The sequence below is a fragment of the Mycobacterium saskatchewanense genome, from assembly GCF_010729105.1.
Taxonomy (GTDB): Bacteria; Actinomycetota; Actinomycetes; order Mycobacteriales; family Mycobacteriaceae; genus Mycobacterium; species Mycobacterium saskatchewanense.
The window spans coordinates 2,568,410-3,024,600 of sequence record NZ_AP022573.1 but is presented as its reverse complement, the minus strand read 5'-3'; the positions used below and the strand labels follow the sequence as shown (position 1 = coordinate 3,024,600).

The window sequence follows — 456,191 nt, the reverse complement described above, 5'->3', positions numbered from 1 at the left end:
TCAGCACCGTGCCATCAGCGCCATCACCACCGGTTCCACCACCACCGCCGGTGCCGCCGTTACCGGCATGGGCGCCCGCACCGCCGGCCGCCCCGCCGGTGCCGCCGTCGCCGCCGGTGCCGCCGTCGGTGCCCGAGGTGCCCAACACCGCACTCAACGTCTTGGCGTCATACCCCTGGCCGCCGTCACCGCCGTTGCCGGCGTTGCCGCCGCTGCCGTTGGTGCCGTCACTGCCGGCGGTGCCGTGGTCGCGCCGTGGCGCCGCCCTGACCGCCGTCACCGCCGTTACCGCCGTTACCGCCGTCGCCTCCCTTGGTCAGGCCGGTCAACGAGTCGGCCCCGTTGGCGCCATCACCCCCGACCCCACCGGTGCCGCCGTTGCCGCCGGCACCCGAGGTCGCGCCCGCACCGCCGGCCGCCCCGCCGACCCCGCCGGCCCCGCCGGCCCCGCCATTGGTGCCGGACGTTCCAGCCAGCGCATTCGTCGCGTCAAAGCCCTGGCCGCCGTTGCCGCCGTCACCGCCGCCACCGCCGCTGCCGTTAATACCCGCGGTACCCGCATGGCCGCCGTTGGCGGCCCCGGAGGCCCCACCGGTGCCGCCGCCACCCCCTAGGCCACCCTGTCCTCCGGCACCACCATCGGTCAGGGTTGTGCCGTTGCTCCCGCCGCCCGCGTTGCCGCCGTGCCCGCCGCTTGTCCCGGCTCCGCCGCGGCCGGCCGTGCCGCCGACACCGCCCGCGGCCCCGCCCGTGCCACCCGCCCCCCCGGCTCCGGCATCCCCACCGTTGCCGCCCGTGCCGGTGAGACCGCCGCCGACCAGGCCGGTGGCGCCTTGCCCGCCGTTGCCGCCCTGGCCACCGGCGCCCCCGGCGCCGCCATCACCGGCCACACCACCCGGCACGGCGGCGCCGCCCTGGCCGCCCTGTCCACCATGCCCGCCGGTGCCGCCGCCGAAGCCGGAGAGACCGGTGCCGTCGACTGGCGAAAGCCCGTTGAGACCGGTGCCGCCCGCTCCGCCAGCGCCACCGGTGCCGCCCGCTCCCACGCCGCCGCCTGGCCCCGCCGCGCTGAACAGCTGGCCGGCCGCGCCGCCGGCGCCGCCTATGCCCGCGGTGCCACCGTTCCCGCCGGTGCCGCCGGTTCCGCCCGTGATCGCGGGAGTGGTGCCGATCAATCCGACGCCGTCCCCGCCCGTGCCGCCCGTACCACCGGTACCGCCGACCCCACCGGCGCCCCCCGGGCCACCCTGGCCGAACAAGAGGGCGCCGTGACCCCCGGCGCCACCAGCGCCGCCGTTGCCACCCACGCCGCCGTCCGCCCCCAGCGCGCCGGCCGTGGCGGCGGCGTCACCGGTGCCACCGGCGCCGCCGCTCCCACCGGTTCCACCGGCCCCTCCGCTGCTGAGCCAGCCGCCTCCGCCCCCGTTGCCGCCATGACCGCCGTTGCCCGCGGCGCCGCCAGCGCCGTGGGGGCCACCTCCATCGAGGCCGGTCGTGCCGGTTCCGCCGGCGCCGCCGTTGCCGCCGGCGCCGAACAGCAGCTCGCCGGCGCCGCCGTTGCCGCCGGTGCCACCTCCGTAGCCCCCCATACCACCGGGGCCGCCGCCGCCGAACAGCCATCCGCCGCTGCCGCCGTTGCCCCCGGTGCCGGCGCCGGCGCCACCCATGCCGCCGGCCCCACCGACGCCGAAAAGCAACCCGCCGTTGCCGCCGTTGCCACCGGCGGCGCCGCCGCTGCCGCCGGCGCCGCCCACGCCGCCGTTGCCCCACATTCCGGCGGATCCGCCGTTGCCGCCGTTCTGTCCGCTGACACCCGCGGCACCGTTGCCGCCGTTTCCGATCAGCAGCCCGCCGTCACCGCCACGCCCGCCGGGCGCGGTGGCATTGGTGCCGTTTCCGATCAGCGGGCGCCCGAAGAGCACTTCCGTCGGCAGATTGATCAAGTCCAAGGCGCCCTGCAACGGCGATATGTTGAACGCGTCGGCGCCGGCATACGCCGCGGCGCCGGAAGCCAGCGTTCGCACGAACTGGTCATGAAATGCGGCTGCCTGCCCCGCCAACGCCTGGTAGCCCTGGGCATGCTCGGAGAACAACGCCGTGATGGCCGCCGAGATCTCGTCCTCGGCCGCCGACACCAAATTTGTCGTCGGTGCCGCGGCCGCCGCGTGGGCGCGGGCGACCATCGAGCCGATGCCTGCCAGATCCGTTGTCGCCGCGGTAATGAGGTCCGGCGCAGCAACTAAATACGACATTCAATCCCTCGCGCTACTGTGTTCCGCTCTGACTGAAACCGGCGACGTTAGAACATTTCCCGGCAGTTACATCTTTGTTAGACAGGCGTTAAACAGCAAGCATCGGTTCGTTCCTATGTTGAAAATTTCGTTTTTCAAATGCCAAACGGTGCTGCGAGACGACAAACATTGAATTCATTTGTCGCACCGGGATCGCGAGGAAATCCAGCTATGGGAGGCAGCTAATCGGGGATTATCGCAATTCGCGTATCGGCCATACCGGATCGCCGCAATCGACTCCCTCGGCCGACAACTGACGCTTGAGCACCTTGAAGGTGGCCGTTCGTGGAAGCTGAGCGCTCACGCGCACATACGACGGCCACTGCTTCGGTCCCAAGTCCGGTTGCTCGGCCAGGAAGGTGCGGAACTTCTCCGCGTCGAACCGCAGCCCCGGCGCCAGCACCACCGCGGCCATCACCTGGTCGCCGACAACGGGATCGGGCACGGGGTATACCGCCACCTCGCTCACGTCGGGAAACCGCAGCAGCACCCTCTCGATCGGCGCCGAACCCAGGTTCTCGCCGCCGACCCGCATCCAATCACCCAGCCGTCCAGCGAAATACGCGAACCCCGCGTCATCGCGGTAGGCCAGGTCACCGCTGTGGTAGATGCCTCCGGCCATCCGCTCGGCCTCGGCCGCCTCGTCGTTGTAGTAACCCTCGAAGCGCCCTGCGCCCGCCACGTTCACCAGCTCGCCGATCACACCGGGCGGACACGGCTTTCCGGACTCGGGGTCGACGATCTCGATGCCCTCGGGCAGCGGGCCCAACGCGCCCGGCGGGGTGTCCGGTGTGCGGGCGATCGCCACGCCGCCCTCCGTCGACCCGAAGCCATCCTGGACCACGCAACCGAACCTGCGCCCGAAGCGCTCGATGTCGCCGGGCACGCCCTCGTTGCCGTAGACCGCCCGCAGCGGATTGTCAGCATCGTCCGGCCGCTCCGGCGTGGCGAGCACATACGACAAGGGCTTGCCGACGTAGTTCGCGTAGGTGGCGCCGTAGCGGCGAACGTCCACCAGGAAATTCGACGCGGAAAACTTGCGCCGCAACGCCATCGAGCCCCGGCAGGCCGCCGCTACCGACCAGCCCACCAACACGGCGTTGGAATGGAACAGCGGCATCGACACGTAGCAGACGTCTTCAGGGCCGAGCTGGAATCGCTGCGCCATCATCGCCCCGGCGACGGCCACCTTGCCGTGGCTGACCTTCACCGCCTTGGGCTCACCGCTGGTGCCCGACGTGAAGATCAACATGAACAGGTCCGCGGGAGACGCGGACCGGAAGCGTGCCTCGGCGTCGCGGTGCCCGGCCACCTTGTCGGCCCACTCGCGGGAATCGACGTTCACGTGCTCGATACCGTCCAGCGGGGCAGCCGAATTCGCATCGGCCAACACCAATTGGCAGTCGGCGCGCGCGATGTCGCGGGCCAGCGCGGCGCCGCGGCGCACCGGGTTGAGCCCCACGGGCACGATCCCCGACATCCCCGCCGCCACCAGCATCGCGGAGAAGAACGGGCTGTTTTCCAATAGGACGCCGACATGCGGCGGTCGCGACGGGTCGAGCCGCTCGCGCAGCGTCTCTGCGATCGCCGCACCGTGCCGGACGTGGTCGCGCCAGCTGGTGAAGGAGTCTTCAAAATAGATTCCGCGATCGTCGATCTCGGCCAGCGGTACCAGCAGCTCGGTGACCGTGAGGTCGGTTGCCCCGCTAAACACGATGGCCCGACTCCTCCTCGGTCCGTTGCACGGACCGCATCGTCGCCGGGCTAAACACGATGGCCCGACTCCTCCTCGGTCCGTTGCACGGACCGCATCGTCGCCGGGCTAAGCAGGGGTGTCCGCCAGTTCGCGGCCAATGCGGCGCAGCTGGCCGGTGGCACCGCCGAGTGCGAACTCCGCCTCCTTGGCGGCCAGGAAGTAGCGGTGTACCGGGTGATCGGTGTCGACGCCGACGCCGCCGTGCACGTGCACGATGGTGTGCGCGACCCGGTGACCCGCGTCGGCGGCCCAGAACGCCGCGCTCGCCACGTCGATCTCGGCGGGGATGTCCTCCGAGACCCGCCACGCGGCCTGGGTGAGCGTCAGCCGCAAGCCTTTGACGTCGATGTACCCGTCGGCCAGCCGCTGGGCCACGGCCTGGAAACTGCCGATCGGGCGGTCGAATTGCTCGCGCTCGCGGGCATATTCGGCGGTCAGCTGGAGTCCCCGCTCGAGCACGCCCAACTGAAACGCGCTGCGGCCCAGGGCGGTGAGGGTGTCGAGCCACACGACGACCTCGGGGCCACCCAGCAGACGGCTTCCGCTCACCTCGGTGCCCTCCAGCGCCAGGTGCCCGACGCAGCCCAGCCCGGTGGTCTCCATGGGCGTCACCGAAACCCCCGGATCGTCGGCGGTGACCACGAAGACCGCAGAGCCGGAGTCCGTTTCGGCCGCGACCAGGAAGGCGTCGGCCACCGGGCCGAAACCGACCTGGGTTCGGGTGCCGGTGAGGCGGTAGCCGTCACCGGCGCGGGCGGCCTGCACCGGACCCTCGCCCATCTCGCCCAAAACCGCGACCGTGACGATCTTTTCACCCGCGACGGCCGGCGCGCCCCAGCTCTGCTGCAGCTCGTCCGAGCCGAACCGGGCCAGGGCGCCGGCACCCAGCATCACCGATTCCAGGTAGGGCACCGCGGCCAGCCGATGGCCGAGCGCCACCAGCACGGCGACCTGTTCGAGGAGTCCGAAACCGTCACCGCCCAGCGACGCCGGCGAGGCGCTGGTCAGGATGTCGGCGTCGACGAGCTTGCGCCACAGGTCGCGGTCGAAGCGGTGCTCCAGACCGTCCAGCTCGCGCTGGTGCTCGGGCGTGCACACCGCATCGACAATGCTGTCGACCAGGTTTCCGAGGTCTTGGGCGGCTTCGGTGGTGGTGAAATCCATGGTGTCGGTCCTTAAGAGAAGAGGTTCAGCGGTTGGCTCGCGGCAGGCCCAGCGCCACCATGCCGATGATGTCGCGCTGCACCTCGTTGGTACCGCCGCCGAAGGTCAGGATCAGGCAGGCGCGGTGCATCCGCTCGACCCGGCCGCGCAGCAGCGCGCCCGGCGAATCCTGGCGCACCGTCGCGGCCGTGCCCAGCACCTCCATCAGCAGCCGGTAGGCCTCTGTGGCCAGCTCGGTGCCGAACACCTTGGCCGCCGAGGCGTCCGCCGGCGACAAATTCTCGCTCGCCGCCGACGCCAGCTCCCAGTTGATCAATTTGAGGACCTCGGCCTTGGCATGCACGCGGGCCAGGTTGATCTGAACCCACTCCGAGTCGATGAGCCGCGCCCCGCTGGCGTCCTTGGTGTGTTGCGCCCACTCACGGACCTCCCGCAGGGCCACGATGATCGGTTGCGCCGACACCAGGGCGACCCGCTCGTGGTTGAGCTGGTTGGTCACCAGCTTCCAGCCGCCGTTCTCCTCGCCGATCAGGTTGGTCACCGGCACCCGCACGTCGGAGTAGTAGGTGGCGCTGGTGTCCGGGCCGGCCATGGTGTGCACGGGCGTCCAGGAGAAGCCCTCGGCGGTCGTCGGCACCACCAGCATCGAGATCCCGCGGTGTTTCTTGGCTTCGGGGTTGGTGCGGACCGCGAGCCACACCCAGTCGGCGTACTGGATTAGGCTGGTCCACATCTTCTGGCCGTTGATGACGTAGTCGTCGCCGTCGCGGACGGCGGAGGTGCGCAGATTGGCCAGGTCGGTGCCCGCTCCGGGCTCGGAGTAACCGATCGAGAAGTGCAGGTCCCCGGCGGCGATCTTGGGCAGGAAGAACTTCTTCTGCTCATCGGTGCCGAAGGCCATGATCGTCGGCGCGACGCTGTTGATCGTCAGAAACGGCACGGGAGCACCGGCGATGGCGGCCTCGTCGGTGAAGATCAGCGAGTCCATGGGGGAGCGGTCCTGGCCGCCGTACTCCTTGGGCCAGTTAAGGGTGAGCCACCCGTCCTTACCCATCTGGGCGACGGTCTCGCGGTACACGTTGCCGATCCCGATCTCGCCCTGTGTCGAGCTCAACGCCTCGCGGCGCTCCGGTGTCATCAGCGTGGTGAAGTACGACCGCAGCTCGCGACGCAGCTCCTCCTGTTCGGGGGTGTAACTGATGCGCATTTCAGCCGTCCTTCATATTGAGTTCGTTCCACGTCACAAGCCGCACCGCAACCAACGGCTACCCGTTCGCCTTCCCGGTTGTAACACGTTCTAGTCTGTGAATCCAGCGACCATTTCCCCCGCGGCTTCGGGGCCCTATGGTGGACCTGCATACTGACGGAACGAGACGGCCATCTTCTAGGAGGGTGCTGTGCGCGTGATCGTGGACCGTGACCGGTGCGAAGGGAATGCGGTGTGTCTGGGGATCGCGCCGGATATCTTCGACCTGGACGACGAGGACTACGCGGTCGTGAAGCTCGACCCCATCCCCGCAGACCAGGAGCAGTTGGCCGAGCAGGCGATCGCAGAATGCCCACGCGCGGCTCTGCTGCGTCAGGACTAGAGCGCGGCACCGAAAGACTAGAGGTATTCATAAATTGACTAGCAGCACGAACGCGACCGATCTCTCCGGGAAGGTCGCGGTGGTGACCGGTGCGGCCGCGGGACTGGGTCGGGCAGAAGCGCTCGGCCTGGCTCGGCTCGGGGCGACGGTCGTCGTCAACGACATGGCCGCCGGCCTCGACGGCTCCGACGTCATCGACGAGATCAACGCCGCCGGTTCGAAAGCGATCGCGGTGGCCGGCGACATCAGCCAGCGGTCGACCGCCGACGAGTTGGTCGCCACCGCCGACGGGCTCGGCGGGCTCGACATTGTGGTCAACAACGCCGGGATCACCCGCGACCGCATGCTGTTCAACATGTCCGACGAGGAGTGGGACCAGGTGATCGCCGTGCACCTGCGCGGCCACTTCCTGCTGACCCGCAACGCGGCCACCTACTGGCGCGCCAAGGCCAAGGACGCCGGCGGATCGATCTACGGCCGGATCGTCAACACGGCCTCGGAGGCCGGTCTGGTCGGCCCGGTGGGTCAGGCCAACTACGGCGCCGCCAAGGCGGGCATCATCTCGCTGACCCTCACCGCCGCGCGGGCACTGGGCCGCTACGGCATCTGCGCCAATGCCATCTGCCCCCGGGCCCGCACCGCGATGACGGCCGACGTCTTCGGCGCCGCGCCGGAGGTGGGTGAGGGGCAGATCGACCCGCTGTCACCCGAACACGTGGTCAAACTCGTGCAGTTCCTGTCGTCCCCGGCGTCGGCCGAGGTCAACGGTCAGGTATTCATCGTCTATGGTCCCCAGGTGACGCTGGTTGCGGCACCGACCGCCGAGCATAAGTTCAGCGCCGAGGGGGCGGCGTGGGACCCTGCCGAACTTAGCGCGACGTTGCAGAAATACTTTGCTGGGCGCGATCCCGAAAAGAACTTTTCCGCGGTCGGGCTGATGGAGCAATAGCGGCCTACCGCCGTATGACCGGAGGGAAATCTGAGGTAGAACGTGTGTCAGATTGATAACGGCACAACGGTCCTGACCTGCAAATTAACGCTTCTGATACGGAATTCGTGTTCATTGACACCGTGAAGTCCATCTGAGTTAATATGATCCGGCTCACACCGAGCCGCAAGCGACCGAAGGCAATGCAAAGGCGGCACATAGGCTTCGCCGCGAGCAGCAGAGGGGGGTGCGGAGTTGATCGAGCAACTCGCGGTTCCCGCCCGTGCTGTCGGCGGGTTCTTCGAAATGATGATCGACACCGGCCGTGCGGCGTTCCGCCGGCCGTTCCAGTTCGGGGAGTTCCTGGAACAGACCTGGATGATCGCCCGGGTGTCCCTGGTGCCCACGCTCCTGGTGTCCATCCCGTTCACCGTCCTCGTGGCGTTCACCCTGAACATCCTGCTCCGCGAGATCGGCGCCGCCGACTTGTCCGGCGCGGGAACGGCATTCGGCACCATCACGCAGTTGGGGCCGGTGGTGACGGTGCTCGTGGTGGCTGGGGCGGGCGCGACCGCGATCTGCGCCGACCTCGGGGCGCGCACGATCCGCGAAGAGATCGACGCCATGCGGGTGCTCGGCATCGACCCGATCCAACGGCTCGTGGTCCCGCGCGTGCTGGCGTCCACCGTCGTGGCGCTGTTGCTCAACGGCCTCGTCTGTGCGATCGGCCTGTCCGGCGGATACGTGTTCTCCGTCTTCCTTCAGGGCGTCAACCCGGGTGCTTTCATCAACGGGCTGACCGTGCTCACCGGGCTGCGGGAACTGGTTCTCGCCGAGATCAAAGCGCTGCTGTTCGGCGTGATGGCCGGGCTGGTCGGCTGTTACCGCGGCTTGACGGTCAAGGGCGGCCCCAAGGGCGTCGGAAACGCCGTGAACGAAACCGTCGTCTACGCGTTCATCTGCCTGTTCGTCATCAACGTCGTGATGACGGCCGTCGGTGTCCGAGTCACGGCCAAGTGATGAGCAGGTGAACCCGCGATGAGCTACGACCTCACCTACCGGCTGCGCAACGCGGTCTCCAAGCTGCAGGGGCCGGTCGACGACTTCGGCGAGCAGGCATTGTTTTTCGGCGAAACCCTGCGCTATATCCCCAACGCGCTCACCCGGTACCGGAAGGAGACGATCCGCAACATCGCCGAGATGACCCTGGGTGCGGGCGCTCTGGTGATGATCGGGGGAACTGTCGGTGTCGCGGCTTTCCTGACGCTGGCATCCGGCGGGGTCATTGCGGTGCAAGGCTATTCGTCCCTGGGTAATATCGGTATCGAGGCGCTGACCGGGTTCTTGTCCGCCTTCCTCAACGTGCGCGTCGTCGCCCCGGTGATCGCGGGTATCGCGCTGGCGGCCACCATTGGCGCCGGCGCCACCGCGCAGCTCGGTGCCATGCGGGTATCCGAGGAGATCGACGCCGTGGAATGCATGGCGGTGCACTCGGTGTCGTACCTGGTCTCGACCCGGCTGATCGCGGGGCTCGTCGCGATCATTCCGCTCTACTCGTTGTCGGTGCTCGCCGCCTTCTTCGCGGCGCGCTTCACCACGGTCTACATCAACGGGCAGTCCAAGGGTCTCTACGACCATTACTTCAATACCTTTCTCATCCCGTCCGATCTGCTGTGGTCCTTCCTGCAGGCCATCGTGATGTCCATCGCGGTGATGCTGATCCACACCTATTACGGCTACAACGCCAGCGGCGGCCCGATCGGGGTCGGCATCGCAGTGGGTCAGGCCGTGCGGACCTCGCTGATCGTCGTGGTCGTCATTACTTTGTTCATCTCGCTCGCGGTATACGGGGCGTCCGGTAACTTCAACCTCTCCGGGTGAAGGGGGACCCCTCAAAGACATGGCAGACGGCGGATCGCGACGCACGAGTGTCCGGCTGGCAGCTGCGCTGCTGGCCAGCCTGATCGTGGCGTTCGCCGCCCTCACTTACCTTTCCTACACAGCGGCTTTCGCCTCGGTCGACACCGTCACCGTGTCGGCTCCCCGCGCGGGCCTGGTGATGGACAAGGGCGCCAAGGTCAAGTACCGCGGCGTTCAGGTCGGGAAGGTCGAGGCCATCGACTACGCCGCCGACCAGGCGCGGTTGACGCTGGCGATCAGCAGCGACGACATGCATTTCATTCCGTCCAACGCGACGGTTCGCATCGCCGGCAACACCATCTTCGGCGCCAAGTCGGTAGAATTCATTCCGCCACAGACCCCTTCGCCGACCTCACTGCGCCCGGACGCGCACGTCGCGGCCTCGGCCGTGGCGCTGGAGGTCAATACGCTGTTCCAGTCCCTGATCGACCTGCTGCACAAGATCGACCCGGTGGAGCTGAACGGGACCCTGAGCGCGCTGGCCGAGGGGCTGCGCGGTCACGGCGACGACGTTGGCGGGGTGCTCGCCGGCCTGAACACTCTGGCGCGTCAGGCTAATCCGAAGCTGCCCGCGCTGCAGGAGGACTTCCGCAAGACCGCGATCGTGACGAACAGCTACGCCGACGCCGCCCCGGACCTCAACACCATCTTCGACAACCTGCCGACGATCAGCAGGACCGTGGTGGACCAGAAGAGCAACCTCAACGACACACTCTTGGCGACGATCGGACTGGCCAACAACGCCTATGAGGCGGTGGAGCCGGCCGAGCAGAACTTCGTCGACGCCATCAACCGGCTGCGGGCCCCGCTCAAGGTGGCCCACGACTATTCGCCGGAACTCGGCTGCCTGTTCGCGGGCATCGAGCGCGGCATCAAGGAATTCGCCCCCCTGCTCGGCGTTCGCAAGGCGGGCCTGTTCACGTCGTCGAGCTTCGTGCTGGGCGCGCCGGCCTACACCTATCCGGAATCCCTGCCGGTCGTCAATGCCTCCGGCGGCCCGAACTGCCGTGGGTTGCCCGATATTCCGACCAAGCAGACCGGCGGCTCGTTCTACCGTGCGCCGTTCCTGGTCACCGATAACGCCAACATCCCGTACGAGCCGTTCACCGAGTTGCAGTTCGACGCGCCCTCGACGCTGCAGTTCCTGTTCCACGGCTCCTTCGCGGAAAGGGACGACTTCTGATGGCGGCCTCGGGGATGCCGTCGCACCGCTCGATGGTGATCAAGGTCGGCGCGTTCACGGTGGCGATGCTCCTGGTCGCCGCGGGCCTGGTGATCGTCTTCGGTGACTTCCGCTTCGGCGCGGAAAACACCTACCACGCGACCTTCACCGACGTGTCCAAGCTGAAAGCCGGGCAGAAGGTCCGCATCGCGGGCGTGCCGGTCGGTGCCGTGTCCGGCATCAAGCTCAACCAGGACAACACCATTGACGTGAAGTTCGGGGTCGACCGGCGCTACACGCTGTATTCCTCGACGCGGGCGGCGATCCGGTACGAAAACCTCGTCGGCGATCGGTTCCTGGAGATCACGTCGGGGCCCGGGGAGCTACGCAAGCTCCCGGCGGGCGGCACCATCAACTCGCAGCACACCCAGCCTGCGCTGGACCTCGATGCGTTGTTGGGCGGGTTGCGACCGGTGGTGAAGGGCCTGGACGCCGACAAGGTGAACACGATCAGCAGTGCCGTCATCCAGCTGTTGCAGGGCCAGGGCGGGGCGCTGTCTGACGTGCTGTCCAACACCAGCGCCTTCTCGACGGCGCTCGGCCAGCGGGACCAACTCATCGGCGACGTGATCGCCAACCTCAACTCGGTGCTGGGCACCATCGACCACAAGAGCGCGCAGTTCTCGGCCAGCGTTGACCAACTGCAGCAGCTGATCACCGGACTGGCCAAGAACAAGGACGACATCGCGGGGGCGATCCCCCCGCTTGCGTCGACCACGACGGATCTCACGGAGCTGCTGAAGAACTCGCGACGGCCGCTCCAGGGCATCATCGAGAACACCCGCCCGCTGGCGACCGAGCTGGACAACCGCAAGGCCGAGGTGAACAACGACGTCGAGCAGCTGGGCGAGGACTACCTGCGGCTGGCCGCGCTGGGGGCCTACGGCTCCTTCTTCAACATCTATTTCTGCTCCGTGACGATCAAGATCAACGGGCCGGTGGGCGGCGACATCCTGCTCCCCCTGGGTGGCCAGGTCGATCCGAGCAAGGGGAGGTGCGCTTTTGTCAAATAACCCGAAGCGCGAACGCGATCCGCTGCGCACCGGCATCTTCGGTGTGGTCCTGGTGGTCTGCGTCGTGCTCATCGCGTTCGGCTATGCGAGCCTGCCGTTCTTCCCGCAGGGCAAAACGTACGAGGCGTATTTCAGCGATGCCGGCGGCATCAAGGGCGGCAACTCCGTGTATGTGTCCGGCTTCAAGGTCGGCAAGGTGCAGTCGGTCAGCCTGGCCGGCGACAGCGCGAAGGTGACCTTCAACGTCGATCGCCACGTCGTGATCGGAGACCAGTCGCTCGCCGCTATCCGCACCGACACCATCCTCGGCGAGCGCTCGATTTCGGTGACCCCGGCGGGCGGCGGCCGGGCCACCACCATCCCACTCAGCCGCACGACCACCCCGTACACGTTGGCCGGCGCGCTCGAGGACCTCGGTAACAACGCGAACAACCTGAACAAGCCGCAGTTCGAACAGGCCCTCAACGTCCTCACCGACACGCTCCACGACGCCACCCCGGAACTGCGCGGAGCCCTGGACGGCGTGACATCGCTGTCGCGCACGCTGAACCGACGCGACGAGGCATTGCAAGGCCTGCTGGCGCACGCGAAGTCGGTGACCTCGGTGTTGGCGCAGCGCGCGGAGCAGGTCAACAAGCTGGTCGACGACGGCAACGAGTTGTTCGCCGCGCTCGACGAGCGGCGGGCCGCGCTGGGCCAGTTGATCTCGGGCATCGACGACGTCTCGGCGCAGATCTCCGGGTTCGTGGCCGACAACCGCAAGGAATTCGGACCGGCCCTGTCCAAGCTGAATGCGGTGCTGGACAACCTCAACCAGCGTCGGGACTACATCACCGAGGCGCTCAAACGGCTACCGACCTATGCCACCGAGCTGGGCGAGGTGGTGGGCTCCGGACCCGGGTTCAACGTCAACGTCTATGGCGTGATCCCGGCGCCATTGCTCGCGGCGATGTTCGACTTCTTCTACCAGCCGGGCAAGCTGCCGGCCAGCCTCGCCGACTACCTGCGCGGGCTGATCCAGGAACGATGGATCATCAGGCCCAAATCGCCATGATCAGACGGATTTCCGGAAGCAGTGGCCTGCGCTACGCCACCATCATCGCGCTCATCGCGGTGCTGGTGGGGGGCGTGTATGTCCTGTCGTCGCAAGGCAACAACCGGAAGATCGTCGGTTACTTCGCGTCGGCCGTCGGGCTCTACCCCGGAGACGAGGTGCGCATCCTCGGGGTGCCGGTCGGTTCGATCGACACCATCGAACCGCGGCCGTCGGACGTCATGATCACCATGTCGGTGTCCAAGGACGTCAAGATCCCCAAGGACGCGAAAGCCGTCATCATCTCGCCAAACCTGGTGGCGGCCCGCTTCGTTCAGCTCACCCCCGCCTACACCGGAGGGGCTGTCCTGCCCGACGGGGGAACGATCGACCTGGCCCGCACAGCGGTGCCGGTCGAATGGGACGAGGTGAAGGAGGCGCTGACCCAGCTGGCTGTCCAGCTCGGTCCGACGACCGGATCGATGCAGGGGCCGCTCGGCGCGGCGATCAACCAGGCCGCAGACACATTCGACGGCAAGGGCGACTCGTTCCACAACGCGCTGCGCGAGCTCTCGCAGGTCGCGGGCCGGCTCGGTGATTCACGCGGCGACATCTTCGGCACGGTCAAGAACCTGCAGGTGCTGGTCAACGCGCTGTCGAAGAGCAACGAACAGATCGTGCAGTTCGCCGGGAACGTCGCCTCGGTATCGCAGGTGCTCGCCGACAGCTCGCGACATCTCGACAACACGCTCGGCACGCTGAACAAGGCGCTCTCGGACATCCGGGGCTTCCTGCACGAGAACAACTCGACGCTGATCGATACGGTCAACCAGCTCAACGACTTCGCGCAGACGCTGAGCGATCAGAGCGAGAACATCGAGCAGGTGCTGCACGTGGCCGGGCCCGGCATCGCCAACTTCTACAACATCTACGACCCGGCGCAGGGCACACTGAACGGGTTGCTGTCGATACCCGAGTTCGCCAACCCGGTGCAGTTCATCTGCGGCGGATCGTTCGATACCGCCGCCGGCACAAGGGCTCCCGACTATTACAAGCGCGCCGAGCTCTGCCGCGAGCGCCTGGGCCCGGTGCTGCGCCGGCTGGCGGTGAACTACCCGCCGGTGATGTTCCACCCACTCAACACGATCACCGCGTACAAGGGCCAGATCATCTACGACACGCCCGAGACGAAGGCCAAGGCGGCCACCCCCATCCCGCAGCTGACCTGGATTCCCGCGAAGGGCACTCAGCCGCCGCCCACCGAGAATCCGACTGACCTGCAGGCTCTGCTTGTCCCGTCGGCCCCACAAACCGGGCCAGCGCCCGGTCCGCCACCCGCCGGCGCGGTTCCCGGCCCGAACCCCGCGTTCGGGCCGTTGCCGGGGCCGCCGCCGAACGCGGCACCCAGCCCGCCCGCGCCGCCCGATCAGGAGGGCGGCGGATGAGCCGAATCTGGCTGCGCTGCGGCGTTTTGACGGCCGCCGGCGCGCTGCTGGCCGGTTGCCAGTTCAGCGGGCTCAACTCGCTGGTGATGCCGGGCACCGCGGGCCATGGCGGCGGTGCCTACTCGATCACCGTCGAATTGCCCGACGTGGCGACGCTGCCGCAGAACTCGCCGGTCATGGTGGACGACGTCACCGTCGGCAGCGTGGCCGGCATCGCGGCCGAGCAGCGGGCCGACGGATCCTTCTACGCCGCGGTGAAACTGGCGCTGAACGGGAATGTCGACCTGCCGGCCAACGCAACAGCGACGGTGGCCCAGACCTCGCTGCTGGGTTCGATGCACATCGACCTCGCCCGCCCGAAGGGCAAGCCTGCGACCGGCAAACTGACCGACGGTTCGAAGATCCCCGAATCGCGCACCGGCCGGTATCCCACCACCGAGGAAGTGCTCTCGGCCCTCGGCGTCGTCGTGAACAAGGGCAATGTCGGCGCGCTCGAGGAGATCACCGACGAGACCTATCAGGCCGTCGCGGGTCGGCAGGACCAGTTCGCCGACCTGATGCCGAGGCTGGCGGAGCTGACGGGCGGGCTCAACCAGCAGGTCAACGACATCATCGACGCGGTCGACGGGCTGAACCGATTCTCTGCCACGCTGGCGCGCGACCGGGACAACCTGGGCCGGGCACTGGACACGCTGCCCGATGCGATCCGGGTGCTCAACAAGAATCGCGACCACATCGTCGAGGCGTTCTCGTCTCTCAAGCGGCTGGCGCTGGTGACATCCCGCGTCCTGGCCAAGACCAAGGTGGATTTCGCCGAAGACCTCAAGGACCTGTACTCGGTCGTCAAGGCCCTCAACGACAATCGCAAGAACTTCGTCACCTCGCTGCAGCTGCTGCTGACGTTCCCGTTCCCGAACTTCGGCATCAAACAGGCCGTGCGAGGCGACTACCTCAACGTGTTCACCACGTTCGACCTCACCCTGCGCCGGATCGGTGAGACGTTCTTCACCACGTCCTACGCGCTCGATCCGAACATGATGCACATGAGCGAGATCCTGAACCCCCCCGACTTCCTGACAGGTGAACTCGCCAACCTGTCGGGGCAGGCCGCCGATCCGTTCAAGATTCCGCCCGGCACCGCCTCGGGTTCGGAAGCGCAGCAAGGGGCGGCACGATGATCGACAAACTCACTCGGATCCAGCTTTCGATCTTCGCGGTGATCACTGCGGTCACGCTGGCCTTGATGGCCATCTTCTACCTGCGGCTGCCCGCCACGTTCGGGCTCGGAACCTACGCCGGCACTGCCGATTTCGTCGCCGGCGGCGGGCTTTATCAGAACGCCAACGTCACCTATCGCGGCGTCGCGGTGGGGCGGGTCGAGTCGGTGGGCCTCAACCCCAACGGGGTCACCGCCACGATGCGGCTGAACAGCGGCACCGCCATCCCGTCGAACGTCACCGCCACCGTCAAGAGCGTGTCGGCGGTCGGCGAGCAGTACATCGACCTGGTGCCGCCCAGCCTGCCGGCAACGGGCAAGCTGCACAACGGCTTCCGGATCGATCGGCAGAACACGCGGATCGGTCAGGACGTCGCCGACTTGCTGAAGCGGGCCGAGACGCTGGTCAACAGCCTCGGGGATACGCGCCTGCGTGAGCTGCTGCACGAGACCTTCGCCGCGGCCAACGGATCGGGTCCCGAGCTCGCCCGGCTGTTCGAGTCGGCGCGGCTGCTGGTGGACGAGGCCAACGCGAACTACCCGCAGATCTCGCAGCTGATCGACCAGGCCGGGCCGTTCCTGCAGGCGCAGATCCGCGCCGGCGCCGACATCAAGTCCCTGTCGGACGGGTTGGCGCGGTTCACCTCCGAGGTCCATCAGGCCGACCCGCAGCTGCGCTCGACACTGTCGATTGCTCCCGGCGCGGCCGACGAAGCCAGCACCGCGTTCTCCGGCATCCGACCGACGTTCCCGGCGCTGGCGGCGAGCCTGGCCAACCTCGGCCGGGTGGGCGTGATCTACCACAAGTCCATCGAGCAACTGCTGGTGGTGTTGCCGGCGCTGTTCGCCGCCATCACGACGGCCGCCGGCGGTGTGCCGCAGGACGAGGGTGCCAAGCTCGACTTCAAGCTCGACCTGAACGACCCGCCGCCGTGCGCCGTGGGCTTCCTGCCGCCGCCCTTGATGCGCACGCCGGCCGACGAGACCTTGCGGGAGCTCCCGAGGGACATGTACTGCAAGGTCGCCCAGAGCGACCCGAGCACCGTACGCGGCGCGCGCAACTATCCGTGCCAGGAATTCCCCGGCAAGCGGGCGCCCACGATTCAGCTCTGTCGCGACCCGAAGGGATATGTGCCGGTGGGCCGCAACCCGTGGCGCGGTCCGCCGGTGCCCTACGACACGCCGGTGACGAACGGGCTGAATGTGTTGCCACCGAACAAGTTCCCGTACATCCCGCCGGGCGCCGATCCGGATCCGGGCACGCCCATCGCCGGGCCGCCCCCGCCCGGCGTGGTGCCGGGGCCCGGCCCGGCGCCGCACCAGCCGGCGTTCGACCCGCCGCCGCCCAACGACAGTGGGCCCCCGCCCGGCAACCCGTCGTGGATGCCGCCTAATTATCCGCCGGTCCCACCCCAACTTCCGTATCCGAAGTGGCTGCCGCCGCCGGCCCCGCCGGAGGGGATCAATCCGCCGCCGGCGGGTCCGGGACCCGAGAAACCGTGGGGGCCGCCTCCGGGCTCGCAGCCGCAGGCCAGCGGGCCGGCCTACACCACCTACGACCAGAGCACGGGAGCGTTCAGGGACCCGGCAGGAGGCACTGGTATTTTCGCGGCCGGCGCGAGTGGCGCGTCCAGTGCCGAGAATTGGGTGGACCTGATGCTTGATCCAAGGCCTATGTAGTGACGGATCGACAGACGACGACGCAGCGCGTCCGTCGCCGGGCCTCCCGCGCGGCGGGCCCGGCCACGAGCGAGGCCGCCGAGGCCGCAACGGTCGCCGTCGACGTCGCGCCCAAGCCGGCGGTCAAGACCGCAGCCAAGGGCGGTAAGCAGCTCAAGCCCGTCAAGCCGCCCCCGCGCCGGCGGCCGCATCGCGCCCTCGTCGCCTCGATCGCGTTCGCCACCGGCCTGCTGGCGATCGGAGCGCTGGCCGCCTGCGTGGTCGCGCTCGTCGGCCAGCAACGGCACGCCGACGCCGAACAGGCGCGCGACCAGCGCTTCGTCGACACCGCCACGCAAACCGTGGTCAACATGTTCAGCTACAAGCAGGACAACATTGACGACAGCGTGAACCGGTTCTACAACGGCACCAGCGGCCCGCTGCGTGGGATGCTGGGCGCCAACAACAACATCGAGAACCTCAAGAGCCTGTTCCGTTCCACCAACGCGACATCCGAGGCGGTCGTCAACGGCGCCGCGCTGGAGGGCATCGACTCGGTCACCGACAACGCCTCGGTGCTGGTGTCCGTGCGCGTCACGGTCGCCGACATCGACGGGGTCAACAAGCCGTCCATGCCGTATCGGCTGCGCGTCATCGTGCACGAGGACGAGTCCGGGCGGATGACCGGCTACGACCTGAAGTACCCGGACGGGGGTAACTGATGCGCTTGCGGCGCTGGGTGATCGCCGTGTTGGGCGTCCTGATGGTGGCGGGCATCGTCGGTCTGTCGGCGACCGCCGGGTGGTTCTACTGGGACCGGGTGGTGACGCGCGACGAACAAGCCGCGCGGGCGGAGTTGCCCGGGCTGGCCGCGAAGCGGATACCCGAGGTCTTCGCCTACGACTACCAGACCGTCGAACGCAGCCTCGCCGACGCGTACCCGCTGCTGACGCCCGACTATCGCCAGGAATTCAAGAAAAGCGCCAATGCGCAGATCATTCCGGAGGCGAAGAAGCGCGAGGTCGTCGTTCAGGCCAACGTCGTCGGCGTGGGAGTCATGTCGGCGCACCGGGATTCGGCGTCTGTGATGGTTTACATGAACCGCACCGTGACCGACAAGTCGCGTCAGCCGCTGTACGACGGCAGCCGCCTGCGGGTGGACTTCAAGAAGATCGGCAAGCAGTGGCTGATTAATTACATCACACCGATCTAGCGGCCGATCAGTAACAGATGGCGATGTCGTTGCACTGCAACGGGTAACGCTGGATCGGGCTGGGTGGCGGGCCGCTGAGCTGCAACGAGAAAGGCTGCTTACTCATTGCCGGCTGCAGGCCGCAGACCGCGCCGTGCAACGAGGTGTGCGTGCCGGCCATCGTCTCGTTGTCGAAGGCGAACGTCTCGGTGGAGGCACCGGTGCCGCCGTTCGGGCACGAGAGGCCGTCGGCGATGTCGACCTTGAAGGTCCACAGCCCACTGACCAGCCGCGCCCTGCCGCTGTAGTTCTGCAGCTTGTCCTGGCGGCTGATTCGCTCGTCGGTCGAGCTCACCACGTTCAGCGCGCAGAAGTCCGCCATGATGTCGGGGTTGGAATAGTCCTTGTAGTAACGGCTTCCGTTGACCTGATCGCAGAGGGCGGTCACCTGCCACGTCACGCCCGACACTCCCGCCTGGTTGAAGGAGTACATGCCGTCCGCCGGTGGCGCGACGGCCCGGGCCGGGTCGCCCGACTCCAGCGCGAAACCCAACACGACCACCGAGAAGATGCCCGCACCGGCGGCCAGCCTTCGACGGATCATGGCATTCCTCCCTTCTCGCTGCATCGAGTATCACAGCGATCGGGTCGTAACACCACGGGGCTGAAGCTATTCGGCGTCGTCCGGGCGCGACTCCGCGAGCGCGTCGAGGAACGACCGCGCCCAGCGGTCCACGTCGTGGGCGAGCACCTGCCGTCGCAGCGACCGCATCCGCCGCCTGCCTTCCTCCTCGGTCTGGTTGAGCGCGGCCTCGATGGCATCCTTGACGCCCTCGGTGTCGTGCGGGTTGACCAGGTAGGCCGTTCGAAGTTCGGCTGCGGCGCCGGTGAATTCGCTCAGGACGAGCGCGCCGCCCAGATCGCTGCGGCAGGCGACGTACTCCTTGGCCACCAGGTTCATCCCGTCGCGCAGCGGGGTGACCAGCATGACGTCGGCGGCGACGAAGAAAGCGATGAGCTCGTCGCGCGGCACCGGGCGATGCAGGTAGTGCACCACCGGGTGACCGACCTCGGCGTACTCGCCGTTGATGTGGCCCACCTCGCGCTCGATCTCGCTGCGCAGGATCTGGTAGCTCTCCACGCGTTCGCGGCTCGGGGTGGCCAGCTGGATCAGGACGGTGTCGTCGCGTTTGGCGCGACCCTCGGCGAGCAGCTCGGAGAAGGCCTTCAGTCGCACGTCGATGCCCTTGGTGTAGTCGAGTCGGTCGACGCCGAGCAGGATCTTGCGGGGGTTGCCCAGTTCGGCGCGGATCTCGCGGGCCCGCCGCCGCACGTCGCGGTGGCGGGCCTTCGCGTCGAGGTCGGCCGAGTCGATCGAGATCGGGAACGCGCCCACGCGGACGGTGCGGTCCGCGAGCTCGACCTCACCGAACCGTGAGCGCACACCGACCGATCCCCGCGACGTGTTGACGCCGATCAACCGTCGCGACAGGAATAGGAAATTCTGGGCGCCGCCGGACAGGTGGAACCCGACCAGGTCGGCGCCGAGCAGCCCCTCGATGATCTCGGTTCGCCACGGCAGCTGCATGAACAGCTCCACCGGCGGGAACGGGATGTGCAGGAAGAACCCGATGAGCAGGTCGGGCCGCAGCTCGCGGAGCATTTTGGGCACCAGTTGCAGCTGGTAGTCCTGCACCCATACCGTCGCGCCCTCTGCGGCGGCACGTGACGTGGCCTCGGCGAAGCGGCGGTTGACCTCGACGTAACGCTCCCACCATTCGCGGTGGTAGAGCGGTTTGACGATGACGTCGTGGTACAGCGGCCACAGGGTGGCGTTGGAGAAACCCTCGTAGTACTGACGGACGTCATCGGCGGACAGCCGCACCGGGCGCAGCTCCAGGTCGTCCTGGACGATGGGCTCGTCATCCTGGTCGAGTTCGTCGTCGGGCCCGTCGTCCGGGACCCCCGCCCAGCCGACCCAGGCCCCGCGCCGACGGCGCAGCAGCGGTTCCAGGGCGGTGACCAGCCCGCCCGGGCTGCGCTTCCATGCGGTGGTGCCGTCGGGAAGCCGCTCCTGATCGACGGGCAACCGATTGGCGACCACGACGAAGTCCGAATTCCCGAACGGGGAAGTCTTCGGTTGTTGCCCGCCCGCGGGAGCCATTTAGGTGTCGAGCTTCGCCGGTCCAATACCGAGCATGGACAGGAACACGCGGCATTCGTCGGCGTCATTCGCGTACGCGGCTACGACTCGCCGCGCCTGGCTTGCGGTGCTGTCGGCCACCGGCTCCACGTCGCCGATTTCCGCCGGGTCAGATTTCGTTGCCATGACACAACTGTAGGCGACGGTTTCGGGTGGTCGCAGCCGTCTCACCAGCAAACGCGTCGTCCTGAGCCGGCGCCGCCGTCGGCGGCATGATGCAGGATGGCGGTTAGTGGATGAGGAGCTGGTGTTCGAGTTCGCCGACGTCGTCGTCGAACGGGACGGCGTCCGGGCCCTGGACGGGCTCACCGCCGCCATTCCCCGCCGTGGCGTGACGGCGGTCTTCGGGCCGTCGGGGTCGGGCAAGTCGACCCTGCTGCGGTTGTGTAATCGCCTGGAGGTGGCGACGAGCGGGCGCGTCCTGTTCCGCGGCGCCGACATCGGCTCGACCGACCCGTTGTGGCTGCGGCGCCAGGTCGGCATGTGTTTCCAGCGGCCCACCCCGTTTCCCGGCACGGTGGCCGACAACCTGCGGGCCGCCGATCCGGGTGTCTCCGACGCACGGATGCGGGAGACGCTCGCGCGGGTCGCGCTGACCGGCTCGTGGCTGGACCGCGACGCCGCCGCGCTGTCGGGCGGGGAGGCGCAGCGCATGTGCCTGGCCCGCACGCTGCTGGCGCAGCCGCAGGTGCTGCTCCTGGACGAACCCACCTCGGCCGTCGACGCGGAAGCGGCCACCGTGATCGAGCGGGCAGTGCGGGACTTGGCCGCGGATGGGATTCCCGCCCTCTGGGTCACCCATGACCCGGCGCAGGTCGAGCGGGCCGCCGACCGGGTCCTGCGCATCGCGCGGGGTCGCGGCCTCGGGATGGGGCCCGTCGCGAAGAGTCCGGGCAACGGGTCGGTCTCCCGGTGAACGGTCAGGTGGGCTGGGTGGGGCTGGCCACATCGCTCGTACTCGTGGCCGCGGCGGCGGCGATTTCGCTGTGGCAGCGGCTGGGGCTCGAGCGGCAGCTGGTGTGGGCGGCGGCCCGCGCGCTGGCCCAGTTGCTGCTCGTCGGTGGGGCGTTGACACTGCTGTTCGCGCCCGGCCGCTCCCTCTGGTGGTCCTGGGCTTGGGTGGCCGGCATGGTCGCCTACGCCGGGGATGTGGCCCGTCGGCGCGCGCCGGAAGTCCCCCGGCTGGCGCCGCTGGCGGTGGCCGCGTTCGCGGCCGCGGCGGTGCTTACGTTGGGCGTGATCTTCGGGTTGCGGGTGTTTCCGCTGCAAGCGCGCACCCTGGTGCCGGTCGCCGGGATGATGATCGGCAATTCGATGACCGCCATGGTGCTGGTGGCGCGGCGCCTGGTCGACGAACTGCGCGACAAGCGCGACGAGGTGGAGGCCCGCCTCGCCCTCGGGCAGCCGTCCCGGCAGGCCGCCGCTCCCTACCTGCGGACCGCGTTGCGGTCCGCGATCTCGCCGCAGATCGAGACCACCAAAGCCACCGGGCTGGTTTTCTTGCCCGGCGCGATGACCGGCCTGATCCTGGCCGGCGTGCACCCCGTGCAGGCCGTGCTGGTCCAGGCCGTCGTCATGTTCCTCATCTTGGGCTCGGTCGCCGCCACCACCGTCGTCATCGCGCTTGGCCTGATCCGCTTGGTGTTCACCCGCGATCATCGGTTGGTGCCGCTCGTTGCGCGGCCCGCCGGCGCCGGCCGCTGATCTCCCTGCGGGCAACGGCTCAACCCTGCCGGGTTCCGGTTACACACTCGCCGTAATGTGTAACAGTCGGATCTGACAGAAGGTGGCGCAATGACACTCTCCGAGCAAGCCAAGACTGAAACCGGTTCCCAGGTGCCCGGCGGCGCCGGGGAGCTGGTGACCTACGAAACCCTGGACGAGGGCAAGATCGCCCGCATCTGGCTCAACCGGCCCGAGGCCCACAACGCACAGAGCCGCGGCCTGCTGGTTCAGCTCGATGAGGCGTTCCTGCGAGCCGAAGCCGATGACACCGTTCGGGTGGTGATCCTGGCGGCGCGGGGGCGCAATTTCTCGGCGGGCCACGACCTGGGATCGGAGCTGGCCATCGCCGAACGGGAGCAGCTCCCGAGCTTCCGCATCAACGGCGGAACCCGCGAACCGGTAATGGAGAAGATTTACCTGCAGGAGTGGCACTACTTCTTCCAGAACACTTGCCGCTGGCGCGATCTGCGCAAGATCACCATCGCTCAGGTCCAGGGTAACGCGATTTCGGCTGCCCTGATGCTGATCTGGGCGTGTGACCTGATCGTGGCCGCCGACAACGCCAAATTCAGTGATGTTGTGGCGGTCCGCTTGGGCATGCCGGGCGTCGAATATTACGCCCACCCTTGGGAATTCGGTCCTCGGAAAGCCAAAGAGCTGCTGTTGACCGGTGATTCGCTCGACGCCGACGAGGCCTACCGGCTCGGCATGGTCTCCAAGGTCTTTCCGGTCGACGAGCTGGCCGACAAGACTTTGGAATTCGCCCGGCGCATCGCCGACCGGCCCACGATGGCGGCGCTGCTCGTCAAGGATTCGGTCAACGCCGCCTCCGACGCGATGGGATTCACCGAGGCGTTGCGGCACGCGTTCCACATCCACGAGTTGGGTCACGCGCACTGGGCCGCCCACAACGAGAACAAATATCCCGTGGGCCTGCCGCCCGAGGTCGAAGACTGGCGCAACGCGAAGCCGACCCAGGTCGCCCGTCGCGATACCCCCTGAGCCACTCTCGGCCGAACTCAAGCATCTCCCGGCCGAACGTCGGGTTGTTGGCGCCGTTTGTCCGGATTGGGCGCAAGAACCCGACGTTCGGCGCCGGCGGGTCGGTGTGACAGCATGCTTGAACCTGTTTCAGTTTCGGCCTGAGGAGCGTTGGGTGCAGCTTTCCTTCGACAACCGGACGTATCTGGTCACGGGCGGTGGCAGCGGAATCGGCAAGGGGGTGGCCGCCGGCCTGGTCGCGGCGGGGGCGTCGGTCATGATCGTCGGCCGCAATCCGGATCGGTTGGCGGCCGCCGTCGAAGAGATCGCGGCGCTCGAGGGCGACGGCGCGATTCGCTACGAGCCCGCCGACATCACCAACGAGGACGAGGCCGCCCGCGCGGTGGATGCCGCGACGGCGTGGCATGGCCGCTTGCACGGCGCGGTGCACTGCGCCGGCGGGTCGGAGACCATCGGGCCGATCACCCAAATCGACTCCGAGGCGTGGCGGCGCACGGTCGACCTCAACGTCAACGGCACCATGTACGTACTCAAACACGCCGCGCGCGAGCTGGTGCGCGGCGGCGGGGGTTCGTTCGTCGGGATCTCGTCGATCGCGGCCAGCAACACCCACCGCTGGTTCGGCGCCTACGGGGTCAGCAAGTCCGCCGTCGACCACATGATGCAGCTGGCGGCCGACGAGCTCGGCGCGTCGTGGGTGCGTGTCAACAGCATCCGGCCGGGCCTGATCCGCACGGATCTCGTTGCGCCCGTGCTGGATTCGCCGGAACTGAGCGAGGACTACCGGATCTGCACCCCGGTCCCGCGGCCCGGCGAAGTTGAGGACGTCGCCAACCTGGCAATGTTCCTGCTCAGCGATGCGGCCGTCTACGTGACCGGACAGGTCATCAACGTCGACGGCGGGCTGATGTTGCGCCGCGGTCCGGACTTCTCCGCGATGCTGGAACCGGTGTTCGGCGCCGACGGCCTACGCGGAGTGGTCTGAACCGATACCGGCGTCGCGGTCGGCGAGCGACGACACCGCCGACCAGTCCAGGTCCCCGCCGCCGGTCGCCACCAGCGTCAGGAAGCGGTCACGCAGCAGGCTGGCCAGCGGCAGCGGTACCTGCAGCTGCTCGGCCGCGGCCAACGCGAGACGGACATCCTTGAGGCCGAGGCGGGCGGCGAATCCGGCCGGCTCGAACTCGCGCCTCGCGATGAGCCCGCCATAGGTCCGATATGCCGGCGCGGCGAACAACGTCGAGGTGAGGATGTCGACGTATTGCTGGCGGTCCACCCCGGCCTTGCCGACCAGCGCGACGGCCTCACCGAGGCTCTCGATGACCGATGCGATCAGGAAGTTGCCGCTCAGCTTCACGAGGTTGGCCGTGTGCGGAAGTTCGGAAACCACGAACGTCCGCTGCCCGATCGCGTCGAACAGCGGCGACAGCGGTTCCAGGACCTCCGATGCGCCCGCAGCGACCACGAAAAGCTTTGCGGCCGAGGCCGCATCGGGCCGCCCGAAAACCGGCGCGGCCGCATACCGCTGGCCAGCCTCGGCGTGCGCGGTCGCCAGGCGCTCGGACAGGGCCACGCTGATGGTGCTCGACGACACGTGCGTGGCGCCGGGCGCGAGCGAGGCCACGATGCCCCCCTCGCCCAGTGTCACGTCCTCGACGGCGCTATCGTCGGCCAGCATGGTGAACACGACCTCGCCCCTGCTGGCGTCGGCGACGGTGCGCGCGGCCGTCGCGCCCTGCTGCACGAGGGCCTCGGCCTTGTCTGGGGAGCGGTTGTAGACGGTCACCTGGTGACCCGCCTTGATCAGGTTCACCGCCATGCCCCGGCCCATGTTTCCGAGGCCCACGAATCCGATTTCCATGCATCCAGCCTGCCCTATCGGGTTCGTCCTTACGATGTTGAGCACGCCGAGCGACGGGAGCAACGATGGACCGACTCGAGGGCAAGCGGATTCTGGTGACGGGCGCCGCGTCGGGAATCGGGCAGGCGACCGCGCTGCGATTGCTCGACGAGGGCGCCACCGTGGTCGCCGCCGACGTTGCCGAGGACGGATTGGGCACCACCCGCGCCGGGGCGGAGGCGGCCGGCAACGCCGACCGTCTCACCACCATGCCGATGGACGTCAGCAGCGAAGATTCGGTGATCGACGGCGTGTGCTGGGCCGTGCAGACCCTCGACGGCCTCGACGCGCTGGTCAATGCGGCCGGCATGCTGCGCGCCGCCCACACCCACGAGACGAGCCTGGACCTGTGGAATCAGATCATCGGGGTGAACCTGACCGGCACCTTCCTGGTGGTTCGTGAGGCGCTGCCGCCGTTACTGGCAAACTCGAGCAGCGCGATCGTCAACTTCAGCTCCACGTCGGCGTCGTTCGCGCATCCATACATGGCGGCCTACGCCGCGAGCAAAGGCGGGATCCAGGCCTTCACCCACTCGCTGGCACTGGAATACGCGCGTGCCGGCCTGCGCGCGGTATGCGTGGCACCCGGCAGCATCAAGTCGGGCATCACCGATGCCACGGGCGGCTACATCCCCAAAGACGCCGACTGGTCACTGTTCACCCGGTTGATGCCCGTTTTGCCGACCACCGTGGAATCCAGCGGCACCGGGATGGCGGATCCCGCCGTCGTAGCCGGCGTGATCGCCATGCTGGTGTCGGACGACGGTGCGTTCATCACCGGCACCGAGATCCGCATAGACGGCGGGACGCACGCGTAGAGCTAGTTGACGCAGGGCACGCCGCCGCCGACTACCGGTTTCCCCTCGTTCGGCGTCGGATAGGTGGTCGCGGTCCCGTTGTAGTAGTACGTGTTCGCCTTGCTGGTCGTCGTGGTGGTGGTGGTGGTCGTCTCGTCCGCGGCCGGGAGCGAGAAGTTGGTGTCCACCACCACCCGGATGTGACCGGGGTCCAGGCTGGGGCTGGGTAGCGCCGGCGCGTCGATGCCCAGCACGTTGGCGACGTTCTGCGCGTCGGTCTCGGCGCCGGTGCCGTATTGCACCGTCGTGGTGGAAGGATCGCCGGATTTGCGGTCGCGCACGGTCCCGGAGGTGTAGCCCTGTTTTTTCAGCGCGCTGGACACCTGGGTGGCCATCCCGCTGATGCTGCCGGCATTGACCACGTCCACGACGGTGGAGGGACTGGGCTTGGCGGCGGTGGTGGCGGGCGTGGTCGACGGTGCGGGGGCACCGATCGCCGCCGCCACCTCGGCCTTGATTGCGGCGGGGTCGATGATGTTGACGTCCTGGCCGTCGATGTTGTCGTAGCGGACCACGGGCAGCGTGCGGAATTCGAGGTTTCCGCCGGCCAGCGCACCCAGCCGCTGGATCAGGTCGTCGTTCCAGCCCGCGGACAGCACGACGTCCTTGCGCGCAACGGCCATCAGGCTCTTGAGCTTGTCGATATTGGTGAAGGTGCCCGAGCTCTGCAATTCCTGCATGACCGACGACAGAAACGCCTGCTGCCGGTGGGTGCGGTCCAGGTCCCCGTTATCCAGGCCATGCCGCTGCCGAACGAACGCCAGCGCCTGCGCCGCGTCGAGTCGCTGCCGCCCGGCCGGGAAGTCCGCGCCGGAGTACGAGTCGTACACGTCGTGGTTCAGGCACACCTCCACGCCGCCCAGCGTCTGCGCCATGTCGAAGAAGCCGGCCAGGTTGACCTCGGCGAAGTAGTCGATCGGGACGCCGGTGAGGCTGCGCACCGCGCGCAAGGTCGCCGCGCGGCCCGCCTCGCGGCCCTTGGTTTCCAGTTCTTTCTGGTCGCCCACGCCCTGGTTGACCAGCTTCTGGGCGACGTACTGCTTGGTCAGCCCGTACGCCTCCTTGATCTTGATGTGGTTGTATCCCGGAACACCGTTGAAGGGCACCCAGTCGTCGCGCGGAATGGAGAACGCCACGACTTTGTCGTCGGCCCCGACGTGCACGAGTATCAATGTGTTGGTGTTGTAGCCGCCGTCTTCGGAATCACCGGCGTGCAGATGCTTGAGGATCGACCAGGGCAGGTCGTTACCGTCCTGGTCTTTGCGCGAGTCCAGCCCGATGAGCAGGATGTTCATGTTGTCGCCGCTGGAACGCGGATCTTCGGGGCGCAGGGCGTCCGAGACGGTGATGCCGCCCAGCGCGCCGTGGGCCACGTAATAGCCCGCCGCGGTCATCAGCACCGCCCCAACCGAAACCAGCGCCATGAAGCTGCGCGTCAGCCCCTTGCGCAGACGGGATGGCTGGCGGACGGCTCGATGGCGGCGATGAGCGCCGCCAGAGCGTGCCATCACAAACCTCGGCTCCGCGCATCACCGCGGACCGCGCAGGCGGTTTGCGGCAAAGTCGCAAGAAGCATGCTGTCAAGTATGCGGGAGCTTGCCGTGCCGGCCCCAATCGAAACTTCGGCCCAACCGAGGATGCGCGCCGGTATGGCGGATCCTCGGCGGGGTTCGTCGACGCCTCTACCAGCACTTTCGGCGCTGGGCACCCATCGCTCGAGACCGCTGGGCGGCGCGTACCGATCCGGTGTCGGCGCGGTCACAGTACGAAACGTGGGGACGCCTAGCGCACCTTCACGGACTCGTCGCCCGACCTGTAACAGAAGCGGATGTCGGTGCCGGTGATGATTTCGGTGAGGTACACCCCGAGCGGCTCGAGCTCGTAGTAGTAGTGCACGTTGCCCCGCGCGTCCAGCGACGTGGCGCACGAGTAGCCGGGCGCTCCGCACCGCTGCTTGACCGGCGTCGCCAGCACGACGAGCACCAGTAGAACTGCGAGCCCGATCGTCACCGGCAGTCTTCCCAATGCGTGCGTGGTTCGCACGGGTTGCGTCACGGTTGGGAGTCTAAGCCGCGCATCCCACCGCCTCCGCGCAGTAGGTTTCCACCTATGGCCACCCCAACTCCGCAAGGCGTCCCGTCGCCGCTGACGCGGGTCGAAGTCCTCGGCAACATCGGGCCCAACTGGTTCGCCTCGGTGATGGGAACCGGGATCGTCGCCACCGCCGGCGCCACCCTGCCCGTCCACGTGGTGGGGTTGCGGGCGTTCGCCGAGGCGGTGTGGGTGATCGCCGCCGTGTTGCTGATCGTCCTGATCGTCCTGGTCGGAGGCCACTGGCTGCGCCATCCCACCGCGGCGCGCAGCCACGCGCGTAACCCGCAGATGGCCCACTTCTACGGCGCCGCGCCGATGGCGCTGATGACCGTCGGCGGGGGAGCGGTGCTCGTCGGCAGCGACCTGCTCGGCGACCGCGCCGCCGTTGACCTGGACTGGGTGCTGTGGACCGCGGGCACGCTGGGCGGCCTGTTCACGGCCGTCAGCATTCCGTTCCTCATGTTCACCCAGCACGACGTCGAGGCGGACGCGGCGTTCGGGGGCTGGCTGATGCCGGTCGTCCCGCCGATGGTGTCGGCCGCGACGGGTGCGCTGCTGCTGCCGCACATGGCGGCCGGTGTCGGGCGGCAAACCATGCTGTACGGCTGCTACGCGATGTTCGGGTTGTCGTTGGTGGCTTCGTTGAACATCATCGCGATGATCTGGAGCCGCCTGGTCCTCTACGGCACCTCCGGATCCGCGCGGGTGCCCACGCTGTGGATCGTGTTGGGTCCGCTCGGTCAATCCATCACGGCGGCAGGGCTTTTGGGCGCCACGGCCGGCCTGGCTGTCGATCACGAGATCGCCGAGGACATGAACGCGTTCGCGATCGTGTACGGCGTCCCGGTGTGGGGTTTCGCCGTGCTGTGGATCGCGTTGGCGACCTCCCTCACGGTGCGCACGTTGCGCCGCGGCATGCCGTTCGCGCTGACATGGTGGAGCCTGACCTTCCCGGTCGGCACCTTTGTCACCGGCACCGCTCAGCTCGCGGGGCACACCCATCTGCCGGCGTTCAGGGCCGCCGCGGCGATCGCTTACGCCGGCCTGCTCTTCACCTGGCTCCTGGTGGCGGTGCGCACCGCCCGGGGCAGCGTCCGCGGCAACTTGCTGAAGTCACCGCCGAGCACCGCGCCCGTCAAGGCCACCAAGCAGCGGGTGTCCTGAACCACGCTGGGGAGCACGAACCCGGCGCGGTTTCGGATCTCGGCGGGTCGGGTAGGCAACGGAAGGCCCCCTCCGGCGCATGGTGACGGACGGTCCGAGTGGCCGGGATTTCCGCAGCCGGAGCGGCCAGCACGATTCAACCGAGCAGACAACGGGGGACAGGCATGCGCGCTGAAGAGGGCGACGAAACCGTCAAGGACTACGCGGCCGAGGGCCGACAAACCCTGAGCCGACTCAAGGGATTCCAGCAGGGCCGACTGGGCGGAGTTGCCCGGCGGTTCGCCAAGTTGTGGCGCGGCGAGCACGGGGCCGCTGATGGCGGGGCGCCGAAGTAGCAACTCCGCACCGTCGGTTCTCCCCCCGCCGCGTCCAGCAGCGCCTCGGTCGCATCGAGGTTCTCCCAGAATCCCGGGCGCCCGAAGTGGCCGTACGCCGCCGTTTCGCGGTACACGGGGCGCCGCAACCTTGGGTGGTCGATCATCCCCCGGGGCGACAGCGGAAAGACGACCGCGCCAGCCGCGCGACCGCGCCATCGGCGAGGCTGCCAGTGCCATGGGCATTCACCATGACGGAGACGGGGTCGCTTGCCCTATGCAGTATCCGAGCTGGAGTAGGCACTCGTCCGCGAGACCCGCGGCCTCGGTGACGGACGTGAACAACATTCCGACGTGAACAACATGTTGGGCGGATACGTCGGCATGGTGGCTGCTCCGACTCCGGGATGCCACGCTGCGTGGTATTGGGTGATCCGCCGCGGGCCGCGATGCCGTGCGATTTAGTATCACGTGATGACGACGGCAGCGGAACCGTTCTCGATCCAGGGTCCCGGCGGCGTTCGCATCGTCGCCGATCGCCTGGGCGATCCTTCGGCGCAGCCGGTGGTGTTCCTGCACGGCGGCGGGCAGACCCGCCGCTCATGGGGAAAAGCCGCCGCCGCGGTGGCCGAGCGCGGTTGGCAGGCCGTCACCATCGACCTGCGCGGGCATGGCGAATCGGACTGGTCGACCGACGGCGACTATCGCGTCGTCAGCTTCGCCGCCGATGTCTTAGAAGTGCTGCGCAACCTGCCTCCGCGCCCGGTGCTGGTGGGCGCCTCGCTCGGGGGGTTCACGTCGATGCTGCTGGCGGGCGAAATCGCGCCTGGCATCGCGAGCGCCGTCGTGTTGGTCGACATCGTGCCGAACATGGACCAGTCGGGCGCGAACCGGATACACGCCTTCATGGCCGACCGGGTGGAGTCGGGCTTCGGATCGCTCGACGAGGTCGCCGACGCGATCGCCGAGTACAACCCGCACCGACCACGACCTACCGACCTGGAGGGCTTGACGACGAATCTGCGCCGCCGCGGCGACCGGTGGTACTGGCACTGGGACCCGCAATTCATCAGTGGCACCGCGGCGTATCCGCCGTTCGAGGTCACCGACCCCGATCGGATGCATGCGGCCGTCGAGGCCATCCTGGAGGGCGGCGTGCCCATGCTCCTGGTTCGGGGCCAGATGAGCGATCTTGTCAGCCAGGAACGCGCCGACGAATTCCTCGAACGGTTCCCACAGGTCGAGTTCACCGATGTCCGCGGCGCCGGGCACATGGTCGCCGGCGACCGCAATGACATCTTCGCCGGAGCGGTCCTCGATTTCCTCCGCCGACACGTCGGCACCGACTGACTCGATCGACGTCGCTGCGAGATCGCTTGGCTTCTCGACCATTTCGCGGGGTGACCTCGGTGGGGTCCAAAGGCCCTAGGAACTCGCCCGCCGCCAGCCCTACCGTGTTGTCGAAAGCGACGTATCGGATCCAAGGAGCCCAGCATGGTGATCGACACGCTTCGGGTGTTCAACAAGCACGTAATGAACCCCGTCATGATGCTGCTGGCAGGCCAAAAGTATTGGTACGCGGGGGTTATCGAACACACCGGCCGGCACTCGGGCAAGGCGTACAGCACCCCGGTCGTGATCGAGCGTGTTGGTGACGGCTTCATCATCCCCCTTCCCTATGGCACTCAGGTGGATTGGCTGCGCAACGTGCTGGCGGCGGGCCGCGCTACGCTGCGCGTACACGGGGAAACGTACGGGGCCGTCGAGCCCGAGATCATCGACGCGGCGGCGGCGGGCGGGCAGCTCTCCCCACGTCGGCAGCGGGAATTCGCCCGGTTCCGGATTCGCAATTACCTGAAGCTCAAGGCCGAGTCGGTGCCCGCCACACAGAACTGATTTCTGCCTCGCGGCGGGAAAGTCTTTCGCGCGCAACCGCCGGGCTAGTTTGCCTGGTTCGGCAGGAACGACGCCGGGACCGCCGCCGTCGCGAGCAACAGCAACGCAACCAGGAAGGCGCCCGCGTAGGCCTGTGACATGGCGGGGGCGGCGTGGGTGGACCTGACGGTCAAGATCACCGACATCAACGCGGCCCCGATCGACGCCGCCATGTGGTGGTTGACGTTGAACAGCGTTGACCCGTGCGCAATTTCGGCGTGCGGTAACGCGTGCACGGCCGACCGGGAAACCGGGGTCATCATGCAGCCGCTGCCGATGCCGAACAATGTGAGCCCGACAATCAGCTTCGCGGTATCTCCCGTCACCCCGCAGATCAACGCGGCCAGGCCCGTTACGCCGAGCATCGTGCCCGTCAGCACGACGCGGCGCGGACCATACCGTTCCATGAGCCGGCCCACGATCGGCATCACCGCGGCGGCACCCAGCGTCTGCGGTACAAGCAACACCCCGGCCTGCAGCGGCGTCTTCCACATCACCTGCTGAAAATAGCCGGGAAGGAGCAGGCAGGTTCCGAAGAATGTGACGGCGAACAAGAACCTGACGGCGTTCGCGGCAGCGACGTTCCGGTGTCTGAGCAGGCGCAGGTCGATCAGCGCAAGCTTGGGGCGACGGAGGGCCCGCACAATGAATGCGCCGATCAGCAGCACTCCGAAAGCGGTCGGCACCGCGACGTGCGGGTCGGCGACGGCGAATCGCTCCGGAAGTCGTGAAAGGCCGTACAGGAGCAGCGCCAAGCCAGGTGACAGCAACAGGGAGCCGACCCTGTCGAGCGCCTTCTTGGGAGCCGGGACGTCCTCGGGCAGAACGAATCCCGCGACTATCAGGGTCATCAGTCCGATGGGGACGTTGATCAGGAAGATCGCGTGCCAGCCGAACGAGCCGATCAACCAGCCACCGACGATGGGACCATAGATCGGGGCCAGCAGGGCCGGAAGCATGCTGACCTGCAGCACCCGGCCCACCCGTTGCGGACCGGCCGCATGCGCCAGGATGTCTAGCTGCAGCGGCATCAGCGTTCCGCCCGCAAGCCCCTGAAGCACCCGAAACGTCACCAGCAGCGCGACGTTGGGCGCTTGGGCGCACAGCAACGACGCCCAGGAGAACAACGCCACAGCTCCCAGAGCGAGCATTTTTGCGCCGACCCTGCCGGCGGCCCAGCCGGTTATCGGGATCGCCGCCGCCAGCGCCAGGCCGTAGCCCGTCGCGGTCCACGCGACGGCGGCCGGAGTCGACGAGAACTGCTCGGCGAAGGTTCGTTGCGCCACGTTGGCGATCGTGGCGTCAAGCGTTACCAGCGCGGGCAGCAGTGTGCACGCCAACGTGATGAGGACGAGCCTGCCCGGCCGGGCGGCGGAAAACCCTGCCGCGGGATACGGCTCGGCGTCGCCGGCACTGGTGAGAAACATGGGCAGAGATTCCGTCTGGCCTCTTGTGAGATCCTTGACGGATCCTTGGAGGCCTTCAGGCTCGGCGACTTTCCCGTTGGCCGAGCAACTCCCGCTTTTTCGGATTCGTACTCGGTGTCGGTGAGAGCGCGACGAGCACGCAACTCCATCAGTTCGGTGAGCCGATCGGCCGGGTTCCGGACGTCCTTCTTCTGGGCCTCAGGGCGCCGCCGCTGCGCGCCGGTAGCCCGTTTTCGCTCGCCTTGCTAACTGAGCGGTCTTGGGCTGTAATCATGCAGCCCGGGACAAGTGGAGGAGGATGGCGTGGCCAAACCGTGGTGGCGCGGCGTGGGCGTGGTTGTTGCCACGGCGTTGACCGCGACGGTATCCGCCAACACGGCGCTGGCGGCGGCGCCGCCGTCGCCGGGCATCCAGGTGGATGCCGAAAGCAGCAGGTGCACATCAGGATTCGCGGCCCAGGGCAACGACGGCAGTTACTACCTGATGACCAGTGGGCACTGTGACGCGCACGACGGTTCCGAGTGGACCTACGGCGACGACCTGCCGCTCGGGAAGATCAGCGCCAGCGAGAAGGACGGCGACAAGCGGGACGCGGCCATCATCCGGCTCGCCCCGAGTGCGGGTGCGCCCGTGGGCGATGTGGGTGGCCAGCCGGTTCGCGACGTCTTGAGTGGCTCCCAACTTCGTGTGGGTATGCCGTTCTGCAAGGTGGGTGCGATCACCGGCGAGACGTGCGGTGCGATCACGGACATCGAGGGTGGCGTGGTCGAAGCGAGCGTCTTCAGCCTCAACGGTGACAGCGGCAGCCCCGGCTACGTGAAGAATCCCGACGGCACCGTCAGCGCCGTCGGCATCCTGATGTCTTCGCCGGACGGTGACGACAACACGACCTATTTCACGCTCGTCCATCCGCTGCTCAGCAAGTGGGGCCTGCGCGTGCTTCCGTGACCGGCGCCGACCAGCCCCCGGTAGCCGAGAGCGGAAGTTTGCCATTCTATGGTTTGGGTATCCGCCGCTGCGGCGCTGCGAGCGCCCGTGTGCGAGGGCCCACAGGGTCCGCCGTGGTGAGGCGGTCCAGACCAGCGCCAGCGACTCGAAGGAGACATCTAGTGAAGCGTGGGATCGTGGTCGGCGTGGCGGGCGTGGCGGTGGTGGCCGCCGCCTGCGTCGGCTGTTCCAGCAACAAGTCGAACAACGGCGCGTCCAGCTCAGCGCCGCAAGCGACCGGCCCCCAGCTGATCGTCGACGGCCAGAATCAGAACATCAGCGGCCAGGTGACCTGCAACACGGCAAACGGCAACACCACTATCGGCATCGGGGACGCGACGGCCGGGCTCGGTGCGGTGATCAGCAACGACAATCCGCCGATCGTGCATTCGGTCGGGTTGGGCAGCGTCAACGGCGTGACGCTCGGTTTCTCCGACGCCGCGCCTAATCAGGGCAGCAACGCGGGTGCAGCTGTCAACGGCAAGGCATACGCGATCAAGGGCACCGCGACGGGTGTCGATATGAGTAACCCCAATCAGCCGCAGACCGTGACGAAGTCATTCGAGCTGGACGTGACCTGCCCGTAGCGCGGGCGATCGATACCCGGGAGGGGACCGAACTTATGTCAATGAAACGTGTCGTCAGCGCAGCGGCCGTCGCGATCGGTGTCAGCGTCTCGGCGATGACCCTGGACCCCGGCCTCGCCAATGCGTTTCCGATGGACCCGCCGCCCCCGTGCCCGAACTGCCACGGCGGCGGAGGCGGAGGAGGCGGCGGCGGGCCTGCTGGTGGACCCGGTGGCGCGCCGCAGGCTCCGCAGACCCACGAAGCGCCCAGCACGCAGAGCCAGGCGCCGAGCACCCAGAGTCAGGCGCCGAGCACGCAGACCCATGAAGCGCCCAGCACGCAGAGTCAGGCGCCGAGCACGCAGACCCATGAAGCGCCCAGCACGCAGAGCCACGCGCCCAGCACGGAGAGCCAGGCGCCGGGCACGCAGAGCACTCAGCCGTCGTGGACGCGCGGCAACCAGCCGAGCACCGAGACCACGCAGCCCGGCGAGCGGAGCACCCCGCCGAGTGCGCAAACCACGCAGCCAGCGCAGAGTTCGAACAACTCGCCGTCCAGCCGAGAGGTACGCCCGGCCCTCAACCCGCCCAGCACGCAGCCGCCGCACCCGGCCTATGTGCCGCGGGAGAACCTGGTGACGGCCAGCGCGCAGATCGGCGGCCCGGGTCAGCTGGGGGACGCGTCGGTCCAGTTCAGCATCGTGGGCCGCGGCGCGCCGCCGCCGCCGCGACCGCGGGGCTTCGGCTGGAACGACGGGCCGGCCCCCGGTCACCCGCCGCCACACTGGGTTGGGCCTCCGCCGCAGGGCGGGTGGGACGGCCCGCCGCCTCCCGGTGGGTGGAACCGCCCGTGGGCGGGTCCGCCGCGTGACGTGGTCCTCGCTCGTGCCGACTACGGCCCCTTCAACTACGACACCTTCACCGTGCTCCCGGTCTTCAACTGGCAGTACGGTGGCTGGGGTTACTGGTTCTTCGGGGTGTGGGTCCCGCTTTACTGACGGCCGTCTATGGAAGGCGCCCCGGCATGCGTCGGGGCGGCTTCCGTTGGGGTTGCCGAGGTCGGGAAGACCGCGGCCACGGGGGTGCTAATCTTCCGCCGCGCCCGCTTCACGCGATCGGGGAGCGACCGAGGAGCGACTGAACGATGGAGTCACGGTTCGTCAGGCTTGGCCGCGACGGCGGCACGGTCACCGTCGAACTCACCAACTCCAAGCCCCTCAACATCATTGGCGCGGACGCCATCGCCGAACTGACCTGGGCGTTGCGCGACGTCGGCCAGGACCCTGACGTCCGGGTCGTCGTGTTGCGCGGGGCCGGCGAGAGAGCGTTCATCGGTGGCGTCGACATCAACGAGATGGTTGTCCTGGATCGGTCCACCGCCGAGGCGTTCATCCGTCGACTGGCAGGCCTCTGCGAGGCGATTCGCGCGTGTCCCGTCCCCGTCGTCGCCCGGCTGGCGGGCTGGTGCCTGGGCGGGGGGCTGGAGATAGCGATGTCGTGCGACCTGCGGATCGCGGAGTCCGGCGCGAAGTTCGGCATGCCGGAAGTCGCCGTGGGCATCCCGTCGGTGATTCACTCGGCGCTGATGCCGGCGTTGATCGGCGCTTCCCACTCGGCCTGGCTGCTGATGACTGGCGAGACGATCGACGCCGATACGGCGGCCGGCTGGGGCCTGGTGCACGAGGTCGTTTCGCCCGACGAACTCGACCGCCGCATCGGCGAGCTCACTGCGAAGTTGGCCGGGTTCGGGCCGTACGCGGTGCGACAACAGAAGCGCCTGCTCAACAAGTGGTTCGACATGACGGTGCATGGGGCGATCGAAGACAGCGTCGAGCAGTTCGGCCTCGCCTTCCTGACGGGCGAGCCGCAACAGCACATGCGGGCGTTCTTGTCCCGCAAGAACGCCACAAGCGGCAAGGGGTAGCGGATCCGCGCTGCGCTTGAGGCGCGCACCGTCATCGCCGACACGAAGAAGCCCCCGTCTTCTATTGCAGATAGGTCGCGCGCATCCACACGGCGCAGGGTCGGTAGCCGACGGCGACAGCGGTCCGTTCGTCGGCGAAGAACGCGCGGCCGGCATAACCGCCGGCGGCCAGAGGGCGGAGCGCACCGGGCAGTCAAGGCGGCCGTAGATCCCGCTGCGCCGGTGCCCCCCGACGGCACCCGGGGATCCGGTGGTGTACGGCTTGCCGGCCGCGGTGAGGAGCGTGTAGGCCTTTTTGGCGGGCATCATCCGGCGTCGTGGAAGACCAGGCGAGGGTGTGGCGGATGCCGCTGCGGACACACGAAACCCCGTGTCGCACCGGTGCTGCTGACCACCCGCGACGAGGCGGCACCGGGCGGTCGCGGGTGGTGAAGACCAGCCCGTGCCCGTGGGGAATGGTGATGGCGGTACCGCGGGATTGAGCGCGGGGCCGTTCCTCGTAGAACAGGAACTCACCCCCGGTGTGGTCGACGCCGGGACGGGTGAGATTGATGACGAGTTGATGACGACTTGCAGCGGGAGAACATGGAAGACGCGCCTGGCACCTCTGACGTGAGAGATGGGCCGTGGCCGTGAGCCGCATCCCACGATGATCTGGCTCACAGGCGGGGCGGACGGAGTCATTCGAGCTGAAACGTGGCCCGCCCGGAGAGCCGGCGATCTAATCGGCAGGGGGACGAGCTCGGGCGGCGCATCGGCCGTATGACGGCAGCGGCGCCTGCAGAACTCGTGACCCGATAAGGCGGCGGACGAAGCGATCGAAGACAACGACGGCTAAGCGCTCGGGCTCCTCGCTTAGTAAGGAGGGGGCCGCAACCACGCAGCCGGACGTTGCTCTCGTGGAAGAGGGGCCCGAGTCCGCGCGGGACCTATTTCGACGATTTCCCGGAGTCCCCCTCCTCGTCGTCGTCGTCCTCGTCGTCCTCGTCGTCGTCCTCGTCGTCCTCGTCCTCGTCCTCGTCCTCGTCGTCGAAGTTTTCCGCCTTGTCCGCGTACTTCGTGAGCAGCCCCGCGAGGCCACGGGCCTCCTCGGGTGACAACAAATCGTCAAACAACTCCTCGTCGTTCTCCGAGATCCGCTCGACGTAAACCGCGTTGCCTTCGGAACCGACGTCCCATCGGCCCCCCTCATGTCGAACCATCCGATGCCGCCTTTCGACTGTGACCTATCCAGCTGAAGCGCCCGACGCTATGGCGTTTGTTTACCCACTTCTGACGCCGCGGACGTCCGTGATCGACAGACTCGATCGGCTCAGGAAAGCCCGGACTTGTGGCGACGTCGCGACGCTCGCAAACTGGTTGATATGCGCGACCGCGAGACCATCGATGCCGAATTGCGGCGCATTGCGCTCGGGCGCCGATCGATCCGCGAGCAAGGTGGCCAGCCGTCCTCCAGCGAGGCCGACCAACTGCTCGATGAGCTCTTGGCCCACAGCGCGGGGGCGCCTGCTGGCCCTACGGTGAAAGCGTCCGAAACCGAGGTTGATTCTCTCTCCGGGGCGTGGGGTAAGAAAACGGGCGCGCCGGCTCGCCGGCGCAGCGCGGCGCTGCGACGTTTCGGCATGATGGCGGCGTTGCCGCTATCCCTGGTCGCCATTGCGGCCGCCGTAATGGTGATGTTTGCGCAACACCACCGGGACACGTCGGCCCAGCCGACGCAAACCGACAGCCCGCCAACGGCCGCGCCGCCGCCCCCCAGTCGGATGGCGCCCACAGCACCCGCCCCCCGGACCGACGTTGCCGACACGGCGCTCGTCGCGGCGTTGCAGCACGAAGGCGTGCCGGTCCCCAGCCAGGAGTATGTGACGACTCAAGGGCACGCGGTCTGCGACTTCCTGGCACACCGACCCAATTTCTCGGACGCGGTCGGATTCGTGCAGCGATCCTCGATATGGGACGCCGATCAGAGCGCCGACGTCACCGCGGGGGCGATCGTCTCGTATTGTCCTCAGTCTCAACCGGCGACCCTGGACAACATGCAGCCGGTGTATCAGGACACCCTCTCGGACCTGCAGGACATTGAAGGAAAATTGCACGGCATCCAGGGGGATCTGCAGGGCATCGAGGGAAATCTGAAAGGCATCCCGGGCCAGCCGTGACCCGCTGTCACCCCGGTAGGCAGCTGGTGTCGACGCCATCCTCGATGTCGACAACGTAGTGATCTGTGCGGGACTAGAACCAGTACGCGACTTACACGATGATCTCGTCGCTGCCCAGCTCCCGACACAACTCGTCGGCGGTGCCTACGTGGCAGCTGAGCTCGACGCCAAGGGCAATCGACCGGGGAGCCAGGCCGCGGCCGGCTTATTACGGAGGCAGCGCATGGCATTGTCAGGAGGCCCGAAGGGTTAGTGCTCCTTGTCCGCGCCCAACGTCGGCGTATTCCACCGGCGAAGTCTGCCCCCAGACCTACACTTCCGGGTATGCGGAAGAACTCATTTGCCAAGTGGCCGTGCTCCATTGCGCGAACCATGCATGTGCTCGGAGACCCTTGGGCGATACTTGTCATCCGCGAGGCATTGTACGGAATTCGGCGATTCGATGACTTCCAGGTCAGCCTCGGAATCGCCCGCAACACGCTGACAGAACGGCTCAGTCGGCTTGTCGCGGAGGGAGTCTTGGAAAAGCACTTGTATCAAACCAATCCTCGCCGCTACGAGTACCAGCTCACGGAGAAGGGTGCTGAGCTGTTCGGCGTTCTAGGCGCGATTTCGCAGTGGGGGGATCGCTGGCTGGCGGGAGGGGAGGGGCCACCCGTCATCTTTCACCATGAATCGTGCGACCACGACACCCACGCCGAAGTGGTGTGTGCGAATTGCCATGAGCCGCTTGAGTTGGAGGACTGCTCCGTCCGGCTCGGCCCTGGCTACCCGGCGGAGCTGGCGCAGCGGTCCGATGTGCGGCAGAGGTTCGGGCTTGACGAAAGCCCTTGAACCAGACGGGCATTTGGTGGGTCAAGCGAGTGCGCGGGTGCTATCGTGAGTTTAAAGGTGCAACTTAGCAGGTGAGAGGCGGGTTCAGCCGGGTGGAGTGGACTGGAGCGCGGTACACGGATGTGCCGACAGTGGAAGTGAGCACTCAGATCGACGCACCCGTGCAGCGGGTGTGGGAGATCGTGTCCGACATTGAACTGATGCCCACAATGAGCGACGAATTGCAGGCCATAGAATGGCTTGACGGTGCAGCGGGACCAGGAATTGGCGTGAAGTTCAAAGGAACCAGCGCTCACGCAGCGTTCGGACAGTGGTCGACGACGTCTCAGATCATCGAGTATGAACCCCCGCACGTTCTTGCATGGGCGGTCGAAGACCCTCGAAACCCCTCGGCGGTGTGGCGGTTCCGCCTTGAGTCCCGAGACGGTGGTACGGAACTTTCGGAGTGGATGCAGATGGGGCCGGCGCGATCAGGACTGTCTTTCGCCATCGACGAGATGCCAGAGAAGGAACAGAAGATCGTATTCGTCAGGATGCGTGAGTTCGAGCGCAACATGTCGGCCACCCTGCAGCACATCAAGGACCTGGCGGAGAGCTGATGCGCACCGCCACTACCGTCGAGGCATCGAGCTTTCGAAACTGGTCGGCTCAGCGCGATTTCATCGTCGAGGCTGAAAAGCTTGGTCTGGATATTTGTTGGGTGGCGGAGGCCTGGGGTTCGGATGCGCCATCGGCGCTCGGTTACTACGCGGCGCTCACTGAGCGGATGCTGCTTGGATCGGGCGTGATACAGGTCGGCACCCGTACTCCCGTGGCCATCGCCCAAGCAGCGATCACCCTGTCAAATCTCTCCCAGGGACGCTTCTTGCTCGGGCTAGGCCCATCAGGCCCACAAGTCGTCGAGGGCTTACACGGAGTACCGTTTCGACGTCCACTGGTCCGGATGAGCGAAACAATCGACGTTGTGCGCCAGGCATTCGGGGGCGGGAAGATTTCCTACAGCGGCAAGGAATTCCAGATTCCTTTGCCGGGGAGTGAAGCGGTCCCCATGCGACTGTCTACCCGCGCTGAATTCAAGATTCCGATTTACTTGGCGGCGCTCTCACCGGCTATGCTGCGCCTGACTGGTGAGGTTGCCGACGGGTGGCTGGGCACCAGTTTCGTTCCGGAAGGCGCTTCTTCGGCATATTTCGCGCATTTGGACGAGGGACTGGCTCGAGCTCATCGCTCTCGTGCTCAGCTTGACGTTTGCCAAGGGGCTGAGGTGGCTTTCGCCCGCGACGAGGAGTCATTGCAGGCCATGATCGCAAGCCGCAAAAAGGAACTCGCGTTCAGTTTGGGCGGAATGGGCTCGGGATCGACAAACTATTACAACCAGGCCTACAGCCGGCAAGGCTGGGCCGAGGTCGCCGCCGAAGTGCGTGCGCGTTGGCAGAGCGGGGACCGCGACGGCGCGGCGACCATAATTCGCGACGACATGGTGTTGGCCACCACCTTGATTGGCACCGAATCCAGGGTGCGCGATCGTCTGCGGGTCTGGCGGGACGCGGGTGTGGACACTGTGCGGCTCTATCCTGCGGGCGACACTCTCGAAGACCGGCTCACGACCTTAGGGCGAGCGATCGATCTCGTACGAGAAGTCGGCCGGGAGCTTCCTTCATCACCACCGGAGTGACCCATGACGCTGGCAGGAGGTCATACCTTTGGTCGAGCCCCCTGTCAGGATTGCACTAACGACCGCTCGCTTACAAGGCGAGTAAAGCCCATTCGGCTGGGTTCGGACTTGTTCGTGCATGCCCGCCACCTGCGAATACGCATCCGTGACAGTGCGCAGCAGTGAGCACGACGATCTTGCCGCCGCCGTCTCGTGGACTTTGGGCCGTGGTGTTGTCTCGCATGAGTCGGCTTTGGCGCTTCACAGTCTCGCTGACGTCAACCCTTCGCGCATCCATCTCACCGTCCCGCGCCACGACCATCCACGCGCGGCCGGGGCGAGCCGTACCGAGTGCACCGCCGCGACCTCAAGGCAACCGATGTCATGTCGGTCGACGGAATACCCGTCACGACGGTTGTGCGCACTATCAGAGACTGCCTGAAGACGGGCACTGATCCTTATCAGCTTCGGGCCGCAATTGAGCGAGCCGAAGCCGAGGGCACGCTCCGTCGCAGGCCAGCAGCTGAGCTACGCGCTGCGCTCGATGAGCCCACCATCGGATTACGCGCTCGGCCGAACCGAGCATCGGGGTGACCAAGCCTTATTCGTCGCCGCCGACGAACCTGCGCTCACTACGAGATCGGCTCACCTAGGTAGCAGAACGACAGGGCGTTGCATTCGGTCGACTGAAACGGCACGTCGCGATGATCGTAGTTGCACAGTTCGCGGCCATGCTCACTGACGACAGCGGTACGCCGCTGCTGTTGGTCAAAGGCGGATCGTCGCTGGAACTGCGCCGGGGAATTGCCGATTCGCGGACCTCCAAAGACTTCGACAGGTCGCACGCCGCGATATCGAATCGATCCATGAACAGCTCGCTGACGCGGGGGAGACGGGGTGGGGGGGGTCACTGCGATCTTCACTATCCCCGAAGAGATCGATGTTCCGGGCATGCCCGTCAAGCCGCGCCGATTCACCGCCAAGCTGAGCTACCGTGGCCGGGCTTTCGCATCTGTTCCGGTCGAGGTCGCCTCCGTCGAAGTCAGCAATGCCGACCAGTTCGGACCCCCTCACGTCCGATGCACTCGGCCTCGTCGGCGTTCCTACGACCGTCGCTGTGCCGTGTATGACCATTCCCTGGCAGGTCGCGCAGAAGCTGCACGCGGTGACCGCCGTGCTGGAAGAACCGAAGGTCAATGACCGCGCTCACGACCTGGTGGATTTGCAGCTTCTTGAAGGACTGCTGCCCGATGCCGATCTCTTGTCGACGAGCAGCGCGTGTATCGCCGTTTTCCAAGCGCGTGCTCAGCATCCTTGGCCGCCGGGAGTCGCTGCGCTGGCGCATTGGCCGCCGATCTACGCAGGTGCGTCGGAAGGGTTTGACCACCTTGAACTCGCCAGGACGGTCGACGCGGCGGCTGAGGCAGTGTAGCGGCCCGTTTCAGGCTGCTGCGGTATGGGTCTCGTTGGCATAAGTTGTGTCGTAACCCGTGACGAGGGCACCCGACCTTTTCCCAAATCGGACAGGTGGTTGTGGTGAGTGGTGCGGATGTGTTGCATTGGTGAGCAGACGATTTCGCGGAAGTGGGTGCGGACAAATGGGGGACACAGATGATGTTGGTCAGGATGGTAGATCGCGACGGTGGGTGCGTTCTATGGTTCCTACGTGGTGAACATCAATTCGAAATCGGCGGCGCGCAAGCGTGTCCGGGAGGCGCAGCATAAGGCCAACGAGGCACGTCTGGGAGCGTGAGTGTCAAAATGTCGATGACGCTGCGTCGTTTCTCGTCGAGCTTGGGCGGCTGGTCGCCGTCGACGAGTGGGAGCGCAACCGTATCCACGAGATACGCGCAGAGGGGGAGCGGCGCCGTCACGAACACCGCCAGGCTGTTGCGACAGCGGTGGCCCGGATTCAAGGCCGCGGTGAAAGCCTCAGTGCGATCGCTGAACTGGCGGGAGTCAAAGTCGGTGAGGTGCGCGCGGTGTTGAAGGCTGCCGACGCGCAGGCAGCGCCGCGCGCGGATGCACTAGGTGCGGAAGGCAGCGCGGAGCTGGGCGTAGGAGAGGGCGCGGTGCCGGAAGCCAACGGTGGCGCAGCCACCGACGCCGCAGCGCAAGCACTAGGTTCAGTAGACACCGCCAGGCCAGAGGTCGGCGGTGGCGTGCCCAACAACGTGGCGGCGCAAGCACTAACTAGACGGAGACGCTGCTGAGCCCGTAGGCCTGTGGTGTTGGGGCGGGGTGGGGTGTTCGTGTTGGTTTTCTCCCCCCATGGGGGGATTTCGTCGTCGTGCTAATTGACGTGCGGATTCGCGGGCAACAGGCTGGTCGGACCAGATGTGTTACACCACAAGCTTTCTGCGATGACCCCAATAGTGCGAGGTGAACCAATGCACACAGCGGCGACATTAGTCGAGCAATCCGCGATCAGTACCGAAGAGTTCCGGTTGGCGATGCGTCGGCTGGCCGGTGCGGTCAGCATCGTCTCTGGTGCCGGTCCGGATGGTCCGTTGGGGGTGACCGCGACTGCAGTGACGTCGTTGACCGCCGAGCCTGCCAGCCTGTTGTGCTGCTTGAACCGTGCGCTGCAGTTGGAGGCTGCCGTCAAACGCATCGGCTGGTTTTCGGTCAGTGTGCTGCGCGCTGATCATCACGACCTGGCGAAGCGTTTCGCGGGTATGCACGGGGTGCGCGGTGGTGCGAAGTTCGAACAGGGTGGTTGGACGACCCGGCACGGCGAGGTTCCCGCGCTGTTGGACAGTCTGGTCAGCTTCGATTGCCGCGTCGAGGACATCGTCGAGGTGGGGACGCATTCGATTTTTGTCGGTGTGATCACCGCGGCGCACTTCGGTGAGCCGGGTGACCCGCTGCTGTACTGCAACGGCACCTTCGCCAGCCTGCTCCCACTGTGAACCACAACACAACCAACACAATTGTAATGACCTGTGTGGAAAGGAAATTGAAATGACATCTGTGCTCATCGTCGTCTCTGCCGCGGACCATTGGACTTTGAACGACGGAAGTCGGCATCCGACCGGCTATTGGGCCGAAGAGCTGGTCGAACCCCACAAGATCTTCGCGTCCGCCGGCTGGGACATCACGATCGCTACGCCGCGTGGGGTGGCGCCGACCGTGGACCGGCTCAGTCTGGGCTTGCTCGGTGGACTGCCCAGCAAGACGAAGGCGATCGCGGAATATCTGCGCCAACATAATTCGGTGATATCGCACCCGAAGGTGCTGGCAGATATCGATCCCGCCGAATTCGATATCGTCTTCTACCCCGGCGGCCACGGTCCAATGGAAGACCTGGCGGTGGACGAGGATTCCGGTCGGCTCCTGACCGCCGTGCTGGACTCCCGTCGCCCACTGGCATTGCTGTGCCACGCACCCGCGGCTATGTTGGCGGCGCAACGCCAAGACGGATCGTGGCCCTTCGCCGGCTACCGAATGACCGCATTGTCCAATGCCGAGGAAAAGCTGAACCGGTTCGCGCGCAAGGCCCCTTGGCTCCTGCAGGACCGTTTGATCGAGGCCGGTGCGAACTTCCGCAAGGGTCGGCTACCGCTGCGGCCTTTCCTGCAGGTCGACCGCAACCTGTACACGGGTCAGAATCCGGCATCCTCGGCACTGTTAGCTCGCAAACTGGTGACCGACTTCGGTTCGTCGGCCCTGCATGTCTCGGTGAGCAAGTTGGTCTCGGCTGATCCGCTGACCGTCTACGACCAACTGAGCGATGTCACGACCATCGGACAACGTAGCCCGGAAACCCATGCCGCCAAGTGGATTACTCCGGGAAAGAAGTTCAAGGGTTACAACCATATTGGGCCACTGTATCGGTGGAGCACCGTGTGCAAGGTCGTCGCGGATATTCCCGGACGTACCTTTGCGTTCGATGTCGCCTGGCCATCGAAAACGTCGTGGCGCTACGACTTGACGGCGATCAACGGGGCCACTGAAGTCACACTGACGGCAAATAAGGTACAGCCGCAGGCCGCACCGGTGCTAGTTATCCAGCGCATGGTGGGCGTTCACGACCGGGCACAGCATCTGCGCGCGGGAATGGAGCAGACGCTGGATCGGTTGGCTCGCCAGGTTCAGCGGGCCGACGCGCGCCCGGCCGTGCGGTCCAAATAGCCAGCGGATGCCTAACCTGGGTTTCCACCTGAGCGAGTCCGCTGCGATGTACCCGGACGCCGCCGCGCTGCGCTGCGCTGGCGTGACAACCACGTACGCCCAGTTGGCGGACCGGGCGTCTCGGTTCGCCGGATCCCTTGGCAACCAAGGGATACAGCCGGGTGACCGAGTTGGGGTAATGGTGTCCAATCGGCCAGAGTTTGTAGTGGTGTTTTACGCAGTGCTGTATCTGGGCGCCGTCGTCGTGCCGATGAATCCGCTCCACAGCGCCCGCGAAGTAAAATTCTTCTTGTCCAACACGGACGCGAAAATCCTGCTTTACGCGCCCGACTGTGCCGCGGTGGCGACTGCCGGCGCAGCTGCGGCGACCGTGCGAGCGTTGTCGATCGATCCGGAGTCGCTGGCGCGGTACTCCGACGGCGTAGCTCCGGTACCAGGGCCGCTGGCCCGCGCCGGGGACGATACCGCGGTCATCTTGCACACGTCTGGTACCACGGGTGTCCCCAAAGGCGCACAACTGACCCACGACAACCTGTTTCGCAATCAGGCGGTCGTCGCTCGTACGCTGCTCAATCTCGAACCGCACGACGTCGTGATGGGATGTCTGCCGCTTTTCCACGTTTTCGGCATGACCTGCGGCTTACTCACCGCCATGTCCACGGGGGCTACATTGGCTATGCTCCCGCGGTTTGACCCCCAGGACGCCCTGAGAATTATTGCCGCCGAGCGGATCACGGTGTTTCAGGGTGTTCCGACGATGTACGTGGCCATGCTGTCGTCGCCGGTTGACCCGGACGTTGAAGTCAGTTCACTGCGGCTGTGCGTCTCCGGTGGCGCGGCGATGCCGGCGGAGGTGCTACGCGCCTTCGAGGAACGCTTCGGCTGTACGGTGTTGGAGGGTTACGGCCTGTCGGAGACGTCGCCGGCGGTCTGCTTCAACCATCCCGAGGCGACGCGCAAGGTCGGATCCATCGGCACGCCCATCGAGGGCGTGCAGATGCGGATTGCCGATGACGCCGACAATGAGCGGCCTGTCGGCGCTCTCGGTGAGATCCAAGTCCGGGGCCACAACATAATGAAGGGTTACTGGAATCTGCCCGACGCGACGGCAGCGGCGATCAAGGACGGCTGGTTTCACACCGGCGACATCGGTCGCGTCGATGCCGATGGGTTCTACTACATCGTCGATCGCAAAAAGGATCTCATCATCCGCGGTGGGTATAACGTCTATCCACGCGAAGTCGAGGAGGTGCTGCACGAGCACCACGCCGTGGCCGGCGCGGTGGTGATCGGCATGCCGCACGCCTCGCTCGGCGAGGAGGTCGGCGCCGCGGTCGTGCTCAAGCGCAATGCGTGCGCTGACACGGAGGAACTACGGGATTTCGTCAAAAGCCGTGTCGCCGCTTACAAATACCCTCGCCGGATCTGGATAGTGGACAGTCTTCCCACCGGCCCGACCGGAAAGATATTACGGCGCGAGGTCCATGCGCCGCAGAGTGAGGGACTCGACGCTCGCACCGAAGGTGAGCGTCGCTGAGTGCGCGGCGCTCGCCGCGAGCGCGAGGCGCGACGATGTACGCAGAAGGTCGGGTGGGTACAAGTCAGCGACGCAATCCCTGAAGGCGGTCGACGAGGGCGTTAGATACCTGCCCGGGCGGCGATCTCGTGCGCGAAAACGACAAGCTCCTCGACACTCTGGAGGGTCGGTACGCCCGACGCGGCGCGGTTACGCGGATCCTGGCGCGCGCGGAGCACAATTCCCTCGGCGATGATGGCGATCTTCCACAGCGCCAAGGCATGCCAGAACCCCAACTCGGCATCTGTCACGTCGCGGCCGGTCGTCACGCAGTAGTACTCGATCAATTCGGCGCGGCGCGGATAGCCGGGCAACAGCAGGGCGCGGAACTCGGGCAAGACCGGTTCATCCTGCTCCGGCCAATACGCCAGAGCGGTGCCCAGATCGGCGATCGGGTCGCCCAGCGTCGACAACTCCCAGTCCATGCCGCCAGGACCTCCCCATCAGCGGCGCCGACCACGATGTTGCGGAGATGGAGATCGCCGTGGACCAGTGATAATTCGCGCGCCGGCGGGGTGGCTACGCTCAGCCGATCGGTCAGCGCGCCCAGCTCGGGCAAGTCACGGGTTTTCGCTTGCTCCCACTGACCCGCCCATCGCTCGAGTTGACGCTGCGCATACGGTGAGTGGCTCGCCAGGTCGGCTAGGCCGGCCGCGCCGAGATGCACAGCGTGGATCCGGCCGAGCGTCTCGACGAGGGTGGTACCCACCCGGTGGCGGGCGTGGACCGCCAATGCGCGCGATGCCTCGGCGTCACTGATGACCAGTCCATCCACGAATTCCATGAGCACCAGCGGACTGTCACCGACTTCGCTGGCCTGCGCGACTCCGAAGATTCGCGGTACTGGTACGTCGGTGTTCGCCAGGGCGGCCAGAATCCGAGCCTCCCGCACCACATCGTGCGCCGAGTGCGGCACCGGACCCGCGGGCGGGCGGCGAAGGACCCACCGGTGACCTTCGGCATCGGAAAGTGCGTAGGTGAGGTTGGACTGCCCGGCGCCAAGGCGTCCGACATTCAGGGGTGGACTGAAGTCCGGCACACGGGTCGACAACCAGCGGCTCAGCTTGGCTGGCTCGACCCCGGGCACGGTGGCGGAGGGCCTCGCCTCGGTGGTGCTCATAGGATCGCACCACCGTCGATCACCAGGACTTGACCTGTGATCCACGCGGCGGCGTCGGAAGCCAGGAACGCGATCGCCTGACCGATGTCCTCGGGTTCACCGATACGCCCCAAGGGCAGCGAATCGGCAACGGCGTGCTCGCGGTCGCGCCACAGCACCTCGGAGAGTTTAGTGCGGACTACACCGGGCGCGACCGCGTTCACCCGCACCGAGGGGGCGAGTTCCACCGCGCATTGCTTGGTGAAGTGGATCAGCGCGGCCTTGCTCACGTTGTAAATCCCCAAATTCGGTTCGGTGGTCAGCCCGCCCAGCGACGCAGTGTTGACTATGGTCCCGCCGTGCGCACTCATCCATGCGCGAGCAGCCAGCGACGACCACAGGATCGGGGCCCACAGATTGAGGTCGATCGTCTTGCGAAAGCCGTCATAGTGCTGATCGACGAGCGGGCCGTAGGCGGCATTGGTGGCGGCGTTATTGACCAGGATGTCGAGGCGGCCAAAGCGTTCCAAAGTGAAGTCAATGCACTGCCCGGCGGCATCCGCGTCAGTCGCGTGCGCCGCGAAACCGACTGCACCCGGGACTGTTTCGGCGGCGGCGGCGTCTGCTGCTTGCTGAGTGCGAGCCGTTAGGACCACGTCGGCGCCCAGCCGCGACAGGTACCAGGCTGCGGCATGGCCGATTCCGCGAGAGGCGCCGGTCACCACCGCGGTCTTGCCGGTGAGATGCAGGCTGTCCATATTAGACCAGCCCGGGTGAGTCAGCGGCGCGCTGACGGTGTCTATTCAACTCCTGGCGGGCGATCGTCCGCTTGTGTACTTCATCGGGCCCGTCGGCGATTCTCATTGCTCGCAAGTGGGCCCAGAATCCGGCTAGGGGCACGTCTTCGGTCACTCCTAAAGCGCCGTGGACTTGGATCGCGCGGTCCACGACATTGAGCGCGATGGTTGGGGCGTCCACCTTAATCGCCGCAATCTCCGTCCTGGCTTCCCTATTGCCGACTGTGTCCATCAGCCAGGCAGCCTTGAGAATCAGGAGCCGCGACTTCTCGATCTCAATGCGGGCTTCGGCGATCCAGTCGGCGATGTTCGCCCGCTCGCTGAGCGCAGACCCAAAGACGACACGCGAATCGGCACGCTGGCATAACAATTGGAGTGCGCGCTCGGCCATTCCGATTGCGCGCATGCAGTGGTGGATGCGCCCGGGTCCCAGTCGAGCCTGGCTGATCGCGAAACCCTCGCCCTCACCTTTGAGCAGATCACCTGCGGGCACTCGCACATTGGTGAATTCGATTTCGGCGTGACCCTCCCGATCCTGATATCCGAACACCGATAGGTTCCGCAAGATTCGGACGCCCGCAGCATCGATCGGGACGACCGCCATCGATTGTTGTCGGTGCGGAGCAGCCTCGGGATCGGTCTTGCCCATGACGATCAGGACCTGGCAGTTCACGTGCAGAGCGTTTGATGCAAACCACTTGCGTCCGTTGAGAAGATATCCGTCACCGCACCGCTCCATCCGCATCTCGATGTTGGTCGCGTCCGAACTCGCTACCGCCGGTTCGGTCATCGCGAACGCTGAACGGATCGTGCCCTCCAGCAGCGGCTTGAGCCATCGGCGCTTGTGCTCATCGGTACCAAAAAGGGTGAGCACTTCCATGTTCCCGGTGTCGGGAGCGTTGCAATTGCATGCTTCTGGCGCCAGCCATGGACTTCTCCCCATGATTTCAGCGAGAGGAGCGTATTCGAGATTAGAAAGACCCGCACCCCACTGCGGGTGGGGATGAAACAAATTCCATAGCCCGCGCCGGCGCGCTTCGCATTTGAGATCCTCGATCGCCTGCGGATGATGGTGAGGGTTGCCGGCGGCGCGCATCTGACCTGAGTAGTCGGCCTCGGCAGGATAAACGTGTGACTGCATGAAGTCCAGCAGCTTCGCCCGATAACTCTGGGCGCGCGGTGAAGTCCCCACCAACGAAACCTGATGATCGGAAATGACCACTCCTTCAGACATTTTTGAGAACAGACCTGGCTATGTGTCCGGTCGTGGACCGGATCAACTGATTACGCAACGTCTCCACCGGCCAGGATGCCCGTCCGATCACGCGGCCGATACCCGCCGACCGTCTAAATGCCCCTTCAGGAGGAGAAAACTCACTCGCCGCCACCAAAAAATCGACAACGGAGGCGCTGCCCCGCGGCACTGCGCTATCGGGGGAATTTCTTCACCCATCGTGGTCACTTTGCCGCTGAGCCGGTTGACTCGGGGCACTCGACCGCAACAGGCTGGATTCTGCAAATACGTTGTCGCTGAGGGTAGTCCGGAGCGACGACGACGATCGAGAGGGCAACACATGCAATCGTCAATAGGCACTTTGCGTGGACCCGATTTGGCCCGACGGCGCAACGTCCGTGAGTTCCTCGACAAGAACATCAGCGGTCGCGGCATGTGCGCCTATGACTCGGCGGTCATTGCCGGCAACGGGATCGGCGCTCTGGCGTTTGCGGGATGGCTGGCCCAAAGTCCGTTGTTCGAAGGTAAAGTCACCGTCGTCGCGCCCCCGGTGGTCGAATCCAGGAGACTGATCAACGGTGTCACCCTGCGCGGGCGCGGAATCGACTTTATGGCTGCGGCGTTGGACACGACGCTTGATAACATCATCGACGTCACGTCGGGATCAGCCGACGCGCCACCAGTGGCCTACCGTCAAGCGGCCGCTATTGCGGTCCAAGAGGGGTCCTCCTGGCGATTCACCAAGCGCGGGTACTGGCAGAACTCGTTGGAGGCTCAACGCCCGATCGCGTACGGTCTGCGAAACAGTAGGGTGGTGGCCGGCATGCGTGAGCTGGCCGCCAAACTTCCGATCGAATTCGTCGACGAGCGAGTCGAATCCGCATCGCACCTGCGTAGCTTAGGTTCGGGACGGCATCCACTCCTGGTCAACGCCACCACCATACCCACGTTGCTGGGCGCTGTGGCAGACCCACCCGAACGAATGGTCTTGGGGGTGCAAGTCCCATTCATCGCGCCCGGGGGAGGCGTGAGCTACCCGCTGGAAGCGGAGACCGCGTTTGCGCCCGCGGTGCGGCGCTCAGGCGCGATCGACGTCGGCTACTTCACCCCGTTCCGTGATCCGTTGTCGCCACGGTCCTCGTGGTACGGCATTTACGTCCGCGTCGTGGACCGCGATGGCCCGTACAACAAGGAGGCCGAGCACAGGATCATGACCGAGCAGCTGTTCGGTGTTGGACGCGCGATGAATCTCGTGCCGGATGATCCTGAGGAGACACTGGGGCAGGCGCTGGTGCCGGCGTCTCCATGGGGCTCCGTCGCGCCCTCGGCGCCGGGCACTTTGGAACTCAAACGTCACTACTCTTGCGGCGCACCCGTCATTTACGCCGACGGAATGGTGATGAGTCTCGTGGGAGGGGTGGTCGGGGCTGAAGCCGTGATACGTGGCGTTAACCCAGACAACGCTATCCGCCGCGCGTTGCGGCCATGGCGGCGCCACAACCTGCTCTGGTATCTGGAGATCAACAAGATTCCATTTGTCGCCGATACGTTGCTCCGCGCAAATCCGGCAGCCGCGATGGCGTACCCCCACACTGCCGGTCTGAAGCTGTGGGCCTCGTCGGCCTAACCCCGACGATCATGGCCGTGTCGATCATTAGGTCGATCGTCAAGCGGTGCGGCGAGCTGACTGTGGATCTCACCGTAGCAGCGGTCGACCGCATCACGCGGGTTGTGGTGCGGCGCTGCTGAACCTGACGCTTGATATTCGGATATCCGGCGTGAAGGGGCCCGCAAGTCTTATCCGGCGCTCCTGTGCGCGCTTGTTCAGCTCATGGCTAAAATACGTTGGCCCCGAACATCATTCGCCTGGACCGCGATCTATGCTTTCCAGGTACATCGCTACTGCCTGTCCGCGATTGGCCACACCGAATTTCTGCAAGATGTGTTTAACGTGCGATTTTACGGTTTCTTCCGAAAGGAAAATTGTTGACGCGATCTGCCGGTTCGTCGCGCCCTTGGCCATCAACTGCAGAACTTCGTATTCACGCCTGGTCAGTTCGGAGACGACCTCGCTGCGACTCTGCCACGGTAGTGTCGGGATCTGCTGGTGGGAGTCCGGTGGCGTGACGGCACCACCAACGCTGTCCAGGATGCTGCGTGCGGACCGAGCGAGTTGCTGACTGGCCGTCTGCTGGAACTGTAATTGTTCAATCAGCATCGCTCGTTCCACGATCTGTCCCAGCGATTTCGCAAACGCAGCAAGGACATCGCGGTCGGCTCCATCAACCGGGCGGCCACTGAAATACGCATCTCCATGGATCGTCGCGACCACCTCGCCAAAGGCGGTCACGGGCGCACCGACGTAGTTAGCCGCGTGCATCTTTTGTACGATCGGCTGAAAGGCGTTGGGGTCATTTAAAGCATCGGTGATGATTGCGGGAGAGCGGCTGCGAATGATCAGCGTCTCCGGACGTTGTGGCACCAGTTCATACCTAGTGCTGGCCGAGAGGGCATGGCAGTCTCGTGCCCACTCATCGTTGCCCGCGAAAACGGTTGCCGCAGCGTGCAAAACGCCGCCCTCCCGCTGGAACACCATCCCACGTTCGAGGCCGGGGAGGTCGCAAATTGCCGCGGCCGCGTGTTCGAACAGTTTCTTGACACCTTGCGTGGCGGACAGTCGCCCGCCAACCTCTTGGCCACTGGTGAGCATATGGAGACGCTCTTCAGTGACCATTTGACGATGGCTGAATCGAATATCTTGAAGCTTTATGGCCAGTTCTAATAGCTGGCTCAGCTGTGATGAGTCCAAGGCGATCGTGTGGTCACGCATTGCACGAAGCAATTGATCGTGCAGCTCGTCAGCGCGGGCGCCCAGCTGAGCTAAAAATCGATCTCCTTGGAAATCGACTTGCTCAAGTTGACGAACGGGTACGACGACGGCGGCCTCTGCGAAGATGCGTTGGTAGCCGCGTGTCAATGCCGCGGCCCTGGACTCCCAGGTTTCTCGCACAGGATTGGTGAGCGGTGCCAACCAAAGATCAACAGGCATCGGTTCTCCTTGCCGCCGGCATTGCAGCAGCACGTTCCGCATGCCGCTGATGGGACGACGTTATCGGCACGGATGCAAACCCGTTGACAGCGGTATAGATCAACGCCGCAGCACCCCACAAATGCTCATCGAGGCGATGCTGACGCACCACACCAATCGGGGCTTGCTCTAACGACTCCGCACACATTGTGACCTATATTACGCCGATTGGGCGATGCGTTGAATAGTGCCACTGGCTTGACCCCGATCCGTTGATCCATGAGATCTGTACCCGTGTTGTAGGTCCACCGTTGTGAGAGTTGAGGGCAGAGTGATCATCAGGAGGTCACATGCCCCGTATGTATTCGTCGTCGGTGCGCCGGCAAATCGTTGCTCGGCTGCGATCGGGTGAACCGGTGGCCGCCGTGGCGGTCGATACCGGGATTTGTCAGGCCACACTGTTCCGGTGGAAACGTCAGGCACTCATCGATGCCGGAGTCATCGAGGGCACCCCCAGTGTGGAGGCCGATGAGCTGGCGGCCGCTCACAAGCGCATCGCTGCGCTGGAAGCCGAACTGGCGTTGACCCGCGATGCCTGCGAGCTGTTCGATGACCAGGCGGTGGTGCCCCCAAAACGCCGACGCGCGATCGCTGAAGGGCTGATCGCGCGAGGACATTCAGCCCGATCCGCCTGCCGGATAACGGGATTAGCGCGCTCCTTCTTGCAATACCACCGGCGTCGCCCTGTCCCAGACCGCGAGGTGAGGCGGCTCATCGTGGCCGACACGATCACCGAGATCCACCAGCGATCTCGCGGCACCTACGGGCGCCGGCGAGTCCGTGCCGCGCTACTTGCCGACTACGAGATGAACGTCAACCTCAAGCTGGTCAACTCGATAATGTCCGAGTACGGCCTGTGTGGGCTACCGCGGCCGGGACGGCGTAAGCCCAATCTAATCGGTGTCGACACCCCCGTTGACCTGGTTAATCGGCGGTTCACCGCCACAGAGCCCAACGAATTGTGGTGCACCGACATCACCGAGCACCCGGCCCGCGACGGCAAGGTGTACTGCTGCGCGATCCTGGACTGCTTCTCGCGCATGATCGTAGCCCGCACCTTCTCCACGACCGCTGACACCGCATTGGTCAACAACGCGGTCAACATGGCCGTGGCCAACCGAACACTAAGTGGCTCAACGATTCTGCATGCTGACCACGGCACCCAGTTTACGTCTTGGAGCTTTGGGGAGAACATGCGGCGATGGGGCCTGCTCGGCTCGTTCGGCACCGCGGGCGACTGCTTCGATAACGCCGCGATGGAATCATTTTGGGCGCGGATGCAGGTTGAGCTACTCAACACCCGCAGATGGGCCACCACCATCGAGTTGGCCGCCGCCATGGCCGATTACATCGACAACTTCTACAACGCCGAACGCCGTCACAGCTACCTCGGTAACATCAGCCCCACAGAGTTCGAGACGCTCTGGACGTCCACCTATTCGATCCCTCAACTCGCATAACCACGGCTCGAAACGGCGGGGACAGATCAACGACTCTCGTTAGCCGTGGACCAGTTCACGGCGTCCGGCCACCACCGTGGCCGTAGTCCGAGGCAACTTCGCTCACTCAATGAGTTGCATTGAAATATCCCAGAGCTTTTCGGCGATGTTGGCGTCGAGGGCGTACCAAGCAACACCATTGGCGTGTTGGGCGATATCTGGTGTGTTGGGCGGAAGAACTTGAGCTTCGTGGCAATCTTCGAAGTATCGGGCGCTGACCCCGGCAAGCGCAGGAGAGGTCGCCACCACGATGGTAGTTGCCGCGCCTTGCGCAGTTGTCTTGAACCCGTTCGCATTAGTTGTCGCGGCACGCAGCACCTCCGCGGTCATGTGTCGCGAGAGGTTCGTTTCCAGTATCGCACCTGGGTGTACCGCATTTGCTGTGATCCCATCGTCGCTCCAGCGACGCGCGGCTTCCACGGCGAACAAGACGTTAGCAGTCTTGGATTGGCCATAGGCGATGAATGATTCGTAAGTACGCCGGACGAAGTCGATGTCGTCGAAGTCGACGGATGCTCGAAGGTGCCCTCGCGAACTCAGCGACACGATGCGCGCACAGCTGAGTGGGCCTTCGACCGCCAGCTTGTCGTGTCCGCCCGCAGCCAACGCATCGTGCATCCACGTGGCAAGTGCGAAGTGGCCCAGATGATTAGTCGCAAAGTGTAGTTCGTGACCCGCGTTGTTGAGCGTTCGCTCGGGCAGGGCCATCACCCCCGCATTGTTGATGAGTAGGTGCAAAGGCCCTGACCACTGGTCGGCGAACGCGCGTACTGATCCGAGGTCGGCCAGATCTAGGTGAGTGACGCGAACCCTCTCGTCCCCATAGCGGGCGGCGATGCCCGCAGCAACTGTTTTCCCAGCCTCGACATTACGGACCGCCAGGGTCACTTCCGCACCGGCCGAGGCAAGAGCACGCACCGTTTCCGCTCCGATGCCTGACGAAGCGCCGGTGACCAGCGCGCGGTGGCCATGAAGGTCAATGCCGGATATCGCTTCCGCTGCCGTGGTGCTCGCGTCCAACGATGCTGTGTCCATCTGCCTGTCCCTCATCATGTCGATAGTAGGTAAGCGGAGGTGCCTCCTATAGGTTAATCGGAGATATCTCCGCTTAGCAAGCGTGGTTGGCCAGTGTTGGCGGTAAAGATTGTGGGCAGTGAAGATGAAGAACACTGAAGCAGGCCTAAGGCGTGGCGCCAGCGGGCCGAACCGCCCATTAACGGGCTCGTCGGCGCTGGTCAAAGTTGTACGAATACAAGTGCGAGGAGACATCGGTGCGCGCCGACGCGCGACAGAATCGTGCGCGTTTGATCCGTTGCGCGACCGCGGCCTTCGCCAGCGACGGGCCAGAGGCGTCACTCGAAGAGATCGCCCGCAATGCGGGCGTGGCTGTGGGCACGCTCTATCGACACTTTCCGACCCGCGAGGCGCTCTATATCGCGGTGCACCGCTCCGAGTTAATGCACGTAGCCCAACGCGCCGACGAACTGCTGGCGTTGAAGCCGCCATTGGAAGCGTTGCGTCAGTGGCTGATCGAGTTTGTCGAGTTACTCGATGCCAAGAAAGGTAAGGCGCAGCTGTTGCTTTCGGTGATGGCAGACGGAGGCAACCCCTTTGTCGATCTTCGCACCGCCGTCTATGACGGGGCACAGCACCTCTTGGCCGCCGCTGCGGCCGAAGGTCTGCGTCAAGACGTGGACGCCGCGGACCTAATAGTTGCGATGCACGGGATATCCCTTGGCGCCATGGATGCCCCGCAGGCGGCACGCTTGATTGAACTCATTATGAGCGGCCTTTTGAACAAATGATCATCACCGCGGGCCCCTCCTCGGACGCGAGGTCTTAACGTCGTGGGGTCAAAGAGTTGGCCACAGGAAGGCGAACGCAGCGCTCGCGTCTGCCACTGGGCCCGTCGGCGCAGCTGCAACTGTCATCGGGGGCCCGATGCCATCCGAAGTCAGACCGTAACTCCCAAGGAGGCTAGTCTGGCGCGATTGTTGTCGAACCAGCCCACCTCCTGCCCGGGTTCAGGCAAGATCAGGCCAAACTCCATGGCGTTGGCAGGGTTGGCTTCGATCAGTGAGACGAGAAGATCGGCCTCGGACTGGCCGGTGATCCGCGTCCACATCTGAGTGAACTCATACAGCATCCCCTGCCGCGTTTTGAGCCGTCCCGGTGAGTCCGGAGACTGCATTCGTTGAATCACCCTGCCTTTGGTGGGGTGCGTTTGTGATCGTAGTAGAGCGTCTCGACGGCCTCGGGAGTGAAGTCGTCGAGGTACTCGTGGGGGCGTTCGGTGTTGAACCAGACCACCCATTCAGCGGTCGCCAGCTCGACCTGGTTGACGTCGCGCCACGGGCCTTGCCGGCGGATAAGTTCGTTCTTGAACGAGCCGACGGTGGTCTCGGCCAGCGCATTGTCCAGCGCATCGCCAACCGAGCCGACGGAGGGATCCACGCCCTCATCGATGAGCCGCTGGGTGAAGGCCACCGAGGTGTATTGACTGCCCGCGTCGCTGTGCGCAATCAGCCCGTGCAGACTGGTGGTGCCGTCCTGGGCGCGAGTGAAGAACGCATGCTCGATAGCGTCGAGGACCAGATCGGTGGTCATGGATCTGGCGGCCCGCCAGCCTAGGATCCGGCGGCTGTAGGCGTCGATGACGAATGCGACGTAGACGAATCCCATCCAGGTCGACACATACGTAAAGTCGGCCACCCACAACCGATTTGGCGCCGCGGCATAAAAGCGGCGGTCCACCAGATCCGGGTATCGCCGATGAGTGTCGTCGGCGATGGTGGTCTTGTGCTTGGATCCGTACCGCGCGCCCTCCCAACCGTTCTCGCGCATGATCCGCTCCACCGTGCACCGGGCGACATCGTGACCCTGGCTGCGTAGCCAGATCCACAACTTGCGTGACCCCAGCGTCTGGACGAACTTGCCCTTTTCTTGTCTTCCCGCGCCGCGGTGATGATCTCGACCAGCTCGGCGTCATGGATCTGCCGTCGTGTCGGGGTCTTGTTGATCCACTCGTAGTAGGTCGACGGGCTGATCGGCACGCCATGCTCAGACAGCACCGCACACATGGGCTCGACACCCCAGCGCAGCCCGGCCCCGCCGTTGGGGCCGGCCACCTGGTGGTCCTTGTGTTCGGCGATGAACCGGATCACCGTCTCCCGGGCCGGTCGAGCTCGGCCCCGAAGAAAATCGCCGCTGCTTTCAAGATCTCGTTGGCCCGGCGCAGCTCGGCAATCTCCTTGCGCAGCGCCTTGTTCTCCTCGGCCATCGCGGAGGTCACACCCGGCCGCTGGCCGGTATCGACCTCCGAGCGGCGGATCCAGGTCCGCAACGTCTCCGGTGTGCCGATCCCCAACATGCCCGTGACCGCCGTGATCGCCGCCCACTGCGACGGGTACTGCGGGCGCACCTCAGCGACCATGCGCACCGCACGTTCACGAAGCTCGTCGGGGTACTTGCTGACACGTCCCATAACCCAGATCCTCCCAAGATCGGGAGTCTCCGGAAACGCCGGGACGGCTCATTTGAAGGTCACGTCCGTGGCGGATGTGACCGAAAAGGTAAGAGTGGTCTGACGGTTCACGGGCAACGAAACAGTTGCCCGCTGAGATCTCGTGGAACAGAACATTGACGAATGCCTCCGGCGCCCCAGTCGCCTGGCAGTGGATGGTGGTGATTTCGCCGGCGACTTCGGCCTTGGCAGTTATGGTCAGCAACCCGCGTGGGCAGTAGCACTGGTAGATCGGCATAACGCCTCCTTGCGGTTTTTTCTCATGCGACTCATCTCGCACCACTTGGTCCCGGGCCGGCAGAGGGCTTCTGCCGTAACGCCTCTGGCGACCCCCAGCCTGTGACAGTTGTGGGCAGGGATCAACCGGTCGCCGATGAAATGCCTACATAGGGTGAGAAAATGACCCAGACTCGTCTAGGGCAGTCTTGAGCCCCAGCGCCGCAGTGGCGCTGTGTGGCTCGGTCCCCCTTTCGGGGCATGAAAACCACTCTTTCGGCCCTCGCCACCGCCGATACCGCGTGATTGGATGGACTGCACAGGCCGATCCACAAAGAGGATGGCGCCGTGGTCACATCTGGCACTACTGCTGCCGCGCACCCGCAAGCGGCTGCGCCCGACCCAGGATTGACGTCATTGACGGTGTCGGTGTCTTCCGCAGGCACAAAGAATCTCAACTCTTGTGGCACAACGGGCGCCTGCCCGGCACTCGACCGATCGGTGGTCCGAAGCTCGGTTCCGATAGTGCCCGTGGATCAACAACGAAGGAGTGACCCTCGATGAGGCAAATCGTAGTAGGCATGACCGGCGCTACCGGCGCGATCTTGGGAATCGAGCTTCTTCGGCGATTGCAGCAGTGCAGCGATGTGCAGACGCACCTGGTGCTATCCCGATGGGCTAGGGTGACCATCCATTTGGAGACCGGGTTGTCTGCAGGTGATGTTGCCAGCCTGGCTGACTGCGTCTATTCGTGGGACGACCAAACGGCGGCGATCTCGTCGGGATCGTTCAAGGCCGACGGCATGGTGATTGTGCCCTGCAGCATGAAGACGCTAGCCGCGATCCGCACGGGCTACGCCGACGGGTTGATTGCCCGGGCAGCCGATGTCACTTTGAAGGAGCGTCGACGCCTTGTCCTTGCGGCACGTGAGACTCCGCTTAGTGAGATTCACTTGGACAACATGCTTGCGCTGGCTCGGATGGGTGCGAGCATTGTGCCGCCTGTGCTGGCGTTCTACAACCAGCCTGCGTCCCTAGACGACATGGTCGGCCATGTGGTGACTCGAATTTTGGACCAATTTGATATCGAATCGCCCACCGCCAAACGGTGGAACGGCATGTCGGCCGGTAAAGCGGCCGTCCTCAGGACGGTAGGCAGCTGATGGCCCCGCTGAAGGACCTTCGCGAGTATCTGCGGGCGCTGGAATCGCTGGGCGATATTCAGGTGGTGGACCGGCCCGTCAGCCCGGTGCTAGAAGCAGCTGCGATCACCCGGTGGTCGACCGAGCAGCGAGGACCCGCGCCGATATTCGTCAACCTCGATGGCGCCGAACGCGGGTTTCGGATGCTGGGTGCTGCCGGTGCGCTGTCGAGCAATGCTGATCACCCCTTGGCGCGCGTGGCGCTATCACTGGGTTTGCCGTACGACGTGACTGCCCGGCAACTAGTCGAGCATCTGGTAAAGGTGCACGGAGAAACCGCCATCCCGCCCAAGCTGGTCTCCGCAGATACGGCTGCGTGCAAGCAGAATATCCTTCGCGGCATCGACGCGACACTGGACCGGTTTCCGATTCCACTCGTGCACGAAGACGATGGCGGTCCCTACGTCAATACCTGGGGGATCATCGTGGCTCAAACTCCTGATAGACGGTGGACCAACTGGTCGATCTCGCGGATCATGCTGCTCGACAACCGTCGCATGACCGGCTTGTTCTTACCGCAACAACACATCGGAATGATTTGGGCAGAATGGGAGAAGATCGGCAAACCGATGCCCTTCGCCGTCGTGCAAGGCGGCAACCCAGGCGTACCGATGATCGGCGGGATGCCCATTCCTGCAGAGATGGACGAAGCAACCTTTCTGGGCACGCTTTGCGGCGAACCCGTCGAACTCGTCAAGTGTGAGACCGTCGATCTTGATGTGCCCGCTGCGGCAGAAGTCGTCATCGAAGGGCACGTCTCCATCACCCGCGACGTCATCGAGGGGCCCTACGCTGAATTCCACGGGTACGCTCTTCCCGAGACTTCACCTGAACCGGTCTATACCATTGAAGCGATTACCTACCGGGACAATCCGATTTGGCCGGTGAGCGCGACCGGCCGCCCGCCCGATGATTCGCAGATCGGCCCGGCGCTGGGCGTGTCGGCCGAGCTGGTCGCCCTCCTGCGCAACGCCGGCCTGCCGATTAGCACAGCTTGGTTATTGGTTGACACCGCGTGCCACTGGATGATCATCACCGTCACACAGGACTGGCGCGACAAACTTCCGCACACCAGCATCGCCGAATTCGTCCACCAAATCGGGCTGGTGATGAGTACCAGCCGAGTCGGTCAGATGTGCCCGGTAACCTATGTATTAGATGACGACATAGATCCATCAAACACATCAGATGTGCTGTGGGCGCTCGGTACCCGCATACACCCGCATCGTCGCCAAGAAGTGTGGCCTGTCACTATCCTGCCTTGGTACCAGTGTTACAGCGACGAAGAACGGCACAGCGGACGAGGGCCGATCGTCGTCCACGACGGTCTGCTGCCCGCGGAGGGCGACGGGAGGCCGCGGCCGGCGACGTTCGCGACGCTTTACCCGCCCGAAATTCGGGAACGAGTCGTCGCAGCCCAGACGAGTTTGAAGCCGGTGGGCGGTGTGCGCTGATAGGGGCCACCTCCGCATCCGTATACCTCAGATGTGGAAATGTCGGTCACCATGCGGACGGGGTAACAGCTCCGCTCCGGGAGCGGATACCTTCGTCCCTCAACGACCGCTGGTCACCGCTACGGCGTATCATCACACGCCTTCAACCAACCTGTCTGAGCGGTGCACCTAGCTCGCTTCCCGGAAGAGTCAGGTTTTGTACGCCAAAATCCGGGCCCACGCTCAGGGGTGACATTCCGCGCAGTGATTTCGCCCGCGCAGTGATCGCAGACCAGGTGAGGTGTTGCTAACTCGCCGCACTGCTGATGGCGGAAGACAATCGGGGGCCCCTCGGGATAGGGAATGTGTCGATCACCCCACTGCATCAAGGTCAATATTGCAGCAAACAGGTCGCGGCCGGCTTCAGTGAGCCGGTATTCATAGCGGTCTGGGTCCACGGCATAGAGGACACGTTCAAGCAAACAGTCATCGACGAGTCGTTTGAGCCGTGCGGATAGCGTGGGCCGTGGAATTGCCAAGTTGCGTGCCAACTGGCCGTAGCGGCGCACGCCAAAAAACGCTTCCCGCAAGACAAGTAGCGACCACCGGTCGCCGATGATTTCCAGGGTCCGGGCGACGGACTCCGCCTGAAACCGGTGAGACAAATCACTCGCTTCATCCATGGTTTCAGCAGTTTACCGGTTCACACGTTGAACCGATTCCGTTATGGTCTAGTGGTAACAGAATTGAACCGGTTTCCGAGCCCTTTGGAGGTATCACCATGACAAGTTCCGACACTACTGTGGAGCCTTGGACCGCAACCGGCGGCTTGATTGAGGTCGCAACCAGCATTGCTGACCTGGCCCGTTCCATGGCCGAAGACATCGATACCGCGCGGCATCTCCCCGGCGACTTGGTAGCGCCAATGCGCGACTCGGGACTGTTGCAGGCTGGTGCACCCCGCGAAGTCGATGGTCTCGAACTGCCGCCAGGCGCAGCGCTGCGCTGCGCTGAAGAGGTTGCACGCGGTAATGCCTCGGCGGGCTGGTGCGTCTCGATAGCAATCACCAGCAGCCTGCTCGTCGGATACCTGCCGCCGGCGATTCGTGACGATTTGTTTGGCGGTGGGCGAAGCGTGGCGGCAGGGGTGTGGGCGCCACGTGGCACGGCGCGCCCGGTTCGCGATGGGTTTGAGGTCACTGGCCGCTGGCCGTTTTGCAGCGGCATAAACCATGCGGACATACTGTTTGGCGGGGTGCTGCTCGAGGACGGCTCAACGTCAATAGCAGCCCTGCCGACGCGTAAGCTCAGCATCCTTGACACCTGGCATACCCTAGGTCTGCGCGGAACGGGCAGCCACGACACCGTAGCCGATGCCGTCTTCGTCCCACACGGGCATCTCTTCTCGCTGGCTGATGGCCCTGTGGTTGATCGGCCACTTTATCGCTTTCCCGTATTCGGGTTCTTCGCTCTATGCATCGCGGCCGCCGCGATGGGAAACGCGCGTGGTGCAATCAGCGATTTCGTGGAATTGGCAACTAAGAAAAAGAGTTCAGGTTCGACGCGAACTCTCGCAGAGCGGCCTGCCATTCAGGCCGCAGTCGGCGCAGTCGAAGCGGAGCTGGAGGGCGCGCGGGCACTGTACTACCAGGCCATCGAAGCTGCCTGGCAAACCAGTCAGTCCAAGGATCCAGTGTCGTCGGAAGCCCGGGCCCGGTTGCGTCTAGCCGCGACACATGGTGTGCGTACGTCCGCGGCAATAGTGCATCGTCTCTATGATCTTGCCGGCGGCGACGCCATTTACGACCGATCGCCAATGCAGCGGCACTTACGTGATGCGCTAACCGCGACGGCCCACTTTCAGGTCAATGCCGCATCTCGGGAAGTTCCCGGCCGCCTGCTGCTGCACTTGCCCACCGACGTGTCGATGCTGTGAGCCCCGGGCAGGCACCAGTGTGGCTGCGGGAGCATGGCGAGTTCCCTGTGAACTGGTCCAGTAGATCTGTACCCGTGTTGTCGGGCCACCGTTATGAGAGTTGAGGGCAGAGTGATCAGCAGGAGGTCACGTGCCCCGCAAGTATCCGGCTACGGTGCGCCGGCAAATCATTCACCGGCCGCGATCGGGCGAGGTGGTCGCAGCTATCGCGACCGAGACAGGGATCGCTGAGGCCACCCTGTTCCGGTGGAAGCGCCAGGCACTGATCGACGCCGGCATCATCGAGGGCATCCCGAGCGTCGAGGCCGATGAGCTGGCCGCGGCCCACAGACGCATCGCCCGACTCGAGGCCGAGCTGACGCTGACCCGCGAGGCATGCGGGCTATTCAATGACCAGGCGGTGGTGCCCCAAAACGCCGGCGCGCGATCGTTGACGGACTGATCGCGCGAGGACATTCAGCCTGATCCGCCTGCCGTATAACCGGATTCACGCGTTCGCTGCTGCAGTACTACCGCCGACTCCCTGTAGAGGACCGTGAGATTGGTCGGTTGATCGTGGCCGACACCATCACCGAACTCCGCCAGCGCTGCGGCACCACGTACGGAGGCCGCCGGATCCGGGCAGCGCTGCTGGCCGACTACGACATGAACGTCAATCTCAAACTGGTCCGCTCCATCATGGCTGAGCACGGCCTGCATGGGCTGCCCCATCCGCCACGGCGCATCCCCAAACTCATCTGAGTGCCCGCCCCGGCGGACCTGATCAACCGGCACTTCAGCGCGACCCAGCCCAACCAGCTGTGGTGCACCGACGTCACCGAGCATCCGGCCCGCGACGGCAAAGTGTACTGCTGCGCGATCCTGGGCTGCTTTTCGCGCATGATTGTGGCCCGCACGTTCGCCACCACACCTGACACCGCGCTAGTCAACAACGCGGTCAACATGGCTGTTGCGAACCGAAAGCGCTACGGAGCAACCATATTGCACGCCGATCACGGCTCGCAGGGCGGATTCAACTGGTCGTCGCAACACCTCGCGATCGTGGAGGTGTCAGGTGGTTCGTCGACAGCAAGCAGCGGACCGGGCAATCCGCCCGAAGCTCAGATCGCCAGGGCACCAGAAGTATCAGCGTCATGTCGAGGGGGCGTTCTGGGAGCAGATCGCCAAAGGGCTTCTCGCCGAGGAAGCCGCGGGCGTTGTCGGCGTGGCGCAGGCGGTCGGGGCGCGCTGGTTCGAAAACGCTGGCGGCATGTCACCGTTCGACCTTAAGTTCGCGCCCTCGGGCCGCTACCTGTCCTTCGCTGAGCGTGAGGAGATCGCGTTGCTCAAGGCTCAGGACAAGGGTGTTCGGGAGATCGCCCGGGCGATCGGTCGCGATCCCGGGACAATCTCACGGGAGCTGCGGCGCAAGGCTGCACCCGTAGCAGGGAACTGCAGTACAGGGCATCGGTCGCGCAGTGGAAAGCCGACATGGCCGCACGTCGGCCGAAGACTGCGAAATTGGTTGCCAACCCGCGACTGCACGGCTATGTGCAGGAGCGGTTGTCCGGGCAGATCAGCCGACCCGATGGCACCGTCATCGCCCGGCCCGCAGCCGCCAAAGTTCACCGGGCGCAACAAGCCCCACCGCAAGGACCGACCGTGGTCACTAGCGTGGAGCCCAGAGCAAATCGCCAACCGGCTCAAAGTCGATTTCCCCGAGGACGATTCCATGCGCATTAGCCACGAGGGCAACAACTTAAGGGGCGATCTCCTGATCGGTTTGCAGCGCTCGGCGATCGGCACTGTCGTCGAGCGCAAGACCAGGTACACGATGCCGATCCACCTCCCCCGCGAGGAGGGCTACCGGCATAAGGAAACCCTGAAGAACGGTCCGGCCCTGGCCGGCCACGGCGCGATCACGATGAAAAACGCTCTGGCCAACACCATGTCGACCCTGCCCGAGCAACTCGCCCGGTCGCTGACCTGGGACCGCGGCAAAGAGATGTCCGCCCACGCCCAGTTCAAGGTCGACACCGGGATCCCGGTTTTTTTCGCCGACCCTCAGTCGCCATGGCAACGCGGCACCAACGAGAACACGAATGGCCTGTTGCATCAGTACTTTCCGAAAGGCACCGATCTCTCGCGTTGGTCCGCAGAAGAAATCGAGGCAGCCGCTCACGCACTCAACACCAGGCCCCGCAAGACACTCGGCTGGAAGACCCCCGCCGAAGCGATTGTCGGCGTTGACACTTGCAGACTGATTGAGCGACCTGCTGGCAACGGAAAGCAGTTCGCGCGCGGTCATAGTTGATATGCGGCTTTGAGTACGGCCGCCGCACGTTCACCGATTATCACGCAAGGTGCCATCGTGTTGGCTGTGGTAATCCGCGGCATAATGGAGCCGTCTGCAATCCTCAAATTGTCCAGTCCGTAAACTAAAAGCTGAGCATTGACCACAGACATCTCGTCCCGGCCCATCTTCGCCGTACCGCTTTGATGGAAAAAAGTGGTAGCCGCATTGCGGACGAAGCGCTCGAGTTCCGCGCCTGTCAAATTTCCAGGCATGACTTCGCGTTTAACGTAGGGGCGCAGCGGGCCAGCGTTGCCGATCTCACGACACCATTCGACGCAAGCGATTGCTGTTTTGAGATCGTGCGGATCAGAGAGAGTATTGGCCTGAATCGCTAGGTCGTGGTCTGGCGTTGGTCCCGTCAGCCGCACTCTGCCCCGACTCTGCGGTTGAGTGATCGCACCGTGCAGTGTCCAACCAGCCTCCGGCACTCCGAATTCGGCGATATTCTCAGAAGACGCGAACGGTATTTCGAATTGGCATGCGAACACGTCTGGAGCCGTCAGGCCCGACACCACATTGCCGAACATTGTGGATTCCGAGAGATTGTTTTTGGGACTTTGTGGTTGCGCATATTCCCACACGCAATCGAACGCCACATGGTCCTGAAGATTACGGCCCACTCCTGGTAATTTGTGTCGAACGGGGATGCCGACCCGATGCAGTTCTCCTTCATCTCCAATGCCTGATTGCATCAGAACTTTCGGTGTGTTGATCGCACCGAGGGACAACACCACCTCGACGGCCGCATCGATTCGCTTAATTTGCCCGCGGTGGCATATCTCGATGCCCAGGACTTTGCGACCATCGATAATAAGGCGACGAACCTCAGCCTCCGTCAGCACTGTCAGGTTGGGCCGATCCATATAGGGGTACGTGTACGAGCGAAAGACTGATTGTCGCTGTCCGTTAACGATACGCACCTCAGTAAGCGAACAGCCAGCTTCCTTTTCCATTAAGCTGCCGTTGGCACTGGGGAATTTCGGAACGCCCACGCTCTGGGCGGCATCTAGCGTAGCCGGGGCAAGCGGGTTGGGATCGTTGGGCGGCTGGACGATCACTAAACCACCCGTCCCCCGATACGTTGTCTCGGCGATACCCCGCCAATCTTCAATCTTCCGGTAAATGTCGAGGACCGAATTGTAGTTCCATGCTGCGTCGCCGGCTTCCGTGGCGAAAAAATCCCAATCATCTCGGTGTCCGCGGGCCCATACCATCAGGTTGATGCTTGAACCACCACCCAGGACTTTGCCCATCGAATAGGGAATCGAACGGAAGTTGACGTCCGCTTCTGGTATCCCAGCGAAGCCCCAATCGCGTACCGATCCCACATTCTCGATCGCTCGTCCCGGTTCGACTACGTAGGGATCGTCATCGTCGCCGCCGGCTTCAACCAATAGGACCGCTACGTCCGGGTTCTCAGCCAGCCGACGCGCAACAACCGAGCCCGACGATCCGGCGCCGCACACGATGAAGTCATAGCGCGGTGTTGACGCACTTGCCGATTGCTCCTGTGCAATTCGCAACTGCGCCTGGTTAATTCGTACGCGTTCGGCAAAGGCGGCATCTATCTTAAACACGCCGCTGCCTCCTTCCAGTCGATGATCATTCAGGTCACCGCCCAGTGTTTACGTCAGGACGGCAACGCACTTGCACTCGGACGCACAGGTGGTGTCCAATTGCGCTGTTAGCCGGATGACGGTCATTCAGGACACGCTCTAAAGATGCTCATTGTTAATCGCACAGCTGCTGGCGGGATTTTTAACTTTGCCTCGCAACGGCCTGGGCGACTGAGGGTTCGCCTAGACCAGGGCGATGAAGACGGGTCACTGGGTGCAGCAGACGTGACGTTGGCAGAGAGCGCTTGAAAAGGCGCGGGCCTGGTGTGGTGCCGCTGGCCGGGGCGGCGGTGGCCTCGCGGCCCGATTCCTTGATCGGCCCGAATGTCGCACATGCGGCTGCACTTGGCACAGCCACTGCGGACACACGGCGACGGCGCGTAGATGAGGGGGACCCGTTTGGCGGTCCAGTCGCTATGCGGCTTGGGGTTGGTGGCTCGTAGTCCACTGTAGGGGCGAACTCGGTTGGGCTGAGTTCGTCTTGGGCGGTGTGGGTCGGTTGGCGTTGTAGTCGCAGCGCCAGTCTTCGATGATGACGCGGGCTTCCCGCAGCGAGTCGAAGCGCCACGAGTTGAGCAGTTCGTCGCGCAGGCGGCCATTGAACGACTCGATCCAGGCGTTCTGCCACGGCGAGTCGGGATCGATGAAAAGTGAACCGGCGCCGTTGAATTCTGCACCAATCGCTTACGGCGTGGGCCACGAACTCGGGGCCGTTGTCGAAGCGCACGTAGTGCGGCCCACCTCGCTGTAGGGCCGGTCGGTCCAAGCGCTACGTTCCCTACTAGTCTAGACCGAGCTGTAGCCGGTTGACGGAGCGTCCGTCGTAAGGCCTGCCATGTCTACAGCGCCACCGTCGCGCGGCCACGGCGCTGGCCGTCAAGTGAATCGCTGGTTGCTCCCTGTTTGGCAACCATCGATCCGCTGGTCGCCGGCGTCGGCCAGCAATCGCGCGCGGTAAGCACTGGGCGCGACGCCGTAAACCGCCTTGAACACGCGCGAGAAATACGCCGTGTTGGTAAATGCCCACCCGGCGGCAAGCGACCCGACCGATTTGTCGGAGAACTCCACGCTTGCCAGATCTTTTCGACAGCCCTCGAGTCGTCGTGAACGGATCCAGCCGCTGACAGTATGTCCCTGCTCCTCGAAGATCTTCTGAAGATAACGGACCGAAACATGACTTCTCCGAGCCACGGTGGCCACGTCGAGGGTGGGATCATGCAGTCTTGCCTCGATGAACATTTGGCTTTGGCGCAGTAGCAAGGCCTTGCGGGTTGAGGGACCAAGTTCAGGCAGCGCAGAAAGCCTCTCAGCAAAGGACGCAGTTAACATATCGATCACCGTGTCACCGAGGTGAACGCTGCCTGCGCTACGGCTGACGGACAATTGGCTGCTCCCAAGTTGCAGCAGGAACGCTGAGACCAACGAACCCAGGCCGTCGCGACCGCCGAATCGCTGAGCGGTCAAGTGCATTAGCCGTTGGTGAGGTAATCGCAGCTTCTCGCGCGGGATGATGACTCCGTAGAGTTGGAATCCCTCGGCACTATAGAACTCATAGGGCCTGGCCGCGTCGTTGAGGACGTAGTCCCCCATGGCCAATGTTGCCTGGCGGCCGTCCTGTGAGAAGACGCAAGCTCCTCGGCGAACGATGTTGACTTTGAGCAGTTCCGGCGCATGGCGCTGGATCAAGCGCGGCGTGCGGTTTGCAACCATGCTGTGAGATGCCACCACTTCCGTTAGCTGAATAGCGCCGACAGTGCGGGCACGCATCCGCCCATCGAATGATTGAACGTCGGGCGTCGACATCCTAAATGGAACGAATCGCTCCGACACCTGTGTCCTGAAACCTTCGAAACCCTCACCTTGAAGACCGGCTGTTCCCTGCTTGCCCATAGAACCGACAACGCAACGGGGAGGCGTTACGGTTCACCGTCGGCCGAAGTGTGTGCGATGCCACTTAGCGCGCGGACTCGGCGCAGTTCGGTCCGCGCGGCATCGACAGCCCGGCAGGTCCAATTCGCCGATCGGTTTCGACAGCAAACACGGGCAGCGCCCCCGGGCGGCGGCACGGCTCGTATTTCCCGGACTAGCTGCTGGAACGCCGCAAACGGGCGGAGCGGGCACTGGCCACGGTGGTGGCCATCTGCTACCTACTCGGCGTCTCGACGCGGCGGATGGACAAACTCGTGGAGACTTTGGGCTACCGCGAGATCCTCGGCGTCGACGTCACCACGGCCGAGGACGGAGCCGGCTGGCTGACATTCTGGCGGTCGCTGAGCGCCCGCGGCCTGTCCGGGGTCAAACTGGTCACCTCCGACGCGCACGCCGGGATGGTCGCCGCGCTCGGGGCCACCCTGCCTGGTGCGGCCTGGCAGCGGTGTAGAACGCATTACACGACCAACTTGATGGCCGTCACTCCGAAGGCGTCGTGGCCATGGGTCAAGACCCTGCTGCACTCGGTGGTCGACCAGCCCGATGCTGAATCCGTTGCCGCCCAATATGAACGGATCATCGACGCGCTCACCGACAAGCTCCCGAAAACCGCCGACCACCTGGAAGCGGGCCGGTCGGATCTACTGGCATTCACCGCGTTTCCCAAGCAGATCTGGCGCTAGATCTGGTTCAACCTCCAGAAGCGCCGCGACAAAGAGATCCGCCGTCGCACCGACGTCGTGGGTATCTTCCCCGACCGCGACGCCCTGATCCGCCTCGTCGGCGCCGTGCTGGCCGAACAACACGACGAATGGGCCGAGTCCCGGCGCTACCTCGGCCTCGATGTCCTGAGCAAATCACGCAGCATCAACAAAACCCCAACAGAACAGGAGAACACCCCCGCAGCGCTGACCGCCTGAACCATCACGACGAAGAATCACACGACGACGCGTACACCACGCCCCTGGACTTGACCGAATGCAATGGATTCAGGACCAATTTTGCCCGCAGCCCGCAGCCCGCAGCCCGCAGCCCGCCGGAAGGCGGAATGGCTCGATCGCAATCGAGAAAGCTCCCCGAAGGGAGGAGTTAGGGTCTGAATCCGATCTCGCGGCCTGCCCGCCACTCCCGGGTGGACTGCCGATCAACCGGGTCGACTGAACTAGTCGGAAATTAGGGCGCTCGTTTTTGCTCCGCGCGGTGCCAGTCATCGACGAGCACAATCCGTGGCTATCTGGACGGGAGGTTTCGATGGACACGGTTGCTCGCCAATATGAGCCTCTAGTTGCCTTCGCCGCAACCTATCTCGTGACTAGCATCTGGCAGTCGAGTGCAGTGGTCAATCGGTTTGACGATGAAACGCTCACATAGGATGAGTAAAATGGACTAGCAGGCTCCGTGGTGTGACAGCCGCATACCTGCCGATATGTCGTGGGTCACCCGGCGACGGATCATGACCGCGCCCAGGACTGATGAAATGGCGGCGAGTATCACCAACACCGGAAATGAGTGCAGTACCCCCGCGTAATCGGGCACTAGTTGACTGGGGAGCCACCGATCGCATTGGATGCAATCGAATAACAGTCGCACAACGCGATTTTCGCGTTTCACTTAGTTGTGGGAGTGGGGCCCGTGTGCTGCCGCTCACCCCGGGGCTGCTGGCGGTGCTCAGGGCTGCCACGCGCATGCAGGCTGTCGAGCAACTCGCCGCCGGGCCACTTATGGCCGCAGCGGCCACGTCGTCGTCGACCCACCGCGCTACCACCCCGACACGGTGTCCGATTACTGGGCGGCAGCGTGTGCGAAGGCGGGGGCGTAAAGCGCATCCGGTTGCACGGCGCCCGGACACCTGCGGCACGCTCATGCACCTGGAGCACAATGTGCCGGTTGCGATCATCTCGGCCTGGCTTGGGCACGCTGACACAGCGTTCACGATGCGCACGTACGTGCACAACCAACCGGAGAAACTCGCCCTTGCGGCCGAGAGCATCTCGTCGTGGACGAGGGGTAAGAAGTCCGCACAATAGGGCGTCTGACCTGCGGTTTCGCCCTTCTGGCCGATTCTGGCATCGAAAGCGGTTCTCGGGCCGGTTTCTTCGTCCCTATATGGGGTCGAAGTCCCCGACTTCCGCATCTCGGCGTGACGGCAAAAAATGGAGTTGACGGCAAATGGCGGGAAAAGTGTCATCCAAATTGCGATCGGATCGCTAGATTTCAGCTTTAGCTGCTCTTTCGTTGAGCCCCCTGTCAGGATTGAACTGACGACCGCTCGCTTACAAGGCGAGTGCTCTACCACTGAGCTAAGGAGGCGGGTAAATCGCGTCCAAGCCTAATGGCTCACTCGTCGCTGTCGATGACGCGCTGCGAGCGCACCGTCCGTGACGCCGGTCGCCGTCCGGGGCGGCGGCCCGGGAGCGGAATTCGGTCGGCGATGTTGCTGAGCGGGTTGACCACCATCGTCAGGCCGATGACGGCGTCCTGCAGCGTCCCGATGGCCGGCTCCAGCGCCTCCATCCCGGGCGTCAGCCGGGCCAGCGTGTCCGCAACGTCGGTGAGCTGGTCCAGTGGGCCGTTCTTGGCCGTCAGTCTGTCGACCAGGCCGCCGTCGCTGAGCAGCCGGTCCGCCAGCCCGTTCTCGCCCAGCAGCCGCTCGATCAATCCCTCTTCGGCGAGGAGCTGATCGGCCAGTCCGCCGGGCTGCAGCGCGCGGTGCAGCCCGCCGCCTTCGGCGGTCAGCCGGTCGAGCAAGCCGTCCTCCGACGTAAGGAGGTCGACCACGCCGCCCGGGCGCAGCAGCCGGTCGACCGGCCCGTCGGGCGCCACGGCCCGTCCCAGCGGCGCGTCGTCATCGAGCAGCCTGGCCAGGCGGTTGGCGCGAACGATCGCGTCGTCGATCCCCAGCATGGAGGTCATCGCGCTGGCCCCGCCGGCCCCGCCGTCCCCCAGCGCCCGCTTCGCCACGCCGACCGCCGCGGTCGCCACCGCCAGACTCGCGTCCGCCGCCGCCAAGCCCACTCGTGCGGGGGCGGTCGCCGCGGACACGATGCTCTTGGCGAGATTCACCCTGCCGAGTTTATCCACGACGCGAGCTCCACAAACGCGTCTGTGCTAAAGCCAATGCAATGATTCCTGGCAGACTGTTAGCAGACGACTGGTACCACGCTCACAGGAATTACACAATGTTTGACAAGGCAACTCACAAGCAAGGACAGAAGTAACCCTCATGACAGCGGCTGCATCAAGCGAATCGAAACCGGAGGCCCGCGTTTTGGTGGTCGACGACGAGGCCAACATTGTCGAACTGCTCTCCGTGAGCCTGAAGTTCCAGGGGTTCGAGGTCTATACCGCGACCAACGGGGCACAGGCTCTGGACCGTGCCCGCGAGGCCCGACCCGACGCCGTGATCCTCGACGTGATGATGCCCGGAATGGACGGTTTCGGGGTGTTGCGGCGGTTGCGCGCCGACGGTATCGACGCGCCGGCGCTCTTCCTGACCGCCCGCGACTCGCTGCAGGACAAGATCGCCGGCCTGACGCTCGGCGGCGACGACTACGTCACCAAACCATTCAGCCTGGAGGAAGTGGTCGCCCGGCTGCGGGTCATCCTGCGCCGCGCCGGCAAGGGCGGGGCCGAACCGCGCAATGCCCGCCTGAGCTTTGCCGACATTGAGCTGGACGAGGAGACCCACGAGGTGTGGAAAGCCGGGGAGCCGGTCTCGCTGTCGCCGACCGAGTTCACCCTGCTGCGCTACTTCGTGATCAACGCGGGCACGGTGCTGAGCAAACCGAAGATCCTCGACCACGTGTGGCGCTACGACTTCGGCGGTGACGTCAACGTCGTCGAGTCCTATGTTTCCTACCTGCGCCGCAAGATCGACACCGGCGAGAAGCGGCTCCTGCACACCCTGCGCGGTGTGGGTTATGTGCTGCGGGAGCCGCGCTGAGCGCACGCTCGGGTCATGCGGCGAGGTGACGACTGGTGACGAAGAATACGGAAATGGCAAGAAGGTATCGGCGCGGAGTGCCACTACGGGTCGGGCTGGTCGCGGCCACCCTGGTGTTGGTGGCGTGCGGCCTCGCCGTCTCGGGCCTCGCGGTCACGTCCATCCTGCGGCACAGCCTCATCAGCCGGATCGACCAGACGCTGCTCGACGCGTCCCGCGGCTGGGCCCAGGCCCCCCGGCGGCAATCTCCGCCCCCGTACGAGGGGCCAGACCCGGGCCGCCCGCCGTCCAAGTTCTACGTCCGGGGCATCGGCCCCGGCGGCACCCCCTTCACCGCCATCAACGACCGCAACGCCGAGCCGGCCCTACCGCCCGACAACGACGTGGGCTCCAACCCGACGACACTGCCGTCGGTCAACGGCTCCGACATCCAGTGGCGGGCCGTTTCGGTGCGTGGGGCGAACGGTCTGACGACCGTCGCGATCGACCTGTCTGACGTGCAGCACACCGTCGGCTCCCTGGTCTGGCTGCAGATCGGCATCGGGGTGGCGGTGCTGGCCGTGGTCGGGATCGCCAGCTTTGCAGTGGTGCACCGCAGCCTGCGGCCGCTTGCCGAGGTGGAACAGACCGCCGCCGCGATCGCGGCGGGCCAGCGGGATCGCCGCGTTCCCGAGCGTGACCCCCGCACCGAGGTCGGCCGGCTGTCCCTGGCTATCAATGGGATGCTGACCCAGATCCAGCAGGCGCTTGCCTCCTCGGAGTCGTCGGCCGAAAAGGCCCGCGGCTCCGAGGAACGGATGCGGCGGTTCATCACCGACGCCAGCCACGAGCTGCGCACCCCGCTGACGTCCATCCGCGGCTTCGCCGAACTCTATCGACAGGGCGCCGCCCGCGACGTGGCGATGCTGCTGTCGCGGATCGAAAGCGAAGCCAGCCGGATGGGGCTGCTGGTGGACGATCTGCTGCTGCTGGCCCGCCTGGACGTGCAGCGACCGCTCGAGCACCATCGCGTCGACCTGCTGGCCCTGGCCAGCGACGCCGTGCACGACGCGCAGGCCGTCGACCCGAAGCGCCGCATCACGCTGAAGGTCCTCGACGGCCCCGGCACCCCGGAAGTGGTCGGGGACGAGCCACGAATCCGTCAGGTGCTGAGCAACCTCATCGCGAACGCCCTGCAACACACGCCGCCGACGGCCGACGTCACCGTCCGGGTCGGCACCGCGGGCGACGACGCGGTGCTCGAGGTGGCCGACCAGGGCCCGGGCATGAGCGAGCAGGACGCCTCCCGAGTGTTCGAGCGGTTCTACCGCACCGACTCGTCACGGGCGCGCGCCAGCGGCGGCACCGGCCTCGGTCTGTCCATCGTCGACTCGTTGGTGCGCGCGCACGGCGGCAGGGTCACCCTGACGACGTCACCCGGCGAGGGCTGCTGCTTCCGCGTCACGCTGCCGCGCGTGAGCGAGGCGTCCACGCCCGAGCCGGCTCACGCCAGCTGAGCCAGGGCCGCCTTGATCTTGGCCTGCGCCTCGTCGAGGGACTCCGGCGACGGATTGCGGTCGACGGTTGCGAAACCGAAGTCGCTCAGGCTTCGGGTGGGAAACACGTGCACGTGCAGGTGCGGAACCTCCAGCCCGGCGATGATCATGCCGGCCCGCTCGGTACGGAACGCCTTGCACACTGCCTTGCCGATCAGCTGGCTCACGCCCATGACGCGGGCGAACGTCGCCCCGTCGACGTCCTGCCACTGATCGACCTCGGCCCGGGGCACCACCAGCGTGTGGCCCTGGGTCATCGGCTCGATCGTCAGGAAGGCGACGATGTCGTCGTCCTCGTAGACGAAGCGGCCGGGAAGTTCACGGTTGATGATCTTGGTGAAGATCGAAGCCATGGGCCCAGCATAGGTACGCCGAAATTGCCCCGACGGTCGCGGTTGCCGTCCCGCGGCGACCGGGACCGCAATCTCGCCGGCAAGCCTCGGGCGGAACGCTATTCCTGGCCGAACTTCATCATGTCGAGGTTCCAGTAGCCGCGCATGTTCGTGATGAGCCCGGCCTCGTTGACCTTGTAGGTGAACACCCCACGCACCGAGCTGGTGACCCCGCCTTCAAACTTGCTGTCCAACACCAGGATATGGGCGATCTCGTCGGGGGAGCTGGACGGGAACGTCTCCTCGCAGGTGATGGTGAGCTGGTTGGCCGCGATGTTGGTGTCGAAGAACGCGCCGACGGCCTCCTTGCCGCGGACGCCGGTGCCGTCGGGGTTGGTGACGGACTTGCCGATCGGGTCCTCGACGACGACGTCGTCGGCCATCAATGCCAACCAGCCCTCGCGGTCGTGCGCTTGCACGCAGCGCCACGAGTTCTGCGACGCGGTCAGCGCCGGGGAGGCCTGGGACTGCTCGATCTGGGTCATATCTTCTCCTGTCTCTAGATTGCGCACGCGGCGCGTGCGCCGTCCTCGGTGGCGTCACGGATGAGCCCAAGTCCGGTGCAGTCGCCGGCGGCGTGGACCTCAGCGCCGGGCATGGCCGCGGCGACGGCGTCGTCGGTGGCCAGGTGCGGCTCGGCGGACGTCTCGGGGTGCCGGTTGTCGACCCCGGTGGCGCCCAGCGTGATCACGCGGACGCCGCTCCTGGCGCGGGCTGCGAAGTAGTCACGCGTGCGCCGCGACGGCAGCGCGTCCGGGGTGCCGTACATGGTCTCCATCGGAGACATGACTACCCGATTGTGCAGCGTCATGGCGCCGATCCGTCCCGGCGTCATCAGGTGCGGGAAGCCGGCCACTCGAGAGCCGGGCCTTCGCGCGGGTGCGCCTACCGATCGGCGTCCGTATAGCGGATGACCCCGCGAATGTTCTTGCCGTTCAGCATGTCCTGGTACCCCTCGTTGATCTGCTCGAGGCGGTACTGGGTGGTGACCATGTCGTCCAGGTTCAGCTTGCCGGCCGTGTACATCGACAGCAGCTGCGGGATGTCGTACTGCGGGTTGCCGCCGCCGAAGATGGTGCCCTGCAGGTTCTTCTGCATGAGGGTGAGCATGGCCAGGTTCAGGTTCACGTTGGTGTCGAGCAGGCTCCCGATGGCGGTCAGCACGCAGGTGCCGCCCTTCTGGGTGATGTTGAGGTAGTTGTCGACGTCGGCGCCGTGCAGCTCGCCGACCGTGACCACCACCTTGTGGGCCATCAGGCCGTAGGTGACCTCGGCGATGCCCATCAGCGCCGCATTGATGTCGGGGTAAACATGGGTGGCGCCGAACTTCAGGGCCTGGTCGCGCTTCCACTCGACCGGATCGATCGCGAAGATGTACCGCGCGCCGGCGTTCACCGCGCCCTGCAGCGCCGCCATACCGACGCCGCCGACACCGACGATCGCGACGTCCTGGCCGGGCCGGATGTCGGCGGTGCGGACCGCCGAACCGTATCCGGTGGTCACGCCGCAGCCGACGAGCGCGGCCACCTCGAACGGGACCGCAGGGTCGATCTTCACCACCGAGGCGCGGTGCACGACCATGTACGGCGAGAACGTGCCCAGCAGCGTCATGGGGAAGACGTTCTGGCCGCGGGCCTGGATCCGGAACGTGCCGTCGGATACCGCGGCGCCGCCGAGCAGCCCGGCCCCGAGGTCGCACAGGTTGCGCATGCCGGCCTGGCAGGTCGCGCATTGCCCACAGGACGGAATGAAGGACAGGACGACGTGGTCACCGGGGGCGATGTCTTCCACACCGGGGCCGACCTCGGTGACGATGCCGGCACCCTCATGCCCGCCGAGCACGGGGAAACCCGCCATCGGGATGCCGCCGGTCACCAGGTGGTGGTCGGAGTGGCACATGCCCGCCGCCTCCATCTGGATCTTGACCTCATGCGCTTGCGGGTCGCCGATCTCGATTTCCTCGATGGACCACGGCTGGTTGAACTCCCAGATCAGTGCGCCTTTTGTCTTCACGTTGGACCTGACCCCATTTCGCCTTTGAATTGAGACTGCCGGGGCTCGTCCCGCCCGGCAGGTGTGGTGACGAGTGCCACAGGCACCCTTGTCGCGTCAGCATAGCGCGTGCGACAAATCAAATGCTTGGTTGGTTGCCAGAGCGCGGTCGCGGCCATGGGATGCCGGCTCACCAGATCGGCACCGGGGTCTGCCCCAGCGGGTAGTAGCCGGGCAGCTTCTCGCCGGCGACGCTGCGCTCGATCCGCTTCTGCATGCCGGGGCTCAGGTCACCCGATTCGATCAGCGTCGCGAACATCTTCGCGACGTGACCGAAGTCGAAGAAGTCCCGCTGCCATTCGATGAGGTTGTCGGCGTTGAGGCGGAACCAGCTCCCCCCGATGCCGTAGATCTCGTCCTGGGTGCCGTCGGATTTGTTGACGATCTGCTTCCAGAAGCCGACGATCTCGCCTTGCTTCTCGTCGATGAGTACCTTCTGGTACTCGTACACCCAGTTCTCCAGGCCCTCCATCTCCAAGCCGAGAGCGATGTCGCGGATCTCGTCGACCCCGACGCACATCACGTCTTCCTTGGGGCCGATGTTCCAGCCGTATGTGGCGTCCCGGGCGTAGAAGTCCCCCAACGGCCGCCAGTCGCCGGCCTTTTCGCACTCCTTGTTGGCCCGCAGCCAGCGGTCGACCCACGCCTCCAGTTCCTCGCGTGACGCCATGTCAGCCCTCCTTCTCTTCGATGGACGGTGCCTCTCTGATGGACAGCGCTTGCGTGGGGCACATCTCGACCGCACGCTCAACTTCGTCGCGGGCATCTTCCGGCGGTTCGGGGTCGACGATCTCGACTTTGCCCCTCTTGGGCACCCGGAAGTAGTCGGGCGCCTCGAGTTCGCACATGGCGTGGCCCTGACACAAATCCAGGTCGACTTCGATGCGAATCGGCATGCCGGGCTCCTAGGCGGTGCGCTTGCGGTAGCGGGCTTTGGCGGGCCGGGCCAGTTGCACCACCATCTTTGAGTGGTCGTTGTGGTAGCTGTCGGCGGGCTGGGCCATCTCGAACTCGTACTCGCGCAACAACACCGAGAAGATCGCCTTGATCTGCATCTGAGCGAAAGCGGCGCCGACGCAGCGGTGCCGGCCGGCGCCGAACGGAATCCAGGTCCACCGGTTGACGATGTCGGCCTGTTCGGGCTTGTTGTACCGATCGGGCCTGAAGGCGTCCGGGTCGGGGAAGTCCTCGGGAATCCGGTTGCTGATCGCCGGGGAGGCGGCGACGTAGTCGCCCTTGTGGATCGGCAAGCCCTCGATCTCGAACTCGTCCTGGGCCACGCGCATCAGGATGATCAGCGGCGGGTGCAGGCGGAGCGTCTCCTTGACCACGTTGTCCAGCTTGGGAATCGAGCGCAGCGCGTGGAAGCTCACCTCTTGGCCGTCGGCGTACAACTCGTCCAGCTCGGCCAGCACCTCGGCGTACACCTCGGGGTGGCGGATCAGTTCGATCAGCGTCCACGCCGACGTTCCCGAACTCGTGTGATGCCCGGCGAACATCAGCGAGATGAACATGCCGGTGACCTCGTCGGCCGAGAACCGCGGTTTGCCTTCCTCGTCCTTGATCGACACCAGCACGTCGAGCATGTCGCGGTCGCTCTTGTCCTTGGGCGGGTTGGCGATTCGCTGATCCATGATCTCCTGAACCAATGCCACCAGCTTCACCCGCGCCTCGTCGCGGAGGCGGAAGCTCTCGATCGGCAGGTACGGGTCGACGTAACACAGCGGGTCGGTGCCGCGCTCGAGCATGTGGTAGTACTCGGCGAATCGGTGGTCGAGTTGCTCGCGGAATTTCAGCCCGATCAGGCAGGCCGTCGACGTGTAGATGGTCAGCTCGGCGAAGAAGTCGAGTAGTTCGATCTCGCCCTCGTCGCCCCAGTCGGCGATCATCTTCTTGACCTCGCCCTCGATGGTGGCCGCATGGCCCTTCATCTGCTCGCCGCGCAGCGCCGAGTTGTGCAGCATCTCCTTGCGCCGCTCCGGGCTGGCGTCGAACACCACGCCCTTGCCGAAGATGGGCGTCATGAACGGATACGCCTCGGCCTGATCCAGATCCTCGTCGGCAGACCGGAAGAAGAACTCGTTGGCACGCGCGCCGGACAACAGGATCACGTGCTTGTCGACCAGTTGGAACCAGCCGACGTCGCCGCATTCGTCGCGCACCCGCTGCATCAAACCGATTGGGTTGGTGCGGAATTCCTCGAGGTGGCCGTGCTCTTCCTCGCCGCCGGAAACCCGCGGCACGATGGCGGTGGTTGTCATGACTGCATCCCCTCTTCGCCGAGTGCGAGCTTCTGTCGATCTTTCTTGTCGGCCAACGGGGCTTCGGGCTGTAGTTCCATGTTCGCGATGAAACCGCCGCGCGGTGTCTCGGCGACGAACGTGATCGCTCGTGCCAGGTCGGCCGCCCGCAGGAAGTAGTCGTGGCGCGCCTGACCCCACTTGGCCCAGTCTTCCAGCGCGGGACCGATCTTCTCGGCCGGCAGGCTCCAGCCCATCGACGTCTTCGTCGGTCCGGGGTGCACGATCGAGGCGCGCACGCCGGTGCCCTCCAGCTCCATCTGGAAATTGGTGACCATCGCGACCAGCGCCGCCTTCGCCGCGCCGTAAGCCCCCATGTGCGGGCGCTGGCGCAGGGCTACGTCGGAGCCGACGAAGATCAGGTCGCCGCGTTGCCGGTCGAGCATTCCCGGGAGCACCGCGGCGGCCAGCCGATTGGCGCCGACGAGGTGGATCTGCAGCTGCGACTCGAACTCGTCGGTGGTGATCTCGGCGAGCTTCCCAAAGTAGGTGTCACCGGCGCCGGCCACCATCACCTCGACCTCGCCGAGCGCTTCGACCGACTGCGCCACAAACGCTTTCACCGAGTTGGGATCGGTCACATCGAGGTGGAACCCGACCGCCTCGCCGCCGTTCGCGTTGATCTTGCCGACGATGTCGTTGAGCTTCTCGACCCGGCGGGCGCCCAGGGCGACCGGAAAGCCGTGCGCCGCGAGTTCGATGGCGGTGGCTTCTCCGATGCCGGAAGAAGCGCCAGCCACGATCACCGGGCGGCGTTCGGGCAGGGGATCGAAGCGGGGCATTCAGCGGACCTCCACGCTCATGGGTAGGTGGGCGAATCCGCGGACATTGCTGGAGTGGACGCGGACGGCGTTGGCCTCGTCCACCTCGTATCCGCGGATTCGCCTGAACAATTCGGTCAGCGCCACTCGCGCTTCCATCCGGGCGAGGTGTGCGCCCAGGCAGAAGTGCGCGCCGCTGCCGAAACTCAGCAGGTTGGGGCCTATCTCACGGCCGATCTGGTACTCGTCGGGCCTCGCGAACACCCGCTCGTCGCGGTGCGCCGAACCGGGCAACAGCAGCAGGACGTCACCCTCGGGGATCGTGATGTCGTACAACGTGAGTTCGCCGGACACCGTCCGCGCCAGGATTTGGCTGGAGGTGTCGTAACGCAGCGTCTCCTCGACCCACAGCGGCACCCGGGACAGGTCGGCATAAACCGACGTCAGTTGGTTGGGGTTCTTGTGACCCCAGAATGCCGCATTGGCAAGGAGTTTGGTCGTCGTCTCGTTGCCGGCGATCACCATCAGGAACATGAACCCGAGCACTTCGTCGTCGGTGAGCCGGTCTCCGTCGATCTCCGCCTCGAGCAGCGCGGTGGTCAGATCGTCGGCGGGCTTCTTGCGGCGCTCGGCCACCATCTCCTGGTAGTAGACGATCAGGTTGAGGGAGGCCTCGATCGCCTCGGGCGGCACGTCGGTGACACCCTCCTCGCGGTGCATGACGCCATCGGCCCAGGCCCGCACCTGCACCCGATCCGGCTCGGGCACACCCATCAATTCGGAGATGACGTCCATGGGCAGCTTCCCGGCGAACTCGTCGACATAGTCGACGCAGTGGTCGGCGCCGTCCTTCGCCTTCGCCAGCATGGTGTTGAGGTGCCGCACCGCGATCTCGGTGACGCGGGGCTCGAGTTCCCGAATCCGGCGCGGGGTGAACCCCCTTGAGACCAACGTCCGCAGCCGCAGATGCGCGGGATCGTCCATCGCCAGAAACGACATCGTCTTGCTCGCATGCGGGCCCCGCGACGCGGGGTCCAACGAGACGCCGTACTTGTTGGACAGCGTGGTGCTGTTCCGGAACCCTTGCAGCACGTCGCGGTGCCGCGACAGCGCCCAGAATTTGAGGCTTTCGTTGCGATACAGCGGGGCCTCGTCGCGCAACCGTTTGTAGTAGGGGTAGGGGTCTTCGTGGAAGTCGTAGTCGTAGGGATCCAGGACCACTTCGTGGTCGTCGACATGCACGGTCATCGTTGCGCCCCGTCTCCTCGCTCGCCCGTCTCGCCGGCGCCCGCCAGGATCAACCGCACCACGAAGGTCAGCTGGTCCGCTATCTCTCGGTAGGTGAATTGGCCGCTGCCGGCCTGAACCAGCGCGCCGAAGAAGGCCATCTCCAGGGCGGAAACGGTGGCCGGATTGGCGCCCGGCCCGATGGCCGAGGCGATGCGCCGGTGGATCTCGGCGCCGATCCGGTCGCGCGCGGCCCGGACCGCCGGGTCGGCGCCGCCGCCGAGCAACGCGGCCGTGCACGCCGCGCCGACCTCGGGCTCGTCGGCGACCACCAGCGTCAGATGGCGCAACACCTGTTCCACCCGGGTGGGCATCGGGTCGTTGACATCGGTGAAGAAGGGAACCTGTCGCACCAGGTCGAGGTAGACCTCGGCGATCAGATGGTTTTTCGACGAGAAGTAGGTGTACGCGGTCGCGGGTGCCACCTTGGCGCGGGCCGCGACCGCGCGCACGGTCAGCTCGGCGTACGACTTCTCGCGCAGCGTTTCGATGCCGGCGGCCAACACCTTCCGGAACGTCTCCTCCTGGCGTCGGTTGCGCGGCGCGTGACCGGTTTGGTGGTCGGCCGCGGACGCGACCGCTACCAAAGCATCGCTGGACACATGTCCAAAGCTATCCGACGGCCTCGGTGCGGGGCAAGCTCGAGTGGTAAAGAGGCCCAATAAAAGGCAATTTGGCGCGGATCATCCGGCGCTGCTGGATGGACCCTTGCACCCGGGACGCGCCGAAGGCTATGGTGCCAGGGGGTGATATCGGACAGTTGTCTATTCCAGGCGTGTCCACTTCAAGCGTGCCCAACCTGCGAGTCCATAGGCGGGAGCGGAAATGGCCCAGAAGGCCCTGTTGGCCGACGGCGTAAGCGAATTGTTCATCGACGGCAAGTTGTCGCCCGGCAGTGCGGGGACGTTCCAGACGATCAATCCGGCAACCGAGGAAGTGCTCGGCGTGGCCGCCGACGCCGGCGCCGACGACATGGACCGCGCCATCGACGCGGCGCGGCGCGCCTTCGACGAGACCGACTGGTCGCGCAACACCGAGCTGCGGGTGCGGTGCGTGCGGCAGCTGCGCGAGGCGATGCAGCAGCACCTCGAAGAGCTGCGCGACCTGACCATCGCCGAGGTCGGCGCGCCGAGGATGCTCACCAGCATCGCCCAGCTTGAAATCCCGGTCAACGACCTGGAGTTCGCCGCAAAGACCGCCGAATCATACGAATACAACCAAGACCTCGGCGAGGCATCCCCGATGGGTATCCGCACCCGGCGCACCATCGCCCGCGAGGCCGTCGGCGTCGTCGGCGCCATCACGCCGTGGAACTTCCCCCATCAGATCAATCTTGCCAAGATCGGGCCCGCGTTGGCCGCCGGGAACACGGTCGTCCTCAAGCCGGCGCCTGACACGCCTTGGTGCGCCGCGGTACTCGGCGAACTCATCGCCGATCACACCGAATTCCCGGCCGGTGTGGTCAACATCGTCACGTCCAGCGACCACGGCGTGGGCGCGCTGCTGGCCAAAGATCCCCGCGTGGACATGATTTCGTTCACGGGTTCGACAGCGACCGGTCGCAGCGTGATGGCCGACGGCGCCGCCACCATTAAGAGGGTCTTTCTCGAGCTGGGTGGCAAGTCGGCGTTCATCGTTCTGGACGACGCGGACTTGGGTGGTGCGGTGGGCGTGGCCGGGTTCTCGGTCTGCATGCATGCCGGGCAGGGCTGCGCGATCACCACCCGGCTGGTGGTGCCGCGCGCGAAGTACGACGAAGCCGTCGCCATCGCGGCCGCGACGGTGGGCGGCATCAAGGCCGGCGACCCCACCGACCCCGGAACCATTTGCGGGCCGGTGATTTCCGCGCGCCAGCGCGACCGGATCCAGGGCTATCTCGACTCGGCGATCGCCGAGGGCGGGACGTTCGCATGCGGGGGCGGCCGGCCGGCCGACCGTGACGTCGGCTTCTTCGTCGAGCCCACCGTGATTGCGGGCCTGGGTAACGACGCCCGCTGCGCGCGTGAGGAGATCTTCGGCCCGGTGCTGACGGTGATTCCGCACGACGGCGACGGCGACGCCGTCCGCATCGCCAACGACTCGCCATATGGGTTGTCGGGCACTGTATTCGGGGCCGACCCAGACAGGGCCGCGCGGGTCGCGGCGCGGGTCCGCGCGGGAACGATCAACGTCAACGGCGGCGTCTGGTATTCGGCCGACGCACCCTTCGGCGGCTACAAGCAGTCCGGGAACGGCCGGGAGATGGGCCTGGCCGGTTTCGAGGAGTACCTGGAGACCAAGACCATTGCTACAGCGGTGAACTAGAGGAGCTTGAGAGCATGCGATTCGAGAACAAAGTCGCGATCGTCACCGGATCGGGCGGCGGCATCGGACAGGCCTATGCCGAGGCGCTGGCGCGCGAGGGCGCGGCCGTCGTCGTCGCCGACATCAAGGCCGAGGCGGCCGAGGGGGTCGCCAAGCAGATCGTCGCGGACGGCGGCACGGCCCTCGGCGTTCCGGTCGATGTCTCCGACCCGGCGTCGGCCAAGGCGATGGCCGACCGCACGCTGGCCGAGTTCGGCGGCATCGACTACCTGGTGAACAACGCCGCCATCTTCGGGGGCATGAAACTGGATTTCCTGCTCACGGTCGACCCCGAGTACTACAAGAAGTTCATGAGCGTGAACCTTGACGGGTCGCTGTGGTGCACCCGCGCGGTGTACAAGAAGATGGCCAAGCGCGGCGGTGGTGCGATCGTCAACCAGTCGTCGACTGCCGCTTGGCTTTACTCGAATTTCTACGGGCTGGCCAAGGTGGGCGTCAACGGCCTGACCCAGCAGCTCTCGCGCGAGCTCGGCGGGCAGAACATCCGTATCAACGCCATTGCGCCCGGACCCATCGACACCGAGGCCAACCGGACCACCACGCCGCAAGAAATCGTTCAGGACATCGTCAAGGGACTTCCGTTGTCGCGCATGGGCACACCCGGCGATCTCGTGGGTATGTGCCTGTTTCTGCTGTCCGACGAGGCGTCGTGGATCACCGGTCAGATCTTCAACGTCGACGGCGGACAGATCATCCGGTCATGACTGAGGTGCACCTGGGCTACATCGGGCTGGGCAACATGGGCGCGCCGATGGCCAAGCGGCTGGTCGGCTGGCCCGGCGGACTGACGGTCTTCGACGTGCGGGCCGAAGCGATGACGCCGTTCGCCGAGGCGGGGGCGACCGTAGCCGACAGCGTGACCGCCGTCGCCGCCGCGGACATCATCAGCGTGACCGTCCTGGACGACGCGCAGGTACGCGAGGTCGTCGGCGACCTGGCGGATAATGCGAAGCCCGGGACGATCATCGCGATCCATTCGACGATCAGCGACACCACCGCCGTCGAACTGGCCGACGCGCTCAGACCGCGAGGCATCCACGTCGTCGACGCGCCGGTCAGCGGCGGCGGCGGCGCTGCCGAGAAGGGCGAGCTCGCCACCATGGTGGGCGCCGAGCGCGAGGTCTACGAGCGGATCAAGCCGGCTTTCAAGCAGTGGGCGTCGCTTGTCATCCACGCCGGCGGCCCGGGTGCGGGCACGCGAATGAAGCTGGCGCGCAACATGTTGACCTTCACCTCATACGCCGCGGCGTGCGAGGCGATGAGGCTGGCGGAGGCCGCCGGCCTGGACCTGCAGGCGCTGGGACGAGTGGTGCGGCACACCGATGCACTCACCGGCGGGCCGGGCGCGATCATGGTCCGCGATGACATGAAACCGCTTGCCCCGGACAACTTCCTGTATCAGCCGTTCCTGCACACGCGTGGCCTTGGCGAGAAGGACCTGAGCCTGGCGTTGGCCCTGGGTGAGGGGTTGTCGGTTGATTTGCCGCTCGCGCAGTTGGCCTTTGAGCGACTGGCTGCCGGGCTGGGCATACCGCACACACAGGGAGGGTGGTAATGGACGAATTGCGCCGCAAGGGCCTCGAGAAGATGAACGAGGTCTACGGCTGGGAGATGCCCAACGTCGAGGGCGACGCCTACTTCGACCTGACCGTGGACCACCTGTTCGGCTCGATCTGGACCCGGCCGGGATTGTCGATGCGCGACAAGCGCATCATGACGCTGACGGCCGTGACCGCCGTCGGGAACCGCGACCTGGCCGAGATCCAGATCAACGCCGCCTTACTCAACGGCGAACTCACCGAGGACGAGCTCAAGGAGATGGCCGTCTTCCTCACCCACTACCTCGGATTCCCGCTGGGCTCGACCCTCAACGGTGCGGTCAGCGCCGTGGTCGCCAAGCGCAAAAAGGCCGCGGCGAAGGGCGCCGGCGAGGACAAGAAGGCCAACGTGGATGCCGCATTGAAGATGCACTCGGGCGACTAGGGCGGCTATCCCCGGCCCGGCTGGCCCCGGCCCGGCTGGCCCGTCTTGATACCTCGGCTAATCCCTTGTGCCACAGCTGTTTCTGTGGTCACAGCTCGGGCGGTTTTGTCGGTGGCCGTGCCTAGGGTGTGGGACATGGGTGCGAGTAGTCGCGAGGAGATCGTCGAGGTTTTCGACGCGTTCGATGGCGACGTAGACCGCCTGTGCGGGTTGTCAGCCGGGCCGCGACGCCCCGGCCTACCACAGCCAAGTCCACCACGTCCGCGGCTGGACCACCACCGGCCGCACCGACATCGACGACCTCACCCTGGCCTGCGGCCCCGACAACCGCCTCGCCGAACAAGGCTGGACCACCCGCACCAACACCCGCGGCCAAACCGAATGGCTCGCGCCACCACACCTGGACCACGGACGACCCAGAACCAATACGTTCCACCACCCCGAACGATTCCTGCACGACGACGCCGACGACGAGGACCCTGATTGACGTTAGCCGTGCCGCGAGGCTTCCTGCGCCAGTTGCACTCGAGCTCAGCCGGAGCTTCGAGTAGACGCGGCTCAGTACGGCTGACCCCCTTCGGGCATCACGTATTCCGACGTCGGCGCAAAGACGCCGTTCACCGTCGTTCCGCCGTTGATCATGCCGGTGGCCATCTCCAGCATGTTGCTGGGGAACCCGAACGTCGGCGTGGTCAGCGCGTCGAGGCGGCCGAGCTCGTCGGCACTGAGGGTCACGTCGACGGCGCGGACGTTGTCGTCGAGCTGCGAGAGCCGTCGTGCCCCAATGATGATCGACGAGACGGCGCGCTGCGCGTGAACCCACGCCAGCGCCACGGCGGCGACGTTGGTCTCGTGCGCCTTCGCGATGACCTCCAGCTCATCGATGACCGCGTACGTCCCCTCGTTGAGGAAGCTTTCGACGAGCGCGCCGCGGTCGGCGCTGTGCTCGCCGTGGTTGCCGCGGGTGTACTTGCCGCTGAGCACGCCGCTCTTCAGCGGAGACCAGGGCGTGATGCCCAGACCGAACTCCAACGCCATGGGAACGAGATCCTGTTCGACCGTCCGCTCGAGTAGCGAATACTCGATCTGCAGCCCGACGAATGACGACCAGCCGCGGAACCGCGCGATCAGGTTCGCTTCGACGATCTTCCACGCCGGCGTGTCCGAGACGCCGAGGTAACGCACCTTGCCCGCCCGAACCAGGTCGTCGAGGGCGGCCATGGTCTCGTCGATGGGCGTGTTCGGGTCCCACATGTGCAGCCAGTACAAGTCGATGTAGTCCGTCTGCAGCCGCCGCAGTGAGTTCTCGCACGCCTTGATCACCGACTTGCGTCCCGACCCGCCCCCGTTGGGATCCCCCGGATAGAGGTTGCCGCTGAACTTGGTCGCGATGACCAGGCGATCCCGCCGGGCGGGGTGGCGACCGATGTGGTCGCCGATGATCTTCTCGGAATGGCTTCGGGTGTAGAAGTTGGCGGTGTCGATGAAATTGCCGCCGAGGGCGATGTACCGGTCGATGATCTGTTGTGATTCCTCGACGCTGGTTCCCCACCCGAGGTCCTCCCCGAATGTCATGGCCCCCAGGCACAGGGGGCTGACGCGAAGGCCGGAGCGTCCGAGCGTGACGTATTGATCAAGGGGCATGATGGCCGCTTCCTGCTACGATGTTCGGCTATGTTCTTGTTCGGATCTAAACTAGTTCGACTCTGAACGAATTGGCAACTCGTGACGTCTGACGCGGCCAGGATCTGGTCCCTGAACTACCGGGTGCTGTTGTCCGTCATCGCCTGCGCGGAGCCCAGGATCTGTGCGTTGGGGATCGAGTCGAAGGAGCTGTTCGTGCTCGCCGAGATCGACGACCACCCTTACCCCGCCGAGCTGGCGGCGACCCTCAGCATGCCCAAGCCCACGGTGACGGCGTACTTGAAACGGCTTGAGGCGGCGGGATTCGTGCGCCGCGAGATCGACCCCGCCGATCTGCGGCGCCATCGGCTCCGACTCAGTGCGGCCGGCCGGCGGGCCGCCAAAGACGGTCTCGCCGTGCTGTCCGACGAATTCAACAGGCGTCTCGCCCGCCTCACCGCCGCCCAGCAAAAGGAACTCACCCACCTGCTCGAGAAGATCGTCTGAGGGCGACTCCGGTGGGCGTGACGCGTTCGCCCGGCTAGTCTGACGTGTCGTGCGAGTCCTCGTGATCGGCTCCGGTGCCCGTGAACATGCGCTGCTGCTGGCGCTCCGCAGAGATCCGCAGGTCACGGGCCTGGCGATCGCCCCGGGAAATGCCGGCACCGCCAGGGTCGCCGAGCAACGCGACGTCGACATCGCCTCCGGTGACGAGGTGGTCGCCCTGGCGCGCGACGTGCGTGCCGACCTGGTGGTGATCGGACCCGAGGTGCCGCTGGTGCTCGGCGTTGCCGACGCCGTGCGCGCCGCCGGCATCGCCTGCTTCGGGCCGAGCGCGGCCGCGGCCCGCATCGAGGGCTCCAAGGCGTTCGCCAAAGATGTCATGAGCGCGGCCGGCGTAAGCACTGCCGTCAGTGAAATCGTCGACAACCCGGCACTTCTCGATGCCGCGCTCGACAGGTTTGGTCCTCCCAACGGTGACCCCGCGTGGGTCGTCAAGGACGACCGCCTGGCCGCCGGCAAGGGTGTGGTGGTGACCCCGGACCGTGAGGTCGCGCGCGCCCACGCCGCCGGGCTGCTCGAGGCCGGCCACCCGGTGCTGTTGGAGTCCTACCTGGACGGGCCCGAGGTGTCGCTGTTCTGCGTTGTGGACGACCACACCGTGGTGCCGCTCCTGCCCGCACAGGACTTCAAGCGGGTCGGTGACGGCGACACCGGGCCCAACACCGGCGGAATGGGCGCCTACGCTCCGTTGCCGTGGCTCCCCGAAGACGTGCACCGGAGCATCGTTGCCGACATCGTCGAACCCGTTGCCGCCGAGCTGGCTCGGCGCGGCTGCCCGTTTTCCGGATTGCTCTACGTCGGGCTCGCGATCACCGCCAAGGGGCCCGCCGTGGTCGAATTCAATTGCCGGTTCGGGGATCCCGAGACGCAGGCCGTGCTCGCCCTGCTCGAGTCCCCGCTCGGCCAGCTCCTGCATGCCGCGGCGACCGGCGTGCTGGCGGACTTCGGCGAGCTGCGCTGGAGTGACGGCGCGGCCGTCGCCGTGGTCCTGGCGGCCGAGAACTACCCGGGGCGCCCGCGGGTCGGCGATGTCATCGTCGGGTCGGAAGCCGAGGGCGTGCTCCACGCCGGCACGGCGCGGCGCCAGGACGGCGAGATCGTCTCGTCGGGTGGTCGGGTGCTGTCGGTGGTGGGCACCGGTGCCGACCTGGCCGCCGCGCGGGCCGCGGCATACCACATCCTGGATTCGATCCGCTTGCCCGGCAGCCACTTTCGGAGCGACATCGGCCTCGCTGCGGCCGAGGGCAGGATCCGCGTCTAGAAGCCCGCGGCCTGTCCGTCCCGGCGCGGGTCGCTCACGGCCAGGTATCCGCCGTCGAGGCGCCAGATCGCTTGGCAGCTGCCGAACTCGTTGTAATCGTCGACGGTGACCAGGTCGTGCCCGCGCCGCGCGAGCTCGTCGAGCGTGGCGGCCGGGAACCCGCTCTCGCAACTGACGTGCGTGCCCTGTACCCACCGGAACCGCGGGCCGTCACACGCCGCCTGCGGATTCTGCCCGTGGTCGGCGATGCGAACCATCACCTGTACGTGGCCCTGCGGCTGCATGGTCCCGCCCATCACCCCGAAGCTCATCACCGGGGCGCCGTCCTTGGTGACGAAGCCCGGGATGATGGTGTGGTAGGGCCGCTTGTTCGGGCCGACGCGGTTCGGATGCCCGTCCTCGCAGCCGAAATGGGAGCCCCTGTTCTGCAGCGAGATCCCGGTTCCCGGCACCACCACGCCGGAGCCGAATCCCATGTAGTTCGACTGGATCATCGACACCATCATTCCGGCGGCGTCCGCCGCCGTCAGGTAGACGGTTCCGCCGACCGGGGAGCCGGCCGAAGCGGGCTTCGCTCGCTTCGGGTCGATGAGCGCCGCCCGCAGCTTCAGATAGTCCTTGTCCAGCAGCCGTTCCGGAGGCAACGACATGTGGTCGATGTCGGCGACATAGGCCTGCGCGTCTGCGAAGGCCAGCTTCACGGCCTCGATCTGCAGGTGCACGCTGTCGGCGGAGTCGGCCGGCAGTGACGCCAGGTCGAACTGCTCCAGGATCCCCAGGGCGATGAGCGCCACGATCCCCTGGCCGTTCGGCGGTATCTCGTGGACCGTGTAACCGCGATACGAGGCCTTGATCGGGTCGACCCAGTCGGCCCGATGGGCGGCAAGATCACCGGCCCGCATGGCCCCGCCGTTGGCGAGCGAGTGCTCCTCGAGCCGGGCGGCCAACTCGCCGCGGTAGAACTCCTCGCCGCCCGACGCGGCGATCTTCTCCAGGGTGGCCGCGTGGTCCGGAAACCTGAACAGCTCACCGGGTTCCGGCGCCCGACCGCCGGGCATGAAGGCCTCGGCGAAGCCCGGTTGGTCGCGGAACAACGGTACCTGGGCCGCCCACTGCCCGGCGACCGTCGGGGAAACCAGGAAGCCGTCCCGCCCATAGGAGATCGCCGGCTCGAAGAGCCTCTCGAACGGCAGCTTGCCAAACTTGGCGTGCAGCTCGGCCCACGCCGACACCGCCCCGGGCACGGTCACCGAATTCCACCCGAACATGGGAACGGCATCGCCGCCGAAGTACTCCGGCGTCCAGGCCGCGGGTGAGCGGCCCGAGGCGTTCAGGCCGTGCAATCGGTTGCCATCCCACACGATGGCAAAGGCGTCCGAGCCGATCCCGTTGGATACCGGTTCCACGATGGTCAGCGTGATGGCGGTGGCGATGGCCGCGTCCACCGCGTTGCCGCCCTCCGCCAGCATCCGAAGCCCCGCCTGGGCGGCGAGCGGCTGCGAGGTGCAGACCGCGTTCGCCGCGAGCATCGGCTTGCGCGGCCAGGCGTAGGGGAGGTTCCAATCGAAGGGTGTCGTCACGCCCGCGAGGGTAACGCGCGCCTGGAAACGCTACGCCGCGAGCAGCGGCGCGATCCACGTCAGTTCGGCGGGCAACTGCGCGCTCCAGTACGCCGGGTTGTGCCCGCCGGGGGAAAAGCCGCCGGCAGGTGGGTTGGGCAGTTGCGCGACGAACTGCTTCGTCGCGGCGTAGAACGGGTCGCTGTCGCCGCAGTCCACCCGAATCGGGATGGACGCCAGCGCCGGCATGCCGAACACGGAGTTCGCCGCGAAATCGTCGGGGTTGTCGAAGGCGCCGGGTGCGGCCGCCCCCGCCGACAGCCACAGCGCCGGGCTCACCGCACAGATCGCCGCCGTGCGTGCGGGTCCAAGCCGGCCGCCGAGGAGCAGCGCGCCGTACCCGCCCATCGACCAGCCCAGGAACGCCACTCGCGAAGTGTCCAGATTTTGCCCGCCCAGCATCGGGATCAGCTCGTTCAGCACCATGGCCCCGCTGTCCTCGCCGGACGCCCTCTTGTGCCAGTAGCTGCCGCCACCGTCGACGGCCACCACCGCGAACGGCGGCAGCCCCGCGTCCACGGCCTGCGCCAGGCCCTGCTCCACACCGCCAGCCATCACGGTGGAAGCGTCGCTGCCTTTGCCGTGCAGCGCGATCACCGGTCGCAGCGCCTTGGTCTGGCCTGGCGGGCGCGCGATCGCCCAGTTGGTGTCGATGCCACCGCGCGCCGTCGACACGAAGGATCCGGTCACCATGGTCGGCGCCGGCTGGGCCGGGGGCGCGGGCTCGAGCGGCCGGGGCGGGGGCGCCAGTGGCATCTGGGTGCTGGCCGAAACGACGGGCGCGGCGCGTGACGAACGAGGTTGTAGCACCATGTCGAGCGCGGATACGCCCGCCGCGCCGGCCGCGGCGCCGACGCCGAGGCGTAGCACGGCGCGTCGGCTCAACTCGGGCATGCGGGACATCATGCCATGTTGGTTTGACGGGCCGTTTGGCCAAAATGGCAATGCAGTACCACTTTGGCTGGCACCATGGCTACTCGTGACTGCAGCGGTTACTCCGAAAGGAGAACGTCGGCGGTACGCGCTCGTGAGCGCGGCCGCCGAGCTGCTCGCGGAAGGCGGTTTCGAGGCGGTGCGGCACCGGGCGGTCGCCCGGCGGGCCGGCCTGCCGCTGGCCTCCACCACGTATTACTTCTCGTCGCTCGACGATTTGATCGCCCGCGCGGTCGAACACATCGCCATGATCGAAGTCGCTCAGCTGCGGGCACGGGTCACCGCCTTGTCCCGGCGGCGACGCGGCCCGGAGACCACCGCCGAGGTGCTGGTGGATTTGCTGGTGGGCGACGTGGCGGGTCCCGGTCTGGCCGAGCAGCTGATTTCGCGGTACGAGCGTCACATCGCCTGCACCCGTTTGCCGGCGCTGCGGGAGACGATGCGCCGCAGCCTGCGGCAGCGCGCCGAGGCGGTGGGGGAGGCCATGGAGCGATCGGGCCGATCGGTGCACATCGAACTGGTGTGCACGCTGATCTGCGCGGTCGACGGCTCGGTGGTATCGGCCCTGGTGGAGGGCCGAGATCCCCGCACCGCGGCGCTGACGACGGTGGTCGACCTCGTCGACGTGCTCGCGCCGATCGACACGCGACCCGTGCAGATCTAGAGGTCGGCCGGGTCGGCGGGCAGGGCCGGCGTCACGATGTGCCCGGTGGCGGAGTCGCCGTAGATCGTGGTGCGGTCGGGTCGGCGCTGGGCGTACAACGCGACATAGGCGCAGACGACCGCGTCGACGGGATCCTCGGCGCGGCGAAGGTCGCTTTTTCGTTGCGCCGCGACCACCCGTCGGCGCAGCTCGGCCCAGCCGTCGTGGCCGTCGACGCGCAGCGGCACCGCGGCGTGCGCCAGCCTTTCGATGCCGTCCATCAGCAGCAGCAGCTCGGACCGGAGCCGGTCGAGGTCGCGGCCCGGCTTCGCCTTGTATTTCAGGGTTCGTTCCAGCCGGAAGAGCACCACGGTGGCCGGATGCGGGTAGACCTCGATGGCGCGCCGCGCCGCCGTCGACCGCGGGTCGATGTCGAGGTCGAGCGCGCGGGCCAACCGCGCCGCGCGGGGCCCGTCGGCGAACTCGGGCTTACCGGTGTTTGCGGGGTGCGCCCCGGCCTCGAACCTGCGAAAGTCGCGGTTGAGCGCCGCCTCGGCGGGCCGCTGCCCGGTGGGGTTGTTCACCACCAGCGGCGCGTCGAAGGCGACCACGCAGTCGCCCCGAATGTACGGGGCGAGGGCGGCCAGCACCTGTTCGTCATCGCGCACGGCGGTGAGGTCGACCAGTCCGCCGCCCGCGTCGAGCACCGCGACCCCGGTGGGGTTGCGGCCCGCCCAGGCGAGGTCGACGCCGGCGAAATACATCCGCACAGGGTAGGACGGCTCGCGGCGCCCGCGCCGGCTTTGGTGCTCGGCCGCCCGCCGTCTGCCCGCGACACATAAACGTCTGCGCCGCCACGCCGATGTCGGTCGCAGACGTTTATGTCTCGCGGCGCCCGAGCCCGCGTGGGGTCTCACACGCACCACTTCGGTCCCAGCGGCGCACGGCGCTCCGGGCCGCACGCGCCCGACCGTAAGCTGTGCGTTTGTGAGCATTCCGAACGTGCTGGCTGCTAGGTACGCCAGCGCCGAGATGGTCGCCATCTGGTCGCCGGAGGCGAAAATCGTCGCCGAGCGGCGCTTGTGGCTGGCCGTGCTGCGGGCGCAGGCGGAACTCGGTGTGGAGGTGCCGCCCGAGGCGGTCGCCGACTACGAGCGGGTGCTCGAGGACGTCGACCTGGCGTCGATCGCGGACCGCGAACGGGTGCTGCGCCATGACGTCAAGGCCCGCATCGAGGAGTTCAACGCGCTGGCCGGACACGAGCATGTGCACAAGGGCATGACGAGCCGCGACCTGACCGAGAACGTGGAGCAGCTCCAGGTCCGGCGGTCGCTGGAGCTGGTCTTCGCCCACGGGGTGGCTGTGGTGGCGCGCCTGGCCGAGCGGGCGGTGGGCTACCGCGACCTGGTGATGGCCGGGCGCAGCCACAACGTGGCCGCGCAGGCCACCACGCTGGGCAAGCGGTTCGCCTCGGCGGCGCAGGAGACGTTGATCGCGCTGGCGCGGCTGCGGGAACTGATCGACCGCTACCCACTGCGCGGCATCAAAGGACCGATGGGCACCGCGCAGGACATGCTGGATCTGCTGGGCGGCGACGCGGCCAAGCTGTCCGAGCTGGAACGCCGCATCGCCGAATTTCTCGGATTCGCAACGGTTTTGACGAGTGTCGGTCAGGTCTATCCGCGTTCGCTGGACCATGATGTGATCTCGGCGCTCGTCCAGCTGGGTGCCGGGCCGTCGTCCTTGGCCCACACCATCCGACTGATGGCCGGGCACGAACTCGTCACCGAGGGCTTCGCGCCGGGGCAGGTCGGCTCGTCGGCGATGCCGCACAAGATGAACACCCGGAGTTGTGAACGGGTCAACGGACTGCAGGTGGTGCTGCGTGGTTACGGCTCCATGGCCGCCGAACTGGCCGGTGCGCAGTGGAACGAGGGCGACGTGTTCTGTTCGGTGGTCCGCCGAGTCGCGTTGCCCGACAGCTTCTTTGCCGTCGACGGGCAGATCGAGACCTTCCTGACGGTGCTCGACGAATTCGGCGCCTACCCCGCGGTGATCCAGCGCGAACTGGATCGCTACCTGCCGTTCCTGGCCACCACCAAGGTGCTGATCGCTGCCGTGCGGGCCGGCATGGGCCGTGAGGCCGCCCATCACGTGATCCGCGAACACGCGGTGGCGACGGCACTGGCGATGCGGGAGCGCGGCGCCGAACCTGATCTGCTCGACCGGTTGGCCGCCGACGAGCGGCTGCCGCTGGACCGGGCCGCGCTGGACGCCGCGTTGGCCGACAAGAAGGCGTTCACGGGCGCCGCCGGGGACCAGGTGGACGCGGTCGCCGCGGCGGTGGAGGAATTGGTGGGCCGCTACCCCGATGCGGCCAAGTACGCGCCCGGGGCGATCCTGTGACCCTCGCCGGTGCGCTCTCGGGCATCGACTTCACCGATCTGGACAACTTCGCCAACGGGTTTCCGCACGACCTGTTCGCCGTCCATCGGCGCGAAGCGCCGGTGTACTGGCACGAGGCGACCGACAACACCCCCGACGGGGAGGGCTTCTGGTCCGTCGCCGCGTACGCGGAAACGCTTGCGGTGTTGAAGGATCCGGCGACCTTCTCCTCGGTGACGGGCGGCCGGCGGCCCTTCGGGGGCACGCTGTTGCAGGACCTGGCCATCGCGGGCCAGGTGCTCAACATGATGGACGACCCGCGGCATTCGCAGATCCGGCGGCTCGTCAGCTCCGGACTGACGCCGCGGATGATCCGCCGCGTCGAGGACGACCTGCGCGCCCGGGCGCGCCGCCTGCTGGACGCGGTGGCCCCGGGTGAGCCGTTCGACTTTCTGGTCGACATCGCCGCCGAGCTGCCGATGCAGATGATCTGCATCCTGCTGGGAGTGCCGGAGTCCGAACGGCATTGGCTGTTCGAGGCCATCGAGCCGCAGTTCGACTTCGGCGGCTCGCGCAAGGCCTCCCTGTCGCAGTTGTCGGTCTCGGAAAAAACCGCTGAGGCCGGGTCGCGGATGTACGCCTACGGTCAGGAACTCATCGCGTCCAAGCGGGAGAAGCCGACCGACGACATGCTGTCCGTCGTGGCGAACGCCGATGTCGATGCGGCGGATGGGCCGGCGCTGTCCGACCTCGAGTTGTACCTGTTCTTCAGCCTGCTGTTCAGCGCGGGCGCGGAGACGACGCGCAACGCGGTCGCGGGCGGGCTGCTCGCCCTGGCCGAGCACCCGCGGCAGATGCGGACGCTGCGTGCGGATCTCGGGGCGCTGCCCACGGCCGTCGAGGAGATGGTGCGGTGGACGTCGCCCTCGCCGTCGAAGCGACGCACCGCCACCCGTGACGTCACGCTCGGTGGGCAGCGCATCGAAGCCGGCCAGAAGGTGCAGATCTGGGAGGGCTCGGCGAACCGCGACGCCCACGCGTTCGACCGGCCCGACGAGTTCGATGTCGCCCGAAAGCCCAACCCGCACCTGGGGTTTGGTCAGGGCGTGCACTACTGCCTGGGCGCCAACCTGGCCCGCCTGGAGCTGCGGGTGTTGTTCGAGGAACTGCTGTCGCGGTTTTCCGCCGTGCGGGTGGTGCGGCCCGTCGAGTGGACGCGCAGCAACCGGCACACCGGCATCCGGCACCTCGTCGTGGAACTGCGCGAGGAAGCGTGACCCCCCGGCTCGCCCATGTCGAGCCGCCGCCGCGCCCGGGCGGGACTACCTTTGGCGGTGTGACGGATCGCCAAGAACGCGCAATGTCCTTCGGGTCGGTCGCCGAGGACTACGACGAACTGCGGCCGGAGGCCCCGCGGGAGGCGGTGGACTGGCTGATTCCTGACGGTTGTGAGGTGGCCGTCGACGTGGGTGCGGGCACCGGGCTGTTCACCCGCAGGCTGGTGAGCCGGGTCGCCCGGGTGGTCGCGGTCGAGCCCGACGCACGGATGCGCAAGGTGCTCACCGACCGCACCAACGGCGTGCGTGTCGTTGAGGGTCGCGGCGAATCCATCCCGCTGCCCGACGCCTCGGCCGACGCCGTGTTCGTCTCGTCGGCGTGGCACTGGATGGACGCGGACCGCGCGGTCCCGGAGATCGGCCGGGTGCTGCGCGACGGGGGCCGGTTCGGCCTGATCTGGACCAGCCGGGACCGCGATGTGGACTGGGTCCGTGACCTCGAGCGCCTGCCCGGCCAGGAACCTTGCGAGGCGGGCTCGGCCGAGCGTTTCCGGCAGCGCCTGCATTTCGACCTTCCGGAACCGCGGATCTTCGACAACGTCGCACGCGAGATGTTCCGATTCGTGCGCACCATGAGCGCCGACGACGTCGTCGCGATGCTCGGGACCTACAGCAGGGCGATCGTCGCTTCGGAAGCCGACCGCGCGGAGGGGCTGGCCCACGCGCGCGCCACCCTGGCGGCGCGCTTCCCCGGCGCCGACGCGATCGACGTGCCGATGCGTGCGTGGTGTTGGCGAGCCGACCGGCTCGCCCGCGAAGGCTGAGGTTCCCGCGGCGCGGCGTCGGCCGCCTACCCGGCGCGCAGCCTGATCCCGGCGGCGCGCAGCTCCAGCAGGGCGAGCGCGCGGATGGTGAGGGGATCGTCACGGCGCCACCCGCCGACCGGGTCCGCAATGGCGGCAGTCAGCTTGCGCGGCGACCGGTTCGTCAGTGCGCGCAGCGCCAGCAGCTGCTCGCCGGCCGCGGTGGCGGCCAGGGCGGACACCGTCCATTTGCGCCGAAAAAACCGCAGCCGCAGGAAAAGCCACGGGGCGGTGACCACGAGGATGGGCGGCGAGGCGACCGCCATGGCGAGCAGTACCGCCAGCCAGCTCGCGGTCGTATCGAGGCTGTGCCCGGCGCCCGCGATGTCCAGGGCGCTCTGGCTCGCCGAGGTGAGCGGCTTGCTCACCGCGTCCCCGAGGAGCGGGATGTGCTGCGCGCCGTGACCCGCCGATTCCAGGTTGCCCGCGATGCCGTGCGCGCCGCTCTCGACCTGCCTACCGGCCTCGGCGATGGTGGCGATCGCGTCGTGCACGGCCGCGCCGACGACCAACCACAGCGCCGTCCACACCACGACGATGAAATCGCTCAACAGCTGGACCAACAACCGGCCGGGTCGGGTGGAGTAGGGCAAATAGCGCGATATCCGCGATGTCATAGCCCTCATACCAGCACAGGGCCGGGGGTGCGGCGCCGGATAGGCTGGCCCGATGCGTCCCGCACTGTCCGACTACGAGCACCTGGCCAGCGGCAAGGTCCGTGAGATCTACCGCGTCGACGACGAGCACCTGCTGCTGGTCGCTTCCGACCGGATCTCTGCCTACGACTACGTGCTGGACAGCACCATCCCGGACAAGGGGCGCATCCTGACCGCGATGAGCGTCTTCTTCTTCGGCCTCATCTCAGGTCTTACGGAGACCCCGAATCACCTGGCCGGGCCGGCGGACGATCCCCGCATCCCCGACGAGGTGCTCGGCCGCGCGCTGGTGGTGCGCCGACTGGAGATGCTGCCGGTGGAATGCGTTGCCCGCGGCTACCTCACCGGCTCGGGGCTGCTGGACTATCAGGCCACCGGGAAAGTCTGCGGCATCGCGTTGCCGCCGGGGCTGGTCGAGGCCAGCCGGTTCGCCGAGCCGTTGTTCACCCCGGCGACGAAGGCGGCGCTGGGCGACCACGACGAGAACATCTCGTTCGACCGGGTCGTCGAACTGGTGGGCGCGGCACGCGCCGACGAACTGCGCGACCAGACGCTCACGATCTACGTTCACGCCGCCGGCCACGCGCTGACGAAAGGAATCATCATCGCGGACACCAAGTTCGAGTTCGGCACCGATCCCGACGGCAATTTGCTGCTGGCCGACGAGATCTTCACACCGGATTCGTCCCGGTACTGGCCGGCCGAGGACTACCGGCCCGGCGTCGTGCAGGCCAGCTTCGACAAGCAGTTCGTCCGCAACTGGCTGACCGGCCCCGAATCCGGCTGGGACCGGCACGGCTCGCTACCCCCGCCGCCCCTGCCCGCCGACATCATCGAGGCCACTCGGAATCGTTACATCGAGGCCTACGAACGAATCTCCGGCCTGAGCTTCGGCGACTGGATCGGACCCGGCGCATGAGCCAGGCGCCGTCCGGTACCCCCGCCCCGCCCGTCGCCAAGCGGGTGGAAACGCGGCGCGAGCACCACGGTGACGTCTTCGTCGACCCCTATGAGTGGCTGCGCGCGAAGGGCGACCCGGAGGTCATCGCCCATCTCGAGGCCGAGAACGACTACGTCGACAAGATGACCGCCCATCTCGAACCCTTGCGGCAGAAGATCTTCGACGAGATCAAGGCGCGCACCAAGGAAACCGATCTGTCGGTACCGACCCGTCAGGGCGACTGGTGGTATTACGCCCGCACCTTCGAGGGGAAGCAGTACCGCGTCCAGTGTCGTTGTCCGGTCGCCGATCCCGACGACTGGAGCCCTCCGGTCCTGGAGGAGGACACCGAGATCCCCGGCGAGCAAGTGATGCTCGACTCCAACGCCGAGGCCGAGGGCCACGAATTCTTCGCGCTCGGTGCTGCCCGGCTCAGCCTGGACGGCAACCTGCTGGCCTATTCTGTCGACACGGTCGGCGACGAACGCTACACGCTTCGGTTCAAGGACCTGCGCACCGGCGAGCTGTTCCCCGACGAGATCGCCGACATTGCCGCGGGCGCGACGTGGGCGGCCGACAACCGCACCGTGTACTACCTGACCCTGGACGCGGCCCACCGCCCCGACAAGGTGTGGCGGTACCGGCTGGGGTCCGGCGAGCCGTCGGAGCTGGTGTACCACGAGGAGGACGAACGGTTTTGGCTCGGCGTCGGGCTCACCCGGAGCGACTCCTACGTCCTCATCGCGTCGGGATCCTCCATCACCTCCGAGTACCGTTACGCGGAGGCGGCCGATGCTGACGCACAGTTCACCGTCGTCCTACCCAGGCGCGACGGTGTGGAGTACGCCGTGGAACACGCGGTGGTCGGCGGCGAGGACCGCTTCCTGATCTTGCACAACGACGGTGCGGTGAACTTCACGCTCACCGAGGCGCCGGTCAGCGATCCGACGCGGCAGCGCACGCTGATCCCGCATCGTGACGATGTTCGCCTCGACGGGGTGGACGCTTTCGCCGGCCACCTGGTCGTCAGTTATCGCCGCGCGGCGTTGCCGCGAATCCAACTGTGGCCCATCGAGTCCGGCGGCTACGGCGAGCCGCGAGAGATCTCGTTCGACTCCGAACTGATGTCGGCCGGCGTCGGCTGGAATCCGGTGTGGGATGCCCCCAAACTCCGGATCGCCGCGGGGTCGCTCGCCACGCCCGCACGGATCTACGACGTCGACTTCGCGACCGGCGAGCGCACGCTGCTGCGTGAGCAGCCCGTCCTCGGGGGATACCGGCCCGAAGACTATGTCGAACGGCGGGACTGGGCGCTCGCCGACGACGGGACCCGGATTCCGTTGTCGATCGTGCATCGCGCCGGAATCGAATTCCCGGCTCCGACACTCCTTTACGGTTACGGCGCATACGAGATCTGCACCGACCCGAGCTTCTCGATCGCCCGGCTGTCGCTGCTGGACCGGGGCATGGTGTTCGTCATCGCTCACATCCGGGGTGGTGGTGAGATGGGCCGGTTGTGGTACGAGAACGGCAAGCTGCTCGCGAAGAAGAACACGTTCACCGACTTCGTTGCTGCGGCAAGGCATTTGGTCGACTCAGGGGTCACCCGCCCGCACCGGCTCGTGGCGCTGGGCGGCAGTGCGGGCGGACTGCTGGTCGGTGCGGTGGCCAACCTGGCGCCGGACCTGTTCGCCGGCATCCTCGCGCAGGTGCCGTTCGTCGACCCGCTGACCACGATCCTGGACCCGTCGCTGCCGTTGACCGTCACAGAATGGGACGAGTGGGGAAACCCGCTGAGCGACAAAGACGTCTACGGCTACATGAAGTCGTATTCGCCGTACGAGAACGTCGCCGCAAGGCCGTATCCGGAAATCCTGGCCATGACGTCTCTGAACGACACCCGGGTCTACTACGTGGAACCCGCCAAGTGGGTGGCGGCCCTGCGGCACGCCAACGCGGATGGTAAACCGATCCTGTTGAAGACCCAGATGAACGCGGGCCATGGTGGGGTCAGCGGCCGCTACAAAGCCTGGCAGGAAACCGCGTTCCAGTACGCCTGGCTGCTGGCCGTTGCCGATCCGGACCGCTACGGCGCCCCGCGAGACGGCGATCCGCGCGGATAACTATTCCATCTCCGCCGGGCTGGTCGGCTTCTTCGGCAAGAACGATGCCGGGATGATGGTGAACACCACCAGCGCAACGGCGACCACGAATACCGCCGTGTAGGCGTGGGAAAGGTCGTGCAGCACCTCGGCGGAGAATCCGGGCGCCAGCGACTGCCGGGGCAGCGCGGCCTGGTCGACCGGCGTCCCGCTCGCGGCGGCCTTCTGCTGCAGGGCGGCAACTTTGTTGGCCGCCGTGATGCTTTCGCTGCGGTTGAACTGGTTGGTCAGGATCATCGACATCAAGGCGGTCCCCATCGAGCCGCCCACCTGCTGGCCGACGGTTATCAGCGTGGTGCCCCGGGCGATCTGGTGCGGCGCCAGCGCCTGCACCGACGCCACGGAGAGCGGCATCATCGTGCAGCCCATCCCCAGACCCGTGATCGTCAAGGCCACCAACAGGGTGGGCAGGTAATCGGCCTGCTTGGCGACGCCGAAGGCGAAGGCGCCCAGGCCGGCCGTGATCAGTGCGATGCCGACGAGCACGATCTTGCCCGGGCCGCGCCGATCCACGAAGGGCCCGGCCAACCGCATGGTGAGCATGGCGCCGAGCCCCTGGGGGATCATGTGCACGCCGGCCTGCATCGGCGTGTTATGGCGCACCTGCTGGAAGTAGCTCGGCAGCAGCAGGCAGGCGCCGAAAAACGCGATGGCGAAGATCAGCATGGTCACGTTGGCCTGGGTGAGCACGGGGTTCCTGAACAACCGCAGGTCGATGAGGGGGTGATCGGTGCGATGCCAGGCGTGTGCGACGAACGCCGCGATCAGCGCCAGGCCGACTACCGCCGGGATCAGCACGTATCGATCGGCCACGGTCCCGCGGCCCGGGATCGAGGACATCGCGAACAGAAAGGTCGCCAGGCCGGGCGACAGCAGCAGCACGCCGACAACGTCGAACGTCTCCGAGCGGGCCGGGTGGTCCCTAGGGAACACCACCGCCGCAAGGATCAGCGTGAGGACCCCGAACGGCAGGTTGATCAGGAAGATCCATCTCCAACTGGAGGTATCGATGAGCCACCCGCCGAGGATGGGGCCGCCGATCGGGGCGAGCAGCATCGGGATGCTGAGGATCGACATCAGCCGGCCCAGCCGCCGGGGGCCGGCCTCGCGCGTCAAGATCATGAAGCCGAGCGGCCACAGCATCCCGCCACCGATGCCCTGGACTACCCGGAACACGATGAGTGACAGGATGTCCCACGCCAACGCGCACAGCAAGGAACCCAGCGTGAAGGCCACCACCGAGCCGATGAAGAGCCGTTTGGTGCCGAACCGGTCGGCCGCCCAGCCGGTGATGGGAATGACGGTGGCCAGAGCCAGGGTGTAGCCCGTCATCGTCCAGCCGACCACGGCCTGCGACGAGTCGAACTGCTGGATGAACGTGCGTTGCGCGACGCTGACGACGGTGACGTCCAGGATCGCCATCACGGTGGCCAAAATGCAGACGCCGGAGATCCGCAGCAGTCCGGCGTCGAGCCGGTCGGGGTACGCCGAATCGCCCTGCTGCTCGGTGTGGGCGGCGGACGGCGTGGTATCGGCCGCTGCGGCGGGGGCCTTCTCCATTGTGTTGGTTAGCATATCGAACCGATCGCCCGATCCTGCGCCGGTCGGCGTTTGCTGGGTGGGGTGTTCGCCGGTTAGTCGGAGCAATGAAGCGCCGCCCGTGAGCGCGGTCGTTTGCCCGCCGCTGACCTTGTGGTATGTACGCCTGCCGTCTGCGTGTCCTTCACCGTTCCGAAACCTGCGATCGGCAAACTGCCGGTGTGTCTGGAAAATTGATCGTCTCGGTCTCCGGGATTGGCGAACGCACCCTGGGCGACGTCGAGGCGTTCTGCGCACAAATGGACGCCCGCAACGTCCCCGTGTCGTTGCTGGTTGCTCCCCGACTCAAAGCTGACTACCGGCTCGACCGCGACCCGAGGACCGTCGAGTGGCTGACCGCCCGGCGCGCCGGCGGCGACGCCATCGTGCTGCACGGCTTCGACGACCCCGCGACCAAGAAGCGGCGTGGCGAGTTCGCCGTCCTGCGCGCACACGAGGCCAACCTGCGGCTGATGGGCGCCGACCGCGTGCTCGAGCACCTGGGACTTCGCACCCGCCTGTTCGCGGCCCCGGGTTGGGTGGTGTCACCTGGCGTGGTGAAAGCATTGCCGCAGAATGGGTTTCGTCTGCTCGCCGATCTGCATGGGATCACCGACCTGGTCCGGCACGACACCGTGCGCACCCGCGTGCTGGGTATCGGGGAGGGCTTCCTGACCGAGCCGTGGTGGTGCCGCATGGTGGTCCTGTCCGCCGAGCGGATCGCGCGGCGCGGCGGCGTGGTGCGGGTCGCTGTGGCCGCCCGGCAATTGCGCAAGCCGGGGCCGCTGCAGGCCATGCTGGACTCGGTTGACCTGGCGCTGATGCATGGGTGCACACCCGCGGTGTACAGCTGGCGGTCCGACAAAGCGATCCTCGACGCCGCCTGACCCGACGTCCGGCTGGGCAGCCAGGACCGGGCACTACCCTGTGCGACATGAGCGATTCTTCGGCCGCGAGCTTCGCCGCTGACGTGATCATCGTCGGGGCCGGCTTGTCGGGCTTGGTGGCCGCGTGCGAGCTGGTCGACCGCGGGCTGCGCGTGTTGATCGTCGACCAGGAGAGCAGCGCGAACCTGGGCGGCCAGGCGTTCTGGTCATTCGGTGGCCTGTTCTTCGTGGACAGTCCGGAGCAGCGCCGCCTGGGCATCCGGGACAGCCACGAGCTCGCGCTGCAGGACTGGCTGGGCACCGCGGCCTTCGACCGCCCCGAGGACTTCTGGCCACGCCAATGGGCGCACGCATATGTCGATTTCGCGGCCGGAGAGAAGCGCAGTTGGCTCCGCGACCGGGGCCTCAAGATCTTCCCGCTGGTCGGCTGGGCCGAGCGGGGCGGCTACGACGCTCAGGGGCACGGCAACTCGGTGCCGCGCTTCCACATCACCTGGGGCACCGGGCCTGCGCTGGTGGACATCTTCGCCCGGCAGTTGCTTGACCGCTCGACCGTGCGCTTCGCGCACCGCCACCAGGTCGATGAGCTGATCCTGGAGGGTAGTGCGGGCGGCGCGGTCACGGGGGTGCGGGGGACGGTGCTCGAGCCCTCGGCCGCGCCCCGCGGGGTGCCGTCATCGCGAAACGCCGTGGGGCAGTTCGAGTTCCGTGCCTCCGCTGTGATCGTCACCAGCGGTGGCATCGGCGGCAACCACGACCTGGTGCGAAAGAACTGGCCCGAACGGATGGGTCGCGTCCCGCAGCAGCTGCTGAGCGGGGTGCCGGCGCACGTCGACGGTCGGATGATCGCGATCTCGCAGCAGGCCGGTGCGCGGGTGATCAACCCCGACCGGATGTGGCATTACACCGAGGGCATCACGAACTACGACCCGATCTGGCCGTTGCACGGCATCCGGATCATCCCGGGCCCGTCGTCGCTGTGGCTCGATGCGGCCGGCAGGCGGCTGCCCGTCCCGCTGTATCCCGGTTTCGACACCCTCGGCACCTTGGAATACATCACCAAATCGGGGTACGACTACACCTGGTTCCTCTTGAATGCGAAGATCATCGAGAAGGAATTCGCGCTCTCCGGCCAGGAGCAGAACCCGGACCTGACCGGGCAGAGCGTCCGCGAGCTGGTGCGGAACCGGGTGAGCTCGGGGCCTCCCGCGCCGGTGCAGGCCTTCATCGACCGCGGCGTCGACTTCGTGAGCGCAAATTCGTTGCGCGAGTTGGTGACCGGGATGAACAAGCTGCCGGACGTGGAGCCCCTTGACTACGCCACGGTGGAGGCCGAGGTCACCGCCCGCGACCGGGAGGTGGCCAACAAGTTCAGCAAGGACGGGCAGATCACCGCGATCCGCGCCGCCCGCGGCTATCTCGGCGATCGGCTCGGCCGGGTGGTCGCACCGCACCGGCTGACCGATCCCAAGGCTGGCCCGCTGATCGCGGTTAAACTGCACATCCTGACGCGGAAAACCCTGGGCGGCATCGAGACCGATCTCAGCGGTCGGGTGCTGACCGGTGACGGCACCCCGCTGAGCGGTCTGTACGCGGCCGGCGAGGTCGCCGGATTTGGCGGGGGCGGCGTGCACGGCTACCGCGCCCTCGAAGGCACCTTCCTCGGGGGTTGCATCTTTTCCGGGCGCGCGGCGGGCCGCGGCGCCGCCGACGACATCACCTAAAGGCCGGTGGGCGTGCCTGTCGCTCGCGGTCAGAAGGTGACCGCGTCCTCCTCCGGAAGCACCTGGAAGTCGGTGCTCGTCATCTCACTGAGCCGACCGTAGTACAGGCCGCGGCCCTCGGGGGCGATGATCCCCTGGTGGATCGGCACCGCGTGCTGCGGCGCCACCGCGCGCAGGTAGTCGACGGCCTCGGAGATCTTCATCCACGGGGCCGCCGCCGGCGTCGCCAACACGTCCACCGGCTCGTCGGGAACGAAGAACGCGTCACCCGGATGCATGAACCTCGCGGGATGTTCCCCGTCGCCCACCAGGTACGAAATGTTCTCGATCACAGGGATTTCGGGGTGAATGACCGCGTGCTTGCCGCCGAGGGCCCGAACGGTCAGCCCGCCGATCCGCAGTTGGTCGCCGACGCGCACCTCCCGACACGGCTCGCCGAGCTGCGCAGTGGTCTGCGGATCCGCGTATAGGGCGGCGTCGGGGTTCCCTTCGAGCAACGACGGCAACCGCGTGCCGTCGACGTGGTCCGGGTGCTGGTGGGTGATGATGATGGCGGTCAGGCCGGTGATGCCCTCGAAACCGTGCGAGAACATACCGGGATCAAAAAGCAAGCGGGTGTTGTCGAACTCGGCGAGTAGGCAGGAATGGCCGAAATGCGTCAGCTGCATGTCTACGATTGTGCCTCGACGGAGGTTGATGCCGATGCGGGTGATCCTGGCGATTCTGGTCGCCGGCGGCCTCACGGTGGCCCTCGTCGTCGCGGTGCCCACCCACGCGGAACCCCAGACCTGCCCGCCCATCTGCGACCAGATCCCGGATACCGCATGGATCCACCCGCATGCGGTGCCGCTGGACTCGGCCTACAACTGGCCTACGCTCCCCGGCATCGCGGTGCCGCTGACGGGGGCCGCGGCCGCGCCGCGATTCCGGTTCGAGGATCTGTGCGCCACCCCGCCACGGCCGCAGGACCCCCGCGACTTCGCGGTCGCGGCGCGCGCGACGGTGGCCCACCCCGACGGCCAGTGGCAGTTGCAGGCCCAGATTCTGCACTGGCGCGGCGATACGGCGAGCGGCGGTGCGATCGCGGCTTCGGTGTTCAGCAGCGCCCTCGCCGCGTTGCGCGCCTGCCAGGAGCGGGTGCCGCAGCAGTCCCCCTCGATCACCAGCGACGCACCCAACCGCGCGGCCGCGGTGATCAGCGGCCCCATCGTCGTGCACACTTATCTGCTCGCCCACGTGGCGAGCAGCACGGTCAGCGAGCTCACCCTGTGGTCGACGGGTCCGCCGCAGGTCGCGTGGCCGGCGCTGGCCGACGACCCGGTCCTGGATGCCATGACCGCGCCGCTGTGTGACGCCTACATCGCCTCGTGCCCGTGAGCCCCTCTCGCAGGTGGGGGCCGGTAGAGTGGCTGCGGGACAGAGCAGAGGAGGAACGCCGGTGACCCGGGTGGTCGTTAACGTGATGCCCAAGGCGGAGATTCTCGACCCGCAGGGTCAGGCGATCGTCGGCGCGCTCGGCCGGCTGGGTCACCCGGGAATCTCGGAAGTGCGGCAGGGCAAGAGGTTTGAACTCGAGGTGGACGACACGGTCGACGACTCGGCGCTCGCCGAGATCGCGGAGTCGCTCCTGGCGAACACTGTGATCGAGGACTGGACGATCAGCCGGGAATCCGAGTGACTGCCCGTATCGGCGTCATCACTTTCCCGGGGACGCTCGATGACGTCGACGCGGCGCGTGCGGCGCGGCGGGTCGGGGCCGAGCCGGTCAGCCTGTGGCACGCTGACGCCGACCTCCGGGGCGTCGACGCCGTGGTGGTACCCGGCGGTTTCTCCTACGGCGACTACCTGCGCGCCGGAGCGATCGCCAAGTTCGCCCCCGTGATGGCCGAGGTCGTCGACGCCGCGCGAGGAGGCATGCCGGTACTGGGAATCTGCAACGGTTTTCAGGTGCTGTGCGAGGCGGGCCTGCTGCCCGGGGCCCTCACCCGGAACGCGGGGCTGCACTTCGTCTGCCGGGATGTGTGGCTGCGGGTCGCCTCGACCTCGACGGCGTGGACGTCCCGCTTCGAGCCCGATGCCGACCTGCTGGTTCCGTTGAAGTCCGGTGAGGGTCGTTACGTGGCCCCGGTCGAGGTGCTCGACCGGCTCGAAGGGGAGGGCCGCGTGGTGTTCCGTTACCACGAGAACATCAACGGCTCGCTGCGGGACATCGCCGGTATCAGCTCCGCCAACGGCCGTGTCGTCGGGCTCATGCCCCATCCCGAGCACGCCATCGAGGCGCTGACCGGCCCGTCCGACGACGGACTGGGCCTGTTCTACTCGGCGCTGGACGCGGTGCTCGCGGCCTGAGTGGCCGGAGCGCTCAGCTGGCGTCTTGCAGCAACGGCTGCGCCGGTAACTCGGCGACCGGGGTCAGCTGACCGAAGAGGTCGATCGCGTCGGCGATCACGGCGTCGACGAAGGAGGCGAAATCCTCGAAGGAGCCGCCTCCCCGTATCCACTGAGACCTGCGCGCCAGCAAGCCGATTCGCTGCGGATCCGTCGAGTCGTGCACCAGCGCGGTGACCTCCCGGTTCCCGCAGTTCCACGTGTCCGCGAAGTGCGTCAGCCAGGACCGCTCCGCGGCCGGAAAGAACGATGCCGGGGCGACTCGGACGATCAGCATGTCACCGTGCGGGGGCGAGATTTCAAGGTGGACGTGCAGCCGGCGGGGCCGGGTATTGGCGACGTAAAAGAAATCGCCATCGTGGTGGCCCCGGAAATACCGGCTGCCACGGGTCTGGAGATAGCGTTCGATCAGGTTGGCGCCCGAGGGCTCACTCGTCATGAAATCATCTTCGGGCCAGTGACTTTGCGCACGCTTTGAGCCAGGCGATGCGTGAGCAAAGAATCGGTTGAGAATTTGCTGAGCGACCCCAGCGGCAGCCCCAGGGCGCCCGCCACCTCGAGGGAGGCACCGGCCGCGTGTTTTTCGTGCTTGGCACCGGCGATCCGAACGCCGAGCCGCCGTTCCCACATCATGGCCGCTGTTCCACATCATGGCCGTGCTTTCCATCGCGTGGGTGGTTTTGGCGCCGGGTGCCTTCGATGTCAACGGCTCGGCGGCGTCGCCCAATCCCGGCGGAAAGTACGCCGTGAGCAATGCCAGGGGCAGGTCCCCGTCGCGGAAACGCCGGTTGATGCACAGCACCTTCGAAGGGCCGAGGATGTCGGCCACCCATGGCGGCGCGTCGATGACCCGATGCGAAAGTACGTCAACCCGCGAGGAGATGCCTGAGCTCGCGAGCTCCTCGGTGATCGTGCATACCCCGGATCCGAGCCCTTGTTTCACGGGGTTGGCCACGAACGCGAACGGTGACTCGGCTCAGCCCCGACCGATCGATCAATTCGCAGTCCGCTGGGCAGGCGGCCGCCGCGGGGCGCCCGTTGCTTGACGATCGCCGCCTTGAGCGCTTCGGTCAGCTGGGTGCTCGCCGGAACGCTGCCGCGGCGTACCCGCAAGTCGACGGAGTCGAGGTCGAGTTCGGCAGCGGCCAATAAGTCGTATTAGAACGTCTTGTCAGCCGCCGCGGGAAATGGGGTCGGTGCGGTAGGGGTTGTACGACGAGGCCGCCGATCCCCGGCGGTCGCGGTGTAGCTCCGGGAGGGTGACGCAGTGGCGTTCGCGGTGGAACGGTTCGACCACATTGTGATCAATTGCAACGATGTCGAGGAGACGGCTGCGTGGTATGAGCGGGTGCTCGGGATGAGGCGCGAGACGTTCGGGCCGTCGGACCGGACCGCGCTGCGTTTCGGGGAACAGAAGATCAACCTGCGACCGGTCGGTGCCCTGGCTGACGATCCCGACTGGGTCACCGGCGTGGTCGAGGCGGCCGGCTCGGAAGACCTGTGCTTCATCACCCGCGCCAGCGCGCAGGAGGTCCATGCCCACCTGGTCGCACAAGGCGTCGAGATCGTCGCCGGACCGGTCACCAAGACCGGGGCCCTGGGCGCGATGACCTCGCACTACTGCCGGGACGTCGACGGGAATCTCGTCGAGATCGCAGTCTATTAATCGTCTCTCAGCGGGTACAACTCGGGCAGGTTGACCACGATCGCCTCCTGGCTGCTGCGCGCGATCACCACCTCCGCGGGGGTGGCCGCGGGGTTTTCCTCGCGGTGCGGCACGTACGGCGGGATGAAGACGTAGTCACCGGGAGCGGTGGAGATTCGCACTTCTCGGTCGCCGTCGTGAAAGACGAACTCCGGGTTGCCGCTGCGCACATAGATCGCGGTCTCCGAGTCGCCGTGATGGTGGTTCGACGACGCCGTCCCCGGCGACGCGTGTGTCTCGCCCATCCACAGCTTTTCCGCCCCGACCGTTTTGCCGCTCAACGCGGCGAAGCGGCGAAGACCTTCCGATTGGGCTGTGTCGGAACTGATCTCCGAGGCCTTGACGTGGTGAACTTGGTTGCGTGCGATTTGCGTTGTGTTGGTGTCGAAGTGGGGGTGGAATCCGTCGGATGCTGGCATGTATCAATTATCGCCCGGCGCATCCCGGTATGCCTCGAGCAGCCTCAGCCACAGCTCGCTGATCGTCGGGAAGCAGGGCACCGCGTGCCAGAGCCGGTCGAGGGGAACCTGGCCCACGACGGCGATCGTGGCCGAGTGCAGCAACTCGGTGACGCCTGGGCCGACCATGGTCATGCCGACCAAGCAGCCCCGATCCGGGTCGACCACCATCCGCGCCCTACCCGTGTACCCGTCGGCATAGAGCTTTGCGCCCATGACGGCGTCGCCGATCTCGATGTCCACCACCCGCACACGCAAGCCGGCCCGCTCGGCTTGTTCCGCCGTCATCCCCACCGCGGCGGCTTCCGGATCGGTGAAGAAGGCCTGCGGCACCGCGTAGTGATCGGCGGTCGTCGCGTGCGCTCCCCAGGGGGAGGTGTCCAGCGGGCCGCCCGCCGCCCGTGCGCCGATGGCCGCGCCTGCGATGCGACCCTGGTACTTGCCCTGATGCGTGAGCAGGGCCCGGTGGTTGACGTCGCCCGCGGCATAGAGCCAACCCCCGTCAACCGCCCGCACCCGGCAGGTGTCGTCAACGTCGAGCCAGCTGCCCGGGGCCAAGCCGACGGTGTCCAGCCCGATGTCATCGGTGAGCGGTGCCCGCCCCGTGGCGAAGAGCACCTCGTCGACTTGCAGTTCGGCGTCGCCGTCCAGTTCAAGTGTCACCGACTCGCCCGGTGGCCGCCGCAGCGCGCGGACCCCCGCCCCTACGCGCACGTCCACGCCCGCCTCGACGAGGCCGCGGCCGATCAGCTCACCCACGAACGGCTCCATGCGTGGCAGGAGGCCCGGGTTCCTGACCAGCAGGGTCACCTGTGAGCCCAGTCCCTGCCATGCGAAGGCCATTTCGACGCCGACACCGCCGCCGCCGACGACCGCGAGCCGCCCGGGTACAGCGCTCCTATCGGTTGCCTGGCGTCGCGCCGATTCCGCGCACCCAGTCGGCCTGGCCGCTGTCGTCCCAGTCGGTGACGTAGCGGTTGCGGCGGGTGAATACCCCAGCCGGGCTGAGGGACCCGGCCACTGCCTCGCGGGCACCGCCGATTCGGCGGGCGTCCGACAGCGCGATCACCGGACGCAACAGCGCCTTGCTGGGCACGCAGGCCCAGTACGAACATTCACCACCCACGAGCTCACGCTCCACCACGGCAACGGTGAGCCGTGCGGCACAAGCGCGTTCGGCGGCGTTCTGACCGACGGGCCCGGCGCCGAGAATAACCACGTCGAAGGCATTGTCTGCGGCCATTTTTCATCTTTCCGGTGTTGTTAGCGACGGGTACTGATGAGCCGTTCGGCCAGCTGCCGCAGGTCACTCACGACGAGGTCTGGCTGCGGCAGGCCACGCACCGGCAGCGGGGGATTGCCGGGCCGGGTGATCAGGGCGCCGCTGAAGCCGACGTTCTGCGCGCCGAGGGTGTCCCACACATGCGCGGCCACCATCATGCAATCCCGCGGCTCGGCGCCGATCCGCTCACACGCGTGCCGGTAGACCGCCGGTGCGGGCTTGAAAGCCTGGCAGGAGTCCACGGTCAGCTGTAGCTCGAAGAATTCGCCCAGCCCCGAGTGCTGCAGTGCCGTCGGACCGTCCGGATTGGGCGGCGAGTTGGTCAAGGTGGCGAGTCGAAAACCATCGTCGCGCAACGTAGTAAGACCATCCGCTACGTCGGGATGTGCCGGCATGGTGAGTAGGCCGGTCTTCAGGCGTTGGAGGTCGGCATCGGTGACGTCGACACGGTAGATGTCACCGAGCATGCGCAGCACGCCCTGGGCGAGGGTCGAGAAGGTGACGTAACTGTCCGCCAGCGTGACGGTCATCGAATACATGACGAGCTGAGCGAACCACTCGCGCAGTATTCGTTCATCGCCGAACAAGTCGCCGAACAGCGGTGCCAGCGACTCGATGTCGAGGAGGGTTTCGTTCACGTCGAAGACGAGGACGGAAGGCACGGTGTGAAGTCGAGTAGGGGTCGGCATGGTCAGCGCTCAGCTTTCGTTCAAAGACATCCGGACGCACGGCAAAGAGACGCCGCGCCCCCTGTGGCGGATCCGATTGGCCGGCCGGTATATATCGCTATCTCACTGCATGACGACAACCATTTTCCCGCCGGCCTCCCCCGACTCCATGGCCCGGTGCGCCTCCCGGATCTGGTCAAAACCGAAGACGCGCGACGGCTTTGCGTCGAGCCGGCCGGCGGCAACCTGCCGGGCAATGTCTTGCAGGGGCACATCGGAGAGCGGGAAGCCTGGAGTCCCGAACACAAAGCTGCCGAAGAAGTTGAGGTTCACCCCGCTGGCCATGCGCAGCAGCGGGTTGAAGTCGGCGATCGGCTCGAGTCCGCCCAGCCATCCCGCCAGGCAGGCGGTGCCACCGCGGCGAAGCATGTCGAGCGAATCGAGGATCGTGCTGTTCCCGACCAGGTCGAGCACCGCGTCGAGTTGCTTGGCTTCGGCGATGTGGGCAGCCAGGTCCGGCCTCTCCAGCTCGACGCGGGACGCGCCGAGGCCCTCTAGTTGCGCGATGCGCTTGGGGCTGCGGGTGGTCGCAATGACGTTGGCGCCGGCGGCGACCGCCATCTTCAGCGCGGCCTGGCCGAACGAGGAGGTCGCGCCGCGTAGCAGCAGCGTCTGTCCGGCCTGCAGGTCCAGGTTGCGGAACAGGCACGTCCAGGCCACGGCGTATGTTTCGGGCAACGCCGCCAGGACCGACCATGGCAGATTGGATTCGATGAGCGCCACGTTGGCCGCGCGCACGCGTGTGTATGCGGCATAGCTGCCGTTGACCGTTCGGCCCAGGCCGCCCATCAGCGCCGCCACCTTGGCGCCGGTAGGGAATTCGCGGCTCGGGCACGACTCGACGATGCCGACGCATTCGATTCCGCTGACTTCGGCGGCCTCGGCCCATTCCCCCCGACGCATGTGCATCTCGGCGTGGTTGATTCCGAATCCCTTGACCTCGATCACGACTTCGCCGTCTCGGGGCAGCGGCTTGGGGATTTCGGTGTAGACCAGGTTGTCGAGCCCGCCGAACCCGTTCAGGACTATCGCCCGCATCGTTTCCCCACCGGGCTCCTCGCGGACCACGGTTGGCGCGGTGGGCGGCGGGCTGGATGCGCTCGTGGTCGACATCGTGTTTGTGCCTCTTCCCTCCGCTCGTCGGCGGGGCCCCGTGAATCCGCGGCTTTGTGCATGCGGTTCGAACAACGCGTACCTATCGCGTCGTGCCCTTTATTGGGCCATATAACCCATTATTATGGGCTGCTAGACCCATCCTTGTCCAGCTTCGGCATTGCCTTCATGACTTCGGGCGGCGCCTGACCGGCTTTCGCCGGGCGAAGGAGCGCACGTAGTCGACGGCGGCATCAACGGCCACCCGCATGGGTTCCGCGTCGTCGGTGGCATGGGTGAGTAAGGCGCCGCCCTGGTGTGCCACCACCAGTGACACAGCGAGGTGCCGAGGGTCTGCGTCGGGACGCAAGTCGCCACGGTCGCGCATTGCGGTCAGGCCGGTACGGAACAGATCGATCCACTCGTCGTACCCGGCTGACAGTTCCTCGTGGAATTCGTCGTCGGCCTCGATCAGCTCACCGGCCAGCGAACCGTAAACACAGCCGCCCACCCGGTAGACGGGGTCGATGGCGGCCACGCAGGCGTCGGCCCAGGCCTGCAGGTCGGCGAGGCTGTCGAGGCCGCGCAATTTCGGCTGGGTGTGAAACACCCGGACGTCCTGCCGGCGTGCGGCCACGACATGACGGGTCAACTCGCGCTTATCGCGAAAGTAATGCGAGATCTGCGACCCGCTCACCCGCGCCGCCCGCCGCACCTGGTCGATGCTGGTGTCGGCGACCCCACGGGCGAACATCAGACGAGCGGCGGCGTCAACGATGCGGGCCCGCGTCGCCAATCCCTTCCGGGTCAGTGGTAGATCCTCAGACATGTTGGCGCCGTTGGCCGATCATGGCTTGCTCGGTGACGCGCCGAGCGCGGGGCCGCCGGGCGGGGCGCGGGGCCCGCTCGGCGGGATCGGCGGCGAACATTCGCAGATAGTTCACGGCGAACCGAACGGCGTCCGCATGGGGCCACTCCGCCCGGTACGTGAAGGCCAGGGTGCCGCCACCCTGGTGGGCGCCGACGATCACCAAGGCCAGCCGGCGAGGGTCGGCACCCTTCACCAGGACGCCGCGATCCTTCATCCGCTCGATCGACTGCTCGAGCAGGTCGATCCACTGCCGGTACCCCTCGCCCAGCGTGGCGCGCGTCGCGTCGTCGGACTTGACCAGCTGCGCGGCGAGGGTGTGGTACGTCGGCGTGCCGCTGTATCCGATGCGTCGTAGATAGCGCATGTTGAGATCGATCCACCGCTCGAAGTCGTCGAACGACTCCAGGCCACCGAGGCGGGGCTGCCGGTGAAAGTGGAGAACCACACCGATTTGCCGCCTGATCACCGCGCGGATCAACGCGCCCTTGTCCGCGAAATAGTGGGCGAGCTGAGACCCGCTGACCGAGGCCGCCCGGCGCACATTCTCCATGCTTGCCGTCGACAGGCCGTCGTTGACGATCAGCTGGGCGGCGGCCTCCACGATCCGGTCGCGGGTGGCGCGCCCTTTGGCGGTCAACCGTTGTCCGTCACGACATTCAGGATGCGCCATCGCGCCAGGCTAACCCGCGGGCGACTCCGGTTATGGGATATCCAGCCCATTGGGGCCGCGCCGCGGACGTCCTATCCGGAGCCGGCGGGGAGCCGCCTGGCGAGGAAGTCGCGGATCCGCCGCGCCACCTCCGTCAAGGCGGACTCGAGCAGGAAGTGCCCGCCGTCGAGCAGATGGATCTCGGCATAGGGAAGGTCGTCGGCAAACGCCTCGGCACCGGCCGGACCGAAGATCTCGTCACCGCGACCCCACACCGCCAGCAGCGGCACTTGGGTGGCGCGGAAATACTCGTGCAGGCGCGGATACAGCGGGGCGTTGGTCGCATAGTCCCGCAGCAGCTTCAGCTGTATCAGGTCGTTGCCCGGCCGCGAAATCAGGGCGTAGTCGTGATGCCAGCACTCCGGGTCGATCAGCGTCTCGTCATCGACGCCCGTGAGGTACTGCCAACGGGTGGCCTCCAGCGTGAAGAACTGCCGCACCGCGGTTTCGGTGTCGACGGTCGGCTCGTTCTGGTAAGCGCGGACAATCTTCCAGAAGCTGTCCACGAATCCCGCGTCGTAGCCGTTGCCGTTTTGAGTGATGATCGCCGTGATCGCGGACGGTCGACGCAGCGCCAGCCGCCATCCGACCGGCGCGCCGTAGTCCTGCACGTAGATCGCGTAGCGTTCGACTCCCAGGGCCGCGAGCAGGCTCGCGGTCAGGTCGGTCAGCGCGTCGAAGCTGTAGTCGAACTCCGTGACGGGCGGCGCGTCGGAAAGCCCGAAGCCGAGATGGTCGGGCGCAATCACGTGGTAGCGGTCGGCGAGCGCGGGAATCAGGTGCCGAAACATGTACGAGCTGGTGGGGAACCCGTGCAACAGCACCAACGCGGGAGCGTCGGGACGGCCTGCTTCGCGGTAGAAGAGCCGATACCCGTCGATGACGGCGTAGCGATGGTGGACAGCGGGCATGAGATCCTCCTGGCGAAGCGCAATGGACAATCGAGCGCCATGCCGCGTTCGACGAGTGTTTTCCAACCCTGCCCCGCGTCTGCTGATTATGGGTTGTATGACCCAGTATGCACCGAATTGGGCCGCGCGCAACAGTCCTCGGTCGCGATACCGCCTTGGGAGGGTGCGCGGGTCATCGCGGCCGGCCGGGATCAACCCACGCTCGCTGATGCCTACGGACGCAGCGGGACCGCCACCGAGGTCGTCGACATCACCTTGAAGGTGGACGGGGGAGAGCCGCTGGTTTAAGCGTCCGGGCTGTCGCTGCCCCAGCCCGGAAGTTGGTCTTTCTGGAGCCGCCCAAGCAAGGCGCCGTTTTGCGGCCGATTCCCGACGTCGCCCCGGTCACCGAGGCGTGGGGCGGGACAATGTTGCTGCCATCGAATGCTGCTTTCAGGGGAGAAGTTCGCTTGCTCCCCCATGAGCAGCGGGCGCGGGCGATTGTGCCTACGGGGCTAGGCAGACCGACGCCTCGGCCGTGTAGCACAAGAACGTCAGGGTCTCCTGCAGGTATAGCTGCACCGTGTCGGCGTCGTGGTTGAGGTAACCGATGGCGACGTCGGTGCCCAGCTGCAGGTCGAAGTCTCCGCCGCGAGTGGTCAGCACGAAGGCGCCATCGATGGCCGGCGCCCAGATGATGTCCCCGTCGACCAGTCGGTTCAAGTGCTCGCGGATGGGATAACCATGGGCGGTGGTTTCGCTCACCTTCGTGTAGACGTCGGCGGCCAGCAGCACCGAATACGGGCCGTCGACACCGGCCAGGCGCAACCCCGTCAGCGCCTGGGAGATGGCGTCGGGCATGTCCCGTGGGTCCTCCGGCAGTGTCAGCGCCGGATTGGAGCTGCAGCTTCGGATGCCGTCGATGGACGCGGCGCCGTAGCCCTCGAAGATGGTCCGGTCCTCGACGAAGGCGAGCTTCTTCGCCGCGGCCTTGACCGGATCCCAGTCGGAGTCGTTGGCGCCTCGCTCCACGTTGTCGATTTCCGTTCGTGACAGGGTGAACGGAACACGCAGCCGCACAAGCGGTTTGCTCTCCCGCAGGTGGGCCACCACCCCGTCGGTGGGGGCGGCGACGTCTTGCAGGCGGCCCGTGCTGACCGCCGCGGTGACCGGGCCGCCGGGCCCACTGACGTCGACCACCCGGCGTCCGGCGATGTGGCGTTTGAACGTCCGAGTCGCCTCCAACTCGATTTCTTCCCAAGCGGCGTCGGTGATCGGGGCCAGGTCGCGATAGAGGTTGTTTTTCATCGGGCGGTTCCTTTCAGGCTGCCGATCGACAGTGAGCCTTCAACAGAAGCGGGGGTGGGTGTTGCCCCCTCCGCCGCGACGGGCAGGGGAGGCGGATCATCGAGGAAGTCGAGGGTGGGGGAGAAGAACAGGCCGCCGGTGACCGCCGTCGAGAAGTCCAGAATGCGGTCGGTGTTGCCGGGCGGATCACCGAAGAACATGTTCTCCAGCATTTGCTCGGTCACTTTCGGAGTGCGCGAGTAGCCGATGAAGTAGGTCCCGTACTCGCCCTTGCCGAGCTCGCCGAACGGCATGTTGTGCCGCACGATCTTGAGCTCGGTGCCGTCGTCGTCGGTGATGACGTTCAGCGCGATATGGGAGTTCGCAGGCTTGTCGTCGTCATCGAGTTCGAGGTTTTCCAGTTTGGTCCGGCCGATGACCAGTTCCTGTTCGGTGACCGACAGCGAATTCCAGGACGACAGGTTGTGCACGTACTTCTGCACGTGGACGTAGCAGGAGCCGGCGAAGTCGGGGTCGTCGTCACCGATCTGGGTGGCGCTGAGCGCCAGTGCGCCGTCGGGATTCTCGGTGCCGTCGACGAACCCCAATAGGTCGCGGTTGTCGAAGTAACGGAACCCGTGCACTTCGTCGACGACAGTGACCGCGCCTTCCATCGACCGGAGGATCCGGTCGGCCAGCTCGAAACAGACGTCCAGGCTCTCAGCGCGGATGTGGAACAACAGGTCTCCGGGCGTGGCGGGCCCGTGGTGGCACGGGCCGTTGAGCTCGACGAACCGGTGCAGTTCCCTGGGGCGTGGACCCGAGAACAGCCGGTCCCAGGCGTCGGATCCGATCGAGGTGATGGCCGACAGGCGCTTCGGCGGTTCGCGGAATCCGATCGCGCGCACCAGTCCGGATATGTCCGGCAGCGCGTCGTGGACAGCCTCCTCCCCGCCGTCGTCGATCGTGACCACGAGAAATATCGCGGCGGGCGTCAACGGCTCGAGGATGGGCTGTGGCTGAACCGGAGGCACTCTGCTGACCCTAGTGGGTATGGCCTGCGCGGCGACGGGGAGCGTCGGGAGCGGCGCGAGTGAGGAGCCGCGCGATGTGGCCTGCGCGGCGACGGGGAGCGTCGGGAGCGATGATGGTGGGCATGTCGGCCAGCGCCGCAGGTCTCTGCGAATTCATCGACGCGTCCCCATCCCCGTACCACGCTTGCGCGACGGTGGCCGCCCGGTTGGGCGCCGCCGGATATGCCGAACTCGGGGAAGCCGACCGTTGGCCGGAGAAACCCGGCCGGTACTTCATCGTCCGCTCCGGCTCCCTGATCGCCTGGAATTCCGACGGGCCCGATCGACCGTTCCGGATCGTCGGCGCGCACACCGACAGCCCCAACCTGCGGGTCAAACAGCACCCGGATCGGCTGGTCGCTGGCTGGCGGGTGGTGGCGCTCGAGCCGTATGGGGGAGCGTGGCTCAACTCCTGGCTGGACCGGGACCTCGGGATCAGCGGCCGCCTGTCCGTCCTCGACGGTGCGGGCCTCGCCCAGCGGCTGGTTCGGGTAGACGAGCCGATCCTGCGGGTGCCTCAGCTGGCCATCCACCTGGCGGAGGATCGCAAGTCGCTCACATTGGACCCGCAACGGCACGTCAACGCGGTCTGGGGCGTTGGCGCCCAAGCGGTTTCGTTTGTCGACTATGTCGCCGAACGTGCGGGCGTGGCACCGGCCGACGTGCTTGCGGCCGACCTCATGACGCACGATCTGACGCCGTCGACATTGGTTGGAAGCGACGCCAGCCTGGTGAGCGCCCCCCGGCTGGACAATCAGGCCAGCTGCTACGCCGGCATGGAGGCATTGTTGGCCGCCGAACCGCGGGGATTCCTGCCGGTGTTGGTGCTCTTCGACCACGAGGAAGTGGGGTCGTCCTCCGACCACGGTGCGCAGTCCAACCTGCTCAGCATGGTGCTGGAACGGATCGTCCTCGTCGCCGGCGGCAGCAGGGAGGACTATCTGCGGCGCCTGTCGTCCTCGCTGCTGGCCTCGGCGGACATGGCGCACGCCACCCACCCCAACTACCCGGAGCGGCACGAGCCGGGCCACCTGATCGAGGTCAATGCCGGGCCGGTACTCAAGGTGCACCCGAACCTGCGGTACGCCACCGACGGACCCACGGCCGCGGCGTTCGCGCTGGCCTGCCGGCAGGCCGGGGTCGGGTTGCAGCGTTACGAGCATCGCGCCGACCTGCCGTGCGGGTCGACGATCGGTCCGCTGGCTTCGGCGCGCACCGGCATACCCACCGTTGACGTGGGCGCCGCCCAGCTCGCCATGCACTCCGCCCGGGAATTGATGGGTGCGCACGACGTCGCAGCGTACTCGGCGGCGATGCGCGCTTTCCTCGCGCCGGCGTGAATCTCCGGCGTCGATGCTCGACGTGCGGTGAAACGCGACTGCCCGCCCGGGCGGGCCGGCAGCGACGCCGACGGCGCCCGCCTGCTCAGCGCCGGGTGGCCCCCTAGACTGTCTGCGTGACTGTCTCCGGGACGAGCGAGCGCACCCACGCGATCGACACCGTCGAGCACGCCGCCGCCACCCCCGAACAGCCGCAGCCCTACGGCGAGCTGGGCCTCAAAGAGGACGAGTACGAGCGGATCCGCGAGATCCTGGGCCGCAGGCCCACAGACACCGAGCTGGCGATGTACTCGGTGATGTGGAGCGAGCACTGCTCCTACAAATCCTCCAAGGTCCACCTGCGCTACTTCGGCGAGACCACCACCGACGAGATGCGCGCCGGCATGCTGGCGGGAATCGGCGAGAACGCCGGCGTCGTCGACATCGGGGACGGCTGGGCCGTCACGTTCAAGGTGGAATCGCACAACCACCCTTCCTATGTCGAGCCCTACCAGGGCGCCGCCACCGGCGTCGGCGGCATCGTGCGCGACATCATGGCCATGGGCGCGCGGCCCATCGCCGTGATGGACCAGCTGCGGTTCGGCGCGGCCGACGGCCCCGACACCCGTCGCGTGGTCGACGGTGTGGTCCGCGGCATCGGCGGCTATGGGAACTCGCTCGGGCTGCCCAACATCGGCGGCGAGACCGTGTTCGACGCCTGCTACGCCGGTAATCCTTTGGTGAATGCCTTGTGCGTCGGCGTATTACGACAGGAGGATCTGCACCTGGCGTTCGCCTCGGGCCGGGGCAACAAGATCATCCTGTTCGGCGCGCGGACGGGCCTGGACGGGATCGGCGGGGTCTCCGTGCTGGCGTCCGACACCTTCGACAGCACCGGGTCGCGCAAGAAGCTGCCCTCGGTCCAGGTGGGCGACCCGTTCATGGAGAAGGTGCTCATCGAGTGCTGCCTCGAGCTCTACGCGGGGGGCCTGGTGATCGGCATCCAGGACCTCGGTGGCGCTGGATTGGCCTGCGCCACATCAGAACTCGCGTCGGCCGGAGACGGCGGGATGGCGATTCGGCTCGACACCGTCCCGTTGCGGACGCAGGGGATGGCACCCGCGGAGGTCCTGTGCAGCGAGTCGCAGGAGCGGATGTGCGCGGTGGTATCGCCCGAGAACGTCGACGCTTTTATGGCGGTCTGCCGCAAATGGGACGTGCTGGCCACCGTGATCGGCGAGGTCGCCGAGGGTGACCGGCTCCAGATCACCTGGCACGGCGAGACCGTCGTCGACGTGCCGCCGAGGACCGTCGCACACGAGGGGCCGGTGTACCAACGGCCGGTTGCGCGACCCGAGTCGCAGGACGCCCTGAACGCGGCCCGGTCGACGAGCCTGCCGCGACCAAAAACCGGGGAGGAGCTGCGGGCGACCTTGCTTGCGCTGCTGGGCAGCCCGCATCTGTGCAGCAGCAAATTCATCACCGAGCAGTACGACCGATACGTCCGTGGCAACACCGTGCTGGCCGAGCACGCCGACGGCGGCGTGCTGCGCATCGACGAATCCACCGGGCGTGGAATCGCTTTGTCGACCGACGCGTCGGGTCGCTACACCTTGCTCGATCCCTACACCGGCGCCCAACTCGCCCTGGCCGAGGCGTACCGCAACGTGGCGGTCACCGGCGCCACGCCGGTCGCGGTGACCAACTGCCTCAATTTTGGCTCGCCCGAAGACCCCGGAGTGATGTGGCAGTTCCAGCAAGCGGTCCGGGGTCTGGCGGACGGCTGTGCGGCTCTTGGCATTCCGGTGACCGGCGGCAACGTCAGCTTCTACAACCAAACGGGCTCGGCGGCGATCATGCCGACGCCGGTTGTAGGCGTGCTCGGCGTGATCGACGACGTCGGCCGCCGGATTCCCACGGCCCTGGGCGGTGAGCCCGGTGAAACACTGATCCTGCTGGGCGACACCTACGACGAGTTCGACGGTTCCGTCTGGGCCCAGGTGACCGCCGACCATCTGGGCGGGCTGCCCCCGCGGGTCGACCTGGCGCGGGAAAAGCTCTTGGCCGAGGTGCTGACGGCGGCGTCGCGCGACGGCCTGGTGTCCGCCGCGCACGACCTGTCGGAGGGCGGGCTGGCCCAGGCCGTGGTCGAATCGGCCCTGGCGGGTGAAACGGGTTGCCGCCTCGTGCTTCCCGAGGGGGCCGATCCGTTCGTGACGTTGTTCTCCGAGTCCGCCGGCCGCGTGCTGGTGGCCGTGCCGCGGACCGAGGAAAGCCGATTTCGTTCCATGTGCGAGGCTCGCGGGCTGCCCGCGGTCCGAATCGGTGTCACAGACCAGGATTCGGACGCGCTCGAGGTCCAGGGGCTGTTCACCGTGCCGCTGTCCGAACTGCGCGAAACGTCCGAGGCGGTGCTCCCGCGATTCTTCGGATAGGACGGCTGCGGGCGCTGTTCCTGGCCGCCGCCCTGGTCGGGTGGAGCTTCGTCACGCCACGGCTTCCGACGGCGTTGCGGCTGGGGCTACAGGCGGGCGTCGGCGGGCTGCTGGTGCTGGCGACCCGGGCGGGGTTGGGCCTTCGGCCACCACGGTTGTGGGCGGGATTGCGGACGGGCTCGGCCGTGGGGGCGGCGGCGGTGGGTGCGGTCGCTGCGACGGCGTGGCTGCCGCCAGTCCGCGCGTCGATGGCCGCCCGCGCGACGCCGCCGTCGGCGCCGGGGTGGCTCCTGGTGCGGATACCGGTGGGCACGGTGTGGGCCGAGGAGGCCGCGTTTCGCGCGGCGCTGGCCGGCGTCGCCTCCCGTGCTTTCGGTCCCAATGGGGGAAAGGCGTTGCAGGCCATAGCTTTCGGTCTCTCTCATGTTACCGATGCGCGTTCGACGGGGGAGCCGGTGCTGCCCACCGTGCTGGTCACCGGAGGTGCGGGCTGGTTCTTCGCTTGGCTGGCCGAGCGTTCCGGCAGCCTCGCCGCGCCGATGCTGGCGCACCTGGCCATCAACGAGGCGGGTGCCGTCGCGACGCTGCTTGTGCGGCGTTATCGGTGCGCCACTTGAGGCTTGTGGCGCTTAGGGATTGATGGTGTAGTCACCCAGCTGCCGGCCCCACACGTAGTCGACCGCCAGCGGTGAGCCGAGTTCGAAGTGGTTGTAGGGGGCGATGCTGAAGCCGGTGTCCATCACCAGGAGCGGCGCCGGCCAAAGTTCCCGCGTGATGGTCTGCCAACAGCCCGGTCGCCCACCGGGCCCGCCGTGTGCGTTGATCCGCGGCAGGTTCTCCGGGTAGATGTAGGGGTTGGGCGCTCCGGCGATGGCGCCGGATGAGCGCGCTCCGAGCGAGTAGCCGTTGTTGCCCAGGTCGGCGTAGATCTTGGGGGCCACGTCGTGGAAATTGCGGATAGTGCAATAGACCTCGGGGCTGTACTCGTCGAGCAGTCGGCTGGTGCTGACCAGGTCGGCGGCCCCGCGCGTGAGGTAGGGCCCGCCACGGCCGGCGATCTCCGCGCCGGTGTTGCCCAACCCGGCCGCGGCCAGCAACGCCACGTCCAGGTCACGCTCCTGCCGGTGGAAAGCGCGCGCGGTGGTCACCGCGTTTGCCAGGGCGTCCCAGAGGTCCGGTGCCGCGTCGGCGTAGGTGTCGCCCAGGGCGGCGAGCAGTCGAACGTCGCCGCGGGCGCGGGGCAGTTGCGGGTTCACGTCATCAAGGATGGCGTCGCCGTTGACCAGCGAGGCGCCGAATCTGTCGCCCAGCCCGTCAAGCGCCTGAGCCGCCCCGCTGAGCGTTAGGTTCAGCTTGACGGGGTCGACCTTTTCGGCGATCTCGGTCAACGTCTCGAACAACGTGTTGAACTCGGTCGTCACCGAGGTCGCGTCGACGACCGTGGACGGCGTGACTGGTTGAGGCGACGGTTCGCTCGGCGAAGTCAACGCGACGTACTTGTTCCCGAACACGGTGGTGGCCTTGACGGCGGCCGCCACGTTGGCCGGAATCAGGTGGACGTACTTGGGGGTGACGTCCAGGAGCAGCTGGGCGGCGGGCTTGCCATCGCGGGTGATCTCCGAGATGGTCGCCACCCGGCCGATCTGTACCCCGTTGAAGGTGACCTTCGAGCCGGGGTCCATCACCAGGCCGGCGCGGCTCGCGACCATGGTCAGCCTGGTGCCCGGCGTGAACTCCCCCCGGAACTGGAGGTAGAGCACCGCCCCGACGAACCCCGTGATCACGATCGTCACGAGGCCGATGGTCTTGTGCGGTGGCCCGCGGCGCGGATCCATGCTTTTGAGACCCTAGGGTATGGCCGCCCGGGACAGAGCCGATCCGGCAAAGACGCGACAGGCCGTGTTGAGCGTCGCGGACTGGCTGCGCGACGAATCCCGCCCGGCGCCCGACCGGGGAACCCTGGCGACCGCGGTGCGTCTGACCGCGCGCACGCTGGCCGCGGCGGCGCCCGGCGCCAGCGTCGAAGTCCGCGTCCCGCCGTTCGTCGCGGTGCAGTGCATCGCCGGGCCCCGGCACACCCGCGGCACACCGCCCAATGTCGTCGAAACCGATCCCCGTACTTGGCTGCTGCTGGTCACCGGGATGTCGTCGGTCGCCGCGGCGAAAAACGCCGGTACGCTCACCCTTTCCGGCGCGCGGGCCGGTGAGATTGACCACTGGCTGCCCTTGTTCGATATCGGCTGAATGTAACCCTGAAGTGCACGTTCAGCCCCGCACGGGGAATTTTCGGCACCCAACACGCGCTGCCAATTCGGCGTGGCGCACACCGTGCCCGTAGACTCCATTACGTCACCAACCGTTCCCCAGGGAGCCGCCGAATCGTGACCGTCTCAGGACCAGAAGCAGCCGAGCAGGACCTGAACTCACCCCGCGAAGAGTGCGGTGTATTTGGGGTGTGGGCGCCGGGCGAGGAAGTCGCCAAGCTCACTTACTACGGCCTGTACGCGCTGCAACATCGCGGGCAGGAGGCGGCGGGCATCGCCGTCGCGGACGGATCGCAGGTGCTGGTCTTCAAGGACCTGGGCTTGGTGAGTCAGGTCTTCGACGAGCAGACCCTGGCCGCGATGCACGGCCACGTCGCCATCGGCCACTGCCGCTATTCCACCACGGGCGACACCACCTGGGAGAACGCCCAGCCGGTGTTCCGCAACACCGCCGCGGGTACCGGGGTGGCGCTGGGACACAACGGAAACCTCGTCAACACCGCCGAACTCGCCGCCCGCGCTCGTGACGCCGGGCTGATCGCCCGGCGCTGCCCCGCCCCGGCGACGACGGATTCCGACATCCTCGGTGCGCTCCTCGCGCACGGCGCCGCCGACTCGACGCTGGAACAGGCCGCGCTGGCGCTGCTGCCCACCGTGCGGGGGGCCTTCTGCTTAACCTTCATGGACGAGAACACGCTGTACGCGTGCCGCGATCCGCATGGCGTGCGGCCACTTTCGCTCGGTCGGTTGGATCGGGGCTGGGTGGTCGCGTCGGAGACGGCCGCGCTCGACATTGTCGGAGCCTCATTCGTCCGCGACATCGAGCCGGGCGAACTTCTCGCGATCGACGCCGACGGCGTGCGCTCCACGCGGTTCGCCAACCCCACCCCCAAGGGCTGCGTCTTCGAGTACGTCTACCTGGCGCGGCCCGACAGCACCATCGCCGGCCGGTCCGTGCACGGCACCCGGGTCGAAATCGGTCGCCGGTTGGCCCGCGAGCGCCCCGTCGACGCCGACCTGGTCATCGGGGTGCCTGAATCGGGCACCCCGGCCGCGGTCGGGTACGCCCAGGAGTCCGGCATCCCGTATGGGCAGGGCCTGATGAAGAACGCCTACGTCGGGCGTACCTTCATCCAGCCGTCGCAGACCATCCGGCAGCTCGGCATCAGGCTCAAGCTCAACCCGTTGCGCGAGGTGATCCGGGGCAAACGGCTCATCGTCGTGGACGACTCGATCGTGCGGGGCAACACCCAGCGTGCGCTGCTGCGCATGCTGCGCGAGGCAGGCGCCGTCGAAGTGCATGTCCGCATCGCCTCGCCGCCGGTGAAATGGCCCTGCTTCTACGGCATCGACTTCCCGTCGCCGGCGGAGCTGATCGCCAACGCGGTCGAAGACAAAGAGGAGATGCTCGAGGCGGTGCGGCACGCCATCGGTGCCGACACCCTGGGCTACATCTCGCTGCGTGGCCTGGTCGCCGCCTCGGAGCAACCCGCGTCGCGGCTCTGCACCGCCTGCTTCGACGGCAAGTATCCGATCGAACTGCCCGGCGAGACGGCGCTGGGCAAGAACGTCGTCGAGCAGATGCTCGCCAACGCCGCGCGGGGCGCCGGGCTCGAAGATCTCGCGCAAGACGAAGTGCCGGTTGTGCACTGACCGGACGTCACCGTCGACCCGCCGAGGATGTTCGATACCGGCGGTCAGCGCCGACCGGTAGCCTTTATCGCGATGACGGATCCCGGAAAAAGCCCCGGACGTGAGCCGGGCAGCCAGGGCATTACCTACGCGTCGGCCGGGGTGGACATCGAAGCCGGTGACCGCGCCGTCGAACTGTTCAAGCCGCTGGCGACCAAGGCGACCCGCCCCGAGGTGCGCGGAGGACTGGGCGGATTCGCCGGCCTCTTCGCGCTGCGGGGTGACTACCGCGAGCCGTTGCTGGCGGCGTCCACCGATGGTGTCGGCACCAAGTTGGCGGTGGCTCAGGCGATGGACAAGCACGACACCGTCGGCTTGGACCTCGTGGCCATGGTGGTCGACGACCTGGTCGTGTGCGGCGCCGAGCCGCTGTTCCTTCAGGACTACATCGCCGTCGGCCGGACGGTGCCGGAACGCCTGAGCGCGATCGTCTCCGGCATCGCCGAGGGCTGCGTGCGCGCCGGCTGTGCGCTGCTCGGCGGCGAGACGGCCGAACACCCGGGCCTGATGGAGCCGGATCACTACGACATCTCGGCCACCGGCATCGGCGTCGTCGAGGCCGACGACGTGCTGGGGCCCGACCGGGTCAAACCCGGCGACGTCATCATCGGCCTTGGTTCCTCGGGCCTGCATTCAAACGGATATTCGCTGGCCCGCGCGGTGCTGCTGGAGATCGACCGGATGAACCTGGCCGGCTACGTGGAGGAGTTCGGGCGCACGCTCGGCGAAGAGCTGCTGGAACCCACGCGGATCTACGCCAAGGACTGCTTGGCGCTCGCCGCCGAAACCCAGGTGCGCACTTTCTGTCACGTCACCGGCGGCGGCCTGGCGGGCAACCTGGAACGCGTCATTCCTCAGGGGCTGGTCGCCGAGATCGACCGCGGCACGTGGACGCCCGCGCCGGTCTTCGCGATGATCGCGCAGCGCGGCCGGGTGACGCGCGAGGAGATGGAGAAGACGTTCAACATGGGCGTCGGTATGGTCGCCGTCGTCGCGGCGGAGGACACCGACCGCGCGTTGGCCATACTGACCGCGCGGCACCTGGATTGCTGGGTGCTCGGAACCGTCTGCAAAGGCGGGAAGGAAGGCCCGCGGGCGAAACTAGTCGGGCAGCACCCGCGGTTCTGAGGAGCCGACCGTCACAAGCATAGGCCGTCACGAGGCTCGGCAGTCACAAATATCGTGCCGATGACCACGTCATCGGCACGGTTGCAACAGTCTTAGCGGCGCCAGTCGTCCCGCTCAGCCCAGGACTCGCCGAGGCCGTCGTCCTCCAGCTCGCTGGAGTCGTCGGCGCTCGTTCCCGACAGCTCGCGCTGTAGCCGCTGAAAGTCGGTCTGCGGCGAACTGTATTTCAGTTCTCTCGCAACCTTGGTCTGCTTCGCCTTAGCCCGGCCGCGGCCCATGGGGGAACCCCCTCGCGCAATAACGGAGCGGCCTAACAAGTAGGCGGCTCCGATCTCCTGGTGTCGTATTGTCCTGCCGACAGTTTACCGTGCCTCACGGCCGGACGTCGTGCCCCCTGCCCGCTGTGGCGGACGTCATCAACGATTATCTCGCACCGCCCCGCAACCGTTCAACGGCCAACCGCCCGGCTCCGACCTGTTCCGCCGGCGGCAGGGAATCGGGGTCGATCACCGCAGCCACGGACCCCTCCGGGCCGGTCGCCAGCGCCGTGTCCGCGGGCAGACCGCGCTTGACGAGCGCCAGGGCGACCGGCCCGAGGTCTACGTGGTCCACCACGGTGCCGATGCGTCCGACGACCCGGCCGCCGGCAAGGACGGCATCACCCGCCGACGGTCGCTCCGCCGAGCCGTCGAGATGCAGCATCACCAGCATCCGCGGCGGTCGACCCAGGTTGTGCACCCGTGCGACGGTCTCCTGCCCGCGGTAGCAGCCCTTGTCGAGGTGGACGGCTCCCTCTCCTGGGCCGCCGATCCAGCCGACCTCGTGCGGGATCGTGCGCTCGTCGGTGTCGACGCCGAGCCGTGGGCGCAACGCGGCCACCCGGTGGGCCTCGTAGGCCCACACGCCGGCTGGTCGCAGTCCGGCCGCCGTCAACCGGCTCCACCAACCTGCCGCTTCGCTGCGCGGAACCACCAGGTCCAATTCGATTTGGCCGGCGGGAGCACCCGGCATCCGGCGCACAAAGCCGCCGCCCGGCAACGGAACCGCGGTCAGCTCCGCGGGCAGTGCCTCGAGGCCGAGCGTTTCGAGCACCCCATCATCGGCGAGCCGGGGGCCCAGTAGCGACAGCACCGCCATCTCGGCGGCGGACGGCGTCACATCAGACCAAAACACCATCTTGCGCAGATACTCCAGCAGCTGTCCGGCGCGCCACGGCTCGGTATCGAGGTAGGTGGTGCCGCCCAATTCGGTCTGGATCCAGTGGTCCTCCACTCGGCCCTGCCCGTCGAGGCTGAGATTCTGCGTGCAGGCCCCCTCGGGCAAGTCGCTGACGTGTTGGCTGGAGATGCTGTGCAGCCAGGTCTGGCGATCCTTGCCGGTCAGCGTGATGACCCCGCGGTGCGAGCGATCCACCACCGCGGCAGTGGTTTCGGCCGCGCGCTGCTCGCCGAGCGGATCGCCGTAATGCCAGACGGTGCCGGCGTCGGGCCCCGGATCAGGTGCTGGTACTGCGTTCACAGGTCAACTCTACGGATCAGCCGCTTCGCCAGGATCTGCGGCGAAGCCCTGCGTGCAGGGCACGGAGTCTGGATGCTTGGCCGTGGCGTCGTTGAGGCGCGCCTCGGGACCGGTCAGGGCGGGGCTGAACTTGAGGGCCGTCACGAGTTCGTCGATCGCGGACTGCCCTCGGCCGCCGATGACGGCCTCCGAGAAGCAGGTTTCCAGGTGATTGTGCAGCACCACCCGGTTCGTGCGCTCCAGCGCCGACTGCACCGCGGAAATCTGCTTCATGACGTCGACGCAGTAGGCGTCCGCCTCGAGCATGCGAATGATCCCGTCCAGATGGCCCCGCACCGTCTTCAATCGGTTGAGCGCCGCTCGCTTCTTTTCGGTCAGCTCGTGCGGCATCGCGCTCCCTTCCCGTGCTCGCTTGACAGCCGCGAACAGCACCTTTCCAGTGTAATGCCGAGTTAGCCCTACCCCTCCCTGGGTGGGGTACCGTGTTGGTTGGCAGGGCTCTTGCCGACGGGACACCGCTGCGCGATCCGGGGCGATCCGCGTCGGCGCCAAGAAGGAAGGGATTCGCCATGGGGGCTTTGACGCGGCGGGCCGCCCTGGCCGCCCTCGGTGCGGGAGGTGGGGCGGCCGTCTTCGGCTACCTGCTGAGGGGGGTCGTGAAGTGGCCGATCCCGGAGGTGCGGTTGGCGGATCACGACGGTTGCATGGGCGTCGGCCACGCGGACATGATGCGCTACGCCGAGATGTTCCGGCGGCACACCGAGATCGCCCGCAGCGTCGACGAGATTCCCGGTGGGGTGCGCACCACCACCAGATCGAGTGCACCCGACCTGGTGGCGCAACTGCAAGCGCACGTCTCGAGTATGTACGCGCGACTCGACCAGGGCACCGAGGTGATGTGTGCGAGCGCCAGCCTGCCCACGCTGTTCCGACGGGCCGGGGGTTACCGCCGCGTCATGACTCTCACGCCCGACGGCGTGATCACCGAGGAGACCTCGGATGATCCCGCGCTGACCGATGCCATCCGGGCGCACGCACAGGAGGTGACGGGGTTCGTGCGTGACGGCATGCCGGCGGCGATGCGGGGAATGATGGGCTGCGACACGATGGGTCCCGGGATGATGGGTCCGGGGATGATGAATCGGTGATTCGTCCCTGAGACCGTCACGTCGTGGTCGCCACTAGGCTGCCATCTCATGGCAGGCGAGATGGGCGTGATCGTCACCCTGGACGGCAAACTGCATCCGCCGGATGTGCCGTTGCTGTACGCAGACGACCTCGCGGTGGTTCGGGGGGACGGCGTCTTCGAGACACTGTTGGTCCGCGACGGCGCGGCCTGCCTGGTGGAATCGCACCTGCAGCGGTTGACCCAGTCGGCCAAAGCGATGGATCTGCCTGCCCCGGACCGCGACAGTTGGCGACAAGCGATCGGTGTGGCGTCCGGGCAGTGGGCCGACCGCACGACGGGCGAAGGCGCAATGCGCCTCATCTACAGCCGCGGGCGCGAGGGCGGCTCTGCGCCGACGGCCTACGTGATGGTCACCCCCGTCCCGGAGCGCGTGGCGGCGGTACGGCGCGACGGGATCGCGGCGATCACGCTGGACCGCGGGTTGTCCGCCACCGGTGCCGACGCGATGCCGTGGTTGCTCTCCGGCGCCAAGACCCTCTCTTACGCGGTCAACATGGCCGCGTTGCGGCACGCCGACCGGCAGGGCGCCGGCGACGTCATCTTCGTCAGCTCGGACGGCTACGTGCTGGAGGGCCCGCGATCGACGGTGGTGATCGCGACCGCGCCGGAGCCCGGAGGGGGCGGTCGGTGCCTGGTGACGCCGCCGCCGTGGTATCCGATCCTTCGGGGTACCACCCAGCAGGCGCTATTCGAGGTGGCGCGCGCCAAAGGCTATGACTGTGACTACCGCTCGCTGCGGATCCCGGACCTCCATGCCGCTCAAGGGATCTGGCTGGTATCGAGCATGACCCTGGCCGCTCGCGTGCACACGCTCGATGGGCGGCGACTGTCGTTCTCGCCGATGGCCGCAGATTTCGCGGAGCTGGTCGACTCGGCGATCGTCAGCGATCGCTGACCGCTGAATTGTGTTGTCGCCTTGCCCGATTACGGGTACGGTCGGCCGTACACAAGGAAGGAGGTGGTCCGCGAATTGATAGCTTCATGGACATGTGAGGTGGCTGCGCGCTAGCAGCAGTGACTCGGAAGACCCGGCCAATTGCGCTGGCGAATTCCCCGCAGTCACCCGGCCCCCGAGCTTCCGGTCTGTCCAACCTGGAGCTTTGCTCGGGGGCCGTCCCATGTCACGACCCGGGAAGAGACCCGGCTATTGCTGCGCGACCCGGCCGGATATCTGCTCGGCGATCCGTCCCGCCTCACCGGGCGCGACGTCCACCCCACACAGCAACACGTCGATGACGACCTCGGATGCCGCGTGCAACACGTGGTGGCACGTCCGGTCGCCACCGTCCGTCGGAACCCTCTCCTGCGCGATCTTGGGCGCCGCCCCGGTGACCTCGCCGAAGGTGTACGCGTACGTCTTGCCGCCGACCGCCATCGTGACCGCCTGCCCGGCGCAGGCTTTCCACTTCTCCGCCGACGCGTCGACGAAGGCACGGGCGTTGTCGGCCGACGCGAAGGTCGCCACCGATTCGAACGCCCGGCGGGCCGGGTTCTCCCCGGCCGAGTGCACGGCCTGCCCGCGGGCCCCGACGAAGCCGCCCGCGCCGGTGTACGCCGCGTCCTCGATGGGTTCGTAGGCGCCGATGCAGTCGGGATTGGACAGCTTGCCCCGGGACGTCCGCAGCTGGTCGACCCTGTCCGAGACGACCATGTTCTGCTCACCGACGATCGTGCCGACCTCGACGGGATCGAGGAGGTAGGAGTCCAGCTTGGTGGGATTCGCTGAAGTGGCGGCGCTGGGCGTCTGACTCGGGCTGGCCTTCGGGGCTGGCTTGGTGTTGCCGCCCTGGGTGGCCAACACGACGACTATCGCGATAGCTGCCACCGCAGCCGCGGCGGCGCCGCCGATGACGACCAGGCGCTTGTTCGACCCGCCTTTCGTCGCCGCGCCGCCGGACGCACCCGGGGCGGCGGCCGGCGAAGCGGCCGAAGCGGGCCGCGGGGCCGGCGATGGCGCCGCGGCCCGCTGAGTCGGCGCCTCCTCGGGGGCGGTCTCGGGGGCGCCCGCCGACTTGTCCCTTGCCTCGATCTCGGCGAGCACGTTGTCGATTTCGGTCCGGGTCCGGTAGGTCACGTCGTGCCGCAGGCGCAGCATGCGCAGCAGCTGGGCGATGTCACCCCGGGCGCTGGGGTCGTCCCCGTCCTCGTCGAACCCGGTGCGGAGCTCGATCAGCAGTTGCGTCTGCTGCTGGGGGCTGAGTTCTTTTTCGGACAGGGTGTTGCCCATCCGCGTGATGTAGCCGAACGGCACCGCGGGCTCTTCGGGCAGCGGATCCGGCAAGGGCACGGGCGAGCTTTGCAGGGCGTGTACCGCCGTGACCAGTTGAATGCCCGCGTCAACGGTCGGTTTCCGGTAGTCGATGATCTGCAACGTGGCCAGGGGATTCACCCGCATGCTGTCGATGTCGCCGATCTGCACGGGCAGGATGGGCCGGTTCAGCGCGCGGGCGTAGCGCAGCTCGGCCTGGCTCGGCTTCGATTGCAGCCAGTTGTTCGAGAGCGCGACGAGGAACACGTCGCACGAGCGGATCTGCTCGAGGATCTTGTTCCACCAGGACTCGCCGCCGCCGAGCTCTTGGTCGAACCACACCTGCTGTTGGGCGCGCCGAAGGGCGGTCGTCAGGGCGTCGACCGTCGACCTGTCCTGGCTCGAGTAGCTGATGAACAGCGGCATCGCAGTCTCCTAGGTTGAGCGGGAGCGAACGAACGGGGCGAAACCCTGCATGCGGCTATTGGACATGCGCCGATACCGTATCAGTGTCCAGGCCCATCGGCTCGCGGATTTCATTCGCTGCCACCGGGAACGCCCGCTTCCGCGGGCGGCTCGTATTCGGCGTAGCGGCGCGCGAATTCGTCTCCGGGAACCGGCCATTGCTCACCCTGCTGTCCGCGCACGATCCAGTCGCCGTCGGCCGCCGTCGCGGGGCCCTCCAGGGTATTGACGGTCTCGCCGGGCTGGGCCGGTCGCGCTTGGACCCTGCCCTTCCTCCGCCATCGCCCGTCACCGGCCGGCTCGTACGTCTCGCGGAAGATGTCGTCGCGCACCGACCACACCTTCCCGTCTTCGTGCACCGCCCAGTCGCCGGCGCCGGCGCGCATGGTGTGCCCCGAATCCGACGTCCACGTCCAGGCCGTGGCGTGCTGTTCGGCGGTGACCGTCCCGACCCGGGCGAACGACCGCCACAGCGGGCGAGACCGAAAGCCCAGCTGCCGCAGGCTCCACAGCGTGCCCGCAAGGCTCCGCACCGCGGCGTTGAGCATGTCGGGCGTGCTCTGCACCACCGACCAGTCGACCAACTTGTCGTGGATCTTGCGTGAGTCGTCGCGGGGCGAACCGTACTTCCAGCCGTTGCGGCGGTAGTAGCGGCACCAGTCCTCGTGCTCCGCCTGGGCCATGCTCATCGCGGAGTTCCGATCGAAGCCCATCAGCGCAAGTTGTTCCAGCGGTGGCAATCCCGCCATGTCGTGCCCGGACAACTGCGCCGGCGGGCCGCCCCAGGTGTTCCAGGTGTGTCCCGCGATCTGTTCCACCATCCACAGGGCGTTGCGCACCTGGCGCCGATTGGACCCACGATAAAACTCGCTGAGCTCCGCCCAGGGCTGCGTGGCCGGCGACCGCGGCGCCGCGGCGTCGATCGTCGACACGTACCGCTCGTGGATGAGCCGCGCCGCGCGTTCCCAGGCGTCCTGGACCTGACCCTCGCGGGTGTCGAGCACCAGGGAGTAGGACTGCAGCATGCCGACGACCTGGACAGAGTCGTCGGCGAGGTTGGTGTTGAGGTCCGAGACGTACACCAGCATCTCGGGGAAGCGGGCGGCCAGCCGCGTGCCGGTCGTCGCGGCGTGCACGTCGACCAGGATGACCGCGCTGGTTGCCGGATGGCCCTCACCGATCAGCTTGAGCAGGGCCGGTATCGTCGGCACCTCGCCGATCGCGTCGATCGTGGGGCCCTCCGACATGAATCCCGCTTGCTGCCGGTAGAACTCGTGATCCCGCAGATACTCCTCGGCATCCTTCTCGACGAGGGTGAGCGCCGGCAGCGGGACGGCGCCGGGTGGGGTGTAGAAGTCGCGTTCCAGCGCGCGCCGGGTCAGGTCGGCGCACAGCGCGAGGGTCAATTGCGAAGTGCCGCAGATGAATACGCGCTTGATTTGCCCGGCCGCGATGATGCCGTCGAGCAGCCGGGCGGCCGTCACCTCGTACTTGCCCACCACGTCGGCGGCCCACCGGGTGTCGGAGCCGCCGAACTGCTGGGCGCGCCACGCCTCGGCCAGCCACGGGTCGTCCATCCGCACGATGAGGGGCAGCCGCCGCTTGTGTCCGACCTCGGCGAGCCGCCGACTGATCAGGTCTAGCCACAACAAGTTGATCGCCGGGTCGGGCGCCATCAGATACAGCCGGGAGAGGTGGCGCCACAGCCGCAGCGACACCAGCGTCTCCGGATTGTCGAAGTCCACCAGCACCACCCGGGCGCCTTGCCGGCGGGCGCGTTGGACGCGGTCGTCGCCCGCGCCGGTGATGACGACCAGGGTGCCGCGGCGGTCGAGGGTTCGCGCGACGCCGCTGATCAGCGACTGGGTGTCGTCGTCTACCCCGACGACGACGGTGGCGGAGTCGGCGAGGTTGGCCCTCAGCCGGTCCACCTGGGATCGGAAGACGCCGACCACCACACCGCCCAGACCGGTGAAGATGGCGGACAGCGCAGCGATCCGGGCGAGTTCCAGGCCGACCGGGGTGGGGTTCGGGCAGGTGCGCCCGCCCACCGAGAAGTCACTGGTGCTGCCCTTGACCAACTGCGCCGTCGCCATCAGCGGGGTGAAGAAGGCCGGATGGTTGGCGTCGTGGCAGCCCCAGTAGGAGGTCATGCCCAACACAGCGCTCATGCTGATGAGCACAGCAATCACGGTGAAGGAAACCCCCACCATGCGGTGACTGCTGCCGGATCTGAACGTCAGCACACACGCGACGACGAGCACGGTCACCACGATCGCGAGCGTCGGCATCGATCCCGGCCGGCCGAACCATGCAAGCCATCTCGGCAGACTGTCGACGATGGATGGCCGCAGCGCGAGCGCGGCCAGATAGGCGATGAGGAGCAGGCTGGTCCCGGTTGCCACCCAGCGGGGGGCGGGCGAGGGCGTCCTCGTGCGACCCATCCGCCGACCTTACCTTTCTGCGACGGCGCGGAACTCGGCTGCTCGGACGACGAAACAGTACACGCAGGAAGGGGGAGCGGGGCCTATCCCGCGAACCTGGACAGCCGCGCCGACAGGTGCGGTACCAGGCCACCGTCGGCGTCGACTCGTTCCTCGACGTAGGCGAGGTCACCACCTTCGACGATGCCGTAGAGCCGCTTGGCGCCACCGACCAGCACGCCCGACCGGCTACGGGCCAGCGCGTCGGTCACCAACTCCCACGACGACTGGTTGCGCGGCCGTCCGTAGAACAACTCGACGTAGCCCGCCGAGTGCGCCAGCAACAGCTCGATGGCCTGGGATTCGGTGGGATCGTCGGGGTCGTTGACGAAGCGCCAAAACCCCGTCTCGCGCAATCCGGGTTGCTGGTACTGGCCTTTGTCGTCGAGCCGCCAGGACCGGGCTTCCCAGTTCAGGTAGTCGCCGCCGTCGTGCGACACCACGATCTGCTGGCCGAACCGGTAGTCACCGTCGTGCGCGCGGCCCTCGCCCTCCCCGCGCCACACGCCTACCAGTGGCAGCAGGGCCAGCAGCGCGTCGTTCAGGCTGGCGCCCTCGCGCAGGTTCGCGGTGTCCGCTGGAACCGGCAGATCGTCGAAGGCCGGGATGTTGCGGGCCGCGGTCACCTTGGCGCGTTCGGCGGCGGCGGCCACCGCACGGTCGCCAGACCTGGGCGAGCCCACCGATCCCTCGGAGTCCTCGTCGGCCGTCACGATTCGTCGGTGATGAGCCGGTAGAGCGTGTACAACGCGAACCAGGAAATCACCACGACGGACACGACCAGCATGATCTCGAAGAACAGCACCACGGCAACGAGTCTATTCGTCCCGCGCGGCTCCGAGGCACATCCCCGGTCGGTCAGGCGACCTTGACGTCGACCTCGTGGATGCCGGCGCCGGACGGAGTCACCACGGCGTCGCCGTTGCCGACCCTCGACAGCGCGCGCAGGGTCCAGGAACCCGGCGCGGCGAAGAACCGGAACTCGCCGGTCGCGGAGGCGACCACCTCGGCGGTGAACTCGTCCGACGAGTCCAGCAACCGCACGAACGCCCCACCCACCGTTTGGCCGTCGCTGTCCACGACGCGTCCGGTGATCACCGTCTCCTTCTCGAGGTCAACGCTGGCCGGCAACGTCAGTCCTTGCTTGGGTCCAGAGCACATAATCAGCTTCCCAACTCGATCGGGGCACCCACCAGGGAGCCGTATTCCGTCCAACTGCCGTCGTAGTTCTTGACATTCCGATGCCCGAGCAATTCGCGCAGCACGAACCAGGTGTGCGACGAGCGCTCCCCGATGCGGCAGTACGCGATGGTCTCCTTCGAATCGTCCAGACCGGCGGCGGCGTACAGCTTCGCCAGCTCCTCGTCGGACTTGAAGGTGCCGTCCTCGTTCGCGGCCCTGCTCCACGGGACATTGATCGCCCCCGGGATGTGGCCCGGCCGCTGGCTCTGCTCCTGGGGCAGGTGTGCCGGTGCCAGGATCTTGCCGGAGAACTCGTCGGGGGAACGGACGTCCACCAGGTTTTTGACGTTGATCGCCGCGATCACCTCGTCGCGAAACGCCCGGATGGTGTTGTCCGGGGCGGCCGCCGTGTAGGAGGTCGCGGGCCGGGTGACGGCGTCGCTGGTGAGGGGCCGGCCGTCGAGTTCCCATTTTTTGCGGCCGCCGTCCAGCAGCTTGACCTGAGAGTGGCCGTAGACCTTGAAATACCAGTACGCGTAGGCCGCGAACCAGTTGTTGTTGCCCCCGTAGAGGACGACGGTGTCGTCGTTGGAGATGCCGCGCTCGCTCAGCAGTTTCGAGAATTGCTGAGCGTCGACGAAGTCGCGCCTGACCGGATCCTGCAGATCATCACGCCAGTCCAGCTTGACCGCGCCGGGGATGTGCCCGAGGTCGTACACGCTGGTGTCCTCGTCGACCTCGACGAAGACCACTTTGGCGGAGTCGAGATTGCTCTCAGCCCAGTCGGGGGAGACCAGGACGTCGGAGCGAGCCATGGTGGGGATTCCTTTCGATCACTTCATTGAGCCGCGGGTGGGCGGTCTATGCGGGTTGGGGGCCGCGGCGGAAGCGGGCCACCAGGGGATAGATCTGGCAGCCCAGGCAGATGCCGAAGGCGGCATTCAGGAACGCGGCCACCAGGGCGGCGGCCGCGGCGATGACGCCGATCAGGGAGGCGCCCGATGCGAACCCGGCTACGGCAACGACTGCAAAGACGAGGCCGACGAGCTGGGCGAATTTCAGGGGCGGCACGGGTTCGCGCTCCTTGACGGGCCCCAGCCGCGGCGCGACGAGCGCGGCGAAGATCCGCCCGTACGGATGACGGCGCGGACCCGCGACGGCGCCGATGGCGAAAATCACCGCCTGGACAGCGAGAATGACCGCGGCCGCGGGCGGGCTGACGGCCGAGACGATCAGCGCGAGCACGAGCACGGCGGTCGTGATCCATGCGGCGAACCGTGGTCCACGGACGTCGACGAGGGCCGGGTTAGTTCTGGTGGTGTCGTTGTTGGGCACGTGATTGCTCCTTGAATATGCCTGTTGCACGGAAAGGGGTGGGGGGGCACGCCACCGGGTACTCCGAGGCTGCTCCGAGCGCGACGCAGAAGGGCGTGGCGGCTCAGCAGCTACAGCAACAACAACAACCCGCCATGCGGCACAGATCGACTGCGCGACGCTGGGTGAGCGAGGGCTCAAGACGGGTTGGCACGCGGCAAGCTTACCCAATACCCCTGTCGTCAAGCCAACAGCGGTTCCAGGGCGGACCGCAGGTCGGCCGCCCTGGGCACTCCCGACGCGCGGTACCGCTGCCGTCCGTCGACGTCGAAGATGAACGTGGTCGGCAGCGACAGCACCGACAAGCGTCGGGCGGCCGCCGGGTTGGCATCGAGGTCGACTTCGAGGTGGGCGACGTCGCCGAGGTCGTGGCAAACCTGGTCGACCACCCGGCGAACCCGATCGCACGGTCCGCACCACGGGGCGCTGAAGTGGACCACCGTCGGGCCGCTGCGGGACAGGCCCAGTTCGGCGGTGTCGGAGTCGCCGGCCGGTGCGGCCTGCACTTCCCGGATGCGGCCGGAGCGCCGGGTCATCAACCAGCCGGCAAGGGTTGCCACGACGAAGGCGGCGACGATCGTGACGGCGACAGTGGTCATGACTGCTTAAACCCCTCCAGGGTCACCGTTACTCCCCGCGTGATGCCCTCGATGATCACGTCGGAACCGCGCGCCCCCTCGGAGGTCGGCGCCACGCCGAACGGCAGTCGCTGATCGGGCAGCCTGAGCGTGAACGCACGCAGCACCGCATCGCGCTTGTCGTCCGGGACCTTCTGGTTGGCCGTGTCGGGTCCCATCAGGACGCCCGTGGGCGTGAAGACCAGCGTCGCCTGGTCCTCGGGGGCGATGGAAAGGTCCACCGAGACGCTGACCCGGTGGTCGAAATTGGCCGACTTCGGTGTTCCGCTGAACACCAGGCCGTGGCTGCCGGAGATCCCGGACTCGGTTGTCCCGCCGGTCGCGTCGTTGGTCTCCTGCGGCGGCGCCTCGACCATCAGGTCGTTCATCCCCAGGTAGCGGCCCAGATGCATCGAGTCGATGATGATCCGGCTCTCCAGCTTGCCCACCGGCAGTTTCGCATCGGGCCTGATCAGCCACGACGCGTAGGTCAGGTCGACCGAGTACATCGTCGCCTCGAGCGTGGCCTTCCCGACGACCGCGTGATCGACCGCGTTCGCTTTGATCTCGAGCTCGTTGTAATGGTTGCGCATCGCCTGGGGAATGAACGGGAAAGCGAGGATCGCGACGAACGGGTCGGACCGCAGATTCGCCGCCCTGCGGACGGTTGACGACAGCCGGTATTCGGCGTAGATGCTGGTCCCGTAGTCGACGCCGACGGCGGCGACGGCGAGCACGGCCACGGCGATAGCCGCCGCCAGCACCGGGATCGGCACTTTTCGCACCCGCACATTGTGGCGCAACTCATTGCCGTCGCTGCGCTCGGACCACCCCGTGGCCGGGCTCACACTTGCCTTTACATCGGGCCAACGGCCTGGTCACACGTTATCGTTAGATGACCTGGCCACTAACGCGTGATTGCGTCAACCATTGGGATACGCCTTTCCCACGAGCTGGAGGGGCCTTAGTTGGAGCTGTTACTGCTGACCGCGGAGTTGCATCCGGACCCGGTCCTGCCGTCGTTGTCGCTACTTCCGCACACCGTCCGGACGGCACCCCCAGAGCCGTCGTCGTTGCTGGAGGCCGGCACCGCCGATGCCGTGTTGGTCGATGCGCGCACCGACCTGTCGTCGGCCCGGGGCCTGTGCCGGCTATTGAGCACGGCCGGGCGGTCCGTCCCTGTCCTGGCGGTGGTGAGCGAGGGCGGCTTGGTGGCCGTCAGCGCGGATTGGGGTCTCGACGAAATCCTGCTGCCCAGCACCGGGCCGGCCGAGATCGACGCCAGGCTGCGGCTGGTCGTCGGCCGCCGCGGCGGCCTGGCGGACCAGGAGAGCGCCGGCAAGGTGAGCCTCGGTGAGTTGGTGATCGACGAAGGCACCTACACCGCGAGGCTGCGGGGACGCCCGCTCGACCTCACGTACAAAGAGTTCGAGCTGCTCAAGTATTTGGCCCAGCACGCGGGCCGGGTGTTCACTCGCGCGCAACTGCTGCACGAGGTGTGGGGCTACGACTTCTTCGGCGGTACCCGGACCGTCGACGTGCACGTGCGTCGGCTGCGGGCCAAACTCGGGCCCGAATACGAGGCGTTGATCGGCACGGTGCGCAACGTGGGTTACAAGGCGGTCCGGCCGGCACGGGGACGGGCGCCGATCGCTGAGCCCGATGACCCCGACGACGTGGACGCCGACGACTCCGAGCCGATGGACCTGCGGGATCCACTGGTTGACCCGTTACGCAGTCAGTGACCTCGCCCGAGTGGCGTTGCGCCCTGACCGCCGACGAGCAGCGGGAAGTGCGCGAATTGATCACGGCGGCAACGAAATTCGACGGAGTCGCGCCCGTCGGCGAACAGGTCCTGCGTGAACTGGCGCATGACCGGACAAGCCATCTGCTGGCCAAGGGTGCCGGGGAAGACGCGGTCGTCGGGTACCTCAACCTCAGCCCGCCGCACGACGGGGGCGCGGGCATGGCGGAGCTGGTGGTCCACCCGCAGGCGCGCCGGCGCGGCCTCGGCGCGGCGTTGGCACGTGCGGCGGCGGCCAGGACCGCTGGGAGCAACCGGTTCTGGGCGCACGGCACGCTGGAGGCCGCCCGGGCTACCGCTTCCGCGCTGGGCCTGGTTCCGGTTCGCGAGCTGCTCCAGATGCGACGGTCGCTGCGCGACAGCCCGGACCCGGGTTCCCCTCCACCCGGGGTTCGGATTCGTACGTACGCCGGCACCCAGGACGACGCCGAACTGCTTCGTGTGAACAATGCCGCGTTCGCCAGACATCCCGAACAGGGCGGCTGGACCGAGGCCGATTTGATGGAACGGCGCGGCGAACCGTGGTTCGACCCGGAGGGCCTGTTTCTGGCGTTCGGCGCCGGCGACGGGGCGGACAGGCTGCTGGGTTTCCACTGGACCAAGATCCACCTCGACCAGCCGGGCCTTGGTGAGGTCTACGTCGTGGGCGTCGACCCGTCGGCGCAGGGCCTCGGCCTGGGAAAGACGCTGACGGCGGTGGGAGTGGCCTCGTTGGCGCACCGGCTCGCGGGATCGCCCGAACCGACCGTGATGCTGTACGTGGAGGCCGACAACGCCGCCGCGGTGCGCACCTACGAGGGCTTGGGCTTCACCACCTTCAGCGTCGACACCGCGTACGCGGCGGCGGTCAGCGGTTGAGCGAGCCGTTCCGGGCGCGCCGGCGCATACTTTCGCCGTGACTTGGCTACCTCCCTCGGGGTGGCCGGTGCGCCGCATTCGTCCGGGATGTGTCAGGAAGCGAGATCGGTGAGACTCGTTGGGGAGGGTAGGGCGCTGGCCCCCGCGGTTTTGGCGTTGGTGATGGCGCTCGGCGGCGGGACGACGGTGGCGTGCGGGATCGACGGGAGCCGGCGCGGTGCCTCGCTGACGGCCGCGCCCGGATCCGTTGGGCCGCCGGCCTGCGGCGGCAAGAACACCCTGACCGCCGAAGGGTCGACCGGCCAGCAGCACGCGCTCGCCATGTTCAACCAGGTGTGGGGCAAGTACTGCGCGGCCAAGAGCGTCTCGTACAAGGCCACCGGCTCCGGTGCCGGTCGTGAGCAGTTCATCGCCGGCCACGTCGATTTCGCGGCGTCGGACTCGCCGCTGGTGGCGGATCAGATCGGACCGGCCGCCAAACGCTGCGAGGGCAATCCGGCGTGGGACCTGCCCGTCGTGTTCGAGCCCGTCGCGCTGGTCTACAACCTGCCGGGCGTCCCGGGCTTGGTGGTCAGCAGCGATGCCCTGGCCAGGATTCTCACCGGCCGGATCACGACCTGGAACGATTCCATCCTGGCGGCGCTCAATCCCGGCGTAGCGCTGCCCGACACCAGGATCGTGCCGATCTATCGGTCAGACTCGTCGGGGACGACCGACAACGTGCAGAAGTATCTGACCGCGGCGGCGCCGCAGAGCTGGGCCAAGGGGGTGGGCACCGACTTCCTGGGCGGCGTCGGTGACGGCGCGCCCGGGTCGGATGGGGTCGTCGCGGCCGTGCGCGCCACCCCGGGTGCGCTCGGGTACGTCGAGAAGGGTTTGGCCGACCAGGCCGGCGTGCCCTACGCCCGGATCGCGACCAGCGGCGGTGTGATTCCGCTCACCGATGAGACGGCGGCCGCCGGCGTCAGGGCTGCCACGTTCGTCGCCGACGGCGACGACCTGGTGCTGGACCTCAACCCCATGTACAGCAGTCAGGAAGCGGGCGCCTATCCGTTGGTCCCGGCCGGCTACGAAATCGTCTGCTCGAAGGGTTACGACGCTGATACCGCCGGCGCGGTCAAGTCGTTCCTCACCGCGGCCGCCGGCGACGGGCAGGCCACCCTGTCGTCGGCGGGTTATGTTCCGCTGCCAGATAATGTCAAGCAGCGGCTCGTCACTGCCATCGACGCGATGCAGTGACCGATACGCGGCGCCATCGGTTGTGAGAGGACGCGCCAGGCCTCATCCTGGTGAGCGCCACCATCGGGATCGGGGCGCGCTGACATGGATGGCGCCGACACTAGGCAGGAGCATCAAGTGGCCAAGAGGTTGGACCTCAAGAGCGTCGACATCTACTACGGGTCGTTCAAGGCCGTAGCGGATGTGACGCTGTCGGTTCTGCCCCGCAGTGTGACGGCTTTCATCGGCCCGTCGGGGTGCGGCAAGACGACCGTGCTGCGCACCCTGAACCGGATGCACGAGGTGGTCCCCGGCGCGCGGGTCGAGGGCAGCGTGCTGCTCGACGACGAGGACATCTATGGCCCCGGTGTGGACCCCGTCGGGGTGCGCCGCGCGATCGGGATGGTGTTCCAGCGGCCAAACCCGTTCCCCGCCATGTCGATTGGTGACAACGTGGTGGCCGGGTTGAAGCTGCAAGGTGTCCGCAACCGCAAGCTGCTCGCAGAGACGACCGAACAGTCACTCCGCGGGGCCAACCTGTGGGACGAGGTCAAGGATCGCCTGGACAGGCCCGGAGGCGGGCTGTCGGGCGGTCAGCAGCAGCGACTCTGCATCGCGCGGGCCATCGCCGTCCAACCCGACGTGTTGCTGATGGACGAGCCATGCTCGGCGCTTGACCCGATCTCCACGATGGCCATCGAGGACCTGATCAGCGAGCTCAAACAGAACTACACGATCGTCATCGTGACCCACAACATGCAGCAGGCCGCACGGGTGAGCGATATGACGGCATTCTTCAACCTGGAGGCCACGGGTAAGCCCGGCCGCCTGGTTGAGCTCGACGACACCGAGAAGATCTTCTCCAACCCGAGCCAGAAGGCGACGGAGGACTACATCTCCGGCCGCTTCGGCTGAGCGGCTACCGCGACGCGGGATTGGCGTCGTCTTCGGGAAGGCTGCCGGTCGCCTGGAAGATGACGCGCCGCGCGACCTCGACGGCGTGGTCGGCGAAGCGCTCGTAGAAGCGGCCCAGCAGCGTCACGTCGACCGCGGCCGCAACGCCGTGCTTCCACTCCCGGTCCATCAGCACCGAGAACAGGTGCCGGTGCAGATCGTCCATGGCGTCGTCTTCGTCGCGGATCCGTGCGGCCTTCTCGGGGTCGCGGGACAGTACGACCTCTTGCGCGCTGTTTCCCAAATCGACTGCGACTCGGCCCATTTCGGCGAAATAGCCGTTGACCTCTTCGGGCAGCGCATGTTGGGGGTGCCGCCGGCGCGCGATCTTGGCGACGTGCAGCGCCAGCGCGCCCATCCGGTCGATGTCGGCGACCATCTGGATGGCGCTCACGATGGACCTGAGGTCGCCGGCGACCGGCGCCTGCAGCGCGAGCAGCACGAACGCGCTCTCTTCGGCGCGGGCGCTCAGTGTCGCGATCTTCTCGTGGTCGGTGATGACCTGCTCGGCCAGCACGAGGTCGGCCTGTAGCAGGGCTTGGGTGGCGCGCTCCATGGCGATCCCGGCGAGCCCGCACATCTCGCCGAGCCGCTCGGACAACTCGTCGAGCTGCTCATGATAAGCGGTCCGCATATCGCCAAGCCTACGTTCTTCGCGCCCAAAAAGGGCAGTCCAGCGGCGAAAGTCGGCTACTCGCAGGTGGTGTCGGCGGCATTGGTGACCGTGAGGTCCTCGGGGAGCTTGACCGGGGCGCTGCCGGCGCCGCGTTCGATCTGCATGCTGATCGATGACCCGCTGGGTGCGGGGGCGGCCACCGCATTGAAGTCGGGGCCGAGCACCACCTGGACCACCTGCCCGTAGCCGGACACCCGCTGAACCTTCGCGTTGGCGAACGAGGACGCCACCGTGGCCGCGGCCTGCTCGTTGCCCGGCGAGAACAGGACCGTCGTCGTATTCACCGAGCTCGGGTAATCGTCCGGCGTCATCACGTTGAAGCCGTTGCGCTTGAGCTGGCTCGTCGCGTTGGCCGCGAGACCGCTCTGCGCGGTCGCGTTGGATACCCGCACGGTGACCTCGCCCGGCGTGGTCGTCGTGACCTGCTCGTGCTGGGCTTCGGGAGCGGGACTGGGCGTCGCCTTGGTGGTGGGCGCCTTCGTTGGACCTGAGCTCGGGCTGGTGCCGCCCAGCGGCTTGGCGTTCTGGTCGTTCTCCTCGGGAAGCGGGTCGTCGTTGATGATGGCGTCGAAGAGGGCCCGCATGTCGGCCATCCGCGGCGGCTCGTCGCCGTTCTGGTCGGTCACCCCGGTCGGCACGGTCACGAACGTCATGTGCCCGGCCGCCATGCCCTGCAGCGATTGCCCGAGCTCGACCAGGTCCTTGGTTTTGACGTTGTCCACGTAGGTGTCGCTGATGAACAGGTTGACGACGTTGTTCAGCTTGTTGGGATCCAACAAGGTCTCCTCGGAGATGAGGGACCTCAACAGCGACGACAGGAACAGCTGCTGACGCTTGATACGTCCGTAATCACCGTTGGTTTCCGTGGTGACCTGACGGGCACGGACGTAGTTCAGCGCCGTTGGCCCGTCGAGGACCTGCCGTCCCGCGTGTTCTAGGACGGTGCCCAGCTCATAGTCGTGCAGCGGGGTTTTGGTGCACACCTCGACGCCGCCGAGTGCGTCGACCATGCGGGCGAAGCCGGCAAAGTCCACCGCGATGAACCGGTTGATGCTCAAGCCGGACAGCTTCTGGATCTCTTTCACCAGACATTTCGGGCCGCCGAAGGAGAAGGTCGAGTTCAGCTTGGTCTCCGTGTAGACCATCTTCGGCCCGAACGTGCCCCTTTTCTCGTCGTAGACGGGCCCGTACTTGCCGGTGTCGGGGTTCCACGCTTCACACTGGATCGGCGTGATGGCCAGGTCGCGCGGGAAAGACACCGCGACGACCCGTTTGCGGTTTGCCGGGATGTTCACCAGCATCACGGTGTCCGACCGGGCGCCCCCGGCGTCGTCGCTGTCCCCGGCGCCCATGTTGGCGTTCTCCCCGGCCCGGGAATCCATGCCGACGATCAGAAAGTCCTCGTCACCGTACTGGCCACCCGGGTCGCGGATGTCGGCCGAATGCGGGTCGAGCGCGCTGATCGTGTTGAGTCGGGCGTTCTTCGACGTGCTCCACTGCCAGGCTCCGCCCGTCATGGCCACGGCCAGGACCGCGAACAGGGCCGCAAGAGACCGTCCGGCGATCAGGATGGGACGGCGGCGGTGGCCGGGCTGCGCATCGGCGCTGTCGGATGCGCCCGGAGGTGACGACCGCCGATCGCATTTCCTCAATCCCCGGCGAGGCCTGGCCTGGTCGGTTTCCGGCTCGTCGTCGCCCGGGTAGTTGACCGCGCCGAGGTCGGGCAGCTCCGAGACGACGGCCAGCGAATAGGGCACCGCGTCGATCACCTGGGTGTCCTGTAGCTCGACCGGCACCTCCGGAGCGTCCGCGGCCGGGTCCTCGTCAGCGGTCACGTGGCGATGGCCGGAGGGCTTAGGGGCAGGGGCGCCGATTTTGGCGATCAGCTCCGCGACGGTCAGCGCGCCGTCGGTGTGACACCCGGCCTTCTCGGCGTCGGTCGCCTCGGGTTCGACCGGCCCGGCGGGGGTGTCGGCGACGGGCTCGGCCTGCCAACGGTGCAGGTCGTGGTCGACCGATGGCTCGGCGAACCGTTCCCACGGAGCGGCCACCGTGGGCTGCGGGCCCGGAGCTTCGCCGTTACCGGCGCCCGATGCGCGCTGACGGTCAAGAGTGGCGTCGTGCCCGCCGTCACCCATGTCCTATCCGCCTCCGAAACTCTCATGCAAGGTTCCCGGACGTCGGGGCGTCCGCGCGCACATCTCTCAGTACCAGCCGCGGGTCGCGCGGCGTTTCGCGCTCGCGTGGCGGCCCGCTCGGATCCCCCATCGAAGCGCGATGCAGCAAGGCCCACATCGTACTGAGTTATCGGCGCGGACGCGATTTCGACAGCGTTGCGGTTCAGCCGCCGGAGTGCATCACGTCCGCCCCCGACGGCACGGTGCAATCGTCCGGGTCAGCCAGCCACCCCTCGGGTAGGGCCACGCGCGCCGGCGAGCCTTGCCGTCCCCGCGGCCCGGTCGCCGCATCGGGGAACGCGACGGTGCGGTCCAGCCGATCCAGCAGGGAGTCGAGCTGATCGAGGGTCTTGACCATCGCCAGGTCCCGGCGCAGCTCGGATCCGGCGGGGAAGCCGTGCAGGTACCAGGCGACGTGCTTGCGAATGTCGCGCATGCCCTTGTCTTCGCCGAAATGCGCGACGAGCAGTTCGCCGTGCCGGCGGACGATGTCGGCGACCTCGCCGAGCGTGGGCGGTGTGGGGGGCGGGCTACCGGTGAACGCCGCCGACAGCTCGGCGAACAGCCACGGGCGGCCGAGGCAACCACGCCCGATGACGACGCCGTCGCATCCGGTGCTGGCCATCATCGCCAGCGCGTCACTGGCGTCGTAGATGTCGCCGTTCCCGAGCACCGGAATCGTGCGCACCTCCTGCTTGAGCCGCGCGATCTGCTCCCAGTCGGCGGTGCCGGAGTACCGCTGCGCCGCCGTGCGCGCGTGCAGCGCCACCGCGGCCGCGCCCTCGGCTTCGGCGATGCGGCCGGCGTCCAGGTGGGTGTGGTGTTCGTCGTCGATGCCGACGCGGAACTTGACGGTCACCGGTATGCGGGTGCCCTCGGTGGCACGGACCGCAGCGGCAACGATCTGCCCGAACAGGCGCCGCTTGAACGGCAGCGCCGCCCCGCCCCCGCGCTTGGTCACCTTGGGCACCGGGCAGCCGAAGTTCATGTCGATGTGGTCCGCCAGGTTCTCGTCGGCAATCATCCGCGCGGCGGCGTACGTGGTCGCCGGATCGACGGTGTAGAGCTGCAGCGAGCGCGGCGACTCGTCCGGCGCGAACGTCGTCATGTGCATGGTGACCGGGTGGCGCTCGATGAGCGCCCGTGCGGTCACCATCTCGCAGACATACAGACCGCTGACCGTGCCGACCTTGGACTGCTCCAATTCGCGGCACAGCGTGCGGAATGCGACGTTGGTTACGCCCGCCATCGGGGCCAGCACGACCGGGCTGGCGAGCGTGATCGAACCGATGCGCAAGGCGAATTACCGGCGACTCATGGCCAGCTTGCCTGCGGTCTTGTGCAGCTCGAAGGCCGTCGTCTTCTTGCCGGTGCGGGCCTCCCGGTCGAGCTGGCGCTGCTTGGAGACCTCGAACTTGTCGCAGGCCTGCTCGAGTTCTTCGACCAGCAACGCGAGGTCGTCGCGCAGCTTGGCGCCCTCACCGGTGAAGTCCTCGCGCTCGAAGATGCGCCACTTCTTCAGGATCGGCATGACGACGTCGTCGAGGTGGATGCGCGGGTCGTAGACGCCCCCGACGGCGATCAGCACGGCCTTGCGCCGGAACTCGGGCACCTGGAAGCCGGGCATCTGGAAATGGCTGATGATCAGGTGCAGGGACTTCATCGCCTGGTTGGGGGCGAGTTCGAACGCGGCCTCGCTGACGTCGCGGTAGAAGATCATGTGCAGGTTTTCGTCAGCCGAGATCTTCGCCATCAGCTGGTCGGCGACCGGGTCATTGCAGGCCTTGCCGGTGTTGCGGTGCGAGATCCGGGTGGCGAGTTCCTGGAAGCTGACGTAGAGGACCGAGTCGGTGAGGCTGTTGGCAAAGTAGTCGCCCTGGTGGTTCTGCCCCGGGCTGAAGCCGCGGTTGACGACCTCGATGCGCAGCTTTTCGAGCTCGACGGGGTCGACCGCGCGGGTCACCACCAGATAGTCGCGCAGCGCGATGCCGTGGCGGTTCTCCTCGGCGGTCCACCGGTTGACCCACTGGCCCCAGGCGCCGTCCATGCCCATGTTCATCGCGATCTCGCGGTGGTACGACGGAAGGTTGTCCTCGGTGACGAGGTTCTGCACCATCGCCACCTGGGCGACGTCCGACAGCTTGCTCTCCTCGGGGTGCCAGTCCTGGCCGCCGAGGGCGTAGTAGTTCTTGCCGTCGGACCACGGGATGTAGTCGTGCGGATTCCAGGGCTTATGCATGGTGATGTGCCGGTTGAGGTTCTTCTCGACGACCGGCTCAAGTTCGTGCAACAGCTGTAGGTCGGTCAGCTGGGCTGACATGGGGCCCCTCCAGTTATCTGTGTCTGCGGGTAGCAGTCAATATATCTGTGCCTGCCAGTAGCATCAAGTTTCCGCACCGCGTGGCACGGCGCGATTTTGCGGCGGCGGTTCGCGGCCCGCCGGCGAGCTCTGCCCTCATGCTCGGCTTGCCGAAATGGGCGGCCCCGAAACGCCCTGAAACGTCCTGAAACGCCCTACTCGGTTATCCCGGGCTCGGGCGAGGGGACATAAGGGGCGGCCGTGGTGAACAGCATTCCGACGCAGTAGTCGATGAATTGCTTGCGGCTCGCGCCGAGTTGGCCGTTGAGGTAGGCGGTGAACAAGCTCGACATGCCGCCGACCAAACTGGTCGCGATCATTTTCTGCAGCACTGGATCGCCGATGCGCGAGAGCTTGCGTTGTAGCAGGTCGACGAAGTTGGGCATCCACTCGGCGCCCGACCGCGTCAGCACCGGCTCCACCGCCGGCGCCAGCAGGAGCACGCGGCCCCGCACGGGGTCGTCGACCATGAGCTCGACGAATTGTTCGACGGCTTCCCGTGGGGTTTTCGCCAGCGTGAGGGTATCCATCGCCCGTGTGCAGACATCGTCGTAGACCGCACGCACGAATTCGTCCCGATCCGAAAAGCTCTCGTAGAAGTACCGCTCGGTCAGCGCGGCTTTGCGGCACACCGCGCGCACGGTCAGCGCGGGGCCGCGGTCGTTGCCGAGCAGTTGTACGCCCGCCGCGATCAGGTTGTCCCGACGGAGGGCAAGGCGACTCTCCAGGGGGACGCCGGTCCAACGGCTCCGTCGTTGACCGGTCGGCACATCGCTCCTAAGCTAGAAACTGACAACGTACGTAGTCAGATTTGTCGAGTACGGGGATTCAATAGTGACTCAAGATACGTCCGCCGCGTGCCCACGGACCAGCGGCGCAGCGTCCGGCGATTCCGGCGGCGTCTCCAGTGGTTGCCCGGTGGCGCCCCTGGGCTACGAGGCGCCGCCCGCTCCTCTTGGCCCCGAGTCGCTCACCTGGCGGTATTTCGGGGACTGGCGTGGCATGCTGCAGGGCCCGTGGGCCGGCTCCATGCAGAACATGCACCCACAACTGGGCGCGGCGGTGATCGACCACTCGACGTTCTTCATCGAGCGCTGGCAGCGACTGCTGCGCTCGCTGTACCCGATCGGGGGAGTGGTCTTCGACGGCGACCGCGCGCCGGTCACCGGTGCCGAGGTCCGCGAGTACCACACCGCCATCAAGGGCGTCGACGAGCAGGGCCGCAGGTACCATGCTCTCAACCCTGACGTCTTCTACTGGGCGCACGCCACCTTCTTCGTCGGCACCATCCATGTGGCCGAGCGGTTCTGCGGCGGCCTGACCGAGGCGCAGAAGCGCCAGCTGTTCGACGAGCATGTCGAGTGGTACCGGATGTACGGCATGAGCATGCGGCCGGTGCCGGCGTCCTGGGAGGAATTTCAGGTCTACTGGGACCACATGTGCCGCAATGTGTTGGAGAACAACTGGGCGGCGCGGGCCGTGCTCGATCTGACCGAACTGCCGAAACCGCCGTTCGCGCAGTGGGTTCCGGACTGGTTGTGGGCCGCCCAGCGGAAGCTGCTCGCTCCGTTTTTCGTCTGGGTGACAGTGGGGCTCTACGATCCGCCCGTTCGCGAACTGATGGGTTACTCGTGGTCGGACCGCGACGAATGGTTGCACCGGCGCTTCGGTGATGTCGTCCGCCTCGTTTTCGCGTTCGTACCCAACAGGTTCCGCAAACACCCGCGGGCCCGGGCCGGGGTCGACCGTGTCGCCGGGCGCATTCCCGATGACGCGCCGCTGGTGCAGACGCCAGCGCGAAACCTGCCGCCGTTGCACGAGCGGGACGACCCGAAGCATTACTGCCCCAACGTGTCTTAGTCGCCCCGTCGGGGGACGTCCGTGTCAGGCGTGGGTGTGGACGTGAACGCCTTCGAGGCCGGCCTCGTGCACGTGCTGGTGCGTGTGCTCGGTCCCGCCTTCGTGGGCGTGTGAGTGCTCGTGGGTCACATGGCCGTGCTCATGGCTGGTGTGCGCGTGCGAGTGGGTCTCGTCCCCGTGCTGGTGTGCATGCGCATGCGGGGCGTCGTGTGAGTGGTGTTCGGTCATGCTGCCATCTCCCTACTGAAATGTGTTGGTGGTAGGTCATTTTGTTGATGTCGAGCGGACTGCCTTGAGCTCGCCCTCGCCGCGATGATGGCGCGGGACGCCGGGCCCGGCGTGCTCGGCGTTGAAGACCGCATCGATGACGAGTTGACGCACGTGGTCGTTCTCGAGGCTGTAGAAGATCGTCGTGCCCTCCCGGCGGGTGCGCACCAGCCGTGCCATCCGCAGCTTTGCGAGGTGCTGGGACACCGACGGGGCGGGCTTGCCCACGTGCTCGGCGAGCTCGTTGACCGACATCTCGCGGTTGGTCAGCGACCACAGCACCTGAACACGGGTGGCATCGGCCAGCATCCGGAACACCTCGACCACCAGGCCGGCCTGGTCGTCGGGCAAGCGCCCTTCGCTATTACCTGCATGCATACGCAGATAGTAACGAACGATCACCCGCGGAGCCAGTGTTGCCGTCGTTCAGTCCGGCGCGACGACGGTCGAACGGCGCCGTCCGCCGTTGCGCTCATTCCATTGCCGGTAGACGTCGACGGCCGACTCCTGCGGTGCGTAGCGCATCGGCAGGCGTCGCTGGTCCCAACTCTTGGCGAACTCGTCGTAAAAGGTCGACACCTCGAAGTACTTCCGGTCGTCGAGGTAATACCGCTCGTAGGACTCGCGAGTGATGAGAAAGGTCACTTCCCTGGGCGAGCAGTAGTACAGCGAACCCAGGCACATCGGGCAGGGGTGCGCCATCACGTAGACGGTGCAGTCGACGAGGTGCTCGGTGCCCAGCTTCATGCAGGCCTCGCGGATGGCGAGGATCTCCGCGTGTGCGGTCGGATCGTTCGTCCGGGCCACTTTGTTGGTGCTCTCGGCGAGCACCTCGCCGTTGCGGACGATCACCGTCGCGAACGGCCGGCCCCCGTCGGCGACGTTTTGCGCTGCCAGGTCGATGGTGCGCTGGACGAAATCTGTCACGGCGACCTCCGCCGGGGCATAGGGGACATTCCGCAGGGTAGCCCGACCGCCCCGGTCGCCCGCCCTGTGGTAGTAACTCGCTTGTCAATATTTCTCTGGGCCGGGAGGAAACCACGATGGCGCGTACCGATCGTGACCGCTGGGATCTCGCGACGAGCGTCGGCGCGACGGCGACCATGGTCGCCGCGCAGCGAGCGCTGTCCTCCGACGAGAAGTTGATCGACGACCCGTACGCCGCGCCGTTGGTGCGGGCCGTCGGAATCGACGTCTACGTCCGGCTGGTGAACGGCGAGATCCCTGTGGGCGGTGACTCGGAGTTCGATCCACAGCGCATGGCCCGCGGCATGGCCTGCCGCACCAGGTTCTACGACCAGTTCTTCCTGGAGGCGGCGCAGAGCGGCATCGGTCAGGCCGTGATCCTGGCGTCGGGACTCGATGCGCGGGCGTACCGCCTGGCGTGGCCGGCCGGCACCGTCGTCTACGAGGTCGACATGCCCGAGGTCATCGAGTTCAAGACCGTGACCCTGGGCGACCTCGGCGCCCAGCCGACGGCCGAGCGCCGCACCGTGGCCGTGGACCTGCGCGACGACTGGGCGACGGCGCTGCAGTCCGCGGGCTTCGATCCGCAGTCCCCCGCGGCGTGGAGCGCCGAGGGATTGTTGGTCTACCTGCCGGACGAGGCGCAGGACGCGCTGTTCGACAACATCACCGCGTTGAGCGCCCCGGGTAGCCGCCTGGCGTTCGAGTTCGTCCCGGACACGGCCGTTTTCGCCGACGAGCGGTGGCGCGCACACCACGACCGGATGAGCGAACTCGGCTTCGAGATCGACTTGAACGACCTCGTCTACCACGGTCAGCGGAGCCACATCCTCGACTATCTGACCCAGCGAGGCTGGGAAACCGAGTCGCACTCCGTGGCGGAGCTGCACGCGGCCAACGGCTTCGTCTATCCCGACGACGACATCGCGGCGGCCTTCGCCGACGTCACCTACAGCAGCGCGGTGCTCCGCCAGAAGGCAGGCTGACCCGCCGGAGCTACCGGTTGAGCAGGTCGTCCTTCAGCTTGCTGGTGAGCATCTCCTGGAAGACGGTGCGCGCCGGCTCGTAGAGGTCTTGGAAAGTCGTCAACACCGCGTTGCGGTTGAACTCGGGGATCGACCCCGTGGGCGTCCAGAAGCTGTCGATGTCCAGCAGGAAGAACGGACCCTGCTCGACGGGCATGGTCCGACGGAGGTGGTAGTTGGCGTCAAGCGCTTGCCCCACACCCGGGCCGTACCGCACGATCATCGACCGGCCCGGCTGGGCCTCCCGGTAGACGGCGGCGCCCTGCCACTCCGTCAAGGTGAGCCCGGCCGGGGCGATTCCTTGCGGTCCAAGCAGCGGCTCGGCGATCCAATTGGCCCACTCCACGCGGCCGTCGACCCCGACGGGGACGTGCACCTCCAGCACATAGCGCAGGCCGAGGCGCTCCACCCCGACGATGTCCGACACCATGGAACGCGCGTCGATGACCCGCATCACGACCTCGAGGAGCTGTTCGAAGTTTGAGTAGGCGGTGGTCTCGATGGTGATCGCCTGGCTCTTCATGGAGGCGGCGAGAGTGTTGTCGCGGTTGGTGTACCGAACGAAACGCTCGGCTTGGGGAGTCGGACTTCCCCCGGCGCCCATGCCCCACGCGACGTCCTGGGCCTGGCGCTCAATCGGCAGGTGGTCGGTGAGCAGGCGTCTGAGCTCGCCGCTCGAAGTTTCGGTGAGGGAATCCGTTGCTGGGTGGCGGATTTCCATCGTTACCAGGGCTACGGGCGCCTTTGGGTAGGCGGCATCGACACTCATCCTGCGAAGCATAGTCAAGTCGTTTGGCCGACAAACGTCGGCACACCGCGGGCCGGAGGAAGTTAGCCTCCAATGCGCCCCCAGCAGGCCCCCAGCGGGAGGATGGGCGTACCGTGGCCGGGGCATCAGCCGAGGTCATGCGCAATTTTGAGTGCCCCCACTAGGACTCGAACCTAGGACCTGCGGATTAAAAGTCCGTAGCTCTACCAACTGAGCTATAGGGGCGCGAAGGTTCAGGATACTGGGTCGGTGCGCGGGCCCGAACGACGCTCGTTTGAGGATTCGGGCCGTGTTGACCTAAGCTGACGTGGCTCCAACGTAAACGTGTTGCGAGTACCCCGGAGTGATTCGGTTCTGGCCCCCATCGTCTAGTGGCCTAGGACGCCGCCCTTTCACGGCGGTAGCACGGGTTCGAATCCCGTTGGGGGTACGCGACGCGGTAACGCGGAGCAGTAGCAAGGCCCTGTGGCGCAGTTGGTTAGCGCGCCGCCCTGTCACGGCGGAGGTCGCGGGTTCGAGTCCCGTCAGGGTCGCCAGCACGGCGAGGCAATCACTGCCTTCCGGCCAGGTAGCTCAGTCGGTACGAGCGTCCGCCTGAAAAGCGGAAGGTCGGCGGTTCGATCCCGCCCCTGGCCACCATCTCCGACCTGCACGGACGCGGTGACAGCACTCCAGCGATTGTCGGCCTTGTTCGGTTCCTGTTCGTTCGCCTCGGTGGCGGCGGACTCATTGAGGTGGTCGAGGTTCGTGGCTACGTGGGTCGACTTCATCGGCGTAGATGTCGCTGTAGATATTGGCGGTCGCGGTGGGCGTGGAGTCGCCCATGGTTTTCTGGACGTAGCGCAGCTCAGCGCCGGATTTGCGGGCCAGGCTGGCGTAGGTGTGTCGTAGGTCGTGAATCGTCAGAGGCGCGACGTTCGTCGTACGCAGGGCTTGTGACCAGTGGGCGTATCTGCGCCAGCTGTTGGATCTGAGCATCGCGCCGTTGGGGGACGTGATGGCCGGCTCATCCGGTGAACGCCCTGCCGCACGTGGTTTGAGCGTGTCGATGACAACCTTTCGAAGGGGCACGGTGCGTTTGGCGGCGCGTGTCAAGGGCGGACCGATGATGACGCGGCCTTCGACATCCGGCGCGGCCCGGCGAACGTGAAGGCGGCGAGCAGCCAGGTCGATATTGCCGACGCAAAGGCCGACGAGTTCGGACCGGCGCAGGCCGGTATAGGCCAGGATGGTGACCAGATCACCCTGGTCTTTGCACGCTGCGGCCAGCGCGGCGACTTCGGGGGCGGTCAGGTAGCGGTGGCGTTCGCGCTCGGGGATGCGACCAGCTGACACTCCGTGAGCGCGGTTGGCGTGAATGCGGCCGTCATTGCGCGCGACTTCGAGAATTGAGCGCAGCAGCCGAAGCGTGGACACTTCCGCCCACGGACCTGCGGATTACCAGCGAATTAAGCGTCGTGGTGCAGCTCGGCACCACCATCGGGATGGGACTACTCGTCCGCCCTCGAACCTGAGGCCCACACAGCAGCGATCCCCCGACCCACGGCGTCATAATCAGCGGCAACCCGTACACGACTATCCGGGCAGCGGCGACGACGTCGAGGTCGGGAAGTATGGGTCTGCGCGGTAATTCGGTGTACCGACGCACCCGCCCGGCAAGAACTGGTCGGCGACACCAGCGACTGTGCGACCCAGCGAATCTCTGCGCATTGGATGAGTGGTTGACACAGTCCCGTACTCGACGCGCTGACCCTACCGGCTTACGGGATGGGTCGACAACGTCCTCGATCGGTTGTCATCGCGTCTCGAAAGCCGAGCGGGACAGCAATTTTGAGCCGTAGGAGGAGTATGCAGCACAATTGCCTGTCCGGCGCGCATGACGAAACGCATTTGGTGACAGCTAATTTCAGAGAAGTAATCAGTCTAGGTTGATAACATGACGTCGACGGGCTACGCTTAAACGTAGCGCGACAGCGCAGCAGCGCCGACATTGTGTGGTTGCGGGACGGAGCGTGAAGGCCGCGACCGGCAGTGAGCGTCGGCGTGTGTGTCCACCGCGGGCCAGGCACACGAGGCGGGCTCCGGACCGACGTGCCGACTCCCGTGAAGGCCGTATGCGGCGATGGCCGTCAGGGGTATTCGGTGCTGGAGCGGACTTGGCGTCTCCGCTGTCGCGCAGGTTAGAGCCTTGAGGAGGGCAGCATGGAAATCGGATTTCACTTCGTCAACTTCAGCATTCCCGGGGGCACATCGGCATTGCCGACCACGCTGGCAAACACCGCCCGCGCGGCAGAAGAGGTCGGCGCCGCCTGGTTCACCATGGCCGATCACTTCTTTCAGATGGAGAGTATGTGGCCGGCCGACGAACCAATGCTCGAGGTATTTAGCTCGCTGGCGTTCCTAGCCGGCCAAACCAGTCGAATCAAGCTTGTCGTGCTGGTGGCCGGCATAACCTATCGTTATCCGGCCTTGCTGGCGAAAACTGTTACCACTCTTGATGTTCTGTCGAGAGGTCGCGCGGTATGCGGGGTGGGTGCGGCCTGGTACAAGCGCGAACACGTCGGTTTGGGAGTCCCGTACCCCTCGACAAAAGAACGCTTCGAACGGCTTGAGGAAACGGTGCAGATCTGCCAGCAGATGTGGAGCGATAACAACGGCGGATACGAAGGCAAGCATTATCAGCTGGCCGAAACGTTGTGTGTCCCCCAGCCGGTTCAGCAACCGCACCCGCCAATCCTCATCGGCGGTACGGGCGAACGCAAAACCCTGCGGCTGGTTGCCCAGTACGCCGATATATGGAACGGAATTTTCGAATCAACGAGCGAGGCCGCCCACAAGTGCGACGTGCTGCGCCGCCACTGTGATGCGCTGGGCCGCGACTACGACTCGATCCAGAAGACGGTTTTCCACGTCGCCGACCCGTTTGATGATCTAGACGGTTTTTTTGTCGCTGCAGAGCAATACGCCAAACTGGGATTCGACGTTATGAGCATCCTGCCGCCTGCGTCGAACGATCCACTGGGATTTGTGAATCGGCTCGGCGAGGAGCTGATACCGAAAGCTGTGCAGCTGGGGTCGTGAGTCGTCAGCGCGCGGTGAGGGCTTTCGCGACTCAGCACGGATACGGAACAGGCAGGAAGGTCGTAAATGCGGATTCTGCGGATCGCACTGGTTGTGCTGGGGCTCAGTCAGATCGGTTTCGGCGTCGCATTTTTGGTGCCAGGCTTAATGTTTGAGCAGCTGCATTTGCGACCCCCAGCGCCCGCCTGGGTCAACTGGTTGATGGCCCCAGCGGGAGCCAGATACGTCGGCTATGGAATCGGGATGCTCCTCGCGCGCGTACGCCCGCGCGGCACGCATTGTGGATCGACATGATGATCGTCATCGAGGTTGTGGACTGGCTCGCCGCGGTGAGCTATATCTGCGCTGGCGTCGTCCCTTTAAACCACGTCATCATCGGGGTGGTAATGCCGCCGCTATACGTCGCGGCATTGACGTGGGGTCGTCTCCGCGGTTACGCGAGTGCACCCGACAGCTCGCAAACCAACGATCAGCGTCACGGCAGACTCACCGGGGCTTAGCAGGCGAAGGGCCGTCCCGTCAGCACCGTCGAGGCTCCCGGGCGGCTATCGATTGAAAGGCCTTGTCATCAACGCGCCAGAATCTGAGCAGGCGAGCCAGAAGAATTCCGCCAGTCCGTCGCTGGGAGTCGAAACCGCTGCCACTGCCTCGGAGGCCTTCGGTCCGCAGTTTGTCACACCGATGCTCTTTGGGGCGGCGCTTAACCCGTTGAACAGCTCGGTGATGGCGACTGCGCTGGTCGCGATCGCGTCATCGCTGGGAGTATCAGTCGGCCGCAGTTCGATCCTGATAGCAAGCCTGTATTTGACGAGTGCCGTCGCGCAACCCACTACCGGGCGGTTAGGCGAACTCATCGGGCCCCGTCGTGTATTCGTGGCGGGCACCGCGCTGGTTCTGTTGGGGGGATTTGTTGGCGGATTCGGCGACAACCTGTTGATTCTCACGATCGCGCGGGTGCTCATCGGCATGGGCACCTCCACGGGCTATCCCACCGCGATGTTGCTGATCCGCCGCCGTGCCAGCACCGCGGGTCTGACCGCGCCCCCGCAACGGGTGTTGGGAAGCCTGACCATCGCCGGCGCGGCGATGGTGGCGATTGGCCCTGCCCTCGGCGGGCTGTTGATCAGCTGGTTTAACTGGAGGGCAGCGTTTCTGATCAATGTCCCCATCGCTTGCGCAGCGCTTCTGACGGCACTGCTGTGGCTCCCGAAGGACCCTGACCGAATCCGCGGATACCCCTGGCGAGAATTGATCACCAGAGTCGATCTCGTCGGCATCACCGGCTTCGCGATCACGCTCACCTGCGCGCTGACCTTCCTTTTGTCGCTCCCTCGGCCGCGCATTTCAGTATTGGCTGCCTCGCTGCTGGTGGCGATAGCACTGATCTGCTGGGAACTTCGGGCCAGATATCCATTCTTGGACATCCGGCTGCTGGTATCGAATATGGCGCTCACACGGACTTACCTGCGTAACGGCCTTACTTTGCTCGCCGTCTATATCGTGCTCTACGGCCTCACCCAGTGGATGGAAGCTGCGCGCGGGTTGACGGCTTATACAGCGGGTCTCACGTTGATTCCGATGGGTGTGCTTTCAGCCCTGTCAGCGCAGGTGGGTTCGCGCCGCCTGCGCATGGGAACCTCGCTGACGATTTCGGCTGCGCTCATGTTGGCCGCTGGATTAATCGCATGCTCTTTGAACGGCCATAGCCCACTAGTGTTGCTCGTCACGATCACCGCCTTGGTCGGTGTGGTCTCGGGCTTGTGCACACTCGCCAACCAGATTGCGCTCTACGAGCAAGCGCCTGCACACACCGTCGGCACCGCTTCAGGGTTGCTACGAACATATGGGTACATCGGTTCGATCGCCGCCGCAACGATATGCGGCATGACATTTCGTACACGGGTCGATGACACTGGACTGCACCGGCTGGTAGCAGCGTTGATCGCAGTATCGATGGTCGTTCTTGCCTTGACCGTGGCGGACCGAAAGCTCTACGCCAGGTCCAATAGTCGAAACAGACTTGACGCTCGCCGACCGTAGTCCGGCAATGGCACGTCTGCGCGAGAAGGGCGCCGAACTCCGCGCCCAGACCCAACACGCTGGCGGAACAAGCTGGCGCCACACTAGCCACGCTTCGTAATAAGCCTAGGCTGGCTATATGGTTGAGAGTCCAAATTGCGATGACGTGGCAGCAGGCTTGTTCGGCGGCATTGTCCTCATCGCTCGCCGACTCAAGCTGCTGCAGGCGCCCGGTCAACTCACGCTGCCCGAGCGTGCGGCTCTGGAGCGCTTGGACCATGAAGGCCCGGCATCTGGGGCAGACTTGGCGCGGGCCGAGCAAATTACGCCGCAAGCCATGGGAGCAACCATCGCCGCTCTAGAATCGCGGGGTCTGGTAAGCCGTCGACCTGATCCGGCCGATGGGCGACGAGTCATGCTGTCTCTCACCACATCCGGAGTGAAGATCCTGCAGCGCAAGCGTGACGCGAGAACTCGCCATCTAGCGAAAATCCTGAAGAAGGAGTTTTCCGATGCTGAGTTGCAGACGTTGGCAGCAGCCGCGCCGCTAATAAAGCGCCTGGGTGCGCAGATTTGACCAGTGCGCCGGGCAGATCGAGATGCGGGTCTGCTGCACGATTCCGGAGCGACCTCGTGGCGGCGAGGTTTCTGACGCGGGGCGCTCTTCGCGGCTCGGCGTGAAGCAAATATTCCCATCCGGCGCGCGTGGGATGCGCAATCCTCAATCTGCCGGTGACCGCCGCGATCTAACCATCGGTGCGACGCCGCCCGTCGACGCCAGCAACAGGTGTGGGGCGCTACGAATGGAACTGGGAAAATTCCGTGAAATTCGGTGCATCCAGATTCGTCGTCTCGGCAAAGGCGCCATTTGGCGAATGGGGCCGGTCACAGACGGGCGGCAAGCACTTCGACGCCCCGGCCGCGCAGTTTTGGCAGCGCCCACGGTCGACCGGCCAGCACCGAGGCGAGATGGGCGGCTTGACCCGTGACAGTGGGGCCATTCGCGTGGTGTGACCAGTCGGCCTCGGCGGCAACCAGATTCAGCCCTCGGGCTCGTGCGGCGGCGGGCACGAACGGGTTCGGTATGCGCACTTGCGTGTCGAGGACGGCGGCGACAGTTGCGGTGGGTATCTCCGAGTCTCTACCGAGCGCGTAGGCGATATCGAGTTCGTGTACGACATGGTCGCCCAACAGCAGACGTCGGGGGAAAATTCGACCAACGCCGCGGGGTTCGGCTGTCAGGGCGACGAATTGGTCAATCAAGTCGTCAGGCGCCCGCTGTGCCGCCAAGGTCCGTGCCAGATCGGTGTTCGCCCCATTGAACGAACCGGCTCGCCGCACCATTGTGGCGGCGATCGATGCGAGCGACGCTGCGTAGCCGACGACGAGGTGCGCCAGGACGTCGTGATTGGTCCATTCGGTACACAGACTCGGCTGGGTCCACTGCGCGGCGCTGAGGCCGCGCACCAGCTCCGCGAATCGAGCGTCGTTTTCCTGCAGAGCGTCAGTCGATTTGGACATTCGACTGGTTCTGAAGGAATGCGGTTTGCTCGGTGAGCAACTCGGCCGCTGGTGGGCGATGGTAAGTCCGGAAGTGATCGCCGCCGGAGTGTCGGTAGTCGAAGGCCGGCGTGGCCAATCTCGAGGCGGCAAAGCGCTGGTCGTACTGCGCCGTCAACATCTCATGAGTGGCCCCCAGGCCGTGGACAAGGACGACTCCCGGGTGCGGGCCGGAACCCCCGGGAAAGGCCAGCCAGCCGGCGCAGCGAGTGCCTTGAGAAGCGAAGTGCACCCTCTCCGTGGTGAGGCGAGCCCCCATGTGAGATCCTCCCAGGAATACGTACGATGTACCTGTTCTACGATACGTACAGCGTACGCGTCAAGGGCCCGTTCGGGTGGAAGGGCGGGGGTGGTGCTCACGGGGCGGCGCGGTTCACCGTCGATGAAGTACGGGCCAAAGCGAACCACATCGTCGCCCGCGACGGTCTCGGTGTTCTGAGCATGCGATCACTGGTCGCAGCGGGCGGCACGGGCCCCGATGACGCTCTACAGCTACGTCAGAGACCGGGACGAGCTCGAAGGGCTGGCCGGACGTCGGTGAGCTCGGCCCGCCCGCGCGGCGACCACGCGGGCGTAGTGCCTGCCCGAGCGCATGCCCGCCCGGTTCGCTACCGGGTCCGACCGCACACGAGCTGCCCAGCTCGCCGATTTTGGCCGCGCGTGTTCGGGCGTCGTGCCCCGCGCTACCCGAGCACCGGAAGCAACAGCCGTGACGACGATCGGACCGTATTCAGGCTGCTGGTCCCCACGCTGGCGTGCCGGAAGTTCATGATCGCCGGGGTCGACGGGTTCTGGTCGTCGCTGGAAAGCACCAGGCGAATTCGGTGTTCGGCCTTGAATCGGCGGGCGTTGGGCACCAGGGGAATTCGGTAGACGACGTCCTCGCCGACCGGCACGGCCCGCGGATTGCGGCAGGGCAGCACAGGCGCGCCGGGCCGGCTGGCGGCCTCGTCGACCTCGCGCATGCTGGCGCGCAGCCACCCGGCGGTCACGTCGGTGGCTTCACCGTCGGGCGCGACGTCCTGCAACGTCACCATCCACGCGGTGTCGATCGCCGTCGCCGAGGCGACCAGCCGCAGCTCTACGTCGCCCACCACGTCGACGTCCCGGGTCAGCGGTGCGCCGGTCCAGCTCAGCGTCGAAGGCGGGTCGATCGCGCTGGGCCTGACCCGGCCGAGCCCGCCTCCGAGGACCATCATTGTGCGGCTGCCGGGTTCGCCCTCGTCGTCGTCCAGCCCGCCGTCGGCGCGCAGCGCGAGCTCACGATGTGGGGCGGGTGACGGCGGCCAGGAGTCGGCGGTGCGCCACTCGTCGGCGCCGGGCAGGAAGTAGCGGATCGGCGGGCCCTCGACGATGCCCGTGTCGGCGCCCTTGAGCCAATGGTCGTACCAGGCCAGCGCCTCGGTATGCATGCTTTCCCACGGCCACGTCAGGCCGAACTTGCCCAGCATGCCGATGCGGACACATGCGTTGTGCGACAGCCCATTCCAGGTGGTGAACGTCGACGGAAGGTGAAGCGGTACGTTCTCCCAGTCACATCCCAGGTAGACGGGAACGTCGATGTTCTTCAGCAGCGGCAGGAGATTCCGCTCCTCCCACCACTCGTCGCGTGCGGGGTGCTTGACCGCGGCCTCCTGCCACAATTCGTCCCACGGGTGCGGATCGTGGGGCAGCCGCAGAAGCTGGCGCAGCATGGTCACCGCGGCCTCGCCGTTCATGGTCTCGAATTTCTTGTGCAGCCGCGGGGTGTTCAGAACCCGGCGCGCCAGGCCGATCGGCTTGCTGCGCCACAGCCCGTCGCTGCGTTCGGACGTCAGGCCCATCATCGCGAGGAACGGCGTGATGAACGAGGAGCTCAGCAGCCCGTGGTGGTTAGCGCCCTCGTAGAGGTCGCTCGTCACGGCGAGCGGGAAAATTGCCTTGAGGTGCGGCGGCCGCTCGACGGCCGCCTCGAGCTGGGTCATGGCGAAGTAGCTGATCCCGATCATGCCCACGTTGCCGTCGCACCAGGGTTGGGCGGCAACCCATTCGACGAGGTCGTACATGTCCCGGCGTTCCTGGGCGTCGAAGAACCCGAAGGTGCCACCCGAGCCGCACGTGCCGCGGACGTTCGCGATCACGTGCGCGTAGCCGCGCGGGACCCAGAAGTCCGTGACGCCGGCCTCGATGAATCCAGCCGGGGCGCCGAGGTCCTGCATCTGCCTCGGGTACGGCGAAGCGGCCACCAGGGCGGGGAATCGCCCTTCGGCGTCGGGCCGATGGATGTCGGCCAAAAGGTCTGTGCCGTCGCGCATTCCGATCGCGGTGTTGATGTCCGTGCGAGATGTGTACCGCGGTTCGCTGAGGTTGCGGTATTCACGCCCCGTGGTCTGCGGACCGTTGAGCGTGCTATCGGAGGCGGCCATAGTTTCACCGTATGTTGAGATTAGTCTCAACGCAAGATGAAACTTGTCATATGGTGGGACGGTGGCGAAGCGACCTATCCCCCCCGGCCCACGGGACGACCGCGGCGTGCTGGCGGCGCGGATCCTCGCCGCGGCCCGCACCGAATTCGCCGAACACGGTTGGGCCGGCACGGCGATCCGGGCCGTCGCCCGCAACGCCGATGTCGACCCGGCGTTGATCTACCACTACTTCGGTTCCAAGGAAGGCCTGCTCGACGCGGCCACGGCGCCGCCGCAGAAGTGGCTCGACTCGGTCGTCGCGACGTGGGCGACCCCCAAAGTGGAGCTGGGCCGGCGACTGATCCGCACTGTGCTGGACGCGTGGGACGACGAGGAAGTCGGTCCGGTACTGCGGGCAATCGTGCTGACCGCCGCGCACGAGGCCAAGACCCGCGAAAAGCTCCGGATGATCGTGGAGCGCGGCCTGATCGGCGAATCCACCCTCGGTGACGACGAGGACGAGCGGCTATGCCGCAGCGGGTTGATTGCCAGCCAGCTGATCGGCTTCGCGTTGCTCCGCTACGTCTGGAAGATCGAACCGCTCGCTTCGATGCCCGACGGCGAGGTGGTGGCCGCGATCGCGCCGAATCTGCAACGCTACGTCGACGGAAACATTGCTATCGCACGCGATAGCCCTTCCCAGAACCGGTCATAGCCACCTTTCCCGTGGCGGGTGTGGCGCAGGTGATCCAATCCCCCATAGAGCCACAATGTATCCATGCCTCGCCTCCGGTGGATGTGGCCGCCCGCGGTCGCCGTTGCGCTCAGTGGCGTGGTAACCGCGCCGGCCCACGCGGACGTCCCGCCGGTCGGCGACGCCGCCCGCGCGGCCGGATTCGTCGACGTCCGCACCGTCGTTCCCGACGCGGTGATCGACCTGCGCTACGCCACCACAAACAACTTCACCCACACGCGGTTGTACCCGTCCGACGCCCGCTGCCTCGTGCATCAATCCATGGCTCCCGGCCTCGGGGCGGCTGCCGCCGCCCTGCGGCCGCAGGGTCACCTGATGGTCTTCTGGGACTGTTACCGACCGCATGACGTCCAGGTCAAGATGTTCGACGTCGTCCCCAACCCGGCCTGGGTGGCTCGGCCCGGCAACTACGCGCACAGTCATGAGTCAGGGCTCTCGGTCGATGTGACCTTCACCGGCGTCCAGGGGCAGTGCCCGCCCGAACGGCGGATGGACGGCCTTTGCCTCGCCGACATGGGCACTGACTTCGACGATTTCTCTGCCCGTGCAACGGCTTACGCGACGCAGGGCGTCAGCGCCGACGCCCAGGCCAACCGGGCCCGGCTGCGGGACGCCATGAAGTATGGCGGCCTGAACCCGTACTCGGGGGAGTGGTGGCACTTCGACGGTCCCGGTGCCGCCGTCGACCGCCCGATCCTCAACGTGCCCGTCGACTAGCTGTCTCATAATATGGGATAGCAGTTCTGGAATATGGGCGGCCGTCGCTAGGCTGCACGCATGAGCGACGACGCCAAATACACGCACGGCCACCACGAGTCGGTGTTGCGCAGCCACCAGCGGCGCACGGCGGAAGACTCCGCGGCCTACCTGCTGCCCCACCTGAGCCCGGGGCTGTCGGTGCTTGACATCGGGTGCGGCCCCGGGACCATCACCGTCGACCTCGCTGCCCGCGTCGCACCCGGGCCAGTGATGGCCGTCGACCAGTCCTCCGGCGTCCTCGAGATCGCACGGGACGAGGCGCGGCGGCGTGAGCTATCCAACGTCGCGTTCGCCGTCGCTGACGTCCATGCCCTCGAGTTCCCCGACAATGCGTTCGACATCGTCCACGCGCACCAGGTGCTTCAGCACGTGGTCGACCCCGTGTGGGCGCTGCGGGAGATGAAGCGGGTCTGCCGGCCGGGCGGGCTGGTGGCGGCGCGCGACGCCGACTACGCGGGATTCATCTGGTTCCCGCAGATTCCGGCGCTGAATACGTGGCTGGACCTCTATGACCGGGCCGCCCGCGCCAACGGTGGGGAACCCGACGCCGGCCGACGGCTGCTGTCCTGGGCCCAGGCCGCGGGGTTCGACGACGTCACCCCGACGGGCAGCGTCTGGTGCTATGCCACGCCCGCCACGCGCGCCTGGTGGGGCGGGATGTGGGCCGACCGGATCCTCCACTCCGACCTGGCTCGCCAGCTCGCGGACTCAGGTCTGGCAACCCGGGGGCAGCTGGAGGAGATCTCCGCGGCCTGGCGGGCCTGGGCCGCCGCGCCGGATGGCTGGCTGTCGGTCCCACACGGCGAGATTCTCTGCCGGGCATAGGTCGACGTTCGGTCAACGCGCCGGTGGGCGCTTTGTAGCATCAGCACGGTGCGCGGCGAGCGGGCTTCGGAAATTGGCGCTTCACTTTCGGCCGTCGCGCCGCCCGCGGCCGGTTCCCGGACGCGCGTCGCGGTTGCCTGCATGGTGGGCACGGCCGTCGAGTTCTACGACTTCTACATTTACGGCACCGCGGCGGCCCTGACGTTCCCCACGGTGTTCTTCCCGAATCTGGGCCACACCATGGCGACGGTCGCTTCGATGGGGACGTTCGCGGCGGCGTTCGTGTCCCGGCCCGTCGGCGGGGCGGTCTTCGGCCACTTCGGCGACCGCTTGGGTCGCAAGGCGACCCTGGTCGCGACACTGCTCATCATGGGGCTGTCGACCATCGCGGTCGGCCTGACTCCTGGCACGGCCACCATCGGCGTCGCCGCGCCGTTGATCGTGCTCACTTTGCGGTTGTTGCAGGGGTTTGCCGTCGGTGGTGAATGGGCGGGATCGGCACTGCTGGGCGCCGAATACGCGCCCGCCGACCACCGCGGCCGATACGGCATGTTCACTCCGCTGGGCGTCGGGGTCGCCCTCGTCCTGACCAGCCTGACCTTCCTCCTCGTGGATTTCACAATCGGCGAAACCAGTCCGGCATTCATCCAATGGGGATGGCGTGTGCCGTTTCTGCTCAGCGCGCTGCTCATCGCCGTCGCCCTGTACGTGCGGCTGAACATCGGCGAAACCCCAGTCTTCAAAGGCCAATTGGCGACCGGGGCGCCGGGCCGCGCACCCATCGTGGAGGTCATCCGCTCGCAGCCCGTGAGTCTGCTACTGGCATCGGGCAGCTTCGTGGCCGTCTACACCTTCGTCTTCATGGCCGGCACATACCTGACCAGTTACGCCCACGGCCGGATCGGGCTCTCGCACCACTCGATCCTGATCGCCGGCATGCTGGGCGGCGTCGTATGGACGGTGGCGGTGGTGTTCTCCGGCACCATGTGCGACCGACTGGGGCGCCGCCCGATGATCATCGCGGCGTGGATATTGGGCGTGCCGTGGTCTTTTGTCGTCATCCCGCTGATCGACACCGGCAACCGTGTCCTGTTCACGGTGGTGATCGGCGGCATTTACGCCATCGCGGCGGTCGCCTACGCGCCCATGGCGGCCTTCATACCGGAGCTCTTCCCGACCCGGTACCGCTACACCGGCTCCGGGCTGGCGCTCAACCTCGCCGGGATCATCGGTGGCGCCATTCCACCGATCGTGGCGAGCCCGTTGCTCGCGCAATACGGCGGCTGGGCCATCGGACTGATGATGGCCACCCTGGTGCTGATCAGCCTCGCCTGTACCTATCGGCTGCCGGAAACCCGGGGGATCGCGCTCGGGGGTGCCGCCGAGAACGGCTAGCTTCGCGCCGGACGGAAGCGCCGTCTCCGCAGGTCAAAGTGATGGGATTGGCATTCTCTTTTTTTGCAAGTACGTTATCCATCGATGGATAACGCTGCTCAAACTCCCTCGGGCATCCCGCTGCGGCCCGTGTACGGGCCGGCGGACCGGGCCGGCGATCCGCCGTCGCCCGGGCAGTTCCCGTTCACCCGGGGCAACTTCGCGTCCGGCTATCGAGGCAAGCTGTGGACGTTCCGGCAGTACTCCGGCTTCGGGACGGCGGAGGAATCCAACCGTCGCTACCGCTACCTGCTGGACCAGGGCGGGACGGGGCTGTCGGTGGCGCTCGACCTGCCGACCCAGTGCGGGTATGACTCCGACGATCCCGAGTTCGGTGAGGAGGTCGGCCGGGTCGGCGTGGCGGTCGACACGCTCGCCGACTTCGAGATCCTTTTCGACGGCATTCCGCTGGACAAGCTCAGCACCAGCATGACCATCAACGGGACCGCGGCCATCTTGCTGGCGTTCTACGTGGCGGCCGCCGAGCGGAAGGGCATCCCGCGGGCCAAGCTCACCGGAACCATCCAGAACGACATCCTCAAGGAGTATGCCTCGCGTGGGACGTGGATCTGGCCGCCGGAACCGTCGCTGCGGCTGATCGCCGACACCATCGAGTTCTGCGCGGCCGAGGTGCCCAGGTTCAACGCAATCTCGGTGGCGGGCGCGCATTTCCGCGACGCCGGAGCCAATGCGGTCCAAGAAATGGCGTTCACGCTGGCCGACGGGGTGACCTACTGCGACACCGTGCTCGAACGCGGTCGGATGACCATCGACCAGTTCGCGCCGCAGATCTCCTTCTTCTTCTACACCCACGGCGACTTCTTCGAGGAGGTCGCCAAATACCGTGCGGGACGGCGTCGGTGGGCCACGATCGTGCGGGAGCGCTACGGCGCGACGACGGATAAGGCGTCGATGTTCCGGTTCGGCTGCGTGTGCGGCGGCGCGTCGTTGTATGCACCGCAGGCCCACAACAACGTCGTCCGCGTGGCTTACGAAGCGATGGCCGCGGTCCTGGGCGGCGTCCAGTCGATGTTCACCGCGGCATGGGACGAGCCGTTCGCCCTGCCCACCGAGGAGTCCACCACCCTGGCGCTGCGCACTCAGCAGGTCCTCGCCTACGAGACCGGCGTCGCCAGCGTCGCCGATCCGCTCGGTGGGTCGTATTTCGTCGAGGCGCTCACCGACGCGACCGAAGCCCGCATCGTCGAGATCATGGACGACCTCGAGCGACACGGAGGCATGGTCAGCGCGATCGAGGACGGTTACCTGCAGGGCCTCATCGCCGACGAGGCCTACCGGATGCACCAGGAAATCGAGGCCGGCCTTCGCCCCGTCGTCGGGGTCAACCGGTTCGTGTCAGAGGAACCGGAGCCCGATGTGGTCACCTACGAGCTCGATGCCGAGGGCCGCGACCTGCAGCTCAAGCGCCTCTCGAAGATCAAGAGCGAAAGAGATTCGGCCGCGGTGCAATTCAGCCTCGCCGCCCTCTCCCGCGCCGCCGAAGGGACCGAGAATCTCATGCACAACCTCATCGACTGTGCGAACGCGTACTGCACCGTCGGAGAGATGGTCACTGCGCTCAAGGCGGTGTGGGGCGAGTTTCAGCAACCGGTGGTCTTCTAGATGGCGGTGCGGATTCTGGTCGCCAAGCCCGGCCTCGACGGACACGACCGCGGTGCCAAGATCGTCGCCCGCGCCCTGCGTGACGCCGGTTTTGAAGTGATCTATACGGGCATCCGCCAACGGATCGAGGACATCGCCTCGATCGCCGTCCAGGAGGACGTGTCCGTCGTCGGCCTGAGCATCCTGTCCGGTGCGCATCTGGCGCTCACCGCGCGGACGATCGAGGCGCTGCGCGCCGCCGAAGCTGCAGACATCGCCGTCGTCGTCGGGGGAACCATCCCGCATGCCGACGTGCCCAAGCTGCTGTCCACCGGTGCCGCTGCGGTATTCCCCACGGGCACACCGCTGGACGTGCTCGTGCGCGAGATCCGCGCGCTGACCGGAACCCCCGAACCCGTTGCGGAGGGCCAGTGCGCGTCGGAGTGATGATCGGGGCCGAGCGCGGCGACATGGCTCGCAAGGTGGGCAAGCTGGCGTCGGACATCGAATGGGCCGAATCGGCGGGCTTGGACACCGCGTGGATGCCGCAGGTGCCCGACGACTTCGACTGCCTGACCATGGTGTCGCTGATGGCAGCGCACAGCTCGCGCATCGAGCTGGGTACTGCGGTGGTGCCACTGCAGACCCAGCATCCGATTGCCCTTGCCCGCCAAGCATTGTCGACGCATGCGGTGTCCCGCGGCCGGTTGGCGTTGGGTGTCGGGCCGTCACACCACTGGATTATCCGGGACATGCTCGGCTTGCCGTACGAGAAGCCGGCCGCCTACACCCGCGACTACCTACAGGTGCTCAATGCCGCCGTCGCCGGGCCCGGACCGGTTGACGTCGAAAACGATTCGTTCGCGGTGCACAATCCACTGGCGATCGGGGCCGACACCCCGATGCCGGTTTTGGTCGCCGCCCTTGGGCCGGTGATGCTTCAGATCGCCGGTGAGCTCGCCGACGGCACGGTGTTGTGGATGGCCGACGAGCGCGCGATCGGTGATCACATCGCGCCGAAGATCACCAAAGCCGCCGCGGATGCCGGACGCCCCACCCCGCGGATCGTTGCGGGCATCCCGGTATGCCTCTGCGCCCCTGCGCAAGTCGAGGCGGCCAAGGAGCGGGCCAACCGCATCTTGGGCGAGGCCGAGGTGTCGCCGAACTACCAGCGCCTGCTCGAGCGCGGCGATGCCCGTGATGTCGGCGATCTGTGTGCGGCCGGTGATTCGGAACAGATCTTGCGGCGGTTCCGCTCGTTCGCCGATGCCGGCGTGACCGACCTGTCCGTGCGGCTGCTCCCCATCGGCGACAACCGCGACGAACTCGTCGCCTCCAAACGGCGCACCCGCGACATGATCGCCTCTCTCGCATCGGAATTGCGGTGACATCCACCGCACCGCTGGCCGGCGTGCGCATCCTCGAGGTCGGCACCATGCTGGCCGGTCCGTATGCCACCATGCTGCTCGCCGACCTCGGCGCCGAAGTGACCAAGGTCGAGCCGCCCGGCGGCGAGATATCCCGAGAGGTCGGCGCCAGCTACTTCGCCAGCCTCAACCGCAACAAGTCCAGCATCTGTCTCGACCTGAATTCCGAAGCCGGGCAGCAACGCCTGGGCGATCTGGTCGCCAAATCCCATGCGCTGCTGGTGAACCTCAAACCGTCGGCCATCCGCCGCCTCGGCCTCACCTACGACGCGCTCCGCCGGCACAACGAGCGGATCGTGTGCGTGGCCATCACGGGCTGCGGACTGCACGGCGGCGACGACCCCGCCTTCGACTACGTGGTGCAGGCGGCCACCGGCATCGCCGCGCTGACGGGCGACCCGGACGGCCCGCCGACGCTGCCCGGCTACTCCTCGGCCGACAACTCCACGGGGATGGCCGCAGCGCTGGGGCTGCTGGCCAAGATCGTCTCCGGCGCCGGTGGCCAGGTCGACGTGTCGCTGCGCGACGTCATGCTGTCGCAGCTCAACTACCATGCGTCGGCCTACCTCAACGACGGCGTCGAGCCGCAGCGCCGCCCCAACGGCGCGCACTCGTATTACGTTCCGGCCCAGCTGTTTCCCACGGCTGATGGCCATCTGGCGCTCTTCGTGACGCATGACGGGTTCTGGAAGGCCTTCGCCAGTGAGGCGGGCATCGGTGGATTCGAGACGATGGCCGAACGAGTATCCCGCCGCGACGAGGTGCTCGCGGTCGTCACGGCCATGCTGGCGACCGACACCGCCGCCGGCTGGGAGCGCCGGCTGCGCCCGCTGGGCGTGCCGGCGGCGGCGGTGCGGTCGCTGCCCGAGGCGCTGAAGGCGACGCCGGAAGTGGTGGTGACGGCGGGGAACTTCCGGCTCGTTGGTAGCCCGATCCACGTCTCGGGCTACCAACCCGAGTACCGGCCACCGCCGGGGCTGCGCGAGGGTTGACGCTCGGCCGAGCGTCAACGTGTTGCAGCCGCAAGATGGGATCCGCGCAACGATCGGTCGTCGTGCGTCAGCGGGCGGCCACGGCGGCGGTGGGGACGCTGCTAACCCGCCACGACCTCGATCACCGACTGCGGCGTCCCGGTCTCGTGGACCGCTTTGCGCGTCAGGCCCGCGGCGCGGAAGAGCGCGTCGAACTCGTCCAATGAGCGTTCCCGTCCGGTGCAGGCGAGGAAGATGTTCATGTCCATCAGCGCGGCGAGCGGTTTCTGCGCTGATACCACCATGTCGATGACCGCGATCCGGCCTCCGGGGGCCAGCGCGTCGCGGCACCGTTTGAGGATCGTGATGCATTCCTCGTCGGACCAGTCGTGCAGGATGAATTTGAGCAGCATCAGGTCTGCGGCCGGAACCGACTCGAAGAAGCTGCCCGCGACAACCCGCGTGCGTTCGGTGAGACCGTCCCGCTTGATGGCCGCCTCGGCGAGCTCGACGATGTTGGACCGGTCGAAGATGATGCCCTGCAACGACGGGTTCTTGTGCTGGAGGAGTCGCAGCAGCGACCCGTCGGCGCCGCCGACGTCGACTGCGCACTGCACTCCGTTGGTGTCGATGGCGTCCGCGATCTTGGGGCCCCAGATGCTGGTCGCGCTCGCCATCGCCGCCGTGAACAGTTCGGCTTCGTCGGGGTGGGCGGCCAGGTACTGGAAGGCGTCGCCACCTTGCATCGCCCTGGACGGCGTTTCGCCGGCGCGCAGCCCGCTGGTGAAGTCTTTCCAGGGCAGCCATTCACCGAGCATGCTCAGGACGAAGGGCCGCGTCGAGCGGGGATCGTCACGGCGCAGCGTGTCGAGCAGGGGCGTGGACGCGAACCGGCCGTCCGAGTCTTCGTTCAGCAGACCCACCGCCACCCCGGCGCGCATTAGGCGCAGGGTCGTGTCGGGGGCGGCGCCTTCGCGCGCGGCGACCTCTGCGGCGGTAAGGTTGCCGTCGGCCAGGTGGTCCGCGATCGACAGGTCGGCCACCGCGAATACGGTCCGGCACGCCCAGTAGGTGAAGACCGCCGTCAGCATCTGCTCGTGCGGATCGCCGGCGGCTGTCCAGGGCGCGGCTGGTGAAAGCATGCAACCTCCAAGTCTCTGAACGGGCACTCCAACTGCCCATCGCTCAACACAAGAACGGCACTGCGCCAAAGTTGGTTCACGGCGGCCGAAATCCGATCGGCTAAGCTCGGCAGGCGCCCGTGAGGTGCGACTCGGCGAGTTTGCGGAAGGCCGCCACCAGGCGGCTGCGGTCCCCGGCGCGGGTCGCCAGCACGACGTGGCACGGCTCGACGTCCTTCAACGTGACCGTGGTGATGTCGGGACGGATGCTGCCCCCGATCGCGGGCACGATGGCGACGGCCTGCCCGGAGGCAATGAGTTCGAACTTGTCCTCGAGCGCGTCGATGTAAGGGCCGTCCGGCGCGCGGCGTCCGTCGGGTCGGGGATCGATCCGCCAATAGGCGCTCCATGCCGGGTCGGAGTTCCGCACCCGGGGCATCGGCTCGTCGGCGATGTCGTCGAGGGTCACAACATCCCTGCCCGCCAGGCGGTGGTCGATGGGCACGGCCAGCACCCGCGGCTCGTCATACAGGACCGTCACGTGCAGACCGTCGGTCGGGAACGGCAGCCGGGTCACCACCGCGTCCACCCGATGAGCGAGCAGCGCGTCGAGAGCCTGGCCCCAATTCAAATGCGTGACTTGCACTTCTGCGTCAGGGTGCTCGCGGCGCATCGCGCGCACCGCTGGGGTGACGATCATGCCCGTCGTGTACCCGATGGTGATGCGGCTGGGCTGGGCGGCGGCCCTCGCCTGCGCCGCCGCCTGCGCGGCAGACCGCAGCAACGCCTTGGCCCGGGGCAGGAACACCTTGCCCGCTTCGGTCAACCCGGTGCCCTGTGGCGTCCGATCGAGCAGTCGCACGCCGAGTTGCTGTTCCAGGCGGCGAATTTGGCGACTCAGCGACGGCTGCGCGACGCGCAGGGCACCGGCCGCCCGACCGAAGTGCCGGTGCTCGGCGACGACGACGAAGTACCCGACCAGGCGCAGGTCGAGGTCGACTTCCAAGTGCTCGGTCATGCGGCAATGGTAACGCGGCACCTCCCACCTCGATATCTCGTCGGGTGCCTCTAGCTGCAGCGATGCAGGATGTGCATCGCCTCATATGAAAGAGGACTTGGACACCCGATCCCACGCGGCCATTGACTGGATGGCGACGAACCGCGAAGGGAGCCACCAATGGATGTCTTTGTAACTGGCGCGACGGGGCACATCGGTTCCGCCGTCGTCGACGAACTCCTCGACGCCGGACACCGCGTCACGGGGCTGGCGCGCTCCGACGAGGGCGTCGCGGCCCTGACGGCCAAGGGCGTCACGGCATATCGGGGTGAGCTCGACGATCCCGACGGTTTGCGGTCGGCCGCGGCGGCGGCCGACGGTGTCATCCACCTCGCGTTCCGGCACGACTTCGACGACTTTCTGGGTGCCGCCGAGACCGACCTGCGTGCCGTCGAGGCAATGGGCGAAGCGCTCGTCGGATCCGACCGGCCGTTCGTCAGCACCTCGGGGACGCTGTCGCTCCCGCTCTTCGGGCACGGCGGTGCCGCGACCGAATACGACACGATGCCGGGCGGACCGCGCATCGACTCGGAGAACGCCGTGATCGCGTTGGCCGAACGCGGCGTGCGCTCGTCGGTCAACCGGCTGGCACCGTTGGTGCACAGCGACCTGGACCACCACGGCTTCATCAACCACCTGATCACCACCGCCGGCGCTACCGGAATGTCGGCCTACATCGGGGACGGAACCAACCGGTGGCCCGGCGTGCACACCCGCGACGCGGCGCGGCTGTACCGGCTGGCGCTCGAAAAGGCCCCCACCGGAACGCGTTTGCATGGGGTTGCCGACGAGGGGGTGCCATTCCGGGACATCGCCGCCGTCATCGGCCGCCACCTGAATCTGCCGGCGGTCAGCATCCCCGCCGAACAGGCCGGCCACTTCGGCTTCCTCGCGTTGTTCGCGTCGCTGGACAACCCCACGTCGAGCGAGCTGACGCGCAAGACGCTGGACTGGCAACCGGAATGGCCCGGGCTCATCGAGGATCTCGATGCCGGCCACTACTTCGGCGAGTGAGCGTCGTGGCCGACGCGGTCGTCGACACGGCACGCCAGGGCTTGGGGCCGGTGGGGGTCTGCCTGCCGGTCTCTTTGACCAGTCCGACGCCCTTCGAATCGCAACGCGCTGCGGTGGGCCGGCTGGGCCGGGCCGGGTACCGCGCCGTGTGGACTAACGAGGTCATCGGCAAGGACGCCCTCGTGCAACTCGCCATGCTGCTGGCCGCTACCGACCGAACGGTCTTCGGGACGTGCATCGCCAACATCTGGGCCCGGCCGGCTCAAACCATGCACGCCGCGGCGGCCCAACTGGCAGAGGCGCATCCGGGTAGGTTCGTGCTCGGCCTGGGGGTGGGCTACCCGCAACAAGCGGCGAGTGTCACGCGGGACTTCGGCAGCCCGCTGGCCACGATGCGGGACTACCTGGAGACGATGGGCGAGCCAACCTGGCCGCCGGCGCCCGACGCCGCCTTCCCGCGGGTGATCGCCGCCAACGGCCCGAAAATGCTTGATTTGGCGGCGAAGTTCGCCGACGGGGCGATGCCGGCCATGCTGCCCGTTGAGTCCACCAAAGAGGCCCGCCGGGCGCTCGGCCCCGACAAGCTTCTGGTTGTTGCGCTGTCGGTTATCGCGGAGGCCGGTGCAGCGCGGGAGGCGGTCGCGAACAGGCTGGGCGTGCCCTCGTACGCGCAGCGGTTGCGGGCGCTGGGCTACTCCGACCGAGATATCGCCGAGGTGAGCGATGGGCTGGTGAATGCCATTGTGGCGCAAGGTGATCCCGGCGTGGTCGCCGCCAGGGTGAACGAACACATCGCGGCCGGGGCGGACCACGTCATCCTGCTGCCACCCATCGGCGCCGAGTTCGCGACGGCTGTGGAAGATCTCGAACGGGTCGTTATGGCCCACCGCTAATCCCGCGCACCTCGCCGAAATTGCCGCGGGGGGTCGTGTTTTCCGAGGAATGACGACCGCCGCGGCAATTTCGACAGCAGAGGGCGTTCGGCGCTCAGTCCTTCGGGCCGTATTCGGTCGTCACCTCGAGCAGCCGCATGATCGGCGGCGGGTCCAACTGCAGCGCGTCCGACATGTGCAGCCGGCCCGCGTTGGCGAGCATGTTGTCGAGGATCGCCTGCAGGTCGTCGCCCTCGACCTCGTAGATCGCGACGTAGGGGCCGTCACCGCCGACGGGGCGCAGGCGGCGCGCCGAGACGAATCCGTCGAGCGCCACCAGCTCGCCGAGGTGGACGTCGTCGTACCAGGTGTTGTACTCCAGCTCGCGCTCGGACGCGCTGGGCCGACTCTCAACGAGGATGATTCCCTTGGCCATCGTCGCCGCCTTCCGACTACTCGTAATGCACCGTGACCGACGCCGTATCCGGTACGCCTTGGCAGGTGAGAATGTAACCCTCGGCCACTTCGTCGTCGTCGAGCGCCTCGTTCACCAGCATGGTCGCGTGGCCCTCGGACAACCTCGCCATGCAGGTGCCGCAATTCCCCGCTTCGCAGTTGAACGGCGGCTCGAGTCCGGCCCGCCGCGCGCTTTCCAGCAGGGTCTCGCCGGGCACCAGCGGCACTGACACCTTTTTCCGGTCGAGGTGGATCGTCACGGTGCCGCCCGCCGGCTCTGTCACCCGTATAGCCCCCTCTCCCGTACTTGCATTCTTCATTGTAGAGAATACTATTCTCTTCGAGCGATAGGATCTTCTCAGAGCTGTGCGGACCCCGGCCCGCTCAGGGAAGGGTGGGATGTGACCGAGCCGCCAGCGCTCGTGTTCGAGGAACGGCGGTTCAGCCTGCTCGAACTGCGCGCGTTGTCCGATGGGTGGGCCGAGACCCTGGCCAAGCGGGGTGTCACGGCGGGTCAACGGGTCGCGATCATGACCTCCAACCGGCCAGAATTCGTCGCCGTCTTGATGGGGTTATGGCGGCTAGCGGCGACGGCGGTGCTGATCAGCCCCGCCTGGAAGCACGACGAGGTGGACCACGCGCTGGGACTGACGCATCCGCAGCACGCGGTCGGGGACCATCCCGTGCTGGGCGGCCTGATGCCGATGCTGCACCTGGACGAACCGGTCGCGCCCGGCGAGCCAATGGCGCACTCGGCGGCCCCGGAGGATGACGCCGTGCTGGTGTTCAGCTCGGGCACCACCGGCATGCCGAAGGCCGTCCGGCATACCCATGCGTCCTTGGAAGTGGCGGTCCGGCAGTGGGGCGAGGCGCTAGGTCTGACCGAGCGCGATCGGGTCCAGATCGCCACGCCGGCGTCCCACATCCTCGGCCTGCTGAACATCCTCACCGCGCTGCGGACGGGTGCCGGCATGCGGATGCACCGCCGATTCGATATCGACCAGATGCTGCATCACATCGAAAAAGATGGCGTGACAGTCGAAATGGTGGTGGCACCCATCGCCTTGGCCATCGCGTCGCATCCGCGCCTCGGGTCGTACGACCTGTCGTCGCTGCGTTTTTTCATGTGGGGCGCGACGCCGGTCAGCGCCGACGTCGCCGAGACCGTGACGAGGCGCACCGGTGTCGGCTGGCTGCCCGCCTACGGGACCACGGAATTGCCTGTCATTGCGTGCAATCCGCTGCGCGGCGCCCGGCTCGACTCCGTCGGACGTGCGGTGCGGGGCGTGGACCTACGGGTGACGTCCCTGGAGACCGGGGAGCCGGTGGACCCCGGGGAAGTGGGGGAGATCCAGGCTAAGTCGGCATCGTTGATGGCCGGCTACCTGCCAGTCCAGGCCACCGCGGACGCCCTCCGCGACGGCTGGTACCGCACCGGGGACGTCGGCCGGCTCGACACCGACGGCTGGCTGCGGATCACCGACCGGCTCAAGGAGATGATCAAGGTGCGCGGCTTTCAGGTCGCGCCCGCGGAGATCGAGACGGTGCTGCACGGTCACCCGGCGGTCAAAGACTGCGCCGTCTTCGGCGTTCCCGACGGCATCAACGGGGAAGCGGTGGTCGCCGCGGTCGCGACGCGCGCACCGGTGGAGGCAGCGGAACTCGCCGCGCGGGTGGACCAGAGGTTAGCGTCCTACAAGCGCCTGAGCCGCGTGGTGTTCGTGCCCGACATTCCGCGTCTGCCCTCAGGCAAGGTGCTGCGCCGCAAGCTCAAGGAGGAGTATGGATGTCCGTCTGACGCCTGAACAACAGCAGCTCCGCGACGCGGCCGCCAAGCTGGCCGACGATCTGGGCCCGGGCGCCGTTCAGGATCTCGGCGACGAGAGCCGGATTGCGCGCCTGGACAAGCAGGTCGACATGACCGGTTGGCGATCGCTGCGCTCCGACGGGGCGTCAGGGGTCGAAGTGGCGATCGTCGCCGAGGAATTGGGGCGCCGGGTGGTCGACGCGCCCTTCCTCGGCCCGGTACTGGCGGACGACCTCGTGCGGCGTATCGACGTCGACTCCCGGGCGAACACCGTCGCGGTCGACGGCCGGGTGATCGACGCGCGCGGAGCGCGTCGTGCGCTCTCGTTGTGCGGCACAGTGGTTCGCGAGACCGACCTCGGCGGTGTGCGCGTCGGCGCCGATCTGACCCGGGCGGAGGCCGACCCGGTCGGGACGCCGGCGGCGCTCGGTGAGGTCAGTCCCGAGAACGCCGCACAATGGCGCGCACTGGCGCTGGTCACCACATCGGCGGACCTGGTGGGCATCGCCCGCGGCGCGCAGGCCGTCGCCTGTGACTACGCGAAGATTCGCGAGCAGTACGGAAAGCAGATCGGGTCTTATCAGGCCGTCGCGCACATGTTGGCGGAAAGCCTTGCCCTGATCGAGGGTTCGATAAGCGTGCTGCGTCATGCGGCGTGGGCGGTCGACGCGCTTGAGCCGGCCGAGGCCATCCGTGCGGCGCAGGTCGCCAAGGTCTACTGCGCGCGCGCCACCCGCACGGTCTGCGAGAACGCCATTCAGGTGCACGGCGGCATCGGCAACACCTGGGATTGCCTGGTGCACGTCTACCTGCGACGGGCGCTGACGTCGACCGAGCTGTGGCCGGTGTTGTTGAAGGAGATCGACTTTGGACTTTCGTGACTCCCCCGATGAGGCCGCCTTCCGGGAGCGGCTGCGGTCCTGGCTCTCGGCCCATGCCAACGAATTCACCGGGTCCGGTGACGAGTACTGGGCTCGCCAGGCCGAGTGGCACCGCGCCCTGTACGAGGCGGGATTCTTCGGATTGTCGTGGCCGCGCGACTACGGCGGTCAGGAGCTGCCGCCGGTCTACGACGTCATCCTGGACGAGGAGCTGGCGCGCGCCGGCGCGCCGCCGCGCCCCAGCGTGGGGTACCTGATCTATGGCATCGGCCGGCACGCCGCCGAAGGGCTGCGCCGACGCTTCCTGCCCGGCATCATCAACGGCACCGAGAGGTGGTGTCAGGGTTTCAGTGAGCCCGGCGCCGGATCGGACCTGGCCTCGTTGACCACGACCGCCCGGCTCGAGGGCGACGTGTACGTCGTGCACGGACACAAAATCTGGACCAGCTACTCCGACGTCGCCGACTACTGTCTGCTGCTGGCCCGCACCGACCCGGGAGCCAAGCGTCACCGCGGGCTTTCGGCGTTCGTGCTGGACATGAAACAGCCTGGGGTACAACAACGCCCGCTGCGCATGATCAACGGTGTCACCAACGAGTTCGGCCAGGTCTTCTTCGACGGAGCCCTGGTGCCCGCGGACCGGATGGTCGGCGCTCCCGGCGACGGGTGGGCGGTGGCCATGACCGTGGTGGGGCACGAGCGCGAACCGTCGACGCTGGGTTACGCCGCCCGGTACGGCAAGTTGGTCCGCGGCCTGTTCGCGCGCGCCGAGGGCACGGTGTCCGAAGAGCTCGCATGGGCGGCGGTGCAGTCCGAAATGCTGACTCACCACGTCCGGCGCCGCCTGTCCGAACAGCTCGACGGGGTGTCGCACGGCCCCGAAGGGTCGCTCGACAAGCTGCTGATGACCTGGGTCGAGCAGTCCGTCGGGCACGCAGCGCTGGCGGTGGGCGGGACCCGCGACCCGGAACTGTTCGGCGCCTATCTGTACAGCCGCGCCCAGAGTGTGATGGGCGGAACATCACAGATACAGAAGAACATCATCGCTTCACGCATCTTGGGATTGGGAGTCTGACGTGTACGACATGCCCGCGGAAGTCGACGTCTGCGCAGACGGTCCGCTGCGGATCATCACCCTGAACCGACCGGAATCGCTCAACTCCGTCAACGACAGCCTGCACGTCGGTCTGGCACGACTGTGGCAGCGGCTGACCGACGACCCCTCGGCGCGCGCGGCGGTGATCACCGGTGCGGGCCGGGCGTTTTCGGCCGGTGGTGATTTCGCCTATCTCCAGGAACTGTCGACCGATGCCGAGCTCCGCGCCAAGACCATCCGCGACGGGCGGGAGATCGTCCTGGGCATGGCGCGCTGCCGAATCCCCGTGGTGGCGGCGGTCAACGGCCCCGCCGTCGGTCTCGGGTGCAGCCTGGTCGCGCTGAGCGACATCGTCTACATCGCCGAGGACGCCTACCTCGCCGACCCCCACGTCCAGGTGGGGCTGGTGGCCGCCGACGGCGGGCCGCTCACCTGGCCGCTGCACATCAGCCTGCTGCTGGCCAAGGAGTACGCGTTGACCGGCACCCGGATCAAGGCGCACCGCGCGGTCGAACTCGGCCTGGCCAATCACGTGGCCGCCGACCCCGTGGCGGAGGCGATCGCATGCGCCCAGAAGATTCTGGAGCTGCCCCAGCAGGCGGTCGAGAGTACCAAACGGGTGCTCAATATTCACCTGGAGCGCGCCGTGCTCGCCAGCCTTGACTACGCGCTGTCGGCGGAGCACCAGTCCTTCACCACCGAGGACTTCCGCTCCATCATCGCCAAGCTCAATGCGGGCAAGAACTAGCCGCCCACGGTTCACCGCGAATCGTGCTGCCGCAGAAATTCACGCATCACCCGGTCGAAGCGCTCCGGTTCCTCGATGAACGGCATGTGCGCGCTCGACTCGAACAGCTCGAATCGCGAACCCGCGATGCGCCGGTGCATCTCCTCCATGTGTTCCGGCACGCATTCGTCGTACCGGCCGGCGAGCACCAGGGTCGGCACCCTGATCTCCGGCAGCCGGTCGAAGACGTCCCAGTCGCGGATCGTGCCGACGATGTGAAAGTCGCTGGGCCCGAACATCGTCTCGAAAATCTCGGCGCCCATGTTCCTGAACGCGTCCTCCAGGTCCCGGGGCCACGGGCGGACTCGGCAGAGATAGGTCTCGTTCCAGGTGCGGATCGCCGCCTGATACTCGGGCGCGTGCGTCGTGCCGGCCGCCTCATGGCGCTCTATCGCGGCCTGGGTCCGCGGGTCGAGCTCGGCCTTGAGGCGCGCCACCATCGTCGAGAATTCCGGTATCGACGCGATGCTGTTGGAGATGATGAGGCTGGCGGTCCCGGACGTCTCATCCAGCACGAACTGCTGCGTCAGCATCCCGCCCCACGAATTGCCGAACAGATGGAAGCGGCTGAGACCCAAACCCCTGACGACGGCGGCCATTTCCGCAACCGAGCGCTCCATGGTCCAAAGACCTGGGTCGGGCGGGCACTTTGAGTTGCCGCAACCGAGTTGGTCCCAGAAGATGACCTCGCGGTCATCGGACAGGCGGACCAACGACCGCAGGTAGTTGTGCGGTAGACCCGGCCCACCGTGAACCACCAGCAGCGGAGTGCCGGGCCCGCCGCCGACCCGCTCGAACCAGACGTTCCCGCCCGGGACCGCGATCGTGCCCTCGGTCATCCCGCCTCCCCGCCTCCCGTGTTCCCTGTGATTCTGCAGGCTGGGGTCTAACCCGCGCGCGCCGACTACCTTCTGTGATCGTGGAGATTCGGATGGCGACGCCGGAAGATGCCGAGGCGGTCGCCGGCATCTATCTGCCGTACGTGCGCGACACGGCGGTCTCGTTCGAGACGGTGCCGCCCGACGGCGCCGAGATCAGGTCACGGCTGGCCGGCACGCTGGCGCGATTGCCGTGGCTGGTCGCCTGGGACGGCGACCGCGTGACGGGGTATGCCTATGCGAGTCAGCATGGCGACCGCGACGCCTATCGCTGGTCCGCTGACGTGTCGCTCTACCTGGATCGGTCGGTTCACCGCAAGGGATATGGTCGCCGCCTCTACGCCGCACTGTTCGAGCTCCTGGCGGCGCAGGGCTATGTCAACGCGTATGCCGCGATCGTGCTGCCGAACCCCGCCAGCGTGGGCCTGCACGAAGCCGCCGGCTTCACCCGTGTGGGCCTCTTCCCCGGCGTGGGTTTCAAACAGGGAGCGTGGCGGGATATCGGGTGGTGGCATCTGCGGCTGCTTGCCCCATCCCGGCTTCCCGCGGAGCCACGGCCGTGGCGGGAATTGCCCGAGCGCGTGATCCGCGCCGCGCTAACCGGGCGGGGCTAGGACCCCCTTCGTTGCAACCAATGCTCTCCTTTTGAGAGAGTAATATTCTCGACCAACCAGAGCGGAGAACCCGTGCTCAAAGCCGTGATCGTGTCCGCCGGAATCCTGTTCGCGCTGATCCGCACATGACCATTGCCGACCTGATCACCCGCGCGCGCAACGGATCTCCGCGCGCGGTGGGTCGGCTGCTCAGCCTGACCGAAGGAGGCCAGCGCGACGAGGTGCTGGCCCGGTTGGGGCCGTCAGAGGTACGCGTTGTCGGTATCACCGGACCGCCCGGTGCCGGCAAGTCGACGACGATCGCGGCTCTGGTCGGCGCCTACCGGCGGCGGGGGAGCCGGGTCGCCGTGCTGGCCGTGGATCCCTCGTCACCGTTCAGCGGCGGCGCACTGCTGGGTGATCGGATCCGCATGGCCACCCACATCAACGATCCCGACGTGCTGATCCGCTCGGTGGCCACCCGCGGTCACGTCGGCGGTTTGGCTGCTGCCATTCCCGCGGCCATCCACCTGCTGGGCGCCCTCGGTTACGCCGTAGTCCTGCTGGAGACCGTGGGCGTGGGGCAATCCGAGATCGAAATTGCGGCTGTCGCGGACCCGACGGTCGTCATTCTCAATCCCGGTGCGGGGGATGCGATCCAGGCCGCCAAGGCCGGGGTGCTCGAAGTCGCCGACATCGTCGTCGTCAACAAGGCAGACCGGGAGGGTGCCGAACAGACGGTGCGCGACCTGCGGGCCGAAACCGACGTTCCCATCGTCAGTCTCGTGGCGGCGCGAGGTGAGGGTATCGAGGACCTGATGGCCGCCGTTGACGCGCACCACCGCGCCGACAGCCGCGGCCGCCGGGTGGCCCGCGCCCGCGCGCAGATCCTTTCCCTGGCGCAGAGCCGGCTGCGGGCTCGGCCCGACCTCGACCGGCTGGCCGAGGCGGTCGTTGACGGCCACCAGGACCCTTATGCCGCGGCCGAGCTCCTGATCTCAACCCCCCGCCACGACGCGGGCTGAGGCCGTGTTTTGTCCCCCAATCGGGGGAACGGACGTTCATCCCGTTCGTGAGCCGATCGGTGGAGGTGCGCAGGGCCGCATCTTCATAGCGTGACCTGTGTGTTCAACCGGCGGTCAAGTCACTTGATCGCACCACGTTAGGAGACCCGGCTATGACTCAAACCCCCGAACTGTCGGTGATCGTGCGCGACCAGCTGGAGCTGTACCGGCGGATGTGGGTGATGCGACTGCTCGACATGGCGATCGAGGAGGCGCGCATCGACGGCCTGCTGACGGGTCCCGTGCAGCCCGCCTTCGGGCAGGAGGCCGTGGCCGTGGGAACCACCGCGGCGCTTCGTCCTGGGGACATCATCGCCACCGACATCGCCCACTGCCGGCACGCGCAACGGGTTGCACTCGGGCTCCCGCTGGCGCCGACCATTGCGGAGCTGATCGGCACGAGCCCCACCAGGGCCCGCCGTCCTGCGGCAAAAGGGTTCGTCGCAGACTGGAAGCAATCAATCTCTCCCGCAGGAGTTTTGGGGCAGTCGACGCTGTTCGCGCTCGGCGATGCCCACTCGCAGTCGCGGGACGGTAAGGGCAGGGTCACGGTATGTGTCATCGGGAATCGCGAAGCCGGTTCGGTCGAATTCACGGCGGCCGCAGACATCGCCGTGTCATGGCGGCTTCCGGTGGTTTTCGTCGTCGAGAACACTCGGGATGCGTCCGGTGTGCGCCGTGTCGAACACGTGCGGGCCTGTGACGGCATGCCGGTGTTGTCGGCCGACGGCAAAGAGGTTGCGGCGGTGCGAGACTCGGTTCAGTACGCGGTGGAACGAGCGAGCGCCGGCGATGGGCCCACTCTGGTCGACGCGGTCACCTACCGCACGAATCACCCGTGCGCAGTGGACCCGTTGGTGGCCGCGCGGCGGCAGTTGACGGCCTCCGGCGTCGCGGGCGGGCACCTTTACGAGGTGGAGCGCCGGGCCCGCAGACTGGTGGCCGAGGCGGAGTCCCTTGCCAAGGGGATGTCGGCCGGCGGGACGGGGCCGGTGCTCGAGCAGAACCCCTGGACGGCCGCTAGTTGAGGAGGCCCTGCCGCATGGCCTCGGCGACGGCCGCCGCCCGGTCGCTGACACCGAGCTTCTCGTAGAGGCGCTGCACGTGCGTCTTGACCGTCGACGGGGCCACATAGAGCTCACCAGCGATCGCCGGAATGCTCCGACCGCGCGCAATGTGACCGAGCACCTCCCGCTCCCGGGCGCTGAGCACGGGTGTCGTCGATGCCGCGCGGTTGCGGATCTCCGTGGCGAGGCCGGCGGCGAGCCCGGGTGCGACCACGTCACGGCCCTCGGCACAATCGAGAACGGCCTTGACGATGTCGGCGCGGGTGGAGTCCTTCAGCAGGAAGCCAGCCGCGCCCTGCTCCAAAGCCTGGTACACGATCGCCGGCTCGTCATGAGCCGAAAGCAACAGCACGCGCGTGGGCAGGGCCTGACTGCGCACCGCCGCGGCGACTTGTGCACCGTCCATTCGGGGCATCCGGTAGTCGAGCAATGCGACGTCGGGCAGGTGGGCCTTGATCAACTCCAGCGCCGACGACCCGTCGTCCGCCTCTCCGACGACGTCCACCGAGACGCTCGACGAAAGCGCCCGCACCACGCCCTCACGAAACAATGGGTGATCATCGCCAACAACCACTCGCACTCTCTGGTGCGTCGCGGCGCCGGGCATGGCGGACAGTGTAGCCCGCTAAGCGATCACCGCTAGCGGAAACCCGATGCGCATCTCCACACTTCACCGCGGGGACATCGACGCGGATGAGTACTGTGTTCGCGTGGCCATTGCCGGTGACGCCGAACTGGACCGGGTGCGCAAGCTCCACCAGCAGCGCTCGTACCGAATCGCGGCGATAGTCCGGATCGGTGTGGTGGGACTGATGATCGCCGCCATGGTGATCGGCACCCGCCGGGAGGAGTGGGGCCAGCAAAGCGTTTTGATCGTCCTCTACGCCGTCGTGGCGCTGACGGCCTTGGCGTTGGCCTTCCTTCCCTCCCGGCGGTGGCTCGGGCCGGGGCCCCTCGGCGGAATCGGCCGCCTGGAGCCGTTCGCCTTCACCGTCATCGACGTCGTCGCCCTCACGGTCCTGCAGTTGCTATCCACCAACGGCATCTACCCGCTGCTGATCATGACGCTGCTGCCGATCCTGCTGGGCCTCGACGTCTCGTCGCGGCGGGCCGCCGCGGTGCTCGCCTGCTCGATGGCCGGATTCATCATCGCGGTGCTCACCGACCCGGTAACCGTACAGGCGATTGGCTTGTCCGAGTCCATTTTCTGGTTCGTGCTCTACGGCTTCCTGTGTGCCACCGCCTTCGTGATCGTCCGCATCGAGGAGCGGCATACGCGCTCGGTGGCCGGCCTCAGCGCGCTGCGCGAGGAGCTGCTCGCCCAGACGATGGCGGCGTCGGACGTGCTGCAGCGCCGGATATCGGAATCCATCCACGACGGACCGCTCCAGGACATCCTGGTGGTCCGCCAGGAGTTGATCGAGCTCGATGCGGCCCTGCTCGGCGATGAGCGGATCGGGCGCGCACTCGCCGGCCTGCAGGCCGCGTCCGATCGGCTGCGGCAGGCCACCTTTGAGCTCCATCCGGCCGTCCTCGAACAGGTCGGCCTGGGCGCCGCGGTGCAGCAGCTCGCCTCCTACACCGCACAGCGCACGGGCATCGACATCACCACCAACGTCGACTACCCCGTTCGCAGGCACGTCGACCCCATCATGTTCGGGGTGGTTCGTGAGTTGCTGTCCAACATCGCGCAACATTCGCAAGCCCGCCGCGCGTCGATCACACTCGCGATCACCGACGCCGTCTGCGTACTGGACGTGACGGACGACGGCGTGGGGTTCGGGGACGAGACCGTGGCGCGCCGCCTGGGCGAGGGGCACATCGGGTTGGCTTCACATCGGGCCCGGGTCGAGGCGGCCGGGGGAGCGTTCGTCTTCCTCGACACGCCGGTCGGCACCCACGTATGCGTGGAACTGCCGCTCGGCTAGGCGGATCCGGCGGTGTGGTCGTCGTCGCGAGAGTGGGGCCTGCGGAGGGACTGCATCGGGTTCTCGTACTTAGGGCCCACGCTCGGCGCTACGGGCTCATAAACTGACGCTACTTCAGGTCGACGGACTTCCCGGTGGCCGCGGCGTGGCCGGCGCGGTAACCGAAAACCATTGCCGGGCCCAGCGTTCCACCGGCACCGCCGTAGGCGCGTCCGGTCACCCCGCCCATCGCGTTGCCGGCGGCGAACAAGCCGGCGATCGGCTCGCCGCTGACGTGCAGGACGCGGCCGTCGTGGTCGGTGCGGGGTCCGCCCTTGGTGCCCATCGCGCCGATGCGCACCGGTACCGCGTAGAAGGGCGCGGTGTCGATCGGTCCGAGGGTCTTGCCCGCGAGGGTGGTAGCCGTGTCGTCGCCCCAGTAGCCGTCGTAGGCGCTGGACCCGCGACCGAACTCCGCATCGGCACCGTCGGCCACCTGTCGGTTCCACTGCTCTACGGTCCGGGCCAGGCCGTCGGCCTCGATGCCCGCCTTGGCCGCGAGCTCGGCAAGATCCGCCGACTCGCAGAACCAGTCGGGAACGGGATCGCCGGGGGCGACGCCCAGAAAACCATAGCGCTGCAGATGAATTGAGTCGAAAACCATCCATCCGCGATCGTTGACGTACCCGCCGCGCGGGTCCAGGTAGTGGAAGGCACCGGCCATCGAGTTGTAATCGCACGCCTCGTTGACGAATCGGCGTCCGGCCGCGTTGACGATGATGCTTCTCGGCCGCGTGCGTTCCAGGCGCACGCTGCGGCTGCGCGGCTTGCCGTCGATGGTGTCGCCCGGGATCTGCACGATCGGGACCCACCACGCCTCGCCCATGTTGGCCAGGTCCGCGCCGTGTTCCATCGCCATGCGTAGGCCGTCGCCGGTGTTGTTCGGCGGGGACACCGCGCCATGCATCGGGCCGCGCAGGAAGGCCTGCACCAGAACGGGATTCCATTCGAATCCGCCCGTTCCCAGGATTACCCCCTGCCGGGCCCGCACGTCGACGGTCCTGTCAGTCAAGGCTATTCGCGCGCCGGTGACCTCTCCCTCGTCGGTGAGCAGTCGTTCGGCCCGCGCGTTGGTGTGCGGTACGACCCCCGCGGTCAGCAGACCCTCGAGGAGGCCGGCGATCAGCGCGGTGCCCGCCACACCCAGTCGCCCGGTGCACTCGTCGATCGCGGCGTGCAACCGGGCCCTGGTCTCCGCGTCGAAGCCGACGTTCGACCAGTCGGCCGGGAAGGCCGTGATCCGGGTGGCCCACTGGCCCAATCGGGCGAGATCGAAGGGAGCCGGGCTGAGCGAACGGCCGCCCGCCGGCCGCCCTCCCGGCAGCTCCGGTCGGTAATCCGGGAAACCGGTCGCGATCTCGAACCGTACGCCGCTGTGCTCCTCGACGAAGTCGAGCATCGCGGGTCCGGTTCGCACGAAGGTCTCCACCGCCGCCGCGTCCATGGAGCCGAGCGACTGGGCCCGCAGGTAGCGCAGCGCGTCCGCGACCGTCAATTCCCCGTCGGGAGAACGGTTGTGGGCGGGAATCCAGACAACACCACCCGACACCGCGGTGGTGCCGCCGACGGTCGGAGCCTTTTCGAAGACCGCGACGGACGCGCCGGCCCCCGCCGCCGTGAGTGCGGCGGTGAGTCCGGCGCCGCCACTGCCGAGCACGATGACGTCGACTTCCTCGTCCCACGACATGGCCTGGTATCCCTTCGCTCAGTGGCTAGCTCAGGAGCTTCGCCAACCGCTTCGCGGCCTCGCCGACCGCGTCTTTGCCCCGCAGCACGACGTCCTCGCGGTGCGAAATGAGGTTGATGCACGTGGGCGGGGAGGGGGCCCGGCGGTGGACCGGCACGGCCAGGCCGTAGGTGTTCGGTTCGATCTCGCCGTATGTCGTCACCCAGCCGCGCTCGCGGGCGGCCGCTACCAGATCCCGCTCGCCCGGGCGCGGAGGCATGCTCGCGAGCAACGCGATTCCCGCCGCGCCACGGTTGAGCGGATACCGGCTGCCTTCGTGGAAAGACAGCTGGTAGGCAACATGGCTGGGCACTATCACGGCGACGGCCACCTGCTGCTCACCCTCGGCGATGAGCAACGACACGGTGGTGCCCAGGTCGTCGGCCAGCGTCCGCAGCGTCGGGAGGCTGAGTTGGCGAACATTGCGGTCGAACGACGCACCGAGGACCGCCAGGCCGGCGCCGGGGCGGTAGCGCCCGTCGCCTCCTTTTGCCACCAACCGGAACTCGACCAGCGTCGCCAGCAATCGGTAGGCGATGGTGCGATGCACCCCGACTTGGTCGGCGAGCTGCTGCACGGTGAGACCGGCCGGCGCATCGGCCACCCTCTGTAGCGCGCTCAGGCCGCGAGCCAGCGTCTGCGAACCGGTCACCGCCTTGACAGACATTTGCGCGAGAGCGAAGCTCTATAAATACCGCACATAGTTGTGCGATATTAGCACATCAAGTACAGCGGAAAAGAGAACGAGATTTCCCGCCCGCTCGCATGAGAGGAACCGTGACGGAGTTCGAGAGCATATGGAGCGATCTCCAGGGCGTCGCCTTCGAGCAGGGTTACCTTGACGCGGCTGGAGTCCGCACCCGATACCTGCGCACCGGGGACCCGGGACAGCCGGTGCTGGTGTTCCTGCACGGGTCCGGCGGCCACGCCGAGGCCTACGTCCGCAACCTGGCGGCGCACGGCGAGCACTTCTGGACGTGGTCGATCGACATGCTGGGCCATGGCTACACCGCCAAGCCCGGCCACCCCTTGGAAATTCACCACTACGTCGAGCACCTGATGGCCGTGCTGCGCGCCGTCGGTGCCGAACGGGCCTGCGTCAGCGGCGAATCGCTCGGTGGCTGGGTGGCCGCCCGGGCCGCCGTCGACCACCCGGATGTGGTCGACCGGTTGGTCCTCAACACCGCGGGCGGCTCACAGGCGGATCCGGTGGTGATGCGGCGGATCATCACGCTGTCCATGGCGGCGGCCGAGAATCCCGCCTGGGAGACGGTTCAAGCGCGGATCAAGTGGCTGATGGCGGACAAGTCGAAGGGCTACGACGACCTGGTCGCGAGCCGCCAAAGAATCTACCGCCAAGCGGGTTTCGTCGACGCGATGCGCGACATCATGGCACTGCAGGATCCCGAGATCCGGGCACGCAACCTGCTCGGCCCCGCCGAATACGGCGCGATCACCGCGCCGACGCTGGTGCTCTGGACAAGCGACGACCCCACCGCCGACGTGACCGAGGGCCGGCGCATCGCGGCGATGATTCCCGGCGCCCGCTTCGAAGTGATGCCGGGTTGCGGTCACTGGCCGCAGTACGAGGACGCAAAGACCTTCAATCGCCTGCACCTCGAATTTCTGCTGGGGCATTGATGGTCGACGGGTCGGGAGCTGCGGACGTCGACGTCGTCGTCGTCGGTGCGGGCCCCGTGGGCCTCACCCTGGCCAATATCCTTGGCCTGCGGGGCGTCCGGACCCTGGTGATCGAGGAACGGGACACCCTCATCGACTACCCACGCGGTGTGGGCCTGGACGACGAAGCGCTGCGTACGTTCCAGTCGATCGGGCTGGTCGACCGCGTCCTGCCGCACACCGTACCCAACCAGATCTTGCGTTTCGTCGACGCTAAGCGCCGCGTGCTCGCCGAAATGGCCCCTCCGGACGCGCGTTTCGGCTGGCCGAAGCGCAACGGATTCGTGCAGCCGCTCGTCGATGCCGAATTGCTCGCCGGTCTAGATCGATTCGAGCACGTCCAGGTGCGGTGGGGGAGTCCGGTGACGGCCTGCCAGGAGGGCGCCGATGCGGCGACCGTCGAGTACGGTGACCGATCCACCGTGCGCGCGCGTTACATCGTCGGTTGTGACGGCGGCCGCAGCATCACCCGCCGCATGATGGGTGTGTCGTTCGATGGCACCACATCCTCGACGCGATGGCTGGTCGTCGACATCGCGAACGACCCGCTGGGCCACCCGAACAGCGAGGTCGGCGCCGATCCGGACCGCCCCTATGCCTCCATCTCGATCGCACACGGAATTCGCCGGTTCGAGTTCATGATCCACGCCGACGAGACCGACGAACAGGCGGGGGACCCGGCGTTTCTGACGCGGATGCTGGCGCGGATGGTGCCGCATCCGGAACGGGTCGACGTGATTCGGCGCCGTGTCTACACGCACCACTCGCGGATCGCCGGCGCGTTCCGCAGCGGCCGACTGCTGCTGGCCGGTGACGCGGCGCACCTGATGCCGGTGTGGCAGGGGCAGGGCTACAACAGCGGGATCCGCGACGCGGCCAACCTCGGGTGGAAGCTCGCGGCGGTGGTCGGCGGGTGTGCCGACGACAGGCTGCTGGATACCTACGACGCAGAACGACGCAAGCACGCGCGCGCGATGATCGACCTGTCGACCACGGTGGGGCGGGTGATCTCCCCGACGAACCGCACGGTGGCCGGCGCGCGAGACCTGCTGGTGCGGTCGGCGTCGATTGTGCCCTCGCTCAAGAGGTATGTGCTCGAGATGCGGTTCAAGCCGATGCCGCGATACGAGCAAGGTGCCGTCCTGCATACGGCCGCAAACGGCACCGATTCACCGGTGGGCACCCTGTTCATCCAGCCCCGCGTCGACACCCGCGACGGATGCGACGTGCTGTTGGACGACGTGCTCGGCGACTGGTTCGCCGTGCTGTGCTGGAACAACGACCCACGCAATATCCTCGGCGAAGCGGCTTTCGCGGCCTGGAAGGCCTTGGGAGCCCGCTTCGTTGCCCTGCGCCCCGTGACTCAGCTGCACTGGACCGGGCAGGACGATCCCGATGTCCTGATCGTCGGCGATCGCACCGGCGGCCTCAAATCCTGGTTCGACACCCACCAAGAGTCCGTGCTCTTCCTGCGTCCCGATCGGTGCATCGCTGCCGGCTGCATCGCGCAACGCGCGCCCGACCTGAGCGCCTCGCTCCTCGCCGCGCTCACCCTCACGCCGGGAGGGGGTGAATCACGAAGTGGCACTGGCTCTCTGCTGTATGTCGCACAGCCCGCTCCTCAATCTTCCGGGGCCGTCGCGGGACCTGCTTGACGACGTCGGTGGCGCGATCGCCGAAGCGCGCCGGTTCGTCGAAGGCTATGCCCCGGATCTCGTGGTCATCTTCTCGCCGGACCACTACAACGGGTTCTTCTACAAGGTGATGCCCCCGTTCTGTATCGGCCTGAGCGCCAAAGGGGTTGGTGACTATGGCACCCACGCAGGTCCCCTCGACGTGCACGAGCAGTTGGCGACCGAATGCGCGAACGCCGTGCTGGGCGCGGGTGTCGACGTCGCCGTGTCGGCAGGCATGGACGTCGACCACGGGACCGTGCAGCCGCTGGAGAAGCTCTTCGGTGACGCCACCGGCGTCCCGGTCATCCCGATCTTCGTCAATGCAATCGCCGCGCCACTCGGCCCGCTGCACCGGTGCCGCGCGCTCGGCGCCGCCGTGGGCGACTTCCTGGCCGCGCTGGACAAGCGGGTCCTGGTGCTGGGCTCCGGGGGGCTGTCCCACAGTCCGCCCGTGCCCACCCTCGCGACCGCACCCCCGGCGGTGCTGGAGCGGATCGTGCGAGGACGCCCCATGACGTCCGAGCAACGCCAGGCCCGGCAGAGCGCTGTGATCGAGGCGGCCAGGACTTTCGCGTGCGGCGACAGCGAGTTGCAGCCCCTCAATCCCGCCTGGGATCACCGCTTCCTGGAGATCATCGACGGCGGGCGGCTCACCGAACTCGACGGGTGGTCGAACCCGTTCATCGCCCACGAGGGCGGCGGCTCCGCCCAAGAGATCAGGACATGGGTGGCCGCCTTCTCCGCCCTCGCGACCGCCGGCCCCTATCGAACGGCGGTCCGCTACTACAAGCCCGCCCCCGAGCTGATCGCCGGCTTCGCCATCAGAACGGCGGTGCCGCAATGACTGTGTCTTGCGAGCCGTCCGCCAACGGCTTCGACCACACCGTCGACGTGCTCGTCATCGGGTCGGGCGGCGGCGGCATGGTGGCCGCCCTGACGGCGCAGGCATCCGGGCTGGACGCGCTGGTCATCGAGAAGTCGCCCTATTTCGGGGGGTCCACCGCGCTGTCCGGCGGCGGCATCTGGGTACCAGGGGCGCCCGCACAGCGCAGGGAGGGTTACGCGCCACCTCCCGGCGAGGTGGTCCGGTACCTCGAGCGGATCACGGAGGGGCTGGTCAGCGAGGCGCGCATCCGGCAGTACGTCCAGTCCGCGCCGCAGATGCTCGACTTCCTCGAGCGGCTCTCCGGCTGGTGTGAATTCGTCTGGAAGCCCGGCTACGCCGACTATTACCCGGAGCTGCCCGGCGGCTCGCGGCTCGGCAGCACCATCAACGTGCCGCCCATCGACCTGAGGAAGCTGGGGCCCGACGAGTCGAAGCTGCTCAAGCCGTTGGCGCTGGCGCCGAAGGGAATATGGTTGGGACCCAAGGAGCTCCGGTCGTTCTACACCATCAGGCAGTCCTGGGCAGGCAAGGCCGTTCTGCTGAAGCTGGTCGCCAGGATGGTCAGGGCGCGGGTGTTCGGCGAGCGTATCGCGGCGATCGGGCAGTCGCTGGCCGCCCGGCTCAGGCTGGCGATGCGGGAGCGCGGCATCCCGCTCTGGCTGGATGCGCCGATGGGCGAGCTCCTCACCGATGCGGACGGCTCGGTGGTCGGTGCAACGGTACTCAAGGGCGGCAGCACCGAGCGCATCGGCGCGCGATCCGGTGTCATCCTCGCGTCGGGAGGCTTCGACCACGACCTGGCCTGGCGCAAAGAAGAGCTGCCCGTCCTGGAAGAGGATTGGAGCTTCGGCAACCCCGCCTCGATGGGTGACGGCATCCGCGCGGGCCTGCGGATCGGCGCCGCGACCGACCTGCTCGACGAGGCCTGGTGGTTTCCGGCCATCCAATGGCCAGACGGGCGAATGCAATTCATGCTCAACGAACGAATGATGCCCGCCCAATTCGTCGTCAACGGCGCGGGCCGGCGGTTCATCAACGAGGCCGCACCGTACATGGATTTCGGCCATGCCATGATCGACGGCCAGAAGTCCGGCGTGACCCACATTCCGTGCTGGCTCATCACCGATCACCGGTCGTGGAACCGGTACGTCATCGGCGGCCACCTGCCGATACCGAAGATTCCCGGAGCGCCCGTGCCGACCGGCCGCAGGGTTCCGCCGGCGTGGCTGGAATCCGGGGTGGTCAAGGCGGCGGCCACATGGGACGAGATGGCGGCCAAGATCGGGGTGCCGGCGCGAGAGCTCGCCGAAACCGCCTGCCGCTTCAACGAACTCGCCCGCAACGGCCATGACGACGACTTCGGCCGCGGCGACAGCGTCTACGACAACTACTACGGCGATCCGACGCTGCCCAACCCGAACCTGTACCCGCTGGGCGACCCGCCCTATTACGCCTTCCGGATCGTCCTCGGCGACCTCGGGACGTCCGGCGGCCTCCGCACCGACGAATTCGCTCGCGTCCTGGGCGCCGACGACACCGTCGTGCCGGGGCTCTACGCCGTCGGCAACACGTCGGCGCCGGTAATGGGCCGCAGCTATGCCGGCGCCGGAGCAACCATAGGCCCGGCCATGACTTTCGGCTACGTCGCAGCGAAACATATTGCGGCGCGGGCCAGTAGCTCTCACAGGAGGTAAGAAGTGAAAATTTCCCTGTTCTACGAATTCGCGCTACCCAGGCCCTGGGCGCCCGACGACGAACGGGTCATGCTGCAGGACTGCCTCGATGAGGTCGAGGCCGCCGACAAGGCGGGATTCTCGACGGTGTGGCTCACTGAGCACCATTTCCTCGAGGAGTACTGCCATTCCACGGCGCCCGAGATCTTCCTGGCCGCCGCCAGCCAGCGCACCAACAACATCCGGCTGGGGTTCGGCATCATGCACCTGCCGCCCGCGGTCAATCATCCCGCCCGGGTGGCCGAACGCATCGCCACGCTGGACCTGCTCTCCAACGGGCGGGTCGAGTTCGGCACCGGCGAGTCGTCCTCCGTCGGTGAACTCGGCGGCTTCAACATCGATCCCGCCGACAAGCGCGCTCAATGGGAAGAGGCCCTGGAGGTTGCGATCCGCTGCATGATCGAGGAACCGTTCGCCGGCTTCAAGGGCGAACACGTCGAGATGCCCGCCCGCAACGTCGTCCCCAAGCCCATGCAGAAGCCGCACCCCCCGGTCTGGGTCGCCTGCACGAGGCCGGCCAGCGTGCAGATGGCCGCCCAAAAATGCATCGGCGCACTGAGTTTCGCCTACACCGGCCCGGGGCCGCTGGCCGAGCGCGTCAACGGCTATTACAAGGAACTCGAGGAGAACGGCGTCCCGGTCACGCCACGGGTCAACCCCAACATCCTCGCCATCGGCGGCGACCTGTCGATGATGGTCGCCCGCACCGACGAGCAGGCGCTCGAGCGACTCGGGCAGGGCGGTGGCTTCTTCTCGTTCGGAATCATGCACTACTACATGACGGGCGTGCACACCCCTGGGCGGACCGGTGTGTGGAACCGGTATCTCGAGGAGGTCGCGAAGGACCCGACACTGGCCTACGGCCCCGGACGCGGCGCGATAGGATCGCCCGCCACCGTGCGCGAATTCCTGCGCGGTTATGAGGAGAGCGGCGTCGACGAGATCATCCTGCTGCTCAATCCGCGCAGCCACGAGGGCACCATGGAATCGATCGAGCTGATGGGCAAGGAGGTGCTGCCCGAATTCATCGAACGCGACGAGAAGGCGGTCGCGGAAAAGGCGGTCCGGCTGGCCCCCGTCATCGAGAAGATCGAGGCCCGTCGCCCGAAACCCACGGCGCCGCAGTTCGACGAGAACTACTCGTTCGGCGGCCTGCCGACCGGTCGTGGCGGTAAGTTCACCGCCAGCGAGATCCCGGAAGCGATGGCGGAGATCAACGAGGGCCGGGTGCAGGCCGCGCAGCGTGCGAGGGAGCAGGAGCAGGGCAAGTGAGACCGGAGGACCGCTGAAGCCGGGAGAAGCGCCGCGACCGATCGGCGAGCTGTGGCGCTACGACGGTCGCCGCGCCGTGGTGACCGGATGCGCCTCGGGGATCGGCGAGCAGGTGGTGCGGCAGCTCACCGAGCTTGGCGCCGACGTCGTCGGGCTGGACCGGCGTCGACCGGCCCTTGCACATACCGAATTTCACGAGATCGACCTTTCCGATCCCGAGTCCATCGACTCCGCGGTCGCCGCCATCGGGGGCCGGGTCGATGCGTTGTTCAACGTGGCGGGCGTGTCATCCGGGATCGGGGACCCGCGGCTCGTCGTCACGATCAACTTCCTCGGCCTGCGCCAGCTCACCGAGGCGCTGATCTCGAAAATGACCGCGGGGTCGGCGATCGTCAGCGTGTCGTCGCTCGCCGCGGCCGGCTATCGGGAACATCTGCGCTCGGTCGCGCCGCTGTTGCGCACCACGACGATGCAGGAAGGCATCGAATGGTGTCAGGCCCACCCCGACGCGTTGCACGGCGGTGGCTACCGACTATCCAAGGAGGCGATCATCCTCTACACCATGCGCAGCGCGACGCCCCTTGGGGCACGGGGCATCCGGATCAACTGCACCGCTCCGGGGGTCACCGAGACGCCCATCCTCGAGCAGCTTCGGACGGCCTACGGTCAAGACTTTCTCGACGACATTCCCAAGCCACTGGGTCGGGTCGCCGCACCCGCCGAGCAGGCCGCCGTGCTGCTGTTCCTCAACAGCGATGCGGCGAGCTACATTTCGGGCCAAGTGGTATGGGTAGACGGCGGAAACGTCGGTGCCGCGATCGCCCGGGAGCTGGAGGAGGGATGCGCCCCATGGCCAGCCTGAGCGAATTCCGGCGGGTCGCCCGCGACGTCTCGAACTGGGGGCGGTGGGGAGCGGACGACGAGCTGGGCACGCTGAACTTCATCACCGCGGACAAGGTCGCGCAGGCGGCGAACCTGGTGCGACACGGGAAGGTGTTCCCGCTGGGTGTCGACTTCGGCTCGTCGGGTCCGCAGGGCGCCTTCCAATTCCGGCACAACCCCGTTCTCGTGATGACTGTCGATGGCGGCGACGCGAGCGCGCTCGCGCAGTACGGGCCCGGGTGGCATGCGAATCCCGTCGCGCAGCAGCTGGGTGGCTACCTCGCCGACAACCTGTTCCGCTTCAACGAAGACATGGTCATCATGCCCCTGCAGGCGGCCACGCAGTGGGATGCGCTGTCGCACGTGTACTACGAGGACAAGCTCTACAACGGTTTTCCGGCGCGCTCCGTCACCAGTCTGGGGGCCTTTCACTGTGGCATAGACAAGGTCGACGGCAAGGGCATCACGTCGCGCGGCGTGCTGCTGGACCTGGTGCGGCACCGGGGTGCGAAGGTCTTCCTCGAGCAAGGGAACCCGATCACCCCGCAGGAGTTGGATGACGTGACACGCGCGCAGGGCGTGACGATCGAGCGTGGGGACATCGTGCTGGTCCGAACCGGTTGGTGGACAAGGTTTATGCAGACGGGGGACAGGACGGAGCCGTTCTCGGGGCTGCACTGGAGCTGCGCCTCGTGGCTGCATGACCACGAGGTCGCGGCGGTCGCGTCCGACAACCTTCAAGTCGAAGACCTGTTGCCCGCCGTCGAGGGGGCTTTCCTGCCCATGCACTTGCTGTGCCTGCGCGACATGGGGCTGATGCTCGGCGAGTACTGGGACCTCACCGCGCTCGCCGGCGACTGCGCCGCGGACGGCGTCTACGAATTCCAACTCGTTGCGCCGCCGTTGCGATTCACCGGAGCCGTGGGTTCCCCGGTGAACCCCATCGCAATCAAGTAGTAAAGGCGGTTGGATTGCGTCGCAAGACCATGTCGGTAGACGGCCTGGCGACCAGTTATCTGGAAGCGGGACAGGGCGAACCGGTGGTGCTGCTGCACGGCGGCGAGTTCGGTGCCGACGCCCAACTCGGCTGGGAACGCACCATTGCCGCGCTCGCCGGAAAGTACCGGGTGCTGGCGCCGGACCAGCTCGGCTTCGGGGAGTCGGCGAAGGTCATCGACTTCGTCGACGGCCGCGGGATGCGGATCAGGCATGTCGCCCGGTTCTGCGAACTGCTGGACATCGGCTCGGCGCATTTCGTCGGTAATTCGATGGGCGCCATCAACCTGCTCACCGACGCCACGTCGGATGCCCCGTTGCTGCCGATCCGCAGCCTGGTCGCGATCTGCGGGGGTGGCGAGATCCAGCAGAACCGGCACTTCGAGGCGCTCCAGCAATACGATGCGACGTTCGAGGGGATGCGGCGCGTCGTCGAGGCGCTGTTCTACGACTCCACCTATGCGGTCGACGATGACTACGTGCGCCGCCGCTACGAGTCGAGCACGGCGCCGGGTGCGTGGGAGGCGGTGGCGGCGGCGAGATTTCGCCGGCCCGGCGCCACGCCTTCCGCGACCCCATCGAGCAGACGTCACTACGAACGCATCCGGGTGCCGACGCTCATCGTGGAAGGGGGCGGCGACAAGCTCCTACCCGCCGGCTGGGCCGGCCGGATCGCCGAGCGAGTGGGGGGCGCCCGATCGGTGGTGGTCGACCACGCCGGGCACTGCCCGCAGATCGAGCGACCGGCGGAAGTGAACGGCCTGCTGCTGGAATTCTTGGCGGGCATCGCTCAGACGACGTAGCCGAGCAGGGTCTACAACGCCCGCGGGCGCCTCACCGAACCGCGCCGGGCACCTTCGCGGCCGCCCAATCGGCGAATCGCGTGGAATAGATCGTCGCGTCCTCGCCTTCCACCGGCACGATGCTCCGCTCGTCGATCACCGCACCGAAATAGCTCGCGGTTGGATCGGTCACCACGCGGCGCGAATCGCCGGATGCGGTCAGACGGTCCCGGATGAAGTCGTCCATCCCCGCCCTGTCGGGGCCCGCGATGTTCACGATTCCGTTGACCGGCTCACCTAACGCCACCTGAGTGACGGCTGTGGCGACGTCCCGGGCGGCGATGGGCTGGAAGGCCCCATGGGGCAACCGCACCGTTTCTCCGTCCGTCGCCGAATCGGCGATGGCGTCGACGAATTCAAAGAATTGGGTCGCGCGCACGATGGAATACGGGGTGCCCGATTCCTCGATCAGCTTCTCCTGGGCGACTTTCGCCCGCATATAGCCGCTGGCCTGGGCGCGGTCGGCGCCCACGATCGACAACGCGACGTGGTGCCGGACGCCGGCGGCGCGTTCGGCCGCGAGAAGGTTCCCGGTCGAGGTGGTGAAGAAGTGCATGACGGGTTCGTCGTCGAACGATGGCGAGTTGGAGACGTCCACCACCGTGTCGGCACCCGCCACTGCTCCGGCGAGTCCCACGCCCGTGACGGTGTCGACCCCCGAGCGCGGCGAGGCGGAAACGGCCTCGTGACCGAGTGCCCTCAGATTGGCGATGACCTGCGAGCCGATGAGCCCGCTGCCCCCGATGACCAGGATTCTCACGGTTGAGCCCTCCACCTGCCGCTCGCTGGCCACGCCAGCGGGTCCAGTGCTTCGAGCATATGGCCACCTCTTTCCAGAAAGCGATACCGCGGGCGACATCGCTTTCGCCGGGCGCAACCGCGCGCGGGAGGCCGCCGACCGCTTAAATCAACTGCTTGACTTAACCGGGGAAGCGCCGATTAACTCGTCGTGTGGTCAACGATCTCGCCGGCAAGGTTGCCATCGTCACCGGCGGTGCCTCGGGCATCGGCCGCGCGGCCGTGGAGCGTTTCGTGGCCGAAGGGGCGAGGGTCGTCATAGCCGACATCGAGACCGAGAGGGCGGAGGAGTTGTCGGCCGCGCTGGGCCCCGACACCCTCTTTTGCCGGACCGATGTGGCGGATCTCGGGCAGGTCGAGGCTTTGGTGACCACGGCCGTCGAGCGATTCGGCGGTCTGCATGTGATGGTGAACAACGCGGGCGTCTCGGGGACCATGCACCGCCGGTTCCTGGACGACGACCTCGCTGAATTCGACCGGGTCATGCGGGTCAACGTGCTGGGGGTGATGGCGGGCACCCGGGACGCCGCTCGGCACATGGCGGTCAACGGCGGGGGATCGATCGTCAACATGACCTCGATCGGCGGCATCCAGGCCGGCGGTGGCGTCATGACGTATCGGGCGTCCAAGGCCGCGGTCATCCAGTTCACCAAATCCGCCGCGATCGAACTGGCCCACTACGAGATTCGGGTCAACGCCATCGCGCCCGGCAACATCCCCACGCCGTTGGTGGCGTCGTCCGCAGCGCACATGGATCAAGAGCAGATCGAGCGTTACGAGGCCAAAATCCGGGAGACGATGCGGGCGGACCGGCCGCTGAAACTCGAGGGTACGCCCGGCGACATCGCGGAGGCGGCGTTGTATTTCGCCAGCGAACGGTCGCGGTACATCACCGGAACCGTTCTGCCGGTGGACGGGGGGGCTTCCGTCGGCAAGCCCATCCGTCGCCGAGCTGAGCCGCAGGGTTGACCGATCGGGCCCGCTCAGACCTCGTTCGCGGGATGACCGGCGCGGCTTTCCAGCCGCAGGCGGGCCAGCGCCACCACCTGTTCGAAGTCCGGTGCCCCGGACCGTTCCTCGACCACGCTGTGCGAATGGGTCAGCACGCTCAGCACGGCCTCGCCGGGCAGCTCGGGGAACTGGCGGCCGAGCACTTCGGCGGCGGCCCGCAGCTGGGCCAGCTTGGCGGACGCGGAAGCGGGCGGCTGCGGGACCACGCGTGTGACGTCCTGGACCTGGTGCAGCACGGCGACGGTCTTTCCGTCGTCGTGGATCGGGGAGTTCACCGGGGTCCAGACCCGATAGACGAACTCGCCAGGGGTCTGCCGATCGGGGATGTCGTAGCGCTGCACGCCCATCCAGTGCCGGGCTCCGCGACGGAAAACCGATTCCATCGACGCCGACGCCTTGGCGACCCCGTCAGCGTGAGGATCGGCCGGGTTGTCCGGAAACGCGTCGAACAGCAGCCGCCCGATCAGGGCATCGCGCGGGTGCGCCGTCACCTGCTCGTAGGCGGGGTTGACCGCACGAATGCGCAGGTCGCGATCGACCAGCAAATTCGGTGCCAACTTCGTTCGGAACCAGGCGGTCTCCTCGATTGCCGACACTTGCCCGGCTGACAACATGCTTCTCCCCTACCGGTATTCATCACCCGGACACCATGATGATGCCGCCAGGTCACCACCATCCTGACCGATTGGCCTCGTCGGTGGCGAGGGACCTTTGTCATGCATTGGCGGCCGCAGGACCTCGGCGGGCCGGCCAAGATTAAATCAAGCGCTTGACTTAATGCGGGACGCGCGGTTGACTGGCCGGGTGACCACCGCCGGCAGAACCGTTCGCACGGATCGGGCCAGCTCGACCCAGGAGGCGATCCTCGTGGCCGCCGAGCGGCTCTACGCGGAGCACGGCATGTTCGCCGTATCCAACCGGCAGGTGAGCGAGGCGGCCGGGCAGGGCAACAACGCCGCCGTGGGCTACCACTTCGGCACGAAGGCCGACCTGGTGCGCGCCATCGAGGAGAAGCACCGGGGCCCCGTCGAGCGGCTTCGCGAGCGGATGGTGGCCGACTTGTGCGCCGCCGGCGCCGCGAAAGATCAAGTCGCCCAATTGCGCGACTGGGTGGCCTGTCTCGTGCGCCCGCTGACCGAGCACCTGGAGGAGTTGGGCAACCCGACTTGGTACGCGCGATTCGCGGCGCAGGCAATGACCGACCCGGCCTACTACAACATCATCGTCAAAGGCGCCCTCAGCTCGCCGTCGCTGGTTCAGGTCGTCGAGGGCATCAACCGCTGCCTACCCGACCTGCCGCCCGAAGTGCACTTCGAACGCAACATCATGGCCCGCAATCTGCTGATGCACACCTGCGCCGATCGCGAACGCGCCCTCGCCTCAGGCGCTTCCCCGGCCCACCGTTCCTGGCGTGCCGCCGCCTCCGGCCTGATCGACGCGGTCGTGGGCTTGTGGTTGGCGCCGGTCACACCGTACGAGTGAGGGTCGACAGATGAAAGTGACTGTGGACCAGGACGTGTGCGCATCGTCCGGGAATTGCGTCATGAATGCGCCCGAGCTGTTCGACCAGCGGGACGACGACGGTGTCGTCGTGCTGCTCAATCCGAGTCCGTCCCCCGAGCAGGCCGATGGCGTCCGCCGAGCGGCGGCTGCCTGCCCCGCCCTGGCCATCCACATCGAGGAATGAAATGCCCGAAGCACTGACCAGCACTGGGATTTCGGCCAGCGACCCGGAGATCCCGGACTATCCGATGCCCCGGCTGGCGAGCTGTCCGTTCGCCCCGCCGCCGGACGTGATGGCGTTGGCCGCGGCCTCGCCGTTGTCACGCGTCCGGATCTGGGACGGCAGCACACCCTGGCTCATCACCGGCTACGAGCAAGTGCGCGAGCTGTTTTCGGATTCCCGGGTGAGCGTCGATGATCGGGTGCCCGGATTCCCGCACTGGAACGCGGGCATGCTGGCCACGGTGCATAAGCGCCCACGGTCAGTCTTCACCGCCGACGGGGAAGAGCACACCCGTTTTCGGCGGATGCTGTCCAAACCCTTCACGTTCAAGCGGGTCGAAGGTCTGCGCGCATTCATCCAGCAGATCACCGACGAGCACATCGATGCGATGCTGGCCGGACCGCGGCCCGCGGACCTCGTCGCCGCCGTCGCGCTGCCGGTCCCGTCGCTGGTGATCAGCCAATTACTCGGGGTGCCCTACGAGGACGCCGCCATGTTCCAGCACCACGCCAACGTCGGGCTCGCCCGGTATGCGACGGGTGACGACACGGTCAAAGGCGCGACGAGTCTCAACAAGTACCTCGCTCAGTTGGTTGAAGCCAAAATGGAGAACCCCGCCGAGGACGCGGTCTCCGATCTCGCCGAGCGGGTCAAGGCGGGGGAACTGAGCGTAAAGGAAGCTGCGCAGCTGGGCACCGGGCTGTTGATCGCCGGCCACGAGACAACCGCGAACATGATCGGGATCGGTGTGCTTGCCCTGCTGCACAATCCTGACCAGCTGGCCGTGCTCCGCGACGCCGAAGATCCCAAGGTCGTCGCCAGCGCGGTCGAGGAGTTGCTGCGCTACCTCAGCATCATCCAGAACGGTCAGCGCCGGGTTGCCCTGGAAGACATTCACATCGCCGGCGAGGTCATCCGCGCGGGTGACGGCATCATCATCGACCTCGCGCCGGCGAACTGGGATCCCCACGCGTTCCCCGAGCCGGACCGGCTGTACCTGCACCGATCCGGCGCCGAGCGAAACGTCGCCTTCGGTTACGGCCGGCATCAGTGCGTCGGCCAGCAGCTGGCCCGCGCGGAGCTGCAGATCGTCTACCGCACGCTGTTTCGCCGCATCCCCACGCTGGCGCTCGGCATCCCGTTCGAAGAGGTGCCGTTCAAACACGACCGCCTCGCCTACGGCGTCTACGAACTGCCGGTCACCTGGTAGGGCCGATCTCGAAAACTGCCGATTCGATTGGAGGGTCAATGATGACGACTCAAACAGGCGCCGTTTCGCTCTACCCGCCCGGAGGGCTTGGCGCACCGAAGAATCGGCGTGGACACGCTGCGGAGGTGGAGGTGGGATTGCCGGAGGGGACCGTGGTGTTCTCCGCCGACAACCACATCTCCCTGGCGGACGACATCTTCTACCAACGGTTCCCCGACGACCTCAAGGACAAGGCGCCGCGGATCTGGTACGAGGACGGCGCCTACCAGATCGGTCGCAAAGGCCAGTCGTTCCTGCCGGGCGACTTCAGCGCGGTGTTGATGCAGTACGACGACCTACCCGGGGCCGCCAGCACCAACATCGTGGCCCGGATCGAGGAGCTGAGAGAAGACGGCGTCGACAAGGAACTCGCCTTTCCGAACGCGATCCTCGCCCTCTTCCACTACCCGGACAAGAGGCTCCGCGAACTAGCATTCCGAATCTACAACGAATACATCGCCGAACTCCAAGAGCAATCGGGCGGCCACTTCTACGGCGCGGGCCTGATCAACTGGTGGGACCCCGCGGGCACCCGCCGAACGCTGGACGAGCTGAAGTCGTTGGGGCTGAAGACGTTCCTGATGCCGCTCAACCCCGGCAAGGACGATGACGGCAACCCGATCGACTATTCGTGCCGATCCATGAGCGCCGTGTGGGACGAGATCGAGGCCTCCGGCCTTCCCGTCACCCACCACATTGGCGAGACACCGCCGAAGAGTCCCTGCGAATTCAACAGCGTTGTCGTCGGGATGATGATCAACATCGACGGTTTCCGGGAGGCATTCTCCAAGTACATCTTCGGCGGCATCCTCGACGAGCACCCGCGCTTGCGAATCGGTTGGTTCGAAGGCGGTATCGCGTGGGTTCCGTGGGCGCTGCAGGACGCCGAGCACCTGGTGGCGTCGTACCAGCACATGTTCAACCGGCCGTTGGAACACGACGTCCGGTACTACTGGGACAACCACATGAGCGCGTCGTTCATGGTCGACCCGCTTGGCCTGCAACTGATCGACAGGATCGGCGTGGACAAGGTCATGTGGTCGAGCGACTACCCGCATAACGAAAGCACCTACGGCTATTCGGAGAAATCCCTCGCCGCGGTCGTCGCCGCGGTCGGGCCCGCGAACGCGGCGAAGATCGTCAGCGGCAACGTGACCGAGTTCCTGGGGCTGTAGTGGCAACGCTCGCGCCGGCGGCGTCCGATGCCGGCTTGACCATTCCGGACGTGCCGGATCCGGTCCGCATGCGTCGTGAGACCGGTGCGCGCCTGCGCTTAGCGATGGCCGAACGCGGTGTCGACGCGATGATCCTGCTCGGCAACAACGCGGTGGTCTACGCCACGGGCACCAGCTGGCCCCTCGGGGACGCCGGCCTGTCCTACGTCGAGCGCCCGGTGGCGGTGGTCCTGGCCGATGACGAGTCGCCGCACCTGTTCCTGCCGTTCCGGGAGGGCGCGGCGCAGGAGTCGGAGCTGCCCAGCGATCACCTGCACGGCCCGGTCTACCTCGAATTCGACGAAGGCGTGAGCATATTCGCCCGTCGTTTGGCCGAGCTGATACCGCGCGGGGCGGTGGTGGCGGTCGACGAGTGCACCGGTGCCATGTCACGCGCGACGGCGACGCTGTTTCCGGGCGGCGCTCCCGCGGACGCGACCGCCATCGTCGGGGCGGCCAAGGTCGTCAAGACCCCGGACGAACTGGCCTGCATCCGCACCGCCATCCGGATCACCGACGAGGCGATGGTCGACGTGCACAAGGCCCTGGCCCCGGGCGTCCGCCAGATCGACCTGTCGGCAAGCTTCTTGCGGCGGGCGTTCGAACTGGGCGCCACCGCCAGCATGCTCGAGCCGATCTGGCAGGTGATGCCGCCCAGCAAGGCCGAGGGCGTGTGGACCACGCACGGCGACCTGGCACTGCCGTTGCTGACCACGGAGCGCGCGCTCGCGGAGGGCGATGTGCTGTGGACCGACGTCAGCATCACCTACCGCGGCTACTGCTCCGACTTCGGGCGCACCTGGCTCGTGGGTCGGACGCCCTCGCCGCGGCAGCGGGCGCAGTTTCACCGGTGGTTCGAGGTCATGACGGCGGTCCTGGGGGTGGCACGGGCCGGTGCCACCGCCGGCGACCTCGGCAGGGCTGCGACCGCGGCCAACGGCGGTAGCAAGCCCTGGCTGCCCCACTTCTACCTCGGGCACGGGATCGGCGTGAATGCGGCCGAAATGCCAATGATCGGAACGGATTTGGGGCAACAGTTCGACGACGACTTCGTCCTGAAGCCGGGCATGGTGCTGGTGCTCGAACCAGTGATCTGGGAGGACGGCACCGGCGGCTACCGCAGTGAAGAGGTCGTGGTGATCACCGAGGAGGGCTGGATCAAGTTGACCGACTACCCGTATGACCCGTATGGCTCCGATGTCGGTTGACGTTTGCCCTGACGATCGCGCGTTGCGGTCGGGGCGCAGGCAGCGTGCGCTGGTCCAGATGGCGGCACACGACCTCGACGTCCTCGTGCTCGGTCGTCAGGCCAACGTCCGTTATGTCACCGGAACGCCACAGCTGTGGGTGGCCGGGACCCGGCCGTTCGGCCCGAGCTGCGTGCTGGTGCGCGCCACCGGGGCCGTCCACCTGTTGAGCACCTGGGACGAGGGGGTGCCCGACGACATCCCGCACGAGCACCTGTACGGCATTTCGTGGAATCCGGTGAACACTATGGCGGTATTGAAGCGCATCGACGGCGCGGCGACCGCCCGCCGGGTCGGGACCGACGCGCTCTCACCGGCGTTCGCGAAGCTGTTGCCGACGGCTTTCCCCAACGCCCAACTGGTCGACGGCGAACTCGCCATGCGCGCCGCCCGGCGCATCAAGACGGCCGAGGAGGTGGTGGCACTCCGGGATGCGGTCGCGGTGGCCGAGGCGGGCTTGGCCGCCGCCGTGGCCGGATTGCATCCGGGGGTGCGCGAAGGGACGCTTGCCGGCGCCATGCTCGAGGCTATGGCCGCCGGTGGGGTGAGCACCCCGTCGAACCAGGACGTCGCGTGGGTGACTTCGCGGGACCATCCGTGGCGCCGGGCCGGCACCGACGGCCGCGTGAACGACGGTGACCTGGTGGCCTTCTCGGCCGGGGCACTGGCCGGCGGGTACACGGGTGAGGTCGGCCGGACGTGGCCCGTCGGCAGGGTCCGCGGCTGCGGCGCTCTCTATCGGCGGTGGGACGGCCTCTTCGCCGGCCTGTTGGCCGCCTGCCGGCCGGGTGTGCGGGCGAGCGAACTGCTGGCCGCCTACGAGGCTGCGGGGGAACCGCCTCCACCCATGCCGGTGGCCCGGGGGCTGGGCATGGGCTTCGACCCGCCTGTTGTCTCCCCGCACCTGCCGCACTCGGCGGCCGAGGAGCGGCTGGAGGCGGGGATGGTGCTGGCCGTGACCGGCTACGTGTGGGAACCGGGGGTCGGAGCCGTCTTCGGCCGGGAGGCGGTTCTGATCACCGCCGACGGCCCGGAGGTGCTGACCTCGAGCCCCGCCTGGCGGCCCTGATCGAGGGTTGCGCACCGCCGGGCAAGTGAAACGAGGCAGCTGTGGCGATTGACCCGTCCGACATCCTGCTGACAGGTCGCGTCGCGATCGTGACCGGTGCCGGCTCGGGTATCGGCCGGGGGATCGCCGCCGGCATGGCCGCTTTCGGTGCGCGGGTCGCCATTTGGGAGCGCGACCCGCGGAGCTGTGCAGAGGCCGCGGAATCTATCGGCGCGCTCGGGCTTGTGACCGACGTCCGGGACAGCGCCCAGGTCGACGACGCGCTGCGGCGCACCACCGCCGAACTTGGTCCGGCCACCATCCTGGTGAACAACGCCGGCGGGGTGTTCGCGTCGCCGTTGCTCGACACCACTGAAAACGGTTGGGACGCCCTGTATCGGGCAAACCTGCGGCACGTGCTGCTGTGCACCCAGCGAGTCGCGCGACAGTTGGTGGCGTCGGGGCTTCCCGGCAGCGTCATCTCGCTGACGTCGATCGAAGGCGTCCGGGCCGCCCCCGGCTATGCGGCGTACGCCGCCGCGAAAGCGGGTGTCATCAACTACACGAAGACCGCGGCGCTGGAGCTGGCGCCGCACGGGATCCGGGTCAACGCGATAGCGCCCGACATCACGCTCACCGAGGGGCTGGCGCAGCTCGGCGGCGACGCGGCGCTGGCCGGGATCGGCAATGTCGTGCCGTTGGGGCGTCCCGGTCACGTCGACGAGATCGCCGGCGCCGCTGTGTTTCTGGCGTCCGACATGTCGGCCTACCTGACCGGCCAGACCTTGCACGTCGATGGCGGCACTCACGCCGCCGGAGGCTGGTATCACGATCCGCACACCGGTGACTACCGGCTCGGGCCCCCCTGACCCGCCGCGCGCCGTCAACCCGAAAACGCAGGCAGGTCGATGCCGGCCGCCGCGTTCTCCTCCGGGGTGGCGAGCGTGTAACCGTACTTCCGCGTGGCGGCCAGGAAAGTGCCGAGTCGCTCGGCCGTCACCGGCACAGGCTCGCCCGTCGTCGGCAGCCCGACCGCTTTGAAGAACTCGCCCATGCGGATCGTGGTCACCACGAGGTCGACGGCGGGCTCATCGGATACGTTGCGATGTGCGTGTAGTGCACCGCCCGGGACCCGCACATAGTCTCCCGCGTGGGCGTCGCACCACCGCAGCCCGGCATCCGTCTGGATCAGCACCTGCTGCGCACCGGAGAGGATGAGGAAGTCCTCGGCGTCCGGGTGGCTGTGCAGCGGCACGGTGACGCCGGGGGGCAGGACCCCGCGCATGACGCAGAACTGACCATGCTCGTCATCGCACCACGTCACGAACTCGACGCTGGGGCCGAACACCTCGAACGCGTCTCGGGCGGTGCCGGCCGCGATGCGGTGCAGCACCTCACTGTTCGCGGACTCGGAATCCATTGAGTGCCTGACACCTTCCGGGGCATCCGTGCGACGCGCCCACCGACAGGAACGAGGCGGTGCGATGGGAGGTTCACCCCGGGTTTCCGGCTAGCGGTCCCACCCCTGGGCGGCCTGCTCGTCGAAGGTGCGGTCAATCCGCTCGAATCTGCGCTGTACCGAGGCCCGCGCCGCTTCATGCGGCAGGACGTAGAGGCGGTTGGCCAGAATGGCATCGGCTGTCAGCCGGGCCACGTCCTCGACACCGACGCTTTCGTCCTGAGTCTGCAAATCGCCCGATGCACCCTCCGGCGACGACGCCAGCCCGTAATCGGCGCCGCGGATCCGTTCCGAGTTGGACACCAGCTTCGTTTCGACGACCATCGGGCACAGCACCGAAACCCCGATCCCGTCCGATTTGAGCTCGCGGGCAAGCGTTTCGGCCAAGCCGACGACGCCGTACTTCGCGACGCCGTACGCCCCGAGACCGGCATTGGGCACCAGCCCGGCGAAGGACGCGGTGAAGGCGATGTGGCCGCCGGTGCCCTGGGCGAGCAACCTTGGCACGAACGCCTCGACGGCGTGGATGGAACCCCATAGGTCGATGTCGATCACCCACTTCCAATCGTCGTGTGTCATCTGCGCGAGCGGACCGGCCACGACTATGCCGGCATTGCTGAACACGACGTCGATGCGGCCGAGAAGGCGGAACGCCTCGTCCGCGAGGTGGCGCATCTCGGCGAGGTGGCGGACGTCGCACATGACGCCGTGCGCGTCGAAGCCCTGGGCGCCCAGATGGGCCACCGCCCGTTCCAGCGAGGGCCTGTCGACGTCGGCCAACACGACCCTGGCCCCGCGGCGGGCGAACTCGCTCGCGGTCGCCAAACCGATGCCACTCGCGCCGCCGGTGATCACCGCAGCGCGGCCTTCGAATCCGTCCATGAGACGGACCCTATTTCAGGCAGCTACCCGCATCGACCGGGAGGGTCACGCCGGTGACATACCGCGACTCATCGGAGGCCAGGAACAACACGGCGTTGCTGACGTCCTCGGCCTCCACCCAAGGAACGGGCAGCGTGTGGAACATCTGACAAATCGGGGCCATGTCGTCGGGACCCGGGTTCTCGAGGTCGGGGCGGAACAACTTCCAGGTCCCTTCGTTCATGATCATCGCGGTGCTCACGTGGGTGGGGTGCACGGAGTTGACGCGAATCATGTGCTGGCCCAACTCGACTGCGAAAGAACGCATCAGCCCCACCACGCCGTGTTTGGCCGCGACGTAGTTGCCGCAGTGCGGGTAGGCCTTCAACCCGCCCACTGAGCTGGTCAATACGATCGATCCGCCTCTGCCGCCGGAAATCAGGTGAGGCGCACCGGCTTTCACCGTCTTCCAGACACCCGACAGGTTGACGTCGATCATCTCCTGCCAGTCGTGTTCGCTGCACTTGTCCAGGGTGTCCCCGCCGTTGCCGATTCCGGCGTTGGCCACGATGACGTCGAGCCGGCCCAACTGCTCCACGCCGGAATCCACCGCGGCTTTCAGCGTGTCGTAATCGCGCACGTCGACCTCGGCGGTGAAAACCCTGCGGTTGTGGCCCTTGACCAGATCGGCGGTCTCGGCCAGGTCCTCGGGCGTCGACGCCGGGATGGTGGTGTTCTGCACGATCGGTTTGCACACGTCGACGGCGATGATGTCGGCGCCTTCCTGTGCGAGACGCACCGCGTGACTGCGCCCCTGGCCCCTCGCCGCCCCGGTGACGAAAGCGACCTTGCCCGCAACTCGTCCTGTCATGGCTACCTCGATTCTGGCCTCGGCCTCAACGGCAACAGTCCAGCGGAGAACCGCATTCGGCTCCGGGCGCGAATATGCCGCCCCTGAACTCTGTCATCACCGACCGTCGAGTGTCAACGCCGAATCCGTTTCTGCCATGCATTGTTCTCTCATTACGAGAAGCAGATTATCCCGATGACGGCCGTAAGCGCTCGGTCCCGACCGGGCTTGGTGGCTAGCCGACGAATCCGCGTGAGCAGAAGTCCCACACTTCGTCCGCTGTGATGGGATGGACCGTCGCGTCGTCGGAGCCGCCGCTGGACTGGGCGATGAACATGACGGTCTGCATAGTCATCGCCGCCATCCGCTTCGGGTTGACGCCGGCCCGCAGCGCACCCGCGTCGCCGGCCGCCTCCATGAGTTCGGTCAGCAACGTCAGCAGCGGAGCGTGGGCCACCTTGACCTCGGCTGGGTGCGTGACCAGCAACCTCGGCGCGAAGTCCGTGAACAGCGGCCGTTTGGCGGTGGGATCCGGTCGCGAAGCTTCGTAGAGCAGCTCGACGGCCACCTTGAGCCGCTCCAGCGGATCCTCGTGGCCTTCCGTCGCGGCGCGGATCTGGTCGGCCGAACGGCTCAGGGCGTCCTCGAAAAGCGCCAGCAACAGCTCGTGCTTTCCGTCGAACTGCAGGTAGAAGCTACGCAGCGACTGGCGGGAGCGGTCCACGACCTCTTGTACGGTAAAGTCCGTGCTGCCCTTTTCGATGATGATGGCCTGCGCCGCGTCGAGAAAGCGCTGAACCCGTTGTGCTGCACGCAGTTTCGCGGTCTTGATCGACCGTTCCACGGCGCGCTGCTTCCAGGCCGGTTCTTCGCTAGGGCTTGTCACGGCCGGCTCGCTTGATTGCCGCGCAGGGAGAACATGGTTGGACTCTACCGGAGAACGCCGTGACATCGCTGCGCTCGACCCCCTCACGGATGATGTGCCGGAGATTGTAACTTTCCTCGCAAGAGAAGACTATTCTCTTAGACACGTGTATGGAAGCAAAATCCTAAAGAGCGAATCGCGCCGAGGGTGGAAACCCGTTTCCGTCAGCCTCCCGCCGGCGCTGCCGATTGGGGGACCGCCGTGCAGCTGACGTTCGACGACGACGTGGAGGCGTTCCGCGCTGAATTCGTGGCGTTCCTCGACGCTCACCTACCCACCGAGGCCGGGGCGGTCGATAGGCCCCGGTCGAGTTCGCACGTGCCGGACTGGGCTCGTCGTTGGCAGCGTCAGCTGTTCGACGGCGGATGGCTGGTGCCCGCCAACCCACCGGAATTCGGTGGGCGCAACGCCACGCTGCTGCAGCAGTACGTGTACATGGAAGAACTTGGGCGTCGGCGCATCTATCAGAGCTTCAACCCGCAGGGCGTGGGAATCATTGCGGCATCGTTGTTGACGTTCGGTACGCCGGAACAGAAGCGGCGATGGGCGGTCCCCATCCTGCGCGCGGAAATGACCGCGTCCCTGGGAATGAGCGAGCCCGGCGCGGGCTCGGATCTGGCGTCGCTGAAGACCCGGGCGGTGCTCGACGGTGATCACTTCGTGGTCAACGGACAAAAGGTGTGGACGTCCGGAGCCCATGACGCCGATGTGCTGTTGACCTTCGTGCGCACCGACCCGACGGCGCCCAAACACAAGGGCATCAGCGCGTTGCTGATCCCCACCGACACACCTGGAGTGATGCGCCGGCCGTTCGCCTCGATGTGTGACGACGACGAGTGTGACTTCAACGAGGTGTTCTTCACCGACGCCCGAGTGCCGACCGGGAACCTGGTGGGCGAGCTCAACGGGGGCTGGCGGGTCGCGACCGGTTCGCTGGGCCACGAGCGCATCATGCTGTGGACGGGGTACGTCGACCTGCTGCGCGAGCTCACAATGGATTTCACCCCGTCGGGGCCGCTGGAACGCGATCGCCATGCGGCCCTGGTGATGGACGCGTACGCGCTGCGGCTGCTGGGCTCGGCGGCGCTGGCGCGGGCCGCGCGCGGGGAGGAGGACATACCGGCCCAGTCGGTGCTGAAGCTGTTGGGTTCGGAGGCCTTGCAGCGCGCGTCGGAGGACGCGCTGGACGCGGCGGGAGCCGACGGGCTCGTGCACCGCGCGGTCACCGCCCCCTTCGCGCCGTTGAACCTCGACAGCCACTACCGCAGCTGGTTCGACCGGTATGCGCGCACCTTCGCGGCGACCATCGCAGGGGGCACATCGGAGATCCAGCGGAACATCATCGCCGAGCGGGTGCTCGGCCTGCCGCGGAACTAGCGGGAGTCCAGCCAGGAGTAGATACCGATGGCGATGACCCCCGCGACAATCGCGACACCGCCCAATATCATGCCCGCCAAGGCGATTCGGGGGTTGTTTGCCTCGCCACGCTTTACGCGCCTGCGGGCGAGGTCGCCGGTCACCACGGCCGCGACGCCCAGGGGCACTCCGAGCAACAGCCAGCACGTCATGAGTGCGACGAGGGCCAGGATCAGGGAAGCGACACCGAACTGGTTCTGCGGCGCGTCGGGGTCAGTCATCTCGTCCTGTCCTCTCGGTGGCGAGACGAGTCTACGTGGACGCGGGCGTCACAGCGGGTGGGCCAAATGTCGGTCCGCTGCCACGCGGTGGCACAGCCACGGAAGGGACCTCACAATTGCGCGACCCGCGGCGCGAAACCCTTGACGTGCAACGTTCTTCCCGCCTCACGCGTCAAGTCGCGGGTGCTACCCAGCAGGCCGTCCAAGACCAGCGACCGCTTGACATGGCGGTGCAGTCGATGCTCGGCGGTGAAGCCGATGCCGCCCAGCACCTGCTGGCAGTGCCGCGCGGCCGTCAGCGCCGCCTGGCCGGCGGCTGCCTTTGCCAGCAGCGAAGCCAGGCCATCGTCCGGCTCGGCACCGGCCACCTCCAAGGTGGCTTCGGCGCCCTCGATGGCGACGAGCGTTTCGGCCAGCCGGTGTCGAACCGCCTGGAATGAGCCGATGCGCCGCCCGAACTGAACCCGGTCCACGGCATGCTGACGCGCTAGCGACAGCATGGCCCGGCTGGCGCCGACCAGCCACCAGCCCAGCGCGCGCCGACCGGCCGCCAGGGCGGCGGTGGGCAACGGCTCTCCCTGTGGCACAGCATGTATCGGCAGGTCACCGTCCAGCGACGAGCCCGCGACGTCGCCGTGTGCCCACAGCACCCAAGACCCACCGGTGAACGGTAGCGGCCGAGTGCCCCCGGTGGTGGCTCCGGCCGCACGCAGCACGACGTCATTGAGGAGGGGAGCGTGCGCGCCGGTCTCACCGAGCAGCCGAAACACCAACGGAATCGCCCATTCCGGAACCTCCTCGAGCATGTCGCGCCAGCCCAGATCGTTCAGCGCGGCGGCGAGCCCTGCACCGGACGCCGTGGTCATCGTCGTGCGAAGCGAGTCGGACAGCAGGTGCAGCGAATCGGCATCCATGTCATTCCTTGCCGAGATCGAGCAGCCGGCGGGCGATGATGTTGCGCTGGATCTCGGCGGTGCCTCCGTAGATGGTCGCGGCCCGGGAATACAGGTATTCCGAGCGCCACCGCGTCTCCTCGAGCTCGAGCGTGCCGGGGAGCAGGTCGCGGACGGTGTCGTAGAGCCGTTGCTCGGCGGTGGCCAGCAAGACCTTGTCGATGGACGTTTCCGGACCGAGGCGCGCCCCGTCGCGTAGCCGGTGTTGCGTTCCGCGGGACCGGCAACGCAGCGTGTGCAGTGCCAAATACGTTGCCCCGAGCGCGGACTCGTCGTGGTCATCCGCCTCGGCGATGAGTGCGTCGAACCGCGAGTACAGGTAGGCGATCCGCTGCCAGAAGCAGGTGGAGCGCTCGTAGGGCAGCAGGTCCATCGCCAGCCGCCAGCCGTCTCCCGGTTGCCCCAGCATCCGGGTGGACGGAATCACCACGTCGTCGTAGTAGACCTCGCAGAACTCGTCGACGCCGTGCATGGTGCGCAGCGGCCGGACCGTGATGCCGGGCGTGTCCAGGTCGACGAAGAATGCGGTGATTCCGTCATGGCCGTCATGGGCACCGCCAGTGCGCGTGAGCAGGATGCAGCGAGTGGCGAACTGCGCAAAGCTGGTCCACACCTTCTGCCCGGTGACGATCCAGTCCTCCCCGTGGGGAACGGCGCGGGTGGTCAGCGAGGCCAGGTCGCTGCCCGCGCCCGGTTCGGAAAAGCCCTGGCACCACTGCTCGCGGCCGCTGAGCAGGCGCGGCACCATCTCGGCCGCGAGTTCGGCCGGCGCGTAGTCGATCATGGTGGGAGCGAGGACTTCGAGCATCGAGTAGGGACCGGGCTCGGCCAGGCGGCGGCCCACCACCTCTTCGCCAACGATCGCCCGCAGGACCCCGGGCCCACCCAGGCCGCCCACTTCGACCGGCCAGCCGTACCGCATCCAGTCGGCGTCGTAGAGGGCGCGGTGCACGCGGGCCAGTTGCCGCATCTGGCCCGGCAGCGAGTGGTCGGGGCCGGGTGTCAGATCGTTTTCGTTGAGCCACGCCCGCAGACCGCTCCGGAACGCCTCGACATTCACGAGTCGCCGGCGGGCCGCCCGATGGCGTGGGGTCGGCCGGAGTCGTGCACGCCGCTGCGGCGAATGAAGGTCATGGCACGGGTCTTCAGTCGCCACCCGTCGGGGGTGCGTGAGTAGGTGTCGCGGTAGTAGCCGATCCGCATGTCGTGCGTGGCATGGTCGATGAAGCACAGCGGCTGGGTTCCAATGGCCGCATCGCCGTCGAGGTCGATGGCGGCGGTCCCGGTGAGAAACAGGCCTTTCGGCGCCGCGGCGACCAACTCGGGAAACCTGTTGAGGCTGTAGGTTTCACCGAAGGCGCTGTAGGTCCCGTCCGGCGTGAAGACGCCGACCAGGCCGTCGATGTCTTCCTGGGTGATGGTCACCGCGTAGCGGGCGAGCAATTGTTGGATCTCGACCAGGTCCTCAGTTCTGGTTGGCATAAACCTTGCCGCCTTTCATCACGAAGCTCACCCGCTGGGTAACCGTGATGTCGTCCAACGGGTTTCCCGGTACCGCGACGATGTCGGCGAGCTGATCCGGGGCCAGCCGGCCCCGGTCGGTGCAGTTGATGAGTTCGGCGGCGGTCACGGTGGCCGCGCGCAGCACAGCTAGCGGCGGCAGGCCCCAATCGACCAGCGTGACGAGTTCGTCGGCGTTACGACCGTGCGGAATTGCCGGCGCGTCGGTCCCCACGGCGATCTTCACGCCGGCGCGATGGGCGGCCAGTATCGAGGTGCGCGCCCTGGGGAACATCTCGGCGGCCTTGGCCTGCAGAGCCGGGGGTGCGTGCGAGACGTCCATCGCGTCGCCGTCGGCCAGCCGGCGGGTGCTCACCAGGAAGGTGCCGTGCTGGACCATCATGGCGATCGCGCCGTCGTCGATCAGGAAGCCGTGTTCGATGCAGTCGATGCCGGCGGTGACGGCGTGCCTGACGGCGTCGGCGCCGTGCGTGTGCGCGGCCACGCGCAGTCCGCGCCGGTGCGCCTCGTCGACGACCGCACGCAGCTCCTCATCCGAATAGTGCTGTGCACCAGGAGGTCCCGTCAACGACATCACCCCACCCGAGCAGCACACCTTGATCAGCTCGGCGCCGTGCTTGATCTGGTAGCGCACCGCCTTGCGAATCTCGTCGACGCCGTTGGCGATGCCCTCCTCGACCGTCAGGTCCAGCACGTGCGGGGCGAAGGCGGCGAACATCGTCGGGTCCAGGTGCCCACCGGTCGGCGTGATGGCGTGCCCGGCGGGCACGATGCGCGGCCCGTCGATCCAGCCGGCGTCGATGGCGTTGCCGAGCGCGACGTCGAGCAGGTAACCGCCGGTCTTGACGAACAGGCCGAGGTTGCGCACCGTGGTGAACCCCGCGCGCAGGGTGCGGCGGGCGTTGCCGACCGCGCGCAGTACCCGCGTCGGGGGGTCGTCCTGGACCTGAGACAGACCCGGCTTCTCGCCGCGCCCGCCCATCAGGAGGTTGACCTCCATGTCCATCAGCCCGGGCAGCAGGACTTGGTCGCCGAGATCGATCAGGTCGCCCTCGACCTCGCCGCCGACACCGACGATGCGGTCACCCTCGACACGCACGACGCCGGGCCGCAGTATCTCACCGGCGTCGACGTCGAGGAGTCCGGCGGCCTTGAGCGTCAGCACCGTTCAGATCACCGGTTCCCGAATCAGCTCCACCCAGGCCGCGCCGCTGTCCGGGACGCGTGGCTGCTTCCACGCCTCGATCGGAAACGACACCATGATCAGCGACTGCATGATGTGCATGAGTGTCCTCGCGTCCTCGGGCAGATCGTCGAGTGGGTACTGGTCACAGTAGGCGATCGCGTCGTTCAGGCGGGGAAACGCGACATCGTAGAACTGCTGCATCTCGGCCATGGTCGAGGCCAGCCGCTTGGCGTAGCGCTCCGGCTCGGTGGCGAGGTCCCAGTCCAAATAGGGCTCCAGGTCGGCGAATTCAGCGGGCAGCGACGTGGTGGCCATTGTGCTGGTACTCCTTCACGTAGTCGCCCGCCACCTTGTGCAGATTGCGGAGCAGGATCTCCTGATCGCACAACGGGAAGTCCGTGACGACCTTGGTGCCGATCATGGTCTGGGTCGCTTCGAGGGTGTTGGCGTCCTGCAGGGCATATTCCTTGAATGTCACGGCAGCTAACTCCTGGGCCAGCCGTTCCCGCGCACTTTTCGGTGGCACGAAGTAAAGGCTGCACTCAAAGATGTGCCTGTCGACCGCCGTTGGCCAATAGTGGTAGGTCAGGAACCAGCCCGGAGCCCACAGCAGCAGCATGAAATTGGGGAAGAACACGAAGGAATCGATGCCCCACTGCTTCGCTCTCGCCGGGTTGACCCCCGGTGGCAGCTCATCCAGGCCCTCGATGTCGGGCCGGTCCCACGGGCCGAACAGCCCGCTGCGCAGCACCCGGTCCATGGGCTTGACCATGTTCAGGTCCGCGGGCGGGGACTGGCCTCCCCAGGTCGAAATCATCGAGTGCGGGCTGGCGATCTCGTAGTGCAGCGCCTCGAAGCCGTACTTCTGAATCTTGGCGGCTTCTTCCTTGGTGTACTGACCCTGATGCAGCACCGGGGCGTGGTAGAACTCGACGAAGGCGTCGATGAACAGCTTCCAGTTGCTGCCGACCTCCGCCCGGTACGAGTACACCTCGGTCATCTCGTGGAAGGGGTAGCCCTCGAGGCCCTTGGCCATCGGCCCGAGGTAGTCGGCCAGCGGTTTCGCGGTCTGGTCGAAGTTGATGAAGATAAACCCCTCCCATTCCTCGCAGCGCACCGGCACCAGGCCGTACTGGTCCTTGTCGAGGTCGAAGAACTCGTCCTCCTGCTGGACGAAGGTGAGGTCGCCGTCGAGGCTGTACCGCCACGCGTGGTATTTGCAGGTGAACTGGCGGCAGGTGCCGGAGGTTTCCTGGTGCGGGAAGTCGTTCCACACCAGTTTGTTGCCGCGGTGGCGGCAGACGTTGTGGAACGCCTTGACCGAGCCGTCCTTGGTCTTGACGATGATCACCGACATCCCGGGGCCTGCCGACGGCAGCTCCTTGGTGAAGTAGCTACCGGCGCGGGGAAGGCGCTCGACCCGGCCGACGTTGAGCCAGGTCCGCTTGAAGATCGCCTCGCGCTCTGCCTCGAAGTGCTTTGGATCGATCGAATCGGTGTAATCGACCGGCGCGGTGCCCAACTCGGGGTAATGCTGCGTCCAGCTGCCCTCCGCCGGCTTCGTGAAGTGGGGCACGTTCCTACTCTCCTTTGTGGTCGCGCTCGACCTCGACGCCAAATGTGTTGAGCGCCATCGCCAGCGCGGTGTAGCCGGCGATGGTGAAGACCAGGTCCATCCGCTGCCGCTCGTCGAGCCGCCCGCCCAGGACGGTCCACGTCTGATCCGACATGTTGGACTTTTCGTCGAGCTCGTCGACCGCGGCGAAGATCGCGCGCGTGAACTCGTCGTTGGACTCACCGGATCGCGCGTCGGCGATCTCGGACTCCGACAGCCCCACTTGGCGGGCGATCATCACGTGGTGTGTCCATTCGTAGGCGCAGCCGCGTCGGTGAGCGACCCGCAGGATGATCTGCTCGCGAACGCGCGCGGGCAGCGTAGAGCTGGTCAGCAGGTATCCGCCGAATCCCAAGAACGCGCGGGCCAGCTTCGGGTGTCGCGCCAGTGTCGACATGAGGTTGCCGGCGTCCCGGGGGTTGCGTCGTTCCGGCGGCAGCATGCCGGACAGCGACCGCTCGACAGCCTCGTCCCACTCATCCGTGGGCAGCGGCCGCACGCGCATCCCGGTCTCCTCTCGCCCGCATACTCTCACACAGAGAGAACTAGATTCTCATTTCTGACTAACAGATTTGCATGAATTGGACCGCTGGTCAATCCTGACGGGCCGCCGGAACGGCTGGCCCGCATGGCGGCCCACCGTCGGGGCGTACCCCACGGGCGACGGTCGCATGCGGCCGGCCTGCCAGCGACGATGACGCCTGCCGGTCTACGGGGCGCCGGGCGCTGGGCTTTTCCTTTGCGTGTCCTCCCTTAACGGCGACGTATTCGCGGCAGGGGGCCGAGCCGCCACCGGGTCCGGCAGCCCGCCGCGTGCCGCGCTGGATGTTGATTCTCACTTCGCGAGAAGATAGTTTTCAACTGGTGATCTGGGCTGCGCGGCGTTCGGAGGCTGTGTGGGAGCCAATGGATTCGACGGAATCGATGCAACCGACTGAGAGGTAACCGGCCATGAACAAAGAAGAGATGATCCTAATCAGCGTTGACGACCACACCGTCGAGCCGCCCGAAATGTTCAAGAACCACCTGTCCAAGAAGTACATCGACGACGCGCCCCGGCTGGTGCACAACTCCGACGGCTCGGACATGTGGAAGTTCCGGGACACGGTGATCCCCAACGTGGCCCTCAACGCGGTGGCCGGCCGGCCGAAGGAGGAGTATGGGCTGGAACCGCAGGGTCTCGACGAAATCCGGCCGGGCTGCTACAACGTCGACGAACGTATCAAGGACATGAACGCCGGGGGCATCCTGGCCTCGATCTGCTTCCCGTCTTTTCCGGGCTTTGCCGCCCGGCTGTTTGCCACCGAGGATCACGATTTCTCGATAGCGCTGGTGCAGGCCTACAACGACTGGCATATCGACGAATGGTGCGGCGCGTACCCGGCGAGGTTCATCCCCATGGCGATACCGGTGATCTGGGACGCCGAGGCGTGTGCCGCCGAGGTGCGTCGGGTCGCGAAGAAGGGTGTGCACGCGCTGACGTTCACCGAGAACCCGGCGGCGATGGGCTACCCCAGCTTCCACAACGAATACTGGAATCCGTTGTGGAAAGCCTTGTGCGACACCAACACCGTGATGAACGTCCACATCGGATCCTCGGGCCGGCTGGCGATCACCGCGCCCGACGCGCCGATGGACGTGATGATCACGCTGCAGCCCATGAACATCGTCCAGGCGGCCGCGGACCTGCTATGGTCGCGGCCGATCAAGGAGTACCCCGACCTCAAGATCGCGCTGTCCGAGGGCGGCACCGGCTGGATCCCGTACTTCCTGGAGCGGGCCGACCGCACGTACGAGATGCATTCGACGTGGACACATCAGAACTTCGGCGGCAAGCTGCCCAGTGAGGTCTTCCGAGAGCACTTCCTGACCTGCTTCATCAGCGACAAGGTCGGAGTCGCGCTGCGCAACATGATCGGCATCGACAACATCTGCTGGGAGGCGGACTATCCGCACAGCGATTCGATGTGGCCGGGCGCGCCGGAGGAATTGTGGGACGTGCTCTCCGTCAACAACGTGCCGGACGACGAGATCAAGAAGATGACCTACCAGAACGCAATGCGCTGGTACTCGTTCGACCCGTTCACGCACATCACGCCTGAGCAGGCGACTGTCGGCGCGCTGCGCAAGGCGGCCGAGGGGCACGATGTCTCCATCCGGGCGCTCAGTCACCACAAGGACGCCAGGTCGGGATCGTCGTTCGCGGACTTCGCGGCCAACGCAAAGGAACTCACCGGCAACAAGGACTGAGACAGCGCCAGCGCCCCGGCGAGCAGACGCAAAAGCGCCCAATTCGTCGGCGTGTCGGGGGCTTTCGCGTCTGCTCGCGCTGAAAGGAGACCCCGCGGTGCCCGGCAATGGGATGAACTTCGAGCTGACCGACGACCAGGAGCTGATCCGCCGGTCCGTCGCGGAGCTGGCCCGGAAATTCGACGACCACTACTGGATGGAAAAAGACCAGGCGCACGAATTTCCGGCCGAGTTCTATCAGGCCATCGCCGAGGGCGGATGGCTGGGCATGACGATTCCGACCGAATACGGGGGCCACGGGCTCGGGATTACCGAGGCCACGGTCTTGCTCGAAGAGGTCGCGAAGTCCGGCGGCGGCATGAACGCGGCCAGTTCGATCCACCTTTCGATCTTCGGCATGCAACCGGTGGTGGTACACGGATCCGAGGAGCTCAAGGCCCGCACGCTTCCCCGAGTCGCGACCGGTGAGGTGCACGTCTGCTTCGGCGTCACCGAGCCCGGCGCCGGTCTCGACACGTCGCGCATCACCACCTTCGCCAAACGGCACGGCGACCGGTATGTCGTCAACGGCCGCAAGGTCTGGATCTCCAAAGCCCTGGAATCCGAGAAAATCCTGTTGCTGACGCGGACCCAAAGCTACGAAGAGGTTGCCAAGAAGACCGACGGGATGACGCTGTTCCTCACCGACCTCGACCGCAGGCGCGTCGACATCCGTCCCATCCGCAAGATGGGCCGCAACGCCGTCAGTTCCAACGAGTTGTTCATCGACAACCTGGAGGTGCCGGTCGCGGACCGAGTTGGCGAGGAGGGCAAAGGTTTTCAGTACATCTTGGATGGCCTGAACCCAGAGCGCATGTTGATCGCCGCCGAGGCGCTCGGGATAGGCAGAGTGTCGCTGGACAAGGCGGTCAAGTACGCCGTCGACCGCGAGGTGTTCGGCCGGCCCATCGGCATGAACCAGGGCATCCAGTTCCCGTTGGCGGATTCGCTGGCCCGCCTCGACGCCGCCGAACTCATGCTGCGCAAGGCCACCTGGTTGTACGACAACGGCAAACCCTGTGGGCGGGAGGCGAATACAGCCAAGTACCTGTGCGCCGACGCCGGCTTCACCGCGGCGGACCGGGCGCTACAGACGCACGGCGGGATGGGGTACGCGGAGGAGTATCACGTCGCGCGTTACTTCCGTGAGGCGCGGCTGATGAAGATCGCGCCGATCAGTCAGGAAATGATCCTCAACTTCCTGGCCTCCCATGCCCTGAAGCTGCCGAGGAGCTACTGATGCCCCAGGCGAACAGGGCGCGGCCGCGCTGACCTGTGCCGGCGGCGGATTTCGCCGTTGTGCGTAGGCCGCCTTCACGAAGCGACGTGAGCCGTCGTTTACTGGTCAGTGGGCAGTATCCAGGTCGGCGGGAATCGGAGCAGATGGATGCGTGAGACAGTCATCGTCGAGGCGGTGCGCACGGCGGTCGGAAAGCGAAACGGCGGCCTTGCGGGCATGCACGCCGCCGACCTGTCCGCGGTCGTTCTCAACGAAGTGCTGGAACGCACCGGACTCGATCCGGAGATCGTCGACGACGTCATCTGGGGATGCGTTTCGCAGGTCGGCGATCAGTCCAGCAACATCGGCCGGTACGCGGTCCTGGCCGCCGGCTGGCCGGAGAGCATCCCGGGCACCACGGTCAACCGCGCGTGCGGCTCCAGTCAGCAGGCGCTCGATTTTGCCGTCCAGGCGGTGATGTCGGGGCAGCAAGACGTGGTGGTGGCCGGCGGCGTCGAGGTGATGAGCCGCGTCCCGCTGGGTGCGGCCCGGGCAACCGGCATGCCCTACGGCCCGAAAGTGCTTGCCCGGTATGACGATTTCTCGTTCAATCAGGGTCTGTCGGCGGAGATGATCGCCAAGAAGTGGGGTTTTTCGCGCGGCCGGCTGGACGAGTACTCGGTGCGGTCCCACGAGCTGGCCGCCGCCGCCCAGGACGGCCGCGCCTTCATCGACCAGATCGTCCCGGTCTTCACCGACGACGGGTCCGTCGTGGCCGCCGACGAGGGCGTGCGGCGCGGCTCCAGCGTTGAAAAGCTCGCCGCCCTCAAGCCGGCGTTCGTCGACGGCGGGGTGATACATGCGGGCAATTCGTCCCAGATCTCCGACGGCGCCGCCGCGCTGCTGGTGACCACGGGGGAGATGGCCGTGAACCTGGGGCTGACGCCGATCGTGCGATACCGGGCCGGCGCTGTCACCGGCGCCGACCCGGTCCTCATGCTGACCGGTCCCATCCCCGCCACCGAGAAGGTGCTCAAGAAGGCCGGTGTGGCCCTGTCGGAGATCGGGGTCTTCGAGGTCAATGAGGCGTTTGCGCCGGTGCCGCTCGCGTGGATGGCCGAAACCGGCGCAGACCCGCGCAAGGTCAACCCGCTGGGTGGGGCCATCGCGCTCGGGCATCCGCTCGGCGCGTCCGGCGCGGTGCTGATGACCCGGATGGCGCACCACATGCGCGACCACGGGATCCGGTACGGGCTGCAGACGATGTGCGAAGGCGGCGGCACGGCCAACGCCACGCTGGTCGAGCTCGTGAGCTGATCCGACCACAAGACGTCGCGAGTGAGACCCTTGTCACACCCGGGAATCCAACTTACTGTGTGTTCACTAGGTTGGTTGACTCGGGACGAAGGGGTCCGGTGCCGGATACGCGGCGGTACGACACGTTGCTCGCCAAGGGCGAGGACCGCAAGCAGCGGATCCTCGAGGTCGCACAACGGCTCCTCGCCCGAAATGGCTGGCGCAATACCACGCTCGCCCAGATCGCCGGCGAGGCCGGGGTCACCCCCGCGGGTCTGCTGCATCACTTCGAATCGAAAGAGCAGCTGCTGCACGCGGTGCTCGACGCGCGCGACATCGACGACGACCTCCACGCCGACCGCTCCGGCGACCTGATCGGCGAGATCGCCCAGGTTGCCGATCGCTTCACCCGGGCACCGGAACTGATCGGCACCTTCACCGTGCTGCTCGCCGAAAACATCCTGCCCGACGCCCCCCTGCACGACCGCATGCTGGCCAGGCACCGGGCGGCGACGGGAATCGTCGCCGACCTCATCCGCCGCGGTCAGGCGGACGGCCGCTACCGCACCGACATAGACCCCGCCATCAAGGCAATCGAGATTCTCGCCTTCGTCCACGGAATGGAAACCACATGGTTGCTCGACCCTTCGATCCCGCTGACGGACGTGTTTACCCAGTACGCGGAGACAGTGGCACGGGACTTCGCGGCACCGCCGACGACGACATGAGATACCGCCTCGACGTCGTCGCCTCCGGCGTGGTCGACGTCGTCCGGTTCGCCGGCGGTTGGCTGTTCGACCGGGCGATGGCGGGATGGGACGTCACCGTGCTGCTCACCGACGTTTCCGGGCGCACCGACTCTCGGCCGCTGCAGATCCTCGGGGCCCGGGTGCTCGATCTCGACGAGGCCCTGGCATCGGTGGGAATTCGCCCGAAGCCGCAGGCGCTAGCGGCGGCGGCGGACCTCTTCGGTTGCGACTCCCGCGTCCGGCGGGGAGTGTTGCACGCCCTCGACCACGGCGTCACCGAGGTCACGCTGTGGGGCGAGACCTGGCCCGCCGAGCTCGACGGCAGCGTTGGCCTTGTGCAGCACCGGCTGAGCACGGCGGCGCAGATCTTCAAGGGGCAAGCGCTGAGCGCTGCTGCCGTGCTGCACGGCTCGATCGCGAGCGTCGAGACTTTTCGCAGCGGGCTGATGGCGTACCCGTCGGTGGCCGCCGATCTGATTCCCGCCGGCTGAGCGCGCCACCGCACGGTCGGCGCCCGCGGCGCCCGGCTGAGTTCGTTGACGGCCGACAGGTCGTGTGGAAATGTAATACTCATCTCTGAGAGGAACATTCTCGATATCCGAGATTCGAACGGAGCGACTGATGGTGAACCAGTTCACCGACATGGATTTTTTCCGGGACCCGCGGCTTGTCGAGGACCCGTATCCCTATTACGAGGCGCTCCGACAGCAGTGCCCGGTAACCCGGGAGAGCCACCACGGCGTCACCATGGTGACCGGGTGGGACGAGGCGTGCGCGGTGTTGAACGACGCCGACACCTTCTCCTCCTGCATTTCGGTCACCGGACCGTTCCCCGGCTTCCCGGTACCGATCGAGGGTGACGACATCACGCAGCTCATCGAGGACCATCGCGACGAGCTTCCGTTCAGTGACCAGTTGCCGACGCTCGACCCGCCGACGCACACCAATCACCGCGCCCTGCTGATGCGCTTGATCACCCCCAAGCGCCTCAAGGAAAACGAGGACGCGATGTGGGTGCTCGCCGACCGGGTGCTCGACGGTTTCCTGCCGGCTGGGCGGGGCGAATTCATCAAGGGGTTCGCCGGGCCGTTCACGTTGCTGGTGATCGCCGACCTGCTCGGCGTGCCCGAGGAGGATCGCGATCAATTCGTCAGGGACATCCGCCAGCACTCGGGTGGCGGCGTCGGGGGTACCGGCAAGGAAGCGTTGGCGCACAACCCGCTGGAATTCCTTTACGGGACCTTCGCCGACTACATCCGGGACCGCCGGCGCGAACCGCGCGACGACGTGCTCACCGGTCTGGCCGGCGCCACCTTCCCCGACGGCACGACGCCCGACGTCGAGGACGTGGCGCGAGTGGCGTGCAACGTGTTCTCGGCGGGTCAGGAAACCACCGTACGCCTGCTGGGCGCCGCTCTGCAGATCCTCGGTGAGCGCCCCGACATCCAGCGCCAACTGCGCAAGGATCGCAGCCTGATTCCCAACTTCATCGAAGAGGCACTGCGCGTCGAGAGCCCGGTCAAGGGCGACTTCCGCCTCAATCGGGTGCCGGTCAGCGTGGGTGGCGTCGACCTGCCCGCCGGCACCACCGTGATGATCCTGCAGGCGGCCGCCAACCGCGATCCGCGCCGGTTCGACGAACCCGCCACATTCGACGCGGCCCGCAAGAACGCGCGGCAGCATCTGTCCTTCGGACGGGGCATCCACAGCTGCCCCGGCGCACCGCTGGCGCGGGCCGAAACTCGGGTGGCGCTCGAGCGACTGCTCGACCGGACCTCGGACATTCGGATCGACGAGCGCGTCCACGGCCCGTCGAATGACCGCAGCTACCAATATGTTCCGACCTACATCCTGCGCGGCCTCACCGAGCTGCACCTGGAGTTCACGCCGGCATGAAGGTGTCGGTCGACGATCAGCGCTGCCGCGGCCACGGCGTGTGCGTGACGCTGTGCGCTGAGGTGTTCAACCTGACCGAGGATGGTTATGCCGTCGCAATAGCGTCGGATGTGCCGACGGAGTTCGAAGCGGCCACTCTGGAGGCGATCCAATGCTGTCCCGAGCAGGCCATCGTCGAATCTCGGTGAAACACCGGTCCGATCGAGGAGATACAAGTGGCTGAGGGGCCGAAAGGATATGTCATCCTCACTGAGGCCATCAAGGACCCCGAGGGGATGAAGGCTTATGGCCGTGCGGCGGGAGCCGCCATGGGCGGAGTCAATATCCTTTCGGTGGACACCAACCCCACAGTGCTCGAGGGTGTCTGGCACGGCGACCAAACCGTGGTGCTCGAGTTCGAATCGGTGGACGCCGCCCGCGCATGGTACGAATCTGAGGCGTACCAAGAGGCGGCCCGATTACGCCAGGCTGCAGCCGACTGCAACGCGGTCATCCTGAGCGGTTTCGAAATGCCTTCGGCCACTGGTTGATCCGCTACTCGAGGAGCGAGATCGCCTGCCGGGGGCATTGGCGCACGGCCTCGCGCACCTGCGCCTCATTCTGCGCAGTGACTTCCGGTTGCAGCACGGCCAGCATGTCGTCGTCCCCGAGCTGAAAGACCTCGGGAATGATGCCCATGCACACCCCGTTGCTCTCGCAAAGATCCCAGTCCACATCGATTTTCATCGCAACACCCTCACCGGTACGTGCTTCCAGCCGGCCACATTCTGCATGTGGACGCGTTCGCAGCCGGCCCAGTCCACCTCGAAACGGGGCATGAAGTCAAGCAGCCTGTCCAACGCGATCGCGCTCTCCATGCGGGCCAGCGCCGCACCCAGGCAGCTGTGAATCCCGTAACCAAACCCCACGTTCTGGGCTTCCGTCCGGTCGCGGTCGATGTCGAACTTATCCGGGTCGGTCCACGCCGCGGGGTCACGGTTGGCCGCGCCATTGATCAGGAACACCGGCATCCCAGCCGGGATGGTGACGCCATGCAGGTGGACGTCGCGCATCGAGCGGCGGACCTGATACTGCGAGGGTGCCTCGTAGCGCAACAACTCCTCGACCGCGGCCGGGATCTTGCTACGGTCGTCGAGAAGTTTCTGCCACTGGTCGGGATTTCGGCCGAACACCACCGGCGCATTGCCAACGAGCTTGGTGACCGTCTCGGCCCCCGCCCCGCCCAAGAGCGTTGCGAAGCCGGCAATCTCGAGGTCGTCGAGTTTCCTTTTCTCGCCGTTGTCACAGTCGATCTCCGCCTCGATCAGCTTGGTGAACAGGTCGTTGCGCGGCTCGGCGCGGCGTTGCATGACCAGGTCGTAGTACAGCATCGCGGTTTCGATGTTGGCCTGCATGCCCTTCTCGCCAACCTCGACCTGGCCGGGCTCGCGAGTCAGCGACTCGTCGATCAGGTGGCGGATTCTCTGCGCGTGCTCGTCCGGCACGCCCAGCATCGTCGTGATCACCTCGACCGGGAACGGGCCGGAGAGATCTTGTACCGCGTCGAAATGGTTGGGGTCCGCCGCGCTGAGGTACTTGTCGACTTTCTCGATCACCATCTGCCGCTGGGATTCGATGGCGCGGGGGGTGAACACCTTGTTGAGCAGGCTTCGCATGTGTCGGTGGTCGGGGGGATCCATGAAGATGATCGACTGGGGCGGTTGCTGTCCGGATCGCACCATTGCCAGGTCGATGCCGTAGGCCGACGAGTACGTCTCGAAGTCCTTCAGCCCTGCGGCAACATCCTCGTGACGAGTCAGCGCGTAGAAGTCGTACTCCTCGTTGTAATAGACCGGCGCCTCCTCTTGCATCCGCCGATACGTATCCCAGGCACCGTTGAAGAATTCCACGGAGAACGGATCGAAGACCAACTTCGATGTGGTCATTGGACACTCCTGAACGGCGGGCTGCTGACTCGGATCGTTACAGCGGTCTGGCTGACTGTAACGCTAACGGTAGCGGCTTCGGGACGAAGCGAAAAGCACCAAAACGGGGTCATCCCAGGGCGTCGCCGAGAGCCTTGATGGCGTCGTCGAGCGCGCCGAGGTCGGTGCCCAGTTCGTCCGTGATGTCGCGAACGACGGCGACGTCCTTGCCGACGAAGCCACCCGTCGCGTCGGCGAATGCGGAGACGGAACCCTTTGCGGCGATGAGGTTCAACACTCGGCTCGTCGCGCTGCCGTGGGCCAGGGCTGGTAGCAAGGCCGACTCCGGCACGCCCAGCCGCTCGCCCACCCGCACCGACTCGGCAAGTAAGCCGATATGAGCGGCGAACAGCGCGTTATTGATCAGCTTCACCTTCTGTCCGGCGCCGACTGGCCCGACGCGCAGCATGGGGTCCCCATAGCATCCGAGCGCCGGCCGCACCCGCGTCATCGCCCGCTGAGAGCCGCCGACGAACAGCGTCAGCTGGCCGGCCGCAACGTCGTGCGGGCCTCCGCTGACGGCGGCATCGACCACGTCGACCGCACCGGCCCGTGCGGCGATCGCTTCGATGGTTCTCGGACTTGCGGTGGTGTGGACCACGAGCGCCGAACCCGGCGCGATCGACGGCAGCAGCTCGCCGGCCAAGCACACCTCTTGCAGCTGTTCGTCGGTGAACACGCAAACCACGACGATGTCGGCGTCGGCGCCCACCTGGGCCATGTCGGCGACGGCCCGAGCGCCCATGCGGTCCAATTCGCAGCGCTTGTCGGCGGATCGGCCCAAAACCCGGACGTCGTGGCCCGCCCCGACCAGGCGGGCAACCATCGGACGCCCCATCCGGCCGGCGCCGACGAACCCGATCCTCACCGGGGATGGCCCATCAGGGCCAGGGTGGCGTCGGCCGCGTCCAGCACGGCGCCGGCGTTGGCGCCGCCCTGCTCGGCGAGGTCGACCACCAGGCGCACGTCCTTTTGCAAGAGCCCTCCCGCGATGCCCGCGAGGCGTTGCAACCCTCCTACGCCGCCGAGGGCATTGAGGGCGAAGCTGTTTCCGCTGCTGCGGGAGACGACCTGGGCGAGCCGGTCCGGATCGACCCCGAGCGCCTCCGCGAGCGACAGCGTGGTGGCCGCCGTGGCCAGGTTTGCCGTGAACAACAGGTTGTTGAGCAACTTGGTGGTTTGTCCGGTGCCGAGCTCGCCGAGGTGAACGACCGGGTCGGCGTAGGTTTCGAAGACGGGACGGCAGCGTTCGACGACGTCGGCGTCGCCGCCGACCATCACCAGCAGGCGGCCCTCCGCCGCTGCCGGGCCGCCGCCACTGACGGGCGCGTCGATCACCGAAACGCGCTGAGCGGCGGCCTTCTTTGCGAGTCCACGGCAGGTGTTCGGATGCACCGTGCTGTGCACCGCGATCACACCGCCCGGCTTCATCGCAAGGAGCAGGCCGTCGTCGCCGCCGGTGATCTCCTCGACGTCATTGTCACCGACAACGCAGAGGCAGACCAGGTCGCTGTCCGCGGCGAGCTCGGACGGGGACGCGGCGAAATTAGCGGTGGTGCCGGCGAACTGCTCGAGGGTCGCGGTTCTGCGCGCCCAGAGCGTGGTCGGGTAGCCGCCCTCGAGGATGCGCCGCGCCATCGGCGCGCCCTGGCTGCCCAGGCCGATGAAGCCGACCCTCACCCTGCCTCCGAATCGGCTTCGCTGTCCGCCGTGTTTGACGCCACCGCCACGTTCGGCTCCGACGGTGACTGTGGCGTCACGGTCGAGGCCTGGGCGGCCACGCATTCGTCGGCGAACGAGAAGACCTTCGCGTGATAGTCCGCCGCGGTGTGGCCGAGGCTGATGTTGTGTCCCGCGTCCGGCTGCCTGTGCAGGGTGAACGAGGGCGCCGTGGAGAACATCGCCTCGATCGCGGAAACGGCCGAAGGGTCGTTCTGCCAGACCTTTTCGTGCTCGGCGATGGAGAAATGGACGGGCACGCGGACGGCGGGCGCCAGTGCAGGAAACGTGCTCCGGGCCCAATCCGACACCATCTGGTCTTCGTAGGCGGGGGCTGTCGGGGAGACGGTGACCCCGGTGAGCACCTCCGCCGGATAGAGCCGCTCCGGGTGCCACAACAGCTCGCGCAGACCAGCGGGGCGGCGCTCCCGGGTCGCCGTCTTCAGGATCTCTCGGGCGGCGGGGTGGTAGTGCCGGCCGGTCCCCGCCAGCTCCATTCCCAGCAGATGGGCGCCGCGCTCGTCGGCGCCCATCCGCATCGCCAGCTCACAGCCGCCGGAGTGGCCCATCACGAACAACCCGGCTCCGCGCGGTCTGTCGCCGAGGATGCGTTCCACCGCGCCATAGGCGAGGTCGACGCGCTGCTCGGGCCGGGCCATCGCTTCCGGGTAGGGCGCCGAGCTACCGTACCCGGGGCGGTCGAGCGCCACGACGGTGAAGCCGGCCGCCGGGCCGGCGCGCAGCAGGGACAACGACGGATGGCCCGGGCAGTCGAAATAGATTGCGGTGGTGCCCCCGCCGTGAATGGCCATGATGACGGCCTTGGGCCGCTCTGCTTCCGCGACCAGTGCCGACATCGGCACGCCGTCGACGATCACCAGCCGGGGTCGGACGGCCGGCGGGGTCATGCGTCGGACCGCAGCAGAAGCACCCCGCTGGGCGTGAGGCCGCCGCTACTGACGACGCCCACGCGGGCGTCGGTGACCTGGCGATCGCCCGCCTCGCCACGCAGCTGGGCGACCGCTTCGTGCAGCAGGCCCATGCCGTGCGTGCGTCCATGGGAGAGCTGACCGCCGTGGGTGTTGAGCGGCAGCAACCCGTCGCGGGCGATGTTCTTGCCGCCATCCAAAAAGTCCCTGGCACCGCCGATTTCGCAGAAGCCCAGCGCCTCGATCCACGCGAGGCAGTTCATGGTGAAGCCGTCGTAGAGTTCGGCGACGTCGACGTCGTTGGGGCGCAGCGAGGTACGGCTCCACACGTGCGCGGCCTGCCCCAGCACCTGGGGCTCGTGGGTCAGCGTGCTCTGGTCCCAGTCGATCCGTTCGATGATCTGGGTTCCCACCGCCTCGACCAGGACGGGCGGCTTCGCCAGGTCGCGGGCGGCGTCCACGGCCGAGACGATGACCGCGATGGCGCCGTCACACGGCACGTCGCAGTCGTAGAGACCGAACGGCGTGGTGATGGGGCGCGCGCCCAGGTAGTCGTCCATCGTCATCGGGGAGCGGTACACCGCGGTGGGGTTGAGTTCCGCGTTGGCCCGCTGATTCAGCGCGATCCAGCCGAGCGTCTCCTTCGTCGTGCCATAGCGGTGGAAGTGCCGCTGCGCGTTCATCGCCAGAGTGTGCGCCGCCGACGTCGCCCCGAAGGGAATCATCCAGCCGGCGGGCCGCCCCATCGACGCGCCGATCTTGCCCTGCTTCATTAGCTCGTTGTGGGTGGCCTCCCAGAGCGTCCGGAAGCACAGCACGTGGCGGGCCAGGCCGGTGGCGACGGCGAGCATCGCCGCGATCACCGAACCACCCGGGCCGAAGGTTTCGATCCCCCCGTTGTGCCACGTCGGGCGGATCCCCAGCGCCGCCTCCAGCGCGGTGACGCCGCCCTCACCGAACCCGCCGAGGTTGCCGCCGCCCGGATAGGTTGACAGGCCGTCGATGTCGGCGAATGTCAGGCCCGCATCGGCGATCGCCGCCTCGCAAGCCTGCACCGTCAGCACCAGCGGCGGGACCATCTGCCGGCGACCGATCGGCGACATGCCGATGCCGGTGAGCGCCACCCTGTCCTCGAACTTGTCCGGCGTCAGCATGGGCCGGACGTGCTCGCCGAAGCGCTCGGGTGCGATCTCGTCGTCCGGCAGCGGACCGGTCTCGGTGGCCGCGGCGGGCCGAAACAGCGGCAGCCAGGCGTCCTCGGCCCGCTCGAAGACCACCTCCATCTGCTGGCCGAGTTCGAGCAGTCCGGGATCGCACTCAACGATGTTGGTGGTCAACCGGATCCGGGGATCTTCCGCGATCGCCACCTGCGCCACAACGTACGGTGCCGGCAGCCCGGGCAGGCTGAACCGGTGATTCACGGTGAATCCCGCCAGTGTCGCCTTCCCGGAGACCGCTCGCACCCCCATGTCGAGCGAGCGGCAGTAGCGGCACACCGGCGCCGGCGGGTGGATCAGCGATCCGCAGGCCCGACATTCCTGCAGGCGCAGCTTGCCGTCGGCGCCCGACGTCCAGAAGAACTCGTTGTCGGGCGTGACCAGCGGTGCGGGACGACCGGTCAACGCGTGAAACCCCATTCGGCTTCGTTCTCTTCGACTTTCAGGTGTGCGGCGGGGTCCTCGTCGCCGCTCGGCGGTGGGGGCACGTCGTCGGGGCGGCGTTCGTCCAGTTCCATGATGGCGTGCACCGGGCAGTCCATCAGGGCGCGCATGACCGCGTCGCGGTCGGCCGCTGCCACGGTGCCGTCCCCGATCACGCAGGCGTAACCCCAGTCGTCGAGCGAGAAGTACGCCGGTGCGTGCTTCGCGCAGATCCCGAAGCCGTCACACAGGGTGCGGTCCAGGTGAATCTTCATGCCCTGATTCACGCGTACGCCACCGCCTCCGCCTCGTAGGGCCGATCCGCCCGGAATGGGTTGTCGCCACATCCTTCACAGGAGTTGCCCAGATGGCGCGCGACGCCATGCGGAAATTGGTCGAGGAGCGTGCGGGCCATATTGGTGGCGGCGTCGAGTGTGGCGCAGGCCCCGCGTCCACGCAGCATCACCGACCAGCGTCGCAGCCGGCTGAGGTCCTCGGGGGTGGCCACGCCATCACGAAGGGCGCCGGCGACGGCGGCCATCGCGGCGGTGCCGTTGAAACAGGACCCGCACTGCCCGGCGTTCTCGCGCTCGAAGTAGGCGAGCACGGAGGCGGCGACGGCGACCGGGCAGTCGTCGGTGATCACCGCGATCGCACCACAACCCAGGCCGCTGCCCAACCCCCGCAGCGTCTCGTGGTCGAGGGTCGCGTCCAGCACCGAGCGATTGAGCAGGCCGGCGAAGTAACCGCCGAGCAGGGCGCCCTTCACTCGCTCGGACGAAACGCCGTGCAAGGCAAGCAGTTCGGTGAATGGCAGGCCGTGCGGAACCTCGTAGAGCGCCGGCGGCCGGCCTGCCCCGGTGAGCGTGACCAGGAAGGTTCCCGGCGAGAGCGACGTGCCTTGTGAGCGGAACGCCGCCGCGCCGTGGCGCTGCAGGAACGGCAGATTGGCGAGGGTTTCGACGTTGCTGACCAGGGTGGGCAGCCCGCCGACCCCCTTCTGGAAGGGGCGGGGGGGTTTGTCGGTCGGCTTGACCGGGCCCCCGTTGATCGCCCGCGTGACGGCGGTTTCCTCACCTGCGATGTAGCCCGGGTGGACGTTGCACAACTCGACGGTGACGTCGCCCGACGGGCCTTCGGCGAGCGCGGCCTCCACACTGCGCGCCGATTCCGGGTCGGAAAGGTAAACATAGGCGCGGTCCGCCGCCACCATCGCCGCGGCCAACCGGAGTCCGTCGAGGATCAGGTGCGGACGGTTGCGCAGCAACCAACGGTCTTTGATCGATGCCGGCTCGCCCTCCTCGCCGTTCGCAACGACGGCGCAGCCGCCGTTGGCACGACCGTTGTCGCGCACCGCACGCAGCTTCACGGCCAGCGGAAAAGCAGCGCCGCCGCGGCCCTGCAGCCCGCTGGCCTCCACTTCGGCGAGCAGTACGCCGGGGTCGGCCAGCGCTTGGTAGCCGCCGAGCGCTTGGTAGGTGGGGTGGTCGTGCCGGTCCCCGCCGGGCCGATCGCCCACCAGCCGCGGTGCGCAACCGGGCCAGGGGGCGACGGTGATCGCCGGAGCGGCGCTGGTTTCCATCACGGGTTCTCCGTCGCAGTTAGTCTTGCGCTCATGCGAACCGCCGTCGTGCGCGTCAATGTCGACCCCTCCGGCCTGCGCACCGCTGCCGAGCTAAGCGACGGCATGACGGCGCTCCTGGGGCTGGCCGGCGAGATCGGCGCGGATGTCGTCGCCAACGATTTGACCACCATGCCGGTCGACCGCCGCGAGGTCGAGCTGCTCATCACCGGCAACGATGTCGATGGGCTGAAGGCGCTTGGGATTGACCTGTGCAACAGAGCGTTCGGGCCCGGTGCGCTGGCTGGTGTGGTCACGTACATCAGCAGGGGAACCGACGACGACGCGCACGGCGTGCTCGGCGCCTTCGGGCTCACCGGCGACATCGTCCGGACCCCCGGCGACGACGGCTTCGACATCGTGCACGTGACCCTGCGGGAGGGTGACCTCGAGCGGGTTCCCGAAAGCCGGATCCATACCGCTCTCGAGGCCTCGCTCAATTGCGAGGTGCACATCCACCCCGTCTGAACGCCTCACGAGCCCAGGAACTCGAGGATCGCGGGTGCCGCCTGCACCCAGGTGTCGAACATGTTGAAGTGCTGCACCCTGCCGGCCGCACGATCTTCCGAAGCGCGCTCCCACGCGTCTTCGGGCCACGGCGGATCGATCAGCTTGGAGCCCTTGATCAGGCAGCTGACCTCCAGCGACGTTCGCTTCGGATGATCCCAGTCGTTTTCGCCGCCGCGGATGATCAGCGTCGGGACCCTGATGCGGTCGAACATCTCGTCATCGACGCCCGGGATCGTCTGCCCGGGCTTGGAGACGAAAGCGTTGAGCCAGCGCAGCATCACCTTGAGGAAGTCGTCCTTCTCGAAGTCGAGGAACCGCTGCTTGTTGTTCGGGTTCTCCTCGATGCGCTCGCGCCACTCGGCGACCTTGACCACGCCGTCCATGCCGGTTCCGCGGGCGGCAAGGATGCTCGGGATGATGTAGTAGGAGCCGAGCACAAAGGTTCCGTAGATGCCGCCGACGATGTTCCAGACCACCAGCTTCTCGACGAGCTCCGGATAGAGCATGGTCGTGAGCATGGAATCCCTTGCGCCACCGGAGCCCCCGGCGAGGATGCAGCTCCTGACACCGAGCGCGTCCAGCAGGCCGTGCAGCGTCTCGGCTCGCATATGCGACTCGCTCTGCCCGTAGAACTGGACGTCGGAGGCGCCGCAGTTGGGTCGGTCCCACAGCAGCACCCGGAAGCCGCCGGCGGCCAGGTCCTCGGCCAGGGGGCGCAGGCCGGGGATCTCCTTGCCGAATCGCCCGCCTGGTGTCAGGACGATGAAGTCACCGGCGCCGCCGAGGATCTCATAGACGACGCTGCCACCATTCACCTCGATAGAAGGCACTGATTCTCCCGTCGCGTCAGGCCATTACCAGGACGTCATTGTCGACCACGCGGACCGGGTAGGTGCGGATGCTCCACTCCGGCTTGACGGCGGTCGTGCCGGTCGCCAGCTCGAAACCCCATTGGTGCCAGGGACAATAGATGAACTCCAGGTCGCGGACCATGACCGCGTCACCGGGGGCGGTTTCGTCGACGATCGTTCGTCCCCGGGCGCGCCCCGAGCAGAGCGGTCCACCCTGGTGCGGGCAGTAGTTCGCGATGGCGTAGAACGTGCCGTTGACGTTGAAGACGCCGACGCCGTGCCGGCCGATCGGCACCAATTTGTGTCCGCCCGGCGGGATCTCGTCGACGGTTGCCACAAGGTGCTCGCGGCCCTGAGCGAGGCGGGGCTGGGGCCGCCTGACGGTTGCCCCGTGCTCTTCGGACACCAACTCAAAACACCCGGACTTGACCCTCGAGCACCGGCACGGTCTCGGGGAGGTGGTAGGTCGCGATGCCGTTCTTGTACATGACCGCTTCGCGAGCCGCCTTGGGGAGGTGCTTGATCAACCAGCGCGGGTCGTCGAACGTCCAGTGCGGGTAGTCGGAGGAGAACAGCAGGATCTTCTCGCACTCCATCCACTCCAGGGCGCGTGTCAGCTCGGTCTTGTCTTCGGGGTAGTCCAGCGGCTGGGTGGTGAACTTAATGTGGTCCTTGACGTAATCCGATGGCTTGCGTTTGATGTCCATCTCCGACTTGCGCGCTTCGTAGATGGCGTCCATGCGCCACATCAGCGGCAGTATCCACGTGAATGCATGCTCCACGAACACGATTCGCAGGGTGGGGAATCGGTCGAAGACTCCGTCGAAGATCAGGCTCATCACCTGGTTATTGGCCAGCAGCGAGTAGGTCACCATGAAATCGTGGTTGTAGCTGGGGAATCCGACGGGCGGGGTCGGCAGCAACTCGTAGTTGCTGCGCGACAGGTGGCAGCTCACCGTGATGTCGTGCTTGGTTGCCGCCGCCCAGATCGGATCGTACTTCGGGTGGCCCCAGGAGGGTCGCGGCTCGGCTTTGATGAGGATCTGGGCCATATAGGGGTGACCTGCCCACTTCTCGATCTGGCCGACCGCACCGTCCGGGTCCTCGACCGCCACGCAGATCGAACCCCGCCACCGCTCGTGCCAGTTGTTGTGGCCGTCCAGCCAATGATTCGCCTGCCAGTCGTTGAGCGCGCTCGCGAACGCCTGATGAGCTTCGGGGAGCCGCGGCGTACGGCCCGCGGGTTCCAGAATGGCGATGTCGGACCCGGCCTCCATGATCAGCTGCCGGAAAGCCATGTCCGGGTCGCTGCCGGGGAATTCGCCGTCCGGCGGGAAAGTGTCGGTCCGCATCGCGAACGCGTGCGCGTAGTCGGGGGCGTCGTAGTAGATGAGCTCGCCCACCTTGTGTTTGAGGAAGAATTTGGTGCGCCACGGCTCCGGGATGTAGGGGGTGATCTCCCCGCGCCTGGGCACCGGGTGGACGTCCGAGTCGACGCACCGGACGGCTATTCGTTCCGCGGCGGGAACCCGTTCGTGCAGGTGGGTCAGCGTCATCTCGAAGCTCCTCGGTCTCGCTTGATTCCTCTACTGTGCGCCTGAGCCGACCGCGATGTCTATGCCGTACAGGTCGGCCGCATTGCGCCAGCACACCTTCTCCCGCTGCTCGACCGACAGCGCCCTGGGCAGCTTGCGGATGTCACCGCACTGCCAGTGCGGGTAGCTGGAGCCGAACATCACCATGTTGTCCTTGCCGGTGAAGCCGAACCATTCACCGGCGAAGTCCGTGTCCCCGGGACCATCGAGGCTGCCCTGCACGAAATACACGTGGCCGGGCAGGTAGTCACTGGGAATCCTTGGGGCCCAGGGGGTTTGTTCGAGATGAGGACGCCCGAAGGTATCCATGCGCCAGATGAAGGGCGTGACGAAATCCGCCGCGCCGTCGGCCCACACGAACTTCAGGCCGGGGAATCGCTCGAACACGCCCTCGGCGATCATATTCATCAGGTGATACAGGTAGTTGAGGGCCATGAATCCCACGTACTGCTCGTAGGTCAGCGTGTGGCCGGACGGCGTCGGGGGGAACCCGATGCCCTCGCCGGATTCGATGTGCACCGCCACCGGGAGATTCGCGTCGGCGGCCGCCTCCCATAATGGCCAGAACTGTGGTTTGCCGTACAGCTCGCGGGACTGCAGGGGGACCCCGATCTGGACGACCCGCGGGTGCGCACGCCACTTTGCGACCTCGCGGACCGCGCCGGCGATGTCGTCGGGATTCACCCGGATCGTCCCGCGGAACCGGTCACCGAACTCCCCGGAATCCAGCCAGCGCGACACCATCATCTCGTTGTGGGCGGCATGCAGCGCGCTACCCAGGTGACGGTCAGGCATGATGCCGCGGCCCATGGGATGCAGGATCGCGACGTCGATTCCGCGCCGCGAGAACAGCTCGTTCGCAACGAATTCGGGATCCGAACCGGGATATTGGCCGTCCGGGCCCTCGGTGTTCGGCGCGTATTCGCCGCCCGGCGCCCCGTACCAGTCCATCTCGTAATCGGGGAATCCGCGACTTTTGAAGGGCTCGCGCAACACCGAGCGCAGGTCCTTGTTGGACGGGAAGAAGATGTGCACACTGGCGTCGATCACCGGCGTGCGCGTTCCGTCAGCGTGTTCGATCACGAGAGCCGCCCCTCGGTTCGAGTAACCGAAGTGACCCCGGGCGGGTCATACGATGGGAAAGCTAACATTCTCGCCAATCACCGATCAATGGGTTTCCGGTAAGCATTTCGGTTAATCATCAGCGCTGGTAGGCATCGGTTTCGCCGCGGAGGTGGTAAGCATCGTTCTTGATTCCGGATAATACCATTCTCGCGTGTCGAGGGTTGCGCCGTTTGCGCGGTCGCGTTCGTTACAGCCGCTGCCTTCGCCGGCCACCTACGCGCGGTGGAGGTGGCCGACGCCCGTCCCGGGACGGGTGGCCGATGACGCCGCGAGGCATAAGCCGGTGCGATGCCGCCCGGCGTGTCGGGTGCGTGGCTTATGTGTCGCGGGGGGTGCCGGGCTGGGCTAGCTTGGTCGGCCGGCGGCCTCCTCCAATTCGGCGAAGACCTCACCCGCGATCCGAAAGCTGTCGACCGCGGCCGGCATGCCGGCGTAGATGGCGACCTGGAGGAAAATCTCGCGGACGTCCTCCCGGCTCACGCCGTTGGTTAGCGCGCCCTTGAGGTGGGTTCGCAACTCGTGGGGCCGGTTGAGGACCGCGATCATGGCCAGGTTGAGCATGCTGCGCGTCTTCCTTGACAGTTCCTCGCGCCCCCACACCGCGCCCCAGCAGTACTCGGTGACCAGGTCCTGCAGCGGCTTGGTGAAGTCGTCGGCCGCGGCCATCGCCTTCCTGACGTGTTCCTCGCCCAGCACCGCGGAACGCAACTCAACTCCGCGTCGGTAGGTCTCGGGATCCACTTGCCATCTCCTTTACGGTCCGGTGCCGCGATCGAGTCGCGCGGTCTACAGTCAACACCGAAATGCGCCCGGTCGGCCGTCCCTTGCGCACCGGCACACGGAAACAGACGTGGACCGGCCGCAATTGCGCTCGGCCCCTTGGCCTTCGGCGGGCGCGGATTCGATTGCGGAGGAGCGGGTCATGGCGGACGCATGCGATGACGTCTGGGAGGTGATGTCTACCGCCCGCAGCATCCGTCGGTTCACTGACGAGCCGGTCGACGACGGGACCCTCGCCCGCTGCCTCGAAGCAGCCCGGTGGGCGCCCTCCGGCGCCAACGCCCAGGGCTGGCGCTTCGTCGTGCTGCGATCACCCGAGCTACGCGCGGTGGTGGCCAAGGCGGCGGCCCACGCCCTGGCCGTGATCGAACCTGTCTACGGGATGAGTCGGCCGGCCGCCGACGACACCAGCCGCCGCGCTCGCACCTACCGCGCCACCTACGAATTTCACGACCGGGCCGGCGAATTCACGTCGGTCCTGTTCGCGCAGCAGCGTTACCCGACGGCGTCCGAACTGCTGCTCGGCGGCTCGATCTTCCCGGCGATACAGAACTTCCTGCTCGCCGCCCGCGCCCAGGGCCTGGGCGCCTGCATGACCAGCTGGGCCGCGTACGGCGGGGAGCGACTGCTGCGCGAAGCCGTCGGTGTGCCCGGCGACTGGATGATCGCCGGCCACGTGGTCGTCGGCTGGCCCAAGGGTAAGCACGGTCCGCTTCGCCGCCGTCCGCTCACCGAGTTCGTCAACCTCGACCGCTGGGGTGAGTGGGCGGCGGCGCAGCCGGACGCCCGATAGCCGAACGCGTCTGGCGGCCCTCCTCGGTCCGTGCGAGATTGCTACTTTCGCAGGAGAGAATGTTATTCTCGCCGTGGCGGTGACGAAGGAGGCGGCGCGAATGCTGTTGGAGTTCGATGCTGACCAGCGGCTGTGGCAGAGCACGGTGCGCGACGCCGTCGCCAAGCAGTGCCCGCCCGCACTGGTGCGCAGCGTGGCCGAGGACGGTATCGATCCGAGTCCACTGTGGAAGGCCTACGTGGACCAGGGCTGGACCGAGCTCAACGATCAATCCAGCGCGGTGGAACTGGCCATCGTGCTCGAAGAACTCGGCCGCGCAACGGATCCCACTCCCTTTCTCGCGACGATGAGCCAGTTCGCGCCGTTGGCGGGGGATCGGTTCGACCCACACGAATCGGGCACCGCCGTGCGCGGCGGGGTGACGGCGCACCGCGACGCCGACGGCTGGGTCCTGGACGGCACGGCACGGCATGTCCTCGACGGCGACCGCGTCGATACCTTGGCCGTGGTGACCGACGCCGGTGTGTTTCTCGCGCCGGCCAACCTGGTGTCGTCCCGGCGCTTCGCGGTGTTCGACCCCGTCCTGCACGTCGCCGACCTGTCGTTCAGCGGTGTTCGGGTCTCCGACAGCGCCCGGCTCGCGGTCGATCCTGAACGGGCCCAGCACGTCGCGCTGACGGGCATGGCGATCACCATGGTCGGGGCGTGCCAGCGCATCCTCGATCTGGTGCTCGACCACGTCCGCAACCGGCACCAGTTCGGCGTGCCGATCGGGTCCTTCCAGGCCGTCCAGCACAAGGCCGCCGACATGCACGTGGCGATCCAGCGTGCCCGCGCGCTGGCCTACTTCGCCGCATTGACGATCGCGGCGGACGACCCGCGGCGCAGGCTCGCGGCCGCGATGGCCAAGGCGTCGGCGGGGGAATGTCAGTCGCTGGTATTCCGGCACGGCTTGCAGCTTTTCGGCGCCATGGGCTTCACCTGGGAGAACGACCTTCAGTTCGCGCTCAAGCGGGCCAAAGCCGGCGAACACCTGTTGGGCGGTGCCGCAGAACACCGGGCGCAGATCGCGCGGGAGTACCGTGCAGCTGACTTTTGATTCCGACGTCGAGGCGTTCCGGGCCGAGTTCGGGGCCTTCCTCGACGAAAACCTACCTCCGGCAAGCGAAACGCAGGACCGGCCCAGGTCCGTGTCGCACATGCCGCCGTGGGCGCGTCGTTGGCAGCGTCTGTTGTTCGATAACGGCTGGCTGCTGCCCGGCCAACCGCCGGAATTCGGTGGGCGCAACGCGACTGTGGTGCAGCAGTTCGTCCACCTCGAGGAATTGTGCCGCCGCCGGATCTATCACAGCTTCAACCCGCAAGGCGTGAATATCGTTGCAGCCTCGCTACTCTCGTTCGGAAATGCAGAACAGAAACGGCGGTGGGCGGTGCCGATCCTGCGGGCCGAGATCACCGCGTCGTTGGGGATGAGCGAACCGAGCGCCGGCTCCGATCTGGCATCGCTGCGCACCCGTGCCGTCCTCGACGGTGACCACTTCGTGGTCAACGGGCAGAAGGTCTGGACCTCCGGAGCGCACGACGCCGACGTGCTGCTGACCTTCGTGCGCACCGATCCCGATGCGCCCAAGCACAAGGGCATCAGCGCCTTGATCATCCCCACCGATACCCCCGGCGTCGTGCGCCGGCCCTTCCCGTCCATCTGCGCCGCCGACGACCTCGACTTCAACGAGGTGTTCTTCACCGAGGCGCGGGTGCCGGCGGAGAACCTGGTGGGTGCGGTCAACGGGGGGTGGCGGGTGGCCAGCGGATCGCTCGGCCACGAACGCACGATGATGTGGCTCGGCTTCGCGGATCGCATGGAGAACGTGATCGCCGACTGGCACCCCCGCACGGAGCTCGAGTGCGACCAATATGCGAGCCTGATCATGGACAAGCAAGCACTGCGCCTGCTGGGATCGGTGGCGCTGGCCCGCGCCGCCCGAGGCGAGGATGACGTGGCCGCGATTTCGGTGCTCAAGCTACTGGGCTCCGAAGCGGAGTTGCGCGGGACCGAACACGCGCTGTCGTCGGCCGGGCCGGACGGCCTCGTCCAGCCGGGACAGACCGGTCCCTATGCGCCGATGAATTTGGACCACTATTTCGCCAGCTGGTTCGAGCGCTTTGCCCGCAGCTTCTCCGGCACGATCGCCGGCGGAACGTCCGAAATCCAACGCAACATCATCGCCCAGCGCGTGCTGGGTCTGCCGCGGGGATAACATTCCGCCGAGCAGACGCAAAATCACACGCCACCAACCTAATTCGCGCGTCTTTGCGTCTGCTCGCCGCGGAACTGGTCGGCGCCCTAATCGATGACGGCGGCCTCTTTGCGTTCGGTGATGGGCCTAGCCAATCCCTGCTCATCGCAGATGCGTTGGAGCCTTTCCAACGTCTCATCGAGACCCGACCCCAGCCTGCGACCGGGTGTAAACGTGGCCGGGAGGTGCTTCATGCCCTGGATGACGCCGATCGTGTCGTAGTGCACGGTCCCCGCGGGATCGCACCGGTAGTCCGGCATCCGATCCAGGACGGCGGTCAGCATCGCCTTGAACACGGTGCGTGCCACATTCGATCCGATACACCGGTGCACCCCCAGTCCGAAACTGAAGTGCCGGTTACCCTTCCGGTCGAGGATGATCTGGTCTGGGTCGTGGAAGACGGAGGGGTCGCGGTTGGCCATGGCCCATGAGATCCACAGCCGTTCCCCCTCCTTGAAGTGGATGCCATCGAGTTCCACGTCGTCGGAGAACGTGCGGCCGTCCCCGGGTGCCGGCGTGAAGTAGCGGAGGAACTCCTCAGTGGCCGGGTCGAGCAGCGCATCGCGCTGCGTGGCGAGCAGTTCACGCTCGTCGGGATGCTGCGACAGCCATTCCAGCGAGTGGGCGGTCAGCGCCGTCGTGGTGTCGAATCCGCCGCCGATGACCAGCCCGAGGTTCCCCAGGATCTCCAGATCCGGGGCGGGCTCGCCGTCAATGCGCATCTGTAGCAGCGCATTCACGATTCCCGGCCGCGGGTGCTCGCGGATCTCGATCATGTTGTTGACCAGATCGAGCCCCATCTGGCGGTGCATCTCGGTCACCCGCTGGATGTCGGGGGAGTGCTCCGGCGTGTAGATCGCAGCGTGGGTCGGTTCGCTGTACAACTTCCATTTCTTGAGCTGGACGCCCAAGAGCGCCAACGTCAATACGGCCGGGACGACGTTGGCCAGGTCGTCGACGAAGTCGATGCGGCCGTCTTCGATCTTCTCGTCGAGGCAGGCGCGCGTCACTTCGTGGATGAACGGCTCCCAGCGTTTGACCGCGGCCGGTGACAGGTAGGGGTTGAGCACACTGCGGTAGGTGTGATGCTCGGGGTTGTCCATCTCCAGGATGCCGCCGCGCACGCCGTTGATGCGGCTGGCCGTCGGGATCGAAATGCCCTTGTATCCGCGGCGCTGGTTGTTGACGTCGTGATCGTTGGAAACCGCCGGGCAGCGGGCGAGCTCGAAAACCTCGTGGCTGCCGGCCGCAACCCAGTGTCCGCCGTAGGTGTCGCTCCACGCGATCGGGCACCTGGCGTGCATCTCCTGCGTGATCGCGGCGAACTGCGTGCGGTACTCGGCGGTGTGCCGGTCGAAGTGATATCGGCGCTCGTCACGACCGCTGTCGCTGACGACGTCGTCCAGGCTCAAAGCAGCGCCTCCCTTCAGCTTTCGGTGATGATGATGGCCTGCTCCGGGCAGGATCGCGCGGCCTCGCGCACGTTCGCCTCGCGGTCGGCGGGCACGTCTTCGTCGATCGCTGACGAGCTGCCGTCGATGTCGCTGAGCTCGAAGGACTCCGGTGCGATCATCGAGCACAGGGTGTGGCCCTGGCAGCGTTCGGGATCGACCCAAACCTTCACGGTTCTCCTTGCGGGGGTTCAGTTTTGGTAGTCGTACCACTTGAGGTGACCGCACCCGTCGACGCGCAACTGCATGCCGTTGGCGAAGGCACCCTCTTTTTCAACGCCCAGTTGTGTCATCTTCCAACGATTCCCTTCCGGAGTTGATTCTCGAGCGTTTCCCTCAGGTGTTGCGTCCGCCGTTGACGCCCAGAATCTGACCGGTGATGTAACCGGCTTCCTCGGACACCAGGAAGGCACATGCGGCGGCGATGTCTTCAGGCCTGCCCATCCGGCGTACAGGCGTGCGGGCGATGGTCTCGTCGATGTCGCCGAGGAACCCGTTCTTCTCCGCGGCGCGCAACATCGGTGTGTCGATGAAGCCCGGCGGCACGGCGTTGACCGTGATGCCGCTCGGGCCGTACTCGAGCGCCAGCGACTTGGTGAGGCCGTTGACCGCCGACTTGGCCGCCACGTAGTGGCTCATGTAGGGGGCACCCGAATGGGTGCTCGACGAAGAGATGTTGACGATCCGGCCCCACCCCGCCTCGATCATGTCGGGCAGCACGGCCTGGGTCACGTGGAATACCCCGTTGAGGTTGACGTCGATGACCCGTTGCCAGTCCTCGAACGTGATGTTGGCGAATCGCTTGAATCCGTCCAGGCCCGCCGCGTTGACCAGCACGGTCACCGGACCCAGCCTGGCGCGGATCGCCGACAGCGTGGCGTCCACCTGCGAGCGGTCGGTGACGTCGGCGGTGAAAGCGAAATCGGTGTCCGAGGGCCGGAGGTCGATGGTCGCGACGTCGAGGCCGTCGGCGCGCAGGCGCTGCGCGACGGCATAGCCGATGCCGGAGCCGCCACCGGTGACCACCGCTGTCTTCACGTCGCGACCTCTGCTCCAATCGTGATCATCTCAACCACAAAGAATGCCCCTTACAATTGTGAGAACCTTACTCTCCTGACGAAGGCGCGTGCAACACACTCGGAAAACCCCTGGCGGCCTGCGGATAGAGGACTGACACCGCTCTCGCGCGGGCCAATGAGTACACCAGTCTCGTTTCTCGCACTTCCTTGAATTCTCGAGACCCGAATGTAAGATTCGCCCGGTAAGAGAATGAAATTATCGTGACCGTAACCACATTGAGGGGGATGCATGCCGGCCGAGGACACGGCGGTCGCCGTCGCCCAAGGGGATCCTGCGCCCGCGTCGCCCGTTGACCGCCGACTCTTGATCGACGGCCGACTTGTCCACGCCGACAGGGCATTCGCGTCGACCAACCCGGCCACGGGCGCCGTCGTCGGGTACGCACCCGACGCCGGCGTCAGAGAGGCCGAGGCGGCGATCGGAGCGGCCCGAACCGCGTTCGACACCACCGACTGGGCCACCGATATCGAGTTACGGGTCCGCTGCCTCGACCAGCTGCACCGTGCGCTGGTCGACCACGCCGACGAATTGCGCGAGTTGACCATTGCCGAGGTCGGCGCCACCCGGGCCCTGACCCAGGGCGCTCAGCTCGACGATCCGATCAAGATCGTCCGGTTCTACGCCGACCTGCTCCGCGGTTACCAGTTCTCCGAGGATCTCGGCGTGGCCGAGTCGAGAGGCATGCTGCACCACCGCTGGATCGAGAAGGAATCCGCCGGCGTGGTGGCGGCGATCATCGCCTACAACTATCCGAATCAGCTCGCGCTGGCCAAGCTCGCCCCGGCGCTCGCGGCCGGCTGCACCGTCGTCCTCAAGGGAGCCCCCGACACGCCCTTGATCACTCTGGCGCTCGGCGAGCTGATCGCCCGGCACACCGACATCCCGGACGGGGTGGTCAACGTGCTGAGTTCGTCGGATCCCGCCGTCGGGCCCGCGCTGACGACCAGCCCCGATGTCGACGTGGTCACGTTCACCGGGTCGACCGCCGTCGGACGCCAGATCATGGCCGCGGCGAGCGCCACGGTGAAGCGCGTCTTTCTGGAGCTGGGCGGCAAGTCGGCGGTGATCATGTTGGACGACGCGGACTTTCGGGGCGCGGCCATGTTCGCCGCGTTCAGCATGGTCACCCACGCGGGCCAGGGCTGCGCGCTGACGTCCCGGCTGTTGGTGCCGAAGGCGCACCACGACGAGATCGTCGAGTTGATCGCGCAGAACTTCGCCAAGGTGCGCCATGGCGACCCGGCCGACCCGAAAACCTTGATGGGACCACTCATCAACGAGCGCCAGCGGGACAAGGTCGACGGCATGGTGCAGCGGGCGGTCGCAGCCGGGGCCACTCTGGTGACGGGGGGCAAGCGGTTGGATCCCGGGTACTTCTATGCGCCAACACTGCTCACCAATGTCGATCCCGACAGCGAGATCGCCCAGGAAGAGGTGTTCGGTCCGGTGCTCGTCGTGATCGGTTTCGACGATGACGACGACGCGGTACGCATCGCCAACAACTCCATCTACGGGTTGGCGGGCGCGGTGTTCAGTCGCGATCCCGGCCGGGCGCTGGCGGTGGCCCGCCGGATCCGGGCCGGATCGTTCTCCGTCAACGGCGGCAACTACTTCGGTGCCGACAGCCCGTTCGGGGGCTTCAAGCAATCGGGCATCGGCCGCGAGATGGGCGTCGCCGGGCTCGAGGAGTTTCTGGAACGCAAGACATTTGCCGAGCCCGTTCTCGGGACGCCGGCATGAGGCCGCTGGAGGGCATCCGCATCCTCGAGGTCGCCATGTATGGGTTCGTCCCGTCGGCGGGCGCCGTGCTCGCCGAGTGGGGCGCCGACGTAATCAAGGTCGAGCACGCGGTGACGGGTGACCCTCAGCGGGGCCTGCGCCAGACGGGCATGCTGCGCGTCGAGGGCGACCCGAACCCCAACATCGAACACGCCAACCGGGGCAAGCGCAGCATCGGGTTGGACATGTCGATACCCGAGGGGAGGGAGGTGCTCTACGAGCTGGCACGCCGATCCGACGTGTTCCTGACGAGTTTCCTTCCCGGGGCCCGCCAGAAGTTCGGCATCGACGTCGACGACATCCGGGCGGTGAACCCGAACATCATCTACGCGCGTGGCAGTGCCCTCGGGCCGCGGGGCGAAGAGGCGACCAAGGGTGGCTACGACATGACCGCCTTCTGGTGCCGGGCCGGAACCGCGGCGACGATTACCCCGGCCGGGATGCCCGGCATGATCGGGCCGCCCGGGCCGGCGTACGGCGACACCATCTCGGGCACCAACCTCGCGGGGGGCATCGCGGCGGCGTTACTCAAACGCGAGCGCAGCGGCGAACCGTCCGTCGTGGACGTGTCGTTGCTCGGCAGCGGCCTGTGGTCGATGGGACACACGGTGGCGCTGACGAAGCATCTGGGCCAGCGGCTGGAGGCCCCGCCGCCCGGCGTGCACGGCGCCCCCAACAACCCGCTGGTCGGCCTGTACACCACGTCGGACGGCCGTTACATCTCGTTTGTGATGATGCAGCCCACCAAGTTCTGGGCGGACGTTTGCCAGCACGTCGACCTACCTGAGCTGGCCGACGACCCGCGCTTCGCGACGGTGGAGAGCATCGCCGCCAACACAGCGGAAGCCGTGGAGATCTTGACCAAGGTCATCGCAACCCGCACGCTTGCCGAGTGGAGCGAACGGTTTGCCACGCTCGCCGGGCCGTGGGCGCCCGTGCAGGACACGTTGCAAGCTGTCGACGACGCGCAGATCCGGGCGAACGAGTATGTGGTGCGCGCCGGCGAACTCGACCTGGTGGCCAACCCGGTCCAGTTCGATGTCACGGCGCCCCATACCGGGCCGGCTCCGGGATTTGCCGAGCAGACAGACGAGGTACTCATCGAAGTCGGGCTCGACTGGGATCGGATCATCGAACTCAAGACGGCCGGCGCCGTCACCTAGGAACGGGAGCCGCCCGAATGCCCGAGCCGAACGCCGCTGTTCGTCCGAGGAGCCGTCCGATAACGGTTATGCATTTTCTCCACCCGCTGGATGTGACATGAGTCATAATCGCCGGACGCTTCAAGACATGGGGCCTCGGTTCGGTCAACCGTGCTTTGGAGCGCCGATTCGCGTGACGGAACGGAGGACTGGCGTGAGGGTGGTAGCCGTTGGCGACGACGCCCAGGCGTCGGCCGGCACGCATTCGGCGGGTTCAACCCCTCGAACCCGTCTGCCGCACCACCGGATTCGTTCGGTTGCCGTCACGGGTCCGGAGGGAGTCCGGGTTCGTGGCCGCTAAGAACGCGGGCCCCGAGCGGTGGACCGGCGGGATTTCGCTCGGGCGGGGCTCCAAGCCCATGGAAGCGGTCGGCGGCCTGTTCGCGATGTCCTTCGACGCGATCAAGTTCGTGTTTCACCGCCCCTTCCAATGGCGCGAGTTCCTCGAGCAGTCGTGGTTCGTCGCGCGGGTCGCGCTCGCCCCGACGCTGCTGGTGGCCATCCCGTTCACCGTCTTGGTCAGCTTCACCCTCAACATCCTGCTGCGGGAACTCGGCGCCGCGGACCTCTCCGGTGCGGGCGCCGCGTTCGGTGCGGTGACCCAGGTCGGTCCCCTGGTGACGGTGTTGATCGTGGCCGGAGCCGGCTCCACGGCGATGTGCGCCGACCTGGGGTCACGCACGATCCGCGAAGAGATCGACGCGATGGAGGTGCTGGGCATCAACCCGGTGCAGCGCCTGGTGACGCCGCGCATGTTGGCTTCCGGCCTGGTGGCCCTGCTGCTGAACAGCCTGGTAGTCATCATCGGCATCGTGGGCGGCTACGTCTTTTCGGTATTCGTCCAGGACGTCAACCCCGGCGCGTTCGCGGCGGGCATCACGCTGCTCACCGGTGTGCCGGAGGTGATCATCTCCTGTGTCAAGGCAGCGCTTTTCGGCCTGATCGCCGGACTGGTCGCGTGCTATCGGGGGCTGACGGTATCCGGCGGCGGCGCGAAGGCCGTCGGCAATGCGGTCAACGAGACGGTCGTCTACGCGTTCATGTCGCTGTTCGTCGTGAATGTGGTTGTCACCGCGATCGGTATCCGAATGTCGACCAAGGGCCACTGAGGAGGCATAGGAAAGCGCCGTGACACTGCGAGCCGTCTATCCGCGACTATCGCGACAGATCGACAAGCCGATCGCCACCTTGAGCCGGATCGGCGATCACACCCTGTTCTATGGCAGGGCGCTCGCCGGGGTTCCCTTCGCGGTCCGTCACTACCGGCGGGAGGTCATCCGACTGATCGCCGAAATCAGCATGGGCGCAGGAACCTTGGCGATGATCGGTGGCACCCTGGTTATTGTCGGCTTCCTGACGCTTGCCGCCGGCGGCACCCTGGCGGTCCAGGGATACAGCTCGTTGGGCAACATCGGCATCGAAGCGCTGACCGGATTCCTGGCGGCATTCATCAACGTCCGGATCGCGGCCCCGATCGTGGCGGGAATCGGCCTCGCGGCCACCTTCGGCGCCGGCGTCACCGCGCAGCTGGGCGCCATGCGGATCAACGAAGAGATTGACGCGCTGGAATCCATGGCGATCCGGCCGGTTTCATATCTGGTCAGCACCAGGATCGCGGCCGGGATGATGGCGATCACGCCGTTGTACTCCATCGCCGTCATCCTGTCGTTCCTCGCCAGCCAATTCACGACCGTGGTCCTGTTCGGCCAGTCGGGAGGCCTGTACCAGCACTACTTCACGACGTTTCTGAACCCGATCGACTTGCTGTGGTCGTTCCTGCAGGCGGTCCTGATGGCGATCACCATCCTGTTGATCCACACGTATTTCGGCTACTTTGCGTCCGGCGGACCGGCGGGGGTCGGAGTGGCGACCGGCAACGCGGTGCGAACCTCGCTGATCGTGGTGGTCTCGGTGACGCTGCTCGTCTCGCTGTCCATCTACGGCACCAACGGCAACTTCAACCTGTCAGGCTAGGAGAGGCGGTGAGGCAGTCGTGACACGAAATCTCGGGCCGGGTCCCATCCACCGATCCGAAACCACCAGCAGCGCGCGGCCCGTCGCGGCCTCACCCGGCCGCCACTTCGGTGCCCAGTCTTATGCTCGCCCGCTGGCCGGCCTGGGAACCGTCGTGGTGATCGGGCTCATCGTCGCCGTCGCCGTGGGCCTGTTCCGCGGAGACTTCACCACCAGCGTGCCCGTGACTGTGGTGTCGCCGCGCGCCGGTCTGGTGATGAATCCGGACGCCAAGGTCAAGATGCGCGGCGTTGAAGTGGGCAAGGTCGCCTCGATCGATGTGCGCCCCAACGGTGAAGCGGTCCTGCACCTGGCGATGGAACCATCGCAGATGCACCTCATTCCGGCCAATGTGCTCGTCGACATCGCCTCGACGTCGGCGTTCGGTGCCAAGTTCGTCGAACTGGTGCCGCCCGCGGAGGCCTCCCCGCAGTCGCTGCGGCCGGGTCAGGTGCTCGAGGGCAAGCACGTCACCGTCGAAATCAACACGGTGTTCCAGCAACTCACGTCCGTGTTGTCCACGATCGACCCGGCCAAGCTCAATGAAACCCTGGGCGCCATAGCGTCGGCGGTCAACGGCCGCGGCCACAAGATCGGCCAGATGCTGTCCGATCTGGATGCGTTCCTGGCCAAGCAAGACCCCGCCCTTCCCGCGCTGAGCCACGACCTCGAGGCCTTTCCCGCAGTGAGCAACGCCTATGCCGACGCGGCGCCGGACCTGCTGGCGACCGCTCACAACGCGATCCGGATCAGTAAGACGATCGTCGACGAGCAGCAGAACCTGGATGCGTTCCTGATCAGCTCGATCGGCCTGGCGGACATGGGAAATGACGTCGTGGGCGCCAACCGGCCGGCATTGACCGATGTCCTACACCTGGTGAGGCCGACCACCGACCTGCTCAACGAATACCACCAAGCGCTGTGGTGCGGCATCTCCGGATCGCTGGTCAACCTGCACGCGCCGAACCTGCCCGAGCCGATGATCAAGGTGCTGGTCTACCTGGGCTTCGGCGCCGAGCGTTACCGCTACCCGACGAACTTGCCCAAGGTGGCGGCGAGCGGCGGTCCGCAGTGCGACAACTTGCCCGTGGTGCCCTTCGACGTCGCGCCGAAGTTCGTGGTGGCCGACGTCGGCGCCAACCCGATGGAGTACGGCAACCCGCAATTGATGTGGAATTCCGACGCGCTCAAGCAGCTGTTGTACGGGCCGATCGCCGGGCCGCCGCGCAACAGCATGCAGATCGGGCAACCCGGATGACCGGCTCACGCGCCATGATCGTCAAGTTCGGGATCTTCGCCACCGTGATGATCCTCCTGACGGTGTTCCTGTTCTTCATCTTCGGGCAGTACACGACCGGCTCGACGAACGGGTATTCGGCCCTCTTCACCGACACGTCGCGGTTGAAGCCCGGAGAGACGGTGCGGGTTGCCGGCATTCGAGTCGGCACGGTCAACAGCGTCAATCTGCGGGCCGACAAAAAGGTCCTGGTGAAGTTCGACGCCGACCGCAGCGTGGTGCTCACCACTGGCACGCGCGCGGTGGTGCGCTACCTGAACCTCGTCGGTGACCGCTACCTCGAGCTCGTCGACGGCCCCGGTTCTACCAAGGCGCTGTCACCCGGCGCGGAGATCCCGATCGATCGCACTGCGCCCGCGCTCGACCTCGACCTGTTGCTCGGTGGCCTGAAGCCGGTCACCCAGGGTCTCAACCCGCAAGACGTCAACGCGCTCAGCGCGGCGCTCATTCAGGTGTTCCAGGGTGAGGGCGGCACCCTGCAATCGCTGCTGTCGAAGACGTCGTCGTTCTCGAACACGCTGTCCGACAACAGCCAAACGGTGCAGGAGTTGATCGACAACCTCAACACCGTGGTCGGCACCGTCGACAAGGAGGGCGCCCAGTTCTCCGGTGCGATCGACCGCCTCGAGCGGCTCGTCAGCGGGCTGTCCCAGGACCGCGACACCATCGGCACCGCGATCACCGCGCTGGACAACGGCACCGCCTCGATCGCCGACCTGCTCGGTCGCGCCCGCGCGCCGTTGGCCGGCACCGTGGACCAGTTGAACCGGATGGCGCCGCTGCTGGACAAGGACAAGGACCTCATCGACATCTCGCTGAAGAAGTTGCCGAACAACTACCGCAAGCTGACCCGGCTCGGGTCGTACGGCGCCTGGTTCCCCTACTACCTGTGCGGGCTGGCACTGCGCGTGTCCGATCTGCAGTACCGGACGGTGGAAGTGGGCATCACCCACCAGGTCACCGGTCGGTGCGCGGAGCCAAAGGATCCCGATGAATAGGTACCGCGGGGCGGGTCTGATCAAGGCGGGATTCATCGGCGCCGTGCTGGTGGCGCTCATCATCGCCGTCGGGCTCAACCCTGACCAGCTGCTGCAACGCGCCACGGCCGTCCGATACCAGGCGCTGTTCTCCGACGCCGGTGGGCTCGCCCTGGGCAATGACGTGACGGTGTCGGGCACCAAGGTCGGAAGCGTCACCGGAATGTCGCTGCAGCACGGCGACGTCTTGGTCACGTTCAACGTCAAGGGGAGTGTCCTGCTCGGCTCCGCCAGCACGGCACACATCAAAACGGGCTCACTGCTGGGCCAGCGGGTGCTCACCCTGGAATCCGCCGGCAGCGGCGCGCTGCATCCGATGGCTGTCATCCCGGTGACCCGCACCTCCTCGCCCTATTCGCTGTCCGAGGCGGTGGAGAACTTGAGCTCCGACATCAAGGGAACCAACACCGAGACGCTCAATCAGTCCCTCGACACACTGTCGGAAACGCTGAATCAGGTTGCGCCGCAACTCGGTCCCGCATTCGAGGGGATTACCCGGCTGTCGCAGACCCTCAACGCCCGCAACCAGACGCTCGGCGAGCTGCTCAAGGGCGCCGCCGACGTCACCGGCATCCTTTCGCAACGCAGTCAACAGGTGAACACGCTGATCCTCAACGCCAACGATCTGCTGTCCATGCTCGTCGCCCGGCGCCAAGCGATCGTACGGCTGCTGGCCAGCACGTCGGCGGTGGCCAAGCAACTCTCCGGTGTGGTGCACGACAACGAGGCGAAGCTGGCACCGTCGCTGGAGAAGCTCAACTCCGTGACGGCGATGCTGGAGAAGAACCGCGACAATCTCTCCAAAGCGCTACCCGGTCTGGCGAAGTACGAACTGACGCAGGGGGAAACGGTCTCGAGCGGCTTCTACTACAACCCGTTCATCCCCAACCTGTTCACCCTGCAGTTCTTCCAGTGGCTGTTCGACTACACCTGGGGATTCCGCGCTTACGGCGCTCCCGGTCAACCGCCGGACACCGCCGGGCCGCGGGCGCTTTTGCCATTCCCGTTCAACCAGAACCCGGGGGGGTCGCGATGACGCGGCTTCAGGCAATGCCACGCGGCAAGCTCAAGGTCGGGCTGGCAATCGTGCTGGTGGGGTTGCTGGTCGTCGGGACCGCGGTCGCGATCCGTAACGCCTTCTTCCGCCCCCACACCATCACCGCTTATTTCCCCACCGCCACTGCGATCTATCCGGGCGACGACGTCCGGGTGTCGGGAATGAAGGTCGGTACCATCGCGTCCATCCGTCCCGAGGGCACCCAGGCGAAGCTGGTGATGCACGTCGATCGCAGCGTGCCGATTCCGGCGGACGCCAAAGCGGTGATCGTCGCGCAGAACCTGGTGGCCGCGCGCTACGTCCAGCTCACCCCCGCCTACCGGTCGAGCGGCCCCACCATGCGGGACGGCGCGGTCATACCGATCGACCGGACGGCGGTGCCCGTCGAATGGGACGAGGTCAAGGACCAATTGATGCGTCTGGCAACCGAACTCGGACCCAACAGTAAGGTGTCCACTCCGTCGGTGGCGCGGTTCATCGACAGCGCCGCGGACGCGCTGGGTGGCGGCAACGGCGAAAAGCTGCGCCAAACGCTGGCCCAGCTGTCGGGAGTGGGCCGGATCCTCGCCAACGGCAGCGGCAACATCGTCGACGTCATCAAGAACCTGCAGACTTTCGTTGGGGCTCTGCGGGACAGCAACGTTCAGATGGTGCAGTTCAACAACCGCCTGGCCACACTGACCAGCGTGCTCGATGACAACAAGTCCGACCTGGACGCGGCACTGACGGACTTGTCGAGCGCGGTCGGTGAGGTGCAGCGGTTCATCGCGGGCAGCCGCGACCAGACCGCGGAACAAATCACCCGGTTGTCCGACCTCACGCAGATCCTTGTCGACAACAAGATGGCGCTGAAAAACGTTCTTCACGTTGCGCCGAACGCAATCGCAAACGGCTACAACGACTACGACCCCGACGTTGGGAACGTCCGCGGCGGCGTCGGCATCCAGAACCTCACCAACCCGGTGAACGCGCTGTGTTCGCAGATCGGAGCCCTTGAGAACGCCACCGCCAACGAGTCGGGGAAGCTGTGCGGCCTGTATCTCAGCCCGGCGTTGCGGGTGTTCAATCCGCTGCTGTACTTCAACTTCAACTACCTGCCGATCCCGGTCAACCCGTTCCTGTCGCCGGCGTTCGACCCGAAGAACGTCATCTACACCGAACAACGGCTGGCGCCCGGGGGCGAAGGGCCGAAACCGACTCCGCCGGAGATCCCACCGGCGGTGTCCGCGTATACGGGTCTGCCGGGTGACACCCCGCCGGCGCCGCCACCTCCGGGACCACCGGCGCGCATACCGGGAGCGGCGATGCCGGAGCCACCCCCGCCGAGCACGCCGGCCGAGCCGCCGCCCGCCCCGGCCAACGTGTCGGACATGCTGCTCCCCGCGGAAGGACAGCAACCATGACCGCCCGGGTCGCGCTGCGTCGCGTGCTCGGCGCCGCGTGCTGCGTCATGCTCGCCGCGACGGGATGCGCGTTCAACGGTCTGAACTCGCTGCCCCTCCCGGGCGCGGTGGGACGCGGGCCGGGCGCGAGCGTCTACCACGTCGAGATCGCCAATGTCGGTACGCTGGAGGCTAATTCGCCGGTGATGATCGACGACGTGATCGTCGGCAGCATCAGCAGTATGAAGGTGCGGGGCTGGCACGCCGACGTGGAGATCTCGGTTCAGCCCGGCGTGACCATTCCCGCCAATGCGGTGGCCAGCGTCGGACAGACCAGCCTGCTGGGGTCCATGCACCTGGAACTGAATGCGCCTCTCGGCCAACAAGGCACCGGACGCCTGCAGCCGGGGGCGACGATCCCGCTGAGCCGATCGTCGACCTACCCTTCGACCGAACAAACGCTGTCGTCGCTGTCCGTGGTCCTCAACGCCGGGGGACTGGGCCAGATCGGGGACATCATTCACAACTTCAACGCCGCTTTGTCCGGTCAAGAAGGCGCCGTTCGCGATCTGATCAACCGCCTCGACAAGTTCGTGGGCACCTTCGACCAGCAGCGCGACGACCTCGTCGCGTCGATCCGGGCGCTCAATCGCCTTGCCTCGACGTTCGCCGGGCAACGCGACGTGATCACCCAGGCGCTCTACAAGATTCCGCCCGCACTGGATGTCCTCATCAAGGAGCGGCCGCGGCTGACGTCGGCGCTGAACAAACTCGGGACGTTCAGCGCCACCGCCACCCGCCTCGTCAACGACGCGGGCTCCGACCTGGTCAAGAACCTGCAGAACCTCGGGCCGACTATCAAGGCGCTCGCCGACATCGGGCCGGACCTCGACGCGGCGATCGCCTACGCGCCGACGTTCCCGTTCACGCAGGGCTTCATCGACCGGTATGTCCGGGGCGACTACGTCAATGGGTATTTCATCATCGACCTCACGAACTCCGGTCTCCGCAAGAGCATCCTGCTGGGTACCCACTGGGGACGGCTGGGCGCGGAGCCCGTGCCGGTTCCGGGCGATCCCGAGTATCTGCAATTCAAGTACGGCGCCCCGCCCGGTGCGCCCGGGGGCGTGGTGAACCCCGGCCCGGTCGGTGAGCCGCTGAACCTCGGTCACCCCCCGCCCTGGGGACCGCCCCCGGGACCACCTCCATCGCCGTCGTCGGTGAACCCGCAGTCGGCGGAAGCGCCTTCGCCCACCGCACCGCCCGCGCCACCACCGGCGTCGCCGTTGATCGCCGGCCTGACCATGCTTGGCCCCGATGCGCAGAACGCCCCGCCGCCCAGCGCGCCGGCGCTGCCCGGACCTCCCGGGTCGACGGCGCCGACGGCGCCGACGGACCAGGGCGCTCCGATTCCCGGGGCGACGCCGGCCACCACTCAGTCGGCGGACGGGGGCTCGTAGATGCTGACCCGGTTTGTCCGTATCCAGTTGGCGATCTTCACGATTGTCGGGATCGTCGGCGTCGTTCTGATGGTGCTCTGGTACGTCCAGGCGCCGACGCTACTGGGCATCGGCAAGATGACGGTCACGCTGAAGTTGCCCGCCACCGGCGGGCTGTATCGCTTCAGCAACGTGACCTACCGCGGGGTGCAGATCGGCAAGGTGACCTCGGTTGGGCTGACACCGCAGGGTGCGCAGGCCACTCTGGCCCTTGACTCGTCGCCGAAGATCCCGGCCGACCTGAGAGCCGAGGTGCGCAGCATCTCCGCGGTGGGTGAGTATTACGTGGATCTGCGGCCACGAACTGACAAGCCGCCCTATCTTCAGAACGGCTCGGTGATCGCGGCGAACGAGGCGACGATTCCGCAGCCGATCGGGCCCGTGCTCGACCAGACCAGCGCGCTGATCAACAGCATTCCGAAGGGCAAGCTCGGTCAACTGCTCGACGAGTCGTTCACGGCGTTCAACGGCGCCGGTTACGATTTCGGGTCGTTGTTCGATTCCTCGGCGCGCGTGTCGGGAGACCTCAACGGCGTCGCCGACCGCGCGCGAAGCCTGACCGAGGACGCCGGAGCCTTCCTCGACGCGCAGGCAAAGACGACCGGCTCGATCCGGACGTGGGCGCGCAGCCTCGCCGGTGTCAGCGGCCAGCTGGCCACCAACGACCCGCAGTTTCGCACCTTGCTGGAAAGGGGGCCCGGCGCATTCGACGAGGCGTCGCGGCTGCTCGATCAGATCAAGCCGACGCTACCGGTGCTGCTGGCCAACCTCACCACGGTGGGTCAGATCGGGGTGACCTACCATGCCTCCCTCGAGCAGATCTTGGTGCTGCTGCCGCCGTTCACCGCGGCGATCCAGTCGTTCCTCGGCACCAAGTCGCCGACCGGATTGGCTACGGGCGCTTTCAATCTCATCATCAGCGATCCCCCCGCCTGCACGGTCGGTTTCCTGCCGCCGAGCCAGTGGCGTGCCCCGTCCGACACACGCGTCATCGACACCCCGGACGGACTGTATTGCAAGCTGCCGCAGGATTCGCCCATCGGGGTGCGCGGCGCCCGGAACTACCCCTGCATGGGCCAGCCGGGCAAGCGGGCGCCGACCGTCGAAATCTGCGAGAGCGACAAGCCTTTCGAGCCGTTGGCGATGAGACAGCACGTGTTCGGCACCTACCCGCTGGACCCCAACCTGATCGCGCAGGGCATCCCGCCCGACGACCGGGTCAACTTCAACCGCGAGCGAATTTTCGGACCTGTGGAGGGCACGCCGCTGCCCCCGGGCGCGGTCCCGAGGGGAACTCCCCCGTCGTCGGGGCCCCCACTGCCGGCGCCGCTGAATCCCGCAGCGACCATGGGGGAGGTGTCGCCCATCGCACCGATCGACGTTCCCGCCGGACAGCCGGTGCCCCCGGCTGGTGCGCCGGCTCGGCCGTCGGCGACGCCAAGTGCGTTTGGCCAGAAGGCATCCGAACCGCGTCCGGCGGCGGGTCCTTCGGTCGCGATTGCGCAATACGACCCGCATACAGGCACCTACGTGGCGCCCAATGGCGAGGTCTACCGTCAGTCGGATCTGGCTGCGGCCGCTTCCCCCAAGGCGCCCAAGACATGGAAGGACATGTTCGCCACGTGAGCGATGCGGCGAAAAGCTGGGCGGGTCAGCCGATCCTGTCCAGCCTGATCGGCTGCTCGATGTACAGCGGAGCGTTGGTACCGCACACGCCGACCGGGCCGGTCGTCTTCTCCCGTCCGGCCATGGTGGACGATCCCAGCACGTTCTCGCCGGTGTCGGGGTTCGCCGGATAGAAATAGACCACGTCGTGACCGGTGAATGACGAGCCGTCGGGACAGGTTTCCCAATTCGGGATGTCGCGTTTGACATACCAGTTGAGGCCGTCGTGCATGCTGAGCGGGGCGGTCCAGCCCTGGTCGCTGACCACCTGGCCCTTGCAGTCCTGCGCGGTTGAGCAGGACGAGGTGATCTTCCAGGTGCTCCGCACTACCGCCTCTTGGTGATAAATGGTGTTGGTTCTGGCCCAGTCGCCGATGACGGTCGCGGTGAATGTCCCGTTGACGGCGGGGTCGTACGCCCGTGCCGTCGGAGCCATGCCAAGGCCGGCGATGACTCCGGCGGCCGCCAATGCCACGCCGGCCGGCATATTCGTCGAACGCATCGCACTGCTCCTTGACGCGCTAAATACCGGTTATTGTCCGGTGAAATCGAATTCACAGACTAACACCGCCGGCGCATATCACGGAATGGTTCAGTGAAAGCGCGAGGGCACGCTCATACGGCATCGAATTTCTCGATAAGCCAGGATCCCTTGACCTTTGCCAGGGTCACCCGCAGGCTGCTCGAAGTCACCACCGGATCGGGCCTTTCCTTGCTGGCCGTCTTCTGCTTGACGAACACCAGCACCACGGCCGACACGGGATGAATTTCCGACACGGCGGCCCGGACCACCGAGGCGGTGGTCGTGACCTGGCCGCGCTGCGCGGCCGGCCCCACAATCTGGTCGGCAAACCGCTGATAGTAGGGCAGATAATCCTCGGTGACCCGGGACCTGGCATTCGCGAAATCCCGCTCCAGGGTCGCGGGCGAGTAGGACAGCAGGGCCACCGCACCGTCGCCTGCCGCCTTGACGGCCTGGTGGGCCGCGGCGTTGTCGGTCTGCACGTCCGGGCGATAGACGAAGTAGAAGTAACCGGCGCCGAAACCGATTGCCCCAACGAGCAGCAGCGTCAGCACGATCGGACGCCATGCCGCCAGGCAGCGACGCGTCCAGCGCCGAATCACACCGGCTAGGCGTCCGGATTGCCGGCCCCGGAACGGCTTACGTTCTGGCGCCGCGACCGCCTCTATGCCGGTCGTCACGGCACGAACTCGACTCGAGAGACCTTCAGTTGGCCCCCGTCGCGCTCGACGGTGATGACGAGCCGCAGTGAACGCGACGCCGGCTTGGCTTCACCGGGCTTGGTGAATTCCGTTTTGGCGGCGACGAGTACAACGGCCGAACTGTCGGTCATAGACTCCACGGCGACGTCACGCACGGCGCCCTTGGAACTGACTTTCGACTGCTCGAGCGCCTTGACGGCATCCTCGGCGCCCATGAGAATGCCTGCCTTGAAAAGGCCGGTGGTGCCGTCGGCGAAACGTTGCATTTCGTCTCGTGCCTTGTTCGGATCCATCGACATCATCGTCATCACCGCGGTCCGGGCCGCGGCGGCGAACTCCGCGCTGCGCTGCCTTTGCTGAACGGCAGTGTGGTGCTGCCATGCGAGAAGACCGCTGGCCGTGAGGGCGCAGCAGGCGACGCCGATCGAAGCGGCGACGGCCACAGCCTTCCGGCCGGGACGAAGCCGACCGTCGCGTTGGGAGGGTGTGGCGCAAGCCTCGGCTTCGGCGCCCCCCACGGCGGCCGGCGCGGCGCGGCCACCCGACACCGTATCCGCACGCTGACGCAGCCGTATCGCGCGGGCGCGAGCCACTCGGGCCCGCGCCTCAGCCCGCATAAGTTCGTCCGTCTCGACCGTCGAGTCGGGTGGCGTGGAATCGGCATCGGGGCCGAGACCGTTGGGATCTAGCGCCCCAGCGGGAAGTTCGCGCGGCGGCACTGGATCACCTCCTCGTCGCGACTACAGGAGAGCCACATTATCACCGTTAAGAGGTGTGCCGGCGCCGATATCGAGGGCATCGGAAGCGCATCCTCTCGAGCCGAGGAATTCTATTCCCAGCGGTGGGCAAAGTAATTTAAAGTGAACTGGTGCGATTCATTGTGGGAGCGGTCGCCGCATTCGCGGTCCTCTTCTCCGGCCTCGGCGCCGTGACGCCGCCGCGAGCGGTCGCCGGACCGGCCAATTGCGATTATCCGGACTGCACCCCGGGCATCATGCCGCACCAAGTGCTCGGGGCCCCGTGCGACAACACCACTTACTACGTGTTCGGCACCGCCGACTATTACGTGTCGTTCGCCACGCAGCCCGGACGCTTGATGTTCTGCGGCTCGCCGCGGAGGTATGAGCCCCGCTGGTTCCGGTCGCCCCCGATGGCGGGCGTCAAGGAAGAAAACTCCTCGTGCATCGACTACCCGGAGTACTACGTCGCGCAGGCTCCCGACGGACTGTTCCTGGTGTGCAACGCCCATGACGGAACCCAGATCTGGGAGCGCGGCGACACTTAGCCGAACTCCCGCCATAACTCATGGGTATGGGTTGGGCTGCTCGGGCCACGTCTGAAAGGGGCTGGGCCCGAAGTAATCACCGTTGTGTATCGTGCCGTCCCGGTCGCGATGGTGCGCGTCGTGGCACGTCGTCGGATCCCATTGCGGCCCCCACGCCGGGTCGAAGGGCTGGCCCGGGCACCAGTGATAGCCGACGAACGGCCACGGTGGGTCGGCGTAAGCCGTTGTGGCACTGCCTATATCCGCCAGGCCGAAGCCGGCACCGAGCATGAGCGCTACTGCACTGAAGCGCGCGACTGTCTTCATGGAAAAACCGTACCCGAGCAACCGTCTAACCGGGATAAGGAATTTGCGCGGGACGCGACGGCTAGCACCTCTGGTGTCACGCGCCGAGACCGCCCCGCGGGTCGTGCTTTGCCGCGAATCGCGACCACTGCGGCGATTTCGGTGCCAGATAAGCGGACAACGGCTACCCGACCGCATCGATCATGCGGCGGGTGATGCGACCCAATGTCGCGCGCAGGGTTTGGTCGTCGATGTCGGCCACCAGCGGGTGCACGACGCCGACCGCGATGGCGCCCGACAGGACCGCCGCGGCCACCCGCGCGTCCTCGGCCGCGTCGTTCAGCAGCACGGTGTAGAGCCGCTGGATGAAGCGCTGGAAGGGTTCGTGTTCGGCGAGCAGTCGTACGACGACGGGGTCGAACTGCAGCGTGCTGGCGGCACCCCGACGCTCGACGGCGAGGTCGATCACGCGGTCCAGCAACAGCTCCCGCGCCCGCAACGGGTGGTCCTGGGCCTCGGCAGCCTCCAACGCCTCTTCGAGGCCGCCGAGTTCGCGCTCGGTGAGCGCGATGACGATCTGCTCCTTGGTCCTGAACTGGTGGTAGACCGCCGCCTTCGTGACGCCAACCGCACCGGCGATCATCTGCAGCGAGGTTCCGCCGACGCCGTGCTCTGCGATCAGTGCCAGTGCCGCGTCCATGATGCGGCGCTGTGCGGGACTGCGCGCGACAGCACGGAATTGATCACCGCCCTCGAAGGACTCCACGCGTCGAGACTAGCCGATCGGCTATTGACGGGCGGGTAGCCGATCGGCTAGCTTCGCTGACGGGCTGGCATGCCAAGCGCTCGCGTGCCGGAAGGAGCCAGCGAATGGTCCACAGCGGCGGGGACGACGGTCCGGCGGTTGCGCGAGATCCGTTGCGGCGCCGCGATGGTGAACTGATCCTGCTGTGGACACTGCCCGTAGTCGGAATGGTCTGGCTCAGTGCGTTCGTGCTGTTCCCGGGATTCACCCCACCGATGTCCCCCACGATGTCGGCGGAGCGGGTGGCCGCCTTCTACCGCGAGCACCAGGCAGGGGTGCGTTGCAGCATGATCCTTTTCAACTGGTTCTGCGTGGGGCTCATCCCGATCTTGATCCTGATCGTCATGCAGATCCGGAGGATGGTGCATCGAACGCCGATCTTCTCCTACTGCATGGCGGGTTGCGTCGCGGGTGGACCGACACTCTTTCTGGTAGCCAATTGCTTCTGGCTGTTGGCGGCGTTCCGGCCGGAGCGCCGCCCCGAGCTGACCCAGATGTTCAACGACCTCGCTTGGATAACCTTCACCAGTCAGGTGCCATTCCTCATCGCGCAAGGCGTGATCCTCGCCATGGCAATATATTTCGATGATCCGGCACAACCAGTATTCGGCCGGTGGGTCGCCCACTTCAATCTCCTCATCGCCGCCACGCTCGTGCCGGCGGCGTTCGTCGGGCTCACCCTGACCGGTCCCCTGGCGTGGGACGGGGCGCTGTCGTTCTGGCTGAAGAACATTGCCATCGCGGTATGGATTGCCGTGATGGGCACCGTTGTCGGACGGGCCATATACCGGGAACGTGCCGATCTCCGGGACGACGACCGGGTTGATGCGTGAGCGTCGGGACGACGGAAATCCCGCGCCACGCGAAGCGGGAGTTGTGGTTGGCATGGTGGACGCTCGTCGTCTTCTACAACTTGTTCTTCGTGGTGTTCTTCGTCCTCACCCGGGCTCAGCCACCACCCAGCCCCGCGTGGGACGCCGCGAGGGTGGCGCAGTGGTTCCGCCACAACCACATCGGCATACTCGTGGGCTTCGCCATCATGTTCGTCATCACGGGGATGACGACCATGAGCAACGCGCTCATCGCCTACTCGATGCGGCGCATGTCGGTCAGCCGCGCGTTCGCATACTCCTACCTCGTGTTGTACTCCCTGAGTGCGGTCCCGGGCATGCTGCTGCTCTGCATCGCGCTGACCGTGGGTGCTTTGCGACCCGACCGCAGTCCCGAATTGCTGGGCTGGATCTACGATTTCGCCTTCCTGTCATTCGTCGGGACCATGGGGGTGTTTCTCATCGGGTCGCTGATCTGGATGCTCGCCATCCTCATCGACAACAACCGGGTGTTCCCGAAGTGGTTCGGCTACCTGAACCTGTGCAACGCCCTCACCGAGATCGTCGTGTCTCCGGCGTGGATGTTCCGCGAGGGCGTCCTGGCCTGGAACGGTCAGATCGCCTGGTGGCTAAACATGGTCGTGTTCGCTCTCTACACGGGCGTTTTCATCGCCCTACTCAGGCGGCTGATTCAGCGCGAGGACTTTGATAGCGGGCCGCTGCCCGCGCAAGCGGTGGCATGACCAACCGTGGGAACCCGTCCGCCAGGTTCGTGCCCGGCCAAGCCGACATGTGGGCGTTCGTGCTCTTCGAGACGCTCATCTTCACGGCATATTTCGGGTTTTATCTGTTTTACCGAGCCCGAAGCCCGGAACTCTTCCTACACGCTCAGGCGCAGCTCGATGTACGCGTCGGGATCGTCAACACCCTCGTCTTGCTGCTGAGTTCGTGGTCGGTGGCCCGCTGCGTCCAGTTGGCCCGTGCCGGCGCATACGGACCGGCGCTGCGTGACGCCTTTCTTACTGCAGCGTTCGGCCTGGCGTTCATGACGTCCAAGTCCGTCGAGTGGGCCGGCCAGATCCACCGGGGTCACGGGATTGCCGGCAACGAGTTCTTCACCTATTACTTCTTTCTCACCGGAATCCACTTCGTGCACCTCCTGATCGGCTTCGTCGCCCTGGGAGTCGTCGTCTACCAACTCAAGAGCGCCGCGCGGCGTTCCCAGGAACTCATCGAGACCTGCGCGACGTACTGGCACACCGTCGACTTCCTCTGGGTACTCATCTTCGCGCTGCTTTACGTGGTGAGGTGAGCGATGATTTCGTTCAGCAAGAGGCTGCTGGTCGTTTGGCTGACGCTGGCGTCGCTGACGCTGGCCTATCTTTGGATAGACCACTCTCATCGATCGCCGCGGCCCAGTGTGGCCGCCACGGTGACCGCGATCGCGATCGCACTCATCAAGGTGCGCATCATCTTTCGGGAGTTCATGGAGGTGAGGGGGGCGCCCGCCCCGCTCTGCCGCCTCACCGATGCCTGGGTGGCGCTCATCGCCGCGTGTCTGCTGGGCAGCTATTTCGCGGGCATGGCGCTCCGGTAGTCGGCGCGGCTACTGCGGCGTGAACGTGAGGTGGAGTTCGGTCAGGCCGCGGAGGATGTAAGTCGGCTCGTAGGTGTATCGGCGGTCGTCGGCCGGGCCGTGCTCGGACTCGTCGATCGCGATGCCGGCCATCCGGTCCAGGATGCGTTCGATCGACACGCGGCCCTCCACCCGTGCCAGCGGTCCACCCGGGCAGGAGTGAACTCCGCGGGCGAACGCCATGTGCTCGCGGACGTTCTTTCTGTCGAGGTTGAATTCGTGCGGGTTATCGAACCGGCGTGGGTCGCGGTTGGCCGCGCCCGGCAGCACCATCACCACGGTGCCGGCCGGGATGTCGACGCCGCCAACGGTGGTTGCCCTGCGGGCCAGGCGTGAATCGCTTTTCACCGGACTGTCCATCCGCAGTGATTCCTCGATGAACGCGGGAATCAGGCTGCGGTCCTCGCGCAGCCGTCGTTGGATGTCGGGCCGGTCGCCCATCACCTGTAGCGCGGCGCTGAGCAGCTTGGCCGTAGTCTCCTGCCCGGCCGCGAAGAGGAAGGTGGCCGAACGAACCACCTCGATGACCTCGGGTGTGGATCCGTCGGGATACTTCGCGGTCGCCAGGGAGGTCAGGACGTCGTTGCGGGGTTCGCGGCGCCGGTCCTCGATATAGGTGCAGAACTTTTCGTCTAGCCACTCCAGCGGATTGACGCCGACCGATTCGTGGTCCAGGCCGCCCACTCGGCCGGGTTTGTCGGCGCCCAGGACGACGCGAAACTCCTTGTGGTCTTCCTCGGGGACACCGAGCAGGTCGGCGATCACCAACGTCGCGAAGGGTTTTGAGTACTCACTGATGAATTCGCACTTGCCGTTGACCAGGAATTCGTCGAGCTGGCGGTCGGCGAGGCGCCACATGAATTCCTCGTTCTGCTTCAGCCTGCTCGGCGTCAATAGCCGACTCAACACGGACCGGGCGCGGGTGTGGTCGGGCGGATCCATCGTCACCATGTGCTCGTACATCGGGAAGTAGTCGCGGTGCTGGGCGATCTGCGCGCTGATGTCATCGCCGTCCGGCTGGAAGGGCAGCGGCGGGAACGGCCCTCCGAGCGCCACGATGTTCGAGAACGTGTCGGTGTCCTTGTAGATCTCGGTGGCTTCCTCGTATCCGGTGACGGCAACCACGCCGTGGTGCGGTAACCGCAGCACGGGATTGCGGCTACGCAGGTAATCGAAGTATGGATGCGGATCGGGCACCAGGGAGGGATCGGTGAAGAAGTCGATCGTTTCGTAAGTGCTCATCTCGAGCTTGCCTCCAAAAGCCGTCGTTGGCCGAATGGTGGTTCAGCGGCGAGCCCCGCGCCGCTCGAGTCGATACCGAATTGCTGAGCACTTGCTTAGCATGGAGTCATTGTCAGGGTCAAGGTGACAACGCTTGTGTGAGACACCCTGGCTAACATCCGGGATGGGCCACACTTGGTAGTCATGGAGCACGTCGAGATTCGGAGCAACTGCCAATGACTTCTGCCTCTACGGCCCGCAGGATCGGAGCGCCGGACGCGAAGAATCGTGGGCTGCTGCTCGACGCCGCCGAACGCTTGATGCTCGACGAGGGCTACGCCGCTGTGACCTCGCGTCGCCTCGCCAACAAGGCGGGCTTGAAACCGCAGCTGGTGCACTACTACTTCCGCACCATGGACGAACTGTTCCTCGAGGTCTTTCGCCGCCGCGCCGAGGAAGGCCTCCGTGTGCAGGCTCGGGCGCTGCAGTCGCCCCAACCTTTGTGGGCGTTGTGGCGATTCGGCACGGATCCGGGGTTCACCCGGATTTCGATGGAGTTCATGGCGCTGGCCAACCACCGAAAAGAGATGGGTGCCGAGATTGCTTATTACGCGGAGCGATTTCGTGAGCAACAACGCGAAGCGGTGACGGCCGCGCTGCAACGCTACGGCTCGGCTACCGAACAAGGCGGTGGCGACGTGCCGCCGGTGGTCTGGACCGTCCTGATGACCAGCCTGTCGCGGATGCTGGTGCTCGAACAGGCAATCGGGATGTCGGCCGGTCACGCCGAAACGATGGAGCTGGTCGAAAGCTACCTGCGCCGCCTGGAAGGCGAGCCGCAGCCCAGCACGAACATGCCGGCTGCGTGGGTGGTTCACCAACTGCGCAGCGAACAGAGCGCGCCCTTTGGGCCGACCTTGGAAACCACTACCTTTCCGTCCACGGACAGATCGCACTGAATGCCGGGTGTCCCCGGCTCCCGCCCGGTGGTGACGGTGACCATCGCCCAGTGGTCGGGGTCCAGCAGGTTCACCGGTTGGACCCACGGCTTGTCGGGGGCGACGTCCGCGTGCACCTGCGGCGTGAACTGATAGGGATTGTGGCTGTAGTCGGAGAAAACCGCCGGGTCCTGATCCTGGTAGAAGATGTCGACGTAGGCCGGGTTTCGGGCCGAGACGATATACACGACCTGATGCCAGACCGGGTCGGCCTGCGCCGGTCCGGCGCTCACCGGGAGGCCCGAGAGCGGCAGGAGCAGTGCTGTGCCGGCGCTTATGAGCTTCTTCGTAATGGTGGTCATGTCGCTCCTCCAGCTGCCGGGCGCGGACTGGTGGTGCGGTTCATGACCCGCTCTGCGGCCTGCCAGTGGGCGTCGGCAACCCAAAGCCGTGCAAAGGATGCTATCGCCTCGTCCGGGGAAACTCCGTTGATTACGCGTTTTATCTCCGCGACGGGCCGCCGCGCCAGCAATGCGGCGATCGATCGCCAGCCCTCGTCGAAGGAGGCGCGCGGAAACACCTTGTCCACCAACCCGATCCGCTCCGCCTCGACGGCGTCTACGGCGGTCCCGGTACCCGCCAACAGCAATGCCTTGCTCTTCCCGACGAGCGCGGCCAGGCGTTCGGCCCCGCCCCAGGCCGGCATGATCTCCAACTGGACCTGATTGAAGGCGATTCGCACGTCGTCGGCCGCCACCCTGATGTCGGCGGCGACAGCGACCTCGGCGCCGCCGCCCAAGGCGTGGCCGTTCAGTGCGGCGATCACCGGCGCGGGGAAGGACGCCAACTGGTCGCAGACCGAGCGCATCCGCTTTGCCATGGCGGCGGCGTCCTCCTCGGTGCGCAGCGCGCTGAGCTCCTTGAGGTCACCACCCGAGACGAACGCGCGGTCGCCCGCGCCCGTGATGACCAACGCCCGGGCGCCGGCCGCCGCGGTGAGCGCCTCCTCCAGCTGGCCCATGGTGTCGAGCGCAATGGCGTTGCGCGCGTGGGGGCGGTCGATCGTCAGCACCGCCAACCCGTCCTCGAACTCCAGAACCACCATGGGAGTATCGCTCCTCGAACGAAAGCACCGATATTGGCATTCTCTTTGGCGGAGAATAACATCGTCGAATCAGCTCGAAAGGTTGCGCCGTCGAGGATCGAGGTGGCCGAATGCCCCATCGCGTCACGGTGGCGGCCGTCTCAGTGTTCGCTCTGATCGGCATCGCCGCCTGCAGTCCGAAGCCGCAAACTCAGCTTTCCAGCACGGCATCGGTGACTGTCGACGGCAACGACGCGAACATGAACGTCGTCAAGTGCACCCAGCAGGAGTGGTACCGGACCATCGACATCGGCGGGGACTTCGCCGGGGCCAAGGTGGTCATCGACCAGCGAACCGATCCCCTGGTCGCCGAGTCGGTGCGCATCCAGAATCTGGGCGGCTTCACCGGCATGTACTCGCTGCACGACGGTGGTGGCGCCAGCATGAGCCTCAGCGGGGACAAGTTCACGATCACTGGGACCGCCAACGGCCACAAGAGCGACAAGCCCGCGGAACCGGCCAGCGCCACCTTCAAGATCGTCGCCACCTGCTGACCGCGCTCGACCGAGCGCCGGCGACCCGTTGCGGGCGACGGCCCGCAGAGAATAGTATTCTCAAAAATTGCGAAGGAGGATTTCATGGGGCAGCTGTCGCATCGGGAAGACGTCCCCTTCCCGCTCTTTGACGCGGATAACCACCTCTACGAGCCGCCGGAGGCGCTGACCAAGTTCCTGCCCAAGGAGTACAAGGACTACGTCCAGTACGTCCAGATCAACGGGCGCACCAAGATTGCTCTCCGTGGCGTGATCAGCAACTACATTCCCAACCCGACCTTCGAGGTCGTCGCACGGCCGGGCGCCTGGGAGGAGTACTTCAAGTACGGCAACCCGGAGGGCAAGACCAAACGCGAACTGTTCGGTGAGCCGATGCGCGCGATTCCGGCGTTCTTCGAGCCCGGCCCGCGCCTGGAAAAGATGAACGAACTGGGCCTGGACCGCACCCTGATGTTCCCGACGCTCGCCAGCCTGATCGAGGAGCGGTTGCGCGACGACCCGATCGCCATCCACGTCCTGATCCACGCGCTGAACCAATGGCTCGACGAGGTCTGGGGTTTCAACTACCAGAACCGCATCTTCACCACCCCGGTCATCACCCTGCCGATCGTCGAGAAGGCGATCGAGGAGCTGGAGTGGGTGGTCGAGCGCGGCGCGCGGTGCATTCTGATCCGCCCGGCGCCGGTTCCCGGTTTCCGCGGGCCCCGGTCGTTCGCGCTGCCCGAGTTCGACCCGTTCTGGGAACGGGTCGTCGAGTACGACGTGCTGGTCGGCATGCACTCGTCCGACAGCGGCTACTCCCGGTACACCTCCGAGTGGGACGGTGCCGACCAGGAGATGCTGCCGTTCCAGACCAATGCGATGGGCATTCTCAACGAGTGGCGGCCGATCCAGGACGCGGTGGGCTCGTGGGTGATCCACGGCGCGCTCTACCGCCACCCCAAGCTGAAGGTCGCGATCGTCGAGGCCGGATCGAAGTGGATGACCCCGCTGCTGGACGGCCTGGCCGAGGTTTTCCGGAAGGCTCCCGAGGCCTTCCCCAGCGACCCCGTCGAGACCGTCAAGAACCGGATCTACGTGAGCCCGTTCTTCGAGGAGGGTATCGACGATCTGATCAGCCTCGTCGGCGTGGACCAGGTGCTGTACGGCTCGGACTGGCCGCACCCGGAGGGGCTCGCGGAGCCGACCTACTACATCAACGCGCTGTCGCACCTGCCGATCGACGACCAGGCGAAGATCATGGGCGGAAACCTCGGCCGGCTCGTCACCGTGTGACAGCCTGCCTATGGCAGACCATCCCCGAGATGGTCTCGAGCGCGGCGGACCGCTTCGGTGACGCGGAAGCGGTCGTAGACGGTCCGCTGCGCCTCACTTTCACCGAGATCGTCGAGCGAATACGTTGCGCGGCAGGCGCATTCGCCGACTTCGGCGTCGGCAAGGGCGATCGGGTGGCGGTCTGGGCGCCCAACTCGGCGGAGTGGATCGTCGCGGCGTTCGGCCTGCTGACCGCCGGCGGTGTGCTCGTGCCGGTCAACACCCGCTTCAAGGCCGACGAGGCAGGTGACATCATCCGCCGCAGCGGGGCCAAGGCCGTTCTGGTCCAACAAGGGTTCCTGGGCCAGCGCTACTCCGCACCCGCCGGGGTGCCGGTCATCGATCTGAAGTCCAGCTTCCTCTCCGGCGGTTCGCCGTTCGAGCGGGTGGTCAACGGAACCGACACCTCGGACATCATCTTCACCTCCGGAACCACCGGTCGCCCGAAGGGCGCGATGATGCATCACCGGCAAACGCTGCGGATGTACGAGGAGTGGGCGACGCTCGCGGACCTGCGCCAGGGCGACCGCTACCTGATGATCAACCCGTACTTCCACACCTTCGGCCTGAAGGCGGGACTGATCGCGTCCTTTCTGCGTGGCGCGACCATGCTGCCGGTCGCGGTGTTCGACCTTGCGGCTGTGGTGAATATCGTTGAACGGGAACGGGTTACGATGCTACCCGGACCACCGACCCTGTACCACTCGTTGCTGACGGTCGGTGACAAGGACAGGCTGTCGACCCTGCGGGCGGCGGTGACGGGCGCCGCGGACATCCCGGTCGAATTGGTGCGCCGCATCCATGGCGAACTGCCGTTCCAGACGCTGATGACCGGTTACGGCCTGACCGAGGCGGGCAACGTGACCTTGTCCCGTCCCGGTGACTCGTTCGAGGACGTCGCCACGACCGCCGGGCTGCCGTGCGACGGGGTCGAGGTGCGAGTCGCCGAGGATGGCGAGGTGCTGGTGCGTGGCTACGGTGTCATGCAGGGTTATCTCGACGACCCGGCCGCCACCGCCCGGGCGATCGACGCCGACGGCTGGTTGCACACCGGCGATCTGGGGAGTCTCGATTGGTCTGGTCGGCTCCGGATCAACGGCCGCAAGAAGGACATGTACATCGTCGGCGGCTTCAACGCGTACCCGGCCGAGATCGAGGGCTTCCTGCTGAGCCACCCGGCCGTCGCGCAGGCTGCGGTCATCGGTGTACCCGACGAGCGGCTCGGGCAGGTCGGCAAGGCTTTCGTCGTCGCGAAAGACGCTGTCAGCGCTGAGGAATTGATCGCCTGGTGTCGCGAACGCATGGCGGGCTTCAAGGTGCCGCGGTCGGTGCAATTTCTCGAGGCGCTGCCCCTCAACGCCACTGGCAAGGTGGTCAAAGACCTATTGCGTTAGACATGGGTCAGCCGCCTCCGCTTTCGCCTCAAAGCGCATCAGGTGAGCCGGCTGGCCGCGCTGCAGATGGCTTTCTTCGCGTCCGGCCACGATGCCTCGACCTGGCTGACCGGCTGGTATCCGGAAACTCCGGCGATGCAAGTCGACTGCGTGCATCGTGCCCACCTCGCACGCTACGGGGGAGCGGGGACAGCGCCGGTGTTCGAGATCATCGCCTCCCTCGGCCCCCGTTTCATCAACGCGAAGAATGGGGCGACCTGCGCGCTCGGTACGGCGATCGCCTCAGCGCCACCGCGATCGACGATGCCGCCCACGCCCCGTTTTCCGAACAGCCCGGAGCCGTTGCTGGCGCGATTATCAAATATCTGCATACCGTCGACCATTCCGCCGCCGGACGACGACACCGGCGTGCCCAGCGGTATCGGTCGTGACCCCTCGGGCGCCGTCCACAATGCGGCCGGAGAACCGCATTTCCGCAGTTTGAGAGGGCTTTATGGGCCGCCGTTGGCGCGGCGGCGCAGGCATTGGTCGCGATCGATGATAACGTTGTTCTCTCAGTTGGCCCGACCTACGGCGGAAGAATATCGGCGCAGGTGGTCGCGGGGTTATGCGTGTGCCGAGTAGGGTTGCCCGACGGCGGGAGACAGCAGGCCGCTGCCCGGCTTTCGTCTCCCAGCAGTCGGCGGCAGGGTGCTCACTTGCCACGGCGGTCAAGCGATGGAGGAGTTTGGCATTGAGTCAGCACTGGCCTCGTTGTCGAGCTGGTGAGCTGTGAGCGGCGCCGGCCAAGATGCCGCCGACCCGAAATCGGATCCCGTGAACGAGGACGACGTCCCCACTTCCGTCGCCGATATCAGAGCCTTGGCCGAGCAGGCCGAGGCCGAGGCCGTGGAAGCGGAGGCCCTCGCCGCCGCGGCCCGCGCCCGCGCCCGCGCCATTCAACTGCGCCGCCAGGCCGAACTCGCCGAAGCTCGGAACGAAGCCCCGGAGACGGCGGCGGCGGAGGAGCCTGCGGACGAGGCGTCCGAGGAACGCGCCGCTGACGTCGTCGACACCCCGGAACCGGAGAAGACACTGTCCGCGGCCGAACCCGAGAGCGCCGAAACCGAAGAAGCGCCGGTCGAACCCGAGGCCCCGGGCGAGACCGAGGTCGAGGAAGCGTCCGCCCCATCGCCGCGGCGGCGCCGGTTCGCCGGCCGGCTGCGCCGACCCCGGCGGTCGACCGTCGGCGCAACCGTCGCCATCCTCGTCATCGTCGCCGCACTGGCGGGCAGCGGTTACATGATCAAACGGCACGAGGATGCGGTCCGGCGGCACCAGCGGGTGGCCGAATTCGCCGCCGCGGCGCGCCAGGGCGTCGTGACCTTGACGTCGCTGGACTTCAACAACGCCAAGCAAGGGGTGCAGCGGATCTTGGAAAACTCCACCGGCACGTTCAAGGACGACTTCCTCAAGATGGCGGACGACTTCACCAAGGTGGTGGAGCAGTCCAAGGTGGTCTCTCAAGGCAGCGTCCAGGCCGCCGCGGTGGACCTGGACACCATGACGAACGACTCGGCCGTGGTGCTGGTGGCCTCGACATCGGAGGTCACGAATGCGGCCGGTGCCAAACAGGATCCGCGTAACTACCGGCTGATCGTGACGGTCGCCCGCGACGGTGGCCAGCTCAAGGTAGCGAAAGTCGAGTTCGTGCCGTGACCGCTGACGAAACCTCGGTCGACGAGAAGGCGGCGATCGACCGAGAAGACGAGGTCGCGGAGACGGTCGACGCCGAGGAGCCGGAGGATGCCGCGCCCGTCGAGGACGCGGACGATCACGACGGAATGCCCGGTCGGCCGAAGCGCATGGCCGCGTGGGTGAAGAAGCGGACGTCCGGAAAGATTCTCGCGGCCGCGCTGGCATGCCTCGTTGTCGCTTCGCTGGCCTTACTGGGCGCCACGTACTGGTTCTTCTACCGGCAGGACAGCGCGACGGATACCGCGGTGGCGAAGTCGGCGATCAACGCCGCCAGTGAGGGAACCGTGGCGGTGCTCTCGTATTCCCCCGACACCCTCGACCGCGACTTCTCTTCCGCGAAGTCCCATCTGACCGGCGACTTCCTGTCCTACTACGACCAATTCACTCAGCAGATCGTCGCCCCGGCCGCCAAGCAGAAGTCGGTCAAGACCACCGCGGTGGTGCTGCGCGCCGCCGTGTCCGATCTGCGCCCGGATTCGGCCGTCGTCCTCTTGTTCGTCAACCAGAGCACGCAGAGCAAGGATCGGCCGGAGCCGACGTTCACCTCCAGCAGCGTATCTGTCAGGTTGACGAAAGCCGATGGCAAATGGCTCATTTCGTCGTTCAACCCGGTGTAACGCGGTGACGATGACGAACGAGATCCACTCGATGGTCATCGCGTCGGACTACCGCGTCCCGGACCCCACGCGGGTGTGGCCGCTGCTCGAGCGCAACAAGTCGGCCCTCGCCGACATCGGCGCCCACCATGTCCTCGTCTACACCTCGACGCACGACCACCGCCGCGTGCTGGTGATGATCGGCGTCCACAGCCGGGAGCCGATCGTCGAGTTACTCCGCTCTCGGGTCTTCTTCGATTGGTTCGACGCCGCCGGCGTGGAAGACATCCCCGCGGTCTTCGCGGGCGAGATCATCGACCGATTCGTCGCCGAGCCTCTGGCGACTTCCGGGGCGCCGGGGGTCGTGGTGGCCGCGATCGCCAGAGTTGACGACGTCTCCGCCCTGGTCACCGAGGTCCGTTCGGCGATGGACAGGTTCACCGCGGCGGGAATCCGCAAGACGTGGGTGTTCCACGCCTTCGACGACGAGGACGAGGTGTTGATCCTGCAGGAGTTCGCCGACGAGGACAGCGCGCGGAACTGGATCGACCATCCCGACGCCGCCGCCGAATGGATGTCCGGCGCTGGGGTGGGTGCCTATCCGCCACTTTTCGTCGGCCGGTTCTTCGACATGATGCGTATCGAGGCGGATTGAGCGAGATCGCCCGATGTTCGTGTGCCTGTGCAATGGAGTCACCAGCCAGACTGTGACGGAGGTCGTCGCAGCCGGGGCGTCGACGACCAAGGATGTGGCCCTGGCGTGCGGTGCGGGCGCCGAATGCGGGCGCTGCCGGCGGACCATCCAGGCGATCCTGCGATCGCCGGAACGGACCACGCGCCCCGTCTGATGTCGCCGACGGCGGCTCGCGTCAGCCGTCGCTGTCGCCGACGGGCGCCATGGGCCCGACGAGTTGGCCGAGCAGATGCGGGATCTCCAGCCGCGGCAACACCACCTCGACGAAGACCATGCGGTCGCGGTGCTCGGCGGCCTCGGTCAGCGCATCGTCGAGCTCGCCGTAGGTCCGCGCCCGGAACACCAGGTGATCGCTGACCCCCAGCGCGTGTGGGATATCGGTCCAACACCAGGCGACGATGTCGTTGTAGGGCGCCGTCTTGCCGTGGATCGCCCGCTCGACGGTGTAGCCGTCGTTGTTGACGACCACGATGACGGGCGACAGCCCTTCCCTGGAGAAGGTGCCGAGTTCCTGGATGGTGAGCTGTGCGGCGCCGTCGCCGATCAGCAGCACGGTCCTGCGGTCCGGGTGGGCCACCGCGGCACCCACCGCCGCGGGCAGCGTGTAACCGATTGAGCCCCAGAGCGGTTGGCCGATGAAGGTAACCCCTTGCGGCAGCCGGTGGTCGGCCATGCCGTAGAAAGAGGTGCCCTGGTCGGCAAGCACCACGTTGCCCGGCGTGAGCGCCACGCAAAGCCGGTCCCACAGCATCCGTTGGGTGAGCGGCTGGTCACGCGCCGGGGGAGGCGGCGGAGGATCGGCGGGCGGCGCCGCGACGGGCGGCGAACTGATTCCGCGCCGGGCCAGGATGGTGGCCAGCGCCTCGAGGGCGGCGCCCATCTCCAGTGGCGCGAACACTTCGCCGGCCACGCTGCTCTGGTACTGCCCCACGTCGATGGTTCGCGCGGGATCGATCCGCTGGCTGAAGAAACCGCTGACCATGTCGGTGAACACCACCCCCGCCGTCACCAGCACGGGCGCCTCCTCGATGGCGGTGCGCACCCATTCGGCGCTCGCCGAACCCGCGTAAATGCCCAGAAAATCGGGCGAGCTCTCGTCGAGCAGGCTCTTCCCCCACATCAGCGTGGCGTGCGGCACCACGTCGGCCGCCAGCAGTGCCTCCAGTTCCTTGACGGCGTGCAGGCGATGAACCAGCAGGTCGGCGAGCACGGTCAACCGGTGGTCGCCGATGAGTTCGGTGGCTGCCTCGACGAACAGCGCGAGCGCCCGCGGGCTGGTGCCGCCGGGATAGTGGGGCAGCGGCTCCGCGGGCCGTTCGGTGGGGAACCGGGCCACGTCGGTGGACAACAGGATGTAGCCGGGCCGCTTCTGCTCGCGGACCTCGCTGAGCACCCGGTCGATTTCCCGGCGCGCCGTGGCCGGCATCAGATTGGCCTGCGCGCAGGTGAATTCGCGACTGACCCGAAAGAAGTGTTCGAAGTCCCCGTCACCGAGCGAGTGGTGCAGCGCCCGCCGGGTGCCCTGCGCGTCTTTCGACGGGCCTCCCACGATGTGCACCACGGGCACATGTTCGGCGTAGCTGCCCGCGATCGCGTTGGCCGCTGACAGTTCACCCACTCCGAAAGTGGTTACCACGGCCGACATTCCGCGCAGTCGGCCGTAGCCGTCGGCGGCATAGCCCGCGTTGAGCTCGTTGGCGCTGCCGACCCAGCGGATGGCCGGATGGGCGACGATATGGTCCAAGAATGCCAGGTTGTAGTCGCCGGGAACGCCGAAGATCTCGGTGACGCCGAGTTCGGCCAGGCGGTCCAGGAGGTAGTCACCGACGGTGTAGACGGGGTCGTCCGACCACGAATTCAGATGGGCATCAGTCACATGCATGACGGTACGCCCGTCGAATACGTTCCCGCCGCCACGCCATTTAAGTATCGTGCGGGCCATGGCAATCAAAGAATCCCGCGACATCGTCATCGAAGCCGGACCCGAGGAGATTCTGGACGTCATCGCCGATTTCGAGGCGATGCCGGACTGGTCCGAGCCGCACCAGAGCGCGGAGGTCCTGGAGACCGGGGACGATGGTCGGCCCAGCAAGGTGCGGATGAAGGTCAAGGTTGCCGGCATCACCGACGAGCAGGTGGTGGCGTACACCTGGGGCGACAACGTGGTGAGCTGGACGCTGGTCAGCTCCTCGCAGCAGAAGGCGCAGGACGGCAAGTACACCCTGGTGCCGAAAGGCTCCGAGACGCTCGTCAAATTCGAGCTCGTCGCGGACCCCAACGTGCCGCTGCCCGGCTTCGTGCTCAAGCGCGCCGTCAAGGGAACGATCGATTCGGCGACCAAGGCGCTGCGCGAGCGGGTGCTCACGGTGAAGAAGGGCAAGTAGCCGGGGTGGGCGACCGTGGCCCGCTGGCCGGGGTGAAGGTGATCGAACTCGGCGGCATCGGGCCCGGGCCGCACGCCGGGATGGTGCTTGCCGACCTGGGGGCCGACGTGGTGCGGGTGCGCCGACCCGGCGGCGTGGTTATGCCGGCCGAGGACCGCGACCTGCTGCACCGCGGCAAGCGGATCGTCGACCTGGACGTCAAGGCGCGGCCCCAGACGCTGGTGGACCTCGCCGCCAAAGCCGACGTGCTGCTCGACTGCTTCCGGCCCGGCACCTGCGAACGACTCGGCATCGGGCCGGACGACTGCGCGGCGGTCAACCCGCGGCTGATTTTCGCGCGGGTCACCGGCTGGGGACAGGACGGTCCGCTTGCATCCACGGCGGGCCATGACATCAACTACCTGTCGAGCACCGGCGCGCTGTCAGCAATGGGCTACGCCGACCGGCCGCCGACACCGCCGCTCAATCTCGTCGCCGACTTCGGCGGCGGTTCGATGCTGGTGCTGGTGGGCATCGTCGCGGCCCTGTACGAGCGGGAGCGCTCGGGCCGGGGCCAGGTGATCGATGCGGCGATGGTGGACGGCGTCAGCCTGCTCTCCCAGATGATGTGGACGATGAAGTCGACCGGTGCGCTGCGCGACCGGCGTGAATCCTTCCTGCTCGACGGGGGTACCCCCTTCTACCGCTGCTACGAGACATCCGACGGCAGGTATGTGGCGGTGGGCGCCATCGAGCCGCAGTTCTTCGCCGCGTTGTTGCGCGGGCTGGAACTGTCGCCCGACGAGGTCCCGAACCAACTCGACACCGGTTCGTACGCGCGGATGCGCGACACCTTCGCCGAACGATTCGCCGGCCGCACCCGTGACGCGTGGGTGCGGACCTTCGCGGGCACCGATGCGTGCGTCACGCCGGTGTTGACGTGGGGTGAGGCCGCCACCGACGGCCACTTGCGGGCGCGCGCGACGGTGATCACCGCCCACGGCGCCGACCAGGCCGCGCCCGCCCCGCGCTTCTCGCGCACACCGGCCGGACCCGTCGGGCCCCCACCCGCGGCCACCACACCCCTCACCGAGATCAATTGGTAGCGCGCCTATTACGTCAGAACCGTCCGGTCGCACGGCGGCATTGCTAGGTTGACCCCAGTGGCCGTAAAAGCATCACGAGAATTCGTCGTCGACGCGCCGCCGGAGAAGGTCATGGAGGCGCTGACGGACGTGGCTGTCCTGTCCGCGTGGTCGCCGCTGCACAAGCAGGTGGAAGTGATCGACCGCTATCCCGACGGGCGGCCGCACCACGTCAAAGCGACGATCAAGATCCTGGGACTCGTCGACAAGGAAATCCTCGAATATCACTGGGGCCCCGACTGGGTGGTCTACGACGCCCAGGGGACCGCCCAGCAGCATGGCCAGCACGTCGAGTACACCCTGAAGCCCGAGGGGCTCGACAAGACCCGGGTGCGGTTCGACCTCACGGTCGAACCAGCCGGGCCCATACCGCAGTTCATCGTCCGGCGGGCGAGCGAGAACGTCCTGGACGCGGCGATGGAGGGTCTGCGCGAATTGGTGACCGGTGTCGGGGATTCCGGCGAGCAGTCGTAGCCGCGCGACCGGTCGCGATTTTGGCTTCGCGAGCGGCGTTCCGGTTGCTAACTTGATAGCAGTGGCCGTACAAGCTTCGTCCGAGATCGTGATCGACGCGCCCCCGGAAGTGATCATGGAGGCGCTCGCCGACATGGACGCCGTGCCATTCTGGTCGTCGGTCCACAAGCGGGTCGAAGTGGTCGACAAGCACCCCGACGGGCGGCCGCACCACGTCAAGGTCACCATCGCGGTGACGGGCATCCACGACACCGAAATGCTCGAATATCACTGGGGCCCCGACTGGATGGTGTGGGATGCCGCGAAGACCGCGCAACAGCACGGTCAGCACGGTGAGTACAACCTGACCCGCGAGGGCGACGAGAAGACCCGGGTGCGGTTCACCATCACGGTCGAACCGTCGGCGCCGCTGCCCGAATTCTGGGTCAGCCGGGCCCGCAAGAAGATCCTGCACTCGGCGCTGGAGGGGCTCCGCGATCGCGTCATGGGCACCGAGGGCGGACCGGTCACATAGGCGCTTACCGGCGCAGCGCGGCCAGTCGGCCGAGTGCCTCGTCAAGGGTGTCGTCGCGCTTGCAGAAGGTGAAGCGCACCAAATGATTCCACGCTGTGACGTGCGGGCCGTCCGGGTCACAGAACGCCGACAGTGGGATGGCGGCCACCCCGACCCGCTCCGGCAACGCCGCACAAAACGCGGTGCTGTCGTCGTATCCCAGAGGCCGCGGGTCCGCGCACAGGAAGTAACTGCCGTTGCTGTGGTGAACCTCGAAGCCGATTTCGGTGAGACCCTCGGCCAACCGGTCGCGCCGGACCCGCAGCGAGCGGCGCAGCCCCGCCACCCAGGCGTCCTCGGTGTCCAGCGCGAGCGCAACCGCGGGCTGGAACGGGGCGCCGCCGACATAGCTCAGGTACTGCTTGGCCGCGCGCACCCCAGCAATGAGATTCGCAGGGCCACAGGCCCATCCGATCTTCCAGCCTGTGCAGTTGAACATCTTGGCCGCGCTGGAGATCGTTATCGTGCGCTCGGCCATGCCGTCGAAGGCTGCCAGCGGCAGGTGCCGGTGGCCGTCATACACCAGGTGCTCGTACACCTCGTCGGTGATCACCAGCAGGTCGGCGGCGACCGCGATCTCCGCGATCGCCGCCAGTTCGGCTTCGCTCAGCACCGTCCCGGTCGGGTTGTGCGGCGAGTTGACGATCAGCGCGCGGGTCCGGGACGTCACCGCGCGCCGCAGCGCGTCGATGTCCACGGCGAAGCCGCGTCCATCGGGCACGAGCGGAACGGCCACCCGTTGCGAACAGGCCATCGCCACCACGGGTGAGTACGAGTCGTAGAAGGGCTCGATCAGCAGCACCTCCGAACCCGGTTCGACCAGGCCGCTGACCGCCGCGGCGATCGCCTCGGTGGCGCCCACCGTCACGAGCACCTCGGTGTCCGGGTCGTACTGAACGCCGAAGTGCCGTCGCCGTTGCTCGGCGATGGCCTCCCGCAGCGAGGCCACACCGATGCCCGGCGGGTACTGGTTGACTCCGGCGGCGATGGCGTCCTGGGCGGCCTTGAGCATCGCGGGCGGGCCGTCCTCGTCGGGAAAGCCCTGGCCGAGGTTCACCGCGCCGACCCGCGATGCCAGGGCCGACATCTCGGCGAACACGGTGGTCGCATACGGCCGCAGTCTCGACACCGTCATGGTGGTCGAGCTTATCCACCGGGCCTGCCGTGGCCGCGGTGTCACGTCCGGGCGCCGTGACCAGCACCCTTCCGCCCAACCAACAGGTTGGCCGGGGCCCCTGTTAGTGTGCTGGTACTGGGCCTACTGTTTACGACGGACCCGAAACCCCATTTCTCGAGAAGAGAACGAAAAGGAAGTTGTCATGTCCGAAGAAGCGTTCGTCTACGAGGCGATCCGCACGCCCCGCGGCAAGCAGAAGAACGGATCGTTGAACGAGGTCAAGCCATTGAACCTGGTCGTCGGCCTGATCGAGGAGCTGCGCAGGCGTCACCCCGACCTGGACGAGAACCTGATCAGCGACGTCATCCTGGGGTGCGTGTCTCCCGTGGGTGACCAGGGCGGCGACATCGCGCGCACCGCGGTGATCGCGGCCGGCATGCCCGACACCGTCGGCGGCGTGCAGCTCAACCGCTTCTGCGCCTCCGGGCTGGAGGCCGTCAACACCGCCGCCCAGAAGGTCCGCTCCGGCTGGGACGACCTGGTGATCGCCGGTGGCGTCGAGTCGATGAGCCGCGTTCCGATGGGCTCCGACGGCGGCGCGATGATGGCCGACCCGGCCACCGCCTACGACGCCTACATCGTCCCGCAGGGCATCGGCGCCGACCTGATCGCCACCATGGAGGGCTTCTCCCGCGACGACGTGGACGCGTACGCGCTGCGCTCGCAGGAGCTGGCGGCCGCGGCATGGTCGGGCGGCTACTTCGCCAAGTCGGTGGTACCGGTCCGCGACCAGAATGGGCTGCTGATCCTCGACCACGACGAGCACATGCGCCCCGAGACCACCATGGAGGGCCTGGCCAAGCTGAAGCCCGCCTTCGAGGGCCTGGCCGCGATGGCCGGCTTCGACGACGTGGCGCTGCAGAAGTACCACTGGGTCGAGAAGATCAACCACGTCCACACCGGCGGTAACAGCTCGGGCATCGTCGACGGCTCCGCGCTGGTGCTTATCGGCAACGAGAAGGCCGGCACGTCGCAGGGCCTGACTCCGCGGGCACGCATCGTCGCCACCGCCACCACGGGCGCCGACCCGACCATCATGCTGACCGGCCCCACCCCGGCCACCGAGAAGGTGCTCGACCGGGCCGGCCTGGCCGTCGACGACATCGACCTGTTTGAGCTGAACGAGGCGTTCGCGTCGGTCGTCCTGAAGTTCCAGAAGGACCTGAACATCCCCGACGAGAAGCTCAACGTCAACGGCGGCGCCATCGCGATGGGCCACCCGCTGGGCGCCACCGGCGCCATGATCCTGGGCACCATGGTCGACGAGCTCGAGCGCCGCGGCGCCCGGCGTGCACTGATCACGCTGTGCATCGGCGGCGGCATGGGCGTGGCTACCATCATCGAGAGGGTTTAAGACCATGGCAGAGAACACCATTCAGTGGGACAAGGACGCCGACGGCATCGTCACGCTGACGTTGGACGACCCGACCGGGTCGGCCAACGTGATGAACGAGCACTACAAGGAGTCCATGCACAAGGCGGTCGAACGCCTTGTCGCCGAGAAGGACTCGGTCACCGGCGTGGTGATCACCAGCGGTAAGAAGACGTTCTTCGCCGGTGGTGACCTGAAGAGCATGATCACCGCCGGCCCGGAGAACGCCGGCGAGATCTTCGCCGAGGTCGAGGACATCAAGCGTGATCTGCGCGCGCTCGAAACGCTTGGCAAGCCGGTGGTGGCCGCCATCAACGGCGCGGCGCTGGGCGGCGGTCTGGAGATCGCGCTCGCCTGTCACCACCGCATCGTCGCCGACGTCAAGGGCGTCCAGATCGGGCTGCCCGAGGTCACGTTGGGTCTGCTGCCCGGCGGCGGCGGTGTCACCCGAACGGTCCGGATGCTCGGCATCCAGAACGCCTTCGTCAACGTCCTGAGCCAGGGCACCCGCTTCAAGCCCGCCGCGGCCAAGGACAACGGCCTCGTCGACGAGATCGTCGGCAGCGTGGACGAACTGGTCCCGGCGGCCAAGGCGTGGATCAAGGCCAACCCCGAGGCGCACACGCAGCCATGGGACGTGAAGGGGTACAAGATCCCTGGCGGCACCCCCAGCAGCCCCGCGCTGGCCGCGATCCTGCCGTCGTTCCCGTCGCTGTTGCGCAAGCAGCTCAAGGGCGCGCCGATGCCGGCGCCGCGGGCCATTTTGGCCGCCGCGGTCGAGGGCACGCAGGTCGACTTCGACACCGCCAGCCGCATCGAGAGCCGTTACTTCACCGAACTGGTCACCGGCCAGGTCGCCAAGAACATGATCCAGGCGTTCTTCTTCGACCTGCAGCACATTAACGGCGGTGGTTCGCGGCCTGAGGGCATCGGCAAGACCCCGATCAACAAGATCGGTGTGTTGGGGGCGGGCATGATGGGCGCCGGCATCGCCTACGTGTCGGCCAAGGCCGGCTACGACGTGGTGCTCAAGGACGTCAGCCTCGAGGCCGCCGAGAAGGGCAAGGGTTACTCGGAAAAGCTGGAGGCCAAGGCGCTTCAGCGGGGCAAGACCACCGAGGAGAAGAGCAAGGCGCTGCTGGACCGCATCAAGCCGTCGGCCGACCCGGCCGATTTCAAGGGCGTCGACTTCGTGATCGAGGCGGTCTTCGAGAACCAGGAACTCAAGCACAAGGTGTTCCAGGAGATCGAGGACATCGTCGAGCCCAACGCGCTGCTCGGGTCCAACACCTCGACGCTGCCGATCACGGGTCTGGCGACCGGCGTGAAGCGCCAGGAGGACTTCATCGGGATCCACTTCTTCTCACCCGTCGACAAGATGCCACTCGTCGAAATCATCAAGGGCGAGAAGACATCCGACGAGGCGCTGGCCCGGGTGTTCGACTACACGCTGGCCATCGGCAAGACCCCGATCGTGGTGAACGACAGCCGCGGCTTCTTCACCAGCCGCGTCATCGGCACGTTCGTCAACGAGGCGCTCGCGATGCTCGGTGAGGGCGTGGAGCCGGCCAGCATCGAGCACGCCGGCTCGCAGGCCGGCTACCCGGCGCCGCCGCTGCAGCTGTCCGACGAGCTCAACCTCGAGCTGATGCACAAGATCGCCGCCGCGACCCGCAAGGGCGTCGAGGACGCCGGCGGCACCTACGAGCCGCACCCGGCGGAGGCCGTCGTCGAGAAGATGATCGAAATCGGCCGCCCCTCACGGTTGAAGGGAGCGGGCTTCTACGAGTATGTCGACGGCAAGCGCGCGGGACTGTGGCCGGGCTTGCGGGAGACCTTCAAGTCGGGCTCGTCGCAGCCGCCGCTGCAGGACATGATCGACCGGATGCTGTTCGCCGAGGCGCTGGAAACCCAGAAGTGCCTCGACGAGGGCGTGCTGACGTCGACCGCCGACGCCAACATCGGCTCGATCATGGGCATCGGCTTCCCGCCGTGGACCGGCGGTAGCGCGCAGTTCATCGTCGGGTACTCGGGTCCGGCCGGCACGGGCAAGGAGGCCTTCGTGGCCCGCGCCCGCGAGCTGGCGGACAAGTACGGCGAGCGGTTCCTGCCGCCGAAGTCGCTGACGTAAGTCTCTGCGCCGCAACGGTAAAGCCCCCGACCGCTCGCGTTCGGGGGCTTTCCGCTTGGCGTCTTCGCTCCGCGCGCCTCGCGTCCAGACATAACTGGTCGCGATGTTCGGCGGCGTGTCGTGTGCGTGGTTTATGTGTCGCGGCCGCCAGGCTCACGTCACGTCACGTCACGTCAGGGCTGCGGCGATGCGCCGCCATTGCACGCGCGGGAACTCGCGCGGGTCGGCCGTGAGCACCTGCACGCAGACGTGGTCGGCTCCCGCCGCGCGATGCTCGGCGACCCTGGCCTTGACGGCGTCCTCGTCGCCCCAGGCGATGATCGCGTCGAAGAGCCGATCGCTCACCTGCGTCAGGTCGTCCTCCGTGAACCCGCTGCGCAGAAGGTTGTTGGCGTAGTTAGGCAGCGCCAGATAGCCACGGAGCCAATCGGTTCCGGCTCGGCGCGCTTCGTTGGCATCGTCGGTGAGGATGACGGATTGCTCCGGCAGCAAGAGCGGTCCCTCGCCCAGGGTCGCGCGGGCGAAGGCGGTGTGGTCGGGGGTGACGAGGTAGGGGTGGGCGCCGCGGGCGCGTTGTGCGGACAAGGCCAGCATTTTCGGGCCGAGCGCGGCGAGCACCCGGCTCGCGACGGGCACGGGTTGATCCGCGGCGTCCAACCCGTCCAGGAATGCGGCCGTGGCCGCGAGCGGCTTGCGGTAGCGGCCGGGTTGGCCGGCGTCGATCAGCGGCGCGTGGCTGACCCCGATGCCCAGCAGGAAGCGGTCGCCGTGCTCGGCGGTCAACGCGGCGTGGGAAGCGGCGACGTCACCGGGCGAGTGCATCCACAGGTTCAGGATCCCGGTAGCGATCACCGTTCGCTTGGTGGCCGCGAGCAGGCGGGCCACCGCGTCGAGCACCGACCCGCTGACGTCGGGAATCCATAGCGCCGCAAAACCGAGTTCCTCCAATTCGGCTGCGGCGTCGGCGGCTTCGCCGGCATCACCGTAGTGCAGCTGGCTGCTCCAGATGCCGACACCGGTTAGCTCCATCAAGTCATTCCTCTCGTGGCGTGGCCGTCAGATCGTCGTCATAGGCGGGGACGCGCATCGAGTCATGCAGTCGCACCCCCTTGGTCTTCGCCATAACTCTGGCGAGTGGGGTCGGCATTCCGGAGGCCAGCCGGGCCCCGCGTGTCAATGCCCAGACGCCGATCCGGGAGCCCGGGATGATGGTCCTGGCGGCGCTGCGCGCGAAAGAGCGGCTGAGGTGGACCGGCTCACGCATCGCCAGCTCGTAGGCGGCGAACGCGGCCAGGTGATCGCCGCCGGCCCGGGCCAGCTCGCCGGCCAGGACGTAAGCGCCCACGACCGCGAGGCTGGTGCCGCCGCCGCCGACCGCCGGGCCGGGGCAATACCCTGCGTCGCCGACCAGCGTCACCCGGCGCCGCGACCATCTGTCGAGTCGAAGCTGGCTGATGGCGTCGAAGTAGAACGCCGGGGTATCGTCGATCTCGCCGAGCCAGCGGTCCACCTGGGGGTGCATTCCCGCGAACCTCTCGCGCAGTAATGCCTTCTGCCGCAACCCATCTTGGAGGTCGTAGTCCAACTCGTCGTGGCTTCGGAACAGGAAAACCACGCGGGCATCGTCCAGGTGCGCTGCGGTGTAGGTGACCACCACGCGGCCGACGCCGATGTGGCCGACCATTTCGCTGTCCTCGGCCAACGCCTTGGGCACGGATATCACCGCGAGGTAGCCGCCCAGGAAGCGGATCAGCTCGGCCTCCTCACCGAAGGTCAACTGCCGGACATTCGAGTGCAGGCCGTCGGCGCCGACGATGACGTCGAACGTGCGCGGCGGCATGTGCTCGAACGTCACCTCACCCTCGATGTCGATGGCGGTGATCGAGTCGCCGAACACGTACTCGACGTCGTTTCGCCCGGCGTTGTAATAGATTTCGCTGAGGTCGTCGCGCATGATCTCCACATGCCGGTCCGAGGTGGCGCTCACGATCTTGGTCAGATCGAGCTCGGTGGGCCGAAAATGGCCTTCCCGGTACAAAGTCAGCCGGTCGTTCCCGGTGGCGCGCGCCTCGATGCCAGGCAGAACGCCCATCTTCGCGGAGATTTCCATCGCGGGCTGGAACAGGTCGACGGCGTGGCCGCCGGCTTTGCGCAGCGCCGGCGAGCGCTCGACGACGGTGACCTCGAAGCCGCGCCGCGTCAGCCAGTACGCGAGCACGGGCCCGGCGATGCTGGCGCCGGAGACGAGTACTCGCATCGCGCGCCTCCATCACCGTTCGCTCGCCAGTGTTCGGCCCGCAGCCTACCCGCATCGTTGCCGGGCTGTGTTTGATGGCCCGGCTCCTCAGCGGCCCGTGCCGGGCCGCATCGTCGCCGGGCTAGAGTCACCGCTATGCGCTTCGGTCTCTTCATACCGCAAGGCTGGCGAATGGATCTCGTCGGCATCGAACCCGAAAACCACTGGGCGGTGATGCGCGATCTGGCCGGGTATGCCGACGCCGGCGCCTGGGACTCGCTGTGGGTGTACGACCACTTCCACACGGTCCCGCTGCCGACGGGCGAGGCCACCCACGAGGCGTGGTCGCTGATGGCGGCGTATGCGGCCACCACCTCCCGGATCAAGCTCGGCCAGATGTGCACGGCGATGAGCTACCGCAATCCGGTGTACCTGGCCAAGGTTGCGGCGACCGCCGACATCATCTCCGGTGGCCGAATTCAAATGGGCATCGGCGGCGGCTGGTACGAACACGAGTGGCGCGCTTACGGTTACGGGTTCCCCTCCGCCGGGGTACGGTTGGGCCGGTTGGACGAGGGCGTGCAAATCATGCGCGCCGCGTGGCGCGACGGCAAGGTCACCTTCGAGGGCAGGCACTACCAGGTCGACGGCGCGATCGTCTCCCCTAAGCCATTGCAGCAGAACGGCGTTCCCATGTGGATCGCCGGCGGGGGCGAGAAGGTGACGCTGCGGATCGCGGCGCAGTACGCGCAGTACACCAACTTCACGCCGGAGCCTGATGCGTTCGCCCACAAGTCCGAGGTGTTGGCTCAGCACTGCCGCAATGCGGGAACGGACTTCGACGCGATCGTGCGTTCGGTCAACGTCAACGCCATCGTGGGCACCTCGGACGCCGACGTCGAGGACCGGCTGCGACGGGTCCGCGACCGCCTGGTGAACTACGTCCCCGACGCGGCCGCCGACGCCATGATCGCCAGCACCAGCGGACCGGGTTCGGCGACGGGCACGCCGGAGCAGGTGATCGAGCGGTTGACAAAGCTGCGCGGCCTCGGCTGCGAGTACGCGATCTGTTATTTCCCCGAGGCGGCGTACGACCGATCTGGCATCGAATTGTTCGAGCGCGAAGTGATTCCCGCCCTGAGCTAGATGTCGGAGGTGACGTACCTCGTCTTCACCGGGGGCGCCGCCAGCAGCGGGGGAAGCTCCGTCAGCTTGCCCTCCCCGGCGCGAAAGGCGCGGTAAGCCTCGTCATCCTCGACCGTCTCCCACAGCTCGTAGATCAGCCAGTGGGCTTCGTCGTCCTGGTCCACGAGCACGTCGGTCCGGGTGTTCCCGGCGAACGCGCGGGTGTCCTGCAGCGCGCGGCCCATCAGCTCGCGCCCCGCGGCGACCTCATCGGGCTTAAACCTGAGCTCCAGTATCACCGTGACCGTCATGGGCGTCTCCTTGGTTGCGACAGCGATAACAAGATAGCGGGCACGGGGAGGTCCCCTCCCCACCGGTCGCGGTGCAGACGAAAAGTCGCACTCATGAGCGGCGTTTCGCCCCATTCTGCGTCTGCGGTAATGGCGCGACCTAGATGGCTGGGCCCAGAAGGTCATCCGCGTCGCGGATGATGTAACCGTAGCCCTGTTCGGCCAGGAACCGTTGCCGGTGTGCGGCGTACTCGGCGTCCAGGCTGTCGCGCGCGACCACGGAATAGAAGATCGCTCCGCCGCCGTCGGCCTTGGGTCGCAGCAGCCGGCCGAGCCGCTGGGCCTCCTCCTGACGTGAGCCGAACGTTCCCGAAACCTGCACCGCCACAGACGCTTCGGGGAGATCGATGGAGAAGTTTGCCACCTTGGACACCACCAGCGTGGACACCTCGCCGCGCCGGAAGGCGTCGAACAGCGCCTCGCGTTCCTTCGTGCGCGTGGAACCCTGGATCACCGGGGCGTTCAGCTCCGCGCCGAGTTCGTCGAGCTGATCCAGGTACGCGCCGATCACCAGGGTCTGCTCGTCGGGGTGTTTGCCCAGAATCGACTTGACCACCGCGACCTTCGAGTGTGCCGTCGAGCAAACCTTATAGCGTTCTTCGGGTTCAGAGGTGGCATAGATCATGCGCTCGTTGTCGGTCATCGTGACCCGCACCTCGACGCACTCCGCCGGCGCGATCCAGCCCTGCGCTTCGATGTCCTTCCATGGCGCGTCATAGCGTTTGGGGCCGATCAGGGAGAACACGTCGCCCTCGCGGCCGTCCTCACGGACCAGCGTGGCGGTCAGGCCGAGGCGTCGCTTGGACTGCAGGTCTGCGGTCATCCGGAACACCGGTGCCGGCAAGAGATGCACCTCGTCGTAGATGATCAACCCCCAGTCGCGGCTGTCGAACAGTTCCAGGTGCCGGTATTCACCCTTGGTGCGACGCGTGATCATCTGGTAGGTCGAGATGGTCACCGGCCGGATCTCCTTGCGTTCCCCGGAGTATTCGCCGACCTCGTCCTCGGTCAGCGACGTGCGCGCGACCAGCTCGCGCTTCCATTGCCGCGCGGCGACCACGTTGGTGACCAGGATGAGCGTCGTCGCGCTGGCCCTGGCCATCGCGGCGGCCCCGACGAGCGTCTTGCCCGCACCGCACGGAAGGACCACAACCCCGGAGCCGCCGGCCCAGAACGATTCGGTGGCCATCTCCTGGTAGTCGCGCAACTGCCAGCCGTCCTGCGCCAGGCTGATCGGGTGCGCCTCGCCATCGACGTAGCCGGCGAGATCCTCGGCGGGCCAGCCCACCTTGAGCAGCATCTGCTTGACCCGTCCGCGCTCGCTGGGGTGGACGATGACCGTGTCATTGTCGATGCGGGCGCCCAGCATCGGCGCGATCTTCTTGTTGCGCAACACCTCCTCGAGCACCGCGCGGTCGAAGCTCACGAGGGTCAGGCCATGCGCCGGGTGTTTGACCAGTTGCAGCCGGCCGTAGCGGGCCATGGTGTCGACGATGTCGACCAGCAGCGGCTGCGGCACCGCGTAGCGCGAATAGCTGACCAGCGCGTCGACCACCTGTTCGGCGTCGTGGCCCGCGGCCCGGGCATTCCACAACGCCAACGGGGTGATGCGGTAGGTGTGGACGTGTTCGGGTGCTCGTTCCAGCTCGGCGAACGGCGCGATGGCGGCGCGGGCCTCGCCTGCCTGCTCGTGGTCCACCTCGAGCAGCACCGTCTTGTCGGACTGCACGATCAACGGTCCGTCAGTCAATGGCGCCGCTCCTCCTTGTTACTCCGCACCGCATTTCTCGCGGCGCGACACATGCCCTCCATTATCGGCCGTTGGCCGACACCACCGACGTGATGCGATGGATGGCGAAATCGCGCATCCGACCGGACGCCGAGTCGAAGGCCAGCAACTGCCCGCCCCGGATGGTGACCGGCGCCACCACCCGCTGGGTGGCCACGCCCGCCGCGTCGAGATAACCGATCACCAGTGTGTCTTGTTCCCGGGCCGCCCGCTGCAGCAGCGACATGGTGACGGCCGGGTCGACGCGGATGTTGCCGAAGGGCGCGGCGGTCACCTTGCGCAGCACCGCCACGACGGCGTTCAGGCTCTCGCTGTTCGGGCGCGGCACCGGGCGATAGGCGCGGCGCTGCTGCGGCGTCGGCACCCGGGCGCCCCGGGGGCGGACGTCGACGACGGAACCCGAGGAATCCTCGGCGGCCGGGGCGAAGCCCGCGGCGCGAAGCGCCCCGAGCACCTCGGCGATCGGGGCCGGCGACACCGCGACGGTCGGCGCCAGGGCGCGCAGCTGCAGCTGCTCGGACGCGGCCACCGCCTGAGCCAGCAGCGCCGGGTCCTCGCACCGCACGAACGAGGACGCCATGCCGATTCGGAGCTGACCGTGCCGACGGGCGACGTCGTCTATGAGATAAGCAAGGCCCTGCGGCACGGAAGTTTTGGAATGCTTTGCAAAAAAGTCCTGCATCCAGTCCCGGGTCTTGCCGACGTCCAGAGCGTGCCGGATCGACTGTTCGCTCACGCGGTAGACCATGGCCGCGCCGGCCGACTCGACGGCTGCCACCGTCGCCAATTCCTGCGCGAGTTCGCGTTGCAGTGGTCCGGGCACCACGACGGTCAGATCGGCCTGCACCAAGAAGTGGTCGATCGGCTCGGGCATGGCCTTCGCCATGGCGTCGACCGCCTCCTGGGCGGCCTGCGCGCCCGACGCCTCGTTCAGCAGCGCGCGGCCCGGCGCGCTGATCGCCCCGCGACCAACCAGGCCCAGCGCGTGGCTCTCGGCAAGCAGGTGCGCCACCGGTTCGGGCTGCAGTCGCCTGGCCCAGCGCGGGCGGAGCCAGATCAGTGCCGCGGACGCTTCGGCTGCGTTGACGCCGGCGCCGGGGGGCAACTCCGCGAGCATGCCGAGCAGCAGGCGACGGTCCAGTGGCGCGGCCGTCGAGTAGAGCGAATCCGACAGCGCGCCATAAGGTTTGGAATCAGGACCGCGCGTACCGATCAGCGCCGGGCGGCCCGGCAGGTCAAGCCAGGTGTCGGCCAGCAGGTGCCAACGTTCCGCCGGGGACATCGCGGTGAACCGGTCGACGGCCCCGGTCGGCGCCCAGTAGGGCGCGTCACCGGTGGCCGGCAGGGGATCGGGCGTCCCACTGGCAATCAGTCCGGCGGCGGCCGCGAGCTCGAGGATCAGGCCGAGACGTGGTTCGTCGATACCGGTCGACTTCGCCAGCCGTTTGACGTCGCGAATGCCCAATCCGCCGCTGCGGAGCTCGGAAACGGGTGCGACGCTGAGCGTTTCGAGCAGCACGTCGACTTCCCGCAGCAGGTCCACGACCGCCCCGGCGGCCGCCGCGTCGACATCGTGTGGGGTGGTCGTCGAGACCACCGGGTCGGGCCGCGTCAGCCGCATCGGGCCCGGCTGCTCGCCACGCAGGACCTGCCCGACGTGGCGCGGCAGGATCACGGTTTCGGCGTCGACGCGCCGCAGCAGGCCCATTGTCAGCAGCTGGGGCACGGGCCGGTCCGCCGGGGCGCCCGGCGCCGCGTCCCGGGTGCGTCCCATCGGCGATCCCTCGAGCAGCCGCTCCAGCACACCCAGCTGCGCCTCATCGAGGCCGTCGACCAGAGTTGCGATCTCCTCGCCCGAGCGGGAGGAGTCCTCGAGAGTGACTTGGCCCGGATGCCACGGCAGGGACGTGCCGGCGTCCGGTGCCACCCGGAGCGCCGCGTCTCCCCAGGCCAGGGCGCGCTGCCGCAAGTCGTCGAGCGCTTCGAGCACGTCCCCTTCGGCGGCCCGGTCGCCGATCAGCGCCAGCAGCTTCGGGGCGGGTACCGGCGTCGCATCGGCTTGCAGCACGAGCAGCGCGTCGAGCACCGCAAGCCGCAGAAAGTCCAGGTCATCGGTGGCAGCCTTGACCGACTGCCGGGCTTGCGCACGCGCGGCCAGCGCGGCGATGCTGCCCGGCGGGGGTTGGGCGAGGTCCGGCCGCAGCTCGAGCAGCCGGATCAGCCGCTCGTCGGACAAGTCGGCCAGCCAGGACCCCAGCGGGATATCCGGGGTGTTGTCGGTCATCGCTGACCAGCGTAAAGCAGCCGGCTCACTCGGCGACGGCGGCGAACTGGCGTCCATCCACAGCAGTCCCCGCTTCCTCCAAAACTGGCGGGCTTGCGCGACATGCCGATGCGCGACCTGTCAGAATGGTCGTCGTGGCTGACATTGCTGAGGGCAAGGCCCGCAAAACCAGGTACGTCGACAACGGCTGGCCCGCGACGGATCCCGATGACCATCCGGTAAGCGAACTGGCGACCGATCGGACGGGTGCCTTGTCCCCGTTCGGGGATCTGGTATTTCCACTGCCGGCAACCGACCTGCCCTACGTGCATCCCGTCACAGACACCACCTGGTAGGCCGGTGATGGCTGGGGCGTCCGGGGCATCGGGCGCACTGTCGCACCTGGACGAGCGCGGCGCGGCGCATATGGTTGACGTCAGCGAAAAGGGCGCAACCAAGCGGACCGCCGTCGCGGCGGGAGCACTGCGCACCTCCACTGACGTGGTCGCGCTGATTTCCACCGGCGGCCTGCCCAAAGGTGACGCCTTGGCCACCGCGCGCGTCGCCGGAATTCTGGCGGCCAAGCGCACCAGCGACTTGATCCCGCTGTGCCACCAGCTGGCGCTGACCGGCGTCGACGTCGAATTCACCGTCCGCGAGTCGGACGTCGAGATCACCGCGACGGTGCGCAGCACCGACCGGACGGGGGTGGAGATGGAGGCACTGACCGCCGTCAGTGTGGCAGGGCTCACGCTGTACGACATGATCAAGGCGGTCGACCCGGCCGCCCGCATCGATGACATCCGGGTGCTGCGCAAGGAAGGCGGCAAAACCGGGACCTGGGAGCGGTGATGGGCGCCCGGTCGGCGCGCGTGATCATCGCCTCGACCCGCGCCTCGGCCGGGGTATACGAGGATCGGTGTGGACCGATCCTCGCTCAATGGCTTGAGCAGCATGGCTTTGCGCCAGTGGAACCCGAAGTGGTCGCCGACGGCGAGCCGGTCGGAGAGGCGCTGCGTAACGCGGTCGACAGCGAGGTCGACCTCGTGGTCACCTCGGGCGGCACGGGCATCTCTCCCAGTGACAGCACCCCGGATCAGACGGTCGCGGTGCTCGACTACATGATTCCCGGGCTCGCCGACGCGATACGCCGCTCGGGGATGCCGAAGGTGCCGACGTCGGTATTGTCGCGCGGGGTGTGTGGCGTGGCCGGACGCACGCTGATTGTCAACCTTCCGGGTTCCCCCGGTGGGGTGCGCGACGGCCTGGCCGTGCTCGCAGATGTCCTCGACCACGCGCTCGATCAGCTCGCCGGTAAAGATCACGAGCGATGACGCTCGTCGTCCGCGCGGCCATGACGGACCAGCCGATTTTCCTGACCGAGCATGAAGAGTTGGTGAGCCATCAGTCCGCCGGGGCGGTCGTCGGCTTCGTCGGCATGATTCGCGACCACGATGGCGGGCGGGGAGTCGTGCGGCTGGAGTATTCGGCGCATCCGTTGGCCGATCAGGTCCTGGCCGAGGTGGTAGCCGACGTCGCCGGGCGGTCCAGCGGGATCCGCGCCGTCGCCGCCAGCCACCGCGTCGGCGTGCTGCGCATCGGAGAGGCCGCGCTGGTTGCCGCGGTGGCCGCCGACCACCGGCAGGCCGCCTTCGCCACCTGTGCGGACCTCGTCGACACCATCAAGGCACGGCTGCCGGTGTGGAAGCACCAGTTCTTCGCCGACGGAACTGAGGAGTGGGTGGGCTCGGCCTAGAGGGTATAAGGGAGCTGAAGGTCGCCGCGATGCCGTCGGCGCTCCCCGTAGAGCAGATGCTGCCTGCGGGGAGCGCCGGGCGTCTGGCTTGGCTAAGGCCTCAGCTGAGGACGGACGGTTGCCCGAGGGCGTCGAGGGCGCCGTTGCCGCGGACGTCTTGTCCCTGGATGGCGTCCCAAAGCTGCTTCGTGAAGCTCACTTCCGAGGCCTGCTGCAGCGCACCGGGGGCCGGCGGCGGCGCGTCGGCCGGGGGAACCGCATCCGCTGGCGGAGCCGGCGGCATGGCGTCCGCGGGCGGGGGAGGCGGGAGGTCCGCAGGCGGCGCAGGCAGGTCGTTGGACGCCATCTGCACCGGCACGGCGGGCGGGTCCGCCGGGGGCGGAGGAGGCGGCGGCGGCGCGTCCGGTGGGGGCGCGTCGGCGGGCGGGGGCGCCAGGGGCGCCGGTTGGCCGTTCAGGCCCGGCGCATCGAGCGGCGCGTCCAGGGCGGCGGGTGTGGGGACCTCCCGCGGGGTCGGCCCCGACAGCCCATGCCCGCACACGGGCCAGGCGCCACGGCCCTGGGACGCCAAGACCCGCTCCGCGACGGCGATCTGCTGTTCCTTGGTGGCCAACTCGGCCGACGGGGCGTACTGGCCGCCACCGTGCGAGGCCCACGTGCTGGCGCTGAACTGCACACCGCCGTGGTAGCCGTTGCCGGTGTTGATGCCCCAGTTGCCGCCGGACTCACAACGAGCGACCTGGTCCCATTCGCCGTCCGTTGCCGCGGCCGCCTGGGCCGCCAGGGCGATGCTGCCGCCACCAAGAACCGCGCCGGTGACGGCGAGCTTGGCGACGCTGATGTTGGAAGTAGTGGGCTTACGGTGACGTCCACTCATACGCGCCGGGATATTCCTCTCTCGTAACGCGCCTGCGAGGTCAGCTGTCGGGTTCGGGTTGGAGAGGCCACCCGGCCGGCGTTGTGCTCCGCATGGGAGACGACTCCGGCTTCACCCCAAGGGGTCGCGAACGACCCCGATCCGATCACGGTGGACCGGTGGGTCCCCCGCCTCCATCCACTTCCGGTGTTCCCTCGCCTACTGGATGGAGCTCGGCGCGATAGGTGAGGGAGGAACGCCAATCCGGTTTAGCTTGGCGAGCCATCGGTGACGCTAGCGGTTTCCGTCTGGCTCGTCACGTTCAGTGAAACTCGGCGTTTCCCTCACGGCCACCTCCGAAAACCCCAGGAACACCTAGAGTTTGCGCAGGTAGTAGCACCCGCTATCGAAGCGTGTCCGCTTCGTTATCTTTCCGTTACGTGAGATATTTCACAGTTTCAGCCCCCGGCGAAGGGGGGTAAGACATCGATCGTGTTGCCGGGGCGTAACACTGCGGTCTCATCGCGCACCGCAACCCCATCGCACAGGTACGAACACCGGCTCAGCACCTTGGCGAGGCGACTCCCCGGCACGGCGAGTCTTTCCACAAGCTCCGCCACCGTCGTCCCCGAGCGGAGCACCATCGTCTCTGACTCCGCTCCGGCAGCCGCGCGCGCGGCGGCGAAATAACGGATCGTCACCTGGATCCCGTTTGCGGATGCGGCACCCACGGGGCTAGCCACCGATCGCGCTCATCGGGCGGTCGGGCTGGATGAAGTCAGGGTCGTTGATACCGTGGCCGGCGGGCTTGGTCCACATCGCCGCGCGCCATGCCGCCTCGATCGCGTCGTCGTCCGCCCCGCTCCGCAGCAAGCCGCGGAGGTCCGTCTCGCGCGTGGAGAATAGGCAACTGCGGACCTGGCCGTCGGCCGTCAGCCTGGTGCGGTCACAGGTCGAACAAAAGGCATGGGAAACCGAGGCGATGACGCCGAACTTTCCGCTCGGGGTGTCCGGCCCGGTGTCGATGAGCCACAGCTCCGCGGGAGCCGAGCCGCGGGGAGCGGGATCCGGGCGCAGCCGGAAATGCGGGCGCAGCGCCGCGAGCACGTCGTCCGCGCTGAGCGCCGCGTCGCGGCGCCACCGATGTCCCGCGTCCAACGGCATCTGCTCGATGACTCGCAACTGGTAACCGCGGTCGAGGCAGAACCGCACCAGACCAACCACATCCTCGCTCCCGGTTGCGGGGTCCAGCACGGCATTCACCTTGACTGGTGTAAGGCCCGCCGCCGCGGCGGCGGCCAAGCCGGCGAGCACGTCATCGAGGCGGTCCCGGCGGGTGATCGCCGCGAAGTGGTTTCGGTCCACGCTATCCATCGACACATTGACCCGGTTCAGCCCGGCCTGGGCAAGCGCCTCCGCGCGGCGAGCCAGTCCCACACCGTTGGTGGTCAGCGAGATCTCCGGGCGGGGCCGCAGCGACGCGGCCGCCGCGACCACCTCCTCGAGGTGACGGGAGAGCAGTGGCTCGCCGCCGGTGAACCGCACGCTGGTGACGCCCAGGCGGGTGACGGCGATTTCCATCAGCCGGGCCAGCTCGTCGGGCCGCAGGAGTTGCTCGCGCGGCAACCAGTCCAGTCCTTCGGCCGGCATGCAGTAGTTGCAGCGCAGGTTGCAGCGATCGGTCAGCGACACCCTCAGGTCGGTGGCCACCCGTCCATAGCCGTCGACCAGCGGGCCGGCGGCCGGCGCATTGTGGGTGGATTGGGAGGCGGCGCCGTTGAGGCGGCCCGGCACCGTCGGGAGGCCCAGCGCGGTGAGCGTCATGCGGGCACCGGGTTGAGGTGGGTCGGCGAGCCGACGGGGACGATCCGCTTGCCCAGCGGCATCAGCGACACCGGGATCAGCTTGAGGTTGGCCAGCGCCAGCGGGATGCCGACGATGGTGACGGCCATGGCCGCCGCACTCACCAGATGGCCGATCGCCAGCCAGATGCCGAAGAGCAGCACCCAGATGACGTTCCCGACCAGCGCGCCGGTCCCCGAGGTGGGCTTGTCGACGATGGTGCGGCCGAACGGCCACAACGCGTAGGAGGCGATCCGCAGCGACGCAAAGCCAAACGGGATCGTGACAATCAGGAGGAAGCTGACAAGAGCCGCCACCAGGTAACCGACGGCCATCCAGAGGCCGCCGAACACGAGCCAGATGACGTTCAGGACCAGGCGCATAATCTCCTCCAGCGGTAGTGCCAGCCTACCGAGTGACGCCTATAAGGGGGTGCTCGCCGGGCGGGCATCCGAGTAGGATCAGAATTCAACTCGGCGTCCTGCGCAGGCGGGGCGCCTCTTGTGTTGTCCATGCTAGTGATCCATCAGACAAGCGGGTGAGACCAGTGCCGACCGGCAAGGTTAAGTGGTATGACGCCGACAAGGGGTTTGGCTTCCTGTCGCAGGAGGACGGCGAGGACGTCTACGTCCGGTCGTCGGCGTTGCCCGCCGGGGTCGAGGGGCTCAAAGCTGGCCAGCGGGTCGAGTTCGGCATCGCTTCCGGTCGGCGTGGTCCGCAAGCGTTGAGCCTCAAGCTGATCGAGCCGCCGCCCAGCCTCACGAAGACGCGTCGCGAGACATCTCCTGCCGAGCACAAGCACAGCCCGGACGAGTTGCACGGCATGGTCGAGGACATGATCACACTCTTGGAGAGCGTGGTGCAGCCCGAGTTGCGCAAGGGCCGCTACCCGGACCGCAAGACCGCTCGGCGGGTATCCGAGGTGGTCAAGGCGGTGGCGCGAGAGTTGGACGCCTAGCCAGGCCACCTCGGCACCTCGGTGACCGAACGTCGCTTGCCTCTCGCGCGGCCGAACGTCGACTTGCCTCTCGCGCGGCCGAACGTCGACTTGTTGGGCTTTGTCGGGCATTTTGGCAGCATCAAGTCGACGTTGGAGAAGGGACGGGGACAGATGTCCGGCTACATCGCACCGGCGGGCGAGTTCACCCGCGACACCAACTACATCGCCACACGGGTCACCGCCGACGGGCGCGACGGGTACCCGGTCGAGCCCGGCAGGTATCGGCTGGTCGTCGCCCGTGCCTGCCCGTGGGCAAACCGAGCGATCATCGTGCGACGGTTGCTGGGCCTGGAAGGCGTTCTCTCCATTGGGTTTTGCGGTCCCACCCACGACCAGCGCAGTTGGACGTTTGATCTCGATCCCGGCGGCGTGGACCCGGTGCTGAAGATCCCGCGACTGCAGGACGCTTACTTCAAGCGCTTCCCCGACTACCCCAAGGGCATCACCGTCCCGGCCTTGGTCGACATCCCGACCGGCGCCGTCGCCACCAACGATTTCGCTCAGATGACCTTGGACTTCTCCACCGAGTGGACCGCCTATCATCGCGACGGCGCGCCTCGGCTTTACCCCGAGCCGCTGCGGGCCGAGATCGACGAGGTCAACAAGCGGGTCTACACCGAGATCAACAACGGCGTCTACCGCTGCGGCTTCGCCGGCTCACAAGAAGCTTACGAGGCGGCCTACGACCGGTTGTTCACCGCGCTGGACTGGGTCAGCGACCGCTTGGCAAACCAGCGATATCTGGTGGGAGACACCATCACCGAGGCGGACGTGCGACTGTTCACAACGTTGGCGCGGTTCGACCCGGTCTATCACGGCCACTTCAAGTGCAACCGAAGCAAGCTGAGCGAGATGCCGGTGCTGTGGGCATATGCTCGAGACCTATTCCAGACGCCAGGTTTTGGCGATACCGTCGACTTCGTCCAGATCAAGCAGCACTACTACATCGTCCACGCCGACATCAACCCCACCGGGATTGTACCCAAGGGGCCCGAACTCGCGAACTGGCTGACCCCGCATGGCCGAGAAGCGTTGGGGGGCAAACCTTTCGGCGACGGAACTCCTCCCGGTCCGCCGATCGACGGTGAGCGGGTCCAGGCGGGCCACGGCGCGTAGGTGGGATGTCCAAAGTCCAGTTGCTGCGCGGCACCCCGGGCATTTGGCCGCAAGAGCCCGACGTTCGGCAGGTCACAGTCGATAGCCTTTAGCGAGCAACGCCCGACGCGCTCGCTCGACGATGACCTGGGGGCGGTAGCGCAGCATGTCGGCGCTCACTCGGACGACCGTCCAGCCGCGCGCCTCGAGTTCGGCCAGCCGATCGATGTCCCAGGTTCGCTGCGTGGGATCGGTCCAATGCTGTGCACCGTCGAATTCAATGCCGACAAGCCATTCCTCCCATCCCATATCGATGCGCGCCAACACCACCCCCCAGTCGTTGAGCACCGTGATCTGTGTCCGGGGTCGTGGCAGTCCGCCGCGGACGAGGGCCAGGCGGGTCTTCGTCTCGCACGGCGACTCGGCCCCACCATCGGCGAGCTGCAATACCCGCCGTAATTGAACCAATCCGCGCGCACCCCGGTGGCGATCGATGAGCACTTCCACATCGGCGACTTTCACCTCGGTCGCGCGCACCAACGCGTCAAGGCGAGCGACCGCCGATATCAAGCCCCTGCGCCGACCCAGATCAAAGGCGGTGCGCGCCGGATTCGTCATGAACATGCCGTCACGCAAACAGATTTCGTCCTCGTCGAGGGTATCGCTGTGCAGGATGATGCCACGGGCTTTGTCGCGGCTGTGTCGGTTGATTTCTGCCGGCAGCCAGTCATCGATCCATGGCGTGCGCTGGAGCGCCGCCGCGGAAAGGCCAGCGAGGGTGGCGGTCCGCCCGGACCACAGCCACGCGGCCACCGCTCGGGTCACCGGCGTCAACTTCTGATCCCGCCGGATATAGACATTGCGATGGATCATCTCGTAATCAGTACGCAGCCGATGCCGAGTTACGACTCCAGCTGCCAGCGCGTCGGTGCCTCTGAATGGCCAGTCGGTGATTTCCATGGCGACACGGTGCCAAGGAGCACCGACACGTTCCGCCGAACGTCGAGTTGTTGTGCGGAAGTGGGGGTTTTGGCCGCAACAAGTCGACGCTCGGCGATACGGCGGTGGGCGATGGGCCGGGCGGGCGGGCGGGTGCACGCTCGGCGATTGGGTGGGCGCACGCCGCGCAGAGAGAGCTAATAGATAAGGCGTACAGACCATTCGGCGTGCGGCGCCTCGCGGAGCTCCCCCGAAGGGTCCACGACCAGCGTCAGCAACTGCACGACTATCCCGGTCAGCCGCCCGCGCTGCGGGTCGGCCGGGGCGATAGTGACGGCGAGCCGAGTGTTCGGCCGAAACATCTGGGCGGTGGTGTTCGCGGGGTCTTCATATACTTCCAGCAGTCGCCAGGGCGCCCGGTAGATCGCGTCGGGGACCGACAGTTGGACGGGGTAGCGGTCGCTGACCCGCAACTCGCCCTGGGTCTGCGGCGTCTGACAGTCGTCGAGGTTGAGCACGTTGCAGTACGTATACGGCCCCACGCGGGTCAGGTGGCCGTGTGAATACGCGCTGATCTCAGGTCGTTGCGGCCCGGAGGGGCGGACGAGCAGCCACGTGCCGATACCGACCCCGACGCATGCCAGTGCCAAGACGGCGGCGAGCAGCACTGCAACGCCCCGCTTCTTTGCGGGTTTCACTCCGGCACCACCGCCGGATTCCCGCGGCGCATGCCCTCTTGTTCGACCATGACGGGCCGATTACCGCCGAGGCCCGGGATCAACGAATTGCCGCGGAAGCTGACCAGCGTCTGGGCCAGTCCCAGGATGAGCAGGGCGGTGACCGCGGTGAAGCCGATCCACCATTCGGTGTAAACCATGACGCCCAGCGCTCCGCCCAGTACCCAAGCCAGCTGCAGCGTCGACTCGGAGCGCCCGAACCCGGACGCGCGCGATTCCTCGGGCAGATCGTTCTGCAGCGAGGCGTCGAGTGATGCTTTGGCGATCGCGCTGGACCCCGACGTGACGAGGGTGGCGATCACCACCACCATCAGCGTGCCCGCTACCGCGCCGGCCAGCGCGACCGCGCTCACGGCCACCGTACAGCGCACCACCAGCACGGCGGGTCGGCCAAGTTTCAGGCGGGCGCTGGCAAAGTTGCCGGCGAAGTTCCCGATCCCGGCCGCGGCGCCGATCATGCCGAGCATGCCCAACTGAACCCAGCCGTTGGCCTGATGCGCCTTCGCAACGAACGCGGGGTACAAGAAGAGGAATCCCACCATCACCTTGATGGTGCAATTGCCCCACAGCGCGGTGATGATGTTGCGCCCCAACGGTTGTCGAAGTGTGCCGCCGACCTTCTTCACCTCTTCCGGCCACCTTCGCCGAGGCTCGTCGCTGTCGCGACGATAGCTCAGGGTGGCGGGCACCTCGCCCGCGGTGACCTCCACCCAACGCGGAATCCGCATCGACAGCAGGGCGCCGGCGACCGTGACCGCGATGACGACGAACAAGGCGCCGGGCAGCTTGAACAGGTGCGTGCAGGCGAACTCGACGCCGGCTGCGACGGCGCCCCCGGCGATCGTGCCGCCCAGCAGCCCGAAGACGGTCAGCCGGGAGTTGACCCGCACCAGGTCGATCGTGGGCGGCATCACCCGGGGGGTCACGGCGCTGCGCAGGACACTGAACGACTTCGAAAACACCATCATGGCCAGCGCGCACGGATACAGCACCCACGAGGGATAGCTGCCGGAGGCGCCGTCGTAGTTCATGATCAGCACCAAGGCCAACGCGGTGCGCAGCGCGAACGACGCGGCCAGCGCGACGCGTCGTCCGTGTTGCAGTCGGTCCAGCGCCGGTCCGATGAGTGGGGCGATCACCGCGAACGGCGCGATTGTGATCAACAGGTACAGCGCCACCCGGCCTTTGCTCTCGCCGGTCGCCGCGGCGAAGAACAGCGTGTTGGCCAGCGCGACCGCCATCGCGGCGTCCACCGCAAAGTTCGCGACCACCGGCCACGTCAGGGCCGTCAGACCCGACTTGTCGGCGCCGTCGGCGGTGGCGGCGCGCTGGACCATCGAGTACATCCGCGAACCCATTTCGCGACTCCGCTGCGCTGCGGCACGGGTGACCGTGATCCGCTCGCCGGGGCTCTGGCCTCGCGGGGGCGTGCTGTTATGACTTCTGCTGCCGTGTTCCGCCTGCTGGCCCAGAGGCGGAAGATAACGATTGGCGCTCGGCATCGGCTGCGGGCGACGCGTTCGCCGATAGTCGGCGCCGTCCGGATCGCCGGCCGGGTAATTGGCCATGCCGGGGTGTTGGGTGGCGGACCCGCTGCGGGCCCGGCCGCCCGGATTGGAGGCAACCCGCCCCGCATCGTCACGACGCCGCCCAGACACCCACCAATTCTCTACCATGCGGAGTCGATGCGTCTGCAGGTAAGCGGGTGTGGCTCGCCGACCTAGTATGGAGGCGCATTGCAGAGAGGGGACAGCGTGACCGGACCCAATGGGGATTCCGCCGTGGCGACCGTGGCCGAGTGGCCAGACGGGTTGGCGGCGGTGCTCACCGGTGCGGTCGACCAGGCCAGGGCCGCCGTGGTGGAGTTCAGCGGCCCGGACTCGGTCGGTGACTATCTGGGCGTCAGTTACGAGGATCCGACCGCCGCCACCCACCGCTTCCTCGCGCATCTGTCCGGCTACCAGGGGTGGCAATGGGCCGTCGTCGTCGCCGCCTATCCGGGTGCCGACCACGCCACGATCAGCGAAGTGGTGCTGATCCCGGGGCCGACGGCGCTGCTCGCTCCCGACTGGGTGCCATGGGACGAGCGGGTCCGGCCCGGTGACCTGAGCCCCGGCGACCTGCTGGCGCCGGCCGCCGACGATCCGCGGTTGGTGCCGGGCTACGCCGACAGTGGTGACCCGCAGGTCGACGAGACCGCCGCCGAGGTCGGTCTGGGGCGGCGCTGGGTGATGAGCGCCTTGGGTCGCTCCGAGGCCGCCGAACGCTGGCACACCGGGGACTACGGTCCGGACTCGCCGATGGCCCGCTCGACCAAGCGCGTGTGCCGCGACTGCGGTTTCTTCCTGCCGTTGGCGGGATCGCTCGGCGTGATGTTCGGCGTCTGTGGCAACGAACTGTCCGCCGACGGGCATATCGTCGACAAGCTGTACGGCTGTGGCGCGCATTCCGACACCCCGGCCCCGGCGGGAACGGGCTCGCCCGCATACCAGCCCTTCGACGACGGCGTACTGGACGTCGTGGAATCTCCGCCCGGACCGGCCGAGCCGGAGCTCGCCGCAGCCGAGCCGGAGCTTGCCGCAGCCGAGCGGGAGCCGGAGCCGGAGCCGGCGGCAGAGGCGCAACCCGAGGCGACCGCGCTTCCGGCAGAGGCGAGCGAATCCGAGCCGGCTGACCCGACAGAGCTGACCGAGCCGGGAGACTAGCCGCTCTCGGCAGCGGCTTTGATCTTCGCCAGCGAGGCGTTCATGCCGTCGAGCAGTTCGCGTTCGAAGTTGGTGGTCCCACCGAACAGCGCATTCACCGACAGGTTGGAAAAGGCGGTGACGCCGTTCTCGGCGTGCCGGCTTTCGATGAGACGGGTGCCGTCATCGTGGGGCGCCAGCTCGTAGCTCCACACGGTGTGGTTGGTGTCGACGCGGAAGGCGAGCTTCCGTTCGGGAATGACCTCGACGACCGTGCAGGTGGTCGGCCAATACATCCTGTTGCGGCGGTTGAGGTTGAGCGTCCTGGTCCCGGCGCGGAGCGGGCCGAAGGGCTTCATCCAGCGACATTGCGGGCTCCACTCCGGCATCCGCCGGAAATCTGAGATCAGCGCCCACACCTTCGCGGACGGTGCGTCGACGTCGATGTGCGCTTGCAGCAGCGGGGCTACCATTGCTCCTCCCGGATCTGTGCTGGGCAAATCTAGTTGCGGCGCAGGTAGTTCTCCAGGCCGGATTGTGCGCCACGGGCGCCCCGGCGAACGGCAGCGAGCTGCCACACGAAGATGCTCGTGCCGAGCAAACCGACGCCCAGCCCGGCCAGCGTCACCGGTCGCCAGCTCTCGAGACCGGACACAAGGAACGCGGCGGCCGCGGCGATCAGCCAACCGAGCGCACCGAGCGCGATGAACGGCCACACATGAAGAAGCGCCGGCGGTAGCGGCGGCGCCTCGGGCGGCTGGCCGGGTTCTACTGACATCGCAAATAACATAGCCCGTCCACCGCCCGCGCTTTCGCGCCAGTGGCGGCGCAGCCGATCGTTAGCGGTTCGTTATCGCGAGTTCTCGGGTTCCGTGTAACCTCGCGCCATGCCTGACAGCGATGCGAGGCTGGCCAGCGACTTGTCGCTGGCCGTCATGCGGCTGGCCCGCCAATTGCGATTTCGGAATCCGTCGTCGCCGGTGTCGCTGTCCCAGCTGTCCGCGTTGGCCACGCTGGCAAACGAGGGCCCGATGACGCCCGGGGCGCTGGCGATCCGCGAACGGGTCCGGCCGCCGTCGATGACGAGGGTGATCGCCTCGCTGGCCGAGATGGGGCTGGTTGATCGGACCCCGCACCCCGTCGACGGCCGCCAGGTGTTGGTCTCGGTGTCCGAATCAGGCGCCGAGCTGGTCAAGGCGACCCGCCGCGCGCGCCAGGAGTGGCTCGCCAAGCGGCTCGCGACCCTCGACACCGACAAACGCGAAACCCTGCGACACGCGGCCGATCTGATGCTGGCACTGGTCGACGAAGGCCCGTGAGCCTCGGCTTGGACATCCAGGACGTCGATGACCCCGACGACCCACGGCTCGACGATTTCCGCGACCTGAACAGCGTCGATCGACGTCCGGATCTGCCGACCGGCAAAGGGCTGGTGATCGCCGAGGGCGTGCTCGTCGTCCAGCGAATGCTCGCCTCCCGGTTCACCCCGCATGCCCTGCTGGGGACCGACCGTCGCCTTAGCGAGCTGAAAGGTGATCTCATCGGTGCCGGAGCGCCGTTCTACCGCGCGTCGCCCGACGTCATGGCCCGAGTCATCGGGTTCCACCTCAACCGTGGGGTGCTGGCGGCGGCCAGGAGGGTGCCCGAACCCAGCGTCGCCGAGATTGTCGACGGCGCGCGGACCATCGCAGTGCTCGAAGGCGTCAACGACCACGAGAACCTGGGCTCGATCTTCCGCAACGCCGCGGGGCTCGGCGTCGATGCCGTGGTGTTCGGTAGCGGCTGCGCGGACCCGCTCTACCGTCGCGCCGTCCGGGTATCAATGGGCCACGCGTTGCTGGTGCCGTTCGCGCGGGCGGTGAGTTGGCCAACCGACCTGGTAATGCTCAAGGAGAGCGGATTTCGCATCCTGGCGATGACCCCAGACGAGCGTGCGTGCGCGCTGGCCGATGCGATGGCGGCGGCGTGCGACGACCGCGTCGCGGTGCTCGTCGGCGCCGAGGGACCCGGGCTCACGCCGGCCACGCTGCGGCTCAGCGACGTGCCGACACGCATCCCGATGTCGCGGGGCACCGACTCGCTCAACGTCGCAACCGCGGCGGCCCTGGCGTTCTATGAGCGCGTTAGGCTCGCCCGGTGAGCGACGAGTCCGTGCCCTGGGGAACGGGTTTGACGGTGGCTGCGTTCGTCGCCACGGTGATCGGGGCCGCTGTGGTGGTGCTGAGCCTGGGCCTGATTCGCGTGCATCCGCTGCTGGCGGTGGGCCTCAACATCGTGGCCGCCGGCGGGCTGGCCCCGACGCTGTGGGGCTGGCGGCGTACCCGGGTGGTGCGCTGGTTCGTCCTGGGTGCGGGCGTCGGCGTTGCGGGTGGGTGGGTGACGCTGCTAGCGCTGTCCGCCTGAGCGCACCCCGAGCAGCACATCCTCCCACGCCGGGATCACCGGCTTGCCGCGTCGGGTGTGCACCGGCTGCTCCTGCGGGGCGGCGGCGGGCGGCTGCGCGGGGGCTTCCTCGAAGTCGATGTGGGCCACCTGCGCGAGGGGGCGCAAGGGGCGGTCGAAATTCGGGTCGATCAGCGCGCTGGCCGCGTCGTCGATGGCCGTGGCCGTTCCGCCGTGGGCGCCCGGGGTGTAGGAAAAGTGGGCGATGTTGTCGGAGCGGCCGACCTTCCATGCCAGCTGTACCGTCCAGCGGCTGTCCTCGTTACGCCAGGCGTCCCAGCTGAGCTTGTCCGGTTCGAGGCCGCGGGTTACCAGCGCGGCGCTGACGGTTTCCAGCAGCGTCAACACCGCGGGCCCGTCCGCGAGCACGGGGTGGGCGGCGGTTGCCAGCTCCGCGGCCCGGGCTCGTTCCAGCAACACCGGGTGGGCGAACCGGCGGACCCGGGCGATGTCGGAGCCCGACGCCGCCGCCACCTGCTCGACTGACGCGCCGGCGCGGATCTTCGCCTGAATCTCTCTAGGGCTCAGCATGTTGGTGACCTCGATGTCGAGCTGCGGTTGCTCCGGCGGTATCCGGTCGCCGCGCACGGCGGCCCTCAGTTGCTCGTCGATCGCCAGCTTGAACTGCTCCGCGGGACCGTCGCCTTGGCAGACGACGTGTTTGCCGTCGGCGTCGAGCCCAACCACTTTGAGTTCCCGCATGGCCTCTCCTCGCAGGCTCCGTCCGAGTTGGCAACGGACCCTTCAGGGCGCACTCTAGTGCAGCCATCGTCCCCAACCGGCGCTGACACGCTGGGCGGTTGCAGGCCGGTGACGCTGGGGTTACAGCCGCTCGACCACCCAGTCGACGCACTGGGTCAGGGCGCTCACGTCGTCGGGATCGACCGCGGGGAACATCGCGACTCGCAACTGGTTGCGGCCGAGTTTGCGGTAGGGCTCCGTGTCGACGATGCCATTCGCGCGCAGGATCTTCGCGACCGCCGCCGCGTCGACGTCGTCGACGAAGTCGATGGTGCCCACGACCTGCGAGCGCAACGTGGGGTCGGTGACGAACGGCGTGGTGTACGGGCGGTCCTGCGCCCAGGAGTACAGCCGCTGCGACGAATCCGCGGTGCGCTTGACCGCCCAGTCCAAGCCACCGTTGCCCAAAATCCAGTCGATCTGCTCGGCCATCAGCGCCAGCGTGCCGATCGCCGGGGTGTTGTACGTCTGATTCTTCAGGCTGTTTTCCACCGCGATGGGCAGCGACAGGAAGTCGGGAACCCAACGCCCGGACGACGCGATCGATTCGACTCGGGCCAGGGCGGCCGGGCTCATGATCGACAGCCACAGGCCGCCGTCGCTGGCGAAGTTCTTCTGCGGCGAGAAGTAGTATGCGTCCGCCTCGGCGATGTCGACCGGCAAGCCGCCCGCGCCGGAGGTCGCGTCGATGACCACCAGGGCGTCACCGGAGTGGGCGGGGCGACGGATCGGCACCGCCACTCCGGTCGAGGTTTCGTTGTGTGCCCACGCGATGACATCGACCGATGGGTCGGCCTGCGGCTCGGGCGCGCTCCCGGCGTCCGACTTGAGGACGATGGGGTCACCGACGAACGGGTTCTTGGCGACCGCGGAAGCGAACTTCGCGCTGAACTCCCCGAAGGACAGATGCAACGAGCGCTTGTCGATCAAGCCGAAGGCCGCCGCGTCCCAGAACGCCGTCGCCCCGCCGTTGCCGAGAATGACCTCGTATCCGTCCGGCACCGAGAACAGCTCGGTGACTCCCGATCGCACCCGGCCGACCAGATCCTTGACGGGCGCCTGCCGGTGAGACGTGCCGAACAGCGGCGCGGCGGTCGTGGACAGCGCTTGCAGTTGCTCCGGGCGGACCTTGGAGGGGCCGGACCCGAACCGGCCGTCGCGGGGTTTGATGTCAGCGGGGATCTCGAGCTGGTCAGCCATGTCCTTCAGCGTAGTGAGCGCCCCTGGCGCGGCGGCGCGGCGGGCCATCCAGTCGCGTCGGGCGCCGCCTCATAAGGCCTGGTCGGGCTGCCGTGAAAGTCCCGATCACTGTGATGCGTGCCACACGCTGCGGATGACCACTGGTCAGGCCACAGTGCCGGAAGCGGCCTAGAAAATATCCGGTACCAGCGGTACTGTCGAGACACTGCACGTCCGAATGTAAACCTCGTTGGGGAGGCTTGGATATGGCCAGGACGCGAATGGTTCGACGTTGGCGGCGCAACATGGAGGTCCGCGACGACGCCGAATACGTGAACATGCTTGCCACACTGTCCGAGGGGTCGGTGCGGCGGAACTTCAATCCCTACACCGACATCGACTGGGAATCAGCGGAATACGCGGTGACCGAGAACGATCCGCGGTGGATCCTGCCGACAACCGACCCATTGGGCCGCCACCCCTGGTACCAGGCCCAGTCGGAGGAACGCAAGATCAAGATCGGCATGTGGCGACAGGCCAACGTCGCAAAGGTCGGCCTGCACTTCGAGTCGATCCTGATCCGCGGCCTCATGAACTACACCTTCTGGGTCCCGAACGGATCGCCGGAATACCGGTACTGCCTGCACGAGTCGGTCGAAGAGTGCAACCACACCATGATGTTCCAGGAGATGGTCAACCGCGTCGGCGCGGACGTCCCGGGGATGCCGCGGGTGCTGCGTTGGCTGTCGCCCCTGGTTCCGTTGGTGGCCGGGCCGCTGCCGGTGGCATTCTTCATCGGGGTGCTCGCGGGCGAGGAGCCGATCGACCACACGCAGAAAAACGTTCTGCGCGAAGGTAAATCGCTGCACCCGATCATGGAGCGGGTGATGGCGATCCACGTGGCCGAGGAGGCCCGGCATATCTCGTTCGCGCACGAGTTCCTACGCCGCCGCCTGCCGCAGCTAACCAAGCGGCAGCGGTTCTGGACGGCGCTGTACCTGCCGCTGACGATGAAGACCCTGTGTCGGGCGATCGTTGTGCCGCCCAAGGCGTTTTGGGAGGAATTCGACATCCCGCGCGAGGTCAAGGAGGAGCTCTTCTTCCGCTCGCCGGAGTCGCGGAAGTGGTTGAGCGACATGTTCGCCGACGTCCGAATGCTTGCCCACGACACCGGCCTGATGGAAACTCGTTCCGCCCGGCTGATGTGGCGGCTCTGCAAGATCGACGGCAAGCCGTCGCGCTACCGCAGCGAGCCGCAACGCCAGCACCTGGCCGTGTCCGCCGCATAGGTCCCCGGGTATCGATTTATGCCGCACGTTATTACCCAGTCGTGCTGCAACGACGGGTCCTGTGTCTTTGCGTGCCCGGTGAACTGTATTCACCCGACACCGGACGAGCCGGGCTTCGCGACCTCGGAGATGCTCTATATCGATCCGGTGGCCTGCGTGGACTGCGGTGCCTGCGTGAGCGCCTGCCCGGTGGGCGCGATCGCGCCCGACAGCCGGCTGGATGCCAAGCAGCTACCGTTCGCGGAGATCAACGCTTCGTTCTATCCCGAGCGGCCCGAAGGCGTGAAGCTGCCGCCGACTTCGAAGCTGGCGCCGGTGATCCCGGCCGCCGAGGTGCATGCCCGCCGCCGACCCCTGACCGTGGCCATCGTAGGCTCCGGGCCGGCCGCGATGTATGCGGCCGACGAACTGCTCACCCAGCACGGCGTGTTCGTGAACGTCTTCGAAAAGCTGCCCACGCCATACGGATTGGTGCGCGCCGGGGTGGCGCCCGACCATCAGAACACCAAGCGGGTCACTCGGCTGTTCGACCGGGTGGCCGCCCATCGCCGCTTCCGGTTCTACCTCAACGTCGAGGTGGGCCGGCACCTGAGCCACGCCGACCTGTTGGCCCATCACCACGCCGTGGTGTACGCGGTGGGCGCGCCCGACGACCGGCGCCTCGTTGTCGAAGGGATGGGTCTTCCGGGCACGGGAACCGCCACCGAGCTGGTCGCCTGGATCAACGGCCATCCCGAGTTCACCGATTTGCCAGTCGATCTCAGCCACGAGCGGGCGGTTATCATCGGCAACGGCAACGTCGCGCTCGACGTGGCCCGCTTACTCACCACCGACCCGGCCGAGCTTGGCCACACCGACATCTCCGACCACGCGTTGGCCGCATTCACCGGCTCCCGGGTCCGGGAAGTGGTGGTCGCGGCCCGGCGCGGGCCCGCCCACTCGGCCTTCACCCTGCCGGAACTAATCGGGCTGACGGGCCACTCCGAGGTCGTCCTCGACGCCGCCGACCACGAGCGGGTGGCTCGTGATCTGGCGGTGGCTCCCGATGCACTCACACGGCAAAAGTTGGAGGTCTTGAGCACGCTCGGCGACGCCTCGGTGCCGCCCTCGCGCCCCCGCATCCGGCTGGCGTACCAACTCACACCGGATCGCGTGCTGGGGGAGCGACGGGCCACCGGCGTGCGGTTCTCCATCACCGGCACCGGGCAGCCGCGCGACCTGGAGGCCGGGCTGGTGTTGACGTCGATCGGCTACCGCGGCAAGAGGATTGCCGACCTCCCCTTCGACGAGGCGGCGGGCGTCGTCCCGAACCACGACGGGCGTGTCGTCGATCCGGGTTCCGGTCAACCGGTCCCCGGTGCCTATGTCGCGGGATGGATCAAGCGCGGACCGACGGGGTTCATCGGCACCAACAAGTCGTGCTCGTTGCAGACCGTGCACGCCCTGGTCGGTGACTTCAACTCCGGCGAGCTGGCCGATCCCGTCGGCAAGCCCGAGGCCCTGGACAAGCTGGTGCGGGCGCGCCGTCCCGACGCCGTCGACTCCAGCGGATGGCGTGCCATTGACGCCGCCGAGATCGCGAGAGGCGCCGCCGAAGGACGGCCGCGCAACAAGTTCAGCGACATCGCCGACATGTTGGCCGCCGCAGCGGCCGCGCCCCCAGAGCCGGCGCCGCCCCTGCGACGCCGGCTGCTGGCCCGGTTGGGTGACAGGTAGCCGCGCGCTACATACAGGACATCGCGGCCTGGATCTCGTCGTAGCCGACCTCGCGGACCGGCTGCCCGAGCGACCACCGGTGGCCGAACGGGTCAACGACCACGCCGTAGCGGTCGCCCCAGAACTGGTCCTCAAGCGGGACGACCACCGTGGCGCCGGCGTCGATTGCCCGCTGGAACTTGGCGTCCACATCGGTCACCGTGAGATGGATGGTCACCGGGCTACCGCCCAGTGATTTGGGTGTCATCGACGTTCCGCCACAGGTCTCGGGAAAGTCATCGTTGAGCATGACCATGGACCCGTTGATGCGCACCGCGGCGTTGACCAGTTTGCCGTCGGCGCGAGGAACGCGGCCCAGCTCCTCGGCCCCGAAGGCCTGGACGTAGAAGTCGATCGCCGCGGCCGCGTCATCCACGACCAGGTGCGGTGATACTGCGGGCTCGACGTTGATCGCCATAGTGGTCTCCCTGCTGTCGGTTTCCGTGCCAGCCCGATGACTGGCTCACGGTTATTGACCGCGGTCGCGACACAAACTCATCGCGGCCCGGGACCATTCAAGCGCGGGGTACCGACAACGTTCAGGCGTGAGTGAGGACCCGGTCCCAGCCTTCGACGGCTTCCGGGCTGCGCGGGCCGGGGCCCACGTAGATCGCGGACGGGCGGACCAACTTGCCCAGCCGCTTCTGCTCGAGGATGTGCGCGCACCAGCCCGCGGTGCGTCCACAGGTAAACATCGCGGGCATCATGTTGGCCGGCACCCGGGCGAAGTCCAGGATCACGGCGGCCCAGAATTCGACATTGGTCTCGATGGCCCGGTCCGGACGACGCTCCCGCAACTCGGCCAAGGCAGCCTGTTCCAGCGCGACCGCGACCTCGTGGCGGGGTGCGCCCAGCCGCTCGGCGGTGGCGCGCAGCACCCGCGCGCGGGGGTCCTCCGCCCGGTAGACCCGGTGCCCGAATCCCATCAACTTCTCACCGCGGTCGAGGATGCCCTTGACCAGGGCGCGCGCGTCACCGGTGCGCTCGACCTCTTCGATCATCGGCAGGACCCGCGCGGGCGCCCCGCCGTGCAGCGGTCCGCTCATCGCGCCGATCGCTCCCGACAGCGCCGCCGCGACGTCCGCTCCAGTCGAGGCGATAACACGGGCGGTGAACGTCGAGGCGTTCATACCGTGCTCCGCGGCCGACACCCAGTACGCGTCAATCGCCTCCACGTGCCGCGGGTCCGGCTCGCCCTGCCATCGGGTCATGAAACGCGCCGTCACCGTTGGGCATTCGTCGATGACCCGCTGCGGGACCGCCGGTTGGTAGATGCCGCGCGCCGACTGCGCCACGTACGACAGGGCCATCACCGATGCCCGGGCCAGCTGATTGCGGGCGACGGCCTCGTCGGTGTCCAGGAGCGGCTTGTAGCCCCAGATCGGCGCCAGCATCGCCAGCCCGGCCTGCACGTCGACTCGGACATCACCCGTGTGAATCGGCAACGGGAACGGCTCGGCGGGGGGCAGCCCGTGGCCGAACTTGCCGTCGACCAGCAACGCCCAGACGTCGCCGAAGGTGACCTGCTGGTTCACCAGGTCCTGGATGTCGACGCCGCGGTAGCGCAGCGCGCCGCCGTTCTTGTCCGGCTCGGCGATTTCGGTCGTGAAAGCGACCACGCCCTCCAGTCCGGGCACGAAATTCTCGGGAACCACAGTCATGCGAAAAATTCTCGCACCCCACCCTCGGGCCGATGCTACCGGCCGGTAGCTACACCGGTAGCGTTGGCGCGATGGCGGGACCAGACGCCGGAACCGGCAAAGAACACCTGCAGCGGATGCGCGTGGAGTACGGGTCCGTCGAGAAGGACGGCAGCCCGGACCTCGACGTGGGCTGGCTGGACGACGGTTGGGTGGCCCTGCTGCGCAGGTGGATCGATGACGCCGAAGGATCGGGAGTTGCCGAGCCCAACGCCATGGTGCTGGCTACCGTCGTCGACGGCCGGCCGGTCAGCCGGACGGTGCTGTGCAAGAGCGTCGACGAGACCGGCATCACTTTCTTCACCAACTACGACTCGGCCAAGGGTGTCGAACTCGCGGCGACGCCCTACGCGTCGGTGACTTTCCCCTGGTTTCAGCTGGGTCGGCAGGTGCACCTTCGCGGTCCCGTGAGCAAGGTGGACCCCCAGGTCACCGAGGACTACTGGGCCAAGCGGCCGCGAGGCTCCCAACTGGGCGCGTGGGCGTCCCACCAATCACGCCCGATCGCGTCGCGCGCGGCCCTGCTCGACCAGCTCAAAGAGGTCACCGAGCGGTTCGCCGACGTGGAAAGCGTGCCGGTGCCGCCCCACTGGGGCGGATACCTGCTCGCACCCGAGGCGGTCGAATTCTGGCAGGGGCGGGAGAACCGGCTGCACAACCGTATCCGGGTTGTCGGGGATCGGATCGAGCGCCTACAGCCCTGACGCCCCGTGTCGATGCGCGGCGGGTGAACTGCCCGGCTTCGAGCGGGACTGCCATCCTGGCGAACGATGGACGAGACGGAATCGGTGCGTCAGATCTGGCGGTCGCTCGGGCTGCCCGGGATCGTCGACGTGCACACGCATTTCATGCCCAAGCCGGTGATGGACAAGGTTTGGCAGTACTTCGATGACGCCGGGCCCCTTGTTGGGCGCCGTTGGCCGATCGCCTACCGCGCCGACGAGCAGGAGCGGCTTCGCACGTTGCGCGGGTTCGGGGTGCGCGCATTCACCTCGCTGGTCTACCCACACAAACCGGAGATGGCGGCCTGGCTGAATCAATGGGCGGCGGCGTTCGCCGCGGCGACGCCGGACTGCCTGCACACGGCGACGCTCTACCCCGAGCCCGGCGTCGAGGGCTATGTGGGGCGGGCCATCGACCTCGGCGCGCGGGTCTTCAAGGTCCATATTCAGGTCGGCCGGTTCAGCCCGGCCGATCCGCTGCTGGATCGGGCGTGGGGCGCCATCGAGGATGCGTGCATTCCCGTCGTCATCCACTGCGGCTCCGGTCCCGTCGCCGGCGCGTACACCGGCGCCGAACCGGTCGCGGCGCTGCTGGCAGCCCATCCCCGCCTGCGCCTGATCGTCGCCCACCTCGGGATGCCCGAATACACCGACTTCCTCGACCTGGCCGAGCGGTACGACGACGTGCGACTCGACACCACGATGGCGTTCACCCCCTTCGTGGAGGAAACCATGCCCTTCCCGCCGTCGGAATACGGCCGGCTTCGCGACCACGCCGACCGCATCCTTTTCGGAAGTGATTTTCCCAACATCCCGTATGGCTTCGTCGAGGCGATGCGCGTCCTGACCCGGCTGCCCGGCGTCGATGACGAGTGGCTGCGAAGAGTGCTTTACGACAACGCCGCTCGACTCTTCGGTTTGGCCTGACGCCCGGCCGGGCCGCGAGGGTACGGGGGAGTTCCCACCGCTCATGCCAGATCCGGCGACCTGCGCGCCAAAACCAGTTACGCCCGTCAGCGGTTCTGAGATCCGGCATTCGCACGAGGGGACCGAGAAGGGGGACAGCGTCCGTCTGCGCCCTGGCCGGCGGCGTCTTCTCCGGCTGGTTGCCCAGGACCGCCAGGGCCTGGCTGTCCCTGGTCGCCGTCGCGGCGTGGGGGTTCGGGAGGGTCGGATTTGGAGTCGTCAGCGGGCACGTCGACGGCCGGGCCGGTGTGATGCTGGGCCGTCGGCGGCCCCGACCGCCACCGGGTCACCTGATGGATCGCTGAGGAACGTCCCCAGACACCACCCCGGGCAGGCGCACCGTCGCCATAACGACTACCTTCTGTCATAGGCACTGGGTCAGTGCAGCCATTCCAGCCAGAGCGCAAAGGGGTTCTCGTGGCCGACACCGACGACACCGCAACTCTGAAGTACCCCGGTGGCGAGATCGATCTGCAGATCGTCAGCGCCACCGAGGGGGCTGACGGCATTGCGCTCGGCTCGCTGTTGTCCAAGACCGGTTACACGACGTTCGACAACGGCTTCGTGAACACCGCGTCCACCAAGAGCGCCATCACCTACATCGACGGCGACGCCGGGATCCTGCGCTACCGCGGCTACCCGATCGAGCAACTCGCCGAGAAGTCGACCTTCATCGAGGTCAGCTATCTGCTGATCTACGGCGAGCTGCCCAACAAGCAGCAGCTCGACGATTTCACCAACCGGATCCAGCGGCACACCATGCTGCATGAAGACCTCAAGCGCTTCTTCGACGGCTTCCCGCCGAACGCCCACCCCATGCCGGTGTTGTCCAGCGTGGTGAACGCCCTGAGCTCGTACTATCCGGATGCGCTGGACCCGATGGACGCCGAGCAGGTCGACCTGTCGACGATCCGGCTCCTGGCCAAGCTGCCCACCATCGCCGCGTATGCCTACAAGAAGTCGGTTGGGCAGCCCTTCCTCTACCCGGACAACTCGCTGACCCTGGTCGAGAATTTCCTGCGGATGACGTTCGGCCTGCCGGCCGAGCCCTACGACGTCGACGCGGAGATCGTGCGGGCGCTGGACATGCTGCTCATCCTGCACGCCGACCACGAGCAGAACTGCTCGACGTCGACGGTCCGACTGGTGGGGTCGTCACAGGCAAACCTGTTCACGTCGATCTCCGGCGGCATCAATGCGCTGTGGGGGCCGCTGCACGGCGGCGCCAACCAGGCGGTGCTGGAAATGCTCGAGAAGATCCGCGAGAGCGACGACAACGTCAGCGAGTTCGTCCGCAAGGTCAAGAACCGCGAGGCCGGCGTCAAGTTGATGGGCTTCGGCCACCGCGTCTACAAGAACTACGACCCGCGCGCCCGGATCGTCAAGGAGCAGGCCGACAAGATTCTGGCCAAGCTCGGCGGTGACGACGATTTGCTGAGCATCGCCAAGGAGCTCGAAGAGGCGGCGCTGACCGACGACTATTTCGTCGAGCGCAAGCTCTACCCGAACGTCGACTTCTACACCGGCCTGATCTATCGGGCGCTCGGCTTCCCCACCCGGATGTTCACTGTGCTGTTCGCGCTGGGCCGGCTGCCCGGCTGGATCGCGCACTGGCGCGAAATGCACGACGAGGGCGACAGCAAGATCGGCCGTCCCCGCCAGATCTACACCGGCTACACCGAGCGCGACTACGCCGCCATCGACGGACGATAGGTTCACCGACGGCCTCCGCCGGCGAGCGACCGTGTCTGTACGGAGACACGCCGCCAAAGGCGTACAAATAGGGACGCTCGTCGTGGGACGAGGTAGTCACAGCGAGGCCAGCACCGCCATCGCGGCGTTGTGACCTCCGATACCCGATACCGCTCCGCCACGGCGAGCGCCCGAGCCGCATAACAGAATGCGTTCGTGGGTCGTGGCCACGCCCCAGCGCCGCGCCGGGGTGTCCAGCGGGTCGTCGTCGGTGGCGAACGGCCATGCCAGTCCGCCGTGGAAGATGTTGCCGTCGGTCATCGCCAGCGTGCGATGCAGGTCGAACGTGGTCGTGGTCTCGATGCACGGCCGGCCGTGCGCGTCGTCGATCAATACGTCCTGAACCCGTTCGGCCAGAACCGAATTCAACGACGCGAGCACCGACGCCGTCAGTCGCTCCCGCAGCGTGCCGGGGTCGGCGCCGCCGAACAGTGCGTGCGGGGTGTGCAGGCCGAACACCGTCATCGTGTGCGCCCCGGAGTCACGCAACTCGGCCGACAGAATGGTCGGATCGGTCAGGGAGTGGCAATAGGCTTCGCACGGCAATGGATCTGGTAGCTCGCCCGACGCCGCCCGCCCGTACGCCGTGTCCAGTTGGGTCCACGCCTCGTTGGCGTGGAACGTTCCGGCGAATGCCTGTTCGGGGGTGACGTTGCTGTCCCGCAGCGCGGGCAGCCGCCGCAGCACCATGTTCACCTTGACCTGCGAGCCCTGGGCCGACGGTGCCGTTTCCTCACCCAACAGCGCGGCCAGGACCGTCGGCGTCACCGCGGACAGGACAAAGCGACCCCGGACCGCGTGCTCGTCGTCGCCCAAGCGGAAGCGCACCAGGCCGTCCGGCTGCACGACGTAAACCTCTGCGTCGGTGGTGATTTCGGCTCCAGAGCCGCGGGCCGCGGTTGCCAGGGCCGCCGTCAGCGAGCCCATCCCGCCGATCGGGACGTTCCAATCTCCGGTGCCGCCGCCGAGCACGTGGTACAGGAAGCAGACGTTCTGCTCCAGCGCCGGATCGTCCATGCGGGCGAAGGTGCCGATCAGCGCATCGGTCGCGATCACCCCCCGCACCAGGTCGCTGTCCACCGCATCGGCGATGGCGTGCCCGATCGGCTCGTCCACCATGGCCCGCCACGCCGCCGCCGCGTCCGGATCGCCCCCCGCCAGGACGTGTCGGCGGACCTCCTCGCGGGCGCGCAGCGGCTCGAGCAGCGTCGGCCACAACCGCTCGGTCACCAGCCGGCAGCGCCGGTAGAACGCGGCGAAACCCTGCTCGTCACCTGCCGCGCCGATCGCTGGGAACGTGTTAGATCGGCCGATCAGCAGGCCGCTGCGCCCATCGGTCTCCGGATCGGGCGTGTAGGACGAAAACGGCCGCTTGGCCAACCGCATCGTGACGCCCAAGTCGTCGACGATGCGGGGTGGCAGCAGGCTGACGAGATACGAATACCGCGACAACCGGACGTCGACGCCGTCGAAAGCCTGCACCGAGACGGCAGCCCCGCCGACCTGCGGCAACCGCTCGAGCAACCGCACCCGCAGGCCCGCGCGGGCCAGGTAAGCGGCCGCGACCAGGCCGTTGTGGCCGCCGCCGACGATCACGACGTCGATGTCGGGCGCACGCTCGCTCAGTTCAGGTAGCCCTCGACCTCGTCGACCGGACGAACCTCCGCCTCCCGCGGGTCGCCGCCGCTGTCGCGAAGGGCCCGACGCTGCCGCAGCAGGTCCCAGCACTGGTCGAGCTCGATCTCGACGCGACGGAGTCGGTCATGCTCCTCCGAGGTGTCGATGTCGCCGTGCTGGAGCTGGTCGCGAAGAGTTTTCTCCTCGGCGACCAGGTCGCGGATGTGTGCCAGCGTCTCGCTGTCGGTCGGTTTTTTGCCGTTGCCCATCGCTCCAGTGTGCCCGACTTAAGAGTTCGGGCGGGACCTACTGGGTAGGCTGCATATCGCCTGCAGCGGGAACTGGGGGCGACGAGCAAAGCCAGGGAGGGGGCGATAGTGGTCTTGGAGGCCGGTTTGCGTGACGCGGACGCAACTGCCGAGTCGAACAAGGTGCCGGAGTTCTATCGCCGGTCGCTGGGCCTTCCCTGGCTCATCGGGGTGGTGGTTATGCCGTTGCTGATAGCGATAATCGGATACGGCGCGTTGGACCGCGCACAGACGGTGACGGGGCCCAGCGGGCCGCTGCCCACGTTGGCGCCGTCGGCCAACTCGGGTGGTCCGAAGTTGTTGTTGGCGCCGCTTTCAATTGTCCGCAAGGGCAACGACATCACCCTCAGCGGTGACTTTCCGGACAACGCCGCAAAAGCCGCGTTGATCAAGTCACTCAACGACTCACTGCCTCCAGGCACGAACATAATCGACCAAATTCACATCAACCCCAATGCCGTGGCGCTCGCCTTTTTCAACGCTCAGCCGGTTTTCAAAGACAGCGCGTCCATTCTCGACTTCACCCTCACGGTCAACGCGGACACCATTACGTTGACGGGCACCGCGGGATCGCAGGACCAGAAGAATGCGATCGAGGCCGACGCCAGGCGCATCTGGTCGAACCTGTACGTCGTCGACCAGGTGGCCGTGAACGGTGCCGTCCCACCACCGCCACCGGGCGCGCCTCCACCGCTCCCGCCCGCTGCCGTCGGGCAGTGCGCCGATCTGCAGTCAGCCCTCAATGCGGCCACCGGCGGTCCGATCACCTTCGGGAACGACGGGTTCAGCCTTACTCCGGTTGACCAGCAGATCTTGACCCAAGTCGCCGACAAGCTCAAGGCATGCCCGTCGGCGCACGCGGCGATCAACGGCTACACCGACAATTCCGGCACCGAAGCGATGAACATCCCATTAAGTACCCAGCGCGCCCAAACGGTCGCCGACTTCCTCACGGCCCACGGCGTCGCCGCCAATCAGCTCATCGTCAAGGGTCTCGGTTCGGTCAACCCCGTCGCGCCTAACGACACCGCGGATGGTCGCGCCAAAAACCGTCGAGTCGAACTCGTTGTGAGCTAAGGGGATTCGGCATGGGCTTCATGATTGAGTGGTTGTGCTACCTGATTGCCTTCGTGGCCGGCTCGGCGGTTGCGTGCCTGATCGCCAATGTCGCGATCAGGCGTGCCGCTAACCGGCAAGGTCCCATTGAGCCGAGCGGGCCCGGCGCGGTCGGGGGGCGGTGAATCACGTGCACTGGTCGATGTTCGGGTTGTCGTTCCTTATGGGGCTGGGCTTTACGCTCGTGCTGCTGGCCCGTCCCGTCCAACGCCACATCGCCGCGGCCGTCCCGCAGAATCGGCCGCAGTGGCCGACCACCACCGCCACCGCGGTCGAGGACCTCTTCACCACCAGGGGCGCGGTCGATGACGAGTTCGCGACGGCGAGGGTCGCCTCGCGACCGTCGGCGAACGAAGCGGTCGCCGGGGACGAGTCACCGACGACACACATTCCCGCCAAGCGAGAACCCTTGACCGATGGGCTTGCCGCCAAGGACGCGTTCGCGGCTGCGAACGCTGCGGCCCGCGAAGAGTTCTCCACGACTAATGCTCCGGCCGAGGAGATGCCCCCCGCCGAGGAGGCTCCCACGACGCAGACCCCTCTCGAACCGGAACCTTCGCCGCCCAGGCCGATGTTCGAGGATCCGTTCGCGGTGGCGAACGCTGCGGCCCCCGAAGAGTTCTTCACGACGAAGGTTCCGGCCGACGATGAGTCAACGACGACGGGTATTTCTGCCGGACAGGAGCCCCCGGCCGAGGGGACGTCGCCGTCGGAGGCGGCCCCTACGACGCAGATCCCTGCCGAATCGGAACCTCCGCCGCGCAGGCCGGTGTTCGAGGATCCGTTCGCCGCGGCGAACGCCGCGGCCCGCGATCTTTTATCCGAACCGCAGGATCTGGCGCCAGATGTGTTCCCGGCGACGTCGATTCCGGTTGAGCACGAAGGCCTGCCGCAATCCGGTGGGCGCGAGTCGGAGCCGTCGGCGGAAGGATTCGCGCTGACGCATCCCGCCGCCCGCGAGGAGCCCTCGTCCGAGGAGCCTGCGCCCGGGCCGGAATCGCTACCGGAAGGATTGGCCTCTGAGGTCGAGGGTGCGGCGGCGGACAGCGAAGCCCCCGCAGAGGACGTGGGTGCGGTGGCGGAGGTTCCGGTCGCAGAGGAACCGGTCTCTGAGTTTGTCTTTGTCGACGAGGCCCCCTCGGCGGAGGTGGCACGCGTCGAGGAAGAGCTTGAGGCGACGGGGGTGCCCGTCGCCGAGGGGGAGCCCTCGCCGGAGACTCTGGCCGAGCCCCAGCCGTTGGTGGAAGACGCGCCCGGCGCCGACGAACCGATTACCGAGGAAGCCGCGACCCGCGAAGAGTTCTTCACGACGGCGCCGATTCAGGACGGGTCTTCAGCCACGGAAGTTCCCGTCGCGCACGGGGAACCGTCGCCGGAAACTGTTGTTGAGCCCGGGCCGTTGGTGGACGACGTGGCCGGCGCCGAAGAGCTGGTTACCGAGGAGCCTGCCGTTCGTGAGGAGTTCTTCGCGATGCCGCCCGCAGATGACGTGGGTGCGGTGGCGGAGGTTCCGGTCGCAGAGGAACCGGTCTCTGAGTTTGTCTTTGTCGACGAGGCCCCCTCGGCGGAGGTGGCACGCGTCGAGGAGGAGCTTGAGGCGACGGGGGTGCCCGCCGCCGAGGGGGAGCCCTCGCCGGAGACTCTGGCCGAGCCCCAGCCGTTGGTGGAAGACGCGCCCGGCGCCGACGAACCGATTACCGAGGAAGCCGCGACCCGCGAAGAGTTCTTCACGACGGCGCCGATTCAGGACGGGTCTTCAGCCACGGAAGTTCCCGTCGCGCACGGGGAACCGTCGCCGGAAACTGTTGTTGAGCCCGGGCCGTTGGTGGACGACGTGGCCGGCGCCGAAGAGCTGGTTACCGAGGAGCCTGCCGTTCGTGAGGAGTTCTTCGCGACGGCGCCCGCAGATGACGTGGGTGCGGTGGCGGAGGTTCCGGTCGCAGAGGAACCGGTCTCTGAGGTTGTCTTTGTCGACGAGGCCCCCTCGGCGGAGGTGGCACGCGTCGAGGAGGAGCTTGAGGCGACGGGGGTGCCCGCCGCCGAGGGGGAGCCCTCGCCGGAGACTCTGGCCGAGCCCCAGCCGAAGGTGCACGACGTGCCCGGTGCCGAAGAGCTGCCAACGACAGCCATTCCCGTCCCCACCGATGCGCCCAAGGCCAGGATTTCGTTGCTCGCGCGGCTGCTGCGAAAGAAGGCTCCGCCCGCCGATGATTCACCGACGACGAAGATTCCGGTCGCGGACGATGCGCCGACAGTCAGAATTCCGGTCGTCAAGCAACCACCGACGAAGAAGCCCCCCGCCAAGAAAACCCCGCCCGCCAAGGGAAGGCCACTGCAAAAGCCGCCGGCCAAGGGTGCGCCCGGGAAGAAGCCGCCCCCCGCGCGGCTGTGGCCGGAGAAGAAAAGTGCGGCCGCCACGGGTGCGCCGGCGAAGAAGGCCCCGCCGGCGAAAGACTTACTTACGAAGAAGATTCGCAAATTGCCCTACGAGCCGTTCGGTCCGGGGTCCGCACGTGCCACCGCCAACGGCGGCGGCCCGGCGGGCTGGCTGGTGAAGGGCCGCACCGACACACGGCTCTACTACACCCCCGACGACCCGCCCTACGAACTCACCGTCGCTCAGGTCTGGTTCAAGAACGAGCAGTCCGCTGCGCGTGCCCTTTTCACGCCTTGGAGTAAAAGCTCGAAGAAGCGCTAGCTCGGCCCCGGGAGACGCAGCACCAGCCGCGCGCCGCCGAGCGGGCTGTTCTCCAAGGCCGCGGTCCCGCCATGCAGGTGAGCCTGCTGGGCCACAAGCGCCAACCCCAGCCCGGATCCCGAGTGCGAGGCCGTCGATCCCCGGGAGAATCGCTCGAACACCACTTGGCGCTCCTGTTCGGGCACCCCGCTGCCGTTGTCATCTACCGTGATCTCCACCCCGGCTCGCGAGCTGACGGCCGAGAGCTGGACTTTGGTGGCGCCACCGTGTTTGACGGCGTTGGCGATGGCATTGTCGACGGCGAGGCGCAATCCGGCGGGCAGTCCGACGATTATGCAGGTCGGCGACGGCACCAGTGAGACGTCGAGGTCGGGATACACCCGCATGGCGTCGTGCGCGGCGCGGTCGAGCAGTTCGGTGATGTCGACGGGCACGTGGTCGTCGGACGTCGACAGTTCGCCCTGGGCCAACCGCTCCAGGGCGCTCAGGGTGGCCTCGATCCTGGACTGCGTGCGGACCACGTCGTTGAGCACCTCCTTGCGCTGGTCGTCGGTCATGTCGAGGGTGGACAAGACTTCAAGGTTGGTGCGCATCGCGGTCAGGGGGGTGCGCAGCTCGTGGGAGGACACCGCCGCGAAGTCGCGGGCCGACGCGAGCGCCTCTTTCGTGCGGTTCTGTTCGTTCCAGATGCGTTGCAGCATCCCCCGCATCGCCTCGGCGATCTCGACGGCTTCGCTGGCGCCGTGCACCTCGACGCGCGGTGCCTCGTCCCCGGCGTCGATCAGTCGCGTCTGCTGCGCGAGCTGTTTGAATGGCCGCACGGCGAAAGCCGCCAGCAGCCAGGCGAATACGGCCGCGGCGGCGATGGCGAACCCGCAAATCAGCAGGACCCGCCGATGCAGGTTGTTGGTCTCGGCGAGTGTCGCGCCGTACGTCGCACCGACGGCGAGCGACGAAGGCTCGGGCCCGGGAATCTCTACCGTGCGCACCCGATAACGCACGCCGCCGACGTAGGTGTCCGCGTAGTCCACGTTGAGTTTGGGCATCGTGACATCGGAATTCGACTTCACCAGGTCGCCGCGGCGCACCGTCATGATGGCGTCGTTGTCATTGGGCGAGCGCGGTATTTCGTCGAGACCGCGGGGCAGGAGCGGAATCGCGAAGCCGGCGGCCTCGTCGAGATGGCGGTCCAATCGCTCCTTGCGGTCGTTGGTGATCCCGACCCAGACGACGGTTCCCACGATCAACACCGGTATCGCGGCGCCGATGGCCGTCGCGACCACCACCCGGGTTCGCAGCGAAGGCGTACGGGCGAAGATCCGGGACAGGACGTTCATGGCCGTTTGATCACTGCATTCGCAGCACGAACCCGACTCCGCGAACGGTGTGCAGCAGCCGCGGGCCCCCGTTGGCCTCCAGCTTGCGGCGCAGATACCCGATGAACACGTCGACGACGTTGGTATCGGCGGCGAAGTCGTAGCCCCACACCAGCTCCAACAGCTGCGCGCGGGACAGCACCGCGGTCTTGTGTTCGGCCAGCACCGCCAGCAGGTCGAATTCGCGCTTGGTGAGGTCGACGTCGACGCCGTTGACCCGGGCGCGCCGGCCAGGGATGTCCACTTCCAGCGGGCCGACCGTGATGGTCTCGGAGGACGACGTGGCGGTCGCACCGCGGCGGCGCAGCAGCGCCTTCACCCGCGCCACCAATTCGGCCAACACGAACGGCTTCACCACGTAGTCGTCGGCGCCGGCCTCGAGGCCGGCCACGCGGTCGTCGACCGAGCTGCGCGCGCTGAGGACGCAGACGGGCACGTCGTTGTCCATGGCGCGCAGCGCCGTAACGACACTCACGCCGTCCAGCACGGGCATGTTGATGTCGAGCACGATCGCATCCGGCCGCGTCTCCGTGGCGCTGCGCAACGCCTCGGCGCCGTCGACCGCCGTCGAGACCTCGAATCCGGACAGGCGCAGGCCGCGTTCCAGCGAGGCGAGTACGTCGGAGTCGTCGTCGACGACCAAGACCCGCGGTGAGGTCGCTCCAGAGTCCATCCCGCCATTTTGCCTGATTGCCGGCTATCTAGGTGGGAGGTCGGCCGCCAAGTCGCGCGGCTCGCGGGGTGCAGGGGCTAACCGAGCCCGCTCAGTTGAAGCGCAAGCTGTCGTCGCACGGCGGGGACAGTGCCGGCCCGAATTGCGGACGGGCCGCAGCGGGCGCGGCAGCGTCGCGATCCGAGTGAGCCGCCCGGCGAGTTTCAGCACCCGTTCGGCCCGTTCTCGTTGAGTGGTGCTGTACGCGTCCAACGCGGCGTCGGATCCACCGCCGAGCACCCGGGCCAGCGCGGCGGACAGCGCGGCCGCGTCGGTGATGCCGAGGTTCATGCCCTTTTGGGACACAGCTCGGGCCGTAGATCGTTTCGCTGGTGGGCCCCGAGGAAGCCGCAACGCGCGCCGGGCTGATCGCGAGTCAGCTCCTCGGCATGGCGTGGTGTCGCTTCGTCCTGCGGTTGCAGCCCGTCGTCGACATGAACCGAGACGAAATCGTGGAGTGGCTCGGCCCGACGATTCAGCGCTACCTCGGGTTGCCGGACGGCTGAGTCGCGAGATATAAACCACCGCGACTCCGCCCGGCGTGTCGTGTGCGTGGTTTATGTGTCGCGGGCCCGGCGGCGGCGCGCAGGGAAGGCGGGTACGGCGCTCAGGGCAATCCGATCCGCCGGTAGCGCTGCAATCGCGCCGCCAGCCGTTCGGCGGCGGGCATGCCGCGCAGGCCATGGACCTCCGTGGCGATGGCGTGCGACAGGCGTCGGCAGAACTCGACCGGTTCGTCGGCGGCGTCGGAATGCTCGGGAATGATGGCGTCGACGATCCCGCTTGCCAGTAGGTCTGCTGACCGGATGCCTTGTGCTGCAGCCAATTCCGGGGCGTGCTCGGTGTCACGATAGACGATCGCGCTGGCGCCCTCGGGCGGCAGCGGCGCCAGCCAGCCGTGCAGCGCGGCCAGCACCCTATCGGCGGGCGCCATCGCCAGCGCCGGCCCGCCGCTGCCCTGGCCCAGCAGCACCGACACCGTCGGGGTGTCCAGCGTCACCAGTTCGGCCAGGCACTGGGCGATCTGGCCGGCGAGGCCGCCCTGCTCAGCCTCCGCGGAAAGGGCAGGTCCCGCGGTGTCGATCACAAGGACCAGCGGCAGGCGCAGCTCGGCGGCCAGCGCCATGCCGCGCCGCGCCTCGCGCAGCGACTCGGGCCCGACGATCCCCCCGGTGACCCGCTGCTGCCCCAGTACCACCGCCGGCTGCCCGGTGAACCGGGCCAGTGCCAGCAGCATCGTCGCCGCCTCCCCCTGATCGGTGGCCGACAGCAGCACCACGTCGGTGGCGCCGTTCCGCAACAACGGTCCGACGCCCGGCCGGTCGGGTCGCCGCGACGCCACCACGGAGTCCCACGCCGGCACGTCGGGTATGGGCTCGGGGGGTTGCGGCGCGGGCAGCGGCCCCGGTGGGTCGGCGATCACCCTGAGCGCGCGGTCCACGGTGGGGCGCAGGTCTTCGACCGCCACGACGCCGTCGATCACCCCGTGGCGTTGCAGGTTCTCGGCGGTCTGCACGCCCTCGGGAAATGGTTCGCCGTACAGCAGCCGGTACACCCGGGGACCCAGGAAGCCGATCAGCGCGCCGGGCTCGGCGAGGGTGACGTGCCCCAACGAGCCCCAGGATGCGAACACCCCGCCGGTGGTGGGGTTGCGCAGGTACACGACATACGGCAGGTGTGCCTGCTTGTGCAGCCTGACGGCCGCGGCGATCTTGACCATCTGCAGGAAAGCCACGGTGCCCTCCTGCATGCGAGTGCCGCCGGAGCTCGGCGACGCCAGCAACGGCAGGCCCTCGGCGGTCGCCCGCTGCACGGCGTCGGTGATCCGTTCGGCCGCCGCCACCCCGATCGATCCGCCGAGGAAGCTGAACTCGGACACCACCACGGCCACGCGGCGCCCGAATAGGCGTCCCTCGCCGGTGAGCACCGATTCGTCCAGGCCGGTGGCCGTCCGCGCCTCCGCCAGCTCCTGCGCGTAGGAATCTGATGTCGGCAGTGCCAGCGGCTCGCTGTCCCAGCTGGTGAAGGAGCCTTCGTCCAGCACCGCGTCTCGGAGTTGACCAGCTGTGATACGACGCACGCCACGAGGCTATATAGGGTGGCTGCCATGATCGGTATCACCCAGGCCGAAGCGGTTATGACCATCGAGTTGCAGCGCCCGGAGCGCCGCAACGCCCTGAATTCCGAGCTCGTCGAGGAGCTGCGGGAGGCCATCCAGAAGGCCGACGACGGGTCGACGCGCGCGATCGTTCTCACCGGCCAGGGCACGGTGTTCTGCGCCGGCGCCGACCTCAGCGGTGACGCGTTCGCCGCCGACTACCCCGACCGGCTCATCGAGCTCCACAAGGTCATGGACGCCACACCCGTACCAGTGATCGGCGCCATCAACGGCCCGGCCATCGGCGCCGGCCTGCAGCTTGCCATGCAATGCGACCTGCGGGTCGTGGCGCCGGACGCATTCTTCCAGTTCCCGACCTCCAAATATGGTCTGGCGCTGGATAACTGGAGCATCCGTCGGCTGTCTTCCCTGGTCGGTCACGGCCGTGCCCGCGCGATGTTGCTGACCGCGGAGAAGCTCCCCGCCGACGTCGCGTTGCAGACCGGAATGGCCAACCGCATCGGGACGCTGGCCGATGCCCAGGCCTGGGCCCACGAGATCGCCGCCCTGGCGCCGCTGGCGATCCAGCACGCCAAACGCGTGCTCAACGACGACGGGGCCATCGAGGAAGCCTCGCCGGAGCACAAGGAGCTCTTCGACAAGGCGTGGGGCAGCCAGGACGTGATCGAGGCGCAGGTGGCCCGGGTGGAGAAGCGGCCACCGAAGTTCCAGGGGGCCTGACGGTCATGGTCCGGGGGGCGCTACGACTGGCCGCCGGCACCGCCTCGCTGGCGGCCGGGAGCTGGTTGGTGCGCGCGCTGCACGGTGCGCCGGCCGCCCTGGGCGCCGACCCCTCGGCGATCCGCGCGGTGGCGGAGGGGTCGCCCAACTACCGCGACGGCGTCTTCGTCAACCTCGATCCCGCCTCCATCTACAAGATGGATCGCGAGCAACTGCAGCTCATCGTGTGGGAATTGATCGGTAACCGCGGGGGGAGCCGTCCGAGCGCGCCGATCCCGTTGGCCGCACCGGCGATCTTCGACGGCGACGCCAGTCGGCTCGCCGTCAGCTGGTTCGGCCACTCGACGGCTCTGCTGGAAGTGGACGGGTACCGCATCTTGACGGACCCGGTGTGGAGCAATCGATGCTCACCGTCGGACATCGTGGGACCACAGCGGCTGCACCCGCCACCGGTCCAACTGGAAGGCCTTCCCGCGGTCGACGCCGTGGTCATCAGCCACGACCACTACGACCACCTCGATATCGACACCGTGCTGGCGTTGGCCCAGACTCAGCGCTCCCCGTTCTTCGTGCCGCTCGGGATCGGTGCCCACCTGCGGGCCTGGGGCATCCCCGAGCATCGCATCGTCGAACTCGACTGGCATGAGAGTGCGAAGCTCGACGAGCTGACGCTGATTTGCCTGCCCGCGCGCCACTTTTCGGGGCGCTTCGTCGATCGCAACACCACGCTGTGGGCGTCGTGGGCGTTCGTCGGCCCGACACACCGCGCGTACTTCGGCGGCGACACCGGCTACACGAAGAGCTTCGCGCAGATCGGTGCCGACCAAGGACCGTTCGACATGACGCTGATGCCCATCGGCGCCTACAACACCGCCTGGCCGGACATTCACATGAATCCCGAGGAGGCGGTCCGGGCTCACCTGGATGTCACCGACTCGGGGTCGGGGCTGCTGGTGCCGATCCACTGGGGCACCTTCCGGCTGGCGCCCCACCCGTGGGCCGAGCCCGTCGAACGCTTGCTCAAGGCCGCCGAGTCCGCGCAGGTCGACGTGGCCGTCCCGGTGCCCGGTCAACGCATTGATCCCGCCGGTCCGATCAAGTCCAACCCGTGGTGGCGGCTCTGACTCGCTGATTGACCGGGCTAAAGTGCGGCCATGACGAAACGCGCGGCATCGGCCGCGTTCGCCGTGATTTTGCTCGCGTCGACGGGGTGCGGGCACGCACAGCCGGTCTCCACCCCACCGTCCACACTGTCCGACGCGCCGCCCAACGAGGTGTCGGGTGTCGACATTCCCGCCGGCCGCATCGACGACGCCATCTCGAAGCTCGACGGGTTGGCCGGCGACCTGATGAAAAGCACCGGCATCCCCGGGATGGCGATCGCCGTGGTGCACGGCGGAAAGACGTTGTACGCCAAGGGATTCGGTGTCCGTGATGCGACCAAAGGTAACGGGCAGGGCAACAGCGTCGACGCCGACACGGTCTTCCAGCTGGCCTCGGTCTCGAAATCGGTCGGCGCGACGGTGGTGGCGCACGAAGTCACCGAGAGCGCGGTGTCGTGGGACACCGCGGTGGTGTCCAAGCTGCCATGGTTCGCGCTCAACGATCCCTACGTCACCGGCCATGTGACGATCGGAGACTTGTACTCGCATCGATCCGGCCTGCCCGACCACGCCGGCGACAAGCTCGAGGACCTCGGATACGACCGTCGCCAAACGCTCGAGCGACTGAAATACCTTGCTCTGCAACCCTTCCGCATCAGCTACGCGTACACCAACTACGGTGTCACCGCAGCCGCGGAAACGGCCTCCGTCGCGGCCGGTAAGTCATGGGAAGACCTGGCCGACGTGGCGCTCTACCGGCCGCTGGGCATGGCATCCACGAGTTCGCGGTTCGCCGACTTCCTCGCCAGGCCCAACCATGCGATCAATCACATCAAGGTCGGCGACAAATGGGAGCCGCGCTTCCAGCGCAACCCGGACCCCCAGTCACCGGCTGGTGGCGTCAGCTCGTCGGTCAATGACGTTGCCCACTGGCTGACCATGTTGCTGGGCAACGGAACCTACAACGGCCAGCGAATCGCCTCGCCGGAGGCGCTGCTGCCGGCCGTCACCACGCAGGTCGTGTCGATGCCGCCGAAGACACCGAAGGGCCGCCCCGGCGCTTACGGTTACGGGTTCAACGTCTCGGTCACCTCGTCCGGGCGCACCGAGTACAGCCATTCGGGCGCTTTCGCCCTGGGTGCCGCCACCAACTTCGTGGTCATGCCCGCCGAGGACGTGGCCATCGTCGCCTTGACGAACGCCGCACCCATCGGCGTACCGGAGGCGCTCACCGCCGAATTCATGGACCTGGTGCAGTACGGCCAGATCCGTGAGGACTGGGCCGGCCTATACAAGCAGGCGATGTCCTGGATGAACAACCCGGAGGGCTCGCTCGTCGGCAAGCAGCCGCCCGCAACCCCCGCGCCGCCCCGGCCGCTCACCACCTACGCCGGGTCGTACGCCAACGATTATTGGGGCCCGGCCGTCGTCACGGAGCGCGACGGCGCGCTGCAACTGTCGATGGGACCCAAGGGCCGCACGTTCACGCTGACGCACTGGGACGGCGACACCTTCACCTTCCCCATCGCCGACGAAAACGCCCCACCTGGAACGATTTCCAAGGCCACATTCGGGGGCAACACCCTCAATCTCGAGTACTTCGACTCGGAGAAGCAGGGGACCTTCACCCGATGACGCACGGGCTGACCGATGCAGAGGTGGCGCAGCGGGTCGCCGACGGCAGGAGCAACGCCATCCGGGAACGCGCCACCCGCAGCATCGCCCAGATTGTGCGGGCCAACGTCTTCACCCGTATCAACGCGATACTCGGTGTGCTGTTGCTCATCGTGTTGGCGACGGGCTCGCTGATCAACGGGATGTTCGGCCTGCTCATCGTCGCCAACAGCGTCATCGGCATGGTCCAGGAGATTCGGGCCAAGCAGACGCTGGATCGGCTGGCGATCGTCGGCCAGGCGAAACCCTTGGTGCGCAGGGAGTCTGGGACGCGGTCGTTGCCGCCCGGCGAGGTCGTGCTCGACGACATCATCGAGCTCGGACCCGGTGACCAGGTCGTCGTCGACGGGCAGGTCGTCGAAGAGTCGGTCCTCGAGATCGACGAATCGCTGCTGACCGGCGAGGCCGACCCGATAACCAAGGGGATCGGTGACGCGGTGATGTCGGGCAGCTTCGTCGTCGCCGGGACGGGCGCCTATCGTGCCACCAAAGTCGGGCCCGATGCCTATGCCGCCAAGCTGGCCGAGGAGGCGAGTCGGTTCACCCTGGTGAAATCCGAACTGCGCAACGGCATCAACCGGATCCTGCAGTTCATCACCTACCTGTTGGTCCCGGCCGGGCTGCTGACCATCTACACCCAATTGTTCACCACGCACGCGGGGTGGCGGCAGTCCGTGCTGCGGATGGTCGGCGCGCTCGTGCCGATGGTCCCCGAGGGGCTCGTGCTGATGACCTCGATCGCGTTCGCGGTCGGGGTGATCCGACTCGGTCAGCGCCGCTGCCTGGTGCAGGAATTGCCGGCCATCGAGGGACTGGCGCGCGTCGACGTGGTGTGCGCCGACAAGACCGGCACCCTCACCGAAAGCGGCATGCGAGTATCCGGCGTCTCCGAGATCGGGCGGCCGGCACAGCCACAATCCGTCGCCGACGTACTGGCCGCGTTGGCCGCAGCCGACCCGCGACCCAACGCCAGCATGCGGGCGATCGCCGAGGCGTTCCCGGAGCCGCCGGGCTGGATCGCCACCGCCATCGCGCCGTTCAAGTCGGCCACCAAGTGGAGCGGCGTGTCCTACGGCGGCCAGGGCAATTGGGTGATCGGGGCGCCCGACGTGCTGCTCGATCCGGGGTCGGCCGCCGCCGCGGAGGCGGAGCGGATCGGGGCGCGCGGGCTGCGAGTCCTGCTGCTGGGCGCCGGCGACGTGCCCGTCGACGATCCGGACGCGCCGGGGACGGTCACCCCCGCGGCTCTGGTGGTGCTTGAGCAAAAGGTGCGGCCCGACGCCGCGGAGACGTTGGAGTACTTTGCGGAACAGGGCGTTTCGGTGAAGGTGATCTCCGGGGACAATGCGGTGTCGGTCGGGGCCGTTGCCGCCGAGCTCGGGCTGCGTGGCGAGACGATGGACGCCCGTCGGCTGCCCGCCGATCCGGCTAGCCTGGCCGACGCGGTGGAGACCCACACCACTTTCGGCCGGGTGCGGCCGGACCAGAAGCGCGCCTTCGTACACGCCCTGCAATCGCGCGGCCACAACGTCGCGATGACCGGCGACGGCGTCAACGACGTGTTGGCACTCAAGGACGCCGACATCGGTGTCGCGATGGGCGCCGGCAGCCCGGCGTCGCGTGCCGTGGCGCAGATTGTGCTGCTGGACAACAGGTTTGCCACCCTGCCGTATGTGGTGGGCGAGGGTCGGCGGGTGATCGGCAACATCGAGCGGGTCGCCAACCTATTCCTGACCAAGACGGTGTACTCGGTGCTCCTGGCGCTCTTCGTGGGCATCGAGTGCCTGCTCGCCAGACCGCTGAAAGTTGATCCCCTGCTGTATCCGTTTCAGCCGATCCACGTCACCATCGCGGCGTGGTTCACTATCGGCATCCCGTCGTTCATCCTGTCGCTGGCACCCAACAACGAACGGGCCTACCCCGGCTTCGTGCGGCGGGTGCTGACCTCGGCGCTGCCGTCCGGGCTCGTCGTCGGTCTCGCGACTTTCGCGTCCTACCTGGTGGCCTACCACGGCCGCCACGCCTCCTTCCAACAACAGGAGCAGGCCTCGACGGCGGCCCTGATCACGTTGCTGACGGCGGCGCTATGGGTGCTGGCGGTGGTGGCGCGTCCCTACCAGTGGTGGCGCGTGGCGCTGGTCATCGCGTCCGGTCTGGCCTACGTGGCGATCTTCAGCACGCCGCTGACGCGGCGGGAGTTCCTGCTCGACCCGTCCAACCTGGCGGTGACCTCGGCGGCGCTCGGTATCGGCGCGCTGGGCGCCGCGGCGATCGAGTCACTCTGGTGGATCCGCGCCGCCCTCATGGGAGTGCGACCGCGGTTGTGGCGTGAGCGGTGAAACCCGACAAGTAAACTCTCCCGGGATCCTCGGGGAAGGGGCGCAACGATGGGATTCCTGGACAAGGCGAAGGACCTGTTGGCGCAGAACGCCGACAAGGTCGAGATGGCGATCGACAAGGCCGGCGAGTTCGTCGACGAGAAGACGCAGGGCAAGTACACCGACACCATCCACAAGGTGCAGGAACAGGCCAAGAAGGCTGCCGACTCCGCCGCGCCGGGCGAGCAGCAGAACTGAAGCCATGGCCAAACTCTCCGGATCCATCGACGTACCGCTGCCGCCCGAGGTCGCGTGGAAGCACGCGTCCGACCTCTCCCGGTACAAGGAGTGGCTGACCATCCACAAGGTGTGGCGCAGCACGCTGCCCGACGACATCGACAAGGGCACAGTCGTCGAGTCGATCGTCGAGGTCAAGGGCATGTACAACCGGATCAAATGGACGGTGGTGCGTTACAAGCCGCCGGAGGGCATGACGCTCAACGGTGACGGTGTCGGCGGCGTCAAGGTCAAACTCATGGCCAAGGTCCAGCCCAGCGGGGAGGGTTCCGTCGTCGGCTTCGACGTGCACCTCGGTGGTCCGGCGCTGTTCGGGCCGATTGGCATGATCGTCGCCGCCGCGCTGCGCAGCGACATCAACGAATCGCTGCAAAACTTCGTCACGGTCTTCGCCAGGCCAGATCCGAGCACGAACGGCAACGGCGGCCTGCATCACTGACGCTGGCGGCCACCCACTCTCACCCCGCTCGGCTCGCGAAACAGCATCTACCGCGATCCGTCTCGGCGTGTCGTCGCAACCGTTTATGTGTCGTGGTGGTCGAGGGGTAGTCTGCGCGATCCGACACGCGTGACGTGCCCTTCGGTTGCACGAGCCGGCGGAACACTCGGCTAATCTCGCAACATGATTCGCCGACTGAGCCCTGGTTGGCTTGTGGCGTTCTTCGCCCTGATCATTTCGGCCAGCGCCTGGTTGCCGTGGCTGACGACCAGGGTCAATGGAGGGGGCTGGGCCAACGCCATCGGTGGCACGCACGGCAGCCTGCAGCTACCGCACGGGTTCGGCGCGGGCCAGCTCATCGTCTTACTGTCGTCGACGCTGCTGGTGGTCGGTGCGATGGTCGGCCGCGGGCTTTCGGTCAGGATTGCTTCCGTTGCGGCGCTGGTCGTTTCGTCGCTGATCGTGGCGCTCGCGGCGTGGTACTACAAGCTCAACGTCAACCCGCCGGTGTCGGCCGAATACGGGCTCTATGTGGGCGCGGTTGCCGCGGCGTGCGCGGCGGTGTGCTCGGCCGCGGCCGTCATCGCCGCCCTTGCCAACAGGCGGTGACGGCTAGGCCGATGGGAATTCGTGCCTGCCCGAGGCGTCGCTGCCCCTCGGCTCGTTCACGCCGTAGACGAAGGGCGCGAACACGACTTCGCGGCCGTCCGGGTCGCGGTAGGTGACGGCGCCCATTGCCGCCCAATACGGGTGTTGGTCGATAGGTTCGGCGCCCGCGGCCCGCAGTCGGTCGATCGCTCCGTCCCGGGCCTGCTGGTCCGGAAAGTACAGGCACAACTGGTCGTGGTGATCCGCCGCCACGGCGTCGACCGACTCGACGATCTCCAGCGTCAGGTTCCAGCTGGGCAGCCCGAATATCGCCCCGTTACTCCCGAAGCTGGACTCGAACGTCTCGTAGAGCGGCAAGCCCACCAGCTCCCGATAAAACCGCACCGCCTCGGCGAAATTGCTCGACCGCCGCGCGAAGCGGATGGCGCCGATCGAGGCCAAACGGGCGGGCCAGTGCGTGTTCCTGGGGCGCCTGCCGGGGGTTGTCACGGGCCCGCGGCTTCGGCCGCCGAGCCGGCATGTTCCCAGCGCCGAAGTTGCCCGCCGGGCGCCCATGTCGAATGGGTCCCGCTCGAGATGCGTTCCGGCAATTGCAGTTTGCACACCGGGCCGTCCTCGATCCGAGCGGCGTCGAACACGACGCAGTACGACGCGTCGGCGTTCATGTCGGTGGTGAGGGTGACCAGGTAGCCGTCGTCTTCGCCGCGGGTGCCCACCCGTGGGGCCATCGCCGTCTCGCTCCCGTAGACACCGTCGCCGAACGAGAACTCCTGCTCGCCGCCGGTGCGCAGGTCGTGTCTCACCAAGCCGTCGAACAGGAACCAGCCCGGCTTCCCGGTGGCCGCGTAGGTGTACCGGTAGTCGGTGGCGGCGTAGTCGGGGTTGATCGTGCCGAACTCGGTGATCGACTCGGACAGCTGCTCCTCCTTGACCGCGCCGGTCACCAGATTGAACCGCCACCGGTGCAGTCGCGTCTGCAGCCGGTCGAGTGCCAGGAACCGGAAAAGCTTCTCCCACTTGGTCCCACCGGTGTCTATCGGAGAAGGATCGCCTTCGAAGAAGCCGTCGAGGACGATCTCGTCGCCGTCCTCGTAGGCGTTGGTGAAGTGGAGCACGAACGTCGGGTTGGCCTCGAACCACCGAATGTCGTCGGTCCCGCCCCGGCGGGGGAGCACCGCGAAGCGCGACGGAGTGTCCGGATAGAAGCGCGGCAGGTGCACGTCGTGCTCGAGCAACCCCGGATCCCAGAACAGCGGGAAATCGTTGAGGATGACGTAATTCTCGGTGAACGCCATGTCGTGGGGCAGCCGCGGCCCCGGCAGCGGGATGTCGACGTAATGGACGAGTTCGTCGGCCTCGTCGACGACGCCGTAGCGCATGTAGGGGTCTTGCTTGCTGTAGTTGAAGAACAGCAATTCGCCGGTTCGGGGATCGACTTTCGGGTGGGCGGACACGCCCCAGTCGGTGGGGAAGCGCCCGCTCCAGGTCTCCTTGCCCAGGGTGTTCGCCGAGTACGGGTCCACCCGGTACAGATCGCCGCACTGATAGAAGCTGGTGAGCGCGACACCGCGGTGCACGATGACGTCGGTGCTCGAGGCGTCCTTCAGCAGGGTGCGCGCGCCCCAGCCGTCTTTGCGCCGGGCCAGCTGCACCGGTTCGGCCAAACCGGGCCACAGGGGCCCCCCGGCCTCGTTCTCGGCGAGGAAACCCTCGGTTCGGACAAACCGGTTGTGGTAGAAGGCTTTTCCGTCGCGAAAGCCGACGACGTGCAGCATGCCGTCCCCGTCGAACGGGTGATAAGTCTTGAAAGCCGGGTGGAGTGGGTTCTCGGTGTTGCGGAGGTAGATGCCGTCCAGATCCCGCGGAATTTCCCCCTCCACCGCGGCGAGGTCGTCGGCGTCCCACTCGGTGGTCTGCGGACGCCACGGGCCGGTCCGGTAGGGGTGGTCGTCGTCTTCGGGCAGCGTGGATAGGAACTTTCCGAGAATTTCGACATTCATGGTCACGAACCCCTGGGGCTACTCACGACGAAACTGACCGTGGTGGCGGTGCTGCCACCGAAGTTGAGGATGCCGAAGGACTTCGCGTCGTCGACCTGGTAGTCGCCGGACGTGCCGCTGACCTGTTTGGCCGCGTCGAGCAGCATCCGCACCCCGGACGCGCCGACCGGGTGTCCGCCGCCGATGAGGCCGCCGCTGGGATTGATCGGAAGCCGGCCGCCGATCTCGATCTCCCCGTTCTCGATGGCCTTCCACGACTCACCCGGACCGGTCAGCCCGATGTGGTCGATCGCCAAGTACTCGCTGGGGGTGAAGCAGTCGTGCACCTCGAACCCAGCGATGTCGTCCAGGCTCAGCCGCGCGCGGCGCAACGCGTCGAGCACCGCGGCGCGCACATGTGGGAGCACGTACGGCTCGTCGGCGGCGCGGTCGAGTTTCTGCCGCAGGCCCAGCCCGACGGTGCGATGCCCCCATCCGTCGATGCGGCCGATCGGGCGCGCGCCGGGGTGCGCGCGTAGATAGGCGTCACCGACGAGTACCAGGCCCGCCCCGCCGTCAGTCATCTGGCTGCAGTCGAACCTCCGCAAGCGGCCTTCGGTGATCGGGTTGGTCGCGTCGTCATCGGTGATGGGGTCGGGGACGGTCCAGGCGCGTGTCTGCGCGTTGGGGTTGCGGCGCGCGTTGGCGAAGTTCAGTTGCGCGATGGCCCGCAGGTGAGCGTCGTCCAAGCCGTAGCGCCGGTCGTATTCGTCGGCGACCTCGGCGAACATCGACGGCCACAGATAACGCGCGCGGACACTTTCGTGGCCGGTCCACGCGGCGGCGCCCAGATACTGTGCCGCAGTGTCGCCCGGCACCGTCTTCTCGAGCTCGATGCCCACCACCAGTGCGGTGTCGTAAGCACCCGACCGCAGGTCCGCCATCGCCGCCAGCACCGCCACGCTGCCCGACGCGCACGCCGCCTCATGCCGGGTGGCCGGGACGTCCCACAGCCCGTCGCACACCGAGGCCGGCATCGCCCCGAGGTGCCCCTGAGCGGCGAACATCTCCCCGAAGGCATTGGCGACGTGGACCACGCCGACGTCAGCGGCATCCGCCCTCGCCGCGGCGAGCGTGCCGTCGACCACCTCGGCGGTCAAGGCGGCGAAGTCGTGCCCTTCCCTGGTGAGGTTGCGCGCGAAATCGCTTTGGTAGCCGCCGAGAATCCAGACATCGGTGTCGCGATCCATACGGCGCACGGTACTCCTGGATGTGTTCAGGGTCAGTGGTATCAGCGCGCGGGTCTGGTCGCCCAGCAACAATAAAAGGCGGCCCCGTCGGCTCTCGGGCTGAACCGACGGGACCTAGGTGAGCACGTAGGCCGGCCCACGCGCGCACCTCTCATGCATCATTACCTTCCGCGGAGGTAGGCAAACATAAGACTTCACCGCTTTGCTGATCGGCGCCACGGGCGGTGAACTACAGGGCGCCTTCGGCAAGTCCCATCGGCTCGGCTTCCGGGAGGATCGGCTGTGGTCGGAAACTGTGCAGATCCGCGCGATCGATGGCGGCGAGGTCGCACCCCTTCGTCTCGCGGGCGAGCAACGCGGCCACCGCGCTGACCGCCGCCGTGGCCGCCAGGTACCACGAAATCGGCACCGCGGATTTGTACGTCTCGAGCAGGCGGACCGCGATGATCGGTGCCAGCGAGCCCGCCACGATCGCGGTGACCTGGTAACCGAACGACACCCCCGAGTAGCGCATCCGGGTGGGAAACATCTCCGCCATGGCCGCCGGCTGGACCGCGTACATGAGGCCGTGGATCACCAGGCCGATGATGATCGCCGACATGACGATGAGGTTGCGGCCGCTGTTCATCATCGGGAACGCGAAAAAGCCCCAGCTGCATGCGCTGATCGCACCGATGAAATAGATTGGGCGCCTGCCCAATCGGTCGCTGAGGCGCCCGGCCAGCGGGATGACCGCGAAGTGCACCGCGTGTGCGGCCAGGAGCCACCACAGGATCACCGTCGTGTTGGCGTGCACCTGCACCTTCAGGTAGGTGATGGAAAACGTGACGACGAGGTAGTACATGGTGTTTTCGCCGAAGCGCAACCCCATGGCGGTGAGGATGCCGCGCGGATAGCGCTTGAGCACCTCGATGGCGCCCAGGTGGCCGCGGTTGAGCTCCTCGGCCTGTCGCCGCGCGGCGACGAAGATCGGTGCGTCGGTGACTTTGGTGCGGATGTAATACCCGATCAGTACGACGACGGCCGACAGCCAGAACGCGACGCGCCAGCCCCAGCTGAGGAACTCGGCGTCGGGGAGCTCCGAGGTGAGCACCAGGAGAACCACGGTGGCGAGCATGTTGCCGCCCGGCACGCCGGCCTGCGGCCAGCTTGCCCAGAACCCGCGGCTGGCGTTCGGGCTGTGCTCTGCGACGAGCAGAACGGCGCCACCCCATTCGCCGCCGACGGCGAACCCCTGGACGAAGCGCAGCGCCACCAGAAGAGCCGGCGCCCAGTATCCGATCTGACCGAAGGTTGGCAGACAACCCATGAGGAACGTGGCGGTGCCCACCAGCAGCAGGCTGAGCTGCAGCAGTTTCTTGCGCCCGTAGCGGTCGCCCAGGTGACCGAAGACCAGGCCGCCGAGCGGGCGGGCCGCGAAGCCGACGGCGTAGGTGACGAATGCGGCAAGGATTGCGTCGAGCTCGTTGCCGCCTCGCGCGAAGAACACCTTGCTGAACACCAGGGTGGCGGCGGTGCCGTAGAGGAAGAACTCGTACCACTCGACGACGGTGCCCGCCATCGACGCGGCGACCACCCGGCGGAGATACGCGTTGCCTTCGACTGCTGTGGGCCGCACGCCATTAGGCGCATTCACCGGTTGCCCTCCTCGGCCGACTGCTCACAAGTTAGCGCGCGCGGCCGTTCGCCGGGTAGCCCGCCGGGCGAGTGGTGGCTACGGCAGCGGCGGGGCCGGCGGTGCCGAGGGGGCGGGGGGAGCCGAGAGGGTCGACGGCGGCGCCAGCGTGGTGAGGGGTGTGGGCGTCGTCGTCGGCGCCGATGTCCCGGTGCTGGACGGAGCGGCGGTCGCGACGTCCGGGTATCCGACCCAGGCCGCCCCGACGAGCGCCACGCCGGCGGCGGCGACGAGGACTGCGAAGCGGCGGGTTGTCCAATTGCTCATGAGACCTACTCCTGTTCCGAGCCGGAGATTCACATAGTGGATTATGTAAGACCGTAATACGGATCACAAGATCATCTGCACAACGCAACGCCGCGGCCATCAGCAACGCTCGCGGTGACCGGGGACGGCGGCCCGCGGCGCCGGTGCCGCACCGATCGTCCGGGCGGTGGGGGTGAGGGAATCGTGCGTGGGATGCGGGCAGAGCACCCCGACCGGCGGTGAACCGTCCAGGTCGGTCGTGTGAATTGGCTGATTCCGGTGCGCGCCGGGCGGCGCCCCGACGGGCGTCCTCGTGATGGAACCGGCGGATTGCGACACGGTCACGGATGCATACCTATCAGCAAATCGGTGGTCACATCCGCCACGCAGATCACTATCGTCACATGAGCGAACCGCGGGCGTCAATCTGATTTGGGTGCGACGCCGCTGTCCCTCGAAAGGTGTTACATGTCGGCGATTTTTCGGAGCGTGTCGCTATCGGTGGCATCGGCGGCCGCTGTCGGACTCGTCCTCGCGGTGGGCCCCGCCCCGGCCGCGAACGCCACGCCGTGCGGCGCACCCGAAGCGAACATCGACCCGCCGGCCGCGCCTCCCGCTATGCCCGCACCCCAGCCGGTCGTCCAACCGCCGACGGGACGGCGGCCCTCGCATACGAATGACCGCGCTCCGCTACCCAAACTGGGTCCGCTCATTTCGTCGTTCCTCAAGCCGACCACGCCGGGGCAACGGTATTCGGCGCCGATCCAGCCCCAGGCCGGGGTGGTGCCGCCGGCCCCGAATCCGCCCACGCCCGGCGTCCCGCAATCCCCGAATGCCACTCAATTGAACCCGAATGCGGCCCCGGTTCAGCCGCGGCCCGCGCCCGCTCCCCAGCCCGCACCGCCGCCACCTCCGGCCAACATCGCGGGTGCGCCGACGTCACTGGTGGACTGGGTGACTGGTCCGAACGGCCCCAACAAAACCCTCGATCGGTTCGGCATCTCCGGCACCGACCTCGGGATCGCCTGGGACAACGGCGATCCCGCCAACCGTCAGGTGCTGATGGCGTTCGGCGATACGTTCGGATACTGCAAGGTCCATGGCCAGCAGTGGCGGTACAACACCCTGTTCCGCAGTTCGGACCACGATCTGTCGCATGGGATTCACATAGCCGATGGTCTGCCCAACGACAAATACTCGGGTTCACCGGTGTGGACGACCGGCCTGTCCAAGCAGGTCGTCAACACCATCCACAAGGCCGCACACGAGACCGGGATCATCCCGACCGCGGGCATGTCGCTCGGTAGGACCCAATACATGAGCTACATGTCCATCAGGCAGTGGGGCCGCGACGGCGAATGGACCACGAACTATTCGGCGATCGCCCGCTCGCTGGATAACGGCCAGAACTGGGGCGTCTTTCCCGGCACCATTCGCACGGCCTCGGCGGACGCGATCCCCGGGATGGGCTTCACCCCCGGTAACGAGAACTTCCAAATGGGCGCGTTCATGAAGGGCAACGACGGTTACCTCTACCAGTTCGGCACTCCGTCCGGCCGCGGCGGCGCCGCCTTCTTGTCGCGGGTTCCGCCGAACCAGCTGCCCGACCTCACGAAATACCAGTATTGGAATGGCGACAACGGCGGGCACTGGGTCGCAGCCAATCCGGGCGCGGCGACGCCGCTGTGGCCGGGACCGGTCGGCGAGATGTCGGCGCAGTACAACAACTACTTGAAGCAGTACCTGGTGCTCTACACCAATGGCGGCAGCAACGACGTCGTGGCAAGGACCGCGCCGTCGCCCGAGGGGCCGTGGAGCCCCGAACAGCCGTTGGTGTCGGCATTCTCGATGCCGGGCGGCATCTACGCGCCGATGATCCACCCGTGGTCGTCGGGCAGGGACTTGTATTTCAACCTCTCGCTGTGGTCGGCGTACGACGTGATGCTGATGCACACGGTGCTGCCGTAGGCGAGAAGGGTTGCGCTCAGCGAGTGGGTGGGGGCAGTCCCGGCACCCAGGCGGAGTGGCCCCGTTGCAGGCCGCGCTGCACCTCTTCCATCAGGGCCGCGCTGCCGGCAGGAGCCGTCTCGGTACAGGCACAGCGCAGCGCGGTGTACGGATTCGCCTCGGCGCCGACGGGCTCGTCGGCGGCCGCCTGGGCTGCCAGCCCAACGCCGACGCCGAAAGTGATTGCAGCGGCGGCTATTGCTTTGGCGATCACGTGCTGGTGGTGAGTCGTCATGGCATCCTCCTGGCTTGAATCGGGTGGTCATGGGTCCGAATTCGTCGCGCCAATTCGGGTTACCGGCAAGGAAATTGGACTGAGTCGGGAGCCCGATGGCGTCGGTGGAGCGCAGAATTCTGCCCATACCAGCTTCGACGTCGACCGCGGCGCGTTAGTTCCGCCGCGATTCTGTTCGGAGTCTCGGAAAGATCAATTTCTCGCTGTTGCAACTTGTTTCATTCCGGCCGCCTTCTCACAGCTCGAGCGCTGCCCAGGGGCGGCGCTTGGTATGATGTGGCGCAATTTGCACGATACGTTGCCGAAAGCTCGCGCTCTACCGAGTCGTTTGGTTTCTGGCCATGCTCAAATGTTTTGTGAACTCGGCCGTCCGCTGCTCGGCGCCGCCAGCGCGGCCTCGGCGCAACGGGCGCAGGCTCGGCGAAGCGGGCGTTGGGCCGCTTACTCGAGTTTTAGGCGCCTAGGGTCTCCGTCGCTCGCGGGGTCCCGAGGGGCTAGCCGGCAGTCGCCTGGTGCCGTAATCCCTCCAGCATGCAGATGCGGACGGGATGTCGCTTGCCCTTGACCTTCACCCAGCCGTGGTTGCTGACTCGGGCGGCCGCACCGAGGGCGGCGTAGGTGCCCGGGCCGAGAATCACCTGGCCCGGCTGGGCGAGGCTTTCGAGCCGAGCGGCCAGGTTGATAGTGTCCCCGATCGCGGTGAAGCTGCGCATCTGTGGGGCGCCGATGTTTCCCACCAATGCTGGTCCGGTGTTGATGCCGACGCGGAAGCGGGGCCAGTCGCCGCGCCCGGCGGCCGCCTCTTCGACCACGGTGTGCAGCGCGAGCCCGGTCCGGGCGGCTCGCATCGCGTGATCAGGCTGGCGCACCGGAGCGCCCCAGATCGCCATCACCGCGTCGCCCGCGAATTGCAGGACGGTGCCGCCGGCCTCGAGGATGAGCGGAACGACCGCGCCGTAATAGGTATTGAGCATGGTCACCACCTGGTCCGGGGAGGTGGCTTCGGTAAATGGGGTGAAGCCGTGCAGGTCGGCCATCAGCACTGTCACCTCGTTGATCGCGCCGCCGAGCCCGGCTTGATCAGGATCGGCCAGTAGCGCGGTGGCGACCGCGGGCGACATGTAGCTGCGAAACAAGCCGTCGAGGTGGCGGTAGAGCCGGGCGTTCTCCAGCGCGACCGACGACTGGTTTGCGAACGACCGCAGCAGCGCGATGTCGGCGTCATCGAACGCCCCCGAAGGCCGGCGCGCCTCGATCACCCCGGCGACCTGCCCCTTGACCATTATCGGCAGCTCGAGGTCGGCGCGTTCGGATCCGGCGGACCGGGCTCTCGCGCCATCGCAGAAGCTGAGCTCGCCGACGTGCATGAGGGCCAGTCGGAATTCGTCGCCGGGGAAGGCATCGGTGATCGCCGACATCACTCGCCTGAGCAGCGCGTCCTCGTCCTGAATGACGCTGGATTCCCTCCCGAGGGCCACCAAACTCCGCAGCTTGCGCACGCGTTCGCGTTCGGCGCCAACGGCTTCCGCGCCCCGTTTAAGCACGGCCACCTGCTGCTCCGACAGCTCGAACCTGTCCGCGAGGTCGGCGGTGACGGCCCCGGGCGCCACCTCCTCGCCACGCTCCCGGCGCTGCAGCACGTCGACCATCGCCTCCAGCGCCGCGGCGTAGTCGCGGCGAATTTCGGCGACGGTCTGGCGGGTGGCCAGCGAATCGAATAGCCCCCGGGCAGTGCCTTCCCGGTGAAACTCGACACGGGCGCTGTAGGCGATGAAGCAGAAGGCCATCGTCATCAGTAAGTGCCACAACCACCACGAGGCGTGCCAGCTCATCCCGAGCGCCAGGGCCACCGATGCCTCGGATAGCAAGACGAACGCCGTCAGCACCGACATGACGACCACCGCGGGACGGCGCCGATAGATCGGAAAATAGGCGAGCGCCGCGGTCGCGAACAGGACCGCACCGAGCAGCGCCCCGACCCGCTCCACGTCTTCCACCACCATCTGGTCCGCGAACCGGTCCAACGCACCGGACAGGACCAGCGCGGGGCAGGCGACCACCAGCACCCAGATCGCGACCGACAGGGGCCGGCGCCACGACCACAACCGGGCGTTCCTGACAGGTGTGAACGTCACGGCGGACGCGAGCGCCACCATGCCGGCCAGGACCAGCCCCATGCGTGTCGGCAACATGAACTCCGCGTCGGACGTGTCCATCAGGACCCCCGGCGTCAGCAGGGCGTGCACTCCGAAGAAGCCGGCGGTCGTCATGAAAACCAGCGACACCAGCCAGAGGCGGGCGTCGTCGCGCGCCCGGGACGCCCGGGCGATCAGGGCGCCCAATGCCACGCTGACCAAGGCCGCGGACAGGACGAGGACGAAGTGCGCGTCCCGGTTATCCCATGCCAGGTCGATCTGGGGCTGCTCGAGCAGCATCCACAGCGCCAGCATCGGCAGCGCCATGTGCATGAGCCAGTTCACCGTGCGGAGCCGAGACCCGCGGCGGGCAACCACGCCGCTCCTACCCGGCCGGCGTGGTTCCGACGCCGCCTGTCTGCCGTCGGCGTCATGACCGGCCGAGACGGTGCTAGGTCGGGTTGCCAACGGCTTCAATGCGGCTCAGGGGCGACACCGTTCGAAACATGCATGTCACGCGAAGCCTGTTCGCCCTCATCCAGCGGTGTGCCTCGCGTGCGTCTCCGCTCGCGTGGAAGTTCCCGTCGGTCAAGTCGACGTCAAGCTTTTGCGGCATGTCGGGCTTTCTCTTCCGGCTCGACTGAGCGGATGGCCTGCACCGCCAATGGTGCTCACCGCGGCCCCGGGGCGCTTGCACTGCAACGAACAGCGTTTGACGCTCCGCGCACGGTCTTCGCGGCCGCGACTCCACTACATCCCGAAGATCGAACAGAAGCGGTGCGCAAGGCGTCACAGTGAACCCGGAACGGCGGCACCTCGTTGCTCGTGCATGGGGATCGTCACGACCGCCGCAGAACGACATTTCGAAGCCTTCCGCTCGGCGGTGTCGGACACGTTCGTTCCGCTGTCGCTGTCGGTCGACGACAGGTCAAACTTCGAGGGCCGGCTGCGATCGGCCAACCTGGGCACCGTCCAATTGTCCGAGGTCGACGTTGCTGCGAAGAGCCTTGTGGTGCGCCGGACCAGTCGGCTGATTCGGCAGAGCACCGCCAGCTATCTGAAGGTTGGCGTGCAGGTCGCCGGCCGATCGTCCGTGTTCCAGGACGGTCGCGAAACGGTGCTGACGCCGGGTGACCTGGTCGTCTACGACACGTCCAGACCGTACGAACTGCGGTTCGCCGAGTCCTACCGGGTGCTGGTCGTGATGCTCCCAACGCCGTTGCTGCGGCTGCCCATACCGCAGCTTGGCCACCTGACCGCCCGCGTGATCAGCGGCCGCAGCGGGTTGGGCGCATTGGTGTCGCAATTTCTGCTACGCGTCGGCACCGGGGTCCTCGACGGCGAGCACGAGGGCAACCCCCACGTCGCCGAGGCCATCATCGACCTACTGGCCGCGGCCCTCATCGACAACCTCCCGGGCGAGGTGCGGCACTCCGATGCCGGTCGGCGGGCGCAACTGACCCGCGTCCGTGCCTACATCGAACGGGAACTCGGCAACCCTGCCCTGGACGTCTCGGCGATCGCCGCGGCCAACCGCATGTCGGTCCGTTACCTGCAGAAGCTGTTCGAGAAGGACGGCGAAACCGTCACCGGGTGGGTCCGTGCGCGCCGGCTGGAGCAGTGTCGCCGCGACCTCACGGATTGTCGGTACCTACCCGTGCCCGTGAGTTCGGTGGCCGCCCGGTGGGGGCTCGTCAACGCCGCCCACTTCTCGCGGCTCTTCAAGAAGAGCTACGGCGTCAGCCCGACGGAGTACCGAGCGTTCTCCTTGGCGTCGGGGCCGGTGCGTGATTTGGCAACCTCTGTGCGCGAGGGGGAAAGCGCGTCGTCGCCGACGCTCCACGAGTGGAGCTGACGCAAATCGCATGTCGTGAAGGGGGAGCGGCCGGATGACGACATCGGGCTATAGCGTGGACATGATCGTGGTGGGCGCGGGGTCGTCCGGCGCCGCGATGACGCGGCGGCTGGTGGACGCGGGGTTGACTGTTCTACTGCTGGAAGCCGGTGGGCCCGACATCAATCCGGCCATTGTGGACCCCACCCGGTTGTTCGAGGTGTGGTCAGGGCCCGACGAGCGGGGCTACCAAACCGTGCCGCAACCGCAGGCGGCCAACCGGTGCCTGTCGTGGCCGCGGGGCAAGGCGCTCGGCGGAACGAGCTCGCTCAACGCCATGGTCCACGTCCGCGGCGCCCGCCGGGATTTCGATCACTGGGCCTATCTGGGCAATCCGGGGTGGTCGTGGGCCGACGTGCTGCCGACGTTCCGGCGCATGGAGGACTACGACGGTGGCGAGTCCCCGCTGCACGGTGTCGGCGGTCCGCTGCACATCCTGACGCACTATGAGCCCGACGACGTGCACGGCTCGGTGTTGGACGGATTCGTCGAACTCGGCCTGCCGGTCAATCCGGACTACAACTGCGGCGTGCTCGACGGTGTGTCGGCAATGGCCTTCACCATCAAGGATGGCCGGTGGCACAGTACCGCCTCGGCCTACCTGCGTCCCGTCGAGTCGTGTCCCAATCTCACCGTGCTCACGGGGGCCCGCGCGCGTCGATTGCTGATGCGCGGTAACCGCTGCGTGGGAGTCGAGTGGACGCGGAACGGGCGCGTCGAGTCGACAACCGCCGAACGCGAGGTGATCGTCTGCGCAGGCGGCATCGAATCGCCTCGGCTGCTGATGCTTTCGGGCATCGGCGACGCCGACCATCTCCGCGCCGTCGGCATCGACGTCGTCGTCGACCTTCCCGGAGTCGGCCGCAACCTGCACGACCATCTTCTTGCGCCCGTCATCCTGACGACCGACCGGCCCATCGATGCGCCGACGCCCGGGCTTCCCCTGACCCAGGCCCACGTCTGGGCGCGCACGCGACCCGGCCTGCTCACGCCCGACATCCAGCCCATCGCCCTCGGATTCCCGCTCTACAGCGAGCCGTGGATGACCGGCCCGGACAACGGCATATCGCTGCTGGCGGGAATGGTGCGGCCGAGCAGCCGGGGAGGTATCCGGCTGACGGGTCCGCGGACCGATGACACGCTGTTGATCGATCCCGCGACGTTCACCTGCGAAGAGGATCTCACCGCCCTGGTGGCCGCAGTCAAGCTGTGCCGCGAGCTGGAAACGACCAAGGCGCTCAGCGAATGGGGCTTCCGGGAACGGTATCCCGGGCCGGAGGTGGAAACCACTGAGGCGCTTCGTGATTTCGTGCGCAGGACCGCCTTCACCTATCACCACCACGTAGGCACCTGCAAGATGGGAGTCGACGTCGATTCCGTGGTCGATCCCCGGTTGCGGGTCCACGGCGTGGAGGGCCTGCGGGTCGCGGACGCGTCGATCATGCCCGCGGTGACGTCCGGCAACACCAACGCTCCCGCGGTCCTCATCGGTGAGCGCGCGGCGGATTTCGTGCTCATGGACGCCCGCGAACCGGCCGGCGTGGCGTACTCGGCCCGGGGCTGAGCCGCGAACGGCTCCCCCCTTGGCGTCAGCCGGTCCGCGCCGCGTGGACGGCCTGCTCGATCAGGTCCGCCGCGGCGGTGGCGCTTTCCGCCGGGGTGGTCGACTGGGCGGCGACCTCGCGGGCACGGGCGACGCGCTCGGGGGCGAGGACGAAACGCAGGTCTTCGACCAGCGATTGCCGGGTGGTGGACCGGAAACACCGGCCGCCTCCGACCCCCAGTTGCTGAATGGCGGCCGCCCAATACGGCTGATCCAGCCACCACCAGAGGATCAAGGCGGGGACGCCGGCCCGCAGCCCCGCCGCCGTGACGCCCGCGCCCCCATGGTGGACGACGGCCCGGCACAGCGGGAACACGTCCGCGTGTTTTCCGCCGGCGACGACTTTGACGTGGTCTCCATGTGCGATGTCGGCGAACTCGTTCGGGCCGGCGAATATCAATGCGCGTTCGCCCAATTCGACGCACGCCCCGTCGATCATGGCCACCGTGTCGGCGAACGAAGGCAACGGTGTGCTGCCGAACCCGAAAAAGATCGGCGGAGGTCCTTCTTCAACCCAGCCCAGAATCTCGTCGTCGGCGTCCGTCGGCGACTCGAGTGTCAGGGCACCGACAAATGGCCGCCAGCCCGCACGCGCTCCCCAATGGGCCGCCAACGCGGGGAAACACAGCGCATCGTAGGCCTGGATCTCGAGAAATGGGGCCGGTGTCTCGGCGGCCTCGGGCAGGCCCAGTTCTCGGCGCTGCGCGGACTTCACCTCCTGGGTGATGGTTCGGTCCAGCCACCCGACCGGCAATGTCTCGGGCGGACAGTAGTGCAGCCCGGCCATCGGGATCCGATGGTACTCAGCGACATTCGCGACCACGTCCAGCTCGGAGCCCATCGACACCAGGAGATCAGCGCCGCCCGCGAGGGGCATCAGCGCCGCCGCCTTTTCAGTCCAGACGCCGAACACGTACTCGAACATCTTGGGCAGCGCGCCGATCTTGTTGGGGCTGTTGAAGATCGCCAAGTCTTCCTCCCGCATGCTCTGCGTGTCGGGACCGTAGGCCGCCGCGGCCAGCCCGGCCGACTCAACCCACTCGACGAGGTGAGGCGAGACCGCCAGCTGCACGTCGTGGCCTCTTCGCTGCAGCTCGCGGCCCGCGGTGGTGCACGGCTCGACATCGCCGCGGCTTCCGTAGCCCGTCAGCACGAACCTCATCGGCGGGACACCATGACCAACACATAGCGGACGATGCCCACGGCGGTTAAACCGAATGCGACTTCGAGGTGAACAGAATGGGTGGTTCGTGCGCGAGGCTTCATAGGACGCCGCCGTCACTCCCGGTTTCGCCCGGCCAGTTCTCGCAGAAATCGCGGCATACGGCCGGGCGCCGAAGTCGTAGTAGCGCACCCAGCGCGGGGTGGCCTGCCGATACCGGATTCGCGTCTACGACTACGGTCGGGGTCCGCCTGGTACATCCCGCAGCGGCGTAGTCGGGAGCCCATGTTGCTCTCGCTGGCCTGGGGTCGCAGCGGCGGGCGGGGGCCATCACTTCGGTGAGGGTGGTGGCGTCGCCCAGCAGCGCGTAGGTCAGTGCGGGATCGGAACGAGCTGTGCTGCAACAGCTTCCCGTTCTCGCAGACGAGTTACAGTGCCCGATCGGCTTCCTGCCCGGGGCTGGCGTTGGCCTTCCGCGCCGCGACGTGCGGTCGTTGGACTTCTTGCACGGGGTCGGGAACTTGTGGCCTGACCTCTGCCGCCGTCTGTGCTGGCTGACAGGCCCGACCGGGTGTGGGGGGAGGACTTTCAATTCGGCCTCCGGGTGCCGCAGCGACGCAAGCGTAAACGTCGCGGCACCTCCACGGTAACGCGGCACCTATCCGACCGTCCTGCGTTGTGACAACGGACCCGAATGGCCTGCAGCGCAACATTGGCCGATTGGGCCGGCGGCCGAGTTGGGTTGCACTTCATCCCGCCCGGCGAGCCTTGGCGAAACGGGTACGTTGAATCGTTCAACTCCCGTGCGCGACGAGTGCCTCAACATCAACAGTTTCTGGTCACTGGCGCAGGCGCGCGTGGTTGTCAGCGACTGGAAACACGACTACAACCATTGCCGGCTCGCATCACTGGGCTACCAAACCCCGGCCCGCTATGCCGCGACGTGCACCCACCGATGAACGACTTCGGTTGTTGTTTTTGCTTGGCAGTGCTGTGGTGAGGAGTGCTGTGACCGCGGCGCGAGCCTGCACCGCGATGGACGGGTCGTGATCCATTTGCGCGCTGAGGATGGCGCCGTCGTAGATGAGGTGCAGCTGGCGTCCCAGTGTCCGGGGATCGGCTGCACCGGTGTCTGCAGCGAGACTGGTGAACAGTTCGCGTAGCTCGGCGCGGTAGGCATCGACGGCGTGTTCGATCACTCCGCCGGGCGGCGCCTCGGCGCCGGCCGAGATGAAGGCGCAGCCATGGAAGGTGGGCTCGGAGAGGATCTCGGCTTGGGCGTCGAAGACCGCGTACACCCGAGCCACCGGGTCACTGTGCTGTTGCACCGCGGCCCGCAGACGGGCGATGGTGCGCGCGTGCCGTCCGTCGAGATAGGCCCGCACCAGTTCGTCCTTGCTGCCAAACGTGTTGTACAGCGACGCCTTGGCGACGCCCGCGTGTTGGATGACCCGGTCGATTCCCACGGTGTGAACGCCTTCGTCACCGAACAATTCGTCGGCGGCATCGAGCAGCCGCTGCCGGGCCGAGCGCCTCGGGGCTTGCGCATTCGCCCTGGTGGTCACCCGTGATGTTTGGGTCATCAGCGCTCCACGGCGAGTTCATGTGCATCCGCTGCACTGCCGGGCTGTTCGACCGGTTCGAGCAGCATCACCGGAATGTCGCGGTCACCGGCCTTAACGCGGTATTCGGGGAAGTGCGGCCAGAACCGTTCGGCGACCTCCCACCAACGCGCCTTCTCGGCACCGTGGGCTTCCCGGGCTCGCAGTTGATGGACGGTGGCGCCGTCCTGCAGCATCACCTGCGGGTGGGCGATGAGATTGCGGTACCAGGCCGGATGCGTGGGGGCGCCAGCGGCCGAGGCCACGGCGACGTAGGTGTCGCCTTCCTTGATGCGCATGACCGGGTTTTTCCGGACGCTGCCGGTTTTGGCGCCGATGGTGGTCAAGATGACCACCGGTCGGTCCTCCAGGGTCCCGCCCTCCTGTCCGCCGGTGGCTTCATAGAGTGCGACCTGCTCACGGACCCGATCACTGGGGCTGGGCACATAGCTGCCGGTCATGTCTTACACCGCCGTCCGGCCGCCGTCGACGGGGATGACCGCGCCGGTGATGTAGCTGGCCTTGTCCGAGGCGAGGAAGGCAACCACCTCGGAGATCTCCTCAGGTTGCGCACCACGATTCAGCAGCGTGGTGCCGGCCAGATTCTCGATCAGGTCGCGTTTCGACTCGGCGGTGAACACCGGCCCGGGCGCCACAGTGTTCACCCGTACCCCCGAGGGGCTGAACTCGGCTGCCCACGCCCGAGACATCGCGGTCAGCGCCGCTTTGGTCGCCCCGTAGGCAGCTCCGCCGGCCAAGCCGACGTGCCCGGCCATGCTGTCAATGCTGACGATGCTGCCATGCCCACGTTTGGCCATCCCCGGCGCCAGTGCAGCGACCAGCTGGTAGGTCGCGCGCACGTTGCTGTCGAACAAGAGATCAAAGGTCTCGGTGTCCAGCTCCGCGCTGGGACCGAACCAGGAGATTCCACCGTTGTTGACCAGCACCTCGACTTCACCGGCGTCGGCCGCCAGCGCCGTAACCGCGTCGGCGTCGGCCAGGTCCGCCGCAACGAACCGGGCCCGACCGCCATTGGCGGCGATCTCATCGACCGTGGCCGCGCCACGTCCGGCGTCGCGGCCGTGCACGATCACCTCGAAACCGTCACGCGCCAAATTCAGTGCGACTGCCCGGCCGATGCCCGAGGTCGCCCCCGTCACCAACGCCACCGGCCGCTGACCATTCGATTGTTCCGCCATGATGACTCCCGATTGAGTAGACCTGTCTGTCCAATTTTGCGGACGCTACATCAAACAGAGCACCGCGTCCGATGATTCCCGACCCAATCGAGACGGGGTTGAACATGTTCCTTGCCCTTAGATGCGAGACCTCACGACTGGGCGGTCACGACAAGTCAGTCCAGAGGCTGCCCAGTGTTCCGATGAGGACTCTCCTGTGCCGTGGACCAGTTCACGGCGTCCAGTCAAAGGCGGCGCCGCAACACGCGGAGCGGGCATTCGTCGGTGATTGTGCTTGGCCTTGAAGACCAGAGGCCTCGACACAGACTCCGGCGGTCGAGGTGGCCCCGCCCGCAACGGTGCTATCACCGGGCCCAGTAGCCGGGACTGGACCTTGGTCAGGACAGTTCGGACAGCCTAGCGAGTGCAGCCGCGGAAAGCGGGCAGGGACTCGACTGTTTGTCTATCATCACGATGACTGTGCGGGCGATGGCCACGCACTCGTTTTTCTGAAATAGACCCTGCTTCAGCGTGAATGAGCTGCGCCCAACCGACTCGACTACGGTTCCAATCGCGACTTCGCCCGGCCAGGTCATTTCACGTCGAAAGTCGAGCTCCAGACGCGCGATGACAAACGACTGGTGCGGTTCAGCAAGAGGTGTTTCTGGGTGGTAGAGAAGTTCTACACGTCCGGTTTCGAGCGCGGTGGAGAAGACGGCGTTGTTGACGTGCCCTTGCCGGTCTGTGTCTGCATAGCGCAACTTGTCGTAGGTCTGTAGCGGAAATTGTGAAAGTACGGGAGTGCCGTTCATGATGGCATCTCTTCTCTCGTGGAGCTAGGCGGCGGATGAGCTGATGTGCTTTAGACCTGAGTTTGGACACCTTCGGTGATTCTGATGTTGACCATCCACCTCTGGTGTCGGATCTGCTGGCGGACCAGATCGCGTTCCTGCAACGAGAACCCCATGTCGGCAAGTAAGCTGCTTGCAAGACGGTGGCTGGGTCACTGCCGCTGTCGAGCATGCTTGCGCTCCGTCGAGGCTATTCCGCTAACAAGCATAGCGAGTCCACGGCGGAAATCCTCTGCAGCGCTTGACTGTTGGCTGACCTCCGACAGCGCGGCAATATGTGGGTAGTCGGCGCCGGCGATCTCGCCAATCCGAGCGGCGCCCACCGTGTTGGCCTGATCATGAAGGACGGTGCCAGCGAAGATGCCGGCGAACTCGGCCTGTGCCGACCCTGTGACGAGCGCCAACGTCGCCCTGAAGGCAGCCAGAATCTGAAGCTGGTCAAGCCGCGATCGCGATAGAGCCTCAATCATTCGTTCCGCGGGAGCGAAACTCGACGCCGACTCCGACCGGCGTGTCAAGATCAACGGAACCGCGTTAGGGTGCGCTCGCAAGGTCTCCCACAACGCTGCGGCGGTAGCTTCGAGATCAGACCGCCAATCCTTCACCGGCGGAGGCAAAGTAACTCGTTGCATGATCGCATCAACTACTAGTTGTTCGAGGCCCTCACGGCCGTTGACGTAGTTGTAGAGCGTCATCGGGCCGGTCCCAAGTTCCGAGGCAACGCCGCGCATACTCAGCCCAGCAACCCCCTCGCGCTCGACGATTTTCAGCGCACACCGACCAATCTCGTCGACTGAAAACCGAGCCCGCACCTCGCTCTTCTCTCTTTGTTCTGCGGTCAGCTAGCACTGGGGTGGCCAGGACATACAGAGGTACAGTGTACGTGATTAGGTGGTCTGGTGGATGTCCTGGTCAACAACGCCGCCATCGGCGTGTTGGCTCCAACATCTGCCTTTCCTGTGGACGGATTTCACGCGGTCATCGCAACGAATCTGACCGCACCCCATTTTCTGGTGGGAGCGCTCGCGCCAGTGACGGCTGAGGCAGGCAAAGGCGCAATCGTCAACATAGCCAGCATGGCAGGGCAATTCGCTCTGCCGGGTATGTCGGTGTATGGCGCGACCAAGGCCGCATTATTGTTCTTGACCAAGAGCTGGTCGGCCGAATACGGCCCGCAGGGGGTCCGGGTGAACGCAGTAATACCTGGTCCCACGCGGACATCGGGATCGGCCGCGCTCGGCGAGGCGCTCGACACACTTGCCACGCAGGCCCCCGCCGGTCGGGTCGCACGACCGTGCGAGATCGCTTCGGCTGTCGCGTATTTGGCGAGTGACGCGGCCAGCTTCATCTATGGTGCAGCGCTCTCCGTCGATGGCGGTCGCACCGCGGTATAACTAAGACGCAACTAATGTCTCGACGGGCGCCGCCTTCGGGCAGAGATTCATGGCCACCGGCGTGCCCTTAACCCTGAGCGACGGCACGCCGCGGTGGCTAGCTGCTGCGGTGAAACACGTTGATGGATAACAGATATTAAGCGTTAGGGGGTCGATGCGCAATGCGCGATCGGTGGCGACGCGGCCGGCAAGCGCGCACCGCCAAACGGCGACAGCAGCGAGTATCAGCACCCTGAGCGCATCAATGGCGGGCCATCTGGTTGACCACAGTCCGAGGCAACTCCCATGAAGTCGGGTGCGAGCGTTCTGTTGACGGTATGCGTACAGTGTACCTAAACGTTGACTGACTAGAGACGCTGATGAGCGTGGCTCCCAGTATCGGAGGTGATGGCGCGGATTCCCTTTGCCGTCGCAGGGGCCGGGCGGCGTGCTGTGGAGCGGCCGGACACATGTTGGGCCCCGGATCAAGCTCAGATCCTGGCTCGTGTGGCTGGCATGTTCGACGCGGGCTTGTCGGTGCGGGCTGTGAGATTGGTTCCCTCCGCGTTCGCTCGCCTGATGTCATGACCGGTCACGCACGATGGTTGGTCGCACCGCTCGGTGGGTTCGATCGCTGGTCTGTCGCACGATGGCGGCGGGTTAGGCAGGCTATCGGTGGCGAGAACCTCCGATCATGGCGACCGCCAACACGGCTGGCGCGTCGCCGCGGTTGTGCCAGCGGTGCCGCGTTCCATTTTGGATGTTGACATCGCCTGCACGAAGCATCTTTTCGGCGCCATCATCGAGCTCGAGGACGATTTCGCCGGCAAGGACGACCTCCATATCGACCGTGTCGGTGGTGTGCATGCCCGGGTCGTCCACCTCGCTGACCGCGATGAGGCCGGGCAATTTGTCCTCGAGTTCCTCGATGCACGTTTGCAGGTCGATTCCGCTCAGCTCACCGTGGCCGTCGCCTGGCGGTACGGTCAGTACGAAGAAGCGATAGCCTCCCGGAGGTGGGAAAAATGTTGTCTTGGCGCCATTTTGGCCCGAAGCGGGGAACTGGGGTAGGGAGTCTGCTCGCCACAACTCATGATAGGTAGTTGTGGTCAGTGCCGCGGTGGTGGGATCCACCATGGCGTCGTCGACAAAGATCGCCTTGCCCTGGTCGTCATTCCCGGTGACTACTCGGCGAATCTGCATCGTGACCTCCGACAAGTTGATACGGGTGGGTATTTGTTTGCGGCGTAGTGATGTCGATCGATTTCGGCAAGTAGTTGGCAGCGTCCGGACCGGTCGGGGGAGGGCCGACTCCACCGCGGCCCCCGGTGTCGTTGTCGCGACGAGACTCAGTCATCATGGCCGCGTTGCGGACTGGGAAGCACGATTGTGAACCGGTCAGCTGGATGGGTGTGAATGCCCACCGCTAGTAGCCGACCCGAGGAGTCGCGGTGCCGCCGAGTGATCACCAATGCGGCGGAGCCGGGATCGGCCGCCATCGGCTGGGCCATTTCGCGAGAAAGCACGACAGCGGTGATGGTCTGTTCGAATCGACTGGTGATAGGATTGCCCGGGTCAATGATTCCGTGCACCAATTGATCTCGTGGTAGTTCGGCGCGCAGATACTGCTCGCTGAAACACAGCGGCTGCCCCTGCCGACCGCGATGCTTTCGTACACCGGTCATCACCCACCAACGGGTTCCCCCTTTAGTGCCCAGCCGTTTGGCAAGATTGCGATCGGCGACCAACTCGCGTGTGGTGGGGCGCACAATGCGCGTATTGGCCACCAATTCGACGATGTCAGCGGCATTGGACGCCAGGGGTTGGTAGCTGCCAGTGGGCACGCGCGACACCACCTCGCTGCCGGCACCCGGCCGCCGGTTAATCAGGCCGGCGCTTTCCAGGTGGTGCAGGGCATGGCGCACAGTGCCGCGGCTGAGTCCGTGTTGCTGACACAGCTGCGCCTCGGTGGGCATCTTATCGCCGACGCCGAACGTCCCGCGCCGGATCTGTTGACCGAGGTGTTCGGCCAACATGCGGTACTGCGGCAGTCGATTCATAGTGTGTGAGTTGCTTGTTCAATCGCGGTCAACGCCCGCCGGGTGCTCAGCGTGACCCGCTCGGCCACATCGTGAGCAGGTTCACGGGTGTTGTCGCGCAGCGAACGTTGGTAGATGCCCTCGGTGAGAACTGCCATGCGGAAGTTGTACAGCGCGACGTAGTAGTCGACCGGAATGTCAACGGCGAGCCCGCGGGATATCGCGTAGCGCCGCCACAGCCCAGACGGGTCCGGCCAGCCCTGCCCGGAGGGGCAGGCCTCGCCGTAGACCTCGAGGAACCCGACCATGTCGAGCACCGGATCGCCGATGGTGGCGGTCTCCCAGTCAACGATGGCGGCAACCCGTGCCGGCCGATCTGGTGCCATGATCACGTTCAACACGTGGTAGTCGCCGTGCATGATGGTCGGTTCGAAATGCCGGGGCAGTTGACGGTCCAGCCAACCCGCGACATGGGCCAGCTCAGGCAAGGTACGGCCGTCATAGGAGTCGAGTTGGCCAAGCCAGCGCGTCACCTGCCGTTGGTGAAACCCGTCCGGTTTGCCGAAGTCTTCCAGTCCTACTGCGCGCCAATCGATCTGGTGCAGGCTGACCAGCGCATCGACCATCGCGTGAGCCACCGGCTCATAGGCATCGGTGAGCGTCTGTGGCAGCGGGCCCACCGGGTTGAAGCCCTCGGCCTGTTCCATCAGGTAGAAGACACAACCGAAGATCGCGGTGTCCTCGCACAATGCGACCGCCCGGGCGTGCGGAACGTTGGTTGCGCGCAACGCGGTTAGCAAACGGAATTCACGGCGCATCAGGTCATCGGCGCGCTCGACGGCGACCTTCCTGGGGCGCCGCAGCACCCAGTTGTGCTCACCTCGTTCGATGCTGTACATGACGTTCGATCGTCCGTTGGAAAGCGGCTCGACCGTCAGCGGGGCTCCGGGCGCTAAGCCTTGGGCGTCGAGCCAGCGGGTCAGCGCTTCATGATCGATCAGCGGTGTTGACATCAACGCTCCCGGTTACATCACTGGGTCGATCATTCGATACCGACGATATTGTTCATACAATCCAATTGTCTATACAAACTTGGCGTGCCCGGACCGCAGCGGTGCTCGTGAAAAACGTTGTATTTTATATGGCGGGGATTCTGGCTCGGCGTCGCCGCAGACCGGAATTCCGTTAGCTAGTCTAGTGGACGGTCTTTGAGGACTCCGACATCCCTAAAATGCGTGGTCAGCAGTGGTCGGCCCGCACGAGTGCCGCGCGTTGAGCCTGGGCGCCCGCCGGGGCCCTCACCGTTGATGAGTCGCCAAGACGTCGGCATAGCGTGCGCGGGCGGCTTCTCGTGCGGCGACCAGATGGGTGCTGGGGAACAACCCATCCGCGGGCTTGACGTCGCGCAGCAACGACCGCGCCAACGTGGTTTTGTGCACCTCGGTCGGCCCGTCGGCCAACCCGAGGTGGTAGCCGTTGATGAGCATTTCCACGAACGGCATTTCATTGCTCAAGCCCAGCGAGCCGTGCACTTGCATTGCTCGCGAAGCGATCCGGTTCAAGACCCCGGGCATGGCTGCCTTGACTGCCGAAATATCACCGCGCACCCGCTTGTAGTCGTGGTATTTGTCGATTTTCCACGCAGTCTGCAACACCAGCAGCCGGAATTGCTGCAGGTCGAGCCAGGACTCGGCGACCATTTCTTGCACGAGTTGCTTCTTCGACAGCAGCTCGCCTTGTGTGCGCCGCGAGACCGCGCGCTCCATCATCATCTGCAGCGCTTGGCGTGCCATGCCGACAGTGCGCATGGCGTGGTGAATCCGGCCGCCGCCCAGACGGGTTTGGGCAACCAAGAAGCCTTCGCCGCGGCCACCGAGGAGGTTATCTCTCGGGACACGGACGTCGTTGTAGCGAAGATAAGCATGAGTGCCCTCGTCGGGCTGCTCGTCACCCAGGCCGACATTGCGCACGATCTCAATGCCCGGGGTATCAGTCGGCACGATGATCATCGACTGCCGTTGATAGGTCGGGTTGTCGGGCTCGGTCACGCACATCACGATGAGAAATGCGGAGTACCGCGCGTTGGAGGAGAACCATTTCTCGCCGTTGATGACCCACTCGTGACCGTCTAGGACAGCGGTGGTGGTGAATTCGGTGGGATCAGAACCGCCCTGGGGCTCGGTCATCGAGTAACAGGAGAAGATCTCCCCGTTAAGCAGGGGCCCTAGATACGTGCGCTTGTGCTCCTCGGTGCCGTAGTGAGCCAGGATCTCGGCGTTGCCAGTGTCGGGGGCTTGGCAGCCGAAAATAATAGGCGCCAGCGGCTCGCCTCCGAGCACTTCGTTGAGCAGGGCCAATTTCACTTGCCCGTGACCCTGACCGCCCAGTTCGGGTCCCAGATGAGTGGCCCATAGACCGTGCTCGCGCACGGTCTGCTGAAGGGGAGGGATAAGAGCCTGGCGGATCGGATCGGCGGTATTTAGCGGGTTATCGATGACATAGCGCAGCGGCGATATCTCGTCAGTGACAAACCCTGCCGCCCAGTCGAGTTCGGTTTGATACTCCGGGTCGGTTTCAAAGTCCCACATCTTGGTCACACCTCTCGTCGGCTGTTCCGACGAGAGGCGTTCTCGCGCCGGAGTGGGTAGCGGGACAGGACCCGACGGCGAGTTCCACAGGTACCTCCATGACAGCCTTGACCCGCTACTCGTAGTGGTGTTAGTCATCCAGTGTGCATTAAAACAACGACGTTATCTTACATAACGAAGCGGTAGAAGCAATGTAGCGTTCGTCAACGCCGGGCTGATCCAAGAAGAGCCAGCGAGTCGGCCGAGATCCTGTGCGCGCAGCCAGCCGATCGCAGGCTTACTCGTGGCCGGAGACATCTTGTCGCTAGCGCCATGTGGCTGGCATTGTCGAGGGCAGCCGTTGGCGATCTGGAACTCCCGCCGGTGGTACGCACGGTGAACCGCTCCGACGCGTACCAGGCTAGTTTTCCGCGGCCCCGTAAATGTAGAATGCGGATGTGGCGAAGCCATTAATCTCAGCAGAGAAGATCTACGCCAGCGCGTTGGAACTTCTCGACACCGAGGGTCCTTCCGGTCTCCAAGCACGGCGTCTATCAGCGCATTTGGGCATCTCCACGCGAACCTTATATCAGCAGGTCGGCAACCGCGAGGAACTCACCCGTGCTCTGGTCGCCCGGCATTTCGCACGAATTGGGCTGCAATTCAAGCCCTACTCCACCTGGGATTCCACCGCCTACCGCTGGTGCATGGCGTTACACGAGAGCCTACGTGCCCATCCTCATCTCACCGAAGTGATGACGATCGCCGACCGCGAAGTCATCGTCGACTATGTCAATGCGCTTATCAAAGCTACTGTCCAAGAAGGGTTTTCACGTCGCATCGCGGTCGAATTCGCGCGCACGCTACTCAACGTGACGATCAACCACAGCGTCACCGAGGTGCATGCACTGCGTGGAATAACAGAGAAGACGGTGACGCACCAGCAGATCGTCAACCTGGAGAAAAACTTCCCGCAAACCGTGCGCTGGATTATTGCCGGTGTAAGGGCACAGGCCCAGACGGCCGCAACGACAACGCGCCGCGCAAGCCCCAGCCTGACGCCGCGCTCGAAGACCTCTAAGTCCGTATCGCGCCAACGTGCTTCGAGCCGAGCCGGTGCGCGATGACACTGTGGGTGTGGCAGTAACGACCGGCGAGCGACGAGGTCTCATCGCGCCCGCGAAACACTTTGCTGACTGCCGATGACCTGTCAGGGGCCGAACGACAACCGCCGCGATGCGACCCGTCGGCGATTAGTGACGTATTGCACTCAACTACTGCGCTGCTGGATCACTCGTCCCACGCACCGTGAGGTAACGGCGTTTTACCATTGTCACCGCGGCACTCGACCAGGACCTCGATCGAGTCGGTGTGGTCGGCGGCGTATCGGTCTACCCGTTCGCGTGGAATATTCTGCTCGCCGCACGTAACGAAGGTTACGGTGGCGTGCTTACGACGACGGTGGTAGCCCGCGAACCCGCCGTCAAAGATCTGCTGAACATCCCAGACCGCTTCGCCGTCGCTGCCGCCCTGCCCCTGGGTAAACCGGTGCGCCAAGTTACGAAGCTCACTCGCAAATCGGTGGACGAGATAGCCACGTGGGACCGGTTCGACGGTCCTTCCGTGTGATCACCGCCGTTGCCGGCACGCACATGTGATCGATGCGTCACAGACCTCGCCGGGACCATGGTTGCACACGACGTCCATCGCGGTTAATCTCGATTAAGAAAACAATGTTGTTCTTTGAAACGGCAACCGGCGTGGCCATCAGGGCTGGGCGCTGAAGTCAAGAACAACGGTGTGCAACAACGTAACTGCGTTCCCGGCAAACTGCCCTGGTTCTTCAGTCAGGCGCGAGGCGAACCCGTCACACGCCACGCTGGCGCACGCTGCATCAAAGACTAGGAGAAGCTCATGCGCACCTACACGCGACGCATCAGGGATAAATGGGAAGCCGGTGAGCGTGCCTATGGTGCGACCATTCAGATGCCATGCGCCGAGGCGGTAGAGATTGCCGGCTACACCGGCTATGACTTCGTCTGGATCGACGCCGAACACGGCACCCTCGATCTGGGCGATATCAACACGCTCGTCCGAGCAGCCGACGCGGTCGGCGTCGATGCGATCGTGCGAGTGCCCGACCATACCCCGTCGTTCATTCAGCGCGTGCTTGATGCCGGTGCCACCGGAATCATCGTGCCCCACACCAGCACCGCGGCCATTGCGCAAGCGATCGTCCAGGCGAGCAAGTACGAGCCGGAGGGTACTCGGGGCGCGTGTCCGGCCACCCGCGCCGTTGGCCACTACACCCAAGACTGGATCGCAGACTACCGGCGGGCGAACCGCGACACCCTGGTCTTCGGCCTGATCGAAGATCCCGAAGGCGTCGCGAACGTCACCGATATCGCCCGGGTCGGAGGGCTCGACGGCCTGGTGTTCGGTCCATTCGACCTCTCGATGGCGTTGGGCTACGAGGGCGATGTCGCTCATCCCGATATCGACGCGGCCAGAACGCGCATCGTCGAGGCCACCAGGAACGCCGGCATTGAGTTTGTAGCGATCGCAGGATTTGGTTCCGGGGGGCTCGCCGCGGCAGTGGCAGCCAGCGGCTCGCGCATCATCAACGTCACCGGAGACCGCGGAATCCTCGTCACGGTGATGCAAGCCCAGCTAGACGAACTGAAGAACTCGCTTATCTCACAACCGGGAAAAGGTCAATAGCTTTGGGAGACAAGCCAACCGCTGAGGAAGTCATCAGCTACTTCGACACCCTGTCCAATTGGGGACGGTGGGGTGACGACGATCGCCTGGGCACGCTGAACTTGATCACCGCCGAGCACCGGAGGAACGCCGCCGCGCTCGTGACCACCGGCGACGTAGTGTCGTTGTCGCGCGACATCGATCCAAAAGACCCCGACCCGCTGCACAGTGGCATCGGCGTGGTCCAGCGCTTCATGGAACTCGGCGAGATCAGCCACTACTTCGGTGATGATGTCCGCGTTGACGGTGTTGCTGAGTACGTGGGGCTCATCGGCCACGGCTCGCACACACACCTCGACGGTCTGGCGCACTATCAATGGGATGGGAAGAATTACAACGGATTCGACGCCAATGCGACCAACTCACTGGGCGGCGCGGAAAAACTGTCCATCCACCACGCCAGTGACGGAATCATCACTCGCGGAGTGCTATTGGATATCGCTGGCCTTCACGGTGTGCGCTGGCTTGACGGCGGGCATGCCATCATGCCCGACGAACTGGCCGCCGCCGAGCAGCGTCAGGGCGTCCGCGTCAGCGCGGGTGATGCATTGCTCGTTCACACCGGCCACGTCGCACGCGCGCTGGACGAACCTGACCGCAAGTTCGGTGACCCGGCGGCCGGTCTGCACGCGGCCTGCCTGCCCTACTTGCGCGAACGCGATATCGCCGTACTGGGAAGCGACTGCATTCAAGACGTCCAACCGTCGGGATACGACACCATGGACCTGTTCCGACCCATCCACGCCGTCGGACTCGTCGCACTGGGCTTATGGCTCATCGACAACGTCGAACTCACCGAGCTCGCAGGGGAGTGTAGCCGGCGACGCCGGTGGGAGTTCTTATTTACCATGCTCCCATGGCGGTTTGTAGGGGTCACCGCATCGGCAACCAACCCGGTCGCCGTGCTCTAGCGAGAACTACAGCGCGGCAACGGCGTGGCGTTCCGCCAGCCTGACGTGGTTATTGGGTCAGCCTGGCACAAAACTCTTCCGTAGTGCCAGACGGTGGATCTTCTCGCTTGCGTTGCGCGGCAACGGGGTATCGGCCAGGGTGATGTATTTGGGCACCTTGTGAGGCGGCAACGCCGCCTGAAGATGATCGCGCAGCGCCTCCTTGGTGAGCTCGGCATTGGGTTGGGGGTAACACACCAAGGCCAGCTCCTCGCCCATCCGGTCGTCGGCAATCCCGAAGGCTGCGGCCTCCTTGACCGAAGGATGTTGGTAGGCAACGTTTTCAATCTCGAGGGGCGAGATGTTCTCTCCGCCGCGAATGACGATTTCCTTGATGCGGCCGGTGATATGCAAGAAACCGTCGTCATCCAAGTGGCCCAGATCGCCGGTACGAAACCACCCGTCGGAGGTGAACGCCTCGCGCGTCAGCTCGTCTAGTTGCCAGTATCCAGGTGTGACGGTGATGCCGCGCAGTTGAATCTCGCCCTCGTCATCCGTCGCGGCGCCGGTCATGTCGGCGCGCTGCGCCCGCAACTCCATAATCGGCGAGAGCACTCCGCAGGAGAACGGCTTGAGATCGAACACCGGCCCGCTCATTGTCGCGCACACGGCCGCGGTCTCTGTCAAGCCGTAACCGGCAGAACGGGCGACGATTCCGAGCTTGTCCTGCAAAAGTGCCGGCAGGTCTGAGGGAGTGGCCGCCCCGGCGGCGGCAACACGCGACACCGAGGACAAGTCGTAGTCGCCAAGACGAGGATGCGTCAACAGATCTTTGAGGATGGCCGGCACCGTCGAGACCATGGTGACCTTCTCGCGCTCAATGGTCTGCATCGCGGTCTCGGGATCCCATTTGCGTACCATCGCCACCTTCTGCCCGACGACGGCAGGCAGTAAGAACGCACTGAACAGGCCCGTGGCGTGGAACAGGGGAACCGTAGCCAGCTGGACCTCCGCGGTTGCGTCGCCGCGCAATTCGACCATTCCGCCGAGCTCGATCGCAAGGAACCCGACGAAGGTCATGTTCATCAACGCCTGACCTATCGCGACATGCCGATAGATCACACCTTTCGGTGTACCGGAGGTTCCCGACGTGTACAGCAGCAAGGCCACATCCCGTGGTTCGGGGCTAGCCGGCGCATAAGCCCGGCCGCGACCGGCGGCCGCCGCCTCGCGGATGGGATAAATGGTCATCAGGTGTGCCGGGATCTCCGGCAGTTCGGCGGCTGCACCGTCGTTATCGCTGAACAGCAGGCGCATTGAGGGATTCAGCGTCCCAGCCAAAGCCGTCCGGGCACGTGGGAGGTCGGCGGCCAACACGGTCGCACCGCAGTTGCGGACCGTGAACGTGAGTTCGTCAACTGAACCCCAGCTATTGACCGGCACCACAACCGCACCGATCAGGGTCGCGGCGGCGAAGACCAGACACCAGTCCGGACAGTTGCGCATCGCGATGGCCACCCGATCGCCCACCTGGACACCGAAGTCGTGCTGCAACGTCGCCGCCAACGCGTCGACGTCGGCGAAAAATCGGTGAAAGGACCAGCGCTCATCACCGCACACCAAAAAATCCGCATCGCCGTGTCCGCGTCCTGCAGCGAGCACGTCCACCACGGTGGGAAACGCATGGGTGAAAGTTCGGTAGGTTCTGCCGTCAACGGTGGTCTCGCCGACTTCGAATGGCCCACCAGGCGCGGTGAGACGCTCGATCGTGGCGTGGACGACCGCGGGGGTGGTAATCATGGCTGGCTCGTTTCGATTTCGATGACGGTCTTGCCGAGCGCGCTACCCGCAAACAATTCCTCGCACGCGTGTTTGAGCTCGCCAAAGCCGACCACGGTGCCGAGGTGGGCGGGCAGCTTGCCACGGGAGTACCAGTCGAAAAGCTGGTTGAAGTTCGATTCGTTCATCGCGGGATCCTTCAGCGCCGACATGCCGTAGGCGACGCCCACCATCGCCATCGATTTGAGGATCGTGTAATTGGCCGGCATCACCGGGATATCCCCGGCCGCGAAACCTATGACGAGATACCGGCCGTTCCATCCCACGCAGCGGCGGGCCTGATCGAACAGGTTGCCACCCACCGGATCGAACACCACGTCGACCCCCGCGCCCCCGGTCAGGTTCATGACCTGCTCACGCAGGTCTTCAGTCGCGTAATTGATGACATCCTGAGCGCCGAGTGTGAAAGCGATGGCGCACTTTTGAGCAGATGACGCTCCTGCGATGACGCGGGCCCCCATGGCGGTAGCGACGGCGACCGCGGCGCTTCCGCAACCACCCCCCGCGCCCAGTACCAAGACGGTCTCTCCGGGTTGGAGATTGCCGCGTTGACGCAGGGCGTGTATCGCGGTGCCATGAACCATTGCGAAACCGGCTGCCTCGGTGAACGGCATCGCCGTCGGTATGCGATGCAGCTGCTGGATCGACGGTGCCGCCACCACTTCTTCGGCGAATGCTCCGAAGCCGGCAACGGTCAAGACACGGTCGCCGACCGCTAGCCCGGCTACTTCGGAGCCCACTTCGGAGATGATGCCGGCGCATTCGGTGCCCGGCACGAACGGCGGTTCGAGGCGAAGTTGGTACTTCCCTCGGGTAATTAGTACGTCAGCGAAGTTGAGTGCAACAGCGTGATTGGCGATGCGCACCTGCGTCGCTTCGCACACCGGACTCGGTAAATCACGCAGCTGCAACCCGTCTTCGCCGTCCAAGCTCGTCGCAACCCACGCCTTCATCGCTGTTTTCCCATCTTGATGCTTGGTCGTTTCACACAGGCCTGACTGCCAAGCCGGCGAGGTCAGACAAAGCCCACAATGCGCGTGGCCTTCACTGCGCTGTCCTCATCAGGTGATCCCGCCATCGATAGCCAGCAATGCGCCCGAGGTGTACGACGACGCGTTAGACAATAGATAGACGACCCCGCCGACGACCTCGTCGGGACGACCGACTCGTCCCAAGGCGATGCGCCGCACCACTTCAGGTAGCAGGTCAGGATCGCCCACCAACCCTGCGGTGGCATCCGTGTCGAAGGTGCCGCAGACGATGCCGTTGACCCGTACGCCTGCCCCGGCGTATTCCAGGGCAGCGGCCTTCGTCAGCGCATTCAAGCCCGCCTTCGCCGACGAGTACACGGTGGCCACCGGGGTCGGTCGCACCGAGGCAAACGAGCTGATGTTGACGATGGATCCGCCACCGGTGCTCCGCATCGCCTCTGCAGCCAGCGCAGTCAGGCGTGTAGGCCCTTTTAGGTTGACCCCAATCACCTTGTCGAACAACCGTTCCGAGGTTTCAACCAGCGACGGCGCCAGCGGACTCATTCCGGCATTGTTGACCAACCCGTCTAGGCGCCCCCATTGCGCGACGGCAGCGTCGACGACCTCATCGAGTGAGTCCCAGTCGGCGACATGGCACGCGACGGCCGCAGCGTGGCCCTGACTATCGCGGATCTGGCTCACCACGCTCCCGCAGCTATCCAGGTTGCGACTGGCAACGATCACTCTGGCGCCACGCTCCGCCAGACCCAGGCTCATCGCTTTGCCCAGCCCGCGGCTACCACCGGTCACCAGGATGACCTTGCCGGCCACAGAGAACAATGAGTCGATCACGGCCGACGGCCTTTAGCCAGTCTGCCTTGCTTCCCGATAGCTAGGATGCGGCCAAACTCGCAGTGGCCACGGCAATCCCGGTCATACGACGTACGCATCTGGCACCATTTCACGCTGACATGTTAAAACAACAACGTTGTTCAAACTAGCATGGCCGCGTGCATCGAACAATCGGCGGTCGTGAACGGGCCGCTGACCGTTCTGTTTCAGGCGAGATGGTGACGGCGCAAGAAGTGCGCCTATTGAAGCTCAGCGAAGAGCAGGCGCGAGCGGCGGATCCGGATTAAGCCACGTTACCGCGGCGGCGAATTCCTGTGGTAGCGCAGCGCCATCGGGTCCGAGACCGGCTCTATAGGCGTCGTACGACCCTCGCCTCAACTCGATCAGGTCTCCGATCACCGACGACAGCGCTACGACATCAGTGCCGCGGTAACTGGCAGTTGCGATCAGCGCGTCGCCAGCGGCCGATCGAGATGTCTCGGTCGCCGGTGAGGGTGTAGATGTCGGCGTAGTCGCGCACGCGGGTGTTCGGTGGTCCGAGACCTATTGCGGTGGAGATCGTTTCGGCGAGCACTGTCTCGAGCGGATAACCGAGGATTCGAATCGGTGGATGATCCGGCCGTAGCGCGGGTAGGTCGATTTGTTGAGGTGCGGGAGTGACGGAGTCGCCGAAGTTGACGTCCAGACGCAGCTCAATGACCGCAGATGCGATTCCGCAGTCCGTCGCGACGCGCACTCCCGAGTACAGTCCTCGTCGCGGATCACGCGCGACGTCACCGTGTGAGTGGGGTATTCGCCCCCGTCGTCGGGGATTGATTGCTCGGCGATGGCGACGATTCGCGCGACGACAGTCGCTTCGTCGTTGGCGAAGTTTCGTGCCAACGCATCAACGTCAGCGGTCGGCCGGCGCGCGTCGAACGCCGCCAAGAGGATCCCGCCTTTGAGCACGAACTGCTCGGCGTATGGCGAGAGTGCCAGTCGCGCAAGCCAGCGCTCGACCACGTAAAAGGCAAGCAACTCTTGGGTAGGACGGCCCTTCTGTTCAGGGTCGGTTGATGGTTGACGGATCTGTTCCGGTTGATCCTTGACACTCTGGGCTAGTGGTTAGACCTGTTCGCGGCTGCGGAAGGTCCGTTTGTTTCGTACCTCGCCGCGGCTGGTCCGGGCGGCGGTTTTGACGAGTTCGTCGCCGATGAAAAAGCGCAGCAGATCACCATCGATGTGGACATCGCAACGCGCACCGGCCCGGTGGGCGCCCAGGCAGACCTGCTGCCAGGCCACACTGACCACTCCGTTGGTGGTCACGCGGCGGCTGACCCACTGATCGCCGGTGCGATCGTCGCGGGTGGGCATGGCTGCCGGCGCGGGCGAGCGCACGGCGCCCGCGGCGAATCTCTGGGCGGGGGTGACCATATCCAGAGCTTGATGAGGACGTGAGTGGTTGTAGTAGTCAACCCACTCATCAAGGGCTCAAGGGCCTGCTGAGCGGTCTTGAGGTTGGTGAAAGGCCGTTGTTGGCTGAGGAATTCAGCACGCAGGCTGCGGTAGAACCGCTCGATCTTGCCCGTCGTGGTCGGGCTTCGCGGTTGGGTCGCCAGGTGCTCGATGCCGTGCTCGGGACAGATCGGATCAAAGAGCACCTCCACAGGGGGATGGTTAAACCGGCCGGTGAACACCTTGCCGTTTTCAGTGAAGATCTGCTCAGGCGCTCCGTAGGTGGCCAGGGCGACGCGCAGCCCGTCACACACCGCGCGGGTCCGCTCCCGGGCCATCAACCGGGCACACACGCACATCCTCGAATGATCATCAAGCCCGGTCACGGCTTTGGCGCTGGTTCCATCGACCAGCGCGAAACCGCCCACGAGGTCCCTCTGCCACAACTCCATCGCCGCCCCGCGTTCCCAGCGTTTCCACTTACGCGAGCGCCGATCCCGTAAACGCGGATCGATCGACCCCGCCCGCACTAACGCCCGATAGACCGCCGACTCCGACGGAACCGGCAACACTCGGCGTTTGGCCAGTTCAAACACCAGCCGCCGGGGTCGCCAAGATGGACGCGACCGGCGCAACTCCACCACCATCGCTTCCACCGTCGCCGGCATCTGATGCGGACACGACGCCGGCCGATGCGACCGATCCACCAGCCCCTAAAGGCCCGCCGCCTCATACCGCGCCAACCAGGTGTGCAGCGTCTGGCGCGACAACCCCACCTTTTCAGCGACCTGCGAAATCGACAGGCCATCACCAATGACCGCCATCACGGCCTGATACCGCTACTCGACCACGCTCAACTCCCTCCTCTAGGGAGTGTCAAGGATCAACCGAAACCGCCGTAAAGGATCAGCCGAAACACTGTCAGGCATCACCCGGAACCGAAATGTCAAGCATCAGCCGAGCTCATACAGCTCAATGGGTGCCCCCGGCAGGATTCGAACCTGCGACACCGGCTTTAGGAGAGCCGTGCTCTATCCCCTGAGCTACGAGGGCGGACGGGCCGAGCTTACCGGGCGCCGCGGCCGGCACCGGGATCAGCGCAGTTCGGCGATCACCTTCGCGAACGCTTCCAGGTTGTTGTCCTGCACGGTGAAGGACGTCAATCCGTACACGTCGCGGTATTCGCACAGCCTGTCGGCCATGTCCCGGGGCGACCCGCTGAGCACCGACGGCATCGATATCAGCTCCTCGTCGGACATGTCCGGCTCGTACCGACGCGTCATCTTCAGGTCGGGGAAGGTCTCGCCCTCCGGTGGCATTGCGGTGATGACCATGTTCAGCTCGAGGCGGTCGAACCCATCACCCGCCGCGTTGCGAACGAAGTCAACACGCTCGGCCAGCGGGTCGTCGACGGCGCGCGCCCGGGCGCCGGTCAGGCCGATGATGTCGGCCTGCCGGGCCGCCAGGGTCAACACCCGGTCGCCGTTGCCTGCGACGAGGATCGGCGTCGTGGGGTGGTGTTCCTTGAGGTAGGCGGTCATGTGCTCGAGATTGTCGACGCGCGCCCCGGCGCTGGGGTAGGGCAGCTCGGCGGCCTCGAATTCCTCCTTGACATAGCCGGTTCCGAGCCCGACCTCGAGCCGCCCGTCGCTGAGCACGTCGAGCGCCTGGCAGTCCCTGCTCAGCAACGCCGGCTTGTAGAAGGCGGCGTTGAGCACATACATGCTCAGGCGGATCCTGGACGTCACCATCGCGACCGCGGTGAGCGTTGGGAACGGCGCCGCCGCACCGAGATGGTCTGGCACGCAAAGGATGTCATAGCCAAGATCCTCTGCACGCTTCACCTTCTCGACGAGCGCGGTGCGGGACTTGAAGAAGCGCATGCTCAGGCCGAAGCGAAAATCCTTGGCCACCAACAACCTCCGATCAGAAGACAGATAGTTACCAACTACTAGCCGCGTCCGCCAGCCCCCGGACCAGCGCGCTGGTGACCGGTGACAAACCGTCAGTCCCGGGAAGCGGGCTGCGCGGGCTGATCCCCCTGACCCGAACCGACAACTCCAGCTGGGCGCCCCCGTCGCGCACCCGGTTGACCGGGTTTCGTGGGTGCAGCCCGCGCAATTCGGGCGGGATGTCGTCCAGATCCGTGACGACCTGATAGCCGGTCAGGTGGATGTGCCGAGCCAGGTGGGCGGCCAGGGCGCGGTTGCACCCGCCGGCGAGCAGCTGCGTGCTGCGCCCGATGCGGCCGTAGCCATGCAGAGACACCACCACGTCGACATGCTCGAGAAATTCGGCGAGCCGTGGCGATTCGGCGGGGTCGAACAGCCTCGACGGCAGGTGATGTGGGTAACGGTCGGGATGGCGCACCACGTAGACGGAGGCGCCCGCGGCCTCGGCGGCGCGTTCGGCGATGACGTCGGTCATCTCCTCCAGGCCGCCGCCGTGGATGGCGAGGAAGCCGAAACGCGACCGCAGGCGGCTGGCCTCGCAGACCCCGGGCTCAGTTAGCAGCGCTGAAAGCGATTGTGGCCCAGGCCCACCCGCCGATGTCGGACGGGGCCAGCGCGCCGGGTCCCATCGGCGGAGGAACTCAATCCAGCGTTGGGGCAGCCCGTGGTGCACGGCACCGTCGATGATCCGGGGCAGGTATCCGGGTCGCGGCGCGCCGGGGGTCACGCGGTGGTCGATGTACACCCAGGCCGGCGCCGGACCGTCGTCGGTGTGCACGGTCAACCGGTCGCGCCGGTAGCGGACGGGCACGCCCTCGGCGCTGTCCAGCGTCGCCAGGTCACCGTCGGAGATCTGCCACAGCACGCCATGCACCTGGGTTCCGGCGAAGGGTTCCACCGTAGCCACACCGCGCTCGTTGATGAGCCAGTCGTGATCCGACAGCACCGCCGGCCGCGGGTCGGCCGCGTCGGGGCAGCGCAGCGCCATCTGATTGACGCATAGGTTCGAGCCGTACGCGAAGTAGGGGTGCCAGCGGGCCGGCATTCAGCCGGCCACCGTCAGCCAGATGAGCACCATGTTAAGCAGACTAATCAATATGCCGACGGCCCAGCCAGCAGCTGTCGTGGCGGGGTGGTTGGTGTCGCTGCCCATGAGCCCGCGGTCACTGGTCAGCCTGACCAGTGGAAGCACCGCGAAGGGTATGCCGAAGGAGAGCACAACCTGGGAAAGAACCAGGGTCCGGGTGGGGTCGACGCCGACCGCGAGGATCACCAAGGCCGGGCAGAGGGTGATCAAGCGGCGCAACAGCATGGGAACCGACCGATGCAGCAGCCCCTGCATGATCATGGCGCCGGCATACGAGCCCACCGACGACGACGCCAGGCCGGACGCGAGCAGCCCGATCGCAAAGAGCACCGCGATCGTCGTCCCGAGCGTGTTGTGGATCGCGGCGTAGGCGCCGTCGATGGTGGCGGCGACGCCCTGATTCTGCAGATTGATCGCGGCGACCAACAACATCGCGGCGTTCACCGTCCCGGCGACCGCCATGGCCAGCACGACGTCCAGGCGGGTGACCCGTAGCAGGAGGCGCCGATGGTGGCCCTCGGCGGGATGGCCGTGCCGGTCGAGCACCAGGCCGGAGTGCAGGTAGACCGCGTGCGGCATCACCGTGGCGCCGAGGATCGCGGCGGCGAGCAGGACGCTTTCGGTCCCGTGGAACCGTGGCACCAGCCCGCTCAGCACCGCCCCGGTCGGCGGCGTCTTGACGAAGAAGCTCGCCGCGAAACCGATCGCGATCACGAGCAGCAACCCCGTGATGACGCGCTCGAAGATGATCTGCCCGCGCCGATCCTGGATGGCCAGCAGGAGCAGGGACACCACCCCGGTGACGAGGCCGCCGAGCAGGAGGGGAAGCCCGAACAGGATGCGAAGGGCGATGGCTCCACCGACGATTTCGGCCATATCGGTGGCGACCGCCACCAATTCGGCCTGGGCCCAGTAGGTCAGGCGCCAGGGACGGCTTATCCGCTTGCCGATCGCCGCGGGCAGCGAGCGCCCCGTCACCAGGCCGAGCTTCGCCGACAGGTACTGCACCAGGCCCGCCAGCACGTTGGCGACCACGATGACCCACAGCAGCAGGTAACCGAACTGCGACCCGGAGCTCACGTTGGCTGCGACGTTTCCGGGGTCGACATAGGCGATGGCGGCGACGAACGCGGGACCGAGCAGATACCAGCTCTCCCTGAGCGACGCCCGGGTGCCCTGCGCCAACGTCTCGCACCTCGCTTCTACACACCGAATTGAAAAGTGAGGCTAGCCGAACTGTTCTGGGGCGCTTGAGCCGGCGCCCATGGATCGGGACCATGGGCCACGGGCGGCGGAGTCGGCGGCCGCGCGGGCAAGACGTTCACCGGTGGCGTCGGTGAGGGAACGATCTCCTGCAACGATTAGTCGTTCGGCCCCCGAAATCGTCCGCTCAAAGTATCCCGAGCAGCAGGCAAGCGTCGCAGGGCGTTTCTGCGGGCCGCCATCCCGCCGTCAACGCCATCGCGTGACCTGCCGACCGTCAGCCGGGAAGGTACAGTCCGTTGCCGGTGATCAGAGGCAGGTCGAGCGTGGTGACGATGCCCGGCGCCGCGGCCACCACCGCCGGGATCGCGTTGACGACGCGCATTGCCGTGGCGACGAGCCCGGCGTGGTTGTGATCGCCCTTGCGGCTGCTCAGGCAGATGTCCATGGCGTAGGACGGTTCACCGGTGATCTCGATGCGGTAGGAGCCGCCCGGCTGTGCGGGCTGCGGCCAGTCAGGGCAGAGGTCGTCACGCAGCCGGGTGACGTGTTCGAGGACGACCACCGGATCGCCCTTGACCATGCCGAACACCTCGAACCGCAGCGCGGCGGCGGTGCCCTTGGCGATGTGGCCCGACGCGATGGCGAAGTCCTCGGGCGCCGGTTCGCGCACGTATACTTCGGCGACCTCGTCCAGCGATATCCCGAGGCCCGCCGCGAGTTGCCGCACGACCGAGCCCCACGCCATGCTCAGCACTCCGGTCTGCAGCAGCATCGGGATCTCGTCGAGCGGCTTGCCGAACCCCATCACGTCGAACATGACGGTGGCGCTGTCGTAGGTGGCGTAGTCGACGATCTCCATGCATCGGATCTGCTGGACGCTCTGACACGTGCCCGCCAATGCCAGGGGCATCAGGTCGTTAGCGAAGCCCGGGTCGATGCCATTCACGTAGAGGCTCGAATTCCCTTCGTGCGCAGCAGCTTCGAGCGGAGCGATGAGTTCCTCGGGGATCACCCGCCACGGGTACTGCAGGAAAACCGGCCCGCTGCCCACGATGTTGACGCCGGCGGCGAGGACGCGCCGGTAGTCCTCGAGCGCCTCTGGGAGTCGGTTGTCGGCCATCGCGGTGTAGACGGCGCACTGCGGCCCGGTGGCCAGCACGGCGTCCAGGTCGGTGCTGGCCCGCACACCGGTGGCGTCCGCGAACCCGGCGAGTTCGGCCGCGTCCTTGCCGGCCTTGGCCTCCGAGGACACCCAGACGCCGGTGAGTTCGAATGCCGGGTTGGTGATGAGCGACCGGAGCGCGTGGACGCCGACGTTGCCGGTGCCCAATTGGACGACGGGGATGGGCATGGCTGGCTCCTTACAGGTCGGGGACTGGGATGTCGAGGTTGGGGTAGGTGAGGCCGCCATCGACCTCCAGCGTCTTGCCGGTCAGGAAGCTGCCCGCCGGGGACGCCAAATACACTGCGGCGGCAGCGATGTCGACAGGATCGCCGAGTCGGCGCAGCGGGGTCGCCTTTTCCATCGGAGCCCGCAGATCGTCGTTGGACGCCACCACGTCGAGCGCTGAGGTCAGGATCGAGCCCGGCGCGATCGCGTTGACGCGGATGCGGGGGCAAAGGTCCAGGGCCGTCAGACGGGTGTAGTGGGACAGCGCGGCCTTGGCGGTGCCGTAGGCGGCGAAACCCCGACCGGCCAGCCGTCCCATGGTCGAGGTGATGTTGATGATGCTGCCGCCACCGGAGTGCTCGAGCATCAGCGGCACCGCCGCGACGGTCAGCGCATGCGCGGTGGCGACGTTGAAGGTGAACGCGTCCTTGAGGTCCTTGGTCGATGTGGTCAGCAACGTGTTGGGCATGGTGCCGCCGACGTTGTTGACAACGATGTCGAGCTTGCCGAAGGCCTCGACCGCCTGACCGGCAAGCTGTGCGGTCGCCTCCGGATGCGCCAGGTCGGCGGCCACGACGTGGGCCCGGCGGCCGGCGGCGCGGACCTGTTCGGCGACGGCATCTAGTTGGGATTCGGTCCGCGATGCGATCAGGACGTCGGCACCCGCCTCGGCGAACGCCCGCGCGATGGCCGCCCCGAGGCCCCGGCCGCCACCCGTGATGACGGCGACTTTGTCTTCGAGACGGAACCTGTCAAGGATCATTACGCCCTCTCTTCGTCGAGTGTCAGCCGTCACGTTAGCAAGCCGGTGTGCCGAGGATCACGGCACTTCTGGAACAGGTTCTAGTTGCTGGATTTCGCCTCGACCTCGCGGTGGCCCGCTAGAAACTGTGTTTTATGCCCCGCCTGTGCCGGTGGCGCCGTCTCGGCAACACTTATTCGCCCAACGTTAACCTTGTTACTGTTAGCTTCTTGGCTGCGAGAGACGGCTGGTTGGCAGGCCGCAGCCATGGGCGGCGGCGTCAGTTATCCCTAGTGTTAGGAACTGAATTGAATTTCAACCGAATTGGCGCCGCGCTGAGTGTGATTGCCACCGGTGCGTTGGTGTTGTCGGGTTGCGGGAGTGACAACAACGCGTCCGGCGGCGGAAATGCGACCACCGGCTCGTCGGCGGGCAAGGTCAGCTGCGGGGGAAAGAAGACGCTGAAGGCCAGCGGGTCGACGGCACAGGCCAACGCAATGACCCGCTTCGTCAAGGCATTCGAGCAGGCCTGCTCCGGCCAGACCCTGAACTACACGGCCAATGGCTCGGGTGCCGGGATCAGTGAATTCAACGGCAATCAAACGGATTTCGGTGGGTCGGACTCGCCGTTGGCGTCGAATGAATATGCAGCGGCCCAGCAGCGTTGCGGTTCCCCGGCATGGAATCTGCCGGTGGTGTTCGGCCCCATCGCGATCACCTACAACGTCAAGGGGCTGACGTCGCTCAACCTGGACGGGCCCACCGCGGCGAAGATCTTCAACGGCGCGATCACCACGTGGAACGACCCCGCGATCCAGGCGCTGAACGCGGGTGTCAGCCTGGCCGCGGAGCCCATCCACGTGGTGTTCCGCAACGACCAGTCCGGCACCACCGACAACTTCCAGCACTACCTCGATGCGGCCTCCAACGGCGCGTGGGGCAAGGGCGCCGGCAAGACCTTCAACGGCGGCGTCGGTGAGGGCGCCAAGGGCAATGACGGTACGTCGGCCGCCATCAAGGCCACCGAGGGATCGATCACCTACAACGAGTGGTCATTCGCGAAGGCCCAGAACCTGAACATGGCCAAGATCATCACCGTGGCCGGCCCCGACGCCGTCGCGATCAGCGCCGACTCGGTCGGCAAGACGATCTCCGGCGCCACCGTCAGCGGACAGGGCAACGACCTGGTGCTCGACACCAACTCGTTCTACAAGCCGACGCAGCCGGGCTCGTACCCAATTGTGTTGGCCACGTACGAGATCGTCTGCTCGAAGTACCCGGACGCCCAGGTCGGGACGGCCGTCAAGGCGTTCCTGCAGAGCACAATCGGCGCGGGTCAGGACGGCTTGGCGGACAACGGGTACATTCCCATCCCCGATTCGTTCAAGTCGCGCCTGTCGACGTCGGTCAACGCGATCACGTGATCTGAGGTGGTCTTGACCCGAGGAACCCTGACCAGCCCGTCGAGCACGAAGCGATCCGGGCTCAAGGCGGTGCTTGCGCGCGCATCGGGGCGCGGCGACAAGCTGTTCAAGTTCCTCGCCGCCGCTGCCGGTTCGACCATCATCGTCGCGATCCTGCTCATCGCGGTGTTCCTGCTGATCCGAGCCGTTCCGTCGTTGCGGGCCAACCACGCCAACTTCTTCACCAGCGCCGAGTTCAACACCACCAGTGCAACGAAGCTGGCGTTCGGTATTCGCGACCTGTTCATGGTGACGGTGCTGAGTTCGCTGAGCGCCTTGCTGCTGGCGGTTCCGATCGCAGTCGGGATCGCGATATTTCTCACCCAATATGCGCCAAAACGGCTCGCCCGCCCGTTTGCCGCGATGGTGGACCTGCTGGCCGCGGTGCCCTCGATCATCTTCGGGCTGTGGGGAATCTTCGTGCTGGCCCCCAGGATCGAGCCGGTCGCAGAATTCCTGAACCGGAATCTCGGCTGGTTCTTCTTGTTCAAGAAGGGCAACGTGTCGCTGGCCGGCGGCGGCACGATCTTCACCGCCGCGATCGTGCTCTCGGTGATGATCCTGCCGATCATCACGTCGGTGTCGCGTGAGGTCTTCCGACAGACCCCCCACATGCAGATGGAGGCCGCCCAGGCGCTGGGTGCCACCAAGTGGGAGGTGATACGGATGACCGTGCTGCCGTTCGGACGCAGCGGGGTGATCGCGGCTTCGATGCTCGGGCTGGGTCGTGCGCTGGGCGAGACCGTGGCGGTGCTGATCATCTTGCGGTCGGCCGCCCGCGCCGGCAGTTGGTCGCTGTTCGATGGCGGCTACACCTTTGCCTCGAAGATCGCGTCGGCGGCCTCCGAGTTCAGCGAACCGCTGCCCACGGGGGCTTACATCTCGGCGGGCTTCGCCCTGTTCGTCCTGACGTTTGTCGTCAACGCGCTGGCCCGTGCGATCGCGGGCGGAAAGGTCAACGCGTGATGTCCGCTGGCGACGCGGCGGGGAACCGTGAGAAGGAGCGGCGCCGGTGACCGTTGACACGCTCGATCGGCCCGTCAAGGCGGGGGCTTTCAGCCCCGTCAGCATCCAGCGGCGGATCAAGAACAACGTCGCGACCATGTTTTTCCTCGGGTCTTTCCTGGTGGCCCTGGTCCCGCTGGTGTGGGTGCTCTCGGTGGTGCTCGTCCGCGGGTGGTGCGGCGTCACCCGGTCGGGTTGGTGGACGCATTCGCTAAGGGGAGTCCTGCCCGAGCAGTTCGCCGGCGGCGTGTATCACGCGCTGTATGGGACGGTGCTCCAGGCGGGCGTGGCCGCCCTGCTCTCGGTGCCGCTGGGACTGATGACGGCGGTATTCCTGGTGGAATACGGCTCGGGTCGGCTCGTGCGCGTGACCACCTTCATGGTCGACGTGCTCGCTGGCGTGCCCTCGATCGTCGCGGCGCTGTTCATCTTCAGTCTCTGGATCGCGACGATGGGATTCCAGCAGAGCTCGTTCGCGGTCTCGTTGGCGCTGGTCTTGCTGATGTTGCCGGTGGTGGTGCGCTCGACCGAGGAGATGCTCAGGCTGGTCCCCGACGACTTGCGGGAGGCGAGCTACGCCCTGGGCGTATCGAAATGGAAGACGATCGTGCGGATCGTCTTCCCCATCGCGATGCCCGGCATCGTCTCCGGAATCTTGCTGGCGGTCGCCCGAGTGATCGGCGAGACCGCTCCAGTACTCGTTCTGGTCGGCTACAGCCGCTCGATCAACACGGACATCTTCCACGGCAACATGGCCTCACTGCCGCTGCTGATCTACACCGAACTGACCAATCCCGAGCACGCGGGCTACCTGCGGATTTGGGGCGCGGCGCTGACCTTGATCATCCTCGTCGCGGTGATCAACCTGACCGCCGCTCTTTTCCGGGTGGTCTCCAACCGCCGGCGCTGAGCGGCTCAGTCAGGATCTTGCGGTCGCTTTCGACGGGGCCTTCTTGGCCGGCGCTTTCTTTGCCGCGGTCGTCTTCTTCGCGGGCGCCTTCTTCGCCGGAGCCTTCTTGGCGGTCGTCTTCTTCGCGGGGGCCTTCTTCGCCGGTGCCTCGCCGTCGCCGGAGCGAGCCCGCACGCTGGCCTCCAACTTGGCCAGCAGGTCCGAGATGTCCTCGGTCTCGTCGAGTTCCTTCGGTTGTTCTTCGTTGCTGAACGCTTCGCCGCCCTCGAGTTTGGCCTCGATGAGCTCTTGCAACTGCTCCTGATAGGTGTCGTGGTAGCGGTCCGGGTTGAACTCTTCGGCCATCGACTCGACCACCTGTCCGGCCATCTTCAGCTCGGCGGGCTTGATCTCGACCTCTTTGTCCAGCACGGGGAAGTCGGGGTCGCGGATCTCGTCGGGCCACAACAGGGTGTGCACCATCATCACGTCGCGCTTGCCGAAGTCCTTGACCCGCAACGCGGCCAGTCGGGTTTTGTTGCGCAGCGTGAAGTGCACGATCGCCACGCGGTCGGTCTCGGCGAGCGTCTTTGCCAGCAGCACATAAGATTTCGACGACTTGGAGTCGGGCTCGAGAAAGTAACTGCGATCGAACAGCATCGGGTCGACCTCGCTGGCCGGCACGAACTCCAGCACCTCGATCTCGCGGCTGCGCTCCTCGGGCAAGGTCGAGATGTCGTCGTCGGTGATGATCACCATCTGGCCGTCGTCGGATTCGAAGGCCCGGGCGATGTCGCGGTATTCGACGACCTCTCCGTCGACTTCGCAGATTCGCTGGTAGCGGATGCGTCCGTTGTCCTTGGCGTGCACTTGATGGAACTTGATGTCGTGGTCCTGGGTAGCGCTGTACACCTTGACCGGGACATTGACCAACCCGAACGCGATCGAACCCTTCCAGATGGAGCGCATGTAAGTCAGTATGCCCGCAGTGCCGCTGGCAAAACAGCATGACAGGTCTGTGAGCTGGGGCCGCGCGGTATCCGGGCAGATGGTGACGGCCGGGTCGTCCCGCGTGCCGGCCGTCACGGGCGCGCTCGGCAACCACCAAGCGTGCCGTCGGGTCGGCGGTGAAACTACGCGGATCTGCCTGGGAGGGATGCGGATTGGGCCCGCAGAGTGGCTCGTTCGGGCAGATCGGCGCCCGCGCGCGCGACGGTCACAGCGGACACCAGCCCCGCCGCCTCCAACGCCGCCGTCAACTCGTCGAGCCGGATCCGGGCCAGCGCGGGCCGGCGGTCGCCGCCCAACAGGCCCATGTCCCACAACGCGTCGAGCAGACCGACCATGAACGCGTCGCCGGCGCCGATGGTGTCGACCACCCCGACCGGACGGGCGGCCACCTGCACCTCGCCCGCTGCGCAAAATGCGCGCGAACCGCGTTCGCCCATGGTCACGGCGACGATGGCAGGCCCCGACGCCAACCACGCTCGCGCTGTTTGCTCCGGCTCGTGATCGGGGTCGATCCAGCGCAGGTCCTCATCGCTGACCTTGACGACGTCGCTGCCCTCGACGAGGCGCAAGATGCGTTCGCGCGCCAGATTCTCGTCGGCGATCAGCGACGGGCGCACGTTGGGGTCCAGAGTCACCGTGGCCGACGTCCGATAGCTGTCGAGCAGCGCCGCGACCGCGACGCATCCGGGCTCGAGCACGGCGGCGATGGATCCGGTGTGTACGAATAGTGGCGTCGAAACGTCGGGTGTTCCCCCAAGCTGCCAATCGAGATCGAAGACGTAGGTGGCGGATCCGTCGCCGCCGATGGTTGCCGTTGCGGTCGGCGTGCGGGCGGCGGTCATGCTTCCCGGAACGAGTTGTGCGCCAGAGGCTTTGACGTAGTCCGCGATGCGCCGGCCGGCAGCGTCGTCACCGATGTGGGTCAGAAAGTCGACGCCGCGGCCGAGCCGCCCGAGCCCGACGGCGATGTTGAGCGGGCTGCCGCCGACGTATTCGTCGCCCTCGACGATGTCGATCAGTGACTCACCGATCACGAGCCCGCGCGTCATCGCACCAAAGCCTCCAGCGTCGCCCGGGCACCCTTGTGGTGCAACGATTCCAGTGCCCAGCGGTATGCCTCGACGAACCGTGGCTGGTGGGCCAGATCGCAGAACACCGCGGTGACCTCGATGAAGGCGGTGGGATGCTGGTGTTGCGACCGGGCGATCGGGATGAGCGAATCCGCGAGCTGATCCACCACCTCGTACGGGTTGCCCCATTCGTCGATGCCCTCGGCGTAGCGGGCCCAACTGGCCACCGCGGCGGCCGCCAACTGCACCGGCCCGTCGTTGGCCAGGTTGTCGCAGATGACGGGATACAGCCATTTGGGGATGCGGTCCGAGGAGTAGGCGCAAAGCCGGGCGACGGTATCGCGCACCGCCGGGTTGGCGAACCGTTCGACCAGCGTGCGGCCGTAGTCGTGCAGGTCTATCCCCGGCACCGGCGGCAGCGTGGGGATGGCCTCGGTGTCGAAGTAGGCCAGCAAGAATTCGGCGAAGAGCGGATCGCGCGCCGCCTCGTGGACGAACCGGAAGCCACACAGATGGGCGAAGTAGGCCAGGCACTGGTGTCCCGCGTTGAGCAGCCGCAGCTTCATCAGCTCGTACGGCCGTACGTCGTCGACGAGCAGCACCCCCGCCCGCTCCAGCGGCGGCCGCCCGTCGGCGAAGTCGTCTTCGATCACCCATGCGCTGAACGGTTCCGCCACCACAGGCCACCGGTCGTCGACGCCGAAGTCGCGCCGCACTTCCGCGGCCATCTCCAAAGTCGTTGCCGGCGTGATGCGGTCGACCATCGAACTGGGAAACCGGGCGTGCTCCGCCACCCATGTGGCCAACTCGGGATCTCTGCGTTCGGCGCTGGCGAGCACCGTACGCCTGGCGACCTCACCGTTGTTCTCGATGTTGTCGCAGGAAACGATTGTCGGCGCGGGGATTCCTCTATCGCGCCGCCGCGCGAGCGCCTCGGTGATCAAACTGAACGCCGGTCCCTCAGGATCGCGGTACCCGCCTTCGGTGATGGTCAGCGACACGATCCGGGTGGACGCCGCGGTGAGCACCTCCACCGCCGACTCCGGATCGTCCGGGGCATAACGGTAGTCGACGATCGAGCCGATCACCTGTGCGTCCCGGGTGCCGTTGGGATTCTCCAGGATCAGCGTGTACAGGCCGTCCTGCCCGTCGAGAACGTCGCGCATGGTCCAGTCGGCGGGCATCACCCCCACGCCGCAGATGCCCCAGTCGCGTGCCAGCCCCTGCTGCAGCAGCAGGTTGATGTACGCAGCCTGATGCGCCCGGTGGAAGTGACCGGCGCCGATATGCGCAATGCCGACGGTGACGCTGGCTCTGTCGTAGTTCGGCGCCTCGATCGGCAGTTGGGAAAGCGACGCGTTGTTCAGACTGATTGCGCTGGCCATCCTTGGCCACCTCCTCCCCCGGGTCACGCCCGGATTACTGCTGCCCTCGCCGGTGCCCTACGCGAGCGGGGATCCTCCGGCCGGCACGCCCGACGAAAGTAGGACGTCCGCAAGGGCACGCCAGGAATCGGTTATCGCGATCGCGCCGGCATCGATCAAATCCGCTCGGCGGCAATCGCGTTCGTCGGGCAGCACGAACATCAGGTTACCCACGGTGGCGTAACCCGCTGCGACCGCGGACCTCACCCCGGCCACGGAATCTTCGATCGCCAGCCCCTGTTCCGCCGCAACGCCCATCACCTGGCCACAGTGCAGATATACCGCAGGGTCGGGCTTGCTCGTGGGCGTCGGAAGCGAATCCTCCGCGCTGAAGGTCACTGTTTCGCCGATGAGAGAGTCGATGTCGGTCGCGGCGAAGCATGCACGCAGGCGCTTGGTGGCGCTGGAGCTGACGGCCGCCAGCGCGTAGTGCGGCGCGAGGTCTTGTAGCGGTTCCAGCACCTGCGGATCGGGTGTCAGCGTGAGCGCAAGATGAGCGGTGACGCGTTCGCGTTCTTCGCGCACCCACTGCTCGAGCTCATCGGCTGACAGCGCGTTCCCCTTCGACACGTCACCGGCTGAGGCGACCACCGCTGCGGGAAGGCCGTCGGCCAATGTCTGATCGAGCGGTAGTTGGCACTGGACCGCCAGGTCTAGAGCCATGGCGCGGAAGTTTTTCCCGACGGCCCGCTTACGCAACTCCTCCGAGTCGAGCGGAGCGGTCACGCCGAACCGGGCCAGGAAACGATTCATCACCCCCGTCGACGCGTCGAACGCCGGCCCTTCCGAGGGGAACAGGTTGTCGTCGGCGTCGCACAGCAGGGTCGTGATCGGCGCCGGGTCGAATGTGCGCACAAAGGTCAGCCCATAGTGTTCATCGCTCATCGTGACACCAGCTCCCGTTCGTCGTTGCGCATCGCGCCACGCAGCGTGGGCACCACGCCGCGCGTGTCGATATCCCTGATCATGTCGCCGAGGCGCTCCGCAAACCCGGGAACCGTGCGTAGCTCGGCGAACATCGCGTGTCGTAGCAGCGGATCAGGTCTGTTGCCTGCCATGTTGGCCAACCTGCCCACCGGTATGGCCTGCGAGTCCTCCAGGCGGAGCTCGCGCCCCTGGAGGTCGTGGCCGCGCATGTACCGGGCCCAGCCGGCAACGGCCAACATGAGCAGCGTATGCGGCCTACCCTGGGCGACCGCATCCTGCAGGGAGGGCAGCACAAACGACGTTATCTTGCTCGTTCCCCGCCTGGCCAGACGCGACAACTGATCGCTCATCTGAGGATTGCCGAGCCGATCGAGCAAACTGGCCCGGTATTGGGGCGTGTTCATCCCGGGGACCGCGGGCAGCAGTGGCTGAATTTCGTCGCGCAGAAGCTTCTCGACGTAGCCGAACACCACGCGGTCCCGCATTGCTTCGTCGGTGCGCCGGTAACCGGCCAATATGGCCAAACACGCGAGCGCGATATGGGATCCGTTGAGAAGACGCGTCTTGATCAGCTTGTGGTCGGTGACATCGGCGACGAATTCGGCACCGACCTCCTCGAGCGGCGGCCGGCCGTCGCTGAACGAATCCTCGATCACCCATTGACGATACGGCTCGGTCACGATGGGACATCTGTCGGCGACGCCGAACACCTGCTCGACGAATTCGCGTTCGGAATCCGTCGTTTGCGGGGTGATGCGATCGACCATGGTCGACGGGAACGCGACATGCCTGTCGATCCAGCGGGCAAGGCCGGGGTCCTTCAGGGCGGCGAACGACACCAGCGCCGTTCTCGCCGGCCGGGAGTCGCCGGGGATGTTGTCGCAGCAGAGCACCGTGAACGGGGCGACGCCCGCGCGGCGGCGCCGGTCGAGAGCGTCGGCGAGATATCCCCACGCTGTGGCATAGCCGTCGGACGTGACGAGGTCGGCGCGCACGTCGGGGTGATTGGCGTCGAACTCGTCGGTTACCGGATCGAGGAAGTATCCGTTGCCGGTGATGGTCAGGCTGACGATACGGGTTTGCGGGTCCGCGAGGGCGGCGCGCACCGCTGCGCCGTCATTCGGTGCGTAATGCACCGAGCCGATCGAGCCGACCACGCGGGCGGTCTGCCGATCGTGACCGCGTTGTACGACGGTGTAAAGCCCGTCCTGCGCCGACAGCAGCTCTTTGGCGGTCGGGGAGTGGAGGCTGACGCCGGCAACCCCCCAACGATCCGAAATTCCGGCGCGTGCAAGGTCATCGAAGTAAACGGCCTGATGTGCGCGGTGGAAATTGCCCGCGCCGATGTGAACGACACCACGCTGGAGGGCCGACCTCTCGTAGGTGGGTACGGCGATTCGCCGGGAGTGCAGTCGAAGGGTGGCATTGCTGAGGGGGACGCCACATTCTGGACGCCTGGACAATATGCGCATCCGTCTTCGCTTCCCGGGCTGTCGGCGCGTCTAACCCCTTCGTGGTTGACGTCACAAAAATTTACGTTTGAGACATAATCACTGGTGGGAACCGATATGCCCTGCTCAAACGCGTAAGTTGAGAACATGGCACCGCGGGTGAAGCTGACCAACGCCGACAAGGTGCTGTACCCCGCCACGGGAACAACCAAAGGCGACGTTTTCGACTACTACACCCGCATCGCCGAGGCGATGATCCCGCACATCGCCGGGCGCGCGGCGACGCGCAAACGGTGGCCCAACGGCGTCGAGCAGGACGCCTTCTTCGAAAAACAGCTGGCCTCGTCGGCGCCGGACTGGTTGCCGCGGGCCAGCGTGACCCACCGCTCCGGAACCACGACGTACCCGATCATCGACACCCCCGAGGCGCTGGCGTGGATCGCGCAGCAGGCCGCGCTCGAGCTGCATGTGCCGCAGTGGCGGTTTGTCCGCGAGTGGACCCGCAGCCGCGCCGAGGAGCTCAAGCCCGGGCCCGCGACCCGGCTGGTGTTCGACCTGGACCCGGGGGAAGGCGTCACCATGCCCCAGCTGTGCGAGGTCGCGCACGCCGTCCGCGAGCTCATCATCGGCATGGGGCTGACCACCTACCCGCTCACCAGCGGCAGCAAAGGTCTGCACTTGTACACCCCACTGGTGGAGCCGGTGAGCAGCAGCGGCGCCACGGTGCTGGCCAAACGCATTGCCCAGCAACTCGAGAAGTCGATGCCGAAGCTGGTGACGTCGACGATGACCAAGAGCTTGCGCGCGGGAAAGATCTTCTTGGACTGGAGCCAGAACAACGGCTCGAAGACCACCATCGCGCCGTACTCGCTGCGCGGTCGCGAGCACCCGACGGTCGCGGCGCCCCGCACCTGGGAGGAACTGGAGGACCCGACGCTGCGGCAGCTGCGCTACGACGAGGTCCTCGAAAGGGTCGGACGCGACGGTGACCTGCTGGCGCCGCTGGACCCGGACGCTCCGGTGCCCGACCGGCTGAGCAAATACCGCAGCATGCGCGATGCGTCGAAGACGCCCGAACCGGTACCGGCAACGAGACCCGATGCTGGGCGCGGCAATTCGTTTGTCATCCAGGAGCATCACGCCCGCCGGTTGCACTACGACTTCCGGCTGGAGCGAGACGGCGTGTTGGTTTCCTGGGCGGTGCCGAAGAACCTGCCCGATACCACGTCGGTAAACCACCTCGCGGTGCACACCGAAGACCATCCGCTGGAGTACGGCTCGTTCGAGGGGGTGATCCCCAAGGGCGAATACGGCGCCGGGAAGGTGATCATCTGGGACTCGGGCACCTACGACGCCGAGAAGTTCCAGGATGACGAGGTCATCGTCACGCTGCACGGGCGCAAGATCTCCGGGCGTTATGCGCTGATTCAAACCAACGGCAACCAATGGCTCGCGCACCGGATGAAGGACCAGAACGTCTTCGACTTCGAAGAGATCAAACCCATGCTGGCCACGCACGGTTCGGTGTCGACGCTGAAGGCGGGCCAGTGGGCCTTCGAGGGCAAGTGGGACGGTTATCGGCTCCTGGTCGAAATCGATCACGGCGCGCTGCGGCTGCGGTCGCGCCGAGGGCGTGACGTGACCAAGGAATACCCCCAGTTCGACTCCTTGGCAGCCGATCTCGCCGATCATCACGTGGTGCTCGACGGCGAGGCCGTCGTCCTGGACGCGTCCGGTGTGCCAAGCTTCCACGCGATGCAGAATCGCGGCCGCGGCAGCCATGTCGAGTTCTGGGCGTACGACCTGCTGTACCTGGACGGCCGGTCGCTGCTGCGGGCGAAGTACACAGACCGGCGAAAGTTGTTGGAAACGATCGCTATTGGAACCAATCTCATTGTTCCTGAGCTACTGCCCGGTGACGGCGCGCAAGCGCTGGCACACTCGAGCGAGCACGGCTGGGAGGGGGTGGTGGCCAAGCGGCGCGACTCCACCTATCAACCGGGCCGGCGCTCCGCATCGTGGATCAAGGACAAGCACTGGAGGACACAGGAAGTCGTGATCGGCGGCTGGAAGGCTGGCGAAGGGGGCCGCACCAGCGGCATCGGCTCGCTCGTGCTGGGAATCCCCGACGATGGCGGGCTGCGCTTCGCCGGACGGGTGGGAACCGGCTTCACGGAACGTGACCTGGCGACCCTCAAGAAGACGCTCGCGCCGCTGCACACCGACCGATCGCCGTTCAGCCCGCCGCTACCCAGGGCCGAGGCCAGGGGCGTCACCTACGTCGAGCCGACCCTGGTCGGGGAGGTCCGCTACAGCGAGTGGACGCCGGATGGCCGTTTGCGCCAATCGAGTTGGCGCGGGCTGCGGCCGGATAAGGAGCCGAACGAGGTGGTGCGGGAGTGAAATGGGTTTCCTATCAGAGCGATAGCGGTGAGCGCACCGGGGTGCTCTCCGGTGACACCATCTACGCCATGCCTGTGGGCGTGACGCTGCTCGACCTGATCGGCCGCGGCGCGGACGGGTTGCGCGGGGCCGGCGAGGAGGCGCTGCGTGCCCCGGCGGCGACGGCGCCACTGGACGCGGTGACGTTGCTGGCGCCGATCCCGCGCCCGCCGTCGATTCGGGACTCCCTGTGTTTCCTGGACCACATGCGCAATTGCCAAGCTGCTTTAGGCGCCGGAAGGACGCTCGCCGACGCCTGGTACCGCGTCCCCGCGTTCTACTTCGCCTGCCCGACGACGGTTCTGGGACCCTACGACGATGCGCCGACGGCTCCCGGGAGCGCCTGGCAGGACTTCGAATTGGAAGTCGCGGCCATCATCGGTGTCACCGCCGAAGACTTGACGGTCGAGGAGGCGGAACGGGCCATCATCGGGTACACCATCTTCAACGACTGGTCCGCGCGTGACCTCCAGCAGCTGGAGAGCCAACTGGCGATCGGGCAGGGCAAGGGTAAGGACAGCGGGGTGACGCTGGGCCCCTACCTGGTGACGCCCGACGAGCTGGAGCCATACCGCCGCGACGGCATCCTCGACCTGAGTGTCACGGCCCTGGTCAACGACACCGTGATCGGTTCGGGATCGACCGCCCAAATGGATTGGAGTTTCAGCGAAGTCATCTCGTACGTCTCACGCGGAGTGACCCTGACGCCGGGCGACGTCATCGGTTCCGGAACGGTGCCCACCTGCACCCTCGTCGAGCACCTCAACCCCACGGCGCTGCAGTCGTTCCCCGGCTGGCTGCACGACGGCGACGTCGTGACGCTGCGGGTTCAGGGGCTCGGGGAGACCCGGCAAGCCGTGCGCGCCAGCGGTGCGCCGCACCCGTTGTCAGCTCGACCGAACCCGGATGCCGCGCCGCGGCCGGTGCGCGTGAACCGCGCCCCCGCGCGGGTCCCCTACACCCGCGGGTTGCACGAGGTGGCCGACCGGATCTGGGCGTGGACGCTGCCGGACGGGGGCTACGGCTGGAGCAACGCCGGTCTGGTCGCCGGTGCTGGGGCGTCCCTGCTCGTCGACACCCTGTTCGACCTGGCGTTGACCCGCGAAATGCTCACCGCGATGCGGCCCATCACCTCCTTGGCGCCGATCACCGACGCCCTCATCACGCACTCCAACGGCGACCACACGCACGGCAACCAATTGCTCGACGCCTCGGTGCGCATCATCGCCGCGTCGGGCACCGCTGACGAGATCGCGCACGGCATGGCGCCCGAGATGCTGGCGATGGCGCAGACCGCCAACCTTGGGCCGATCGCAACTCCGTACGCGCGAGACCGCTTCGGGCACTTCGACTTCAGCGGCATCATCGTGCGCAACGCGGATCAGACGTTCGACCGCGACCTGATTATCGAGGTGGGCGGGCGGCGAATCGAATTGCTCAACCTCGGTCCGGCGCACACCGCCGCGGATTCGGTGGTGCACATCCCCGACGCCGGCGTGCTATTCGGCGGCGACCTGCTGTTCATCGGGTGCACCCCGATCGTGTGGGCCGGCCCGATCGCCAACTGGATCGCGGCGTGCGACGCGATGATCGCACTGGACGCCCCGATTGTCGTGCCCGGCCATGGCCCCGTCAGCGATCCGGACGGAATTCGCGCTGTGCGTGCCTATCTCGCGCACGTGTCCGAACAGGCCGAGGCCGCCTATCGACGGGGGCTCTCGTGGTCCGAGGCCGCCGACACCATCGACCTCGGTGAATACGCATCCTCGCTGGATGCGGAGCGCGTCGTCGTCAATGTCTACCAGCGCTATCGCGAACTCGACCCGACGACCCCGCAACTCGACGTCATTGCCCTGCTGGTGATGCAGGCCGAGTGGCTGGCCAAGCGGTCCTGAGATCGCATCACGCCGAACGTGGGCCCCACGCACCGCTACCGCAGCGGATCCCTACCTAGGCCGCACGCTCGGCGTCTCAGATCCGGATGGCGCGCACGAAGCTGATCGTCGTCGAGGGGACCTGGTGCTCGGCGTCACCCAGCTCGGGCAGTCCGGCGGCGGTGAAAAGATCGGTCAACTGATATTTCGTTGTCTCCCAACCGTTCGCGAGCAGATGGGCGGCGACATCGGTGTGCTCGCCCGGGTAGGTCAGGTTGGTGAGGTCCATCTCGAGACCATGGCGTCGCCACCCTTCGGTCAGGAGCCGCGATTGTTCCTGGGCCTCGGGCGAAGTCCCTGTCACTGTTCCGTAGTCGGCGGCGAATCGGCTGCCCTCGGCGGACAGCGGGATGATCGAATCCAGCAACCGAACCTCGGCCTCGGGCGGGAGCCACCCGATGAGCACACCCTCGGCGAGCCACGCCGTGGGGTGGGCCGGATCGAAACCCGCGTCCTGGAGGGCCGCCGGCCAGTCCTCCCGCAGATCGATGCCGACCGCACGGAGTTGGGCGGTGGGGGCAGCGCCGATCTCCGACAGCGTCGCCGTCTTGAACGCGATCACCTCAGGCTGATCGATTTCGTACACCGTCGTGTCGGCCGGCCACGGCAGCCGGTAGGCGCGGGCGTCGAGCCCGGACGCCACGATCACGACCTGCCGTAGGCCCGCCAGGCCGGCCGCGGCGAGATAGTCGTCGAAAAAGCGGGCGCGGGCCGCGAATGTGTCGACCATTCGCGGAAACCCGATGCCCCCCTCCATGTCCGTCGAGTCGAGCTCGCCGGTCGCCAACCTGGTGAACGCGTCCAGCCCGACGGCACGGACCAAAGGCTCGGCGTAATCATCGGTGACGACGGGCTGCGGCCGCTTGCTCGCGGCCGCGCGTGCCGCGGCGACCATTGTGGCGGTGGCCCCCACGCTGTTGGCCAGGTCCCATGTGTCTTCCTCGGTTCGTACCATGGGTGCTCCTTCGCTGTCGATTCGACCGAATCCACCGTAGGCCGTCTTCCTGAACGCTACGTCACCTCTGGTCACCTCAGCCGGTCTAACTGCCTGACGTTATCCAGGAATCCTTGATTGCGGGAGTGGCTACGCCGCGACGTGGCCGAGTGGCGGCGAAGAGTGCTCGTGATCCCGATCTGATCAGCCAGAGCGCCATACCGAGAGCCGGGCTGACGGGATGCACAGATCGACCGATGTTGCTTCGTGCCGTATCGGCAAGCAGTCAAGATGTGCCTGCCAACTATGGGGTCGGCGCGTTGTTGTTCGGGTCGACTCGGGTTGGCCCGTCTGTCCGGGAACTCACCGCCGCGATGACGAACATCGCCGCCGTAGCAAGGGCCGCGAGCGCAACCGAACCGAAGTTCGAAAGCAGATCAGAGGCACAACCGACGGCTCCACCTGCGGCAAAGCCGACAAGAACGAGAACATAGACCCCGGTGGGTCGAAGGTGGTTCTCACCGTCGTCATACCAGCGCACCATCGCCGCGCGCCCGAGGTAGCTGAACACGGCCTGGACAACGAATGTGACGGCGACGTTGCCGTAGAGCATGCCGCTGTCCCGGTGGAAAGCGTTGCCCTGCACACCGGCTACGAAACTCAAAAGCCATGCGACAAGACAGGCCTCCGGTGCCGCCCAGGCCGACCATGCGATGACGCCAGCGAGAACAGCCGTTTCGAATCCCAGGATCCATGGCGAGTAGGTCCGTCCAAACCGTGCAGCGCCGGCCACTACGGTCGCGCAAAGGAAAGACCCCGCACCGAAAGCCGCGATTGACAGCAGAGCGCGCACCAAGGCAGGCAGGTCGCCGTTGACGAGGTCATAACCTGCCGAGACGACATTCCCCGACTGGACCGTCGCGAAGCTACGGGTATGCGCGATTGTCCACGAGTTCATCAATCCGGCGACACTCGAGAGGGCAAGTGCCATCAGTGGTCGTTCCATCAATGGAAATCCACGATGGCGTGCCGCGGCGGAGATGAATGTCTGGCCCATTGCCACCTTTCGACGAGACATCGGCGGCGGGCACCCGCCGAACCGAGGACGAGCCTGTCAACCGATCGATGCGGGCGCCCCTGGCTTCCGTTCCGAGGTGAAGCTCATCTCGCTCAACCATCCGGCAGTTACCGACTGAAGTATCGAGTCAATCGACTTGACCTGCCGGGACGAGTGATGCTGAATCACCAGTGGTCCGCATACAGCCCGAAGGCCTGCTCGCCGGATGAGCTCAGCATCTGTAGTGAAAATGCCCTACGCATTCCAGCATTACCGCAGAGCTCGCAGCGTTACCCGCGAAAAGCGCAAAATGTGTCGGGTCCCTGTGCGACCCTCGGTCCGGAAGCATGGCAATACGGTCAGCGCGATTATCACGAATGTCCTTATTCGCCATTGCATTCGGACGTAGGAGGTAGGCGACATATCGTCGTCGCCGGCATCAGGATTTGTCACGTTGGAGGCACGTCACTGCTGGACTGGCTCGAGACATGGCCGGCTGGTGATCAGACGGTTCCGTCAGACACGTCGCCAGTGCGCCGGCCGTGTATCGGCCGACAACCATAGTCATCGCGGGCAGTTTCCATCATCCGGCCGACGGCGTACGCGTCAGGACGCTGAAACGGTAGCCGTATCTATTGGTATAGGCATCGCCGACGGGGCGCCGAGGACGCCCCGCCGCTGCTCCATGCAGGATGGCGTTGGGCGATGCATCTGCGGGTCTATCCGTAGCGACGGTGAGTTGTGGAACGCCCTCTTCCGCAGCGGCGCTTAGAGGTGTTGCCTCCGCGGTCGGCATAGGCCAAGTCGACGGAACCGATAGCTTCCCTACCTCGCCGGCTCGGCCAAACACCGCGCTCACGGGTCCAGTGGCATTGCCGCTTAGGCTGCCTGGCTGTGGGTCTTCATATTCTGGCGTCTCATACCACGCACCGTCTCCACCAGCAGTTGTTCCGTGGCCGAATGTGAGCTGCTGGCCGATGTTGTAACCGACGTTTCCCATGCCCAGAGCGAGCGACGCTCCCAATGTCGGTCTTGTCGCCAGGAAACCCTTTATGTCCGCCTCAATCGTTTGCTCCAGACCCAAAGACGAGGCTGCCGAGAACGATAGTTGGTGCAACGTCGACACTCTCGCGGTGGCCGATACCAACTCTGACGAGGTGGTAGCTGCTATCTGCCCGCTGAAGCCGCGTGGCGTGGATGTGGCCTCCGTGACCGCACCGATCTGGTTGGCCACTCCGGATGATGTACTGATGTTGGGCGGCAAGGACAACCGGGGCAACTTCGTGGCCAACGCCGATGCGACGGCGTAAGCGAACATGGCTGCAGCATCTTGCGCCCACATCTCCATGTACTGGGTTTGGGCTACCGCGATCGCTGGAGTGTTCTGACCGAAAAAATTTGTCGCGGTGAGGGTCAACGAGAGTGACCGGTTGGCCGCAATCACGGGTGGGGGCACCGTCATCGCCCAAGCGGCCTCAAAGGCGGTTGCGGCGTCACGAGCCCGGTTCGCGGTCTCTTCGGTCTGGGCGGCGGCCGCAGCAAGCCAACAGACGTACGGTGCGACAGCTGAGATCATCGACGCCGACGAGGAACCCAGCCATGGCGCACTTGTGAGCTCCGAAATCACCGTCCTGTAGCCGCCCACCGCTGTGCCCAATTCCGCCGCGACTTCGTCCCATGCGGTCGCGGCATTCCTCATCGATCCCGAGCCTGGCCCTGCATACATGCGACCCGAGTTGATTTCGGGCGGCAGCACACCGAAGTCCAACACGGTGTTCTCCCCAGTCAGCCGCGATCGTAGTCGCGACCTCGGGCAGCACCCGCTCCGATGGCAGCTGTGGCCGCGACGCGTTCCGCAGCCGCGACCCCGCCGCTTCGTCGGCACCTGAAAGTCACTGGCATTTTCGGGGCCTCCAGCATTGGTGCGTTCGAACGCCCATCGACGTTCGTTTCTCGCCCGTGATGTCTTGCTCCGCCGAGGTAGTCGGCCAAATCGGTAACATTCACGGTTACTCCCTCCGTGTGGTGTCGAACGTTTTGCGATCCGCTGAGTGCGTCGTCATCGCCCAATAAGCAAGGCGCACAGGTATGTTCGTGATCCCGGGGAGACCTGGAGGCGGCCATGGTTCGTGAGATTTCGACTGTGAGAAACTCGGCTGCCGTCATGACTCTGCGGCGAGCTCATGTGGCTCCTTTGCCTGCGGCATAGGTCTTCGTTCCCTGCGATCGATGGCTGATCTGTGCCAGCACACCACGCTGACGACGTCGCGGTCCTGAGTCAGATGACTCTTTCGTCAATCGATCGTGGGTCGAGCTGGATAGCCCGAAACGTAATGGCTCGCGCTGCGTATGCGATGTGACGCTTGGACGAACCTGTGCGAAGCGTGCGTATCACGTCGCCGGGGCGTCAGCGGACAGTCCTGTCGTCTGTAGCGGCGACAGCTTTACTTCTGGGCGCAACGTCCAGTCGGCGTGCCACCGGGCTTTCGCTACGGAAAGGTCAAATGACTCGTGACCTCACATGGTAATGGTGGTTTGCTGTGGCGTGCTTGGTGAACTGCTCGCCGTTGACGCGTCCGCGCCGGCAGGCGGGCGGCATGGTAATGCGCGCGGCTCCGATTCGCGTGGGTATGACAAGGATGACAGCGGGCCCGGTGAATCTGTTGAATGAAACGTATACGGCTACGGCCACACAGATGCCAAGCCCTTCGGTCAGCGAGGTGTGCCTCTATGGGACGGCAAGATGGGACTACGATGTCGCTTAGGTGGAAAGACTTGGCAGACGCTGCGCGGGTAACTCCTGGCTCGCAAGTGGAATTGGCGCGGGACTACGACCCGGGACGACGCGAACCCGACCTTGCAAAAGACGCGGGAGAAGCGGCTTTGGCCCAAGCAAAAGCGCTGTTTGAGCAATTGCAGGATCGTTTCTTCGCGCAGGCCGACCGTGCGCTGCTCGTCGTCTTGCAAGCTATCGACGCCGCCGGCAAAGACGGAACGATTAAACATGTGATGAGTGGGCTCAATCCCGAAGGCGTGGACGTGTATAGCTTCAAGGCGCCGACGGCGGCCGAATTAGCACACGATTACTTGTGGCGCCACCAGCGAGTCCTACCAGAACGGGGCCGGATCGCTGTCTTCAATCGATCGCACTACGAGAACGTGTTGGTCACCAGGGTGCATCCGGAGCTGTTGAATCCGCCAGTACCCTCCGATGAGTTGGAGGCGCTGTGGCAGAAGCGGTTTCGGGAGATCAATAGTTGGGAACGGTACTTGTGCGAGACTGGTACCGTCATCGTGAAATTGTTCCTCAACGTGTCCAAGAGCGAACAGAAGCGGCGGTTTCTGGAACGCCTGAACAACCCGGAGAAGAACTGGAAGTTCTCCGTCGACGATCTCAAGGAGAGAGCGTTCTGGGATCAGTATCAGCACGCATTCGCGGACATGCTCTCCCATACCAGCACTGATTGGGCACCGTGGTATGTAGTACCCGCCGACCACAAGTGGTTCAGTCATCTCACCACTTCCGCTGTCCTGCTCGACACTTTGAGCTCGCTGGGCCCCCGTTATCCCGAACTCGCACCCGCCGCGAAAGAGGCTTTGCTGCAAGCTAAGTCGGACTTGCTTGACGAACAAGGATAGGTCCGCGTCACCCTAGAACCGGAGAACGAGATTGCGGCTATAGGCAACCAACCCGCCGGACCTTGTTGTCGCATCATCGGCATGGGGCGCGCGACTACGGCTACTAGGCAGGCCTACCGGGTCGGCCCCCGCTTGGAGGCTCGATCCGGGCGTTGTGCATCGCGATCCGGATCGCGACGTCCGGACGAGCGAGGAGCCACGTAGTTCAGAATGCTGGTGTATGCGCCTGCCTTCCCGGTGGCGCTTGCGGGCCGGCCCGGGCGCCGCAGCGGCCCGGCGGTTCCTAGAGTTTCGCGATCACGTGTTCGGCGAACATCTCCAGGTTGCGGATCTTCGTTTCCAGCGGCTCGGTGTCGGGTCCCTTGATATACGGGATGCGGAAGCCGACGATGACGTCCGTGACGCCTTTGTCCTCGAGCCGCTTGATGCCATCCAGGGTGTAGGCGTCGGCCGAGATGACGTGGATCTCGAACGGACCCGTCTTGCCCTCTTCTTCGCGGTACTGCTTGAGCTTGGCGATGAGCCCGTCGAGCTCCGCCGGGTCGCCGCCACCGTGCATCCAGCCGTCGGCACGAGCGGCGCGCCGCAGCGCCGCGTCGGCGTGGCCGCCGATGAGGATCGGGATCGGCTCGGTGGGGGCCGGCGTCATCTTGGTCTTGGGGATGTCGTAGAACTCGCCGTGGAACTCGAAGTACTCGCCGCTGGTGAGGCCGCGCAAGATCTCGATGCATTCGTCCATGCGCTTGCCGCGCTTGGCGAAGGGCACACCCAACAGCTCGTAGTCCTCGGGCCACGGGCTGGTACCCACTCCCAGCCCCAGCCGGTTGCCGATCAGCGCGGCCAGCGAACTGGCCTGCTTGGCCACCAGCGCCGGCGGCCTGATGGGCAGTTTGAGGACGAAGAAGTTGAACCGCAGGTTCGACGTCACCGCGCCCAGTGCCGCTGCGAGCACAAAGGTTTCGATGAACGGCTTGCCGTCCAGGAACTCCCGGTTGCCGTCGGGGGTGTACGGATATTTCGAGTCCGATTCGAACGGGTAGGCGATGCTGTCGGCCAACGTCATCGCGTGGTAACCGGCCGCCTCGGCCGCCTTGGCCAGCGGGATGTAGTACGAGAAGTCGGTCATCGCCTCCGCGTAGGTAAACCGCACGTTATCCGCCCTTCCTGTAACCGCCGTCACACGACATTAGAACGTGTTCTACTTTGGCGTGCACTCGGGTCCGGCACAAGGCGCAACCGCGGTCGGGCGGCGTAGCGGTCGACGGGTGCGGCTAGAGCTGGTTCTCGGGCCCGATGACCGCCCACACCGTCTTGCCCGACGAGGTGGGGGTGCTACCCCAAGCGCGGGACAGCGCGTCGACGATCGCCAGGCCCGACACGTCGATGCCGCTCGTCGGCGACGACAGGCGCACCGCGGGAGCGGTGTTGTCGTCGGACACCGCGATGGTGGCCGTCGCGCCGTCGGTCTCGACCCGCATCAGCGGGACGCTGCCGGTGTGTTCCAGGACGTTCTCCACAAACACGTTCACGACCACCAACGCCACCGGGATGAGCTTGGACTGCGACCAGTCGGTGAGCCACTCGCGGACCAGGCGGCGCGAGTCGCGGAGGCTGCTCAGGTCGGCCGGCAGTTGGGCATCGGCATGCCGGACCGTGCGGCTCGTGAGTTTGGCGAGCGCCTTTGTCGCCGCCTTCTCCGTCGAATACACCGGCATGAAGCAGACGACTTCGCTTTGGCTGATCGCCTCGCGGGTGGCACGGTTGGCGCACACCAGCACGATCGGGACGTCGGGGTGGGGGAGCTGCCAACGGGCGGCCAGGAAGGCCGTCCAAGCCGCTTCGGCCGGGACCTTGAGCCCGGAGATGTTGACCATGACCGCCGATGGCTTTTCGATGGTCGCCTTGACGATGCTGTCGCGCAGGGCGGCGGAATTGGCGGTATTGAGGACGCCCTCGACGGTGAGGACGGCGACCGACTCGTCCGTCCGGCTGGCCACGGCAAGGGAGCTGGGCGACTCGGCTACGGCGCTCACGTCAAAGACCCCTCTCGCTCAGGGCTTCATCTTCGCTGACCGTAACCCGGAAGGCGGTGATCTGCGAGCGCGCGTGTCCTGGTCGCGACGGTCCCACCTGGATTCCCTGCCGCGTGAAAGACGGATGGCGCGATGCCAGGCGCGTCGGCTCGACGGTGTCGTGCGACTCCATGTCGTGCTCCCTCTAGTCCCCCCGGCCACCTGATCAAGGAACCGCCCCCCTTGGCGGCAAGGGGCTGCTATGGAATCGAGCGGCACCGGCGCCGCCAGAGTTCCAAGCCCTGTGCGATCCGCCGTGGCGGCGGTGCGACACCGCCGTGAGAATGCCGACAAACCCCGCGCCCCGTCCCCACCGGTCCGCAGCGCCCGTCCCTGCCGCATCTGACCTGCCGGCCGACACCCCGCAGCGCGCGCATCCGTCGGGACTACCCATTTCCGGGAGGTCGTCAAACTATGGGAACCATGCAAGATCAATGCGCGCCGATTGGGGAGGCTCGCCAAGGTCAGCCGGCGGCGTACGGGGGAGTGCCGATCCCCGCGACCGAGTGCGTGCCCCATGGTGTCTTCTCGACGATGCGGGCGGAAGCGTCGCGCCCGCCCACTCTCAGCGTCACCGTTCGCGACTGCCGTAACGCCTGATCGGGTAGTGGCTGCGTAGGCAATGCGGAAACCGTTCCCTGCCAATGGTATTGGCCATCGATGGGATCGAGGCGACCGGTGAGCCGCGCGCGCACCGGATGGTAAACCCCCGCTACGGTCAGTGTGGCCTCGCCATCGTAGGTGACACGGTCGTCGCTTCTTTCGGAGTTCAGGTCGAACGCCTTAAAGGCCGCGGCCGCCGGACACAGGCAGGCGCGCTCGTTGAACACCCGCTGACTGCTGCGCCGCACCTCGATCCGAGTGCCCGAGGTGCGTTGCAGGGCGCGCACGCACTCGGCGACATATCGGGCTTGCGCGCGGTGGTCGGGCCCGGCGAGGAAAAAGTAGTTCGGGAAACCGTGCACGGCGATCCCGAAATACGGCTCCATGCCGTCTTCCCACGCCCGCCCTATTGTCACGCCGCCCGCGCCGACCAGCGTCTCCTCGGCGACGCTAGCCGGGACCGCGAAGCCGGTGCCGTAAACAATGGCGTCGGCGCCGTGGTCGACGCCATCGCTGGTGCGAACGCCCGAGGCGGTGACGCGGGCGATTGGCGACAACGCGAGCCGGGGAGCCGGGCGTGCCGCTGCCGGCCGGAGGCGCCGGTGCAACCAGCGTCGCGCCCGGGTAGTCGCTGACGGCAGCTCGGGAACGATCCGGCGGGGTGCGTGTGCGAAAACCGTCACCGAGGCGGCCGATTGGGTCAGCTGGCTCATGTGATGACCCGCGGCGGAATCGGGGCCGACGACCGCGATGTGCTTGCCAGCCGGATCGAAGTCAGGGTCCCAGCGCGCCGCGTGGAACGAGATCCCACGAAAATCGCTGCGCCCGGGCAACTCCGGGATCCACGCGGTGAAGGGTGGTTGGTTTGCCGCGATCACGATGCGGCTCCGGACCGTCTCGCCGGCGGCAGTCCGCAATCGCCAGGTGTCGGTCGCGTCGTCGAACGCGCAGTCCCGCGCATCCGCGACGATCTGCACGTCCGTCACGCCGGCGGCCCGTAGCTCGGCGGCGGCGGCGTGAGCGGCCGCCCCCGCGCCGACGACGGTCACGTGCCGGCCGGCCTCTGGCGGGCTGGGCACGGGCGTCACAGAAACCTGCTGCGCTTCCACCCACGCCGCGCGATCGGGCCCAACAGGCCCACCTCGGTCAGGAAAGCCGCCAGGGGTGCGAACCCGGCCACCTGCATCTCGCGTCGATGCGGGCTGCTGCGCGCGATCGCTCGCGCCCGCTTGGCGTCCAGGCCGGTGCGCGCGTAGGGGATCGGATTGCTGAACAGGTAGTTGAAGAAGTAGCCGCCGAGCCCGTTGATGTTCGCCATGAACCACCGGTTCAACCGCGGCATCTCGGCGACCCGCTTGCGCGCGCCGTCGCGGGCGAACTGGATGTGGCGCGCCTCTTCGGTGACGTGAATCCGCATGAGCCGCTGGATGATTGGCTGCAGCTCCGGGTCGTCCATCATTTGCCGCTGCAGCGAGTCGAAGATCTCTTCGCCGATCAGGGCAGCCACCCAGAGCATGGAGCCCCGCTGGAAAGCCAGCGGCAGCGCGTTGATGATCATGCGGTGGAATCGCCGGGGGCGGACCGGCTTGGCGCCGATGCGCTCGATGGCCTTGCCGAACATCACCATGTGGCGGGTCTCGTCGCCGAGCTCGGTCAGCTTGTAATGCGTCGACCGGCTGGTCGGATCCTCGTGCAGGATGGTGCGCAGCAGCGACTGGTTGAGCATGTTCTCGAACCAGATCCCGGCCGACAGGGTGTTCACCAACTCCTGGCGTGACAGCTCGATCTGCTGTTCGCGGGTCATCTCGTCCCACATCGGGGTGCCGTACAACGACACCAGCCGCGGCGGCAGGTAGAACTTATCCGGGTCGAGCGGGGCGTCCCAGTCGATGTCGACCACCGGCTCGTAGGACTTCTTGACCGAACCTTTCAGCAGACGTTCGGAGAATTCCTCACGGCTGGGCCCACTCGCTTTCACCGCAGCGGTCATGCTGGTGTCCCTCCATCGGGTGCTCAGGCGGTACCCATGGTACCGGGTACTTAGGGGCCCCGACTAGGCCTTTGATATTTCGATTCGGCAATCTGGCTTCGAACCACGAGGAGGTTTCTTGGGCCGGCACATCCACGTCATCGGCATCGGTGCAGGCGATCCCGACTACCTGACCGTCCAGGCGATCGACGCGCTCAACGGCACCGAGGTGTTCTTCGCGATGGACAAGGGCGAGGCGAAAAGCGACTTGGTGGCGCTGCGGCGACAGATCTGCGCCCGGTTCATCCGCGAGCCCGGCTATCGCTTCGTCGAGCTACCCGACCCACAGCGGGCAGCTGACGCCGACTACCGCGGGGCCGTATCCGACTGGCACGCGGCGCGGGCTCGGGTGTGGGCGGAAGCCATCGGTACAGAGCTGGGCCCCGACGGCGTCGGCGCCTTCTTGGCGTGGGGCGACCCGTCGCTGTACGACAGCACGCTTCGCGTCCTCGATGCGGTGGGGGCCGAGGTGGATTTCACCTACGACGTCATCCCCGGGATCACCGCGGTGCAGGCGCTGACGGCGCGCCACCGCGTCCCGCTCAACGAGGTCGGCGAACCCGTGCTGATCACCACGGGGCGGCAGCTGCGCCGCCAGGGCCTGTCCGGGTCCGCCGTCGTGATGCTCGACGCCGACTGCTCCTTCCAGGCGTGCCCGGCCGACACCTCGATTTGGTGGGGCGCCTATCTGGGCACCGCGGACGAGCTGCTGGTGGCAGGCACTGTCGGTGAGGTGGGTGCGGAGATTGCGGCGCTGCGCGCCGAGGCACGGGCTCGGCACGGGTGGATCATGGACACCTATTTGCTCAGAGCGGCAGACTGAGTAGGTGCCCGAACTTCCCGAGGTCGAAGCGCTGGTCGACCACCTGCGGCGCCACGCCGTCGGACTGACGATCGGCCGCGTCGACGTGGCCGCCTTCTCCGTCCTCAAGACCTTCGACCCGCCGATCACCGCGCTGCACGGGCAAGCGGCGGTCGAGGCGCAACGGTGGGGCAAGTACCTGGGGCTGCGGGTCGGCGACCTGTGGCTGATCGCCCACCTGTCCCGCGCGGGATGGTTGCGCTGGTCCGACAAGCTGGCCGCGGCGCCGTTGCGGCCGGGCAAGGGCCCGATCGCGCTGCGTGTGCACCTGGGTACGCCCGGCGGGGCGCCCGGCTTCGACCTCACCGAGGCGGGGACGCAGAAGCGGCTGGCGGTGTGGCTGGTGAACGATCCCAAGCAGGTGCCGGGAATCGCCGCGCTGGGCCCCGACGCGCTGGAACTCGGGGTCGAGGAGCTGGCCGGGCTCCTGGCCGGCAACACCGGCCGGATCAAGACCGTGATCACCGACCAGAAGGTGATCGCCGGCATCGGAAACGCCTACAGCGACGAGATTCTCCACGTGGCCAAGATTTCGCCGTTCGCGACGGCGGGGAAGCTGACCGACGAGCAGCTCACCACCCTGCACGACGCGATGGTGTCCGTCCTGCGCGATGCGGTGAGCCGTTCGGTCGGTCAGGGGGCCGCCATGCTGAAAGGGGAGAAGCGATCCGGGCTGCGGGTGCACGCCCGCACCGGGATGCCGTGCCCCGTCTGCGGGGACACCGTGCGCGAGGTTTCGTTCGCGGACAAGTCTTTTCAGTACTGTCCGACATGCCAGACCGGCGGTAAGGTGCTGGCTGACCGGCGGATGTCGCGGCTGCTCAAGTAATCGCCTCGAGCGTCGACTCGTTGCGCCGAAAGCCCCGCTTTGAGCCCAACAACCCGACGTTGGCCGAGCACTGGATATGCTGCGCGGGTGACTCGCCAGAAGATTTTGATTACCGGTGCCAGTTCCGGCCTGGGTGCCGGTATGGCGCGCGCCTTCGCCGCCAAGGGCCGCGACCTGGCACTGTGCGCGCGGCGCACCGACCGGCTCGACGAGCTGAAAGCCGAACTGTCGCAACAGTATCCGGGCATCAAGATTGCCGTTGCGGCGCTGGACGTCAACGACCACGAGCAGGTGCCGAAAGTGTTCGCCGAACTCAGCGACGAACTCGGCGGCATCGACCGCGTCGTCGTCAACGCCGGCATCGGTAAAGGGGCCCGCCTGGGCTCGGGCAAGCTGTGGGCGAACAAGGCGACCATCGAAACCAATTTGGTAGCCGCGCTGGTCCAGATCGAGACCGCGCTGGAGATGTTCCACAAGAGCGGGGCGGGACACCTCGTCCTCATTTCCTCGGTGCTCGGAAACAAAGGGGTGCCGGGCGTCAAAGCCGCTTACGCCGCAAGCAAAGCGGGGCTGAGCTCGCTGGGCGAATCGCTGCGCGCCGAATACGTGAAGGGCCCCATCAAGGTTTCGGTGATGGAACCCGGCTATATCGAGTCCGAGATGACGGCCAAGTCGAGCAGCACGATGTTGATGGTGGACAACGCAACTGGCGTCAAGGCGCTCGTCGACGCGATCGAGCGGGAGCCGGGCCGCGCCGCCGTGCCGCGGTGGCCGTGGGCGCCGCTCGTGCAGGTGATGCAGGTGCTGCCGCCCCCGCTCGCCAAATGGTTCGCTTAAGGCGCTTCCGGGCCGAGGCGCCGAAAGCTCAGCTGGTGCGCCCTCTTTCGGTCCGATAGCGACGCACGAGCGCGTCGGTGGAGCTGTCGGACTGTGGCTCGGGTGAGGCGTCGCCGGTGATCACCGGAAGCAGCGCCTTGGCCTGCGTCTTGCCCAGCTCCACACCCCACTGGTCGAACGAGTCGATGCCCCAGACCGCACCCTCGGTGAAGACCTGGTGCTCGTAGAGCGCGATCAGCTGTCCCAGCACCGACGGGGTGAGGCGGTCGGCCAGGATCGACGTGGTCGGGCGGTTGCCAGGCATCACCTTGTGCGGAACGATCGCCTCGGGCGTGCCCTCGGCGGCGATCTCCTCGGCCGTCTTACCGAACGCCAGCACTTGGGTCTGGGCGAAGAAGTTGCTCATCAGCAGGTCGTGCATGCTGCCGTCGCCCTCGACGGTGGGCAGGTCGTCGAGCGGCTGGCTGAACCCGATGAAGTCGGCCGGGACCAGCCGGGTGCCCTGGTGTAGCAGCTGGTAGAAGGCGTGCTGCCCGTTCGTTCCGGGTTCGCCCCAGAAGATTTCACCCGTGTCGGTGGTGACCGGGGTGCCGTCGGCGCGCGTCGACTTGCCGTTGGACTCCATGGTCAACTGTTGCAGGTACGCGGCAAAGCGCGCCAAGTCGTTCGAGTAAGGGAGCACTGCACGCGACTGCGCGCCCATGAAATTGGAGTACCACAACCCGATGAGGCCGAGCAGGACCGGCGCGTTGGACTCCAGCGGGGCCGTCCGGAAATGGCGGTCGACGATGTGGAACCCGGACAGGAAGTCCGCGAAGGCCTCGCGCCCGATGACGGCCATCACCGAAAGGCCGATCGCCGAATCGACCGAATACCGCCCGCCGACCCAGTCCCAGAACCCGAACATGTTGTCGGTGTTGATCCCGAAGTCGTCGACCAGGCGTTTGTTGGTCGAGACGGCCACGAAATGCTGGGACACCGCCGAGTCGCCGAGGGCGCCGGTCAGCCAGCGCCGGGCGGCGGTCGCGTTGGTCAGGGTCTCCAGCGTGGAGAACGTCTTTGACGCGACGATGAAAAGGGTTGTGGCGGGCTCCAAGTCGGCGAGGGTGGCGATCAGGTCGGCCGGGTCGACGTTGGAGACGAAGCGTGCCGAGATCCCCGCGTCGGCATAGTGGCGCAGCGCCTGGTAGACCATCACCGGGCCGAGGTCTGACCCGCCGATGCCGATGTTGACCACGGTCTTGATGCGTTCCCCGGTGGCTCCGGTCCACCCCCCGGTGCGGAGCCGGTCGGTGAAGTCCCCCATCCGGTCGAGCACCTCGTGCACGTCCTCGACGACGTTGTGCCCGTCGATCAGCAGTTCGGCGTCGCGGGGCAGCCGCAGCGCCGTGTGCAGGACGGCGCGATCCTCCGACGTGTTGATGTGGACCCCGGAGAACATCTGGTCGCGACGGTCTTCGAGGTTAGCGACCCGAGCGAGATCCGTGAGCAGCCGCAACGTCTCTCGGGTGACGCGGTGTTTGCTGTAGTCGATGTAGAGGTCGCCGACCGTGAGGGTGAGTTCGCGTCCGCGATCCGGGTCGTCTTCGAAGAACTGGCGTAGGTGCGTTTCGCCGATTTGCTCGTGATGCCTGCGCAGGGCGTCCCACGCCGGGGTGGCGGTGATGTCGGGGATGGTTCGCACGGAGGTCATGGCTCGAGCCTAGTGACGGTCGCGAGTCCGGCGCAGGCCGGACGCTGCGGGCCGGCACGGTTGGTTGGGTGACGGTCGCGAGTCCGGCGCAGGCCGGACGCTGCGGGCCGGCACGGTTGGTTGAGTGACGGTCGCGAGTCCGGCGCAGGCCGGACGCTGCGGTCGGCACGGTTGGTTGGGTGACGGTCGCGAGTCCGGCGCAGGCCGGACGCTGCGGGCCGGCACGGTTGAGTCTTTGGCGCTAACCGCCGAAATTGCCAGGAGGGTCGTGCTTCACCCCGCAGACCACGACCGCCGCGGCAATTTCGACGGCAAACCAAGCAGCCGTGGAGTTGTGACGAGCGCTGCCGGCCGCTCAGTGACCCAGCCGGCCCCGGCCCAGCCGCAGCAGCAGCATCGCCAGGTCTTTACCCTCCGGTCCCAGCTCGCTGTAGCGTTCGATCACTTTCATTTCGCGGCTGTGCACCAGCCGGGTGCCGCCGGAGGCCATCCGGACCTTCCCGATCGCCTGCGACACTTCGGCCCGCCGCTTGACCGCGGCGAGGATCTCGGCGTCGAGCCGGTCGATCTCTCGACGCAACTCGTCGATGTCGGCGGCCGGTGGGGTCTCAACCGTTTCGATGTTCATCTCTGCTAACTCCGCGTTCTCCTGATGTGGGGGTTTTGGTCTCATCCGGTGCGGGCCTCACAAAAGAAACGAGCCCCGAATCCTTCAGCGGACCACGGGGCTCTGCGATAGCAGCTAGACCACGGGCACCGCTGTTCGGTACCCATAAAAAAATCGGCGCTGCGCGTTGAGCACCCACCGAGTGTGCCACCAAAGGCCGCGCACGTGCAAAAACGACGTCAGGTGCGGTCGCGCCGCGCGGCGCCGTCTGGCCACGCGTGTCGGCGGGCGGCGGTAAGTTTGGACGGACATGAGTGTGCACGCAACCGACGCCAGATCCGCCTCCGAAGCCGAAGAGCTGCTCGAGGGCCTCAACCCGCAACAGCGCCAGGCGGTGGTGCATGAGGGTTCTCCGCTGCTGATCGTCGCCGGCGCGGGCTCGGGTAAGACGGCGGTGTTGACGCGGCGCATCGCCTACCTGATCGCGGCGCGCGGCGTCGGCGTCGGTCAGATCCTGGCGATCACTTTCACCAACAAGGCCGCCGCGGAGATGCGCGAACGCGTGGTGCGGCTGGTCGGCCCCCGGGCCCGCGCGATGTGGGTGTCTACGTTCCACTCGACCTGCGTACGCATCCTGCGTAACCACGCGACGCTGATCGAGGGCCTCAACTCGAACTTCTCCATCTACGACGCCGACGACTCCCGGCGCCTGCTACAGATGATCGGGCGCGACATGGGGCTCGACATCAAGCGGTACTCACCGCGCCTGCTGGCCAACGCCATCTCCAATCTGAAGAACGAGTTGATCGACCCGGCGCAGGCGGTGTCCGACCTGACGGACGGCTCCGACGACCTGCCGCGCACCGTCGCCTCCGTCTACGGCGAATACCAGCGACGGCTGCGGGCGGCCAATGCGCTGGACTTCGACGATCTCATCGGGGAGACGGTGGCCGTGTTGCAGACGTTCCCGGAGATCGCCCAGTACTATCGGCGGCGCTTCCGCCACGTCCTGGTCGACGAATATCAGGACACCAACCACGCGCAGTACGTCTTGGTGCGGGAGCTCGTCGGCACGGACACCGAGGACGGCGTTCCCCCGGGCGAATTGTGTGTGGTCGGCGACGCCGATCAGTCGATCTATGCATTTCGCGGTGCCACCATCCGCAACATCGAGGACTTCGAACGCGACTACCCGGACGCGACAACCATTCTGCTGGAACAGAATTACCGATCCACCCAGAACATCCTGTCGGCGGCCAACTCCGTCATCGCCCGCAACGCGGGTCGCCGAGACAAGAGGTTGTGGACGGACGCCGGCGCCGGCGAGCTGATCGTCGGCTACGTCGCCGACAACGAGCACGACGAGGCCAGGTTCGTGGCCGAGGAGATCGACGCGCTCGCCGACCGGGGCGAGATCACCTACAACGACGTCGCCGTGTTCTACCGCACCAACAACTCGTCGCGGTCCCTGGAAGAGGTGTTCATCCGCGCCGGCATTCCCTACAAAGTCGTTGGGGGAGTGCGGTTCTACGAGCGCAAGGAGATCCGCGACATCGTCGCCTACCTGCGCGTGCTCGACAACCCCGGCGATGCCGTCAGCATGCGGCGCATCCTCAACACCCCGCGCCGCGGCATCGGCGACCGGGCCGAGGCATGCGTGGCGGTGTACGCCGAGAACACCGGGTCGAGCTTCGCCGACGCGCTGGTGGCCGCGGCCGAAGGAAAAGTGCCGATGTTGAACACCCGCGCGGAGAAGGCGATCGCGGGTTTTGTCGAGATGCTCGACGAGCTCAGGGGACGGCTCGACGACGACCTCGGTGAGCTGGTCGAGTCGGTGCTGGAACGGACCGGCTATCGCAGGGAGCTGGAATCGTCCAACGATCCGCAAGAGCTGGCCAGGCTGGACAACCTCAACGAACTCGTCAGCGTGGCGCACGAATTCAGCACTGACCGGGCGAACGCCGTCGCGCTCGGCGAGGGGGCGGAAGCGCCGGAAGACGAAGACGTGCCGGACACCGGTGTCCTCGCGGAGTTCCTGGAGCGGGTGTCGCTGGTCGCGGATGCTGACGACATCCCCGAGCACGGCGCCGGCGTCGTGACCCTGATGACGTTGCACACCGCCAAAGGCCTGGAGTTTCCAGTCGTGTTCGTCACCGGCTGGGAAGACGGAATGTTCCCGCACATGCGGTCGCTGGACGACCCCGCCGAACTCTCCGAGGAGCGGAGACTCGCCTACGTCGGCATCACCCGGGCCCGCCAGCGCCTGTATCTGAGCAGGGCCATCGTGCGGTCTTCGTGGGGACAGCCGATGCTTAACCCGGAATCGCGATTCCTAAGGGAGATCCCGCAGGAACTCATCGAGTGGCGGCGCACCGCACCCGCCCCATCGTTCAGCGCGCCGGTCAGCGGCGCTGGCCGGTTCGGGACGCCACGCGCCGCACCGACCCGCTCAGGCGCGGGCAAGCGTCCGCTGCTGGTGCTCGAGCCCGGCGATCGGGTGACCCACGACAAGTACGGCCTGGGCAGGGTCGAGGAAGTCGCCGGGGTGGGCGAATCCGCCATGTCCCTAATCGACTTCGGCAGCGCCGGTCGGGTGAAGCTGATGCACAACCACGCCCCGATCAGCAAGCTCTAGCCGGCCCGCGCCGAGCGTGAACCCAGGGCGAAAAATCGGCGAATTTCTCGCAGTCAGTTCGCGCTCGGTCAGTATCAGTTCTGCAGCCAGCGGGTGGTGCGCGGATGCAGCGCCAAGATCACGCTGGCGATCGGCAGCAGCGGCAGGGCGTGCACGATCCACGCGACCCGCGCGCCCGCGATGAAGACGCCGCCGTACGTCAGCACCGCGACGACGGCACCCGCCACGATGAGGTGCCGCCCCAGCGTCCGGCGCTGCAACAGCATGATGACGCCGGTGACGGTGGTCGCCGCGAACACGAGAGCCAGGAAAGCCACCGCGATGCAGAAGAGGCGGTCGGTGCGCCACCAGCCGGCGATCAGGTCGGTGGCGACCACCGACGTCGCCCACCCGCTGACGATGCTGACGGCGCACGCGGCGACGGCGGTGCGGCCGCCCGGCTCGTCGTTCGGCGCAGCCGCGGCCCGGGCGGCGCCCTGATATCCGCGTGGCTGCGGGGGAATGTGAGTGGTCGGGGATTCCGGCGCGGTGGGGATCGGCCCGGTGGGCGCGCGCCGGATGATCCTCGTCCGCGATTCGGAGGGTGACTCGCGCTCAGGCGGCTGCGAAGCGGCAGGTGGCTGGTTCGGCGCGGTCACCTCAACCAGCGTAGTTGCCCACCATAAGACCCCGCTTTGCGAGCCAGGGCACGGGATCGATCCTCTCGGTGCCGCCCTGCAGCACCTCGAAATGCAGGTGGGGGCCGGTGGAGTTACCGCGGTTGCCCATGGTGGCGATCTGGTCGCCGGCCATCACCCGCTCGCCGGCGCTCACCAGCGCGGTGTTGATGTGGCCGTAAAGCGTGACCGTGCCGTCGGCGTGGCGCAGCTTGACGAGCATCCCGTAGCCGGCCGCCGGGCCGGCCTCGATGACGACACCGTCGGACACGGCATAGATCGGGGTTCCGATCGAGTTGGCAAGGTCGATGCCGGCGTGCAGGACGCCCCAGCGGTATCCAAAGTTGGAGGTGAAGATGCCCTTGGTCGGCATGACGTAGAGCGGCTGCTGCAGCCGGGCCTCGCGCTGGGCACGGTCGTTGGCGAAGGCGACGCCCTTGGCGAGCTCCTGGTTGTGCACGGCGGCACTCGCCGCCGGCTGCACCGCGATCACCTGGGCGCCGCGGATGGTGTTGCCGTCCGACCCGCCGATCATCGCCGACGCGTTGGCGGTCAGGACGGCCTCGGTCTTGGGTGTCTCGGCGTGGCCGGTCGCCGTGTGCGCAGCTGCGGCCGCCGCCCCTGCGGCCATCGCCGAGATCAGGAGACGACCCCTGGCGGCGCTGGTCGGCTCCTTGCGGTGTTGGCCGCCGCGCCGGACCACCGGGATGATGTCGGTGTCTCGGGAGGAGTCGAAGAAGCGTTCCAGGCGATCGAAGCGCGAGTCGACGGGCACGCGCACCACCACGTCGCCCGTGGGGGCGGCCAGCCGCAGGGGGGCCAGATCGTCGGCCGCGTCCAGGTCGTCGAGTTCAGGTGCCAGCAACACCCGCGACGCGATGTCGAACGTGGAGTCGTTGCTGAAGTCGAGGTCGTCCAGATCGCGAGCGTCGTTGAAATCCAGGTCGTCGAAGTCGAAGCCGTCGAGAGGCAGGATCTCGGTGACTTCGTTGCGATGAGACGCTGACCAGCGGCCGCCTGCCGCGCGACCTACCCTCACCACGTCTGTTGTTTCGGCAGAAGAACGAGCCAAACGGTGTTGGGACAAGCTGAAATGTCCTCGTATCGTGACCATAACGTTATCTGGACCCTAGGAAGGTATCCGCTAACCGAGGACGCTGGCAACCTCGGGTCCCAAACCGAGAGAAAATGTGATTCGGGTCACGAAGCGGGCATGCCAGCTCGCCGTGAGCTGTGCCACAACGGTGGATGCGGCCGTAGCAGTCGTTTGGCCAGTGGATACAGTTCGTCCGTGCGAGTTGCCGAGTGCGGCACCGCCCATCAAGAGGCGTAGTAGTTGAGTCGAGCAAAGACAGAGAGCCCATGGACCTTTTCGAGTATCAGGCGAAAGAACTATTCGTTAAGCACAACGTACCTACTACGCCCGGTCGTGTGACCGACACCGCCGAGGGCGCACGGGAAATCGCGACCGAGGTCGGCGCTCCGGTGATGGTCAAGGCGCAGGTGAAGGTCGGCGGGCGAGGCAAGGCCGGTGGCGTCAAATATGCGGCGACGCCCGACGACGCCTACGAGCACGCCAAGAACATCCTCGGCCTCGACATCAAGGGCCACATCGTCCACAAGCTGCTGGTCGCCGAGGCCAGTGACATCGCCGAGGAGTACTACATCTCCTTCCTGCTGGATCGTGCCAATCGCACCTACCTCGCGATGTGCTCGGTCGAGGGCGGCATGGAGATCGAAGAGGTGGCCGCCACCAAGCCCGACCGGCTGGCCAAGGTTCCGGTGGACGCCGTCGACGGCGTCGACCTGGCGACCGCGCGTTCCATCGCGGAGAAGGGCCACCTGCCGGCTGAGGTACTCGACGCCGCCGCGGTCACGATCAACAAGCTCTGGGAGCTCTTCGTCGCCGAGGACGCCACCCTCGTCGAGGTGAATCCGCTCGTGCGCACCCCGGACGACCAGATCTTGGCCCTCGACGGCAAGGTCACGCTCGACGCCAACGCCGACTTCCGCCACCCGGACCACGCCGAGTTCGAGGACCGCGCGTCCACCGACCCGCTGGAGCTCAAGGCCAAGGAGCACGACCTCAACTACGTGAAACTCGACGGCGCCGTAGGCATCATCGGGAACGGCGCGGGCCTGGTGATGTCGACCCTGGACGTCGTCGCCTACGCCGGTGAGAAGCACGGCGGGGTCAAGCCCGCCAACTTCCTCGACATCGGGGGTGGCGCGTCCGCCGAGGTGATGGCCGCCGGCTTGGATGTCATCCTGAATGACAAGCAGGTCAAGAGCGTGTTCGTCAATGTCTTCGGAGGCATCACCTCCTGCGACGCCGTTGCCAACGGCATCGTGACCGCCCTCAACATGCTCGGTGACGAAGCCAACAAGCCGTTGGTGGTCCGGCTCGACGGCAACAACGTCGACGAGGGCCGGCGCATTCTGGCGCAAGCCAACCACCCGCTGGTAATCCAGGCCGAGACCATGGACGCCGGTGCCGACAAAGCCGCCGAGCTGGCGAACAAGTAAGGGAGCCAATCAATGTCGATCTTCCTGAACAAAGACTCCAAGGTGATCGTCCAGGGCATCACCGGCGGTGAGGGCACCAAGCACACCGCGCTCATGCTGAAAGCCGGCACCCAGGTGGTCGGCGGGGTGAACGCCCGCAAGGCCGGCACCACCGTCTCGCACGTGGACCCGGTCGGCAAGGACGTCGAGTTGCCGGTGTTCGGCACCGTCGCCGAGGCGATGAAGGAGACCGGCGCCAACGTGTCGGTAGTCTTCGTGCCGCCGAAGTTCGCCAAGGACGCCATCATCGAGGCCATCGACGCCGAGATCCCCTTGCTGGTCGTCATCACCGAGGGAATCCCGGTGCACGACACCGCGTATGCGTGGGCGTACAACTTGGACAAGGGTCACAAGACGCGCATCATCGGGCCGAACTGCCCCGGCATCATCACCCCGGGCGAGGCGTTGGCTGGCATCACGCCGGCCAACATCAGCGGGTCCGGGCCCGTCGGGCTGGTGTCCAAGTCCGGCACGCTGACCTACCAGATGATGTATGAGCTGCGCGATTTCGGGTTCTCCACCTCGATCGGCATCGGCGGTGACCCGGTGATCGGCACCACCCACATCGACGCCATCGAGGCATTCGAGAAGGACCCCGACACCAAGGTCATCGTGATGATCGGTGAGATCGGTGGTGACGCCGAGGAGCGCGCGGCCGACTACATCAAGGCCAACGTCTCCAAGCCGGTCGTCGGCTACGTCGCGGGCTTCACCGCGCCTGAAGGCAAGACCATGGGCCACGCGGGCGCCATCGTATCCGGCTCGTCGGGCACCGCGGCAGCCAAGAAGGAGGCCCTGGAGGCCGCCGGCGTGAAGGTCGGCAAGACGCCGTCGGAAACGGCGGCGCTGGCTCGGGAGATCCTGCAGAGCCTTTAGTCGTGGCGATCGCGATTAGGCCCGGCCGGACCTGCGGTAGATAGTGGGCCTATGAATCTCGACCCGAACACCCCCGTCGTCGTCGGCGTGGGGCAGGCCGCCGAACGCATCGACGACGCGACCTACCGTGGGATGTCGCCCGTCGAGCTGGCCGCCGCGGCTGCCCGTGCCGCCGTCGATGACTGCGCTGGCGAGGACGTCGCAGCGTCCATCGACACCGTGGCCGGCGTGCGGCAGTTCGAGATCTCGGGTGTGGTCAAAGCCCCGCTGGGGCGGTCGAACGACTACCCCCGTTCGGTCGCCAACCGCATCGGCGCCGCGCCGCGCCGCGCGATCCTCGAAATCGTTGGGGGACAGGGCCCCCAGCACCTGATCAGCGAGCTGGCGGGGGAGATCACGGCGGGCCGCTCCCAGGTCGCGATGGTGTTCGGTTCGGACGCCACCTCGACGCTGCGCTACTTCGCGAAGGCCGAAGCACGGCCCGACTTCACCGAGACGGTCGACGGTGACCTTGAAGACCGGGGCCAGGGCATCGAGAAGCTCGTCTCGCGGTACACCGTCAGCCACGGGCTGACCAGCGCGCCGATCCAGTACGCGTTGCTGGAGAACGCCCGCCGGGCCGGGACCGGGTTGGGGCCGGCGGAGTACCGGCGGCGGATGGCGGAGCTTTTCGCGCCGTTCACCAAGATCGCCGCGGGGAATCCCTTCGCGGCCGCCCCGGTCGAACGGACGATCGACGAGCTGCTCACCGTGACCGAGAGCAACCGCATGATCGCGGAGCCGTACCCGCGGTTGATGGTCGCCCGCGACCAGGTCAATCAGGGCGCGGCCGCGCTGCTGATGTCGGTTGAGGCGGCCCGTCGCCTCGGGGTGCCCGAGGACAGGTGGGTATACCTGCACGGCCACGCCGATCTGGAGGAGCAGTCCCTATTGCAGCGCCCGGACCTCGGGCACGCGCCGTCGGCCGTGCTGGCCATGCGTGAGGCGCTGGTGATGGCCGGCGTCGGCGTCGACGACATCGCCACGTTCGATCTGTACAGCTGCTTTCCGGTGCCGGTGTTCAACATCTGCGACGGCATGGGCATTGCGCCCGACGATCCGCGCGGCCTGACCCTGACCGGCGGGCTGCCGTTCTTCGGCGGCGCGGGCAACAACTACTCGATGCACGCAATCGCCGAGACCGTCCAGCAATTGCGAAGCAGGCCCGGCGAATTCGGCCTCGTCGGCGCCAACGGCGGAATCTTGAGCAAGTACTCGGTCGGCGTGTACTCCACCACTCCGACGGAATGGAAGCCCGACCGCAGCGCTCAGGCGCAGGCGGAGGTCGACGGCTGGCCCACGGTGGCGGTGACCGAGCAGGCCGATGGGGCGGGCACCGTCGAGACCTACACGGTGCGGCGAGACGACGGGCGAGCGACCGGGATCATCATCGGCCGGCTGGACGACGGCAGCCGGTTCCTGTCGACGACCGAAGACGACGAATTGATCGCGCTGCTGATCAAGGGCGACCCGTTGGGGCACCGGGTCCGGGTGCGGTCCTTCGACTACGGCAACCGCTGCACCCTGGCCTGACACCATCTTGCACGAGCAGACGCAAAAGTGCGCCGCAGACGGCGTGTCGCGGCGCTTTTGCGTCTGCTCGCGGGGTTAGACGAGAGCGGCCAACTTGCCGGCCAGCCGCTCGACGTACGCGGCGATCTCACCCTCGGGCCGGTCCGGCAGGCCGAAGAGCACCTCGGTCACCCCGAGCTCGGCCCATTTAGCAAGCTTCTCGGGCACCGGCTTGAAGTCCAGCGCGACGATCTGCGGCGCACCGTCGCGGCCGGCGGCCGCCCAGGTGTCCTGCAGCAGCTTCACGGGCTCGTCGATGTCGAAATCGCGCGGAGTGGTGATCCAGCCGTCGGCGCTGCGGGCGATCCACTTGAAGTTCTTCTCGTTCCCGGCCGCGCCGACCAGGACGGGGATGTGCGGCTGCACCGGCTTGGGCCAAGCCCAGCTGGGGCCGAACGTGACGAACTCGCCGTCGTAGGCGGCCTCCTCTTTGGTCCATAGCTCGCGCATCGCCTCGATGTACTCCCGCAGCATGGTGCGACGCCGCCCGGGCGGTACCCCGTGGTCGGCGAGCTCGTCGGTGTTCCACCCGAACCCGACGCCGAGGCTCACCCGCCCGCCCGACAGGTGGTCCAACGTCGCAATGCTTTTCGCCAGCGTGATCGGGTCGTGTTCGACGGGCAGGGCCACCGCCGTGGACAGCCGCACCCTCGAGGTCACCGCGCACGCCGCGCCCAAGCTCACCCATGGGTCTAGCGTCCGCATGTAGCGGTCGTCGGGCAGCGAGGCGTCGCCGGTCGTCGGGTGGGCCGCCTCCCGCTTGATCGGGATGTGTGTGTGTTCTGGCACGTAGAAGGTCTGAAAGCCGTGGTCGTCGGCAAGCTTGGCGGCCGCCGCCGGCGAGATGCCCCGATCGCTGGTGAATAGCACGAGCCCGTAGTCCATGGACAGAATTAGAACGTGTTCTACCTGCGTTGGGCAAGCGGGTGGCCGTTCCGGTGGCCGCGCGGCGGGGCGGTGGCTCCGCCGCCGGCATCCGTACGTGCGCTAGCGTGGTTGATCGAGTCACCTGGGAGCACAGCGTCGCACTGCAACAGAGGCGTCCGCTAAAGCACATCAAGGCACTGGAAGCAACTGGAGGAGTCATGACCTACTCGCCCGGTAGTCCCGGATACCCACCCGCGCAGCCCGGCGGCTCCTATTCAGGCGGCACCCCGTCGTTCGCCAAGGACGACGACGGCAAGAGCAAGCTTCCCCTGTACCTGACCGTCGCGGTGGCGGTCCTGGGCCTGGCGGTGTATCTGCTGAACTTCGGGCCCACCTTCACCTACAACGCCGACCTCGGCCCGGGCGCCGGCGGGCGCGCCGGTGACGCCGGCACCGCGGTGATCGTCGCGGTGCTCGCCGCGCTGCTCGCGGGCCTGAGCCTGCTGCCCAAGGCCAGGAACTACCTCGCGGTCGTCGGGGCCATCGCCGTGCTGGGTGCGCTGCTGGCCATCAGCGAGGCGATCAACACGCCGTCGGCGGTGTCGATCGGCTGGGCCATGTGGCCCCTGGTGGCGTGCAGCGTGCTGCAGGCGATCGCGGCCGTCGTCGCGCTCCTGCTGGACGCCGGCGTCATCACCCCGCCGGCCCCGCGCCCCAAGTACGACCCGTACTCGCAGTACGGCGGCCAGTACGGCCAGTACGGGCAGTACGGCCAACAGCCCTACTACGGTCAGCAGCAGCACGGCGGACCGCAGTCGCACAACCCGCAACAACAGCAGCCGTCCGGCTACGGCGCCCAGTACGGCGGGTACCAGTCGAGCCAGGCGCCGACGCAGAGCGCGGTTCCGACGGGAGGCTTCGGCGCGCAGCCGCAGTCGGGCCCCCAGCCGTCGGCGCAGCAACACGGGACGAACACCCCACCCACGGGCTTCCCCAGCTTCAGCCCGCCGCCCTCCGCCGGCGGGGGTTCGGGATCAGAAGCGGGGTCGGCCCCGGCCAACTACTCCGGCCAGTCCGAGGGCCAGCAGCCCTACGGGCAGGGCCAGCAGCAGTCGCCTTCGTCACCCTCTGGGCCCGCGCCGGCTTAACCGGGCGGTTGCGCGCCTAGTAGGAGACGTGCGCCAAGAGTGACGCGGGTGGAGGACAACCGGGCGGCGGGCGCCCGCCAGGCGCGTGACCTCGTGAGGGTCGCCTTCGGCCCGGCGGTGGTGGCGCTGGTCATCATCGCCGCGGTCACCTTGATTCAGTTGCTGATCGCCAACAGCGACATGACGGGTGCGCTGGGCGCCATTGCGAGCATGTGGCTCGGCGTGCATCAGGTGCCGATCTCGATCGGCGGCCACGAATTAGGCGCGCTGCCGCTGCTACCCGTCCTGCTGATGGTGTGGGCCACGGCGCGAAGCACGGCGCGGGCCACCTCTCCGTATTCCTCGTGGCTGGTGGTCCGCTGGGTCGTGGCTTCGGCGCTCGGCGGTCCCCTGCTCATGACAGCGATCGCCTTGGCGGTCGTTCACGACGCATCCACGGTGATCACGGAGCTGCAGACGCCAAGTGCCCTGCGCGCGTTCGTCAGCGTGCTGGTCGTGCACGCCGTCGGCGCCGCGGTCGGCGTGTACTCCCGGGTGGGGCGGCGCGCGCTGGCGGCGTCGCCGCTGCCGAACTGGCTGAGCGATTCACTGCGCGGGGCGACAGCCGGCGTGCTGGCGCTGGTCGGCTTGTCGGGGATGGTGACCGCCGCATCGCTGGTGGTCCACTGGGCGACCATGCAAGAGCTGTACGGCATCACCGATTCGATATTCGGGCAGTTCAGCCTGACGGTGCTGTCGGTGCTGTACGCACCCAACGTCATCGTCGGCACCTCGGCCGTCGCGGTGGGGTCCAGCGCGCACCTCGGCTTCGCCACGTTCAGTTCGTTCACGGTCTTCGGTGGCGACATCCCGGCACTGCCTATCCTGGCCGCGGCGCCCAGGCCGCCGCTCGGCCCGGTGTGGGTGGCGCTGCTCATCGTCGGCGCGTCATCGGGTGTGGCGGTCGGGCAGCAATGCGCGCGCCGTGCGCTGCCGCTTATTCCCGCCCTCGCCAAACTCCTGGTCGCCTCGGTGGTCGGGGCGGCCGTGATGTCGCTGCTTGCGTACGGCGGCAGCGGCGCACTGGGCAACTTCGGCCACGTCGGCGTGGACCAGGGCGCCCTGGTGGTCGGCGTCTTCTTCTGGTTTGCGGTCGTTGGCGGGGTGACGGTGGTCATGACCGGCGGCATCCGGCGCCGACCGCGGCGGCCGAAGGCCAGGCCCGCGCCCCCACCGGCCGCGGAGGAGCCGGCCGACTTCGCGGAGCTGTTCGACGAGCCGGAGGACGAAGGGCCTGAGGAGGGTGCGCACCAGGTCTCCGAGGAGGTCCCCGAGGAGGTTGACGAGGAGGTCGACGAGGAAGTCCCCGAGGAGATCGCCGACCAGCCCCCGCCGCCCGAGGAGCCCGAGCGGTCGTCTGAGTGAGCATTCTGGCGGGTTTGCAGCGCCGTGTCGGCGCGCATCGTCGCCCGACTAGGCTCGCCGTGTGCAAGAACCCCTCCGAGTGCCCCCCAGCGCACCGGCGCGGGTGGTGGTCCTGGCGTCCGGAGCGGGTTCGCTGTTGAGGTCTCTGCTGGACGCCGCCGTCGGCGAGTTCCCGGCGCGGGTTGTCGCCGTCGGCGCCGACCGCGATTGCCTGGCCACCGAGATCGCCGGCGGCGCGTCGTTGCCCACCTTCACCGTCCGACTCGGCGACCACCCCGACCGCGACGCGTGGGACGCCGCGATCACCGCCGCCACCGCCGCGCACTCGCCGGACCTGGTCGTCTCGGCCGGGTTTATGAAAATCCTTGGGCCGCAATTCCTGTCGCGGTTCTACGGCCGCGTCATAAATACGCACCCCGCGCTGCTGCCCGCGTTCCCGGGCGCGCACGGAGTGACCGACGCGTTGGCCTACGGTGTCAAGGTCACGGGCTGTACGGTGCACCTGGTGGACGCCGGGACGGACACCGGACCGATATTGGCTCAGCAGGCCGTTCCGGTGCTCGACGGCGACGACGAAGGGCTTCTGCATGAACGCATCAAAGTCACCGAACGGAAGCTTCTGGTGGATGTGGTGGCCGCCATCGCGACGGGCGGCCTGACTTTGGTCGGAAGACAAGCGACGATCGGATGAAAGGCGGCCAACCGATGAGCACCGAGGATTGGCGTGAGATGGCGAGAAGGCCCATTCACCGCGCGTTGATCAGCGTGTACGACAAGACCGGGCTCATCGACCTCGCCCGCGGGCTGGCCGAGGCGGGTGTCGAGATCGTCTCGACCGGGTCGACGGCAAAAACCATTGCCGAGAAAGCGATCCCGGTCACTCGCGTGGAGGAACTCACGGGATTCCCCGAGGTGCTCGACGGCCGCGTCAAGACCCTGCATCCGTGGGTGCACGCCGGCCTGCTCGCCGACCTTCGGAAACCCGAGCACGCCGAGGCCCTCGAGGAGCTCGGGATCGCCGCGTTCGAACTGGTCGTCGTCAACCTGTATCCGTTCAGCGAGACGGTCGACTCGGGCGCAAGCGTCGACGAATGCGTCGAGCAGATCGACATCGGCGGGCCGTCGATGGTGCGCGCGGCCGCGAAGAACCATCCGAGCGTGGCGGTGGTCACCGACCCGCGCGGGTATGACGGGGTGCTGGCCGCGGTCCGGCACGGCGGCTTTACCCTCGCCCAGCGCAAAACGCTGGCGTCGCTGGCGTTTCAGCACACCGCCGAGTACGACATCGCGGTCGCGAGCTGGATGGAGTCGACCCTGGCGCCCGAGCATCCGCCGACGGCGTTCCCGAAATGGCTGGGCCGCAGCTGGCGCCGATCGGCGATGCTGCGCTATGGCGAGAACCCGCATCAGCAGGCGGCGCTGTACAGCGATCCCGCCGCGTGGCCCGGCCTGGCGCAGGCCGAGCAGCTGCACGGTAAAGAGATGTCCTACAACAACTTCACCGACGCCGACGCGGCCTGGCGCGCCGCGTTCGACCACGAAGAGACCTGCGTGGCGATCATCAAGCACGCCAACCCGTGCGGGATCGCGATCTCGTCGGTGTCCGTCGCCGACGCCCACCGCAAGGCGCACGAGTGCGACCCGCTGAGCGCTTTCGGTGGAGTCATCGCGGCGAACACGGAAGTCAGCGTCGAGATGGCGGAGTACGTCAGCGGCATCTTCACCGAGGTGATCATCGCTCCGGCCTACGCGCCCGGTGCCCTCGAAGCGCTGACAGGCAAGAAGAACATCCGGGTGCTCGTGGCCTCCGAGCCGCTGACCGGCGGCACTGAGCTGCGGCCCGTCAGCGGCGGCCTGCTGGTCCAGCAGCGCGACGAGTTGGACGCGCACGGCGACAACCCGGCGAACTGGACGCTGGCGACCGGCTCCCCGGCCGACCCCGCGACGCTGAGCGATCTGGTCTTCGCGTGGCGGGCCTGCCGCGCGGTCAAGTCGAACGCGATCGTCATCGCCGACGGGGGCGCGACGATCGGCGTCGGCATGGGCCAAGTCAACCGGGTCGACGCCGCCCGGCTGGCCGTCGAACGAGGCGGGGACCGCGTCCGAGGCGCGGTCGCGGCGTCCGACGCGTTCTTCCCCTTTCCCGACGGGCTCGAAACGCTGGCCGCCGCCGGGGTAAGGGCGGTGGTCCATCCGGGCGGGTCCGTGCGCGACGACGAGGTGACAGCGGCGGCCGCCGAGGCCGGTGTCACCGTGTATCTGACCGGGGCGCGCCACTTCGCGCACTGAACGGCCGGGCATCACGAGCCCGAGGTGAACAACGTGCGCATGACGCACGCCCCACCACGCCGTAGCTTGGAGTGGTGACATCACCGACTCATCTGCCCCGCACCGTCGGCGAACTGCGTGCCGCCGGTCACCGTGAACGGGGAGTCAAGCAGGAAATCCGGGAAAACCTCCTCACCGCGCTCGCCGCGGGAGACGAGGTGTGGCCGGGCATCCTGGGCTTCGAGGACACCGTCCTGCCTCAGCTGGAGCGGGCGCTCATCGCCGGTCACGACTTCGTGCTGCTCGGCGAGCGAGGGCAGGGCAAGACCCGGCTGTTACGGGCCCTGGTCGGGCTGCTTGACGAGTGGACGCCGGTGATCGCCGGGTCGGAACTGGGCGAGCACCCCTTTTCGTCGATCACGCCGGAGTCGATCCGCAAGGCCGCCACGCTGGGCGACGACCTGCCGGTGGAGTGGAAGCACCGCAGCGAGCGCTACACCGAGAAGCTGGCCACCCCGGACACCAGCGTGGCGGACCTCGTCGGCGACATCGACCCGATCAAGGTCGCCGAGGGCCGCAGCCTCGGGGACCCGGAGACCATCGCGTACGGACTGATCCCGCGCGCACACCGCGGCATTGTCGCGGTGAACGAACTGCCCGACCTCGCCGAGCGCATCCAGGTGTCGATGCTCAACGTCATGGAGGAGCGCGACATCCAGGTTCGCGGTTACACGCTGCGCCTGCCGCTGGACGTGCTCGTGGTCGCCAGCGCCAACCCCGAGGACTACACCAATCGCGGGCGGATCATCACCCCGCTGAAAGACCGGTTCGGCGCGGAGATCCGGACGCATTACCCGCTCGAGCTGGACGCCGAGGTGGGCGTGATCGTCCAGGAGGCCCACCTGAGCGCGCAGGTGCCCGACTACCTGATGCAGGTGATCGCCCGCTTCGCCCGTTATCTGCGGGAGTCCAACTCGGTCGACCAGCGCTCCGGCGTTTCGGCACGGTTCGCGATCGCGGCGGCCGAGACGGTGGCGGCGGCCGCCCGGCACCGCGGGGCCGTGCTGGGGGAGACCGATCCGGTGGCCCGGGTGGTCGACCTCGGAACGGTCATCGACGTCCTGCGCGGCAAGCTGGAATTCGAGTCCGGCGAGGAAGGCCGCGAGCAGGCGGTGCTCGAACACCTGTTGCGCCGCGCCACCGCCGACACCGCGTCGCGGGTGCTGGGCGGCATCGACGTTGGCGCGCTGGTAGCCGCCGTGGAAAGGGGTTCGGCGGTCACCACGGGCGAGCGCGTCTCGGCCAAGGACGTGCTGGCCGCGGTCCCGGCCCTGCCGGTCGTGGACAAGATCGCGGAGAAAGTGAACGCGCAGTCGGTGGGGGAGCGGGCCGCGGCGCTCGAGTTGGCGCTGGAGGCGTTGTACCTGGCCAAGCGGATCGACAAGGTGTCCGGGGAGGGCCAGACCGTCTATGGCTAAACCGTTCTCGAAGGGCCACTCCTCGCGATATTCGGCGTACACCGGCGGCCCCGACCCGCTCGCCCCGCCGGTGGATTTGCGTGAGGCGCTGGAGCAGATCGGTCAGGACGTCATGGCCGGCACGTCGCCGCGCCGCGCCCTGTCCGAGCTGCTGCGGCGCGGCACCGAGAACATGCGTGGCGCCGACCGGCTGGCGGCGGAGGCCAACCGGCGGCGACGGGAGTTGTTGCGGCGCAATAACTTGGACGGCACGCTGCAGGACATCAAGAAACTGCTCGACGAGGCCGTGCTGGCCGAGCGCAAAGAGTTGGCACGGGCGCTGGACGACGACGCCCGCTTCGGCGAGCTGCAGCTGGACGCGCTGCCCGCGTCGCCGGCCAAGGCCGTCCAGGAGCTATCCGACTACGATTGGCGCAGCCCCGAGGCACGCGAAAAGTACGAGCAGATCAAGGATTTGCTCGGCCGCGAGATGCTGGACCAGCGCTTCGCGGGCATGAAGCAGGCGCTGGAGGGCGCCACCGACGAGGACCGTCAGCGTGTCAAGGACATGCTCGATGACTTGAACGACCTGCTGGACAAGCATTCCCGCGGTGAGGACACCCAGCAGGATTTCCAAGACTTCATGGACAAGCACGGTGAGTTCTTCCCGGACAACCCGCGCAACGTCGACGAGTTGATGGATTCGCTGGCCAAGCGCGCCGCCGCCGCGCAGCGATTCCGCAACAGCCTCAGCCCCGATCAGCGCGCCGAGCTGGACGCCCTGGCGCAGCAGGCGTTCGGGTCGCCGGACTTGATGCAGGCGTTGAATCGGCTCGACGCGCACCTACAGGCGGCGCGGCCGGGTGAGGACTGGACCGGATCGCAGGAGTTCTCCGGAGACAACCCCTTCGGCATGGGTGAGGGGACGCAGGCGCTCGCTGACGTCGGCGAGCTCGAGCAGCTGGCGGAGCAGCTGTCGCAAAGCTACCCCGGCGCCACCATGGACGACGTCGACCTCGACGCGCTGGCGCGCCAGCTCGGCGACGAGGCCGCCGTCGACGCCCGCACCCTGGCCGAACTGGAGCGCGCGCTGGTCAATCAAGGGTTCCTCGACCGCGGTTCGGACGGCCAGTGGCGACTGTCACCGAAGGCCATGCGCCGCCTCGGTGAGACCGCGTTACGCGATGTGGCGCAACAGCTTTCCAGTCGGCGCGGCGAGCGGGAACTCCGGCGTGCCGGCGCTGCGGGCGAGCTGACGGGTGCCACTCGGCCCTGGCAGTTCGGCGACACCGAGCCGTGGAACATCTCCCGCACGCTGACCAATGCGGTGCTGCGGCAGGCGGGGACGTCGTCCCCGGATGGTCGCGCCGGTTCGCTGAAGATCACCGTGGACGACGTCGAGGTATCGGAGACCGAGACCCGCACGCAGGCGGCGGTGGCGCTATTGGTCGACACCTCGTTTTCGATGGTGATGGAGAATCGCTGGCTGCCGATGAAGCAGACGGCCCTCGCGCTCAATCATCTGGTGAGCACCCGGTTCCGCGCGGATGCCTTGCAGATCATCGCATTTGGCCGCTACGCGCGGACCGTGACGGCCGCGGAGCTGACGGGTCTCGAAGGCGTCTACGAGCAGGGCACGAACCTGCATCATGCGCTGGCACTGGCGGGTCGGCACCTGCGGCGGCACCCCAACGCGCAACCGGTGGTGCTGGTGGTGACCGATGGTGAGCCGACCGCCCACCTGGAGGATTTCGACGGCGACGGGACGTCCGTGTTCTTCGATTACCCGCCGCACCCGCGGACGATCGCCCACACCGTCCGCGGATTCGACGAGATGGCGCGGCTCGGCGCCCAGATCACGATCTTCCGGCTGGGTAGCGACCCTGGTCTGGGGCGGTTCATCGACCAGGTCGCCCGCCGCGTCGAGGGGCGGGTCGTGGTGCCCGACCTCGACGGGCTGGGCGCGGCCGTGGTCGGCGACTATCTGCGGTCGCGACGCCGGCGCTGACCCCGACTCGGTTGCAGCTAGCCGGTATCCGTGCATGGACGCCAGCGGCGAAGACATGGACGACGTGCTCGGCCAAGCTGGATGCCATGCACGCGCTCGACTCACAGCAACCGGCCGCGGCCGGGTCAGCCGCCGCTCGCGACCCCCGTCCGGGCGCCAAGTTTGCCGTCGAGGCGATCGGCACATTCTTCTTGGTCTTCACCTGCGGCGCCGCGGCCGGCAGCGGGAGCACGCTCGCCCCGCTGGCGATCGGTGCGGTGCTCATGGTGATGGTCTACGCCGGGGGTCACATCTCCGGCGGTCACTACAACCCGGCGGTGACGCTGGCGGTCTTGGTGCGGCGCGGGATCGGCGCGCGCGACGCCGCCGGATACTGGATTGCGCAATGCGTCGCCGGGGTGGTCGCCGCCGCGGTCGTGCGCTGGATCGTCGGACCGGTCCATGCCGGCGCTCCAGCACACCGGCCGGCCGCCGTCTTCGTGGTGGAAGCGCTGTTCACGTTCGCTCTTTGCTATGTGGTACTCAACGTGGCGACGCGCAGCCGCGATCGGGGCAACTCGTACTTCGGGCTGGCGATCGGGTTCACTGTGGTGTCAGGGGTGTTCGCGGTCGGCGGCATCTCGGGGGGTTTGTTCAACCCGGCGGTGACGGTCGCCGCGGTGGCCATGGGAATAATCGCCTGGCCCGCGTTGTGGATATATGTTGCCGCGCAGGGCGTCGCCGCCGCCGCGGCCGGAATCGCGTTTCTGTTGCTGGATCCGGACGAGCGGCGTTCTGGTCGCAACGCATCGGAATCGGCGATCTGATCGCGGGGGGTAGGAGCCCGGCTGGCCGGGTACACGGATTCACGAAGGAGGAAACGCATGGCCAAGGTTCCAACGATCGAACTCAATGATGGTGTCGCCATTCCGCAGCTCGGATTCGGCGTGTTCCAGATCAAACCCGCCGAGACCGCCGCGGCCGTCAAGACCGCGCTCGACATCGGATACCGCCACATCGACACCGCCGAGATGTACGGCAACGAAAAGGAAGTCGGCCAGGGCATCCGCGACGCCGGCCTCGACCGCGGCGAGGTGTTCATCACCAGCAAGCTCAACAACGGCTTCCACAAACCGGACGACGCCCGCCGCGCCTTCGACGGAACGCTGAAGGCGCTGGGCTCCGACTATGTCGACCTGTTCCTCATCCACTGGCCGCTGCCCACGCTCTACGACGGGGATTTCGTGTCGACGTGGAAAGTGCTGGAAGAGTTCGCCAAAGACGGACGCGCGCGCAGCATCGGAGTCTCCAATTTCCAGCCCGCACACCTCGACCGGCTCGCCGACGAGACGGACACGGTCCCATCGGTGAACCAGATCGAGGTGCACCCGTACTTCACCAACGAGGACGTCCGCGCCTACGGACGCGAACACGGCATCGCCACCGAGGCGTGGTCGCCGATCGCACAGGGCAAGGTGCTCGACGATCCGGTCATCACCCGCATCGCCGAGGCCCGCGGCAAATCGGCGGCGCAAATCGTCTTGCGCTGGCACATCCAGCGCGGCGACATCGTCTTTCCCAAGTCGGTGACGCCGGAACGGGTGAAGGCCAATTTCGAGCTGTTCGACTTCGAGTTGGACGGCTCCGACATGGACGCCATCTCGGCGCTCGACAAGGGTGAGTCGGGCCGCAACGGTCCCAACCCGGACACGTTCGACTACGTGCCGGACTGACTCAGCTGCGAGACCTGCGGGCGCGCCGCTTAATGCCCACGCCGCCCCAGAGGGACCAGCCGCGGATCCTCACCTTCGGCGCGCCCGGCGTGCCATGTCCCAGGACGTCGTGGTCAAAGCCGCCCATGACGCCGCGGCCGTCGATCTCGATGTTGACCTCGGGCGGCAGCAGGATGTTCTGAACGCCCATGATCGAGATCGCATGGATGTCGACGTCAGTCGAGGTGAAGTCGGCATAGCGCAGGTCCAGCACGCCGCTGCCCCACAGGGTGAACGTGGTCAGCTTCTTGGGCACGTTCCAGCGGCCACGCCGCTCGAACCCGCTCAGGATGGCAAGCAGCAGCGTGGACGGCGCCGGATTGGGAGTGCCGCCTCGGCGAGGGCTGATCGGGGCGCCCGGCAGGTCGGCGCGAAGCTGGTCGAGTTCCTCATAGGTCGTCGCCGCGTACGCCTTGGTCAGGCGGTCCTCGTAATCCTTGAGCTGCAGGCGGCCCTGCTCGGCGGCGTACGCCAGCAATTGCGCAAGCTGGATGCGATCGGTGTCGGCCGCCCGCGACGGTTCGTCACGCACGTCCTTCGTGTCGCGCTGCGCTGAGTTGCTCATCACCCACGAGCGTACGACGTCCGGGTAGCGCTGCAAGAGGGTTGGCTAAATCGCAATCATGTCGCATGGCCGGACCGCTAATTGGCGCCACCGTCAGCGGGAGCCCAGCTCGGTCTCCGCTTCTGCAGAAAAGCCAGCATGCCCTCGCGCGCTTCGTCGGATACGAACAACCGTGCCGACTCCTCGGTGAGCCGTTCGGCGTCGCGGTCGAACCCCTCTAGCATCGCCGCGGTGGTCAGCGCCTTCGACGCCGCGAGGCCCTGCGGCGAACCGCGGCCCACGTCGGCGACGACGCTCTGCACCGCGGCGTCGACGTCATCGACGGCCATCGTCACCAGTCCGATCTCCGCCGCCCGACCGGCGTCGAACGTCTCGCCGGTCAGGTAGTAGCGGGCGGCCGCTCGCGCCGACATCTTCGGTAGGAGCGTCAGCGAGATGATGGCCGGCGCGACGCCGATCCGGGCCTCAGTCAGCGCGAACGTGCTGCGTGGACCGGCGATCGCGATGTCGCAGGCGCCGACCAGACCGAACCCGCCCGCGCGCACGTGGCCGTCGACGGCGGCGATCACCGGCAGCGGCGACGAGACGATCGCACGCAGCAGCGCCGTGAGTTCACGAGCCCGGGCGGCGGCAGTGTCGTACCCGGATGGTGGCGACCCGCTTCGGCCGGCTCCGCCGCCCTCGCGATCGCCACGAGCCGATGGTGGCGACCCGCTTCGGCCGGCTCCGCCGCCCTCGCGATCGCCACTGCTGGCCTCGCTCAGGTCAGCACCGGCGCAGAACGTGCCGCCGGCGTGTCCGAGCACGACCATCCGGGCGGCCGGATCCGCCGCGGCGTCGCGCAGCCCCTGGTGGAGCTGGTTGACCAGCACGGTGGACAGCGCGTTGCGGTTGTGCGGTGAATTCAGGGTCAGGCGGGCGAACGGGCCCTTGGTTTCGGCCGGGCCGGCGTATTCGACGAGGGTGTCCATCGCGAGGGCTCAGTAGCTCCGGGGCAGGCCCAGCGACGTCTGCGCCACGAAGTTCAGCACCATCTCACGGCTCACTGGGGCGATCCGCCCCAGCCGGGCCGAGGTCAGCATCGCGGCCACGCCGTACTCCTTGGTCAGCCCGTTGCCGCCCATCGACTGCACGGCCTGGTCCACCGATCGGGTAGCCGCCTCGGCGGCGGCGTACTTGGCCATGTTCGCCGCCTCGGCCGCGCCCGCGTCGTCGCCGCTGTCGTAGAGCGTCGCGGCCTTCTGCATCATCAACTTGGCGAGTTCCACTTCGATGTGGCACTGAGCGAGCGGGTGCGACAGGCCCTGGTGCGCGCCGATGGGCGTACCCCACACCTGGCGGGTCTTGACGTAGTCGGCGGCCTTGTTGAGGGCGAAGCGGCCCATGCCGACCGAGCTGGCGGCTCCCATGATGCGTTCGGGGTTGAGCCCGGCGAACAGCTGCGCGATCGCGGCGTCCTGCGCCCCGACGAGCGCGTCGGCGGGCAGGCGGACGTCGTCGAGGAACACCTGGAATTGGCGCTCCGGGCTGATCAGCTCCATGTCGATCGCGGTGTAGGTGAAGCCCGGCGCGTCGGTGGGCACCACGAACAACGCGGGCCGCAGCTTGCCGGTCTTGGCCTCCTCGGTGCGCGCTACCACCAACACCGCCTGCGCCTGGTCGATGCCGGAGATGTAGACCTTCTGCCCCTTGAGGATCCAGTCGGCGCCGTCGCGGCGCGCGGTGGTGGTGATCTTGTGCGAGTTGGAACCGGCATCCGGCTCGGTGATGGCGAACGCCATCGTCAGGGAGCCGTCGGCGATCCCGGGCAGCCAGCGCCTCTTCTGCTCGTCGGTGCCGAACTTGCTGATGATGGTGCCATTGATGGCGGGAGACACCACCATGAGCAGCAGCGCGCTGCCCGCGGCGGCCATCTCCTCCATCACCAGGGACAGCTCGTACATGCCGGCCCCGCCGCCGCCGTATTCCTCGGGCAGATTGACCCCGAGGAAGCCGAGCTTGCCCGCCTCCGACCACAATTCGGTGGTGTGTTCCTGTGCGCGCGCCTTCCGCAGGTAGTAGTCCTGCCCGTAGTTGGCCGCCCATTCGGAGACCGCTTTGCGCAGCGCCCGGCGGTCCTCGTTCTCGATGAAGCTGGTTTCGGTCATGTTGATCTCCTTACGCTTCCGGCGCGTCGACCCGTGCCAGGATTGTGCCGACTTCCACTTGCTGACCGGTCCGGACGTTGAGCTCGGCGAGCACGCCGTCGGACGGTGCGGTGATGGTGTGTTCCATCTTCATCGCCTCCAGCCAGATCAGCGGCTGGCCGGCGCGCACCGTCTCGCCCACCTCCGCGCCGAGCCGGATGACGTTGCCGGGCATGGGCGCAATGAGGGACCCGCGCTCGACGGTGGAGCCCGGCTCGGGGAAGCGCGGCAGCGCGACCAGGCGCACGGGCCCACGGGCCGAGTCGACGTAGACGTCGGTACCGTATCGCGCGACGCCGAAGCGATGGGCCACCCCACCAGCGCCGGCGAGGACCACCTCGTCGGGCGCGGAGGAGAGGAGTTGCACCGCTTCGTCGCCGGGCATTTCCAAACCCGCTCGGGTGAATCGGTATTCGACCCGGTGCTCGGTGCCTTCCTCGTCGCGGTAGGTCTTCACCTGGTAACCGGACGCCAGGTTGCGCCAGCCGCTGGGCAGGGAGCCGAAGGTCTTGGCCGTCGCGCGATTGTGCGCCGCGTCGGCGAGCGCGGCGGCGATCGCCGATAGCCGGACGACGGCGGCGTCGGCCAGCGGCGCCGCCAGCGCGGCCAGGCCATGCGTGTCGAAGAACGCGGTGTCGGTCGCGCCGTCGAGAAACGCGGGGTGGCGCAGCACGTTCACCAGCAGCTCGCGGTTGGTGCGCACGCCGTGCAACTGGGCGCGGGCGAGCGCGTCGGCCAGCACCAGCGCCGACTGGCGGCGCGTCGGCGCGTACGAGATGACCTTGGCCAGCATCGGGTCGTAGTGAATCGACACGGCGAACCCGTCGACCACCCCGGAGTCCAGCCGGATCCCGGTCCGGTGTCCCAGCGTGCCGAATTGCGTGCGCACCGAGGGGATGTCGATCCGGTGCACCGGACCGGCCTGCGGTTGCCAGCCTTGTGCGGGATCCTCGGCGTAGAGTCGGGCTTCGATCGAATGCCCTTGCGCGACGGGCGGTTCGGGACCGAGCCGGTCACCGTCGGCGACCGCGAGCTGCAGCTCTACGAGGTCGAGCCCGCTAGTCTCCTCGGTCACCGGATGCTCGACCTGCAGCCGGGTGTTCATCTCCAGGAAGTAGAACTCGCCCGCGTCGTCGGCCAGGAACTCGACCGTCCCGGCGCCGGCGTAGCCGATTGCGGCGGCCGCCAGCCGCGCCGCGTCGAACAGCTTGTCCCGCATGCCCGGTATCCGCTCGACCAGCGGGGAGGGCGCCTCCTCGATGATCTTCTGGTGGCGCCGCTGAATGGAGCACTCGCGTTCGCCGACCGCCCACACCGTCCCGTGGGCGTCGGCCATGACCTGCACCTCGACGTGGTGGCCGGTGGGCAGGTAGCGCTCGCAAAACACCGTCGGGTCGCCGAAGGCGGACTGCGCCTCGCGCCGCGCCGCCGCGACTTCGCCCGGCAGTGCGGACAATTCGCGGACCACCCGCATCCCGCGCCCGCCGCCCCCAGCGGACGCCTTGACCAGCACCGGGAGTTGCGCCTCGGTGACCGAGTCGGGGTCGAGTTCGTCGAGCACCGGCACCCCGGCGGCGGCCATCAGCTTCTTCGACTCGATCTTCGAGCCCATCGCCCGCACCGCGTCCACCGGCGGTCCGACCCAGACCAGGCCGGCGTCCTGCACGGCGGCCGCGAATTGAGCGTTCTCGGAGAGGAATCCGTAACCGGGGTGCACCGCGTCGGCGCCGGCCGCGCGTGCCGCCGCGATGACGGCCTCGGCGTTGAGATAGTCGTTCGTCTGCGGCAGCCGCACGCGGGCGTCCGCCTCGGCGACGTGCGGCGCGCCGGCGTCAGGGTCGGTGTAGACGGCGACGGTGCCCAGTCCCAACCGGCGGCACGTCGCGAACACCCGCCGGGCGATCTCCCCGCGGTTGGCTACCAGCACTCGTGTGACCATGGGACTCACATCCGGAAGACGCCGAAGTTCGACGTCCCCTTGATCGGGCCATTCGCGATGGCGGACAGGCACATTCCCAGCACGGTGCGGGTGTCGCGCGGGTCGATCACCCCGTCGTCGTAGAGCATCCCGGACAGGACCAGTGGCAGCGACTCGGCTTCGATCTGGCCCTCGACCGCCGCCCGCATCGCCGCGTCGGCCGCCTCGTCGACCTGCTGGCCGCGGGCCTCCGAGGCCGCCCGGGCCACGATCGACAGGACGCCCGCCAGCTGGGCTCCGCCCATCACCGCGGATTTCGCGCTGGGCCAGGCGAATAGGAACCGCGGGTCGTATGCCCGGCCACACATGCCGTAATGGCCGGCGCCATACGACGCGCCGATCAGCAGGGAGAGGTGCGGGACGGTCGAGTTGGAGACGGCGTTGATCATCATCGACCCGTGCTTGATCATGCCGCCCTCCTCGTAGTCCTTGCCGACCATGTAGCCGGTGGTGTTGTGCAAGAACAGCAGAGGGGTGTCGGAGCGGTTGGCCAGCTGGATGAATTGGGTGGCTTTCTGCGATTCCTCACTGAACAGCACGCCGCGGGCGTTGGCCAGGATGCCCAGCGGATAGCCGTGCAGGCGGGCCCACCCGGTGACCAGCGACGAGCCGTACATCGGCTTGAACTCGTCGAATTCGGAGCCGTCGACGATGCGCGCGATAACCTCCCGCGGGTCGAACGGGATGCGCAGGTCGGCCGGCACGATGCCGATAAGCTCTTCGGCGTCGAACAGCGGCTCAGCCACCGGCCCGGGGGCCGGTCCCTGCTTGACCCAGTTCAGCCGCGCGACGATGCGCCGCCCGATGCGGATCGCGTCGAGCTCGTCGACCGCGAAGTAGTCGGCCAAACCCGAGATGCGGGCGTGCATTTCGGCGCCGCCCAGGGACTCGTCGTCGGACTCTTCGCCTGTGGCCATCTTGACGAGCGGCGGGCCGGCCAGGAACACCTTCGAGCGCTCCTTGATCATCACCACGTGGTCGGACATGCCAGGGACGTAGGCACCGCCGGCGGTGGAGTTGCCGAACACCAGCGCGACGGTGGGAATTCCCGCCGCCGAGAGCCGCGTCAGGTCACGGAACATCTGTCCGCCCGGGATGAAGACCTCTTTCTGGGTGGGCAGGTCCGCTCCGCCGGATTCCACCAGCGAGATCACCGGCAGTCGGTTCTCGAAGGCGATCTTGTTGGCGCGCAGAATCTTCCGCAACGTCCACGGGTTGCTCGTGCCGCCCTTGACCGTGGGGTCGTTGGCCACGATCATGCATTCGACCCCGCAGACCGCGCCGATGCCGGTGACGATGCTGGCGCCCACCTGGAACTGGCTGCCGTAGGCCGCGAGCGGGCACAGCTCGAGGAAGGGGGAGTCGGGGTCGACGAGCAGCTCGATGCGCTCGCGGGCGGTCAGCTTGCCGCGGGCGTGATGGCGGTCGACGTACTTGGGGCCCCCGCCGGCGAGTGCCTTGGCGAGTTCGGCGCCGATCTCGGCGAGCCGGGTGGTCGCGGCCGACGCCGCGTCGGTGTAGGCCGGCGACGCCGGGTCGAGGATGGACTTCAGCGCGGTCATGACTGGAATCCCAACGTTTTGGCTGCCAGAGAGGTCAGGATTTCGGTGGTTCCGCCGCCGATGCCGAGGATCCGCATATCCCGGTATTGGCGTTCGACTTCGGATTCGGCCATGTATCCCATTCCTCCGAAGAGCTGGACGGCCTGGTGGGCCACCCACTCGCCGGCCTCGACGGCGGTGTTCTTGGCGAAGCACACTTCCGCGATCAGGTTCGTCTCCCCGGCGAGCTGGCGCTCCACCACGTGGTGCGCGTAGACCCGGGCGACGTCGATGCGGCGCGCCATCTCGGCCAGCGTGTTCTGCACCGATTGGCGGGAGATCAGGGGTCGCCCAAAGGTTTCCCGGTCGCGGCACCACCGCACCGTCAGGTCCAGGCAGCGCTGGGCACTCGAATATGCCTGTGCGGCAAGGCCGATGCGCTCCGAGACGAAGGCCTGCGCAATCTGTAGGAAGCCACTGTTCTCGGCGCCGACCAGGTTGGCCACCGGCACACGCGTGTCGGTGAACGACAGCTCCGCGGTGTCCGAGGACCGCCAGCCCATCTTCTCCAGCTTGCGGCTGACCTCGAATCCCGGTGTGCCCTTCTCGACCACAAGCAGCGAAACCCCGGCCGCGCCGGGGCCACCGGTGCGCACGGCGGTGACCACGTAGTCAGCGCGCACCCCGGACGTGATGTAGGTCTTGGCGCCGTTGACGACGTAGTGGTCGCCGTCTCGGATGGCCGACGTCCGCAGGTGCCCGACGTCCGAGCCGCCGCCGGGCTCGGTGATGGCCAGCGCACCGATCTTGTCGCCGGCCAGCGTCGGGCGCACGAACTCCTTGATCAACCGCGCATCGCCGGACGCGATCATGTGCGGCACCGCGATGCCGCAGGTGAACAGCGACGCGAACACGCCGCCGGGGGCGCCGGCCTGATGCACTTCCTCACAGATGATCACCGAATCCGCGCCGTCGCCGCCGCCACCGCCGACCGCCTCGGGAAAGCCCGCACCCAGCAGGCCCGCCGCACCGGCCCGCCGGTGCAACTCGCGCGGCAGCTCGCCGCCGCGCTCCCACGCGTCGGCGTTCGGAAGGATCTCGCGTTCGGTGAAGGAGCGCACGGTCTTTCGCAGCTGTTCGCGCTCCGGTGTGGTCCAGATGCTCATAAAAGGCTCTCCGGGATGTCGAGGTAACGACCGCGCAGCCACTCGCCCAGCCCCTTGGCCTGGGGGTCGAAGCGCGCCTGATAGGCGACGCCCTGGCCCAGGATGCCGTCGATGATGAAGTTCACCGCGCGCAGGTTGGGTAGCAGGTGCCGGGTCACGTCGAAGGCCGCCGCCTCGGGCAAGAGTTCCTTCAGCGTGTCGACGGTGAGCGTATTGGCGAGCCAGCGCCACTGGTCGTCGGTGCGGACCCATACCCCGACGTTGGCCGACCCGCCCTTGTCGCCGCTGCGGGCCCCGGCAATGCGCCCCAGCGGCACGCGCCGGGTGGGGCCGGCCGGTAACGGCGCGGGCAACGCCGGGGGATCGGCCGGTGCCAACTCCAACGTGTCGGTGGCGCAGGGGATTTCGGTGCGGGTGCCGTCGGCGTGCACTGCGGTGTGCGCCACCCGGATCGCGTCGACGTAGCCGGCGGTGAACACGCCATAGACCTGACCGTCGCCCGGCGGCGCGGTCACGTGGAAGCCCGGATAGCTGGCAAGCGCCAACTCGACCGCAGCCGAAGAGAATTGGCGCCCCACGTTGGCCGGGTCGGGGTCGCGCACCACGCAGTGCAGCAGCGCGCTCGCGGCCTCTTCGGAATCGGCGTCGGGGTGGTCGGTGCGCGCCAGGGACCACTGCAGCTCGGCCGGCTTGACCGACAGCCCGGACTCCAGCTGGCGGCGCACCAGCTCGGCCTTGGCTTCGATGTCCAGACCGGTCAGCACGAACGTCATCGCGTTGCGGAATCCCCCGATGCTGTTGAGGGACACCTTGAGCGTGGGCGGCGGCGGTTCGCCTTGCACGCCGCTGATGCGCACCCGGTCAGGGCCGTCCGCCGCCAGCTCGATGGTGTCCATCCGCGCGGTGACGTCGGGATTGGCGTAGCGGGCGCCGGTGATCTCGTAGAGCAACTGCGCGGTGACGGTGTCCACGCTGACCAACCCGCCGGTGCCCGGGTGCTTGGTGATCACCGACGAGCCGTCGGCGTGGACCTCGGCCAGCGGGAAACCGGCGTGCGTGAGGTCGGGGACCTCACTGAAAAACGAGTAGTTGCCGCCGCTGGCCTGCACGCCGCATTCGATGACGTGGCCGGCGACCACGGCCCCCGCGAGCCGGTCGTAGTCCGTGCGACCCCACCCGAAGTGCGCCGCCGCCGCCCCGACGATCACCGAGGCGTCGGTGACCCGGCCGGTGACGACGACGTCGGCGCCGTTGTTGAGGCAGTCCACGATTCCCCAGGCGCCCAGGTAGGCATTGGCGGTCAGCGGGGTGCCCAGCCCCAGCTCCGCCGCGCGTGGCAGCAGGTCGTCGCCCTCCACATGGGCGACTGCGGCCTCGATGCCGAGGCGCTCGGCGAGGGCCCGTATCGCGCCGGCGAGCCCCGCGGGGTTGAGACCGCCGGCGTTGGCGACGATGCGCACGCCGCGGTCGCGGGCCTCGCCCAGGCAGTCCTCGAGCTGGGTCAGGAAGGTCTTGGCATAGCCGCGCTCGGGGTGCTTCATCTTGTCGCGGCCCAGGATCAGCATGGTCAGTTCGGCGAGGTAGTCGCCGGTGAGGTAGTCCACGTCACCGCCGGTCAGCATCTCGCGCATCGCCGACAGCCGGTCGCCGTAGAACCCGGAGCAGTTCGCGATCCGGACAGCGCCGGGGGCACCGGACTGCGAGGCCATCGCGTCCTCCATTCAGCGAATCACCGTTGAGCGCCGGAAAAACCAACCAACCAACCGGTAGGTTAGCGGGTCGCGCCGCCGGCGCGTCAAGGTGTCCCGGTCGCCTTCTGCCCCGAGGTTGCCGCCGTTGTCGTTCAGGCGCCCGGATCGCAGCCGTCCCGGCCATCTGGGCGACGGTGGGCGTCGTTTTGGCGACCACCAGGTCACCGACTATCCTGGTACGCAATCGTCGCCCGTTCGGCCCCGGCCATGCCGTGCGACACCGACCCGAAGCCCCGAGGAGTTAGGCCCCACCATGGCCGTACCCAAGCGCAGAATGTCGCGCGCGAACACCCGAAGCCGTCGCGCGCAGTGGAAGGCCACCCCGGCCGAGTTGGTCGGGGTCACGGTGGCCGGCCAGAAGCACAAGGTGCCGCGCAGGCTGCTCAAGGCGGCCCGCCTTGGTCTCATCGACCTCGACAAGCGCTAGGCGGGACCCCGCCGGCCGGCGGGAGAATCTGGGCGAATACCCGGCGCGCCTCTCAGGCCGCTCTCAGGCGCTGAGACGAAACTAGTGGCCGTGCGCATACTTGTCGTCGACGACGACCGCGCGGTGCGTGAGTCGCTGCGCCGGTCCCTCTCTTTCAACGGCTACGCGGTTGAATTGGCACACGACGGCGTCGAGGCCCTCGACAAGATCTCCAGCGACCGGCCGGACGCGCTCGTTTTGGACGTGATGATGCCCCGCCTGGACGGCCTCGAGGTCTGCCGGCAGCTCCGCAGCACCGGCGACGACCTGCCGATCCTGGTTCTCACCGCCCGTGACTCGGTCTCCGAGCGGGTCGCCGGGTTGGACGCCGGCGCCGACGACTACCTGCCGAAGCCGTTCGCGCTCGAAGAGCTGCTGGCGCGGATGCGCGCGCTGCTGCGCCGCACCAAGCCCGACGACGACGCCGAGTCGGTGGCGATGACGTTCTCCGACCTGACGCTGGACCCGGTGACCCGCGAGGTCACCCGCGGCCAGCGCCAGATCAGCCTGACCCGTACCGAGTTCTCCCTGCTCGAGATGTTGATCGCGAACCCGCGGCGCGTACTCACCCGCAGCCGCATCCTCGAAGAGGTCTGGGGATTCGACTTCCCCACCTCCGGCAACGCGCTGGAGGTGTACGTGGGTTACCTGCGCAGAAAGACGGAGGCCGACGGTGAGCCGCGGCTGATCCACACCGTGCGCGGCGTCGGCTACGTCCTGCGGGAGACACCGCCGTAATGATCCGGTTGGACCGGCGCCGGCGCACACCGCTGCGAGCCACCAGCTCGCTATCCCTACGGTGGCGGGTCATGCTGCTGGCGATGTCGATGGTGGCGATGGTCGTCGTGTTGATGGCCTTCGCCGTCTACGCGGTGATCGCCGCGGCCCTGTACAGCGACATCGACAACCAGCTGCAGAGCCGCGCGCAACTGCTGATCGCCAGCGGGTCGCTCGCCGCCGACCCGGGGAAGGCCATCGAGGGCACCGCCTACTCGGACGTCAACGCGATGCTGGTGAACCCCGGCCACTCGATCTACACCGCCCAGCAGCCCGGCCAGACGCTGCCCGTGGGGTCACCGGAACAGGCCGTGATCCGCGGCGAGCTGTTCATGTCGCGGCGCACCGCCTCGGATCAGCGGATCCTCGCGATCCACCTGCCCAACGGCTGCTCGCTGTTGATCTCCAAGAGCCTCAAGCCCACCGAGGCGGTGATGACCCGGCTGCGCTGGGTGCTGTTGATCGTCGGGGGCATCGGCGTGGCGGTCGCGGCGGTGGCGGGCGGCATGGTCACCAGGGCGGGCCTGCGACCCGTGGCCCGGTTGACCGAGGCCGCCGAACGCGTCGCGCGCACCGATGACCTGCGCCCGATTCCCGTATTCGGTAGCGACGAATTGGCTAGGCTCACAGAGGCTTTCAACTTGATGCTGCGCGCGCTGGCGGAGTCCCGCGAGCGGCAGGCCCGGCTGGTCACCGACGCGGGGCACGAGCTGCGGACGCCGTTGACGTCGCTGCGCACCAACGTGGAACTGCTGATGGCGTCGATGGAGCCCGGGGCCCCGCGGCTGCCGGAGCAGGAGATGGTTGACCTGCGCGCCGACGTGTTGGCCCAAATCGAGGAACTGTCCACGCTGGTCGGCGATCTGGTGGACCTCACCCGCGACGATGCCGGCCAGGTGGTGCACGAGACGGTCGACATGTCCGAGGTGGTCGATCGCGCCCTGGAACGAGTCAAGCGCCGCCGCAACGACATTCACTTCGACGTAGAGGCGATCCCGTGGCAGGTTTACGGTGATGCGGCCGGGCTTTCGCGCGCGGTGCTGAACCTGATGGACAACGCGGCCAAGTGGAGCCCGCCCGGCGGGCACGTAGGCATCAGGATGAGGCAGCTCGATCCGGCGCACGCCGAGCTGGTCGTTTCCGACCACGGCCCCGGGATCCCGCCGCACGAGCGCCGGCTGGTGTTCGAACGGTTCTATCGGTCGACGACGGCGCGGGCGATGCCCGGATCGGGCCTCGGGCTAGCCATCGTCAAGAAGGTGGTCCTCAACCACGGCGGCATGTTGCGCGTCGAGGACACGGTGCCGGGCGGCCAGCCCCCCGGGACGTCCATCTACGTGCTGCTGCCCGGCCGCCCGGTCCTGGACGCGGCGTACCGACCGCCCACCGCCGGCGCGCCGACGCCCGCGGCGGGCGGCAAGACCGATCCCGTGGTGCCGGTTTCTCGCGGCGCGGAGAACTCTCGGGAATCGGCGAACGTTGTCTCAGTGGACTCTCAGTCCGCGCAGGCAAGGTAGGTCTGCAGTTACTGTTGGAACCGAGCGAGTCGGCCCCCCGACGAGCCGTAATGTCGAAATAGAAAGAGCGACGTAGCGACATGACGAATGACCCGAGGTATTCGCCGCCGCCGCAGCAGCCGGGATACCGCGCGGCGCCGAACCAGGCCCACGGCCAGCCGGGGGCCCCGGCCTACCCTCAGGGGCAGCAGCCGTACAACCCGCAGTACGACTGGCGCTATCAGCCGTCGCAGTACCGGCAGCCGTACGAGCCTTACGACCAGTTCAGCGGCACCGGGCCGCGACGGAACCCCGGCGGAACCGGCGTTGGCCCCGTCTCGAGCGGCACGGGTCCCGGTCCGATTCCCGGTGGCCCCGGATCGATGACGGGCACGGGCCCGATCGGCATGCTCCCCCCGATGGCTCCGCCGCCTTCCCCCCAAAAGCGTTCTCGCGCAGGGCTTCTTACCGCGGGCGCGCTGGCTATCGCGGTGGTTTCGGCCGGTATCGGCGGTGTGGCCGCCACGGCCGTCGAGCTCGGCACACACACGGCCAGCAGCGGCCACGGGGTGATCCCGGGGGCCCCGAGCGTCCCGGCGGCCAACATGCCGCCGGGCAGCGTCGAACAGGTCGCGGCCAAGGTCGTGCCGAGCGTCGTGATGCTGGAGACGGATCTGGGCCGCCAGTCCGAGGAGGGGTCGGGCGTCGTCCTGTCGGCCGACGGGTTGATCCTCACCAACAACCATGTGGTCGCCGCCGCCGCCAAGCCCGGCGGCCCCCCTGGCGCCCCGGCCGGCCCGCCGCCCAAGACCACGGTCACCTTCTCCGACGGGCGCACCGCGCCCTTCACCGTGGTGGGCGCCGATCCCACCAGCGACATCGCCGTGATCCGGGTGCAGGGCGTCTCGGGCCTCACGCCGGTCTCCCTCGGCTCCTCTTCGGACCTGCGGGTGGGTCAGCCAGTCGTCGCGATCGGGTCGCCGCTCGGCCTGTCCGGCACGGTGACCACCGGCATCGTCAGCGCGCTGAACCGGCCGGTGTCCACCACCGGGGAGTCGGGCAACCAGAACACGGTGCTGGACGCGATCCAGACCGATGCCGCGATCAACCCCGGTAACTCCGGCGGTGCGCTGGTCAACATGAGCGGTCAGCTCGTGGGCGTGAACTCGGCGATCGCCACCCTGGGAGCCGATTCGCCGGACGCCCAGAGCGGCTCGATCGGCCTCGGGTTCGCGATCCCCGTCGACCAGGCCAAGCGCATCGCGGACGAGCTGATCAGCACCGGCAAGGCGACGCACGCCTCGCTCGGCGTGCAAGTGACCAATGACAAGGGCACCCCGGGCGCCAAGGTCGTCGACGTCGTGCCGAACGGCGCGGCCGCGGCCGCCGGCGTGCCCAAGGGCGTGGTCGTCACCAAGTGCGACGACCGCCCCATCAGCAGCGCCGACGCCTTGGTTGCCGCGGTGCGTTCGAAATCGCCCGGCGACAAGGTGACGCTGACCTTCCAGGATCCCGCTGGGGGTAATCGCACGGTGCCGGTGACGCTGGGGAAGGCGGATCAGTAGATGAGAGTGGACGAGCCGCTGGGTGAATCGTTGTCCGAGCTCGGATATACGGTGGCACCCATGGAAACGGGTGTGGAGTTGGTGGTCGGCCGGGCCCTGGTCGTGGTGGTCGATGACCGCACCGCGCACGGGGACGAGGACCATAGCGGGCCGCTGGTCACCGAGCTGCTGACCGAGGCGGGGTTCGTGGTCGACGGGGTGGTGGCGGTTTCCGCCGACGAGATCGAGATCCGCAACGCCTTGAACACCGCGGTGATCGGTGGGGTCGACCTGGTGGTATCCGTCGGGGGAACGGGGGTGACGCCCCGCGATGTCACGCCGGAGGCCACCCGCGAGATCCTGGACCGGGAGATCCTCGGCATCGCCGAAGCCATCCGGGCGTCCGGGCTGTCCGCGGGGATCATCGACGCGGGACTGTCGCGCGGCCTGGCCGGCGTGTCCGGCAGCACCTTGGTGGTGAACCTCGCCGGTTCTCGCTACGCCGTGCGCGACGGGATGGCCACGCTGAACCCGCTCGCCGCCCAGATCATCGGGCAGCTGTCGAGCCTGGAAATCTAGCCGGCCAAAAGCCCAGTCAGAGCGCTTCCGCGTCGGCGCGGGGCCCGTGCTCGGGTGGGGGCGTGGTAGTGACGGCCGCGCCGTGCTTGCCGGACGAGTCGCCATTGCCCTGCGCGAGCAGGTCGCGGATTTCCTTGAGCAAGACAATCTGGGCGTCGTCGGCCTGCTCGACCTCACCCCGCTTCCGCAGGGTGTTGTACGGGAGCACGACGAAGAAGTACACAACGAAGGCCACCAGGAAGAAGTTGATTGCGGCCGACAGCAGGATGTTCAGGTCGATGGTCTGACCGCCGCCGACGCTGATTTTGAGGATGCCGACGTCCGACTGTTGTTTGACGCCAACCCGATTGATCAACGGCGCGATGATGCTGTCGGTGAACTTGGTGACCAGCGCGGTGAACGCGGTACCGATGACGACCGCGACGGCCAGGTCGACGATGTTGCCGCGGGACAGAAACTCTTTAAATCCTTTGAACATTCCGAATGTCCTTTCTGGACTGGGCAGAGTTTGCTGCAGATCCGGTGCTCGACGGCGGTCAGGTACTCAGTGCAGGGTCAGGGTGACCTTCTGTCCCAACGCCGAGCCTGCCACCGTGTTCGCCACGCGAGCCGGCAGCGCAACTAAGACTACGCGGTCGTCGTCCGCGGCCTGGGTCTTCTGCTTGGCCGACACGAGCACCACCACCGCGTCGGTCGCGACCACCTTGCTGGCGGCGGGCGCGCTTCCGGGCGCATCGGTGGCCGGTGCGGCCAGCACGTCCACCACGTCGCCGGCGCGGACCAGGTCGATCAGGGCGCCGTCCGCCAGGTGGAGCGGCACGATGCGCGCGCCGGACCCCACCGCGGCCTCCGCGAGCCGGCTGCCCAGCAACCGGACATCGGTGAGCACCTCGCCGCGCCGCGTGGGACCGGCCAGCAGTGCGCCGACGACGGCCCCCACGTTTGCCTGCGAGCCATCGGGAACGGTTGGCGCCAAACGCCTTTCGAGCCGAACATCGTCGGCCGTCAACGTGGCACCCGGGCGCAGGTCGCGCGCGGCGACCACCACCTCTTCGTAATCGCCGGCCGGATTCGAACGCAGCGCTGCCACGCCGGCCAGCACGACCAGGCCGCCGGCGGCGAGCCTGCGCGCCAGGACGGTCCGGGCCCAGTCCGGATGCACCCACATCGACAGCCGGCGCAATACCGTTGGATTAAGCGACGACTCGCCCACGCCGCAACGCTAAGGGCCGCCGCGGCCAGAGGAGCGCCGGCTGGGACGGCCGCTGTGGATAACCGCTAGGTGGCGGCCGCCGCCTTGGACGGGGCGGAGGACGTCGCCGGTGTGGAGCTGCCGGACTTACTCTCGCCCGACCCGGACTTCTCGGTCGACCCGGACTTCTCGCTCGACGTGGAACCGCTCGCCGAGTCGCTCCCGGAGCCGTTGGACGAGCTCTTCGCCTTGGCGGACTCGCGGCTGTCGGTGCGGTAGAACCCGCTGCCCTTGAACACGATGCCGACGGAGTTGAAGCGCTTGCGCAGGCGGCCGGCGCAACGCTCGCAGGTGGTCAGCGCGTCGTCGCTGAAAGCCTGCACGATGTCGAAGCGGTCGCCGCACTCGGTGCACTCGTAGGTATACGTGGGCACAAAAACCTCCGGATGATCTGAACCCTGGTTAGCACTCTAACGTCTCAAGTGCTAGAACCGCCACGTGACTTGTGGCATTCCCCGTCGTGTCCGGCGGGAAACAGCGGGACGAGCCCGCCGCGCGGGGTAAGGGCATGGGTCATCCGCACGTCGTGCGGCTCGGCGGGCAGCTCCTCGAGTAACTCGTCGTCACGCACGACCGCGATGAGCCGGGTGTGCGGGCCGCGCGCGCCGAGCGAACGGTCGTAGAAGCCGCTGCCGCGGCCCAGTCGGACGCCGGCGCGGTCGACGGCCAGCGTCGGTACCAGCACCAGCGCGGCGTCGGCCAGCGCCGACGGTGGCAGGACTGGCTCCGGCGGCTCGAGCAGCCCCCACCGCGCGCGGGTGAGCCTGCCGGGCCGGTACTCACCCCAGTGCAGCGGCAGCGGGGTGTCGTCCGCGGCGGTGCGGGCGACGGGTAGCAGCACCCGGACCGAACGCCGCAGCAACATGTCCAGCATCTCTGGGGACCCGGGCTCGGTGCCCACCGGCACGTAGGCGCATACGGTGCTGCCGCCGCTCACCGCCACCCCGAGGTGATCGATGAGCAGGCGCGCCTCGGCGGCCCGCTCTTCCGCGGCAACGCCACGCCGGGACGCGAGCAGCCGCGCGCGTAGCTCCGCCTTGCCGAGGGTCGCCATGGTCTCAACCATGTCAGCCGGGACTTTCCCGCCGCCACATCGGGCGGTAAAGCCGACGGCGGTTATCGTGTGAACAATGTCATGCCCAAACGTCGGGGTCCCGCGTACGGCCGTCGTGCCCGCGGCCGGACTCGGTACGCGCTTCCTGCCCGCGACGAAGACGGTGCCCAAGGAGTTGCTGCCGGTCGTCGACACTCCCGGCATCGAGCTGGTCGCCGCCGAGGCCGCCGAGGCGGGCGCCGAACGGCTCGTGATCATCACCTCCGAGGGCAAGGACGGCGTCGTCGCCCACTTCGTCCAAGACCTGCTGCTGGAGAGCACGCTCGAGGAGCGCGGCAAGAAGGCGATGCTCGACAAGGTCCGGCGGGCGCCCGGACTGATCAAGGTCGAGTCCGTCGTGCAGTTCGAGCCCCTCGGGCTGGGCCACGCGATCGGGTGCGTCGAGCCCAGGCTGTGCGATGACGAGGACGCCATCGCGGTGTTGTTGCCCGACGACCTGGTGCTCCCCACCGGTGTGCTCGAGACGATGTCCAAGGTGCGGGCACACTACGGCGGCACGGTGTTGTGCGCCATCGAGGTCGCCCCCGACGAAATCAGCGCCTACGGGGTCTTCGACGTCGAACCGATTCCCGGTGATGACAACCCGGATGTGCTGAAGGTCAAGGGCATGGTCGAGAAGCCCAAGGCCGAGGACGCCCCGTCGCTGTACGCCGCCGCGGGCCGCTACGTGCTCGACCGCGCGGTGTTCGACGCGCTGCGCCGTATCGACCGCGGGGCCGGCGGCGAGATTCAGCTCACCGACGCGATCGCGCTGCTCATTTCCGAGGGCCACCCGGTGCACGTCGTCGTGCACCACGGATCTCGACACGACCTGGGAAATCCCGGCGGCTACCTCAAGGCTGCGGTTGACTTTGCATTGGATCGTGACGACTACGGCCCGGACCTGCGGCGGTGGCTGGTGGCGCGATTGGGCCTGATCGAGCGCTAGCCGAACGTCGACTTCGGGCCGCCCGGGTAGGGCAGAGAGGCGCGCTGTGCGTTCGGTGGAGGAGCAACAGACCCGGATAACGGCGGCCGCGGTGGCCCCGCGGCCGATTCGCGTGGCGATCGCCGAGGCGCAGGGATTGATGTGCGCCGAGGAAGTGGTGACCGAACGGCCGATGCCCGGTTTCGACCAGGCCGCGATCGACGGCTACGCCGTCCGCAGCGTCGACGTGCTCGGGATCGGGGAGGTGGCCACCGACGGGCTCGTCGAGCCGTCCGACGACGCCCCCGGGGGCGACGACCGGCGCAACGGGTTGGTGCTACCCGTGATGGGAACCATCGAGGCCGGGGCCCGCACGCCCAGCCGGTTGCAGCCCCGCCAGGCCGTCCGGGTGCAGACCGGCGCGCCGCTGCCCACGCTGGCCGACGCGGTCCTGCCGTTGCGATGGACGGATGGCGGCACGAAGCAGGTGCGGATCTACCGCGGCGCCCCGTCGGGCGCGTACGTGCGGCGGGCCGGGGACGACGTCCAGCCCGGCGACGTCGCCGTGCGCGCCGGAACGGTGGTCGGCGCAGCGCAGGTGGGCCTTCTCGCGGCCGTCGGGCGGGAACGGGTATTGGTGCATCCGCGCCCCCGGCTGACGGTCATGGCGGTGGGCGGCGAGCTCGTCGACATCTCCCGCACCCCGGGTAACGGCCAGGTGTACGACGTCAACACTTACGCCCTGGCCGCCGCCGGCCGCGACGCCGGTGCCGAGGTCAACCGCATCGGCATCGTCAGCAACGACCCGGCCGAGCTGCGCGAGGTGGTCGAGGGCCAGATCAACCGCGCGGAAGTATTGGTGATCGCGGGCGGCGTCGGGGGCGCGGCCGCCGAGGCGGTGCGGTCGGTGCTCTCCGAGCTCGGCGAGATGGAGGTCGTCCGGGTCGCCATGCACCCGGGTTCGGTGCAGGGGTTCGGGCAGCTCGGCCGCGAGGGCGTCCCGACGTTTCTGTTGCCGGCCAACCCGGTGAGCGCCCTGGTGGTGTTCGAGGTGATGGTCCGGCCGCTGATCCGGCTCTCGCTGGGCAAGCGCCAGCCGATGCGCCGCGTCATCCAGGCCCGCACGCTGTCGCCGATCACGTCGGTCGCCGGGCGCAAGGGATATCTGCGGGGCCAGCTGATGCGTGACCAGGACACCGGCGAGTACCTGGTGCAGGCGCTCGGCGGCGGTCCCGGCGCGTCGTCTCACCTGCTGGCGACCCTTGCCGAGGCGAACTGCCTGGTCATCGTGCCCAGCGGCGCCGAGCAGATCCGCACCGGCGAGATCGTCGACGTCGCGTTCCTGGCCCAACGCGGCTGACCGACCGTGATCCTGTTGCGCTCCAACGCCCGCCACCCGGGGTGGCCGACGAACGCCGGGCCGCTGCGGGTGCCGGCCGGCGTGGTCCGGTTGAGGCCGGTCCGGATGCGTGACGGCGCGCAGTGGAGCCGGATCCGGCTGGCCGACCGCGCGCATCTGGAGCCGTGGGAGCCGAGCGCGGAGGGCGACTGGACGATCCGGCACGCCGTCGCCGCCTGGCCCGCGCTATGTTCGGGCCTGCGGTCGGAGGCCCGCAAGGGCCGCATGCTGCCGTACGTCATCGAGCTCAACGGGCGGTTCTGCGGCCAGCTCACCATCGGCAACGTCACCCACGGGGCCTTGCGGTCGGCGTGGATCGGCTACTGGGTGCCGAAGTCGGCGACCGGAGGCGGGGTGGCGACCGCCGCGCTGGCGCTGGGTCTGGACCATTGCTTCGGGCCGGTCATGCTGCACCGCGTCGAGGCCACCGTGCGCCCCGAGAACGCGCCGAGCCGGGCCGTGCTGGCGAAGGTGGGTTTTCGCCGCGAGGGCCTGTTGCTGCGCTACCTCGAGGTCGACCGTGCCTGGCGCGATCACCTGCTGATGGCGATCACCGTCGAGGAAGTCCAGGGTTCGGTCGCGTCGACGCTGGTCCGGGCCGGTCACGCCAGCTGGGCGTGACGGGCCATCGCCGCCGCGCGGATCGGCCGTCCGGTGGTTGTCGGCGCCGTTTGTGGCTAGCGCGACACGAGTGACGAGTGGTGCTTGTGAGAGGCAAATTACAGGTGTGTAATTGTGCTGGTCACACGACCCGGCCGCGCCGGCCACCCAACGGCCCCGCGGGGATCTGGACCAGTAAAGGAGCAGGTCACCATGCCAAGCATCCCGCAGTCGTTGTTGTGGATCTCGCTTGTGGTGCTATGGCTGTTCGTCTTGGTCCCGATGCTCATCAGCAAGCGCGACGCCGTGCGGCGCACCAGTGACGTGGCGTTGGCGACCCGGGTCCTCAACGGCGGCGCCGGATCCCGGTTGATCAAGCGCAGCGGTCCGGCCGCCGGGCACCGCAGCGACCCCAACTGGAAGCCGGAGGAAGAGCCGGCCGACGACGAATTCGCCGACGCCGAGACGCAGGACCTGCGCGCCGAGACCCAGACCGCCGAGCGGACCCCCGTGGTCGTGCCGATGGCGGTCGCCGAGGACACCGGGCCCGACTACCTCGACGTCGACGTCGTCGAGGATTCGGCGGCCCTGCCCGCGGGGGCCAGCGCAGCCGCGGCCGAGCCCGCCCTGGTCGCCGTCGACGGGGAGGCTCAGGACGCCGCCGACCACGAGGCCGAGGTTGCGGAGGGCGACGAGTACGAGTACGTCGAGGACTCCTCCGGCCTGGAGCCCGAGGCAGACGCCGACGAGCATGACGAGGACGACGCAGCGTGGGCCAACGTCGCGCCCCGTTCGCGGCGGCGCCGCTTCGACACGAAGAAGGCCGCGGCGATCAGCGCCCGCAAGTACGCCTTCCGCAAGCGGGTGCTGATGGTGATGGCGGTCGTGCTGATCGGCTCCGCCACCGCGGCGTTCGAGCTGACGCCCAGCGCCTGGTGGGTGTGTGGCGTCGCGACCGGCGTGACCGTGCTCTACCTGGCCTACCTGCGCCGGCAGACCCGCATCGAGGAGAAGGTGCGTCGCCGGCGCATGCAGCGGATGGCCCGCGCGCGGCTCGGCGTGGAGAACACGTACGACCGCGAGTACGACGTGGTCCCGTCTCGGCTGCGGCGTCCCGGCGCGGTGGTGCTGGAGATCGACGACGAGGACCCGATCTTCGAGCACCTGGAAAACGGGACGCCAATGCGGGCCTACGGCTGGCCGCGTGACTTGCCCCGGGCCGTCGGTCAGTAGTGCCGCGGTTCGGCGGTTGGCGCGGCGGCTGGTAGCCTGCTAGCGATCAGGGGCTATGGCGCAGTTGGTAGCGCGACTCGTTCGCATCGAGTAGGTCAGGGGTTCGAATCCCCTTAGCTCCACCAAAACGGGTTCTTTCAAACCCTTGACCAGAGAAAAAGAATCAGTCGACGTTGTACCCGCTAAACACGCGCTCAAGTGCGCAGGCTTTGTGTTCTCCTGCGTAAGAATACTGCTGGTCAGGTTGGGTTGATTGCTTTGCTGCTTGTGGGTACTTGCGGTTCGCGCGGCGACGTGGTGCTGGGCGGCGGCGGCCATTTCATCACTGAACAGGGTCTTGAATGGCTCAGCGAGGTTGAAGTTGATGTCTTCCTCGGACACCTCTATGCGCGAAAATAACGCCTGATTGAGTAGCCGGCGCTCTTGTGGTCCCGCCTGCACATAGGCCTCGTAGGCGTGGGTTGCGTAATCGAGGGCTTTCCGAAGGCATGTTTCGAGCTTGTCGAACTCAATATCGGCTGCGCCAAGGCGTGCATCGATGTCTGCCAACTGGCGCGCGATCCGGTCTTGCTCAGCCTTGAGAAGATCGAGCGGTACAGCACTGGCATAGTGCGCTTGCAAGAGTCGGGCCCGTTCGTTGGTCAATCGCTCTTTCTGCGTTTTCAGATGATGGCTTTCCCTCTGCGCCTGTTGGCGTAGCGACGAGAACTCGTCAAGCAGTGTGGCTTCGATCTCGTCACGGAGCTTTGGATCAAGCTGGTGCCCGAGGTAGTGCTCCTCGATCCGCTCTTCAACGATCGAGATCAGCATGGCTCGCTGTATGCAGTCAGTTCGTTTCTGGTGGCGCCCAATGCAAATGAAGTACGGATATACCGCACCGTGCCGGTTCTTGGGGTTGGTGATGGTCAGCCGACTACCGCATTTCCCGCAAAAAATACTGGATTTGAGGTAATGCGGGTGTTCACGTTGTTTCTCGCCCGTCGCGTGCGATGTGAGGACGTCTTGGACACGCTCCCAGGTGATTTCATCGACGAGGGGCTGGTGGCGACCGGGATAGCGAACGCCGCGGTACGTGACTTCACCTTTGTAGTACGGGGTGGTCAGTATTTTATGGAGAGAGTTCCACCTGATGGGCCGAGCTGGTGACCGTGGTGTCGCGCGGGTTCGTAGTCCGCGTCGCTCGAGTTCGGCGGTCATTTGTTTCAGCGTCCAGTCGCCCGTGGCATACGCCGTGAAGGCCCAGGTGATTAGGTCCGCGCGTTCAGGGTCGACATCGACGGTTCGGACTTCTCTGCCCTCTTCATTCACTATGCGGACATTCCGATAGCCGAGCGGCACCTTGCCCGGTGTGCCGCCAGTCTTGGCCTTCTGCTCCATGCCCTTGACGACTTCATTGGCGAGGTTGCGACTGTAGAACTCGGCGATTGAGCTCATGATGCCGTGGAGCAACATTCCTGATGGCGTCTCGTCAATGCTCTCGGTTGCCGACACAAGCTTCGCTCCGGCGTTCTGGATCAACACGTGAATTTGCGCATCATCAAGCCGATTACGGGCCAGGCGGTCGACCTTGTGAACGATCACGTAGTTGACAGGGTGGTCTTTGATGTACGCAAGCATCCGTTGTAGCTCAGGCCTGGTGTCCGCTGACTTTGCCGACTCGCCCCGCTCAACGAACTCCTCCACTACCAAAGCATCTAGGGATTCCGCCTTGCGACGGTTCGCTTCAAGCTGTGCGGGCAGTGAGTAACCCTCAGGGTCACCGTCGCGTTGTACCTGTTCCTTCGTCGAGACGCGGGCGTAGGACACGGCAACCTTCGGTGTCGCAGCGAAAGCAGAATCCGTGCGGGCCGGTGTCGTTGTCTCAGGGCTCATGCGGGCTCTCCTTTGTCGAATTAGCTTCGTGTCCATAGTGATTCCTGCACCACGGGCAGTTCTCGGTATCGGCTTCGCTGTGTCGGTCGCCTGTGCTGTGGCTGTAGGCGTGCAGGATCTCGGCGAAATGGTGCTCAATATGCCGGATCACCGCATCGGGCAGGTGCGTGTATTTGGCATGCAAGTAGGTGCCGAGGGTTGGCAGGTCCGTAGCGGTCAACCAACCGACCGTGGTGAACAGCTCCATGGCGTTGATGCCCAATACATTGCCGATCGCGATCAAACTCTCCGCATGCGGCTTGGCGATCTTGCCTTGCTCAATTCTCCACACTGTTCCGACGTCGACATTGGCGCGGCGCGCAACTTCATTCACGCTAAGCTGCAGCTCTGTGCGCTGTTTCGTGAGTAGGTTGATCAATTTTACGGTTTGTTCCGGTGTCATGAGAATGGCGTCCCCTTGTACCATTAATTGTACAACGGAATATTGATTAAAATCAATACAAATACGCCATCTTAGAATGGCGGAATGCATCAATTCATAAACATCTATTTCTTTTCTGAAATGGACGTGCTGCAGTCTTCCTCGGGTGTGTTTGTCACAGGTTGGTGCGAAAGATCCAGACGCCGCCCATCGAGTCGTCGACCGTGGCGATGTCACCGGACAGCTCCATGTCGCGGGCGATGGCCGCAAAGTCGATGCGGACGTAATCACGAAGATGCTTGGGGAGTTTGTCGATTTCGGCTTCATAGCCGAGGTCGTCGGCCATCTGCTCGACGTAGTCCTCGACTGAGTCGTAGTGGCCGAGGTAGTCCTCGCGGAAGCTGTCGAAGTTTTCGGGCGGGCGGTCGAAGATGCTGAGCCACGCCGAAAAGCCGTAGCCGTGCTCACGGATGGCTTTGGCGATGCGGGAGACCATTTCGATCGAGTCATATTCACGGACGCGCCAGCTGCCGAATTGTTCGTAGTCGTGGATGGCCCACTCTTCGGCGTTTGGTTCGCGGGAGCTGTCCAAAATATCGTTGATGTCGGCCTGGATCTCCCAGTCCTCGCGGGCGGCGTCAATCCACTTGCCGTGCACGACGCCGTTGTTGTAGTCGGCCAGACTGGCGACGTAGATGGTCGGGGACGGCTTGGGTTCGGCCTCATGATGCGTCTCAGCCTCTGGCTGAGGCATGGGTTGTGTTGATTCGTGGTGGGTTTCATTCATTCTCACCTCCTCTCTTGTTCGGTTGGGTTGTGTGGGGCCGGTCGGGAAGCAGAGAGCCTGGATGGCTCGATCTGCTCCCCGCCGGCCCCGTGGTGCGCCGTGGGAGTCACGGACGCCCGTGTCCGATGGGCACGGTCAGGTTTCCGATGGGGTGTCGCCTCCCTTCGTGGTCCGGCGGGGCCGGGCTGCGCTGGGTGTCTGGTCGCCGCCGTCGGCGAACAGTGTGGCGATGGCCTGCTGGCGGGCTGCCGCCTCGCGCTCAATTTCGGCGCGGGCTTCGGCTGCCTTGCTGGCCAAGTCCGGATCGTTCTTCGCGCGGGCGACGTGCTCGGCGATGGCGATCTGGATTTCATCGGTGATGGTGCCGTCACGCAGCTGGGCGATGAAGCTCAGCTGGGCGTGAACATCGGGCTTGAGTTTGATGCCAAGGGTTTTGACGCCTCGGGTCAACTCATCGGGTGTGGACATTGCGACCTCCTCGGTGCGCTGCGGCCGGTAAACGCTTGCTGCGCTTACGGTGACGGCCGCATGACACCGACGAGGCAGCAGCGGGCTCATGCGGCTGCCCTTTCGGGTGGGCGTGTGGAAGGTGCGGTGCGGGCCTGAGCGATGCGGGTCCGGGCGGCGGTAGCGAACTGCGGGTTGAGTTCGATGCCCAGCCAGTCGCGGCCGATCTTCTCGGCGGCCACGGCGCTGGTGCCGCTGCCCATGAACGGATCGAGGACCAAGCCCGGTTCACGGCCCGTCTGGCACAGGCACGTCGGAGTGAGCGCCGCGCGGGTCGCAGTGCCACCCAAGGCGCGAATGACCGTTCGCTGCCATGGCAGGCGGCAGCGAGTGCAGCGTGCTTCAGGGCAGCCGGCGGCGATCATGCGCTCGGCCAGTGTCAGTGGATAGATGGCGTGGTGCGTGCTGCGGTAGCCGCCGGGTGCGATGGTCCAGACGTCGCCGGGGTTCTTGCCGAGTGGATGGCCCACTCTGCCCGTCGCTTTGAGTGCGGCGAGGCCTGTCACGGTGTCGCTATTGGGCCCGCGCCAGGATTCCTTGCGCACCGGGCGACTGCTCCCCTTGACCGCACTGCGGGTGGATACGTGCGGCACGCGGATGGCGTCGAGATCGAAGAAGTACTGTGACTGCCTCGCCAGCACGTAGACGACTTCGTAGGCCGTGTTGAGCCGATCGGGAATGCTGGTGGGCATGGGGTTCGGCTTCGCCCAGACGATCTTGTTGCGGATGATCCACCCGTCCGCTTGCAGCCGTAGTGCCAGTCGTTCGGGAGCCATTAGCAGACTCTTGCGTGGGCCGCCTTGCGACGGGTGCACCGAGTAGGTGTCGCCGACGTTGAGCCAGTAGGTGCCAGTCGTCACGAGCACACGAGCGACCTGCCTACTGATCGCGGCCAGGTTCTCCACCCAGTGATCGACATGGCGCTCCAAGCCGATCTGACCGGCTGCGCCGTAGTCGCGCAGCGAGTAGTACGGCGGCGACGTTATGACGCAGTCGACGGACGCGTCCGGTAGTGCTGACAACTTCGTGAGCGCATCCCCGATGACGATCCGGTTGCGCGGCAACGTGGTCGAGGCACTCATCGCTGGCCTCCCCGTTCGATCAGAAGCAGCAACTGCTCGGGGTCGACGATGCGGAACAGTGCGTTCGGCAGACGCGGGTCGGCTTCGATAGCCTCTGCGAGTGCCTGGCGTCGTCGTGCGGCGTTTGCCGGATCGGAATGGGTCATCGACCAAATCACGACGGGGAAGCTGCCATGGCGGTCCTGCTCGATGCCGGTCCGGCGGTAGGCCTCATACTCACGGCACTTGTGGAGCAGTGTCGGGATGTGCTCGGTGCCGCGGTCGATCTCAATGAACCAGGCGTGCGCAAGTTCGTCGTCGGTCGCGGTTGCGGCGAACAGGTCGGGCTTCAGCGTGCGGCGAGCGGATCCGAGTCCGGTGTAGGTGCGCCAGGTGGCCGGTTCGACGGCGCTATCGATCAGTTGAAGCGTCTGGTCGCGATCCGCCGTGATGAGCGCGACGTGGGCGTCAGCCACGGCCAGCCGATGACCGAGGAACCGTGCGGATGGGTCGTAGCGCAACCGGGCACCACGCCGGACAGGACGTTCCAACAGTCGATCGCCCGCGACACCGACGTGATAGATCAGTCCTTGCGAGCCGGATCGGACGCCGCCAATGCGGCGGTCGATGACGTCGAGCACGCGCAGCCCGCGCAGCCGGGCCAGGACGCGCCGGGTGATGCGGCTTCTGGCATCGGGGGCGATGGCGTCGAAGTGCAGGGCTTCGATGTGGCGGACGGTCAGGAACTGATGCTGATCGACCGACGCCAGGATGGCCCGGTCACGGTCGGATAGACGATTGTTGATGAGGTCGATGCCGGATGCAGAGATGCGTTGGTCTGTGGGCGCATTGGCGGGCGTGGTGGTGCCCCGTGGGGCACCACTATTCCCTGACGGTATCGACGGGGATTGGCCGTCTACCGGCGACGACGGAAGCGGATTGGTCGACGCGACCGGACCAGCGACCGGACCACCGTGCTCGCCCCAATTCTGCTGCCGCGGATCGTTATTCATGACCGGCTCCTGCGGCGCGGGGCGCCGATATCGCCAATGTCCTCGCCTGCGCCAGCGCCCTCGACGAGCGTGGTGAAGCTGGCTTCGATGTCGGCGATCGGTTGGCCGTAGCGTTCGCGGCTGAGTTTTCGAATCGCGGCGGGACTGCTCAATGGCGCGGGGGTGGGTTTGGTGACGCCGGAGGCCCATGGCTGCACGGCGTTGTCGCGGACGAGGCTGGCGTAGACGTGGTGCGCCGGCAGTTTGGTGAAGTCCTCGATGGTGAGCACTGATTGGCCGGCGGTCATCTCCTTGGCGTCCCCGGCCTGCAGTTGGAAGCAGACGCGGGAGCGGGCGTTGTTTCTAAAGGCGTCGAGCATGGCCGCTGGCAGTTGCTTCTCGTATTGGTGTGCCAAATGGAAACCCGCGCCGAGGCTGCGCGCGGTCGCCAGCGCGTCGCCAAGATCGGTTGGCAGGCGCAGGTAGTCCTGGACCTCGTCGATGTAGACCATGACCGGCTCGCGGGCGTTCTCCGGCGTACCGGCGCGTTCGCGGATGGCCTGCCAGAGTTCGGCCACGACCAGCGCGCCGAGCAGCTGCGCGTTCTCCGGCCCGATGACGCCCTTTTGGAGCGGCACCAGCAGCACCTTCTTTTCGCGTAGGACTTGGCGGACGTTGAACTTCGGATGCTGCTGGGCCAGTATGTCTCTGAGCGGTTTGCTCAGCAGCGGCCGCAGCTTGTTACTGAGCGGCGCGATCGTGGTAGCGGTGGCCTCGGGGGAGAGACTGTCGAACCATTGCCAAAACGGTCCGGCGGCAAACGGATCGGTTTGCATGACGCCGCGTGTGAGGCGGCGACGGAAGCCCGGATTGGTGAGCAGCAACGGCAACATGACCAGGCTTGCGTCGTCGCGGCGAGCGAGCAGGTCCAGGCAGTTGCGCAGGATGTCCGACGATCGGGGGCCGAGGCTGTCACCCCAGATCGCTTTGAAGGTGCCAAACAGACTGTCTGCAAACACCTCTGGTGAGCGCCCGTGCCGGTGACTGGCGTCGAGCGGATTGATACCGACAGGTGCCTGGTCGAACGGGTCGAGCACGACGACGTCCTCTCGCCGCTTCTCTGGGATGCGCGCCAATAGGTCGGCGATCAGGTCCTTGGGTTCGATCACCACGATGGGGCGGTTGGCGTCGAGGTCCTGCAGGATCAGGTTCAGCAGTAGTGTCGACTTACCGACCCCGTTCGGGCCGATGACCCAGGTGTGGCGCATGGCGTCGATCGGGTCGTAGCCGATAGTGCCGCCAGCGCCTGGCGCGGAGGCTTCGGCGACGACGCGGGTACCGGATTGCGCCGGAGGCGTTGGACGGACGGGTCGCGGATGGAGTGGCGGCTGTCCAGGGAACTGCTCGTCTTGGTTGGCGATGGGCCAACCGGACATGCGGGCGATCTCGGTGACGGTCAGACGCTGGGCAGGTGTGAACGCCGACCATGATGCACGCGGGGTGTTGATGCGGTGGGACTTCTCGTTTCTGAGCGTGACCCGTACATCGGGTGACTCGGCCGTGCCCATGGCCGCAGCTAGACCGAGTACCAGCGAGCGGCGGCGTTCTGCCGTGGCTGCGTGGACGCCGAGGCGGACGGCGGCGGTGATCGCGTGCTGGCCGAGCTTGTGGGCCAGGGCTTGCCGTGCACCAGGGCGTGTATCTGTCGCGACGCCGTGCAGCAGTTTGGAGACGACCTTCTGGTTGTCCCGCTTGGGTTCTGGTGGTGGGGTTTTCGGGTGCTGGCGCGGTCCGAGCACGATCTGGATCGTGAGGCGCTCACCCTTCCCCACGGCGGTCAGGGCGTGCAGGATGGAGCGATGTGATGCCACCGCGTCGACAGGCTCAAGCTGTCGGGCGTTGGTGCTCAGGTGGATTCGGCGCGCGACCTTGACGGACTCGCGGTCGGTAGACGCGAAACTGGTGACGATTGATCCATCAACCAGTTGCTCGACGGCACGGCGGACGGCCGCTTGGTGCCGGAGCTGACTGCCGACCAGGTATTCCACGCCGGTCACGTCGGCGCGCGCTTCCAGGATGAGTTGCGGGGCGTGGGTTTGCGCTGCCCAGTGGCGCAGCAGTCCAAGGGCTATCGCCTCAGGGACGTTGTGCAGAAAATGCAGCTGCAGCCAGACCAGCGAACCCGCCGACACGGTGGCATCACCGGAGTTAGGCATCAATGATCTCCTCGTTATCGGTGCCGTGGTGTGATGCGGGAGCGTGCGCTGTCACGGCGGCGAGGGCTTCGGCCTCTGCTTGGGCATCGCGCAGTGCCATGGCGATGACCGCACGGGAGAGTTTGCGCAGATCTGGTGGGTCGCGGCGCACGCTGCGCACGATGATCTTTCGTTCTGGTTTCGGTGTGCCGCGTGAACCGCGGCGATGGTTGGTTCTTCCTGTTTTAGACATAGGTGTCCTCCATTAAGAATTAGTTGCTAATTGATTTCGGCTATTGAATTCGGTCAATGCCTGAGCCGTATTATCTATTGAATTGAATCAATAGTCAATACGTTTATGTTGTCGCGCAACAACTTTGACAATCTGTCAATAGGGGTCAAGTTGCCATTTTTTACCACCTATTTCGCCATGTAGAAATTACAACGAAGACGCCTATGACGAACGCAATGAGCGCTCCGATGCCGATAATGACGATGAGTGTCGGCAGGATCGATTGGATGAGTTGCACGGCGCAGTAGAGCGCGATCACACCCAGCAGTGCGCCGAAGCACCAGCCGATGATCTTGTCCATCCACTTGCTCGGTTCCTGGCTCACGTCGCCTGCCCGCTCCGCAATTCTGCGAGTAGTCCGTGGTCGAATCCGGCAGTGACGCAACCGGTCACGAAGCGCCGCTGGTCGAACGGAAAGCGGTGCGCAAAGGCTTGGACGTATGCCTGCCCGGTGAGATCGGCGTGCAGCAGCCGCCACACCAGCGAGCCCGACCGGTGGCCGGCCTTCTCCAACTCGCCGAGGTGCCAGAGCGAGAGCTCCAGCTCGTCGACGAGCCCGAAGTCGAGGCGACGTCTTATGTGGTTGACGTCGTGCCAGAAGCGCAGCGCCCCATTGACACTGGGCGGGTTGTAGATGGCGTCGTCGCTGTTCTCACTGGAGATCGGTAGCGGCTCCCCGGTCGCCGCGCTGTGGGCGTAAGCCTTGGTGAGCGCCGGAAAAGTGCTCGGCGCGTCCTGGATCAGCATGTAGCCGAATCCCACCTGTTCGGCGGTGCGGGCGGCGGCGTCCTCGATGAATGCGGACAGCACGTCGGCTGCATCGAGAAGATCGTCGCCAACGCGGGGGCGAAGGTCGTTCAGAAGAGTCATGCGGAAAGCTCCTTCCTGTGAGGGGATTCGGTGGGGTGGGCGGCGCTGCCCGTCGTGGATGACGGACTGCGGTAGTGGTTGAGTCCGTCGAAGACCGCATGTGCTGCCTCGCCTGGTGGCGTGGACGGTGTGAGCCGGGTGACGGCCACGTACGGGTCGTCCACCAACACGCTTGGCGGGATCGCGCCCAGCACGACGGCGTGCACGTAGCCGGGAAACGCTCGCAGCCGGGTCAGGACGGTGCTCGGGTTCTGGTCGGTGAGCAGGAGGTCGGAGAACACCACGAGCGCTACGTCGCCGCGCTGCTGGCTGGCCTGCGTTTCGACGTAGTCCAGTGGTGGGCCGAGTTCACTGGATAGCCCCATGCCGTGAGACAGCCGCTGCAGTCCGCGGGTGATCGTCCGCAGTCCGTTGCGTGTAAGCGGTTGGGGTGCAACGAAACCGGCCGAGCCCCGGTCGAAGGGCACCAGCGCCACCCGGTCACGACGGCAGCGGCAGGCTGCGGCGACGTGGCGGATCGCCAGCGCCGCTTCGGCGTGCCGCCGCGACAGCGGATCGTTGCCGCCACTGCCGGTGACGCCGGCCGACTCATCGAGCACGACGAACGTCGTCGTGCCGCCCGCCGAACACGACCCCGGCGGTGCCAAGTTGATCGCCACCTCGACCGGATCGGGGGAGGCCGCCGCCTTCGGCTCCGCGCGGTGGTCGCCGGGCCCGAGGCTGCGAGGGTCGAGTAACCGCGATGCGTTCACGGCAGCGGGTACCGGCGAGAGCGCCTCGCGCAGGGCGGTATTCATGCCGACCTCGCGCGGCGCAGCGGCGACTCCGGGCGCTTGGTCGCGGGACCGTGCCCGACGACATCGGGGCTGGCCTGCAGGGCGCGGTACTTCTCCGCATCCAGATGCGCGGCAGCGGCCAGACCGCGGTGGGTGTGCTCGGTGATCAGCGAATCACCCTCGAAGCCGGCCTTTTCCGACTTTCCGATCAGTTTCAGCGTGCCCAGCCGTCGGTGGCGGCGATCAGCCCTGTGGGCGTCGTGCTGCGCGGACTCGACAACGTCGGCGACGGCATCGGCGTGGTACCAGCTGTTGATGAAGCTGGCCATCGCGATGGCGGCGGCCAGCGCGCCGAACGTCAGCCCGGACAGCGAGCCCTCGACGGTGGTGCGCAGCGCGAACACTCCGACCGAGACGAACAACGCGATCAACGCGGCGATGACCATGACTACAGCGCGCAGCCGGTTCGATCCCGTCGCCCCAGAGAACAGGTGCCGGTACGGTTCGAGTTTGTCGGGGATATCGTCGAGCTTGCGTTCGGCGGCCTGCTGCAGGTGACGCAACTGGGAAGCGGCCAGCCCAGCTGTCACGGTGGCGGTGCCCGCTGAGATTGCCTGGGTGATCGCCAAGGCGGGGATCTCGCCGAGCGCGATCGCCGCACCCGATAGTCCGGCGATGTCGCCGATCAGCAGCGCCCCGGTGCGTGCCAGGTAGCCGATCGACGAGGTGGACTTGCGCCGCACGTACGGGCCGAGAACGTCGCGGATGTGCTCGTGGCGTTCGGACGCTCGGTCCGCCGCGAGCTTGGCCCGCTCGACCGAGGCCTTCATGTGCGTGGCCGCGTAGCCGACAGACTTGGCGACAGCGGTCTGGCCGCGGGCCTGTACCTCGCCCTCGGCGGCGAACAGGTGCTGCTGTTCCAGCCCGCGGGCGTCGTGCTCCAGTTCCAAGTAGGTCTCGGCGATGGTGTCCGGGCGGGCGGTCGCCGAGGCGCTCTCGACCGGGATCAACCGGACACCTTCGGGCCGGGACGCTCCACTGTGTGGGGGGGCGTGGTCGGGAAATGTCTTGCGGGCGAGGTTGAGGATGCTGGCCATGTCAGGCACCCGCCGCGTCGGTCACGACCGTGCAGGTGGCCTGGGTGCGCTGGCAGACCGCGGTGTGGAAGGCCTTCAACGCCGCCACGTACGGGGTCGGCAGCAGCGAGCCGTCGGCCTGGCGGCCGATCCCGATCAGCCGCACCTGTGCCCCGGTCAAGTCGGGCACCGCGAACGTGCCCGCCAGCTCGGTGGCCTGCTGCTCAGTCAGTGCCGGGTCTTCGAGGTCCTGCCCGGCCGTCTGGATGCCGTCGGTCAGGATTGTCTCCTCGAGACGAAACTTCCCCGCGGCAGACAGTTGCGTCAGGTATTCGGCGCCGGGCTGCAGTTGACCGACGACATCGGTGGCACCATCGGGAAGCTGTGCCTGGGCGCTAGGCAGTGCGCTGTTGATCTGACCCATGACGTCGTCAAGAAGTGTGGGAGCCTTACGAAGTCGCGCGTTTTCGGTCGCCCCGTCCAGCTTTAGATCACCATCAAAGACAGGCACCGCGACCGTCGAGCCTGCGAACAGCACGACGCGCAAGTGACCGCCGCAAATCGCGGTGCGTTCGGCGACGTCGCGGATAACATTCTGCTGCGCGGGCTCGCTCGTCAGTCCCAAGCGGCTGGCTGACCCGTCGCTTGCGACATAGGCAGCGGTCTTGCTGCCGTCGGTCGGGCACGACGCCGCCACCTGCTCGGCGTGGCCCAGGCTTCCGGCGGTCGGCGGGCTGCCGCATCCGGCGAGAATGCAGACAATCGCCGCGCTGGCGACCGACTGCCGTGAGATCTGATGAAAGCTGTTGTAAGACATGCTTGTTTACCTCCGGTCATCGATGGACTTGAGTGAATCGGGATGATCGACCGGGGTTGACCCCATTTCTGACGTCGCTGTCAGTGGCCGAACGTTTGAGACGGTGGCGGTGCCAGCCATGAGCTGTGCGCATGCCGTGGCGCTACGACGATTCGCCGCCAGACACCGTCCGGCGCCGGTGATGAAATGTGAACTGGCGAGGTCGAATTCCCACCAGATTGGGTGTTGAGAAGCCATGCCTATATCAATTACCGGCAGCGCGCCGTTGAATGAATCCCGATGAGGGAGCCCTATAGGCCCGGAATCAGCGAAATGAGCCGTCCCGGTGAGTCCGGAGACTGCATTCGTTGAATCACCCTGCCTTTGGTGGGGTGCGTTTGTGATCGTAGTAGAGCGTCTCGACGGCCTCGGGAGTGAAGTCGTCGAGGTACTCGTGGGGGCGTTCGGTGTTGAACCAGACCACCCATTCAGCGGTCGCCAGCTCGACCTGGTTGACGTCGCGCCACGGGCCTTGCCGGCGGATAAGTTCGTTCTTGAACGAGCCGACGGTGGTCTCGGCCAGCGCATTGTCCAGCGCATCGCCAACCGAGCCGACGGAGGGATCCACGCCCTCATCGATGAGCCGCTGGGTGAAGGCCACCGAGGTGTATTGACTGCCCGCGTCGCTGTGCGCAATCAGCCCGTGCAGACTGGTGGTGCCGTCCTGGGCGCGAGTGAAGAACGCATGCTCGATAGCGTCGAGGACCAGATCGGTGGTCATGGATCTGGCGGCCCGCCAGCCTAGGATCCGGCGGCTGTAGGCGTCGATGACGAATGCGACGTAGACGAATCCCATCCAGGTCGACACATACGTAAAGTCGGCCACCCACAACCGATTTGGCGCCGCGGCATAAAAGCGGCGGTCCACCAGATCCGGGTATCGCCGATGAGTGTCGTCGGCGATGGTGGTCTTGTGCTTGGATCCGTACCGCGCGCCCTCCCAACCGTTCTCGCGCATGATCCGCTCCACCGTGCACCGGGCGACATCGTGACCCTGGCTGCGTAGCCAGATCCACAACTTGCGTGACCCCAGCGTCTGGACGAACTTGCCCTTTTCTTGTCTTCCCGCGCCGCGGTGATGATCTCGACCAGCTCGGCGTCATGGATCTGCCGTCGTGTCGGGGTCTTGTTGATCCACTCGTAGTAGGTCGACGGGCTGATCGGCACGCCATGCTCAGACAGCACCGCACACATGGGCTCGACACCCCAGCGCAGCCCGGCCCCGCCGTTGGGGCCGGCCACCTGGTGGTCCTTGTGTTCGGCGATGAACCGGATCACCGTCTCCCGGGCCGGTCGAGCTCGGCCCCGAAGAAAATCGCCGCTGCTTTCAAGATCTCGTTGGCCCGGCGCAGCTCGGCAATCTCCTTGCGCAGCGCCTTGTTCTCCTCGGCCATCGCGGAGGTCACACCCGGCCGCTGGCCGGTATCGACCTCCGAGCGGCGGATCCAGGTCCGCAACGTCTCCGGTGTGCCGATCCCCAACATGCCCGTGACCGCCGTGATCGCCGCCCACTGCGACGGGTACTGCGGGCGCACCTCAGCGACCATGCGCACCGCACGTTCACGAAGCTCGTCGGGGTACTTGCTGACACGTCCCATAACCCAGATCCTCCCAAGATCGGGAGTCTCCGGAAACGCCGGGACGGCTCAAAACGAGCACCCTGATCGACCTTGTGCGTCCGGGCGGAATGGTGTAATAGGCGCGTGACAACGACCACCACACCTGACGACGCACCGCTGCAACTACCGCCGACGCCAGAGGCCGTCAAGAGCGAGCTGTACGCGCTGCGCCGCAATGAAGGCGTCACGCCGCGCAAGATCGCGGACAGCGGCGACAACCTAAAACGGCTGCCGATCAGTCAAGACGAACACCACCGGACCGGCGCGGTCGAAGGGCGATTGCCGGTCGCAACCATCGACGCACTGAAATGCGTTGTCAACAGCTACAAGTGGCAGCACATCAAACCGGGCGAAGTCCAAAATGTTTCATGGATCATCCTGTGGAACGAGCTGAACCTGGACCAATCGCTGGGGTTCCATTTGGATGGCAGGCAGAAGAAGGCACACATGGAGATGGGCTCCACCGGCCCGAAAGATTACAAGAATCGCTCCGACGCTGTATACACGCTTTTCGCCGACCAGATCGCCATGCTGCGAGAGTCGCTATGCCGTCCGCGCGACGAGTGGGCTGATCGTGAGGCATCCGAAATCCGTGCACGGACCGACGATGAGATCGTCGCATTGATCCGCAGTGTGCTACTACAGCTGGGACCAGACGCCTACTCAAACATCAAGCGCACGATATCGGTGCTGTCGGGCTTGATGCCCAATCTCTCTAAGTCGGTAAAAGAGAGCACCATCTGGCCACACATCGACGGAGCACTTGTCTTCGATGCGTTACGGCAACTGGGTGCGCGATTTTACGACGACATCGCACAGCGATACCTAGCCTCGATCGACAGCGAAATGTTGCTTCTACCATGGGAATTACTGTCTCGTTTCATTCTTCAAAGCGAGTGGCCATCGGAGCGTGACTACGCGGTATCGAGCAAGGATGCCGACACTAGCATCGAATATGACAAGTGGCCGCTTCCGATCTCAAAGGACTTCCAGGCGTTTTTCAACAGCGAGGACCAGCTGTTCTTCAGCCATAAAGACGAGCAGGAAACGGACGAATTCCATCATGCGCTGTATCTTTCGATGACACTGTTCGCGCAGATTCTTGCGAGGTTGGATCGCCTCGGTCGATGGATCATCCCTGAGCCCATACAGAAGGATGGCAAGTCGATCACATCGATGTTTTGGCGGCAAGCGCCCAGCAAGAAGAACTTTGACATCGCCGATATCTGGATCGAGCCGATAACGCGGCCGGACAAAGACAAAGACGAAGAATGATATCGATCCACCGTGCCGAAACGACTTGATTCGGCGGTGTCGCCCTCATCGTGTCACCCCAGGGACCGCCTGCGGTGAAGGGCGCGAATGAGAAAGCGCCCCTGCTCTGATGGTTTCAGAGCAGGGGCGGTGTTAGGACTGCCAGTTAAGCATCGACCGAGAGCTGGTCAAACCTCCGGTGCATCTACCTCTGGATGATCGGAATGTGTGCATTCACTATCACGCAACACATCCCTGATCAAGTCCTCGACAAATTGCTGACCCCGATCGTCCCTAAGAGCGATCAGGAGCTGCCGGATGTAGAGCTGACGTTGTTCGGACGGCAATCGGGTGATTTGGTGCGCCGCTGCCAGTGCTTGGTCCTGAGTGATCGAGCGCACTTCAGCCATCACCTGATCAGGATCAAGCGAACCGCTCACGATCTGTTCGTCCGTGGCCACAATGGCCTCTCTTCTGCCGCTGACATTCCAGACGCGCGCTGCGTCAATGGATCTCAAAGAGGCTTGAGAACGGCGCGCCGAACAGAACCAAACAGTTCAGGGCGCCGCTCTGAAGCGGTCTCTCGTCAGCAGTGAAGTACTGCCGCTTCGAATCGGCAATGTGAAATGCCAACGTGGACAACATTATCGCTGTGCATCAGCTCCCGATAGTTATGACATAGTCGGCAGAATATTGCAATAGTCCTCACCCGAATTCCTGGCAACAAACAGTGCGTGTGCAGGGATTTGGTGACCACTTTTGTCAGTCAGCAGTAGTCGCACTGACGGGGAACGTTGGCTGTATGGAGGCACCGTCGAGGCTGCGGCAACGACGACCAATACGAACGGCGTGTAGTAGGCGGTACGCCTCTGAACCGCTCGTCATTGGGGTCTTTATTCGGCGGGTAGGACTGTCGGTGCGCCGCGGTACCGTCGAGTCCAGTCGGGAAAGGAGGCTCATGGATCTCACCGACGCCCAGTGGCAAACAGTCATTGGCCACACCACCGCCGCGGACCATCCCAGTCCAGGCGCCCGAAATGCGCCCGATGTCGTCATGATTTGCCTTGCCGTCCTTGTCGGCGACGTCGACCAGATCGTGGCATCGCACACCAATTACACATGGGCTGGGCCGACGGCGTGGTCGACGTGGGCGTTCACGCCATCGGCGCTCGCGCATGTCGAGGCGACGTTCGAACCCGAGGGCTACGACGCTCTTGAAGACCGCCAACGCCGCCAACCCGGGAGCTTCGATAAACCCGTAGAACCCACGGCGCTCACTGCTCGGACGCTGCCGCTTCGTGCCGCGACTTCCTTCGCGGTGACGCGGGTCTACCACCGTTCGTGGACCGACCAGATCGGCAGTCATCGGCATTTCACGCCGTTGGAGATCGAGGTTGCGTTCGGCAGCACCGTCGAACGCATCGGGATCCAAACATGGTTCGGCGACCAAGCCAAACGAGAGCGCTGGGAGCGATTCGTCGCCACAGCGCGCGAGGCGGTCATTTCGGGAGGAGCCGAATGAGAGTCTTCATCAGCAGCGTCCGTCGGGGGCTCGAAGAAGAGCGCGACGCTCTACCGGGACTGATTTCGGCGATTGGCCACACACCGGTGCGCTTTGAGGACTTCACGGCGCAAACGGTGCCCAGCCGAGAGGCATGCCTGGAAGGAGTCAAGAGCTCCGACGTCTGCTTACTGTTGGTCGGGCCCCACTACGGCCACGTCTTTGAGGACACGGGGCAGTCCGCCACCCACGATGAGTGGATGGCCGCTCAGGCGGCAGGAATGCCGCGCGTGGTCTACCGCAAATCCAACGTGGAGCTGGACGCCGACCAAGCGGCGTTCATCGCGGAGATCGAGGACTACGGAGCAGGAGTGTTCCGCGACTCCTTCAGCTCGACGGCGGACTTGCAGACCAAGGTGGCGGGCAAGATCCGCGAACTCGCTGAGGCCGGCAGTCCGCTCGGCTTCGCGCCCATGACCGAGGCCCCGGTTATCCAGTGGCGCAATCAATTTGCGCTGGGTGTTCAGGGTCAGCAGTTTTCAGCGGCCACTATTGAAGTCCACGCACTTCCGTCGCCGGGGGTTCCGTTATCGGCGCGGGCTCTGGCCGAACTCGGCGATGCGGTGGCCGGACGGATGCGTCGCAGCGGCCTGGTCGATGAGCGCGCCGGTTTGGAGACGCGCGCCGCCCAGGATGCTATCTACCTGCTGCTGGGCGACGATGCTCCCGCGGGGTGGAACTCTGCCGCCGAGGCCCGGACATTGGGCCTGCGCATCGGCCAAAGCGGTCAGGTGTCGGCGTGGGCGTCGTTACCCCACGATGGGCTCGGCGCAATTCTCGATCCAACGCAGTTGCCTCTGCAGATCGCGGGCATGCTGCGGTTGATCGGCCACACGCAAGCGATTTCGTCGCCGCACGTTGCGATTGCCGTGGGGCTCGACCCGGTGAGAACGTTGTCGATCGGCAAGGTTTCCGATATGCCACGAAACAGGGCGCAGTTCCTGACGATGTCTGATCAGCCGCTACAAGTCGAGCCCGACGAGTTGGTGACGCTGGCCGCGCTCGATGCCGGTGCCCCTGAGGTCGGCGGCATTCTGAGCCGTCGGTTGATCGAGGTGTTCCACCGGCACCGGTGATCTGCCACGATCGACAAGCCGCCCAACTTCACGATCCTTTTGGCCACAGCTCCCATCGGTTCGCACGGCCACGGCGGACCTCGGCATCTGGAAACCGCGTCTGAAGTTCCTCGAGCTGCTGCATGATCTCGGCGATTGGCAGGCCGGACTTGATGACCGCCAGCGGTTCGGGTTTCGGGGGTCGCGGTGCCTGCTGCTTGACAGCCTCGGCCTCGCGGATGCCGGCCGCCAAGATTTCGCGTGCTTTCCGCAGACGGGCGCGTGGTCCCGGCCAGGCGACGCATGGGCCACTCATGGTCCACCATCCGTGGTCTGCAAGGGGAACGGGACAGTCGCTGCACATGTCGTCGTCGGTCAGTGGCGGCACCGCCAGCAGTGCGTAGAGTTCACGCTGCAGGCTCGCCACCTTCCAGCGGGCCGTGCTCTCGATGGTCGACGCCTGTTCCTGGATCTGTGTGCGCAGCGCACGCACCCGACGCTCCCGCTCGAATCGGTAGTGAAGCAACATCGCCTCGCGCCGCTCGCTTGGTAGCCAGCCGTTCTGGTCGACGACCGTTTCAGGATCACCGACGATGGGTGCCAGCCGGTCGATTTCGGTGCGCCGGTCCGCGATCGACTGCTCTAGGTCTGCGATCTTCTCGCGGCGCCGGGTGCCGTCCATCTTGGGAAACAGAGTCCCGTCGCGGTAGCCCGCCAACTCATCCCGTTCATGCGGGACGAGCGAGGTCTGCTCGAAGAGTGCTAACCGAGCCTCAGCCCGGTGCTCGTCGTAAGTGGCCTTTCGCGCTTCTCGCTGCTGCTCACGACGCTCGCGCGTTTTCTCGCGCTCGCGGTCTTGCCGTGCCCAGCGCGCTTCGAGCTGTTTGGTAGTCAGCATCCGGTGGCCGGGTTCGGCACGCCGCCATTGATCCATCACCGCGATCGCCTGGTCGTAATCATCGGCTCGGTCGTCGCGACGGCGGACGAGTTCATTTCCGCGAGAAACAGTTTCAAAGAGATATGCCGTTAAAACTGACTTTTTCAGGAAAGAACGCTTCGTCGTCTGGTTACAACGGCAGGGTTGTCGGCGGCAATCATTACTAGGACCGGGTGAGAGGTACACGAGGACACTGAAAACGCACGTCGCCGGGCGTGTAGTTCAGCCCACCGACAGAGACGACGTCGGCAGTCCGCATTGGATTCAACGTAGCCTGCGCAGATTTCGGCGTGCGCGGTACAACAATCCGGTCGAGTTACCAATAGTGATTCCGCGCTGGGGCGACAACATTGTCGAAAGCTGATTCGTCACCATGCCGCCAGCGACCGAGCGCGGCGGCGAGCGATGTCCGAGCGCGGTGCCGCTGATTGCGGTTGCCCTGACGACGTTGAGGGCCCGCATGACACATCGAGCACGAACAGACATTGGTGCCGTTGTAGCGGAACACCCAATAACACTTGGTGGCGGGCAACCACCCTTCCCACTTAAGGGGAGGGCGGCTGGGAAGATCGCAGTCGGCGCGATGAGGTGCGTGGTGCGCTTCGACAGCGAGTTCGCAACGGGCGAGACGGACCCAAAGTGGAGCGTGGGCATCGGTGCGGGACAAGGCAATGCCTCCGGGGACAAGGCCCCTGCCCGCTACCCCCGGATGAGGACGGACAGGGGCCGCGGTGTCTCCACGGAGTCCCGAGGCCTGTGCTGTCCGATCATGTGGCTGAATGTAGCAGCGCCGTCCGACATATCTAATTCATTTGCGGTGGGTGAGATCATGGCCGTCATGAGCGGAAAATTCTCAGGCGCCGACTTCTAGTCAGCGCACCGGAAGGACCGGTGGCTGGCGGAGGTCCGCCATGTCACGAACCGTTCATCACGTACCTGCCAGTCGGCGGCACATCACCAGGAACCCCGACGGGGGCTACTGGTCACGCCACCAGATCGACAGTCTGCGCTATTCGGCCCTCATCGAAGCCCAAGCAGATCGACTCGTCCGCCGACCGCGCCCGGAGCGAGCGACACACATCCGAACTTTCCACCGGCTGCCACGGGCCACCGGCAATCGCGAATTCGCGAACTACCGCCACACGTCCGCTCGCCGCAATCGCCGTCGTAACCGCACCGCGCTTCGGCAGATGATGAGGGAGCTTGACGCGGTCGCTGTGCGTTACGGCGCCGAGGCGGCGGCTGATGCAGCTCACGTCGCGATGCCGGTACAGACCCATCCGGTGCGAGACGCCGACTGGCAGGTTTGGTGAAGGTCACCGAGGCGAGCGAGTCCTACGGGTCGGTGGCAAAAAATCATTCCCAGAATGTTGGTGTGAGCTGTCACGCTGAACGAATGGTGGACGACGACCCACAGATCGAGATCATCAACACCCCGCCGCCCGGCTATACGCAGGAGCAGTGGGACAACCTTTCGTGTTGCGTCTGCTACGGCTGCGAAACTTGTGAGCACTCATGTCATCTCACCGACGACGAGCGTGTCGAGCGTATCCGCCTTCATGACGAGGCGCTGGAGGCTGCACTCAAGGGCCCAGGTCGACATCAACTCTCGGACGGCTCATGGGTGACGGTGCGCCGCGGGCAGGGGGATCCCCAGTACCTGAAGGGCGATGGCTTCGATGATGAGCGGCTGCATCCTCGGAAGATACAGATCCCCATTGATCTGCCTCACGTCGACCACGGTGGGGACGACCAAACCGAAAGCTAAGATTTCCGTCCGTGATCGTGGCGTCGGGTCGATGGAAGCCATCAGGTTCGCTCTGCAGCGGGTAGCGCCGATCGGCGATGATGTGTCTCTGTGATGATTGGGGACGAGTGGATCTACCGGGAGCGGCACTACGGACCGTCCGAGCGGGTCAAGATCCTTGGCATCGAGAAACGAAAGCAGACCACCCGGGTCGACATTCAGTTCCTCGATGGCGACAAAGCCGGCCTCTGTGACAACGTGCCGGGGATCCGGCTCCCCGGACCCTGGAGCGACGTCGTGCACTACGACGAGCTGATGGCGAACTGGCAGCGACTTGACCAAAGCTCGCTCGATGAAGCTGAAGAGTGGGCGGTGGAAGAGGTTTTCTTGCTGCTCATTCCGGGCGACGTTGCCACGTATTGCGGCTCGCGCGTGAAGGACGGGACAACCGTCCGTGACCGTGAAGCGCTGGAGCAGCTCATGCGTTGCTCGCTCAATGCTTTACTGGAACAGGTGGAGTGGTTCGAGCATGACGACGTGATCGAGTTGTCCGCCGATGGCACCTTGATCGTCGCCGAGTATGCCTGCCGCGCCAACCCTGTCCCGGTCCTCGACAAAGTGATGGCTAGCGAGGTCGAGGCACGAGAACACTGCAAGCGGGGCAAAACGTACAAGTCGCACGACGGTGAAGAGCGGACGACGACACCCGAACGTGAATACGAGTGGTACCGGCAACGCTTGCGTCCTTATCATGAGCTGCTTCGGCAATGGTGTGGGGGACACCGGTCGATTACGGTCTATGAACGCCTTACTGCCGCCGAAGCCGAAGTCCGGCGACTAAACATTCTTCTTGCGCGGGCGGTCGATACGCTCGCGGAACACAACAAGATCCACGCTGATATCTACGAGCGCGAGCACAACGAAGAGCGCATCACTCCAGAGAATGTGCGGCCGATCGTTGACCGCCCGCTGGCACCGTGGGAGCTTCCTGTGCGTGAGATACCGGTGCGTCGCGGACGGTCGTGGTAGTACGAACCAGCTTCAACCTGGAGGTCAAAAACACCTATTACGTTAAAGTACAACTTATTTCGTAGCTGACCTTATCGATGTTTCGGTTGGCACAACCTTGTCCGAGCATTCGAACAGGCGTACGATCGGATCGTTCGCCGTGCCCGCCAATCCTTAGTGTCACGGCACGTGCGGATTTCCCGATTCCGGTCACGAAGGATGGTCCTGTCATGTCGCACCGCACACCGGTCCGTCACGGCGAAATCCTGCTACTCCCCGTCGCGGCCGCACCTGGCGGCCAAGTCGAAGAGGTTCTGAGTTGCATTGTCGGGCATAGCGAATCGGGCCACCATCACGTGCTTGAAAGTGATAAGGCTTTCGCGCAGATCGTCGCCATGAACGGCGACCTGTTCGTCGACCTTCCGGCTCCGACTCCGCTTCGGCACCACAAGAGCAACCAGCAACACCGCGAGCTGACCGTGTCGGCCGGCGCCTGGAAAGTCATCCGCAAGACCGAGTTCGACGTTCGCTCAACCGTGAGGCCGCGTCGCATTGTTGCCGACTAACCATGGCGTTCAACAGCACTCGCGTCGTCGAGCTGGTCGCTGAGTTTTACAGGTCGAATGATGCCGACACTGGCACGCGTTACCTGGTGGTGCCCAATCTCGATGAGGCGCTTCACCTATCGGCGTCCCATCGGCGCGACCCTCGCCTGGCCGACCACCCGCTGCGGCAGACCGCCCGAGACATCCAAGAGCTCGACGAAGATCGCCAGCGTCTCGGCGGCATCCATCGCCTGATCTTCCGACTCGTCGCGCAACGGCACCTCGCGATCCGACGGCATCTGACGCTGACGGATCTGGTCGTCATCTCCGCTGACAACGTCGTCGGGCTCAAGAACGCCATCGGCGAAGCTGCCCGTAGTGGTCTCGGCTGGTTGATCGCCGCCGACCGGACGGCCATCATCGTGCCGACACCGGTGGTTCGACTGGCCGAGGGTCGCTCAGACGTGCTGCACGACGACACCGGCCGCGTGGCGGTCGTCTGGCCCGACGGGCACGGTCTGTACCTCCTTCAGGGCGTCGAGTTCGACCGGCGGCTGTACTTTCAAGTGATCAATCACGATCTGCTCATCCAAGACATCGCCGCGCTCGACAATTCCGATCAGCGTGCTATTGCTCTGCAATACCTCACCTTTGAACAACTCGTGTACGACTCCGACGCCGAACTGATCGACCGCGGCGTGCGTGGCACGACGCTCTATCGACTGACGTTGCCGCCAAGGATGGCCCGCGACCGTATGCGAGGTCACGGCGGCTACGACTACTTCATCCACATGCGCGACGCCAGCCACCCAGAGCGCGAGTTCGTCGAATGGGTGGACCCGCAAATCGGATGCCAACGAGACGCCGAACTGTGCCAAGCCCACGCGTTCGGTATCAGCCTCGACGATTGGCTGTCGATTGAGCAGGAGGGATAGCTCTCCATGAGCGAAATTATTGAGCTGGAAACAGCCACGACGGAACAGAAAAGGAGCAGAGCGTCATGAATCTTCCTGACGAGTACGACATCAGTATCAACGTCACGTACCACGGTGCCGCCGTACAGATTTTAGAC

At 66.7% G+C, this 456,191-nt stretch carries 438 protein-coding genes, 7 tRNA genes, 26 pseudogenes and 1 riboswitch (2 of these 472 running past the window's edge); of the genes and pseudogenes, 243 read left to right on the top strand and 228 right to left on the bottom strand.

Annotation, left to right across the window (positions count from 1 at the left end):
- The 5 genes from G6N56_RS29475 to G6N56_RS14130 all read right to left on the bottom strand — a co-directional run.
- A protein-coding gene (locus G6N56_RS29475; protein ID WP_163645121.1) for a PE family protein crosses the window boundary here: on the bottom strand, positions 1-280 show its 5' portion. Its footprint begins 3,383 nt before the window's first position; only the first 280 of its 3,663 coding nucleotides appear in the window; it begins with the start codon at positions 278-280; its stop codon lies off the left edge, out of view.
- Positions 228-2,252, bottom strand: a complete 2,025-nt coding sequence (locus G6N56_RS14145) for a PE family protein (protein WP_163645120.1) — start codon at positions 2,250-2,252, stop codon at positions 228-230. The genes G6N56_RS29475 and G6N56_RS14145 overlap by 53 nt, the downstream gene beginning before the upstream one ends.
- A 232-nt stretch (positions 2,253-2,484) precedes the next feature.
- Entirely contained in the window at positions 2,485-4,005 is a 1,521-nt protein-coding gene (gene fadD17, locus G6N56_RS14140) for a long-chain-fatty-acid--CoA ligase FadD17 (protein ID WP_085253857.1), read from the bottom strand.
- Positions 4,006-4,113: 108 nt separating this feature from the next.
- Positions 4,114-5,211 carry an acyl-CoA dehydrogenase family protein gene (locus G6N56_RS14135; RefSeq protein ID WP_085253858.1) on the bottom strand — a complete coding sequence of 366 codons (1,098 nt, stop codon included), beginning with the start codon at positions 5,209-5,211 and terminating at the stop codon, positions 4,114-4,116.
- A gap of 25 nt (positions 5,212-5,236) precedes the next feature.
- Entirely contained in the window at positions 5,237-6,418 is a 1,182-nt protein-coding gene (locus tag G6N56_RS14130) for an acyl-CoA dehydrogenase (protein WP_085253859.1), read from the bottom strand.
- Positions 6,419-6,608: 190 nt separating this feature from the next.
- Here G6N56_RS14130 and G6N56_RS14125 point away from each other — a divergent pair, with 190 nt between their 5' ends.
- From G6N56_RS14125 to G6N56_RS14070, 12 genes are all read left to right on the top strand, one after another.
- The gene (locus G6N56_RS14125; protein ID WP_085253860.1) at positions 6,609-6,800 is read left to right on the top strand and encodes a ferredoxin; all 192 of its coding nucleotides are present in this window, start codon (positions 6,609-6,611) and stop codon (positions 6,798-6,800) included.
- Between the two features lie 34 nt (positions 6,801-6,834).
- Positions 6,835-7,749 (top strand): 3-oxoacyl-ACP reductase, encoded by a 915-nt coding sequence (locus G6N56_RS14120; RefSeq protein ID WP_085253861.1) that lies wholly within the window; start codon positions 6,835-6,837, stop codon positions 7,747-7,749.
- 234 nt (positions 7,750-7,983) lie between these two features.
- Positions 7,984-8,748, top strand: coding sequence for an MlaE family ABC transporter permease (locus tag G6N56_RS14115; protein WP_085253862.1), 765 nt, complete (start codon positions 7,984-7,986; stop codon positions 8,746-8,748).
- Positions 8,749-8,766: 18 nt separating this feature from the next.
- Positions 8,767-9,609: an MlaE family ABC transporter permease gene (locus G6N56_RS14110; RefSeq protein ID WP_085253863.1), complete on the top strand. Its 843-nt coding sequence runs from the start codon at positions 8,767-8,769 to the stop codon at positions 9,607-9,609.
- Between the two features lie 19 nt (positions 9,610-9,628).
- Positions 9,629-10,831 carry an MCE family protein gene (locus tag G6N56_RS14105; RefSeq protein ID WP_085253864.1) on the top strand — a complete coding sequence of 401 codons (1,203 nt, stop codon included), beginning with the start codon at positions 9,629-9,631 and terminating at the stop codon, positions 10,829-10,831.
- The gene (locus G6N56_RS14100; protein ID WP_085253865.1) at positions 10,831-11,883 is read left to right on the top strand and encodes an MCE family protein; all 1,053 of its coding nucleotides are present in this window, start codon (positions 10,831-10,833) and stop codon (positions 11,881-11,883) included. The genes G6N56_RS14105 and G6N56_RS14100 overlap by 1 nt, the downstream gene beginning before the upstream one ends.
- The gene (locus G6N56_RS14095; RefSeq protein WP_085253866.1) at positions 11,873-12,937 is read left to right on the top strand and encodes a virulence factor Mce family protein; all 1,065 of its coding nucleotides are present in this window, start codon (positions 11,873-11,875) and stop codon (positions 12,935-12,937) included. The genes G6N56_RS14100 and G6N56_RS14095 overlap by 11 nt, the downstream gene beginning before the upstream one ends.
- Positions 12,934-14,361 carry a virulence factor Mce family protein gene (locus G6N56_RS14090; protein ID WP_085253867.1) on the top strand — a complete coding sequence of 476 codons (1,428 nt, stop codon included), beginning with the start codon at positions 12,934-12,936 and terminating at the stop codon, positions 14,359-14,361. Before G6N56_RS14095 ends, G6N56_RS14090 begins: the two co-directional genes overlap by 4 nt.
- A complete protein-coding gene (locus tag G6N56_RS14085; protein ID WP_085253868.1) occupies positions 14,358-15,539 on the top strand; it encodes a virulence factor Mce family protein in 1,182 nt (393 codons plus the stop codon). Before G6N56_RS14090 ends, G6N56_RS14085 begins: the two co-directional genes overlap by 4 nt.
- Positions 15,536-17,257 carry a virulence factor Mce family protein gene (locus G6N56_RS14080; RefSeq protein WP_085253869.1) on the top strand — a complete coding sequence of 574 codons (1,722 nt, stop codon included), beginning with the start codon at positions 15,536-15,538 and terminating at the stop codon, positions 17,255-17,257. Before G6N56_RS14085 ends, G6N56_RS14080 begins: the two co-directional genes overlap by 4 nt.
- Positions 17,257-17,958 (top strand): Rv1363c family protein, encoded by a 702-nt coding sequence (locus G6N56_RS14075; RefSeq protein WP_085253870.1) that lies wholly within the window; start codon positions 17,257-17,259, stop codon positions 17,956-17,958. Before G6N56_RS14080 ends, G6N56_RS14075 begins: the two co-directional genes overlap by 1 nt.
- Entirely contained in the window at positions 17,958-18,449 is a 492-nt protein-coding gene (locus tag G6N56_RS14070) for a mammalian cell entry protein (RefSeq protein ID WP_085253871.1), read from the top strand. Before G6N56_RS14075 ends, G6N56_RS14070 begins: the two co-directional genes overlap by 1 nt.
- Positions 18,450-18,456: 7 nt before the next feature.
- Here the strand turns inward: G6N56_RS14070 and G6N56_RS14065 are convergent, their stop codons facing one another.
- The 3 genes from G6N56_RS14065 to G6N56_RS14055 all read right to left on the bottom strand — a co-directional run bounded on the left by G6N56_RS14065 (position 18,457) and on the right by G6N56_RS14055 (position 20,757).
- Positions 18,457-19,032, bottom strand: coding sequence for a hypothetical protein (locus G6N56_RS14065; protein ID WP_085253872.1), 576 nt, complete (start codon positions 19,030-19,032; stop codon positions 18,457-18,459).
- A 66-nt stretch (positions 19,033-19,098) separates the two neighbouring features.
- The gene (locus G6N56_RS14060) at positions 19,099-20,592 is read right to left on the bottom strand and encodes an alpha,alpha-trehalose-phosphate synthase (UDP-forming) (RefSeq protein ID WP_085253873.1); all 1,494 of its coding nucleotides are present in this window, start codon (positions 20,590-20,592) and stop codon (positions 19,099-19,101) included.
- Positions 20,593-20,757, bottom strand: coding sequence for a hypothetical protein (locus tag G6N56_RS14055; RefSeq protein WP_142280413.1), 165 nt, complete (start codon positions 20,755-20,757; stop codon positions 20,593-20,595).
- Positions 20,758-20,818: 61 nt separating this feature from the next.
- On the opposite strand from G6N56_RS14055, the gene G6N56_RS14050 reads away from it, so the two are divergent.
- The 4 genes from G6N56_RS14050 to G6N56_RS14035 all read left to right on the top strand — a co-directional run bounded on the left by G6N56_RS14050 (position 20,819) and on the right by G6N56_RS14035 (position 24,343).
- Complete coding sequence (locus G6N56_RS14050; RefSeq protein ID WP_408632703.1) at positions 20,819-21,547, top strand: ABC transporter ATP-binding protein; 729 nt, start codon at positions 20,819-20,821, stop codon at positions 21,545-21,547.
- Entirely contained in the window at positions 21,544-22,335 is a 792-nt protein-coding gene (locus G6N56_RS14045) for an ABC transporter permease (RefSeq protein ID WP_085253875.1), read from the top strand. Before G6N56_RS14050 ends, G6N56_RS14045 begins: the two co-directional genes overlap by 4 nt.
- Positions 22,336-22,425: 90 nt before the next feature.
- Entirely contained in the window at positions 22,426-23,358 is a 933-nt protein-coding gene (locus G6N56_RS14040; RefSeq protein WP_085253876.1) for an enoyl-CoA hydratase, read from the top strand.
- A 154-nt stretch (positions 23,359-23,512) separates the two neighbouring features.
- Entirely contained in the window at positions 23,513-24,343 is an 831-nt protein-coding gene (locus G6N56_RS14035) for an SDR family oxidoreductase (RefSeq protein ID WP_085253877.1), read from the top strand.
- Here the strand turns inward: G6N56_RS14035 and G6N56_RS14030 are convergent.
- Complete coding sequence (locus G6N56_RS14030) at positions 24,326-25,219, bottom strand: NAD(P)-dependent oxidoreductase (protein WP_085253878.1); 894 nt, start codon at positions 25,217-25,219, stop codon at positions 24,326-24,328. The two genes, G6N56_RS14035 and G6N56_RS14030, sit on opposite strands and share 18 nt — an antisense overlap.
- Before the next feature lie 65 nt (positions 25,220-25,284).
- Between G6N56_RS14030 and G6N56_RS14025 the strand changes: the two genes are divergently transcribed.
- On the top strand, positions 25,285-26,076 hold the full coding sequence (locus G6N56_RS14025) for an SDR family NAD(P)-dependent oxidoreductase (RefSeq protein ID WP_085253879.1): 792 nt from the start codon (positions 25,285-25,287) through the stop codon (positions 26,074-26,076).
- A 2-nt stretch (positions 26,077-26,078) separates the two neighbouring features.
- On the opposite strand, the gene G6N56_RS14020 is transcribed toward G6N56_RS14025, so the two are convergent.
- Entirely contained in the window at positions 26,079-27,623 is a 1,545-nt protein-coding gene (locus G6N56_RS14020) for an LCP family protein (RefSeq protein ID WP_085253880.1), read from the bottom strand.
- A gap of 274 nt (positions 27,624-27,897) precedes the next feature.
- Positions 27,898-28,140 carry a hypothetical protein gene (locus tag G6N56_RS14015; protein ID WP_085253881.1) on the bottom strand — a complete coding sequence of 81 codons (243 nt, stop codon included), beginning with the start codon at positions 28,138-28,140 and terminating at the stop codon, positions 27,898-27,900.
- 84 nt (positions 28,141-28,224) lie between these two features.
- Between G6N56_RS14015 and G6N56_RS14010 the strand changes: the two genes are divergently transcribed.
- Complete coding sequence (locus G6N56_RS14010; RefSeq protein ID WP_085253882.1) at positions 28,225-29,373, top strand: TDT family transporter; 1,149 nt, start codon at positions 28,225-28,227, stop codon at positions 29,371-29,373.
- 164 nt (positions 29,374-29,537) lie between these two features.
- Positions 29,538-29,708, top strand: coding sequence for a hypothetical protein (locus G6N56_RS29105; RefSeq protein WP_211287370.1), 171 nt, complete (start codon positions 29,538-29,540; stop codon positions 29,706-29,708).
- Positions 29,709-29,785: 77 nt separating this feature from the next.
- Here the strand turns inward: G6N56_RS29105 and G6N56_RS29800 are convergent.
- Positions 29,786-29,869, bottom strand: a pseudogene (locus G6N56_RS29800) (hypothetical protein); the annotation flags it as partial.
- A gap of 292 nt (positions 29,870-30,161) precedes the next feature.
- Here G6N56_RS29800 and G6N56_RS14000 point away from each other — a divergent pair.
- Together G6N56_RS14000 and G6N56_RS13995 are read left to right on the top strand one after the other, a co-directional pair.
- Positions 30,162-31,037: an alpha/beta fold hydrolase gene (locus G6N56_RS14000; protein WP_180150533.1), complete on the top strand. Its 876-nt coding sequence runs from the start codon at positions 30,162-30,164 to the stop codon at positions 31,035-31,037.
- 144 nt (positions 31,038-31,181) lie between these two features.
- Positions 31,182-31,583 (top strand): nitroreductase family deazaflavin-dependent oxidoreductase, encoded by a 402-nt coding sequence (locus tag G6N56_RS13995; RefSeq protein ID WP_085253883.1) that lies wholly within the window; start codon positions 31,182-31,184, stop codon positions 31,581-31,583.
- A gap of 44 nt (positions 31,584-31,627) precedes the next feature.
- Here the strand turns inward: G6N56_RS13995 and G6N56_RS13990 are convergent, their stop codons facing one another.
- A complete protein-coding gene (locus G6N56_RS13990) occupies positions 31,628-33,049 on the bottom strand; it encodes a DHA2 family efflux MFS transporter permease subunit (RefSeq protein WP_085253884.1) in 1,422 nt (473 codons plus the stop codon).
- Between the two features lie 303 nt (positions 33,050-33,352).
- On the opposite strand from G6N56_RS13990, the gene G6N56_RS13985 reads away from it, so the two are divergent.
- The 4 genes from G6N56_RS13985 (at position 33,353) to G6N56_RS13970 (ending at position 36,526) form a co-directional block, all read left to right on the top strand.
- The gene (locus G6N56_RS13985; RefSeq protein WP_085253902.1) at positions 33,353-33,997 is read left to right on the top strand and encodes a S1 family peptidase; all 645 of its coding nucleotides are present in this window, start codon (positions 33,353-33,355) and stop codon (positions 33,995-33,997) included.
- 161 nt (positions 33,998-34,158) lie between these two features.
- Positions 34,159-34,623, top strand: coding sequence for a lipoprotein LpqH (locus tag G6N56_RS13980; protein WP_085253885.1), 465 nt, complete (start codon positions 34,159-34,161; stop codon positions 34,621-34,623).
- A gap of 41 nt (positions 34,624-34,664) precedes the next feature.
- Complete coding sequence (locus G6N56_RS28560) at positions 34,665-35,600, top strand: MAP_0585 family protein (RefSeq protein ID WP_180150327.1); 936 nt, start codon at positions 34,665-34,667, stop codon at positions 35,598-35,600.
- A gap of 146 nt (positions 35,601-35,746) precedes the next feature.
- Entirely contained in the window at positions 35,747-36,526 is a 780-nt protein-coding gene (locus G6N56_RS13970) for an enoyl-CoA hydratase (RefSeq protein ID WP_085253886.1), read from the top strand.
- A gap of 305 nt (positions 36,527-36,831) precedes the next feature.
- Here the strand turns inward: G6N56_RS13970 and G6N56_RS13965 are convergent.
- Together G6N56_RS13965 and G6N56_RS13960 are read right to left on the bottom strand one after the other, a co-directional pair.
- A pseudogene (locus G6N56_RS13965) lies at positions 36,832-37,088 on the bottom strand (2OG-Fe(II) oxygenase); the annotation flags it as partial.
- A 367-nt stretch (positions 37,089-37,455) separates the two neighbouring features.
- Positions 37,456-37,728, bottom strand: coding sequence for a hypothetical protein (locus G6N56_RS13960; protein ID WP_085253887.1), 273 nt, complete (start codon positions 37,726-37,728; stop codon positions 37,456-37,458).
- Between the two features lie 162 nt (positions 37,729-37,890).
- On the opposite strand from G6N56_RS13960, the gene G6N56_RS13955 reads away from it, so the two are divergent.
- The 9 genes and pseudogenes from G6N56_RS13955 to G6N56_RS13915 all read left to right on the top strand — a co-directional run bounded on the left by G6N56_RS13955 (position 37,891) and on the right by G6N56_RS13915 (position 46,844).
- Positions 37,891-38,685 carry a DUF732 domain-containing protein gene (locus G6N56_RS13955; RefSeq protein ID WP_085253888.1) on the top strand — a complete coding sequence of 265 codons (795 nt, stop codon included), beginning with the start codon at positions 37,891-37,893 and terminating at the stop codon, positions 38,683-38,685.
- A gap of 324 nt (positions 38,686-39,009) precedes the next feature.
- Positions 39,010-39,519 (top strand): winged helix-turn-helix transcriptional regulator, encoded by a 510-nt coding sequence (locus G6N56_RS13950; RefSeq protein ID WP_085253890.1) that lies wholly within the window; start codon positions 39,010-39,012, stop codon positions 39,517-39,519.
- Between the two features lie 92 nt (positions 39,520-39,611).
- A complete protein-coding gene (locus G6N56_RS13945) occupies positions 39,612-40,118 on the top strand; it encodes an SRPBCC family protein (RefSeq protein WP_085253904.1) in 507 nt (168 codons plus the stop codon).
- On the top strand, positions 40,118-41,194 hold the full coding sequence (locus G6N56_RS13940; protein WP_085253891.1) for an LLM class flavin-dependent oxidoreductase: 1,077 nt from the start codon (positions 40,118-40,120) through the stop codon (positions 41,192-41,194). The genes G6N56_RS13945 and G6N56_RS13940 overlap by 1 nt, the downstream gene beginning before the upstream one ends.
- Positions 41,195-41,357: 163 nt before the next feature.
- Positions 41,358-41,767, top strand: a pseudogene (locus G6N56_RS13935) (type IV toxin-antitoxin system AbiEi family antitoxin domain-containing protein); the annotation flags it as partial.
- Positions 41,764-42,605, top strand: a pseudogene (locus G6N56_RS13930) (nucleotidyl transferase AbiEii/AbiGii toxin family protein). The pseudogenes G6N56_RS13935 and G6N56_RS13930, both read left to right, overlap by 4 nt.
- A gap of 958 nt (positions 42,606-43,563) precedes the next feature.
- Positions 43,564-44,085 carry a flavin reductase family protein gene (locus G6N56_RS13925; protein ID WP_158090660.1) on the top strand — a complete coding sequence of 174 codons (522 nt, stop codon included), beginning with the start codon at positions 43,564-43,566 and terminating at the stop codon, positions 44,083-44,085.
- 52 nt (positions 44,086-44,137) lie between these two features.
- Positions 44,138-45,307 (top strand): DJ-1/PfpI family protein, encoded by a 1,170-nt coding sequence (locus tag G6N56_RS29605; RefSeq protein WP_142280414.1) that lies wholly within the window; start codon positions 44,138-44,140, stop codon positions 45,305-45,307.
- 7 nt (positions 45,308-45,314) lie between these two features.
- The gene (locus tag G6N56_RS13915) at positions 45,315-46,844 is read left to right on the top strand and encodes a long-chain-fatty-acid--CoA ligase (protein ID WP_085253893.1); all 1,530 of its coding nucleotides are present in this window, start codon (positions 45,315-45,317) and stop codon (positions 46,842-46,844) included.
- A gap of 101 nt (positions 46,845-46,945) precedes the next feature.
- Here G6N56_RS13915 and G6N56_RS29795 read toward each other — a convergent pair.
- The 3 genes and pseudogenes from G6N56_RS29795 to G6N56_RS13900 all read right to left on the bottom strand — a co-directional run bounded on the left by G6N56_RS29795 (position 46,946) and on the right by G6N56_RS13900 (position 50,013).
- Positions 46,946-48,003: pseudogene (locus G6N56_RS29795) on the bottom strand (phosphotransferase family protein).
- Positions 48,000-48,740 (bottom strand): SDR family oxidoreductase, encoded by a 741-nt coding sequence (locus tag G6N56_RS13905; protein WP_085253894.1) that lies wholly within the window; start codon positions 48,738-48,740, stop codon positions 48,000-48,002. Before G6N56_RS13905 ends, G6N56_RS29795 begins: the two are co-directional and overlap by 4 nt.
- Position 48,741: 1 nt before the next feature.
- Entirely contained in the window at positions 48,742-50,013 is a 1,272-nt protein-coding gene (locus tag G6N56_RS13900; RefSeq protein ID WP_085253895.1) for an acyl-CoA dehydrogenase family protein, read from the bottom strand.
- A 376-nt stretch (positions 50,014-50,389) separates the two neighbouring features.
- Between G6N56_RS13900 and G6N56_RS13895 the strand changes: the two genes are divergently transcribed.
- Entirely contained in the window at positions 50,390-51,640 is a 1,251-nt protein-coding gene (locus G6N56_RS13895) for a hypothetical protein (protein WP_085253896.1), read from the top strand.
- Positions 51,641-51,871: 231 nt separating this feature from the next.
- On the opposite strand, the gene G6N56_RS13890 is transcribed toward G6N56_RS13895, so the two are convergent.
- A complete protein-coding gene (locus G6N56_RS13890) occupies positions 51,872-53,104 on the bottom strand; it encodes a LuxR C-terminal-related transcriptional regulator (protein ID WP_085253897.1) in 1,233 nt (410 codons plus the stop codon).
- A gap of 296 nt (positions 53,105-53,400) precedes the next feature.
- Here G6N56_RS13890 and G6N56_RS13885 point away from each other — a divergent pair, with 296 nt between their 5' ends.
- Positions 53,401-54,561 carry an IS3 family transposase gene (locus tag G6N56_RS13885; protein ID WP_158090661.1) on the top strand — a complete coding sequence of 387 codons (1,161 nt, stop codon included), beginning with the start codon at positions 53,401-53,403 and terminating at the stop codon, positions 54,559-54,561.
- Between the two features lie 102 nt (positions 54,562-54,663).
- On the opposite strand, the gene G6N56_RS13880 is transcribed toward G6N56_RS13885, so the two are convergent.
- Positions 54,664-55,635, bottom strand: coding sequence for an SDR family NAD(P)-dependent oxidoreductase (locus G6N56_RS13880; RefSeq protein WP_197746668.1), 972 nt, complete (start codon positions 55,633-55,635; stop codon positions 54,664-54,666).
- Between the two features lie 236 nt (positions 55,636-55,871).
- On the opposite strand from G6N56_RS13880, the gene G6N56_RS13875 reads away from it, so the two are divergent.
- Complete coding sequence (locus G6N56_RS13875) at positions 55,872-56,405, top strand: TetR/AcrR family transcriptional regulator (protein ID WP_158090662.1); 534 nt, start codon at positions 55,872-55,874, stop codon at positions 56,403-56,405.
- A gap of 149 nt (positions 56,406-56,554) precedes the next feature.
- Here G6N56_RS13875 and G6N56_RS13870 read toward each other — a convergent pair whose 3' ends face one another.
- The 3 genes and pseudogenes from G6N56_RS13870 to G6N56_RS13860 form a co-directional block, all read right to left on the bottom strand.
- Entirely contained in the window at positions 56,555-56,746 is a 192-nt protein-coding gene (locus G6N56_RS13870; RefSeq protein WP_085253900.1) for a hypothetical protein, read from the bottom strand.
- Between the two features lie 53 nt (positions 56,747-56,799).
- Positions 56,800-58,084 (bottom strand): annotated as a pseudogene (locus G6N56_RS13865) (IS3 family transposase).
- Complete coding sequence (locus tag G6N56_RS13860; RefSeq protein ID WP_163645119.1) at positions 58,047-58,361, bottom strand: tautomerase family protein; 315 nt, start codon at positions 58,359-58,361, stop codon at positions 58,047-58,049. Before G6N56_RS13860 ends, G6N56_RS13865 begins: the two are co-directional and overlap by 38 nt.
- Before the next feature lie 538 nt (positions 58,362-58,899).
- Between G6N56_RS13860 and G6N56_RS13855 the strand changes: the two genes are divergently transcribed.
- Positions 58,900-59,502, top strand: a complete 603-nt coding sequence (locus G6N56_RS13855; RefSeq protein ID WP_085255681.1) for a UbiX family flavin prenyltransferase — start codon at positions 58,900-58,902, stop codon at positions 59,500-59,502.
- The gene (locus G6N56_RS13850; protein ID WP_085255682.1) at positions 59,502-60,995 is read left to right on the top strand and encodes a UbiD family decarboxylase; all 1,494 of its coding nucleotides are present in this window, start codon (positions 59,502-59,504) and stop codon (positions 60,993-60,995) included. Before G6N56_RS13855 ends, G6N56_RS13850 begins: the two co-directional genes overlap by 1 nt.
- Positions 60,996-61,201: 206 nt before the next feature.
- Here the strand turns inward: G6N56_RS13850 and G6N56_RS13845 are convergent.
- Positions 61,202-61,657 (bottom strand): annotated as a pseudogene (locus G6N56_RS13845) (winged helix-turn-helix transcriptional regulator); the annotation flags it as partial.
- Between the two features lie 98 nt (positions 61,658-61,755).
- Here G6N56_RS13845 and G6N56_RS13840 point away from each other — a divergent pair.
- The 5 genes and pseudogenes from G6N56_RS13840 to G6N56_RS13820 all read left to right on the top strand — a co-directional run bounded on the left by G6N56_RS13840 (position 61,756) and on the right by G6N56_RS13820 (position 65,203).
- A complete protein-coding gene (locus G6N56_RS13840) occupies positions 61,756-62,910 on the top strand; it encodes an acyl-CoA dehydrogenase family protein (RefSeq protein ID WP_085255684.1) in 1,155 nt (384 codons plus the stop codon).
- 130 nt (positions 62,911-63,040) lie between these two features.
- The gene (locus tag G6N56_RS13835) at positions 63,041-63,352 is read left to right on the top strand and encodes a transposase (RefSeq protein ID WP_085255685.1); all 312 of its coding nucleotides are present in this window, start codon (positions 63,041-63,043) and stop codon (positions 63,350-63,352) included.
- Positions 63,353-63,465: 113 nt separating this feature from the next.
- Positions 63,466-63,651 carry a helix-turn-helix domain-containing protein gene (locus G6N56_RS13830; protein WP_232069343.1) on the top strand — a complete coding sequence of 62 codons (186 nt, stop codon included), beginning with the start codon at positions 63,466-63,468 and terminating at the stop codon, positions 63,649-63,651.
- Positions 63,652-63,906 (top strand): annotated as a pseudogene (locus G6N56_RS29945) (DDE-type integrase/transposase/recombinase); the annotation flags it as partial.
- A gap of 58 nt (positions 63,907-63,964) precedes the next feature.
- Positions 63,965-65,203, top strand: a pseudogene (locus G6N56_RS13820) (IS30 family transposase).
- Here G6N56_RS13820 and G6N56_RS13815 read toward each other — a convergent pair.
- The 3 genes and pseudogenes from G6N56_RS13815 to G6N56_RS13805 form a co-directional block, all read right to left on the bottom strand.
- A complete protein-coding gene (locus G6N56_RS13815) occupies positions 65,194-66,762 on the bottom strand; it encodes a GMC family oxidoreductase (RefSeq protein ID WP_456299252.1) in 1,569 nt (522 codons plus the stop codon). The pseudogene G6N56_RS13820 and the gene G6N56_RS13815 overlap by 10 nt on opposite strands.
- A 513-nt stretch (positions 66,763-67,275) precedes the next feature.
- Positions 67,276-67,627: pseudogene (locus G6N56_RS13810) on the bottom strand (integrase core domain-containing protein); the annotation flags it as partial.
- 110 nt (positions 67,628-67,737) lie between these two features.
- Positions 67,738-68,751 carry an AraC-like ligand-binding domain-containing protein gene (locus tag G6N56_RS13805; protein ID WP_085255689.1) on the bottom strand — a complete coding sequence of 338 codons (1,014 nt, stop codon included), beginning with the start codon at positions 68,749-68,751 and terminating at the stop codon, positions 67,738-67,740.
- On the opposite strand from G6N56_RS13805, the pseudogene G6N56_RS13800 reads away from it, so the two are divergent.
- Positions 68,644-69,710 (top strand): annotated as a pseudogene (locus G6N56_RS13800) (transposase). The gene G6N56_RS13805 and the pseudogene G6N56_RS13800 sit on opposite strands and share 108 nt — an antisense overlap.
- 1,318 nt (positions 69,711-71,028) lie before the next feature.
- Here G6N56_RS13800 and G6N56_RS13795 read toward each other — a convergent pair.
- Positions 71,029-71,100, bottom strand: a tRNA-Thr gene (locus tag G6N56_RS13795).
- A gap of 27 nt (positions 71,101-71,127) precedes the next feature.
- Positions 71,128-71,853 carry a hypothetical protein gene (locus G6N56_RS13790; protein ID WP_085255888.1) on the bottom strand — a complete coding sequence of 242 codons (726 nt, stop codon included), beginning with the start codon at positions 71,851-71,853 and terminating at the stop codon, positions 71,128-71,130.
- Between the two features lie 160 nt (positions 71,854-72,013).
- On the opposite strand from G6N56_RS13790, the gene phoP reads away from it, so the two are divergent.
- Positions 72,014-72,733 carry a two-component system response regulator PhoP gene (phoP, locus tag G6N56_RS13785; RefSeq protein ID WP_085255690.1) on the top strand — a complete coding sequence of 240 codons (720 nt, stop codon included), beginning with the start codon at positions 72,014-72,016 and terminating at the stop codon, positions 72,731-72,733.
- A gap of 53 nt (positions 72,734-72,786) precedes the next feature.
- Positions 72,787-74,229: a sensor histidine kinase gene (locus tag G6N56_RS13780; RefSeq protein ID WP_085255691.1), complete on the top strand. Its 1,443-nt coding sequence runs from the start codon at positions 72,787-72,789 to the stop codon at positions 74,227-74,229.
- Here the strand turns inward: G6N56_RS13780 and G6N56_RS13775 are convergent.
- From G6N56_RS13775 to G6N56_RS13730, 10 genes are all read right to left on the bottom strand, one after another.
- The gene (locus tag G6N56_RS13775) at positions 74,217-74,621 is read right to left on the bottom strand and encodes an HIT family protein (protein WP_085255692.1); all 405 of its coding nucleotides are present in this window, start codon (positions 74,619-74,621) and stop codon (positions 74,217-74,219) included. The genes G6N56_RS13780 and G6N56_RS13775 overlap by 13 nt on opposite strands.
- Positions 74,622-74,719: 98 nt before the next feature.
- On the bottom strand, positions 74,720-75,145 hold the full coding sequence (locus tag G6N56_RS13770; RefSeq protein ID WP_085255693.1) for a ketosteroid isomerase family protein: 426 nt from the start codon (positions 75,143-75,145) through the stop codon (positions 74,720-74,722).
- Between the two features lie 14 nt (positions 75,146-75,159).
- On the bottom strand, positions 75,160-75,495 hold the full coding sequence (locus G6N56_RS13765) for an oxidoreductase (RefSeq protein ID WP_264020485.1): 336 nt from the start codon (positions 75,493-75,495) through the stop codon (positions 75,160-75,162).
- Positions 75,496-75,545: 50 nt separating this feature from the next.
- Positions 75,546-76,673: an NDMA-dependent alcohol dehydrogenase gene (locus G6N56_RS13760; RefSeq protein ID WP_085255694.1), complete on the bottom strand. Its 1,128-nt coding sequence runs from the start codon at positions 76,671-76,673 to the stop codon at positions 75,546-75,548.
- 169 nt (positions 76,674-76,842) lie between these two features.
- Complete coding sequence (locus tag G6N56_RS13755; RefSeq protein WP_085255695.1) at positions 76,843-77,382, bottom strand: hypothetical protein; 540 nt, start codon at positions 77,380-77,382, stop codon at positions 76,843-76,845.
- A 1-nt stretch (position 77,383) separates the two neighbouring features.
- Positions 77,384-77,608, bottom strand: a complete 225-nt coding sequence (locus G6N56_RS13750) for a ferredoxin (protein WP_085255696.1) — start codon at positions 77,606-77,608, stop codon at positions 77,384-77,386.
- A gap of 9 nt (positions 77,609-77,617) precedes the next feature.
- The gene (locus G6N56_RS13745; protein WP_085255697.1) at positions 77,618-78,973 is read right to left on the bottom strand and encodes a cytochrome P450; all 1,356 of its coding nucleotides are present in this window, start codon (positions 78,971-78,973) and stop codon (positions 77,618-77,620) included.
- Positions 78,970-79,794 carry an SDR family oxidoreductase gene (locus G6N56_RS13740; protein ID WP_085255698.1) on the bottom strand — a complete coding sequence of 275 codons (825 nt, stop codon included), beginning with the start codon at positions 79,792-79,794 and terminating at the stop codon, positions 78,970-78,972. Before G6N56_RS13740 ends, G6N56_RS13745 begins: the two co-directional genes overlap by 4 nt.
- A complete protein-coding gene (locus G6N56_RS13735; RefSeq protein WP_085255699.1) occupies positions 79,795-81,021 on the bottom strand; it encodes a cytochrome P450 in 1,227 nt (408 codons plus the stop codon).
- Positions 81,018-81,662: a TetR/AcrR family transcriptional regulator gene (locus G6N56_RS13730; protein ID WP_085255700.1), complete on the bottom strand. Its 645-nt coding sequence runs from the start codon at positions 81,660-81,662 to the stop codon at positions 81,018-81,020. The genes G6N56_RS13735 and G6N56_RS13730 overlap by 4 nt, the downstream gene beginning before the upstream one ends.
- A gap of 223 nt (positions 81,663-81,885) precedes the next feature.
- Here G6N56_RS13730 and G6N56_RS13725 point away from each other — a divergent pair, with 223 nt between their 5' ends.
- The 5 genes and pseudogenes from G6N56_RS13725 to G6N56_RS13705 all read left to right on the top strand — a co-directional run.
- Positions 81,886-83,364, top strand: coding sequence for an aldehyde dehydrogenase (locus tag G6N56_RS13725; RefSeq protein ID WP_085255701.1), 1,479 nt, complete (start codon positions 81,886-81,888; stop codon positions 83,362-83,364).
- Between the two features lie 14 nt (positions 83,365-83,378).
- Positions 83,379-84,128 (top strand): SDR family oxidoreductase, encoded by a 750-nt coding sequence (locus tag G6N56_RS13720; protein ID WP_085255702.1) that lies wholly within the window; start codon positions 83,379-83,381, stop codon positions 84,126-84,128.
- Positions 84,125-84,979 (top strand): NAD(P)-dependent oxidoreductase, encoded by an 855-nt coding sequence (locus tag G6N56_RS13715; RefSeq protein ID WP_085255703.1) that lies wholly within the window; start codon positions 84,125-84,127, stop codon positions 84,977-84,979. The genes G6N56_RS13720 and G6N56_RS13715 overlap by 4 nt, the downstream gene beginning before the upstream one ends.
- The gene (locus tag G6N56_RS13710; protein WP_085255704.1) at positions 84,979-85,407 is read left to right on the top strand and encodes a carboxymuconolactone decarboxylase family protein; all 429 of its coding nucleotides are present in this window, start codon (positions 84,979-84,981) and stop codon (positions 85,405-85,407) included. Before G6N56_RS13715 ends, G6N56_RS13710 begins: the two co-directional genes overlap by 1 nt.
- A 208-nt stretch (positions 85,408-85,615) precedes the next feature.
- A pseudogene (locus G6N56_RS13705) lies at positions 85,616-85,894 on the top strand (HNH endonuclease signature motif containing protein); the annotation flags it as partial.
- Positions 85,895-85,965: 71 nt separating this feature from the next.
- On the opposite strand, the gene G6N56_RS13700 reads toward G6N56_RS13705, so the two are convergent.
- Positions 85,966-87,051 (bottom strand): aldo/keto reductase, encoded by a 1,086-nt coding sequence (locus G6N56_RS13700; RefSeq protein WP_085255705.1) that lies wholly within the window; start codon positions 87,049-87,051, stop codon positions 85,966-85,968.
- 81 nt (positions 87,052-87,132) lie between these two features.
- Here G6N56_RS13700 and G6N56_RS13695 point away from each other — a divergent pair, with 81 nt between their 5' ends.
- Both G6N56_RS13695 and purD read left to right on the top strand, forming a co-directional pair.
- Entirely contained in the window at positions 87,133-87,537 is a 405-nt protein-coding gene (locus G6N56_RS13695) for a MarR family winged helix-turn-helix transcriptional regulator (RefSeq protein ID WP_085255706.1), read from the top strand.
- 49 nt (positions 87,538-87,586) lie between these two features.
- Positions 87,587-88,855 (top strand): phosphoribosylamine--glycine ligase, encoded by a 1,269-nt coding sequence (gene purD, locus G6N56_RS13690; RefSeq protein ID WP_085255707.1) that lies wholly within the window; start codon positions 87,587-87,589, stop codon positions 88,853-88,855.
- Here purD and G6N56_RS13685 read toward each other — a convergent pair.
- Together G6N56_RS13685 and G6N56_RS13680 are read right to left on the bottom strand one after the other, a co-directional pair.
- Entirely contained in the window at positions 88,852-90,435 is a 1,584-nt protein-coding gene (locus G6N56_RS13685; RefSeq protein WP_085255708.1) for a gamma-glutamyltransferase family protein, read from the bottom strand. The two genes, purD and G6N56_RS13685, sit on opposite strands and share 4 nt — an antisense overlap.
- Positions 90,436-90,465: 30 nt before the next feature.
- Positions 90,466-91,380, bottom strand: a complete 915-nt coding sequence (locus tag G6N56_RS13680) for an alpha/beta hydrolase-fold protein (protein WP_085255709.1) — start codon at positions 91,378-91,380, stop codon at positions 90,466-90,468.
- A gap of 73 nt (positions 91,381-91,453) precedes the next feature.
- Between G6N56_RS13680 and G6N56_RS13675 the strand changes: the two genes are divergently transcribed.
- Positions 91,454-92,071, top strand: a complete 618-nt coding sequence (locus G6N56_RS13675) for a TetR/AcrR family transcriptional regulator (RefSeq protein WP_085255710.1) — start codon at positions 91,454-91,456, stop codon at positions 92,069-92,071.
- On the opposite strand, the gene G6N56_RS13670 is transcribed toward G6N56_RS13675, so the two are convergent.
- On the bottom strand, positions 92,068-92,814 hold the full coding sequence (locus tag G6N56_RS13670; protein ID WP_085255711.1) for a DUF429 domain-containing protein: 747 nt from the start codon (positions 92,812-92,814) through the stop codon (positions 92,068-92,070). The two genes, G6N56_RS13675 and G6N56_RS13670, sit on opposite strands and share 4 nt — an antisense overlap.
- 223 nt (positions 92,815-93,037) lie before the next feature.
- Between G6N56_RS13670 and purB the strand changes: the two genes are divergently transcribed.
- Genes purB through G6N56_RS13655 form a run of 3 tightly spaced genes read left to right on the top strand, consistent with a single transcriptional unit; the run spans position 93,038 to position 96,536 of the window.
- A complete protein-coding gene (gene purB / locus G6N56_RS13665; protein WP_085255712.1) occupies positions 93,038-94,456 on the top strand; it encodes an adenylosuccinate lyase in 1,419 nt (472 codons plus the stop codon).
- Positions 94,453-95,712 (top strand): cytochrome P450, encoded by a 1,260-nt coding sequence (locus tag G6N56_RS13660; RefSeq protein ID WP_085255713.1) that lies wholly within the window; start codon positions 94,453-94,455, stop codon positions 95,710-95,712. Before purB ends, G6N56_RS13660 begins: the two co-directional genes overlap by 4 nt.
- A gap of 59 nt (positions 95,713-95,771) precedes the next feature.
- On the top strand, positions 95,772-96,536 hold the full coding sequence (locus tag G6N56_RS13655; RefSeq protein ID WP_085255714.1) for a class I SAM-dependent methyltransferase: 765 nt from the start codon (positions 95,772-95,774) through the stop codon (positions 96,534-96,536).
- Between the two features lie 26 nt (positions 96,537-96,562).
- On the opposite strand, the gene G6N56_RS13650 is transcribed toward G6N56_RS13655, so the two are convergent.
- The gene (locus G6N56_RS13650; protein WP_085255715.1) at positions 96,563-97,192 is read right to left on the bottom strand and encodes a hypothetical protein; all 630 of its coding nucleotides are present in this window, start codon (positions 97,190-97,192) and stop codon (positions 96,563-96,565) included.
- A gap of 52 nt (positions 97,193-97,244) precedes the next feature.
- Between G6N56_RS13650 and G6N56_RS13645 the strand changes: the two genes are divergently transcribed.
- Together G6N56_RS13645 and G6N56_RS13640 are read left to right on the top strand one after the other, a co-directional pair.
- Positions 97,245-98,150 (top strand): phosphoribosylaminoimidazolesuccinocarboxamide synthase, encoded by a 906-nt coding sequence (locus G6N56_RS13645; protein ID WP_085255716.1) that lies wholly within the window; start codon positions 97,245-97,247, stop codon positions 98,148-98,150.
- Positions 98,147-100,294 (top strand): S9 family peptidase, encoded by a 2,148-nt coding sequence (locus tag G6N56_RS13640; RefSeq protein ID WP_085255717.1) that lies wholly within the window; start codon positions 98,147-98,149, stop codon positions 100,292-100,294. The genes G6N56_RS13645 and G6N56_RS13640 overlap by 4 nt, the downstream gene beginning before the upstream one ends.
- On the opposite strand, the gene G6N56_RS13635 is transcribed toward G6N56_RS13640, so the two are convergent.
- On the bottom strand, positions 100,295-101,908 hold the full coding sequence (locus G6N56_RS13635) for a DHA2 family efflux MFS transporter permease subunit (RefSeq protein ID WP_142280597.1): 1,614 nt from the start codon (positions 101,906-101,908) through the stop codon (positions 100,295-100,297). It lies immediately after the preceding gene.
- Between the two features lie 185 nt (positions 101,909-102,093).
- On the opposite strand from G6N56_RS13635, the gene G6N56_RS13630 reads away from it, so the two are divergent.
- Positions 102,094-102,798 (top strand): DUF2334 domain-containing protein, encoded by a 705-nt coding sequence (locus tag G6N56_RS13630; protein ID WP_085255719.1) that lies wholly within the window; start codon positions 102,094-102,096, stop codon positions 102,796-102,798.
- Positions 102,799-102,845: 47 nt separating this feature from the next.
- On the top strand, positions 102,846-104,522 hold the full coding sequence (locus G6N56_RS13625; RefSeq protein WP_085255720.1) for an FAD-binding dehydrogenase: 1,677 nt from the start codon (positions 102,846-102,848) through the stop codon (positions 104,520-104,522).
- A 29-nt stretch (positions 104,523-104,551) separates the two neighbouring features.
- On the opposite strand, the gene G6N56_RS13620 is transcribed toward G6N56_RS13625, so the two are convergent.
- Positions 104,552-105,190, bottom strand: a complete 639-nt coding sequence (locus tag G6N56_RS13620; RefSeq protein ID WP_085255721.1) for an MBL fold metallo-hydrolase — start codon at positions 105,188-105,190, stop codon at positions 104,552-104,554.
- Between G6N56_RS13620 and G6N56_RS13615 the strand changes: the two are divergent.
- The 3 genes and pseudogenes from G6N56_RS13615 to purQ all read left to right on the top strand — a co-directional run bounded on the left by G6N56_RS13615 (position 105,167) and on the right by purQ (position 106,871).
- Positions 105,167-105,899 (top strand): annotated as a pseudogene (locus tag G6N56_RS13615) (ATPase). The gene G6N56_RS13620 and the pseudogene G6N56_RS13615 sit on opposite strands and share 24 nt — an antisense overlap.
- Positions 105,900-105,960: 61 nt before the next feature.
- Positions 105,961-106,200, top strand: a complete 240-nt coding sequence (purS, locus tag G6N56_RS13610) for a phosphoribosylformylglycinamidine synthase subunit PurS (protein ID WP_085255723.1) — start codon at positions 105,961-105,963, stop codon at positions 106,198-106,200.
- Positions 106,197-106,871 (top strand): phosphoribosylformylglycinamidine synthase subunit PurQ, encoded by a 675-nt coding sequence (purQ, locus tag G6N56_RS13605; protein WP_085255724.1) that lies wholly within the window; start codon positions 106,197-106,199, stop codon positions 106,869-106,871. Before purS ends, purQ begins: the two co-directional genes overlap by 4 nt.
- A 13-nt stretch (positions 106,872-106,884) precedes the next feature.
- Here purQ and G6N56_RS13600 read toward each other — a convergent pair whose 3' ends face one another.
- Together G6N56_RS13600 and G6N56_RS29085 are read right to left on the bottom strand one after the other, a co-directional pair.
- Positions 106,885-107,349 (bottom strand): YbjN domain-containing protein, encoded by a 465-nt coding sequence (locus tag G6N56_RS13600; protein ID WP_085255725.1) that lies wholly within the window; start codon positions 107,347-107,349, stop codon positions 106,885-106,887.
- Positions 107,350-107,432: 83 nt separating this feature from the next.
- Positions 107,433-108,059, bottom strand: a pseudogene (locus G6N56_RS29085) (GntR family transcriptional regulator); the annotation flags it as partial.
- 118 nt (positions 108,060-108,177) lie between these two features.
- Between G6N56_RS29085 and G6N56_RS13590 the strand changes: the two are divergent.
- Complete coding sequence (locus G6N56_RS13590; RefSeq protein ID WP_085255726.1) at positions 108,178-108,576, top strand: VOC family protein; 399 nt, start codon at positions 108,178-108,180, stop codon at positions 108,574-108,576.
- On the opposite strand, the gene G6N56_RS13585 is transcribed toward G6N56_RS13590, so the two are convergent.
- The 7 genes and pseudogenes from G6N56_RS13585 to G6N56_RS13555 form a co-directional block, all read right to left on the bottom strand.
- A complete protein-coding gene (locus G6N56_RS13585) occupies positions 108,573-109,034 on the bottom strand; it encodes a cupin domain-containing protein (RefSeq protein ID WP_085255727.1) in 462 nt (153 codons plus the stop codon). The two genes, G6N56_RS13590 and G6N56_RS13585, sit on opposite strands and share 4 nt — an antisense overlap.
- Positions 109,035-109,037: 3 nt before the next feature.
- A pseudogene (locus tag G6N56_RS13580) lies at positions 109,038-110,316 on the bottom strand (FAD-dependent oxidoreductase).
- A 20-nt stretch (positions 110,317-110,336) separates the two neighbouring features.
- Positions 110,337-111,044: a haloacid dehalogenase type II gene (locus G6N56_RS13575; RefSeq protein WP_085255728.1), complete on the bottom strand. Its 708-nt coding sequence runs from the start codon at positions 111,042-111,044 to the stop codon at positions 110,337-110,339.
- Positions 111,045-111,146: 102 nt separating this feature from the next.
- Entirely contained in the window at positions 111,147-112,196 is a 1,050-nt protein-coding gene (locus tag G6N56_RS13570) for a zinc-binding alcohol dehydrogenase family protein (protein WP_085255729.1), read from the bottom strand.
- A 166-nt stretch (positions 112,197-112,362) separates the two neighbouring features.
- Complete coding sequence (locus G6N56_RS13565) at positions 112,363-113,004, bottom strand: TetR/AcrR family transcriptional regulator (RefSeq protein WP_085255730.1); 642 nt, start codon at positions 113,002-113,004, stop codon at positions 112,363-112,365.
- On the bottom strand, positions 112,997-113,716 hold the full coding sequence (locus G6N56_RS13560) for a TetR/AcrR family transcriptional regulator (RefSeq protein WP_085255731.1): 720 nt from the start codon (positions 113,714-113,716) through the stop codon (positions 112,997-112,999). Before G6N56_RS13560 ends, G6N56_RS13565 begins: the two co-directional genes overlap by 8 nt.
- 71 nt (positions 113,717-113,787) lie before the next feature.
- Positions 113,788-114,666 (bottom strand): alpha/beta fold hydrolase, encoded by an 879-nt coding sequence (locus G6N56_RS13555; RefSeq protein WP_085255732.1) that lies wholly within the window; start codon positions 114,664-114,666, stop codon positions 113,788-113,790.
- Between the two features lie 117 nt (positions 114,667-114,783).
- On the opposite strand from G6N56_RS13555, the gene G6N56_RS13550 reads away from it, so the two are divergent.
- Entirely contained in the window at positions 114,784-114,954 is a 171-nt protein-coding gene (locus G6N56_RS13550) for a hypothetical protein (protein ID WP_158090717.1), read from the top strand.
- A gap of 198 nt (positions 114,955-115,152) precedes the next feature.
- Here the strand turns inward: G6N56_RS13550 and G6N56_RS13545 are convergent, their stop codons facing one another.
- Positions 115,153-115,953: a family 1 encapsulin nanocompartment shell protein gene (locus G6N56_RS13545; protein WP_085255734.1), complete on the bottom strand. Its 801-nt coding sequence runs from the start codon at positions 115,951-115,953 to the stop codon at positions 115,153-115,155.
- Positions 115,950-116,966 (bottom strand): Dyp-type peroxidase, encoded by a 1,017-nt coding sequence (locus tag G6N56_RS13540; protein WP_085255735.1) that lies wholly within the window; start codon positions 116,964-116,966, stop codon positions 115,950-115,952. Before G6N56_RS13540 ends, G6N56_RS13545 begins: the two co-directional genes overlap by 4 nt.
- A gap of 122 nt (positions 116,967-117,088) precedes the next feature.
- On the opposite strand from G6N56_RS13540, the gene G6N56_RS13535 reads away from it, so the two are divergent.
- From G6N56_RS13535 to G6N56_RS13525, 3 genes are all read left to right on the top strand, one after another.
- The gene (locus tag G6N56_RS13535) at positions 117,089-118,345 is read left to right on the top strand and encodes a M18 family aminopeptidase (RefSeq protein ID WP_085255889.1); all 1,257 of its coding nucleotides are present in this window, start codon (positions 117,089-117,091) and stop codon (positions 118,343-118,345) included.
- A 116-nt stretch (positions 118,346-118,461) separates the two neighbouring features.
- Entirely contained in the window at positions 118,462-120,759 is a 2,298-nt protein-coding gene (gene purL / locus G6N56_RS13530; RefSeq protein ID WP_163645118.1) for a phosphoribosylformylglycinamidine synthase subunit PurL, read from the top strand.
- A complete protein-coding gene (locus G6N56_RS13525) occupies positions 120,756-121,376 on the top strand; it encodes an Rv0804 family intramembrane glutamic endopeptidase (RefSeq protein ID WP_142280610.1) in 621 nt (206 codons plus the stop codon). Before purL ends, G6N56_RS13525 begins: the two co-directional genes overlap by 4 nt.
- A gap of 12 nt (positions 121,377-121,388) precedes the next feature.
- Here G6N56_RS13525 and G6N56_RS13520 read toward each other — a convergent pair whose 3' ends face one another.
- A complete protein-coding gene (locus G6N56_RS13520; RefSeq protein WP_085255737.1) occupies positions 121,389-122,594 on the bottom strand; it encodes an MCE family protein in 1,206 nt (401 codons plus the stop codon).
- Positions 122,595-122,613: 19 nt separating this feature from the next.
- On the opposite strand from G6N56_RS13520, the gene G6N56_RS13515 reads away from it, so the two are divergent.
- The 3 genes from G6N56_RS13515 to purM all read left to right on the top strand — a co-directional run bounded on the left by G6N56_RS13515 (position 122,614) and on the right by purM (position 125,843).
- On the top strand, positions 122,614-123,003 hold the full coding sequence (locus G6N56_RS13515; protein ID WP_085255738.1) for a sterol carrier family protein: 390 nt from the start codon (positions 122,614-122,616) through the stop codon (positions 123,001-123,003).
- A gap of 137 nt (positions 123,004-123,140) precedes the next feature.
- A complete protein-coding gene (gene purF / locus G6N56_RS13510) occupies positions 123,141-124,676 on the top strand; it encodes an amidophosphoribosyltransferase (protein WP_085255739.1) in 1,536 nt (511 codons plus the stop codon).
- 72 nt (positions 124,677-124,748) lie between these two features.
- The gene (gene purM / locus G6N56_RS13505) at positions 124,749-125,843 is read left to right on the top strand and encodes a phosphoribosylformylglycinamidine cyclo-ligase (protein ID WP_085255891.1); all 1,095 of its coding nucleotides are present in this window, start codon (positions 124,749-124,751) and stop codon (positions 125,841-125,843) included.
- Positions 125,844-125,935: 92 nt separating this feature from the next.
- On the opposite strand, the gene G6N56_RS13500 is transcribed toward purM, so the two are convergent.
- From G6N56_RS13500 to G6N56_RS13490, 3 genes are all read right to left on the bottom strand, one after another.
- Entirely contained in the window at positions 125,936-126,121 is a 186-nt protein-coding gene (locus tag G6N56_RS13500; protein WP_085255740.1) for a DUF3073 domain-containing protein, read from the bottom strand.
- A gap of 145 nt (positions 126,122-126,266) precedes the next feature.
- Complete coding sequence (gene ygfZ, locus G6N56_RS13495; protein ID WP_085255741.1) at positions 126,267-127,361, bottom strand: CAF17-like 4Fe-4S cluster assembly/insertion protein YgfZ; 1,095 nt, start codon at positions 127,359-127,361, stop codon at positions 126,267-126,269.
- A gap of 9 nt (positions 127,362-127,370) precedes the next feature.
- Complete coding sequence (locus tag G6N56_RS13490) at positions 127,371-127,751, bottom strand: metal-sensitive transcriptional regulator (RefSeq protein ID WP_085255742.1); 381 nt, start codon at positions 127,749-127,751, stop codon at positions 127,371-127,373.
- Between the two features lie 179 nt (positions 127,752-127,930).
- Here G6N56_RS13490 and G6N56_RS13485 point away from each other — a divergent pair, with 179 nt between their 5' ends.
- Together G6N56_RS13485 and G6N56_RS13480 are read left to right on the top strand one after the other, a co-directional pair.
- Complete coding sequence (locus tag G6N56_RS13485) at positions 127,931-128,509, top strand: hypothetical protein (protein ID WP_085255743.1); 579 nt, start codon at positions 127,931-127,933, stop codon at positions 128,507-128,509.
- Positions 128,510-128,575: 66 nt separating this feature from the next.
- On the top strand, positions 128,576-129,445 hold the full coding sequence (locus tag G6N56_RS13480; RefSeq protein ID WP_142280611.1) for an aminodeoxychorismate lyase: 870 nt from the start codon (positions 128,576-128,578) through the stop codon (positions 129,443-129,445).
- Positions 129,446-129,694: 249 nt separating this feature from the next.
- On the opposite strand, the gene G6N56_RS13475 is transcribed toward G6N56_RS13480, so the two are convergent.
- From G6N56_RS13475 to lmeA, 9 genes are all read right to left on the bottom strand, one after another.
- Complete coding sequence (locus tag G6N56_RS13475) at positions 129,695-131,224, bottom strand: sensor domain-containing protein (RefSeq protein ID WP_085255745.1); 1,530 nt, start codon at positions 131,222-131,224, stop codon at positions 129,695-129,697.
- A gap of 110 nt (positions 131,225-131,334) precedes the next feature.
- The gene (locus G6N56_RS13470) at positions 131,335-133,707 is read right to left on the bottom strand and encodes a hypothetical protein (RefSeq protein ID WP_085255746.1); all 2,373 of its coding nucleotides are present in this window, start codon (positions 133,705-133,707) and stop codon (positions 131,335-131,337) included.
- 83 nt (positions 133,708-133,790) lie between these two features.
- Positions 133,791-134,459, bottom strand: a complete 669-nt coding sequence (locus tag G6N56_RS13465; RefSeq protein ID WP_085255747.1) for a heme-binding beta-barrel domain-containing protein — start codon at positions 134,457-134,459, stop codon at positions 133,791-133,793.
- 145 nt (positions 134,460-134,604) lie between these two features.
- Positions 134,605-134,907: a DUF1416 domain-containing protein gene (locus tag G6N56_RS13460; RefSeq protein ID WP_085255748.1), complete on the bottom strand. Its 303-nt coding sequence runs from the start codon at positions 134,905-134,907 to the stop codon at positions 134,605-134,607.
- A 2-nt stretch (positions 134,908-134,909) separates the two neighbouring features.
- Positions 134,910-135,743 (bottom strand): sulfurtransferase, encoded by an 834-nt coding sequence (locus tag G6N56_RS13455; RefSeq protein ID WP_085255749.1) that lies wholly within the window; start codon positions 135,741-135,743, stop codon positions 134,910-134,912.
- A gap of 46 nt (positions 135,744-135,789) precedes the next feature.
- Positions 135,790-136,263 (bottom strand): DUF4395 domain-containing protein, encoded by a 474-nt coding sequence (locus G6N56_RS13450; protein ID WP_085255750.1) that lies wholly within the window; start codon positions 136,261-136,263, stop codon positions 135,790-135,792.
- 103 nt (positions 136,264-136,366) lie between these two features.
- Entirely contained in the window at positions 136,367-136,456 is a 90-nt protein-coding gene (locus tag G6N56_RS29785; protein WP_408632678.1) for an Ms5788A family Cys-rich leader peptide, read from the bottom strand.
- Positions 136,457-136,484: 28 nt separating this feature from the next.
- A complete protein-coding gene (locus G6N56_RS13445) occupies positions 136,485-136,901 on the bottom strand; it encodes a thioredoxin family protein (RefSeq protein WP_085255751.1) in 417 nt (138 codons plus the stop codon).
- A complete protein-coding gene (lmeA, locus tag G6N56_RS13440) occupies positions 136,898-137,710 on the bottom strand; it encodes a mannan chain length control protein LmeA (protein WP_085255892.1) in 813 nt (270 codons plus the stop codon). The genes G6N56_RS13445 and lmeA overlap by 4 nt, the downstream gene beginning before the upstream one ends.
- Positions 137,711-137,887: 177 nt before the next feature.
- Here lmeA and G6N56_RS13435 point away from each other — a divergent pair, with 177 nt between their 5' ends.
- The 4 genes from G6N56_RS13435 (at position 137,888) to pstB (ending at position 141,714) form a co-directional block, all read left to right on the top strand.
- Entirely contained in the window at positions 137,888-138,664 is a 777-nt protein-coding gene (locus G6N56_RS13435) for a winged helix-turn-helix transcriptional regulator (protein WP_085255752.1), read from the top strand.
- Complete coding sequence (mshD, locus tag G6N56_RS13430) at positions 138,661-139,581, top strand: mycothiol synthase (RefSeq protein ID WP_085255753.1); 921 nt, start codon at positions 138,661-138,663, stop codon at positions 139,579-139,581. The genes G6N56_RS13435 and mshD overlap by 4 nt, the downstream gene beginning before the upstream one ends.
- A gap of 108 nt (positions 139,582-139,689) precedes the next feature.
- Positions 139,690-140,820 (top strand): phosphate ABC transporter substrate-binding protein PstS, encoded by a 1,131-nt coding sequence (gene pstS, locus G6N56_RS13425; RefSeq protein WP_232069292.1) that lies wholly within the window; start codon positions 139,690-139,692, stop codon positions 140,818-140,820.
- Positions 140,821-140,937: 117 nt separating this feature from the next.
- Complete coding sequence (gene pstB, locus G6N56_RS13420; protein WP_085255755.1) at positions 140,938-141,714, top strand: phosphate ABC transporter ATP-binding protein PstB; 777 nt, start codon at positions 140,938-140,940, stop codon at positions 141,712-141,714.
- 4 nt (positions 141,715-141,718) lie between these two features.
- Here the strand turns inward: pstB and phoU are convergent, their stop codons facing one another.
- The 5 genes from phoU to G6N56_RS13395 form a co-directional block, all read right to left on the bottom strand.
- Positions 141,719-142,387: a phosphate signaling complex protein PhoU gene (phoU, locus tag G6N56_RS13415; RefSeq protein WP_085255756.1), complete on the bottom strand. Its 669-nt coding sequence runs from the start codon at positions 142,385-142,387 to the stop codon at positions 141,719-141,721.
- Positions 142,388-142,443: 56 nt separating this feature from the next.
- On the bottom strand, positions 142,444-144,567 hold the full coding sequence (locus G6N56_RS13410) for an LCP family protein (RefSeq protein ID WP_085255757.1): 2,124 nt from the start codon (positions 144,565-144,567) through the stop codon (positions 142,444-142,446).
- Positions 144,568-144,769: 202 nt separating this feature from the next.
- A complete protein-coding gene (gene dusB / locus G6N56_RS13405) occupies positions 144,770-145,903 on the bottom strand; it encodes a tRNA dihydrouridine synthase DusB (RefSeq protein WP_085255758.1) in 1,134 nt (377 codons plus the stop codon).
- Positions 145,904-145,909: 6 nt separating this feature from the next.
- Positions 145,910-146,926, bottom strand: a complete 1,017-nt coding sequence (locus tag G6N56_RS13400; RefSeq protein ID WP_085255759.1) for an acyl-ACP desaturase — start codon at positions 146,924-146,926, stop codon at positions 145,910-145,912.
- A gap of 194 nt (positions 146,927-147,120) precedes the next feature.
- Positions 147,121-147,735: a TetR/AcrR family transcriptional regulator gene (locus G6N56_RS13395; RefSeq protein ID WP_142280598.1), complete on the bottom strand. Its 615-nt coding sequence runs from the start codon at positions 147,733-147,735 to the stop codon at positions 147,121-147,123.
- Between the two features lie 64 nt (positions 147,736-147,799).
- Between G6N56_RS13395 and G6N56_RS13390 the strand changes: the two genes are divergently transcribed.
- Positions 147,800-148,825: an oxygenase MpaB family protein gene (locus G6N56_RS13390; RefSeq protein WP_085255760.1), complete on the top strand. Its 1,026-nt coding sequence runs from the start codon at positions 147,800-147,802 to the stop codon at positions 148,823-148,825.
- Between the two features lie 24 nt (positions 148,826-148,849).
- Here the strand turns inward: G6N56_RS13390 and G6N56_RS13385 are convergent, their stop codons facing one another.
- Genes G6N56_RS13385 through G6N56_RS13375 form a run of 3 tightly spaced genes read right to left on the bottom strand, consistent with a single transcriptional unit; the run spans position 148,850 to position 150,019 of the window.
- Positions 148,850-149,053, bottom strand: a complete 204-nt coding sequence (locus tag G6N56_RS13385; protein ID WP_085255761.1) for a zinc transporter Slc39a7 — start codon at positions 149,051-149,053, stop codon at positions 148,850-148,852.
- Between the two features lie 36 nt (positions 149,054-149,089).
- Positions 149,090-149,470 (bottom strand): ArsR/SmtB family transcription factor, encoded by a 381-nt coding sequence (locus tag G6N56_RS13380; protein WP_085255762.1) that lies wholly within the window; start codon positions 149,468-149,470, stop codon positions 149,090-149,092.
- Positions 149,471-149,518: 48 nt separating this feature from the next.
- Positions 149,519-150,019 (bottom strand): nucleoside deaminase, encoded by a 501-nt coding sequence (locus tag G6N56_RS13375; protein ID WP_085255763.1) that lies wholly within the window; start codon positions 150,017-150,019, stop codon positions 149,519-149,521.
- Positions 150,020-150,135: 116 nt separating this feature from the next.
- On the opposite strand from G6N56_RS13375, the gene G6N56_RS13370 reads away from it, so the two are divergent.
- Positions 150,136-151,044, top strand: coding sequence for a class I SAM-dependent methyltransferase (locus G6N56_RS13370; protein ID WP_085255764.1), 909 nt, complete (start codon positions 150,136-150,138; stop codon positions 151,042-151,044).
- A 10-nt stretch (positions 151,045-151,054) separates the two neighbouring features.
- On the opposite strand, the gene G6N56_RS13365 is transcribed toward G6N56_RS13370, so the two are convergent.
- A complete protein-coding gene (locus G6N56_RS13365; protein WP_085255765.1) occupies positions 151,055-151,864 on the bottom strand; it encodes a TIGR04255 family protein in 810 nt (269 codons plus the stop codon).
- A 140-nt stretch (positions 151,865-152,004) separates the two neighbouring features.
- Positions 152,005-152,077, bottom strand: a tRNA-Lys gene (locus G6N56_RS13360).
- 132 nt (positions 152,078-152,209) lie between these two features.
- On the opposite strand from G6N56_RS13360, the gene G6N56_RS13355 reads away from it, so the two are divergent.
- From G6N56_RS13355 to G6N56_RS13345, 3 genes are all read left to right on the top strand, one after another.
- A tRNA-Glu gene (locus G6N56_RS13355) sits at positions 152,210-152,282 on the top strand.
- A 29-nt stretch (positions 152,283-152,311) separates the two neighbouring features.
- Positions 152,312-152,388: transfer RNA gene (locus tag G6N56_RS13350), tRNA-Asp, on the top strand.
- Positions 152,389-152,414: 26 nt separating this feature from the next.
- Positions 152,415-152,491: transfer RNA gene (locus G6N56_RS13345), tRNA-Phe, on the top strand.
- Between the two features lie 50 nt (positions 152,492-152,541).
- Here G6N56_RS13345 and G6N56_RS13340 read toward each other — a convergent pair.
- Positions 152,542-153,289: pseudogene (locus tag G6N56_RS13340) on the bottom strand (tyrosine-type recombinase/integrase); the annotation flags it as partial.
- 765 nt (positions 153,290-154,054) lie between these two features.
- On the opposite strand from G6N56_RS13340, the gene G6N56_RS13335 reads away from it, so the two are divergent.
- The 4 genes from G6N56_RS13335 (at position 154,055) to G6N56_RS13320 (ending at position 157,529) form a co-directional block, all read left to right on the top strand.
- The gene (locus G6N56_RS13335; protein ID WP_085255766.1) at positions 154,055-154,933 is read left to right on the top strand and encodes an LLM class F420-dependent oxidoreductase; all 879 of its coding nucleotides are present in this window, start codon (positions 154,055-154,057) and stop codon (positions 154,931-154,933) included.
- Between the two features lie 290 nt (positions 154,934-155,223).
- Complete coding sequence (locus G6N56_RS13330; protein ID WP_085255767.1) at positions 155,224-155,433, top strand: hypothetical protein; 210 nt, start codon at positions 155,224-155,226, stop codon at positions 155,431-155,433.
- A 52-nt stretch (positions 155,434-155,485) separates the two neighbouring features.
- Positions 155,486-156,973, top strand: a complete 1,488-nt coding sequence (locus tag G6N56_RS13325; protein ID WP_197746667.1) for an MFS transporter — start codon at positions 155,486-155,488, stop codon at positions 156,971-156,973.
- A 118-nt stretch (positions 156,974-157,091) separates the two neighbouring features.
- Complete coding sequence (locus G6N56_RS13320) at positions 157,092-157,529, top strand: MarR family winged helix-turn-helix transcriptional regulator (RefSeq protein ID WP_085255769.1); 438 nt, start codon at positions 157,092-157,094, stop codon at positions 157,527-157,529.
- Positions 157,530-157,837: 308 nt separating this feature from the next.
- Here G6N56_RS13320 and G6N56_RS13315 read toward each other — a convergent pair whose 3' ends face one another.
- Positions 157,838-158,473, bottom strand: coding sequence for a maleylpyruvate isomerase family mycothiol-dependent enzyme (locus tag G6N56_RS13315; protein WP_085255770.1), 636 nt, complete (start codon positions 158,471-158,473; stop codon positions 157,838-157,840).
- Between the two features lie 722 nt (positions 158,474-159,195).
- Positions 159,196-160,917: a CocE/NonD family hydrolase gene (locus G6N56_RS13310; protein WP_085255772.1), complete on the bottom strand. Its 1,722-nt coding sequence runs from the start codon at positions 160,915-160,917 to the stop codon at positions 159,196-159,198.
- A gap of 61 nt (positions 160,918-160,978) precedes the next feature.
- On the opposite strand from G6N56_RS13310, the gene G6N56_RS13305 reads away from it, so the two are divergent.
- The 8 genes from G6N56_RS13305 to G6N56_RS13270 all read left to right on the top strand — a co-directional run bounded on the left by G6N56_RS13305 (position 160,979) and on the right by G6N56_RS13270 (position 168,689).
- Complete coding sequence (locus G6N56_RS13305) at positions 160,979-161,611, top strand: TetR/AcrR family transcriptional regulator (protein WP_142280600.1); 633 nt, start codon at positions 160,979-160,981, stop codon at positions 161,609-161,611.
- 81 nt (positions 161,612-161,692) lie between these two features.
- Positions 161,693-162,367 carry a M15 family metallopeptidase gene (locus G6N56_RS13300; RefSeq protein WP_408632701.1) on the top strand — a complete coding sequence of 225 codons (675 nt, stop codon included), beginning with the start codon at positions 161,693-161,695 and terminating at the stop codon, positions 162,365-162,367.
- A gap of 60 nt (positions 162,368-162,427) precedes the next feature.
- Complete coding sequence (locus tag G6N56_RS13295) at positions 162,428-163,234, top strand: methyltransferase domain-containing protein (RefSeq protein WP_085255774.1); 807 nt, start codon at positions 162,428-162,430, stop codon at positions 163,232-163,234.
- Between the two features lie 141 nt (positions 163,235-163,375).
- Positions 163,376-164,629 (top strand): MFS transporter, encoded by a 1,254-nt coding sequence (locus G6N56_RS13290; RefSeq protein ID WP_085255775.1) that lies wholly within the window; start codon positions 163,376-163,378, stop codon positions 164,627-164,629.
- An 84-nt stretch (positions 164,630-164,713) separates the two neighbouring features.
- Positions 164,714-166,291 (top strand): methylmalonyl-CoA mutase family protein, encoded by a 1,578-nt coding sequence (locus G6N56_RS13285; RefSeq protein WP_085255776.1) that lies wholly within the window; start codon positions 164,714-164,716, stop codon positions 166,289-166,291.
- Positions 166,292-166,717, top strand: a complete 426-nt coding sequence (locus tag G6N56_RS13280; protein ID WP_085255777.1) for a cobalamin B12-binding domain-containing protein — start codon at positions 166,292-166,294, stop codon at positions 166,715-166,717.
- Positions 166,702-167,658: an LLM class F420-dependent oxidoreductase gene (locus tag G6N56_RS13275; RefSeq protein ID WP_085255778.1), complete on the top strand. Its 957-nt coding sequence runs from the start codon at positions 166,702-166,704 to the stop codon at positions 167,656-167,658. The genes G6N56_RS13280 and G6N56_RS13275 overlap by 16 nt, the downstream gene beginning before the upstream one ends.
- Positions 167,655-168,689, top strand: a complete 1,035-nt coding sequence (locus G6N56_RS13270) for a CaiB/BaiF CoA transferase family protein (RefSeq protein WP_408632677.1) — start codon at positions 167,655-167,657, stop codon at positions 168,687-168,689. Before G6N56_RS13275 ends, G6N56_RS13270 begins: the two co-directional genes overlap by 4 nt.
- A gap of 101 nt (positions 168,690-168,790) precedes the next feature.
- Here the strand turns inward: G6N56_RS13270 and G6N56_RS13265 are convergent, their stop codons facing one another.
- On the bottom strand, positions 168,791-169,810 hold the full coding sequence (locus G6N56_RS13265; protein ID WP_085255780.1) for a methyltransferase: 1,020 nt from the start codon (positions 169,808-169,810) through the stop codon (positions 168,791-168,793).
- 100 nt (positions 169,811-169,910) lie between these two features.
- The gene (locus tag G6N56_RS13260; protein WP_085255781.1) at positions 169,911-170,807 is read right to left on the bottom strand and encodes a LysR family transcriptional regulator; all 897 of its coding nucleotides are present in this window, start codon (positions 170,805-170,807) and stop codon (positions 169,911-169,913) included.
- Positions 170,808-170,966: 159 nt separating this feature from the next.
- Here G6N56_RS13260 and G6N56_RS13255 point away from each other — a divergent pair, with 159 nt between their 5' ends.
- Together G6N56_RS13255 and G6N56_RS13250 are read left to right on the top strand one after the other, a co-directional pair.
- Positions 170,967-171,860 (top strand): SDR family oxidoreductase, encoded by an 894-nt coding sequence (locus tag G6N56_RS13255; RefSeq protein ID WP_085255782.1) that lies wholly within the window; start codon positions 170,967-170,969, stop codon positions 171,858-171,860.
- Entirely contained in the window at positions 171,809-172,753 is a 945-nt protein-coding gene (locus tag G6N56_RS13250) for a TIGR03620 family F420-dependent LLM class oxidoreductase (protein WP_085255783.1), read from the top strand. Before G6N56_RS13255 ends, G6N56_RS13250 begins: the two co-directional genes overlap by 52 nt.
- Before the next feature lie 94 nt (positions 172,754-172,847).
- On the opposite strand, the gene G6N56_RS13245 is transcribed toward G6N56_RS13250, so the two are convergent.
- Together G6N56_RS13245 and G6N56_RS13240 are read right to left on the bottom strand one after the other, a co-directional pair.
- The gene (locus tag G6N56_RS13245) at positions 172,848-173,168 is read right to left on the bottom strand and encodes a hypothetical protein (RefSeq protein WP_085255784.1); all 321 of its coding nucleotides are present in this window, start codon (positions 173,166-173,168) and stop codon (positions 172,848-172,850) included.
- A gap of 16 nt (positions 173,169-173,184) precedes the next feature.
- Positions 173,185-173,508, bottom strand: a complete 324-nt coding sequence (locus G6N56_RS13240; RefSeq protein WP_085255785.1) for a 2Fe-2S iron-sulfur cluster-binding protein — start codon at positions 173,506-173,508, stop codon at positions 173,185-173,187.
- 81 nt (positions 173,509-173,589) lie between these two features.
- On the opposite strand from G6N56_RS13240, the gene G6N56_RS13235 reads away from it, so the two are divergent.
- From G6N56_RS13235 to G6N56_RS13220, 4 genes are read left to right on the top strand one after another with little or no spacing between them, the layout of a single operon-like run.
- A complete protein-coding gene (locus tag G6N56_RS13235) occupies positions 173,590-174,993 on the top strand; it encodes a class I adenylate-forming enzyme family protein (protein ID WP_085255786.1) in 1,404 nt (467 codons plus the stop codon).
- Positions 174,971-175,876 carry an acyl-CoA dehydrogenase family protein gene (locus G6N56_RS13230; RefSeq protein WP_085255787.1) on the top strand — a complete coding sequence of 302 codons (906 nt, stop codon included), beginning with the start codon at positions 174,971-174,973 and terminating at the stop codon, positions 175,874-175,876. Before G6N56_RS13235 ends, G6N56_RS13230 begins: the two co-directional genes overlap by 23 nt.
- A complete protein-coding gene (locus G6N56_RS13225; protein ID WP_085255788.1) occupies positions 175,863-176,951 on the top strand; it encodes an acyl-CoA dehydrogenase family protein in 1,089 nt (362 codons plus the stop codon). The genes G6N56_RS13230 and G6N56_RS13225 overlap by 14 nt, the downstream gene beginning before the upstream one ends.
- 1 nt (position 176,952) lies before the next feature.
- On the top strand, positions 176,953-177,720 hold the full coding sequence (locus G6N56_RS13220) for an enoyl-CoA hydratase/isomerase family protein (protein WP_085255789.1): 768 nt from the start codon (positions 176,953-176,955) through the stop codon (positions 177,718-177,720).
- An 11-nt stretch (positions 177,721-177,731) separates the two neighbouring features.
- On the opposite strand, the gene G6N56_RS13215 is transcribed toward G6N56_RS13220, so the two are convergent.
- Positions 177,732-178,598 carry a proline iminopeptidase-family hydrolase gene (locus G6N56_RS13215; RefSeq protein ID WP_085255790.1) on the bottom strand — a complete coding sequence of 289 codons (867 nt, stop codon included), beginning with the start codon at positions 178,596-178,598 and terminating at the stop codon, positions 177,732-177,734.
- 92 nt (positions 178,599-178,690) lie between these two features.
- Here G6N56_RS13215 and G6N56_RS13210 point away from each other — a divergent pair, with 92 nt between their 5' ends.
- The 3 genes from G6N56_RS13210 to G6N56_RS13200 all read left to right on the top strand — a co-directional run bounded on the left by G6N56_RS13210 (position 178,691) and on the right by G6N56_RS13200 (position 181,322).
- Positions 178,691-179,251: an arsinothricin resistance N-acetyltransferase ArsN1 family B gene (locus G6N56_RS13210; RefSeq protein ID WP_085255895.1), complete on the top strand. Its 561-nt coding sequence runs from the start codon at positions 178,691-178,693 to the stop codon at positions 179,249-179,251.
- A gap of 125 nt (positions 179,252-179,376) precedes the next feature.
- On the top strand, positions 179,377-180,255 hold the full coding sequence (gene meaB, locus G6N56_RS13205; RefSeq protein ID WP_085255791.1) for a methylmalonyl Co-A mutase-associated GTPase MeaB: 879 nt from the start codon (positions 179,377-179,379) through the stop codon (positions 180,253-180,255).
- 152 nt (positions 180,256-180,407) lie between these two features.
- Positions 180,408-181,322: a thiamine pyrophosphate-dependent enzyme gene (locus tag G6N56_RS13200; RefSeq protein ID WP_180150528.1), complete on the top strand. Its 915-nt coding sequence runs from the start codon at positions 180,408-180,410 to the stop codon at positions 181,320-181,322.
- On the opposite strand, the gene G6N56_RS13195 is transcribed toward G6N56_RS13200, so the two are convergent.
- A complete protein-coding gene (locus tag G6N56_RS13195) occupies positions 181,315-181,968 on the bottom strand; it encodes a response regulator (RefSeq protein WP_085255792.1) in 654 nt (217 codons plus the stop codon). The genes G6N56_RS13200 and G6N56_RS13195 overlap by 8 nt on opposite strands.
- A gap of 103 nt (positions 181,969-182,071) precedes the next feature.
- Here G6N56_RS13195 and G6N56_RS13190 point away from each other — a divergent pair, with 103 nt between their 5' ends.
- On the top strand, positions 182,072-183,289 hold the full coding sequence (locus tag G6N56_RS13190) for a sensor histidine kinase (protein ID WP_085255897.1): 1,218 nt from the start codon (positions 182,072-182,074) through the stop codon (positions 183,287-183,289).
- Positions 183,290-183,398: 109 nt separating this feature from the next.
- Here G6N56_RS13190 and G6N56_RS13185 read toward each other — a convergent pair whose 3' ends face one another.
- Positions 183,399-185,015: an FAD-dependent oxidoreductase gene (locus G6N56_RS13185; RefSeq protein WP_085255793.1), complete on the bottom strand. Its 1,617-nt coding sequence runs from the start codon at positions 185,013-185,015 to the stop codon at positions 183,399-183,401.
- A 25-nt stretch (positions 185,016-185,040) separates the two neighbouring features.
- The gene (locus tag G6N56_RS13180; protein WP_085255794.1) at positions 185,041-185,721 is read right to left on the bottom strand and encodes an IclR family transcriptional regulator; all 681 of its coding nucleotides are present in this window, start codon (positions 185,719-185,721) and stop codon (positions 185,041-185,043) included.
- 110 nt (positions 185,722-185,831) lie between these two features.
- Here G6N56_RS13180 and G6N56_RS13175 point away from each other — a divergent pair, with 110 nt between their 5' ends.
- Genes G6N56_RS13175 through G6N56_RS13140 form a run of 8 tightly spaced genes read left to right on the top strand, consistent with a single transcriptional unit; the run spans position 185,832 to position 194,982 of the window.
- Positions 185,832-186,695, top strand: a complete 864-nt coding sequence (locus G6N56_RS13175; RefSeq protein ID WP_085255795.1) for an alpha/beta fold hydrolase — start codon at positions 185,832-185,834, stop codon at positions 186,693-186,695.
- Positions 186,695-188,389, top strand: a complete 1,695-nt coding sequence (locus tag G6N56_RS13170) for a bifunctional 3-(3-hydroxy-phenyl)propionate/3-hydroxycinnamic acid hydroxylase (protein WP_085255796.1) — start codon at positions 186,695-186,697, stop codon at positions 188,387-188,389. Before G6N56_RS13175 ends, G6N56_RS13170 begins: the two co-directional genes overlap by 1 nt.
- On the top strand, positions 188,337-189,254 hold the full coding sequence (locus G6N56_RS13165; protein ID WP_232069289.1) for a 3-carboxyethylcatechol 2,3-dioxygenase: 918 nt from the start codon (positions 188,337-188,339) through the stop codon (positions 189,252-189,254). The genes G6N56_RS13170 and G6N56_RS13165 overlap by 53 nt, the downstream gene beginning before the upstream one ends.
- Positions 189,251-190,990 carry an FAD-binding protein gene (locus G6N56_RS13160; protein ID WP_085255798.1) on the top strand — a complete coding sequence of 580 codons (1,740 nt, stop codon included), beginning with the start codon at positions 189,251-189,253 and terminating at the stop codon, positions 190,988-190,990. The genes G6N56_RS13165 and G6N56_RS13160 overlap by 4 nt, the downstream gene beginning before the upstream one ends.
- 3 nt (positions 190,991-190,993) lie before the next feature.
- Complete coding sequence (locus G6N56_RS13155; protein ID WP_085255799.1) at positions 190,994-192,301, top strand: LLM class flavin-dependent oxidoreductase; 1,308 nt, start codon at positions 190,994-190,996, stop codon at positions 192,299-192,301.
- A 40-nt stretch (positions 192,302-192,341) separates the two neighbouring features.
- A complete protein-coding gene (locus G6N56_RS13150) occupies positions 192,342-193,163 on the top strand; it encodes a coniferyl-alcohol dehydrogenase (protein WP_085255898.1) in 822 nt (273 codons plus the stop codon).
- Positions 193,151-194,140, top strand: coding sequence for a cyclase family protein (locus G6N56_RS13145; RefSeq protein WP_085255899.1), 990 nt, complete (start codon positions 193,151-193,153; stop codon positions 194,138-194,140). Before G6N56_RS13150 ends, G6N56_RS13145 begins: the two co-directional genes overlap by 13 nt.
- Before the next feature lie 29 nt (positions 194,141-194,169).
- Entirely contained in the window at positions 194,170-194,982 is an 813-nt protein-coding gene (locus G6N56_RS13140) for an alpha/beta fold hydrolase (protein ID WP_085255900.1), read from the top strand.
- Positions 194,983-195,013: 31 nt separating this feature from the next.
- Here G6N56_RS13140 and G6N56_RS13135 read toward each other — a convergent pair whose 3' ends face one another.
- Positions 195,014-195,781, bottom strand: coding sequence for an SDR family oxidoreductase (locus tag G6N56_RS13135; protein ID WP_085255901.1), 768 nt, complete (start codon positions 195,779-195,781; stop codon positions 195,014-195,016).
- Between the two features lie 191 nt (positions 195,782-195,972).
- On the opposite strand from G6N56_RS13135, the gene G6N56_RS13130 reads away from it, so the two are divergent.
- The gene (locus G6N56_RS13130) at positions 195,973-196,788 is read left to right on the top strand and encodes an SDR family NAD(P)-dependent oxidoreductase (RefSeq protein ID WP_085255800.1); all 816 of its coding nucleotides are present in this window, start codon (positions 195,973-195,975) and stop codon (positions 196,786-196,788) included.
- 14 nt (positions 196,789-196,802) lie between these two features.
- Here the strand turns inward: G6N56_RS13130 and G6N56_RS13125 are convergent, their stop codons facing one another.
- A complete protein-coding gene (locus G6N56_RS13125) occupies positions 196,803-197,444 on the bottom strand; it encodes a PAS domain-containing protein (RefSeq protein ID WP_085255801.1) in 642 nt (213 codons plus the stop codon).
- Positions 197,445-197,634: 190 nt separating this feature from the next.
- On the opposite strand from G6N56_RS13125, the gene G6N56_RS13120 reads away from it, so the two are divergent.
- The 7 genes from G6N56_RS13120 to G6N56_RS13090 all read left to right on the top strand — a co-directional run bounded on the left by G6N56_RS13120 (position 197,635) and on the right by G6N56_RS13090 (position 204,183).
- Positions 197,635-198,312, top strand: coding sequence for a TetR/AcrR family transcriptional regulator (locus G6N56_RS13120; protein ID WP_085255802.1), 678 nt, complete (start codon positions 197,635-197,637; stop codon positions 198,310-198,312).
- A 10-nt stretch (positions 198,313-198,322) separates the two neighbouring features.
- Positions 198,323-198,517, top strand: a complete 195-nt coding sequence (locus G6N56_RS13115) for a ferredoxin (RefSeq protein WP_085255803.1) — start codon at positions 198,323-198,325, stop codon at positions 198,515-198,517.
- A 1-nt stretch (position 198,518) separates the two neighbouring features.
- Positions 198,519-199,766 carry a cytochrome P450 gene (locus G6N56_RS13110; protein ID WP_085255804.1) on the top strand — a complete coding sequence of 416 codons (1,248 nt, stop codon included), beginning with the start codon at positions 198,519-198,521 and terminating at the stop codon, positions 199,764-199,766.
- A 152-nt stretch (positions 199,767-199,918) separates the two neighbouring features.
- A complete protein-coding gene (locus tag G6N56_RS13105) occupies positions 199,919-200,980 on the top strand; it encodes an amidohydrolase family protein (RefSeq protein ID WP_180150565.1) in 1,062 nt (353 codons plus the stop codon).
- 68 nt (positions 200,981-201,048) lie between these two features.
- Complete coding sequence (locus G6N56_RS13100) at positions 201,049-202,227, top strand: M24 family metallopeptidase (RefSeq protein ID WP_085255903.1); 1,179 nt, start codon at positions 201,049-201,051, stop codon at positions 202,225-202,227.
- Positions 202,217-203,335 carry a M24 family metallopeptidase gene (locus G6N56_RS13095; RefSeq protein WP_085255805.1) on the top strand — a complete coding sequence of 373 codons (1,119 nt, stop codon included), beginning with the start codon at positions 202,217-202,219 and terminating at the stop codon, positions 203,333-203,335. Before G6N56_RS13100 ends, G6N56_RS13095 begins: the two co-directional genes overlap by 11 nt.
- A gap of 41 nt (positions 203,336-203,376) precedes the next feature.
- Positions 203,377-204,183, top strand: coding sequence for an SDR family NAD(P)-dependent oxidoreductase (locus G6N56_RS13090; RefSeq protein ID WP_085255806.1), 807 nt, complete (start codon positions 203,377-203,379; stop codon positions 204,181-204,183).
- Between the two features lie 14 nt (positions 204,184-204,197).
- Here the strand turns inward: G6N56_RS13090 and G6N56_RS13085 are convergent, their stop codons facing one another.
- From G6N56_RS13085 to G6N56_RS13070, 4 genes are all read right to left on the bottom strand, one after another.
- Positions 204,198-204,734: a cupin domain-containing protein gene (locus G6N56_RS13085; RefSeq protein ID WP_085255807.1), complete on the bottom strand. Its 537-nt coding sequence runs from the start codon at positions 204,732-204,734 to the stop codon at positions 204,198-204,200.
- A gap of 90 nt (positions 204,735-204,824) precedes the next feature.
- Positions 204,825-205,655 carry an SDR family NAD(P)-dependent oxidoreductase gene (locus tag G6N56_RS13080; RefSeq protein ID WP_085255808.1) on the bottom strand — a complete coding sequence of 277 codons (831 nt, stop codon included), beginning with the start codon at positions 205,653-205,655 and terminating at the stop codon, positions 204,825-204,827.
- Between the two features lie 10 nt (positions 205,656-205,665).
- Entirely contained in the window at positions 205,666-206,505 is an 840-nt protein-coding gene (locus G6N56_RS13075; protein WP_085255809.1) for a mycofactocin-coupled SDR family oxidoreductase, read from the bottom strand.
- Between the two features lie 214 nt (positions 206,506-206,719).
- Positions 206,720-207,370, bottom strand: coding sequence for a TetR/AcrR family transcriptional regulator (locus tag G6N56_RS13070; RefSeq protein ID WP_085255810.1), 651 nt, complete (start codon positions 207,368-207,370; stop codon positions 206,720-206,722).
- Between the two features lie 240 nt (positions 207,371-207,610).
- Between G6N56_RS13070 and G6N56_RS13065 the strand changes: the two genes are divergently transcribed.
- Positions 207,611-208,786, top strand: a complete 1,176-nt coding sequence (locus G6N56_RS13065) for an acyl-CoA dehydrogenase family protein (protein WP_085255811.1) — start codon at positions 207,611-207,613, stop codon at positions 208,784-208,786.
- On the opposite strand, the gene G6N56_RS13060 is transcribed toward G6N56_RS13065, so the two are convergent.
- From G6N56_RS13060 to G6N56_RS13025, 8 genes are all read right to left on the bottom strand, one after another.
- Positions 208,783-209,046 carry a DUF4190 domain-containing protein gene (locus G6N56_RS13060; RefSeq protein WP_085255812.1) on the bottom strand — a complete coding sequence of 88 codons (264 nt, stop codon included), beginning with the start codon at positions 209,044-209,046 and terminating at the stop codon, positions 208,783-208,785. The two genes, G6N56_RS13065 and G6N56_RS13060, sit on opposite strands and share 4 nt — an antisense overlap.
- A 110-nt stretch (positions 209,047-209,156) precedes the next feature.
- On the bottom strand, positions 209,157-209,960 hold the full coding sequence (locus tag G6N56_RS13055) for an acyl-CoA dehydrogenase family protein (RefSeq protein ID WP_085255813.1): 804 nt from the start codon (positions 209,958-209,960) through the stop codon (positions 209,157-209,159).
- Position 209,961: 1 nt separating this feature from the next.
- Complete coding sequence (locus G6N56_RS13050; protein ID WP_085255814.1) at positions 209,962-211,059, bottom strand: acyl-CoA dehydrogenase family protein; 1,098 nt, start codon at positions 211,057-211,059, stop codon at positions 209,962-209,964.
- Complete coding sequence (locus tag G6N56_RS13045) at positions 211,056-211,481, bottom strand: nuclear transport factor 2 family protein (protein ID WP_085255815.1); 426 nt, start codon at positions 211,479-211,481, stop codon at positions 211,056-211,058. Before G6N56_RS13045 ends, G6N56_RS13050 begins: the two co-directional genes overlap by 4 nt.
- A complete protein-coding gene (locus G6N56_RS13040) occupies positions 211,465-212,685 on the bottom strand; it encodes a metal-dependent hydrolase family protein (protein WP_085255816.1) in 1,221 nt (406 codons plus the stop codon). The genes G6N56_RS13045 and G6N56_RS13040 overlap by 17 nt, the downstream gene beginning before the upstream one ends.
- A 3-nt stretch (positions 212,686-212,688) precedes the next feature.
- Positions 212,689-213,021, bottom strand: a complete 333-nt coding sequence (locus G6N56_RS13035) for a hypothetical protein (protein ID WP_085255817.1) — start codon at positions 213,019-213,021, stop codon at positions 212,689-212,691.
- Entirely contained in the window at positions 212,996-214,282 is a 1,287-nt protein-coding gene (locus tag G6N56_RS13030; RefSeq protein WP_085255818.1) for an aromatic ring-hydroxylating oxygenase subunit alpha, read from the bottom strand. The genes G6N56_RS13035 and G6N56_RS13030 overlap by 26 nt, the downstream gene beginning before the upstream one ends.
- Positions 214,283-214,286: 4 nt before the next feature.
- The gene (locus G6N56_RS13025) at positions 214,287-214,826 is read right to left on the bottom strand and encodes a carboxymuconolactone decarboxylase family protein (RefSeq protein ID WP_085255819.1); all 540 of its coding nucleotides are present in this window, start codon (positions 214,824-214,826) and stop codon (positions 214,287-214,289) included.
- Between the two features lie 446 nt (positions 214,827-215,272).
- Between G6N56_RS13025 and G6N56_RS13020 the strand changes: the two genes are divergently transcribed.
- The 8 genes from G6N56_RS13020 to G6N56_RS12985 all read left to right on the top strand — a co-directional run bounded on the left by G6N56_RS13020 (position 215,273) and on the right by G6N56_RS12985 (position 222,300).
- A complete protein-coding gene (locus G6N56_RS13020; RefSeq protein WP_085255820.1) occupies positions 215,273-216,571 on the top strand; it encodes an amidohydrolase family protein in 1,299 nt (432 codons plus the stop codon).
- Positions 216,572-216,683: 112 nt separating this feature from the next.
- On the top strand, positions 216,684-217,850 hold the full coding sequence (locus G6N56_RS13015) for an acyl-CoA dehydrogenase family protein (protein ID WP_085255821.1): 1,167 nt from the start codon (positions 216,684-216,686) through the stop codon (positions 217,848-217,850).
- Between the two features lie 147 nt (positions 217,851-217,997).
- A complete protein-coding gene (locus G6N56_RS13010) occupies positions 217,998-219,146 on the top strand; it encodes a thiolase family protein (RefSeq protein ID WP_085255822.1) in 1,149 nt (382 codons plus the stop codon).
- A 98-nt stretch (positions 219,147-219,244) separates the two neighbouring features.
- The gene (locus G6N56_RS13005; RefSeq protein ID WP_085255823.1) at positions 219,245-219,853 is read left to right on the top strand and encodes a TetR/AcrR family transcriptional regulator; all 609 of its coding nucleotides are present in this window, start codon (positions 219,245-219,247) and stop codon (positions 219,851-219,853) included.
- Positions 219,850-220,365 carry a hypothetical protein gene (locus G6N56_RS13000; RefSeq protein WP_085255824.1) on the top strand — a complete coding sequence of 172 codons (516 nt, stop codon included), beginning with the start codon at positions 219,850-219,852 and terminating at the stop codon, positions 220,363-220,365. Before G6N56_RS13005 ends, G6N56_RS13000 begins: the two co-directional genes overlap by 4 nt.
- Before the next feature lie 130 nt (positions 220,366-220,495).
- Complete coding sequence (locus G6N56_RS12995; protein ID WP_085255825.1) at positions 220,496-221,770, top strand: cytochrome P450; 1,275 nt, start codon at positions 220,496-220,498, stop codon at positions 221,768-221,770.
- Positions 221,767-221,958, top strand: a complete 192-nt coding sequence (locus tag G6N56_RS12990; RefSeq protein ID WP_085255826.1) for a ferredoxin — start codon at positions 221,767-221,769, stop codon at positions 221,956-221,958. Before G6N56_RS12995 ends, G6N56_RS12990 begins: the two co-directional genes overlap by 4 nt.
- A 27-nt stretch (positions 221,959-221,985) precedes the next feature.
- A complete protein-coding gene (locus G6N56_RS12985) occupies positions 221,986-222,300 on the top strand; it encodes a DUF1330 domain-containing protein (RefSeq protein WP_085255827.1) in 315 nt (104 codons plus the stop codon).
- Positions 222,301-222,304: 4 nt separating this feature from the next.
- Here the strand turns inward: G6N56_RS12985 and G6N56_RS12980 are convergent, their stop codons facing one another.
- The 8 genes and pseudogenes from G6N56_RS12980 to G6N56_RS12945 all read right to left on the bottom strand — a co-directional run bounded on the left by G6N56_RS12980 (position 222,305) and on the right by G6N56_RS12945 (position 229,604).
- A complete protein-coding gene (locus G6N56_RS12980) occupies positions 222,305-222,496 on the bottom strand; it encodes a ferredoxin (RefSeq protein ID WP_085255828.1) in 192 nt (63 codons plus the stop codon).
- Positions 222,493-223,695: a cytochrome P450 gene (locus G6N56_RS12975; protein ID WP_085255829.1), complete on the bottom strand. Its 1,203-nt coding sequence runs from the start codon at positions 223,693-223,695 to the stop codon at positions 222,493-222,495. The genes G6N56_RS12980 and G6N56_RS12975 overlap by 4 nt, the downstream gene beginning before the upstream one ends.
- A 109-nt stretch (positions 223,696-223,804) precedes the next feature.
- Positions 223,805-224,611: pseudogene (locus G6N56_RS12970) on the bottom strand (NAD(P)-dependent oxidoreductase); the annotation flags it as partial.
- On the bottom strand, positions 224,599-225,414 hold the full coding sequence (locus G6N56_RS12965) for an NAD(P)-dependent oxidoreductase (protein WP_085255831.1): 816 nt from the start codon (positions 225,412-225,414) through the stop codon (positions 224,599-224,601). The pseudogene G6N56_RS12970 and the gene G6N56_RS12965, both read right to left, overlap by 13 nt.
- Complete coding sequence (locus tag G6N56_RS12960) at positions 225,411-226,361, bottom strand: alpha/beta hydrolase (RefSeq protein WP_085255832.1); 951 nt, start codon at positions 226,359-226,361, stop codon at positions 225,411-225,413. The genes G6N56_RS12965 and G6N56_RS12960 overlap by 4 nt, the downstream gene beginning before the upstream one ends.
- Positions 226,358-228,019, bottom strand: coding sequence for a thiolase C-terminal domain-containing protein (locus tag G6N56_RS12955; RefSeq protein WP_085255833.1), 1,662 nt, complete (start codon positions 228,017-228,019; stop codon positions 226,358-226,360). The genes G6N56_RS12960 and G6N56_RS12955 overlap by 4 nt, the downstream gene beginning before the upstream one ends.
- On the bottom strand, positions 228,001-228,297 hold the full coding sequence (locus tag G6N56_RS12950) for a ferredoxin (RefSeq protein WP_085255904.1): 297 nt from the start codon (positions 228,295-228,297) through the stop codon (positions 228,001-228,003). The genes G6N56_RS12955 and G6N56_RS12950 overlap by 19 nt, the downstream gene beginning before the upstream one ends.
- A gap of 8 nt (positions 228,298-228,305) precedes the next feature.
- The gene (locus G6N56_RS12945) at positions 228,306-229,604 is read right to left on the bottom strand and encodes an NADH-ubiquinone oxidoreductase-F iron-sulfur binding region domain-containing protein (protein WP_085255834.1); all 1,299 of its coding nucleotides are present in this window, start codon (positions 229,602-229,604) and stop codon (positions 228,306-228,308) included.
- A 33-nt stretch (positions 229,605-229,637) separates the two neighbouring features.
- On the opposite strand from G6N56_RS12945, the gene G6N56_RS12940 reads away from it, so the two are divergent.
- Entirely contained in the window at positions 229,638-230,111 is a 474-nt protein-coding gene (locus G6N56_RS12940) for a hypothetical protein (RefSeq protein ID WP_085255835.1), read from the top strand.
- Positions 230,112-230,116: 5 nt separating this feature from the next.
- On the opposite strand, the gene G6N56_RS12935 is transcribed toward G6N56_RS12940, so the two are convergent.
- From G6N56_RS12935 to G6N56_RS12915, 5 genes are all read right to left on the bottom strand, one after another.
- Entirely contained in the window at positions 230,117-230,983 is an 867-nt protein-coding gene (locus G6N56_RS12935) for an alpha/beta fold hydrolase (RefSeq protein ID WP_085255836.1), read from the bottom strand.
- Between the two features lie 16 nt (positions 230,984-230,999).
- Positions 231,000-231,413 carry a Rieske (2Fe-2S) protein gene (locus G6N56_RS12930; protein ID WP_142280604.1) on the bottom strand — a complete coding sequence of 138 codons (414 nt, stop codon included), beginning with the start codon at positions 231,411-231,413 and terminating at the stop codon, positions 231,000-231,002.
- Between the two features lies 1 nt (position 231,414).
- Positions 231,415-232,560, bottom strand: coding sequence for an amidohydrolase family protein (locus tag G6N56_RS12925; RefSeq protein WP_085255837.1), 1,146 nt, complete (start codon positions 232,558-232,560; stop codon positions 231,415-231,417).
- Between the two features lie 30 nt (positions 232,561-232,590).
- Positions 232,591-233,682 (bottom strand): amidohydrolase family protein, encoded by a 1,092-nt coding sequence (locus G6N56_RS12920; protein WP_085255838.1) that lies wholly within the window; start codon positions 233,680-233,682, stop codon positions 232,591-232,593.
- Between the two features lie 387 nt (positions 233,683-234,069).
- A complete protein-coding gene (locus G6N56_RS12915) occupies positions 234,070-234,465 on the bottom strand; it encodes a carboxymuconolactone decarboxylase family protein (protein ID WP_085255839.1) in 396 nt (131 codons plus the stop codon).
- Between the two features lie 181 nt (positions 234,466-234,646).
- On the opposite strand from G6N56_RS12915, the gene G6N56_RS12910 reads away from it, so the two are divergent.
- The 3 genes from G6N56_RS12910 to G6N56_RS12900 all read left to right on the top strand — a co-directional run bounded on the left by G6N56_RS12910 (position 234,647) and on the right by G6N56_RS12900 (position 237,555).
- Positions 234,647-235,297: a nitroreductase family protein gene (locus G6N56_RS12910; protein WP_085255840.1), complete on the top strand. Its 651-nt coding sequence runs from the start codon at positions 234,647-234,649 to the stop codon at positions 235,295-235,297.
- Positions 235,298-235,397: 100 nt separating this feature from the next.
- Entirely contained in the window at positions 235,398-236,396 is a 999-nt protein-coding gene (locus G6N56_RS12905) for an acyl-CoA dehydrogenase family protein (RefSeq protein ID WP_085255906.1), read from the top strand.
- Positions 236,380-237,555: an acyl-CoA dehydrogenase family protein gene (locus G6N56_RS12900; RefSeq protein ID WP_085255841.1), complete on the top strand. Its 1,176-nt coding sequence runs from the start codon at positions 236,380-236,382 to the stop codon at positions 237,553-237,555. Before G6N56_RS12905 ends, G6N56_RS12900 begins: the two co-directional genes overlap by 17 nt.
- Positions 237,556-237,641: 86 nt before the next feature.
- On the opposite strand, the gene G6N56_RS12895 is transcribed toward G6N56_RS12900, so the two are convergent.
- From G6N56_RS12895 to G6N56_RS12885, 3 genes are all read right to left on the bottom strand, one after another.
- Positions 237,642-239,006 (bottom strand): cytochrome P450, encoded by a 1,365-nt coding sequence (locus tag G6N56_RS12895; protein WP_085255842.1) that lies wholly within the window; start codon positions 239,004-239,006, stop codon positions 237,642-237,644.
- 14 nt (positions 239,007-239,020) lie between these two features.
- Complete coding sequence (locus G6N56_RS12890; RefSeq protein ID WP_085255843.1) at positions 239,021-239,218, bottom strand: ferredoxin; 198 nt, start codon at positions 239,216-239,218, stop codon at positions 239,021-239,023.
- Between the two features lie 163 nt (positions 239,219-239,381).
- Positions 239,382-240,083, bottom strand: a complete 702-nt coding sequence (locus G6N56_RS12885) for an SDR family NAD(P)-dependent oxidoreductase (protein ID WP_085255844.1) — start codon at positions 240,081-240,083, stop codon at positions 239,382-239,384.
- 270 nt (positions 240,084-240,353) lie between these two features.
- Between G6N56_RS12885 and G6N56_RS12880 the strand changes: the two genes are divergently transcribed.
- The 10 genes from G6N56_RS12880 (at position 240,354) to G6N56_RS12835 (ending at position 253,017) form a co-directional block, all read left to right on the top strand.
- Complete coding sequence (locus G6N56_RS12880) at positions 240,354-241,865, top strand: aldehyde dehydrogenase family protein (protein WP_085255845.1); 1,512 nt, start codon at positions 240,354-240,356, stop codon at positions 241,863-241,865.
- Entirely contained in the window at positions 241,862-243,067 is a 1,206-nt protein-coding gene (locus G6N56_RS12875) for a CaiB/BaiF CoA transferase family protein (protein WP_085255846.1), read from the top strand. Before G6N56_RS12880 ends, G6N56_RS12875 begins: the two co-directional genes overlap by 4 nt.
- A 398-nt stretch (positions 243,068-243,465) precedes the next feature.
- Positions 243,466-244,215: an MlaE family ABC transporter permease gene (locus G6N56_RS12870; protein WP_232069339.1), complete on the top strand. Its 750-nt coding sequence runs from the start codon at positions 243,466-243,468 to the stop codon at positions 244,213-244,215.
- A 19-nt stretch (positions 244,216-244,234) separates the two neighbouring features.
- Positions 244,235-245,080 (top strand): MlaE family ABC transporter permease, encoded by an 846-nt coding sequence (locus G6N56_RS12865; protein ID WP_085255848.1) that lies wholly within the window; start codon positions 244,235-244,237, stop codon positions 245,078-245,080.
- 19 nt (positions 245,081-245,099) lie between these two features.
- Positions 245,100-246,377, top strand: a complete 1,278-nt coding sequence (locus G6N56_RS12860) for an MCE family protein (RefSeq protein WP_085255849.1) — start codon at positions 245,100-245,102, stop codon at positions 246,375-246,377.
- Positions 246,374-247,414 carry an MCE family protein gene (locus G6N56_RS12855; protein WP_085255850.1) on the top strand — a complete coding sequence of 347 codons (1,041 nt, stop codon included), beginning with the start codon at positions 246,374-246,376 and terminating at the stop codon, positions 247,412-247,414. Before G6N56_RS12860 ends, G6N56_RS12855 begins: the two co-directional genes overlap by 4 nt.
- A complete protein-coding gene (locus G6N56_RS12850) occupies positions 247,407-248,489 on the top strand; it encodes an MCE family protein (RefSeq protein WP_085255851.1) in 1,083 nt (360 codons plus the stop codon). Before G6N56_RS12855 ends, G6N56_RS12850 begins: the two co-directional genes overlap by 8 nt.
- Positions 248,486-249,913, top strand: a complete 1,428-nt coding sequence (locus G6N56_RS12845; RefSeq protein ID WP_142280605.1) for an MCE family protein — start codon at positions 248,486-248,488, stop codon at positions 249,911-249,913. The genes G6N56_RS12850 and G6N56_RS12845 overlap by 4 nt, the downstream gene beginning before the upstream one ends.
- On the top strand, positions 249,910-251,352 hold the full coding sequence (locus G6N56_RS12840) for an MCE family protein (protein WP_085255852.1): 1,443 nt from the start codon (positions 249,910-249,912) through the stop codon (positions 251,350-251,352). The genes G6N56_RS12845 and G6N56_RS12840 overlap by 4 nt, the downstream gene beginning before the upstream one ends.
- Positions 251,353-253,017 carry an MCE family protein gene (locus G6N56_RS12835; protein WP_085255853.1) on the top strand — a complete coding sequence of 555 codons (1,665 nt, stop codon included), beginning with the start codon at positions 251,353-251,355 and terminating at the stop codon, positions 253,015-253,017.
- A gap of 25 nt (positions 253,018-253,042) precedes the next feature.
- On the opposite strand, the gene G6N56_RS12830 is transcribed toward G6N56_RS12835, so the two are convergent.
- From G6N56_RS12830 to G6N56_RS29080, 3 genes are all read right to left on the bottom strand, one after another.
- On the bottom strand, positions 253,043-253,558 hold the full coding sequence (locus G6N56_RS12830) for an Rv2253/PknI dimerization domain-containing protein (protein ID WP_085255854.1): 516 nt from the start codon (positions 253,556-253,558) through the stop codon (positions 253,043-253,045).
- Positions 253,559-253,671: 113 nt separating this feature from the next.
- Positions 253,672-254,133 carry a twin-arginine translocation pathway signal gene (locus G6N56_RS12825; RefSeq protein ID WP_232069288.1) on the bottom strand — a complete coding sequence of 154 codons (462 nt, stop codon included), beginning with the start codon at positions 254,131-254,133 and terminating at the stop codon, positions 253,672-253,674.
- A gap of 122 nt (positions 254,134-254,255) precedes the next feature.
- Positions 254,256-254,723 carry an Rv1363c family protein gene (locus G6N56_RS29080; RefSeq protein ID WP_232069287.1) on the bottom strand — a complete coding sequence of 156 codons (468 nt, stop codon included), beginning with the start codon at positions 254,721-254,723 and terminating at the stop codon, positions 254,256-254,258.
- 425 nt (positions 254,724-255,148) lie between these two features.
- Between G6N56_RS29080 and G6N56_RS12815 the strand changes: the two genes are divergently transcribed.
- The gene (locus G6N56_RS12815) at positions 255,149-255,565 is read left to right on the top strand and encodes a hypothetical protein (RefSeq protein WP_085255856.1); all 417 of its coding nucleotides are present in this window, start codon (positions 255,149-255,151) and stop codon (positions 255,563-255,565) included.
- A gap of 18 nt (positions 255,566-255,583) precedes the next feature.
- Here G6N56_RS12815 and G6N56_RS12810 read toward each other — a convergent pair whose 3' ends face one another.
- Together G6N56_RS12810 and G6N56_RS12805 are read right to left on the bottom strand one after the other, a co-directional pair.
- Positions 255,584-255,871, bottom strand: a complete 288-nt coding sequence (locus G6N56_RS12810; RefSeq protein ID WP_085255857.1) for an Mtp family mycobacterial-type pilin — start codon at positions 255,869-255,871, stop codon at positions 255,584-255,586.
- Between the two features lie 163 nt (positions 255,872-256,034).
- Positions 256,035-256,550 (bottom strand): TetR/AcrR family transcriptional regulator, encoded by a 516-nt coding sequence (locus tag G6N56_RS12805; protein WP_085255909.1) that lies wholly within the window; start codon positions 256,548-256,550, stop codon positions 256,035-256,037.
- Between the two features lie 170 nt (positions 256,551-256,720).
- On the opposite strand from G6N56_RS12805, the gene G6N56_RS12800 reads away from it, so the two are divergent.
- The 4 genes from G6N56_RS12800 to G6N56_RS12785 are packed head-to-tail and all read left to right on the top strand — an operon-like array spanning position 256,721 to position 259,082.
- Positions 256,721-257,488 carry a hypothetical protein gene (locus tag G6N56_RS12800; RefSeq protein WP_085255858.1) on the top strand — a complete coding sequence of 256 codons (768 nt, stop codon included), beginning with the start codon at positions 256,721-256,723 and terminating at the stop codon, positions 257,486-257,488.
- A complete protein-coding gene (locus tag G6N56_RS12795) occupies positions 257,485-258,228 on the top strand; it encodes a hypothetical protein (protein WP_085255859.1) in 744 nt (247 codons plus the stop codon). Before G6N56_RS12800 ends, G6N56_RS12795 begins: the two co-directional genes overlap by 4 nt.
- Positions 258,225-258,797, top strand: coding sequence for a cytochrome c oxidase subunit 3 (locus tag G6N56_RS12790; protein ID WP_085255860.1), 573 nt, complete (start codon positions 258,225-258,227; stop codon positions 258,795-258,797). The genes G6N56_RS12795 and G6N56_RS12790 overlap by 4 nt, the downstream gene beginning before the upstream one ends.
- A gap of 3 nt (positions 258,798-258,800) precedes the next feature.
- Positions 258,801-259,082: a cytochrome C oxidase subunit IV family protein gene (locus tag G6N56_RS12785; RefSeq protein WP_085255861.1), complete on the top strand. Its 282-nt coding sequence runs from the start codon at positions 258,801-258,803 to the stop codon at positions 259,080-259,082.
- A gap of 9 nt (positions 259,083-259,091) precedes the next feature.
- Here the strand turns inward: G6N56_RS12785 and G6N56_RS12780 are convergent, their stop codons facing one another.
- The gene (locus tag G6N56_RS12780; RefSeq protein ID WP_085255862.1) at positions 259,092-260,363 is read right to left on the bottom strand and encodes a cytochrome P450; all 1,272 of its coding nucleotides are present in this window, start codon (positions 260,361-260,363) and stop codon (positions 259,092-259,094) included.
- A gap of 215 nt (positions 260,364-260,578) precedes the next feature.
- On the opposite strand from G6N56_RS12780, the gene G6N56_RS12775 reads away from it, so the two are divergent.
- Entirely contained in the window at positions 260,579-261,301 is a 723-nt protein-coding gene (locus G6N56_RS12775) for a TetR/AcrR family transcriptional regulator (RefSeq protein WP_085255863.1), read from the top strand.
- Here G6N56_RS12775 and G6N56_RS12770 read toward each other — a convergent pair.
- Positions 261,217-261,642 carry an Rv2576c family protein gene (locus G6N56_RS12770; protein WP_085255864.1) on the bottom strand — a complete coding sequence of 142 codons (426 nt, stop codon included), beginning with the start codon at positions 261,640-261,642 and terminating at the stop codon, positions 261,217-261,219. The genes G6N56_RS12775 and G6N56_RS12770 overlap by 85 nt on opposite strands.
- Positions 261,639-262,385: an enoyl-CoA hydratase/isomerase family protein gene (locus tag G6N56_RS12765; protein WP_085255865.1), complete on the bottom strand. Its 747-nt coding sequence runs from the start codon at positions 262,383-262,385 to the stop codon at positions 261,639-261,641. The genes G6N56_RS12770 and G6N56_RS12765 overlap by 4 nt, the downstream gene beginning before the upstream one ends.
- A gap of 110 nt (positions 262,386-262,495) precedes the next feature.
- Between G6N56_RS12765 and G6N56_RS12760 the strand changes: the two genes are divergently transcribed.
- The 8 genes from G6N56_RS12760 (at position 262,496) to G6N56_RS12725 (ending at position 268,807) form a co-directional block, all read left to right on the top strand.
- Complete coding sequence (locus G6N56_RS12760) at positions 262,496-262,918, top strand: lipoprotein LpqH (RefSeq protein ID WP_085255866.1); 423 nt, start codon at positions 262,496-262,498, stop codon at positions 262,916-262,918.
- A gap of 84 nt (positions 262,919-263,002) precedes the next feature.
- Positions 263,003-264,193 carry an amidohydrolase family protein gene (locus tag G6N56_RS12755; protein WP_085255867.1) on the top strand — a complete coding sequence of 397 codons (1,191 nt, stop codon included), beginning with the start codon at positions 263,003-263,005 and terminating at the stop codon, positions 264,191-264,193.
- Positions 264,190-265,626 carry a FadD3 family acyl-CoA ligase gene (locus tag G6N56_RS12750; RefSeq protein WP_085255868.1) on the top strand — a complete coding sequence of 479 codons (1,437 nt, stop codon included), beginning with the start codon at positions 264,190-264,192 and terminating at the stop codon, positions 265,624-265,626. Before G6N56_RS12755 ends, G6N56_RS12750 begins: the two co-directional genes overlap by 4 nt.
- 42 nt (positions 265,627-265,668) lie before the next feature.
- The gene (locus G6N56_RS12745; protein ID WP_142280606.1) at positions 265,669-266,250 is read left to right on the top strand and encodes a hypothetical protein; all 582 of its coding nucleotides are present in this window, start codon (positions 265,669-265,671) and stop codon (positions 266,248-266,250) included.
- 147 nt (positions 266,251-266,397) lie between these two features.
- Positions 266,398-267,324, top strand: coding sequence for an Rv1363c family protein (locus tag G6N56_RS12740; protein ID WP_142280607.1), 927 nt, complete (start codon positions 266,398-266,400; stop codon positions 267,322-267,324).
- A 125-nt stretch (positions 267,325-267,449) separates the two neighbouring features.
- A complete protein-coding gene (locus tag G6N56_RS12735; protein ID WP_232069337.1) occupies positions 267,450-267,980 on the top strand; it encodes a twin-arginine translocation pathway signal in 531 nt (176 codons plus the stop codon).
- 10 nt (positions 267,981-267,990) lie between these two features.
- Positions 267,991-268,614: a fatty-acid--CoA ligase gene (locus tag G6N56_RS12730; RefSeq protein ID WP_085255911.1), complete on the top strand. Its 624-nt coding sequence runs from the start codon at positions 267,991-267,993 to the stop codon at positions 268,612-268,614.
- 13 nt (positions 268,615-268,627) lie between these two features.
- A complete protein-coding gene (locus G6N56_RS12725; protein ID WP_085255871.1) occupies positions 268,628-268,807 on the top strand; it encodes a (2Fe-2S)-binding protein in 180 nt (59 codons plus the stop codon).
- 21 nt (positions 268,808-268,828) lie between these two features.
- Here G6N56_RS12725 and G6N56_RS12720 read toward each other — a convergent pair whose 3' ends face one another.
- Positions 268,829-270,535 (bottom strand): alpha-keto acid decarboxylase family protein, encoded by a 1,707-nt coding sequence (locus tag G6N56_RS12720; protein ID WP_085255912.1) that lies wholly within the window; start codon positions 270,533-270,535, stop codon positions 268,829-268,831.
- 58 nt (positions 270,536-270,593) lie between these two features.
- Between G6N56_RS12720 and G6N56_RS12715 the strand changes: the two genes are divergently transcribed.
- The 4 genes from G6N56_RS12715 (at position 270,594) to G6N56_RS12700 (ending at position 273,149) form a co-directional block, all read left to right on the top strand.
- Complete coding sequence (locus tag G6N56_RS12715; RefSeq protein ID WP_085255913.1) at positions 270,594-271,037, top strand: SRPBCC family protein; 444 nt, start codon at positions 270,594-270,596, stop codon at positions 271,035-271,037.
- A 5-nt stretch (positions 271,038-271,042) separates the two neighbouring features.
- Entirely contained in the window at positions 271,043-272,122 is a 1,080-nt protein-coding gene (locus G6N56_RS12710; RefSeq protein WP_085255872.1) for a CaiB/BaiF CoA transferase family protein, read from the top strand.
- A gap of 57 nt (positions 272,123-272,179) precedes the next feature.
- Positions 272,180-272,635, top strand: coding sequence for an SRPBCC family protein (locus G6N56_RS12705; protein WP_085255873.1), 456 nt, complete (start codon positions 272,180-272,182; stop codon positions 272,633-272,635).
- A 61-nt stretch (positions 272,636-272,696) separates the two neighbouring features.
- On the top strand, positions 272,697-273,149 hold the full coding sequence (locus G6N56_RS12700; RefSeq protein WP_085255874.1) for an SRPBCC family protein: 453 nt from the start codon (positions 272,697-272,699) through the stop codon (positions 273,147-273,149).
- 4 nt (positions 273,150-273,153) lie between these two features.
- On the opposite strand, the gene G6N56_RS12695 is transcribed toward G6N56_RS12700, so the two are convergent.
- The gene (locus G6N56_RS12695) at positions 273,154-274,323 is read right to left on the bottom strand and encodes a pyridoxal phosphate-dependent aminotransferase (RefSeq protein ID WP_085255875.1); all 1,170 of its coding nucleotides are present in this window, start codon (positions 274,321-274,323) and stop codon (positions 273,154-273,156) included.
- A 184-nt stretch (positions 274,324-274,507) separates the two neighbouring features.
- Between G6N56_RS12695 and G6N56_RS12690 the strand changes: the two genes are divergently transcribed.
- A complete protein-coding gene (locus G6N56_RS12690) occupies positions 274,508-275,719 on the top strand; it encodes an acetyl-CoA C-acetyltransferase (RefSeq protein ID WP_085255876.1) in 1,212 nt (403 codons plus the stop codon).
- Between the two features lie 4 nt (positions 275,720-275,723).
- Positions 275,724-277,868: a 3-hydroxyacyl-CoA dehydrogenase NAD-binding domain-containing protein gene (locus G6N56_RS12685; protein ID WP_085255877.1), complete on the top strand. Its 2,145-nt coding sequence runs from the start codon at positions 275,724-275,726 to the stop codon at positions 277,866-277,868.
- A gap of 168 nt (positions 277,869-278,036) precedes the next feature.
- On the opposite strand, the gene G6N56_RS12680 is transcribed toward G6N56_RS12685, so the two are convergent.
- Together G6N56_RS12680 and G6N56_RS12675 are read right to left on the bottom strand one after the other, a co-directional pair.
- Complete coding sequence (locus G6N56_RS12680; RefSeq protein WP_085255914.1) at positions 278,037-278,897, bottom strand: LLM class F420-dependent oxidoreductase; 861 nt, start codon at positions 278,895-278,897, stop codon at positions 278,037-278,039.
- Positions 278,898-278,901: 4 nt separating this feature from the next.
- A complete protein-coding gene (locus tag G6N56_RS12675) occupies positions 278,902-280,125 on the bottom strand; it encodes an FAD-dependent monooxygenase (RefSeq protein WP_085255878.1) in 1,224 nt (407 codons plus the stop codon).
- A 135-nt stretch (positions 280,126-280,260) separates the two neighbouring features.
- Here G6N56_RS12675 and G6N56_RS12670 point away from each other — a divergent pair, with 135 nt between their 5' ends.
- Entirely contained in the window at positions 280,261-281,250 is a 990-nt protein-coding gene (locus tag G6N56_RS12670) for an LLM class F420-dependent oxidoreductase (protein WP_085255879.1), read from the top strand.
- Here G6N56_RS12670 and G6N56_RS12665 read toward each other — a convergent pair.
- The 3 genes from G6N56_RS12665 to G6N56_RS12655 form a co-directional block, all read right to left on the bottom strand.
- Positions 281,247-281,540: a putative quinol monooxygenase gene (locus G6N56_RS12665; RefSeq protein ID WP_085255880.1), complete on the bottom strand. Its 294-nt coding sequence runs from the start codon at positions 281,538-281,540 to the stop codon at positions 281,247-281,249. The two genes, G6N56_RS12670 and G6N56_RS12665, sit on opposite strands and share 4 nt — an antisense overlap.
- A 139-nt stretch (positions 281,541-281,679) precedes the next feature.
- Positions 281,680-283,329 carry a DNA repair helicase XPB gene (locus G6N56_RS12660; RefSeq protein WP_085255881.1) on the bottom strand — a complete coding sequence of 550 codons (1,650 nt, stop codon included), beginning with the start codon at positions 283,327-283,329 and terminating at the stop codon, positions 281,680-281,682.
- Positions 283,330-283,390: 61 nt separating this feature from the next.
- Positions 283,391-285,652, bottom strand: a complete 2,262-nt coding sequence (locus G6N56_RS12655; RefSeq protein WP_085255882.1) for a helicase-associated domain-containing protein — start codon at positions 285,650-285,652, stop codon at positions 283,391-283,393.
- A 134-nt stretch (positions 285,653-285,786) separates the two neighbouring features.
- Between G6N56_RS12655 and G6N56_RS12650 the strand changes: the two genes are divergently transcribed.
- The 4 genes from G6N56_RS12650 to G6N56_RS12635 are packed head-to-tail and all read left to right on the top strand — an operon-like array spanning position 285,787 to position 287,387.
- Positions 285,787-285,987, top strand: a complete 201-nt coding sequence (locus tag G6N56_RS12650; protein WP_142280608.1) for a hypothetical protein — start codon at positions 285,787-285,789, stop codon at positions 285,985-285,987.
- 7 nt (positions 285,988-285,994) lie between these two features.
- Positions 285,995-286,483 carry a cyclic pyranopterin monophosphate synthase MoaC gene (gene moaC, locus G6N56_RS12645; protein ID WP_085255884.1) on the top strand — a complete coding sequence of 163 codons (489 nt, stop codon included), beginning with the start codon at positions 285,995-285,997 and terminating at the stop codon, positions 286,481-286,483.
- Complete coding sequence (locus G6N56_RS12640) at positions 286,483-286,965, top strand: MogA/MoaB family molybdenum cofactor biosynthesis protein (RefSeq protein ID WP_085255885.1); 483 nt, start codon at positions 286,483-286,485, stop codon at positions 286,963-286,965. The genes moaC and G6N56_RS12640 overlap by 1 nt, the downstream gene beginning before the upstream one ends.
- Complete coding sequence (locus tag G6N56_RS12635) at positions 286,962-287,387, top strand: molybdenum cofactor biosynthesis protein MoaE (RefSeq protein WP_085255886.1); 426 nt, start codon at positions 286,962-286,964, stop codon at positions 287,385-287,387. The genes G6N56_RS12640 and G6N56_RS12635 overlap by 4 nt, the downstream gene beginning before the upstream one ends.
- 214 nt (positions 287,388-287,601) lie before the next feature.
- Here G6N56_RS12635 and G6N56_RS12630 read toward each other — a convergent pair.
- The 4 genes and pseudogenes from G6N56_RS12630 to G6N56_RS12615 form a co-directional block, all read right to left on the bottom strand.
- Positions 287,602-288,264: pseudogene (locus G6N56_RS12630) on the bottom strand (transglycosylase family protein); the annotation flags it as partial.
- Positions 288,265-288,277: 13 nt separating this feature from the next.
- A riboswitch (cyclic di-AMP (ydaO/yuaA leader) is annotated at positions 288,278-288,492 on the bottom strand.
- A gap of 209 nt (positions 288,493-288,701) precedes the next feature.
- Positions 288,702-288,974, bottom strand: a complete 273-nt coding sequence (locus tag G6N56_RS12625; protein WP_085255969.1) for a MoaD/ThiS family protein — start codon at positions 288,972-288,974, stop codon at positions 288,702-288,704.
- A 4-nt stretch (positions 288,975-288,978) separates the two neighbouring features.
- On the bottom strand, positions 288,979-290,067 hold the full coding sequence (gene moaA, locus G6N56_RS12620) for a GTP 3',8-cyclase MoaA (RefSeq protein WP_085255970.1): 1,089 nt from the start codon (positions 290,065-290,067) through the stop codon (positions 288,979-288,981).
- Positions 290,064-290,468, bottom strand: a complete 405-nt coding sequence (locus G6N56_RS12615) for a YccF domain-containing protein (RefSeq protein WP_085255971.1) — start codon at positions 290,466-290,468, stop codon at positions 290,064-290,066. Before G6N56_RS12615 ends, moaA begins: the two co-directional genes overlap by 4 nt.
- 164 nt (positions 290,469-290,632) lie before the next feature.
- Between G6N56_RS12615 and G6N56_RS12610 the strand changes: the two genes are divergently transcribed.
- Positions 290,633-291,043: a cold-shock protein gene (locus G6N56_RS12610; RefSeq protein ID WP_085255972.1), complete on the top strand. Its 411-nt coding sequence runs from the start codon at positions 290,633-290,635 to the stop codon at positions 291,041-291,043.
- A 153-nt stretch (positions 291,044-291,196) separates the two neighbouring features.
- Positions 291,197-292,201, top strand: a complete 1,005-nt coding sequence (locus G6N56_RS12605; protein WP_085256082.1) for a glutathione S-transferase family protein — start codon at positions 291,197-291,199, stop codon at positions 292,199-292,201.
- Positions 292,202-292,273: 72 nt separating this feature from the next.
- Here the strand turns inward: G6N56_RS12605 and G6N56_RS12600 are convergent, their stop codons facing one another.
- From G6N56_RS12600 to G6N56_RS12590, 3 genes are all read right to left on the bottom strand, one after another.
- Positions 292,274-293,140: a PDDEXK-like endonuclease domain-containing protein gene (locus G6N56_RS12600; RefSeq protein WP_085255973.1), complete on the bottom strand. Its 867-nt coding sequence runs from the start codon at positions 293,138-293,140 to the stop codon at positions 292,274-292,276.
- A 176-nt stretch (positions 293,141-293,316) separates the two neighbouring features.
- Entirely contained in the window at positions 293,317-293,817 is a 501-nt protein-coding gene (locus tag G6N56_RS12595) for a DUF2771 domain-containing protein (RefSeq protein ID WP_085255974.1), read from the bottom strand.
- Positions 293,814-295,532 carry an MFS transporter gene (locus G6N56_RS12590; RefSeq protein WP_142280619.1) on the bottom strand — a complete coding sequence of 573 codons (1,719 nt, stop codon included), beginning with the start codon at positions 295,530-295,532 and terminating at the stop codon, positions 293,814-293,816. The genes G6N56_RS12595 and G6N56_RS12590 overlap by 4 nt, the downstream gene beginning before the upstream one ends.
- 78 nt (positions 295,533-295,610) lie before the next feature.
- Between G6N56_RS12590 and G6N56_RS12585 the strand changes: the two are divergent.
- Positions 295,611-296,387: pseudogene (locus tag G6N56_RS12585) on the top strand (DUF3027 domain-containing protein); the annotation flags it as partial.
- 170 nt (positions 296,388-296,557) lie between these two features.
- On the opposite strand, the gene G6N56_RS12580 reads toward G6N56_RS12585, so the two are convergent.
- Together G6N56_RS12580 and G6N56_RS12575 are read right to left on the bottom strand one after the other, a co-directional pair.
- The gene (locus G6N56_RS12580; RefSeq protein WP_085255977.1) at positions 296,558-297,013 is read right to left on the bottom strand and encodes an SRPBCC family protein; all 456 of its coding nucleotides are present in this window, start codon (positions 297,011-297,013) and stop codon (positions 296,558-296,560) included.
- A gap of 29 nt (positions 297,014-297,042) precedes the next feature.
- Positions 297,043-297,318, bottom strand: coding sequence for a DUF2530 domain-containing protein (locus G6N56_RS12575; protein ID WP_085256083.1), 276 nt, complete (start codon positions 297,316-297,318; stop codon positions 297,043-297,045).
- A 109-nt stretch (positions 297,319-297,427) separates the two neighbouring features.
- Here G6N56_RS12575 and G6N56_RS12570 point away from each other — a divergent pair, with 109 nt between their 5' ends.
- The 3 genes from G6N56_RS12570 to G6N56_RS12560 are packed head-to-tail and all read left to right on the top strand — an operon-like array spanning position 297,428 to position 298,943.
- Positions 297,428-297,859: an Rv0880 family HTH-type transcriptional regulator gene (locus G6N56_RS12570; RefSeq protein ID WP_085255978.1), complete on the top strand. Its 432-nt coding sequence runs from the start codon at positions 297,428-297,430 to the stop codon at positions 297,857-297,859.
- Positions 297,856-298,680 carry a TrmH family RNA methyltransferase gene (locus G6N56_RS12565; protein ID WP_085255979.1) on the top strand — a complete coding sequence of 275 codons (825 nt, stop codon included), beginning with the start codon at positions 297,856-297,858 and terminating at the stop codon, positions 298,678-298,680. The genes G6N56_RS12570 and G6N56_RS12565 overlap by 4 nt, the downstream gene beginning before the upstream one ends.
- Complete coding sequence (locus G6N56_RS12560) at positions 298,677-298,943, top strand: DUF2537 domain-containing protein (protein WP_085255980.1); 267 nt, start codon at positions 298,677-298,679, stop codon at positions 298,941-298,943. Before G6N56_RS12565 ends, G6N56_RS12560 begins: the two co-directional genes overlap by 4 nt.
- Here G6N56_RS12560 and sepH read toward each other — a convergent pair.
- Both sepH and serC read right to left on the bottom strand, forming a co-directional pair.
- The gene (gene sepH, locus G6N56_RS12555; RefSeq protein ID WP_085255981.1) at positions 298,926-299,684 is read right to left on the bottom strand and encodes a septation protein SepH; all 759 of its coding nucleotides are present in this window, start codon (positions 299,682-299,684) and stop codon (positions 298,926-298,928) included. The genes G6N56_RS12560 and sepH overlap by 18 nt on opposite strands.
- A gap of 120 nt (positions 299,685-299,804) precedes the next feature.
- On the bottom strand, positions 299,805-300,923 hold the full coding sequence (gene serC, locus G6N56_RS12550; RefSeq protein ID WP_085256084.1) for a phosphoserine transaminase: 1,119 nt from the start codon (positions 300,921-300,923) through the stop codon (positions 299,805-299,807).
- A 245-nt stretch (positions 300,924-301,168) separates the two neighbouring features.
- Here serC and G6N56_RS12545 point away from each other — a divergent pair, with 245 nt between their 5' ends.
- Both G6N56_RS12545 and G6N56_RS12540 read left to right on the top strand, forming a co-directional pair.
- Positions 301,169-302,191, top strand: coding sequence for an AurF N-oxygenase family protein (locus G6N56_RS12545; protein WP_085255982.1), 1,023 nt, complete (start codon positions 301,169-301,171; stop codon positions 302,189-302,191).
- An 18-nt stretch (positions 302,192-302,209) separates the two neighbouring features.
- Complete coding sequence (locus G6N56_RS12540; RefSeq protein ID WP_085255983.1) at positions 302,210-303,907, top strand: 4Fe-4S binding protein; 1,698 nt, start codon at positions 302,210-302,212, stop codon at positions 303,905-303,907.
- Between the two features lie 7 nt (positions 303,908-303,914).
- Here G6N56_RS12540 and G6N56_RS12535 read toward each other — a convergent pair whose 3' ends face one another.
- Both G6N56_RS12535 and G6N56_RS12530 read right to left on the bottom strand, forming a co-directional pair.
- Complete coding sequence (locus G6N56_RS12535) at positions 303,915-304,364, bottom strand: VOC family protein (protein ID WP_085255984.1); 450 nt, start codon at positions 304,362-304,364, stop codon at positions 303,915-303,917.
- 121 nt (positions 304,365-304,485) lie between these two features.
- Positions 304,486-305,607 carry a citrate synthase 2 gene (locus tag G6N56_RS12530; protein ID WP_085255985.1) on the bottom strand — a complete coding sequence of 374 codons (1,122 nt, stop codon included), beginning with the start codon at positions 305,605-305,607 and terminating at the stop codon, positions 304,486-304,488.
- Between the two features lie 116 nt (positions 305,608-305,723).
- On the opposite strand from G6N56_RS12530, the gene pdxH reads away from it, so the two are divergent.
- The 3 genes from pdxH (at position 305,724) to G6N56_RS12515 (ending at position 309,047) form a co-directional block, all read left to right on the top strand.
- Positions 305,724-306,350: a pyridoxamine 5'-phosphate oxidase gene (gene pdxH / locus G6N56_RS12525; protein WP_142280627.1), complete on the top strand. Its 627-nt coding sequence runs from the start codon at positions 305,724-305,726 to the stop codon at positions 306,348-306,350.
- A gap of 66 nt (positions 306,351-306,416) precedes the next feature.
- Complete coding sequence (locus G6N56_RS12520) at positions 306,417-307,295, top strand: amidohydrolase family protein (protein WP_085255987.1); 879 nt, start codon at positions 306,417-306,419, stop codon at positions 307,293-307,295.
- 456 nt (positions 307,296-307,751) lie between these two features.
- On the top strand, positions 307,752-309,047 hold the full coding sequence (locus tag G6N56_RS12515; RefSeq protein ID WP_085255988.1) for a citrate synthase: 1,296 nt from the start codon (positions 307,752-307,754) through the stop codon (positions 309,045-309,047).
- Between the two features lie 96 nt (positions 309,048-309,143).
- Here G6N56_RS12515 and G6N56_RS12510 read toward each other — a convergent pair whose 3' ends face one another.
- Both G6N56_RS12510 and G6N56_RS12505 read right to left on the bottom strand, forming a co-directional pair.
- Positions 309,144-310,712, bottom strand: a complete 1,569-nt coding sequence (locus G6N56_RS12510) for a phytoene desaturase family protein (protein WP_142280628.1) — start codon at positions 310,710-310,712, stop codon at positions 309,144-309,146.
- The gene (locus G6N56_RS12505; RefSeq protein WP_085255989.1) at positions 310,709-310,972 is read right to left on the bottom strand and encodes a DUF2630 family protein; all 264 of its coding nucleotides are present in this window, start codon (positions 310,970-310,972) and stop codon (positions 310,709-310,711) included. The genes G6N56_RS12510 and G6N56_RS12505 overlap by 4 nt, the downstream gene beginning before the upstream one ends.
- Positions 310,973-311,080: 108 nt before the next feature.
- Between G6N56_RS12505 and arfA the strand changes: the two genes are divergently transcribed.
- Genes arfA through arfC form a run of 3 tightly spaced genes read left to right on the top strand, consistent with a single transcriptional unit; the run spans position 311,081 to position 314,825 of the window.
- The gene (gene arfA / locus G6N56_RS12500) at positions 311,081-312,088 is read left to right on the top strand and encodes a channel-forming protein ArfA/OmpATb (RefSeq protein ID WP_085255990.1); all 1,008 of its coding nucleotides are present in this window, start codon (positions 311,081-311,083) and stop codon (positions 312,086-312,088) included.
- 11 nt (positions 312,089-312,099) lie between these two features.
- Positions 312,100-312,252 (top strand): channel accessory protein ArfB, encoded by a 153-nt coding sequence (gene arfB / locus G6N56_RS28420; RefSeq protein ID WP_169717525.1) that lies wholly within the window; start codon positions 312,100-312,102, stop codon positions 312,250-312,252.
- A 38-nt stretch (positions 312,253-312,290) separates the two neighbouring features.
- On the top strand, positions 312,291-314,825 hold the full coding sequence (gene arfC / locus G6N56_RS29780) for a channel accessory protein ArfC, sunset domain variant (RefSeq protein WP_456299251.1): 2,535 nt from the start codon (positions 312,291-312,293) through the stop codon (positions 314,823-314,825).
- On the opposite strand, the gene G6N56_RS12485 is transcribed toward arfC, so the two are convergent.
- The 3 genes from G6N56_RS12485 to G6N56_RS12475 are packed head-to-tail and all read right to left on the bottom strand — an operon-like array spanning position 314,822 to position 317,204.
- Complete coding sequence (locus G6N56_RS12485; RefSeq protein ID WP_085255991.1) at positions 314,822-316,162, bottom strand: HAMP domain-containing sensor histidine kinase; 1,341 nt, start codon at positions 316,160-316,162, stop codon at positions 314,822-314,824. The genes arfC and G6N56_RS12485 overlap by 4 nt on opposite strands.
- 10 nt (positions 316,163-316,172) lie before the next feature.
- Positions 316,173-316,874, bottom strand: a complete 702-nt coding sequence (gene prrA, locus G6N56_RS12480) for a two-component system response regulator PrrA (RefSeq protein WP_163645116.1) — start codon at positions 316,872-316,874, stop codon at positions 316,173-316,175.
- Between the two features lie 24 nt (positions 316,875-316,898).
- Positions 316,899-317,204, bottom strand: a complete 306-nt coding sequence (locus tag G6N56_RS12475; RefSeq protein WP_232069336.1) for an FAD-dependent monooxygenase — start codon at positions 317,202-317,204, stop codon at positions 316,899-316,901.
- A 41-nt stretch (positions 317,205-317,245) separates the two neighbouring features.
- Between G6N56_RS12475 and G6N56_RS12470 the strand changes: the two genes are divergently transcribed.
- Entirely contained in the window at positions 317,246-317,419 is a 174-nt protein-coding gene (locus tag G6N56_RS12470; RefSeq protein ID WP_232069286.1) for a TetR/AcrR family transcriptional regulator, read from the top strand.
- Positions 317,420-317,520: 101 nt separating this feature from the next.
- Here G6N56_RS12470 and G6N56_RS12465 read toward each other — a convergent pair whose 3' ends face one another.
- On the bottom strand, positions 317,521-318,993 hold the full coding sequence (locus G6N56_RS12465; protein ID WP_085255993.1) for an acetyl-coenzyme A carboxylase carboxyl transferase subunits beta/alpha: 1,473 nt from the start codon (positions 318,991-318,993) through the stop codon (positions 317,521-317,523).
- A 27-nt stretch (positions 318,994-319,020) separates the two neighbouring features.
- On the opposite strand from G6N56_RS12465, the gene G6N56_RS12460 reads away from it, so the two are divergent.
- The 7 genes from G6N56_RS12460 (at position 319,021) to G6N56_RS12430 (ending at position 326,192) form a co-directional block, all read left to right on the top strand.
- Positions 319,021-319,752, top strand: a complete 732-nt coding sequence (locus G6N56_RS12460) for an enoyl-CoA hydratase (RefSeq protein ID WP_085255994.1) — start codon at positions 319,021-319,023, stop codon at positions 319,750-319,752.
- Between the two features lie 5 nt (positions 319,753-319,757).
- On the top strand, positions 319,758-320,876 hold the full coding sequence (locus G6N56_RS12455) for an MBL fold metallo-hydrolase (protein WP_085255995.1): 1,119 nt from the start codon (positions 319,758-319,760) through the stop codon (positions 320,874-320,876).
- A gap of 30 nt (positions 320,877-320,906) precedes the next feature.
- Entirely contained in the window at positions 320,907-322,490 is a 1,584-nt protein-coding gene (locus tag G6N56_RS12450) for a serine hydrolase (protein ID WP_085255996.1), read from the top strand.
- A complete protein-coding gene (locus G6N56_RS12445; RefSeq protein ID WP_085255997.1) occupies positions 322,487-324,868 on the top strand; it encodes an HAD-IC family P-type ATPase in 2,382 nt (793 codons plus the stop codon). The genes G6N56_RS12450 and G6N56_RS12445 overlap by 4 nt, the downstream gene beginning before the upstream one ends.
- A 48-nt stretch (positions 324,869-324,916) precedes the next feature.
- Entirely contained in the window at positions 324,917-325,105 is a 189-nt protein-coding gene (locus G6N56_RS12440; RefSeq protein WP_085255998.1) for an antitoxin, read from the top strand.
- Between the two features lie 4 nt (positions 325,106-325,109).
- Positions 325,110-325,583, top strand: coding sequence for a type II toxin-antitoxin system Rv0910 family toxin (locus G6N56_RS12435; RefSeq protein ID WP_085255999.1), 474 nt, complete (start codon positions 325,110-325,112; stop codon positions 325,581-325,583).
- A gap of 183 nt (positions 325,584-325,766) precedes the next feature.
- On the top strand, positions 325,767-326,192 hold the full coding sequence (locus G6N56_RS12430; RefSeq protein ID WP_085256000.1) for a hypothetical protein: 426 nt from the start codon (positions 325,767-325,769) through the stop codon (positions 326,190-326,192).
- A gap of 3 nt (positions 326,193-326,195) precedes the next feature.
- On the opposite strand, the gene G6N56_RS12425 is transcribed toward G6N56_RS12430, so the two are convergent.
- From G6N56_RS12425 to G6N56_RS12405, 5 genes are all read right to left on the bottom strand, one after another.
- Complete coding sequence (locus G6N56_RS12425) at positions 326,196-326,681, bottom strand: VOC family protein (protein WP_085256086.1); 486 nt, start codon at positions 326,679-326,681, stop codon at positions 326,196-326,198.
- Complete coding sequence (locus G6N56_RS12420; protein WP_085256001.1) at positions 326,678-328,192, bottom strand: carotenoid oxygenase family protein; 1,515 nt, start codon at positions 328,190-328,192, stop codon at positions 326,678-326,680. The genes G6N56_RS12425 and G6N56_RS12420 overlap by 4 nt, the downstream gene beginning before the upstream one ends.
- A 2-nt stretch (positions 328,193-328,194) precedes the next feature.
- Positions 328,195-329,421, bottom strand: coding sequence for an acetyl-CoA acetyltransferase (locus tag G6N56_RS12415; protein WP_085256002.1), 1,227 nt, complete (start codon positions 329,419-329,421; stop codon positions 328,195-328,197).
- Between the two features lie 229 nt (positions 329,422-329,650).
- Entirely contained in the window at positions 329,651-330,982 is a 1,332-nt protein-coding gene (locus G6N56_RS12410; protein WP_085256087.1) for an MFS transporter, read from the bottom strand.
- Positions 330,983-331,135: 153 nt separating this feature from the next.
- A complete protein-coding gene (locus G6N56_RS12405; RefSeq protein WP_085256003.1) occupies positions 331,136-331,363 on the bottom strand; it encodes a lipase chaperone in 228 nt (75 codons plus the stop codon).
- Positions 331,364-331,810: 447 nt separating this feature from the next.
- Here G6N56_RS12405 and G6N56_RS12400 point away from each other — a divergent pair, with 447 nt between their 5' ends.
- Positions 331,811-333,310: a glycoside hydrolase family 183 protein gene (locus G6N56_RS12400; protein ID WP_085256005.1), complete on the top strand. Its 1,500-nt coding sequence runs from the start codon at positions 331,811-331,813 to the stop codon at positions 333,308-333,310.
- 16 nt (positions 333,311-333,326) lie between these two features.
- Here G6N56_RS12400 and G6N56_RS12395 read toward each other — a convergent pair whose 3' ends face one another.
- On the bottom strand, positions 333,327-333,584 hold the full coding sequence (locus tag G6N56_RS12395; RefSeq protein ID WP_085256006.1) for a hypothetical protein: 258 nt from the start codon (positions 333,582-333,584) through the stop codon (positions 333,327-333,329).
- 494 nt (positions 333,585-334,078) lie between these two features.
- Complete coding sequence (locus G6N56_RS28550; RefSeq protein ID WP_232069284.1) at positions 334,079-336,097, bottom strand: adenylate/guanylate cyclase domain-containing protein; 2,019 nt, start codon at positions 336,095-336,097, stop codon at positions 334,079-334,081.
- A gap of 451 nt (positions 336,098-336,548) precedes the next feature.
- Between G6N56_RS28550 and G6N56_RS12385 the strand changes: the two genes are divergently transcribed.
- The gene (locus G6N56_RS12385) at positions 336,549-337,574 is read left to right on the top strand and encodes an AraC-like ligand-binding domain-containing protein (protein WP_085256008.1); all 1,026 of its coding nucleotides are present in this window, start codon (positions 336,549-336,551) and stop codon (positions 337,572-337,574) included.
- A 34-nt stretch (positions 337,575-337,608) separates the two neighbouring features.
- Positions 337,609-339,177 carry a GMC family oxidoreductase gene (locus G6N56_RS12380; protein ID WP_180150526.1) on the top strand — a complete coding sequence of 523 codons (1,569 nt, stop codon included), beginning with the start codon at positions 337,609-337,611 and terminating at the stop codon, positions 339,175-339,177.
- Positions 339,178-339,202: 25 nt separating this feature from the next.
- Here the strand turns inward: G6N56_RS12380 and G6N56_RS12375 are convergent, their stop codons facing one another.
- The gene (locus G6N56_RS12375) at positions 339,203-340,378 is read right to left on the bottom strand and encodes a glycosyltransferase (protein ID WP_085256009.1); all 1,176 of its coding nucleotides are present in this window, start codon (positions 340,376-340,378) and stop codon (positions 339,203-339,205) included.
- Between the two features lie 662 nt (positions 340,379-341,040).
- Here G6N56_RS12375 and G6N56_RS12370 point away from each other — a divergent pair.
- Positions 341,041-341,337 (top strand): annotated as a pseudogene (locus G6N56_RS12370) (integrase core domain-containing protein); the annotation flags it as partial.
- Here the strand turns inward: G6N56_RS12370 and G6N56_RS12365 are convergent.
- From G6N56_RS12365 to G6N56_RS12345, 5 genes are all read right to left on the bottom strand, one after another.
- Positions 341,284-341,961, bottom strand: coding sequence for a TetR/AcrR family transcriptional regulator (locus tag G6N56_RS12365; protein WP_085256010.1), 678 nt, complete (start codon positions 341,959-341,961; stop codon positions 341,284-341,286). The pseudogene G6N56_RS12370 and the gene G6N56_RS12365 sit on opposite strands and share 54 nt — an antisense overlap.
- Positions 341,961-342,440 carry a nitroreductase family deazaflavin-dependent oxidoreductase gene (locus tag G6N56_RS12360; RefSeq protein WP_085256011.1) on the bottom strand — a complete coding sequence of 160 codons (480 nt, stop codon included), beginning with the start codon at positions 342,438-342,440 and terminating at the stop codon, positions 341,961-341,963. The genes G6N56_RS12365 and G6N56_RS12360 overlap by 1 nt, the downstream gene beginning before the upstream one ends.
- A gap of 3 nt (positions 342,441-342,443) precedes the next feature.
- Positions 342,444-343,178, bottom strand: a complete 735-nt coding sequence (locus G6N56_RS12355) for an SDR family NAD(P)-dependent oxidoreductase (RefSeq protein WP_085256012.1) — start codon at positions 343,176-343,178, stop codon at positions 342,444-342,446.
- Positions 343,179-343,555: 377 nt separating this feature from the next.
- Entirely contained in the window at positions 343,556-343,969 is a 414-nt protein-coding gene (locus tag G6N56_RS12350) for an acyl-CoA thioesterase (RefSeq protein WP_085256013.1), read from the bottom strand.
- 191 nt (positions 343,970-344,160) lie between these two features.
- Positions 344,161-344,703 carry a TetR/AcrR family transcriptional regulator C-terminal domain-containing protein gene (locus tag G6N56_RS12345; protein ID WP_232069283.1) on the bottom strand — a complete coding sequence of 181 codons (543 nt, stop codon included), beginning with the start codon at positions 344,701-344,703 and terminating at the stop codon, positions 344,161-344,163.
- Positions 344,704-344,907: 204 nt separating this feature from the next.
- Between G6N56_RS12345 and G6N56_RS12340 the strand changes: the two genes are divergently transcribed.
- On the top strand, positions 344,908-345,402 hold the full coding sequence (locus G6N56_RS12340; protein WP_232069282.1) for an SDR family NAD(P)-dependent oxidoreductase: 495 nt from the start codon (positions 344,908-344,910) through the stop codon (positions 345,400-345,402).
- Positions 345,403-346,050: 648 nt separating this feature from the next.
- On the opposite strand, the gene G6N56_RS12335 is transcribed toward G6N56_RS12340, so the two are convergent.
- The 4 genes from G6N56_RS12335 to G6N56_RS12320 all read right to left on the bottom strand — a co-directional run bounded on the left by G6N56_RS12335 (position 346,051) and on the right by G6N56_RS12320 (position 350,008).
- The gene (locus G6N56_RS12335) at positions 346,051-346,584 is read right to left on the bottom strand and encodes a cupin domain-containing protein (RefSeq protein ID WP_085256089.1); all 534 of its coding nucleotides are present in this window, start codon (positions 346,582-346,584) and stop codon (positions 346,051-346,053) included.
- Between the two features lie 146 nt (positions 346,585-346,730).
- Positions 346,731-347,441 carry a GntR family transcriptional regulator gene (locus tag G6N56_RS12330; RefSeq protein ID WP_085256016.1) on the bottom strand — a complete coding sequence of 237 codons (711 nt, stop codon included), beginning with the start codon at positions 347,439-347,441 and terminating at the stop codon, positions 346,731-346,733.
- Positions 347,438-348,433, bottom strand: a complete 996-nt coding sequence (locus tag G6N56_RS12325) for a phosphotransferase family protein (protein ID WP_085256017.1) — start codon at positions 348,431-348,433, stop codon at positions 347,438-347,440. The genes G6N56_RS12330 and G6N56_RS12325 overlap by 4 nt, the downstream gene beginning before the upstream one ends.
- Positions 348,434-348,718: 285 nt before the next feature.
- Positions 348,719-350,008, bottom strand: coding sequence for an acyl-CoA dehydrogenase family protein (locus tag G6N56_RS12320; protein ID WP_085256090.1), 1,290 nt, complete (start codon positions 350,006-350,008; stop codon positions 348,719-348,721).
- A gap of 437 nt (positions 350,009-350,445) precedes the next feature.
- On the opposite strand from G6N56_RS12320, the gene G6N56_RS12315 reads away from it, so the two are divergent.
- From G6N56_RS12315 to G6N56_RS12300, 4 genes and pseudogenes are all read left to right on the top strand, one after another.
- Positions 350,446-351,114 carry a TetR/AcrR family transcriptional regulator gene (locus G6N56_RS12315; protein WP_142280622.1) on the top strand — a complete coding sequence of 223 codons (669 nt, stop codon included), beginning with the start codon at positions 350,446-350,448 and terminating at the stop codon, positions 351,112-351,114.
- 205 nt (positions 351,115-351,319) lie between these two features.
- A pseudogene (locus G6N56_RS12310) lies at positions 351,320-351,616 on the top strand (nitroreductase family protein); the annotation flags it as partial.
- A 285-nt stretch (positions 351,617-351,901) separates the two neighbouring features.
- Positions 351,902-352,708, top strand: coding sequence for an HpcH/HpaI aldolase family protein (locus G6N56_RS12305; protein WP_085256020.1), 807 nt, complete (start codon positions 351,902-351,904; stop codon positions 352,706-352,708).
- Between the two features lie 101 nt (positions 352,709-352,809).
- Positions 352,810-353,658 carry a cyclase family protein gene (locus G6N56_RS12300; protein ID WP_142280623.1) on the top strand — a complete coding sequence of 283 codons (849 nt, stop codon included), beginning with the start codon at positions 352,810-352,812 and terminating at the stop codon, positions 353,656-353,658.
- A 57-nt stretch (positions 353,659-353,715) separates the two neighbouring features.
- Here G6N56_RS12300 and G6N56_RS12295 read toward each other — a convergent pair whose 3' ends face one another.
- From G6N56_RS12295 to G6N56_RS12240, 12 genes and pseudogenes are all read right to left on the bottom strand, one after another.
- Positions 353,716-355,437 carry a class I adenylate-forming enzyme family protein gene (locus tag G6N56_RS12295; RefSeq protein ID WP_085256022.1) on the bottom strand — a complete coding sequence of 574 codons (1,722 nt, stop codon included), beginning with the start codon at positions 355,435-355,437 and terminating at the stop codon, positions 353,716-353,718.
- Positions 355,434-356,429 carry an NADPH:quinone oxidoreductase family protein gene (locus G6N56_RS12290; RefSeq protein WP_085256023.1) on the bottom strand — a complete coding sequence of 332 codons (996 nt, stop codon included), beginning with the start codon at positions 356,427-356,429 and terminating at the stop codon, positions 355,434-355,436. The genes G6N56_RS12295 and G6N56_RS12290 overlap by 4 nt, the downstream gene beginning before the upstream one ends.
- Before the next feature lie 108 nt (positions 356,430-356,537).
- Complete coding sequence (locus tag G6N56_RS12285; protein WP_085256024.1) at positions 356,538-357,299, bottom strand: SDR family NAD(P)-dependent oxidoreductase; 762 nt, start codon at positions 357,297-357,299, stop codon at positions 356,538-356,540.
- Between the two features lie 418 nt (positions 357,300-357,717).
- Positions 357,718-358,092, bottom strand: a complete 375-nt coding sequence (locus G6N56_RS12275) for a nucleotidyl transferase AbiEii/AbiGii toxin family protein (RefSeq protein ID WP_264019561.1) — start codon at positions 358,090-358,092, stop codon at positions 357,718-357,720.
- A gap of 62 nt (positions 358,093-358,154) precedes the next feature.
- Positions 358,155-358,247: pseudogene (locus G6N56_RS29775) on the bottom strand (nucleotidyl transferase AbiEii/AbiGii toxin family protein); the annotation flags it as partial.
- Positions 358,248-358,403: 156 nt separating this feature from the next.
- Positions 358,404-359,557 (bottom strand): annotated as a pseudogene (locus tag G6N56_RS12270) (IS481 family transposase).
- 156 nt (positions 359,558-359,713) lie between these two features.
- Positions 359,714-359,786 (bottom strand) — tRNA-Arg (locus tag G6N56_RS12265).
- 41 nt (positions 359,787-359,827) lie between these two features.
- Positions 359,828-360,652, bottom strand: coding sequence for an LLM class F420-dependent oxidoreductase (locus G6N56_RS12260; protein WP_085256026.1), 825 nt, complete (start codon positions 360,650-360,652; stop codon positions 359,828-359,830).
- Between the two features lie 22 nt (positions 360,653-360,674).
- On the bottom strand, positions 360,675-361,730 hold the full coding sequence (locus tag G6N56_RS12255; protein WP_085256027.1) for a poly-gamma-glutamate hydrolase family protein: 1,056 nt from the start codon (positions 361,728-361,730) through the stop codon (positions 360,675-360,677).
- The gene (locus tag G6N56_RS12250) at positions 361,731-362,957 is read right to left on the bottom strand and encodes an Nramp family divalent metal transporter (protein WP_085256028.1); all 1,227 of its coding nucleotides are present in this window, start codon (positions 362,955-362,957) and stop codon (positions 361,731-361,733) included. It lies immediately after the preceding gene.
- A gap of 295 nt (positions 362,958-363,252) precedes the next feature.
- Positions 363,253-364,329: an NAD(P)H-dependent amine dehydrogenase family protein gene (locus tag G6N56_RS12245; protein ID WP_085256029.1), complete on the bottom strand. Its 1,077-nt coding sequence runs from the start codon at positions 364,327-364,329 to the stop codon at positions 363,253-363,255.
- A 10-nt stretch (positions 364,330-364,339) separates the two neighbouring features.
- Positions 364,340-365,131 carry an SDR family oxidoreductase gene (locus G6N56_RS12240; protein WP_085256030.1) on the bottom strand — a complete coding sequence of 264 codons (792 nt, stop codon included), beginning with the start codon at positions 365,129-365,131 and terminating at the stop codon, positions 364,340-364,342.
- 287 nt (positions 365,132-365,418) lie between these two features.
- Between G6N56_RS12240 and pstS (G6N56_RS12235) the strand changes: the two genes are divergently transcribed.
- From pstS (G6N56_RS12235) to pstA, 3 genes are read left to right on the top strand one after another with little or no spacing between them, the layout of a single operon-like run.
- A complete protein-coding gene (pstS, locus tag G6N56_RS12235; protein WP_142280624.1) occupies positions 365,419-366,534 on the top strand; it encodes a phosphate ABC transporter substrate-binding protein PstS in 1,116 nt (371 codons plus the stop codon).
- 27 nt (positions 366,535-366,561) lie between these two features.
- Complete coding sequence (pstC, locus tag G6N56_RS12230; RefSeq protein ID WP_408632700.1) at positions 366,562-367,539, top strand: phosphate ABC transporter permease subunit PstC; 978 nt, start codon at positions 366,562-366,564, stop codon at positions 367,537-367,539.
- 46 nt (positions 367,540-367,585) lie between these two features.
- The gene (gene pstA, locus G6N56_RS12225; protein ID WP_085256033.1) at positions 367,586-368,488 is read left to right on the top strand and encodes a phosphate ABC transporter permease PstA; all 903 of its coding nucleotides are present in this window, start codon (positions 367,586-367,588) and stop codon (positions 368,486-368,488) included.
- Between the two features lie 9 nt (positions 368,489-368,497).
- Here pstA and ku read toward each other — a convergent pair whose 3' ends face one another.
- The 5 genes from ku to G6N56_RS12200 form a co-directional block, all read right to left on the bottom strand.
- Positions 368,498-369,436, bottom strand: coding sequence for a non-homologous end joining protein Ku (gene ku / locus G6N56_RS12220; RefSeq protein ID WP_085256034.1), 939 nt, complete (start codon positions 369,434-369,436; stop codon positions 368,498-368,500).
- Positions 369,437-369,600: 164 nt separating this feature from the next.
- Positions 369,601-370,527, bottom strand: a complete 927-nt coding sequence (locus G6N56_RS12215; RefSeq protein ID WP_085256035.1) for a carbohydrate kinase family protein — start codon at positions 370,525-370,527, stop codon at positions 369,601-369,603.
- Positions 370,524-371,933: a mannitol dehydrogenase family protein gene (locus G6N56_RS12210; protein WP_085256036.1), complete on the bottom strand. Its 1,410-nt coding sequence runs from the start codon at positions 371,931-371,933 to the stop codon at positions 370,524-370,526. Before G6N56_RS12210 ends, G6N56_RS12215 begins: the two co-directional genes overlap by 4 nt.
- A 57-nt stretch (positions 371,934-371,990) precedes the next feature.
- Positions 371,991-372,857 (bottom strand): HAD family hydrolase, encoded by an 867-nt coding sequence (locus G6N56_RS12205; RefSeq protein ID WP_085256037.1) that lies wholly within the window; start codon positions 372,855-372,857, stop codon positions 371,991-371,993.
- Entirely contained in the window at positions 372,854-374,371 is a 1,518-nt protein-coding gene (locus G6N56_RS12200; RefSeq protein WP_085256038.1) for a mannitol dehydrogenase family protein, read from the bottom strand. Before G6N56_RS12200 ends, G6N56_RS12205 begins: the two co-directional genes overlap by 4 nt.
- A 126-nt stretch (positions 374,372-374,497) precedes the next feature.
- Here G6N56_RS12200 and G6N56_RS12195 point away from each other — a divergent pair, with 126 nt between their 5' ends.
- Positions 374,498-376,753, top strand: a complete 2,256-nt coding sequence (locus tag G6N56_RS12195; protein ID WP_085256039.1) for an ATP-dependent DNA ligase — start codon at positions 374,498-374,500, stop codon at positions 376,751-376,753.
- A complete protein-coding gene (locus tag G6N56_RS12190; RefSeq protein WP_085256040.1) occupies positions 376,750-378,687 on the top strand; it encodes a fumarylacetoacetate hydrolase family protein in 1,938 nt (645 codons plus the stop codon). Before G6N56_RS12195 ends, G6N56_RS12190 begins: the two co-directional genes overlap by 4 nt.
- A gap of 76 nt (positions 378,688-378,763) precedes the next feature.
- Here G6N56_RS12190 and G6N56_RS12185 read toward each other — a convergent pair whose 3' ends face one another.
- The 3 genes from G6N56_RS12185 to G6N56_RS12175 all read right to left on the bottom strand — a co-directional run bounded on the left by G6N56_RS12185 (position 378,764) and on the right by G6N56_RS12175 (position 382,488).
- Complete coding sequence (locus G6N56_RS12185) at positions 378,764-379,681, bottom strand: SAM-dependent methyltransferase (protein WP_085256041.1); 918 nt, start codon at positions 379,679-379,681, stop codon at positions 378,764-378,766.
- A gap of 283 nt (positions 379,682-379,964) precedes the next feature.
- Positions 379,965-380,717, bottom strand: coding sequence for a YoaK family protein (locus G6N56_RS12180; protein ID WP_158090722.1), 753 nt, complete (start codon positions 380,715-380,717; stop codon positions 379,965-379,967).
- A gap of 583 nt (positions 380,718-381,300) precedes the next feature.
- Positions 381,301-382,488 carry a PPE family protein gene (locus G6N56_RS12175; protein ID WP_085256043.1) on the bottom strand — a complete coding sequence of 396 codons (1,188 nt, stop codon included), beginning with the start codon at positions 382,486-382,488 and terminating at the stop codon, positions 381,301-381,303.
- 1,004 nt (positions 382,489-383,492) lie between these two features.
- On the opposite strand from G6N56_RS12175, the gene G6N56_RS12170 reads away from it, so the two are divergent.
- Positions 383,493-384,356 (top strand): polyphosphate kinase 2 family protein, encoded by an 864-nt coding sequence (locus tag G6N56_RS12170; protein ID WP_232069281.1) that lies wholly within the window; start codon positions 383,493-383,495, stop codon positions 384,354-384,356.
- 283 nt (positions 384,357-384,639) lie between these two features.
- Here G6N56_RS12170 and G6N56_RS12165 read toward each other — a convergent pair whose 3' ends face one another.
- The 4 genes from G6N56_RS12165 to G6N56_RS12150 form a co-directional block, all read right to left on the bottom strand.
- Positions 384,640-385,506 (bottom strand): LLM class flavin-dependent oxidoreductase, encoded by an 867-nt coding sequence (locus G6N56_RS12165; protein ID WP_085256044.1) that lies wholly within the window; start codon positions 385,504-385,506, stop codon positions 384,640-384,642.
- 121 nt (positions 385,507-385,627) lie between these two features.
- A complete protein-coding gene (locus G6N56_RS12160; protein WP_085256045.1) occupies positions 385,628-386,389 on the bottom strand; it encodes an STAS domain-containing protein in 762 nt (253 codons plus the stop codon).
- 503 nt (positions 386,390-386,892) lie between these two features.
- Complete coding sequence (locus tag G6N56_RS12155; protein WP_232069334.1) at positions 386,893-387,873, bottom strand: DUF4873 domain-containing protein; 981 nt, start codon at positions 387,871-387,873, stop codon at positions 386,893-386,895.
- A gap of 242 nt (positions 387,874-388,115) precedes the next feature.
- Complete coding sequence (locus G6N56_RS12150; protein ID WP_085256046.1) at positions 388,116-389,021, bottom strand: AurF N-oxygenase family protein; 906 nt, start codon at positions 389,019-389,021, stop codon at positions 388,116-388,118.
- Positions 389,022-389,139: 118 nt separating this feature from the next.
- On the opposite strand from G6N56_RS12150, the gene cobF reads away from it, so the two are divergent.
- The 4 genes and pseudogenes from cobF to G6N56_RS12135 all read left to right on the top strand — a co-directional run bounded on the left by cobF (position 389,140) and on the right by G6N56_RS12135 (position 391,588).
- Positions 389,140-389,883: a precorrin-6A synthase (deacetylating) gene (gene cobF / locus G6N56_RS12145; protein ID WP_085256047.1), complete on the top strand. Its 744-nt coding sequence runs from the start codon at positions 389,140-389,142 to the stop codon at positions 389,881-389,883.
- Between the two features lie 4 nt (positions 389,884-389,887).
- Positions 389,888-390,130: pseudogene (locus G6N56_RS29065) on the top strand (DNA-formamidopyrimidine glycosylase family protein); the annotation flags it as partial.
- A gap of 153 nt (positions 390,131-390,283) precedes the next feature.
- Complete coding sequence (locus G6N56_RS29060) at positions 390,284-390,751, top strand: zinc finger domain-containing protein (protein ID WP_232069333.1); 468 nt, start codon at positions 390,284-390,286, stop codon at positions 390,749-390,751.
- A gap of 87 nt (positions 390,752-390,838) precedes the next feature.
- Complete coding sequence (locus tag G6N56_RS12135) at positions 390,839-391,588, top strand: SDR family oxidoreductase (RefSeq protein ID WP_085256049.1); 750 nt, start codon at positions 390,839-390,841, stop codon at positions 391,586-391,588.
- A 28-nt stretch (positions 391,589-391,616) separates the two neighbouring features.
- Here G6N56_RS12135 and pgi read toward each other — a convergent pair whose 3' ends face one another.
- Positions 391,617-393,281, bottom strand: coding sequence for a glucose-6-phosphate isomerase (pgi, locus tag G6N56_RS12130; RefSeq protein ID WP_085256050.1), 1,665 nt, complete (start codon positions 393,279-393,281; stop codon positions 391,617-391,619).
- A 355-nt stretch (positions 393,282-393,636) separates the two neighbouring features.
- Positions 393,637-393,954 carry a chorismate mutase gene (locus tag G6N56_RS12125; RefSeq protein ID WP_085256051.1) on the bottom strand — a complete coding sequence of 106 codons (318 nt, stop codon included), beginning with the start codon at positions 393,952-393,954 and terminating at the stop codon, positions 393,637-393,639.
- 244 nt (positions 393,955-394,198) lie between these two features.
- Here G6N56_RS12125 and pcrA point away from each other — a divergent pair, with 244 nt between their 5' ends.
- Positions 394,199-396,523, top strand: coding sequence for a DNA helicase PcrA (gene pcrA, locus G6N56_RS12120; RefSeq protein ID WP_085256052.1), 2,325 nt, complete (start codon positions 394,199-394,201; stop codon positions 396,521-396,523).
- Positions 396,524-396,597: 74 nt separating this feature from the next.
- On the opposite strand, the gene G6N56_RS12115 is transcribed toward pcrA, so the two are convergent.
- The gene (locus tag G6N56_RS12115) at positions 396,598-397,161 is read right to left on the bottom strand and encodes a hypothetical protein (RefSeq protein WP_142280625.1); all 564 of its coding nucleotides are present in this window, start codon (positions 397,159-397,161) and stop codon (positions 396,598-396,600) included.
- A gap of 1 nt (position 397,162) precedes the next feature.
- On the bottom strand, positions 397,163-398,266 hold the full coding sequence (locus tag G6N56_RS12110) for a M23 family metallopeptidase (RefSeq protein WP_408632675.1): 1,104 nt from the start codon (positions 398,264-398,266) through the stop codon (positions 397,163-397,165).
- Between the two features lie 275 nt (positions 398,267-398,541).
- Here G6N56_RS12110 and sucC point away from each other — a divergent pair, with 275 nt between their 5' ends.
- The 3 genes from sucC to G6N56_RS12095 are packed head-to-tail and all read left to right on the top strand — an operon-like array spanning position 398,542 to position 402,192.
- The gene (gene sucC, locus G6N56_RS12105; protein WP_085256054.1) at positions 398,542-399,705 is read left to right on the top strand and encodes an ADP-forming succinate--CoA ligase subunit beta; all 1,164 of its coding nucleotides are present in this window, start codon (positions 398,542-398,544) and stop codon (positions 399,703-399,705) included.
- A gap of 12 nt (positions 399,706-399,717) precedes the next feature.
- A complete protein-coding gene (sucD, locus tag G6N56_RS12100; RefSeq protein ID WP_085256055.1) occupies positions 399,718-400,620 on the top strand; it encodes a succinate--CoA ligase subunit alpha in 903 nt (300 codons plus the stop codon).
- A 51-nt stretch (positions 400,621-400,671) separates the two neighbouring features.
- Entirely contained in the window at positions 400,672-402,192 is a 1,521-nt protein-coding gene (locus G6N56_RS12095) for an acetyl-CoA acetyltransferase (protein WP_085256056.1), read from the top strand.
- A 75-nt stretch (positions 402,193-402,267) separates the two neighbouring features.
- Here the strand turns inward: G6N56_RS12095 and G6N56_RS12090 are convergent, their stop codons facing one another.
- Positions 402,268-403,116, bottom strand: coding sequence for an LLM class F420-dependent oxidoreductase (locus G6N56_RS12090; protein ID WP_085256057.1), 849 nt, complete (start codon positions 403,114-403,116; stop codon positions 402,268-402,270).
- Between the two features lie 200 nt (positions 403,117-403,316).
- Here G6N56_RS12090 and G6N56_RS12085 point away from each other — a divergent pair, with 200 nt between their 5' ends.
- The 8 genes from G6N56_RS12085 to G6N56_RS12050 all read left to right on the top strand — a co-directional run bounded on the left by G6N56_RS12085 (position 403,317) and on the right by G6N56_RS12050 (position 413,095).
- On the top strand, positions 403,317-404,246 hold the full coding sequence (locus tag G6N56_RS12085) for a DUF5336 domain-containing protein (protein WP_085256058.1): 930 nt from the start codon (positions 403,317-403,319) through the stop codon (positions 404,244-404,246).
- Positions 404,247-404,294: 48 nt separating this feature from the next.
- The gene (locus G6N56_RS12080) at positions 404,295-405,650 is read left to right on the top strand and encodes a cell division protein PerM (RefSeq protein ID WP_085256059.1); all 1,356 of its coding nucleotides are present in this window, start codon (positions 404,295-404,297) and stop codon (positions 405,648-405,650) included.
- 61 nt (positions 405,651-405,711) lie between these two features.
- Complete coding sequence (gene purN / locus G6N56_RS12075; RefSeq protein ID WP_085256060.1) at positions 405,712-406,341, top strand: phosphoribosylglycinamide formyltransferase; 630 nt, start codon at positions 405,712-405,714, stop codon at positions 406,339-406,341.
- 14 nt (positions 406,342-406,355) lie between these two features.
- Positions 406,356-407,939, top strand: a complete 1,584-nt coding sequence (gene purH / locus G6N56_RS12070) for a bifunctional phosphoribosylaminoimidazolecarboxamide formyltransferase/IMP cyclohydrolase (RefSeq protein ID WP_085256094.1) — start codon at positions 406,356-406,358, stop codon at positions 407,937-407,939.
- A gap of 71 nt (positions 407,940-408,010) precedes the next feature.
- Complete coding sequence (locus tag G6N56_RS12065; protein WP_085256061.1) at positions 408,011-409,396, top strand: sigma 54-interacting transcriptional regulator; 1,386 nt, start codon at positions 408,011-408,013, stop codon at positions 409,394-409,396.
- On the top strand, positions 409,389-411,383 hold the full coding sequence (locus G6N56_RS12060) for a vWA domain-containing protein (RefSeq protein WP_085256062.1): 1,995 nt from the start codon (positions 409,389-409,391) through the stop codon (positions 411,381-411,383). Before G6N56_RS12065 ends, G6N56_RS12060 begins: the two co-directional genes overlap by 8 nt.
- An 86-nt stretch (positions 411,384-411,469) precedes the next feature.
- On the top strand, positions 411,470-412,189 hold the full coding sequence (locus G6N56_RS12055; protein ID WP_085256063.1) for an MIP/aquaporin family protein: 720 nt from the start codon (positions 411,470-411,472) through the stop codon (positions 412,187-412,189).
- Positions 412,190-412,246: 57 nt separating this feature from the next.
- The gene (locus G6N56_RS12050) at positions 412,247-413,095 is read left to right on the top strand and encodes an aldo/keto reductase (RefSeq protein WP_085256064.1); all 849 of its coding nucleotides are present in this window, start codon (positions 412,247-412,249) and stop codon (positions 413,093-413,095) included.
- A gap of 1 nt (position 413,096) precedes the next feature.
- Here G6N56_RS12050 and G6N56_RS12045 read toward each other — a convergent pair whose 3' ends face one another.
- The 7 genes from G6N56_RS12045 to G6N56_RS12015 all read right to left on the bottom strand — a co-directional run bounded on the left by G6N56_RS12045 (position 413,097) and on the right by G6N56_RS12015 (position 422,279).
- Positions 413,097-413,699, bottom strand: coding sequence for a DUF1707 SHOCT-like domain-containing protein (locus G6N56_RS12045; RefSeq protein ID WP_085256095.1), 603 nt, complete (start codon positions 413,697-413,699; stop codon positions 413,097-413,099).
- A 77-nt stretch (positions 413,700-413,776) separates the two neighbouring features.
- Positions 413,777-414,670, bottom strand: a complete 894-nt coding sequence (locus G6N56_RS12040; protein WP_085256065.1) for an enoyl-CoA hydratase family protein — start codon at positions 414,668-414,670, stop codon at positions 413,777-413,779.
- 9 nt (positions 414,671-414,679) lie between these two features.
- Entirely contained in the window at positions 414,680-415,846 is a 1,167-nt protein-coding gene (locus G6N56_RS12035; protein WP_085256066.1) for an acyl-CoA dehydrogenase family protein, read from the bottom strand.
- Positions 415,847-415,856: 10 nt separating this feature from the next.
- Positions 415,857-417,824 (bottom strand): acetyl/propionyl/methylcrotonyl-CoA carboxylase subunit alpha, encoded by a 1,968-nt coding sequence (locus G6N56_RS12030; RefSeq protein WP_085256067.1) that lies wholly within the window; start codon positions 417,822-417,824, stop codon positions 415,857-415,859.
- Between the two features lie 5 nt (positions 417,825-417,829).
- Positions 417,830-419,425, bottom strand: a complete 1,596-nt coding sequence (locus tag G6N56_RS12025; RefSeq protein WP_085256068.1) for an acyl-CoA carboxylase subunit beta — start codon at positions 419,423-419,425, stop codon at positions 417,830-417,832.
- Positions 419,422-420,570, bottom strand: coding sequence for an acyl-CoA dehydrogenase family protein (locus tag G6N56_RS12020; RefSeq protein WP_085256069.1), 1,149 nt, complete (start codon positions 420,568-420,570; stop codon positions 419,422-419,424). Before G6N56_RS12020 ends, G6N56_RS12025 begins: the two co-directional genes overlap by 4 nt.
- A complete protein-coding gene (locus G6N56_RS12015) occupies positions 420,567-422,279 on the bottom strand; it encodes an acyclic terpene utilization AtuA family protein (protein WP_085256096.1) in 1,713 nt (570 codons plus the stop codon). Before G6N56_RS12015 ends, G6N56_RS12020 begins: the two co-directional genes overlap by 4 nt.
- A gap of 295 nt (positions 422,280-422,574) precedes the next feature.
- Between G6N56_RS12015 and rpmF the strand changes: the two genes are divergently transcribed.
- From rpmF to G6N56_RS11990, 5 genes are all read left to right on the top strand, one after another.
- Positions 422,575-422,748: a 50S ribosomal protein L32 gene (gene rpmF, locus G6N56_RS12010; RefSeq protein ID WP_085256070.1), complete on the top strand. Its 174-nt coding sequence runs from the start codon at positions 422,575-422,577 to the stop codon at positions 422,746-422,748.
- A gap of 90 nt (positions 422,749-422,838) precedes the next feature.
- Positions 422,839-423,525, top strand: coding sequence for a two-component system response regulator MprA (gene mprA / locus G6N56_RS12005; RefSeq protein ID WP_085256097.1), 687 nt, complete (start codon positions 422,839-422,841; stop codon positions 423,523-423,525).
- Entirely contained in the window at positions 423,525-425,081 is a 1,557-nt protein-coding gene (locus G6N56_RS12000) for a HAMP domain-containing sensor histidine kinase (RefSeq protein ID WP_085256071.1), read from the top strand. Before mprA ends, G6N56_RS12000 begins: the two co-directional genes overlap by 1 nt.
- An 80-nt stretch (positions 425,082-425,161) precedes the next feature.
- On the top strand, positions 425,162-426,625 hold the full coding sequence (locus tag G6N56_RS11995) for a trypsin-like peptidase domain-containing protein (protein WP_085256072.1): 1,464 nt from the start codon (positions 425,162-425,164) through the stop codon (positions 426,623-426,625).
- Positions 426,626-427,183 (top strand): MogA/MoaB family molybdenum cofactor biosynthesis protein, encoded by a 558-nt coding sequence (locus tag G6N56_RS11990; RefSeq protein ID WP_085256073.1) that lies wholly within the window; start codon positions 426,626-426,628, stop codon positions 427,181-427,183.
- Between the two features lie 16 nt (positions 427,184-427,199).
- On the opposite strand, the gene mscL is transcribed toward G6N56_RS11990, so the two are convergent.
- From mscL to G6N56_RS11970, 4 genes are all read right to left on the bottom strand, one after another.
- Complete coding sequence (gene mscL / locus G6N56_RS11985) at positions 427,200-427,661, bottom strand: large-conductance mechanosensitive channel protein MscL (protein ID WP_085256074.1); 462 nt, start codon at positions 427,659-427,661, stop codon at positions 427,200-427,202.
- A gap of 66 nt (positions 427,662-427,727) precedes the next feature.
- Entirely contained in the window at positions 427,728-428,396 is a 669-nt protein-coding gene (locus tag G6N56_RS11980) for an SAF domain-containing protein (protein WP_085256075.1), read from the bottom strand.
- Between the two features lie 65 nt (positions 428,397-428,461).
- On the bottom strand, positions 428,462-428,809 hold the full coding sequence (locus G6N56_RS11975; protein ID WP_085256076.1) for an FmdB family zinc ribbon protein: 348 nt from the start codon (positions 428,807-428,809) through the stop codon (positions 428,462-428,464).
- A 44-nt stretch (positions 428,810-428,853) separates the two neighbouring features.
- A complete protein-coding gene (locus G6N56_RS11970) occupies positions 428,854-429,489 on the bottom strand; it encodes a 5-formyltetrahydrofolate cyclo-ligase (RefSeq protein WP_085256098.1) in 636 nt (211 codons plus the stop codon).
- Positions 429,490-429,565: 76 nt separating this feature from the next.
- Here G6N56_RS11970 and G6N56_RS11965 point away from each other — a divergent pair, with 76 nt between their 5' ends.
- From G6N56_RS11965 to G6N56_RS11935, 7 genes are all read left to right on the top strand, one after another.
- Positions 429,566-430,477 carry a UTP--glucose-1-phosphate uridylyltransferase gene (locus tag G6N56_RS11965; protein WP_085256077.1) on the top strand — a complete coding sequence of 304 codons (912 nt, stop codon included), beginning with the start codon at positions 429,566-429,568 and terminating at the stop codon, positions 430,475-430,477.
- A gap of 46 nt (positions 430,478-430,523) precedes the next feature.
- Positions 430,524-431,816 carry a molybdotransferase-like divisome protein Glp gene (gene glp / locus G6N56_RS11960; RefSeq protein ID WP_085256078.1) on the top strand — a complete coding sequence of 431 codons (1,293 nt, stop codon included), beginning with the start codon at positions 430,524-430,526 and terminating at the stop codon, positions 431,814-431,816.
- A gap of 6 nt (positions 431,817-431,822) precedes the next feature.
- Positions 431,823-432,476: a GNAT family N-acetyltransferase gene (locus G6N56_RS11955; RefSeq protein ID WP_085256079.1), complete on the top strand. Its 654-nt coding sequence runs from the start codon at positions 431,823-431,825 to the stop codon at positions 432,474-432,476.
- A 192-nt stretch (positions 432,477-432,668) separates the two neighbouring features.
- Entirely contained in the window at positions 432,669-433,688 is a 1,020-nt protein-coding gene (sepX, locus tag G6N56_RS11950) for a divisome protein SepX/GlpR (RefSeq protein WP_085256080.1), read from the top strand.
- A 49-nt stretch (positions 433,689-433,737) separates the two neighbouring features.
- Positions 433,738-433,813 (top strand) — tRNA-Ala (locus G6N56_RS11945).
- 124 nt (positions 433,814-433,937) lie between these two features.
- Positions 433,938-434,087: a hypothetical protein gene (locus G6N56_RS11940; RefSeq protein WP_163645114.1), complete on the top strand. Its 150-nt coding sequence runs from the start codon at positions 433,938-433,940 to the stop codon at positions 434,085-434,087.
- A gap of 57 nt (positions 434,088-434,144) precedes the next feature.
- A complete protein-coding gene (locus tag G6N56_RS11935; RefSeq protein WP_163645113.1) occupies positions 434,145-434,387 on the top strand; it encodes a hypothetical protein in 243 nt (80 codons plus the stop codon).
- Positions 434,388-434,516: 129 nt separating this feature from the next.
- Here the strand turns inward: G6N56_RS11935 and G6N56_RS29770 are convergent.
- From G6N56_RS29770 to G6N56_RS11860, 14 genes and pseudogenes are all read right to left on the bottom strand, one after another.
- A pseudogene (locus G6N56_RS29770) lies at positions 434,517-435,560 on the bottom strand (recombinase family protein); the annotation flags it as partial.
- Positions 435,550-436,092, bottom strand: coding sequence for a helix-turn-helix domain-containing protein (locus G6N56_RS11920; RefSeq protein ID WP_232069279.1), 543 nt, complete (start codon positions 436,090-436,092; stop codon positions 435,550-435,552). The pseudogene G6N56_RS29770 and the gene G6N56_RS11920, both read right to left, overlap by 11 nt.
- A 64-nt stretch (positions 436,093-436,156) precedes the next feature.
- Positions 436,157-436,735, bottom strand: coding sequence for an antirestriction protein ArdA (locus G6N56_RS11915; RefSeq protein ID WP_232069278.1), 579 nt, complete (start codon positions 436,733-436,735; stop codon positions 436,157-436,159).
- Between the two features lie 168 nt (positions 436,736-436,903).
- Complete coding sequence (locus G6N56_RS11910) at positions 436,904-437,236, bottom strand: hypothetical protein (protein ID WP_085256579.1); 333 nt, start codon at positions 437,234-437,236, stop codon at positions 436,904-436,906.
- A gap of 86 nt (positions 437,237-437,322) precedes the next feature.
- Positions 437,323-438,357, bottom strand: coding sequence for a DNA-methyltransferase (locus tag G6N56_RS11905; protein ID WP_085256580.1), 1,035 nt, complete (start codon positions 438,355-438,357; stop codon positions 437,323-437,325).
- A complete protein-coding gene (locus tag G6N56_RS11900; RefSeq protein WP_085256581.1) occupies positions 438,354-439,349 on the bottom strand; it encodes a replication-relaxation family protein in 996 nt (331 codons plus the stop codon). The genes G6N56_RS11905 and G6N56_RS11900 overlap by 4 nt, the downstream gene beginning before the upstream one ends.
- Positions 439,346-441,544, bottom strand: a complete 2,199-nt coding sequence (locus G6N56_RS11895; protein WP_085256582.1) for a type IV secretory system conjugative DNA transfer family protein — start codon at positions 441,542-441,544, stop codon at positions 439,346-439,348. Before G6N56_RS11895 ends, G6N56_RS11900 begins: the two co-directional genes overlap by 4 nt.
- Positions 441,537-441,776, bottom strand: a complete 240-nt coding sequence (locus G6N56_RS11890; protein WP_085256583.1) for a hypothetical protein — start codon at positions 441,774-441,776, stop codon at positions 441,537-441,539. Before G6N56_RS11890 ends, G6N56_RS11895 begins: the two co-directional genes overlap by 8 nt.
- A 160-nt stretch (positions 441,777-441,936) precedes the next feature.
- The gene (locus tag G6N56_RS11885; RefSeq protein WP_085256584.1) at positions 441,937-442,140 is read right to left on the bottom strand and encodes a hypothetical protein; all 204 of its coding nucleotides are present in this window, start codon (positions 442,138-442,140) and stop codon (positions 441,937-441,939) included.
- Entirely contained in the window at positions 442,137-442,685 is a 549-nt protein-coding gene (locus G6N56_RS11880; RefSeq protein ID WP_085256585.1) for a hypothetical protein, read from the bottom strand. The genes G6N56_RS11885 and G6N56_RS11880 overlap by 4 nt, the downstream gene beginning before the upstream one ends.
- Positions 442,682-443,482: a vWA domain-containing protein gene (locus G6N56_RS11875; protein WP_085256586.1), complete on the bottom strand. Its 801-nt coding sequence runs from the start codon at positions 443,480-443,482 to the stop codon at positions 442,682-442,684. The genes G6N56_RS11880 and G6N56_RS11875 overlap by 4 nt, the downstream gene beginning before the upstream one ends.
- Positions 443,479-444,558 carry a hypothetical protein gene (locus G6N56_RS11870; protein ID WP_085256587.1) on the bottom strand — a complete coding sequence of 360 codons (1,080 nt, stop codon included), beginning with the start codon at positions 444,556-444,558 and terminating at the stop codon, positions 443,479-443,481. The genes G6N56_RS11875 and G6N56_RS11870 overlap by 4 nt, the downstream gene beginning before the upstream one ends.
- Before the next feature lies 1 nt (position 444,559).
- Positions 444,560-445,354, bottom strand: coding sequence for a hypothetical protein (locus tag G6N56_RS11865; protein ID WP_085256588.1), 795 nt, complete (start codon positions 445,352-445,354; stop codon positions 444,560-444,562).
- A 352-nt stretch (positions 445,355-445,706) separates the two neighbouring features.
- A pseudogene (locus G6N56_RS11860) lies at positions 445,707-446,991 on the bottom strand (IS3 family transposase).
- A gap of 105 nt (positions 446,992-447,096) precedes the next feature.
- Here G6N56_RS11860 and G6N56_RS11855 point away from each other — a divergent pair.
- The gene (locus G6N56_RS11855; protein ID WP_085256589.1) at positions 447,097-448,287 is read left to right on the top strand and encodes a hypothetical protein; all 1,191 of its coding nucleotides are present in this window, start codon (positions 447,097-447,099) and stop codon (positions 448,285-448,287) included.
- Between the two features lie 167 nt (positions 448,288-448,454).
- On the opposite strand, the gene G6N56_RS11850 is transcribed toward G6N56_RS11855, so the two are convergent.
- Positions 448,455-448,727, bottom strand: coding sequence for a hypothetical protein (locus G6N56_RS11850; protein ID WP_085256590.1), 273 nt, complete (start codon positions 448,725-448,727; stop codon positions 448,455-448,457).
- A 497-nt stretch (positions 448,728-449,224) separates the two neighbouring features.
- Here G6N56_RS11850 and G6N56_RS11845 point away from each other — a divergent pair, with 497 nt between their 5' ends.
- Both G6N56_RS11845 and G6N56_RS11840 read left to right on the top strand, forming a co-directional pair.
- Positions 449,225-449,788, top strand: coding sequence for a hypothetical protein (locus tag G6N56_RS11845; RefSeq protein WP_085256591.1), 564 nt, complete (start codon positions 449,225-449,227; stop codon positions 449,786-449,788).
- Positions 449,785-450,903 carry a DUF4062 domain-containing protein gene (locus G6N56_RS11840; protein ID WP_158090731.1) on the top strand — a complete coding sequence of 373 codons (1,119 nt, stop codon included), beginning with the start codon at positions 449,785-449,787 and terminating at the stop codon, positions 450,901-450,903. The genes G6N56_RS11845 and G6N56_RS11840 overlap by 4 nt, the downstream gene beginning before the upstream one ends.
- A gap of 28 nt (positions 450,904-450,931) precedes the next feature.
- Here G6N56_RS11840 and G6N56_RS11835 read toward each other — a convergent pair whose 3' ends face one another.
- The gene (locus G6N56_RS11835) at positions 450,932-452,005 is read right to left on the bottom strand and encodes a hypothetical protein (protein WP_142280670.1); all 1,074 of its coding nucleotides are present in this window, start codon (positions 452,003-452,005) and stop codon (positions 450,932-450,934) included.
- 1,210 nt (positions 452,006-453,215) lie between these two features.
- Here G6N56_RS11835 and G6N56_RS11830 point away from each other — a divergent pair.
- From G6N56_RS11830 to G6N56_RS11810, 5 genes are all read left to right on the top strand, one after another.
- Positions 453,216-453,587, top strand: coding sequence for a hypothetical protein (locus tag G6N56_RS11830; protein WP_085256596.1), 372 nt, complete (start codon positions 453,216-453,218; stop codon positions 453,585-453,587).
- A 93-nt stretch (positions 453,588-453,680) separates the two neighbouring features.
- Positions 453,681-454,595 (top strand): hypothetical protein, encoded by a 915-nt coding sequence (locus G6N56_RS11825; RefSeq protein WP_232069331.1) that lies wholly within the window; start codon positions 453,681-453,683, stop codon positions 454,593-454,595.
- A 209-nt stretch (positions 454,596-454,804) separates the two neighbouring features.
- Positions 454,805-455,140 (top strand): DUF8820 family protein, encoded by a 336-nt coding sequence (locus G6N56_RS11820; protein ID WP_085256597.1) that lies wholly within the window; start codon positions 454,805-454,807, stop codon positions 455,138-455,140.
- A 2-nt stretch (positions 455,141-455,142) separates the two neighbouring features.
- On the top strand, positions 455,143-456,054 hold the full coding sequence (locus tag G6N56_RS11815) for a DUF6745 domain-containing protein (protein ID WP_085256598.1): 912 nt from the start codon (positions 455,143-455,145) through the stop codon (positions 456,052-456,054).
- A 65-nt stretch (positions 456,055-456,119) separates the two neighbouring features.
- Positions 456,120-456,191, top strand: the 5' portion of a protein-coding gene (locus G6N56_RS11810; protein ID WP_158090732.1) for a hypothetical protein. It continues 102 nt past the right edge of the window; only the first 72 of its 174 coding nucleotides appear in the window; it begins with the start codon at positions 456,120-456,122; its stop codon lies beyond the right edge, outside the window.

Bases quoted from the DNA above. Each gene is read 5' to 3' on its own strand.
- G6N56_RS12440 (WP_085255998.1), top strand. From the start codon at position 324,917: ATGGGATTCCTGGACAAGGCGAAGGACCTGTTGGCGCAGAACGCCGAC.
- G6N56_RS12635 (WP_085255886.1), top strand. From the start codon at position 286,962: ATGACGCTCGTCGTCCGCGCGGCCATGACGGACCAGCCGATTTTCCTG.
- arfB (WP_169717525.1), top strand. From the start codon at position 312,100: ATGGGCTTCATGATTGAGTGGTTGTGCTACCTGATTGCCTTCGTGGCC.
- G6N56_RS12670 (WP_085255879.1), top strand. From the start codon at position 280,261: ATGCGCTTCGGTCTCTTCATACCGCAAGGCTGGCGAATGGATCTCGTC.
- G6N56_RS12405 (WP_085256003.1), bottom strand. From the start codon at position 331,363: ATGAGCAATTGGACAACCCGCCGCTTCGCAGTCCTCGTCGCCGCCGCC.
- G6N56_RS12830 (WP_085255854.1), bottom strand. From the start codon at position 253,558: ATGCGTTCGACGAATATGCCGGCCGGCGTGGCATTGGCGGCCGCCGGA.
- G6N56_RS12125 (WP_085256051.1), bottom strand. From the start codon at position 393,954: ATGAGACCAAAACCCCCACATCAGGAGAACGCGGAGTTAGCAGAGATG.
- G6N56_RS12305 (WP_085256020.1), top strand. From the start codon at position 351,902: ATGCGCACCTACACGCGACGCATCAGGGATAAATGGGAAGCCGGTGAG.
- sepH (WP_085255981.1), bottom strand. From the start codon at position 299,684: ATGCGGGAACTCAAAGTGGTTGGGCTCGACGCCGACGGCAAACACGTC.
- G6N56_RS13855 (WP_085255681.1), top strand. From the start codon at position 58,900: ATGAGGCAAATCGTAGTAGGCATGACCGGCGCTACCGGCGCGATCTTG.
- G6N56_RS13575 (WP_085255728.1), bottom strand. From the start codon at position 111,044: ATGCCGACCCCTACTCGACTTCACACCGTGCCTTCCGTCCTCGTCTTC.
- G6N56_RS12210 (WP_085256036.1), bottom strand. From the start codon at position 371,933: ATGGCCAGCGCAATCAGTCTGAACAACGCGTCGCTTTCCCAACTGCCG.
- G6N56_RS13500 (WP_085255740.1), bottom strand. From the start codon at position 126,121: ATGGGCCGCGGCCGGGCTAAGGCGAAGCAGACCAAGGTTGCGAGAGAA.
- G6N56_RS12245 (WP_085256029.1), bottom strand. From the start codon at position 364,329: ATGCCCATCCCCGTCGTCCAATTGGGCACCGGCAACGTCGGCGTCCAC.
- G6N56_RS13240 (WP_085255785.1), bottom strand. From the start codon at position 173,508: ATGAAGAATGCAAGTACGGGAGAGGGGGCTATACGGGTGACAGAGCCG.
- G6N56_RS12335 (WP_085256089.1), bottom strand. From the start codon at position 346,584: ATGCAGATTCGCCGAGTAGTCACCGGGAATGACGACCAGGGCAAGGCG.
- G6N56_RS14025 (WP_085253879.1), top strand. From the start codon at position 25,285: ATGGACCGACTCGAGGGCAAGCGGATTCTGGTGACGGGCGCCGCGTCG.
- G6N56_RS11970 (WP_085256098.1), bottom strand. From the start codon at position 429,489: ATGGCGACCCTCGGCAAGGCGGAGCTACGCGCGCGGCTGCTCGCGTCC.
- G6N56_RS12940 (WP_085255835.1), top strand. From the start codon at position 229,638: ATGCGAACCGCCGTCGTGCGCGTCAATGTCGACCCCTCCGGCCTGCGC.
- G6N56_RS13100 (WP_085255903.1), top strand. From the start codon at position 201,049: ATGCGTCGTGAGACCGGTGCGCGCCTGCGCTTAGCGATGGCCGAACGC.
- G6N56_RS13925 (WP_158090660.1), top strand. From the start codon at position 43,564: ATGCACACAGCGGCGACATTAGTCGAGCAATCCGCGATCAGTACCGAA.
- G6N56_RS11830 (WP_085256596.1), top strand. From the start codon at position 453,216: ATGGTGGACGACGACCCACAGATCGAGATCATCAACACCCCGCCGCCC.
- G6N56_RS14055 (WP_142280413.1), bottom strand. From the start codon at position 20,757: ATGGCAACGAAATCTGACCCGGCGGAAATCGGCGACGTGGAGCCGGTG.
- G6N56_RS12415 (WP_085256002.1), bottom strand. From the start codon at position 329,421: ATGGATCGCGACACCGATGTCTGGATTCTCGGCGGCTACCAAAGCGAT.
- G6N56_RS12720 (WP_085255912.1), bottom strand. From the start codon at position 270,535: ATGCATGTGACTGATGCCCATCTGAATTCGTGGTCGGACGACCCCGTC.
- G6N56_RS14085 (WP_085253868.1), top strand. From the start codon at position 14,358: ATGAGCCGAATCTGGCTGCGCTGCGGCGTTTTGACGGCCGCCGGCGCG.
- G6N56_RS14100 (WP_085253865.1), top strand. From the start codon at position 10,831: ATGGCGGCCTCGGGGATGCCGTCGCACCGCTCGATGGTGATCAAGGTC.
- arfC (WP_456299251.1), top strand. From the start codon at position 312,291: ATGGGGCTGGGCTTTACGCTCGTGCTGCTGGCCCGTCCCGTCCAACGC.
- G6N56_RS14010 (WP_085253882.1), top strand. From the start codon at position 28,225: ATGGCCACCCCAACTCCGCAAGGCGTCCCGTCGCCGCTGACGCGGGTC.
- G6N56_RS13545 (WP_085255734.1), bottom strand. From the start codon at position 115,953: ATGAAAAACAACCTCTATCGCGACCTGGCCCCGATCACCGACGCCGCT.
- G6N56_RS13670 (WP_085255711.1), bottom strand. From the start codon at position 92,814: ATGTATTTCGCCGGCGTCGACCTCGCCTGGGCGGGCCGCAACCCCACC.
- G6N56_RS13195 (WP_085255792.1), bottom strand. From the start codon at position 181,968: ATGCCCGGCGCCGCGACGCACCAGAGAGTGCGAGTGGTTGTTGGCGAT.
- G6N56_RS13940 (WP_085253891.1), top strand. From the start codon at position 40,118: ATGCGCACCGCCACTACCGTCGAGGCATCGAGCTTTCGAAACTGGTCG.
- G6N56_RS13870 (WP_085253900.1), bottom strand. From the start codon at position 56,746: ATGCTGTATGAGTTCACTCAGATGTGGACGCGGATCACCGGCCAGTCC.
- G6N56_RS13555 (WP_085255732.1), bottom strand. From the start codon at position 114,666: ATGCCCGCTGTCCACCATCGCTACGCCGTCATCGACGGGTATCGGCTC.
- G6N56_RS13850 (WP_085255682.1), top strand. From the start codon at position 59,502: ATGGCCCCGCTGAAGGACCTTCGCGAGTATCTGCGGGCGCTGGAATCG.
- moaA (WP_085255970.1), bottom strand. From the start codon at position 290,067: ATGACGCTCACCGCGCTGGGCCTCCCGACGGTGCCGGGCCGCCTCAAC.
- G6N56_RS14090 (WP_085253867.1), top strand. From the start codon at position 12,934: ATGATCAGACGGATTTCCGGAAGCAGTGGCCTGCGCTACGCCACCATC.
- G6N56_RS13645 (WP_085255716.1), top strand. From the start codon at position 97,245: ATGCGTCCCGCACTGTCCGACTACGAGCACCTGGCCAGCGGCAAGGTC.
- G6N56_RS12680 (WP_085255914.1), bottom strand. From the start codon at position 278,897: ATGGAGCTAACCGGTGTCGGCATCTGGAGCAGCCAGCTGCACTACGGT.
- pcrA (WP_085256052.1), top strand. From the start codon at position 394,199: ATGAGTGTGCACGCAACCGACGCCAGATCCGCCTCCGAAGCCGAAGAG.
- G6N56_RS11895 (WP_085256582.1), bottom strand. From the start codon at position 441,544: ATGCCTAACTCCGGTGATGCCACCGTGTCGGCGGGTTCGCTGGTCTGG.
- G6N56_RS12090 (WP_085256057.1), bottom strand. From the start codon at position 403,116: ATGGACTACGGGCTCGTGCTATTCACCAGCGATCGGGGCATCTCGCCG.
- G6N56_RS12435 (WP_085255999.1), top strand. From the start codon at position 325,110: ATGGCCAAACTCTCCGGATCCATCGACGTACCGCTGCCGCCCGAGGTC.
- G6N56_RS13485 (WP_085255743.1), top strand. From the start codon at position 127,931: ATGGGGGCTTTGACGCGGCGGGCCGCCCTGGCCGCCCTCGGTGCGGGA.
- G6N56_RS14105 (WP_085253864.1), top strand. From the start codon at position 9,629: ATGGCAGACGGCGGATCGCGACGCACGAGTGTCCGGCTGGCAGCTGCG.
- G6N56_RS12950 (WP_085255904.1), bottom strand. From the start codon at position 228,297: ATGAAGATTCACCTGGACCGCACCCTGTGTGACGGCTTCGGGATCTGC.
- G6N56_RS11865 (WP_085256588.1), bottom strand. From the start codon at position 445,354: ATGTCTTACAACAGCTTTCATCAGATCTCACGGCAGTCGGTCGCCAGC.
- G6N56_RS12455 (WP_085255995.1), top strand. From the start codon at position 319,758: ATGGTCCGGGGGGCGCTACGACTGGCCGCCGGCACCGCCTCGCTGGCG.
- G6N56_RS14060 (WP_085253873.1), bottom strand. From the start codon at position 20,592: ATGGCTCCCGCGGGCGGGCAACAACCGAAGACTTCCCCGTTCGGGAAT.
- G6N56_RS12725 (WP_085255871.1), top strand. From the start codon at position 268,628: ATGTTCGTGTGCCTGTGCAATGGAGTCACCAGCCAGACTGTGACGGAG.
- G6N56_RS11920 (WP_232069279.1), bottom strand. From the start codon at position 436,092: ATGCATTCCGCCATTCTAAGATGGCGTATTTGTATTGATTTTAATCAA.
- G6N56_RS12255 (WP_085256027.1), bottom strand. From the start codon at position 361,730: ATGCCGGCCCGCTGGCACCCCTACTTCGCGTACGGCTCGAACCTATGC.
- G6N56_RS12295 (WP_085256022.1), bottom strand. From the start codon at position 355,437: ATGATTACCACCCCCGCGGTCGTCCACGCCACGATCGAGCGTCTCACC.
- G6N56_RS13250 (WP_085255783.1), top strand. From the start codon at position 171,809: ATGGCCCGGGCTCATCGAGGATCTCGATGCCGGCCACTACTTCGGCGA.
- G6N56_RS13255 (WP_085255782.1), top strand. From the start codon at position 170,967: ATGGATGTCTTTGTAACTGGCGCGACGGGGCACATCGGTTCCGCCGTC.
- G6N56_RS12810 (WP_085255857.1), bottom strand. From the start codon at position 255,871: ATGAAGACAGTCGCGCGCTTCAGTGCAGTAGCGCTCATGCTCGGTGCC.
- G6N56_RS12290 (WP_085256023.1), bottom strand. From the start codon at position 356,429: ATGAAGGCGTGGGTTGCGACGAGCTTGGACGGCGAAGACGGGTTGCAG.
- pdxH (WP_142280627.1), top strand. From the start codon at position 305,724: ATGCGCGTGGAGTACGGGTCCGTCGAGAAGGACGGCAGCCCGGACCTC.
- G6N56_RS13880 (WP_197746668.1), bottom strand. From the start codon at position 55,635: ATGGACACAGCATCGTTGGACGCGAGCACCACGGCAGCGGAAGCGATA.
- G6N56_RS12205 (WP_085256037.1), bottom strand. From the start codon at position 372,857: ATGAGCGATGAACACTATGGGCTGACCTTTGTGCGCACATTCGACCCG.
- G6N56_RS11900 (WP_085256581.1), bottom strand. From the start codon at position 439,349: ATGAATAACGATCCGCGGCAGCAGAATTGGGGCGAGCACGGTGGTCCG.
- G6N56_RS12345 (WP_232069283.1), bottom strand. From the start codon at position 344,703: ATGACGCTCTACAACTACGTCAACGGCCGTGAGGGCCTCGAACAACTA.
- G6N56_RS12060 (WP_085256062.1), top strand. From the start codon at position 409,389: ATGGCTAAACCGTTCTCGAAGGGCCACTCCTCGCGATATTCGGCGTAC.
- G6N56_RS13755 (WP_085255695.1), bottom strand. From the start codon at position 77,382: ATGGCGTCACGCGAGGAACTGGAGGCGTGGGTCGACCGCTGGCTGCGG.
- G6N56_RS13020 (WP_085255820.1), top strand. From the start codon at position 215,273: ATGAACAAAGAAGAGATGATCCTAATCAGCGTTGACGACCACACCGTC.
- G6N56_RS13000 (WP_085255824.1), top strand. From the start codon at position 219,850: ATGAGATACCGCCTCGACGTCGTCGCCTCCGGCGTGGTCGACGTCGTC.
- G6N56_RS12580 (WP_085255977.1), bottom strand. From the start codon at position 297,013: ATGGTAGCCCCGCTGCTGCAAGCGCACATCGACGTCGACGCACCGTCC.
- G6N56_RS12375 (WP_085256009.1), bottom strand. From the start codon at position 340,378: ATGAGGTTCGTGCTGACGGGCTACGGAAGCCGCGGCGATGTCGAGCCG.
- G6N56_RS13200 (WP_180150528.1), top strand. From the start codon at position 180,408: ATGACTCAAACCCCCGAACTGTCGGTGATCGTGCGCGACCAGCTGGAG.
- G6N56_RS13445 (WP_085255751.1), bottom strand. From the start codon at position 136,901: ATGACCACTGTCGCCGTCACGATCGTCGCCGCCTTCGTCGTGGCAACC.
- G6N56_RS12445 (WP_085255997.1), top strand. From the start codon at position 322,487: ATGACGCACGGGCTGACCGATGCAGAGGTGGCGCAGCGGGTCGCCGAC.
- G6N56_RS13905 (WP_085253894.1), bottom strand. From the start codon at position 48,740: ATGGACAGCCTGCATCTCACCGGCAAGACCGCGGTGGTGACCGGCGCC.
- G6N56_RS12590 (WP_142280619.1), bottom strand. From the start codon at position 295,532: ATGGTAGAGAATTGGTGGGTGTCTGGGCGGCGTCGTGACGATGCGGGG.
- G6N56_RS13300 (WP_408632701.1), top strand. From the start codon at position 161,693: ATGTGGCCGCCCGCGGTCGCCGTTGCGCTCAGTGGCGTGGTAACCGCG.
- G6N56_RS12805 (WP_085255909.1), bottom strand. From the start codon at position 256,550: ATGGACGCGGCACTGGCACTGATCGCAGAGCACGGCGTCGGCGGAACC.
- G6N56_RS12850 (WP_085255851.1), top strand. From the start codon at position 247,407: ATGAATAGGTACCGCGGGGCGGGTCTGATCAAGGCGGGATTCATCGGC.
- G6N56_RS13990 (WP_085253884.1), bottom strand. From the start codon at position 33,049: ATGTTTCTCACCAGTGCCGGCGACGCCGAGCCGTATCCCGCGGCAGGG.
- G6N56_RS12530 (WP_085255985.1), bottom strand. From the start codon at position 305,607: ATGACTGTGGTTCCCGAGAATTTCGTGCCCGGACTGGAGGGCGTGGTC.
- G6N56_RS13740 (WP_085255698.1), bottom strand. From the start codon at position 79,794: ATGCCCCGCTTCGATCCCCTGCCCGAACGCCGCCCGGTGATCGTGGCT.
- G6N56_RS12765 (WP_085255865.1), bottom strand. From the start codon at position 262,385: ATGGTGGTTCTGGAGTTCGAGGACGGGTTGGCGGTGCTGACGATCGAC.
- G6N56_RS14110 (WP_085253863.1), top strand. From the start codon at position 8,767: ATGAGCTACGACCTCACCTACCGGCTGCGCAACGCGGTCTCCAAGCTG.
- G6N56_RS12020 (WP_085256069.1), bottom strand. From the start codon at position 420,570: ATGAGCATCTGGACCACACCGGAGCGCGAACAGCTGCGAAAGACCGTG.
- G6N56_RS13625 (WP_085255720.1), top strand. From the start codon at position 102,846: ATGAGCGATTCTTCGGCCGCGAGCTTCGCCGCTGACGTGATCATCGTC.
- G6N56_RS13735 (WP_085255699.1), bottom strand. From the start codon at position 81,021: ATGACCGTGCATGTCGACGACCACGAAGTGGTCCTGGATCCCTACGAC.
- G6N56_RS13295 (WP_085255774.1), top strand. From the start codon at position 162,428: ATGAGCGACGACGCCAAATACACGCACGGCCACCACGAGTCGGTGTTG.
- G6N56_RS11965 (WP_085256077.1), top strand. From the start codon at position 429,566: ATGTCATGCCCAAACGTCGGGGTCCCGCGTACGGCCGTCGTGCCCGCG.
- G6N56_RS11990 (WP_085256073.1), top strand. From the start codon at position 426,626: ATGAGAGTGGACGAGCCGCTGGGTGAATCGTTGTCCGAGCTCGGATAT.
- G6N56_RS13585 (WP_085255727.1), bottom strand. From the start codon at position 109,034: ATGCCAGCATCCGACGGATTCCACCCCCACTTCGACACCAACACAACG.
- G6N56_RS13885 (WP_158090661.1), top strand. From the start codon at position 53,401: ATGTATTCGTCGTCGGTGCGCCGGCAAATCGTTGCTCGGCTGCGATCG.
- G6N56_RS13840 (WP_085255684.1), top strand. From the start codon at position 61,756: ATGACAAGTTCCGACACTACTGTGGAGCCTTGGACCGCAACCGGCGGC.
- G6N56_RS11875 (WP_085256586.1), bottom strand. From the start codon at position 443,482: ATGAATACCGCCCTGCGCGAGGCGCTCTCGCCGGTACCCGCTGCCGTG.
- G6N56_RS12600 (WP_085255973.1), bottom strand. From the start codon at position 293,140: ATGGAAATCACCGACTGGCCATTCAGAGGCACCGACGCGCTGGCAGCT.
- phoU (WP_085255756.1), bottom strand. From the start codon at position 142,387: ATGCGGACCGCTTATCATGAGCAGCTCGACGAGTTGTCCGAGCGGCTC.
- G6N56_RS12780 (WP_085255862.1), bottom strand. From the start codon at position 260,363: ATGAGCACTTACGAAACGATCGACTTCTTCACCGATCCCTCCCTGGTG.
- G6N56_RS13025 (WP_085255819.1), bottom strand. From the start codon at position 214,826: ATGCGCGTGCGGCCGCTGCCCACGGATGAGTGGGACGAGGCTGTCGAG.
- G6N56_RS12775 (WP_085255863.1), top strand. From the start codon at position 260,579: ATGACTTCTGCCTCTACGGCCCGCAGGATCGGAGCGCCGGACGCGAAG.
- G6N56_RS14135 (WP_085253858.1), bottom strand. From the start codon at position 5,211: ATGGATTTCACCACCACCGAAGCCGCCCAAGACCTCGGAAACCTGGTC.
- G6N56_RS12870 (WP_232069339.1), top strand. From the start codon at position 243,466: ATGGAAGCGGTCGGCGGCCTGTTCGCGATGTCCTTCGACGCGATCAAG.
- purH (WP_085256094.1), top strand. From the start codon at position 406,356: ATGAGCACCGAGGATTGGCGTGAGATGGCGAGAAGGCCCATTCACCGC.
- G6N56_RS12030 (WP_085256067.1), bottom strand. From the start codon at position 417,824: ATGGTCACACGAGTGCTGGTAGCCAACCGCGGGGAGATCGCCCGGCGG.
- G6N56_RS12975 (WP_085255829.1), bottom strand. From the start codon at position 223,695: ATGACCACATCGAAGTTGGTCTTCGATCCGTTCTCCGTGGAATTCTTC.
- G6N56_RS13765 (WP_264020485.1), bottom strand. From the start codon at position 75,495: ATGACGCCGGGACGGATCGGCGCCATGACGCTGCACAATCGGGTAGTC.
- G6N56_RS12945 (WP_085255834.1), bottom strand. From the start codon at position 229,604: ATGGAAACCAGCGCCGCTCCGGCGATCACCGTCGCCCCCTGGCCCGGT.
- G6N56_RS13380 (WP_085255762.1), bottom strand. From the start codon at position 149,470: ATGCATGCAGGTAATAGCGAAGGGCGCTTGCCCGACGACCAGGCCGGC.
- G6N56_RS13780 (WP_085255691.1), top strand. From the start codon at position 72,787: ATGGCAAGAAGGTATCGGCGCGGAGTGCCACTACGGGTCGGGCTGGTC.
- G6N56_RS11910 (WP_085256579.1), bottom strand. From the start codon at position 437,236: ATGTCCACACCCGATGAGTTGACCCGAGGCGTCAAAACCCTTGGCATC.
- G6N56_RS13620 (WP_085255721.1), bottom strand. From the start codon at position 105,190: ATGCAGCTGACGCATTTCGGCCATTCCTGCCTACTCGCCGAGTTCGAC.
- G6N56_RS29605 (WP_142280414.1), top strand. From the start codon at position 44,138: ATGACATCTGTGCTCATCGTCGTCTCTGCCGCGGACCATTGGACTTTG.
- G6N56_RS12485 (WP_085255991.1), bottom strand. From the start codon at position 316,162: ATGAACGTCCTGTCCCGGATCTTCGCCCGTACGCCTTCGCTGCGAACC.
- G6N56_RS14020 (WP_085253880.1), bottom strand. From the start codon at position 27,623: ATGGCACGCTCTGGCGGCGCTCATCGCCGCCATCGAGCCGTCCGCCAG.
- G6N56_RS12855 (WP_085255850.1), top strand. From the start codon at position 246,374: ATGACCGGCTCACGCGCCATGATCGTCAAGTTCGGGATCTTCGCCACC.
- G6N56_RS12640 (WP_085255885.1), top strand. From the start codon at position 286,483: ATGGGCGCCCGGTCGGCGCGCGTGATCATCGCCTCGACCCGCGCCTCG.
- G6N56_RS12695 (WP_085255875.1), bottom strand. From the start codon at position 274,323: ATGACGGTGTCGAGACTGCGGCCGTATGCGACCACCGTGTTCGCCGAG.
- G6N56_RS13635 (WP_142280597.1), bottom strand. From the start codon at position 101,908: ATGCTAACCAACACAATGGAGAAGGCCCCCGCCGCAGCGGCCGATACC.
- G6N56_RS12000 (WP_085256071.1), top strand. From the start codon at position 423,525: ATGATCCGGTTGGACCGGCGCCGGCGCACACCGCTGCGAGCCACCAGC.
- G6N56_RS13145 (WP_085255899.1), top strand. From the start codon at position 193,151: ATGGCCAGCCTGAGCGAATTCCGGCGGGTCGCCCGCGACGTCTCGAAC.
- G6N56_RS13285 (WP_085255776.1), top strand. From the start codon at position 164,714: ATGGATAACGCTGCTCAAACTCCCTCGGGCATCCCGCTGCGGCCCGTG.
- moaC (WP_085255884.1), top strand. From the start codon at position 285,995: ATGGCTGGGGCGTCCGGGGCATCGGGCGCACTGTCGCACCTGGACGAG.
- G6N56_RS14000 (WP_180150533.1), top strand. From the start codon at position 30,162: ATGACGACGGCAGCGGAACCGTTCTCGATCCAGGGTCCCGGCGGCGTT.
- G6N56_RS13265 (WP_085255780.1), bottom strand. From the start codon at position 169,810: ATGCTTTCACCAGCCGCGCCCTGGACAGCCGCCGGCGATCCGCACGAG.
- G6N56_RS14030 (WP_085253878.1), bottom strand. From the start codon at position 25,219: ATGGAAATCGGATTCGTGGGCCTCGGAAACATGGGCCGGGGCATGGCG.
- G6N56_RS13470 (WP_085255746.1), bottom strand. From the start codon at position 133,707: ATGGGTCGCACGAGGACGCCCTCGCCCGCCCCCCGCTGGGTGGCAACC.
- G6N56_RS12050 (WP_085256064.1), top strand. From the start codon at position 412,247: ATGGCCAAGGTTCCAACGATCGAACTCAATGATGGTGTCGCCATTCCG.
- G6N56_RS13320 (WP_085255769.1), top strand. From the start codon at position 157,092: ATGGTTGAGAGTCCAAATTGCGATGACGTGGCAGCAGGCTTGTTCGGC.
- G6N56_RS12675 (WP_085255878.1), bottom strand. From the start codon at position 280,125: ATGCGAGTACTCGTCTCCGGCGCCAGCATCGCCGGGCCCGTGCTCGCG.
- G6N56_RS12730 (WP_085255911.1), top strand. From the start codon at position 267,991: ATGACGAACGAGATCCACTCGATGGTCATCGCGTCGGACTACCGCGTC.
- G6N56_RS12045 (WP_085256095.1), bottom strand. From the start codon at position 413,699: ATGAGCAACTCAGCGCAGCGCGACACGAAGGACGTGCGTGACGAACCG.
- G6N56_RS11890 (WP_085256583.1), bottom strand. From the start codon at position 441,776: ATGTCTAAAACAGGAAGAACCAACCATCGCCGCGGTTCACGCGGCACA.
- G6N56_RS12150 (WP_085256046.1), bottom strand. From the start codon at position 389,021: ATGACCGCTGCGGTGAAAGCGAGTGGGCCCAGCCGTGAGGAATTCTCC.
- G6N56_RS12540 (WP_085255983.1), top strand. From the start codon at position 302,210: ATGCCGCACGTTATTACCCAGTCGTGCTGCAACGACGGGTCCTGTGTC.
- G6N56_RS13110 (WP_085255804.1), top strand. From the start codon at position 198,519: ATGCCCGAAGCACTGACCAGCACTGGGATTTCGGCCAGCGACCCGGAG.
- G6N56_RS12875 (WP_085255846.1), top strand. From the start codon at position 241,862: ATGAGGCCGCTGGAGGGCATCCGCATCCTCGAGGTCGCCATGTATGGG.
- G6N56_RS13180 (WP_085255794.1), bottom strand. From the start codon at position 185,721: ATGTCTGTCAAGGCGGTGACCGGTTCGCAGACGCTGGCTCGCGGCCTG.
- G6N56_RS13215 (WP_085255790.1), bottom strand. From the start codon at position 178,598: ATGACCGAGGGCACGATCGCGGTCCCGGGCGGGAACGTCTGGTTCGAG.
- G6N56_RS13080 (WP_085255808.1), bottom strand. From the start codon at position 205,655: ATGGACGGATTCGAAGGCCGCGCTGCGGTGATCACCGGCGGCGCGAGT.
- G6N56_RS13115 (WP_085255803.1), top strand. From the start codon at position 198,323: ATGAAAGTGACTGTGGACCAGGACGTGTGCGCATCGTCCGGGAATTGC.
- G6N56_RS13715 (WP_085255703.1), top strand. From the start codon at position 84,125: ATGACTGAGGTGCACCTGGGCTACATCGGGCTGGGCAACATGGGCGCG.
- G6N56_RS13805 (WP_085255689.1), bottom strand. From the start codon at position 68,751: ATGGGCAAGCAGGGAACAGCCGGTCTTCAAGGTGAGGGTTTCGAAGGT.
- G6N56_RS12755 (WP_085255867.1), top strand. From the start codon at position 263,003: ATGGGGCAGCTGTCGCATCGGGAAGACGTCCCCTTCCCGCTCTTTGAC.
- G6N56_RS13770 (WP_085255693.1), bottom strand. From the start codon at position 75,145: ATGACCCAGATCGAGCAGTCCCAGGCCTCCCCGGCGCTGACCGCGTCG.
- serC (WP_085256084.1), bottom strand. From the start codon at position 300,923: ATGGCTGACCAGCTCGAGATCCCCGCTGACATCAAACCCCGCGACGGC.
- G6N56_RS13260 (WP_085255781.1), bottom strand. From the start codon at position 170,807: ATGACCGAGCACTTGGAAGTCGACCTCGACCTGCGCCTGGTCGGGTAC.
- G6N56_RS12360 (WP_085256011.1), bottom strand. From the start codon at position 342,440: ATGACCGGCAGCTATGTGCCCAGCCCCAGTGATCGGGTCCGTGAGCAG.
- G6N56_RS13060 (WP_085255812.1), bottom strand. From the start codon at position 209,046: ATGACTGACCCCGACGCGCCGCAGAACCAGTTCGGTGTCGCTTCCCTG.
- G6N56_RS12605 (WP_085256082.1), top strand. From the start codon at position 291,197: ATGTCCGGCTACATCGCACCGGCGGGCGAGTTCACCCGCGACACCAAC.
- G6N56_RS13170 (WP_085255796.1), top strand. From the start codon at position 186,695: ATGGTCGACGGGTCGGGAGCTGCGGACGTCGACGTCGTCGTCGTCGGT.
- G6N56_RS12395 (WP_085256006.1), bottom strand. From the start codon at position 333,584: ATGACGACTCACCACCAGCACGTGATCGCCAAAGCAATAGCCGCCGCT.
- G6N56_RS11820 (WP_085256597.1), top strand. From the start codon at position 454,805: ATGTCGCACCGCACACCGGTCCGTCACGGCGAAATCCTGCTACTCCCC.
- G6N56_RS13400 (WP_085255759.1), bottom strand. From the start codon at position 146,926: ATGTCAGCCCAGCTGACCGACCTACAGCTGTTGCACGAACTTGAGCCG.
- G6N56_RS12430 (WP_085256000.1), top strand. From the start codon at position 325,767: ATGATTCGCCGACTGAGCCCTGGTTGGCTTGTGGCGTTCTTCGCCCTG.
- G6N56_RS11880 (WP_085256585.1), bottom strand. From the start codon at position 442,685: ATGACTCTTCTGAACGACCTTCGCCCCCGCGTTGGCGACGATCTTCTC.
- G6N56_RS13365 (WP_085255765.1), bottom strand. From the start codon at position 151,864: ATGCTTCGCAGGATGAGTGTCGATGCCGCCTACCCAAAGGCGCCCGTA.
- G6N56_RS13290 (WP_085255775.1), top strand. From the start codon at position 163,376: ATGGTGGGCACGGCCGTCGAGTTCTACGACTTCTACATTTACGGCACC.
- G6N56_RS13955 (WP_085253888.1), top strand. From the start codon at position 37,891: ATGCGCGACCGCGAGACCATCGATGCCGAATTGCGGCGCATTGCGCTC.
- G6N56_RS12350 (WP_085256013.1), bottom strand. From the start codon at position 343,969: ATGAACGGCACTCCCGTACTTTCACAATTTCCGCTACAGACCTACGAC.
- G6N56_RS11840 (WP_158090731.1), top strand. From the start codon at position 449,785: ATGAGAGTCTTCATCAGCAGCGTCCGTCGGGGGCTCGAAGAAGAGCGC.
- G6N56_RS13600 (WP_085255725.1), bottom strand. From the start codon at position 107,349: ATGACGAGTGAGCCCTCGGGCGCCAACCTGATCGAACGCTATCTCCAG.
- G6N56_RS13520 (WP_085255737.1), bottom strand. From the start codon at position 122,594: ATGGATCCGCGCCGCGGGCCACCGCACAAGACCATCGGCCTCGTGACG.
- G6N56_RS13650 (WP_085255715.1), bottom strand. From the start codon at position 97,192: ATGACATCGCGGATATCGCGCTATTTGCCCTACTCCACCCGACCCGGC.
- G6N56_RS13750 (WP_085255696.1), bottom strand. From the start codon at position 77,608: ATGCCGATTCGCATCGAAGTCGACCTGGATTTGTGTCAGGGCCACGCC.
- G6N56_RS12840 (WP_085255852.1), top strand. From the start codon at position 249,910: ATGACCGCCCGGGTCGCGCTGCGTCGCGTGCTCGGCGCCGCGTGCTGC.
- G6N56_RS12770 (WP_085255864.1), bottom strand. From the start codon at position 261,642: ATGACCACCATTACGAAGAAGCTCATAAGCGCCGGCACAGCACTGCTC.
- G6N56_RS14040 (WP_085253876.1), top strand. From the start codon at position 22,426: ATGACACTCTCCGAGCAAGCCAAGACTGAAACCGGTTCCCAGGTGCCC.
- G6N56_RS12505 (WP_085255989.1), bottom strand. From the start codon at position 310,972: ATGGGCAACGGCAAAAAACCGACCGACAGCGAGACGCTGGCACACATC.
- G6N56_RS14065 (WP_085253872.1), bottom strand. From the start codon at position 19,032: ATGATCCGTCGAAGGCTGGCCGCCGGTGCGGGCATCTTCTCGGTGGTC.
- G6N56_RS12990 (WP_085255826.1), top strand. From the start codon at position 221,767: ATGAAGGTGTCGGTCGACGATCAGCGCTGCCGCGGCCACGGCGTGTGC.
- G6N56_RS13560 (WP_085255731.1), bottom strand. From the start codon at position 113,716: ATGGCGCATCCTGAATGTCGTGACGGACAACGGTTGACCGCCAAAGGG.
- G6N56_RS13035 (WP_085255817.1), bottom strand. From the start codon at position 213,021: ATGGCCACCACGTCGCTGCCCGCTGAATTCGCCGACCTGGAGCCCTAT.
- G6N56_RS12420 (WP_085256001.1), bottom strand. From the start codon at position 328,192: ATGAATGTCGAAATTCTCGGAAAGTTCCTATCCACGCTGCCCGAAGAC.
- G6N56_RS12845 (WP_142280605.1), top strand. From the start codon at position 248,486: ATGACGCGGCTTCAGGCAATGCCACGCGGCAAGCTCAAGGTCGGGCTG.
- G6N56_RS13280 (WP_085255777.1), top strand. From the start codon at position 166,292: ATGGCGGTGCGGATTCTGGTCGCCAAGCCCGGCCTCGACGGACACGAC.
- G6N56_RS13565 (WP_085255730.1), bottom strand. From the start codon at position 113,004: ATGTCTGAGGATCTACCACTGACCCGGAAGGGATTGGCGACGCGGGCC.
- G6N56_RS14145 (WP_163645120.1), bottom strand. From the start codon at position 2,252: ATGTCGTATTTAGTTGCTGCGCCGGACCTCATTACCGCGGCGACAACG.
- G6N56_RS12085 (WP_085256058.1), top strand. From the start codon at position 403,317: ATGACCTACTCGCCCGGTAGTCCCGGATACCCACCCGCGCAGCCCGGC.
- G6N56_RS13165 (WP_232069289.1), top strand. From the start codon at position 188,337: ATGTCGCACAGCCCGCTCCTCAATCTTCCGGGGCCGTCGCGGGACCTG.
- G6N56_RS12025 (WP_085256068.1), bottom strand. From the start codon at position 419,425: ATGACCGCGCTGAAGTCCATCCTCGACCCGGCGTCGCCGGCCTACACC.
- G6N56_RS12575 (WP_085256083.1), bottom strand. From the start codon at position 297,318: ATGTCAGTAGAACCCGGCCAGCCGCCCGAGGCGCCGCCGCTACCGCCG.
- G6N56_RS28560 (WP_180150327.1), top strand. From the start codon at position 34,665: ATGAAACGTGTCGTCAGCGCAGCGGCCGTCGCGATCGGTGTCAGCGTC.
- G6N56_RS13915 (WP_085253893.1), top strand. From the start codon at position 45,315: ATGCCTAACCTGGGTTTCCACCTGAGCGAGTCCGCTGCGATGTACCCG.
- sucD (WP_085256055.1), top strand. From the start codon at position 399,718: ATGTCGATCTTCCTGAACAAAGACTCCAAGGTGATCGTCCAGGGCATC.
- G6N56_RS12925 (WP_085255837.1), bottom strand. From the start codon at position 232,560: ATGACGCTGACCCACCTGCACGAACGGGTTCCCGCCGCGGAACGAATA.
- G6N56_RS14070 (WP_085253871.1), top strand. From the start codon at position 17,958: ATGCGCTTGCGGCGCTGGGTGATCGCCGTGTTGGGCGTCCTGATGGTG.
- G6N56_RS13720 (WP_085255702.1), top strand. From the start codon at position 83,379: ATGCGATTCGAGAACAAAGTCGCGATCGTCACCGGATCGGGCGGCGGC.
- G6N56_RS13055 (WP_085255813.1), bottom strand. From the start codon at position 209,960: ATGGATGCCGATTCGCTGCACCTGCTGTCCGACTCGCTTCGCACGACG.
- G6N56_RS13455 (WP_085255749.1), bottom strand. From the start codon at position 135,743: ATGGCTCGCTCCGACGTCCTGGTCTCCCCCGACTGGGCTGAGAGCAAT.
- G6N56_RS13315 (WP_085255770.1), bottom strand. From the start codon at position 158,473: ATGTCCAAATCGACTGACGCTCTGCAGGAAAACGACGCTCGATTCGCG.
- G6N56_RS13015 (WP_085255821.1), top strand. From the start codon at position 216,684: ATGAACTTCGAGCTGACCGACGACCAGGAGCTGATCCGCCGGTCCGTC.
- G6N56_RS13700 (WP_085255705.1), bottom strand. From the start codon at position 87,051: ATGCCCCTTGATCAATACGTCACGCTCGGACGCTCCGGCCTTCGCGTC.
- G6N56_RS12715 (WP_085255913.1), top strand. From the start codon at position 270,594: ATGGCAATCAAAGAATCCCGCGACATCGTCATCGAAGCCGGACCCGAG.
- G6N56_RS13410 (WP_085255757.1), bottom strand. From the start codon at position 144,567: ATGGGTGACGGCGGGCACGACGCCACTCTTGACCGTCAGCGCGCATCG.
- G6N56_RS12520 (WP_085255987.1), top strand. From the start codon at position 306,417: ATGGACGAGACGGAATCGGTGCGTCAGATCTGGCGGTCGCTCGGGCTG.
- G6N56_RS13460 (WP_085255748.1), bottom strand. From the start codon at position 134,907: ATGTGCTCTGGACCCAAGCAAGGACTGACGTTGCCGGCCAGCGTTGAC.
- G6N56_RS12760 (WP_085255866.1), top strand. From the start codon at position 262,496: ATGCCCCATCGCGTCACGGTGGCGGCCGTCTCAGTGTTCGCTCTGATC.
- G6N56_RS11915 (WP_232069278.1), bottom strand. From the start codon at position 436,735: ATGCCTCAGCCAGAGGCTGAGACGCATCATGAGGCCGAACCCAAGCCG.
- G6N56_RS12905 (WP_085255906.1), top strand. From the start codon at position 235,398: ATGCTGTTGGAGTTCGATGCTGACCAGCGGCTGTGGCAGAGCACGGTG.
- G6N56_RS11995 (WP_085256072.1), top strand. From the start codon at position 425,162: ATGACGAATGACCCGAGGTATTCGCCGCCGCCGCAGCAGCCGGGATAC.
- G6N56_RS13515 (WP_085255738.1), top strand. From the start codon at position 122,614: ATGGCCGCCCGGGACAGAGCCGATCCGGCAAAGACGCGACAGGCCGTG.
- G6N56_RS12570 (WP_085255978.1), top strand. From the start codon at position 297,428: ATGCCTGACAGCGATGCGAGGCTGGCCAGCGACTTGTCGCTGGCCGTC.
- G6N56_RS13995 (WP_085253883.1), top strand. From the start codon at position 31,182: ATGGTGATCGACACGCTTCGGGTGTTCAACAAGCACGTAATGAACCCC.
- G6N56_RS13085 (WP_085255807.1), bottom strand. From the start codon at position 204,734: ATGGATTCCGAGTCCGCGAACAGTGAGGTGCTGCACCGCATCGCGGCC.
- G6N56_RS13890 (WP_085253897.1), bottom strand. From the start codon at position 53,104: ATGCGGAACGTGCTGCTGCAATGCCGGCGGCAAGGAGAACCGATGCCT.
- G6N56_RS14080 (WP_085253869.1), top strand. From the start codon at position 15,536: ATGATCGACAAACTCACTCGGATCCAGCTTTCGATCTTCGCGGTGATC.
- G6N56_RS13045 (WP_085255815.1), bottom strand. From the start codon at position 211,481: ATGCCAACCAGAACTGAGGACCTGGTCGAGATCCAACAATTGCTCGCC.
- G6N56_RS12320 (WP_085256090.1), bottom strand. From the start codon at position 350,008: ATGTGGGACTTTGAAACCGACCCGGAGTATCAAACCGAACTCGACTGG.
- G6N56_RS13535 (WP_085255889.1), top strand. From the start codon at position 117,089: ATGTCGGCCAGCGCCGCAGGTCTCTGCGAATTCATCGACGCGTCCCCA.
- G6N56_RS13140 (WP_085255900.1), top strand. From the start codon at position 194,170: ATGTCGGTAGACGGCCTGGCGACCAGTTATCTGGAAGCGGGACAGGGC.
- G6N56_RS12835 (WP_085255853.1), top strand. From the start codon at position 251,353: ATGCTGACCCGGTTTGTCCGTATCCAGTTGGCGATCTTCACGATTGTC.
- phoP (WP_085255690.1), top strand. From the start codon at position 72,014: ATGACAGCGGCTGCATCAAGCGAATCGAAACCGGAGGCCCGCGTTTTG.
- G6N56_RS13710 (WP_085255704.1), top strand. From the start codon at position 84,979: ATGGACGAATTGCGCCGCAAGGGCCTCGAGAAGATGAACGAGGTCTAC.
- G6N56_RS12690 (WP_085255876.1), top strand. From the start codon at position 274,508: ATGTCCGAAGAAGCGTTCGTCTACGAGGCGATCCGCACGCCCCGCGGC.
- G6N56_RS12685 (WP_085255877.1), top strand. From the start codon at position 275,724: ATGGCAGAGAACACCATTCAGTGGGACAAGGACGCCGACGGCATCGTC.
- sepX (WP_085256080.1), top strand. From the start codon at position 432,669: ATGCCAAGCATCCCGCAGTCGTTGTTGTGGATCTCGCTTGTGGTGCTA.
- G6N56_RS12095 (WP_085256056.1), top strand. From the start codon at position 400,672: ATGAATCTCGACCCGAACACCCCCGTCGTCGTCGGCGTGGGGCAGGCC.
- G6N56_RS12535 (WP_085255984.1), bottom strand. From the start codon at position 304,364: ATGGCGATCAACGTCGAGCCCGCAGTATCACCGCACCTGGTCGTGGAT.
- G6N56_RS12400 (WP_085256005.1), top strand. From the start codon at position 331,811: ATGTCGGCGATTTTTCGGAGCGTGTCGCTATCGGTGGCATCGGCGGCC.
- G6N56_RS12665 (WP_085255880.1), bottom strand. From the start codon at position 281,540: ATGACGGTCACGGTGATACTGGAGCTCAGGTTTAAGCCCGATGAGGTC.
- G6N56_RS12655 (WP_085255882.1), bottom strand. From the start codon at position 285,652: ATGACCGACAACACCCCGGATATCCCGCTGGGGTCCTGGCTGGCCGAC.
- G6N56_RS13075 (WP_085255809.1), bottom strand. From the start codon at position 206,505: ATGACAGGACGAGTTGCGGGCAAGGTCGCTTTCGTCACCGGGGCGGCG.
- ku (WP_085256034.1), bottom strand. From the start codon at position 369,436: ATGCGCTCCATCTGGAAGGGTTCGATCGCGTTCGGGTTGGTCAATGTC.
- G6N56_RS13310 (WP_085255772.1), bottom strand. From the start codon at position 160,917: ATGGCCGCCTCCGATAGCACGCTCAACGGTCCGCAGACCACGGGGCGT.
- G6N56_RS12015 (WP_085256096.1), bottom strand. From the start codon at position 422,279: ATGGCCTCGCAGTCCGGTGCCCCCGGCGCTGTCCGGATCGCGAACTGC.
- G6N56_RS12185 (WP_085256041.1), bottom strand. From the start codon at position 379,681: ATGGTACGAACCGAGGAAGACACATGGGACCTGGCCAACAGCGTGGGG.
- G6N56_RS12475 (WP_232069336.1), bottom strand. From the start codon at position 317,204: ATGAACCTCGGCATCACCGACGCGGCCGCGCTGTCCGCCGCGCTGGCC.
- pgi (WP_085256050.1), bottom strand. From the start codon at position 393,281: ATGACCTCCGTGCGAACCATCCCCGACATCACCGCCACCCCGGCGTGG.
- G6N56_RS12215 (WP_085256035.1), bottom strand. From the start codon at position 370,527: ATGACGCGCGGGCTCGTGATCGGTGAGTCACTGATCGACATCGTCGAG.
- G6N56_RS13125 (WP_085255801.1), bottom strand. From the start codon at position 197,444: ATGTTGTCAGCCGGGCAAGTGTCGGCAATCGAGGAGACCGCCTGGTTC.
- G6N56_RS12035 (WP_085256066.1), bottom strand. From the start codon at position 415,846: ATGACCGAAACCAGCTTCATCGAGAACGAGGACCGCCGGGCGCTGCGC.
- purM (WP_085255891.1), top strand. From the start codon at position 124,749: ATGACGGATCCCGGAAAAAGCCCCGGACGTGAGCCGGGCAGCCAGGGC.
- G6N56_RS12180 (WP_158090722.1), bottom strand. From the start codon at position 380,717: ATGGGCCAGACATTCATCTCCGCCGCGGCACGCCATCGTGGATTTCCA.
- G6N56_RS12330 (WP_085256016.1), bottom strand. From the start codon at position 347,441: ATGAATCGACTGCCGCAGTACCGCATGTTGGCCGAACACCTCGGTCAA.
- G6N56_RS12955 (WP_085255833.1), bottom strand. From the start codon at position 228,019: ATGGGGTTTCACGCGTTGACCGGTCGTCCCGCACCGCTGGTCACGCCC.
- meaB (WP_085255791.1), top strand. From the start codon at position 179,377: ATGACCATTGCCGACCTGATCACCCGCGCGCGCAACGGATCTCCGCGC.
- mscL (WP_085256074.1), bottom strand. From the start codon at position 427,661: ATGTTCAAAGGATTTAAAGAGTTTCTGTCCCGCGGCAACATCGTCGAC.
- G6N56_RS29105 (WP_211287370.1), top strand. From the start codon at position 29,538: ATGCGCGCTGAAGAGGGCGACGAAACCGTCAAGGACTACGCGGCCGAG.
- sucC (WP_085256054.1), top strand. From the start codon at position 398,542: ATGGACCTTTTCGAGTATCAGGCGAAAGAACTATTCGTTAAGCACAAC.
- G6N56_RS13370 (WP_085255764.1), top strand. From the start codon at position 150,136: ATGGCGCGTACCGATCGTGACCGCTGGGATCTCGCGACGAGCGTCGGC.
- G6N56_RS13680 (WP_085255709.1), bottom strand. From the start codon at position 91,380: ATGATGTCCCGCATGCCCGAGTTGAGCCGACGCGCCGTGCTACGCCTC.
- G6N56_RS12240 (WP_085256030.1), bottom strand. From the start codon at position 365,131: ATGATCCTTGACAGGTTCCGTCTCGAAGACAAAGTCGCCGTCATCACG.
- G6N56_RS13160 (WP_085255798.1), top strand. From the start codon at position 189,251: ATGACTGTGTCTTGCGAGCCGTCCGCCAACGGCTTCGACCACACCGTC.
- G6N56_RS12040 (WP_085256065.1), bottom strand. From the start codon at position 414,670: ATGGACACCCTCGTCGAATACGCCGGCCCGGCCGAAACCAAGGGCCCG.
- G6N56_RS12365 (WP_085256010.1), bottom strand. From the start codon at position 341,961: ATGACCCAAACATCACGGGTGACCACCAGGGCGAATGCGCAAGCCCCG.
- G6N56_RS12460 (WP_085255994.1), top strand. From the start codon at position 319,021: ATGATCGGTATCACCCAGGCCGAAGCGGTTATGACCATCGAGTTGCAG.
- G6N56_RS11905 (WP_085256580.1), bottom strand. From the start codon at position 438,357: ATGAGTGCCTCGACCACGTTGCCGCGCAACCGGATCGTCATCGGGGAT.
- G6N56_RS12545 (WP_085255982.1), top strand. From the start codon at position 301,169: ATGGCCAGGACGCGAATGGTTCGACGTTGGCGGCGCAACATGGAGGTC.
- G6N56_RS12960 (WP_085255832.1), bottom strand. From the start codon at position 226,361: ATGACCCCGCCGGCCGTCCGACCCCGGCTGGTGATCGTCGACGGCGTG.
- G6N56_RS12995 (WP_085255825.1), top strand. From the start codon at position 220,496: ATGGTGAACCAGTTCACCGACATGGATTTTTTCCGGGACCCGCGGCTT.
- G6N56_RS11825 (WP_232069331.1), top strand. From the start codon at position 453,681: ATGATTGGGGACGAGTGGATCTACCGGGAGCGGCACTACGGACCGTCC.
- G6N56_RS12980 (WP_085255828.1), bottom strand. From the start codon at position 222,496: ATGAAAATCGATGTGGACTGGGATCTTTGCGAGAGCAACGGGGTGTGC.
- G6N56_RS12450 (WP_085255996.1), top strand. From the start codon at position 320,907: ATGACGAAACGCGCGGCATCGGCCGCGTTCGCCGTGATTTTGCTCGCG.
- G6N56_RS12790 (WP_085255860.1), top strand. From the start codon at position 258,225: ATGACCAACCGTGGGAACCCGTCCGCCAGGTTCGTGCCCGGCCAAGCC.
- G6N56_RS13950 (WP_085253890.1), top strand. From the start codon at position 39,010: ATGCGGAAGAACTCATTTGCCAAGTGGCCGTGCTCCATTGCGCGAACC.
- G6N56_RS11845 (WP_085256591.1), top strand. From the start codon at position 449,225: ATGGATCTCACCGACGCCCAGTGGCAAACAGTCATTGGCCACACCACC.
- G6N56_RS13900 (WP_085253895.1), bottom strand. From the start codon at position 50,013: ATGTCTGAAGGAGTGGTCATTTCCGATCATCAGGTTTCGTTGGTGGGG.
- G6N56_RS11815 (WP_085256598.1), top strand. From the start codon at position 455,143: ATGGCGTTCAACAGCACTCGCGTCGTCGAGCTGGTCGCTGAGTTTTAC.
- G6N56_RS12200 (WP_085256038.1), bottom strand. From the start codon at position 374,371: ATGCGCATATTGTCCAGGCGTCCAGAATGTGGCGTCCCCCTCAGCAAT.
- G6N56_RS12910 (WP_085255840.1), top strand. From the start codon at position 234,647: ATGGCGGACGCATGCGATGACGTCTGGGAGGTGATGTCTACCGCCCGC.
- G6N56_RS13970 (WP_085253886.1), top strand. From the start codon at position 35,747: ATGGAGTCACGGTTCGTCAGGCTTGGCCGCGACGGCGGCACGGTCACC.
- G6N56_RS12325 (WP_085256017.1), bottom strand. From the start codon at position 348,433: ATGTCAACACCGCTGATCGATCATGAAGCGCTGACCCGCTGGCTCGAC.
- G6N56_RS13210 (WP_085255895.1), top strand. From the start codon at position 178,691: ATGGCGACGCCGGAAGATGCCGAGGCGGTCGCCGGCATCTATCTGCCG.
- rpmF (WP_085256070.1), top strand. From the start codon at position 422,575: ATGGCCGTACCCAAGCGCAGAATGTCGCGCGCGAACACCCGAAGCCGT.
- G6N56_RS13330 (WP_085255767.1), top strand. From the start codon at position 155,224: ATGATGATCGTCATCGAGGTTGTGGACTGGCTCGCCGCGGTGAGCTAT.
- G6N56_RS13385 (WP_085255761.1), bottom strand. From the start codon at position 149,053: ATGACCGAACACCACTCACACGACGCCCCGCATGCGCATGCACACCAG.
- G6N56_RS12380 (WP_180150526.1), top strand. From the start codon at position 337,609: ATGACGACATCGGGCTATAGCGTGGACATGATCGTGGTGGGCGCGGGG.
- G6N56_RS13245 (WP_085255784.1), bottom strand. From the start codon at position 173,168: ATGGCCAAGGGAATCATCCTCGTTGAGAGTCGGCCCAGCGCGTCCGAG.
- G6N56_RS12800 (WP_085255858.1), top strand. From the start codon at position 256,721: ATGGTCCACAGCGGCGGGGACGACGGTCCGGCGGTTGCGCGAGATCCG.
- G6N56_RS12355 (WP_085256012.1), bottom strand. From the start codon at position 343,178: ATGGCGGAACAATCGAATGGTCAGCGGCCGGTGGCGTTGGTGACGGGG.
- G6N56_RS13745 (WP_085255697.1), bottom strand. From the start codon at position 78,973: ATGACAACCACCGCCATCGTGCCGCGGGTTTCCGGCGGCGAGGAAGAG.
- G6N56_RS12880 (WP_085255845.1), top strand. From the start codon at position 240,354: ATGCCGGCCGAGGACACGGCGGTCGCCGTCGCCCAAGGGGATCCTGCG.
- G6N56_RS13010 (WP_085255822.1), top strand. From the start codon at position 217,998: ATGCGTGAGACAGTCATCGTCGAGGCGGTGCGCACGGCGGTCGGAAAG.
- prrA (WP_163645116.1), bottom strand. From the start codon at position 316,874: ATGGACTCTGGAGCGACCTCACCGCGGGTCTTGGTCGTCGACGACGAC.
- G6N56_RS12615 (WP_085255971.1), bottom strand. From the start codon at position 290,468: ATGCGCCTGGTCCTGAACGTCATCTGGCTCGTGTTCGGCGGCCTCTGG.
- G6N56_RS12055 (WP_085256063.1), top strand. From the start codon at position 411,470: ATGCACGCGCTCGACTCACAGCAACCGGCCGCGGCCGGGTCAGCCGCC.
- G6N56_RS13960 (WP_085253887.1), bottom strand. From the start codon at position 37,728: ATGGTTCGACATGAGGGGGGCCGATGGGACGTCGGTTCCGAAGGCAAC.
- G6N56_RS13095 (WP_085255805.1), top strand. From the start codon at position 202,217: ATGTCGGTTGACGTTTGCCCTGACGATCGCGCGTTGCGGTCGGGGCGC.
- G6N56_RS13570 (WP_085255729.1), bottom strand. From the start codon at position 112,196: ATGTCGACCACGAGCGCATCCAGCCCGCCGCCCACCGCGCCAACCGTG.
- G6N56_RS13725 (WP_085255701.1), top strand. From the start codon at position 81,886: ATGGCCCAGAAGGCCCTGTTGGCCGACGGCGTAAGCGAATTGTTCATC.
- G6N56_RS13335 (WP_085255766.1), top strand. From the start codon at position 154,055: ATGGAAATCGGATTTCACTTCGTCAACTTCAGCATTCCCGGGGGCACA.
- G6N56_RS12410 (WP_085256087.1), bottom strand. From the start codon at position 330,982: ATGGCGGGCACCGTCGTCGAGTGGTACGAGTTCTTCCTCTACGGCACC.
- G6N56_RS12785 (WP_085255861.1), top strand. From the start codon at position 258,801: ATGATTTCGTTCAGCAAGAGGCTGCTGGTCGTTTGGCTGACGCTGGCG.
- G6N56_RS13490 (WP_085255742.1), bottom strand. From the start codon at position 127,751: ATGCCGCACGAGCTGACCGAAAAGAAGCGAGCGGCGCTCAACCGATTG.
- G6N56_RS13775 (WP_085255692.1), bottom strand. From the start codon at position 74,621: ATGGCTTCGATCTTCACCAAGATCATCAACCGTGAACTTCCCGGCCGC.
- G6N56_RS13640 (WP_085255717.1), top strand. From the start codon at position 98,147: ATGAGCCAGGCGCCGTCCGGTACCCCCGCCCCGCCCGTCGCCAAGCGG.
- G6N56_RS13230 (WP_085255787.1), top strand. From the start codon at position 174,971: ATGGATGTCCGTCTGACGCCTGAACAACAGCAGCTCCGCGACGCGGCC.
- G6N56_RS11870 (WP_085256587.1), bottom strand. From the start codon at position 444,558: ATGGCCAGCATCCTCAACCTCGCCCGCAAGACATTTCCCGACCACGCC.
- G6N56_RS14130 (WP_085253859.1), bottom strand. From the start codon at position 6,418: ATGCGCATCAGTTACACCCCCGAACAGGAGGAGCTGCGTCGCGAGCTG.
- G6N56_RS13475 (WP_085255745.1), bottom strand. From the start codon at position 131,224: ATGCCGCTGTTCATCAGCTACTCGAGCCAGGACAGGTCGACGGTCGAC.
- G6N56_RS12195 (WP_085256039.1), top strand. From the start codon at position 374,498: ATGGCACCGCGGGTGAAGCTGACCAACGCCGACAAGGTGCTGTACCCC.
- G6N56_RS12735 (WP_232069337.1), top strand. From the start codon at position 267,450: ATGCCCGGTCGGCCGAAGCGCATGGCCGCGTGGGTGAAGAAGCGGACG.
- G6N56_RS13860 (WP_163645119.1), bottom strand. From the start codon at position 58,361: ATGCCGATCTACCAGTGCTACTGCCCACGCGGGTTGCTGACCATAACT.
- G6N56_RS12385 (WP_085256008.1), top strand. From the start codon at position 336,549: ATGGGGATCGTCACGACCGCCGCAGAACGACATTTCGAAGCCTTCCGC.
- G6N56_RS13185 (WP_085255793.1), bottom strand. From the start codon at position 185,015: ATGTCGTGGGACGAGGAAGTCGACGTCATCGTGCTCGGCAGTGGCGGC.